Annotated in this window: 448 protein-coding genes, 10 tRNA genes, 1 other RNA gene, 6 pseudogenes, 1 riboswitch and 1 other annotated feature (2 of these 467 only partly in view); of the genes and pseudogenes, 108 read left to right on the top strand and 357 right to left on the bottom strand. The window is 43.1% G+C overall.

Translation table 11 applies throughout. From position 1 onward, the window contains the following. The 13 genes from FXV78_RS14755 to FXV78_RS14700 form a co-directional block, all read left to right on the top strand. Positions 1 to 428 carry the 3' portion of a hypothetical protein gene (locus tag FXV78_RS14755; RefSeq protein WP_105084778.1) on the top strand. 208 nt of this gene lie to the left of the window's left edge, so the window shows 428 of its 636 coding nt (coding positions 209-636); its start codon lies off the left edge, out of view; it ends in the stop codon at positions 426 to 428. A gap of 271 nt (positions 429 to 699) precedes the next feature. Beyond that, positions 700 to 1,734: a tyrosine-type recombinase/integrase gene (locus tag FXV78_RS14750; protein ID WP_004840085.1), complete on the top strand. Its 1,035-nt coding sequence runs from the start codon at positions 700 to 702 to the stop codon at positions 1,732 to 1,734. 91 nt (positions 1,735 to 1,825) lie between these two features. After that, positions 1,826 to 2,176, top strand: coding sequence for a hypothetical protein (locus tag FXV78_RS14745; protein ID WP_004840086.1), 351 nt, complete (start codon positions 1,826 to 1,828; stop codon positions 2,174 to 2,176). A 34-nt stretch (positions 2,177 to 2,210) separates the two neighbouring features. Beyond that, positions 2,211 to 2,282, top strand: a tRNA-Glu gene (locus tag FXV78_RS14740). A gap of 77 nt (positions 2,283 to 2,359) precedes the next feature. Continuing rightward, positions 2,360 to 3,277, top strand: a complete 918-nt coding sequence (locus FXV78_RS14735; RefSeq protein WP_039959085.1) for a hypothetical protein — start codon at positions 2,360 to 2,362, stop codon at positions 3,275 to 3,277. A gap of 40 nt (positions 3,278 to 3,317) precedes the next feature. Further along, positions 3,318 to 3,388 (top strand) — tRNA-Lys (locus tag FXV78_RS14730). Between the two features lie 36 nt (positions 3,389 to 3,424). Next, complete coding sequence (locus tag FXV78_RS14725) at positions 3,425 to 4,432, top strand: hypothetical protein (RefSeq protein WP_039959087.1); 1,008 nt, start codon at positions 3,425 to 3,427, stop codon at positions 4,430 to 4,432. Further along, positions 4,425 to 6,260, top strand: a complete 1,836-nt coding sequence (locus tag FXV78_RS14720; RefSeq protein ID WP_004840089.1) for a phage tail tape measure protein — start codon at positions 4,425 to 4,427, stop codon at positions 6,258 to 6,260. Before FXV78_RS14725 ends, FXV78_RS14720 begins: the two co-directional genes overlap by 8 nt. A gap of 945 nt (positions 6,261 to 7,205) precedes the next feature. Then, positions 7,206 to 7,367 (top strand): hypothetical protein, encoded by a 162-nt coding sequence (locus tag FXV78_RS14715; RefSeq protein WP_165480281.1) that lies wholly within the window; start codon positions 7,206 to 7,208, stop codon positions 7,365 to 7,367. Then, positions 7,360 to 7,917, top strand: a complete 558-nt coding sequence (locus FXV78_RS14710; RefSeq protein ID WP_004840091.1) for a GNAT family N-acetyltransferase — start codon at positions 7,360 to 7,362, stop codon at positions 7,915 to 7,917. Before FXV78_RS14715 ends, FXV78_RS14710 begins: the two co-directional genes overlap by 8 nt. A gap of 133 nt (positions 7,918 to 8,050) precedes the next feature. Further along, positions 8,051 to 8,515, top strand: coding sequence for a hypothetical protein (locus FXV78_RS14705; protein WP_004840092.1), 465 nt, complete (start codon positions 8,051 to 8,053; stop codon positions 8,513 to 8,515). After that, positions 8,506 to 8,661 carry a hypothetical protein gene (locus tag FXV78_RS17975; RefSeq protein WP_156792481.1) on the top strand — a complete coding sequence of 52 codons (156 nt, stop codon included), beginning with the start codon at positions 8,506 to 8,508 and terminating at the stop codon, positions 8,659 to 8,661. The genes FXV78_RS14705 and FXV78_RS17975 overlap by 10 nt, the downstream gene beginning before the upstream one ends. A 286-nt stretch (positions 8,662 to 8,947) precedes the next feature. Further along, positions 8,948 to 9,160 (top strand): hypothetical protein, encoded by a 213-nt coding sequence (locus tag FXV78_RS14700; protein WP_004840094.1) that lies wholly within the window; start codon positions 8,948 to 8,950, stop codon positions 9,158 to 9,160. Here the strand turns inward: FXV78_RS14700 and FXV78_RS14695 are convergent. The 3 genes from FXV78_RS14695 to FXV78_RS14680 form a co-directional block, all read right to left on the bottom strand. Further along, positions 9,157 to 9,816: a S1 family peptidase gene (locus FXV78_RS14695; protein WP_004840095.1), complete on the bottom strand. Its 660-nt coding sequence runs from the start codon at positions 9,814 to 9,816 to the stop codon at positions 9,157 to 9,159. The two genes, FXV78_RS14700 and FXV78_RS14695, sit on opposite strands and share 4 nt — an antisense overlap. A gap of 446 nt (positions 9,817 to 10,262) precedes the next feature. Next, positions 10,263 to 11,024 carry a hypothetical protein gene (locus FXV78_RS14690; RefSeq protein WP_004840096.1) on the bottom strand — a complete coding sequence of 254 codons (762 nt, stop codon included), beginning with the start codon at positions 11,022 to 11,024 and terminating at the stop codon, positions 10,263 to 10,265. A gap of 362 nt (positions 11,025 to 11,386) precedes the next feature. Continuing rightward, positions 11,387 to 11,836 (bottom strand): hypothetical protein, encoded by a 450-nt coding sequence (locus FXV78_RS14680; RefSeq protein ID WP_004840098.1) that lies wholly within the window; start codon positions 11,834 to 11,836, stop codon positions 11,387 to 11,389. 154 nt (positions 11,837 to 11,990) lie between these two features. Here FXV78_RS14680 and FXV78_RS18340 point away from each other — a divergent pair, with 154 nt between their 5' ends. The 13 genes from FXV78_RS18340 to FXV78_RS14615 all read left to right on the top strand — a co-directional run bounded on the left by FXV78_RS18340 (position 11,991) and on the right by FXV78_RS14615 (position 32,747). Beyond that, complete coding sequence (locus FXV78_RS18340) at positions 11,991 to 17,831, top strand: coiled-coil domain-containing protein (RefSeq protein ID WP_004840099.1); 5,841 nt, start codon at positions 11,991 to 11,993, stop codon at positions 17,829 to 17,831. Positions 17,832 to 17,893: 62 nt separating this feature from the next. Then, positions 17,894 to 20,254, top strand: a complete 2,361-nt coding sequence (locus FXV78_RS14670) for a hypothetical protein (RefSeq protein WP_004840100.1) — start codon at positions 17,894 to 17,896, stop codon at positions 20,252 to 20,254. A 21-nt stretch (positions 20,255 to 20,275) separates the two neighbouring features. Further along, positions 20,276 to 21,991, top strand: coding sequence for a hypothetical protein (locus FXV78_RS14665; RefSeq protein WP_039959092.1), 1,716 nt, complete (start codon positions 20,276 to 20,278; stop codon positions 21,989 to 21,991). A 64-nt stretch (positions 21,992 to 22,055) separates the two neighbouring features. Then, complete coding sequence (locus FXV78_RS14660) at positions 22,056 to 24,377, top strand: hypothetical protein (protein WP_004840102.1); 2,322 nt, start codon at positions 22,056 to 22,058, stop codon at positions 24,375 to 24,377. A 61-nt stretch (positions 24,378 to 24,438) separates the two neighbouring features. After that, complete coding sequence (locus FXV78_RS14655; protein WP_004840103.1) at positions 24,439 to 25,044, top strand: hypothetical protein; 606 nt, start codon at positions 24,439 to 24,441, stop codon at positions 25,042 to 25,044. 60 nt (positions 25,045 to 25,104) lie between these two features. After that, positions 25,105 to 26,094 (top strand): hypothetical protein, encoded by a 990-nt coding sequence (locus FXV78_RS14650; protein WP_004840104.1) that lies wholly within the window; start codon positions 25,105 to 25,107, stop codon positions 26,092 to 26,094. Between the two features lie 21 nt (positions 26,095 to 26,115). Continuing rightward, entirely contained in the window at positions 26,116 to 27,453 is a 1,338-nt protein-coding gene (locus tag FXV78_RS14645) for a hypothetical protein (RefSeq protein ID WP_004840105.1), read from the top strand. A gap of 34 nt (positions 27,454 to 27,487) precedes the next feature. After that, complete coding sequence (locus tag FXV78_RS14640) at positions 27,488 to 29,596, top strand: hypothetical protein (protein WP_004840106.1); 2,109 nt, start codon at positions 27,488 to 27,490, stop codon at positions 29,594 to 29,596. Then, a complete protein-coding gene (locus FXV78_RS14635; RefSeq protein WP_004840107.1) occupies positions 29,589 to 29,771 on the top strand; it encodes a hypothetical protein in 183 nt (60 codons plus the stop codon). Before FXV78_RS14640 ends, FXV78_RS14635 begins: the two co-directional genes overlap by 8 nt. An 83-nt stretch (positions 29,772 to 29,854) precedes the next feature. Further along, positions 29,855 to 30,136 carry a hypothetical protein gene (locus tag FXV78_RS14630; protein WP_039959095.1) on the top strand — a complete coding sequence of 94 codons (282 nt, stop codon included), beginning with the start codon at positions 29,855 to 29,857 and terminating at the stop codon, positions 30,134 to 30,136. 13 nt (positions 30,137 to 30,149) lie between these two features. Beyond that, the gene (locus FXV78_RS14625) at positions 30,150 to 30,398 is read left to right on the top strand and encodes a phage holin (protein ID WP_105084775.1); all 249 of its coding nucleotides are present in this window, start codon (positions 30,150 to 30,152) and stop codon (positions 30,396 to 30,398) included. A 152-nt stretch (positions 30,399 to 30,550) separates the two neighbouring features. Continuing rightward, positions 30,551 to 31,357 carry an N-acetylmuramoyl-L-alanine amidase gene (locus FXV78_RS14620; RefSeq protein WP_004843820.1) on the top strand — a complete coding sequence of 269 codons (807 nt, stop codon included), beginning with the start codon at positions 30,551 to 30,553 and terminating at the stop codon, positions 31,355 to 31,357. 172 nt (positions 31,358 to 31,529) lie between these two features. Further along, complete coding sequence (locus FXV78_RS14615; protein ID WP_004843821.1) at positions 31,530 to 32,747, top strand: tyrosine-type recombinase/integrase; 1,218 nt, start codon at positions 31,530 to 31,532, stop codon at positions 32,745 to 32,747. A 153-nt stretch (positions 32,748 to 32,900) separates the two neighbouring features. Here the strand turns inward: FXV78_RS14615 and FXV78_RS14610 are convergent, their stop codons facing one another. The 8 genes from FXV78_RS14610 to FXV78_RS14575 all read right to left on the bottom strand — a co-directional run bounded on the left by FXV78_RS14610 (position 32,901) and on the right by FXV78_RS14575 (position 39,016). Then, positions 32,901 to 33,911 carry a GGGtGRT protein gene (locus FXV78_RS14610; RefSeq protein WP_004843822.1) on the bottom strand — a complete coding sequence of 337 codons (1,011 nt, stop codon included), beginning with the start codon at positions 33,909 to 33,911 and terminating at the stop codon, positions 32,901 to 32,903. 18 nt (positions 33,912 to 33,929) lie between these two features. Continuing rightward, a complete protein-coding gene (locus tag FXV78_RS14605; protein WP_004843823.1) occupies positions 33,930 to 34,622 on the bottom strand; it encodes an iron-sulfur cluster assembly scaffold protein in 693 nt (230 codons plus the stop codon). 128 nt (positions 34,623 to 34,750) lie between these two features. Continuing rightward, entirely contained in the window at positions 34,751 to 35,275 is a 525-nt protein-coding gene (locus FXV78_RS14600) for a CinA family protein (protein WP_004843824.1), read from the bottom strand. A 1-nt stretch (position 35,276) separates the two neighbouring features. Further along, a complete protein-coding gene (pgsA, locus tag FXV78_RS14595; protein WP_004843825.1) occupies positions 35,277 to 35,819 on the bottom strand; it encodes a CDP-diacylglycerol--glycerol-3-phosphate 3-phosphatidyltransferase in 543 nt (180 codons plus the stop codon). Further along, entirely contained in the window at positions 35,819 to 37,141 is a 1,323-nt protein-coding gene (gene rimO / locus FXV78_RS14590; RefSeq protein ID WP_004843826.1) for a 30S ribosomal protein S12 methylthiotransferase RimO, read from the bottom strand. The genes pgsA and rimO overlap by 1 nt, the downstream gene beginning before the upstream one ends. A gap of 79 nt (positions 37,142 to 37,220) precedes the next feature. Continuing rightward, complete coding sequence (rpoZ, locus tag FXV78_RS14585; protein WP_022037846.1) at positions 37,221 to 37,466, bottom strand: DNA-directed RNA polymerase subunit omega; 246 nt, start codon at positions 37,464 to 37,466, stop codon at positions 37,221 to 37,223. A 3-nt stretch (positions 37,467 to 37,469) separates the two neighbouring features. Beyond that, positions 37,470 to 38,108: a guanylate kinase gene (gmk, locus tag FXV78_RS14580; RefSeq protein WP_004843828.1), complete on the bottom strand. Its 639-nt coding sequence runs from the start codon at positions 38,106 to 38,108 to the stop codon at positions 37,470 to 37,472. A gap of 29 nt (positions 38,109 to 38,137) precedes the next feature. Beyond that, complete coding sequence (locus FXV78_RS14575) at positions 38,138 to 39,016, bottom strand: YicC/YloC family endoribonuclease (protein WP_009244567.1); 879 nt, start codon at positions 39,014 to 39,016, stop codon at positions 38,138 to 38,140. Between the two features lie 168 nt (positions 39,017 to 39,184). On the opposite strand from FXV78_RS14575, the gene FXV78_RS14570 reads away from it, so the two are divergent. Then, positions 39,185 to 40,924: an Rqc2 family fibronectin-binding protein gene (locus tag FXV78_RS14570; protein ID WP_004843830.1), complete on the top strand. Its 1,740-nt coding sequence runs from the start codon at positions 39,185 to 39,187 to the stop codon at positions 40,922 to 40,924. Between the two features lie 77 nt (positions 40,925 to 41,001). On the opposite strand, the gene FXV78_RS14565 is transcribed toward FXV78_RS14570, so the two are convergent. The 3 genes from FXV78_RS14565 to pheA are packed head-to-tail and all read right to left on the bottom strand — an operon-like array spanning position 41,002 to position 44,319. Then, on the bottom strand, positions 41,002 to 41,838 hold the full coding sequence (locus FXV78_RS14565; protein ID WP_004843831.1) for a DUF6612 family protein: 837 nt from the start codon (positions 41,836 to 41,838) through the stop codon (positions 41,002 to 41,004). A 33-nt stretch (positions 41,839 to 41,871) separates the two neighbouring features. After that, the gene (locus FXV78_RS14560; RefSeq protein WP_004843832.1) at positions 41,872 to 43,164 is read right to left on the bottom strand and encodes an ATP-binding protein; all 1,293 of its coding nucleotides are present in this window, start codon (positions 43,162 to 43,164) and stop codon (positions 41,872 to 41,874) included. A gap of 24 nt (positions 43,165 to 43,188) precedes the next feature. Then, the gene (gene pheA / locus FXV78_RS14555; protein WP_004843833.1) at positions 43,189 to 44,319 is read right to left on the bottom strand and encodes a prephenate dehydratase; all 1,131 of its coding nucleotides are present in this window, start codon (positions 44,317 to 44,319) and stop codon (positions 43,189 to 43,191) included. Between the two features lie 117 nt (positions 44,320 to 44,436). Between pheA and FXV78_RS14550 the strand changes: the two genes are divergently transcribed. Continuing rightward, positions 44,437 to 44,820, top strand: coding sequence for a putative ABC transporter permease (locus FXV78_RS14550; RefSeq protein WP_039959938.1), 384 nt, complete (start codon positions 44,437 to 44,439; stop codon positions 44,818 to 44,820). Here the strand turns inward: FXV78_RS14550 and FXV78_RS14545 are convergent. After that, complete coding sequence (locus FXV78_RS14545) at positions 44,777 to 45,949, bottom strand: YibE/F family protein (RefSeq protein ID WP_004843834.1); 1,173 nt, start codon at positions 45,947 to 45,949, stop codon at positions 44,777 to 44,779. The two genes, FXV78_RS14550 and FXV78_RS14545, sit on opposite strands and share 44 nt — an antisense overlap. Continuing rightward, positions 45,936 to 47,957, bottom strand: coding sequence for a purple acid phosphatase family protein (locus FXV78_RS14540; RefSeq protein WP_004843835.1), 2,022 nt, complete (start codon positions 47,955 to 47,957; stop codon positions 45,936 to 45,938). Before FXV78_RS14540 ends, FXV78_RS14545 begins: the two co-directional genes overlap by 14 nt. A gap of 225 nt (positions 47,958 to 48,182) precedes the next feature. Between FXV78_RS14540 and FXV78_RS14535 the strand changes: the two genes are divergently transcribed. The 3 genes from FXV78_RS14535 to FXV78_RS14525 are packed head-to-tail and all read left to right on the top strand — an operon-like array spanning position 48,183 to position 50,162. Then, on the top strand, positions 48,183 to 48,719 hold the full coding sequence (locus tag FXV78_RS14535; RefSeq protein ID WP_004843837.1) for a nitroreductase family protein: 537 nt from the start codon (positions 48,183 to 48,185) through the stop codon (positions 48,717 to 48,719). 46 nt (positions 48,720 to 48,765) lie between these two features. After that, positions 48,766 to 49,686, top strand: coding sequence for an aspartate carbamoyltransferase (gene pyrB / locus FXV78_RS14530; protein WP_039959940.1), 921 nt, complete (start codon positions 48,766 to 48,768; stop codon positions 49,684 to 49,686). Positions 49,687 to 49,724: 38 nt separating this feature from the next. Continuing rightward, entirely contained in the window at positions 49,725 to 50,162 is a 438-nt protein-coding gene (locus FXV78_RS14525) for an aspartate carbamoyltransferase regulatory subunit (protein ID WP_004843839.1), read from the top strand. A gap of 62 nt (positions 50,163 to 50,224) precedes the next feature. Here the strand turns inward: FXV78_RS14525 and FXV78_RS14520 are convergent, their stop codons facing one another. The 10 genes from FXV78_RS14520 to FXV78_RS14475 all read right to left on the bottom strand — a co-directional run bounded on the left by FXV78_RS14520 (position 50,225) and on the right by FXV78_RS14475 (position 59,881). Continuing rightward, on the bottom strand, positions 50,225 to 51,145 hold the full coding sequence (locus tag FXV78_RS14520) for an aldo/keto reductase (protein WP_009244556.1): 921 nt from the start codon (positions 51,143 to 51,145) through the stop codon (positions 50,225 to 50,227). A gap of 14 nt (positions 51,146 to 51,159) precedes the next feature. Then, the gene (locus FXV78_RS14515) at positions 51,160 to 52,191 is read right to left on the bottom strand and encodes a 3-deoxy-7-phosphoheptulonate synthase (protein ID WP_004843841.1); all 1,032 of its coding nucleotides are present in this window, start codon (positions 52,189 to 52,191) and stop codon (positions 51,160 to 51,162) included. 66 nt (positions 52,192 to 52,257) lie between these two features. After that, an RNA gene (rnpB, locus tag FXV78_RS14510) (RNase P RNA component class A) lies at positions 52,258 to 52,609 on the bottom strand. Positions 52,610 to 52,627: 18 nt separating this feature from the next. Further along, positions 52,628 to 53,326, bottom strand: a complete 699-nt coding sequence (locus FXV78_RS14505; RefSeq protein WP_004843842.1) for an MBL fold metallo-hydrolase — start codon at positions 53,324 to 53,326, stop codon at positions 52,628 to 52,630. Beyond that, positions 53,323 to 53,787, bottom strand: coding sequence for a MogA/MoaB family molybdenum cofactor biosynthesis protein (locus FXV78_RS14500; protein ID WP_004843843.1), 465 nt, complete (start codon positions 53,785 to 53,787; stop codon positions 53,323 to 53,325). The genes FXV78_RS14505 and FXV78_RS14500 overlap by 4 nt, the downstream gene beginning before the upstream one ends. Before the next feature lie 126 nt (positions 53,788 to 53,913). Then, positions 53,914 to 55,386, bottom strand: a complete 1,473-nt coding sequence (spoIVA, locus tag FXV78_RS14495; RefSeq protein ID WP_004843844.1) for a stage IV sporulation protein A — start codon at positions 55,384 to 55,386, stop codon at positions 53,914 to 53,916. An 86-nt stretch (positions 55,387 to 55,472) separates the two neighbouring features. Continuing rightward, positions 55,473 to 56,495: an NAD(P)H-dependent glycerol-3-phosphate dehydrogenase gene (locus FXV78_RS14490; RefSeq protein WP_004843845.1), complete on the bottom strand. Its 1,023-nt coding sequence runs from the start codon at positions 56,493 to 56,495 to the stop codon at positions 55,473 to 55,475. A gap of 24 nt (positions 56,496 to 56,519) precedes the next feature. Continuing rightward, positions 56,520 to 57,152 (bottom strand): glycerol-3-phosphate 1-O-acyltransferase PlsY, encoded by a 633-nt coding sequence (gene plsY, locus FXV78_RS14485; RefSeq protein WP_004843846.1) that lies wholly within the window; start codon positions 57,150 to 57,152, stop codon positions 56,520 to 56,522. Positions 57,153 to 57,154: 2 nt separating this feature from the next. Next, positions 57,155 to 58,483, bottom strand: coding sequence for a ribosome biogenesis GTPase Der (der, locus tag FXV78_RS14480; protein WP_024852426.1), 1,329 nt, complete (start codon positions 58,481 to 58,483; stop codon positions 57,155 to 57,157). A gap of 30 nt (positions 58,484 to 58,513) precedes the next feature. Then, positions 58,514 to 59,881: a radical SAM protein gene (locus FXV78_RS14475; protein ID WP_039959943.1), complete on the bottom strand. Its 1,368-nt coding sequence runs from the start codon at positions 59,879 to 59,881 to the stop codon at positions 58,514 to 58,516. 227 nt (positions 59,882 to 60,108) lie between these two features. Here FXV78_RS14475 and FXV78_RS14470 point away from each other — a divergent pair, with 227 nt between their 5' ends. Continuing rightward, positions 60,109 to 61,281 (top strand): ribose-phosphate pyrophosphokinase, encoded by a 1,173-nt coding sequence (locus FXV78_RS14470; RefSeq protein ID WP_022037832.1) that lies wholly within the window; start codon positions 60,109 to 60,111, stop codon positions 61,279 to 61,281. A gap of 105 nt (positions 61,282 to 61,386) precedes the next feature. Here the strand turns inward: FXV78_RS14470 and FXV78_RS14465 are convergent, their stop codons facing one another. Continuing rightward, entirely contained in the window at positions 61,387 to 61,713 is a 327-nt protein-coding gene (locus FXV78_RS14465; RefSeq protein WP_004843851.1) for a MazG nucleotide pyrophosphohydrolase domain-containing protein, read from the bottom strand. Positions 61,714 to 61,951: 238 nt separating this feature from the next. Here FXV78_RS14465 and FXV78_RS14460 point away from each other — a divergent pair, with 238 nt between their 5' ends. Both FXV78_RS14460 and FXV78_RS14455 read left to right on the top strand, forming a co-directional pair. Beyond that, a complete protein-coding gene (locus tag FXV78_RS14460; protein WP_009244550.1) occupies positions 61,952 to 62,326 on the top strand; it encodes a BlaI/MecI/CopY family transcriptional regulator in 375 nt (124 codons plus the stop codon). 74 nt (positions 62,327 to 62,400) lie between these two features. Further along, positions 62,401 to 64,130 (top strand): annotated as a pseudogene (locus tag FXV78_RS14455) (BlaR1 family beta-lactam sensor/signal transducer). 67 nt (positions 64,131 to 64,197) lie between these two features. Here FXV78_RS14455 and FXV78_RS14450 read toward each other — a convergent pair. Further along, positions 64,198 to 66,450, bottom strand: a complete 2,253-nt coding sequence (locus FXV78_RS14450) for a DUF6070 family protein (protein ID WP_004843857.1) — start codon at positions 66,448 to 66,450, stop codon at positions 64,198 to 64,200. Positions 66,451 to 66,694: 244 nt separating this feature from the next. Here FXV78_RS14450 and FXV78_RS14445 point away from each other — a divergent pair, with 244 nt between their 5' ends. Next, positions 66,695 to 67,144 (top strand): GNAT family N-acetyltransferase, encoded by a 450-nt coding sequence (locus FXV78_RS14445; RefSeq protein WP_004843858.1) that lies wholly within the window; start codon positions 66,695 to 66,697, stop codon positions 67,142 to 67,144. A gap of 201 nt (positions 67,145 to 67,345) precedes the next feature. Here the strand turns inward: FXV78_RS14445 and FXV78_RS14440 are convergent, their stop codons facing one another. The 14 genes and pseudogenes from FXV78_RS14440 to mgtE form a co-directional block, all read right to left on the bottom strand. Continuing rightward, a complete protein-coding gene (locus FXV78_RS14440; RefSeq protein WP_004843860.1) occupies positions 67,346 to 67,666 on the bottom strand; it encodes a TfoX/Sxy family protein in 321 nt (106 codons plus the stop codon). Between the two features lie 102 nt (positions 67,667 to 67,768). Continuing rightward, positions 67,769 to 69,459 (bottom strand): annotated as a pseudogene (locus FXV78_RS18890) (AAA family ATPase). A 97-nt stretch (positions 69,460 to 69,556) separates the two neighbouring features. Next, positions 69,557 to 70,078 (bottom strand): 2'-5' RNA ligase family protein, encoded by a 522-nt coding sequence (locus tag FXV78_RS14430; protein WP_004843864.1) that lies wholly within the window; start codon positions 70,076 to 70,078, stop codon positions 69,557 to 69,559. Positions 70,079 to 70,176: 98 nt separating this feature from the next. Further along, positions 70,177 to 71,391 carry a threonine ammonia-lyase gene (ilvA, locus tag FXV78_RS14425; RefSeq protein WP_004843865.1) on the bottom strand — a complete coding sequence of 405 codons (1,215 nt, stop codon included), beginning with the start codon at positions 71,389 to 71,391 and terminating at the stop codon, positions 70,177 to 70,179. 34 nt (positions 71,392 to 71,425) lie between these two features. Beyond that, entirely contained in the window at positions 71,426 to 72,376 is a 951-nt protein-coding gene (gene ftsY / locus FXV78_RS14420; protein ID WP_004843866.1) for a signal recognition particle-docking protein FtsY, read from the bottom strand. A gap of 25 nt (positions 72,377 to 72,401) precedes the next feature. Further along, entirely contained in the window at positions 72,402 to 75,959 is a 3,558-nt protein-coding gene (smc, locus tag FXV78_RS14415) for a chromosome segregation protein SMC (RefSeq protein WP_004843867.1), read from the bottom strand. A 12-nt stretch (positions 75,960 to 75,971) separates the two neighbouring features. Then, complete coding sequence (gene rnc / locus FXV78_RS14410; RefSeq protein WP_009244543.1) at positions 75,972 to 76,661, bottom strand: ribonuclease III; 690 nt, start codon at positions 76,659 to 76,661, stop codon at positions 75,972 to 75,974. Between the two features lie 112 nt (positions 76,662 to 76,773). Next, positions 76,774 to 77,004 carry an acyl carrier protein gene (gene acpP / locus FXV78_RS14405; RefSeq protein ID WP_004843869.1) on the bottom strand — a complete coding sequence of 77 codons (231 nt, stop codon included), beginning with the start codon at positions 77,002 to 77,004 and terminating at the stop codon, positions 76,774 to 76,776. A gap of 25 nt (positions 77,005 to 77,029) precedes the next feature. Continuing rightward, the gene (gene plsX / locus FXV78_RS14400; RefSeq protein WP_022037820.1) at positions 77,030 to 78,058 is read right to left on the bottom strand and encodes a phosphate acyltransferase PlsX; all 1,029 of its coding nucleotides are present in this window, start codon (positions 78,056 to 78,058) and stop codon (positions 77,030 to 77,032) included. 132 nt (positions 78,059 to 78,190) lie between these two features. Continuing rightward, positions 78,191 to 78,370, bottom strand: a complete 180-nt coding sequence (rpmF, locus tag FXV78_RS14395; RefSeq protein WP_004843871.1) for a 50S ribosomal protein L32 — start codon at positions 78,368 to 78,370, stop codon at positions 78,191 to 78,193. A gap of 3 nt (positions 78,371 to 78,373) precedes the next feature. Next, positions 78,374 to 78,901, bottom strand: coding sequence for a YceD family protein (locus FXV78_RS14390; RefSeq protein ID WP_009244541.1), 528 nt, complete (start codon positions 78,899 to 78,901; stop codon positions 78,374 to 78,376). Between the two features lie 164 nt (positions 78,902 to 79,065). Next, entirely contained in the window at positions 79,066 to 80,265 is a 1,200-nt protein-coding gene (locus FXV78_RS14385; protein ID WP_004843873.1) for an acetate kinase, read from the bottom strand. A gap of 59 nt (positions 80,266 to 80,324) precedes the next feature. Continuing rightward, entirely contained in the window at positions 80,325 to 81,320 is a 996-nt protein-coding gene (pta, locus tag FXV78_RS14380) for a phosphate acetyltransferase (protein ID WP_004843874.1), read from the bottom strand. Positions 81,321 to 81,576: 256 nt separating this feature from the next. Continuing rightward, positions 81,577 to 82,929: a magnesium transporter gene (mgtE, locus tag FXV78_RS14375; protein ID WP_004843876.1), complete on the bottom strand. Its 1,353-nt coding sequence runs from the start codon at positions 82,927 to 82,929 to the stop codon at positions 81,577 to 81,579. 82 nt (positions 82,930 to 83,011) lie between these two features. On the opposite strand from mgtE, the gene FXV78_RS14370 reads away from it, so the two are divergent. From FXV78_RS14370 to bsh, 6 genes are all read left to right on the top strand, one after another. Beyond that, positions 83,012 to 84,301 carry a nucleotidyltransferase gene (locus tag FXV78_RS14370; RefSeq protein ID WP_009244539.1) on the top strand — a complete coding sequence of 430 codons (1,290 nt, stop codon included), beginning with the start codon at positions 83,012 to 83,014 and terminating at the stop codon, positions 84,299 to 84,301. A gap of 17 nt (positions 84,302 to 84,318) precedes the next feature. Then, complete coding sequence (locus tag FXV78_RS14365; RefSeq protein ID WP_004843878.1) at positions 84,319 to 85,323, top strand: CPBP family intramembrane glutamic endopeptidase; 1,005 nt, start codon at positions 84,319 to 84,321, stop codon at positions 85,321 to 85,323. Positions 85,324 to 85,756: 433 nt separating this feature from the next. Further along, complete coding sequence (locus FXV78_RS14355) at positions 85,757 to 86,266, top strand: helix-turn-helix domain-containing protein (RefSeq protein ID WP_004614566.1); 510 nt, start codon at positions 85,757 to 85,759, stop codon at positions 86,264 to 86,266. Then, the gene (locus FXV78_RS14350; protein WP_114149212.1) at positions 86,236 to 86,907 is read left to right on the top strand and encodes an IS630 family transposase; all 672 of its coding nucleotides are present in this window, start codon (positions 86,236 to 86,238) and stop codon (positions 86,905 to 86,907) included. Before FXV78_RS14355 ends, FXV78_RS14350 begins: the two co-directional genes overlap by 31 nt. A 306-nt stretch (positions 86,908 to 87,213) precedes the next feature. Then, on the top strand, positions 87,214 to 87,384 hold the full coding sequence (locus tag FXV78_RS14340; protein WP_004614569.1) for a hypothetical protein: 171 nt from the start codon (positions 87,214 to 87,216) through the stop codon (positions 87,382 to 87,384). A gap of 556 nt (positions 87,385 to 87,940) precedes the next feature. Beyond that, the gene (bsh, locus tag FXV78_RS14335; RefSeq protein ID WP_004614568.1) at positions 87,941 to 88,918 is read left to right on the top strand and encodes a choloylglycine hydrolase; all 978 of its coding nucleotides are present in this window, start codon (positions 87,941 to 87,943) and stop codon (positions 88,916 to 88,918) included. A 189-nt stretch (positions 88,919 to 89,107) separates the two neighbouring features. On the opposite strand, the gene FXV78_RS14330 is transcribed toward bsh, so the two are convergent. From FXV78_RS14330 to FXV78_RS14305, 6 genes are all read right to left on the bottom strand, one after another. After that, positions 89,108 to 89,779 (bottom strand): IS630 family transposase, encoded by a 672-nt coding sequence (locus tag FXV78_RS14330; protein WP_114149212.1) that lies wholly within the window; start codon positions 89,777 to 89,779, stop codon positions 89,108 to 89,110. Next, positions 89,749 to 90,258, bottom strand: coding sequence for a helix-turn-helix domain-containing protein (locus FXV78_RS14325; protein ID WP_004614566.1), 510 nt, complete (start codon positions 90,256 to 90,258; stop codon positions 89,749 to 89,751). The genes FXV78_RS14330 and FXV78_RS14325 overlap by 31 nt, the downstream gene beginning before the upstream one ends. 146 nt (positions 90,259 to 90,404) lie before the next feature. Continuing rightward, positions 90,405 to 90,953 carry a hypothetical protein gene (locus tag FXV78_RS14320; RefSeq protein ID WP_004614572.1) on the bottom strand — a complete coding sequence of 183 codons (549 nt, stop codon included), beginning with the start codon at positions 90,951 to 90,953 and terminating at the stop codon, positions 90,405 to 90,407. Positions 90,954 to 91,349: 396 nt separating this feature from the next. Then, positions 91,350 to 92,291: a TlpA disulfide reductase family protein gene (locus tag FXV78_RS14315; RefSeq protein ID WP_004840585.1), complete on the bottom strand. Its 942-nt coding sequence runs from the start codon at positions 92,289 to 92,291 to the stop codon at positions 91,350 to 91,352. A gap of 42 nt (positions 92,292 to 92,333) precedes the next feature. Further along, positions 92,334 to 93,221 (bottom strand): 4Fe-4S binding protein, encoded by an 888-nt coding sequence (locus FXV78_RS14310; RefSeq protein ID WP_004614574.1) that lies wholly within the window; start codon positions 93,219 to 93,221, stop codon positions 92,334 to 92,336. Next, a complete protein-coding gene (locus FXV78_RS14305) occupies positions 93,214 to 93,354 on the bottom strand; it encodes a CD1871A family CXXC motif-containing protein (RefSeq protein WP_004058840.1) in 141 nt (46 codons plus the stop codon). The genes FXV78_RS14310 and FXV78_RS14305 overlap by 8 nt, the downstream gene beginning before the upstream one ends. Positions 93,355 to 93,398: 44 nt before the next feature. On the opposite strand from FXV78_RS14305, the gene FXV78_RS14300 reads away from it, so the two are divergent. After that, positions 93,399 to 94,139, top strand: coding sequence for a response regulator transcription factor (locus FXV78_RS14300; protein WP_004840586.1), 741 nt, complete (start codon positions 93,399 to 93,401; stop codon positions 94,137 to 94,139). Beyond that, complete coding sequence (locus FXV78_RS14295; RefSeq protein ID WP_004614576.1) at positions 94,136 to 95,335, top strand: sensor histidine kinase; 1,200 nt, start codon at positions 94,136 to 94,138, stop codon at positions 95,333 to 95,335. Before FXV78_RS14300 ends, FXV78_RS14295 begins: the two co-directional genes overlap by 4 nt. Positions 95,336 to 95,455: 120 nt before the next feature. Here FXV78_RS14295 and FXV78_RS18885 read toward each other — a convergent pair. The 25 genes and pseudogenes from FXV78_RS18885 to FXV78_RS14160 all read right to left on the bottom strand — a co-directional run. Next, positions 95,456 to 96,267, bottom strand: a pseudogene (locus FXV78_RS18885) (transposase); the annotation flags it as partial. 440 nt (positions 96,268 to 96,707) lie between these two features. Further along, the gene (locus FXV78_RS14280) at positions 96,708 to 97,070 is read right to left on the bottom strand and encodes an MmcQ/YjbR family DNA-binding protein (RefSeq protein ID WP_172624248.1); all 363 of its coding nucleotides are present in this window, start codon (positions 97,068 to 97,070) and stop codon (positions 96,708 to 96,710) included. Positions 97,071 to 97,225: 155 nt separating this feature from the next. Further along, positions 97,226 to 98,935 carry a CHAP domain-containing protein gene (locus tag FXV78_RS14275; RefSeq protein ID WP_004840595.1) on the bottom strand — a complete coding sequence of 570 codons (1,710 nt, stop codon included), beginning with the start codon at positions 98,933 to 98,935 and terminating at the stop codon, positions 97,226 to 97,228. 27 nt (positions 98,936 to 98,962) lie between these two features. Then, positions 98,963 to 99,310, bottom strand: a complete 348-nt coding sequence (locus FXV78_RS14270) for a hypothetical protein (protein ID WP_004840596.1) — start codon at positions 99,308 to 99,310, stop codon at positions 98,963 to 98,965. Between the two features lie 99 nt (positions 99,311 to 99,409). Beyond that, positions 99,410 to 100,141, bottom strand: a complete 732-nt coding sequence (locus FXV78_RS14265; RefSeq protein WP_004840599.1) for a DUF6674 family protein — start codon at positions 100,139 to 100,141, stop codon at positions 99,410 to 99,412. A gap of 71 nt (positions 100,142 to 100,212) precedes the next feature. Beyond that, positions 100,213 to 102,543, bottom strand: a complete 2,331-nt coding sequence (locus FXV78_RS14260; RefSeq protein ID WP_004840600.1) for a VirB4-like conjugal transfer ATPase, CD1110 family — start codon at positions 102,541 to 102,543, stop codon at positions 100,213 to 100,215. After that, complete coding sequence (locus tag FXV78_RS14255; RefSeq protein ID WP_004840601.1) at positions 102,540 to 102,983, bottom strand: PrgI family protein; 444 nt, start codon at positions 102,981 to 102,983, stop codon at positions 102,540 to 102,542. The genes FXV78_RS14260 and FXV78_RS14255 overlap by 4 nt, the downstream gene beginning before the upstream one ends. A gap of 6 nt (positions 102,984 to 102,989) precedes the next feature. After that, positions 102,990 to 103,469, bottom strand: coding sequence for a DUF4313 domain-containing protein (locus tag FXV78_RS14250; protein ID WP_004614588.1), 480 nt, complete (start codon positions 103,467 to 103,469; stop codon positions 102,990 to 102,992). Positions 103,470 to 103,481: 12 nt separating this feature from the next. Beyond that, entirely contained in the window at positions 103,482 to 104,321 is an 840-nt protein-coding gene (locus tag FXV78_RS14245; protein WP_039959274.1) for a VirB6/TrbL-like conjugal transfer protein, CD1112 family, read from the bottom strand. 64 nt (positions 104,322 to 104,385) lie between these two features. Beyond that, positions 104,386 to 104,631, bottom strand: a complete 246-nt coding sequence (locus FXV78_RS14240) for a glutamyl-tRNA amidotransferase (protein ID WP_105084818.1) — start codon at positions 104,629 to 104,631, stop codon at positions 104,386 to 104,388. A 410-nt stretch (positions 104,632 to 105,041) separates the two neighbouring features. After that, positions 105,042 to 106,013 (bottom strand): DUF3991 and TOPRIM domain-containing protein, encoded by a 972-nt coding sequence (locus FXV78_RS14230; protein WP_004840607.1) that lies wholly within the window; start codon positions 106,011 to 106,013, stop codon positions 105,042 to 105,044. Continuing rightward, positions 106,013 to 107,173 (bottom strand): methionine adenosyltransferase, encoded by a 1,161-nt coding sequence (gene metK, locus FXV78_RS14225; protein ID WP_004840608.1) that lies wholly within the window; start codon positions 107,171 to 107,173, stop codon positions 106,013 to 106,015. Before metK ends, FXV78_RS14230 begins: the two co-directional genes overlap by 1 nt. A gap of 304 nt (positions 107,174 to 107,477) precedes the next feature. Continuing rightward, positions 107,478 to 107,999, bottom strand: coding sequence for a type II toxin-antitoxin system PemK/MazF family toxin (locus FXV78_RS14220; RefSeq protein WP_004840611.1), 522 nt, complete (start codon positions 107,997 to 107,999; stop codon positions 107,478 to 107,480). A 270-nt stretch (positions 108,000 to 108,269) separates the two neighbouring features. Further along, entirely contained in the window at positions 108,270 to 108,470 is a 201-nt protein-coding gene (locus FXV78_RS14215; protein ID WP_009245978.1) for a UPF0175 family protein, read from the bottom strand. Positions 108,471 to 108,507: 37 nt separating this feature from the next. Continuing rightward, a complete protein-coding gene (locus FXV78_RS14210; protein ID WP_023923658.1) occupies positions 108,508 to 108,687 on the bottom strand; it encodes a hypothetical protein in 180 nt (59 codons plus the stop codon). 564 nt (positions 108,688 to 109,251) lie between these two features. Then, entirely contained in the window at positions 109,252 to 110,046 is a 795-nt protein-coding gene (locus tag FXV78_RS14205; RefSeq protein WP_004840620.1) for a class B sortase, read from the bottom strand. Beyond that, positions 110,012 to 114,388, bottom strand: a complete 4,377-nt coding sequence (locus tag FXV78_RS14200; protein WP_004840622.1) for a SpaA isopeptide-forming pilin-related protein — start codon at positions 114,386 to 114,388, stop codon at positions 110,012 to 110,014. Before FXV78_RS14200 ends, FXV78_RS14205 begins: the two co-directional genes overlap by 35 nt. A gap of 54 nt (positions 114,389 to 114,442) precedes the next feature. Further along, the gene (locus FXV78_RS14195) at positions 114,443 to 114,940 is read right to left on the bottom strand and encodes a gamma-glutamylcyclotransferase family protein (protein ID WP_004840624.1); all 498 of its coding nucleotides are present in this window, start codon (positions 114,938 to 114,940) and stop codon (positions 114,443 to 114,445) included. Between the two features lie 9 nt (positions 114,941 to 114,949). After that, positions 114,950 to 115,909, bottom strand: a complete 960-nt coding sequence (locus tag FXV78_RS14190) for an amidoligase family protein (RefSeq protein WP_105084774.1) — start codon at positions 115,907 to 115,909, stop codon at positions 114,950 to 114,952. 6 nt (positions 115,910 to 115,915) lie between these two features. Next, positions 115,916 to 117,205 carry a DNA (cytosine-5-)-methyltransferase gene (dcm, locus tag FXV78_RS14185; RefSeq protein ID WP_029730592.1) on the bottom strand — a complete coding sequence of 430 codons (1,290 nt, stop codon included), beginning with the start codon at positions 117,203 to 117,205 and terminating at the stop codon, positions 115,916 to 115,918. 79 nt (positions 117,206 to 117,284) lie between these two features. Beyond that, positions 117,285 to 117,845: a hypothetical protein gene (locus FXV78_RS14180; protein ID WP_039959276.1), complete on the bottom strand. Its 561-nt coding sequence runs from the start codon at positions 117,843 to 117,845 to the stop codon at positions 117,285 to 117,287. Between the two features lie 155 nt (positions 117,846 to 118,000). Next, positions 118,001 to 118,276: a hypothetical protein gene (locus FXV78_RS14175; RefSeq protein ID WP_004840636.1), complete on the bottom strand. Its 276-nt coding sequence runs from the start codon at positions 118,274 to 118,276 to the stop codon at positions 118,001 to 118,003. Next, the gene (locus FXV78_RS14170) at positions 118,273 to 119,181 is read right to left on the bottom strand and encodes a ParM/StbA family protein (protein ID WP_004840637.1); all 909 of its coding nucleotides are present in this window, start codon (positions 119,179 to 119,181) and stop codon (positions 118,273 to 118,275) included. The genes FXV78_RS14175 and FXV78_RS14170 overlap by 4 nt, the downstream gene beginning before the upstream one ends. A 111-nt stretch (positions 119,182 to 119,292) precedes the next feature. Then, a complete protein-coding gene (locus FXV78_RS14165; RefSeq protein WP_009246021.1) occupies positions 119,293 to 119,610 on the bottom strand; it encodes a DUF5720 family protein in 318 nt (105 codons plus the stop codon). Between the two features lie 59 nt (positions 119,611 to 119,669). Then, positions 119,670 to 120,071 carry a hypothetical protein gene (locus tag FXV78_RS14160; RefSeq protein WP_009246020.1) on the bottom strand — a complete coding sequence of 134 codons (402 nt, stop codon included), beginning with the start codon at positions 120,069 to 120,071 and terminating at the stop codon, positions 119,670 to 119,672. 118 nt (positions 120,072 to 120,189) lie between these two features. On the opposite strand from FXV78_RS14160, the gene FXV78_RS14155 reads away from it, so the two are divergent. After that, positions 120,190 to 120,426 carry a helix-turn-helix domain-containing protein gene (locus FXV78_RS14155; protein WP_004840642.1) on the top strand — a complete coding sequence of 79 codons (237 nt, stop codon included), beginning with the start codon at positions 120,190 to 120,192 and terminating at the stop codon, positions 120,424 to 120,426. Positions 120,427 to 120,639: 213 nt separating this feature from the next. Further along, complete coding sequence (locus tag FXV78_RS14150) at positions 120,640 to 120,897, top strand: helix-turn-helix domain-containing protein (protein ID WP_004840644.1); 258 nt, start codon at positions 120,640 to 120,642, stop codon at positions 120,895 to 120,897. A 134-nt stretch (positions 120,898 to 121,031) separates the two neighbouring features. Here FXV78_RS14150 and FXV78_RS14145 read toward each other — a convergent pair whose 3' ends face one another. The 17 genes from FXV78_RS14145 to FXV78_RS14070 form a co-directional block, all read right to left on the bottom strand. Beyond that, positions 121,032 to 121,346 carry a hypothetical protein gene (locus FXV78_RS14145; RefSeq protein WP_004840645.1) on the bottom strand — a complete coding sequence of 105 codons (315 nt, stop codon included), beginning with the start codon at positions 121,344 to 121,346 and terminating at the stop codon, positions 121,032 to 121,034. A 263-nt stretch (positions 121,347 to 121,609) separates the two neighbouring features. Further along, the gene (locus FXV78_RS14140) at positions 121,610 to 122,077 is read right to left on the bottom strand and encodes an ATP-binding cassette domain-containing protein (RefSeq protein ID WP_004840647.1); all 468 of its coding nucleotides are present in this window, start codon (positions 122,075 to 122,077) and stop codon (positions 121,610 to 121,612) included. 13 nt (positions 122,078 to 122,090) lie between these two features. Then, positions 122,091 to 123,401, bottom strand: a complete 1,311-nt coding sequence (locus tag FXV78_RS14135; protein WP_004840649.1) for an ABC transporter permease — start codon at positions 123,399 to 123,401, stop codon at positions 122,091 to 122,093. A 12-nt stretch (positions 123,402 to 123,413) separates the two neighbouring features. Beyond that, positions 123,414 to 124,730, bottom strand: coding sequence for an ABC transporter permease (locus tag FXV78_RS14130; RefSeq protein WP_004840651.1), 1,317 nt, complete (start codon positions 124,728 to 124,730; stop codon positions 123,414 to 123,416). Between the two features lie 74 nt (positions 124,731 to 124,804). Continuing rightward, positions 124,805 to 126,178: a sensor histidine kinase gene (locus FXV78_RS14125; protein ID WP_004840652.1), complete on the bottom strand. Its 1,374-nt coding sequence runs from the start codon at positions 126,176 to 126,178 to the stop codon at positions 124,805 to 124,807. Next, positions 126,162 to 126,668, bottom strand: a complete 507-nt coding sequence (locus tag FXV78_RS14120) for a response regulator transcription factor (protein ID WP_322099831.1) — start codon at positions 126,666 to 126,668, stop codon at positions 126,162 to 126,164. The genes FXV78_RS14125 and FXV78_RS14120 overlap by 17 nt, the downstream gene beginning before the upstream one ends. After that, the gene (locus tag FXV78_RS18545) at positions 126,661 to 126,834 is read right to left on the bottom strand and encodes a hypothetical protein (protein ID WP_004840655.1); all 174 of its coding nucleotides are present in this window, start codon (positions 126,832 to 126,834) and stop codon (positions 126,661 to 126,663) included. Before FXV78_RS18545 ends, FXV78_RS14120 begins: the two co-directional genes overlap by 8 nt. A 129-nt stretch (positions 126,835 to 126,963) precedes the next feature. Then, a complete protein-coding gene (locus FXV78_RS14115; RefSeq protein WP_004840657.1) occupies positions 126,964 to 127,824 on the bottom strand; it encodes a DegV family protein in 861 nt (286 codons plus the stop codon). A 16-nt stretch (positions 127,825 to 127,840) separates the two neighbouring features. After that, positions 127,841 to 129,205, bottom strand: coding sequence for a PFL family protein (locus tag FXV78_RS14110; protein ID WP_004840658.1), 1,365 nt, complete (start codon positions 129,203 to 129,205; stop codon positions 127,841 to 127,843). Positions 129,206 to 129,232: 27 nt separating this feature from the next. After that, on the bottom strand, positions 129,233 to 129,505 hold the full coding sequence (locus tag FXV78_RS14105) for an ACT domain-containing protein (RefSeq protein WP_004840660.1): 273 nt from the start codon (positions 129,503 to 129,505) through the stop codon (positions 129,233 to 129,235). Positions 129,506 to 129,522: 17 nt separating this feature from the next. Next, complete coding sequence (locus FXV78_RS14100; RefSeq protein WP_004840661.1) at positions 129,523 to 130,320, bottom strand: MBL fold metallo-hydrolase; 798 nt, start codon at positions 130,318 to 130,320, stop codon at positions 129,523 to 129,525. Continuing rightward, positions 130,317 to 130,898 (bottom strand): dephospho-CoA kinase, encoded by a 582-nt coding sequence (gene coaE, locus FXV78_RS14095; RefSeq protein ID WP_004840663.1) that lies wholly within the window; start codon positions 130,896 to 130,898, stop codon positions 130,317 to 130,319. Before coaE ends, FXV78_RS14100 begins: the two co-directional genes overlap by 4 nt. Positions 130,899 to 130,900: 2 nt before the next feature. Continuing rightward, positions 130,901 to 133,516 (bottom strand): DNA polymerase I, encoded by a 2,616-nt coding sequence (gene polA, locus FXV78_RS14090; protein ID WP_004840664.1) that lies wholly within the window; start codon positions 133,514 to 133,516, stop codon positions 130,901 to 130,903. Between the two features lie 55 nt (positions 133,517 to 133,571). Beyond that, complete coding sequence (locus FXV78_RS14085; RefSeq protein ID WP_004840665.1) at positions 133,572 to 134,015, bottom strand: GNAT family N-acetyltransferase; 444 nt, start codon at positions 134,013 to 134,015, stop codon at positions 133,572 to 133,574. Between the two features lie 104 nt (positions 134,016 to 134,119). Continuing rightward, positions 134,120 to 134,860 (bottom strand): peptidyl-prolyl cis-trans isomerase, encoded by a 741-nt coding sequence (locus FXV78_RS14080; RefSeq protein ID WP_004840666.1) that lies wholly within the window; start codon positions 134,858 to 134,860, stop codon positions 134,120 to 134,122. A gap of 86 nt (positions 134,861 to 134,946) precedes the next feature. Then, on the bottom strand, positions 134,947 to 135,573 hold the full coding sequence (locus FXV78_RS14075; RefSeq protein ID WP_004840667.1) for an SdpI family protein: 627 nt from the start codon (positions 135,571 to 135,573) through the stop codon (positions 134,947 to 134,949). Further along, the gene (locus FXV78_RS14070) at positions 135,570 to 135,842 is read right to left on the bottom strand and encodes an autorepressor SdpR family transcription factor (protein WP_009243783.1); all 273 of its coding nucleotides are present in this window, start codon (positions 135,840 to 135,842) and stop codon (positions 135,570 to 135,572) included. Before FXV78_RS14070 ends, FXV78_RS14075 begins: the two co-directional genes overlap by 4 nt. 174 nt (positions 135,843 to 136,016) lie before the next feature. Further along, a riboswitch (purine riboswitch) is annotated at positions 136,017 to 136,112 on the top strand. Positions 136,113 to 136,234: 122 nt separating this feature from the next. Between FXV78_RS14070 and FXV78_RS18880 the strand changes: the two are divergent. Both FXV78_RS18880 and FXV78_RS14060 read left to right on the top strand, forming a co-directional pair. After that, positions 136,235 to 137,348: pseudogene (locus FXV78_RS18880) on the top strand (amidohydrolase family protein). Positions 137,349 to 137,429: 81 nt separating this feature from the next. Beyond that, a complete protein-coding gene (locus tag FXV78_RS14060) occupies positions 137,430 to 138,809 on the top strand; it encodes a uracil-xanthine permease family protein (RefSeq protein WP_004840677.1) in 1,380 nt (459 codons plus the stop codon). 129 nt (positions 138,810 to 138,938) lie between these two features. Here the strand turns inward: FXV78_RS14060 and baiCD are convergent, their stop codons facing one another. The 4 genes from baiCD to FXV78_RS14040 form a co-directional block, all read right to left on the bottom strand. Then, complete coding sequence (gene baiCD / locus FXV78_RS14055) at positions 138,939 to 140,858, bottom strand: bile acid Fe-S flavoenzyme BaiCD (protein WP_004840679.1); 1,920 nt, start codon at positions 140,856 to 140,858, stop codon at positions 138,939 to 138,941. Positions 140,859 to 140,943: 85 nt separating this feature from the next. Next, complete coding sequence (locus FXV78_RS14050; protein ID WP_004840680.1) at positions 140,944 to 142,137, bottom strand: helix-turn-helix domain-containing protein; 1,194 nt, start codon at positions 142,135 to 142,137, stop codon at positions 140,944 to 140,946. A 1-nt stretch (position 142,138) separates the two neighbouring features. Then, positions 142,139 to 142,645, bottom strand: coding sequence for a GNAT family N-acetyltransferase (locus FXV78_RS14045; protein WP_004840681.1), 507 nt, complete (start codon positions 142,643 to 142,645; stop codon positions 142,139 to 142,141). After that, on the bottom strand, positions 142,642 to 143,943 hold the full coding sequence (locus tag FXV78_RS14040; protein ID WP_004840683.1) for an MATE family efflux transporter: 1,302 nt from the start codon (positions 143,941 to 143,943) through the stop codon (positions 142,642 to 142,644). Before FXV78_RS14040 ends, FXV78_RS14045 begins: the two co-directional genes overlap by 4 nt. Positions 143,944 to 144,501: 558 nt before the next feature. Here FXV78_RS14040 and FXV78_RS18325 point away from each other — a divergent pair. Together FXV78_RS18325 and FXV78_RS18320 are read left to right on the top strand one after the other, a co-directional pair. Beyond that, on the top strand, positions 144,502 to 144,666 hold the full coding sequence (locus FXV78_RS18325; protein ID WP_004840687.1) for a hypothetical protein: 165 nt from the start codon (positions 144,502 to 144,504) through the stop codon (positions 144,664 to 144,666). Positions 144,667 to 144,674: 8 nt separating this feature from the next. Beyond that, the gene (locus FXV78_RS18320; protein WP_004840688.1) at positions 144,675 to 144,992 is read left to right on the top strand and encodes a GNAT family N-acetyltransferase; all 318 of its coding nucleotides are present in this window, start codon (positions 144,675 to 144,677) and stop codon (positions 144,990 to 144,992) included. Between the two features lie 102 nt (positions 144,993 to 145,094). Here the strand turns inward: FXV78_RS18320 and FXV78_RS14030 are convergent, their stop codons facing one another. From FXV78_RS14030 to FXV78_RS14020, 3 genes are all read right to left on the bottom strand, one after another. Further along, positions 145,095 to 146,825: an ABC transporter ATP-binding protein gene (locus FXV78_RS14030; RefSeq protein WP_004840690.1), complete on the bottom strand. Its 1,731-nt coding sequence runs from the start codon at positions 146,823 to 146,825 to the stop codon at positions 145,095 to 145,097. A gap of 4 nt (positions 146,826 to 146,829) precedes the next feature. Next, complete coding sequence (locus tag FXV78_RS14025; RefSeq protein ID WP_004840692.1) at positions 146,830 to 148,596, bottom strand: ABC transporter ATP-binding protein; 1,767 nt, start codon at positions 148,594 to 148,596, stop codon at positions 146,830 to 146,832. 216 nt (positions 148,597 to 148,812) lie between these two features. After that, the gene (locus FXV78_RS14020) at positions 148,813 to 149,430 is read right to left on the bottom strand and encodes a TetR/AcrR family transcriptional regulator (protein ID WP_004840694.1); all 618 of its coding nucleotides are present in this window, start codon (positions 149,428 to 149,430) and stop codon (positions 148,813 to 148,815) included. A gap of 209 nt (positions 149,431 to 149,639) precedes the next feature. On the opposite strand from FXV78_RS14020, the gene FXV78_RS14015 reads away from it, so the two are divergent. Beyond that, positions 149,640 to 149,834 carry a hypothetical protein gene (locus FXV78_RS14015; protein WP_004840696.1) on the top strand — a complete coding sequence of 65 codons (195 nt, stop codon included), beginning with the start codon at positions 149,640 to 149,642 and terminating at the stop codon, positions 149,832 to 149,834. Here the strand turns inward: FXV78_RS14015 and FXV78_RS14010 are convergent. From FXV78_RS14010 to FXV78_RS13990, 5 genes are all read right to left on the bottom strand, one after another. Further along, positions 149,826 to 149,908: transfer RNA gene (locus FXV78_RS14010), tRNA-Leu, on the bottom strand. The two genes, FXV78_RS14015 and FXV78_RS14010, sit on opposite strands and share 9 nt — an antisense overlap. Positions 149,909 to 149,982: 74 nt before the next feature. Next, on the bottom strand, positions 149,983 to 151,257 hold the full coding sequence (locus FXV78_RS14005) for a diaminopimelate decarboxylase (protein ID WP_004840698.1): 1,275 nt from the start codon (positions 151,255 to 151,257) through the stop codon (positions 149,983 to 149,985). Then, positions 151,254 to 151,967, bottom strand: coding sequence for a TrmB family transcriptional regulator (locus tag FXV78_RS14000; RefSeq protein ID WP_004840700.1), 714 nt, complete (start codon positions 151,965 to 151,967; stop codon positions 151,254 to 151,256). Before FXV78_RS14000 ends, FXV78_RS14005 begins: the two co-directional genes overlap by 4 nt. Before the next feature lie 125 nt (positions 151,968 to 152,092). Beyond that, complete coding sequence (gene pyk, locus FXV78_RS13995) at positions 152,093 to 153,529, bottom strand: pyruvate kinase (protein ID WP_004840701.1); 1,437 nt, start codon at positions 153,527 to 153,529, stop codon at positions 152,093 to 152,095. Between the two features lie 33 nt (positions 153,530 to 153,562). Further along, positions 153,563 to 154,393 carry a membrane protein gene (locus FXV78_RS13990; protein WP_004840703.1) on the bottom strand — a complete coding sequence of 277 codons (831 nt, stop codon included), beginning with the start codon at positions 154,391 to 154,393 and terminating at the stop codon, positions 153,563 to 153,565. Positions 154,394 to 154,662: 269 nt separating this feature from the next. On the opposite strand from FXV78_RS13990, the gene FXV78_RS13985 reads away from it, so the two are divergent. Together FXV78_RS13985 and FXV78_RS13980 are read left to right on the top strand one after the other, a co-directional pair. Further along, positions 154,663 to 158,910 carry a 2-hydroxyacyl-CoA dehydratase gene (locus FXV78_RS13985; RefSeq protein WP_004840707.1) on the top strand — a complete coding sequence of 1,416 codons (4,248 nt, stop codon included), beginning with the start codon at positions 154,663 to 154,665 and terminating at the stop codon, positions 158,908 to 158,910. Between the two features lie 358 nt (positions 158,911 to 159,268). After that, positions 159,269 to 159,838, top strand: coding sequence for a ferritin-like domain-containing protein (locus FXV78_RS13980; RefSeq protein WP_009243805.1), 570 nt, complete (start codon positions 159,269 to 159,271; stop codon positions 159,836 to 159,838). Between the two features lie 56 nt (positions 159,839 to 159,894). Here FXV78_RS13980 and FXV78_RS13975 read toward each other — a convergent pair whose 3' ends face one another. From FXV78_RS13975 to FXV78_RS13845, 28 genes are all read right to left on the bottom strand, one after another. Next, a complete protein-coding gene (locus tag FXV78_RS13975) occupies positions 159,895 to 160,749 on the bottom strand; it encodes an AAA family ATPase (protein WP_004840710.1) in 855 nt (284 codons plus the stop codon). Positions 160,750 to 160,763: 14 nt separating this feature from the next. Then, positions 160,764 to 161,264 (bottom strand): GNAT family N-acetyltransferase, encoded by a 501-nt coding sequence (locus FXV78_RS13970; RefSeq protein WP_004840711.1) that lies wholly within the window; start codon positions 161,262 to 161,264, stop codon positions 160,764 to 160,766. A 1-nt stretch (position 161,265) separates the two neighbouring features. Further along, positions 161,266 to 162,186: a DMT family transporter gene (locus FXV78_RS13965; RefSeq protein ID WP_004840713.1), complete on the bottom strand. Its 921-nt coding sequence runs from the start codon at positions 162,184 to 162,186 to the stop codon at positions 161,266 to 161,268. Continuing rightward, positions 162,179 to 164,053 carry an amidohydrolase family protein gene (locus tag FXV78_RS13960; RefSeq protein WP_004840714.1) on the bottom strand — a complete coding sequence of 625 codons (1,875 nt, stop codon included), beginning with the start codon at positions 164,051 to 164,053 and terminating at the stop codon, positions 162,179 to 162,181. Before FXV78_RS13960 ends, FXV78_RS13965 begins: the two co-directional genes overlap by 8 nt. Then, positions 164,050 to 164,424, bottom strand: coding sequence for a MerR family transcriptional regulator (locus FXV78_RS13955; protein ID WP_004840716.1), 375 nt, complete (start codon positions 164,422 to 164,424; stop codon positions 164,050 to 164,052). The genes FXV78_RS13960 and FXV78_RS13955 overlap by 4 nt, the downstream gene beginning before the upstream one ends. Positions 164,425 to 164,505: 81 nt before the next feature. Beyond that, entirely contained in the window at positions 164,506 to 165,078 is a 573-nt protein-coding gene (locus FXV78_RS13950; protein ID WP_004840717.1) for a class I SAM-dependent DNA methyltransferase, read from the bottom strand. Between the two features lie 5 nt (positions 165,079 to 165,083). After that, positions 165,084 to 165,620, bottom strand: a complete 537-nt coding sequence (locus FXV78_RS13945) for an ECF transporter S component (protein WP_022037487.1) — start codon at positions 165,618 to 165,620, stop codon at positions 165,084 to 165,086. Positions 165,621 to 165,649: 29 nt separating this feature from the next. After that, positions 165,650 to 166,129: a 23S rRNA (pseudouridine(1915)-N(3))-methyltransferase RlmH gene (rlmH, locus tag FXV78_RS13940; RefSeq protein WP_004840722.1), complete on the bottom strand. Its 480-nt coding sequence runs from the start codon at positions 166,127 to 166,129 to the stop codon at positions 165,650 to 165,652. After that, positions 166,126 to 166,629 carry a pyridoxamine 5'-phosphate oxidase family protein gene (locus FXV78_RS13935; protein ID WP_004840724.1) on the bottom strand — a complete coding sequence of 168 codons (504 nt, stop codon included), beginning with the start codon at positions 166,627 to 166,629 and terminating at the stop codon, positions 166,126 to 166,128. The genes rlmH and FXV78_RS13935 overlap by 4 nt, the downstream gene beginning before the upstream one ends. Positions 166,630 to 166,650: 21 nt before the next feature. Beyond that, the gene (locus FXV78_RS13930; protein WP_004840726.1) at positions 166,651 to 167,346 is read right to left on the bottom strand and encodes a DNA alkylation repair protein; all 696 of its coding nucleotides are present in this window, start codon (positions 167,344 to 167,346) and stop codon (positions 166,651 to 166,653) included. A gap of 251 nt (positions 167,347 to 167,597) precedes the next feature. After that, complete coding sequence (brnQ, locus tag FXV78_RS13925) at positions 167,598 to 168,923, bottom strand: branched-chain amino acid transport system II carrier protein (protein ID WP_004840728.1); 1,326 nt, start codon at positions 168,921 to 168,923, stop codon at positions 167,598 to 167,600. Position 168,924: 1 nt separating this feature from the next. Beyond that, a complete protein-coding gene (locus FXV78_RS13920; RefSeq protein ID WP_009243813.1) occupies positions 168,925 to 169,329 on the bottom strand; it encodes a C-GCAxxG-C-C family protein in 405 nt (134 codons plus the stop codon). Positions 169,330 to 169,447: 118 nt separating this feature from the next. Continuing rightward, positions 169,448 to 170,842: an NADPH-dependent glutamate synthase gene (gene gltA, locus FXV78_RS13915; RefSeq protein WP_004840733.1), complete on the bottom strand. Its 1,395-nt coding sequence runs from the start codon at positions 170,840 to 170,842 to the stop codon at positions 169,448 to 169,450. Next, positions 170,842 to 171,732: a sulfide/dihydroorotate dehydrogenase-like FAD/NAD-binding protein gene (locus FXV78_RS13910; protein WP_004840735.1), complete on the bottom strand. Its 891-nt coding sequence runs from the start codon at positions 171,730 to 171,732 to the stop codon at positions 170,842 to 170,844. The genes gltA and FXV78_RS13910 overlap by 1 nt, the downstream gene beginning before the upstream one ends. Before the next feature lie 164 nt (positions 171,733 to 171,896). Then, positions 171,897 to 173,078, bottom strand: a complete 1,182-nt coding sequence (locus FXV78_RS13905) for an iron-containing alcohol dehydrogenase (RefSeq protein ID WP_004840737.1) — start codon at positions 173,076 to 173,078, stop codon at positions 171,897 to 171,899. A gap of 186 nt (positions 173,079 to 173,264) precedes the next feature. Continuing rightward, entirely contained in the window at positions 173,265 to 174,506 is a 1,242-nt protein-coding gene (locus FXV78_RS13900; protein ID WP_009243815.1) for a chitobiase/beta-hexosaminidase C-terminal domain-containing protein, read from the bottom strand. Positions 174,507 to 174,517: 11 nt separating this feature from the next. After that, positions 174,518 to 175,357 (bottom strand): bifunctional methylenetetrahydrofolate dehydrogenase/methenyltetrahydrofolate cyclohydrolase FolD, encoded by an 840-nt coding sequence (gene folD / locus FXV78_RS13895; protein ID WP_004840739.1) that lies wholly within the window; start codon positions 175,355 to 175,357, stop codon positions 174,518 to 174,520. Between the two features lie 11 nt (positions 175,358 to 175,368). Further along, positions 175,369 to 177,039: a formate--tetrahydrofolate ligase gene (locus FXV78_RS13890; protein ID WP_039959302.1), complete on the bottom strand. Its 1,671-nt coding sequence runs from the start codon at positions 177,037 to 177,039 to the stop codon at positions 175,369 to 175,371. Positions 177,040 to 177,058: 19 nt separating this feature from the next. Further along, complete coding sequence (locus FXV78_RS13885) at positions 177,059 to 179,623, bottom strand: DNA translocase FtsK (protein ID WP_009243817.1); 2,565 nt, start codon at positions 179,621 to 179,623, stop codon at positions 177,059 to 177,061. A 64-nt stretch (positions 179,624 to 179,687) separates the two neighbouring features. Continuing rightward, positions 179,688 to 180,377 (bottom strand): ClpP family protease, encoded by a 690-nt coding sequence (locus FXV78_RS13880; protein WP_004840746.1) that lies wholly within the window; start codon positions 180,375 to 180,377, stop codon positions 179,688 to 179,690. A 153-nt stretch (positions 180,378 to 180,530) separates the two neighbouring features. Next, the gene (locus FXV78_RS13875; protein WP_004840748.1) at positions 180,531 to 181,805 is read right to left on the bottom strand and encodes an O-acetylhomoserine aminocarboxypropyltransferase/cysteine synthase family protein; all 1,275 of its coding nucleotides are present in this window, start codon (positions 181,803 to 181,805) and stop codon (positions 180,531 to 180,533) included. Next, on the bottom strand, positions 181,798 to 182,577 hold the full coding sequence (locus tag FXV78_RS13870; RefSeq protein WP_009243818.1) for a CFI-box-CTERM domain-containing protein: 780 nt from the start codon (positions 182,575 to 182,577) through the stop codon (positions 181,798 to 181,800). The genes FXV78_RS13875 and FXV78_RS13870 overlap by 8 nt, the downstream gene beginning before the upstream one ends. A gap of 135 nt (positions 182,578 to 182,712) precedes the next feature. Continuing rightward, on the bottom strand, positions 182,713 to 182,844 hold the full coding sequence (locus FXV78_RS18485; RefSeq protein ID WP_009243819.1) for a hypothetical protein: 132 nt from the start codon (positions 182,842 to 182,844) through the stop codon (positions 182,713 to 182,715). A gap of 100 nt (positions 182,845 to 182,944) precedes the next feature. Beyond that, positions 182,945 to 183,676, bottom strand: a complete 732-nt coding sequence (locus FXV78_RS13865; protein WP_004840755.1) for a YebC/PmpR family DNA-binding transcriptional regulator — start codon at positions 183,674 to 183,676, stop codon at positions 182,945 to 182,947. 99 nt (positions 183,677 to 183,775) lie between these two features. Then, positions 183,776 to 184,123: a type II toxin-antitoxin system PemK/MazF family toxin gene (locus FXV78_RS13860; protein WP_004840758.1), complete on the bottom strand. Its 348-nt coding sequence runs from the start codon at positions 184,121 to 184,123 to the stop codon at positions 183,776 to 183,778. A 97-nt stretch (positions 184,124 to 184,220) separates the two neighbouring features. Beyond that, a complete protein-coding gene (gene alr / locus FXV78_RS13855; RefSeq protein WP_023923676.1) occupies positions 184,221 to 185,369 on the bottom strand; it encodes an alanine racemase in 1,149 nt (382 codons plus the stop codon). Between the two features lie 2 nt (positions 185,370 to 185,371). After that, complete coding sequence (locus FXV78_RS13850; RefSeq protein WP_039959283.1) at positions 185,372 to 186,871, bottom strand: NAD(P)H-hydrate dehydratase; 1,500 nt, start codon at positions 186,869 to 186,871, stop codon at positions 185,372 to 185,374. 88 nt (positions 186,872 to 186,959) lie between these two features. Continuing rightward, positions 186,960 to 187,604 carry a redox-sensing transcriptional repressor Rex gene (locus FXV78_RS13845; RefSeq protein ID WP_009243822.1) on the bottom strand — a complete coding sequence of 215 codons (645 nt, stop codon included), beginning with the start codon at positions 187,602 to 187,604 and terminating at the stop codon, positions 186,960 to 186,962. Positions 187,605 to 187,755: 151 nt separating this feature from the next. Here FXV78_RS13845 and FXV78_RS13840 point away from each other — a divergent pair, with 151 nt between their 5' ends. Then, on the top strand, positions 187,756 to 189,681 hold the full coding sequence (locus FXV78_RS13840) for an ABC-F family ATP-binding cassette domain-containing protein (RefSeq protein WP_009243823.1): 1,926 nt from the start codon (positions 187,756 to 187,758) through the stop codon (positions 189,679 to 189,681). A 32-nt stretch (positions 189,682 to 189,713) separates the two neighbouring features. Here FXV78_RS13840 and FXV78_RS13835 read toward each other — a convergent pair whose 3' ends face one another. From FXV78_RS13835 to FXV78_RS13775, 13 genes are all read right to left on the bottom strand, one after another. Next, the gene (locus FXV78_RS13835; RefSeq protein WP_004840765.1) at positions 189,714 to 190,364 is read right to left on the bottom strand and encodes a zf-HC2 domain-containing protein; all 651 of its coding nucleotides are present in this window, start codon (positions 190,362 to 190,364) and stop codon (positions 189,714 to 189,716) included. Next, positions 190,357 to 190,848: an RNA polymerase sigma factor gene (locus FXV78_RS13830; protein ID WP_009243824.1), complete on the bottom strand. Its 492-nt coding sequence runs from the start codon at positions 190,846 to 190,848 to the stop codon at positions 190,357 to 190,359. Before FXV78_RS13830 ends, FXV78_RS13835 begins: the two co-directional genes overlap by 8 nt. A 201-nt stretch (positions 190,849 to 191,049) precedes the next feature. Further along, complete coding sequence (locus FXV78_RS13825) at positions 191,050 to 192,246, bottom strand: NADP-dependent isocitrate dehydrogenase (protein ID WP_004840770.1); 1,197 nt, start codon at positions 192,244 to 192,246, stop codon at positions 191,050 to 191,052. Between the two features lie 13 nt (positions 192,247 to 192,259). Then, positions 192,260 to 192,925 (bottom strand): GntR family transcriptional regulator, encoded by a 666-nt coding sequence (locus tag FXV78_RS13820; RefSeq protein ID WP_004840771.1) that lies wholly within the window; start codon positions 192,923 to 192,925, stop codon positions 192,260 to 192,262. 22 nt (positions 192,926 to 192,947) lie between these two features. Beyond that, positions 192,948 to 194,336, bottom strand: a complete 1,389-nt coding sequence (locus FXV78_RS13815; RefSeq protein WP_004840772.1) for a 2-isopropylmalate synthase — start codon at positions 194,334 to 194,336, stop codon at positions 192,948 to 192,950. A gap of 157 nt (positions 194,337 to 194,493) precedes the next feature. Further along, entirely contained in the window at positions 194,494 to 195,657 is a 1,164-nt protein-coding gene (locus tag FXV78_RS13810; protein ID WP_009243826.1) for a phosphoglycerate dehydrogenase, read from the bottom strand. A gap of 1 nt (position 195,658) precedes the next feature. Continuing rightward, positions 195,659 to 196,741, bottom strand: coding sequence for a 3-phosphoserine/phosphohydroxythreonine transaminase (gene serC / locus FXV78_RS13805; RefSeq protein WP_009243827.1), 1,083 nt, complete (start codon positions 196,739 to 196,741; stop codon positions 195,659 to 195,661). A 46-nt stretch (positions 196,742 to 196,787) separates the two neighbouring features. Next, positions 196,788 to 198,467 (bottom strand): biosynthetic-type acetolactate synthase large subunit, encoded by a 1,680-nt coding sequence (gene ilvB / locus FXV78_RS13800; protein ID WP_004840776.1) that lies wholly within the window; start codon positions 198,465 to 198,467, stop codon positions 196,788 to 196,790. 12 nt (positions 198,468 to 198,479) lie between these two features. Continuing rightward, positions 198,480 to 200,153, bottom strand: a complete 1,674-nt coding sequence (gene ilvD / locus FXV78_RS13795) for a dihydroxy-acid dehydratase (RefSeq protein ID WP_004840777.1) — start codon at positions 200,151 to 200,153, stop codon at positions 198,480 to 198,482. A gap of 41 nt (positions 200,154 to 200,194) precedes the next feature. Continuing rightward, complete coding sequence (leuB, locus tag FXV78_RS13790; protein WP_009243829.1) at positions 200,195 to 201,280, bottom strand: 3-isopropylmalate dehydrogenase; 1,086 nt, start codon at positions 201,278 to 201,280, stop codon at positions 200,195 to 200,197. Positions 201,281 to 201,460: 180 nt separating this feature from the next. Continuing rightward, complete coding sequence (gene yajC, locus FXV78_RS13785) at positions 201,461 to 201,730, bottom strand: preprotein translocase subunit YajC (RefSeq protein ID WP_004840779.1); 270 nt, start codon at positions 201,728 to 201,730, stop codon at positions 201,461 to 201,463. 138 nt (positions 201,731 to 201,868) lie between these two features. Beyond that, complete coding sequence (gene tgt / locus FXV78_RS13780; RefSeq protein ID WP_022036847.1) at positions 201,869 to 202,999, bottom strand: tRNA guanosine(34) transglycosylase Tgt; 1,131 nt, start codon at positions 202,997 to 202,999, stop codon at positions 201,869 to 201,871. Positions 203,000 to 203,084: 85 nt separating this feature from the next. After that, complete coding sequence (locus FXV78_RS13775) at positions 203,085 to 204,629, bottom strand: L,D-transpeptidase family protein (RefSeq protein ID WP_004840784.1); 1,545 nt, start codon at positions 204,627 to 204,629, stop codon at positions 203,085 to 203,087. Positions 204,630 to 204,856: 227 nt separating this feature from the next. Here FXV78_RS13775 and aroC point away from each other — a divergent pair, with 227 nt between their 5' ends. The 4 genes from aroC to FXV78_RS13755 are packed head-to-tail and all read left to right on the top strand — an operon-like array spanning position 204,857 to position 209,723. Then, positions 204,857 to 205,969 carry a chorismate synthase gene (gene aroC / locus FXV78_RS13770; RefSeq protein ID WP_004840786.1) on the top strand — a complete coding sequence of 371 codons (1,113 nt, stop codon included), beginning with the start codon at positions 204,857 to 204,859 and terminating at the stop codon, positions 205,967 to 205,969. Further along, positions 205,962 to 207,035 carry an ABC transporter ATP-binding protein gene (locus tag FXV78_RS13765; RefSeq protein ID WP_004840789.1) on the top strand — a complete coding sequence of 358 codons (1,074 nt, stop codon included), beginning with the start codon at positions 205,962 to 205,964 and terminating at the stop codon, positions 207,033 to 207,035. Before aroC ends, FXV78_RS13765 begins: the two co-directional genes overlap by 8 nt. Beyond that, entirely contained in the window at positions 207,025 to 207,840 is an 816-nt protein-coding gene (locus FXV78_RS13760) for an ABC transporter permease (RefSeq protein WP_009243833.1), read from the top strand. The genes FXV78_RS13765 and FXV78_RS13760 overlap by 11 nt, the downstream gene beginning before the upstream one ends. Then, positions 207,840 to 209,723 (top strand): extracellular solute-binding protein, encoded by a 1,884-nt coding sequence (locus tag FXV78_RS13755; RefSeq protein ID WP_004840792.1) that lies wholly within the window; start codon positions 207,840 to 207,842, stop codon positions 209,721 to 209,723. The genes FXV78_RS13760 and FXV78_RS13755 overlap by 1 nt, the downstream gene beginning before the upstream one ends. 115 nt (positions 209,724 to 209,838) lie before the next feature. On the opposite strand, the gene FXV78_RS13750 is transcribed toward FXV78_RS13755, so the two are convergent. From FXV78_RS13750 to FXV78_RS13710, 9 genes are all read right to left on the bottom strand, one after another. Then, on the bottom strand, positions 209,839 to 210,711 hold the full coding sequence (locus tag FXV78_RS13750; RefSeq protein WP_009243836.1) for a YitT family protein: 873 nt from the start codon (positions 210,709 to 210,711) through the stop codon (positions 209,839 to 209,841). A 20-nt stretch (positions 210,712 to 210,731) separates the two neighbouring features. Next, positions 210,732 to 212,402 (bottom strand): nucleoside kinase, encoded by a 1,671-nt coding sequence (locus FXV78_RS13745; RefSeq protein WP_004840795.1) that lies wholly within the window; start codon positions 212,400 to 212,402, stop codon positions 210,732 to 210,734. Positions 212,403 to 212,426: 24 nt separating this feature from the next. Next, on the bottom strand, positions 212,427 to 213,209 hold the full coding sequence (locus tag FXV78_RS13740; protein WP_004840796.1) for a Nif3-like dinuclear metal center hexameric protein: 783 nt from the start codon (positions 213,207 to 213,209) through the stop codon (positions 212,427 to 212,429). Next, positions 213,199 to 213,909: a tRNA (adenine(22)-N(1))-methyltransferase gene (locus FXV78_RS13735; RefSeq protein WP_004840798.1), complete on the bottom strand. Its 711-nt coding sequence runs from the start codon at positions 213,907 to 213,909 to the stop codon at positions 213,199 to 213,201. The genes FXV78_RS13740 and FXV78_RS13735 overlap by 11 nt, the downstream gene beginning before the upstream one ends. A gap of 3 nt (positions 213,910 to 213,912) precedes the next feature. Continuing rightward, the gene (gene rpoD, locus FXV78_RS13730) at positions 213,913 to 215,028 is read right to left on the bottom strand and encodes an RNA polymerase sigma factor RpoD (protein WP_004840799.1); all 1,116 of its coding nucleotides are present in this window, start codon (positions 215,026 to 215,028) and stop codon (positions 213,913 to 213,915) included. Positions 215,029 to 215,084: 56 nt separating this feature from the next. Next, the gene (dnaG, locus tag FXV78_RS13725) at positions 215,085 to 216,860 is read right to left on the bottom strand and encodes a DNA primase (protein WP_004840801.1); all 1,776 of its coding nucleotides are present in this window, start codon (positions 216,858 to 216,860) and stop codon (positions 215,085 to 215,087) included. Between the two features lie 82 nt (positions 216,861 to 216,942). Beyond that, entirely contained in the window at positions 216,943 to 218,478 is a 1,536-nt protein-coding gene (pap, locus tag FXV78_RS13720) for a polyphosphate:AMP phosphotransferase (RefSeq protein ID WP_039959288.1), read from the bottom strand. Positions 218,479 to 218,651: 173 nt separating this feature from the next. Next, positions 218,652 to 220,043: an MATE family efflux transporter gene (locus tag FXV78_RS13715; protein ID WP_004840806.1), complete on the bottom strand. Its 1,392-nt coding sequence runs from the start codon at positions 220,041 to 220,043 to the stop codon at positions 218,652 to 218,654. Further along, positions 220,040 to 220,501 (bottom strand): MarR family winged helix-turn-helix transcriptional regulator, encoded by a 462-nt coding sequence (locus FXV78_RS13710; protein ID WP_004840808.1) that lies wholly within the window; start codon positions 220,499 to 220,501, stop codon positions 220,040 to 220,042. The genes FXV78_RS13715 and FXV78_RS13710 overlap by 4 nt, the downstream gene beginning before the upstream one ends. Before the next feature lie 169 nt (positions 220,502 to 220,670). Between FXV78_RS13710 and FXV78_RS13705 the strand changes: the two genes are divergently transcribed. Then, positions 220,671 to 220,755, top strand: a tRNA-Leu gene (locus FXV78_RS13705). A gap of 151 nt (positions 220,756 to 220,906) precedes the next feature. Here FXV78_RS13705 and FXV78_RS13700 read toward each other — a convergent pair. From FXV78_RS13700 to infC, 5 genes and pseudogenes are all read right to left on the bottom strand, one after another. Next, positions 220,907 to 221,554: pseudogene (locus FXV78_RS13700) on the bottom strand (AAA family ATPase); the annotation flags it as partial. Positions 221,555 to 221,665: 111 nt separating this feature from the next. Beyond that, positions 221,666 to 221,750, bottom strand: a tRNA-Leu gene (locus FXV78_RS13695). Positions 221,751 to 222,003: 253 nt separating this feature from the next. Next, positions 222,004 to 222,360 (bottom strand): 50S ribosomal protein L20, encoded by a 357-nt coding sequence (rplT, locus tag FXV78_RS13690; protein ID WP_004840818.1) that lies wholly within the window; start codon positions 222,358 to 222,360, stop codon positions 222,004 to 222,006. Positions 222,361 to 222,393: 33 nt separating this feature from the next. Continuing rightward, on the bottom strand, positions 222,394 to 222,591 hold the full coding sequence (rpmI, locus tag FXV78_RS13685) for a 50S ribosomal protein L35 (RefSeq protein ID WP_004840820.1): 198 nt from the start codon (positions 222,589 to 222,591) through the stop codon (positions 222,394 to 222,396). Between the two features lie 57 nt (positions 222,592 to 222,648). Next, positions 222,649 to 223,143, bottom strand: coding sequence for a translation initiation factor IF-3 (gene infC / locus FXV78_RS13680; RefSeq protein WP_004840822.1), 495 nt, complete (start codon positions 223,141 to 223,143; stop codon positions 222,649 to 222,651). Positions 223,144 to 223,551: 408 nt separating this feature from the next. Here infC and FXV78_RS13675 point away from each other — a divergent pair, with 408 nt between their 5' ends. After that, positions 223,552 to 224,913 carry a sodium-dependent transporter gene (locus FXV78_RS13675; protein WP_004840823.1) on the top strand — a complete coding sequence of 454 codons (1,362 nt, stop codon included), beginning with the start codon at positions 223,552 to 223,554 and terminating at the stop codon, positions 224,911 to 224,913. A 90-nt stretch (positions 224,914 to 225,003) separates the two neighbouring features. On the opposite strand, the gene FXV78_RS13670 is transcribed toward FXV78_RS13675, so the two are convergent. The 17 genes from FXV78_RS13670 to FXV78_RS13595 all read right to left on the bottom strand — a co-directional run bounded on the left by FXV78_RS13670 (position 225,004) and on the right by FXV78_RS13595 (position 242,465). Beyond that, complete coding sequence (locus FXV78_RS13670) at positions 225,004 to 225,867, bottom strand: DegV family protein (RefSeq protein WP_009243844.1); 864 nt, start codon at positions 225,865 to 225,867, stop codon at positions 225,004 to 225,006. A gap of 142 nt (positions 225,868 to 226,009) precedes the next feature. Continuing rightward, on the bottom strand, positions 226,010 to 227,377 hold the full coding sequence (locus FXV78_RS13665) for a spore germination protein (RefSeq protein WP_004840826.1): 1,368 nt from the start codon (positions 227,375 to 227,377) through the stop codon (positions 226,010 to 226,012). Positions 227,378 to 227,468: 91 nt separating this feature from the next. Next, positions 227,469 to 228,134, bottom strand: a complete 666-nt coding sequence (locus tag FXV78_RS13660) for a biosynthetic peptidoglycan transglycosylase (protein ID WP_004840829.1) — start codon at positions 228,132 to 228,134, stop codon at positions 227,469 to 227,471. A 131-nt stretch (positions 228,135 to 228,265) separates the two neighbouring features. Next, entirely contained in the window at positions 228,266 to 228,778 is a 513-nt protein-coding gene (locus tag FXV78_RS13655) for a dCTP deaminase/dUTPase family protein (RefSeq protein ID WP_004840830.1), read from the bottom strand. A gap of 24 nt (positions 228,779 to 228,802) precedes the next feature. Further along, positions 228,803 to 229,294 carry an anaerobic ribonucleoside-triphosphate reductase activating protein gene (nrdG, locus tag FXV78_RS13650; protein ID WP_004840832.1) on the bottom strand — a complete coding sequence of 164 codons (492 nt, stop codon included), beginning with the start codon at positions 229,292 to 229,294 and terminating at the stop codon, positions 228,803 to 228,805. 1 nt (position 229,295) lies between these two features. Further along, a complete protein-coding gene (gene nrdD, locus FXV78_RS13645; RefSeq protein ID WP_004840833.1) occupies positions 229,296 to 231,416 on the bottom strand; it encodes an anaerobic ribonucleoside-triphosphate reductase in 2,121 nt (706 codons plus the stop codon). 145 nt (positions 231,417 to 231,561) lie between these two features. Continuing rightward, the gene (locus tag FXV78_RS13640) at positions 231,562 to 232,575 is read right to left on the bottom strand and encodes an alpha-hydroxy-acid oxidizing protein (protein ID WP_004840834.1); all 1,014 of its coding nucleotides are present in this window, start codon (positions 232,573 to 232,575) and stop codon (positions 231,562 to 231,564) included. A gap of 21 nt (positions 232,576 to 232,596) precedes the next feature. Beyond that, positions 232,597 to 233,766 (bottom strand): aminotransferase class I/II-fold pyridoxal phosphate-dependent enzyme, encoded by a 1,170-nt coding sequence (locus tag FXV78_RS13635; RefSeq protein ID WP_004840836.1) that lies wholly within the window; start codon positions 233,764 to 233,766, stop codon positions 232,597 to 232,599. 17 nt (positions 233,767 to 233,783) lie between these two features. Then, on the bottom strand, positions 233,784 to 234,275 hold the full coding sequence (locus tag FXV78_RS18315; RefSeq protein ID WP_233447382.1) for a DUF1958 domain-containing protein: 492 nt from the start codon (positions 234,273 to 234,275) through the stop codon (positions 233,784 to 233,786). Then, positions 234,250 to 235,137: a serine hydrolase gene (locus tag FXV78_RS13630; RefSeq protein ID WP_233447381.1), complete on the bottom strand. Its 888-nt coding sequence runs from the start codon at positions 235,135 to 235,137 to the stop codon at positions 234,250 to 234,252. Before FXV78_RS13630 ends, FXV78_RS18315 begins: the two co-directional genes overlap by 26 nt. Before the next feature lie 28 nt (positions 235,138 to 235,165). Further along, positions 235,166 to 236,086: a homoserine O-acetyltransferase MetA gene (gene metA, locus FXV78_RS13625; RefSeq protein ID WP_004840841.1), complete on the bottom strand. Its 921-nt coding sequence runs from the start codon at positions 236,084 to 236,086 to the stop codon at positions 235,166 to 235,168. A 3-nt stretch (positions 236,087 to 236,089) separates the two neighbouring features. Then, positions 236,090 to 237,442 (bottom strand): AI-2E family transporter, encoded by a 1,353-nt coding sequence (locus FXV78_RS13620; protein ID WP_004840843.1) that lies wholly within the window; start codon positions 237,440 to 237,442, stop codon positions 236,090 to 236,092. A gap of 127 nt (positions 237,443 to 237,569) precedes the next feature. Beyond that, complete coding sequence (locus FXV78_RS13615; protein WP_004840845.1) at positions 237,570 to 237,908, bottom strand: DUF1540 domain-containing protein; 339 nt, start codon at positions 237,906 to 237,908, stop codon at positions 237,570 to 237,572. A gap of 79 nt (positions 237,909 to 237,987) precedes the next feature. Then, a complete protein-coding gene (gene thrS / locus FXV78_RS13610) occupies positions 237,988 to 239,916 on the bottom strand; it encodes a threonine--tRNA ligase (RefSeq protein WP_004840847.1) in 1,929 nt (642 codons plus the stop codon). Between the two features lie 39 nt (positions 239,917 to 239,955). Further along, the gene (locus FXV78_RS13605; RefSeq protein ID WP_004840848.1) at positions 239,956 to 240,810 is read right to left on the bottom strand and encodes an aldo/keto reductase; all 855 of its coding nucleotides are present in this window, start codon (positions 240,808 to 240,810) and stop codon (positions 239,956 to 239,958) included. A 333-nt stretch (positions 240,811 to 241,143) separates the two neighbouring features. Next, the gene (locus FXV78_RS13600) at positions 241,144 to 241,878 is read right to left on the bottom strand and encodes a YdcF family protein (protein ID WP_009243848.1); all 735 of its coding nucleotides are present in this window, start codon (positions 241,876 to 241,878) and stop codon (positions 241,144 to 241,146) included. 71 nt (positions 241,879 to 241,949) lie between these two features. After that, the gene (locus FXV78_RS13595; protein WP_004840851.1) at positions 241,950 to 242,465 is read right to left on the bottom strand and encodes an SEC-C metal-binding domain-containing protein; all 516 of its coding nucleotides are present in this window, start codon (positions 242,463 to 242,465) and stop codon (positions 241,950 to 241,952) included. A 182-nt stretch (positions 242,466 to 242,647) separates the two neighbouring features. Between FXV78_RS13595 and FXV78_RS13590 the strand changes: the two genes are divergently transcribed. Beyond that, complete coding sequence (locus FXV78_RS13590; protein WP_004840852.1) at positions 242,648 to 242,863, top strand: hypothetical protein; 216 nt, start codon at positions 242,648 to 242,650, stop codon at positions 242,861 to 242,863. Positions 242,864 to 242,873: 10 nt separating this feature from the next. On the opposite strand, the gene FXV78_RS17970 is transcribed toward FXV78_RS13590, so the two are convergent. The 3 genes from FXV78_RS17970 to cls form a co-directional block, all read right to left on the bottom strand. After that, a complete protein-coding gene (locus tag FXV78_RS17970) occupies positions 242,874 to 243,038 on the bottom strand; it encodes a hypothetical protein (protein ID WP_004840856.1) in 165 nt (54 codons plus the stop codon). 248 nt (positions 243,039 to 243,286) lie between these two features. Continuing rightward, a complete protein-coding gene (locus FXV78_RS13585; protein WP_004840857.1) occupies positions 243,287 to 244,567 on the bottom strand; it encodes an adenylosuccinate synthase in 1,281 nt (426 codons plus the stop codon). Between the two features lie 115 nt (positions 244,568 to 244,682). Continuing rightward, the gene (gene cls, locus FXV78_RS13580) at positions 244,683 to 246,242 is read right to left on the bottom strand and encodes a cardiolipin synthase (RefSeq protein WP_004840859.1); all 1,560 of its coding nucleotides are present in this window, start codon (positions 246,240 to 246,242) and stop codon (positions 244,683 to 244,685) included. A gap of 179 nt (positions 246,243 to 246,421) precedes the next feature. Between cls and FXV78_RS13575 the strand changes: the two genes are divergently transcribed. Further along, positions 246,422 to 246,694 carry a hypothetical protein gene (locus FXV78_RS13575; RefSeq protein ID WP_004840861.1) on the top strand — a complete coding sequence of 91 codons (273 nt, stop codon included), beginning with the start codon at positions 246,422 to 246,424 and terminating at the stop codon, positions 246,692 to 246,694. A gap of 105 nt (positions 246,695 to 246,799) precedes the next feature. Here the strand turns inward: FXV78_RS13575 and pdxR are convergent, their stop codons facing one another. Both pdxR and FXV78_RS13565 read right to left on the bottom strand, forming a co-directional pair. Next, on the bottom strand, positions 246,800 to 248,197 hold the full coding sequence (gene pdxR, locus FXV78_RS13570; protein WP_004840862.1) for a MocR-like pyridoxine biosynthesis transcription factor PdxR: 1,398 nt from the start codon (positions 248,195 to 248,197) through the stop codon (positions 246,800 to 246,802). 13 nt (positions 248,198 to 248,210) lie between these two features. Next, positions 248,211 to 249,875: a glutamine--tRNA ligase/YqeY domain fusion protein gene (locus FXV78_RS13565; protein WP_009243851.1), complete on the bottom strand. Its 1,665-nt coding sequence runs from the start codon at positions 249,873 to 249,875 to the stop codon at positions 248,211 to 248,213. Between the two features lie 175 nt (positions 249,876 to 250,050). Here FXV78_RS13565 and FXV78_RS13560 point away from each other — a divergent pair, with 175 nt between their 5' ends. Further along, positions 250,051 to 251,520, top strand: a complete 1,470-nt coding sequence (locus FXV78_RS13560) for a sodium-dependent transporter (protein WP_009243852.1) — start codon at positions 250,051 to 250,053, stop codon at positions 251,518 to 251,520. A gap of 58 nt (positions 251,521 to 251,578) precedes the next feature. Here the strand turns inward: FXV78_RS13560 and FXV78_RS13555 are convergent, their stop codons facing one another. The 5 genes from FXV78_RS13555 to FXV78_RS13535 form a co-directional block, all read right to left on the bottom strand. After that, a complete protein-coding gene (locus tag FXV78_RS13555; protein ID WP_004840868.1) occupies positions 251,579 to 252,283 on the bottom strand; it encodes an NUDIX domain-containing protein in 705 nt (234 codons plus the stop codon). 81 nt (positions 252,284 to 252,364) lie between these two features. Then, a complete protein-coding gene (locus FXV78_RS13550; protein ID WP_039959291.1) occupies positions 252,365 to 253,849 on the bottom strand; it encodes a DUF4367 domain-containing protein in 1,485 nt (494 codons plus the stop codon). Positions 253,850 to 253,865: 16 nt separating this feature from the next. Beyond that, complete coding sequence (locus tag FXV78_RS13545; protein ID WP_004840871.1) at positions 253,866 to 254,363, bottom strand: RNA polymerase sigma factor; 498 nt, start codon at positions 254,361 to 254,363, stop codon at positions 253,866 to 253,868. A 134-nt stretch (positions 254,364 to 254,497) separates the two neighbouring features. Next, complete coding sequence (locus FXV78_RS13540) at positions 254,498 to 255,793, bottom strand: L-cysteine desulfidase family protein (protein WP_004840873.1); 1,296 nt, start codon at positions 255,791 to 255,793, stop codon at positions 254,498 to 254,500. Positions 255,794 to 255,907: 114 nt separating this feature from the next. Continuing rightward, the gene (locus tag FXV78_RS13535) at positions 255,908 to 256,255 is read right to left on the bottom strand and encodes a hypothetical protein (RefSeq protein WP_009243854.1); all 348 of its coding nucleotides are present in this window, start codon (positions 256,253 to 256,255) and stop codon (positions 255,908 to 255,910) included. Positions 256,256 to 256,487: 232 nt separating this feature from the next. On the opposite strand from FXV78_RS13535, the gene FXV78_RS13530 reads away from it, so the two are divergent. Continuing rightward, positions 256,488 to 257,006, top strand: coding sequence for a nitroreductase family protein (locus tag FXV78_RS13530; protein ID WP_004840877.1), 519 nt, complete (start codon positions 256,488 to 256,490; stop codon positions 257,004 to 257,006). Positions 257,007 to 257,027: 21 nt separating this feature from the next. Continuing rightward, positions 257,028 to 257,474: a D-aminoacyl-tRNA deacylase gene (dtd, locus tag FXV78_RS13525; RefSeq protein ID WP_004840878.1), complete on the top strand. Its 447-nt coding sequence runs from the start codon at positions 257,028 to 257,030 to the stop codon at positions 257,472 to 257,474. On the opposite strand, the gene FXV78_RS13520 is transcribed toward dtd, so the two are convergent. Then, positions 257,469 to 257,858 carry a hypothetical protein gene (locus tag FXV78_RS13520; RefSeq protein ID WP_004840881.1) on the bottom strand — a complete coding sequence of 130 codons (390 nt, stop codon included), beginning with the start codon at positions 257,856 to 257,858 and terminating at the stop codon, positions 257,469 to 257,471. The genes dtd and FXV78_RS13520 overlap by 6 nt on opposite strands. Before the next feature lie 106 nt (positions 257,859 to 257,964). Here FXV78_RS13520 and FXV78_RS13515 point away from each other — a divergent pair, with 106 nt between their 5' ends. Further along, positions 257,965 to 258,189, top strand: coding sequence for a helix-turn-helix domain-containing protein (locus FXV78_RS13515; RefSeq protein ID WP_004840882.1), 225 nt, complete (start codon positions 257,965 to 257,967; stop codon positions 258,187 to 258,189). 232 nt (positions 258,190 to 258,421) lie between these two features. Here FXV78_RS13515 and FXV78_RS13510 read toward each other — a convergent pair. From FXV78_RS13510 to FXV78_RS13425, 17 genes are all read right to left on the bottom strand, one after another. Then, positions 258,422 to 258,494: transfer RNA gene (locus tag FXV78_RS13510), tRNA-Thr, on the bottom strand. 157 nt (positions 258,495 to 258,651) lie between these two features. Continuing rightward, entirely contained in the window at positions 258,652 to 259,275 is a 624-nt protein-coding gene (gene sigH / locus FXV78_RS13505) for an RNA polymerase sporulation sigma factor SigH (RefSeq protein ID WP_009243856.1), read from the bottom strand. 19 nt (positions 259,276 to 259,294) lie between these two features. Next, on the bottom strand, positions 259,295 to 260,062 hold the full coding sequence (rlmB, locus tag FXV78_RS13500; protein ID WP_004840888.1) for a 23S rRNA (guanosine(2251)-2'-O)-methyltransferase RlmB: 768 nt from the start codon (positions 260,060 to 260,062) through the stop codon (positions 259,295 to 259,297). Then, on the bottom strand, positions 260,049 to 260,516 hold the full coding sequence (locus tag FXV78_RS13495; protein ID WP_004840891.1) for a Mini-ribonuclease 3: 468 nt from the start codon (positions 260,514 to 260,516) through the stop codon (positions 260,049 to 260,051). The genes rlmB and FXV78_RS13495 overlap by 14 nt, the downstream gene beginning before the upstream one ends. Further along, complete coding sequence (gene cysS, locus FXV78_RS13490) at positions 260,501 to 261,907, bottom strand: cysteine--tRNA ligase (protein ID WP_004840893.1); 1,407 nt, start codon at positions 261,905 to 261,907, stop codon at positions 260,501 to 260,503. The genes FXV78_RS13495 and cysS overlap by 16 nt, the downstream gene beginning before the upstream one ends. Beyond that, a complete protein-coding gene (gene epsC / locus FXV78_RS13485; RefSeq protein WP_009243857.1) occupies positions 261,894 to 262,601 on the bottom strand; it encodes a serine O-acetyltransferase EpsC in 708 nt (235 codons plus the stop codon). The genes cysS and epsC overlap by 14 nt, the downstream gene beginning before the upstream one ends. A 56-nt stretch (positions 262,602 to 262,657) precedes the next feature. Continuing rightward, positions 262,658 to 262,886 (bottom strand) — a binding site (T-box leader). A gap of 58 nt (positions 262,887 to 262,944) precedes the next feature. Further along, positions 262,945 to 264,072, bottom strand: a complete 1,128-nt coding sequence (locus tag FXV78_RS13480) for a GNAT family N-acetyltransferase (RefSeq protein WP_039959294.1) — start codon at positions 264,070 to 264,072, stop codon at positions 262,945 to 262,947. A 14-nt stretch (positions 264,073 to 264,086) separates the two neighbouring features. Then, entirely contained in the window at positions 264,087 to 264,632 is a 546-nt protein-coding gene (ispF, locus tag FXV78_RS13475) for a 2-C-methyl-D-erythritol 2,4-cyclodiphosphate synthase (RefSeq protein ID WP_004840898.1), read from the bottom strand. A gap of 39 nt (positions 264,633 to 264,671) precedes the next feature. Continuing rightward, the gene (locus FXV78_RS13470; RefSeq protein WP_009243859.1) at positions 264,672 to 265,055 is read right to left on the bottom strand and encodes a hypothetical protein; all 384 of its coding nucleotides are present in this window, start codon (positions 265,053 to 265,055) and stop codon (positions 264,672 to 264,674) included. A 94-nt stretch (positions 265,056 to 265,149) separates the two neighbouring features. After that, positions 265,150 to 265,223: transfer RNA gene (locus FXV78_RS13465), tRNA-Met, on the bottom strand. A gap of 13 nt (positions 265,224 to 265,236) precedes the next feature. Then, positions 265,237 to 265,309: transfer RNA gene (locus FXV78_RS13460), tRNA-Val, on the bottom strand. 119 nt (positions 265,310 to 265,428) lie between these two features. After that, entirely contained in the window at positions 265,429 to 266,661 is a 1,233-nt protein-coding gene (locus FXV78_RS13455; RefSeq protein WP_004840902.1) for an aminopeptidase, read from the bottom strand. A gap of 77 nt (positions 266,662 to 266,738) precedes the next feature. Then, complete coding sequence (locus FXV78_RS13450; RefSeq protein ID WP_004840903.1) at positions 266,739 to 267,914, bottom strand: cation:proton antiporter; 1,176 nt, start codon at positions 267,912 to 267,914, stop codon at positions 266,739 to 266,741. Positions 267,915 to 267,996: 82 nt separating this feature from the next. Further along, positions 267,997 to 268,070 (bottom strand) — tRNA-Met (locus FXV78_RS13445). A gap of 17 nt (positions 268,071 to 268,087) precedes the next feature. Beyond that, positions 268,088 to 268,160: transfer RNA gene (locus FXV78_RS13440), tRNA-Val, on the bottom strand. Between the two features lie 415 nt (positions 268,161 to 268,575). Beyond that, on the bottom strand, positions 268,576 to 272,331 hold the full coding sequence (locus tag FXV78_RS13430) for a phosphoribosylformylglycinamidine synthase (protein WP_004840381.1): 3,756 nt from the start codon (positions 272,329 to 272,331) through the stop codon (positions 268,576 to 268,578). Positions 272,332 to 272,428: 97 nt separating this feature from the next. Continuing rightward, positions 272,429 to 273,148: a TIGR01906 family membrane protein gene (locus FXV78_RS13425; RefSeq protein ID WP_004840382.1), complete on the bottom strand. Its 720-nt coding sequence runs from the start codon at positions 273,146 to 273,148 to the stop codon at positions 272,429 to 272,431. A gap of 139 nt (positions 273,149 to 273,287) precedes the next feature. Between FXV78_RS13425 and FXV78_RS13420 the strand changes: the two genes are divergently transcribed. Further along, positions 273,288 to 274,163: a LysR family transcriptional regulator gene (locus FXV78_RS13420; protein ID WP_004840383.1), complete on the top strand. Its 876-nt coding sequence runs from the start codon at positions 273,288 to 273,290 to the stop codon at positions 274,161 to 274,163. Between the two features lie 7 nt (positions 274,164 to 274,170). Here the strand turns inward: FXV78_RS13420 and FXV78_RS13415 are convergent, their stop codons facing one another. The 10 genes from FXV78_RS13415 to FXV78_RS13370 all read right to left on the bottom strand — a co-directional run bounded on the left by FXV78_RS13415 (position 274,171) and on the right by FXV78_RS13370 (position 284,289). Next, positions 274,171 to 276,522 carry a helicase C-terminal domain-containing protein gene (locus tag FXV78_RS13415; RefSeq protein ID WP_004840385.1) on the bottom strand — a complete coding sequence of 784 codons (2,352 nt, stop codon included), beginning with the start codon at positions 276,520 to 276,522 and terminating at the stop codon, positions 274,171 to 274,173. A 5-nt stretch (positions 276,523 to 276,527) separates the two neighbouring features. Further along, complete coding sequence (locus FXV78_RS13410; RefSeq protein WP_004840386.1) at positions 276,528 to 277,463, bottom strand: SPFH domain-containing protein; 936 nt, start codon at positions 277,461 to 277,463, stop codon at positions 276,528 to 276,530. A 3-nt stretch (positions 277,464 to 277,466) separates the two neighbouring features. Continuing rightward, entirely contained in the window at positions 277,467 to 277,907 is a 441-nt protein-coding gene (locus FXV78_RS13405) for an NfeD family protein (RefSeq protein ID WP_004840388.1), read from the bottom strand. A 79-nt stretch (positions 277,908 to 277,986) separates the two neighbouring features. After that, complete coding sequence (locus FXV78_RS13400; RefSeq protein ID WP_004840390.1) at positions 277,987 to 278,748, bottom strand: TIGR03915 family putative DNA repair protein; 762 nt, start codon at positions 278,746 to 278,748, stop codon at positions 277,987 to 277,989. Positions 278,749 to 278,760: 12 nt separating this feature from the next. Continuing rightward, a complete protein-coding gene (locus tag FXV78_RS13395) occupies positions 278,761 to 280,089 on the bottom strand; it encodes a putative DNA modification/repair radical SAM protein (protein ID WP_004840391.1) in 1,329 nt (442 codons plus the stop codon). Between the two features lie 136 nt (positions 280,090 to 280,225). Then, a complete protein-coding gene (ptsP, locus tag FXV78_RS13390) occupies positions 280,226 to 281,848 on the bottom strand; it encodes a phosphoenolpyruvate--protein phosphotransferase (protein ID WP_004840394.1) in 1,623 nt (540 codons plus the stop codon). Between the two features lie 26 nt (positions 281,849 to 281,874). Next, positions 281,875 to 282,132: an HPr family phosphocarrier protein gene (locus FXV78_RS13385; RefSeq protein WP_004840395.1), complete on the bottom strand. Its 258-nt coding sequence runs from the start codon at positions 282,130 to 282,132 to the stop codon at positions 281,875 to 281,877. A gap of 126 nt (positions 282,133 to 282,258) precedes the next feature. Beyond that, positions 282,259 to 283,188, bottom strand: a complete 930-nt coding sequence (gene cysK, locus FXV78_RS13380) for a cysteine synthase A (RefSeq protein ID WP_004840401.1) — start codon at positions 283,186 to 283,188, stop codon at positions 282,259 to 282,261. 32 nt (positions 283,189 to 283,220) lie between these two features. Beyond that, complete coding sequence (locus tag FXV78_RS13375; protein ID WP_004840402.1) at positions 283,221 to 283,661, bottom strand: RrF2 family transcriptional regulator; 441 nt, start codon at positions 283,659 to 283,661, stop codon at positions 283,221 to 283,223. Between the two features lie 199 nt (positions 283,662 to 283,860). After that, positions 283,861 to 284,289, bottom strand: coding sequence for an RrF2 family transcriptional regulator (locus FXV78_RS13370; protein ID WP_004840404.1), 429 nt, complete (start codon positions 284,287 to 284,289; stop codon positions 283,861 to 283,863). Positions 284,290 to 284,564: 275 nt separating this feature from the next. Between FXV78_RS13370 and FXV78_RS13365 the strand changes: the two genes are divergently transcribed. After that, complete coding sequence (locus FXV78_RS13365) at positions 284,565 to 284,762, top strand: cold-shock protein (protein ID WP_004840409.1); 198 nt, start codon at positions 284,565 to 284,567, stop codon at positions 284,760 to 284,762. Positions 284,763 to 284,887: 125 nt separating this feature from the next. Here FXV78_RS13365 and glyA read toward each other — a convergent pair whose 3' ends face one another. The 4 genes from glyA to FXV78_RS13345 form a co-directional block, all read right to left on the bottom strand. Continuing rightward, positions 284,888 to 286,123, bottom strand: a complete 1,236-nt coding sequence (gene glyA, locus FXV78_RS13360) for a serine hydroxymethyltransferase (protein ID WP_039959255.1) — start codon at positions 286,121 to 286,123, stop codon at positions 284,888 to 284,890. Between the two features lie 89 nt (positions 286,124 to 286,212). Further along, on the bottom strand, positions 286,213 to 290,724 hold the full coding sequence (locus tag FXV78_RS13355; protein WP_004840412.1) for a PolC-type DNA polymerase III: 4,512 nt from the start codon (positions 290,722 to 290,724) through the stop codon (positions 286,213 to 286,215). Then, entirely contained in the window at positions 290,712 to 291,767 is a 1,056-nt protein-coding gene (ispG, locus tag FXV78_RS13350; RefSeq protein WP_039959256.1) for a flavodoxin-dependent (E)-4-hydroxy-3-methylbut-2-enyl-diphosphate synthase, read from the bottom strand. The genes FXV78_RS13355 and ispG overlap by 13 nt, the downstream gene beginning before the upstream one ends. Positions 291,768 to 291,865: 98 nt before the next feature. After that, positions 291,866 to 292,318: a hypothetical protein gene (locus tag FXV78_RS13345; RefSeq protein WP_009243879.1), complete on the bottom strand. Its 453-nt coding sequence runs from the start codon at positions 292,316 to 292,318 to the stop codon at positions 291,866 to 291,868. Between the two features lie 186 nt (positions 292,319 to 292,504). Here FXV78_RS13345 and FXV78_RS13340 point away from each other — a divergent pair, with 186 nt between their 5' ends. Beyond that, positions 292,505 to 292,852, top strand: a complete 348-nt coding sequence (locus FXV78_RS13340; RefSeq protein WP_039959244.1) for a helix-turn-helix domain-containing protein — start codon at positions 292,505 to 292,507, stop codon at positions 292,850 to 292,852. A 31-nt stretch (positions 292,853 to 292,883) separates the two neighbouring features. On the opposite strand, the gene FXV78_RS13335 is transcribed toward FXV78_RS13340, so the two are convergent. From FXV78_RS13335 to FXV78_RS13310, 6 genes and pseudogenes are all read right to left on the bottom strand, one after another. Then, positions 292,884 to 293,732 carry a DUF368 domain-containing protein gene (locus FXV78_RS13335; protein ID WP_004840420.1) on the bottom strand — a complete coding sequence of 283 codons (849 nt, stop codon included), beginning with the start codon at positions 293,730 to 293,732 and terminating at the stop codon, positions 292,884 to 292,886. Beyond that, positions 293,726 to 294,808: a histidinol-phosphate transaminase gene (gene hisC, locus FXV78_RS13330; protein ID WP_004840423.1), complete on the bottom strand. Its 1,083-nt coding sequence runs from the start codon at positions 294,806 to 294,808 to the stop codon at positions 293,726 to 293,728. Before hisC ends, FXV78_RS13335 begins: the two co-directional genes overlap by 7 nt. Beyond that, entirely contained in the window at positions 294,786 to 296,003 is a 1,218-nt protein-coding gene (locus tag FXV78_RS13325; protein ID WP_004840424.1) for a pyridoxal phosphate-dependent aminotransferase, read from the bottom strand. Before FXV78_RS13325 ends, hisC begins: the two co-directional genes overlap by 23 nt. A 27-nt stretch (positions 296,004 to 296,030) precedes the next feature. Further along, entirely contained in the window at positions 296,031 to 296,933 is a 903-nt protein-coding gene (locus FXV78_RS13320) for a DUF2156 domain-containing protein (RefSeq protein WP_004840426.1), read from the bottom strand. A gap of 104 nt (positions 296,934 to 297,037) precedes the next feature. After that, positions 297,038 to 297,205, bottom strand: a pseudogene (locus FXV78_RS13315) (MerR family transcriptional regulator); the annotation flags it as partial. A 191-nt stretch (positions 297,206 to 297,396) separates the two neighbouring features. Beyond that, positions 297,397 to 298,059, bottom strand: a complete 663-nt coding sequence (locus tag FXV78_RS13310) for an LPXTG cell wall anchor domain-containing protein (protein WP_004840429.1) — start codon at positions 298,057 to 298,059, stop codon at positions 297,397 to 297,399. Positions 298,060 to 298,158: 99 nt separating this feature from the next. Between FXV78_RS13310 and FXV78_RS17965 the strand changes: the two genes are divergently transcribed. Both FXV78_RS17965 and FXV78_RS13305 read left to right on the top strand, forming a co-directional pair. Then, positions 298,159 to 298,326, top strand: coding sequence for a hypothetical protein (locus FXV78_RS17965; RefSeq protein WP_004840431.1), 168 nt, complete (start codon positions 298,159 to 298,161; stop codon positions 298,324 to 298,326). 202 nt (positions 298,327 to 298,528) lie between these two features. Next, positions 298,529 to 298,858 carry a helix-turn-helix domain-containing protein gene (locus tag FXV78_RS13305; protein ID WP_004840434.1) on the top strand — a complete coding sequence of 110 codons (330 nt, stop codon included), beginning with the start codon at positions 298,529 to 298,531 and terminating at the stop codon, positions 298,856 to 298,858. Positions 298,859 to 298,906: 48 nt separating this feature from the next. Here the strand turns inward: FXV78_RS13305 and FXV78_RS13300 are convergent, their stop codons facing one another. From FXV78_RS13300 to rho, 8 genes are all read right to left on the bottom strand, one after another. Then, positions 298,907 to 299,137 carry a hypothetical protein gene (locus tag FXV78_RS13300; RefSeq protein WP_039959246.1) on the bottom strand — a complete coding sequence of 77 codons (231 nt, stop codon included), beginning with the start codon at positions 299,135 to 299,137 and terminating at the stop codon, positions 298,907 to 298,909. A 74-nt stretch (positions 299,138 to 299,211) separates the two neighbouring features. After that, positions 299,212 to 299,607, bottom strand: a complete 396-nt coding sequence (locus tag FXV78_RS13295) for an RpnC/YadD family protein (RefSeq protein ID WP_050785321.1) — start codon at positions 299,605 to 299,607, stop codon at positions 299,212 to 299,214. A gap of 207 nt (positions 299,608 to 299,814) precedes the next feature. Then, positions 299,815 to 300,885 carry a peptide chain release factor 1 gene (gene prfA, locus FXV78_RS13290; protein ID WP_004840440.1) on the bottom strand — a complete coding sequence of 357 codons (1,071 nt, stop codon included), beginning with the start codon at positions 300,883 to 300,885 and terminating at the stop codon, positions 299,815 to 299,817. A gap of 29 nt (positions 300,886 to 300,914) precedes the next feature. Further along, positions 300,915 to 301,766, bottom strand: a complete 852-nt coding sequence (prmC, locus tag FXV78_RS13285; RefSeq protein WP_004840442.1) for a peptide chain release factor N(5)-glutamine methyltransferase — start codon at positions 301,764 to 301,766, stop codon at positions 300,915 to 300,917. Next, on the bottom strand, positions 301,763 to 302,734 hold the full coding sequence (locus FXV78_RS13280) for a DUF1385 domain-containing protein (RefSeq protein WP_004840443.1): 972 nt from the start codon (positions 302,732 to 302,734) through the stop codon (positions 301,763 to 301,765). The genes prmC and FXV78_RS13280 overlap by 4 nt, the downstream gene beginning before the upstream one ends. Before the next feature lie 72 nt (positions 302,735 to 302,806). Beyond that, on the bottom strand, positions 302,807 to 303,007 hold the full coding sequence (gene rpmE / locus FXV78_RS13275) for a 50S ribosomal protein L31 (protein WP_004840445.1): 201 nt from the start codon (positions 303,005 to 303,007) through the stop codon (positions 302,807 to 302,809). A gap of 119 nt (positions 303,008 to 303,126) precedes the next feature. Next, positions 303,127 to 303,906, bottom strand: coding sequence for a formate/nitrite transporter family protein (locus tag FXV78_RS13270; protein ID WP_004840448.1), 780 nt, complete (start codon positions 303,904 to 303,906; stop codon positions 303,127 to 303,129). 140 nt (positions 303,907 to 304,046) lie between these two features. Further along, positions 304,047 to 305,384 carry a transcription termination factor Rho gene (gene rho / locus FXV78_RS13265; RefSeq protein ID WP_004840450.1) on the bottom strand — a complete coding sequence of 446 codons (1,338 nt, stop codon included), beginning with the start codon at positions 305,382 to 305,384 and terminating at the stop codon, positions 304,047 to 304,049. 240 nt (positions 305,385 to 305,624) lie between these two features. On the opposite strand from rho, the gene FXV78_RS13260 reads away from it, so the two are divergent. Genes FXV78_RS13260 through FXV78_RS13250 form a run of 3 tightly spaced genes read left to right on the top strand, consistent with a single transcriptional unit; the run spans position 305,625 to position 308,204 of the window. Continuing rightward, a complete protein-coding gene (locus FXV78_RS13260) occupies positions 305,625 to 306,773 on the top strand; it encodes an NAD(P)-dependent malic enzyme (RefSeq protein ID WP_004840452.1) in 1,149 nt (382 codons plus the stop codon). A 2-nt stretch (positions 306,774 to 306,775) separates the two neighbouring features. After that, a complete protein-coding gene (gene mnmL, locus FXV78_RS13255; protein ID WP_004840455.1) occupies positions 306,776 to 307,699 on the top strand; it encodes a tRNA modification radical SAM protein MnmL/YtqA in 924 nt (307 codons plus the stop codon). After that, complete coding sequence (locus FXV78_RS13250; protein ID WP_004840456.1) at positions 307,692 to 308,204, top strand: DUF4364 family protein; 513 nt, start codon at positions 307,692 to 307,694, stop codon at positions 308,202 to 308,204. The genes mnmL and FXV78_RS13250 overlap by 8 nt, the downstream gene beginning before the upstream one ends. Here the strand turns inward: FXV78_RS13250 and FXV78_RS13245 are convergent. The 4 genes from FXV78_RS13245 to FXV78_RS13230 form a co-directional block, all read right to left on the bottom strand. Next, complete coding sequence (locus FXV78_RS13245; protein ID WP_004840458.1) at positions 308,181 to 309,497, bottom strand: replication-associated recombination protein A; 1,317 nt, start codon at positions 309,495 to 309,497, stop codon at positions 308,181 to 308,183. The two genes, FXV78_RS13250 and FXV78_RS13245, sit on opposite strands and share 24 nt — an antisense overlap. Before the next feature lie 29 nt (positions 309,498 to 309,526). Next, positions 309,527 to 310,240, bottom strand: coding sequence for a tRNA threonylcarbamoyladenosine dehydratase (locus FXV78_RS13240; RefSeq protein WP_004840460.1), 714 nt, complete (start codon positions 310,238 to 310,240; stop codon positions 309,527 to 309,529). A gap of 20 nt (positions 310,241 to 310,260) precedes the next feature. Continuing rightward, a complete protein-coding gene (locus FXV78_RS13235; RefSeq protein ID WP_004840461.1) occupies positions 310,261 to 310,944 on the bottom strand; it encodes a polysaccharide deacetylase family protein in 684 nt (227 codons plus the stop codon). A gap of 70 nt (positions 310,945 to 311,014) precedes the next feature. Then, entirely contained in the window at positions 311,015 to 311,872 is an 858-nt protein-coding gene (locus tag FXV78_RS13230) for an AraC family transcriptional regulator (protein WP_004840463.1), read from the bottom strand. Positions 311,873 to 312,006: 134 nt separating this feature from the next. Between FXV78_RS13230 and FXV78_RS13225 the strand changes: the two genes are divergently transcribed. Next, a complete protein-coding gene (locus FXV78_RS13225) occupies positions 312,007 to 313,182 on the top strand; it encodes a galactokinase (RefSeq protein WP_004840466.1) in 1,176 nt (391 codons plus the stop codon). An 18-nt stretch (positions 313,183 to 313,200) separates the two neighbouring features. After that, on the top strand, positions 313,201 to 314,691 hold the full coding sequence (gene galT, locus FXV78_RS13220) for a UDP-glucose--hexose-1-phosphate uridylyltransferase (RefSeq protein ID WP_004840468.1): 1,491 nt from the start codon (positions 313,201 to 313,203) through the stop codon (positions 314,689 to 314,691). An 89-nt stretch (positions 314,692 to 314,780) separates the two neighbouring features. Here galT and FXV78_RS13215 read toward each other — a convergent pair whose 3' ends face one another. Together FXV78_RS13215 and FXV78_RS13210 are read right to left on the bottom strand one after the other, a co-directional pair. Then, on the bottom strand, positions 314,781 to 315,374 hold the full coding sequence (locus FXV78_RS13215; protein ID WP_004840469.1) for a flavin reductase family protein: 594 nt from the start codon (positions 315,372 to 315,374) through the stop codon (positions 314,781 to 314,783). Between the two features lie 12 nt (positions 315,375 to 315,386). Then, positions 315,387 to 317,039, bottom strand: a complete 1,653-nt coding sequence (locus FXV78_RS13210; protein ID WP_004840471.1) for a putative manganese-dependent inorganic diphosphatase — start codon at positions 317,037 to 317,039, stop codon at positions 315,387 to 315,389. Positions 317,040 to 317,259: 220 nt separating this feature from the next. On the opposite strand from FXV78_RS13210, the gene FXV78_RS13205 reads away from it, so the two are divergent. Beyond that, a complete protein-coding gene (locus FXV78_RS13205; protein WP_004840472.1) occupies positions 317,260 to 317,955 on the top strand; it encodes a S1 RNA-binding domain-containing protein in 696 nt (231 codons plus the stop codon). Between the two features lie 102 nt (positions 317,956 to 318,057). Here the strand turns inward: FXV78_RS13205 and FXV78_RS13200 are convergent, their stop codons facing one another. The 7 genes from FXV78_RS13200 to FXV78_RS13170 form a co-directional block, all read right to left on the bottom strand. Then, positions 318,058 to 318,903 (bottom strand): Mrp/NBP35 family ATP-binding protein, encoded by an 846-nt coding sequence (locus tag FXV78_RS13200; protein WP_022038236.1) that lies wholly within the window; start codon positions 318,901 to 318,903, stop codon positions 318,058 to 318,060. A 110-nt stretch (positions 318,904 to 319,013) separates the two neighbouring features. Continuing rightward, a complete protein-coding gene (locus tag FXV78_RS13195) occupies positions 319,014 to 320,006 on the bottom strand; it encodes a siderophore ABC transporter substrate-binding protein (protein ID WP_039959258.1) in 993 nt (330 codons plus the stop codon). A 38-nt stretch (positions 320,007 to 320,044) separates the two neighbouring features. After that, positions 320,045 to 320,797 carry an iron ABC transporter ATP-binding protein gene (locus FXV78_RS13190; protein ID WP_004840476.1) on the bottom strand — a complete coding sequence of 251 codons (753 nt, stop codon included), beginning with the start codon at positions 320,795 to 320,797 and terminating at the stop codon, positions 320,045 to 320,047. A 4-nt stretch (positions 320,798 to 320,801) separates the two neighbouring features. Then, positions 320,802 to 321,779, bottom strand: a complete 978-nt coding sequence (locus tag FXV78_RS13185) for an iron chelate uptake ABC transporter family permease subunit (protein WP_004840478.1) — start codon at positions 321,777 to 321,779, stop codon at positions 320,802 to 320,804. Beyond that, complete coding sequence (locus tag FXV78_RS13180) at positions 321,760 to 322,740, bottom strand: ABC transporter permease (RefSeq protein WP_243647391.1); 981 nt, start codon at positions 322,738 to 322,740, stop codon at positions 321,760 to 321,762. Before FXV78_RS13180 ends, FXV78_RS13185 begins: the two co-directional genes overlap by 20 nt. Positions 322,741 to 322,896: 156 nt before the next feature. Next, the gene (locus FXV78_RS13175) at positions 322,897 to 323,241 is read right to left on the bottom strand and encodes a winged helix-turn-helix transcriptional regulator (RefSeq protein ID WP_004840482.1); all 345 of its coding nucleotides are present in this window, start codon (positions 323,239 to 323,241) and stop codon (positions 322,897 to 322,899) included. Between the two features lie 101 nt (positions 323,242 to 323,342). Beyond that, positions 323,343 to 324,725 carry an MATE family efflux transporter gene (locus tag FXV78_RS13170; RefSeq protein WP_009243900.1) on the bottom strand — a complete coding sequence of 461 codons (1,383 nt, stop codon included), beginning with the start codon at positions 324,723 to 324,725 and terminating at the stop codon, positions 323,343 to 323,345. Positions 324,726 to 324,861: 136 nt separating this feature from the next. On the opposite strand from FXV78_RS13170, the gene FXV78_RS13165 reads away from it, so the two are divergent. Together FXV78_RS13165 and FXV78_RS13160 are read left to right on the top strand one after the other, a co-directional pair. Further along, positions 324,862 to 325,701 (top strand): hypothetical protein, encoded by an 840-nt coding sequence (locus tag FXV78_RS13165; RefSeq protein ID WP_004840486.1) that lies wholly within the window; start codon positions 324,862 to 324,864, stop codon positions 325,699 to 325,701. Then, positions 325,652 to 326,833, top strand: a complete 1,182-nt coding sequence (locus FXV78_RS13160; RefSeq protein WP_330371410.1) for a hypothetical protein — start codon at positions 325,652 to 325,654, stop codon at positions 326,831 to 326,833. The genes FXV78_RS13165 and FXV78_RS13160 overlap by 50 nt, the downstream gene beginning before the upstream one ends. Positions 326,834 to 326,863: 30 nt before the next feature. Here the strand turns inward: FXV78_RS13160 and dnaJ are convergent, their stop codons facing one another. The 12 genes from dnaJ to FXV78_RS13100 form a co-directional block, all read right to left on the bottom strand. Continuing rightward, the gene (gene dnaJ / locus FXV78_RS13155; RefSeq protein ID WP_004840491.1) at positions 326,864 to 328,063 is read right to left on the bottom strand and encodes a molecular chaperone DnaJ; all 1,200 of its coding nucleotides are present in this window, start codon (positions 328,061 to 328,063) and stop codon (positions 326,864 to 326,866) included. 124 nt (positions 328,064 to 328,187) lie between these two features. Further along, positions 328,188 to 330,056 (bottom strand): molecular chaperone DnaK, encoded by a 1,869-nt coding sequence (gene dnaK / locus FXV78_RS13150; protein ID WP_004840493.1) that lies wholly within the window; start codon positions 330,054 to 330,056, stop codon positions 328,188 to 328,190. Between the two features lie 16 nt (positions 330,057 to 330,072). Beyond that, positions 330,073 to 330,702 (bottom strand): nucleotide exchange factor GrpE, encoded by a 630-nt coding sequence (gene grpE / locus FXV78_RS13145; RefSeq protein WP_044949149.1) that lies wholly within the window; start codon positions 330,700 to 330,702, stop codon positions 330,073 to 330,075. Positions 330,703 to 330,728: 26 nt separating this feature from the next. Then, positions 330,729 to 331,778 carry a heat-inducible transcriptional repressor HrcA gene (gene hrcA / locus FXV78_RS13140; protein ID WP_009243906.1) on the bottom strand — a complete coding sequence of 350 codons (1,050 nt, stop codon included), beginning with the start codon at positions 331,776 to 331,778 and terminating at the stop codon, positions 330,729 to 330,731. 180 nt (positions 331,779 to 331,958) lie between these two features. After that, positions 331,959 to 332,513 (bottom strand): hypothetical protein, encoded by a 555-nt coding sequence (locus tag FXV78_RS13135; protein ID WP_004840500.1) that lies wholly within the window; start codon positions 332,511 to 332,513, stop codon positions 331,959 to 331,961. Then, positions 332,510 to 333,595, bottom strand: coding sequence for a HAMP domain-containing sensor histidine kinase (locus tag FXV78_RS13130; RefSeq protein ID WP_004840502.1), 1,086 nt, complete (start codon positions 333,593 to 333,595; stop codon positions 332,510 to 332,512). The genes FXV78_RS13135 and FXV78_RS13130 overlap by 4 nt, the downstream gene beginning before the upstream one ends. Beyond that, entirely contained in the window at positions 333,592 to 334,263 is a 672-nt protein-coding gene (locus FXV78_RS13125; RefSeq protein ID WP_009243908.1) for a response regulator transcription factor, read from the bottom strand. The genes FXV78_RS13130 and FXV78_RS13125 overlap by 4 nt, the downstream gene beginning before the upstream one ends. Before the next feature lie 163 nt (positions 334,264 to 334,426). Further along, complete coding sequence (locus FXV78_RS13120; RefSeq protein ID WP_009243909.1) at positions 334,427 to 334,606, bottom strand: hypothetical protein; 180 nt, start codon at positions 334,604 to 334,606, stop codon at positions 334,427 to 334,429. A gap of 107 nt (positions 334,607 to 334,713) precedes the next feature. Then, positions 334,714 to 335,871 (bottom strand): radical SAM family heme chaperone HemW, encoded by a 1,158-nt coding sequence (gene hemW / locus FXV78_RS13115; RefSeq protein ID WP_004840507.1) that lies wholly within the window; start codon positions 335,869 to 335,871, stop codon positions 334,714 to 334,716. A gap of 59 nt (positions 335,872 to 335,930) precedes the next feature. Beyond that, positions 335,931 to 336,152 carry a hypothetical protein gene (locus FXV78_RS13110; RefSeq protein WP_101885184.1) on the bottom strand — a complete coding sequence of 74 codons (222 nt, stop codon included), beginning with the start codon at positions 336,150 to 336,152 and terminating at the stop codon, positions 335,931 to 335,933. Between the two features lie 231 nt (positions 336,153 to 336,383). Continuing rightward, the gene (locus FXV78_RS13105; protein ID WP_004840514.1) at positions 336,384 to 336,710 is read right to left on the bottom strand and encodes a glycosyl hydrolase family 28-related protein; all 327 of its coding nucleotides are present in this window, start codon (positions 336,708 to 336,710) and stop codon (positions 336,384 to 336,386) included. 3 nt (positions 336,711 to 336,713) lie between these two features. After that, positions 336,714 to 338,282: a glycoside hydrolase family 28 protein gene (locus FXV78_RS13100; RefSeq protein ID WP_039959250.1), complete on the bottom strand. Its 1,569-nt coding sequence runs from the start codon at positions 338,280 to 338,282 to the stop codon at positions 336,714 to 336,716. Between the two features lie 282 nt (positions 338,283 to 338,564). Here FXV78_RS13100 and FXV78_RS13095 point away from each other — a divergent pair, with 282 nt between their 5' ends. Continuing rightward, positions 338,565 to 339,563: a LacI family DNA-binding transcriptional regulator gene (locus tag FXV78_RS13095; RefSeq protein ID WP_004840518.1), complete on the top strand. Its 999-nt coding sequence runs from the start codon at positions 338,565 to 338,567 to the stop codon at positions 339,561 to 339,563. Between the two features lie 37 nt (positions 339,564 to 339,600). On the opposite strand, the gene FXV78_RS13090 is transcribed toward FXV78_RS13095, so the two are convergent. The 4 genes from FXV78_RS13090 to uxaC form a co-directional block, all read right to left on the bottom strand. Further along, entirely contained in the window at positions 339,601 to 339,846 is a 246-nt protein-coding gene (locus FXV78_RS13090; protein ID WP_004840519.1) for a hypothetical protein, read from the bottom strand. Between the two features lie 193 nt (positions 339,847 to 340,039). Beyond that, on the bottom strand, positions 340,040 to 340,402 hold the full coding sequence (locus tag FXV78_RS13085; RefSeq protein WP_004840521.1) for a VOC family protein: 363 nt from the start codon (positions 340,400 to 340,402) through the stop codon (positions 340,040 to 340,042). Between the two features lie 130 nt (positions 340,403 to 340,532). After that, positions 340,533 to 340,715, bottom strand: coding sequence for a hypothetical protein (locus tag FXV78_RS13080; RefSeq protein ID WP_004840524.1), 183 nt, complete (start codon positions 340,713 to 340,715; stop codon positions 340,533 to 340,535). Between the two features lie 54 nt (positions 340,716 to 340,769). Continuing rightward, complete coding sequence (gene uxaC / locus FXV78_RS13075) at positions 340,770 to 342,188, bottom strand: glucuronate isomerase (RefSeq protein ID WP_004840525.1); 1,419 nt, start codon at positions 342,186 to 342,188, stop codon at positions 340,770 to 340,772. Positions 342,189 to 342,420: 232 nt separating this feature from the next. Here uxaC and FXV78_RS13070 point away from each other — a divergent pair, with 232 nt between their 5' ends. Both FXV78_RS13070 and FXV78_RS13065 read left to right on the top strand, forming a co-directional pair. After that, positions 342,421 to 343,911, top strand: a complete 1,491-nt coding sequence (locus tag FXV78_RS13070) for a UxaA family hydrolase (RefSeq protein ID WP_009243913.1) — start codon at positions 342,421 to 342,423, stop codon at positions 343,909 to 343,911. 40 nt (positions 343,912 to 343,951) lie between these two features. After that, positions 343,952 to 345,463 carry a tagaturonate reductase gene (locus FXV78_RS13065; RefSeq protein WP_004840529.1) on the top strand — a complete coding sequence of 504 codons (1,512 nt, stop codon included), beginning with the start codon at positions 343,952 to 343,954 and terminating at the stop codon, positions 345,461 to 345,463. A gap of 59 nt (positions 345,464 to 345,522) precedes the next feature. On the opposite strand, the gene lepA is transcribed toward FXV78_RS13065, so the two are convergent. The 7 genes from lepA to FXV78_RS13030 all read right to left on the bottom strand — a co-directional run bounded on the left by lepA (position 345,523) and on the right by FXV78_RS13030 (position 353,165). Beyond that, entirely contained in the window at positions 345,523 to 347,337 is a 1,815-nt protein-coding gene (lepA, locus tag FXV78_RS13060; RefSeq protein ID WP_009243914.1) for a translation elongation factor 4, read from the bottom strand. Positions 347,338 to 347,452: 115 nt separating this feature from the next. Continuing rightward, on the bottom strand, positions 347,453 to 348,430 hold the full coding sequence (gene holA, locus FXV78_RS13055) for a DNA polymerase III subunit delta (RefSeq protein WP_009243915.1): 978 nt from the start codon (positions 348,428 to 348,430) through the stop codon (positions 347,453 to 347,455). 23 nt (positions 348,431 to 348,453) lie between these two features. After that, positions 348,454 to 350,043, bottom strand: coding sequence for a DNA internalization-related competence protein ComEC/Rec2 (locus tag FXV78_RS13050; protein WP_004840536.1), 1,590 nt, complete (start codon positions 350,041 to 350,043; stop codon positions 348,454 to 348,456). Between the two features lie 203 nt (positions 350,044 to 350,246). Further along, positions 350,247 to 351,227, bottom strand: a complete 981-nt coding sequence (locus tag FXV78_RS13045) for a hypothetical protein (RefSeq protein ID WP_004840537.1) — start codon at positions 351,225 to 351,227, stop codon at positions 350,247 to 350,249. Then, positions 351,224 to 352,366 (bottom strand): AlbA family DNA-binding domain-containing protein, encoded by a 1,143-nt coding sequence (locus FXV78_RS13040; RefSeq protein WP_105084773.1) that lies wholly within the window; start codon positions 352,364 to 352,366, stop codon positions 351,224 to 351,226. The genes FXV78_RS13045 and FXV78_RS13040 overlap by 4 nt, the downstream gene beginning before the upstream one ends. 80 nt (positions 352,367 to 352,446) lie before the next feature. Then, positions 352,447 to 352,758, bottom strand: coding sequence for a hypothetical protein (locus FXV78_RS13035; protein ID WP_004840541.1), 312 nt, complete (start codon positions 352,756 to 352,758; stop codon positions 352,447 to 352,449). Positions 352,759 to 352,844: 86 nt separating this feature from the next. Continuing rightward, entirely contained in the window at positions 352,845 to 353,165 is a 321-nt protein-coding gene (locus FXV78_RS13030; protein ID WP_004840543.1) for a helix-turn-helix domain-containing protein, read from the bottom strand. Positions 353,166 to 353,555: 390 nt separating this feature from the next. On the opposite strand from FXV78_RS13030, the gene FXV78_RS13025 reads away from it, so the two are divergent. The 6 genes from FXV78_RS13025 to FXV78_RS13000 all read left to right on the top strand — a co-directional run bounded on the left by FXV78_RS13025 (position 353,556) and on the right by FXV78_RS13000 (position 358,893). Continuing rightward, positions 353,556 to 353,933 carry a helix-turn-helix domain-containing protein gene (locus tag FXV78_RS13025; RefSeq protein ID WP_004840545.1) on the top strand — a complete coding sequence of 126 codons (378 nt, stop codon included), beginning with the start codon at positions 353,556 to 353,558 and terminating at the stop codon, positions 353,931 to 353,933. A gap of 137 nt (positions 353,934 to 354,070) precedes the next feature. Further along, entirely contained in the window at positions 354,071 to 355,936 is a 1,866-nt protein-coding gene (locus tag FXV78_RS13020) for a recombinase family protein (protein ID WP_004840547.1), read from the top strand. Further along, positions 355,929 to 356,648, top strand: coding sequence for a hypothetical protein (locus FXV78_RS13015; RefSeq protein ID WP_004840550.1), 720 nt, complete (start codon positions 355,929 to 355,931; stop codon positions 356,646 to 356,648). The genes FXV78_RS13020 and FXV78_RS13015 overlap by 8 nt, the downstream gene beginning before the upstream one ends. Beyond that, on the top strand, positions 356,608 to 357,000 hold the full coding sequence (locus tag FXV78_RS13010) for a hypothetical protein (RefSeq protein ID WP_039959252.1): 393 nt from the start codon (positions 356,608 to 356,610) through the stop codon (positions 356,998 to 357,000). The genes FXV78_RS13015 and FXV78_RS13010 overlap by 41 nt, the downstream gene beginning before the upstream one ends. Beyond that, a complete protein-coding gene (locus FXV78_RS13005) occupies positions 356,997 to 357,977 on the top strand; it encodes a ParB N-terminal domain-containing protein (protein ID WP_004840554.1) in 981 nt (326 codons plus the stop codon). Before FXV78_RS13010 ends, FXV78_RS13005 begins: the two co-directional genes overlap by 4 nt. Next, positions 357,967 to 358,893, top strand: a complete 927-nt coding sequence (locus FXV78_RS13000; protein WP_004840555.1) for a DUF6551 family protein — start codon at positions 357,967 to 357,969, stop codon at positions 358,891 to 358,893. Before FXV78_RS13005 ends, FXV78_RS13000 begins: the two co-directional genes overlap by 11 nt. Here FXV78_RS13000 and FXV78_RS12995 read toward each other — a convergent pair whose 3' ends face one another. From FXV78_RS12995 to FXV78_RS12980, 4 genes are all read right to left on the bottom strand, one after another. Beyond that, entirely contained in the window at positions 358,894 to 360,285 is a 1,392-nt protein-coding gene (locus FXV78_RS12995; RefSeq protein WP_004840557.1) for a recombinase family protein, read from the bottom strand. Next, positions 360,230 to 361,735 (bottom strand): recombinase family protein, encoded by a 1,506-nt coding sequence (locus FXV78_RS12990; RefSeq protein WP_039959253.1) that lies wholly within the window; start codon positions 361,733 to 361,735, stop codon positions 360,230 to 360,232. Before FXV78_RS12990 ends, FXV78_RS12995 begins: the two co-directional genes overlap by 56 nt. A gap of 150 nt (positions 361,736 to 361,885) precedes the next feature. Further along, on the bottom strand, positions 361,886 to 362,836 hold the full coding sequence (locus tag FXV78_RS18310; RefSeq protein ID WP_004840560.1) for a GH25 family lysozyme: 951 nt from the start codon (positions 362,834 to 362,836) through the stop codon (positions 361,886 to 361,888). 41 nt (positions 362,837 to 362,877) lie between these two features. Then, entirely contained in the window at positions 362,878 to 363,303 is a 426-nt protein-coding gene (locus tag FXV78_RS12980) for a phage holin family protein (protein WP_039959263.1), read from the bottom strand. A 142-nt stretch (positions 363,304 to 363,445) separates the two neighbouring features. On the opposite strand from FXV78_RS12980, the gene FXV78_RS12975 reads away from it, so the two are divergent. Further along, on the top strand, positions 363,446 to 363,730 hold the full coding sequence (locus FXV78_RS12975; RefSeq protein ID WP_105084772.1) for a SymE family type I addiction module toxin: 285 nt from the start codon (positions 363,446 to 363,448) through the stop codon (positions 363,728 to 363,730). A 4-nt stretch (positions 363,731 to 363,734) separates the two neighbouring features. On the opposite strand, the gene FXV78_RS12970 is transcribed toward FXV78_RS12975, so the two are convergent. From FXV78_RS12970 to FXV78_RS12960, 3 genes are read right to left on the bottom strand one after another with little or no spacing between them, the layout of a single operon-like run. Further along, positions 363,735 to 364,808 carry a hypothetical protein gene (locus tag FXV78_RS12970; protein WP_133160494.1) on the bottom strand — a complete coding sequence of 358 codons (1,074 nt, stop codon included), beginning with the start codon at positions 364,806 to 364,808 and terminating at the stop codon, positions 363,735 to 363,737. Next, positions 364,733 to 365,134 (bottom strand): hypothetical protein, encoded by a 402-nt coding sequence (locus tag FXV78_RS12965; RefSeq protein ID WP_004840567.1) that lies wholly within the window; start codon positions 365,132 to 365,134, stop codon positions 364,733 to 364,735. The genes FXV78_RS12970 and FXV78_RS12965 overlap by 76 nt, the downstream gene beginning before the upstream one ends. A 13-nt stretch (positions 365,135 to 365,147) precedes the next feature. Then, entirely contained in the window at positions 365,148 to 367,055 is a 1,908-nt protein-coding gene (locus FXV78_RS12960) for a hypothetical protein (RefSeq protein WP_050785322.1), read from the bottom strand. 156 nt (positions 367,056 to 367,211) lie between these two features. On the opposite strand from FXV78_RS12960, the gene FXV78_RS12955 reads away from it, so the two are divergent. The 15 genes from FXV78_RS12955 to FXV78_RS12880 all read left to right on the top strand — a co-directional run bounded on the left by FXV78_RS12955 (position 367,212) and on the right by FXV78_RS12880 (position 379,466). Further along, the gene (locus FXV78_RS12955) at positions 367,212 to 369,134 is read left to right on the top strand and encodes a recombinase family protein (protein WP_003023119.1); all 1,923 of its coding nucleotides are present in this window, start codon (positions 367,212 to 367,214) and stop codon (positions 369,132 to 369,134) included. Continuing rightward, the gene (locus tag FXV78_RS12950; protein ID WP_003023120.1) at positions 369,131 to 369,514 is read left to right on the top strand and encodes a TnpV protein; all 384 of its coding nucleotides are present in this window, start codon (positions 369,131 to 369,133) and stop codon (positions 369,512 to 369,514) included. Before FXV78_RS12955 ends, FXV78_RS12950 begins: the two co-directional genes overlap by 4 nt. A gap of 109 nt (positions 369,515 to 369,623) precedes the next feature. Next, entirely contained in the window at positions 369,624 to 369,872 is a 249-nt protein-coding gene (locus FXV78_RS12945) for a hypothetical protein (protein ID WP_003023122.1), read from the top strand. After that, positions 369,850 to 370,158, top strand: a complete 309-nt coding sequence (locus tag FXV78_RS12940) for a hypothetical protein (protein ID WP_003023123.1) — start codon at positions 369,850 to 369,852, stop codon at positions 370,156 to 370,158. Before FXV78_RS12945 ends, FXV78_RS12940 begins: the two co-directional genes overlap by 23 nt. 214 nt (positions 370,159 to 370,372) lie before the next feature. Beyond that, positions 370,373 to 370,849 carry a hypothetical protein gene (locus FXV78_RS12935; RefSeq protein ID WP_003023125.1) on the top strand — a complete coding sequence of 159 codons (477 nt, stop codon included), beginning with the start codon at positions 370,373 to 370,375 and terminating at the stop codon, positions 370,847 to 370,849. Positions 370,850 to 371,183: 334 nt separating this feature from the next. Then, positions 371,184 to 371,753, top strand: coding sequence for a DUF6560 family protein (locus tag FXV78_RS12930; protein ID WP_040351222.1), 570 nt, complete (start codon positions 371,184 to 371,186; stop codon positions 371,751 to 371,753). Positions 371,754 to 372,039: 286 nt separating this feature from the next. Beyond that, a complete protein-coding gene (locus FXV78_RS12925; RefSeq protein WP_003023129.1) occupies positions 372,040 to 372,789 on the top strand; it encodes a hypothetical protein in 750 nt (249 codons plus the stop codon). Positions 372,790 to 373,078: 289 nt separating this feature from the next. Continuing rightward, positions 373,079 to 373,459, top strand: a complete 381-nt coding sequence (locus tag FXV78_RS12920; protein ID WP_003023131.1) for a hypothetical protein — start codon at positions 373,079 to 373,081, stop codon at positions 373,457 to 373,459. Positions 373,460 to 373,487: 28 nt separating this feature from the next. Next, a complete protein-coding gene (locus tag FXV78_RS12915) occupies positions 373,488 to 373,934 on the top strand; it encodes a hypothetical protein (protein ID WP_003023134.1) in 447 nt (148 codons plus the stop codon). Positions 373,935 to 374,300: 366 nt separating this feature from the next. Continuing rightward, on the top strand, positions 374,301 to 374,870 hold the full coding sequence (locus FXV78_RS12910; RefSeq protein ID WP_039960226.1) for a DUF6560 family protein: 570 nt from the start codon (positions 374,301 to 374,303) through the stop codon (positions 374,868 to 374,870). A 61-nt stretch (positions 374,871 to 374,931) separates the two neighbouring features. Then, the gene (locus tag FXV78_RS12905; RefSeq protein ID WP_003021642.1) at positions 374,932 to 375,315 is read left to right on the top strand and encodes a hypothetical protein; all 384 of its coding nucleotides are present in this window, start codon (positions 374,932 to 374,934) and stop codon (positions 375,313 to 375,315) included. 181 nt (positions 375,316 to 375,496) lie between these two features. Then, positions 375,497 to 377,032, top strand: a complete 1,536-nt coding sequence (locus FXV78_RS12900) for a plasmid recombination protein (protein ID WP_003021645.1) — start codon at positions 375,497 to 375,499, stop codon at positions 377,030 to 377,032. 62 nt (positions 377,033 to 377,094) lie between these two features. Then, positions 377,095 to 377,733 (top strand): CHC2 zinc finger domain-containing protein, encoded by a 639-nt coding sequence (locus FXV78_RS12895; RefSeq protein ID WP_003021647.1) that lies wholly within the window; start codon positions 377,095 to 377,097, stop codon positions 377,731 to 377,733. Further along, positions 377,645 to 379,021: a virulence-associated E family protein gene (locus FXV78_RS12890; RefSeq protein ID WP_044930255.1), complete on the top strand. Its 1,377-nt coding sequence runs from the start codon at positions 377,645 to 377,647 to the stop codon at positions 379,019 to 379,021. Before FXV78_RS12895 ends, FXV78_RS12890 begins: the two co-directional genes overlap by 89 nt. Positions 379,022 to 379,268: 247 nt before the next feature. After that, positions 379,269 to 379,466: a hypothetical protein gene (locus FXV78_RS12880; RefSeq protein WP_005335835.1), complete on the top strand. Its 198-nt coding sequence runs from the start codon at positions 379,269 to 379,271 to the stop codon at positions 379,464 to 379,466. Here the strand turns inward: FXV78_RS12880 and FXV78_RS12875 are convergent. Both FXV78_RS12875 and FXV78_RS12870 read right to left on the bottom strand, forming a co-directional pair. Further along, positions 379,432 to 379,827 carry a hypothetical protein gene (locus FXV78_RS12875; RefSeq protein WP_004844828.1) on the bottom strand — a complete coding sequence of 132 codons (396 nt, stop codon included), beginning with the start codon at positions 379,825 to 379,827 and terminating at the stop codon, positions 379,432 to 379,434. The two genes, FXV78_RS12880 and FXV78_RS12875, sit on opposite strands and share 35 nt — an antisense overlap. Positions 379,828 to 379,829: 2 nt before the next feature. Beyond that, positions 379,830 to 382,757, bottom strand: a complete 2,928-nt coding sequence (locus FXV78_RS12870) for a phage tail tape measure protein (protein WP_004844827.1) — start codon at positions 382,755 to 382,757, stop codon at positions 379,830 to 379,832. A gap of 190 nt (positions 382,758 to 382,947) precedes the next feature. On the opposite strand from FXV78_RS12870, the gene FXV78_RS12865 reads away from it, so the two are divergent. Together FXV78_RS12865 and FXV78_RS12860 are read left to right on the top strand one after the other, a co-directional pair. After that, positions 382,948 to 383,232 (top strand): transposase, encoded by a 285-nt coding sequence (locus FXV78_RS12865; protein ID WP_004842221.1) that lies wholly within the window; start codon positions 382,948 to 382,950, stop codon positions 383,230 to 383,232. After that, positions 383,229 to 384,143 carry an IS3 family transposase gene (locus tag FXV78_RS12860; RefSeq protein ID WP_004842223.1) on the top strand — a complete coding sequence of 305 codons (915 nt, stop codon included), beginning with the start codon at positions 383,229 to 383,231 and terminating at the stop codon, positions 384,141 to 384,143. Before FXV78_RS12865 ends, FXV78_RS12860 begins: the two co-directional genes overlap by 4 nt. Positions 384,144 to 384,202: 59 nt before the next feature. Here FXV78_RS12860 and FXV78_RS12855 read toward each other — a convergent pair whose 3' ends face one another. The 46 genes from FXV78_RS12855 to FXV78_RS12635 form a co-directional block, all read right to left on the bottom strand. Further along, the gene (locus FXV78_RS12855) at positions 384,203 to 385,087 is read right to left on the bottom strand and encodes a hypothetical protein (RefSeq protein WP_004843250.1); all 885 of its coding nucleotides are present in this window, start codon (positions 385,085 to 385,087) and stop codon (positions 384,203 to 384,205) included. Positions 385,088 to 385,376: 289 nt separating this feature from the next. After that, complete coding sequence (locus FXV78_RS12850; protein WP_039959799.1) at positions 385,377 to 385,754, bottom strand: hypothetical protein; 378 nt, start codon at positions 385,752 to 385,754, stop codon at positions 385,377 to 385,379. Positions 385,755 to 385,757: 3 nt separating this feature from the next. Further along, entirely contained in the window at positions 385,758 to 386,378 is a 621-nt protein-coding gene (locus FXV78_RS12845) for a major tail protein (RefSeq protein ID WP_004843253.1), read from the bottom strand. Between the two features lie 3 nt (positions 386,379 to 386,381). Next, positions 386,382 to 386,699 (bottom strand): hypothetical protein, encoded by a 318-nt coding sequence (locus tag FXV78_RS12840; protein ID WP_004843254.1) that lies wholly within the window; start codon positions 386,697 to 386,699, stop codon positions 386,382 to 386,384. Further along, a complete protein-coding gene (locus FXV78_RS12835) occupies positions 386,699 to 387,079 on the bottom strand; it encodes an HK97 gp10 family phage protein (RefSeq protein ID WP_004843255.1) in 381 nt (126 codons plus the stop codon). Before FXV78_RS12835 ends, FXV78_RS12840 begins: the two co-directional genes overlap by 1 nt. A gap of 4 nt (positions 387,080 to 387,083) precedes the next feature. Further along, entirely contained in the window at positions 387,084 to 387,413 is a 330-nt protein-coding gene (locus FXV78_RS12830) for a phage head closure protein (RefSeq protein ID WP_004843256.1), read from the bottom strand. Then, positions 387,413 to 387,688, bottom strand: a complete 276-nt coding sequence (locus tag FXV78_RS12825) for a head-tail connector protein (RefSeq protein ID WP_004843257.1) — start codon at positions 387,686 to 387,688, stop codon at positions 387,413 to 387,415. Before FXV78_RS12825 ends, FXV78_RS12830 begins: the two co-directional genes overlap by 1 nt. Before the next feature lie 9 nt (positions 387,689 to 387,697). Further along, positions 387,698 to 388,903, bottom strand: a complete 1,206-nt coding sequence (locus tag FXV78_RS12820; RefSeq protein ID WP_004843258.1) for a phage major capsid protein — start codon at positions 388,901 to 388,903, stop codon at positions 387,698 to 387,700. 14 nt (positions 388,904 to 388,917) lie between these two features. After that, entirely contained in the window at positions 388,918 to 389,724 is an 807-nt protein-coding gene (locus FXV78_RS12815; protein ID WP_004843259.1) for a head maturation protease, ClpP-related, read from the bottom strand. After that, positions 389,721 to 391,019: a phage portal protein gene (locus tag FXV78_RS12810; protein WP_004843260.1), complete on the bottom strand. Its 1,299-nt coding sequence runs from the start codon at positions 391,017 to 391,019 to the stop codon at positions 389,721 to 389,723. The genes FXV78_RS12815 and FXV78_RS12810 overlap by 4 nt, the downstream gene beginning before the upstream one ends. 58 nt (positions 391,020 to 391,077) lie before the next feature. After that, positions 391,078 to 391,356 carry a hypothetical protein gene (locus tag FXV78_RS12805; RefSeq protein WP_004843261.1) on the bottom strand — a complete coding sequence of 93 codons (279 nt, stop codon included), beginning with the start codon at positions 391,354 to 391,356 and terminating at the stop codon, positions 391,078 to 391,080. Positions 391,357 to 391,442: 86 nt separating this feature from the next. Beyond that, complete coding sequence (locus FXV78_RS12800; protein ID WP_004843262.1) at positions 391,443 to 392,990, bottom strand: terminase large subunit; 1,548 nt, start codon at positions 392,988 to 392,990, stop codon at positions 391,443 to 391,445. Continuing rightward, positions 392,990 to 393,427 carry a phage terminase small subunit P27 family gene (locus FXV78_RS12795; RefSeq protein ID WP_004843263.1) on the bottom strand — a complete coding sequence of 146 codons (438 nt, stop codon included), beginning with the start codon at positions 393,425 to 393,427 and terminating at the stop codon, positions 392,990 to 392,992. Before FXV78_RS12795 ends, FXV78_RS12800 begins: the two co-directional genes overlap by 1 nt. Positions 393,428 to 393,747: 320 nt before the next feature. Further along, positions 393,748 to 393,945, bottom strand: a complete 198-nt coding sequence (locus tag FXV78_RS12790) for a hypothetical protein (RefSeq protein WP_004843265.1) — start codon at positions 393,943 to 393,945, stop codon at positions 393,748 to 393,750. Then, positions 393,935 to 394,408 carry a gamma-glutamylcyclotransferase family protein gene (locus tag FXV78_RS12785; RefSeq protein WP_039959824.1) on the bottom strand — a complete coding sequence of 158 codons (474 nt, stop codon included), beginning with the start codon at positions 394,406 to 394,408 and terminating at the stop codon, positions 393,935 to 393,937. Before FXV78_RS12785 ends, FXV78_RS12790 begins: the two co-directional genes overlap by 11 nt. Before the next feature lie 92 nt (positions 394,409 to 394,500). Beyond that, entirely contained in the window at positions 394,501 to 395,448 is a 948-nt protein-coding gene (locus tag FXV78_RS12780; RefSeq protein WP_004843267.1) for an amidoligase family protein, read from the bottom strand. Between the two features lie 123 nt (positions 395,449 to 395,571). Continuing rightward, positions 395,572 to 395,799, bottom strand: a complete 228-nt coding sequence (locus FXV78_RS12775) for a DUF4314 domain-containing protein (protein ID WP_004843268.1) — start codon at positions 395,797 to 395,799, stop codon at positions 395,572 to 395,574. Further along, complete coding sequence (locus FXV78_RS12770) at positions 395,787 to 396,581, bottom strand: hypothetical protein (RefSeq protein WP_233447380.1); 795 nt, start codon at positions 396,579 to 396,581, stop codon at positions 395,787 to 395,789. The genes FXV78_RS12775 and FXV78_RS12770 overlap by 13 nt, the downstream gene beginning before the upstream one ends. Positions 396,582 to 396,678: 97 nt before the next feature. Then, the gene (locus tag FXV78_RS12765; RefSeq protein WP_004843270.1) at positions 396,679 to 397,947 is read right to left on the bottom strand and encodes a DNA cytosine methyltransferase; all 1,269 of its coding nucleotides are present in this window, start codon (positions 397,945 to 397,947) and stop codon (positions 396,679 to 396,681) included. Next, positions 397,925 to 399,181, bottom strand: a complete 1,257-nt coding sequence (locus FXV78_RS12760) for a site-specific DNA-methyltransferase (protein WP_004843271.1) — start codon at positions 399,179 to 399,181, stop codon at positions 397,925 to 397,927. Before FXV78_RS12760 ends, FXV78_RS12765 begins: the two co-directional genes overlap by 23 nt. Beyond that, complete coding sequence (locus tag FXV78_RS12755) at positions 399,162 to 399,617, bottom strand: hypothetical protein (protein WP_004843272.1); 456 nt, start codon at positions 399,615 to 399,617, stop codon at positions 399,162 to 399,164. The genes FXV78_RS12760 and FXV78_RS12755 overlap by 20 nt, the downstream gene beginning before the upstream one ends. Before the next feature lie 262 nt (positions 399,618 to 399,879). Then, entirely contained in the window at positions 399,880 to 400,233 is a 354-nt protein-coding gene (locus FXV78_RS12750) for an HNH endonuclease (RefSeq protein WP_004843274.1), read from the bottom strand. A 169-nt stretch (positions 400,234 to 400,402) separates the two neighbouring features. Next, a complete protein-coding gene (locus tag FXV78_RS12745; protein WP_004843276.1) occupies positions 400,403 to 401,797 on the bottom strand; it encodes a hypothetical protein in 1,395 nt (464 codons plus the stop codon). A gap of 81 nt (positions 401,798 to 401,878) precedes the next feature. Beyond that, a complete protein-coding gene (locus tag FXV78_RS12740; protein ID WP_004843277.1) occupies positions 401,879 to 402,235 on the bottom strand; it encodes a type II toxin-antitoxin system PemK/MazF family toxin in 357 nt (118 codons plus the stop codon). A gap of 9 nt (positions 402,236 to 402,244) precedes the next feature. After that, positions 402,245 to 402,715, bottom strand: coding sequence for a hypothetical protein (locus FXV78_RS12735; protein WP_004843278.1), 471 nt, complete (start codon positions 402,713 to 402,715; stop codon positions 402,245 to 402,247). Then, positions 402,699 to 404,072, bottom strand: a complete 1,374-nt coding sequence (locus FXV78_RS12730) for an SNF2-related protein (protein WP_004843279.1) — start codon at positions 404,070 to 404,072, stop codon at positions 402,699 to 402,701. The genes FXV78_RS12735 and FXV78_RS12730 overlap by 17 nt, the downstream gene beginning before the upstream one ends. Further along, entirely contained in the window at positions 404,053 to 404,334 is a 282-nt protein-coding gene (locus tag FXV78_RS12725) for a VRR-NUC domain-containing protein (RefSeq protein WP_004843280.1), read from the bottom strand. Before FXV78_RS12725 ends, FXV78_RS12730 begins: the two co-directional genes overlap by 20 nt. Before the next feature lie 217 nt (positions 404,335 to 404,551). Beyond that, positions 404,552 to 406,909, bottom strand: coding sequence for a virulence-associated E family protein (locus tag FXV78_RS12720; RefSeq protein WP_004843281.1), 2,358 nt, complete (start codon positions 406,907 to 406,909; stop codon positions 404,552 to 404,554). Then, positions 406,893 to 407,039: a hypothetical protein gene (locus tag FXV78_RS17960; RefSeq protein WP_004843282.1), complete on the bottom strand. Its 147-nt coding sequence runs from the start codon at positions 407,037 to 407,039 to the stop codon at positions 406,893 to 406,895. Before FXV78_RS17960 ends, FXV78_RS12720 begins: the two co-directional genes overlap by 17 nt. Positions 407,040 to 407,048: 9 nt before the next feature. Next, complete coding sequence (locus FXV78_RS12715) at positions 407,049 to 408,983, bottom strand: DNA polymerase (RefSeq protein ID WP_004843283.1); 1,935 nt, start codon at positions 408,981 to 408,983, stop codon at positions 407,049 to 407,051. Further along, complete coding sequence (locus FXV78_RS17955; protein ID WP_004843284.1) at positions 408,964 to 409,134, bottom strand: hypothetical protein; 171 nt, start codon at positions 409,132 to 409,134, stop codon at positions 408,964 to 408,966. The genes FXV78_RS12715 and FXV78_RS17955 overlap by 20 nt, the downstream gene beginning before the upstream one ends. A 70-nt stretch (positions 409,135 to 409,204) precedes the next feature. Then, a complete protein-coding gene (locus tag FXV78_RS12710; RefSeq protein WP_004843285.1) occupies positions 409,205 to 409,747 on the bottom strand; it encodes a DUF2815 family protein in 543 nt (180 codons plus the stop codon). Positions 409,748 to 409,750: 3 nt separating this feature from the next. Further along, positions 409,751 to 410,878, bottom strand: coding sequence for a DUF2800 domain-containing protein (locus tag FXV78_RS12705; RefSeq protein WP_004843286.1), 1,128 nt, complete (start codon positions 410,876 to 410,878; stop codon positions 409,751 to 409,753). Next, positions 410,878 to 411,219: a hypothetical protein gene (locus tag FXV78_RS12700; RefSeq protein WP_233447378.1), complete on the bottom strand. Its 342-nt coding sequence runs from the start codon at positions 411,217 to 411,219 to the stop codon at positions 410,878 to 410,880. Before FXV78_RS12700 ends, FXV78_RS12705 begins: the two co-directional genes overlap by 1 nt. 14 nt (positions 411,220 to 411,233) lie before the next feature. Then, positions 411,234 to 411,425: a hypothetical protein gene (locus FXV78_RS12695; RefSeq protein WP_004843288.1), complete on the bottom strand. Its 192-nt coding sequence runs from the start codon at positions 411,423 to 411,425 to the stop codon at positions 411,234 to 411,236. A gap of 10 nt (positions 411,426 to 411,435) precedes the next feature. Then, on the bottom strand, positions 411,436 to 411,837 hold the full coding sequence (locus tag FXV78_RS12690) for a DUF7768 domain-containing protein (protein WP_004843289.1): 402 nt from the start codon (positions 411,835 to 411,837) through the stop codon (positions 411,436 to 411,438). An 87-nt stretch (positions 411,838 to 411,924) separates the two neighbouring features. After that, positions 411,925 to 412,260 (bottom strand): HTH domain-containing protein, encoded by a 336-nt coding sequence (locus FXV78_RS12685; protein ID WP_004843290.1) that lies wholly within the window; start codon positions 412,258 to 412,260, stop codon positions 411,925 to 411,927. Between the two features lie 447 nt (positions 412,261 to 412,707). Then, positions 412,708 to 412,887, bottom strand: coding sequence for a hypothetical protein (locus FXV78_RS12675; RefSeq protein ID WP_004843292.1), 180 nt, complete (start codon positions 412,885 to 412,887; stop codon positions 412,708 to 412,710). A 12-nt stretch (positions 412,888 to 412,899) separates the two neighbouring features. Next, positions 412,900 to 414,057 carry a helix-turn-helix transcriptional regulator gene (locus FXV78_RS12670; protein WP_039959803.1) on the bottom strand — a complete coding sequence of 386 codons (1,158 nt, stop codon included), beginning with the start codon at positions 414,055 to 414,057 and terminating at the stop codon, positions 412,900 to 412,902. A 363-nt stretch (positions 414,058 to 414,420) separates the two neighbouring features. Further along, positions 414,421 to 414,666: a hypothetical protein gene (locus FXV78_RS12665; RefSeq protein ID WP_233447377.1), complete on the bottom strand. Its 246-nt coding sequence runs from the start codon at positions 414,664 to 414,666 to the stop codon at positions 414,421 to 414,423. Positions 414,667 to 414,836: 170 nt separating this feature from the next. Then, a complete protein-coding gene (locus tag FXV78_RS12660; RefSeq protein WP_004843296.1) occupies positions 414,837 to 415,415 on the bottom strand; it encodes a hypothetical protein in 579 nt (192 codons plus the stop codon). Between the two features lie 18 nt (positions 415,416 to 415,433). After that, entirely contained in the window at positions 415,434 to 416,915 is a 1,482-nt protein-coding gene (locus FXV78_RS12655; RefSeq protein WP_004843297.1) for an LlaJI family restriction endonuclease, read from the bottom strand. Next, positions 416,915 to 418,858, bottom strand: a complete 1,944-nt coding sequence (locus tag FXV78_RS12650) for an AAA family ATPase (protein ID WP_004843298.1) — start codon at positions 418,856 to 418,858, stop codon at positions 416,915 to 416,917. Before FXV78_RS12650 ends, FXV78_RS12655 begins: the two co-directional genes overlap by 1 nt. Further along, complete coding sequence (locus FXV78_RS12645) at positions 418,859 to 419,641, bottom strand: hypothetical protein (RefSeq protein ID WP_004843299.1); 783 nt, start codon at positions 419,639 to 419,641, stop codon at positions 418,859 to 418,861. It lies immediately after the preceding gene. After that, positions 419,638 to 420,747 (bottom strand): DNA cytosine methyltransferase, encoded by a 1,110-nt coding sequence (locus FXV78_RS12640; RefSeq protein WP_004843300.1) that lies wholly within the window; start codon positions 420,745 to 420,747, stop codon positions 419,638 to 419,640. The genes FXV78_RS12645 and FXV78_RS12640 overlap by 4 nt, the downstream gene beginning before the upstream one ends. Beyond that, positions 420,731 to 420,940 (bottom strand): helix-turn-helix domain-containing protein, encoded by a 210-nt coding sequence (locus FXV78_RS12635; RefSeq protein WP_039959805.1) that lies wholly within the window; start codon positions 420,938 to 420,940, stop codon positions 420,731 to 420,733. The genes FXV78_RS12640 and FXV78_RS12635 overlap by 17 nt, the downstream gene beginning before the upstream one ends. 172 nt (positions 420,941 to 421,112) lie before the next feature. Here FXV78_RS12635 and FXV78_RS12630 point away from each other — a divergent pair, with 172 nt between their 5' ends. Further along, the gene (locus FXV78_RS12630) at positions 421,113 to 422,201 is read left to right on the top strand and encodes a Cfr10I/Bse634I family restriction endonuclease (RefSeq protein WP_004843302.1); all 1,089 of its coding nucleotides are present in this window, start codon (positions 421,113 to 421,115) and stop codon (positions 422,199 to 422,201) included. Between the two features lie 44 nt (positions 422,202 to 422,245). Here the strand turns inward: FXV78_RS12630 and FXV78_RS12625 are convergent, their stop codons facing one another. From FXV78_RS12625 to FXV78_RS12550, 16 genes are all read right to left on the bottom strand, one after another. After that, positions 422,246 to 423,172, bottom strand: coding sequence for a GIY-YIG nuclease family protein (locus FXV78_RS12625; protein ID WP_004843303.1), 927 nt, complete (start codon positions 423,170 to 423,172; stop codon positions 422,246 to 422,248). Between the two features lie 71 nt (positions 423,173 to 423,243). Continuing rightward, positions 423,244 to 423,441: a SymE family type I addiction module toxin gene (locus FXV78_RS12620; RefSeq protein WP_039959807.1), complete on the bottom strand. Its 198-nt coding sequence runs from the start codon at positions 423,439 to 423,441 to the stop codon at positions 423,244 to 423,246. 60 nt (positions 423,442 to 423,501) lie between these two features. Continuing rightward, entirely contained in the window at positions 423,502 to 424,374 is an 873-nt protein-coding gene (locus tag FXV78_RS12615; protein ID WP_081448186.1) for a ComEC/Rec2 family competence protein, read from the bottom strand. Between the two features lie 2 nt (positions 424,375 to 424,376). Next, entirely contained in the window at positions 424,377 to 425,306 is a 930-nt protein-coding gene (locus FXV78_RS12610) for a GerMN domain-containing protein (protein WP_009243918.1), read from the bottom strand. A gap of 10 nt (positions 425,307 to 425,316) precedes the next feature. After that, positions 425,317 to 426,708 (bottom strand): sensor histidine kinase, encoded by a 1,392-nt coding sequence (locus tag FXV78_RS12605; RefSeq protein WP_004843307.1) that lies wholly within the window; start codon positions 426,706 to 426,708, stop codon positions 425,317 to 425,319. Positions 426,709 to 426,745: 37 nt separating this feature from the next. Then, on the bottom strand, positions 426,746 to 427,438 hold the full coding sequence (locus tag FXV78_RS12600) for a response regulator transcription factor (RefSeq protein ID WP_009243920.1): 693 nt from the start codon (positions 427,436 to 427,438) through the stop codon (positions 426,746 to 426,748). 22 nt (positions 427,439 to 427,460) lie between these two features. Continuing rightward, positions 427,461 to 428,096, bottom strand: coding sequence for a helix-hairpin-helix domain-containing protein (locus FXV78_RS12595; protein WP_004843309.1), 636 nt, complete (start codon positions 428,094 to 428,096; stop codon positions 427,461 to 427,463). Between the two features lie 127 nt (positions 428,097 to 428,223). Then, complete coding sequence (locus tag FXV78_RS12590) at positions 428,224 to 428,655, bottom strand: DMT family transporter (protein WP_004843310.1); 432 nt, start codon at positions 428,653 to 428,655, stop codon at positions 428,224 to 428,226. Positions 428,656 to 428,722: 67 nt separating this feature from the next. Continuing rightward, positions 428,723 to 429,907 carry an aspartate aminotransferase family protein gene (locus tag FXV78_RS12585; protein WP_039959809.1) on the bottom strand — a complete coding sequence of 395 codons (1,185 nt, stop codon included), beginning with the start codon at positions 429,905 to 429,907 and terminating at the stop codon, positions 428,723 to 428,725. Further along, on the bottom strand, positions 429,897 to 430,796 hold the full coding sequence (argB, locus tag FXV78_RS12580; protein WP_004843312.1) for an acetylglutamate kinase: 900 nt from the start codon (positions 430,794 to 430,796) through the stop codon (positions 429,897 to 429,899). Before argB ends, FXV78_RS12585 begins: the two co-directional genes overlap by 11 nt. 45 nt (positions 430,797 to 430,841) lie before the next feature. After that, the gene (gene argJ, locus FXV78_RS12575) at positions 430,842 to 432,065 is read right to left on the bottom strand and encodes a bifunctional glutamate N-acetyltransferase/amino-acid acetyltransferase ArgJ (RefSeq protein ID WP_024852608.1); all 1,224 of its coding nucleotides are present in this window, start codon (positions 432,063 to 432,065) and stop codon (positions 430,842 to 430,844) included. A gap of 17 nt (positions 432,066 to 432,082) precedes the next feature. Continuing rightward, positions 432,083 to 432,529 (bottom strand): GNAT family N-acetyltransferase, encoded by a 447-nt coding sequence (locus FXV78_RS12570; protein ID WP_004843315.1) that lies wholly within the window; start codon positions 432,527 to 432,529, stop codon positions 432,083 to 432,085. Positions 432,530 to 432,554: 25 nt separating this feature from the next. Beyond that, positions 432,555 to 433,595 (bottom strand): N-acetyl-gamma-glutamyl-phosphate reductase, encoded by a 1,041-nt coding sequence (argC, locus tag FXV78_RS12565; RefSeq protein ID WP_004843316.1) that lies wholly within the window; start codon positions 433,593 to 433,595, stop codon positions 432,555 to 432,557. 149 nt (positions 433,596 to 433,744) lie between these two features. Continuing rightward, complete coding sequence (locus FXV78_RS12560) at positions 433,745 to 434,995, bottom strand: glutamate-5-semialdehyde dehydrogenase (protein ID WP_004843317.1); 1,251 nt, start codon at positions 434,993 to 434,995, stop codon at positions 433,745 to 433,747. Positions 434,996 to 435,018: 23 nt separating this feature from the next. Further along, positions 435,019 to 435,906: a glutamate 5-kinase gene (gene proB / locus FXV78_RS12555; protein WP_004843318.1), complete on the bottom strand. Its 888-nt coding sequence runs from the start codon at positions 435,904 to 435,906 to the stop codon at positions 435,019 to 435,021. A gap of 34 nt (positions 435,907 to 435,940) precedes the next feature. Continuing rightward, a complete protein-coding gene (locus tag FXV78_RS12550; RefSeq protein WP_004843319.1) occupies positions 435,941 to 436,456 on the bottom strand; it encodes a cysteine hydrolase family protein in 516 nt (171 codons plus the stop codon). 278 nt (positions 436,457 to 436,734) lie between these two features. On the opposite strand from FXV78_RS12550, the gene FXV78_RS12545 reads away from it, so the two are divergent. Further along, positions 436,735 to 437,955 (top strand): argininosuccinate synthase, encoded by a 1,221-nt coding sequence (locus FXV78_RS12545; RefSeq protein WP_055168329.1) that lies wholly within the window; start codon positions 436,735 to 436,737, stop codon positions 437,953 to 437,955. A 67-nt stretch (positions 437,956 to 438,022) separates the two neighbouring features. Here FXV78_RS12545 and uraA read toward each other — a convergent pair whose 3' ends face one another. Both uraA and FXV78_RS12535 read right to left on the bottom strand, forming a co-directional pair. Next, positions 438,023 to 439,285, bottom strand: a complete 1,263-nt coding sequence (gene uraA / locus FXV78_RS12540) for a uracil permease (RefSeq protein WP_004843323.1) — start codon at positions 439,283 to 439,285, stop codon at positions 438,023 to 438,025. A gap of 95 nt (positions 439,286 to 439,380) precedes the next feature. Next, positions 439,381 to 440,322, bottom strand: a complete 942-nt coding sequence (locus FXV78_RS12535; RefSeq protein WP_009243929.1) for a dipeptidase — start codon at positions 440,320 to 440,322, stop codon at positions 439,381 to 439,383. A gap of 93 nt (positions 440,323 to 440,415) precedes the next feature. Between FXV78_RS12535 and FXV78_RS12530 the strand changes: the two genes are divergently transcribed. Continuing rightward, positions 440,416 to 441,132, top strand: a complete 717-nt coding sequence (locus tag FXV78_RS12530; RefSeq protein WP_004843325.1) for a gamma-glutamyl-gamma-aminobutyrate hydrolase family protein — start codon at positions 440,416 to 440,418, stop codon at positions 441,130 to 441,132. Between the two features lie 34 nt (positions 441,133 to 441,166). On the opposite strand, the gene FXV78_RS12525 is transcribed toward FXV78_RS12530, so the two are convergent. The 18 genes in view from FXV78_RS12525 to FXV78_RS12440 are tightly spaced (at most 40 nt apart) and all read right to left on the bottom strand, a layout consistent with a single transcriptional unit that may run on beyond the window. Continuing rightward, complete coding sequence (locus FXV78_RS12525; protein ID WP_004843326.1) at positions 441,167 to 442,270, bottom strand: DUF3048 domain-containing protein; 1,104 nt, start codon at positions 442,268 to 442,270, stop codon at positions 441,167 to 441,169. Between the two features lie 21 nt (positions 442,271 to 442,291). Continuing rightward, the gene (locus tag FXV78_RS12520) at positions 442,292 to 443,245 is read right to left on the bottom strand and encodes a glycosyltransferase (protein WP_004843327.1); all 954 of its coding nucleotides are present in this window, start codon (positions 443,243 to 443,245) and stop codon (positions 442,292 to 442,294) included. Next, positions 443,242 to 444,027, bottom strand: coding sequence for a glycosyltransferase family 32 protein (locus FXV78_RS12515; RefSeq protein ID WP_233447376.1), 786 nt, complete (start codon positions 444,025 to 444,027; stop codon positions 443,242 to 443,244). Before FXV78_RS12515 ends, FXV78_RS12520 begins: the two co-directional genes overlap by 4 nt. A 12-nt stretch (positions 444,028 to 444,039) precedes the next feature. Further along, positions 444,040 to 445,257 carry a protoporphyrinogen/coproporphyrinogen oxidase gene (locus tag FXV78_RS12510; protein ID WP_004843329.1) on the bottom strand — a complete coding sequence of 406 codons (1,218 nt, stop codon included), beginning with the start codon at positions 445,255 to 445,257 and terminating at the stop codon, positions 444,040 to 444,042. Then, positions 445,257 to 446,354, bottom strand: coding sequence for a glycosyltransferase family 1 protein (locus FXV78_RS12505; protein WP_004843330.1), 1,098 nt, complete (start codon positions 446,352 to 446,354; stop codon positions 445,257 to 445,259). The genes FXV78_RS12510 and FXV78_RS12505 overlap by 1 nt, the downstream gene beginning before the upstream one ends. 32 nt (positions 446,355 to 446,386) lie before the next feature. Beyond that, complete coding sequence (locus tag FXV78_RS12500) at positions 446,387 to 447,157, bottom strand: WecB/TagA/CpsF family glycosyltransferase (RefSeq protein WP_004843331.1); 771 nt, start codon at positions 447,155 to 447,157, stop codon at positions 446,387 to 446,389. Positions 447,158 to 447,175: 18 nt separating this feature from the next. Then, positions 447,176 to 448,438, bottom strand: a complete 1,263-nt coding sequence (locus FXV78_RS12495; RefSeq protein ID WP_004843332.1) for a hypothetical protein — start codon at positions 448,436 to 448,438, stop codon at positions 447,176 to 447,178. Further along, positions 448,435 to 449,637 carry a hypothetical protein gene (locus FXV78_RS12490; RefSeq protein WP_004843333.1) on the bottom strand — a complete coding sequence of 401 codons (1,203 nt, stop codon included), beginning with the start codon at positions 449,635 to 449,637 and terminating at the stop codon, positions 448,435 to 448,437. Before FXV78_RS12490 ends, FXV78_RS12495 begins: the two co-directional genes overlap by 4 nt. Positions 449,638 to 449,677: 40 nt before the next feature. Continuing rightward, positions 449,678 to 451,132: a flippase gene (locus FXV78_RS12485; RefSeq protein WP_004843334.1), complete on the bottom strand. Its 1,455-nt coding sequence runs from the start codon at positions 451,130 to 451,132 to the stop codon at positions 449,678 to 449,680. After that, positions 451,133 to 452,140: a glycosyltransferase family 2 protein gene (locus tag FXV78_RS12480; RefSeq protein ID WP_004843335.1), complete on the bottom strand. Its 1,008-nt coding sequence runs from the start codon at positions 452,138 to 452,140 to the stop codon at positions 451,133 to 451,135. Between the two features lie 12 nt (positions 452,141 to 452,152). Continuing rightward, on the bottom strand, positions 452,153 to 453,157 hold the full coding sequence (locus FXV78_RS12475; RefSeq protein ID WP_009243937.1) for a glycosyltransferase family 2 protein: 1,005 nt from the start codon (positions 453,155 to 453,157) through the stop codon (positions 452,153 to 452,155). Beyond that, positions 453,145 to 454,263, bottom strand: a complete 1,119-nt coding sequence (locus tag FXV78_RS12470; RefSeq protein ID WP_004843337.1) for a glycosyltransferase — start codon at positions 454,261 to 454,263, stop codon at positions 453,145 to 453,147. Before FXV78_RS12470 ends, FXV78_RS12475 begins: the two co-directional genes overlap by 13 nt. A 12-nt stretch (positions 454,264 to 454,275) precedes the next feature. After that, positions 454,276 to 455,661 (bottom strand): O-antigen ligase family protein, encoded by a 1,386-nt coding sequence (locus tag FXV78_RS12465; protein ID WP_004843338.1) that lies wholly within the window; start codon positions 455,659 to 455,661, stop codon positions 454,276 to 454,278. 3 nt (positions 455,662 to 455,664) lie between these two features. After that, positions 455,665 to 456,732, bottom strand: a complete 1,068-nt coding sequence (locus FXV78_RS12460; protein ID WP_004843339.1) for a glycosyltransferase family 2 protein — start codon at positions 456,730 to 456,732, stop codon at positions 455,665 to 455,667. 13 nt (positions 456,733 to 456,745) lie between these two features. After that, the gene (locus FXV78_RS12455) at positions 456,746 to 457,972 is read right to left on the bottom strand and encodes a glycosyltransferase family 4 protein (protein WP_009243939.1); all 1,227 of its coding nucleotides are present in this window, start codon (positions 457,970 to 457,972) and stop codon (positions 456,746 to 456,748) included. A gap of 21 nt (positions 457,973 to 457,993) precedes the next feature. Next, the gene (locus tag FXV78_RS12450) at positions 457,994 to 458,689 is read right to left on the bottom strand and encodes a sugar transferase (RefSeq protein ID WP_004843341.1); all 696 of its coding nucleotides are present in this window, start codon (positions 458,687 to 458,689) and stop codon (positions 457,994 to 457,996) included. Further along, complete coding sequence (locus FXV78_RS12445; RefSeq protein ID WP_004843342.1) at positions 458,689 to 459,918, bottom strand: DegT/DnrJ/EryC1/StrS family aminotransferase; 1,230 nt, start codon at positions 459,916 to 459,918, stop codon at positions 458,689 to 458,691. The genes FXV78_RS12450 and FXV78_RS12445 overlap by 1 nt, the downstream gene beginning before the upstream one ends. Positions 459,919 to 459,946: 28 nt before the next feature. Then, positions 459,947 to 461,373, bottom strand: the 3' portion of a protein-coding gene (locus FXV78_RS12440; RefSeq protein ID WP_004843343.1) for an LCP family glycopolymer transferase. Its footprint extends 37 nt past the window's final position; the window shows 1,427 of its 1,464 coding nt (coding positions 38-1,464); the start codon falls outside the window, past its right edge; it ends in the stop codon at positions 459,947 to 459,949.

Genomic DNA, 461,373 nt, shown 5'->3' with positions numbered 1-461,373 from the left:
CTGGATATACTGATGAGTATATAATTGATATTATTGAAGATAAAATCTTTTGTGTGCCGGCAAAACGAAACGGTGAATATATTTGTTCTGATAGTTCCATTGTGTATGTATTAGATGATTGTAATTCGAAAGTCATCTCTAAATTTGAAGCAGACTATGCATATGAAGTACATTTGTATGATGAGAATGATGAAGATGATATGGAATATGATTGTGATGGATGTATCTTCTGTGATGAGTGCGACGAGTATGATGACCATGATGAGTATGGTTTTTTGTTGGATGATGATTATGTGGATAACAAAGACCTGCATGGCTTTTCTGCTAGTAAGACTGATGATTATGGTTGTCACTCCGTATCATTTTATTCAACAGAGCAAGTTAATCATGATGATATGATGGATTTACTTCGTATTTTTGGATTATAAATTTTCTGTTATATATGTACATTTCAAAGATCTGTAGGTGTCAAAGCTTACGGATCTATTTATGTGTTCTCAGTTAGGAGAATAAGAATTAGAAACATCAGCGAAAGGAATGTGTCGGGTAAGCTCCGACCGCGCTGCATGTTCCAATGCAACATTGGATTTTCAGGAGAGATACGGTGGATTAGCTACCTACCGGATAAGTGTAACCTCATTCGCACTTCTCTCCTATTTCTATGGAGTGAGGAGAAATAAAATATTTGAATAAAAGGAAGTGAGATTATTGAGTGAAGAAATTGCAAAGCGTTCAGAGGACATAACTGATGAGATTTGGAATCAGGTTAATGAATTCAATAGAGAAATGGTTCAGGATTATCTTGATAATCAAACTGACCTTTCACTAAAGACTCGTCCGGCGTATCGCTCTGGATTAAGAGTCTTTTTTGTATATGTAAAAGATCACTTGAACAATAAAGATTTTACACAAATAAAGAAAAAAGAATTTCAAAAATATCTTAATTGGTTGACTAATAGAGGTTTATCTGATTCAGCAATTAAATTTAAAAAATCATGTGTAAGTGCATTTTGTAATTATATAATGTTAATGTATGAAGAAGAATATCCTACATTCAGAAATTTTACTGTTGGATTAAAAGTAGTACAAACAGGATATGTTCATGAGAAAAACCCGCTGACACCGGAAGAATATTTAATGCTATGTAAAGAATTAGAAAAACGTGAAGAATGGCAAAAATTAGCATATTTAGTTTTTTCTTATAGCACAGGATGTAGACGAGCTGAGGCACGTCAACTTTTGAAAGAAGTTGTTGAGTATAAACCAAAAGAGAAAGAAACAAAAATTAAAGGTGAAGATGGTGTAGAGCATGTTGCAATTTCTCGCCAATACTTAACACATACAATTAGATGTAAAGGCGCATCGTTGGTTGGAAAACAACGTAAACTAAAATTCGGAGAAGATGCTATGTATTGGTTAAAAAAATGGATTGAAGCGCGAGGAGAAGATGAATGTCCTTATATGTTTGTTGTAAAACAAAGAAATGGAGAAACTCGTCAAGTTGGCGAGAATACGTTTAATGATTGGTGTAGTGGACTATTTACAGAAATAGTAGGTAGACGCGTACATCCGCACCTGTTTCGAGAAAGTCGCGCAACTAATCTAGTAGTTTACGAAAATAAATCTCCAGAAGTTGTTCAAAAACTTTTAGGACATAACGATGTTAGTACAACTACAAATCATTACATAATCAGAAATGATGATTTTGACGAGTCTGATGAAGCATTCATCTAACCATCTTTAATTTCCCATAATTTACCAGATCAATACTCTTCTATTCTGTGTTATACTGTTTCCGAGAATCATAGCACCGGAGGTTTATAGAATGGAAAGACTGGTAAAAACAGGATACGTCAAAATGATTGCAATTGATGTTCATGATTTGGAGTCAAAAATCTTAGATGAACGGAATACAAATTTTCTGTGTGATATAGAAAATTTTCAGAATAAGTATTCTAATATATCTACAGTAAAATGTGTGTACATACATATGGACGATAATTATGATATCACTTTCTTAGATTATAAGAAAGTCCATCCACATATACATCCATTTGATTATATGAGAGACATCGTCAAAAAGCATGATGGAAAGTTAATCAAGGGAAGTGATTATTTGCGGATCACACACGAAGATGATTATGTAGAATTAATCGAAATAGATTTGAGAGATTAATGGAGAGCTGTGCTGCTCTCCTATTTTTGTATTTGGTTCCATGGTCAAGAGGCTAAGACATCGCCCCTTCACGGAGGTAACACTGGTTCAATTCCAGTTGGAGTCATTATTATATTCCGGCTTTCAAAAGAAATGCCGGTTTCATATCGGCAGAAAATAGAAAAAAGAAAGCGAGGGAAAATAATGGTAACATTACAGAAAATTGGTGGTGACATGAATCGTAATGTATTAGAGATTACTGGATTATCTACAGACGAAAAACCTGTTGAATTTATCGAAACAACATACATTACCAATGGAAGCACATATGAAGAAATTGATACTGGTACAGTGTATAAATATAACGAATCTGGCAAGAAATGGATAGAGCAACCTGCAATTGGTGGTTCAGGCGGAAATATTTCTCTTGATTATACTGCATTAACAAATAAGCCACAGATTTCCGGAATTGAATTAACTGGAAATAAAACCTTGGATGATCTTGGTATTCAGAAAAAAGGTACTTATATTACAAAAGAAACTGATCCAACTGTACCGGCATGGGCAAAAGCAGAAACAAAACCTACTTATACCGCAGACGAAGTTGGAGCCTTACCAAAAACTACGACTACACTTCCAAATCCTAAAAAGATTAAATTTACAGGTGCAGTAACAGATGAGTATGACGGTTCTGTCGAAAAAACAATTAACATTCCGACAGGAAGTTCTTATACTCTTCCACAGGCAACTGATCAGGTTCTTGGTGGTGTGAAAGCAAAAGCAAAGACAAACGAAACCGTAGAAGTTGCAATTGATACTACAACAGGCAAATTATTCGTCCCGGCTTATCCAACTGGTGCAGGAGCTGAACTTGACAAAACACTTGCTGTGGAAGGAAAAGCTGCGGATGCAAAAGCTGTTGGAGATGCATTGAAAACTAAGATTGGATCCGATGCTCTTGCACCATATATGAAGACAGTTGATGCAGATAAAAAGTATGCATTAAAAACTGAATTACCACAAAAGGGAGTTGCTGTCGCAGACGCTGGAGATGCAGATGTCAAAGATAAATTAAATGCTTTGTTGGCAAGTCTCAGAACTGCTGGGATTATTGCTCAGTAAATATGTATAAAACAGGACGGTGCTACTGCCCTATTATTATGCTTAGATAGTTCAATGGTAAAACGACTGACTTTTAATCAGTTGCTCCCAGTTCGAATCTGGGTCTGAGCATTGAATACGAAATAGTTGAGAAAGGATGTGAGATATTTGACTCAAAAATTAAAACGATCAAGAGATGAAAGAATTGAAGAATCAATGAAATCTCCACAGAAAATAGATATCTCTGTTGATATGCGATTTCCACTATCTAATTCGACAAATACAAAAAAGTATAAATGTTATATGTGTGGAGAATCTTGGGATTCTCAGAAAAGTCATTTTTCAAAATCTGCACATCCCAAATATCAAGCAAATAACGGATATATTGAAATATGCAATGATTGTCGTGATAAATATTATAAAAAACTTATAGATTTTTACTCTGGAAACGAAGAACATGCAATTAGACATATGTGTATGGAATTTGGATGGGTATATCATATTGATGCTTTAACTGCTTCAAGACAAATATCTGCGGATAGGAGCCGTATCAGTCACTATTTGGCAAAGAAAAATTTAGGGCAAACTGCAAGAATTGGAACTACATATTTTGACAGTATGAAGTTTGAGTTTAATGAAAAACAAGGTGAGATTGTAAAATCCCGTGAACAGGCGAAATCTGAAGAGTCTACTATTACTGCAACAGCCGTTGATCGGTGGGGGGTTGGTTTCACAGAGTCTGATTATAAGATAATGGATGAACATTATAAAATGTTAAAACGGCAAAATCCAAATTGTGACGCCAATCAAGAAATTTTTATTAAAAGTTTGTGTTCGTTATTCATGCTTCAGACAAATGCATTAAAAAGAGGCGATTCAGATAAGTATATTAAACTAACTGATCAGTATAGTAAGACATTTACAAAAGCCGGACTATCTACAATTCAAGAAACAGATAATAGTGCAAATGAATGTCTCGGAGTAACTCTTGCTACTATATCTCAGTATACTCCAGAAGAATATTATAAAGATAAGGAACTATATAAAGACTACGATAAAATTGGGGAATATTTTGATCGATTTGTAAAAAGACCTCTTAGAAATCTTATGACAGGAACAACAGATAGGGACACGGAATATTTTGTAAAGGACAACGCAGATGATGTCGATGAATAATAAATATGCTGATGAACGTCAACAAAATCTTTACAAGAAATTTCCTTCAACTCATTTTTTAAGCAATCCTACAAACGTTCATAATACATTTCTATGGTCTACATTTTTCTCAAGAAATCTACATAGGCTCGCTATGGATTATTTGGGAATTAGGCTACATTTATACCAACAGCTTATTCTATATCTTATGGGCATCTCACAGCTTGTTTGTATCGTTGCGTGTCGTGCTGCAGCAAAATCTTTTATAATTGCTCTATACGCTTGTTGTAAAGCAATTATAAAACCTGGTTCAAAAATCGTACTTGGTTCTGCAACACGCGGACAGAGCAAACTTATCATATCGGAAAAGATAAAGAATGAATTGATGAACATGTCTCCTGCTTTAAGAAAAGAGATAAAGGATATAAAGGATAGTGCAAACGAATCCATAGTGTATTTTAACAATGGATCAACTATTAAAGTATTTACAGCAAATGAATTTGCCCGTGGTCTTCGTAGTACGGATGCTGTACGAGAAGAGTTCCGTCAGATTGACAAAAATATTGATGATAGTGTCATTTCTCCTTTCCAGACAATTAGACAGGCTCCTTTTATGATTGACCCATTTTATGAAGGAATTGAATGTCTAAAAGAAGATCCAAAAGATATATACATTTCAAGTTCATGGTTAGATGATGGACATTGGATGTGGAATTTAGTTGATCAAGCTTATACTGATATGTTGAATAATAGGACTTCTGTAATGCTTGCTTTTGATGAAAGTATTACTCTGAAACATAATATTCGTACTCAAAGGCAGATGCAGCAGGAAAAGAAAAAGCAAGATCCTATTACATGGCAAATTGAATTTTTAAATCTTAGAGTTAGAAACAACTCTTCTGCTTACCTACTTGGTATCCAAGAAATGAGTAGATCTGGCTATTATGGCAAACAGGCTGAACAAATGGCTGAAACAAGTATTCTTGCTCAGGCAGCCGGTGATTTAAATTCAGATGTTGCAAATAGTTATCTTTTGGCATCGAATGCCGCATATCAATATTCTGGAAATGTTCAAAAACTTAATGCGTTACTTGATGGACAAAATATGATCACAAACCGCAACAGTGTATCCATGCAGGATATGGCAGAAGCCACAACTCAAGCAGCTTCAATGGCATCAGAATTGGGGGTTCAAGAAAATCAACTTTCTGCGATGATTGGAACAATTGAGTCCAGAACAAAAGCAGGTGGCAATGAGGTTGGTAATGCGATCAAATCATTGTTGATAAACGTTCAGAATGTAAATAACTCAAAAATTGCAGAAACGTTTAAAAAAGCTGGCGTTGCTCAGACAGAGTTTGTAAACGGTGTAGAAAAAATGCGTAATCCAATTGAAGTATTGGAGGATCTTGCGAAAGTATTTAATCAATTAGAAGAGTCAGATCCACTGCGTACAGAAATTCTTACAAATATTGGACAGAAATACCAAGCGAACAAACTAAGTGCTTTATTATCTGGATGGTCTGACTATGAAAAAATGCTTGTAGATTATTCTGAGGGTACAGGAAGTGCTGCAAAAGAAGCAGAAAAATCTGCAAATAACTGGGAAGGATCTCTAAATAAATTATCAAATACTTGGACTGGATTTATTCAGAATTTCGCTAATTCCAACATGATTACTTCTGGATTACAAGGACTTACTGGAATAATTAAAATAATCGACACAGTTGTTTCAAAAGCAGGAACACTCGAAACTGTTATGGGAGTTTTAGGTGGAGGATTAGCGAGTAAAACAGGATGGGGTAAAACTATCGTAGTTTATAATGCCCCTTTCTATAAGGTTGCATAATAACGCCATGCAATTAACGTAGAGAGTGTTCATATTATATATCGTAGTGTAATATGACCATCCTTGAAAATATAGATTTTCTAAATTGTCGAATATCGGGGGAAGCCGTAAGCCTATTTATATAGGTGCCGGATCGATGCAATAAAAGCGTATTTATTATAGAAGAAATACGTTCGTGAAGGAATAAGCATTTAATGCGAAAATGGTAGTCCCGACGCACTATAACTAAAACATGGAAGTGTAGTTCCATATATGGGGCGCGAGAGACTGACAAGACATGACGTGATACAGGCGTAATTGTATCATATGGTACACAACATACAGTCCGCACCCGGGGAAAGCCTGGGGATGTCAATATGAGGTACGACAGTATCCACTACTGCTCTATTGATACAAACTACACAACCTGTTGCTGACTTGCAAAAACAGGACAGGATAATTATAGTGGTATTCCACTCGGCGTATCTCTCGTCGTTTTCTAATAGAGATAAAAAAATAGACACAAATTGTTTACATTCTACTTGACTTAATACAAAAAGAGTGTATAATAATACATGAGTTAAAAATAATATGCTCGAAACACCACGATGTAAGGACAGGGGATTATCTCCTGTCCTTTTGTTATGTTGTGGAAATAAATAAATAGAATAATTTTTTCTTTCCAAAAACACAAGAGATATTTTAAATATAGAGAAAACAACTATATATAGGAAAAATTTATATAATTAGTGTGTTTTTTATTTTTCCGCACTATATCTAGCGGTTGAACAAATTTAATAAAAAATGTATAATAAGATACACAAAAAATAGTCTAATTTATTTCTCACGTTATATTTCGACATTTTGTTTAATTTTTTTGATGTATAATTGCTTCAAATACCAAGGGGTGATTATATGAAGTTAGGTAAAAAAGGATCCATACATACAAAAGAGGAGGTAAGACATATGGCAGTCTCAATGGCAGTTGTACCGTTATTAAAAGGGGAAGCGGCTACTAAAATCGTAGATGATTTTAAAAGCAGCAAATTAAAACCATTTACAGACGATCAACGTAAGAAGACTAATGCTAAAGTAGCTGAGATACTCAAAGGTAAACGTAATGGATAACACAGAAAACTTTCAATATAAAGAAGAGTTACTAAGCAAAGAGTCATTAAGACATTTTATGTTAGTAGGTGATTTTTGCTGTGGTGCAGACAATCCATTAAATACTTTCTTATCAGATGATGCATTTGATTATGCAGAAGAAAAGCAAGGACACACATACATTTTAATGGACAACGAATACACTTGTATACTAGCATTTTACACAATTAAGGCTAATGCAATTCATACATTTAATATAGATACAAACGAATATATGGCGTTGCCTGTTGTGGAAATAGCAAGAATTGCTGTAGATTTTGACTTCCAAGGGAATGGTTTAGGGAAAATATTATTTTATGATTATATAATACCTAAAATAAAAAAAGTAAGTAAGATTATTGCCATATATGGTATCATTGTATTTGTAGAATCGGAAAATGGTCAAGGAATACAATTTTATAATTCACTAGGATTTAAAAGAGCCAATAATGAAATACAAAAAGCAGTTGGCGATTCTTATAACGAAAAATGTGAATTGTATGTGCTGAAATTAGATGATATAAAAGAGTAGGGAGTAATCCTACTCTTTTATTATATTGGCGGATGTTTTGATTTTATAGAAACATATGTTCAGACTACTCTTCTATTCATTCTTAGTATATAATGAAAATGATACTAATGATGAATAATAGGAGAAAAATAATATGGGAGTAAGAAATGTTGTTCCAATACACGATATTGTAAAACCAGATATATTTGAAGACAAAATAGAATTAATATCAACTTGTGAAATGTCAATAGATGAATTGAAAGCTTTTGCACTTGTGTTAAAATACGCAGCAGTTGTCATGAAAAAAGATGGAATAACCAAAGAAAGTATCAAAAAGGCAAGTGTTGTTTTTTTAGGCGGTGACGAATTAATAATTGACGAAGAAGATGAAAAATGTTGTGCATCTACATTTTCATTAATCATTTATCATATGAATAGATTAAGGAAGGCAAATAATTTTTTAATTATAACTTATGCATATATAGAAGAAATTGTACATCATTTTTGGAACATTCATGACGAAACAGAAGTAAAATATAAAGGGTTAGAAATTATGAAATATCTAAATCCGAATGTAACAATTGATACTTTAAAAAGGTGGAATATAAATTGGAAATGATTTTAATTGAAAAAAACGAGATGAAAAATGATAATATTGAAAATAATTTAATTCTTGATGAATTGATATGTAATTGTGAAATTGCTAGAGATAAAACAACATTTGACTGTGTTTTATTAAATAAAAACGGGAAAACAACAGTGTAACAAATGATATTATTTTACCTGCCTTATATGATGTGTATTTGTTCGTGGGTTTATGACTGTTTAAAATTGGGATGGCATAATCCCACATTATGAGTTTTATATTTTTTTTAATAAAAATAGTAATATTTACTGCTCTGATTCGTCATCAATCGATAGAGAGATAAGATTTATTCTTATCAGAGAGATGAGGCATTATGCCCTCATAAGTGAAATAATTTTTAGTCAAGAGACATCGATTGAGATGTCTCTTCTTCGTATGTAAAATTTTATAAAAGAAGGTGAAGAAATGGAAACATGTGAAAGCCCTAATCAAAATGATTTTAATTCCATTGAACTACGTGCATCGAGCATTTCATTTAAAATTGATAATTGCTCTTACTTAAATCTACAAAATAAAATCGTTTCGATATTAAATGAAAGTAACGTAACTGTAGAAGATCTTGACAATTTAATTCAATTCTTAACAGATTCCAAGAAAACAGCAACGCTTAAATTTTAGATTCCTTTTATCCAATTATATAATATGGAATCTTTAATGCAAAACCCTAATCCTATATGTGATCCATCGTCTATTGTTGTTGCAGAAGCATAATGAATTCCTACGAGAATATAGGAATCATTATATTTTATAAATATAGGTGACCCACTGGAACCGGGAAATGACAGAATGTCTGTCAAGAATATCTCCTGATCATTATACTTTTTGGATATAGGGGTTGCTGTTATGCCACTTTTAATAATAGGACAACCAAGGGGATCTCCTTTCATCCCCTGTGGATAACCAAGCATAATAATATTCTCAATATTTGAACATTTAAAAAGCTGATCATTGTAGAAATCAGATATTTCGATAAATTTTATATTGTACTTGTAGTTTGATGACATAACAGCGTTTATGCCTATTACACCTATATCATACAGAGAATGACTTGATGGATCAATTTTTATTTTTGTTGTTACTATTTTATCGTCTCCATACATAGGAACTTTGAATTCGAATTCAGTACATCCGTCTACAATATGTTTATTACTTATAAGATAATAATTTTCTTTATCTTTACAGAAGAATCCAGTTCCTGTATTACAGATGTTCTTTTCATAATTATATGCTTTTATAAGAGTAGTTGTATAAATTATATTTTCTTCAGTGATCATTATTTATCCTCCAAAGGTGGTGAATCTAAAATTGAAAAATTTACACTTACTGCATTATAAAATATATGCATTTTTACATTTTACAAAATGTAGAATGATTATATTCTTATATTCATTAAACAAAAACAATCGTAAGGTATTGAACCAAATGCATAAAGATTTTTATTGGAAAATCGAAAATAATTTTGGTCTTCAAAAAAATGATTATCCATGTGAATGCCGGTTAGAAAAACAGCACAAATCATGTGACGACTTAAAACGAAGAATACGTGAGTTAGAAACAGAAATGTTATAGAAACATCTCTATCTCTAACTCTTCTCTCACGGTTTCCATGTATGACCACAGTTAGAACATCTATTGACTGTTTTATTACTTCCTAAGAATCCAGTCAGGATTGAGTAACCTTTTTGCCAGGCGGTTATGTTGGTTGATCCGCATTTAACAATTATTCCTTATTTATGAATAATTTTAATAATGCATTTTGATTTATTGCATCTTCGTCAAAAATTGATTGCAGTTTCTCAAAATTTTGGCTGTCTTTATGACGTTTTGACTTTTGAATGATTTTATCAAAATGTTCTTGTAAATCATACACTTCATTAGAATAATCATTTATAATGTTGTATATCTCTTCGGAATATGGTGATACAATTTCAAATTCAGGTATATCGTAATTATCTTTCAGATATTTATAATGTCCAACAAAATAACATAGCCATTTTATTTTATCTGTGATGGTTTCTGGATTATACTCAATATAATTTGACCATTCTTTTTTAATATTTAAATATTTTTGCTGTATGTGCATATCCATTGGTATTGCGATCTTTTCATCCTGTACATATATAGAATTCGATATTTCTTTTATCCTACTTTTCATTTCGATGTACGATGAATGTATTTCCGAATAGTATGACATAATGTTCTTATATTCTTCTATCTGTTTATTTTTAAACATAAGAGAATCGTATATGTGTGTAAATTCATGATACAATATGCTCTTCAAATATGTATCATTCAATGTAAATGCTTCCATATTTACATGTAGTTCATATTGATTTTCATATAATTTAGACGAATCAAATTGAAAGAAAAAATCAACGTCATGAACATATATAAGATTATCTACCGATAATTTAGGATAATCACTTCTTGAGTATTCTTTTTGATACTCTAAATATAATGAAAAAATATCTAATACCTTCATAAAATTTTCTCCAAAGGTGGTGAGTTAAAATTATTAAATTAACAGATGACGAAAAACAATTAGTTATAGATTTATATAAAATCAAATTAAAAATTGATGACATAAAAATGCAACAAAAATTAGACGAGTCGATGACTATTCTGTCGTATCCAAAATGCTCCGTTGAATCTGATTGGCTGTACATTTCTGAAAATCAGTTTATCTGGAACGGTGATGTATACCAAGTTAATTCTGACAAAACAGTAGGAAAACTTCCAGATGATGTTTCGCCAGAATTTGATCTTGATACTATTTGTAGAGAACACGAAAAATTATTGAAGAGAGTAATCGACAAATAAACTTCTGCTCTCCCAGCCACCTTCTTATATCTTCCACTTATGTCCACAGCTCTGACATACATTCATAGGCTTGCCGGAACCAAGGAATCCAGTGAGAAGTGAATACCCCTTATTGACAGTTGCGATTGAAGTTGATCCACATTTCGGACAACGTGGTTTAGATTCCTCTGCTTTCTTACGTTCTTCCTCTGCTTCTTTGGCTTGAACTTGTGACCGGAATTGCGACATTTTTAATTCATATTCTATGATATCGTCATCGTGCAGTTTTATCATTGCATCATAGAAATCTGTGGAATCTGAGATTTTTGACAGAATAATAAAATCATCATCCGGCATTGATGTCATGATTATTGGATGACCATATGGGCATTCTGTAGCAGTGTCTTCATAGAAATACACATAACCATTTCTATAAATTCCATCTTGTATTTTTTCTTTTTTGCATGTTGGACATATTTTTAAATGATTAACCATATTTATCCCCCTATATATTTTTAATTGCAAGTTATTTATATATAGTTTATCAGAACAATAGACGATTGTAAACTACGACTCTGATGCGGATAAATTCACATCTATTTTTGACAATTTTAAAAAGAAAACAAAACCTAAATTTAATCAAGATACATTGGATTTTGCAAAAGAATTCAATAAGCTGGGTAAGAATTCAAATATTGATAATATAGTTTCTCAATTTAAAGAGGTGGATTCTAGTGTTGTTGATATGGCAAAGTCTGTAAAAGATGGTTCTATGTCAATGGATGAGTTCATTGAAAAATCTACAAAAGCTACAACTACTTCTTCTAAATTCAGTAGAATGGCAAAAACTGCTGGTACCGCACTGAAGTCAATTGGTGCTACTGCTCTGAATATGTTTGGTGGTTTTCTTATTGCTGAGGGGCTTAGTCTTGCAATAAAAGGAATTTATAATCTTATAAACGCAGATAAGATTGCAATTGAAAATGGGGAAAAGGCTCAACAGGAAATTAAGGAAGTATTTGATACTTACAACGGAAAAGTCGATACGATTAAAACGCTAGGAAAGAAATTTGCCCAAGATGCAGATTCAATCAAGACCACAGGTGATGCTGTAGAATCACTAACTAAAAAATATGCAGAACTTAGAAAAGGTGTCAGTTCAGATAATACAAATCTTACTCTTTCTGAAAAGGAATACCAGGACTATCTTGACATAAGCAATCAATTAGCTGAATCATTCCCATCACTTGTATCTGGTAGTGATGCAGCCGGAAATTCTATTTTAAATTTAGGTGACAATGCGTCTGTTGCCGCTGACAAAATGGAAAAACTGCAAAAAACACAGATGACGTTGGCTCATAATGATATTGTTGATAAATCAAGAGATACATTTAGAGGTGCTTTTGAAGAAGCAGACAATATTGAAGATGAAATTAAGTCTTTAAAAGGTCAAGAAAAACAATTAAAAGAATCTTCTTCTCAAATTTCTTTAAGTCGAAAAGAAATAAAAGAACAGCTTAAAAATGGACATCTTATCTTCAAGGATATGTCTAAAACCGACGCAGACAAGATGGAAAAGGCACTTGGAGCATATGTCGGGAAAGAATTGGGTCGTGTCAGACGGTCTGACGTATCTTTGGATGGTCACACTATTGACAGAATCGAATTTACAATTGATCCTGTAGTAGATGAGAACAAACTTAATGAAGCAACTGATATGATTGAGGCTAGAGTTTTAGCTGGAGAAGATGAGATTGCAGCAAAAAAAGGTGAAATACAATCCAATATTAAAGCACAAGAACAAAAGCAAAAAGAAGTCTGGAATAGTTTTGCTGAAAGCACAGTAAAACCTTATCTTGAAACATCTGCTGCTATTTCTGATATGCCTGTTGAATTACTTAATGCAGTAGAAAGTAATTTACAGAATTTAGATTGGAAAAAACTTTATAAAGAATACGGCGGAGATGCCGATCAGATGCTTTTGGATGAATTAGTTTCACCATTAAATAGTCTTGAAAAGCCAGCGCAAGAAGCTTTGACGAAAGCACTTAGTTTAGACTCATCAAAAATGTCTATTGCAGAATATAACAAAGCTATTGATTCTGCTTTAAAAGATGTTTCTGACAGCAAGACAACTAGAGACGAATGGAAAAATAGATTCTTTAAATCTGCGATTGATTCTGCAACTGAAGATGCCAATGCATTAAAAGAGCAGTTTAAGGATGTAGAAAAAGAAATTGATAATTTAAGTGGAGAAGACCGAGAATTAGCATACCAAATTGCTATCGAAGATGAGGATTTCGACGGAACATGGCAAGATGTAATGGATAAGATCGAAGTCATGAAAGAAGAATCTGAGAATCCGATGACATTCAATCTTGGTACATTTACATCAGAAGTTGGAGATGCGATTGCTTTAATTGATACATTAAATGCTGCTCTTGCAAATAGTTATTCTGGAAAAGGACTAAGCGTATCTTATGAAGTAGACGAAGAAACTGGTGTTGTACAGTTAACTGGAGACATCGCAAATCTTCAAGCAGCTTATTCAGATTTAGAAGGATATGATCCATCTACTCTATTCGAAAGAACAGCAAATGGTGTACATATTAACAGAGAAGCTCTTAGACAATTACAGGCTCAAGAAGAAGCTTTGAACAAGTCTAAATGGCTCGAAGACGAAAAGAATCTTACAGATCAATTAGCAGTGGCTACCAACAAATTAGCAAATGCAAAGAATTCTGGAAGTGAATCTGAGGTTGCGTCCGCACAAGCAACCGTGGATTCATTACAACAACAGTTGGAGCAAGTTCAATTGTTGTCAGCTGCATATGACGGAGTCACTTCTGCATATCAGCAATGGATAAATGTACAATCATCTGGTGAAGATGGAGATATGTATAGAAACGTCTCTGAAACTATGAAAACAAGGGGCGATGCGTTATACAAAGAAGGTAGATATAATACAGAAGAATTTCGTGCAATTGCCGACTACTTCTCCAATGAAGATTTGTCTACTGCACCAATGGGAAAACTTGTTGCTGCTTATGAAAATGCTGCTAATGCAAGAGAAAGATACTTTACCGGGAATAAACAGGGTATTGATAATTTCATGGCTGATATGCAAAATGATGCAGAATTAATGTCAAAAGGGATTGTCAAAACACTTGAAGACGGAACTATGGAATTCCAAACCGGTTCAGATAAAATTTTAGCTGATAAATTCCATCTTAGTGAAGAAGCAATTCAATCTATTTTAAGAGCTGCATCAGAATATGATGATAGCATAAAAATAGGTAAAATTGACGGTTCAGAAGATTTTAACGCTTCTATTGATGAAATGAAATCAAAAGCTGACGAAGCTAAAGGTAAACTTGAAGAATTAAAGAATGCTGGAAATCAGAGTTTGGATTTGAATTTTAATTTTGACAGCACTGATTTGGCAGATTTAGATTCTCAGATTGAAAGAGCAAAAACAAATCTTGATCAGTTTAAAAATGCAGATGGACAAATCGACCTAAATATTGAAGGTGCTCAGGAAGCCGTTACAATTTTACAAACCCTTATTCAGCAAAAGATTATGGTGAGTCAGCCGGCAATTATGACAATTGACACGACTGGACTTGATGAAGCTACTGCTGATACGGTTTCTAAGTTGCAAGAATTCCAAGAACAATTAAACATCGTTAATTCATTAGAGATGCAACAAGATTTTGGAATTCAAGTAGATACTAACCAACTTGATGCTGCAAAGGCTAAGGCTCAAGAATTATTCTCAGAATTGCAAGGAAAATCAGAAGATGGTTCACTTGAAATTACACCAGATGTAAAAGTTGATACAGGATCAATGGAGTCATTGGAGCAAAGTTTGTCTTCTATGACGCCTGAAATAAAAGCAAAAATTGTTCCTGATGGAAATGTATCTGATACTCTGGTTACTGGTGATATTAAGGTTGAAGACCAGACTGCAAAGGTAGATTATGTAAGAGGAGACCAAGAAGCCCCTGCAGACAGAACTGCTTCTGTTGATTATATTAAAAAGGGTACAGATGTTGGTCGAATTAGCTTGTATATCACAAGTAGCTTACCACAGACTGTCATCGAAAATCCGAATGAAGCTACGACTGTATATACTCCAGATTGGAGTAAAACAAATTTGGTTCTTACACCAATTATGTATTTTAATGATCAACAGCTTACACTGCCAAAAACAGGTCTTACTGTAACATGGAAAAGACAAGAGGGATCATCTGCTCCAACGGATTTAAAAACAGGAGAAACTGTAAAAGATGGAGTTCTTACAGTTTCACAGAATTTTCTTGGGACAATTCAAAGCGGAATCCTTACATATATTGCAAATGTACAGTATACAGACCCAAGCACCAATGTAACATTAGAGACACAGGCTCAGATGACTTTTTCACTGTCTAAGCAAGCAACTGAGGCAAAATATTGTTCAGTTTCTGGAGAGTCTGTATTTTTATATAATTCAAATCAGACTTTAGTAGGTGTTGATACTATTGTGTTAACTGCTACTTGTACAAACGTAAATATTTCACAGTGGCAATATAAAAATGCAAATGGTTCATTTGTTGCAATGCCAACGACAAACAATCCATCCATTAACGGAGCTACTATCAATATTAAAGCATCGGAAAATATTTTATTTAATAATGATGTGGCAGTAATTAAGTTGGTAACAAATGATTCATCTGTATATGACTTACATACAATCACAAAAATCAGAGATGGTGCTGCCGGAAACAGTACCGTAGCAGTTGTATTAAGTAACGAAAGTCATACCCTTCCTTGTAATTCAAGTGGTGCTGTTAATCCAGACACTGGTTATAAAGGAGCAGAAACAACTGTAGGCGTATTTGAAGGTGGTGTTGATGTAACATCTAAATGGACTATCAGTGCAGTTCCAAGTGAAGGAATTACAGGTACGTTTGTAGGCAATAAATACACGGTAACAAAAATGGATAATAATATTGATGTTGGTCATGTTGAATTTTCATGTGTGTCAAAAGCAACAACTTTGAAAAAGAGATTTTCATTAATTAAACAGCGTGCCGGTGTTGATGGGTCTGATGCGGTTATTTATTCTGTTGAAGCATCTACACTTTCTATGAATCTTGGAAAGAATAATGTATTTGCACCAGCTAATGTAACATTTTCAGGAATGAAGCAAGTTGGAGCAGCAACAACACAAACCGTATATAATGGTAGATTTGTTATTTTAGAATCAACGGATGGTTTAAATTTCGGAACAGCTAAATATACATCCTCAACAGATGAGCCTAGTAAAGTATACACACCGTCCAACACAACTGTAAGAGCAATTAAATGTGAGTTGTATGCGTCAGGTGGAACTACAACAAAATTGGACTCACAGACTGTAATGGTTACAAGAGACGGTACTGATGGTGGAAATGGTAAACCGGGTGAAGATTCTATTTCTGTAATTATGGGTAATGAAGCAGAGGTCATCCCATGTAATGCAAATGGTACTGTTAAGATTTCAAGAGATATCAATATCCCATTTTATGCATATAAGGGATTAAGCAGAGCTGCAGTAACATGCACTCCTGGAACTTTACCATCTGGAGTTACTGTAAAAACAAACACAGCCGGTACAACATCTAATGATGGATTGCTGATTATAAATGTTCCTGCAGGAAATAACCTCGGTTCTGCTTCTGATTTATCAGGAACATTCTCTCTTACTTTCACTGTAGGTGGTGTTTCTGTTGTTAAAAAATTTGGTTGGACAAAGAGTATTCAAGCAACGAATGCGGTACTGTTACAGATTTATGCTCCGCAAGGTGATGTAATCGTAAATGGTGGTAATAATGTCGTATTAGAAACTCAACTTTCTGACGGAAGTACAATTATCGCTTCAGGCATTACATATAAGTGGGCAAAATTCAAAAGTGGAAATTACGAAATTATTGAGGGGCAGACAACAAGTAAATTAACAGTTACTCCAGTGATGGTAGATTCTCTCGCTTCATTTAAATGTACAGCGACATATGGCGGGAAAGAATATATTGCATATTGGACTGTGACCGATAAAAATGATCCGCTTGATTTGCAAGTGTTGTGTTCTGTAGGTACACAACTTACAAATGAAACAACTTTTGGAGCGGTGTATACTTTAGCATATTTAAATGGAGAAGAAATTGATCCAATTAAATCAACTACATTCTCTACAGAAGCTCCAAAGTCTCCTCATACAGGAGACTTCTATTATCATATTGATAAGGTAAAAAAAGAAGTTGTTCTCAAGAAATATAATGGATCCGCATGGGCTGATGCTGCAGAAAGTGATTTACCAACTGGAGTTTATAAGTATTACAGACGGCAAAATGGAGTCGAGCTTGACACAGACAAAGAATGGAAAACAGGAAAAGTTATTTTTGTCGATAGAGAACTTGTAAATAAGAATCTGGTGATTAATTGCGAGGCAGAAATTTCTTTAACAACATAAAATTGTCATTCACGGAGAGTAGGAAGCACTACTCTCCTATTTTAATATAAGGATGGTGAAATATGAAAGCATATGGACAAATTACACTAACTGTTGTGAATGATGGCGAACAAGGAAAGCCCGGAGCACCCGCATTAAATGTAGTAGTTGCGAATGAATCACAGTCGATCCCATGTACGAATGCAGGACTTGTAAGCAAACAAATGCTGCTTGAAATACCTTTCACTGGATATGAAGGCTTTACAAAAATTGCGTGTGAGGTTACAGTTGGTGAATTGCCATCCGGAATATCTCATACCGTTGAAAATGCAACCCCTGAGAAGGACGGAAAAGTTATTTTAAATGTTGCTAAAAATGCAACTCTTGGTGGAGCCGATATTTTGAACGGTGTTATTAATCTAACATTTACGCTAAAAGGACAGTCTGTTGTAAAACAATTCTCTTGGACAAAAACGAAAGATGGGGCTAATGGTTCTGCGCGAGTATATATGTTACAACCATCTACTTTAATTGTTAAGAAGCTTTCTGGTGATAAGTTTTCACCAGAAGCTGTTACATTTTCTGGTTTTTATAAAGATGGAAATGCGGCGGCTACAAATGAATATTCGGGTCGTTTTATCATAGAAAGAAGCATAAATGGAACAACGTTTGAAACAGTATATACCTCTTCAAAAGATGAAGCAATCTCCATATATAAAGTACAAAAAGACGATGCTGCAATTAAATGTACTTTATGTGCAAGTGGAAGTATTACTAATAAATTGGATTATCAGACTGTTACTGTCTTGAATGACGGAAGCAATACAAATTCTGGAGGAGTAAATCTTGTAGAAGAAACAAACAGGGGAGATAAAAATTGGCGATGGAATATGGAAGTTGGCGATTATACTACTTCTGCCGAATCTTCAAATAAAATAAATTGTGCAAAACTAACGCGAGGGTCTTTAGCTCAAAGCGGATGGTCTTATATTTTATATAGCAAGATTATGCCTGAAAAATACAAACCTGATGAAGATTATATGATTTCTTTTGATGTAAAATCTAACGTTACTACTTCTATTAATGCATATCTATGCGACGAAAATAGCGTAAAGAATACCAATGATATTGGAGAAACATATACTGCAATCAAAAATGAGATTGTGAAAGACGAATGGAAACAATGTATTTTTCAGGTAAGAACGAAGAAAACTCTTCTTAGTACTCGACAACAAGTATTGTATCTCACTGATATGGATTCCAAACCGAATACATATTATATGTTCAAAAATCTTCAAATTGAGCGTGGAACAATTGTTACGGATTGGAAACCTGCTCCAGAAGATGTAAAAAACGATGTCTCTTCATTGGAAGAAACAATTATTACAAAGATTGGATTAGAGGTCGATAATTTAAATAAAAAGATTAGTGCGAAGGTTGACCAGACAAAATTCAATCAATATATTGGCGAAAATGGAGAAATAATAACAGGAATAACCGATAAGGTAAATAATGTACAAATTGATTTGGAAGGTATAAATACAGAAGTAAGTAAAGTACAATCTACGCTTGACAAAAAAGCAGATGGAAGTACAGTACAGACATTAAGTCAAGAATTTTCTGCGTTTAAACAATCAACAGAAGGATTTCAACAGACAGTAGAAAAGAACTACATCACCAAAAAAGGACTTAGCGAAGAATTAAAAAAAAATGCTTCCTTTACTATTTCACTTACAAACGATAATCATATTATACCAACAGATTCAACCGGAGAAAATGGAAATTATAGTGGATGCGAAACAACTGTTTCTGCTGTTTTTGGTTCAGAACTTGTAACTGAAAATTGTACGTTTACACAGTTGCCGTCACAAGGCGTAACCGGAAATTGGAACCCAAAGACATTTACATACACTGTAACAAATATGACAACTGATACTGGATATGTTGATATTACAGCTAAATATTCTGTCACAATTAGTGATAAACAAGAGATTAGATCTGACACAAAACGTTTTGTTTTGTCAAAAAGAAAAGACGTAGAAAATACAGTCGTATACACACTTCAATCGTCAGATACAATTATAAAAAAATTAACTGATAATACTTTTGACCCTAAAACAATTAAATTTTCTTCGTTTTACAGAGAAGGAAATTTATCTCAGAAAAAATATAACGGGGCTTTTCAAATTCTGGAATCAGATGGTGGAGTTTTTACAGAAAAATACTTCTCATCCGTAAAACAGTCAGAGATTGTATATACCCCAAAATCAGATAACGTAACAAAAATTCAATGTGTTTTATATAAAGAACTCGACAAGACAGATGAGTTAGACAGATATACAATCAACGTTATTTCTGATCAGACAGTTGATATAGGATGTCGAAATTTAATTCGAAATTCTAAAGATTTAATTTTTAATTCATATGGTCTTGTTAAGATATAAAAATTATTAGGAGGTGAGTGATTGGCTAATTTTGAATCTGTTAAAATGACTAATCCATATGGAATTGAAGACACGGTATTAAAATTATCTATAGACAGTGAACAGAATAGTTATAGATTATCAAATTTAATTACTGAGCCTGATAGCTATGTTTTTGTGATTTGGCACAAGACGAATACACCATGTACAATTTCTATCAACGTATTTGGAGAAATAATCACGTCAGAGTCAAATTCCCAGTGGACAAAAGTTGTAAAAGTTAAAAAGGTATCAGATGTATCAAATAAGAATATAGATATCACACCTCCGATAAACAGCACGACATTTTTTTACGAAGCATACTTATCAAGAGGTACGATTGATACTTCTTGGACTCCTGCACCAGAGGATGATGCGGAAGAAATTATCGGTTTAAAATCTGAAATAAAACAAACAGCAGAGCGTATCGATCTGACAGTTGGAAATATGGAAAAAGAAATATCGCAACTGTCAATACGTGCAGGAGAAATAGAACAAACTGTAAAAGATACAGAGAAAAATTTAACAAGTAAAATTGAAAGTACAGCCGGAGAAATAAATCAAAAAGTTGAAGACACAAAAAATGATTTAAAAGCGGAAATAAGTTTGTCTGCAGACAATATCATACATACAGTTGGGAAAAATCATGTTACTGCTATACGCTACATTAGAGATTGGTTAAATGGCAGTAATTTGGATAACCAAAATAGATGGACTGAAATAAATGTATTTTCTAAAAATGTAAACATTGCAAATGGAATTATCCCAATTTGCAAAGATGAAGATGGCTCTGCAATTACTATCCAATATCCAGAAAGATATACAGATGGTGATACATCGAAATATATTGAAGCAGAAACTGGATGGAAATGTTTAGAATTAGATTTAGGACAGGTTAAAAATGACATTGATTATATAACAATTTGGCATGAATATCCTCTTACAAGTGCAGAATTAGATGCGGTAAAGATATTCAATCATCGATTACAGGTTTCCACGGATGGCAAGACTTGGTTCACTTTATATGATTCAAGATATCAGCAAAGTGGAGGATACAAAGAGGATCCTAGCGGGAAAACTTATTATATAAATGATACTATAATAAATGATAACTTCTCTTCTGTTCAACAGAATATAGCAGGGATAAATACTACAATTCAAAACGTAGAGGAGAATTTAAGAACTGAAATTAAGGAAAGTGCAAATGGATTCAACGTAAATATTCAAAAAATATCGCAAGACTTGGAAAATGCAAAATCTGCACTGAACAATGCAATAGACTCCTTGAATACTTCGTTCAATGTTGAGTTAGGAAAAATTACAGGTATCATCGAAGGAATTGACGAGACGACTGATCAGAAGATATCATCTGCTATTCAGCAATCTGCTTCTGGTTGGCAAGGTGTTTTTAAGAAATATGGAATGTATAACGATGGTGTGTCTTCCGAACAAATAAATGTAACGATTGACGGAAAAGGCGTGCAAGTATTAAACCCATCTACTTCAAGAAGCACACAAATGACAACAAATGGATTTGAAGGATGGTATAACGGTAATAAAGTTTTCTGGATGCAAGAAGATGCCACAAAAACATCCCGTGTATATGCAGACAGAGGGGTAGAGTTGCCAACATTAAAAATGATTCCTTTGACAGTACAAGATAATAATAGTATTACACGAAATGGAATTGCATTTGTAAAAACAGGTGGTTCAAGTTAATAAAAGTTTTAAGATGTCGTGTACAGCATGACATCTTTTTATATAGATTGGAGAGTGATAAAGTTTGGCAGGAAGATACGAAAAAAGAATTGACGTTATTAACGAGACTGTAAATGCGGCTCAAAACACGTCCAACATAACAATTGCTCTGTATTTTAGGAGAACTGATTATTCTTATTGGGGATATAACCGTGAAGGAAGCGCATGGTATAGAATTGCGATAGAGGGAACTGGATATAATACAGGAAATGTTACTTGGACTTTTGATCTCAATGTTGGTCAGAATGTATGGGTTGAAATTGGACGAAAAACATTCACAGATATTCCTCATGATGCAAATGGTGATCTTAGTTTTACAATGTTTGGTGATATGTACTTTGGAACATCAGTGTCCCCAACGGCTGCGGAATTAGGTGGAACTGGACAGATTCGTAATGCATATTTTGGAAAACATATTGATAGAAATGTAAAGATTACTCAATTTGAAAAAAACAATTCTACTTCAGGAACGACTGTTGGGTTTAATTGGGCTACATCTGATAATATTAACGCATTACACTTATATGACGGCGACACAAAGCTTAAAGAATTCTCTGTTTCTGGCAAAACCGGATCAATTACATATGTAGTTACACCAAACAGAAATTATAGGTTTCAAATTCGTGTCAAAAAAACTGGAACAAGCTTATGGACAAATAGTGGATATATTGAACATTCTATTGGATATCCGTCAATCACGGGTGACTTCAATTTAAATATAAACTCTCCTATAAATCTATATTTTACCGGAACTACCCCAACATCGTCAGTATACTTATATGTTGGTTCAAAAGATGATAACAATTACTTTGCGGAAAAGAAAAATATACAGTCAAGTTATGTATCTATAACTCTCACATCTGATCAAAAAAATAAAATTTACAAACTTGCTGGTCTTAAAGAGTGGATTACTGTTGTTATTGTGCAGAACTTACATATCAACGGAGTAGAAACACCATATCAACAATATTCTGCGACAATGCAATTGAATATTTCTTCTACAGCACCTGTATTTACAAATTACTCGTATAGTAATATTAACTATTCTGTGTCAAATATTATTGGCTCTAGCAAAGCTCTTGCGAATATACCATGTATGCAAGTTCAAATTAGCACATCAAACAAAGCTCACTCTTCTGTTTCTACAATTAGTAAATATGTATGCACCATTTCCGGTGGCAACAACAATAGTTTTAGCAGAACATATGAAGCACAGGAATCACAATCAGATGTATTGATCGATCTTGGAGCGATTACTGAATATGGAAGATACTCTATATCTGTTTATGCTGTAGATGCGCGTGGAATATCTTCTTCGCCAGTAGTAAAGCAAAACGCTTTTGAAGTAATTGATTATCATGTTCCACTTGCTGCTACATTTGAGCTGAAAAGACTAGGAAATTTTGAAAAGGAAGTAAGTTTAAATGTTGTTTGTAATATCTCTAGGGTAAGCGGATATAACACATCTTTTACTTCTTATTATAGATATTGTAGGACTGGAACAAGTATGCCTTTATCATGGACTACCATAACTAATATTCAAGATGGCGGAATTGATGGAAGTGATTATAAGAAAATAATAATAAATTCTAATTTTTTAACACTAGAAAAGGGAGAATCTTATGATTTCCAATTTAAGTTTAAAGATAGGTTTTCTGAAGTAGTAATCAATCCATCTTTGTCTCAAGGTGTTGCGCCACTGTCTGTTTATGAAGATGGTACTGTTGCCATAAATCGAGTTCCTGATTTCAATCAGACAGATAGGGCAAAATTGCAGATTGACGGCGATATCATGATAAACAGAAACAGTGATAGTGAAGAGGTATTTGTTGCAGAATTCTTAGAGTCTATGAATACAAAGCTTAATACGATTGAAGAAAATAATTCACAAGTGTTGTCAAAACTTGAGGGGAAAATAGACAGGTCTGATATTGTTGATAATTTAACTTCCAGCTCGGCAACTGCTCCTTTAAGTGCAAATCAAGGACGAGTTTTAAAAGAACAAATTAATGGTGTTCTTACAGTTGAAACAAGAGACTTATATGGACAACCTTGGGGAAATTCCATGAATGTAAGATTAGTAAAACTCGGATCGATTTGTGTATGTAATATTTTTTGGACTGGAGCTACTGGCACAAGCAAAAGTGCAACTATATCCGAAATAACTATTCCTGATGGATTTAGACCTTATGGAACGGTTTTTGCTACTGCACAAAATGTTACATCTAACTCTACATATGGTGCCTCAACACGAATTCAAATATCAAACAATGGTAGGATTAGCTTTGTTACAGATAATACCGGGATGTTGGAACGACATGTTACATTCGCATACAGTATAGCTTAATGACAGTCAATATAGACTGTTTTTTATTTGAAACGAGGTGATCACAATTTACACAATAATTATGAATGACGACAAATCCCTCACTGCTACTGTCGTCACAACACTATATCAAAGAGAAAAATTAGCAGATAAAATTCAAATTTTAATCCCTCCGAATTATGGAGAATTGGACTTGAATGAGTTTACTGCCACATTAAAATACGTGGATCAAGCAAATGTTCCACACGCAGAAATTTTAAAAAAAGATGCTGAATTGTATAAAGAACACATTCGATATGTTCTGCCAGTAGATACAGAATTAACGCAATATGCTGGGGACATTACAATTCGGTTGACATTCACAAAAACAGATATGGAAGTAAAAAAAGTGTTCGTAGTACATACTGGAGAACTTGTAATTAAAATTTCTCCTCTAAAAGACTACTACTCTTTCGTCCCAGATGAATCTCTTGAATTTGTTGATCAGATTGTTTCTGATTTACAGAATAAGATTTCAGCTCTGGATAAAATTGCCGATATATACGATAAAACAAAGGCAGATAATATTCAAATTAAAAATGGGAAAACACTGCAGCTGTTGTCAAACCATATTCCAATTGGAGACGAAGTTACTGTTATAGGAGAAGACCAAGATGACGGAGGCTCTTTTGACATGGTTGAATTTTAGTTTAGGCGATAGAACATTCTATCGTCTTTTTATATACGAAAAATTAAGGAGGTACAACTCATGGCAGATTTAAAAGTAAAATTTGCAACAGGTGAAAAGGGGAAAATTGAGGAAGCAAAAACATCCGGAAAACTGGATGCAAATGATTTCATTGTCACAAGCGACACTGATGAACTTGCATTTATTAACAAAAATGGAGAAACAAAGTTTCTGAAATCCAAATCATCTAAAGAGTACACGTTGAAAGGAACAGATCTCGGCGCTCTTAAGGCAGGACAGACGATTCCAAAAGAAATTGATATGGATGGTCTGCTTAATCTGATTACCCAGAAATCAATTCCGGCTACTTATACAAAACCTAGTGTTACTTTAGTTAACAACGCAGGAACTGCTGCCGATACTGTTGAAGCCGGAACATCTGTTACACCAAAAATTAGAGCTACATTTAATAAAAATGATGCCGGTGAATTAACTGCTATTTCCATTAAAAAAGGAGCCGAAAGTGTCAAAGACGGAACGACATCTCCTCTTGATTATGTAGGTGAAGCAATCGTTATCGGTGATGAAACAGTGACTTTTACTGCTTCTGCTACTTATAAAGATGGAGCAATTAAGAATGATAACCTTGGTAATCCATCTCCAGATGGTCAAATCAAAGCGGGAACTGTTTCATCAGGAGGATATGTATTCACTGGACGACGTAATTCATTCTGGGGAAGCGGAGTCGGGAAAGTTGAGTCTCCTACTTCTGATACAGTTCGTAAATTATCAAACAAGAGACTTAATATTGGATCTGGGGCTAAAATTTCTATGAAAGTAGAAACTGGTCAACAGAATATCGTATTCGCATTACCAGAACCAAGAACACTTACACAGGTTATTTACGATGATCTTGGAGATAAAGGAATGCTGTCTTCTTTCACAAAATCTACGATTCAAGTTGCTGATGCTAGAGGCGGACAGAATGGATTAAAGGATTATAACTGCTATGTCTATAATTTAAGCGTTCCCGCAGCGGCACCTATGAACTTCACTTTTGCAATCGGATAAACTGAAAGGAGAAATTAAATTATGGCAAATTATAAAGAACAAGAATTATTGACTGTGGTTAAAGCCTATTCCAGAGCGAACCCACTGGCTTTAGACTCTTCTTCCGTTCATGATACCCAAGAAGCAGCATCTACATATGCAAAACAACCAAATGCTTATGCAGGTCAGATTATTACTGCAAAAGTGAATGGAAAATATAAAGCCTATGTTTTACAGGGAACAAATGGTAATTGTACTCTTGAAGCAGTAGGAGCTGATCCGTCCGCAATGAAACAATACGTAGTTGTTGGTACAAGACCTGAATCTGGTCAGCAACAGGGAATTATCTACATTGATACAAATGTAGGTTATATCTGGGATGGAGCAAAATGGGTAAAAGTATTCGAGGATGTATCTACTTCTATTACAGACTTCCAGAAACGCATCACAAAACTTGAGGGTGACATTAACCTAAAAGCAAATATTGCAAATGCAAACTTTACAGGAACACTGAAATTAGAAGGAAAAGATATTGCAACAAAGGAATATGCAGAATCGATTGTAAATGCTGCAAAATCTGAGGTTCCGATTGTAATTGATGAAGACCATCCATTCCCTGATGAAGCATATAAAGCTGGACAGAAATATGTTGTTGCTCTCGCCGGAACATATCTTGGACAGAAGTGTGAAATCGGTGATTTAATTCTTATCGTAAAAGATTACAATGTTGAATCTGTATCTAATGCTGATGGAATCGTGTTGCAGTCTAACATTGACGGTGCTGTTACGAGTGCCGATCCTTCTGCTATTGAAGGCGAGATCGTTGTAATGAGCGGTGCTACCGGAAAGGTTATCAAATCTTCCAAAGTAAATATCTCTGCTCTGAATGAAGCAATCGCAAAAGCACATGAACATGCAAATAAGGATAAACTTGATACATACACTAAGACTCAAACTGAATTACTGAATGAGGCATCTACAGATGCACAAAGTAAAGTAGATGCTCTTAAAAATACTGTTGATGGTAAAGCAGACAAAGCCACAACATTAGCTGGATATGGTATTGAGGATGCATACACAAAGACTGACATTGACGGAAAACTGAAAGTTATCAAAGATAATGTCAATACAAAAGTAGATGCTGCAACTGTTGATTCTAAGATTTCTGCTGCAAAACCTGGAATTCTGTCTGAAGCTGCGCAGGCTGCCAATGAAGCCTTGAATACAAAAGTTGGCGATTTAGGTGAGTCTGGAACAGTTGTTGATTATGTAAAACGTGCGGTAGGATCAGGAGGAGTAGATATAACCGACCAAATCAACGACGCTATTAAGCAAAGCAAAGCCTATACAGATGATAAATTGTCTATTACAGAATTTTAACTATAAAAATATATAAGAATCGGAGGTGCTAATTATGGCAAAAGCTGAAACAAAAACTATATTAAAGGCATACTCCACAGTTGAATCTAAGTTGTCTACTCTCCCACCTGAGGATGGGCAACTTATTTTCGTTTACGATAAAAAGAAGATTATATTAGATAATCATGGAGTTCGTACGGTTTATGAGCAAATACAAACCATAGAAACAGAAGAACAACGTAATGATTTACTTGCACCTATTGATTCTTTTTATTTCGTAATTGAAACATCTATATTGTGGAGATATACAAATGGACATTGGAATCAAATAACAACCTCCCCTCAAGAACAAATTGATAGAATTGTCGCAGAGGGAGCGAAGCAGATCAAGGAAGTACAGGATAAAGGCGCAGAGGTATTGCAGTCTATTCCGGAAGACTTTACAACGCAGATGGAGACTAAGCTGGACAAACAGCAGGGGATCGAGAACAAGGGTAAAGCTCTTGTGATCGGAGAAGATGGTAATGTAGTGCCTGGAGAAGTCGCTAGTGGTGGCGGAGATGGTATTGCAATTATAAACACCATGAGTGGAGAAAGCCCACTTGTGATACCGGATAGTGCTGAGAGAGTAAATAAGAGGTTGGAGCTTGGTGGGAAGACGGAGCAGGTGCAGACTACTGGGAAGAATTTGCTTCCGGACAAATTTTCGATCTATGCAGAGGGAAAAAGCAAGACAAATCTCAAATTGCAGATTGGAAACTATGTATATAGCTCAAAAACGTCAAAGAACTTGTATATATTACACGAAGACAAAAGCAACATTACGAATGGATGGACTGCTACTAACAAGTTTAATTTTAAAATTGATAAAGAAGAAACTATTGAGGTCAGAATAGAAACAGAAAACCCGCTAGAAATTCTACCGATGATTAGGGAGGAGACTGAGTTGGATTCCTACGAACCCTATACAGGCGGTAAACCATCCCCAAGCCCAGAATATCCGCAGGAAATCAAGAGTGTCGGAAAGTGGAATGATGAGAAGCAGAAGTATGAAGTGGATGTGAAGGTAAGTAACTGTGGCTATTTGCAAAAAGGTTCATATGCCGACAAAATAAGACCTCTTCCATTAGAAAAAGGTAAAACGTATAGAATTTATGTTGATGTAAAATCTGCTGTTGTGAATGTATGTATATTGAATGAAGAAAGAACATTTGCTAATTCTGGACAACTTTATGCTTATTATAATTCCAGAGGATATCCGATTAGCAGCACTGGCGTTGTAAGCGGTATCTGTAGATTGCCGAACTCATTATATAGAGGTTATACATTCACTGTGACCGTAGATGGATTATTTTTGTACCAAGGAGTTAATGCTAACATTCTTAATACCGATAATGCTTATGTTGCATATGACTTTATTAAAAAAGTTGATATAAGTTCTCCGTATACTGAGAAAGAGTCGGTTGTTTTAACTTCCGACCGTCCTATTACAAAATGGGATAAACTGGTTGAGCAGGACGGACAGATTGGGTGGTTGTATCAGTCGGCAATCGATACAGACATACGACCATCCCGGACAGATTTGTTCCCGTATGGTTTTAAACTTTATAAAAACCACAGTAATGGTGTGTATACGTATACTGTAACCAACATAAAAAAGATAAAAGGTTATCAAACATCTTATTGTAAGCAATTTAAAAATGTGGATGGATCGTATAATACCGGAGAATTATACCGCTACTCTGATCAACCAAGTATGCAATCACAGTATTTTAATACGGATATTGCGACAAAAGAAGAGTTTATTAAGTGGATGGAAAATAACCCATTAACAATGGTTTACAAAACTGAGGAAACCGAATTCGTCCCCCTACCACAATCCGAACAAAACGCTATCCGAGCATTAAAAACCTACTGCCCTACCACAGTCATCACAGCGGACGGAGGGGAGCTTGACCCCGATATTAAAGTAACATATACGGCGGATACAAAGAACTACATTGATGGAAAAGTGTCTGCAAAAGTGGCAAGTATATTAAGACAATACCAGGCTGACACAGCAAATCTGCTATCTTTAATGCCTATGGAAACACAGGCAACAATGATAGAAAATGACATGAATAACATTTTAAACAACTTAGAAAGTGAGGAAGCACATGAATAACACAGTAATCGTAAAATTAATGACAAATTTGATTGAAAAGAAGTTTTACAACACAAAGGATGAAGCGGTTGCAAAACTGGATGTCTATTTCGCTATGAACCGAATCAGCGAAGAGGAATACGCAACTCTGACACTTCTGGCGGAGACAACTTACGCAGAAGTACAGACTGTTTAGACATTTTTATAGGTGGCGAATATGGAGATCAGAGCAAGACCGTGATGGTCTTATTTTTATACTTTAAAAACCGGAGGGAAAACATGACAGAAAATGAAGTAGAAGTGAAACTTGCAGAGCACGGAAAAGAAATCGGCTCATTAAAGCATCGAATGAAAGAAGCAGAGGACGTTGTGAGCGTGGTACATCAACTGGCACAAGAAATGGTAGGGCTAACCAAAGAGGTCGGCTTCATGAACCAGACGTTGGTACAACTCACCGCAAAGGTGACGCATCTTGAGCAGACACCAGCTAAGAGATGGGATGGGGTTGTTACCGCTCTCATTGGAGCTATTATCGGTGCAGTAGCAGCAATGCTTTTTTAAAGGAGGTAGAACCATGAAAAAAATCAATTGGATTGTAAGAATCAAAAACAAGGCATTCTGGGTGGCGCTGATCCCGGCAATCTTACTGTTGATACAGGCAATTGCGGCAGTGTTTGGTCTTACCATCGACCTTGGAGACCTTGGAGATAAGTTATTGACTGTAATCAATGCACTCTTTGCAGTGCTGGCAATCCTTGGTGTAGTGGTAGACCCAACGACACCGGGCACAGGAGATTCAGAGAGGGCGCTTACATATAAGTAGATAATTTCAGAGGGCTTGGAAACAGGCTCTCTTTTATTGTGCGACATCGCACAAGGAGGTGAGAACATGAGCGAACAGAACGAATTTGGTAGAGTATCCGCAGAGGAACTGGAAAAGGCATTTGAAACGGAAAATCAGGAGGAAGAAAAAGAATGAAAATTGGCTTAAGGGGAGGGCATTCCCCAAATTGTAAAGGAGCAATCGGTCTGATCGATGAGCAGGTAGAAGTGCGGAAGATCTACAATGAGCTCGCACCAATGTTACAGGCTGTCGGTCATACTGTGGTTGATTGTAATTCCAACGCATCCAATGTGTCTGGTGAGCTGTCTGACGGCACAAATAAGGCGAATAGTGCGGGGTGCGATATCTATGTCACCTTGCACATGAATGCGGCAGGAGCGGAATCAGCTGGCGGTACAGAGGTGTGGTTATACGATGCATCTAACCAGACAATGAACACGATCGCAAGCAATATCTGCCAGAATTTCGCAAATAAAGGATTTGCTAACCGTGGTGTAAAGTACAGTTCGGGATACCATGATCTGAATGCATCTAATATGCCTGGCATGATCGTGGAGACATTATTCTGCACTGGCACAGGTGATGTAGCACGGTATCGAAATTTAGGTACAAAAGGAATTGCGGAGCTGATTGCAAAGGCGATTGACAGTAGAGCGTCTGCATGCAGCGAACAAAAAAATAACCAGAATACAGGAATCGAACAGGAAGGAGAAGAAGAGATGAAATGTTTATTTACAGTAGAGGGAAAAGGTGCAGTGTATTATTTTGACGGTCAAAAAGTAATCACATTGGCGCATCCGGACGAGCTGAAAATCGTTCAGCAGATTTACAAGGACAACAACGGAAAAGATATGCCGTGCTACAAATGGAGTCCAAGCGCTCCGTGGTACGCGAGACTGATGGCGGTTCTAAACAGGAAAGATACTACATCTATCTAAGAAAGCGTTGATATCTTTATACATAACGGTTAGTTAATTATAACTATTATTTTATGGGTAGTTGAGGTTAATTCCTCTTCTACCCATTTTTTTACCTTTTTGTATCCTTCATTTTACAAATGGTACTAATTCGTGTATAATGTGTATACGAATATATGTTTGGAGGTGCAAAATGGCTGAAGTACGAGCAATTAAACGTGGCAAAAAGTGGCAGTATATATTTGAAATTGCAAAAGTAGGAGGCAAAAGGCAACGAATATCTAAAAGTGGTTTTGACACAAAGGGTGCTGCATTGGAAGCGGGCACAAAGGCGAAAGCGGATTACGATAACGCAGGAATTGTCGTAAAAGAAAATGATATATCTCTTCATGATTATCTTGAGATATGGTTGGAGCAATATTGTGATGTGAATTTGAATCCACAGACAGTACATGGATACCGTAAAAAAATTAGACTTTATATTGATCCGGTACTAGGGAAATATCGAATAACTTCGTTGACACCAATTATTCTTCAAGATTTTATAAACGATAAATTTAATGAGGGATTTTCGAGAAATACTTTGAGCAGTATAAAAGGAATTTTAAATAAAAGTCTTAAACATGCGGTATCAAAATATCAATTTCTAAAATCAAACCCTATGAAAGAAGTTGAGCTACCCATGGCAACAGCAAAAGCAAAAGTTCCAACTAGGAAAAAAGTCCGTGTTCCTGTAACAAAGGAGCAATTTGAGAAAATTATAGATCGATTCCCGGAGGGAACTTCACAGCACATTCCTCTTATTTTAGGATATAAGTGTGGATTAAGACTAGGAGAAGTTTTCGCTCTTGATATTATGAAAGACTTTGACGAAGAAAGTAAAGTAATTTTTATCAATCATCAAGTACAACATAATGATACTAAAAATTTTTGGTATTTGTCTAATCCTAAATATGATTCTAAACGTACAATAGATTTGGACGATGAAACATTTAATTTACTATTACGAAAGAAAAAGCAGATGTTAAAAGATATGGATTACTATGGAGATATGTATACAAGATTGTATTTAACAAAAGATTTAGAAATTACTGACGAATATGATGAATTGAATCCAGATAATTATATTGAGTTCAACCCATTAAACAGATACCAGGATGGTAGATATATACAGCCTAGAATTATGCAACATTGCGGAAGAATTGTTCATTATCAATTAGATCTTCCTGATTGGGACTTTCATTCTTTAAGACATACACACGCTTCTATTTTGTTAGCCGCAGGTGCAGATATTAAATATGTCCAAGATAGATTGGGACACAAAAATATCGAAACGACTTTGAATGTTTATAGTCATGTAATGGAAGAAATGAGAAAAAATAATGTAGAAATTTTAAATGGATGCTTCTAATTTATTAAATACCAGCTGTGTACTTGTGTACCACTTATATCTTAGGTACACAAAATGTACACAACTGGTATTATTTTTTGTTTTTTAGAATGTATTGTGTAATCTAAACAAACTTATACAAATTGAACAGTCCCTTATTCTAAGCCAATTTTCTTAGAATTTTCCTTCTTTTGCTGATTCCTCGATCGCTACTGCAACAGCAACAGTCATTCCAACCATCGGATTGTTACCAGCGCCGATCAGTCCCATCATCTCTACGTGAGCCGGTACAGAAGAAGATCCTGCAAACTGAGCATCAGAGTGCATACGTCCTAATGTATCTGTCATACCGTAAGAAGCCGGTCCTGCTGCCATGTTGTCTGGGTGAAGTGTACGTCCTGTACCACCACCTGAAGCAACTGAGAAGTATTTCTTTCCTGCTTCGATGCATTCTTTTTTGTATGTTCCTGCAACTGGATGCTGGAAACGTGTCGGGTTTGTAGAGTTACCTGTGATAGATACGTCTACTCCCTCTTTCCACATGATTGCAACACCTTCACGAACATCATTTGCTCCGTAGCAGTTTACTTTAGAACGAAGTCCGTCAGAATATGCTGTACGGGAAACCTCTTTTAATTCTCCTGTGTAGTAGTCATACTCTGTCTGAACATATGTAAATCCGTTGATTCTGGAAATGATCTTTGCTGCATCTTTTCCAAGACCATTTAAGATAACACGAAGTGGTTTTTTACGAACCTTGTTCGCTTTTTCAGCAATACCGATTGCACCTTCTGCGGCTGCGAAAGACTCATGTCCTGCGAGGAATGCGAAACAGTCTGTCTCTTCTTCCAGAAGCATTTTTCCTAAGTTACCATGTCCAAGACCTACTTTTCTCTGGTCTGCAACAGATCCAGGGATACAGAATGCCTGAAGACCTTCTCCGATTGCAGCAGCAGCGTCAGCAGCTCTTCTGCAGTCTTTTTTGATTGCGATAGCAGCACCTACAATGTAAGCCCAGCATGCATTTTCAAAACAGATCGGCTGGATTCCTTTTACCTGATTGTAAACATCCAGTCCAGCATCTTTTGTGATTTTTTCAGCTTCTTCGATAGAAGCAATTCCGTAGCTGTTTAATACAGCATTGATTTTATCAATTCGTCTTTCATATGATTCAAATAAAGCCATTTTAAGTCCTCCTATCGCCTATTCCTGTCTTGGGTCGATGATCTTAACTGCATCATCCACGCGTCCATACTGTCCCTGTGCTTTTTCCCATGCTTCGTTTGGTGTATCACCTTTTTTAATGAAGTCTGTGAATTTACCAAGGCTTACGAATTTGTATCCGATAATTTCATTATTCTCATCCAGAGCGATACCTGTTACATAACCTTCAGCCATTTCCAGGTAACGAGGTCCTTTTGCAAGAGTTCCGTACATTGTACCAACCTGAGAACGAAGTCCTTTTCCGAGATCCTCCAGTCCTGCACCAATCGGAAGTCCATCTTCAGAGAATGCACTCTGTGTACGTCCGTATACGATCTGCAGGAATAATTCTCTCATAGCTGTGTTGATTGCATCACAGACAAGGTCTGTGTTCAGAGCTTCGAGAATTGTTTTTCCCGGAAGAATTTCAGATGCCATAGCTGCAGAATGAGTCATTCCTGAACATCCGATTGTCTCAACCAGTGCTTCCTGGATGATACCTTCTTTTACGTTCAGTGTCAGCTTACATGTTCCCTGCTGTGGAGCACACCAGCCTACACCGTGTGTCAGTCCTGAGATATCTTTAACTTCTTTTGCCTGCACCCATTTTGCTTCTTCTGGGATTGGAGCTGGTCCGTGATTTGCTCCCTGAGCTACCGGACACATCATTTCTACTTCGTGTGAATAAATCATGTTAAAACTCCTTTCAACATATGTAATTGTGTATTATTTGAGGTTTCCCTCTGCGGCTTTGATAAATTCTTAACGCCGTATTCGTTTACATTCTCTCACAAATTCCGACATTCGTCAATTATCACTTTCTATTTTTCCAGATTTTCCAGTGCTTCCACAAGCATTTCCAATGCAGTTTCCACTGTATGCTGCCTGTTTTCCATACGGTTTCCATCAAAAACACATCTTTTCGCAGTTGTCTTTCCGTTCACAGAACAGCCGATATAAACCAGACCTACCGGCTTTTCCTCTGTTCCTCCTCCCGGTCCCGCAATTCCCGTAGCGCTTAGAGCAGCCTCTGCTTTTGCCGCCTTTGCTGCTCCATTCGCCATTTCTTTTGCTGTCTGGGAACTGACTGCTCCATAACGCTCTAATGTCTCCGGGGAAACGTTTACAAGACGTATCTTTGCTTCATTGGAATATGTGATATACCCTTCATTCAATACGTCAGATGCCCCTGGAACATTCACCAGCGTTGCTGCGATCAGGCCGCCTGTGCAGGATTCCGCTGTAGTGACTGTCATTTTGTGTTCAGCAAGCAATTCCACCACACGCTCTTCCAATGTCGTCTGCGCTTCATTTTCCTTCATTTTTAAAAGCCAGTCTGTATACATCTTACATGCCTCCGTTGGTCAGTACCTGAATATTTTTTGCCACATAATCAATCAGTGAAATGATCGTAAGTGCCAGTGAAATCCAGATCAGTGCCTGCCCGATCACATCAAAAGCACCACCCAGATCCATGATCAGTACAATGACCATCGCCATCTGAAAGACTGTCTTGAATTTACCCCAGTAGCTTGCCGCGATCACAATTCCATTGTCAGACGCCACCAGACGGAATCCACTGATAATAAACTCTCTGGCAATGATCACGATCACGATCCATGCCGCCAGACTTCCTTTTTCGATCAGACAGATCATTGCTGAACATACCAGCAGTTTATCCGCAAGCGGATCCATAAACTTTCCAAAATTTGTGACCAGATTATATTTTCTGGCAATTTTTCCATCCAGCAGATCGGTCAGACTGGCCACCACAAAAATCGCCAGTGCGATCCATTTGTTCGCCACTCCACCAAGATCTGTCAGCATAAACAGCACAAAAAACGGTACCATCAGCACTCGCAGAACCGTCAGTTTATTCGGTAAATTCATCAGATAAGACCTCCTATCAAATCATAATCCACTGCTCCCGATACTTTTACCTTTGCAAAATCACCGGACATCAGTTCTTCCTCTGTGTTAACAAAAATCAAACCGTCCACATTCGGCGCATCTCTGTATGTTCTTCCCACATATGCATTTTCATCTGCTACTTTTCCTTCGATCATCACAAGCACTTCTTTTCCGACCATATTTTCCGCAGTATCAAACGCAATTTCCTGCTGCAGTTCCATCAGTTCAGCCTGGCGTTCTTCCTTGACTTCTTCCTCGATCTGCCCTTCCATCCTCGCAGCTGCAGTATCCTCCTCCGGAGAATAAGTAAACACACCGAGTCTGTCAAATTCCATCTCATCCACAAACTCCATCAGTTCCTCATGCTGCTCTTTCGTTTCTCCCGGGAATCCCGTGATCAATGTGGTGCGAAGCGCGATATCCGGAATTTCTCTCCTGAGCTTACTGATGATATCTATCAGTTCCTGTTTTGTCGTTCTTCTTCCCATACGTTTGAGAATCTCATCATTGGCATGCTGGATTGGAAGATCCAGATAATGACAGATTTTTGGTTCTTCCTTAATCGTCTGAATCAGTTCATCATAAATTTCTTCCGGATAACAATATAAAATTCGAATCCAGCGGATTCCTGAAATTTTACACAGCTCTCTCAAGAGTTTGTGCAAAGATTTTTCACCATAAAGATCTTTTCCGTACAAGGTTGTCTCCTGTGCAACCAGAATCAGTTCCTTTACCCCTTGTTCTGCCAGATATTCTGCTTCTGACAGGAGCTGCTCCATCGGCACACTCCGGAAATTTCCACGGATCTTTGGAATAATACAATACGTACAATGCTTGTCGCACCCTTCTGCGATTTTCAGATACGCAAAATGACCGCCCGTAGTCACCAGACGTTTTGTCTCCACTTCCGGAAGGAGATCTGTATCGGCCAATGTCAGTGTATGGTGCCCCTTTAGTGCCTCGTCAATCGCATCTAAAATCTTGTCGTATGCAGTCGTTCCAAGCACTGCATCCACTTCCGGGATCTCATCTAAAATCTCCTGACGATAGCGCTGTGCCAGACATCCTGTAACAATCAGGGCTTTTAATCTGCCCTCTTTTTTATATTCTGCCATCTCCAGAATGTTCTGAATACTCTCCTCTTTGGCATCGTGGACAAAACAGCAGGTATTGATCACGATCACATCTGCCTGTGTCTCTTCCTCTACCATCTGATATCCTCTGGATGCCAGCATCCCCAGCATCACTTCTGTGTCCACCAGATTTTTATCACACCCGAGGGAAATAAAAAGTATATTCATATTTCATTTTTCTCCTTTTTTCAACAGTCAGAAAGGCAGATACCATATGGCATCTGCCCCTTATCTTCTCTTTCTATGCCTATTCCTCTTCTGCGTTTTCTGCCAGAATCTTGAGTTCGCCTGCATTCATCTCTTCAATTGCAATTGACAGAGGTTTCTCTCCTGCCTTTGCATGTACCATCGGAAGATCTCCGTCAATCAACTGTCTCGCTCTTTTGGACGTTGCCATAACAATGGAATACCGGCTGTTTACAACCTTTGATTCCCCTTCCTCAACGTCCTGATTTACGACCTTCATCAAATCTGTATAAGATGGATGTAACATATTCTATCTGTCTCCTTTCACATTCCCTTTTAAATCCTGTTTCATACTCTGAATAAAGCTCTCATTACGGAAACTTCTTTGATGCTCTCCCTGGATGATCTTATGCATCTCGGATACACAGACATCCAGATCATCATTAATCACCAGATAATCATACTGATCCATGTACTCTGACTCCTCCACTGCCCTTGCCAGTCTGGACTCGATCACCTCCATGGTCTCTGTCCCTCTTCCGACCAGACGTCTGCGCAGCTCTTTGGCAGACGGCGGCGTCACAAACAAAAGCAATGTGTCCGGAAAGCGTTCCTTTACCTTGAGCGCTCCCTGAATCTCAATCTCCAGAATCACATCTTTTCCCGCTTCCAGCTGCTGTTCTACATAGGTACGCGGTGTTCCATAATAATTTTCCACGTATCTAGCATACTCTATCAGCTCTTCTTTCGCAATCATTTTTTCAAATTCTTCGGTTGTTTTGAAAAAATATTCCCTTCCATCCACTTCTCCTTCTCTTGGATTTCGTGTGGTGGCAGAAACAGAAAGTGCATAAGTTTCCTCATAACGCTTCATCAATTCTTTCATCAGTGTTCCTTTTCCTGCCCCTGAAAATCCGGATACAACGATCAAAATCCCTCTCTGATTCATCTCTTTAAAATTTCTCCTTTATCTCCTGGTTATTCAATATTTTGTATCTGTTCTCTGATTTTTTCAATCTCTGTCTTTAGTCCGATGGCATAATTCGAAACTTCCAGATCATTCGCCTTGGATAAAATCGTATTCGCCTCCCGGTTCATCTCCTGTGCGATGAAATCCAGCTTACGCCCGATTCCCTCCGACTCTTCCAGTGTATTTCTCATATGTGCGATATGACTTTTCAAACGAACAACTTCTTCATCCGTACAGATCTTGTCCGCAAACAGAATCACTTCCGCTGCAATCCGGCTCTCTTCAACCTGCGCGTCCGCAAGTAATTCTTTTACTTTTTCTTCCAGCTTTGCACGATACTCTGCCACAATCTGAGGAGAACGTGCTTCCACCTGTTCCACAAGTGATTCCATACCGGAGAGCTTCTGAAGGATATCTTCTTTTAAGTGAGAACCTTCCAAAACTCTGGTTTCCACAAACTGTCCAAACGCTCCCTCCAGCGCCTCTTTGAGCCCGCTCCAGAGAATCTCTTCATCCTCTGTCTGCTCTTCCATTGTAAGTACCTCCGGATAGTGGGACAATGCAGATACTTTCACATCATTTGCAATGTGAAACTCCTCGCTCATCTGACGGAAATAACGCATATATTCCGCTGCCAGTGCAGCATTATACTTCAGCATCATCTGCTGCTGTGACAAATCCTCACAGGAAATAAAAATGTCTACCTTCCCACGGTTGGCATACTGCTTTAAAAGCGTACGGATCGCCGTCTCAAAAAAATTCAGCTTTTTCGGCATCCGGATATTTACATCCAGATATCTGTGGTTCACACTTTTTAACTCTACCGTAAATTTTCTGGACTCTTTTTGAATTTCACATCGTCCAAAACCTGTCATACTTTTTATCATGTCTTTGTCCTCTGTCATTTTCTTGAAATTCTGTTACCAGTATACTCTTATTTATGCTGTTTGGTCAAGCTTTCACTCCAGAAATTCCCGATTTCAGGTACCACTTGTCCGAATTCTGTGATACAATAATCAAGTTAAACGAAACCAACCAAAAGAAAGGATTTTTTTATGGCTTTTGACGGAATTGTCGTGGCCAATCTGGTCCACGAATTAAAAGAACAGCTTTTAAACGGAAGAATTGCAAAGATCGCACAGCCGGAGGCAGACGAGCTTCTGCTGACGATCAAATCCCCTAAGGGACAGAGACGGCTTTCCATTTCTGCAAGTGCATCTCTTCCGCTCATATATCTCACTGACGCGAATAAACCAAGTCCCATGACTGCTCCCAATTTCTGTATGCTTTTGAGAAAGCACATTGCAAACGGCAGGATCGTGGATATCTGGCAGCCCAAACTAGAACGGATCATTCATTTTACAATCGAGCATCTGGATGAGCTTGGCGATCTTTGCCGCAAGGATCTGATCGTGGAGATCATGGGCAAACACAGCAATATTATTTTCTGTACTTCAGACGGAACGATCATTGACAGCATCAAACATGTCTCCGCCCAGATGAGTTCTGTCCGGGAAGTGCTGCCCGGACGGGACTATTTCATCCCGGACACCATGGAAAAAGCAGATCCGCTCACAATTTCAGAAGCCGAGTTCCATACCCTGCTTCGTGCAAAGCCAATGCCGGTATCCAAGGCAATCTACACCAGCTTTACCGGGATCAGTCCCGTCACTGCTGAGGAGATCTGTTTTCTTTCCAGTATAGATTCAAGGCTTCCGGCCTCAGAGCTTTCCGCAGATGTCTGTGTACACTTTTACAATCAGTTTTGTATTTATCTCTCCGCAGTCAGGGAAGGTCAATTCTCCCCGTCTGTATACTATGACGGAAAAGAGCCAAAGGAATTTGCATCCCTTGGGCTGGAGCATTTGCATGCATACCACAGAGAAACTTTTTCTTCCATCTCACACGTGTTGGAGACTTATTATGCAACCAAAAACCAGATTACCCGTATCCGCCAGAAATCTGCTGATCTGCGCCATATCGTACAGACCGCTCTGGAACGCGCCAGAAAAAAATATGCTCTGCAGATGCGGCAGTTATCCGATACCGAGGATCGGGACAAATACAAAGTATACGGCGAACTGATCCATACTTACGGCTATAATCTGGAACCAGGTGCAAAAGTACTGGAGGCTTTGAATTACTACAACAATGAAATGGTAAAAATCCCATTGGATACCACAAAAACTCCGTTGGAAAATGCACAGCGCTATTTCGAAAAATATAACAAACAAAAACGTACCTTTGAAGCATTATCCGCGCTGACCGAAGAAACAAAAGAAGACATCACATACCTGGAATCCGTCAGCACTGCTCTGGATATCGCACTCAGTGAGGAGGATCTTGCAGAGATCAAGGAAGAGCTGATTCATTCCGGTTATATGCGCCGCAAATTCACCAAGAAAAAAGTAAAGATCAAAAACAAACCACTGCACTATCTTTCCAGTGACGGATATCATATTTATGTCGGAAAGAATAACCTGCAGAACGACTGGCTGACCTTCGAATTTGCAGTCGGCAATGACTGGTGGTTCCATGCAAAAAATACTCCCGGATCTCATGTTGTTGTCCGCACCAACGGAGATGAGCTTCCGGACCGTACATTTGAAGAGGCCGGACGGCTTGCCGCTTACTATTCCAAGGCCCGGGGCGGAGAAAAAGTAGAGATTGACTATATTGAGAAAAAACATGTCAAAAAACCAAAGGGTGCAAAACCCGGCTTTGTCGTATATTATACCAATTATTCGCTGATCATCGACAGTGATATCGGCGACTTAAAAGAAATTTCTGATTAAAATGCATTCAAAATGCCCCTGGTACAGATTTCGTTACCAGGGGCATCCATCTATTTTTCTATAATAAAAGAGTATTCTTATCCATTGACTGCTTGCTTCACATCTTCAGGAACCTGAATCTGTCCCACATTATCATATCCGTTATACACCAGTTCAATATTATAAAAATTCACATTAGTTGTTTTCCCGAAGCTTTGGTATAATTCATCCATCACATCTGTCATATCCACGATGATCCTTGCCGGCAGCTTTTCTTTTTTGTAAATATCCACCGTAACCGGAATCTCCAGTGTATCCAGCGCATCCTGATCCAGCAGATCCACAAGACCGTAGGCCTGAATCATCTCCTCCCCAAGAAAATCCATCAGCTTCTTTCCCTGCATATCCCCGTAGATTTCATAGCACGTCTTTTCCCGGACCTTTACCGGCTGCTTTGCAAGCGTAAAATCTTCGATTTCCGCTCTTGCACTCTGGAAAAAATCTGTTTCTGTACCACTGGAAGAGGAGCTGTTTTCACTCTCTGTCCTCGACCACTGCTCGTAAAGACTACTGTACGTCACATACTTATCGCCTTCTTCCACCTGGTAGATTTCCATATTACTAGAGACCAGATTATCATTTAGCTTCACTTCCGCCCTCCCCTTTGCGTGTCCTGCTCTGGGGCTTACCGTGTTCTCCATGTCCATATCCATTCGGATTCTGGTATGATCCAGCACATCCTCCAACTCCACCTCGATTTCCAGTGAACTGGATGCCGAATTGACTTCTTTCATATTTTTGTCTACCGCATCCATCAATACTTCTGGTGTTACTTCCTGCTTTTCCTGCTGTCTGCATCCTGCCGCCGTATTTGTGCACAGCATCAGCAGTGCGCCTGTCAATGCAAGACGGCGCATCCGTTTCTTTCCTGTCATACCAAATTCCTTTTCTTTTTCCGCCTGATGCGGTTATTCCTTCCCAAGAAGGTAATCAATAAACTGCTGTGCAGTTCTTCCCGACATTCCCCCGTGACTCAGTTCCCATTTATTGACTTCCAATAAAAGTTCTTCTTCCGGCATGGAAATATGGTTCCGCTTTGCCAGTTCTGTCACGATCTTCTGGAATGCCTTTTTAGCCGGAGAGGCAAAATAAATCTTGACACCGAATCTTGCCACAAGAGACAGTTTTTCCTGCACCGTATCGTTTGTATGCAGTTCTTCATCCCGATCCTGTTTGTCACGGAAAGTCTCCCTCACCAGATGCCTTCTGTTGGAAGTTGCATAGATCAGAATATTGTCCGGTTTTTTCTCCAGACCTCCTTCGATCACGGCTTTCAGATACTTATATTCGATTTCAAATTCTTCAAAAGAGAGATCATCCATGTAAATAATAAATTTATAGTTTCTATTTTTAATCTGGGCAATCACCTCGTTCAGATCCTGAAACTGATGCTTATATACTTCGATCATGCGAAGCCCCTGATCATAATACTGATTTAAAATTGCTTTGATGGAAGATGATTTTCCTGTCCCTGCATCTCCGTAGAGCAGACAGTTATTGGCTCTTTTTCCCTCTACAAACGCTTTGGTATTATCAATCAGCTTTTGCTTTTCTGCCTCATATCCTACGAGATCATTCAGATGCACATGAGCAATGTTCGTGATTGGAACGATTTCCGCTGCTCCGTCTTTGGTATGTTCCACGCGAAACGCTTTGTGCAGTCCCAGCTTTCCGACTCCAAACTCCCGATAAAACTCCGTCACGCACTGCTTAAACGACTGTACGTCCTCTGCCTGCTCCAGCTCCCTGCTCAGATTACAGATTCTGTCACGGATTCGTTTATTAAAAACAATCCTGTCATCCTGTGTATTTTCATAGTCCAGAAGAAGGGAAAAACAGCCTGCATCCAATACCCGCATCAATGCAGTGAAATCATAATCGAATAATTCTTTAAAAATCCAAAAATCATGCTCTGCCGCCAGATTCAGGCTTCCTTTTGTCTCTCCCGTGATCTCGCAGGAGGTACTGTAAGCATTTTCATCATTTGCCAGCAGGAAAGTCAGGAAGGTATGCCAGAGATTTCCGAAAAACCCGTGACACTCTGAGAGTTCCAGCAATTCATTCATACAGGAAAAAAGCAGTCCTTTTAAATCCTCCTGATTATAGTATTCATTATCATAATGTTCCATCAGAAATGTCATATCCAAAAGTAACTCTTCGTATTCCATATTTTTATATAAGATCAGTTCATTGGTACGCATCTTCCTGTTCCTCCCTCATACTCATCAATAATTTCCTAAAATCTTCAAGTTCCGCGCTTCTTCTCTGAGCCCCCGGATCGCATTTTTCACACCCGGCTGTTCGAGATTTCCTTCGAAATCCACAAAGAAACGATACTCCCAGCTTTTCCCTTCCACCGGACGGGATTCAATCTTTGTCATGTTCAGGTCATTGTAAATAAAATGCGACAAAATCTGATACAGTGATCCACTCTGGTGCGGAAGTTCAAAACAAATACTGATTTTCGATGCATCCGGCGTAAAAATCTTCTGATTCGTAACAATGATAAACCGTGTCACATTATTAGTCTCATCATTAATATCCTCTGCCAGAACAGAAAGTCCGTATACCTGTGCTGCATATGCACTGCACACTGCCGCCTGCGAGTGATCCTGCTCTTTTAGGACTTTTTTTGCCGCTGCCGCTGTATTGGACACACTGATCTGCTGCCAGTCTCCATGCTTTTCCAGGAAACGGCTTGTCTGCATCAGAGCTTCTGCCTTAGAGTACACACGCTCAATCTGAGAGAGTGTGGTTCCAGGAAGGCCTGCCAGCGTATTTTCGATTGGAAGAAACGTCTCTCCCACAATATAATTTTCAAACTCTACCAACAGATCATATACTTCATTGACTGCTCCAGCAGAAGAATTTTCAATCGGAAGAACTGCAAAATCTGCCGCCCCCTCCTCGATTGCCTCCATGGCTTCCCGGAAAGTCGTCACATGAAAATTGTTCTCATTGTCCGGAAAATATTTCTTCATGGCAGCCTGACTATAAGCTCCTTCCACACCCTGAAATACGACACGGACATTCTGCTTATCAAGCAACTCCATCTCAATAAACGGAAGTCTTCCCAGTGCACCCGCCTCCACAAGCTGCTGATACTGCAATTTCCGGCTCATACTCATCAGCTGTGCGTACAGCTCCTGAATCCCCTTCTTGTTAAACTCACCGTTCACCTTGGATGCCACATCCAGAAGTTTTTCATGTTCTCTTTGACGGTCAAACACTTTTCGCCCTGCGCCGACTTTAAATCTTCCAACATCCTCGCAGACTTTCATTCTTTCTTCATACAGCTTTGCGATCTGATCATCGATCCCATCCAGCTTCTCCCTGAGTTCTTCCAATGTCGCCATTTTTCTTCTCTCCTTGTCCTTTCAAACTTAAGCTGTATTATAATACATTTTTTTCCGATTGTACAATACCTGATTTCTAACTGCATAAATCCGCTCTAAAATGGGCAGTCTGTTGTTATGAAGAAAAAATTTATTTTATGCGGCACCCTCGGCTGGTGCATGGAAATTTTGTTTACAGGACTTCACTCCTTTTTCTCCAAAGATTATACACTTGCAGGAAGAACCTCCATCTGGATGTTTCCAATCTATGGAATGGCATGTATTTTCTCCCCGCTCTCCCAGAAATTAAAGACAAAAAATACCCTTCTGCGCGGCAGTATCTACACTGCTTTTATTTTTGCCGGGGAATTTTTATCCGGTCTGTTTTTAAAGAAACACCGGATCTGTCCCTGGGATTACAGTCGTGCAAAATTCAATATCAAAGGGGTCATCCGTCTTGATTATGCGCCGCTTTGGTTTACCGCCGGCCTGTTCTTTGAAAAATTTTTGAAAAAATTTTAATTTCTTTCCGTTTTAAATGCCATGCACTAAGTAATGAAACCAATGGAATCGTCAATATCACTCCCATTGTGGAAGCAATTCCCTGAATTAACTCGATTCCTATGGAATACATATTGATGATCTGCGTTGTGGAATAGTTATACACATACAAAAATACTAACGTATTAATCGACGTACCTGTAAAAGCTAAAATCAGTGTATTTGACATTGTCCCCATCATATCTTTTCCAACCCGTATCCCCGAAAAAAATAATTCCCTTGCAGAAAGCAGTGGATTGCGAAAGTGGATTTCATTAATAGTAGACGCTATTGACATCGCAACATCCATAACAGCCCCCAGTGCCGAAATCAAAATGCCCGCATACAACAATTCTCCAATTTTAATATTCGTTGTCTGACCTACATACGTCAACTGCTCAATATCTGCAACATTATATCCGGAAATATGTGTCCATTTTCCAAACAGAATTGCCAGTATCCCTGAAATTCCAACCCCCAGTACTGTGCCGACCACAGCAGTCACACTTTTACTTGAAATCCCTCCCAGTAAATACATAGTCACAACCGTCGTCAGAATTGCAACCAGCACTGCTGCCCAAACAGGAGATACCCCTCTGTAGATAAGTGGCAAAAATAGAAATACAATACATACAAATGTAAAAATCAAAGCGACAACGGAATAGACTCCTTTTCTCCCTCCGATCAGACTTAAGGTCAGCAAAAACAGCAAAACAATCATACACAAAATTGCCGTACGGTCATAACTGTAGACGGTAACATACAACGAATCTTCCCCTTCATTCACTTCCGCGATCACCTTCATGCCCTTTTCACAATGTGTTCCGTAAAGATAACCTGAAGAACTGACAGCCTCCACAACTGTTCCACGAAACTTGCCACTTAATAATCGAAGGGAAACCAGTTGATTTCCAATCTGATTTCCCGACTCTGTTGTATTATCTTTTTTTATCTCCACTACTTTTGCTTTTTCAAAGGTTTTTCCTTCTGTTTCATACAGCCCTTCCCGTTCCACTTGATTTAACTGTATCAAAAATGCAGCAAACAGAATCGTAATTCCGAAAATGATAAACTGCCTTCTCCCTTTTTCAGCCAATTCATTTTTGGTCACGCTTTCTCCGAGCCACGAGCACTCCGCCTCCGCAAAGTAACGCTGTTAACATCACGATCACTACCCCTGCAATCGGTACAGCGTCTCCTGTTTTTACCGTTGTTTGTGAAGTCACTGGTTTTTTATTGATACCTTCTGTATGCGTAGTCTGGTCGCTCATAGAACCACTTGTACCTCCGTTTTGTGACTGTCCATTGTCCGGTGAATCACTGGATGACGGTGGGTTTAAATTTTCCTGATGTTTCATCTCCAACTGATCCAATGCTGTTTTCAATGCAGTATATGCATTTGTCAGTGTTGCCGTATCTGCTGCCGGATCTGCATTTACAGTTCTGGCGCCTTCCAGAGCCTGCTGCATTGTTTGATAACTCTCGGTTGTATATTCTTCTGGATTTTTACTCCCAGCTTCTTCAATTAACGCGGAAAGCTGTCCATGATCAACTGATTTCACAAGCATAAACTGTGTATCGATCGGTTCCTGTGTATCTGTGCGATATGTATTCACTGTCAATGTTGTTTCCGTAATGTCTACTACCGAATAAGTCGGAACATCCTGCTGCCATCTGTTGGCAATATAAGTCTGTTGGCGAGGTACCAGATCATAATATTTACTTCCTGATGAAGATCCTGCTGTCAGATACATGATTCCATCAGAATTTACCGCCGTTTCCTGATTCTCTGTCAATTCCATTACTGCTTCCTCATCCATCACCGCATGCAGATATTTCAGATATTTTTGTTCGCCCTCATCCTGTGTATCTTCTGAAATATTTCCCGGTGCCTCATAAAGTGTATCAGGATTTTCTCCCGCATCCATATCTTTTTCCAACTGTTCTTCAAATTCATCATCCGAATATTCCATTTTGAACTGACCGCCTTCTAACATTTTTGTTCTGGAATATGCGTGATCATGTCCTGCCAACACCAGATCAATATCATTTTGTTCAAACACAGGCACCAGACTATAACGCAAATTGGTGATTTCTGGTTCATTGGAATGTTCTGCAGATCCATAAATATCCTGATGAAGTGTTACTATTTTCCATTTGCAATCTGTATTTGCCGCTACTGTGGATTCAATAAACTGACGATGTTCCTCCACATTTGTATCCTGCGTATTTAAAATCATAAACAGGGCGTCCCCATATGTGTAGTAATAATCTCCGCCTACTGTTCCATTGTCGCCAAGAGAACTGCTGTTTGCCGGATTAAAATGATACGTATAATTGGCATTGTCTGCATCATGATTTCCTACCGTTGTTGCGACGGGTACACTTTTCATAAGATCCGGACTCAAATATCCTGCATATTCTACCTCACTGATTGTTGTATCCTGCACTTTTTTGGCATTTGTCTGAATCTGATCCCCAGAAGAAAGAACAAAGGATGCCAATCTGTTTGTTTTTTCATATGCTTTTGTCAATGTATCATTCCAGTTAAAGGTATCATTTCTAACTGCTTCTGACTGTGCTGCCGCAAAGGATGGTTTTAAAATATCCTCCGGAGTCTTTGCTTTTTCCGGATTGGAAGAACCAATCTGCGGATCTCCTACGAAAATAAAGGAAAAGGAACTTGTATCTGCATCCGTAGTAAAGGAGCAAATCTCTTTTCCGCTCACCTGATAATAGTACGTAGTTCCGGGCTTCAAATCCTTTATCACCACTTTGCTGCTCTTATAACCTGTCTGCGCCGGACTTTCTGATACTGCTGCACTTTGCCCATCGCTTAGATCCGGAGTCTGTCCATATACAAAGGATGCCTCTTCCCCTTCTTTCGTATACCATGCAAAATTCATTTCTGTTTCATCGGATCCAGGTGACATGGCGACCTGTGTCCAGTCTGTTTTTATTGTTTCCCATTCCTCACACCATGCATCCCATGCCCCGTTTTGTGCCGCTGGTGTTTTGCTTGCGTCTGTCATTCCATCTGGAGCTGCTGCTGCAGATACTGATAATGGCTGGTAAAGCAGTATGGCGGAAATCAACACCGCAATGACTCTCTTCTTCATTTTACATTTCTCCTTCTTTTTTCACTTTTGCATTGGTATTATAACACCTGATTTTTTTGTTTTAAGCTTCTTTACAAACCATTAACAAATTTTAAATTACAATTTACGCTTTCTGTCCAGATTTTTTCTGCTTCTTTCTTAATTTTCATATGAATTCTCTGTTGAAAAAACTCACAGTTTAGTATATGATGATTGAAGAGATTTTGCATAGGGAGGTACATCGAAATGAATACAGTTGATTGTATCAAAAGCCGCAGAAGCATCCGCAGATTCAAACCGGATTCTGTTAAGCATTCATTGATTGAAGAGATCGTTTCCGCAGCTTCTTTTTCCCCATCCTGGAAAAATACTCAGATTACCCGTTATATCGCAATTGAGGATCCTTCCCTTCTGGGAAAAATTGCTGATGACTTTACCCCATCTTACAATTCAGATATCATCCGCCAGACACCGGTTTTGATTGCTGTCACTTATATCAAGGGACGGTGCGGTTTTGAGCGCGACGGCTCTTATACCACTGGAAAAAAAGACCGCTGGCAGATGTTTGATGCCGGTGTGGCCTGTCAGACGTTCTGTCTGGCTGCGCACGAATACGGACTGGGTACTGTCATTATGGGCGTATTTGATGAGAGTGGAATTTCCAGTCTTCTGGACATTCCAAAGGAACGGGAACTGGCTGCATTGATTGCACTTGGATATCCTGATATCGAGCCATCTGCACCAAAACGCAAAACTGTTGAAGATTTATTACAATATCGATAATCAGATTCTGCTCTCAAACAAGATCTGATTTACAAGGAGGTTACATATGAGACATTTGATGAGTCCTCTGGATTTTTCTGTAGAGGAACTGGAAACACTGTTAAATCTGGCGGGAGACATTGAAAAACACCCGGAAAAATATGCACATGCATGTGAAGGGAAGAAGCTGGCTACTTTATTTTATGAACCAAGTACGCGTACACGTTTAAGCCATGAGGCTGCGATGCTCAATCTGGGCGGAAGCATCATGGGATTTTCTTCCGCAGATTCCAGCTCTGCCTCAAAAGGAGAGAGTGTTTCAGATACGATCCGCACCGTTTCTTGTTATGCAGATATCGTTGCTATGCGCCATCCAAAGGAAGGAGCGCCGATGGTTGCCTGTAAGCACGCTTCCATTCCTGTCATCAACGCAGGAGACGGAGGACATCAGCATCCAACCCAGACACTGACTGACCTTTTGACTATCCGTTCCGTAAAAGGACGCCTTGATCATATGACGATCGGACTTTGCGGAGACTTAAAATTCGGACGTACCGTACATTCTCTGATCCACGCTCTGGTGCGCTATGAGGGAATCAAATTTGTTTTGATCTCACCGGAAGAATTACGTCTTCCAAGCTATATCCGTCAGGATGTTCTGGATAAAAACCATATCGAATACAAGGAAGTTGTCCGTCTGGAAGACGCCATGCCGGAACTTGATATCCTATACATGACACGTGTACAAAAAGAACGTTTCTTCAACGAAGAAGATTATGTCCGCATGAAAGATTTCTATATCCTGGACAAAAAGAAAATGCAGCTGGCTCCTTCCGATATGTTTGTACTGCATCCACTGCCACGTGTCAACGAGATTTCTGTGGAAGTAGACGATGATCCGCGAGCAGCTTATTTCAGACAGGTACAGTATGGTGTTTATGTACGTATGGCACTGATTCTGACACTGCTTGATATTCATGTAGAGTAACAAAAATTTGTTTCGCATAAAGAAAGAAGGTATCTAATTTGAAAAATACATTGAACGTAGGACGTATTTCTGAAGGTTTTGTTCTGGATCACATCGAAGCAGGAAAAAGTATGGATATTTACAAATATCTTCACCTCGATAAACTGGACTGCTGTGTTGCGATCATCAAAAATGCCCGCAGCAGTAAAATGGGAAAAAAAGACATCATGAAGATCGAGTGTCCGATCGATTTTATGGACCTTGATATTCTCGGATTTATCGACCACAATATCACAGTCAATATTATCTCCAATGAACAGGTCGTCGACAAAAAAATCCTAAGACTTCCAAAAGAGATCACCAATGTGATCCGCTGCAAAAATCCAAGATGTATCACATCCATCGAACAGGAACTGGATCACATCTTTGTCCTGACAGATGAAGAAAACCAGGTATATCGTTGTAAATACTGTGAGGAAAAGTATTCCGGAAGATAAACAAAAAAACAAACGGGAACGTGGTTTTTACAGATCACGTTCCCGTTATTTATCTCAAAATTCTATGGCAGTATATGTCCCGCACTTAAATATAACTGATACCATTCTTCTCTGGTCAGCCGGATATCTGCCGCCAGCGCGATCTCCCGCAATCGCTTCAGATTGGTCGTACCTGCTACCATCTGAATCTTTGCCGGATGTCTGAATATCCATGCAGATGCGATACCAGTCTTTGTTGTCCCATATTTTTCCGCAAGATCCGCCAGCACCTGATTTAATTCCGGATATTTCTCACTGTCAACAAATACCCCTTCGAAAAATCCATACTGGAACGGAGACCATGCCTGAATCGTCATATCATGCAGTCTGCAAAAATCCAGCACGCTGTTGTCTCGGTTGACGGCACCATCTGTCAGCATATTTGCCTCAAGTCCTGATGCAACCATGTTAGAAAACGGAATACTGAACTGAAGCTGATTGACAAGAAGATCCTGTCTCACACATTTTTTCAAAAGCTGGATCTGCATCGGCGTATGATTGGAAACACCGAAATGTCTCACCTTTCCGGATCCCTCCAACAGATCAAATGCTTCTGCCACTTCTTCCGGCTCCATCAGTGCATCCGGTCTGTGAAGAAGCAGGATATCCAGATAATCAGTACGCAGCCTGCGGAGAGATTCCTCTACCGACTGCAAAATATGTTCTTTGGAAAAGTCATACATCACACCCGGTACAATCCCGCATTTAGACTGCAGGATGATATCTTCTCTGCGAAATTCTGTCTGCTCGAATACACGTCCGAACAGAGATTCGCATGCCCCTTTTCCATAAATATCCGCATGATCAAAAAACTGAATTCCCAGTTCCAGACAGGTATGGATATACTCATCCACCTCTGTCTCATCCATTCCCTGAATACGCATACATCCAGCTGCAACTACCGGAACTTCCAGCATACTTTTTCCAAGCATCTGCCTTCTCATCATGTGCCTCCCTTCTAGCACTCTTCTGCTATTTTATAAATCAATCGCTCTGTATCTTCCCATCCAAGACACGGGTCTGTAATGGACTTTCCGTAAATCTGGTCTGCCCCGATACTCTGACATCCTTCTTCCAGATAACTTTCAATCATCACACCTTTGATCAGCTCTTTTAATTTTGTATTGTAATTCCGGCTGTGAAGCACCTCACTGACAATGCGGATCTGCTCTTTGAACTGCTTGTTGGAATTTGAATGATTGGCATCGACGATCGCTGCCGGATTGGCCAGATGTTTCTCTCCATACATCGCCTGAAGACGGATCAGATCCTCATAGTGATAATTTGGATTACAAGTACCATACTTGTCCACTCCGCCGCGCAGAATCACATGTGCCAGATCGTTTCCATCTGTCGTTACATCCATGCCTCTGTAAATAAAAGTATGGGAACTCTGTGCCGCGATCACAGAGTTGAGCATCACAGAAAAATCACCACTGGTCGGATTTTTCATCCCCACCGGAATATCCATACCGCTGGCCGTCAGTCTGTGTTGCTGGTTTTCAACAGAACGCGCCCCGATTGCCTCATAAGATAAGATATCATCCAGATAGCTTCTGTTCTCCGGATACAGCATCTCATCCGCGCTTGTCAGTCCGCTTTCTTCTATGGCACGGATATGCATCTTACGGATCGCAATAATTCCAGCCAGCAGATCCGGCGCCTGATCCGGTTTTGGCTGATGAAGCATTCCTTTATATCCCTCACCTGTTGTCCTTGGTTTGTTCGTGTAGATCCGCGGAATAATCATCAGGCGGTCTGATACTTTTTCATTCACTTTTGCCAGCCTGCTTATATATTCACACACGGAATCTTCATTGTCTGCGGAACATGGCCCTACGATCACGACAAACTTGTCTGACTTTCCTGTAAAAATGTCCCGGATTTCAGCATCCCTTTTTTTCTTGATTTCTGTAAGTTCCTTTGAAAGCGGATACTCTGCTTTCAATTCTGCCGGAAGCGGCAGCGTTGTATTGATTCTCATTCCCATACTCTTTTCCTGCCTTGTATAAAATCTCTGTTCATATGCAAAATGCTGCCGCAAAGCGACAGCATCAAATTAAGCAAAACGATAAGCCGGGTTATGTCATTGGACAATCATCTATCTAGACCTGACGTTGCCGTCAGGTTCAAGCAACCTACCTAAAGCGCGACGGGCAGCCGCATAGCTTTTATTCGGTCTTGCTTCGGATGGGGTTTACATGTGCCCCTTCTGTTACCAGAAGGGCGGTAGTCTCTTACACTGCCTTTCCACCCTTACCTGCACAAAATACAGGCGGTTTATTTCTGTTGCACTGGCCTTGGAGTCACCTCCACCGGACGTTATCCGGCATCCTGCCCTGCGAAGCCCGGACTTTCCTCGTCTGCGGCCTTTCGGCGCATGCAGCCGCGATTGTCTGTCTTACTTAACACTGTTCTTCATTATACTATGTCTGACTCTGAATGTCAAACACCTGTCCTTCTGTCTGAATCTCTCGGATTCTGCTTCTATATTCTGTTGTACACGGTTCGTGAAAAAGCCTGTCAAACACTTCATAGGATCCCCAGAAATGCATCGGGAACACATTTTTCGTGTCTGTATGACGCATAAAATAGTCCAGTCCCCAGACATACTGCTCACCCAGACGGAGATCCGCCGGCACAAATGCAACATCGATCGGCTGATCCGGAAGCTCTCCAATCGCCTTCTGATAATCCGCTCTCATCTGCTCGTTATACGACTTTGGTTCTCCTTCCCAGTGCCACCAGTTCAAATCTCCTGCGTGATAAATCACGATTCCCTGATATTCTATCCAGAATGCGACTCCTTCATCTGTAGATGGCAGTGTACGCACCCGGATGCCATTCACACGCCTCTCTTCTTCGGGCGACAGCCGGATTACCTGTTTCTGTTCATCCGGCATCGGCACATCATCAGAAAAAAGATACCAGATGTTCTGTCTCTGACGGCGCAATTTCAAAATGTCCGGATTATAATGATCATAATGTACATGACTCACAAATACAAACAATGTTTTTTCCGGATCCATTTCGGGGAGACTGCCCTGATAATAATCAAACAAAAGCAGGGCATCCTCCATCTCCAGAAGAAATCCACTGTGTCCGAGATATGTCACCCGCATCATACGTTCAACATCTCAATCGCACGTTTTAATTCCGGAAGAATAAATTCCAGTGCTTCCTTTGCCTCTTTGGCATCTCCCGGAAGATTTACCATCAGCGTCTTTTTGCACACACCTGCCGCACTGCAGTCCAGAACCGCCTGCAGAGAATCCCGGTTGCGGAATGCACGCAGTGTCTCCGGGATCCCCGGAAGAAGGCGTTCTGCCACATCCATCAGTGCATATGGAGCACAGTCGCTCTCGAGATGTCCTGCTGCTCCTGTTGTCAGAACCAACTCTGCGGTCTGCTCCTCTGCCACTCTTTTTAATACCGATGCCGCCACTTTCCGGTCTTTCGGGATCACACGCACGGCAGCAGTCTCAAACCCGGACTGTTCCAGCAGTTTCTTTAAAACCATCCCTGCCGCACTTGCCTTTCTTGCTTTATAACTTTCTGTATCCAACGTAAAAATAGCCGCTTTCATAGATTCGTACCCCTTTCTTGTACTCCGGTCTCAACTAAATTCTGTAATGCAGAGAACACTCCGCCGCTTTATTGTACCACATCTGAGAATAAGAGTCCAAGCATCCGGCAGAAAAAAACAAAAAAATCAGATAATAATGCAGACCAGCCCTCCATTACTGTCATTGACGATCTTCTGCATCGTATCCTGGAGCTTCACCTGACTCTCCTCGTTGATCATATTGATCTTATTGCGCATCCCATCCAGCACCAGCTCTTCTACAGATTTTCCAAATATGTTGGTTCCCCATACTCCCTCCGGAGTCTCACTCTCTGCTTTGATATATTCCACCAGATCCTGTGCCTGCTTTTCACTTCCCACGATCGGTGCGATCTCAGTCTCAATATTGGCACGGATCATATGAACAGACGGAGCCTCTGATCTGATCTTCACACCATATTTACTGCCCTGTTTGATGATCGCAGGCTCATCTAACAGAATTTCCTCTTTCTTCGGGCTAACTACACCGTATCCTTTCATTTTCACATCGGCAAACGCATCTTTGATCTGTGTATATTCCTCTTTCATTGCGGCAAGTTCTTTCATCGCTGCGATCAGTTCATATTCTCCCTGAATCTTCGTCCCTGTCAGTTCACTGAGCACCTCATAATAATACTTCTCCTTCAAGTCCATCTGGATCTTTACGATTCCCGTATCCATTTCAATCTGAGAGATCCTGATCTTCTCTATGTACTCGCTGTCACTTACCGGTACCGCCTCTGCCACACTTCGAATGTCATCCATTCCATCCAGCAGATTTCTTACACTGGAGAGCACCTCGCTTTTTACCGGGTGATCCTTTGGCAGCATTTCCACCCACTTCGGAATATAAAATTCTGCTTCTGAAATTGGAAACTCATACAACACCTGCCGCATGATCTGATTAATATCTTCTGTCCGAAGCTGCGCACAGTTGACCGCAAGAACAGATACTCCGTACTTTTCCTCCATTTTCCCCTGAAGACTTTTTGTTTCTTCGCTGTATGGCTTCTGTGTGTTCAAAAGGATCAGAAACGGCTTTCCGATGGATTTCAATTCCTGAATGGTCTTTTCTTCTGCCAAAATATAATTTTCTCTCGGAAGCTCTCCGATACTTCCATCTGTTGTGATAACCAGCCCAATTGTCGCATGGTCATGAATCACCTTCTGTGTCCCGATCGCTGCCGCTTTTGTAAAGGGGATCTCATGTTCAAACCATGGCGTTTTCACCTGACGTTCCACATCGTTTTCTATATGACCGCTCGCCCCGTCTACCATATATCCGACACAGTCGATCAGTCGGATCTTAACTTCCACGTCTTCGGACAGTCTGACAGATGCCGCATCTTTCGGAACAAATTTCGGCTCTGTTGTCATGATCGTTGTTCCGGAAGCTGACTGCGGAAGTTCGTCTTTTGTCCGCTCTTTTGCATGTTCATCCGTCATATTCGGCAGCACGAGAAGATCCATGAACCGCTTGATAAATGTTGACTTGCCTGTCCGAACCGGACCTACAACTCCAATATAGATTTCCCCGTTGGTTCTTGCTTTCATATCCTTGTATACCTGAAATGCATCCATAAAAAATACCCCCTTGTTCTGCTGATACCAATCTATGCAGAAACAAAGGGGATTATTCCGGCTCTGTTCTCTTGAATTAAAAAAAACTATACTGTCTCATCCGGCCACGGCAGCACGGAATGCTCACTTTTTGATTCTCGAAGCATCAGTTCATCCACTGCCTGTGCAGCACTCTTGTTTTCAAACAGTACTTCATTGATCTGCTCCACAATCGGCATGGACACCTCATATTTCTCTGCCAGCTTTCTGGCTGCCTTTGCAGAATACACACCTTCGACTACCATCTGTACTTCATCCATGGCCTCCTGCATAGTCTTCCCCTGTCCCATAAGATATCCGGCTCTGCGGTTTCGGCTGTGTACACTTGCGCAGGTCACGATCAGATCTCCGATTCCGGTCAGCCCGGTAAATGTCTCGAGCTTTCCGCCCATTTTTACGCCCAAACGCGCAATTTCCGCAATTCCTCGAGTGATCAGCGCAGCTTTTGTGTTATCTCCATAACCAAGTCCGTCTGCAATTCCCGCTGCCAGAGCGATCACGTTTTTCAATGATCCTCCCAGCTCAATCCCCAGAATATCCGGACTTGTATAGACACGGAACACCTTACTCATAAATGCAGACTGCAGGTACTCAGCCGTCTTTCTTGTCGTCGCACCGATCACACAGGTTGTCGGCAGCTTTCTTCCGACCTCTTCCGCGTGGCTCGGTCCGGAAAGAACTGCTACATCCGCCTGCGGAATCTCTTCTTTGATCTGCCCGGAAAGTGTCATCAATGTGGTCTCTTCGATCCCTTTTGCCACATCCACGATTATTTGCCCTTCTGCCACATATGGACTCATCTTTTTCGCAGTCGCTCTTGTAAACGGAGACGGAACTGCCAAGACAAGAAAGTCTTTTCCCAGGATTGCCTCTTGTATCTCTCCGGTAATCTGAATTTCCTCGGAGATGTGCACCCCCGGCAGCTTTGTCTTATGCTCTCTTTCTTTTGACAGCATCTCTATCTCGGCGGGATCGATCGACCAGATCGTTGCCTGATTTCCGTTATCATGCAGCAGGACGGAGAGTGCCGTTCCCCAGCTTCCCGCTCCCAACACACCTATATTTGCCATATTCTGCCTCCTTTTTAATCGTCTCTATTTTTTAGAAAACCCGATTTTGTTCTCTGTTCCATTCAACAGTCTCTTTATATTTGCACGATGCCTCCACCATGCCAGTGCCATCAGTAAAAACGTCACCAGATATAATTCGTACACATAAGGCTGCGCCATCGCAAATCCCCCCATCTGCCCGAAACATATCACCTCTGCAAGAAAAATAATTGTTACCAGAAGTGACCCTGCGGAAACATAGCGGGTGACTGCCACCACAAAAATAAATGCAGCAAGTGGGATCGGGACCATCCAGAGCTTGGTGGAAAGCACAAGCCCGGCCAGAACCGCAATCCCTTTTCCGCCTTTAAATTTCAGATAAAACGGATAATTATGTCCAAGTGTGGCACCTGCTCCTGTATACATCGCAAGCAGCGGCAGACAATCGCTGCCACTGAAGATCTGGCGCACCAGAAGAATTGGCAGGACACATTTTAAAACATCTCCCGCAAACGTCATCAGTCCGGCTTTTACTCCAAGCACACGCAGTGCATTCGTAGAACCCGAGTTTCCGCTTCCTGTTTTTCTGATGTCCACATGATTGAGTTTCCCCACAAAATATCCGGTCTGAAACAGACCGAACGCATATCCTATGATAAGACAGATAATTCGTTCCATATCTACTGATCCTTTTCCTTTCTCTCCCGGATAAAGAATTTCAGAGACGTTCCCCTGAACCCGAACGCTTCCCGGATCTTGTTTTCCAGATAACGGGTATAAGAAAAATGCATCAGTTCTTTGTCATTTACAAAGATTACAAAGGTCGGTGGTTTTACCGATACCTGGGTGATATAGTAAAGCTTCAGACGTTTTCCCTTGTCTGACGGCGGCTGCTGCATGGCAACGGCCTCCATCATAATCTCATTGAGCACACCGGTCTGAATCCGAAGTGTCTGGCTGTCAATGACCATATCGATCATATCATACAGTTTATTCAGACGCTGTCCTGTTTTTGCAGAAACATACATGATCTCTGCGTATGGCATATACGCAAGTGTCGTCCGGATATCATTTTCATATTGTTTCATGGTCTTGTCATTCTTCTCAATGGCATCCCATTTGTTTACAACGATGATCACACCCTTTCCGCGCTCATGTGCGATCCCGGCAATCTTGGCATCCTGCTCTGTAACCCCTTCTGTGGCATCGATCACCATCAGCACCACATCCGCTCTCTCTACTGCCGTTACAGTACGAATGATACTGAATCTCTCCAGCTCTTCCTTGATCTTATTTTTTCTTCGCAGTCCCGCGGTATCGATAAAAATATATTCTCTGTCCTCGTGTTTGATTGCCGTATCAATGGCATCTCTTGTGGTGCCCGCGATATCTGATACGATCACACGATTTTCTCCGAGAAGCTTATTGACGATCGAAGATTTTCCCACATTCGGCTTTCCGACAATGGCGATCTTCGGACGCTCGTCCTCTTCGGTCTCTCCTGCTCCTTCCGGAAAATGCGAAACCACTTCATCCAGCATATCACCGATTCCCAGTCTGGACGCCGCAGAGATCGGAACCGGATCCCCGATCCCAAGATTATAGAACTCATACACGTCCGGCATAAATTTATCAAAATTATCCACCTTGTTGACAACAAGCACAACTGGTTTTTTAGAACGTCTGAGCATATCTGCCACTTTGGAATCTGCATCCACAAGCCCCTGACGCACATCGGTAATAAACACAATGACATCTGCCGTATCAATGGCAATCTGCGCCTGCTCTCTCATCTGCGAAAGAATGATATCGCTGCTGTCCGGCTCAATTCCGCCGGTATCGATCATCGTAAATTCTTTGTCCAACCATGATACATCCGCATAAATACGGTCTCTTGTTACACCCGGAGTGTCTTTTACGATCGAAATCCGCTCCCCGGCTAATGTATTAAACAGTGTAGACTTTCCCACATTCGGTCTTCCTACAATCGCTACTACTGGTTTACTCATATTTTCAACTACCTTTCTCTCCATTCAATCTTACATTTCCTGAAATCTGCCTCTTCTTCTGTCCGTGCTGAAATCATCATTCTCATAAACACCGATCACTGCATCCAGCAGATCCTGCCCGCTTGATTTTACAATATCTGTCTTCACTTGTAAAGAATTCTCCACTTCCTCCAGCGTAAAATCATCCAGAAAGACCGGTTCTCCGATCTTCAGCATATTACACGGAAGCAGAAGTCTCTCCCCGAGAGGCTGTCCTTTCAGCTGTCCCGTCAGATCCTGCCCTGTGATCAGACCTGATACTGTGATCCGCTCTCCAAAAAAGTCATTGCGGATCGCATATAAATGTGTGGTGATATTCGGGAATTTCTTTCTGATCTCCTCCAGAATTTTTCCGATATAAGGATACATCAGACGTCCCGTAGCCAGAGAAATCTCCCGCTGCCTTCCATCGCCTGTCACGGCAGAGAGCGCCTCCTGTACTTCGTTGAACAACAGACGCATCATTCCCACACCGTTCTCCAGCTGCAGGTAGCCGTCATATCGCGCTTCCTCCGGCACTTCCTCCTCTGCCAGCACATACCACTCGTCTCCCGCATGGATCATGTGGATCCCATGCTCCTGATAGATCTTCTCCTGCCAGCGGTGGATGACAGAAAGCACCTCCCTGGCATCTTCTTTTGTAAACGGCTCCAGAGGATACAGTCCGTCCCGATATTTTGTCAGTCCTACCGGAACGATCGAAACACTCTTTAAATACGGCAGATATCCTGTCAGATCCCGGATCGTCCGCTCCAGCTCTTCTCCGTCATTTACTCCCTTGCAGAGAACGATCTGCCCATTCATCTCAATCTGTCCCCGGTAGAGAATATCTACTTTTTTCAGCGCCTCTCCCGCAAACCGGTTGTGCAGCATCTTGCAGCGAAGTTCGGGATTTGTCGTCTGGAACGAAATATTGATTGGCTCCAGACGGTACTTTACAATACGCTCCACATCATGATCACTCATATTGGTCAACGTAATATAATTGCCCTGCAAAAATGACAAACGGGAATCATCGTCTTTAAAATATAGTGTCTCCCGCATTCCCTTTGGCATCTGGTCAATGAAACAGAACATACATTTATTTCTGCAGGAACGGTACTCATCCATCAGACTCTGGTCAAACTCGATTCCCAGACTTTCATCCTCATCCTTCTCAATCTCCAGCTCCCATTCTTCCCCGTCCGGCTTCTCGATCAGAAGCAGAAGCTGTTCACTCTCTTCATAGTAATAATAGTCAAATACATCCTGTATCTCATTTCCGTTGATGGCAAGCAGCTTATCTCCCGGCTCGATCCCCAGTTCTTCTCCAATCCCGCCGGGCATCAGAGACTTCACAATATGCTCGTGCTTTTTCATTTTCAAACTCCTTGTACTTCTTCTATTTTTAGACTTTGTCTCCTGCTTTTTACCGAAACAAAGTTCCTGTCTGCTCATACTTCTGGCATATTAACAGTACCAGTATAGCATAATTTTCTTCTATAGCAAAGCCATGCTTGAATTTCCCTGCAAAAAATGATATAACGATATATGAAATCGCATATCCGGAGGTCGGATATGGAAAAACGAAAACACAGGAGAAAATCATGGCAAATATTGAATTATTGGAAAAAACCCTTCCAGTTGCTCCATTGAAACTTGCAGCATTGGAAAGCTGTAAAGAACTGGCACAGAAAGTCAACGACTATATCGTATCTTTCCGTGAAAACACCATCAATGAGGTGACAGAGTCCCCATTGTATGTGAATTACCGCACAAATAACTATCTGGTAGAATGTAACTGCCCGCGTTTCGGAAGCGGAGAAGCAAAAGGTGTGATCAAAGAGACCATCCGGGGAACTGATCTCTTCATTATGTCAGATGTATGCAACTACAGTCTGACTTACTCTGTCAACGGACACCTCAACCACATGTCTCCGGACGATCATTTTCAGGATATCAAGCGTGTCATTGCAGCGTCTACCGGAAAAGCACACCGCGTCAATGTCATCATGCCATTCCTTTACGAGAGCCGTCAGCATAAGAGAACCAAAAGAGAATCTCTGGACTGTGCTCTGGCATTGGAAGAATTAAAAGATATGGGCGTTGCAAACATTCTGACATTTGATGCACATGACCCGCGTGTACAGAATGCGATTCCTCTGAGCGGATTCGACAACTTTACTCCTCAGTATCAGTTTATGAAAGCACTCTTCCGTGCAGTTCCGGATCTGAAAGTCAGCAAAGACCATCTGATGATCGTCAGCCCTGACGAAGGAGCAATGCACCGTGCTGTATACTTCTCCAACGTGCTTGGAGTGGATATGGGTATGTTTTATAAGAGAAGAGACTACTCTACTATCGTAAATGGAAAGAATCCGATCGTAGCACATGAATTCCTCGGAGATGATGTGGCAGGCAAAGATGTGATCATCGTGGATGATATGATCTCCTCCGGTGAAAGTATGCTGGATGTTGCAAAGAAATTAAAAGACCGCAACGCAGCCCGCGTATTCGTATGCACCACATTCGGACTGTTCACAGACGGATTTGAAAAATTCGATGAATACTACAAAAAGGGATATCTTGATAAAGTCGTAACAACCAACCTGACATATCTGCCGCCTGCTGTAGACGAAAGAGAATACTTTGTCAAGGCAGACATGAGTAAATTCCTGGCTCTAATCATTGATTCCCTGAATCACGATCTGACAATCGGTGCTGTTATGAATCCAACAGATAAGATCCATAAACTGCTCCAGAAATATCATCAGGTATAGATAAAACAGAACGCATAAACTCCGGAGAGAATTTTTGACTTCTTTCCGGAGTTTATATTTTCTATCAACTTTTTCGTTCAAATCCCTTCACAGCACCCCTGGAATTTACCAGCGTTTCATGTTTTTTTGAAACTTTTCGATATAAGCTTGTTTGAGTTCGTCTTCGGTGATCCCATAGCATAACATCACATCATTATAATACATCAGGACATCCGCCATTTCTTCTATAAGATGTTCTCTGACAGAACTGTCCGCAACTGCGCTTTTATCCCCATTTTTCTTTATAATATCAATGACTTCTCCTATTTCACCTATCATCCATAAAAACTTATTTTTGCCGGTCTCCGGACAGATTCTTTCCCACTTCTCTTTATATTTATCTTGTAATTCCTTCTGCATTGACTGCATTTCATTTATTGAAAAATTACTCATAGCGACCTCCTGAATTTCTTATTTCGCGCTTTGTGTCCCTGTTTGTAAGATGGGCTTACACATCATAAAGCTGGATATGAAGCTGCAGACACCGCCCTGCAAAATCGGGAAATGACATTCATAACATTTATATTATTACAGACGTAAGATTTTCTGTCAATATTTTTCATTGTTTGACTTTCTTATAAAATCCCCTTATAATATTTTTATTACATATGTAAGACTTGGAGGAATGAATATGAGTAAACTGCCACAAATTTCTGAAGCTGAATTTGAAGTGATGAAGGTCATTTGGAAGTATGCTCCCATCAGTACAAATGAAGTGACTGAAAAACTGACTCAGACAACCGACTGGAGTCCAAAGACAATACAAACAATGTTGAAGCGGCTTGTAACAAAAAAAGCGCTTACTTATGAAAAACAAAGCAGAGTCTTTGTATATACCCCTTTAGTTCCGGAAACTGAATATATCCGTCAGGAAAGCAATTCTTTTTTAAACAAATATTACAATGGAAACATCGTTTCTATGCTTACCTCTTACTTAGAAGATGATAAATTATCCAAAACAGAACTTGATACCTTGCGTCATCTTCTCTCTGATACTCACGAATAGGAGGAATTTATTTGTTTGATTTTGGAATCCATTTTTTAATATGCAATATTTTTATTTCCATTTTCATTGGAATCATGACAGGCATAAAACACTTATTGCGGAAATGTTTATCTGCCCGCATGCAGTATCGCCTTTGGTTTCTTCTGCTCAGTTTCATGGCTGTCCCTTTTTTACCTGCAAACATTTTCTCTATCTTGCAGAAATTTCCAGCCTTGCACCTTTCAGATTTTCCGAAAAGACTTTTTCTCTCTGTCCCTGATGGACAGGTTTTCATAGGAGAAAATTCTACCATTGGAATAGTAAATGATTTTGCAGTCTCAATCAGCAGTAAAACATCATCTCCTGTTCACTTACTCCTTTTTAGTTTATGGGCTGTCGGTGCTGTCACAATGTCCGTTTTAGCTGCACGTTCTTTTTTAAGGCTCCGCACTTTGGAACAATCTGCACTGCCATTACAAAATCAACAAGTAAAACGGCTCTATGAAAACTGTTGTAAAGAGATGCATTGCAAAAAGAAAATCCCGATATACAGTACCGCATTTTTGAAATCACCTGTTACTGTGGGGCTCATACACCCTCGCATTTACCTTCCGATTCATTTGATTTCAGATTTTAATGCAAAGGATATGCGCTTCATGCTTTTGCATGAATTACAGCATTGCCGTCAAAAAGATACGCGCATTGTTTTCCTTATGAATTTGGCTGGTATTCTATATTGGTTTAATCCTTTTGTCTGGTATGCCTTAAAGGAAATGCGATGTGATCGTGAACTTTCCTGTGATTCGGCTGTGCTGCATCTTCTTGACGAAACAGATTATCAGGCCTATGGAAACACACTGATCAATTTTGCCGAAAAAATTTCTCACATTCCTTTTCCTTATGCAACCGGGATGAGTGGAAGTATGAAGCAGATTACACGGAGGATTCTCAATATCGCTGCCTTTCAAAAAGAAACAAAACGGGGAAAAGCGCGGGGATTTCTCATTTATATCCTCATTGCATTTCTATCATTGAGCTATGCACCTGTACTGGCTGCCGCAGGTTCTCCGCAAAATGAATACCGATTGCCAAACGATATGAAAAATATTTCCACCATTGATCTTTCCAATCATTTCAATGGCTATCAAGGCAGTTTCGTTTTATATGATACAAATCAAAACGCCTGGAATATTTTTAACATCGAAAATGCCAAAGAACGAATCGCCCCAAACTCTACTTACAAGATATACGATGCCTTACTCGGTTTAGAATCCGGTATCATCACTCCTGAAGATTCAGATATGACCTGGAATGGCGAAGATTATCCATTCGATGCATGGGAAGCCAATCAGACCTTATCTTCTGCCATGAAAAACTCTGTGAACTGGTACTTTCAATCCATTGATTCACAATTAGGATTTCACTCTGTAAAATCATTTTACAGAAGATTCAATACGGAAATCAACAGACCGGTTCAGACATCGACTTATACTGGACAGATTTATCTTTAAAAATCTCTCCGATTGAGCAGGTCAACCTGTTAAAAAAATTCCATGACAACGAGTTTCAATTTGCTCCACAAAATATAGACGCTGTCAAAAATTCCATCCTTCTCTCTTCCGGTTCCAAAAGTTCTCTTTATGGAAAAACCGGAACTGGGCGGATTGAGGGAAAAGATGTAAATGGCTGGTTTATCGGTTTTTTGGAAACCGCAGACAATGTATATTATTTTGCAACAAATATTCAGGGAGAAACCGAAACTACCGGAAGTAAAGCAACCGAAATCACAACTTCTGTGCTCTCGGAATTAAATATTGGGAAATAAAAAGCGAAAGAACCGACAGATTTCAAAAATAACTCCTGTTCGGTTCTTTTTGTTGTTCAATCGGATGTCACCTCGCAATTCGATACTGATATTGTGGAATCTGATGGATTCCATCTTCTAAAACCTTATTTCCCAAATATTGAAAACTTCCATCCTCTCGAAATTTCACAGTAAGTTCATGTGTAATCACTGCGTCATTGGAAATGACCATATCACAAACCGCCTCCACTGTCAAAGTAAGCGCCCCATCTTGATGTTCCTCTACTTTTATTACTTCTGGTAAAGAAGTTCCAAAATGAGTCGGTGCGTAATTGCCACATCCAAGCTTTGCCCATACATACTCTTGTTTTTCTGCATCAAATGTAGCTATATTCCGCAACTGTTCTGCAGTAACAGGAAGATATTCTGACATCAGTTGTTCAAATTCCTCTGCGGGGATTCCATTTTTTCCTTCTTCCATAACAAATCTTTTTTGATATTTCATCTGGTAGAGGTATTCATATAGCCCATTGTAATCCAGCCCCTCTAAATGTTCACGATCCCAATTAGAACATAGTAAATTATTTCCTTGATATCCCAATGGCAACACACATTTTTTTGACAATTCAATACATTCTGCATCTAACGGTTTTACCCTGATCATACAACTTCCATCCACAATTTCTGATACTTCCGGCGGTTCCGGTACACACAATTCATAAGCAAACCATCCCTTTTCTGTGTATCTCCATTCTTTCATTCTTGTGTAAGAGCGATATGCAATCACCGGATCTCCTTCCTCATTCCAAACTGCTCTGACTGCTAACAGATACATCTCTTTCCCGTCATAAAGATATTTTCTTCTCTCAATACTTCCGTCTTGTAAAATATCATATAAAATTACATTTCCTTCAACTCCCTGCTCCGAACTGTGTAAGAAGTTTTCCATCACCTGATAATTTTCCATAACAGAGTATTCCTCAGAACTAATTACCGGAACTCCCCCTCTGCCGAGTATCTTTTTCATCTGCTCCATAACAGAATCTGTAAGAACTACATTCGATGCATCTCCCTTATCCGCTTCAGCGTAAATATCTTGAACCAACTTCAAGGCAGCAATACTGTCTTTTTCTGCCTTCTCACGCTCTTCCTTTTTAATCGGAAGATGATATCCCTTTTCATAAGCCTCTCTCCACTGTTCATCTGTCAATCTTGGTACATACCACCTCGGCTCATCTTCTTCTGGTGACAAAATTGTATTTGACACATAATGAATTTTTCCACCTTCAAGTGGTTCCACAACTAATTCGCTTCGAAATGCCTGATCCAGCATTTCAATTTTCCAAACAGCTTCTACCACAAGTTTTAATTTTCCATCACCCAGTTCTTCATAAGAAATCACTTCCGAATACGGTTCATAAGGAAACTCACAATCATGGAGTCCCCTCGGACGATAACGATATCTCTGCGTATCGGGATTATAAACTGCATTTTTCTGAATCTGCTCACTCGTGATTGGAAAAAGTGTTTGTAATACACTTTCAAACTCTTCTTTCGGTATCTGATATTCCACCCCCTCTTTCATCGCATACGGAATCTCTTTTCCATAGATACTCGGATACTTTAATTCATATAGATCATAAAAATTCAGGTTTGAATAATCCTCTTCCTTCCAGTTTGTGATCAGCATATTATTCAACCTATATCCAATTGGAAGTACATATTTTTGATTTAATTCTCTAAGTTTCTGATCCAACGGTTTTACACGAAATCCTTTCTCTCCCGGCGGTCCGTCAAATCCCGGAAGATGATATTCTTCGATGAAAAAATATCCTTTTTCTGTATATTTCCAGGAATGTACCTTAAATTTGTGATAATAAATCATACAGGGTTTGTTATCCGTCCAGCGAACTGTGCTGACAATGGCATCCATATCATCACCATCTGTATGCAGTTCATAACGAACTACACCACCCTGTTCTATGACAGAATATATCACCACATCTGCCGATTCTCCCCTTTTTGCCTTCTCACAATATGTTTCCACCTGCTCTGAATGAACCATATCAACTTGATCTTTCATATCTACTGCGGCATATCCCTTTTGTCCCAGATAATCAATTACTTGCTTTTGAAACTCCAGACTGTCCAGCAGCTTGTTTTCTGCTGCCTTTTCATATAATTCTCTCGTTCCTTCCATCAACTCTTCAAAATCATCAGCAATCTCCTTCTGCTGAATATCTTGAACAGTTTCCTCGCTCTTTTCTTCCGGAGTTGTCTTACCACACCCAGATAGAACCATCACACATATAACCAGTAGTGCAATCACTTTTCGCTTCATACACATATCCTCTCAAATATTACAATTGTAAGTTTCTATTAAATCTTACAACTGTAATAGATAAAAGTCAAGAAAACTTTATTTGATACCAAGCGAACAATTTGAAATCTAAAAAGAGATAGACGCATTCCTGTAATTCATAAATAGCGTCAATAGACAAAAAAAGAATCTCACAGTATAATTAAGGCATCTTTCCGTATAAAAAATATCTTGGATTAATGGAAGTTAAGGGAGTAATATAGACATGAAAAAATTAATCGTTGACGATAAAATTGTATTAATACCTATGACGTCTCAGTTGTATCATATAGAAAGAAAAAATTATATAGCAGATCCTATGATGTGCGAAACACCTTACATTTATACGCCAGAGATCGCTCAAAAAGATTTTGAAAGAAAAGCAAATAATTGCAACAGAGTATGGTTTGCTATATTATTAGATGATATTGTAATTGGTGATGTATACCTTAAAAACATAGACTTACAAAAAGGTAGTGGCACCCTTTCCATTGTGCTTATTCAAGATTGCTATAAAGAAAAAGGCTATGACACAGCGGTGGAAAGAACTGTCTTAGAGTACGGATTTAAAGAATTAGGATTATCGGCCATTTATGCTGATGTGGTTTTAAGAAATACTCGTAGCCAACATGTTCTTGAAAAAATAGGATTCGAATATTTACATGAAGATAGTTAGCTGAAATACTATAAATATACCCCAAAAGATACCAGCAATGCATTTTCTGTCAGGCCAAAGTATCCAAAGGAGTGATCCCTCTTTTGCAGCAGCGTTCCATAAATTGGTGCATTTAAGGTCTCGTCTTTTTCCAGCAAAGCAGAAAGTGGGAAACCATCTGTTCATAAAACGTCATCCAACTACCTCCATCGATTTCAATTTTTATTTCCTCTTTCTCGGCTTTGGCGCAGGCAATTCCTCATACATGGCCTTAAATAGACCTGTCAAAAATTGTTTACTATCAACCTCATCTACTAACAGCATTTCTTTTGCTCCTTCATAAGGCAATTCATAAGAAATTGTCGGCATATAGGAAATCGCTGAGCTTACAGGTTTGATCAGCAGTCTGTCGTCGTAGATACCACCAACGATCTTCCCTCTATAATAGAGAATAAACTCTCCCATCATTGCCCTGTAATTGATTTCTTCCAACTCAGACAACTGCCCTAAAATAAATTGCAAATATTCTTTACTTGATGCCATAATCCACCTCTCCGTTTCTTTTTACCAACCTTCACAAAAAAACTTCATTTTAATCCATTCTGTGAAGTTCCCATTTTATATTTCACCAATGTTTCAAGCCTGTTATCTCTCCGAACACATGACTTTACAATGTTTCATATAACAAGCAATCCCATATTTTAATATTTTCTCCACTCCGTTTTCTAAAAGCGTCTCCTCATACTTCGTTTCCTCTACTTGTTTCAGGGCTTTTTCGCAGGCATTCAGAAGATTCCCGTCTCCGGCATACTTGATTTCAATGATGATCCCCATTTCACTGTCCTCTGTTTCTATCATAATATCACTGTACCCGTCCCCGGTTTCCCTGTTTGAGAATACTCCCCAGTCTTCTTTGACACCTAAAATGCCGAGCAAAATTCCATGGTAGAAATTCTCTTTTAATGATTTCTCCACAAATGTATCTCGAATACTGATTGTCTTTTTCAAGTACCCTTCAAAAAGACGTTCTACTTTTTCTGCATCTCCGCCTTTCAGTGCATCACAGAGCTGTTTTAACGTATCTCCGTCTTTTGCAACACCTTCCTTAAAATATTCCATGATCTGCGTTTTAAAAATATCCCGTACTTCCAGATTCGGAATTGCAAGTTTGTAATGACTGGCATCCAGTCGCTGCCTTTGTGTTAGATATCCGGTCATAAATAAAAGACTCCAGATATTTTCCACAGACTGATACATTTCCTGATAAGTAAGTTCCTGCCGAATCTCTTTGACAATTTCTTCTCCCGCCAGCAAACGTTCAATCTCGCGCTTTGTTGTAATATTTCCTGACATTTGAATGATTTTCTTGACTGCCTCATTACTACTGGTATGAACCCAATAATTTTCAGGAAAAGCCGCAGCATTCTCTTTTATTTTATCACAATGATTCAATACATCTCATGGACAATAGACATCTGTACTACCAAACCGATATCCATCATACCAGTTTCTCATTTCTTCATAATGATCTTCCCGATCATAATACCGCAGCATTTCTTTGACATCCTCATCCGTAAATCCAAAATACTCATCAAAACGCTCATCTGTAATCGACAACACTTTCAGGTTGTTCAATCCCGTAAAGATACTTTCCTTCGATATTCGCATACACCCGGTCATTACTGCAAATTTCAGGCTGTTATTGGTCTTCAACGTCTGTTCCAGTAAATTACGGATAAGAAAAACCATCTTGTCATAATATCCGTTTTCAAACGCTTTCGCCAATGGAACATCATATTCATCGATCAAAAGGATTACTTTTGTTTCATAGTGTTTCTCCAAAAGTTCTGACAAATTTTTTAAGCTCCAAAAAAGCGTAGCCTCACTCATATTTTCATCAAGAATCGCTCGATATTCTTTCTTCTCGTCCTCGCCCAGTTTATCACTCATTTTAAGGAATCCTGCCTTTTGCACTGCTCCCTTTATGGTCTTGACAGTTAACTCAAATGCAGCCTCATAAGAAGCAGCATTGATGCCTTTTAGTGAGATGGAAATAACTGGATGCTTTCCCATATATTCTTCACATAACTTTTTATCTTTCGAAATCTTCAATCCATCAAAAATGCTCTTGTCGCCCTCTACAGAAAAAAGTGTTCCAGCATACTCATATTCAGAGATTTACCAAAACGTCTTGGTCTGGTAAATAAATTTACCATTCCCCAGTTGCGGAGCAGTTCAGAGATCAATCCTGTCTTGTCTACATAATAAAAATCATCTTTGATGATCTGTTCAAAATTTTCTATTCCTATCGGGAGTTTTCTTTTCTCTCTGCACATTCTCTTCCTACCTCCTGACAACTATATTATAACAAATGTTTGCCGAAAATCCTATACTTCAGTCTGTACAATTCGGGTAAATTGTTTCTTGCTATTTTCATAATTCAAAATTCCACAACTCTTCATATGGATTTGTTTTTGCAAAACCGATCCGCACGACCCGGCTGCTGAACACTCCAAACTGCTCCTGCAATACCTGAAACGCTGCAAGCATCTCTTCTTTAGAAAGTTTCTTTCCAATCGTTGCGTGGGGAACCCATTGCATCGGACGATAACATTTGTGTACCTTGACATCCGCTGTTTTCAATAACTCCTTATAAACCTTCTCTGACAGTTCTTGCAGGTAAGTATTTAAAACCGGTGAAAGATACAGCACATTCGGGAAAAACGCTCCCACTGAACACCAGATAATCTCCCCGCTTTGAAACATATCTCTCGTTTCTTCAAACAGTGAGATTACCTGATCTTCGCTTCGCGTTTCAAATGCAGAAATCGTCAAATGCGGAGGTACATTTTTCTCGATCATAAATGGATTTCCGCTTCTTTTTGCAACCTGAGTGATGTATCCCTGCATTCGACTGGTCGTTTTTTCATCAAAATAAATCGATACTAAATACATTTACACTGCCTCTCTTCTGATTTTCCATCCTTTTCATATAAAAAGTGTCCGCTCCCACACAGGTCATTCGGACACTTTAATTTTTTCTTCTATATTGTTTAGTACAGCTTCGCTCCGACTTTCTTCGGCTCATACCCCGCTTCTTTTAACGCATTCAAGATCTTCTGCTTATGCTCGGTTCCGAATGCCTCCATCGTGATACGCAGCTCCACAGCCGCATTCCGGTTGGTGCTGACAAACTGATTATGTTCCAGTTTGATGACATTTCCTTTTTCGTTTGCAATGATCGATGCCACTCTTACCAGTTCGCCCGGCTTGTCCGGAAGAAGCACTGCAACCGAGAAAATACGGTCTCTCTGGATCAATCCATGCTGTACGATAGAAGACATGGTGATCACATCCATATTTCCGCCGCTTAACACGCAGACCGCTTTTTTGCCTTTCAAATCCAGCTGTTTTAATGCTGCCACAGAAAGGAGTCCTGAATTTTCTACGATCATCTTATGGTTCTCCACCATATCCAGAAATGCTCCGACTAATTCATCATCATCCACCAGAAGAATCTGATCTACATATTTCTGCACATATGGCAGATTCTGTTTTCCGACCGCTTTTACCGCAGTACCGTCCGCAATCGTGTTGGCACTTGGAAGTTCCACCACTTCTCCGGCCTTTAACGCCGCAGTCATGCTCGCCGCTTCTCTCGGCTCCACACCGATCACCTGAATCTTTGGATTGAGCATCTTGGCAAGTGTCGCCACTCCTGTGATCAGTCCGCCACCGCCGATCGGAACCAGAATATAGTCCACCGTCGGGAGCTCCTGAATGATCTCCATTGCAATCGATCCCTGCCCGGTCGCCACATCCAGATCATCAAAAGGATGGACAAACGTATAACCATGTTCTTCCGCAAGCTTGTATGCATACGCACAGGCATCATCGTAGACGTCTCCATAGAGGATCACTTCCGCGCCATAGCTTTTGGTACGGTTTACCTTAATCAGAGGAGTTCCGATCGGCATTACGATCGTTGCCCTGCAGCCATAACGTTTTGCCGCATACGCAACGCCCTGCGCATGATTTCCCGCAGATGCCGTGATCAGTCCTTTACTTCTGTCTTCTTCTGACAATGTGCTGATCTTGTAGTAGGCTCCGCGCAGCTTATACGCTCCTGTATGCTGCATATTTTCCGGTTTCAGATAAATCCTGGCACCTGTTTGGGCGCTCAGATATTCGCTGTACACCAGCTTTGTCGGAGTCGTCACCTGTTTTACTACTTCACTTGCTTCTTCAAATTTCTCCAAAGTCAACATCTTCCATCCCTCTTTCTGTCATTTTGACATATTTTTATTCTTCTGTTTCTTCCGTCTTGGAATCACTGTAAAACAACGCATTGACAAATTCATCTGCATCAAACTTCTGCAGATCATCAATAGATTCTCCAACCCCGATATATTTGACCGGAATTCCAAGTTCTGACTGGATTGCCACTGCGATTCCGCCTTTGGCTGTTCCATCCATCTTCGTCAGGATCACCCCTGTGATATCTGCAACCTCATTGAACTCTCTTGCCTGAGCCAGTGCATTCTGTCCGGTGGTCGCATCCAAAACAACCAGCGTCTCTCTGTACGCTTCCTGATATTCCCGGTCAATCACGCGGTTGATCTTTTTCAGTTCTTCCATCAAGTTCTTTTTATTGTGAAGGCGTCCTGCTGTATCGCACAATAAAATATCCGCTTTTCTTGCGCGCGCCGCTGCCACTGCATCAAATACAACAGAAGCCGGATCTGCACCTTCCTGGCCGCCGATCATCTCTACTTCTGCACGGTTGGCCCATTCTTTTAACTGCTCTCCAGCAGCTGCACGAAATGTATCTGCAGCTGCCAGAATGACTCTTTTATGCTGCTCTCTGAATTTCCCTGCCAGTTTTCCAATGGTGGTCGTCTTTCCCACTCCGTTGACTCCGATCACAAATACAACGGACTGTCTCTCCTCAAATTCGTAAGCAGTCTCTCCCACATCCAACTGCTCTTTGATGCTGTCAATCAGAAGCTGTCTGCAGGCAGCAGGTTCTTTGATATGCTGCTCTTTCACTTTCCGGCGCAGATCCTCTATAATCTCCGTCGTAGTATGTACTCCAAGATCTCCCATGATCAGAGTCTCTTCCAGCTCCTCATAAAAGTCCTCATCAATTTTGGAAAATCCGTGAAAAATACTGTCCATTCCGGATACGATATTATCTCTTGTCTTTGTCAGACCTGAGACAAGTCTTCTAAAAAACCCTTTCTTCTCTTCCATATGCTCTCCTTCCTTTTTTCTGACATCAGGTCAGATCTTCCTCCAGCAGATCTACAGATACCAGTGTGGAAATTCCTTTTTCCTGCATGGTGATTCCATAGAGCCTGTCTGCTGCCGTCATCGTTCCTCTTCTGTGAGTGATGACGATAAATTGAGTATGTTTTGTCAGCTTGTGCAGATACTGCGCAAACCGGTCTACATTACTGTCATCCAGTGCCGCCTCGATCTCATCCAGAAGACAGAACGGAGACGGTTTCAGATTCTGGATCGCAAATAACAGCGAAATGGCTGTCAATGCTTTTTCTCCACCGGAAAGCTGCATCATATTCTGCAGTTTTTTTCCAGGCGGCTGCGCAATGATCCGAATTCCTGCCTCCAGGATATCCTCGTCCTCCATCAGTTCCAGCGTTCCCTTTCCGCCGCCGAACAGTTGCTTGAAGACCGCATCAAACTCTTTTGATATTCTTGCAAACTGTTCCTCAAACTGAGCACGCATTGCCGCGTCCAGCTCTGCAACAATCTGAATCAGCGTTTCTTTTGCCTCGACCAGATCCTCATGCTGTTCTTTTAAAAATTCATAACGCTCGGCAACCTGCTTATAATCCTCAATCGCATTGACATTGACGTTTCCAAGCTTACGGATCTCTCCTTTTAAAAACAGAATCTGTTTTTTCATAAATGCACGGTCTGTCAGTGTCTCATCCCGCAGCTTCAAAGCGCCATTGTAGGTAATCTCATACTCTTCCCACATATAGTTCATTTGTTTTTCGGATGCTTCCTCGCAATCCTCTTTCTGGCTTTCAAGTCTGAATAACTCTTTGTCCAGCTCTGCCATATGACCGGACAGCGCTTCTCTTTGTTCCAGAAACGCCTTATGCTTCTGATTCAGCGCTTCTCTGTTTTCGGTCTGTCCCGTGATTTCTGTCTCAATTTCAGAAAATATCTCTGTGGATTCTTCGATTGTTTTTTTCAGATCCTGAATCTTCTCTTCTCTCTGACTGATTTCTTCCGCTGTATTTCCTTTATTCTGATCCAGCTCTCCGGCTTCTTTCTTTAAACGAAGCATCTCCTGATCGATACGTGCAATATTCTCCTTGATAAAAAGATCCTGTTGCTGCAAACCTGCCAGCGATAAATGTACCTCTTCAGACTGTTTCAGCTGTGCAGCTTCTGCCTCGCGGTGAATTTCCAACTGCTTCTGCAATTCTTCGATTTTCTGATTCAGTGCAGCTTCCAGTTCTTTTGACGCTTCCAATTCAACCTGAATCGACTCCCCGTTTTCACGGATCTCCCGCAGCGTTATTTCCAGTTCTTCCTGTTCTTTTGCATAGCTTTCACAACGTTGTCTGGATTCCGTCTGCTGCCTTTGCACCTGTTCCACATTCATCCGTGCCGTATTCTGACGGACAGATGCTTCTGTGATCTTCTGCTGGATCTCATCAATCCCGGCATAACATTCTGCTCTCTGTGCCTTAATCGCACTGATCGAGTGCTCCATCTCTTCCATGTCACGCTTTAACAGCTTTACTGTTTTTTCAAACTCCTCGATCTCGCGGCGTCTGCTTAACAGATTACTGGAGTTCTTAAACGCACCTCCGGTCATGGAACCTCCCGGATTGATCAGCTCTCCTTCCAGAGTAACCAGTCGGAGGGATTGCTTATATTTTCTTGCGATCCGGATTCCACAGTCAATATTCTCCACCACAATAGTCCGGCCGAGAAGCTGTTTCGCCAGTCCGAGAAAACGCTCTTCCACATGCACCAGCGTATGGGCAAGTCCGATCACGCCTGTTTCTTTTAGTGCATCCATCTGCCACAGCTCTGCGCCGCCCTGCATACTTGTCAGAGGCAGAAATGTCGCGCGTCCGTACTTATTCTGCTTCAAATATGCGATCATCCGCTTTGCAGTCTCTTCATCGTCCGTCACAATATTCTGGATACTGCCTCCAAGCGCTGTCTCTACTGCAATTTCATATTCTTTTTCTACCTTGATGATGTCCGCCACAACACCGATCAGACCTTTTTCCCGGTTCTTGCAGCTCATAACACGACGGATGCTGTTTCCGTATCCGTCATATCGTTCTGTAATATTTTTCAGCGACTCCAGTCTGGAGGATTCTCTGTGATATGCAGTCTGACCGATCCGCAATTTTTCCTGCTTCTCATCCAATTGGCGCTGAAACTCTGCGATGTTCTGTTCATTGACAGAGATCAGATCCTGAAACGCCTGAATCTCCGCTGTGATCTCTTCGAATCCCCGTCTTTGCTGCTCTAATTCCCGTCCATACTGCTCTGCCTCACTGGACACTTCCAGAATCTCTCTGTGGATCTGAGCCCTTCTGGTCGTGATCTGCTGCTGTGTGGTATCAAAATGCTGGATCTTCGCCTGCGTCGATGCCCGGTTATTCAAAAGCCGCATAATCTCTTCTTTACTCTGCTCGATCTCCATCGTCTCTTCTGCAATCTGTGACTGCACCTGGATCAGCTGCTCTTTTGCATCCGTATCCTGATTGGATATCCGCTCCAGCTGTCCGTGGATCGCTTCGCTGTCCTTTACAAATCCGGCTTTCTGCTCCTTCTTGGCATCCCACTCCTGCTGGATCGTACGGCGGCGATTCGCATAATGTTCTTCATTGATCCTGGCTGTATTGATCTGCTCTTTTAAAACATTGATCTGTCCTTCCAGCTGCTGCTTCAAAAGCGTTGTCTCATTCAGCTGGTTCTTCGATTTTTCGATCGCTGCATCAATCTCTTCCACCTGTATCTCCACAGCCTGATATTGTTCTTTTGTTTCTTCATAGCGACTCTTTGCCGCTTCCATCTCATCAGAAGTAATCCGGACTTTTTCTTCCAGACCCTGAAGCTGATCCTTTAAACGCTCTGTCTCCAAAAGAAACATATGAATATCATAAACCTTCAGCTCTTCCTTCTTCTTCAGGTATTCTTTTGCCACTGCAGACTGCTTTTCCAACGGTCCGATCTGTTTCTCAAGCTCTGAGAGAATATCACTGACCCGGGTCAGATTGTTCTGTTCTTCTTCCAGCTTTTTCAGGGAAAGCGTTTTGCGGCGCTTGAATTTTACAATTCCGGCTGCCTCATCAAACAATTCTCTTCTCTCTTCCGGTTTTCCGCTCAGAATCTTATCGATCTGTCCCTGCCCGATGATCGAATATCCTTCTTTTCCGATTCCGGTATCATAAAACATCTCATTGATATCTTTGAGTCTGCATCCGGTTCCGTTGATCAGATACTCACTCTCACCAGAGCGGTATAGCTTTCTTGTCACTGTCACTTCCGAATAATCCACAGGGAGCTGATGATCCGAGTTGTCCAGTGTGATGGCTACCGAAGCATAACTCAACGGCTTTCTGTTTTCCGTTCCGGAAAAAATGACATCCTGCATGGAACCGCCTCGAAGCTGCTTTGCTCTCTGCTCTCCCAGCACCCAGCGGACTGCATCTGCCACATTGCTCTTTCCACTTCCGTTTGGGCCCACGATTCCCGTAATTCCATTGTGAAACTCAAATTTAATCCGATTGGCGAAAGATTTAAATCCCTGTACCTCAATACATTTTAAATACATAAAACACCCGCTTTAGTTTTGTTTTTTCAGCTTCAGAATTGCCTTGTAAGCGGCTTCCTGTTCCGCTGCTTTTTTCGTCCGTCCGCTTCCTGTCCCATAGACAGTCTCCCCGATCTTCACTTCCACAGTGAAAGATTTGTTGTGGTCCGGACCTTCTTCTTTAATCAGGTGATAAGAGATTCCCTCTTCCATATCAGCCTGTACGATCTCCTGCAAAATAGTCTTGCTATCATAAAAGAGTTTTTTGTTCTCCAGATCTGTCAGGATAAACCGATGAATAAACTCTTTTGCATTAGTAAAACCACCGTCCAGATAAATCGCGCCGATCAGAGCCTCCATCGCATCCGATGTCACAGACGGCCTCTGACGTCCTCCTGTCGCTTCTTCTCCCTTTCCGAGAAGCAGATAACTGCCCAGTTCGATCTCCCGTGCACAAAATGCCAGAGAAGGCTCACACACCATACTCGCTCTTGTTTTTGTCAGCTTTCCTTCCGATACTTTCGGTGATTCAAGAAATAAAAATTCACTGGACACCAGCTCTAAAACTGCATCCCCTAAAAATTCCAGTCTCTCATTGCAATGATATTTTTCCAGATGCTTTTCATTTGTATAAGAACTGTGCATCATCGCCTGCTCCAGCAATGAAAAATCCTGAAACTCATATCCTATCTTTTTTTCCAGCTCTTTTAAATTTTTCTTCATATTTTTCCCTTTATCTAAAACTTTTTGTTCCGGCCTGAATAATACAGTTTGGGTGCGCGACAGAATCACGCACCCAAACCGATCGCCAGAGACAAAAATCTCTTCTTGCCTTTTATTCTACTACTTTTTTAATCTGGTCTACTGCATCCTGCACTGTTGAAATCTTTTCAGCCTCATCGTTGTCGATCTCAATGTCGAATTCTTCTTCAATTCCCATGATAATCTGGAAAATATCCAGTGAGTCAGCTCCTAAATCATCCACAAATGTAGTCTCCGGATGAATGTCATCCTTAGAAACGTTCAGCACGTCTGCGATAATATCCTGTAATTTTTCAAATTCCATAGTTTTCTTTCCTTTCTTTGTCCCATTAATCTTCTTTTTTTTCTTCCTGTGCGGACTGGATCGATTCGCGGATCTTCTCGTTGATCTGCTGATTTTTAAATGTCACACACTGGATGATTGAATTACATACTTCTTTTGAAGTAGAACTTCCGTGAGTCTTGACGACCAGCCCATTCAACCCCAGAAGAGGAGCTCCTCCATACTCGCTGGCATCAAAATCCTTTAATGTAGCTTTCAGTGCCGGCTTCACAAGAAGCGCACCGATCTTACTACGCAGAGACGTCATCATGCCGGCTTTGATCTTCTTCGTCAGAGCTCCGCCGACACCTTCATACAGCTTCAGGATCACATTCCCTACAAACGCTTCCGAAACGATCACATCCGCAGCTCCGTACGGAATATCTCTCGCTTCTACGCTGCCGATAAAGTTAATATCCCTGCAGTTTTTTAAAAGCGGAAATGTCTCTTTTACAAGCGCGTTTCCCTTTTCCTCTTCCGCACCGATATTCACGATTCCAACTGTGGGATTCTTCTTTCCTACCACATGTTCCATGTAAATCGATCCCATCTTCGCAAACTGCACCAGATGAGACGGTCTTGCATCTACATTCGCTCCGCAGTCAATCAGGAGAGATACTCCCTTCATCGTTGGGATCAGCGGTGCAAGCGGAGGTCTCTCCACGCCCTTAATCCTTCCTACGATCACCTGTCCGCCGACAAGAATCGCCCCGGAACTTCCTGCAGATACAAATGCATCTGCTTCGCCCTTTTTCACCAGATTCATCGCTACTACGATAGAAGAATCTTTTTTTCTCCGAATCGCCATGACCGGCGGCTCTGCCGTTTCGATCACTTCCGATGCCGGAATGATCTCAATCCGGTCTTTGGGATAAGTATATTCTGATAACGCCTTTTTCAGCAGTGCTTCCTGCCCTGTAAGCAGAATCTTAATATCATCTCTTTTATTAACAGCTTCTATCGCACCTTTTACCATCTCTGCGGGAGCATGATCGCCTCCCATGGCATCCAGTGCAACTCTTGTAATATCAGACATTTCTCTTCCTCCTAACGCTACTGCATACATTCTACTAAACATCATCCCAAAAATCAATATAAAAGGCTGATTTTAAGATACGAAAAATGGGGACTTTTTTGCAAAGTCCCCATTCCTTAATATCATTTTCAATTAGTCAACTGAAACGATTTCACGTTTGTTGTATGCTCCGCATGCTTTACATACTCTGTGAGGCATCATAAGCTCGCCACATTTGCTGCATTTTACCAGGTTTGGAGCACTCATCTTCCAGTTTGCTCTTCTCTTATCTCTTCTTGCTTTAGAAGATTTGTTCTTTGGACAGATAGACATAGGTTACACCTCCTTAAAATTCTTAAACAAATCACGGACAACTGACATTCTTGGGTCAAGAGCTGTATCTTCACAGTTACAGGTACCCATATTTAGGTTCTGACCACAAACGTTGCAAATGCCCTTACAGTCTTCACTGCATAGAACTTTCGTCGGCCATCCTATCAATATCTCATTATAGAGCATTTTGTCCACGTCAAGATGATATCCGCTTATGAAGTTTGATTCATCTAATCCTTCTCCCAGATCAGCATCCGAAACATTCAAATCAACATGCTTCGTAAAGTTCAGGTCAAACTCCTGCTTCACATCTTCAAGACATCTGTCACATGGAATCAGAATACATAACTCTGTATCCACATGAATAAGAAGCTCTCTGCCTTTCACATGCTCTGCAACAACATGAACCGGTTCTTTACTCACAATCGGAAATGTACCTGTTCTGGACTGAAACGTATCCATCTCCAACTGCACCGTCTCATCAACTGTCTTATGCTGTTCTGACAAAACGTCTGATAGGTTAATTAACATAATCATTACTCCTATTCATACCTAAACTATTATATCATGTTAATCCTATTTGTCAACAAGATTTTTATATTTTATTCACCGGCTGCTGTAAACAGTATCCTCCGCTGAAAAGGGCTGTCCGCTTTTGCGGGCAACCCTACTGACTTTTTAAAATTTTCAGAAGCTTATTTGCGCACCAGTTCCAGTGTCTCGCGTGCAATCGCAAGCTCTTCATTTGTAGGAATTACAAACACTTTTACTTTGGATCCCGGCATTGAGAGCTCTGTTTCTTTTCCTCTGAGTCCTTTGTTTAATTCTGTATTGAATTCGATTCCAAGGTAACCCAGGTAGCTGCATACCTGTTCTCTTACGATATCATCATTTTCACCGATTCCTGCTGTAAATACAATGTCATCTACACCATTCATAACAGCTACGTATGCACCGATATATTTTGCAACTCTGTATGAGAATACTTCCATTGCGATCTGTGCTTTCTTATCGCCTGCCAGAGAGGCATCTGTCAGATCACGGAAATCGCTGGAAAGTCCGCCGGAAAGTCCGTATACTCCAGAATCCTTATTCAAGATCTTCATAACGCCGTCAACATCCAGATCCAGCTTGTGTGCCAAAAATTCCATAATTGCAGGATCGATATCTCCGCAGCGTGTTCCCATTACAAGTCCTTCCAATGGAGTCAGTCCCATGGATGTATCTACGGATTTACCGTTTAAAACAGCTGTTACGCTAGATCCGTTTCCAAGGTGGCATACGATCGTTTTTGTCTCATCATATGCTTTTCCTAACAACTCAGCTGCTCTCTTAGAAACAAAGCTGTGGCTTGTTCCGTGGAAACCGTAACGTCTTACTTTGTATTTCTCATAGTATTCATATGGAAGTCCGTACATGTATGCTTTTGGAGGCATTGTCTGATGGAATGCGGTATCAAACACTGCTACCATCGGTGTGTTCGGCATCAGATTTTCACATGCTGCAACTCCGATCAGGTTTGCAGGATTGTGAAGTGGTGCAAGATCATTGCACTCTTCTACCGCTTTTTTCACTTCATCTGTGATCACTACAGAAGAAGCAAATTTTTCTCCACCGTGTACCATACGATGTCCCACTGCTCCGATCTCATCCAGGCTGTTTACAACACCTGTCTCAGGATTTGTCAGAGCCTCGATCACAAACTGGATCGCCTCTGTGTGAGTCGGCATTGCTTTTTCTGATTTTTCTTTTTCTCCACCTTCCGGCTGATAAGTCAGACGTCCGTCAATTCCGATTCTTTCACAAATTCCTTTTGCCAGAACCTCCTCAGATTTTGCATTGATCAGCTGGAATTTCAAAGAAGAACTTCCACAGTTGATTACTAATACGTTCATTTTTTTCCTCCTGAAAATTTTGTCATTTTATTCATTCTGATTTTAAGTTTTCTAAACAATTACTGTGCCTGAGCCTGTACTGCTGTAATCGCTACTACACCTTCGATATCCTCTGCGCTGCATCCACGGGACAGATCGTTGACTGGTGCTGCAATTCCCTGTGTCAGAGGACCATATGCTTCTGCTTTTGCAAGTCTCTGTACAAGCTTGTATCCGATATTTCCTGCATCCAGATCAGGGAAGATCAGAACATTTGCATGTCCTGCAACCGGGCTTCCAGGTGCTTTGGACTCTCCTACTGCCGGAACGATCGCTGCGTCAAGCTGCAGTTCTCCGTCCAGTTTCAGTTCCGGTGCCATCTCTTTTGCAAGTCTTGTAGCCTCTACAACTTTATCAACATCGGCATGTTTTGCACTTCCTTTTGTAGAATGTGAAAGCATTGCCACAACCGGCTCTTTTCCTGTCAGAGTTCTGAAAGATTCTGCGGAAGAAAGTGCGATATTTGCAAGCTTTTCAGGATCCGGATTCTGCTCCAGTCCGGAATCTCCAAAAATAAATGTACCGTCTGCACCCATATCGCAATCCGGCACTACCATTACAAAGAATGCGGATACTAATTTTGTTCCCGGTTTTGTCTTCAGGATCTGCAGACACGGACGAAGTGTATCTGCTGTAGAATGACATGCTCCGGATACCATACCGTCAGCATCTCCCATCTTCACCATCATAACACCGTAGTACAGATAGTTTGTCAGAAGAATCTCTCTTGCCTGCTCTTCTGTCATTCCTTTTTTCTGTCTGAGTTCTACCAGTTTTGCAATATAGCCCTCTGTCTTGTCGCTTGTAGCAGGATCTACGATCACAGCTCCTGTGAGATCAAATCCGGCTCCGTTCTTTTCGATCTCTTCCTTGCTTCCTACAAGGATCAGGTCGGCAGTCCCCTCTCTTAAAACTGCCTCTGCAGCCTGGTAAGTTCTTACGTCTTCTGTCTCAGGAAGAACGATTGTCTTTTTGTCAGCTTTTGCTCTTGCTTTAATTTCATCAATAAACGCCATTGTTTAAAGCCCCTTTCATTTGTTTCACTTGCTTTATTATAACGCAAATAAATTTTGTATACAAGTAGCTCTTATGTGCATTTTTAAGTACAATTTTCTCTATTTCTCTATGCTTTTCAGTAATATCGTCAAACATTTAACGAGTATTTTACTTATTTTTTTCAGGACTTTTCCGTTTTTTCAAGAAAAAACGGAGCTTTTTAGAGTCCACTCCAAAAAGCTCCGTTATACATCGTCTTTTTTCTGTCAATATATCTCAGATATGGAAAAACGCAGTTACGATCCGGAAATATACCAGAATCGTACAGGTATCCAGAATTGTAGTGATCAAAGGTGCCGCCATGATCGCCGGATCCAGACCGATCTTCTTTGCAGCCAGAGGCAAAACGCAACCGATCGTCTTTGCCATAACAACAACAGCAATCATCGTAATTCCGATCGCCACTGCCAGCATCACATCCTGATCGTACATAATATAGATGCGAAGCCCATTGACCATCGCCAGAATCAAACTGACTACAAGTGCAATCCGCACCTCTTTGAAGATCACCCGAAAAATGTCCTTGAACTCAATTTCACCTACTGCAATTCCCCGAATTACCAGTGTAGAACTCTGGGATCCGCAGTTTCCTCCTGTTCCCATCAGCATCGGGATAAATGTGATCAGAACCGGCATTACTGCCATCGCACTCTCATATCGCCCCAATATCTCTCCTGTCACAGTCGCTGATAACATCAGAAGCATTAACCAGAGACTTCTGTTCTTGGCATGTCGAAATACCGAGGTTCCGAAATAAGAGCCTTCACTCGGACTGACACCGGCCATGATACTGATATCTTCTGTCGCCTCATCCTGCAAAACGAACATAGCGTCGTCTACTGTTACAATCCCGACCATACACATCTCATGGTCAATGATCGGAATCGCGATCAGTCCGTACTTCCGGATTGTCTCTGCCACTTCCTCCTGATCATCCAGCGTCTTTGCGTAAATGACATTCTCATCCATGATCTCTTCAATCTTTCTGGATTCACCGGATGTTAAAATGTCCTTCACATCCACAACACCGATCAGCTTTTTCTTTTCTGTCACATAACAGGTATAGATTGTCTCTTTATTAATACCAACCTGACGGATCTTCAAAATGGCATCTGCCACAGTCATCTCTTTGTTCAGACTGATATAATCGATATTCATAATACTTCCGGCACTGTCTTCCGGATAATTCAAAAGCGCATTGATCTTCTGCCGCGTCTCTTCATCTGTCGCCATCAACAGTCTGTCCACCACATTAGCAGGCATCTCTTCCAGAACATCTACTGTATCATCCACATACATCTCTTCCATGACTTCTTCCAGCTCGGAATCCGTCAGCGCATTGATCAGTACCTCTCGAGTATCACTGGTCATGTCTGTAAACACTTCTGCCGCCTCTTCTTTTGCAAGCAGTCTAAAGAGCAGGATCATCTGGCGTTTATCGATCTTTCCATATTCCAGTCCATCCTCCAGCATTTCCACAATATCTACAGGGTGCATGTTTTCCAGTTCATCTTTTAATTCTTTAAACTCCCGCTTTTCCAGCATTGATAACAATACATCGTATTCCATAATCACATCCACCTTTTTTGATTTGTTCTTGCCGTCCTTTTATAGTATAATAGGTAATAAAATGATATACAAGGAGATTTTTATGAAAATTGTCGGTTTAATCACAGAATACAATCCTTTTCACAACGGACACCAGTATCATATCCAAAAATCACTGGAAGTCACAGGCGCCGATGCAGCCATTGTCGTGATGAGCGGAGACTACGTGCAGAGAGGGACTCCCGCCATTATGCCAAAGCATCTTCGTGCGGAAATGGCATTAAAATGCGGTGCCTGTGCAGTCTTTGAGCTGCCTGTCTGCTATGCGACCGCCACTGCAGAATTATTTGCGTTGGGAGCTGTCTCCTTTCTGGATCAGCTTGGCGTTGTAGATTACCTCTGCTTTGGCAGTGAATGCAATGATCTTGACGGACTGACAAAAATTGCTGATATCCTCTGTGATGAGCCTGACGAATATACGAAGTTTCTCAAAGAAAATTTAAGAGCAGGTATGTCGTTTCCTGCTGCCCGCCAGGATGCGTTGTCTTCCTACATGGGCATTTCAGACTGTTCTTTTTTATTAAGTGATCCGAACAACATTCTGGGTATCGAATATTTAAAAGCATTGCGACGTGTGAAAAGCAGGATACAGCCGTTTACTATCAAGCGCATGGAATCCGACTACCACGATCAGACGCTGCGCTCTACTTACAGTTCGGCTTCTGCTATCCGTTCTCTCCTTGCATACTCGAGTTCTGTACTCCAGACACAGCAGGTTACCGGAGAGACTTTCGAAAATACACCATTTTCCAGTATTTTAAATGAACTGGAAGATCAGGTGCCCAAAAGCTGCCTGGCACTTTTAAAAGATTATCACAAAGTGTTATATCCGGTTTATCAGAACGATTTTTCGCTTCTGATGAAATATAAGCTTTTGAACAAAACACCTCAGAGTCTCATTCGCTATATGGATGTTTCCGAAACACTTGCCAACCGGATCCAGAACAATCTGAATGATTTCTTTAACTATAAGCAGTTCTGTGAATTATTAAAGACCAGGGAGCTGACACAGACAAGAATCAATCGCGCACTTTTGCATATTATGCTTGGTCTGAAAAAAAACAACGTGAGAGAATATATGGAAAACGGCGGACATTTCTATGCCAAACTTTTAGGTTTTCGAAAAGACAGACAAGATCTGCTTTCTATCATTGCCAAAAAAAGTGCTCTGCCGCTGCTCACCCGCCTTTCCGATACTGACAGTATCTCCGAAATCGGTCAGAAAATGCTCCGACATGATATTTTGGCATCCAATCTGTATCAGTCTGTGATCACGGATAAATATAAGACCGCTTTTCGAAATGAATATAAACAGCCAATGCTGAAGATATAGAAAAAGGAGATTACATTATGAAACGTCCATTTACCAGACTGGAGAAAAAACAGTTACTAATCTTTGCTTTGATCGCCTTTGGCATTCCTTATCTGATGGGAATCCCGATGGCGTTCGGATATCAACGGGGAACTTCTCTGGATTTTTTTGCAAATGCCCAGATGTATTATCCGGCTGCCGGAGCCATTGTCGTCTTTCTTCTGACAAAAACAGAGTTTCCGATGCCCCGGCGGTTTTTCTATGGGTACCTTGTACTAACTGTACTGTTTGCCATCAGCTCTGTACTCAGTGTACTTATACCGGATGCCAACCTGTGGGTTATGGTCATCAATATGCTCACAATTGCCGGCAATCTGGCTCTCTGGGTTTTGTTTCTTCTTGACAAACGTGAAGTCCGCTTTATCTGGGGACTGACCTGGTCCGGGCCTGACAGCAGAAGACACTTTCTGTATGTAGTTCTGTTTTTCATGCTGTTTACAGGAAATCTTCTGATTTCCAGCTTCACAGACAATACTGCAGATTCCTTCCTCGCTCTTTTTGCTTCTCCGATGTTCTGGCTGTCACTGCTTTCTTTGTTTGTCAGCTTTTTCCTCGTCTTTTCCGCCTTTTTCGGAGAAGAATATGGATGGCGTTACTTTTTGCAACCGATCCTGCAGGAGCATTTTGGAATGCGAAAAGGAGTTCTCATCCTTGGTGTATTCTGGGGATTGTGGCATCTCCCGCTGAACCTGTTTTACTATGCACCTGATACAAGGCTTCAGAGTATTGCCGCACAGCTTATCACCTGTATTGCACTGAGCGTATTCTTTGCTTTTGCTTATATGAAAACAGACAACATCTGGATCCCTGTCATCCTGCATTTTATGAACAACAATATTGCAGGACTGATCAGTGGAGGCACTGTTTCCGGAGCTGTCATAGAATGGAAAGCGGTTTTGATACATCTTATTTTCTATAGTATCTTCTTCCTTCCATTTCTGGCATCCAAAGTGTTTCGGGAGTCAGAGACAGAAAAGAAATGATTGCATAAAATGAACATGGGAGATTGCACAAAATAGTTGCGTATCTCCCATGTTTCCATTTATACCTTTTCATTATTTTTTACTATGTGCAGCGTACCCCTTTTTAATTGAAAAACAACATCTGCCTTTTTCGCAATTTCATTTGAATGAGTAACAATGACTGCACATTTGTTCATCTGGTGTACACTGTCTTCCAGTATTTGCATAATGGACATTGCAGTTTCTTCATCGAGGTTTCCTGTCGGTTCATCTGTAAACTGTACCCCTATCCCCTTATGCCTTGAAAATAGAGGCTTTAACTGTATGCACACTTGTGTACTGTGTGTTATTTTCCATAAGAAGAGCTAGTATACTGTATTGTTGATATTTAACTAAATATTTATAGCTATTATAGCGCTTCATGTTAAAATAAAAGAAAACGGCGGTGATTTATATGGCAAGACCAAGAAAATATGTCATTAAACTTACAGATGATGAATTGAAGACATTAAAATCTATAATTCGCAAAAGTAATACATCTAAAACTATTCGAAGCAGATGCCAGATTATTATTGATTTGGATGAGGCTCATGGGAAAGTATTAACCCATGAGCAATCCGCAAGATCAAATGGTGTTTGCCTGACAACTGTAACGAATACAGTGACCAAATATTTTTCCGGTGGCATTGAAGCGGTTACCGAGTTCAAAAGAAATATCAATTCCGACAATGCAAGGCGTATCCTTGATGGACGTGCAGAAGCACGTATTATTGAACTTGCCTGCGGTCCTGTTCCAGAAGGTCATTCCAGATGGACTTTGCGTCTGCTGGAAAAAGAAGCCAAAGTAGTGCTTGATACACCGGTTAGCAAAGATGCTATCCGTAGAGCCTTAAAAAAAACAAACTTCGACCTCACAAAAATGAATACTGGTGCATTCCCTCAAGAGAGGACGCAGAATTTATAGCTTGTATGGAGGATGTTCTCGATGTATACGAACTTCCATATAACCCACAACGCCCCGTTGTTTGTATGGACGAAAAACCATATCAGTTACTTGGCGAGGCAAGATCCCCACTTCCTATGCGCCCCGGCAATGACCAGAAAGTAGATTCTGAGTATGTCAGAAATGGTACATGCAGCATTTTTGCATTCGTAGAACCGCTTGGTGGAGCTCATCATGTAAGTGTTCGGGAACATCGGACTGCAATTGACTGGGCAGAAGAAATCAAATATCTTGCCGATGTCATGTATCCAGATGTAGAAAAAATAATTCTTGTAATGGATAATCTTAATACACATAAACCAGCATCATTGTACAAACGTTACCCTGCTGATGAAGCCAGAAGAATCATGAAACGGTTGGAGATTCACTACACACCAAAACATGGCAGCTGGCTTGATATTGCAGAAATCGAACTTAACGTCATGACCAGACAATGTTTGAACAGAAGGATTGATAATATTTCAAATCTTCGTAAGGAATTATCAGCATGGGAAGTTGAACGAAATACCGTAGCCGCAAAGGTAAACTGGCAATTTCGAACGGAGGATGCAAGAATTAAATTGAATTCCTTGTATCCGACATTTACTACTGCATCTGAATAAGATGCAGTAGTAATGTTAAATATCAACGATACATCACACTAGAGCGGACATCGGACGCTATGTCCACACTTACAACTTTGAACGATGTCATTCTGCCCTTGATTATAAAACACTGGCTGAATGCTACTATCCGGCAATGATTCTGCCTTATGTAGCTTAATGCATATATGGGTCAGGCAAATGTGATACCATTCTCCCTGGTTCCTTAGTAACTATAAACCATATCAGTTCATTATAAGAATCTTAGATTTTTGTCTTGACAACTAAACCACTATAGAGTATATTTGTGTGTTAAAGGAATTAAATATGAACATCACTGAAATAGAAACATATCGAAAAGCTCCATCACCTGCAAGTTTTTTAGCAATCGATGATGCCAAAGAAAAAGAAATTGATCGGCAAATTCAAAAGTTAAAAAATATTAAAACCGTAATGCAAGAAAAGAAAGAGAAAATTGTTCTTTGTGAAACTTTATAAGATCAGGAAATCAGGGTTGAAGTATGCAAAGCAGAAAAACTATTACTTTATCCATATAATTTTTCAGAAGATGATATATCAAAAGCCATTTATCACTTAAAAGATACATGGGGAATTGAACAGATCCGGATGGGAATGGGAAGTTTTATTTCTCTTGATAATGTGTATAAGACGAATTTCTACAGATACGAAGGACTCTATACAACTACTCTGAACGCAAAAATGTCTTCAGATTGTTTTACAAAGTCTGGAAGAAAATATCTCTGCAGATACCAGAAAGGTACTTGGGATAGATTGCCGGTTCTATATCAAAAAATGCTGGATTATGCCAGAAAAATAATTTACAGCTTAATGGTTATGCTTATGAAGCAGGATTAAATGATTTTGTAATCTCTGACGAAGAGGATTATATAACTAAGATCATGATTAAGATTGATGAAATTTCATGATGGATGATTATGTGTGAATTTGAAACAAAACAAAAGAAGTGTGCTATACTATTGTTCAGCAAAAATCTTATTGACATATTTCGAATTATTTAGGAGGATAAACGTTTATGTGTACAGCAGCAACTTATAAAACAAAAGATTTTTATTTTGGAAGAACACTCGATTATGAATTCTCTTATGGTGATCAGATAGTAATTACACCACGTAATTATTCGTTTCACTTTCGTCATGTTGGTGATATGGAACATCATTATGCAATTATTGGAATGGCCCATGTAGCAGAGGATTATCCTTTGTACTATGATGCGATGAATGAAAAAGGAGTAGCAATGGCAGGATTGAATTTTGTCGGAAATGCTGCTTATTCTGAGGTTCAGTCTAATGTGGAAAATATTGCACAGTTTGAATTTATTTCGTGGATTTTAAGTCAGTGTGCTTCTTTAGTAGAAGTTCGTGAGCTTCTTGATCGAATTAATATTGTTAATACTCCTTTCAGTGAACAACTGCCATTAGCACAATTGCATTGGATTATCTCTGATGAAAATGAATCAATTACTGTAGAATCTATGTCAGATGGTCTGCATATTTATGATAATCCGGTAGGAGTGCTTACGAATAATCCGCCATTTCCACAACAGATGTTTCAATTAAACAATTATATGTATTTATCCCCAAAGCAACCAGAAAACACTTTTTGCGAAAATTTGGCTCTTGATGCATATAGTAGAGGTATGGGTGGATTAGGTCTTCCGGGAGATCTTTCATCTTCCTCTCGTTTTGTGCGTGTAGCTTTTACAAAAGTAAATGCAATTTCAGGTGAATCAGAGGCAGAAAGTGTTAGTCAGTTCTTCCATATTCTTGGATCTGTGGATCAGCAACGTGGATGTTGTGAGGTGGCTGATGGAAAATGTGAAATCACTTTGTATACGTCTTGTTGTAATGTGGCAAAAGGTATCTATTATTATAATACTTATGAAAATCATCAGATCAGTGCAGTAGATATGCATGTGGAAAATCTGGATAATAACAAATTGATTTGTTATCCGGTAATTCAAGGAGAACGAATCAATTATCAAAATAAATAGTATTATAATGGTCTCATAAATTAAGACACTTTTTCGGAAATTTTTTAATGAATCTGATATACTAAAATCAGTATGAAAGAGAGGATTCATAATTATGTCCAGACAAAGAAGAAACTTTAGTGCCAAATTTAAATCTGACCTAGTAATCCAGTGTGCTGTATCGTTGATATTTAACATTACTACTGCATCTTATTCAGATGCAGTAGTAAATGTCGGATACAAGGAATTCAATTTAATTCTTGCATCCTCCGTTCGAAATTGCCAGTTTACCTTTGCGGCTACGGTATTTCGTTCAACTTCCCATGCTGATAATTCCTTACGAAGATTTGAAATATTATCAATCCTTCTGTTCAAACATTGTCTGGTCATGACGTTAAGTTCGATTTCTGCAATATCAAGCCAGCTGCCATGTTTTGGTGTGTAGTGAATCTCCAACCGTTTCATGATTCTTCTGGCTTCATCAGCAGGGTAACGTTTGTACAATGATGCTGGTTTATGTGTATTAAGATTATCCATTACAAGAATTATTTTTTCTACATCTGGATACATGACATCGGCAAGATATTTGATTTCTTCTGCCCAGTCAATTGCAGTCCGATGTTCCCGAACACTTACATGATGAGCTCCACCAAGCGGTTCTACGAATGCAAAAATGCTGCATGTACCATTTCTGACATACTCAGAATCTACTTTCTGGTCATTGCCGGGGCGCATAGGAAGTGGGGATCTTGCCTCGCCAAGTAACTGATATGGTTTTTCGTCCATACAAACAACGGGGCGTTGTGGGTTATATGGAAGTTCGTATACATCGAGAACATCCTCCATACAAGCTATAAATTCTGCGTCCTCTCTTGAGGGAATGCACCAGTATTCATTTTTGTGAGGTCGAAGTTTGTTTTTTTTAAGGCTCTACGGATAGCATCTTTGCTAACCGGTGTATCAAGCACTACTTTGGCTTCTTTTTCCAGCAGACGCAAAGTCCATCTGGAATGACCTTCTGGAACAGGACCGCAGGCAAGTTCAATAATACGTGCTTCTGCACGTCCATCAAGGATACGCCTTGCATTGTCGGAATTGATATTTCTTTTGAACTCGGTAACCGCTTCAATGCCACCGGAAAAATATTTGGTCACTGTATTCGTTACAGTTGTCAGGCAAACACCATTTGATCTTGCGGATTGCTCATGGGTTAATACTTTCCCATGAGCCTCATCCAAATCAATAATAATCTGGCATCTGCTTCGAATAGTTTTAGATGTATTACTTTTGCGAATTATAGATTTTAATGTCTTCAATTCATCATCTGTAAGTTTAATGACATATTTTCTTGGTCTTGCCATATAAATCACCGCCGTTTTCTTTTATTTTAACATGAAGCGGCTATAATAGCTATAAATATTTAGTTAAATGTCAACAATACAGTACACTAGCTATACTCGAACTGCTTCCTTTATTTTCAGAATTTTCGAACCGTTAAACAAAGACTTTATACCCTCTTATAGATAATCGGAACGTCATATCCAAATGTTCTTTTTCCATTCACTTCCATACTTTCGAACACTTCCAAACACGTATCCGAAAACTTTTCCCATAGTTTAAATATCATAACGGGTGAGAACTGACTAGTACTGCCTCCCTCCCAGACACCGTTTCTCTCATAATATAGTGCAGGAGTAAATTTTTTGGATTTTTTTAATTCAATATATTCCACCTCTTTCATAAATTCATATGAAAACGTGTTCTTATCTTCCCCATTTGGAATTTCATAGGATGAAAGTAAAATTCTATCTTCTTTCTCTGTAATCAAGAAAAGATGCGGTGACGCATGACGCTTTCCTTCATTTTCATAATAACTTTCTTCTACAATAAACATGCCCTTAAAATCAGCAGGAAGATTTTTAATTTTATCATTGCAAACCGTATTTACGTGCTGTGCATAAGGGTATGTCTTTCCTGCCTTTTTCATTGCATCAAATTGCTCCTTATTATCAAATCGTCCTGTTATCAGTTTTACAAATTCTTCTATTTTCGTCATAGCTTACCTCCAAAATATATCACAATCTCTTGGAATCTTCGGCCCAGCAAAATCGAGGCCTGCTAATTCAATTTCTAGTTACACCCACAATTCAATGGTGGTTTATTATCAGCTCTCCTAAGGTTACTGTTACTGCTCGTCCTAAAAGACGGATATCACAAGCACATAGGATCCTTTTTTTATTGCCCCCACACACCTCTGCTTATTCCATTCTCCCCAACATAGCTAGGGGATTAGGCTTTTCATTAACGAAAGACTATCGATATTATATCCTGCAAAAATAACAATATTTTGATAATCTAATCCATTTTTCTTAAAACTGGGGGATACATCCCTACCCACAGATTTCTCCAAAATTTATACGTAAAAATTGACAATCCTTAATTATAAGATAAATTATTTCTGGTCGATTACGGACTGAATCTGTTTCATCAGCTGATCGTAGTTTGCTTGATCGTCAATTCCGCCCATCAAAGGCTCGCCAACGATATTTCCGTCTTTATCAACAAGAACTGTTGTAGGGAATGCCATAATGTTGCCGGCGTATTTTCCAACTGTTGAATCAGAATCGAAAGTCAGATTCTTGTAGGAAGCACCTTGAGCTTTTAAGATTTCTTTCGCTTCTTTGATTCCATCCTGATTGTCATCTAAAGTGTCTGTATTGATACCAACAACTTCGCCACCCATTTTCTTGAGTGTTTCGTTTAATTCATTCAGTTTAGAAAGCTCTCCAACGCATGGCTTGCACCCACTGAACCAGAAGTTTACAACTGTAACTTTGTTATTAGTGAAAAGGCTGTCATCTACATCATTTCCATCCAAATCTTTTCCTTTGAAAGCTTTGAATACAGCTGTGGATTCGTCTGATTTGGAGGAAGAACTGTCAGAGGAATCGGATGCAGCAATCTCTTTCTCAAGCTTGGCAATTTCTTCTTCAATTCCGCGGATTGTCTCGATGTCTTTGCACAGAGTTTCATATTCTTCTTCAGAGAAAGAGTCTTTGTTAGATTCCACTGTGCTTGCGAGGGAATCAGCATAGTTTTCGCTCATGGCATCACCGGCAGCGTTCTTGTTCATAAGACCAAAGGCTTTGTCCCATGCATCTTTGTGATCAGCAAAAAGCTGGTTTTCCTGCTGGTAAAGGTCGTTCAGTTTTTCGTTCAGCTCGTCTGCGCTGCCAGTTTCTGTTGTGGAAGAAGATTCCTGTTTTGTGTTTGTATTGTTTGTTGAGGAAGAGCTTCCGCAGCCTGTAAACGCAAAAAGTACAGAAATGGCAAGGGATGCAGCAATTACCTTTTTTAATTTCATTGAGTTTGTTCTAAGTGTTTTGTTTTTCATGAGTTTAAATCTCCTTTTCAATTTTATTTTGTTCGTTTTAGTTTATTTATTGTCAGCCTTTTTTTTGTTTGAAAATCCGTAATGATAGCAGATTGCATCAGTCGGACAGGCTTTCATACATTCTCCGCATCGGATACACTCCGGATGGTTTGGTGTGTCTACTACATTGACATCCATCTTACAGACACGACTACATTTCTGGCAGCCAACACATTTCTCATGATCAACCTGAATCTTAAGAAAAGATACCTTGTTAAACAGTGAATAAATAGCACCCAGCGGGCAGATCCATTTACAAAATGGACGGTAAAACAAGATGCTCAGGATGATGAAAAGCGCAAGGATTGTGAACTTAAATGTAAATAAATGTCCGAGTGCGGCACGGATTCCTGAGTTGGCAAGTGCCAGCGGAATTGCGCCTTCAAGTACGCCCTGTGGGCAAATGTATTTGCAGAAGAAAGGATCTCCCATACCAAGTGAATTGGTTACAAATGCCGGAAGTAGTATAACAAAGACGACCAGAATCACATATTTCAGATACCGCAGAGGCTTCAGTTTTGCGGTGGAAAATTTCTTGCCCGGAATCTTATGCAGCAGATCCTGGAACCATCCAAACGGACAGAGGAATCCACAGATAAACCGTCCTAACAGAACACCTAACAGGATGAAAAATCCGGTGATGTAGTAGGTAAATTTGAATTTTGAAGAACCGACCACGGCTTGAAAAGCTCCAATCGGACAGGCACCTGTGGCGGCAGGACAAGAGTAACAGTTTAGTCCCGGGACGCACATCGTTTTTACATTTCCCTGATAAATTTTCCCTTTAAACAGATTCGGGATGTGAATGTTGGTCAGTAGTGTAGCAGCTGCCTGAATCCATCCGCGGAAGCGGACCAGAGGGTTTTTGTTTGATTTCATTTTCTTATCCAATTCCGACACACTCCATACATAATTTTATTGCTTTGCTGAGTACTACAGCGGCTTCGCCGCGGAAAATTCCGCCAAAGAAAAGAACCAGACCGGCTGTAAGTAAAAGAATCTGTGATGCTTTTTCAGATTTCATAAAATACTCCTTTCAATGTTCAAAGTCAGTTTATTGACTTTTCGATGTTGGCATTATACAATAGGAGGTGTAAAATTTCTGTTAAGAAGATGGAGAAAAATAAAGTGAGATTATTAGTCGTTGAAGATGAGAAGAAATTATGTGACATGATCGCGAAAAGTCTGCACCAGAGCGGCTATGAGGTGGATGTATGCAATGACGGAGAAGAAGCATTGGATATGATTTATGCTGAAATGTATGATCTGATCGTGCTTGATCTTAATCTTCCTGGGGTGGATGGGATGGAGATTCTTCGGGAACTTCGTAAAGAAGATGAAGAGACAAAGGTATTGATCTTGTCTGCGAGAAGTCAGATTGCAGATAAAATTGAAGGGTTGGATGCAGGTGCGAATGATTATATGGAAAAACCATTTCATTTGCAGGAACTCGAGGCACGCGTGAGAAGTCTGACGAGACGAAAATTCATACAGAAAAATGTCTGCCTGGAATGCAACGGCATTCGGTTTGATATAAGAGAACGAGTGGCGTATGCAGAAGAGAATCCGGTTGCGTTGACGAGAAAAGAAAATGGGATTCTAGAGTATCTTCTTCTGAATCAGGGCCGGCCGGTCAGCCAGGAAGAGTTGATTGAGCATGTTTGGGATTCTTCTGTGGATAGTTTTAGCGGCTCTATTCGTGTGCATATGTCTTCTCTGAGGAGAAAACTCAAGGCGGGACTTGGCTATGATCCGATTGTAAATAGGATTGGCGAGGGTTATAAGATAGGAGGAGATAGCAAAGCATGAGAAAATTATCACTCCAGTGGAGACTGACAATCCTTACTACAGTGTTGATCACAGTATTGTGCGGATGCCTTACATTTTTCTTATATAAGAATGGAGTCTATTATATCGATACACTTCAGGAAACAGTTACAGATCAGGGAAAAACACCGGAAGCACTATACATTGAGATTCCGGATAATGAGTGGGACAATTTTGCATCACAATTTGCTACGGAGGTATATAATTCGAAATCCGATTATAGAAACAGAAGTCTACTGATCACAGGTGTTGTAGCGTTACTTGGTGGAGCGGTGACATATTTTATTAGTGGCCGTGCATTAAAACCGCTCAGAGAGTTTTCTGAGACAGTTGAAAAAGTACAGGCACAGAACCTGACGGATTATACGATCGAAGAGAATAAGATTGCAGAGCTGGACATACTTCGTACGTCTTATAATAAGATGCTTTTGCGACTGTCGGAATCGTTCGAGACACAGCGCCAGTTTACCGGGAATGCAGCACATGAGCTGCGGACTCCTTTGGCATTAATTCAAGCACAACTGGACCTCTATCATGCGTCAGAAAATCCGGAGAATGGGGAAGCGGCGCAAGAGACGATCCAGATGGTGACAGAGCAGAACGAGCGTCTCAGCAAGTTGGTCAGAACACTTCTGGATATGAGTGAGTTACAGACAGTAGCGCGCAATGACAAGATCGAACTTTGTGGACTAATCGAGGAAGTGCTGGCAGATCTGGAACCGTTGGCACAGGAAAAAGGTGTTACACTGATACAGAAATCGCAGAGTACAGTAGATGAAAAAGAAGAGAATGCAGGCGAGGGTCTGATGCTGACAGGAAGTGATATACTGATCTATCGGATGCTTTATAACCTTGTTGAAAATGCGATTAAATACAACCATACAGATGGAAAAGTTACGGTATCGGCAGAACGAAAGAGGAAAGAAGTTGTTCTGACGATTGCAGATACAGGAAATGGAATCGATGAGACATTCCGAGAGCGGATCTTTGAACCATTCTTCCGGGTGGATAAGTCAAGAAGCCGAAAAATTGGCGGTGTAGGTCTTGGACTTGCAATGGTACGCGAGATCGTGCAGGTGCATGACGGGGAGATTGAGGTTCATGGAAATGAGCAGGGCGGAACGACATTTGAAGTGAAAATGAGTATAGAAAGACTAACTATTAAAAGTCAAGTCTAAAATGAAAGTTTTTTGAATGAATTGCAGAAATGCATTTCAGATATATTTGAACCTTGAAAACTGTATGACAACAAGAGCATCTTTATAGGTGCTCTAAAAGGAGATATTTACAGAAAAAAATTAAGCAGTTGGCAGATATGCTTTTCCTGATTTCTCCATTGCAAAAATCAATCGCACAAGCTTCTTAGCGGCATGGGATATGGCAACATTATAATGCTTGCCTTCCGAGCGTTTCTTTTCAAGATATGCACCAAAAGATTTATCCCAGTGACAGACATATTTTGTGGCATTGTAAAGGGCATACCGGAAGTATCTGGAACCTCGTTTCTCCATATGGGAATAACAGTTGTCTAACTGTCCGGATTGATAAGTGGAGGGAGACATTCCTGCATATGCGAATATCTTATCTGCGGAATAAAACGAGAGAAATCCCCAATCTCAGCGATGATCATTGCGCCCATCCGGTAACTGATACCGGGAATGGTAAAGATTGGCGATTGGATTTCTTCATCCATGATTCGTTTGATGGCTGCTTCAATCTCGTCAATCTCAATCGCTAATTCCCGAATAAGTTTTATGGTGTGCTTTAGTTTCAAAGACTTGGCAGGCATATGAGAACCGATAGAACTTCTTGCAGCGTCACGAAACATGACAGCAGTATCTTTTCCATATCTGCCTTTCGAACTATCAAAGAGTAGGTTGGAAAGCCTTGTGAGATGTGCATTTGCAACAGCATCTGCACTTGGAAATTCACAAAGCAAAGCATAGACGGATGCCATATGAAGCGTAGGAACAAGTCTTTCCAGCTCCGGGAAAAGAATACAGACAAGTCTTGAAACAGAACTTTTCAATTTTGCCCGTTCTTTGACCTTATCAAAACGATAACGGGTTAGTGACTTTAATTCCTCATTGTGGTAAGATGTATCTGAGTAGAGCCGATTATCCCATAAGTATTCAATCAAATCTGCCCTTGTACAGATGACTCCGTCATGCTCAAAAAGATAATACATGATCCGCAATTCATTTTTTGTAAGTTCTGCCTGTTTTCCACCTGCCTCTATAGTTCCTGTCTCCAACCACAGAGATATTCCCTCATGAGTAAGGTATCTACTCTGTTTCTTTTCCAATCTGTTCTATCGTAAAGGAAGCAAAAATATTCTCAAAATGCTTTATTTCTATATTTATATCCAGCAACAAGTCAACAAGAGTTTTTATCGCAAGAAACTCCTATACTTTTACATTTAACTTTTTTGATCTTTGTGAGAAAATATTTTCAAATTCAGTGGCCATATTCTCTTGTACTCTTGAATATATATATTTATTGCTTTCATATTTTCTCATCCCCTGCACACCATTCAAATTTATTTACAAATCAATCTTTCTTCTGATCTATCAAATCATAACTCAGATCCCAAAAATCCAATATCTTTGCTTCGCTCACCCTTCCATCCAACAACATTGTAATCCAGTACTTTTTATTCATATGATATCCCGAAAGAAAACCATAAGTCTGTGTCAGAAGTCCAACCATATCCGGTTCGCACTTCACATTGATGACATCTACCATGCTCTCTTCTTCTAATCCCAACCTAGATTTTTCAACCTGCATCAGCACTGCATACCACTTTCCATTTTTATGCCGAAGCACTGCACTTTTCGGTGATGTTTCCCAGAGATACTCTGGAACTGTTCCATATTGGTTTTTTACATATTCAAAAATCTCTTCTCGTTTCAAATATTCCACTCCCTGATTACTCTATTTTATCAATCTCATGATTGTACTTTTTGTATTTATCAACAGGCAGGACATTAGCCCTGCCCACCTTTTCTATTATAGCATTGTTCCTCTGCTCCTACAATGCAATCCATTCTTTGATTTTTTCTCATTTTTTAATAAGTAACCAGTCCATATCCCAAAATGGACTGGGAATTCACTGTATAACTATTCTGCTTTACTGCATCTCCACTATTTCCTTCAATCGTATGTACCGTAGTTCCATCACAGCTTTCCACGATTCCTACATGGTCACTGGCTCCATCCTGATTCCAGTCAAAAAAGATGAGGCTTCCTGGCGTCGGAACACTTCCTCCACCTTGCCATTTTCTCTTTGCCTGAAACAAAGCCACACCGTCCGTACAAACAGAAAACTTTGGCACTACTTCCTTTTGAATAAGTCCTGCCTGATCCGCACACCAGCTGACAAAACAGGCACACCATTCTTCCCGACTGTCAAATCCATACCATGACCAGAACTTCTGGCCGCCTTCGTTCCCCAACTGGCTTTTCGCAATGGTCACAAGCTGCCCCTTTCCAAAAAGTCCGGCAAACACTCCCCCGCCGGAATAATATCGAAGCACATGGGGTACATACTCCGGATCGCCATACCTTGGCCATCCATGGGCGGCTGCCTGTTCCTGGGAAACCTGCAGTGCATTGGCTTCACTATAGCCCCCATGTTTTCGGATTGCCCATGTGATGTACCCATTCCCGTAATTATAGCCTTGTAAACTAAGTTTTAACTTGTCCATATCCTGTGGGCTTTTACATCCGGCTTCCCGGACACAATCTGCATAATACTGTACGCCTACCTTGATGGAATAGTCTGCATCCTGAATTGCACCAGGCGTATTAGGATACTGGGTATTATACGGACACTCGCTGGCCTGCATGGGATCGGTTCCTCTCCCGCCGCTTTCCTGCATCATGATTGCCTGGATGACCGATACATATTCCGGGATTCCAAATTCACTGGCATACCGCTGGATCACTTGGGTATGGGCCAGGACTTCCGCACTCAGCGGCTCGCTGCTCTGGGAACTCCCGATAAACGAAGCGCCGCCAATGATTCCTACAATAAGGATCAAGATCACAAATACCATACCACCGCCTGCCATCAATGCTGCAAAAGCTGCCTTTACCGCATGGGCGGCAGCTTCCGCCATAGCTTTCAGCCCCCTGGCAGTTGTTTTTGCCGCCTCGGCGCTTTGTCTTGCTGCCTGGGCAGAACGCATGGCAGCCCGTTTTGCTTCCCTTGCCGCCCTCATAGATGTTAGAGCCTGTTTTTTTTGTAAGATTGCCTGGGTTTTCACCTTCTTGTAAGAAACCGGGGACGCTTTCACCATGCGGGGCGCTGTTTTTACTGCCCGGTTTCCGGCTTCCTTGATCGTTTTCTCCGCTTCCGGTTTGACCTTGATGCTCCGTCCGGCTCCTGTGCGCCCTTTCTTTGCTCTTGCCTGTCCTGTCTGGGCAGATGTTCCGCCGTTTCCTGTTTCCCCGTCCAAAGGGGCGGTAACAGCTTCTCTCTGCTTTTGTCTTTGTTCTTTTAACTTTTCATAGGTTTTCACTGCCAGCTTCTTTCCGCCACGATAGGCTGCAAAAGCGCTTTCTTTCCCAGCCCGCTGTTCCACTCGTTCTATCCGGTTTCCAGCATATTCTACCGGGGATTCCTCTCCCGTTTCTCTTCCGATCTTATCTGCCATGATGCTGGTCTTTTCTTTTGTCTCCAGCATCGCAGAACGCACCAGTTCTTTCGGAAGCCGGGAGGCAGGATTGCGGATCTTTGGACTTTGATCCCGCACTTTTTCTTTGATATCTTTCAATCACACACCTCCCATCTTCTGTACTTTCTAACGTTCCCTTCCCCGCTTTTTTAATTTCTTCTGCTGACTCTCCAGCTGTTCCAATTCCCTTACCGCTTCCTGCACCAGCGGATGATTGGCATAGTAGGGAACATAGGATAGTAACTCTTTTCCCTTCTCCCCGGTAGCCAATGGATATTCTCCCTCGTTATACAGAGGATCCTCTGCATGGTGCAGGGAAAATTCCAAAGACGGAAGCATCTGAGGGGAACGTTTGCAAAATCTCTGGTAATGCCGGAAGGCTTCTTTTAAAGACGTACATTCGATACACTCCCCCATCCCATGAAACTCCCCGCACTCCGCTGCAAGAAAGGTAATGGTTGTTTCTTCTTTCATGGATTTCACCTCCCTTTGAAAAACTTCTCTTTATCGAACCGCCGACTTCTGTTTTTCTTCTTTACCAAGCTTCAGATGGTGTTGTTCTTGTCGAAGTTCCTACAAGGTATTCCTCACAGACAATTGTTTTCCTTCTCTTGCTTCCAGTTTCTCAGCCTGCTGTTTCAATCGCTCTGTTTTCTGCTCCAACTGATGGATACTCCGCATAGACTGGAATAGCACTTTCTGCGTTTGAAAGATGATTCCCTGTTCGGAATTGCGTTCTGTGAGCTTTCGCACCTCTTTTCCACCCGCTTCCAGAAATGCCTTCCGCAGATGCTCTTTGGCAACATGCAGTTCTTCCGCCATGCTCCCCAGACGGTCAATCTTCTGATCCATCGACAGCATCACCGTATGCAGAGACGATTGGATTTTTTGCAAGCCTTGAGTAAGGTGCATTCCCTTTACCGCACAGGCAAGGGCATCTTTCCCCTTTTCTTTAAAGTCCATAACTGCCTGTTCTGCTCGTCCCACAAACTTTCTTTTCCATTCTCCCACCTGAAAACGAAGTGTTTGCACCTGATGTTCCGCCTTCTGGATTGTGTTCACCGCAAAGAGTTTGACCTTGCTTTCCTGCATCACACCCAATTGCTTCTTCACCTCTCCCAATTCCTTTAGGACAGTTCCCAGCTGCATTTCCATAGAATCAATATAGTCTGCCATACGGAGCACATCCCCTTTTTCCTGCTCCATGCCCTGTTGTTCCAAAAGTTCCAGCAATGCCCGGATACTGCCCTGCTCCCGAAGCGGTTCTCTCGTTTCCTGGATTTCCACTGTTTCTCCTTCTTCCATTTACATTTCCTCCTTCCCAAAAGGATGCTGCCGAAGAACGTTCAGCAGCACCCTCAAAAATATCTTTTTCACTAGCATTCACCTGGTTTCGTTGTCATCAAACGGTACAGCTTCGTATTCTTTGGGAAGCTGTTCTCAAATGGCACAAGATTTCCGGAACACCGGATCAAACCCTTACCTGCGCCTACATTGGTGATATAGGATAACTGGTTCTCGGAAATGTTCAAAAGAGATGCCAGTTCGTCCCGGTCTGTGGCAGCCTGGTTCAAAAGGATCAAAAACTCACTGTTTGCCAGCATCAGCCTTGCCGTATCCGATTTCAAAAGTTCCTCTACGTTCTGCGTTAAACTTGTGACAAACCCATGGTATTTACGGATTCTCTTATAGAGCCGGTAGAAAAAGTCCGCACTGTACTGATACCGGAACAACAGGTAAAACTCATCGGCAAAAACCCAGGTAGTCTTTCCTTTCTTCCAGTTTTGGATCACCCGGTTGAAGATGCTGTCCAAGGTGACCAGCATTCCCAGGGGCATGAGCTGCTCTCCCAGTTCCCGGATATCATAGGCAATGATACGGTTCTTCGTATCCACATTGGTTTTCTGGGCGAAGGTGTTCAGGCTTCCATTGATGAACAACTCTGAAGACAAGGCAAGCCCCCTGGCTTCCTCTTCCGGCTGGAGCATGAGCTGTCGGTACAGATCTTTCAAGGTCGGCACTTCGCTTTTATAACCGCTTCGGATATATTCCCGGTACACATCTGCGGTACAGCGGTCCAGGATGGACTTTTCCTTGGCAGACAAGTTGCCAGCCCCCACCAACTGTTCAAACAAGGACAGGATAAACTCCGACTTCTCGATCAGCGGATTCTTGTCATTTCCATAGGCGGAGTCCATATCCAGCGCGTTCAGATGGGTATGGGACGTTGCAGAAATGGAGATTACTTCCCCATTCAGCGCTTCCACCAAAGAACCGAATTCCGACTCCGGATCTAAAATCAAGATGTCATCTTCCGTAGACAGGGCAAGGTCCACGATCTCTTCTTTTGCCGAGAAACTCTTTCCCGAACCGCTGACACCCAATCGGAAGGAGTTTCCATTCAATAACTTCCTCCGGTCTGCCACCAGCATATTTTTGCTCACCGCATTCTGTCCATAATAGATGCCACCCGGCTGCATGATCTCCTGGGTATGGAAAGGGATCAGCACAGCAGTGGATTCTGTGGTCAGGGTACGAAGGGCATTGATCTTACGGATGCCATAAGGAAGTACCGTATTGAGTCCATCCACTTGCTGCCATTTCAAGGTTGCCATCTGACATAAATGCTTTCTTACTACCGACAAGATGCTCTCCGTATCCGAATCCAACTGTTTCTTGCTGTCTGCCATATGTACCATGGTGAGGATGCCGAACATCATCCGCTGATCCCTGGTGGTCAGGTCATCCAGCATCTCTTTGGTTTCCTTCCGCTGTAATTCCATATCATAAGGCACAATGGCAGAAAAGTTATTGTTGGCATTCTGGCGTCTCTGCCAGTTGGTCACATTGGTCTCCACGCCAAGCAGACGGTTCTGGATCTCACGCACCGCTTCGTCTGTGGGTACCGGGAGGATATCGATGGACAGCATCAAGTCCCGGCTTAGATCGCACAGCTCCGAGATCATGTCATCCTTGACATAACTGGCATAATCCTGCATATACAGCACCCGCCCAAACCGTTCATTAATCTTGAAGAAGTCTTTGGAAAACTCCATGGACTGGGGACAGATCCAATCCTTGAAGCTGCTCCCCTTTTTGGCAAATGCCTTCATATCGAAAGGAAAGCACTGGGGTTCATCTGCCCGAAAGAAATCCCGGAAGATCTGTAACCTCTGTTCCGCATCCAGTTCTTCCCCAATGGAGGACAGCTTGCTCAGATGGGTGATGATATCCGTTCCCACACGTGCAAAATAAGTCCTTGCCTCATCGATGTTCTTTTTATGGACACTGACCGTCAGATACCGTTCCTGATAGATGCTGTTGTTGGTGCCGCTGACCTTGGATAGCAGCATTTCGTTGTATTCCTTTCGGTATTCATCCAGCCCGTCCTCTTTCATTGGCAAAAGAAGGGATGCTTCAAATTCTTCTTTATTGATCTGCCTATTATTTAAAGTGATCTTTGCCGCCGCACCGGAATCTAAGGCATTTAACAGTTCACTGTAATCCAAGAACATTTCCGTCTTATCCTCTTTGCTTGCGATGGCATAGTTGATATCGGAAAACCGGAAGGTCTTGGAAAACTTTGTCCCGGACTGGAATACTCCATCCGGCCAGATCCGCTGGATCGGGATCGCCTGCTGGACAGACCTTGGGACTTTAAATTTCTCCCGGTCCATTTTCAATGCCTGTTGTAAGGTTTTAATCAAACGCACCACTCCTTCCCGTTCTCTTTTTCTGTTTCATCCGTTTCTTTTTTGCCCGCTGTTCCCTTTTTTTTCAAAAGGGCTGCACCATCTCCCCTGGTCTTTTCTCCCAGGGCCAGTGTTTCTTCCATACAGGCATGGTACAAGTCCTCACTTTGAAACAGCAGGCGCTTGGGGTATAAAAATTCAGACTTGATATACGCCCAGGCAAACTGCTCCGCATTCATGCCATGGTACTGGAAAAAACCACAGGCTGCGAAAGGGGCAGCCCCTAAGATGCACAGCCACCCGGTCATTTCCTGTCCCACATACTTTCCCAAGCCAAAATAAATCCCTACCGCCACAGCGATGGCAAGCAGGGAGAAAATACACTGGCGCAAGTTCAGTCCCATAAACATGGACTCCTGATAGTTGCGGATCTCTTTATTCATTTTTACTTCCATATACTTCTATCTCTCTCTTTCTCTTTTCTTTTTTCCTGTCGATTTCCCTTGGACTTTTTCCTGTTCTTTTGGAATATCCAATCCCCATTGTCTGCAAAATTCTTCCACCCCTTCCCGGTCATACTGGGCAAGCCTTGAAAAGTCGAATGCCACCGGGGTGTAGGTGGCAAATCCTGAACGGGCTTGTCCCGGCAGCACCTTTCCCAGCCTGTTCTTTTTGATGAATGCCAGCTTGTCCTTCGTAAAATCACCGCTTACAAATGCTTCTTGGGGTTCCAGCCCATACCCGCCTGGGAGATTCACCGTCAAATCACCAAATAGTTCCAACTCCCCTTCACTTTGGCTGTACATCAAAACCGCAAGCCCGTTTCCATAGGCATAGCTGGACACTTTCAAGGTGATTTCTTCCTTGCCAAATTCCCAATGAAAAGGCAGTGTATCACTGCTTTCCTGATTTCCATTTTTCTCATATATTTCTTTACGCATGGTTCTTTCCTCCTATAATCCCATCATTTCTTTTACGATCCGGTCAGATGCTTTCACCGCACCCACCAGCACCAGCAGATTGAACACCAATTCCCCTACATAGTTCCACACAATGGTCACTGCACTTAAGAACGTATCCCCAATGGCCGGCGGACTGGCAGAATAGACGGAAAAAATGATGCAGGCCAGTGCAATGATCGCCCCTTCCAGACACACCCCTGCATAGGACTTGATAAAGTTCTTTCCCACCGACTGGGAAGGCTCTCCCGCAAAGGTGGAAATGGGGATGGGTGCAATGGCGGTATACATATACAGCTTGAACATCCTTCCATATACTGTAAGGATCATGATAAAAGACAGCACTGTGATCAGAAGGCTTCCAAGCAGTGTCACGATCCACAAGGGAATGGATTCCAGCATCCCTACTGATTCGATCTTTTCCACGATCTCTGCCGGGAGCTCTGTCACACCCCCGTTTGTCATCCCCGACTGTGCCATGATAGTAGACACGATCCCCTGTACAATGGAAAACAGGGCTGTCATCAATTCCATGCCATACATGATGGCGCCTTGTGCCAGTGCAAACCGGATAAAGGCTTTGAGGGCATGTTCCGGCTTTTTCATGTCTGTAAAGCTGCCACAGGTCTTTACGATCCCGGCTGAAAAAAACAGTACCAAAAGTCCATACCCAATGGCAGTCAGAGCCCCGTTGATCCCGGTGATGACACTCCAGATCGTCCCGCCCTTAAAGGATTCCGGGCTTTGGGTAAGGAGCGTCCAGATTTCTGCCAGTTTCTCATTCCATGTTGATAATGCGGAGTTTAGGTTCTGCACGATCCAGTTATCACTCAAACAGTCTCACCTCCTTTACCGGGGGCAGGAAGATGTCCTCCCTGCCCGCTTCTGTCTCTTCCTGCTACCCAACGATCAAGTCCAGGATCTCTTTTGCAAAGGTGATGATGACACCGCCTGCCAGCGTCAGAAACCCGTTGGCTCTCTGGCTGGGATCATGGCTCTTTAAGCTCAAACCCACCTGCACCACACCAAATCCCAATAAGATCAAGCCGATGGCCCGGATCAGGGAGAAGATAAAGGTGGACAGGTTATTGATGACTGACAGGGGATCTCCGGCTGCAAGCACCGGGATACCTCCTACCGTCATAGTAAGCCATCCATCACTATATTGTCCGGTAAGATATTCACACAGTTCCGATAATTCTTCCGTTTCCAGATATTCCTTTAGTTCTAAGATTGTACAGCCATATAGCACTCCATCGGCTTCTTTCACGGATGGAACTGCGGATAATACTTTTTCTTTGATTGCAGCACTTCCATCAAAGTAATCCATCAGATTATCTGTCTTATCATCCTCATGTCCGACACGGCTGTATTCCGCAATCTTCTCTTGAATTTCAGAAACATACGGTATCAAATCTGCTCCATCAAAGAGTACCTGTTCTTCTTCTAATTCATGATATTCCTCTCCTTCCCAATCTTGTTCCATCTCATTTGGAAGAAATGTTCCTGTCAGTGGTGTCAACAATTCTATTTTGATCGTATCTTCCATTCGCTTCACCTCCCACGTTCCCTTCGCTGTTTCTGCTGTTTTTCCCATGCCTGTTTTGCCAGGTCTCCATAATCAGCTCCCTCTATTGGGGGCAGATTACAGAAAACAGCATATTCTTTTTCATAATGCTCTTTTAACTGTTCACATGCCCACCGTCCTGCAAAATCATTATCGGTGCAGATTTCAATCTCTGTCACCTCTGGATGCTTCTTTAGGAAATGCTCCAATGCATCCGGGCGTTTCATCTTCTTCGGTGATTGTTCCATCCCTTCTTTTGGTGCTGCTATCCCACCCAGAGACAGGCGGTACTTATTGGTCCTTCCATCTTCCAGTGTCATATGGGCAAGGGCGTCAATGCAGGCTTCATACACCGCTACCCGATGACTTTTCCCCAAAGGCGGAACACAAAAGCTATACTGTTTGTTGCTTCCTTCCTGTTCCATTTTAAAACTCTTTCCCCGGGTGTCATAAATCCCACGCAGAAACGCATACTTTGCTTGCTCCTGCTCATCCAATCCAACAAAAACAGCGTTATGGTATGGAACGCTCTCATACAAGATTCCAAGCTGCACACAGTAATCCAATACCTCATCCCGGATTCCCCTTTGGTTCAAATATCTCCGCACCCGGTAAAAACTGTCATTGGGCAGGGGCAGGGAAAAGGGCTTCTTCCTAGGCGCTGGTTCTGCTCTGGGAACATACACAGGAGTCTGCTCACACAGGATTTTTACGGCTTCCGTATATCCCATGCCATCTACCTGCATCAAAAACCGAAGGGCAGACATTCCACCGATATTCCTGGATTTCCAATGCCATTTACTGGTGATCTCATTAATCTTAAAACTATCATGGTCCTGAAGCTGCCATTCATTTCTTGTCCTTGTTTTCTTCAATCTCCCCGGTTGGTATGTCTGCAGATACTCATAGGCTCTCACCTGCTTGGCTGCCTGATACTCTTCTTCAGTAATCCAGGCCATCAGATCACCGCATTGCGAAGAGCCTCCACCTTATCGGTACGCTCCCACGGAAACTCTTTTCTCCCGAAATGTCCGAAAGCTGCTGTCTGTCGGAAAATCGGACGGGTAAGGCGCAGGCTATCCACAATCTGCTTCGGAGTCAGCCCAAACACCAGCGGGATTGCCAGCTCCAGACAGTCATCGGCACACACCTTCCCCGTACCAAACGTATCCACCTGCACCATGACCGGCTGGGCAACCCCAATGGCATAGGCCAAAGACACCTGACATCTGCTGGCAAGTCTCGCAGCGACAATGTTCTTGGCAATGTATCTGGCCATATACGCTACCGAACGGTCTACTTTTGAACAGTCTTTCCCAGAAAATGCTCCGCCGCCATGGGGAACCATGCTGCCATAACTGTCTACCATCAACTTCCTTCCGGTCAGTCCCGTATCTGCATCCATGCCTCCGCAGACAAAACGACCTGATGGATTGATAAAAATTTTTGTATCTTCATCTGGCGGAAGGAGACGAAGTGCCGGAAGAAGCACCTTTTTTCGGATCTCTGCTTCCAGTTTCTTCAGATTCTTGTCCTCCGTATGCTGACAGGACACTACCACACTGTCCAGTCGAACAGGCTTTCCGTTTTCATATTCTACGGTCACTTGGGCTTTTCCATCGGGTAGAATTCCCTGAATATAAGAGCTTTGTCTGCAAGCAGATAATTCTCGGACAATTCGATTTGCCAACACTACGGGTATGGGCATGAGCTGCTTCGTCTCATCACAGGCATATCCGATCATCACTCCCTGATCCCCTGCCCCTTGGAACCAGTCCATCTGATTGTCAGACACTCCTTCCCTTCGTTCTTTTGAAGTATCGACTGCCCCTGCGATATCGGGACTCTGCTGATGGACAAAGGTATCCATTGCAATCCCCTCACTGGAATACCCAATATCAGACAGTACCTTTCGCACGACTGCAAACACATCCGGTTCATAGGCACTGGTAATCTCTCCCGCCACAATAATATTTCCTTTTGTAGCAAGCACTTCGCAGGCTACTCTGGAATTTTCATCATTCTTCAGACACACATCCAAGATTGCATCTGCGATCTGGTCGCACAATTTGTCCGGATGTCCTTCTGTTACTGCTTCTGCTGTATAAAATTTTCTCATATGAATTTCCTCTCTTTCATGCAAAAAAGGCAGGATACCTTCCTTTTTACGGGAACATATCCTGCCAGCTTTCTTATTACTTTCATTTTTTTATTATCATAAATCTTTCCAAAGAAAAACTCCCCAGATAAACTGGGGAGCCTCCAGAAGCTATACCTTACGGTCCTACGGCTTCGTTTAAACATTTATAAAGTACCCACTGTATCTTGATTGCTCAAGCGTGGGACTTAATCATAGTATCTCTGTTCTTCTTTATTATATGCAACTACCTTCTCTTTGTCAACAAATTTTTAGCAGTCACATTTTACAGGTTGTATGCTCTTTTGAATTTTCCTTTTACAAGATTAAAATCTTCCGGTGTTAAAGTACCAATACATCCTCGATTTGCATCCAGCCTTGCCTTACTAACTGCACGTATCTCCTCACACTGGATCATACTGTCTTTATCCAAAAATTCATAAGTATGCATAGACGCTGGTATCGTTCTTCCCGGAATCACTTGCTTTTCTTCATCTTCTGTATCAGAATATAACAAAAACCATGAATCCTGAATCGGCAAACATCTTGCGTTTACTTTTCCTTTTGCATCGGTAATACAAACAACTACCACTTTTTCAGAATTATTGATTTTATTATTGGACATCACCAGTACCGGACGCATTTTATTTTTCTCCGTTCCTATGTTATATCCCAAATCACAAAACCATATTTGCCCATGTAAAACCTGTCTATGTTTATTCGTATTAAATTTTGATACCCGATTGTAATTTACTTTATCTTTTGTCCAACTGGCAATATTATAATATTCCTGTGCTTCCTGATTCATTCGCATCACCTACTCATATATGATAAAATTCATTATAATTCACCCAATGTGTATCTTCAACTACTTTTTAGGCTTTTCAATAAGTCTTACACCACCCAAAACCATTTCTTATCTGTCCTATAATAACGAAAAGACCCCCGTAGGAGTCTCTCCGGACTACAGGCTTCACAAGTTTCTGTAGTGCGATCACTAGGCATAGTGTAACCGCTTCTGACACACTTGTCAAGAACAAAAGACCTTGTATTTCACATTCTACGCATCTGGTTTTTGCTATCCTATAAAACTACGTTTTACTTCTGATAAAAATTCTTTCTCTGTTATGCCAGCAACCTGGGAACACAATTCCACAGATACCCCATATTGCTTATAAAATCCTAATGCAGTTACACTTTTTGCAAAGTCTGTTGCTTGTTCTATCGTTTGCTTTGTATCGTACAATACTTCTTTGGGTATCTCAATAACAACCTGCATCTTCTTCCCCCTTTCACATTTATTTTGTTTCATGCTGCTATCGAAATTCTGCAAAGACTTCCGATGCCTCCCGTACTCTTCCGTTTTCCATATCCTTGTATCCTGCGTCCAGCTTCTGATGAATCTCTTCCACAGTCATGAGATCGGCATTGATAACACCGTTCATTTTCTGCATTCCGTCCGAACCCATGCACTTTGTTTGTTCTTTCTGCTCCATGGAACACCTCCCTGTCTTTATGGAATGATTGTAACGCTTTTTCAGGCAGTTGAACAGAGTTTTTCTATTTTTAAATACTTCTTGAAAACACTCTTCCGATAGATAGAAGATACATCCAGATAGCTGCGAAAGTCTCAGTCTTCGAACACTTTCTGACACTACATCACGCCACATTTCGTTGTGCATCCTACATCCTCGAACACCTTTTTTTTATGATGGTACTGTCTTTTTCATGCAGTTGTGTCTCACATTCTGCACTTTTTGGGTACTTTCAAACACTTCCCGGCAACTTCAGTTCCAAAAAGTCACCAAAGGGCTGGAAAAGCACCCACTTTTGAACACTCCTCCAACACTACAAGACTACACAAGCCGCCACAACTTGTTGCACGTTCCTTAACTTCGAACACTTTTTGTTCCGTAGCATCACTTTCCGACTTCCATCCCGTCTCACATTCTGCACTTTTGGAGTGGTTTTGAACACTTCCCGCAGGAAATTGCCCCAGATCACCGCAGGATATATCCAGAGAGCAGAAGAAAGTACCTATCTTTGAACACTTTCCCCGTTTAAGTCCCTACTTTTACTGCCACAAGGATGTTCCGGGCTTCTTTCCACTCATAAGAACAAGTCACCAGTGTCAGAGTTTTCTCACAACCTATGCCATCTACCCCTGTTTCAAACAGCGACAGCGCTTTTGCCTGCTGTACATAAGCCTCCGCACCCTGTGGACTGTGAAAAGATGCCTGCTGAAAGTCAAACATGGACACATCGGCTTTCAAAACTGCCGCTATCTGGTATTCTTCCATGCCTTCCTGTGTCTGAAAAAACACCTTGGGATGTGCTTTCCAGTAATCATAGGAGACGTACTGATCCAGATTCCCGAACATTGCACCGCTGTTCATGTTGTGACCGTAGATGGTCAGATTCCCGGATTCTCCCAGAATACAGTCTGCCTGGAAGAACAAACTTCCATTGATGTCGTAGTTTCCCCGGTAATCTCTCCGCAGATAATACTCTGGATCTTCCACATTGCTCTGCAGTACCGGATAATCGATGCCACTCTCCGGGATCGTAAGCCAGCCCCGAACATTCAGATACTTACTCTGGAGGGATCGAAGGTCAATGGCAGACACTTCCGGTTCTCTTCCAGCCTGTTCTGGTTTCTGTCCCGGAGAGCCCCCGCCCGGAGGAATATCCTCCGGGAAGCAGGTTTTTAACTCCTCCACCAGTTCCCTGTTCTGCCGGGGAACGGCCACATAATCATAATAAAGCAGCGCTGCACTGAACATACAGACAGCACACAATACTGACTGCAGAATCCACAGCTTATTCTTCTTTTTTCGCTTTTTCCGTTTTTCCATGTTTCTTCTTATAAATTATGGTTACCATGAGTCCGGCTACTGATACTCCCAGAAGAACAAACAGCAGGACTGGTTTCCAGTGATTATCCCCTGTCTGCGGTACACCCGGTGTTTCCGGTGTTCTTGCATCCTTCATCTCCACTTTCTGAATCTCCATAGTATCTTCCAGTGTAAATTTCACATCCTCTGCAATCTCATAACCTTCCGGTGCGGTGATCTCACGCAGAGTCAGCTCCTCCCCTACTGGAAGTTTCTCTACCAGATGAGGTTTCCCGTCCGTTACCCACTCTTCCAGAATCTCACCCTCTTTATTTAAGATCTGCAGCTTGGCTCCTTTCAGTTCTTTGCCTGTGGTAATATCCGTCTTGGAGATTTCCACTTTGGAATAGGCATCCTTCATCTCCACCTTGGTCACACTGCCATCTTCCTTTACTTCAAACTCGATATCTTCCGCAGATACATAGCCCTCTGCATAAGGCGGCAATTCTTCATGGAGCGTATAAGTTCCCTCTGGCAGTCCATATACCACGTGCGGTTCTTTCGTACTGATCCACTCTTCCACAATGTTGCCCTCTTTATCGATGATCTGCAGCTTGGCTCCTTCCAGTTCTTCCCCGGTTGTAGCATCGGTTTTCGTAAACTGGCTCTCAGTCGGCTGGTTTTCCACCTCTTTGGTCAGCTGGATTTCTGCAAGGTTCTGGTCTGTATAAGAGGCATCGATTTCCCAGATTTCCTCATTTGAAAGATACCCCGGTTTTCTCACTTCCTCTTTCACATAATATTTCCCATGGTAGAGGTCGCTGTCAAAAGTAAGCTGTCCGTTCTCATCCGTTGCTTTCTTTTCCAACAGCGTATCCTTTTCTACAAGAACCTCACCCTGCTGGGACAGGATATCTTCTCTTGCATACAATCCAAAGATAACGCCTTCCAGCTTCTCTTCTGTGACTGCATCCTTCTTTTCTATAGAAATGGAAATCTTCTGTCTTTCATTTTTATAGGCAACCCCTTCGTAAACCACTGCCTGGGTATCATCCTTTGCGGTCAGGGTAAATTCCTTCTGTTCCGGATTCAGTACGAAATGGTCGCCTGCCACCGTTTCTTTCAGATAATAAGAACCCAGTGGAAGATTGTTCACTACTGCTTTTCCTTCTTTATCTGTGACCAGGGTTGCTACCAGATCATCTTTTTCATAGCGGATAACCGGATTGCCCTGCTCATCTTTTGTTCCATCTGGAGAATAAATGGTGTCCTTAGCATACAGCTCAAAGGTTGCCCCTTCCACGCCGGATTCTTCATATACAAAGTCATGGAACACCCCGGTATCGGTATCTTCTCCGGTCACTGCATCTTTGATCTTTCCTGCCAGTCTCTTGGCTTTTGCAAGCAGGGAATCTCCCTTCACCTCTACTGGCTGTTCCCCGGTTTTCGTTAATGTCAGGCTTCCCACCTGTTCATCGTTTGGCTGCTCGACTTCCACGATAACTGCTCCGGTATCCGGATCGATCTGATGGGCAGTATCAGAAGAAACGGTAATCACGATTCCCTCTTTGGCATTTTCTTTGTAACTGCCTTTTTCGCTCACTTCTAATGGAGAAATCACAGTTTGCCCTTCATACAAGGACATTTCATACCCCTGTCTTACAAATCCTTCCGGCGCTTTCACTTCTTCAATCCGATAGGTAGAACATTTCAGCTCTTCCGGTGTGACCAGATAACCTTCCTCATTCGTCTTGAAAACACTGATGGTCTCTTTCTTCGGATAGAATACCGTCTGCTCTACATATTCCTCTTTTTCCATATCAAAGATTTTATAGGAAGCGCCTGCCTTCAAAACCGGATTGCCTGTCTGTGCATCCTTTTTCACAATCTTTAATAAAAATTCAAACGGACGGTCATCGAACACACGCCACACCATCGGCTCTCTGCTGTCCTCATCTACCTTTACTAAAAACGGATCGATGGCTTTCAAATTCTCCGGCACCGTACTTTCTTCTACCACATAAAGACCATACGGAAGTTCCGGGCTAAGGGCATATCCCTTTTTATCCGTAATGAGTTCCGGCACCGGCACAGCCTTGCCATCCACATAGGTCACTGCCACCTCTTCTTTACTGAAATCATACCCACGGAAATCTTCCGCTGTAAACTGATCCCCATTGGACGGCTGTAATTCCCCACTCTTTACTTTGGAAAGGCTGCTAACCAGGTACACTTTAAAACCAGCCCCTTCCACAAGGTCTGTTTCTGTCTGATTCCCATCTTCACTGATCTTGATGAGCTGGAACGCCTGTTTCTTCACCTGTTCCTGTACGGTCAGGTCCCTGGTTACCTCTGCCACTTCCTGTCCTTCGTAGGTAAGGGTCACCTCATATTCTGTTGGATCCACCGTATAGCCTTCCGGCGGAGTGATCTCTTTCACATACATTTTTCCCAGATACAGTTCAGAAAAATCTAAGGTGCCATCTTCCTTGATCACCCCCTGCGCGATGAGGCTGTCTTTTTTGAACAAAACGCCCGTCTTTCCATCTGGGTGGACAATATCCTCTCTGGCATACAGACCATACACGGCTCCTGCAAGGGAACTGTCTCCCTGTGGAAGAAAGTCCTGTGTCTCCTTATCAATCTTTTTGATATGGACAGCGCCTTTTACCCTCTCATCGGTTGCAGTGATCGTAACCGTCTTTCCGGCTTCCACATCCACCTTATGAATCACATCACTCTGCGCATAGCTGTCTGGAGCCTTAATTTCCTTCACATATACGGTTTTGATGGTTGCCTCAAAGTAATCACTGACTGCCTTTCCATCTTCCCCGGTAGCTGGCATTTCCATTAACAGATGCTCACACTTGCTGTCTGTATAAATGCCATAGACTGCGCCATCCAATGGGTTCTTGGTATCTGCATCTTTTTTGAGAAGTTCAATCCTTGTCATCTCCAGCCAGTTGACTGTAAAGCTGACCGGATTCGCCTTTTCTGATTCAAACACTCCGATATCCTGATTATTGTTTCCAGTAGATAACACCAAAGTTCTCCAAGTCTCTCCCACAGAACCGTGCAGTTCTCCGGAGGAATAGGTTCCGGTATGGAGCATGGATGCAGTCAGATAAAACGTATCACCGCCATAAATCTTCAACGTACCATTCTCTGCAGAAGTTCCCTTTGTCTTGTTATAAATGGCGATGTCTTTTGGCACATTGACAGAAATATAGTTTCGATGATCCCCGGACAATGTGATATCCGGTGTTTTCTGCACATTTCCATCACGGACTGCTTTTACGGATGTTTTAGAAAGGGAAATCTCCCCTTTCGGCGGTTCTTCCATAGCAAACAGATGGTCAATATAGGCAATCACCCCTGCTTTTACCAGATCCTCATACTTGCATCCCGTAAATCCTGCCTCACCTGCGTAAGCATAGCTGGCTGCGATATGCGTATATACATACTTCTCTTCTTTTGTCTTACCAGACAGATAACTTCCGGTAATATCCCCCGCACCGCCATAGCCATAATACAACACTTTCTGCAGGTTTTTATTGCTGTCCAATACCTGTGCCACATAATCTCCACTTGGCGGTGAAGAACGATGGGATTCCAGACAATAGGCAATCTTTCCATTTACGGTAAACCAACAGGTCAGATAATTTCCAATATAACTTGGATAGTAGATGGTTTCTCCTTTTTCCAGATGTACCGTTTCTCTTGCAGTAAAGGTATTCTCTGCACCGGAAAACATCATCACTTCCCCATCCTCAATCTTTTCTTCCAGTTCCCTTGCTGCCTGTGCATCTGCATCTTCCCCGGATATCGTTACTTCCACATCCGGGATCTCCTGCACAGGCGTCTCCGAATCTTCTTCGGATTTCGTATCCTCCTTCTGTTTCTGCCCACCGTTTTCTTCTGCATGGGCCTGCCCTTCCGTATCGGTCAGAATAATCTTACGGGTAATAGAGTAGCTGTCACGCTCATCTTTTGGCACAACCCAGTACGTTGCGACATAAGTCCCTGCCTGGTCTGGATGATACGCACTGCCATCCTCTGCTTCGATACGTTCCAAAGTCACATCCTCTTTTTCTGGATCATACTGAATCCCTTCCATGCAGGTCTCTGCCATAAATTCCTTGTCGGAAACATCTTTGGTGATATCCTCTGCAGTCACTGTCTGCTCAGAAATTTCCGACACCGGATGATCCGATTCTGTCTTACTTTCTTTTTCTGTCACAGCATTCTGTGAAATTTCACTTTCTGCCGCATGGACATCCGCCAAATTTCCAAGCGGACTAAGGCCCATGAGCAATGCGAGCCCGAAGGCTGCAAGTCTTGTTTTGATATTTCTGCTCTTCATTGCATTCTCCTTTTTTCGTTAAAAATACCGCAGAGGCTTTCCCCTGCGGATTTGTTATCTGCTTACTTCTGTTTTCTTTTGACTGGGTTTCTGTCTGCCCACTTCCTCCCGGACACGCTTTAACGCATCGGTCACCGAGCGGCTGGAAATCCCATTTTGATGACAGCCTTCCACGATCCCCATAAAATAAAGATCAGAAGGAATCGCTGGTTGATCCTTATACGGAGCATTCATGGTATATGCCATGACTTCCCTTTTCATGCCATCCTTGCCCTGAACAAGAACAGGCTCCTTCCCATAAAGATGGGGATAACCTTCATAAAAGTCCAGGCTCTTTTCACACTCCGGTGTAATCTTCCAAAGTACACCTTCCACCCGGCTTCCCTCTTCCGGCAGAATAGTGGCAACACCGCTTCCCTTCCCCCTGCCACAAAAGGTCAGGCGATACCCTTCCAAATGGACAGGCTCTACTACAGAAGCTGCCGGACAGCGGTATGCCATCTGATCTAAGTTCATGTTACTGCCATAGGCAAAATAATACGTTTCTTTCATCTCTACCTCCTATCGGACATCCTCTGCCCGATGATTTCTATTCAAACATTCATACTGACTGCGGTCATATCTCCACGCCCGATCCCCTTCCAGGTTGGCAAGCAGATGTTCTCGGACATTTTTATATTCCGGTCCGATAAGCCCCAACCGCAGTAAAAAGGTACGGAATGTAAACGCAGGATTCTCGGTAATCTCTGTTTTCCGCATCTGGGTACATTTCTGATTGATGGCCTGAGCGGAAATGGCAAGAGCCAGCGTGATATTTGCCCGTACTTTTCCTGCATGGAGAGTGCTTTCAAAACACCGCCATTCCAGCGTTCCCTTCAAAAACACTGCATGCAGGTTTAAGGCATAATACCGGGTACTGTCATAATGATCATGACTTCCATCCCTGCCTCCGTACCATATCTGTTTCAGCTTTTCCATGGAAATGGTGCTGTTTGGCATCCTGCGGATTTTTTCCAGCACAATGGGGCGTACTTTCTGACAATAGTTGCTTTCTCTGGAAGTCTGCACTTTCAATGCCTTAAACAGAATATCCTCTTTCGAATACATAATCGTCATGGCATTTTTCAGGCTCCTTGCCGTATGATTTGAGGCATCCACGTGAACGTGCTGCCCACAGGATTCATTCACTCTTGCCCGGTGATGTCTGAGACACCTGACTACTTCCTGTAGTTTTCCCATCTCAGAATACTCAAGTTTCGGGCTTACCATCTCCGTACTATATTCACTTCCGGCATGAACCATCTGGCCACGCTCCCTGCGTTGTGTATAGATACTGCCATCATACATAAACTTCCATTTTTTCCCTTCTCGGTCCATCACAGACCATGTTTGATAATATCCGCAATCATAAACTGCGCGTGTTCCAAACAATTCTGCCACTGCTTCTGCAGCCCTCTGTCTGGTAATACCTGTCATCTCAATCTCTGTACCAAAGTATTGGTTCTGAATTCCAATTGCCATACTGCCTTACCTCTTTGTCTTTTCATCCTCTGCCCGGATTTCTGCATCTGCCTGCCGAAGAAGCGTTCCGATGGCTTCGATCACGTTGACAGTCACTCCATTTCCAGCCTGTTTATAAAGCTGGCTGTCCGAAGTATCCTGTTCGATGCGGTCAATCTGCCAGTCATAAAACCCCTGCAGTCTCAGACATTCCCTTGGCACCAGTTTCCGGATTCTGCCCCGATAGGCAACTCCATGCCTGTCTGTGGCAGTAATGGTGAACATCGGCTCTTCCGGCTCCTTCATCCTCCGACCATTCTGCCGGGTTTCTTCTCTTCCCGGAGTCAGCACTGCTCTGGCACCTTCCTCTTTTAATACACCGGAGCATTCTCCTTTGTGATTATGGATGCCGGACTGTCTGGTATTCAGACATCTGCAATGCTCTGTCACCAGAGGTGGCGGAGACAAATCCACAAAATGAAGTGTCCCCTGCTGGATTCCTGTGGTCAGGGTATGGGCAATCTGATGCCCCACACGCCCTCTCCGGGTGTTCATTCCTGCATATCCCAGGTCAATGCTGTCTCCCGGATACGCCATCTTATATCCCTGCTTGGTATTCTCTTTGATAGGAACACCAACCTCATATAATCCGGTTTTTCCACCAACGCCTCCCGCTCCGGAAGTCAGGGTACAACTTAACCCTTCGGCTTTGTAGATTCGTTCCCCCTGTCTGCCTGTCTGGACTTGAACAAGAGGCGTTCCATTTGCTGTTGGGAAAGGTAATATTTTTCCGGCACATCTTCGATCAAGATATCCGACAAGATACACCCGCTTTCTGGATTGGGGGACTCCAAAATCCTTGCTGTTAAGCACTTTCCATTCCACACCATACCCCAGCTCAGATAGCGTACTGAGGATGGTGTGAAACGTCCTGCCTTTGTCATGCGAAAGCAGTCCGGGAACATTTTCAAGGATGAAATACGCAGGTCGCTTGTCTGCAACCAGTCTGGCAATCTCGAAGAACAGAGTTCCTCTGGCATCTGCAAATCCTCCTCGCTTTCCGGCGATAGAGAATGCCTGGCAAGGAAATCCTGCACACAAAAGATCAAAGTCTGGCATTCGCTCTGTTTCGATTGTTCTTGCGTCATTACAAAACCACTCCCCTTCTGTGTCGAACAGCAATCGGTAGTTCTTATCCGCATAAGCATCCACCTCACAGTGCCCTACGCATGTAAAACCGCCTGCGCGTCTTAACCCTTCCCGGAATCCCCCAATTCCACTGAATAAATCAAAAAATCGAATGGTTGCGGCTATCAACCTCCTTTGCTGACAAAGACAGGCGGAATGGTTTCTTTCCCACACCGCCTGTCGGTTTTTAAGTTCTATGTATTTGGCATTATGCAATCTCTTCGGTTTCTTCCTCGGATTCTGACAGTTCATCTTCCTCATCTGCATCTTCGGGAAGTTCTGAATCTGGTTCTTCCTCTTCCAGTTCTGCGAATTCTTCGAAGCTCTCATCGTCTGGTTCTTCCTCCGCAGCTTCCATCCCTTCGATTCCCTCTTCGGCAATCTCTTCTTCACTGGTCTCTTCTGCAGGTCCTTCTGCTTCTTCCAGTCTGTCTGCTTCTGGGGTTTCTTCCGGCTGTTCCAGTTCTTTCCATTTGGCTTCTACCTCTTCCACCGCTTTTTCGATGATGCGGATGAGAAAATCTTTCTGTTTGATGCCTTCTTTTGCGACTGCCCATTTGACTCTCTGGAATAAATCCTCTGTGACCTGTACTGCTAATGTTCTTTTTTCCATGCTCTCTTCTCCTTTGCCTTCCAGTCTGTTAAAATGTTCTTCAATCACCTGCTGGATGAATATCTGTGTACTCGTGTCCTTCTCTTCGATCTCGGCTCGTACTTTCTCATGTAATTCCACCGGGATCTTTCCGCATATGTTCTTCATTTCTGCCATCTGCGTTTCTCCTTTCGTTTTGTTATACACAACATACTCCAAAATTTGAAAGAAAGCTATTCACAATACCCACTAAAGAATCCATGTCAAATGCATGCAAAACCCAAGCAGATCCAACAATGCCATATTTTCTTTGTCCATAGGCCTCACCCCCTTTACTCCTGCTCCATCTGAAATAAAAAATCCAGCATCTGACCGGGAATTTCTTCCTTTTCACATGCTGGCATTCGTTCCATACCGCCACTTTTTAGTTCTTCCCGAACAGTCTCCTGAATCAGTTTCCGTAAGGTTTCCCGCTCTTCTTTTTCTAAAATCACATCCACCAGATACTGGTTCCTCTGTCCTGCCGGAACTTCCATCAGAAGCCGCCACGCTTTTTCATGCTCCGGGTTCTTAAGGTTGGGACGAAAGGAAAAGACCGGGCGGCTCACAGCGTTCTCATCTGCCCCACAATCCGTTCATATCCGGCAGCGTTGGCATGGACGTCGGTGAGGTAAATCGGGCGACACAGGCGGTCCTGGGTACTTACACGGTGCTGAAAAATAGCAGCCCCGCCTCCCATGAAAATGGAAGGAACTGCCCGCAGATCAAAGCCTGCCTCGGTGATCGCAGACAATATCTTTTCAATGTAAAGCCTGCCCTGTTTCTCGATCAAAGACACCACTTCCGCAGGCATGCTGCAGGACTTCCCCTGTAAGATGCGCTCAACCTGTGTCTCTGTTATGGACAGCCCGGTGTTTCTGCGCACTTGTTCCAGAATCTCATCCATGCAGCGAATGACCCCCAGTTCCAGACTCCTGCAGGTAGCTGCATTGGGAACAGCGTTATCAAGGCGCATCAAATCCACCGTCCAGCCTCCGATATCCACAAGAAGAACAGAGGGTTCATCCTTTAAATATTCCGGGTAAAGAGCCAGAGCCGAGTATCCCTGGGGGAACAGTTTCACATCCTCAATCTGGATTTCATAGCGTTCCCCTTCGTAGAAAAATCGGACAGGCTGTTCCTTCCGAAACAGATATTCCTTAAATCTCTGTTTTTCCCTTCCAAATCCGGTAAGGGGAAGTCCGGCTGCAAGAACAACCTTGGCTGTTCTCCCTCCTTTTCGTTTTCGGATCTCCTGTGCCAGTGCAGCCAGCGTCAAAAGATAATAATTGTCATTGGCAGTCTTATCCTTTACTAAAGTCTGCCGCCCCGTTCCACACACATAATAAGCACCTCCGTATTGAAGAACATTCTGCATGGTATAAGGTTCATAGGTGTACCGCATCAGCCCTGTTGGGAAACACACCTGTTTTGTTTTAATAGCATAATATCCGTGGTCGATTCCAATAATCATCGCCTACCACTCCCTTCTTTGTCATTCTGTAAAACACTTCCGGAGAAAGAGTCCTTGCGTCCGGCGGAGCGCTCCGGCAGCTGTTCTTTTCTTTCCAGCCTGTTAAACTTCCTACTCCCGGTCCCGGAAAAATGCCTGGGCTGGAAGATAATGCAGTGTTCCCTCTAAAACAAGCGCCTGCCTTTGAAAGCGCAGGACTCCCTGGTTCTGCAGGTTAATCAGTTCTTGGTATGCTTCCTTGGTCAAAAAATAACGATGATACTCTCCCTTTTCTCCAAACTGCTCCTTTTGCTCCAGCAGCAAAAACTCCACCATATACCGGGTGTCTGGTGCAAACCGTTTCTCACACAGCATATCATCACCCTGAACTGCCTTCACACCCTCCGATTCCCTTGCTACTGCCAGTAATTCATGAATACTGATGCTCACGTTTCCTATCACCTCCCTTTGAAGCCTTTCCTGATTTTCTGCGAAAAAAAGACAGGCACCTACACGATGTCTGTCTCCGTGGGATCTACCATCCCTTTTTCCTGATACTGTTGTTTGATGATCTGTTCCAGCTGTTTCCGCATTTCCTGATCCGCTACCTGAGTACAAAACTCCTGAAGCCATTTATCATGTAAATGCTCATCTGCTTCTGTCGGATCCCAGGACACAATGCTGCAGGTTTCATCATACAGCAATTCCAACTGCCGAAACTGTTCACTGAACTGTCCTGCATATTCATTCCAGATTTCTAAGTTATACAGCTTGAATCCTAGAAAATCAGAAACATACGTCAGCCTGTCCAAATCTGAAAACGTCATTTTTTCCTTTCCCAGCAAGATTGCCCTGTCACGCTTTCCGCATAAAAACAGGAAAGCAAACCGCTCCATATCTCTTTGGTGCATACCAATCACCCTTCTTGTAAATAATTCCTTATTACGAAACATTGTAAAAAGTGAAACCAGTAAAATCAATATAAAGTTTCTTTATTGCGAAATATTCAAGAAATGAAAGGACCTTATCATGCAGAAAATCAGACCAGATATGGATATCGGTAAAAATATCCAGACAATTCGTTATGCGAATAAACTTACCCAGGATCAGGTCATTGCAAAATTAAACCTGATGGGGATTTCTATGTCCAAAAGCACTTATGCCAAGCTGGAAACCAACCGTATGAACATCAAGGTATCGGAACTTGTTGCCCTTGCTAAAATCTTCCACACCGATATCAACGCATTCTTTTCCGGGCTTCTCTAAACCGGAAAAGCAACCACTTCTTAAATTTCTCTTGTTATATCGCTCTTTCTTATTCTCTCCGTTTTTCTCCAACCAATCCAATCGTTCTATTTTGGTATATTTTTTGTCTCACTTTTACAACCGATTGTATTCCTAATCCCGTGTAAAATCAATAGAAAAAGTGCAAAAAGTGAGACAAACCTGTCAACACTATTTGCAGGAGGGATTAGAGATATGCCAAAACCGAAAACATCCACCGGGGAGAAAAATCTGATCAGCCAAAGGCTCATTGAACTCCGCCGCCAGCATAATATGTCACAGCGCCTCTTAGCCTACCAGCTTCAGCTGAATGGGTATGATATGGATAAAAATGTGATTACTAGAATTGAGACCAATAAGCGTTATGTCACAGATGTAGAATTAAAAGCGCTTACTGAGATCTTTCATGTTTCCTATGAGTATCTCATCGAGGGAAAAGAAGAAAAGTCATAGCTTCCATTGTATGAGGCTGTGGCTTTTCTTTAATTTGCTTTTTAACTTTTGAAATTATTCCATGATTCTTTCACTTTCTTAACGTTCTAAAGTAATCCTTGAGGTTTCTCCCTTCCTGTCTAATTCGGTTGCCCTTATTCAGACCAATGCTTCTTCATCTCATACACCAAATCCAATACTTCTTTGATTCGTTCCCGCTCTGTTTCTCCATGCGTATATTGCATTTCGCTAGCATATCTGCAAAGCCCCTGGAGTGTAATTTCCTCAAAAAGTTCCGGATAACCTGCTACAGGTTCTTCCAGTCCCCAATACTCTCCTATTTCGTTTGCAATCTTTTCCAACTTTAATCGTTCATCCTCATCATAGATTTTCCGTTGTCCTGCATAAATCAATAGTCCATACTGTGTTGCCTGCATAATCTTCTGTTCTGTTGTAAGTTCTTTACTCATTTTACATTTCTCCTTTCCTTTTCGACTACAACACTACCCTATCCTCCAACAGAAAGCTATTCACACATACCAACAAAATATTACTTGTAAACCTGTCTATTATTGACAATAAAAAACCTGCTACAAGGATGTCTTTCCTCATACCAGATATTAATACTTTTTTCCTACTGCATACACATTTTTTCTCATTACTTGTGTATCATGTACCTATATTGTCATATAATCCTACTGTGTACACGCTATGTACAGTAAGCACATGGGGTTCAGTTTACATCAGCCAAAATAACGGGTGCTTCTGAAGCCAATGCCCTTGCAATCGCTACACGTTGTTGTTGACCGCCGGAAAGTTGTAACACATTCCGTTTCATTTCCTCTTTCGTCAATCCCATTTTTTCTAAAACCGGTTCCGGTGGTAATTTACTTGTCAATTTTACGTTTTCTAATGGTGTCATATAATCAATGAGATTATATGCTTGAAAAATAAAGGAAACATGGTTCCGGCGATGATTTGCGAATCCTTTTTCAGTAATATCTTCTCCATTAAATAATATCTTGCCTTTGGTAGGACTATCTAATCCACCCAACAAAGAAAGTAATGTTGTTTTGCCACAACCAGACGGTCCTAAAATCGCATATATTTTTCCCAGTTCCATTTCTGCGCTGATATTACTAAATATGTTCTTTTTCTTGTCATAGCTATAACTTAAATTTGAAAACGATAATATACTCATAATCACATTTCTCCTATTCCATTTTAGTTAAAATATCTTTCGGTTGTAAACGAATGACCGTATAGGAAGCAACAATAACCGCAAGACAAATCAAAATAACACCAATGCCAAATACTTTAAGCATATCTGATGTGGCAATCTGAACGGTCAATTTGGATATATTTTCTCCCGATCTGCTGATAATGAATGAATCGATTTGATTTGCAAGCTCAAAAGATAATGCCGTTGACGCAAACATGGATAGTATTGCAATCAATATATTTTCTGTCAGGAACTGTCCGACAATTTCTGCCTTGCCTCGACCAACTGCAAGTAAAACAGCAATTTCTTTCTTACGGTTTCTCGTCCATAAAACAAGGAACAATACAATAACAAGCATGCCAATTGCAGTAATTGTTAATACAGCCGTATCAACCATACTTCCAAAAGAAGACAATGGGGTGGATACTAAGTCAAAATCTTCTGTGTTGACATCGAAAGTAAATGTTTTGCCTTTTACTTCTGGAAGGTTTTTGATGGTTTCCATAAGCTCTTTGGATTCCTCTGGAGAGTGCGTATAAATATCAAGATTGTCATATCCCTCCAATTTTTCATTTACTCCGTCATAAAACTTTTTCAGACCATCCATATCAATATAACTACTGTTTGCAGGAATCCCATCCGGTGTGATCGCTTGTTTTGTCGTACCCTCTGTACCACTATAAATTCCTACAATGGTAAAGGTACTTTCCGTTTTTCCTGTTTCAAACTCTTGAAAAGTAATTTTATCTCCTACAGAAAGATTGTTTTTGTCTGCCAATTCTTTTGAAATCAAAACTGTGCAAGAGTCATCAGGATTAATATGTCGTCCTTCTTCCAGTTTATATGTTCCATTTAAAAATTTTATATCTAAAGAAGAATCCAATACTGCAGTATAAGGGATTGACAAACCTGGTGCATTCACCATGCCCGGAATCGGCTCGAAATTTTCCGGAATCCCCCAATAGCCACCATCTATTTTAGCGTTATGGCTCACAACATTGGGAAGTTTTGAAATTGCACTTATTATTTTTTCTGTAATACGGTCGCCATTATAGGTATATCCAGAAGCCCCATTTCCGAAATCCTCAGCCGGGCCAAAATTATTCTGATTGTTCATGTCAATTTCCATACGAACGGAAGCACCTACAGTTTCCTTTATCTGCTTTGTTCCTTGCAAAACAGCTTCCTCGCTGGAAACTGCAATCAAAACGGTTGTAGACAGCAGAGTAAATGTCAAAAACAGCAACAGCGTACGTAATCTCTGTCTGACACAGTATTTTATAGCGCGTTTCAAAAAATTCATTGTAATACCCTCCTAACTCATTTTGGTTAAAATCTCTTTCGGTTTTAATGACAGGATCGCTCCACTGCACACAAGAACTGTCAGAAGAACACCCAGATTTTCTAAAATGAACAATATGACAAAATGCAGGAAATCTGGCTGTAAGTAATTCTTATGAATCGTTGATTGTGTTATGGAATCAAACAGGAATGAATTTAATGTATCTGCAAGCGGAAGAAAGATAATGATTGCCACTAGAAAGCCGATCCACAGCAGAATCATTGCCTCTATCAGAAATTGCCCGATAATCCGCTGTTTCGGTTTTCCTACGGCAAGTAAAATGCCGGCTTCCTGCATTCTTCCACGAATCCTGAATGTCAGTATCAGCATAAATACCAGAAATCCCAATACTGCAGCAACCGCAATCAGTGCGACAACGATCTTTTGCATACTTTGAAGCTGTTCTGCAATCTTAGAATACTTGAAGTCATTCGTATTGATGACATGGTTGTTCCAGGCAATCGAATCAATCCCTTTTATTTCTGATACCATCTTGTCAAGATGCAGTGGGTCGGCAATGAAAAAAGAAATCTCGCCCTCATAAACACCTTGCTCCTGCAAGTTGATTAACAGTTGACTATCTGAAAAAATAAGATTTTCGGCTTTTTTCGCTGTCGGATTTAACGCATTATCGGAAGCATTTTTTATATCGTAGATTCCTTTGATTTCCACTGTTTCATATGCACTTTTTTCTTTCATCAGGTCTGTATATACACCATCGTCTGAACCCAGTTTTGCATGGGTAAGGGTTATCTTATCTCCAACAGCAAGATTGTTTTGTTCGGCAAGGGCTTTACTGATAAGAATTTTACCGTTGTCCTCTGATCTGATATGTTCCCCCTCTGCCAGTTCGTATTCCTCATCCAAAAAGGCTTGGCACAAGCTGGAATCACGCACTGCTTTTACAGTTCCCATATTGCTTTCTTCACTGTGTCCTGTCCCTGCGAGAAATGACAGGTTTTCTCCCTTTACATAGCCGGAGTGTTCTGTATTGTAGCATTTCAGATCTTTTCCAACGATGGAAATAACCCGCCGAATGGACTGCTCATCAATGACAGGTGTCCCCTTACTGGAAACCTGTCCGTTATTCATATCAAACTGTTCATAAGGTCTGATATTGAAAGAAGCACCAATATTGGAACGCAAATCCTCAGAAACCTGCCGGATCCCCAAATAGACCACACTTCCTGTCAGCAAGGAGAATGAAATCAATAGAAATACTATTCCAAGCAATAAATTTTTTCCTTTTTTGCGGGTCAGATAGAGAAATGCCCGCTTTCCTACATTCATAAAAACACCGTCCTTTCTTTATATCTGCAGTATAAGAAAGGACGGTTTAACTTCGATTTAGATTCCATTTAATTTTAATTTAGATTATGTGAATTTAATGTGATTTTGAAGCAGACACTGTCTTGCCGGTTCTCAATCGTATATGACAGACCATGCTGTTCCAAGATAATTTTTACAAGATATAGTCCCAACCCGCTTCCGCCGGTCAGTTTATTATGTGATTTTTCCACACAATAGAATGGAGTAAACAGTTTATCCAAATCTTCATCCGGAATATTTACACCACTGTTTCTGACAAGAAGAGAATCAAAAGACAGTTCTAACCCCAGTTCGGCACCAACAGGGGAGTGCCGTATTGCGTTGCTGATGATATTATGGACTGCTTTTTCCAAAAGCAGCTCATTTCCCATCATCATAACATCTTCTGAAATATTCTTCTGAATACGGATATGTTTTTCATTGGCCAGTGGGATAAGATGTTTATATACACGTTTCAGAATATTGGAAAGAGAAAGAAGCTCCGTATGACTCATTGTATTCATTTCCAGCTTTGATATCGACAGGATTTCCTTTACAAGCTGTTCCATATTTTCAATTTCTTTTAATGTTTCCGGAAGTATCGTTCTCGTGTCCTTATATCTTCCAATTTCCATAATCATACTTTCCACCTGCCCTTTGATTATGGTGATCGGGGTTTTCAATTCATGGGAAGCTGTCGCAAAAAAATACTGACGCTGTTTATTCAGTTCGTCAATATGCTCCATATCCTGCTTTAACTGTCTGTTTGCTGTTTCCAGTTTCAGCATGGTATCTGACAGATTTTGGGACATGGAATTCAGACTATTTGCAAGAATACCAATTTCATCTGTACGGTTTATCTTACATTGCCAGGTCATATCAAGCTTTTCCATTCGTTTTGAAACTTCACTGATTTCTATCACTGGTTTTACGATCAAACGGCTGCAAATCCATGCCCCTGAAAATGAAACCAGGAAAATAATTATCAAAAGAAACGGCAATAATTTTAATAACGCACTTATTAACTCATGACTGGAGGAAATCGGGGCAATGATATTGAGCATATATGTCTCTGCTCTGTCAGAGAATTGAATCTCCTGAGCAAAGGATAACATTTCTTCTTTCTCTGAAGAAACTTCGTCAGGCGTTCCATACTGCTGTTCTTCTCCACCACATTGAACGATGATAGTTGCCTGATGATCTGAACAAAATTTTTCCAATACATCTTTTGAATTTTCAAATTTTGTTTTAGAAAGTGTTTCTGTCAGTTCTTTTATTTCCGTGTTGATATGTTCTGATGATACAGCCACATAACTTTTCGGCAGGAAAAACAGAATACTTCCATAAATAAGAAAACTACATAAAATTAAAGAACCTGCGATCCATAAGAAAACTTTTGCACTCAGGCTGTCATTAATTTTTGCTCTCAAATTTATATCTCACCCCTCGTATTGTATGAATACATCCTGTATCTAATTTTCGTCGCAAATTCATAATATGTATATTTACTGTTTTTTCGTCGCCGGCAAAATCATAGCCCCATACTTGTTGGATCAGATTATCCCTCGTGAGGACTTGATTTTTATGGTTCAAAAAGGTCAGTAAAAGTTCAAATTCGAGTTGTGTTAAATTGACAGGAGCACCGTTTTTATATACCTCATGACTGTCTTTATTGAGTTCAATTCCTTGCGCAGAGAGTATTTTTTGTTTTTCTGATTTTTCCTTGATCCGTCTAAGTACAGCTTCAATTCTCATTAAAACAAGTTTTAACGAAAAGGGCTTTGTGATATAATCATCAACCTGCAATTCAAAAGCTCTTATTTGTGCTTCTTCTTCGTCCATAGCCGTAAGCATGATAATCAGAATCCGGGACTTTTTACGAATAAATTCACATACCGCATAACCGTCTATTTTAGGCATCATAATATCTAACAAAATGAGCGAAAAGGATTGTGACTGAAAAAAGCGAAATTCCTTCCAATCCATCACTTGCTAATGAAACTTCATATCCCGCGTCAGTCAACAACTCATATAAAACAGACTGTATTGCTGTTTCATCTTCCATAATCAATATACGTTCTTTCATGTAAGCACCACCTGAGAATTTATAGATTAAAGCAATTCTAACACAAAATGATTTAGATTTGATTTAAAAAATGTCCGAATAACCTATAAAATGAGGTTATTCGGACATTTTTCATAATACCAGCGGCAATCACCGGACTTTTTTCATACAGGTCACTGCCATAGCCCCTGGTCCGATGTGACAGGCAACGCTCAGAGAAAGCGGACCTTCTACAATTTCGTATTCCGGAAACTTCTCCGCGATCTCCTGTTTCCATTCCTGTGCCTCTTCTTTGCTGCAAGTATAAGCCATTCCCAGCACCATATCTTCCCGGACGTCTGCAAAGCGGTCATTCAGATCTTTTTCTATCGCCTTGAGCATAGTACGCTTTGCGGCTTTCCATCCTCTTACTTTTGAAAATGCATCCAGTTTTTCTCCCTGAATCTGAAGCACCGGTTTCAGGTTCAATACCGTTCCGAGCGCCGCGGCAGCCGGTGTAACACGTCCGCCCTTTTTCAGATATTTTAACGTATCCACGGTAATATAGATACTTGCCTGCAGCTTTTCAGCCTCCAGTATCTCCTTGATCTCAGATGCAGATTTTCCTGCATCCCGGAGCACGATCGCATCTTCCACCGATTGCTTCTGTGTCACAGAAATTCTCTGGTTATCCACTACACAAACCTTTCCCTCGTATTCCTGAGACAGAGACTGTGCCGCATGACAAGTGCTGCTCAGTCCGCTGGACATTGGAATGTGCACGATCTCATCGTACTCTTTCAGCAGCTCGTCCCAGCATTCCATGACTTCACCCGGAGATGGCTGAGACGTGGAAATATCAGAATCTTCTCCCAGACGCTTATAAAATTCCTCCTGCGTCAGCGTAATATCTTCCAGAAACAACTCCCCGTCAATAAAGAACGGCATGGGAATCACATGAATTCCCATCGTTTTTCCCATTTCCTGCGTAATACCACTGTTGCTGTCCGTTACGATTGCAATTTTTTTCATCTTTTCTCCCCTGTTTCTAGTTTTTAAAACTATGAATCGGTGCCGGAATTCTTCCTGCCCGATTTACAAATGCCTCACAGCCGAACTCATTCACCGGCATGATCGGCGCATAACCCAGAAGTCCGCCGAATTCGACAATCTCTCCCACATCTTTTCCGATCACCGGAATGAGACGGACTGCTGTCGTCTTCTGGTTGACCATACCGATCGCCATCTCATCTGCAATGATTCCGGAAATTGTCGCTGCAGATGTCTTTCCCGGAACCGCGATCATATCAAGACCAACTGAGCAGACACAAGTCATGGCTTCTAATTTTTCCAGTGTCAGTGAACCTGCATTCACTGCATCGATCATTCCCTGATCTTCACTGACCGGAATAAACGCACCACTGAGTCCTCCTACATAAGAGGATGCCATCACACCGCCTTTTTTCACCTGATCGTTGAGAAGTGCCAGTGCCGCCGTCGTTCCCGGCGCACCTACCCGCTCCAGACCAATCTCTTCTAAGATCTCTGCCACGCTGTCTCCGATTGCCGGAGTCGGTGCCAGTGACAAGTCAATGATTCCAAACGGAATTCCCAGACGTCTGGATGCCTCTCCGGCTACCAGCTGTCCTACTCGTGTCACCTTAAATGCCGTCTTTTTGATTGTCTCGCAAAGCTCTTCAAATCCTTTGCCGCGCACCTTTTCCAATGCTTTTTTCACAACTCCGGGACCGCTGACGCCGACATTGATCACCGCATCCGCTTCTGTCACTCCAAGGAATGCACCCGCCATAAACGGATTGTCATCCGGCGCATTACAAAAGATAACAAGTTTTGCACATCCGAAAGAATCACGCTCTTTTGTCGCTTCTGCTGTTTCTTTTACCATTTCTCCACAAAGACGTACTGCATCCATGTTGATTCCGGTTCTGGTGGAACCTACATTGACAGAACTGCACACTCTCTCCGTTCTTGCCAGTGCCTGCGGGATCGAACGGATCAGATTCTCATCACTTTTTGTCATTCCCTTGGAAACCAGCGCAGAGTATCCTCCGATAAAATTAACTCCAACTTCCTTAGCCGCTTTATCCAGTGTTTCTGCGATGGTCACAAAATCTTCCGGACACTTACATGCAGCACCGCCGATCAGAGCGATCGGTGTAATAGAAATTCGTTTGTTTACGATCGGAATTCCAAATTCTCTTTCAATATGTTTTCCTGTTGACACAAGGTCTTTTGCAGTTACTGTGATTTTTTCATAAATCTTTCTGTTCAATTCATTCAAATCCGAATCAATACAGTCCATCAGGCTGATTCCCAGTGTGATGGTACGAACATCCAGATTTTCCTGCTCGATCATCTTATTGGTTTCGGAAACTTCATACATATTAATCATGGTCTTTATCCTCGTCTCTGCTTATTCTTATAATCTGTGCATCTTTTCAAAAATCTCTTCTTTCTGGCACTGGATCTTTACCCCGATCTCTTCGCCCATCTGCTCCATCTCATCACAGATCACTTTAAAATCTTTTTCGATTTCTGAAATATCTACAACCATCATCATATTGAAATATCCCTGTACGATCGTCTGGGAAATATCTAAAATATTGATCTTACTTTCTGCAAGGTATGTACACACTTTCGCGATAATTCCCACAGTGTCTTTTCCTACTACGGTTACGATACATTTTTTCATGGTTTTTCCTCCTCAAGTTAAACGGTGATAATCTCTGAAATACTGTCCCTTTTTGCCACTGCCATATTCAAGTCTTCCCCTTTATATGCATTATCCCCTAATGTCACTTCCAGTTTGACAGTCTCATATGCCAGACTTTCATAATTATTTTCTTTGCTCAAATGCCCCAGAACAATATGTTTCAAATTATCATGTAGTATATCACAAAGGAGACGTCCTGACAATTCATTCGACAAATGTCCTTTGTCTCCCATTACTCTTCGCTTCAGCGGATATGGATATGGTCCCACTTCCAACATATGCAGATCATGGTTTGCCTCCAGAAGAACTGCATCCAGATTCTGGAGATGGGACACCGTATATGCATCATAGATTCCCAGATCTGTCGCCACTGCCACAGATTTGTCTCTGCACTCCAGACGGTATCCGGTCGGTTCGTTGGCATCATGGGAAATTGCAAACGGATTTACCCTGATATCCCCCAGCATAAAGGATTCATCACTGTGTATCACATGATACAATCCTTCCGGCATGGCTCCCAGTCTGGAATACGCCTGAATCCCCGCAATCGTTCCCGGAGTTGCATAGATCGGGATCTCATATTTTCTGCTGAACACTCCAAGTCCCTGAATGTGATCTGAGTGCTCATGGGTGATCAGAATCCCGTCCAGCTCCTCCCCTTTAATCTCCAGCTCCTTTAAACCGGCATCAATTCTTTTTTTACTGATTCCGGTATCGATCAGTAAATGTGTATTGTCACTGCCTACATAGATGCAGTTTCCACTGCTGCCACTGGCAATGCTGCATAATCTCATAGTATCTCTCCTATTTGTCGTCTTGTTTCTTCGATCTCTCTGCTGTTGTCGATCACCCGGGTACAGTTTTTCCGAAAATACGCTTCCGGACTCTGGCTGCGTATCATATCTGTAATTCTTTCATCACTATATCCCCGGGATGCTTTCAGCCGCTCTCTTCTTACCGATTCCTCTGTATAGATAAACCATGTTTCTTCGCAGATTTTGGCATATCCTGCTTCCAGAAGAAGAGCAGCCTCCAGTACGTACAGCTCTGTCTTCTCTTTTCTTTTTTCTTCGATATCCAGAAGCACCTGCTGTTTTACCGCAGGATGGACGATCCCATTGAGCTGTTCCAGCTTTTCACTGCTCTGAAACACAATTTGGGCCAGTTTTTTTCGGTCTAGCTCTTCGTTTTCATCTAAAATCTCTCTTCCAAATGCTTCTACGATCGCTTTCCAGCAGGGAGTGCCCTTTCTCTGCAGCGCTTTTGCAACTTCATCAAGCTGTACTACAACTGCATGATATTCTTCCTCCAGCAGCTTTAAAACTGCACTTTTCCCGGAACCCACTCCACCTGTAATTCCAATTACCTTCATCACTATTTTGCCTCGTACCAGTTTTTTCCGACCTGCATATCCGCGATCAACGGCACATCTAAGGAAGCCGCTGTTTCCATCTGCCGTTTGAGGATCTCTTTCACTGTCTCGATCTCATCCGGATGTGTCTCGATCAGAAGTTCATCATGAACCTGCAGGATCATACGGGATTTCATCCGTTTTTCTTTCAGTTCCCGGTTGACTCCGATCATGGCAATCTTCATAATATCTGCCGCAGTTCCCTGGATCGGCGCATTCATTGCCACACGTTCTCCGAAATTCCTCTGCATAAAATTGCTGGATTTTAACTCCGGTATCGGACGTCTTCTTCCAAACAATGTAACGGCATATCCTTCTTCTTTTGCATGCGTCACGGAATCGTCAAGAAACTTTTTGATTCCCGGATACGTCTCAAAATAACTTTCAATATACTGAGACGCTTCTTTTCTCGTGATACTCAAGTCCTGACTCAATCCAAACGAACTGATCCCGTAAACAATTCCAAAGTTGACTGCCTTGGCATTTCGTCTCTGCAGATCTGTCACCTCGTCAAACGGAGTCTTAAACACCTGAGACGCTGTCATTCGGTGAATATCCTGTGCCTCCCGGTATGCCTGGATCAGATGTGCATCTCCGGAACAATGCGCCAGTATACGCAGCTCAATCTGCGAATAATCCGCATCAATAAATACATAGCCTTCCTGAGGCACAAATACTTTCCGGATCAGCCTTCCCAGTTCCATTCTTACCGGAATATTCTGCAGATTCGGTTCTGTACTGCTGATCCGCCCGGTCGCGGTAATCGTCTGGTTAAACGTTCCGTGAATCCGTCCATCTGGTCCGATATAATTTGCCAGTCCGTCTGCATACGTAGATTTTAACTTTGTAAGCTGACGGTATTCCAGAATCTTATCCACGATTGGAAATTCCGGAGCCAGCTTTTCCAGTACATCCGCCGCAGTCGAATATCCTGTTTTTGTTTTCTTGGCATGAGGCATCTGCAGCTTCTCAAACAAGATCACACCCAGCTGTTTCGGAGAATTGATGTTAAAATTCTCCCCTGCCATCTCGTAAATCTCGGATTCCAGCTGTACGATCTGTTCGCCCAATTGTTCTCCATATTTTTTCAGCTCCTCAGCCTCAATGCGCACCCCAGCCTGTTCCATATCAAATAAGGTAAAAACAAGCGGCATCTCAATTTCCAGAAACAGCCTGTCCATCTGCTCCTCTTTGAGTTTTTCCATCAATTTTTCAGATGCCGCATAGGCAGTATATGCTTCATAACAGCTCTTTGTCCACTCATCTGCCTTGTCATCCATCATCAGTCCCAGCTGTTCTCTTGCCACATCTTCATAGGTATAATCATTTTTCAGCGGATTCAGAAGATAGGCTGCCACTGTTGCGTCAAAGCAGTTTTTCTGACAAACCGCGCCCAATACCGGAAGATATTTTTTCAGATCAAACATGACAAAACGACCGGCAGAACGTGCCACATCCGAAAGCTGTGCAAACAGTGCATCCATATCTGTATCCATACTGCATGCAATGGAATACACCTGATCTTTCCCGTATGCCAGAGCAATCCTGCCGTATCCTGACGGATGTGCAAATAACGGCAGCACATTCCCGTCACATTTGATCAGTGCAGCTCCCACACACTCTGCCTTTTTTGCCTCTGAGAAAATTCGCTCGATTTCTTCCTGCTCTGTTACTTCCCGGAATGCTTTTTCAACTTCATTTTCAGCTGCTTCCACATCAAACTTTCCGAGCAGATTTTTAAACTGCAGTTTCTGGAACCACGTATATGCCTCTTTGGTGAACATATTTCCATGCTTTGCATCTTCCAGAGAGAACTCCAGTTCTGCATGCGTATCAATGGTCGCCAGAACTTTACTCAGTTTTGCCTGTTCCCAGAATTCTTTTAAATTCTTGCTTGCTCTCGGCGGCTTTAACTCCTCCACATGTGCATAGGCATTCTCCAGTGATCCGTATTCCACAATAATCTTGGTGGCAGTTTTCTCACCAACTCCCGGCACTCCCGGAATATTATCCGCTGTATCCCCCATCAGCGCTTTTACATCGATAAACTCTGTCGGTGTCACTTCATAACGCTCTTTGACATCTGCTGCATAATAATCTTCGATTTCCGTGCGTCCGCCCTTTGTCTTCGGAATCCGGATCTTTACATGCTCCGTAGCAAGCTGCAGAGTATCTCTGTCTCCTGAAATAACAGCAACCTCCATCCCCTTTTCCTCACAGGTTCTGGAAATCGTACCGAGCAGATCGTCCGCCTCCAGTCCGGCTTTCTCGATGATCGCAATGTCCATCGCCTTCAGCACCTCTTTGATGACCGGAACCTGCTGACGGAGTTCTTCTGCCATCGGCTTTCTTGTTCCTTTATAATCAGCAAACATCTCATGACGAAATGTCGGTGCATGAACATCAAATGTGACCGTCAGATACTCCGGTTTTTCTTCTTCCAGAATTTTAAACAGGATATTCAAAAATCCGTACACCGCATTCGTATGAAGGCCTTCCGCATTGGTCAGATCCGGCACTCCATAGAAGGCCCGGTTTAAAATGCTGTGTCCATCTATCAAAACAATTTTTTCACTCATGTCGATTCTCCTAATTTTACTTACAGAGATTACTATACACCAAATATCCTCTTTTTTAAAGGCTGTTTTTCTCTTCTTCTCTTGTCCAGCGCATCAAAACACCCTCACGTCCCGTCGTTTCTTCCTTTTCAAATGCTGCCGTTTGAAACCCTTCTCGTTCATAAAACCGGACTGCTCCTGTGTTCTCTGCATAAGCGTGAAGTGTCAGTTCCTGCCGTCCCGATTTAGCAGCTTCCAGAAGCAAGCGGCCAATCCCCCTGGACCGAGATGCTTTTTCCACAAAAAGTCCCGCGATATAACTGTCCTGTAATCCCAGAAATCCAAGAACTGTCCCCTCTTCTTCATAAATCAGAATATCGGCCTGCGGCAGAGCCTCTTTTACAGCTTCATACTGCTCGTTCCAATACTCTGCCGGGATAAAGCCATGAGCAGCAAGATTTGTCTCCAGCCAGATTTTCATTATGTGCTCTAAATCCTGTGGTTGATATTTACGTATCACGTGTTTCTCCCTTCATTACTAATTGTAAAGAAGGCTGCAACTGTTTTAAGTCACAACCTTCTTTATTTCAGGACTGCTCGTTTCCTGATCGTCCTGTTTTCTTTTTATTCCTGAACGTATTTCTCCCGCAGTTCTTTTACTTTATCACTGTAGACTTTATTCTGTCTCTGCTGCAAGAGCTGGTTCCTGATTGAATTCTTTACTTCCTCGAAATCTGCAACTGCCGCATCCTTTTTCTCTTCCACTTTGATCAGATGATATCCGAACTGTGTCTGAACCGGTCCCACAATCGCACCGATCTCTGCTGTAAACGCAGCATCTTCAAACTCTTTTACCATCTGTCCTTTCCCAAACTCTCCAAGATCTCCGCCTTTTGCTCCGGACGGACATGTAGATTTTTCTTTTGCAGCATCTTCAAAGGATGTCTCTCCGCTCTGGATCGCCGCTAAAATCGCATCACATTTTTCTTTGGAATCTGTCAGAATATGTTTTGCGCGAACAGTCTCTCCTTTTGTAAACTGCTGCTTGTGCTCCTCATAATAATTTTTGACATCCTCTTCTGTCACAACTGCATCTTTCATCACTTCTCGCATTGTCATCTGTGCAAGGATATCTCTCTTGGCATTTTCTACCATCTCCTGATATTCTTCTGTCTCTTCCAGCTTCATCTCCCCGCCGAGCTCCGCAAACATATGAAGTGCTACAAACTGATCCAGACACTGCTGTCTGAACTGTGGATTGGAAAGATACGCCTGCTGCTCTCTCGGTACATTCTGCAGGAATTTTTCAAAATCAGATTCTTTGATTTCTCTTCCTGCCACAACTGCTATTATTTTCTGTTCCATAATTCTCTTTCTCCTTTATCTCGTATCGTTTTATTATAAACGGTATCGTGATAAATAGCAAAACAAAATTTCTGTCTGATTCTTTTTCAGATTCCCTTTTTATAAAGTACAAACGAATAGATCATCGGGATCGTCACAACAACGACTATGATCACAATTGGTACCATGTTGTTTTCAAAAAATACACTTCCCCAAAATACCAGTCCTGCCAGAATCCATAATTTTCCTGCCATTCTATGCGTACGATTCCAATTCTCCTCACTGTTCAAGGTCCATGGAAGTTTGATCCCCACCGTATAATTCTGATGATTCTTCGACATATAATTTCCCAACAGGATAAATATGCCACCCATCAAAATACTGACGATCACCTCCATATTCACATCCATGCCAAGTGCATATCCATAAATAGACAGATTAGACACGACAGACAGAACCGGAACGATCCAGAAGATCAGCGTCATCATCGCTCTTCCGATATTTTTCTTCTTGGGATCATTTAAGGTCACACCCAGGCAGAACAAATGGATGACTAATAATATGAGCGGGAAAATCACCACTGCAAACAGCTTTGTACTCCATCCATCTGCCCCTTCACTCCCGAAATGTGTTGCAATCTTTTCCGGCAGTCGATTCCAGAGCAGAAAACCGATCACCATTGGAAAAACAGTAACAATGCTGGTAATGATAACTTTTGATTTATTTTCTTTCATAATGTTGAATCCCCTTTCAAGTCTGACAGCCAGAGCATCAGCTCTTCCACCACAGAAATATTCAGCTCGTAATAAATAAAATTCTTGTATTTCGTTTCCCGTATCAGATCTGCCTTCTTCAGGATTTTCAGATGATAGGAGATCGTTGCTCCTGTCATTTCAAAATGTTTCCCGATTTCTCCTGCTGAAAGTTTTTCTTTCTTCAGAAGAACAAGAATCTCCCTGCGTACCGGATCCGAAAGCGCTTTGAAAGTCTCCGCAAATGCCATCGGCACCATCCTTTCCCGGAATCTATTTAGAATATTTTCTAAATTCCTTACAAACACTATAATCCATTTTTCTATCGTTTGCAACAGGTATTTTGAAATTTTTCTAAATACTTTCCAACTCTATTATTTTAACACTTTTCACATATCATATTGACAAACCAGATAAAAAATGTATATTTATACCAGAAATTGACTTGTATAAGTTCGTGATCGGATGAACGTTTCTACCAACTGCCGTAACAGTTGACTACAGGTTTTTGGGATTCCAAAAATTTGTGGTTATCTGTTACGGCAGTTTTTCTCTGTTTTTGCCGGCGCCAGAGGAAACCATGATTCTGATATCTGTTCTTATACCCGTTCAAACAACAAAGCCCAATCGGAGGAAACAATCTATGAACAGCTTATTAATCAAAAATACTTCTGCTGTCATCACCTGTGACAGTAAAGACACCGTTATGGAACACGCCAACATCCTGATAAACAACGGTGTTATTTCTTACATCGGTCCCGAAGCACAGACCGCAGACGAAACGCTGGATGCATCCGGATATCTCGTTTATCCGGGACTTATCAACACGCATCATCATCTTTATCAGACATTCAGCCGGAATCTCCCTCAAGTACAGAATATGGAACTTTTCGACTGGCTCACCACCTTATATGAAATCTGGAAAAATCTGGATCAGGATGTTATTTACCACAGCTCTATAACCGGCATGGGAGAACTCTTAAAAACCGGATGTACTACTTGTTTTGATCATCATTATGTATTCCCGGACGGAAATTCCGATGCACTTCTGGATGCACAGTTTTCCGCCGCAAAAGACCTTGGGATTCGTATGTACGCTTCACGGGGCAGTATGGATCTAAGCAAAAAGGATGGAGGACTTCCCCCAGACAGCGTCGTACAGAATGTGGAGGAAATTCTGAGAAAATGACGTCTGGTATGCTCATGGAATTCATTTTCAGGATGAGGAATTACGTCTTCTGGCAGAAACCGGCACCGGTGTGACACATTGTCCAATCTCTAACATGAAACTCTCTTCCGGAATCTGCAGAATTCCTGATATGTTGAAGCTCGATGTACCGGTTGGTCTTGCCGTAGACGGAAGTGCAAGCAATGACGGATCAAACCTTTTGGAAGAATTGCGTGTCGCTTTTCTGCTACATCGCCTGAATTCTAGTAGCCACGCACTAAGTGGATATGATATACTAAAGATTGCTACGAATGGAAGCGCTAAAATACTCGGACGAAACGATATCGGTTCTCTTGCTGTGGGAAAAGCCGGAGATATGTTCCTCATTCGTCGGGACCGCCTCGACCTTATCGGGGCAGATCTGGATGTAAAATCTATGCTTGGTACCGTTGGACTAAAAAGTTCTGTTGACTACACGATCGTCAACGGAAAAATTGTTGTCGAGAACGGGCATCTTGTAAACATTGACGAGGAAAAATTTATATCTGAAGCTCGGAAATCCGTCACAAACTATTTAAGCCGCTCCTAAGTACAGTGAAAAACAAGTTACTGATACACTGTACGAACTTCTGTATAAACATTTATAACCAATCACAGGAGGAGACACTCTATGAATCATTCTCAGAATTCAAAAACAAAAAGACAAAAGGACCGCGAAATGGTCTATCAATTAGAAGGACGTCCGGGGTTATCCACAGCTGTACCTCTGGGTCTTCAACACGTACTTGCAATGTTTACTTCCAACCTTGCTCCCATACTTATCATTGCCAGCGTCTGTGGACTGTCCGGAGCTGATACCGTAATCATGGTACAATGTGCAATGTTTGTTTCTGGACTGACAACTTTTGTTCAGCTGTATCCCATTAAGCTTGGAAAAAACCGTCAGATTGGAGCCAATCTTCCTATTGTAATGGGTACTTCCTTTGCATTCGTACCTACAGCCTCGGCCATTGGAGCTGCCAGCGGAATCGGCGCTGTTCTCGGAGGATGTCTTGCAGGAAGTATGATCGAAGTTTTGATGGGATTTTTCTACAAATACATCCGTCGCTTTTTCCCGCCACTTGTTGTGGGTTGTACGCTCGTGACGATCGGTGTTAATCTTCTGGACGTCGGAGTGGACTATTTTGCCGGTGGTTCAGGAGCCGAGGATTATGGTTCCATTCAAAACCTCAGCGTTGCATTCTTTGTTCTGCTGATCGTTGTACTGCTTCAGCGTTTCGGAAAAGGATTATTAAAAAATTCTGCCATTCTTGTCGGTCTGGTCGCAGGATATGTCCTCGCTTACTTTCTCGGAATGGTAGACACTTCTGTAATCGCAGATGCCGCATGGTTTGGAATCCCGCTTCCTATGCAGTTTAAACTGGAATTCCACCTTTCCGCTATTTTAAGCTTTGCCGCACTGTTCGTAACTTCCGGTCTGGAGACGATCGGCAATACTTCCGGTATCACCATCGCCGGTTTCGACAGAGAAGCTACCGAAAAAGAAACTTCCGGTGCAATCCTGGCAGATGCACTTGGTTCCACAACTGCTGCTGTATTTAACGCACTTCCAAATACAGCATTCGGACAGAACGCCGGAATTGTCGCCATGACAAAAGTAGTAAACAAATGGTGTATTGCTACCGGAGCATTTATTTTAATGATCTCCGGGTTTTTCCCAAAGCTTGGCGCTATTTTTTCAGCAATTCCAAATGCAGTCCTCGGCGGTGCAATCATTACCGTATTCGGTATGATTTTGATCAACGGTATCAAGATGATCGCCAAAGCAGGATTCAGTGAGCGCAACATTCTTGTCATGGGCCTTACCTTTGCATTCGGTCTTGGTATGACAAGCCATCCGGACGCAGTTGCACAGCTGCCATCCGCATTAAGATTTATCTTCAGTGATTCTGTAACAGGAACCTGTATTGTGGCAATCGTTGCAAACTTTTTATTTCCTATGAAAGACGAAGAAGATATTAAAAAAGCAAAAGAGGCTATGTTAGATTAAGGAATTCTTTCCGTTACATAACACTAAAAAACGCAGCAGATCTCATTAAAATGTCTGCTGCGTTTTATTTTAAATAAAACTATGTAACTGTTGTAATCGATATTCCAGCTCATATACTGCCCGGACAGCCTACAGTGTTCTCGCTACCTCAAATCCTTCTGCAATCGCATCCAGAGCTCTTCTTGCCGATTTTGCGTCTCCGATCACATAATATGGAAGCTTTCTCTTTTCACACACTTCTGCAAGCGGATGAGAATCGTTTGCCAAAAATCCAACCGCAAATACTGCACATTCACATGGAATCTGCGTTCCGTCTTCCAGCACAATCCCCTCTTCTGTAAATTTACATACTTTGCTGTTTGGCAAAAGTTTTACCTGTAACTGCTGCATTTTCATCATAACAGCTATCTTACGCAGGCTTCCCAGATCACTTCCGATACTGTCTTTCATCTCCAGAACAGTGACTTCACATCCGTCTGTCGCAAGCGTGTCTGCTGTTTCCAGACCAACCAGACCGCCTCCGATCACCGCTACCTTTCCTTTCGGACAGACTTCATGCCGAAGCACCTCCGGTGCAGATACATGCCAAAGCTTATCCATTCCCTCCAGATTGATGGTAATCGGAGAAGATCCGATTGCCAGGATCACTGCATCGACATCTGCCTGTTCCAGCATCTGCGCATCAACTTTTGTATTTTTATGAACCGTCACCAGTTTTTCTACCTGCGCTGCCATCTCCATCGCTGCAGATTTCATCTCAGCTTTTCCAGGCGCCTCTCCTGCAAGAAGGAATTCTCCTCCCAACTGATTTGTCGCTTCAAACAGTGTTACTTCATGTCCTCTTTCATGGAGAATCTTTGCAGCTTCCATTCCGGCCACTCCGCCTCCGATCACCCATACTTTTTTCGATGCTTCTGCTTTATTCAGATCATACTCTGCCTCGTGACCGATCATCGGATTTCTCATGCAGGTAATATGCGGACGGTTGGCCACATCACAGAATCCGTCATAGCAGCCCTGATTACAGCCCACACAGTGTACGATCTCATCCACTTTTCCCGCTCTGGCTTTGTTTGCAAATTCCGGATCCGCAAGCTGGGCTCTTCCCAGTACTACCATATCCACTTTATCCTGAGACAAAATCTCTTCTGCCAGTTCTGCTGTGTTGATCCTTCCAACACCAACTGTCAGCATGCCTGTCTCTTTGCGGATTCTGGCCGCATTTTCAATGTTAAATCCATTTGGCACATCGATTGGCGGCACCTCATACATGGATGCTGCCGTAATGATATTTCCTCTGGATACATCCAGCACATCGACTCCATGCTCCTTTGCACTCTTACAGAATCGGATCACTTCCTCGATCGTCAGTCCGTTCTCCAACATATCATCCTGCGCATCGATCCGGATGAACAAAGGCATTCCTTCCGGCATATTTCTGCGCAGTTCATCGATCACTTCCAACGGAAATCTGCAGCGGTTCTCAAAGCTGCCGCCATATTCGTCCTCTCTGTGATTGAATCCTGCACTTAAGAAAGAATGCGGCAGATAATTATGCGCCAGATGAAATTCCAGACAGTCATATCCGGCCTCCACAGCTCTGGCTGCCGCCTTTCCATAACATGCAATGACTTCCTGGATCTGTTCCTTTGTAATCGCTTTGATCGTATATGGTCCAAAATTCATATCTGAAACAACCAAAACCTGTGCTTTTGGATCCATGGAAACCGCGATAGATCCCTGCCAGAGCTGAATTCCCGCTTTTCCTCCATTCTCATGGATCGCATCTGTCAGTTTCTTATGTCCCTCAATCAGATGATCCTCACTGATGGATACAAAATGTGCCGGTGCACTCGGCGTATGTACGGCTGCCACCTCCACGATATTCAATGCGCATCCGCCCTTTGCTCTGGCTGCGTGATACGCAATCAGCTTATCTGTCACAGCTCCGTTTTCCTCCGCCATTCTGGTCCCCATTGCCGGCAGGATAATCCTGTTTTTCAGCTCCATATCCCGAATCCGGATCGGAGCAAATACATGTTCAAACATTGCATGCTACCTCCCTGTTATTTTATTTTTATTATAGGGCAGTCCAGCAAAAATAGATATGCAGATTTCTAAATATGATTATCAATTATTTACATTGATGAAACCTGCGGTATTCACTTGGTGTCTGATTCATGTACTTAGAAAAGCTTCGCTGAAAAGAGGAAATACTTCCAAAACCAACATCACTGCTGATCTGTGTAACTGTTCGGTCTGTAGCACTCAAGTAACTGCAGGCAATCCGGATCCTGATTTCTTCCAGAAGTTCTTGTATGCTTCGCCCAAACGTCTCTCTCGCTCTTCTTTCAATCAGAGATTCCTTCTTTTTCATCTCTGTCTCCATTTCTTTCATTTGAAATGGTTTTTGAAAATGCAGGAAAAGATATTCTAAAATCTGCAGTGATTCCTCCCCGGACTGCATTTGTGCTCCACATCCGATATTTTTCGTCTGATATTCTCTCACACTGACTTTCCTGTATCGTTTAAACACTCTGTAAAAATCTTCCACATTCGTAAATCCCAGATAATCACTGATATACTGAATGTTCAGCTCCGGAAAATGCAGCAGAGCGCAGGCATTCAATACCTTTCCCATTTTCTGGAGCTGAAAAACTGTATATCCGCACCGGTTTACGATTTTCCGGTTCAGCGTCACTGCAGTCATACCCACGGTTTCTGCGTACTCTTCCAAAGAGACGGTCTTACTCGTATCCAGAAGTACTCTCTGGATGATATTCCACACCTCATCCTTTTGTATCCCCTCTTTTTTCTTCCGTTCCATCGCATACCGACAGTATAATACATAGAGCTGCATCGCAAGATAAATACTCATATTCTGCACCGAAAATCGCTGTTCTTTTTCTTCCGCCAACAGATCTTCCAAAACACGTTCTACTCTCTTTTGCTCCTCTTTATCCAGAAAAAGAAGAGACTGCACTCCGTATACCAGCATCTCATTTTCTCTTGCCTTGCGCTGTTCAAAACACAAAGACATAAACAGGCCAATATGAAAAGAAACCTTTACACAATGCAAAGGTTTTCTGATATTTTCAATCCGATAAAAAAGATGCATATACAGGCAGAAAAAACTACCTTCCTGAATCTGAAATTTCTCTCCGTTGATCCAGAGTTCTGCATCTCCACTGATTACATAATAAATTTCGGTCTGCTCATGAAACCGCTGCTCGACCGGCTTTTTAATCTCCATCTCTGTAATATGGACCTGTTTTTCTTTTAAATTATAGTAATCAATTCCGGTAAACCAGTCTTTCTGATACCACATCCTACTTCTCCTTCTGCAGCGGCTGCTTTTCCATCCTGTAGTTTTTCAGGAGTACACCTTTTCTGACAACCCCTTGTTCCTGAATGACCATATATCCTCTGGATTCAAAAAACGGTCTTGCCGTGATTGAAGCATGCGTTTCAACCACATTCTGATCTGCATAATGCTCCAGCTCGTCACAGATTGCAGAAGCGATTCCCTGATGCTGATACGCTTTGTGAACATACAGCCGGTCCAGATAGCCGGTGTCACTGATATCCCCAAATCCTATGATTCCATTTTCCTCTTCTGCGATCACCGTGTAATGCTCTAAAAAGGACTGATTCCATTTTTCCAGATCCACATTGCCATCTGCCCATGCATCCACCTGCTCTTTTGTATAATCCTTTGTATTGACCGAATGAACAGTCTCATAAAACAACTCTGTAAGCGCCTTGCAATCTGCCGGTTTATAAACTCTTAAGATCAATTTAGTTTCCTCTTTTCTTTTTTCATTTTCAATTCTCATACTTTTTTACTCTGCCAGCGATAAATGCCTCCCAGAAGTCCATATTCCAAAATTATCATCAGATAAATTCCGGAAAGCTGCAGCAGCTCTGCCGCTGCAAACGCACCAACACCAAAGATCACAGATGCCGCAGCCGTAATCCAAAAGACCTGCCCTTCTTTTCCGATTCCCTGAAGATACAGCAGCCTGATCCGATATGGAATTTTGACCAGCACCAAAAGCACGATCATCCAAAGATAATCTCCCGCCCTGGCAATGATCATCTCGTCTGATAAAATCCAGTGAAACACTTCTTTTTGAAAGATTCCGCACAGCATCCCCACTGACAGAACAATCATGCCTGATAATTGTATCCCCGCTTTTTCATAACTTCTGACTGCCGCTTTCTTTCCTGCCGCATGATTTTGCAAGGCATATGTCTGCGTTGCTGCCGCATACGCATACACAGGAAGCTCCAGCATCCCACAGACGAGATCCAGCAGCTTATAAACAGCCACATCTTCTGCTCCTAATCTTGCCACCGCTGCCAGAACCATAAATACAAAGATTGTACTTTCCAGCAATTCCTGTCCCAGTAAAGACGGATAGATTTTCCATATCCTGTATATCAATCCCCGGATCTCTTCTGCCCTGATCGTTTTTCTCCTTTGCCGTTCTTTCCAGTAAGTAATCTGATAAACCAATAGTCCGCAACCAAGACCAAGAATACTTCCCCAGGCGGCTCCTGCTGTTCCAAGACGAGGAAAGCCAGCTGCTCCGTATACAAGCACAAAATCGAAAAACAGATTTACTGTTGTAGAAACAACAGTCACCCAAAGGGTAATCTTTGTATTCTGCCTGTTTTTAAAGTATACACTATATTGAAAAATCAACATATTCTGCAGTACGGTAAATGATGCCGGATAAAAGTACCCAAGAAGCTCCTGTAATTCTTTTCCCTGTTGTCTATATACCGCATAAAAAAATGGCTTTCCAAACAGGATACTTACAAGTACAACTGTCAGACCGATCAAAATAACAAGAATTTTACTTCCTGCAAATGCATTCTCAAATCCTCGCTCATCCTGCTTTCCTATCTTCTCTGCCGCAATAATGTGAAACGCCGAAGAAAGCATCCCCAGGGCTCCTGTCACTCCATACACAACAGAAGCTGCAATTCCAACTACTGCAAACCCCCGCACAGAATAATGTCCTACAATCGCCTGATCCAGAATCTCAAACAGACTGGTCAATAAATAATGCAGCAAAATCGGATATGCCATCCGATTGAGTTCCTGAAATTCTTTTCTATTTTTCATTTTCCTTCTCCTTTTGCTAAATCTACAATTTTAAAAGGAGAATATGTCTGTATCGCCTATTCTCCCAATAGGCCGATCACATGCGCATATGCCATAAAAACCCTCTTTTCTATATTAAATTCTTGTATTCCTTTTGATTTATGTTTCCACAGAGCTGGTTTCCCGCATTCTTTTTTCAGACGGTAAACCGTGCTGGTATTAACCGAAAAGCGTTCTGCGATTTTCTTTGCATTGTGTGTCTTGTTCCAAGCTTCGACAAGTAATTTACGTACTTCATTGTTATAATAATCTTAACTTTGTCACAATCCCTTTGTCAAGTATGTGCCGTATTATTGGGGCTTGCTGATTTCAGCACAGAATTACAAAATATCCTTGATGAACCGTTTAATCCTGATCTCCCGAATGCTGTTTGATGTTCAGATATCTGAAGCAGGAAAAAGAGCCTGAACGAAAAAAGTACAACGTGGAGAACACTATCGTTTTTTGAAACAACGGATGTTATAATAATTTCAGTTGTACCGTTTTATACTTTCGAAAATATTATGGAGGACTAAGAATATGATAAGAATGATGAAAGAAACTGATATAGATAATGTTTGCGAAATTATTAATGAGAACTGGAAAAAAGTATATAAAGGATATGTAAATTCAGAATTATTAAGTCCTGCTGGCTGTGCGGATAGAATATGTGAATTGAAAAACGATTTTTTTCGGGACGATTAAAAGAATACGTGTGGGAAGAAAACGGAAACGTAGTAGCTATGCTATCGTTTGGAAATACCGCAGATCATGATAAAGCTGGAGCTTTTGAAATATGGAGAATTTATATTACATCAGATTTTCAAGGGAAAGGAATTGGACACAACTTAATTGCGTTTGCAGAACAAGCAGCGAAAGAAGAAGGATATACAGAAGTTGTAATATGGGCATTTAAGAATAATCTTAATGCTATCTCTTTTTACCGAAAGCATGGTTATATTTTGGAAAAAGAGGAATATTTAGGGAAACCGTATTTAACTATGGGTGTTCGTTTAAATAAAAAAATTTGAGTATGAATTTTCCATATAGAAACTGGAGCGCAGACAGCATTACTAACTATTCGCGCCCCAGTTTCTGTGGGTACGGGGCATATAATCCATTCGCTATTTATGCTAAATGCCCCAATCCTGACTAATCATTTGCAGCTTCACCATATGAGGATAAATTCTGCCTGTATTCATCAGATCCTCCGGCTTCCCCTGTTCTGCAACCGTACCGTCTGAAAGTACAATCACTTTATCCGCACCACTTACGGTACGCATACGGTGAGCGATAACAAGTACCGTCTTATCCTTTATCAGCCTTGACAAAGCAGCCTGTATCAACGTTTCATTCTCCACATCAAGGCTTGCCGTTGCCTCATCCAGTAAAATGATTGGGGAATTTTTGAGGAAAGCGCGGGCGATTGAAATACGCTGACGTTCACCGCCGGACAGTTCGCAACCATTTTCTCCAATCATACTGTTATAACCGTCCGGGAGCTTTGCCGCAAATTCCTCACAATTTGCCAGTCTTGCTGCCGCAATGACTTCTTCATCAGTTGCATCTTTTCTTCCTATCCTGATATTCTCCATGATTGTATTGTTAAACAGCGTCACATCCTGAAATACGATAGAGTACAACGACAGTAATGTTTCCGGCTCTATTTTTGATATGTCCATACCTCCGACAGTAATTTTGCCTTTGTTAATATCCCAAAACCGCGCAGCAAGGCGTGACACCGTAGTTTTGCCTCCGCCGGACGGTCCGACTAAGGCAGTAACTTCTCCCTGTTTTGCTGTAAAGAACACGTCTTCCAATACGTTTTCCCCTGCGTTGTAGGCAAATTCTACATGGTCGAACACAATATCATAGCCTTTGTTTGTTACCCTGTCTGTGCCCGTCTGGACAGGCTGGTCAAGTATTTCATTCATGCGGTTTATGTTCGTTCTGGTAGAGATTACCGCTGCAAGATTTTGTAATGCACCCTCAAGCGGAGCATACAACCTGGAAGCCACAAGTAAAAACAGAAAGAACAGCGGAACATCAATTTCCCCTCGAATGAGCAGCACAGAACCCACAAGCGCAACCGTAGCAATCCCAAACTTTAATATCAGTGTTGAGGAAACAACAAACAGGGCAGTCCCAAGCTCAGTGATAATGTGCCGTTTTTCCACATCGTCAATTTTTTTGCCAAGCTCGCTCAGATAGCTTTCTTCTGCATTATTTGCCTTTAAGTCCTGCAAACTTTCGATACACTCCTGCACACCGCTTTCAAGAGCAACATTTGCTGCTACGGATTTGCGGTTGAAATATTCCTGTATTCGGGCTGAAAAAAATGTAATTATAAATGCAATCGGCAAAACCCAAACAGCCGCAAAAGCCATGCGCCAATCATAAACAAAAAGACTGATTGAAATCAGTGTTGTTGAAATCAGAGACCCTGCCAAAGCGGAGACATAATGAGAGAACGCTGTTTCTAGCGTGGCACAATCTCCCATAATGGAATTTGTTAAATCAGCAAGGTCTTTTTTACCAAAAAAGGATAACGGAATTTTGCGGATCTGTTCTGCTAAAGATATACGCCTTACCCCACTTTCCACATAAGTAGCTAAATAAGTGGCATTATATTGAAACCAGGTCGCGATAAATATAAGGCATAAGCAAACCAACGCACCAACGGCATAGAAAGCGACATGTTTTTTGCTTACTCCTCCGTTCATCATATCAATAACCAGAAAATACAGAAGCCCGACAGGAATCATAAAAGATATATCCTGTGCAACGCAAGCAATACAGCCTTTTATCAAATCGACAGCCCCTTGCTCTGATAACGCAAACCGTCTTTGCAATATCTTAATCATGTTCTTACCTCCTAGCAATTTTCCATTCTGCTGCTTCGGAATAATTTTTCCACATACGCGCAAATATTCCGTTTTTCTCGATTAGTCTGCTGTGTGTACCACTTTCAACAATCTCACCGTTTTGCAGCACATAAATACAATCTGCATCTTTGATTGACGACAGCCTGTGTGCAATCATAATAACCGTTTTTCCCTTTGACAGAGCAGATAAAGCCTGTTGTACACGCACTTCATTGTCGGGGTCGGCAAATGCTGTCGCTTCATCAAGAATCAGTATCGGCGCATTTTTCAAAATCGCACGGGCTATGGCTATTCTCTGCTGTTCGCCGCCGGACAGGTACACGCCTTTTGTGCCTATCATCGTATCCATTCCATTTGGTAATTTTTCGATAATATCCAGGCACTGTGCAGTTTCCAGAGCATGGGCGATTTCTTCGCGTGTGGCGCTCGGCTTTGCCATACGCACATTCTCCAATACAGACGCTTTGATAAGCCGGTTATTTTGAAATACAAAAGATACCTTATTCATCAATGTTTCTTTTGGAATGTCGCGTATATCGATATTCCCGATCAATATACGCCCTTTCTGTGGATCAAAAAATCTTGTAACAATATTTGCAAGGGTCGTCTTGCCGCCTCCGGACGAGCCTACTAATGCGATTGTCCGTCCCGGTTTGATTGACATAGAAACATCATTGAGTGCGTTTTTCTCACCGTCATAGCTATAGATAACGTGTTCTAATGTAATTGAATGATCAGATGGTACGTTATTTACTTTACTTTCAGACAACGGCTTTTCATTCAGCACTTCCTCAATCCTGTTCATTGCGTCTCCTACAATCATTGCGTCCTCACTCATAAACATAATTTTTGTGAGTGTTGTACCGATAACAGGCGTAATCACAATATAAAAGATAAGATTTAGCAGCAATTCATTTGTTACGCCGTCCCTTGTAAAGAGAATACCTCCCGCAATCAGAAACGCGAATACACCGTTGATTGCTGTTGTATAAAACATCATCGGTAACCTTAATGCTTTCGTGTATGCAATTACCCATGTTTCGTAATTGTCAATCGCTGCTTTGAATCGTTTGAAAGAAAAGATTGTCTGTCCGAAAGTCTTTACTACGGGTACGCCCCTTACATACTCAACCGCTTCATTTGACATATCGGAAAGCGCATTTTGATATTGCTCCATTCTCTCTTCCATGTCTTTCCCTGTCATTTTCATCATAATCAAAAAACCAAGAACAACAGGAACAAGGCTTAAAATCCCTAACCGCCAATCAAACGCAAGTAATAAAAAGAGCAGTCCTACGGGCGTGGCAATTGCTCCCGCTTTGTCAGGCAGCCTGTGTGCAAGATAGTTTTCTGTAGCGGCACTGGAACTGTTTACAATTCGCCTGAGCTTTCCGCTTCCATATTTTTCCGTTACTCCAATCGGCAATGCTGTAATATGTCGCATAAGCTCTTTTCGGATATTGGCGGCAACCCGAAACGCGCTTATATGCGAACACATCAAAGCGGCTATATAAACAACAATAGAAATAACCGCAAATAATACGGCAGACCAGCCGTAACTTGTGACCTTTTCAGCCCGTGAGAAGTCTGGAGAAACTTCCAGTATGTCGTGAATGATACGCCATATATACCAAAAAGGTACAAGAGCCAACAATGCACTCATTACAGACAGTATCCAGGAAAGATAGGTCAATATCCTATATCCTCCGGCATATCCCATCAGGCTTGACAGATTTGACTGTTTTTTCATTGAAAAACCTCCTTAAAAATTTTTTAACTTATTGAACCTGCTCAATAAGGTTATGATAATGAAGACAAAATAGCTGCCCTCAAATATCCTTGTTTGATTATCTACTTTCTTATTTTCGTTAGTTAAAACTAACCTGTGTATCAAATATAATGGAAAGTTCACACTTTCCATTATCAAGAATGATAGGGCAGATTGTCCTAATAAATATGTCTGCTTTCACTGCCCCATAATTTTCATCCACCCGGCGGTATAAAAAGCTCTCATTTCTCTCAGATAATGTTTCGCTTCTTCAAGTGGCATTTCATGTATAATCAATTCAAAAAAGGTGTTAAACATTCCTGTGATCAAAATATGCTCTAATCGTTCATCTATAGGTGGCGCAGGTCTGCCTAACTTTTCAAGAACTGCTAAATAATCATGCGTACCTTTTGTCTCTATTTCTACCATTTCATCAATCAATTTTGAAAAACGTGTTCCTTCCGAGCAGCAAAGTATGAGTTTAAATTCATTCAAATGATCATAGGCGTACATGAGCATTTCATACATACATTCGCCGGAAGTAGAGGTAAGGTTATCAGGCTGTTCCTCTGGCGGGATTTCTGCAAATTCTTTCTGTGCCTTGCAAAAGCAGTTCAATAAAAAGTTGTAATGTTCGCTTACCAGTGATTCAAATAAATCTTCCTTGCTGTCATAGTAGCCATAGAATGCACCTGTTGTCACACCGGCTATTTTGACAATGTTCCTCAAGGACGCAGACTTGAATCCTTTTTTTAGAAATTCCTGCATCGCAGCTGAACGAATTAGGTGCAATGTTGTTTGTTCTTCTTCACTCATTATTTCACCTCCTTCATCGTTATAACATTGTTATATATCACTGTTATATAATATACCAGCTCAGGAAATTTGTCAATATTTCTTGTCCTTTTATCTGCTGTTTGTTATAATGAAAGACCGCCTGAAACTGGAAGGTGCCGTTGTGGGATGGAAACAGGTGCCTGATTCAGATTTTACAGTGAAAAATTTGAGAAAAGCGAGGAAAAAACATGAACAACCATCAGAAAGAACAACAGCTGGAAGAGCAGCATCTGGCACAATGTCTGAAAATCATTCAACAGAACATCCATTTATATGAGGACAAGGAAAGCCAGTACAAAAAGAGCCCTTCTGTACTTCCAGAAGGACTTCTTTTTGCACTAAAAAAAACCTTGAAACTCAAGGCTTTTTCAAACTGCGGATGATGGGACTTGAACCCATACGTAGTCACCTACGCAAGATTTTGAGTCTTGTGCGTCTGCCATTCCGCCACATCCGCTTATACTCGGGAACTTTTTCAGCTCCCGAACAAAAAATATATTACCATAGATTTCTTGACTTGGCAAGTCTTTTTTAATTTTTTATCAATTTTTTTCCAATGTCAAAACAATCAAATGTTGCAAAGTAATCTGCTGGTCGTTCCGCACGACGAATCATCTGTACACTTCCATCTTCTTTCAGCAATAATTCTGCATGTTTTAGCTTTCCGTTATAGCTGTATCCCATAGCAAACCCATGTGCACCGGTATCATGGATGACAAGATAATCTCCTTTTTCAATTTCCGGAAGCATTCTGTCGATTGCAAATTTATCATTGTTTTCACAAAGGGATCCTGTAACATCATATTTGTGGTCATGTGGTGCATCTTCTTTTCCCATAACTGTGATGTGGTGGTATGCCCCGTACATTGCCGGACGCATCAGATCTACCGCACATGCATCCACACCGATATATTCTTTGTGTGTATGCTTTTCATGGATTGCTGTTGTAACCAGACATCCGTATGGTCCCATCATAAAACGTCCAAGCTCGGTATAGATTGCCACATCTCCCATTCCTGCCGGAACAAGAACCTCTTCATAGACACGGCGAACCCCTTCTCCGATGACACGGATATCGTTTGGCTCCTGATCCGGTGTATACGGAATTCCGATTCCTCCAGAGAGATTGATAAATTTAATGTGAACTCCCGTCTCCTTCTGAAGCTTTACAGCCTGCTCAAACAATACTTTTGCCAGCATTGGGTAATAATCATTTGTCACCGTATTACTTGCCAGAAATGCATGGATTCCAAATTCTTTTGCTCCTTTGCTTTTGAGGATTTTAAACGCCTCAAACAACTGCTCTGTTGTCATTCCGTACTTGGCATCTCCCGGATTGTCCATAATATCATTGCTGATCTTAAATAATCCGCCCGGATTGTAGCGGCAGCTGATCGTCTCCGGAATATATCCGATCGTTTTCTCCAGAAAATCAATGTGTGTGAAATCATCCAGATTGATGATCGCCCCTAATTTTTCCGCCAGAACATAATCCTCGGCAGGAGTATCATTCGAAGAAAACATAATATCCTGTCCCTTTACTCCGATGGCATCTGACAACATCAGCTCCGTGTAGGAAGAACAATCACATCCACAGTCATACTCTCTTAAAATGTCGATCAGAAATGGATTCGGACACGCTTTTACCGCAAAGTATTCCTTATATCCTTCGTTCCAGGAAAACGCCTCCCGAAGAGCCTTTACATTCTCGCGAATTCCCTTTTCATCATAAAGATGAAACGGTGTCGGATAGGTTTTCATAATTTCATCCAGCTGTTCTTTTGTTACAAATGGTGTTTTATTCATAATACAGTTCCTCCTTTTTGTAATTGAATCAATTTTATCTCATTTGCCATTGCATTTTTAAATACAGTTACAAAATTCTTCTGTCCGGAATACAGACAGGTATTCAGGCTCCCCTTTCCATACTCCCCTGAAAGCACGCTCTTAGAATCCACGATCAACCCGATCTGCTGTCCTTTTTCCTCTGTCTGATAGAAAATTGCGTCTTTCAATTCATACGGGGCATCTGTCAGGATCACAACTTTCCGCTTCTTTTTCACAAGCTCTTCCAACGCCTGACGGAATGCGTCAAGATATCCTGCTGTACAGGAAAGATACACTCTTTCCCCCGCCTGTGCGATCAGATTCTTCGCCTTATCCAGAATATTCTGTTCTCCTTCAATGGTGATATATCCTTCTGTCTCCGCTTTCTTCTGTGGAAGGTTTCTCTCCATCCACTCCTGCTCCTCCTGCATCCTGCGGATACAGTTCCCGCAAAACTCCTCTACTTTTACCGGAATATAGCGCTTTGCAGACTCTTCGATCACATAGGCCGCTCCTTTTTCTGCCAGCGCTGCCAGAACAGAATACACATTGGACCGGGAAATCCCTGTCTCCTTTGCAATCTCATATCCTGTCTGCTTTCCTTTTACAAGTAATTCCACATAAATCAGAGCCTCCTGCCTTGTCAGTCCGAAATGAAGCAGGTATTCCACATACTGATTCTGTTCCATAGTTTTCTCCCGATCATGTTAGTAGTTCTTTCAAGAAACACTATATAAGAATCGAGAATGCTTGTCAATACAAAAATGCCGTTCACAGAAAAATTCTATGAACGGCATGTGTTATCCTGCCAATTTTATTCAATTGTCGCGATTCTCATCATATTACTGATTCCCTCACGGGCAGCATTTACATCCAGCGCAGGGATTCCGGCTGTCAATACAACAACATCTCCTGTCTCTACACATCGTTTTACTTTTGAAATCTCAATTGCCTCACTGCAGATATCATCTGTTGTATGGCATTCCATTGATTTAAGAGCCTGTACGCCCCAGTAAATGGACATTCTTCTCAGTGCTCTTTCACTCGGAGTCACTCCGATGATCGGCTGGATTGGTTTTAAGTTTGACATCACTCTTGCTGTCGCTCCGGAAACTGTCGGTGTAATGATTGCTTTTGCTTTCAGATTCGCAGCTGCCAAAACAGAAGAATATCCGATTGCACTGGAGATTCCTCTCTTTAAGTGATCTCCTGCCTTATCCAGGATCATATCATAATCCAGGTGCTGCTCTGTATTTTCGATAATGTGTACCATCATCTGCAATGCTTCTACCGGGTATTTTCCCTGTGCAGTCTCTCCGGACAGCATCACTGCATCTGTTCCGTCATAAACAGCATTTGCAACGTCTGTCACTTCCGCTCTTGTCGGACGTGGATTACGGATCATGGAATCCAGCATCTGAGTTGCTGTAATAACAGTCTTGAAGTTATTATTACACTTCTGAATCAGCATCTTCTGCAGGTATGGCACTTCCTCTGCCGGAATCTCAACACCCATATCTCCTCTTGCTACCATGATACCATCTGCAGCACGGATAATCTCATCAATATTGCGAATTCCTTCTGCATTCTCAATCTTCGCAATGATCGGAATATAAGGTGCATCCAGTTCTTTCAAAAATGCGCGGATCTCAAGGACGCACTCTGCATTGCGCACAAAGGATGCAGCGATAAAATCAATATCCTGTTCTACACCAAATTTGATGTCTTCTTTATCTTTTTCTGTGATTGCAGGAAGTCTTACCGGAACGTTCGGTACATTGACCCCTTTTCTCTCACCAAGCTCACCGCCGTTTACGATCTCACAAACAATATCCTGATCTACGATTTCTTTTACTTTCAGTCCGATCAGACCGTCATCGATCAAAATTACTGTTCCCTGCTGTACATCTTCTGCAAGACCTTTATAAGAAAGAGACACTTTTGTATCATCTCCTACGATATCTTCCATTGTAAGTACAAATGTATTCCCTTCCTGGAGGGTTACTTTCTTTCCGTCTTTCAAAAGACCTGTACGGATTTCCGGTCCCTTTGTGTCCAGAAGAATCGCTGTGTGCGCATGTTCTTCCTCGCGAAGCTCTTTCAGAAGATCCATACGGAATTTCTGCTCTTCGTGATCACCGTGTGAAAAGTTGAAACGCGCAACATCCATTCCGTTTTGAATCAACTTTCTCATAACTTCTTTGTCATTTGTATTAGGACCCATTGTGCAGACTACTTTTGTTTTTTTCATGTCATAACTCTCCTTCTAACTTATCCTTAATTCTTATTTCACATGCTGGTGTGTAAATAAATGATCCTGACAATACTCGTAATTTCCATTACACTTGGAACAGAATCGAAATTCCAGACTTGAATCATCCAACTCTGTTCTCCCACAGACAGCACAACGGTGTTTTGCACCATTTGCATAAGTCATATGCGGTCTTGTCTGTTGTCTGAATTTTGCTTTGCGCACCTGTTCTTTTGGTGTATACGGTTTTAAATTCCTGCTGGATAAAAAGAACACGACAAAATTTAAAAGTGATGAAATGATCACTATGCGCGATGCGGGATTGCCGGTTGCCAACTGGTACAGGATGTATACTCCATACACCAGTCCCATCCACTTGATCTTGATCGGAAGGATGAAATACAACAAAAGTTCCATATCCGGATAGCTTGCAGCAAATGCAAGAAAAATTGAGAGGTTGATATAATACGTACTGAAATATCCACCCAGGAAATCTGCCCCCGAGCCATACAGGATGTACAGCACAAACGCTCCCAGTACCGTAAATAAAATACCCGAAAAGATATATACATTATAGCGGAATGCTCCCCAGGTCCTCTCCAGCGTAGTACCGAGAGAATAGTAAAGCATCAGCATAATGACGATTTCCAGAAGACTGCCCTGCGGCGGTACCAGAATCCAGGATACGATCCTCCAGATCTGTCCGTGCAGAATCGCTCCCGGCTGCAGATACAGCCAAATCATCATATCGGGTATAAACAGACGGATTGCATATCCGATAATGTATGTCCCGATCAGGTACGTCGTCAGATTGTGAACGGCGTATCGTCCAAATTTTCTTTCCAGCTTGTTTAACCAGTTCAATGACAATCTCTCCTTATATATTTATTCCCTTACAGAGAGTAATTGTACAGTGAGCATTACTGTTTGTCAAATAATTGTTTTATTTTTTGCGTTAGGATTGTGTTAAATTTTATGAGATTTTCTATTTTTTCCTTAAAATCTTTTGTATATTTATGGTGAACACTCATAATTGTGTTTTTAGACTACTTGTCGTATAATATAAAATGTTGTAAAATAACGACTGCATTTAAATAAGTAATAACTACTATAGCAAAAGATGAGGAATTACTATGAAAAAGAACGAATTATATACTTTAGGGATCGATATTGGTTCCACCACGGTAAAAATCGCAGTCCTGGGAGCAGATAATGAAGTTCTGTTCTCCGATTACGAACGCCATTTTGCAAATATACAGGAAACACTGTCTGATCTTCTCGGACGTGCCATCTATAAACTGGGACCGATCCATGTTTCTCCTGTTATCACCGGATCCGGAGGGCTGACTCTTGCCACCCACCTGCATGTTCCGTTTGTACAGGAAGTGATTGCGGTTTCCACCGCTTTGCAGGATTATGCACCTCAGACTGATGTGGCAATTGAACTCGGCGGTGAGGATGCAAAGATCATTTATTTTGAAGATGGAAATGTAGAACAGCGTATGAACGGTGTCTGCGCAGGAGGTACCGGTTCCTTCATCGATCAGATGGCTTCCCTTCTTCAGACAGACGCCAGTGGGCTGAATGAATATGCAAAAAATTATACTTCTTTATATTCCATCGCAGCACGCTGCGGTGTTTTTGCGAAATCTGATATTCAGCCTCTGATCAATGAAGGAGCTTCCAAAGAGAATTTAGCTGCTTCTATTTTTCAGGCAGTAGTCAATCAGACGATCAGCGGACTGGCCTGCGGAAAGCCAATCCGCGGACATGTATCCTTCTTAGGCGGACCACTTCACTTTTTATCGGAATTAAAAGAGGCCTTTATCCGTACTTTAAAACTGGACGATGAGCATATTATCGCTCCTAATCATTCTCATTTGTTTGCAGCAATCGGTTCCGCGCTGAATTCCAAACGGAATGTGGATATTCCTCTGCAGACACTTCAGAGCCGTCTGGCAAATAAAATCGAACTGGAATTTGAAGTGGAGCGTCTGGAACCCCTGTTTGCATCTTCTGCAGATTACGAGGAATTCACTTTCCGCCATGCAAAACATCAGGTTCCGGTCAAAGACCTTGCTTCTTACCAGGGAAAGGCTTTTCTTGGAATCGATGCAGGTTCCACTACAACAAAGGCAGCATTGGTAGGTGAAGATGGAACGCTGTTGTATTCCTTCTATCATAACAATGACGGAGATCCTCTGGGAACAACGATCCGGGCAATCAAGGAGATCTACAGTCAGCTTCCGGAAGGTGTCGAGATCGTTCACTCCTGCTCCACCGGATACGGCGAAGCACTGATCAAGGCTGCACTGCTTCTGGATGAAGGAGAAGTAGAGACGGTTTCCCATTATTATGCGGCCGCATTTTTCGAACCGGATGTAGACTGTATTCTCGACATCGGCGGACAGGATATGAAATGTATCAAAATCAAGAATCAGACGGTAGACAGTGTTCAGTTAAACGAAGCATGCTCTTCCGGATGTGGTTCTTTTATTGAGACCTTTGCAAAATCACTGAATTATACAGTCGAAGATTTTGCACAGGAAGCCCTCTATGCCAAAAATCCGATCGATCTGGGAACACGCTGTACTGTATTTATGAACTCCAAAGTAAAACAGGCACAGAAAGAAGGCGCTTCTGTTGCAGATATCTCCGCAGGACTTGCCTATTCCGTGATCAAAAACGCACTGTTTAAGGTCATCAAGGTGTCCGACGCCTCTGAACTTGGAAAACATATCGTCGTACAGGGAGGAACCTTCTATAATAATGCCGTTCTGCGCAGTTTTGAAAAAATCGCAGACTGTGAGGCAATCCGTCCTGATATCGCCGGTATCATGGGGGCTTTTGGAGCTGCCCTGATTGCAAGGGAACGTTATCAGGATTGTGAAGGCACTACCATGCTCCCAATTGAAGAGATTGAAGCACTGGAATACAAGACTACCATGACAAAATGCCGCGGTTGTACGAACAACTGCCGTCTGACAATCAATCATTTCAGCGGCGGAAGAAAGTTTATCACCGGAAACCGCTGTGAACGAGGACTTGGCAAGGAAAAATCAAAAAATCACCTGCCAAACCTGTTTGAATATAAGATGCAGCGGTATTTCGGATACACCTCGCTTTCAGAAGAAGAGGCTTCCAGAGGAACGATCGGCCTTCCAAGAGTTTTGAACATGTATGAGAATTATCCGTTCTGGCATACATTCTTTACAACGCTTGGATTCCGTGTCGTACTCTCTCCGTCTTCTACCCGAAAGATTTACGAGCTGGGAATCGAATCCATTCCGAGTGAATCCGAATGTTATCCGGCAAAGCTGGCACACGGACATGTACAGTGGCTTATCAACGAAGGGATCAAACATATTTTTTATCCTTGTATCCCTTACGAACGAAATGAATTTGAAAAAGCCAACAACCACTACAACTGTCCGATCGTAACTTCCTATCCGGAAAATATCAAAAATAACATGGATCCGATCGTAACCGGAGAAATTGATTTTATGCATCCGTTTATGTCTTTCCAGAGTGAAGAGACGCTTTCTTCCAGACTGATTGAAGAGCTTGGTGAAAAATTTTCTGTTTCCGCAGATGAGATCCGCACTGCTGTTCACAAAGCATGGCTGGAACTTGCTGCATGCAGAGAAGATATGCGTCGTAAAGGTGAAGAGACGATCAAGTTTCTGGATGAAACCGGCAATCGCGGAATTGTTCTTGCCGGACGTCCTTATCACACGGACCCTGAGGTCAATCACGGACTGCCGGAGCTGATCAACTCCTATAATATTGCCGTCCTGACAGAAGATTCTATCTCTCATCTGCACGAAGTAGAACGACCTCTCAATGTCATGGATCAGTGGATGTATCACTCCAGACTGTATGCCGCTGCAAACTATGTCAAGACAAAAGAAAACCTGGATCTGATCCAGCTGAATTCTTTCGGATGCGGACTGGATGCCGTCACAACGGATCAGGTGGCAGATATCCTGACCCGTTCCGGTAAGATCTATACCTCGCTGAAAATCGATGAGGTCAACAATCTGGGAGCTGCCCGTATCCGTGTCCGCTCCCTGCTTGCTGCCATCCGGGTGAGAGAACAGCAAAAGACCGAGCGCATCATCCAGCCATCTTCTATTGAGAAGATTCCATTTACAAAAGAGATGCGCAAGGAATACACGATCCTCTGCCCACAGATGTCACCGATGCATTTTGAGATTCTGGAACCGGCATTTCGTGCATCCGGATATAAGGTTGAAATTCTGCCAAATGACAACAAACAGGCTGTCAACATGGGATTAAAATATGTAAACAATGATGCCTGCTATCCTTCCCTGATCGTAGTCGGTCAGATTATGGATGCGATTTTATCCGGAAAATATGACACCGATCATCTGGCTGTCATTATCACACAGACCGGAGGAGGATGCCGTGCTTCCAACTATATCGGGTTTATCCGGCGTGCACTGAAAAAAGCAGGATATTCTCATATCCCTGTGATTTCACTGAATCTAAGCGGACTGGAAAGCAATCCTGGATTTAAGATCACGCCGCTCCTGGCGCTGCGTGGTTTGTATGGCGTCGTATTTGGCGATATCTTTATGAAATGTGTTTACCGGATGCGCCCATATGAAAAAGTGCCGGGAACAACCGATGCACTTCATGAAAAATGGAAAAAGAGATGTAAAGATTTTGTATCCAACGGATATCCTCATCGCCATACATTTAAAAAACTGTGCCGTCAGATGATTCAGGAATTCGACCAGATTGAAACACTGGATGTGAAAAAACCAAGAGTCGGAATCGTTGGAGAAATCCTTGTAAAGTTCCTGCCGGCAGCCAACAACCACCTGGTCGAGCTTTTAGAAAAAGAAGGCGCCGAAGCAGTCGTTCCGGATCTTCTGGACTTTTTACTCTACTGCTTCTACAACCAGAATTTCAAGGTATCCCACCTTGGCATGAAAAAATCCAAGGCTGTACTCGGAAATCTTGGTATTCGTGCTCTTGAATGGTTCCGTGCACCTGCAAGCAAAGCATTTGAAGAAAGCACGCATTTTGAAGGACCTGCCAAGATCGAAAAACTGGCAGAAATGGCATCTGAGATTGTTTCCATCGGAAACCAGACCGGTGAAGGATGGTTTTTAACCGGAGAGATGCTGGAGCTGATCCACGGAGGCGCTGCAAATATTGTCTGCACACAGCCATTTGCCTGCCTGCCGAACCACGTGGTAGGAAAAGGTGTCATCAAAGAGCTCAGAAGAAGATATCCGACTTCCAATGTCGTAGCAATCGACTTTGATCCGGGAGCCAGCGAAGTCAACCAGCTCAATCGGATCAAGCTGATGCTTTCTACTGCAAATAAAAATCTGGAACATCAGCGCTGATAAAAAATACCACATACGCTTCCGGCTTTCAATCTTCAGGCAATTTCTGGACATATTTTCTATCTCTGCGTATAATAATAACAGGGATAGAGAAATCTATCATCGAAAATATTGTTCGCTTACCGGAAGCGTCTAATAAATGTCCGGCTCGAAAATCCAGCCCTATCGCAAGGTAGGGCTATTTTTATCTAAATGGTGGTGAAATTATGATTTATCAAGAAAGCTATGTTTATCATATCAAAGACGAATATTTAAAAAAGTACAATCTGAACCATTGAAATTCCCCTAAAAAACAATCACATATTTTACTCTATGTTTTCATATGATAACACTGTAAACTTATCACAAGGAGTTCTCTATGAATAACGATTTAACCTGCAGCTGTAGCTGCACCCCCGATTCCACACCCACAGACACTTCTCCCGATTTTTTATATGCCCATCAATCTCCCTATCCACCCGTCTGCATCAAAGAACAAAATCCTTTATATGGAAGAATGATGCTGGATAACATGGGTGGACAGGAGTCCGAAATGTCCACGATTGGTCTTTATATTTACAACAGTATTTTTCTGACTTCCGATACTGCCCGCATAGCAGAAATCTTTAAGAACATCAGTATTGTAGAAATGCACCATCTCAAAATATTCGGTCAACTTGCCGATCAGCTGGGTGAATCCCCACGCCTGTGGACACATCGGCAAAATCGCATGTTCTACTGGACAGCCGGATATATCAATTATTTTACGGATCTTCCAAAAATTCTGCTCAGTGCGTTAAATGGTGAAAAGCAGGCAGTCCGCAAATATCGGGAACAATGTCAGCGAATTCAGGATGAAGACATCCAAAAATGCCTGAAACGCATTATTCTGGATGAAGAACTTCATATTGAAATTCTGGAATCCCTCTGCAAGAAATACCCTATTTAAAAAACAGCAGGTGCATCTTCTGGTTTTCTGATCAGAAGTACACTTGCTGCCCTTTTCTAAAATTCTGATGCATGCTTTTTAAAAAAATCATAATATGCCCGTACATTTTCCAGTTCTGTCCATCGTTTCACATCCACAGGCTCCTCATCCAGATCATAAATCTTTGCTCCTCTGATTGCCAGCACGAAAGGAGAATGTGTTGCGATCACAAACTGGCATCCAAAAAACCTTGCGGAATCTTCGATAAATTTTACCAGCTCTTGCTGTTTTGCCGGAGAAAGACTGTTTTCCGGCTCGTCCAATAAAAACAATGCATTTTCTGTCACCTTTTCTGTGAAATATAGAAATGCACTTTCTCCATTGGAATACTCTCGTACATTATCCATGAGTTCCGAACGGATAAACTGTGACTGTGTTTTTCTTCTCGCGTTATTCACTCGTTTCAACTGCTCATAATCATCCAGACTTTTCATCCGGAACTTTGCAAACTTCGTATCCAGATACTCTTCAAACAACATCTCCCTCTTCCGGTCAATCCCTTCATTCAGATTCCGGATATTTAACATGTAATCAAATACATCATCACTTGTAATAATCCTGCTGTCTTTCGGCAAATGCGCTGCACTCTCAAAAGAGCAAAGTTCCAGATAGTCTTCATAAAAGCTGGACTGGTTAAATGGTGCTTCCCTCAACAAATGCAGTTTTTGCGCGATAATATTTAACACGGTGGACTTTCCCGTTCCATTTCCGCCATATAAAATCGTAACAGGCTCAAAATCAATCTGCTCAAAACGATGCTTTGACAGAATTTGAAATGGATAATACGTATCATAACAGGTACGTTTCTGCCTGAGAAAAAAATCAAATTCCACTTCCGCGTCAGGAAATCTAAATTGCTCTAAATATACCATCGTAAGTCTCCATTCTACAGTTCCCGCTTCATACAGACTGCAATATACCCGTCATTTTGCACTTCTTTCCCTGTTCTCACAAATCCATTCTTCTGCCAGAATGCCTCACTCTGGAGATTTCCTTTGGCAAATGCCAGTTGGATCGTTTTCTTTCCCAGCGTACGTATATACTCTGCATATTCTTCTATGATAATAGAACCAATCCCATATCCTTGTACATCATGATCTACCATAAACAATCCAATATAAACTGTTTCATCATCTGGAAATGCAAACACCATATCCATAATCGCAATCAACTTCTGCCCTTCAAAAAAACCAATATAATATTTTTCTGCGTCTGTCTTTCCCTGTGGTAAAGCTTTCATATCATTTAAAATACTCTCTCGTGTTACAAACGGAGGACAATATTCATAAAACATCGGATTACTTTCACTTAATCGTAAAATATCATCCATGTCCGTTTCCTGAAGGAGTCTGATTCTGTATCTGCGTGATACTTTCTGTAGTTCCATTTTATTTCACCCTCCCATAATCTTTTTCAACTCTTTTCGGCTGATAAATCTCCGATCCGATGGCTCCCACAACAATGATCACTGCACCTAAAATCTGAAGCATAGTCATATGCTCATGAAATACCACAAACCCGACCAGAGTTCCTACAACAACTTCCAGTGCAGAAAGGATACTGGTTGTAGTTGCTTCCACATATTGTGTAGATTTGACGCAGGATACATTCGCCACCATGGTACACAGAATTCCGATTCCAAATAAATTCCAGAGCAACACTCCTGTTGGTGTACTGCTCATATGGGAAGATACTGCACCAAAATCCATACCAAACATCAATACAACAGCTGCCCCGAGAAATCCATACACCAACAGTGTATCCCTCTCATAGTCTTTTGCAAAATATTTCGGGAGCAGAATCTGAAGTGCTACTCCGACACCATTGATCACTCCAGCTAAAATTCCGATTCCATCCAGCTTGATATCTCCACCTCCGATGAGATTTGCTACAAATACTGCGCCGATCAGACAAATCAAAATCGTCACCATCTTGCTTTTTGGCAGTTTTTCTCCAAACATAAACCGTCCCAGGATTGCCACCCAGATCGGACTCATAAACATCAGCACAGTTGCCACACCCACCGGAATTCTGGAAACTGCCACACTATAGCTCACAAAGCTGATACTGTATGCCACCGCTCCGTAAAGAAGACAAATCACCAGCCCCTTCAAATTAATCTTTAGAGCCGAGGGTTTTGTAAACAGCAAAAACAGGAAATAGGCGCCACCTGCCAGTGCGCAGAGGAAAAATGAGATTTCAAAAGTTGTAAACGCATACCCGGTCAGTCCTCTTACAAACATCCCCATGATTCCCCACATTACTGCAGTGATGATTGCCAAACTGATTCCTTTGGTACGATTATTCATGATTCGCTTCTCCACTTCTGTAAATTACTTCATTTTCTTTGATTGTCATCCAGACTTTGATCTCTGCCAATTCTTCCTTTGGAGTTTTCAGAGGATTTTTCTCCAACACTACAAAATCCGCATATTTTCCACATTCAATGCTTCCTTTTTCATGTTCTTCAAAGTACTGATACGCCGCATAAATCGTAACTGCCTTCAATGCATCCAATACTGAAATCTTCTGATTTTCACCGATGACCCTTCCACCTCTTGAAATACGATTGACTGCGCTGCTTATCGTACGCATCATGTCCGGCGGGATCACAGGTGTATCCTGATGGAACGTATATTTCATTCCGTAATCTATGGCATCTTTCACCGGTGAAATCTGGCTGCCTCTTTTTTCTCCGAAATTTTGAAGATGGATATCTCCCCAGTAATACGTATGAGCCACAAAAAAGCTTGGGATCATCCCGATTGCCGCCATTCTCTGCAGCTGGTCTTTTCTCACAAGCTGTGCATGTACCATGACTGCCCGATGCAGATCTTTATCCGTTCTCTTTGACAGTGCTTTTTCAAACTGTCCGATATACTGCTCTGCTGCCGCATCTCCATTACAGTGTGCCAAAAGCTGCTGTTTTTTCTCTAAGGCAAGCTCAATATAGTGATTCAATTCCTCATCTGTATGGATCGGATAGCCGCAATAATTCTCTTCCCCTTCATAGGGCTTTGTCATCCACGCAGTCCTTCCCTGCGGTGAGCCATCCAGAAAAATTTTATATCCTCCCATTTTTAAATGACCGGTATACCGGTTTGCGTATGCCCTTTCTTCCTCAAAAAGATCTGCCGCCGTCATAATATCCGCATACCCTACTACATCCAGCTTCAACAGTCCATTGGCAGAGGCATATTTTAACAGCTCAAACAACGGTTTTCCTACCATTCCATCCTGAACCGTAGTCACGCCATAACTCGCATACATTTTCTGCGCTTCCCCGATAAGCTGCATCAGCTCCTCCATAGATGTCATCGGCAGTTTTGACTGAAACGCAAGAAACGCTTTTTCTTCCATATACCCGTCCGGGATTCTTGTCCCTGCGATTCTCCCATATTTTCCTCCCGGACAATCTTCTGTCTTTTCATCAATCTGCTGAATTTCTAATCCTTTGCTGTTTACCACTCCCATATGAGAGGAAGCATGGATCAGCAATACCGGATTTGTATGGCTGATCTCATCCAATACATATCTGTCCGGATGTCGTTTTTCCTCCAGAAAATTCTGGTCATAATTACAGCCTACGATCCATGCATCTTTGGATAAATTTCTTTTTTCGGCAAACATTTTCATGGCATCTACAATCTCCGAAAAATTTCCACACTCTGACAAGTCGCATTGTGTCATTGCATTGGCAGCTCCTACAAAATGAGAATGTGCATCCAAAAATCCCGGAAGCATCGTTTTTCCCTGCAAATCCACCATCTCGTCTCCATCTGTTTTATACTGCATCACATCATCCAGAGTACCTACTGCCTGAATACGTCCATTTTCCACGCAGACTGCTTCCGCATACAAGTTTTCTTTTGCAACTGCCAGCATCTGCCTGGATTGATCAATTCCAATGATATGATATTTATTTTGTAAAAATTTACCCGCCAAGTTTCCTGTTCCGACACCAATTTCAAGTATCTTTCCATCTTTTCTCTGAAAATTTTCCACTTCCTCAAAAACCATTTGTAATACTGTCTCATAATTCTCATAGATTTTTAATGCACCTGTGTCCCTTTTCACATCCTCATCATATGCCCTTGCCCAGCCATCAAAATCCCACTGGTCTTTCCACTCATTTTTCACCTGGCAAAGCAGATTACTCTGTTCAATAATCTTCAAAAATCTTTTTCTAAATCCTGTCCTTCTGTTTCTTCATATACTTTGTCCAAAACCATTTCCAGCGATTTTCTAATTTCACTCAATCTGTGGATCTCATTATTGACTGCCATCCATTGGTTTTGCATATGTGTCAGATAATTTTCTTTCTTATTGCATTGTAATATATTCTGAATGGCTTCAATACTCAATCCCAACGAGCGATAAAGCAGAATCGTCTCCAAACGGAAAATATCCTCTTCGCCAAATTTCCGATACCTATTCTGCGACTCTCCCATCGGAGTCAGAAGTCCTTTCTTTTCATAAAATCTGATCTTGTTTGTTGTAATATGCAGTTTTTCTGCAATTTGACTGATTGTATATTCTGTTTTCATACTGTGATCTCTCCTTTTTTATACTACACTCATTCTAAGTCTTCACCTTGGGCAAAGGTCAAGAGATCTTTCAGACAAATTCTATTTCACTCCTGAAAACATATAAAACTGCTCTGTATCGATCAAAATATCGATGCTAAAACAAGTCTCCCATAGACGGCTCTCTTCTTTTGCAGACAACAGACCGGACGTAATCTCTTTTGGCACATTCGTGTGACAACCATTTATTTTCTCCCTGCATGCTCCATGTGCCACGATAAATCTCCCGCCTGGATTTAACAGCTCTGCCACCTTCTGTACTACCTTGTCTTTCTCCATAAAATGAGGGTATGCATTATAGATGATAATCCTGTCAAATGTCTCCTGCGTCATCTCGAACAGATCCCGGCACTGCAATTCAAACAAGGAGTCCCCCTCTACTTTGCGGGCAGCGATCTCGATCATCTTTTCTGACAGATCGACTGCTGTGATATGAGAAGGTTTTCGTTCCCGCAGCGCCTCAAACATCGCCCCTGTACCACAGGCAACATCCAAAACACTCATTCCCTCCTGAATATCACTTAAAAATGCGATCATACGTCTGATCTGATCGACCGATTGCTCCCCGTCATCCCAATGTGCGGCTCTTTGATTAAAATATGTTCTGATATCCATGGTAACTATCTCCTTTTCGGCTCTGCAATCCCTGCTTTCTGTAATGCCAGCACAATGACCGGAATAAAAATCAACTGAATCAGAATTCCTGGTATTCCTGTCAGAAAACTGGATGTAATAAAGATCTTGAAGCTATATTCTCCCACATTGAAAATAAGTGCTTTTAAAATACCGCTGACAATTCTCCCTGCCAGCATCGCTGTGATCAGCGAACCATATATTTTTACAATTTGCTTTTCTGTATGAATGCCGTACACACAGATCCCCGTAATCAATCCATAGACTGCCAGTTCACAAAGCATTGCCGGAAGGATTGCAGCCGGAGGCATTCCTGTAAACAGACTGGATAATACAGGCGCTAAAATCCCACATATCAGCCCATACTGCCATCCACAGAGCAGACCGCAGATCAATACCGGAATGTGCATAGGCAAAAAAATACTTCCCGCATTCTGAATCGTATGGAATGCCATCGGAAGAACGATCCCCAAGGCCACACACATTGCCGCCATCACTAATTTCTTCACTTGATTTTCTTTCATCTTGTTTCCCTCTCTTTTCATATCTCCTCTTATTTATGATATGGCTCACCATTCATAATCCGATAACTTCGATACACCTGCTCCAACAGTATCACTCGCATCAGCTGATGCGGAAATGTCATCTTTGAAAAACTAAGTGCGTAATCTGAGCGTTTCAACACCTCTTTCCCGAGGCCAATGGAGCCACCGATCACAAATGCAATGCTGCTCTTTCCCTGAATTCCCAGTTTTTCTATTCTTTCTGCCAGTTCTTCTGATGTCAGCATCTTCCCTGCGATTTCCAGTGTGATCACATACATATCATCCTTGATATACCTTAAGATTTTTTCTCCCTCTTTGCTGCGAATTCCCTCTTCCACAGTCTCACTTGCCTGATCCGGGGTCTTCTCATCCGATACTTCAATTATATCCAGCTTACAATATTTGCTCAGACGCTTGGAATATTCTGCGATGGCATCCTTTAAATATTTCTCTTTGATTTTTCCTACTGTAATCAATGTAATTTTCATGCTGTCTGTCCTTTTTTCTCTCTGTGTTTTCCTGTAAATTCCGAAACCTCAATGCAATACACTGCAACCCGCTGCAGCATATGCGGAAGAAATTCAATTTCGGCGCCCGCTTCTACGTGCTGCATTAAAAGCGTAAGTCCGTGTCTCTTTTCCTCCTCGTTCTCCACCATACGAATTCGTCCGTTTCCCATGATACTGGAAAGTGCAAAAGAATAACTGCATGTATAATCTCCACGGATCACCTCATGGCCACAGTCCATTTCAATTGCTACGTTCGGGTTTTCTGCAAATGCTTCCGCTTTCCGTCCTTCCTTTGCACTGTGGATATACAATTTTAAGCTGCGCTCTTTCTGACAAAATTCATATCCGAAATTTACAGGAACAATAAACATCCCCTCCGCATCCATTGTTCCTATACGCACCACTTTACATGCATCCAACACTTTTTCCAGCTCTGCCGGATCCTTAATCTCTCTTTTTTCTAAACGCATCTGACGCATCACACATTCCTCCTGTCGCTTCTATCGTTTTAACCGATTCAATTCCACTTTTTCTTCTCTGCTCACTCGATAGGATTCCCGGATTTTCTGGATCGCTTTATTATGTGTAAAATCATCCATCTCATTTGCCAGCAGCAGTCTCTTTGTCTGAATCGGAAATTTGACATAACAGACTGATACAGCCCATGCCACTGCCATTTTCACATAATACCCCTCATGACTGGTATGATTCAGAATCTCAAGCACCTGCTCAATATAGGCTTCGTTAATGTAATGCGCCAGCAGGGATACGATAAAAAAACGGACTTCAAACTCCCTGCTGCTGTTCTGATACTTCCGGAGATAAGAAAACCACACTTCCTGCTCTTTTTCCATGAACTTATATCCCATACAACAGCTGTCGCAGACTGCCCAGTTATGAATCTTCGGAACAAACATATCAAGCGCCTGCATTCTCTGTTCGGTACTCATCTTTGCATACCCCAGAACAAGTCCGTATAACATAATTTCTTCATGCGCAGACCGTTCATCTATTTCTGTCTGTGCTTCTTCCAGATACTGTTTCGAATCTGTTTTTGCAATTCCTTTTGCCAGCTTTCGAAGAGCCGGCATACGAACACCGATCACATGATCGGTCCCTGGGATCAGCTTCTGATTAAACTGCTTATAGCTCTCTTCCCCAAGTTGATCTAACTCTTCTCTGATTTCTTTTATCATGTTGTACTCCTGTCATTTTTTGTCCCTTTTACTATACCATGCCACCCTAGAAACCTCCACATGAAAATAAGGAGCCCCTTCGGATTACTTTTTTGTCTTCTATTGAGTTTTTATCAAGCATTTTTACACCCGCTCTCCTTTCAGATTCTCAGTTTGTAAAACGTTCTATATAAATATAACGCAGTTTCTTTCAAACAGGTTTCAAATTTAAAAAAACTGCCCTATATACTTTGTATATAAGACAGTTTCTTCTATTTCCTGTTATATTTCCATACCGGCAGCAGCCCCAAAAGGGCTCCAACTGCTGCCGGTATGATCCATCCCAGCCGCAAATCATAAAATGGAAGCTTGTTACATATTTCTGTCACAACTCCAAGAGAGATTCCTGCACTCTGCATTCCATCTACAAATGCCACACAGAATGCAAACAACATCCCCAGTACATATGCCATCCGTTTTGAACCAATCCATTTTTTAAAGAAAGACAAAATTACAAGTACTACCGTTACAGGATAGAACATCATCAAAACTGGAAGAGAAACCTTTACAAGCATATCCAATCCGATGTTGCTGATCACAAAACTGAACACACAAACAATTGCTGTAATCTTTTTATAAGACACATTCGGAAACAGTTCATGGAAATAATCTGCAAAGGAGGTTGTAAGACCGATGGAGGTCGTCATACATGCAAACAGTACTGCAACTCCCAGTATGATTCCTCCTGCAGGTCCTAACAGGTCACTTGTCACTGCATGAAGCAGACTTCCTCCGTTGGAGAACGGAGTACGCGTCACTGCTCCGACATAAGTGAGCATATAATACACAACCGAAAGGATCAGCGCTGCACCAGCCCCGCAGATCAGTGTGTATTTAATGATGTTTCTCTTTGTTTTTACCTGATGTCCCCGCACTGCATTGATGATAATAATCGCAAATACCAGACCTGCCGGACCATCCAGTGCATAATACCCTTCTATCATTCCCTGGAAGAACGGAATCTCTTTGTATACTCCCTGCGGAACTCCGACGCTTCCATACTGAACTGAACTGTTCGGCGATTTTTCCATAAAAACGCAGGCCAGAAAGATCAATACGATACAAATCAAAAGTATCGGTGTCAGATATTTTCCGATCACATTGACTACCTTCTTCGGATTACCGCTCAGATAATATGTGAGCCAGAAGAAAACAGCCGTCACGAGCAAAGATACCCACCATACATTTGATTCTGATAAATACGGACGAACCGCCAACTCAAATGAAACACTTCCTGTTCGTGGAAGTGCAAACAAAGGACCTATCAACAGATAAATACAAACAGACAAAAAGACTGCAAATCTTCTGCTGACCAGTTCTCCCAGATCACTGACCTCCGTTCCTACTAAAACAACTGCAATCATACCCAGAAGTGCGATTCCTGCATCTGTCAGAATAAATCCGGCCAGCGCCTGTATATAGTTTTCACCTGCCTGTTGTCCCATGGCCGGCGGGAAGATCATATTTCCTGCACCAAAAAATACTGCAAATAAGGTTAATGTGATTGACAGAAGCTGTCTTGCTTTTATCTTTTCCATCTTAGTTCTCTTTCAGGAACTGCTCTGCGAGCTCCACAGCATCCAGGATACATTTATCACATGGTGCAAGGATTTTTCCTGTTTCTACTCCTTTTAATTCTTTACAATAAACAGATCCGTTGATCTCCTTAAATTTCGCAGCATACTCTCTTGTCTTCTTATAGGTGTCTGCTTTTGTTTTTCCGGCCTGCTCAACTCCGCCGCTGTTTTTCATCCCAATCAGCATAAACAGACCTGTCAGGGCTCCGCAGGTATCCATCATACCCATGCCAAGACCAAAGCCTTCTGCAATTTTATACATCTCTTCTTCACTTACGCCAAATTCCCCGCAAAACGCACACGCTACAGCCTGTGTGCAGTTATACCCTTTTTTATGGTATTCCAGGGCAAGTTCTTTTTTTGTCATTCTTTTTCTCTCCTTATACATACAAAACACTCCGCATATCATCAGGTCCCGAATATTCGGAAGAAGAATCCATGCGGAGTTCTCTTTTACAGGTCTTGCCTGCTAGTTTGCTCTGTTTCTATTTTTCTTTGTTTTTCAGATACTCGTCAATTCCTTTTGCTCCTGCTTTTCCTGCACCCATTGCGAGAATAACTGTTGCAGCGCCAGTTACAGCATCTCCGCCGGCATATACGCCTTCTTTGGAGGTCTGTCCACTTTCTTCCTCTGCAACGATACATTTTCTGCGATTTACTTCCAGGCCTTTTGTGGTAGAAGAAATCAATGGGTTTGGAGAAGTTCCAAGGGACATGATCACAGTATCTACATCAATGTCATACTCAGATCCAGGAATCTCAACCGGACGTCTTCTTCCGGATGCATCCGGTTCTCCAAGTTCCATTTTGATGACTGTCATGCTCTTGACATTTCCATTCTCATCTACATTGATCTGCTTTGGATTTGTCAGAAGGTCAAAGATCACACCTTCTTCTTTCGCATGATGTACTTCTTCTACTCGTGCAGGGAGCTCTGCTTCGCTTCTTCTGTATACAACATGTACTTCTGCTCCCAGTCTGAGTGCAGTTCTTGCAGCATCCATCGCAACGTTTCCACCGCCGACAACTGCAACTTTTTTACCTGCAGCAATCGGTGTATCATAAGAAGAATCAAACGCTTTCATCAGGTTGCTTCTTGTCAGATATTCATTTGCAGAGAATACTTCGTTTGCGTTTTCTCCCGGGATTCCCATAAACATCGGAAGTCCAGCTCCGGAACCAATGAATACTGCTTCAAATCCTTCTTCTTCAATCAACTGATCGATCGTTGTTGACTTTCCGATCACAACGTTTGTCTCAAATTTAACGCCTAATTCTTTTACTTTTTCAATCTCTTTTGCAACGACTTTCTGTTTTGGAAGACGGAATTCCGGAATACCATAAACAAGTACTCCTCCCAGTTCATGAAGTGCTTCAAATACCGTCACATCATATCCCATCTTTGCCAGATCGCCTGCGCAGGTGAGTCCGGACGGTCCGGAACCGATCACAGCTACCTTATGACCGTTCTGTTCTTTTGCACCTTCTGGTTTGATGTCATGCTCCAGTGCATAATCTGCCACAAAACGCTCCAGTTTTCCGATGGATACCGGATCTCCTTTGATACCACGGATACACTTTCCTTCACACTGAGACTCCTGCGGGCAGACACGTCCACAGATTGCCGGAAGTGCGGAAGACTGTCCGATGATCTTGTATGCTTCCTCGATATTTCCTTCCTTTACTTCCTGAACAAATGCCGGAATATTGATCGATACCGGACATCCTTCGATACATTTTGCATTTTTACAATTCAGGCATCTTGTTGCCTCTTCCATTGCCTCTTCCTGATTATATCCAAGACAAACTTCTTCAAAATTTGTTGCACGTACTTTTGGATCCTGTTCTCTGACAGGTACTCTCACCATTCCTTTTGCCATTACTCGTCACCTCCACAATGTCCGCATCCGCCGTGATGAGTATCGCCTTCCTGTAATTTCAGCATTGCTCTTCCCTCTACTGATCTGTACATCTGGCTTCTCTTCATCGCCTGATCAAAATCTACAAGATGGCCATCAAATTCCGGCCCGTCTACACATGCAAACTTAATCTCATCTCCAACCTGAAGACGGCATGCTCCGCACATTCCGGTACCATCTACCATAACCGGGTTCATGCTGACGATCGTTGGAAGATTCAGTTCCTTTGTCAGCAGACAGACAAATTTCATCATAATCATCGGTCCGATCGCAACACACTTGTCATAATGTTTTCCTTCTTTTTCTACCAGATCTTTGATCACCTGCGTCACCATACCGGAGCGTCCATAAGAGCCGTCATCCGTTGTCACATAGAGATTTCCGGCAACTTCTTCCATCTCTTTCTCCATGATCACAAGATCCTTCGTTTTTGCTCCGATGATCACATCGGCGTCTATTCCTCTCTCATGAAGCCATTTCACCTGAGGATATACAGGAGCTGTACCAAGTCCTCCCGCAACAAATAAAATCTTCTGTTTTTTCAATTCTTCGATATCTTCCTCAACAAACTCAGAGGCACATCCAAGCGGACCTACAAAGTCACGGAAAGAATCTCCGGCTTTGAGTTCAGACATCTTCACAGTAGAAGCTCCGACTTCCTGAACCACGATCGTGATCGTTCCGGCTTCTCTGTCATAATCACAAATAGTAAGCGGGATACGCTCCCCCTTCTCGTCCATCTTTACGATAACAAACTGCCCCGGCTCACAATGACTCGCAACCCTTGGTGCATGCACATCCATCAGAAAAATATTCTCAGACAATTTTTCTGCTTTTAAAATCTTATACATGTTCTTCCTCCTTGTAATAAATCACCTTTTTTAATAATACGCCAAAAATGGCATAATGGCAATAGTTCTTTCCGTGATTTTTCTCTTCTGTCTGCAAAAAGGACAGGCACCGCTTTTGTACTGTGCCTGTCCCTTTCCCGTTCATCCACAAGCGGACAGCCTGATTAGAAATCAACTTCTGTTCCGTAATATGTACATGTGAATAATTTTTCCATTGTTGCAGGATCGATTGCACGAGGATTAGATCCTGTACATGCATCACCTACTGCCAGTTCTGCAATCTTGGCAACTTTTTCTTTGAATTCATTTTCCTCGATTCCGAAGTCTTTGAGAGTCTTTGGAATGTTCAGTTTGACATTAAAGTCATCGATCTTTTCAACCAGACTGTTGATGAGTGCTTTCTCAGATGCTCCCGGAAGTCCCATTCTGCGTGCGATCTCAGCATAACGTTTTGCTGCAACCGGATCTTTTGCGTTGTATTTGATAACATATGGAAGATAGATCGCATTCGCACATCCGTGAGGAATGTGTCCTGTTGAGAATGCTGCACCTGTCTTATGTGCCATAGAGTGTACGATTCCAAGCAATGCATTGGAGAATGCCATACCTGCCAGACACTGTGCATAATGCATCTGCTCTCTTGCATCCATATCGCAGTTGTAAGATGCCGGAAGATTATCCAGTACCATCTCAATTGCCTGCAGTGCAAGTGGATCTGTAAATGGTCCGTTGAGTGTAGAAACATATGCTTCGATCGCATGTGTCAGTGCATCCATACCTGTGTATGCAACCTGTTTTACAGGAAGACCTGCCACAAGATCCGGATCAACGATCGCAACATCCGGTGTGATATTAAAGTCAGCCAGCGGATATTTTACACCTGTCTGATAGTTTGTGATAACAGAGAATGCTGTTACTTCTGTAGCTGTTCCTGATGTAGATGGAATCGCTGCGAATTTTGCTTTCTGTCTCAGTTCCGGGAAATTAAACGGAATGCACAGATCCTCGAATGTTACATCCGGATACTCATAAAATGCCCACATTGCTTTTGCAGCATCAATCGGAGAACCGCCGCCCATTGCCACGATCCAGTCCGGCTCAAATGCACGCATTGCCTCGGCACCTTTCATAACTGTCTCTACAGACGGATCCGGCTCAACGCCTTCAAATAACTGGACTTCCATTCCTGCTTCTTTCAAATATGTTACAGCTCTGTCAAGAAATCCCTGACGTTTCATGGAACCGCCGCCCACTACAAGAATTGCTTTTTTTCCTTTCAGGTTCTTTAATTCTTCCAAACATCCTTTTCCGTGATAAATGTCTCTTGGTAAACAAAATCTGCTCATTATCCTGCATCTCCTTTGATTAAAGTCTGTTGATTTCAACTAAAACCATTATACCACTGTGAAACTTTTCACACAACAAAACTGCCGTTTTTTTTCGTTAAATAATGCACAAAAAACCAGGCTCATTTTTGTTAGAAAATCCCCTTGCATTTTTACAAAGTGTTTATCTAAAAAAATCAGCCGCTTTTACTGCGGCTGATAAATATAATTTCGTTTTGTTATCTGTGTCATTTTTCCGGTCTTACCCACCAGAACTGTACTGAACAGCGTCTGCCCTTCTGGCATCTCGATCGGTCCGGTATACAAGGAAGATTCAGTTGTCGGCGTGGAACCATCTGTCGTGTAATAAGCTGTGTAGCCTTCCGGCACGGTAATACTGATCTGCGTCGCTGTACTGTACTGCCCCGTGGACGGTGTTACAACCGGTGCATCCGCTACCGGAAATTCAATCTCATAAGTTTTTGAGACCACCAGACTTGGGATTTTCTTTTTGTTATAGGCAATCGCCTTAATCTGCGTCTTTCCTTCCTCATTTAAAAGAATCGGCTCGGTATACTTTGTGCTGGACGAAGTCGGATTCGTTCCATCTGTCGTGTAGTAAATGGTCTCCCCTGATGCGGACAGTGTCACTTCCTGTACTTCACTATATTTTCCATCATCCAGACTGAAGACCGGCTCTGTAGAAACATATGCTTTCAGACTGGAAAGCACGGATTCGTCATCGCAGTCCTCGAGAATCTCGGAAATCTTATCAAGCTGCTTTGTCTCCTCATAAAAGCTGATTGCTGCCCGATACAGTTCTTCGTTGGATGGATAAGAAGCAATAGCAGAAAGAAATACGGATTCTGCCTCATCCCCTTCATCCTGTTCCATATAAGTCTCTGCCAGACCGGAATATGCCTCTGCCCTCTGGGCATTCTTTCCAATCGCATGTTTGAAGTATTTTTCTGCTGTCTGATATTCTTTCATCTGCAGTGCATCGTACCCTTTTGCCACTTTTCCCACATAAGAATTCTGATACAGAAAATAGCCGAACGCCGCTCCAAAAATCAACAGGACCAGAAACAGGATCAAAAGCACTTTCCGTCTTCTGCGAACCAGCTGCTTTTTTCGTTCCTGCTGTTTTCGTTTCGCCTCTGCACGGGATCTGTTTCTCGCCGCACGCTCTCGCCCGGCCTGTATTTCATCCAGCTCTTCCTGACTGAGCACCCGCGTTGCTTTTGACTGGTACACTTCCTGTCTTCTGCCAAAATCACGGACATCCTTTGTCTGAAGCTGCCTGGTAACATCTTCGACCGAGCCTTTTACTTCCTGTGTAAGAACATCATCCAGAGGATTGTAATCAGGGACGATCTGAACTTCTTTTCCACATCTGGGACAACGCATCCAGCCTTCCGGAATAATCGCATTACAATGCGTACATCTCATATTAGTTCCTCCTAATCGCGTGCGGCCTGCACGCAATTGTTCATCAGCATGGCGATTGTCATCGGACCTACCCCGCCAGGTACCGGCGTAATGGCAGATGCTCTGGAATACACATCCTCAAAATCCACATCTCCACAGAGATGGTTTTGGGCATCTCTGTGCATTCCCACATCGATCACAACCGCGCCTTCTTTTATGTACTCTGCTGTGATCATCTTCGTCTGTCCGACTGCTGCGATCAGAATATCTGCTCTGCGTGTCACTTCTTTTAGATCTGCTGTCCTGGAATGTGCAACCGTCACGGTCCCATTCTCACGCAGAAGCAGTGCTGCCATCGGCTTTCCTACAATGTTGCTTCGCCCGATCACCACGCACTCTTTTCCTGCAATCTCAATTCCGGAATACTTCAAAAGCTGAATGATCCCCGCCGGTGTGCAGGATACAAATCCGGTCTCTCCGAGCCAGAGCCGTCCCACGTTCACCGGATGAAATCCGTCTACATCCTTGTCCGGTGAAATCGTACGTATGATCCGGTCTTCATCAATGTGTGCCGGAAGCGGAAGCTGTACCAGGATTCCATGTACCTTCTCTGTATGATTCAGTTTCTCGATCAATTCTACCAGTTCCGCTTCTGTTGTAGCCTCTTTTAACTCATACGAAACGGAGTCGATCCCGATATAGGCGCACGCCTTTTTCTTGTTGTTTACATATACCGAAGAAGCCGCATCCTGCCCTACCTGAATCACTGCCAGACAGATCTTGGTGCCTCTTTCTTTCAGCACGGATACTTCTTCTTTCAATTTATCTTTGATTTCTTTTGCAATTCGTTTTCCGTCAATTATCTGTGCCATTCAATACTCCTTTAAAACAGTCCTGTAATTTTACCGTCATCTGTTACATCGATGTTATTTGCAGCAGGGACTTTCGGAAGTCCAGGCATTGTCATCACCGCACCTGTCAGAGCAACGACAAATCCGGCACCTGCGCTGACATAAACTTCACGGATATGGATGTCAAAGTTTTCCGGACGTCCCAGTTTTTTCGCATCATCTGACAGAGAATACTGATTCTTTGCCATACAGATAGGGAAATGTCCAAATCCCATCTCTTCGATCTTCGCAAGCTGTTTCTTTGCAGCCGGCTCATAGACAACACCGTTTGCCCCGTAAATCTCTTTTGAAATCTTCTCGATCTTTTCTGTCAGAGAAAGTTCATCCTCATACAGTACATGGAAATTGCTTTCCTTATTCTCCAGTGTATCCAACACTTTTTCTGCCAGTTCGATTCCGCCTTCTCCGCCTTTTTCCCATACCTTTGCAAGGGCGAATTCACAGTCTCTTTCTTCACAGAAGCTGCGGATAAATTCATTTTCCGCTTCCGTATCTGTAACAAAGGAATTCAGTGTTACTACAACAGGAACGCCGTATTTCTGAATATTCTCAATGTGTTTTTCCAGATTCACGATTCCTTTTTTCAGTGCTTCCAGATTTTCTTCGCCCAGATCCTGTTTTGCAACTCCGCCATTGTATTTCAGTGCCCGCACTGTCGCTACAAGTACCACTGCGTCCGGTTTTAATCCCGCTTTACGGCATTTGATATCCATAAATTTCTCAGCTCCAAGATCCGCTCCGAATCCGGCTTCTGTAATTGTAATATCGCTGATTTTTAAAGCCAGCTTTGTCGCGCGGACACTGTTGCAGCCGTGTGCGATATTGGCAAACGGTCCGCCGTGTACCAGTGCCGGTGTGTGCTCCAGTGTCTGGATCATATTCGGTTTGATCGCATCCTTTAACAGTGCAGTCATGGCGCCTGTTGCCTGAAGATCGTCTGCTGTTACCGGATTGCCTTCAAATGTATATGCCACGATGATTCGTCCCAGGCGGCGTTTCAGATCTGCAAGATCATCTGCAAGACAAAGGATTGCCATGATCTCAGATGCGACTGTGATCACAAAATGGTCTTCTCTCACCATTCCATCCATCTTGTTTCCAAGTCCTACTACGATGTTGCGAAGAACTCTGTCGTTCATGTCCACGCAGCGTTTCCAGACAATATTTCTCGGATCAATTCCCAATGCATTGCCCTGCTGAATGTGATTATCCAACATGGCAGCCAGCAGATTATTCGCAGAAGTGATCGCGTGGAAATCTCCGGTGAAATGCAGATTCAGATCTTCCATTGGGAGAACCTGTGCATACCCGCCTCCTGCTGCTCCGCCTTTGATTCCAAAACATGGTCCAAGAGATGGTTCACGCAGTGCGATGATTGCCTTTTTATTCATTTTTGCAAATGCCTCACCCAGACCTACTGTGATCGTGGTCTTTCCTTCTCCTGCCGGGGTCGGATTGATGGCTGTCACAAGAACCAGTTTTCCATCCTTGCGGTCTTTTACGTTCTCCCAGAGTTCATCGGAGAGCTTCGCTTTGTACTTTCCATAAAACTCCAGTTCCTCTTCTGAAATTCCGATAGACGCTGCCACGTCTTTGATGTGCATTAATTCTGCTTCCTGTGCGATCTGAATATCTGTTTTCATCATTTCTTCCTCCACTGCATTATAAATTTTCCTGAATGTACTGTTCAAATTCTTCTTTTGTCATCAGTACTTTTCTTGGTTTTGTTCCGACTTCTTCTCCGACCACTCCTGCACTGGCAAGCTGATCCATAATCCGGGCTGCCCGGTTGAAGCCGATTTTAAACATCCTCTGGAGCATTCCAATGGATGCTTTTTCTTTTTCAATGATCAGCCGTCCTGCATCTGCAAAATATGCATCCTGCTCATTTGCATTATCCTGCACCCCGGCTCCCTGTATCCCAGGAACCGGTGACGGCAGATCGGAATTTACGTGCTCCTCCACTTCTTCACTGTAGGAGGCATTTCCGTTGTGTTCGATGAGATAGTCCACAACCTTCTGCACTTCTTTATCTGAAACAAAGGATCCCTGCACACGGACCGGTTTTGGATATCCTGTCGGATAAAACAGCATATCTCCCTTTCCAAGCAGTTTCTCCGCTCCATTCATATCAATGATCGTCCTGGAATCTACTCCTGATGAGACAGAAAATGCGATTCTGGACGGCATATTGGCCTTGATCAGACCTGTGATGACATTCACCGAAGGCCGCTGTGTTGCAATGATCAGATGCAGTCCCGCCGCTCTGGCAAGCTGCGCCAGACGGCAGATCGCGCCTTCTACTTCCCCCGGCGCCACCATCATCAGATCCGCCAGCTCATCTACAATGATCACAATCTTCGGCAGTTTTTTCGGAGCTCCTTCTTCTGTCATTTGCGCAATCTTTTCATTGTATCCTTTCAGATCCCGGACATTCTGCTGGGCAAACAGCTGATACCGCTTCATCATCTCAGCGACTGCCCAGTTCAGAGCGCCTGCTGCTTTTTTCGGGTCCGTCACGACCGGGATCAGCAAGTGCGGAATTCCATTATAGACACTTAGTTCCACTACTTTGGGATCCACCATGATCAGTTTTACTTCTTCCGGATCTGCATGGTATAAAATACTCATGATCAGCGTATTGATACATACCGACTTTCCGGATCCTGTCGCTCCTGCCACAAGTAAATGCGGCATCTTTGCGATATCTGCGATCACCGTCTTTCCTGAAATATCTTTTCCCACGGCAAACGGAATATTCGCTGTGGAATTTTTAAATTCCCCGGATTCTAACAGGTCCCTAAGCATCACTGCCGTATTCTCCTGGTTCGGGACCTCAATCCCAACGGCTGCTTTTCCCGGAATCGGCGCCTCGATCCGGATATCTGCCGCTGCCAGATTTAATTTGATGTCATCTGCCAGACCTACAATCTTACTTACCTTCACACCTTGTTCCGGCTGCAGCTCATACCGCGTCACAGACGGTCCGCAGCTTGCATTTGTTACATGAACGCGAACCCCGAAATTCTGCAGGGTCTGCTCCAGTTTCTGGGCCGTGGCGCGCAACTGGGCATCCGAGTCTCCGCCGCCCTTTTTCCCTTTTGTCAGAAGATTCATTGGCGGAATCTTGTACACTTTCTTCGGCTGCTGCTCCTGCTCTTTGATACTCTGTTCTACCTGAACAGTCTCTGCTTCCACAGCTGCCGCACTCGCCTTGGTCTTCTTCCTTGTACGGACTGACTCTTCCGGAACATCCTCCTGCGTCATGTTGCCCTCTTCTGCCGGTTCCGGTTCATTCTCCCATAATGGAGTATCCACTGCGCTCGCATCCGACGCCGTGCTTTCCGGACGATTGATCACAAAATCTTCAAATGGAGACGGCAGTGACTCTGAAAAATCCGATTCCTGTGAAACAGTCAGTTCCCGCATATCCGGATCTTTTCCTGAAGAATTCTTTTTACGCTTTTTCGCTGTTGTCTCCTTTGGCACTTCACTTTCCTGGGCCTGCAGCGTTGTTGCAAAAGAAACACCCGATACTTTATGATCACTTCTTCTGGAAGAATCATTCGGTTCTGTCTTTGCTTCTTCTGCCTGTCTTCGTTTTTCTTCTCTGTTCTTCGCACGCCGGGCAGATGCTTCTCCCTGCCGGCGCTTCATATCTGCATACGCCTTTTTGCTTCCTTTTCCAAGAGGTGCAAGCAGAGAACGTTCTGTGATCAGAATCACACAGATTACCATAAGTACAACGAGTACCACATAAGCGCCTACCACACCAATAAACGGACACAGAATCTTCACCAGACAGCCCCCTGTAAGACCGCCCGCTTTTCTGTAATCACTGGCATACTGATAATAGCTCCACAGACTTTCTTTGGCATCAAAAGGATGCATCACCAGCTGGAAAAATGCACAGATTGCAAACAATAAGGCCACACATGCTGCAATTTTTATGTAGGCGTGTGTATTGCCTTTATTCGAAATTCCAAAAGCAACCACGCCAAATAAGAGAAACGGCAGAATATATGCCATCACTCCGAAAAAACCAAAGAGTACAGAAGAGATCGCACTGCCTGCAATCCCTATGACTCCAAAATTGCTTAAAAGCATCAGCACACAGACCGCAAACATGACCAGAATCAAAATTTCACTGTTCAGGGATGTACTTGCCTGATTTTTGGATGACTTTTTTCTTGTAGTTTTCTTTTTCCTTGTTGACTTTGCAGCCATAATACTTCCCCCTTGATAATTACACATACTACATCTAGTATAACATCAATTGAAAAGTGTGTCATTAACATTTTTTCTGCCGGATCATTTCCCGCAGCTTTTTCAATGCCATGCTGATTCCTCCAACCTCATCGATCATGCCTTCTCTGACTGCATCTTCCCCTTCTAACATAGTCCCGACATCTTTTACCAACTGTGTGGAATCCAACATCAATTCTTCCAGACGTTCTTTGGTAATCTGCGAATGAGCTGCGATAAACCGGGTAATCCGATCCTGCGTCTTTTCCATATTACGATAACTCTGAATCACTCCAATAAACATCCCGGAGGATCTCACCGGATGCACGATCATTGTTCCACTCGGCACAATAAAAGAATAATCTGCGGAAACTGCAAGCGGTCCGCCGATGGAGTGGCTTCCTCCCAGAACCAGAGAGACCGTTGGTTTGCTTAAGGATGCGATCATTTCCGCGATCGCCAGCCCTGCCTCCACATCACCGCCCAGTGTATTGAGTAAAATCAAAACTCCATCCACTTCATCGTCATCCTCCACCTCTGCCAGTCTTGGAATCAAATGCTCATATTTGGTGGCTTTTGTGTTTCCGGAAACAGCCTCATGCCCTTCAATCTCTCCAATGATCGTCAGAAGCTGTATGTTCGCTTTGTGCCCGTTTCCATTCAGATTTAAGGTGCCGGTCTCTTTAATCTCTTCGTTTTTATCCAGACGTTGTCTTTGCTTCTCCTCATTTTCCATGATCTTCTACCTTCTTTTCTCTATTTTCAGGTCTGTACTTGGACAGCCGGATACTTTAGTATTCGATCAACCGCCCTTGTTTATACGGAAAATGATGATTTTTCACGCAAAAATGGTATGGATGCCTCTTGTATACATCCATACCATCTTGAATTAACGAAGTGCCTGCTCGACATCCGCAATAATATCTTCTATATTTTCAATTCCCACACTGAAACGGATCAGATCCGGCTGAACGCCTGCTTCTACCAGCTCTTTGTCATTCATCTGACGATGCGTGTGGCTGGCAGGATGAAGAACACAGCTTCTGGCATCCGCTACATGTGTCACGATCGCTACCATTTTTAATCGATCCATCATCTCAACTGCAGCGTCTCTGCCGCCTTTGAGACCGAATGTGATGACACCGCAGGTTCCGTTTGGCATATATTTCTGCGCAAGATCATAATATTTGTCTCCCGGAAGTGATGGACAGCGCACCCATGCCACCTTCTCATGATTTTTCAGATACTCTGCCACCTTAACTGCATTTTCACAGTGGCGCGGCACTCTTAAATGCAGTGTCTCCAGTCCGATGTTTAACAGAAATGCATTCTGCGGTGACTGGATAGAGCCGAGATCTCTCATCAGCTGTGCAGTTGCCTTTGTAATATACGCACCTTTGCCAAATTTTTCTGTATATACAATTCCATGATATGTCTCATCCGGAGTTGTCAGTCCCGGGAATTTTTCTTTGTGTGTCTCCCAGTCAAAATTTCCGCTGTCCACGATCGCACCGCCCACGCAAGCGGCATGTCCGTCCATATATTTTGTAGTAGAATGTGTCACAATATCCGCGCCCCATTCAAACGGACGGCAGTTGATCGGTGTTGCAAATGTATTATCCACAATAAACGGCACACCATGTGCATGTGCGGCATTTGCAAATTTTTCCAGATCCAGAACAACGAGGGCAGGATTGGCGATTGTCTCTCCAAATACTGCTTTTGTATTTTCCTGAAATGCTGCATCCAGCTCTTCCTGCGTACACTCAGGATCTACAAACGTAGCTTCTACACCCATTTTTTTGATCGTATGGGCATACAGATTGTAGGTACCTCCGTAAAGAGCAGATGCACAGACAATATGATCTCCCGCTTCCACGATATTCATAATCGCATAGAAATTAGCTGCCTGTCCGGATGATGTCAGCATTGCTGCCACTCCGCCTTCCAGATCACAGATTTTTGCAGCAACCGCATCATTGGTCGGATTCTGAAGTCTGGTATAAAAATAACCGGACTCCTCTAAGTCAAACAGACGCCCCATCTGTTCACTGCTTGTATATCGAAATGTTGTACTCTGATAAATAGGAAGAACTCTCGCCTCTCCATTACCCGGTTCATATCCGGATTGTATACATTTTGTCTCTGTCTTGTAATTACTCATTTTTCTCTCCTCCTACTGAATACAAATATTTCTTCTCCAGAGAACGAACCATCTTTGTGTACAATTCTCTGCATTCTTCTTGTTCGCCCGCTTCAATCAGGCGTACACACGGCTTTAAATACTTTTCCCAGATATCCGCATAAATTTCTGATGCGTCCGGACTGCGGTCAATCCGCTTTACGATTGTCGGAGCAATATTATAATACTCTTTTACAAGAATCTCTCCATCCTTTGTCCCCATCAGATACTGATCTCTGTATTCCCTCAAAAGATTCAGTTCATAGCAATCATCTGGCTTGTTCAGACTCTTACAGACAGCTGTTGTAATATAACAGAAAACTCCTTTTTTAAACCCATTCTCAATACTTGCAGCATCCGAGTGTCCGATTTTGCTGCCAGGTACCTTCTGATTCCATAACTCCACGATTTTCTCCGTAAATATCTTCGTCTGCGTACTCTGAATTTCCCCCATCAGCGGAACAAAAAAAGCTACCATAGCCATGTTGTGATCAATAACTGCCGCTTCTCTTTTTCGCTTGGAATCAATCTGAGAGAGCATCTCCGATGCATATTCCGGAACATACCCCGCAACTTCCTGCATACATTTTTCAGATTTTTCAATTGTTTCTTTCACACATTCCAGCAGTGTCTGATTTTCTTCTTTTAAAATTCCCATGTCTGACTGATATGTTTTCTTCTGAAATCCCCGTACTTTTTCTCTGGTTTTTTCATACAAAACAATCAAATCATTCTGTAAGCTATTCTGACTCATTGGCATTCCTCTTTTTGTTGTATTTCCTTTTATACCATTGTTCAGTATAGCATATCTGATACTGCATTTCAATTTTTTTGCATAAAGAAACAGGTCTGCCGGATTTCCAGATACCGACAGACCTGTTCTTTATTCTTATTTTGCGAGAGCATAAGGCTTTCTTTTGAAAACACTTTTTGCTTTCCCATCTACATGAGTCTCCATTTTGGAGTAAACACGAACCATATCATATTTAATCCGTTTTGCACTTCTTCTTTCTTTTACCATAGTGATACCTCCAAACCATTGATAAACAACTTCTGATACCATTCTAATGTATGTTTATTATAGTTTCATTATCACTATTTAAAATCTATGTAAGGTGTGCTTACTCATCCCAGTTGTGGTACACGTCCTGAACATCATCATCCTCATCGAGAAGATCCAGTGTTTTCTGGATATTTTTGATATCCTCTTCACTTGTCAGCTCCACATAAGTCTGCGGGATCATCGTCACTTCCGCATCTGCCATGACGATTCCTGCTTCCTCTAATTTCAGGCGCACTTCACTGAAATCTTCCGGAGCAGTCAGAATCTCAAAACTCTCCTCTTCTTCTGAAAAATCTTCCGCCCCAAAGTCCAGAGCCATCATCATCAGTTCATCTGCATCCATATCGCAGTCTTCTTTTGCAACGATGATCTGTCCCTTTTCATCAAACATAAAAGAGACGCATCCCGGTGTTCCTACATTTCCGCTTCCTTTTGTGAATGCATTTCTTACGTTGGATGCAGTACGGTTCTTGTTGTCTGTCAGTGTCTTTACAATGATCGCTGTTCCGTTTGGCCCGTATCCCTCGTATGTGATGTGTTCGTAGTTGTCTCCAGAACCTTCTCCTGCCGCTTTCTTGATGTTTCTGTCGATCGTATCATTCGGCATGTTGTTTGCTTTCGCCTTTGCGATCACATCACGCAGACGGCTGTTGTTTGCCGGATCCGGACCGCCGCCTTCTTTTACTGCAACCGCAAGCTCTCTACCAAGCTTCGTAAAAATCTTTCCCTTTGCTGCATCATTTTTCTCTTTTTTGTGCTTAATATTTGCAAATTTTGAATGTCCTGACATTGCTCAATTCTCCTTTTATCTCATAAACTCGTTGTTCCATTTTATCACTCTTTTTTCGTTCTGTAAAGTTGTAACGCTGACATTTCCCGCCCATTTCCGTTATGTAGGAAGTTCCAGGCTGATGCGGATCGCTTCATTGACTTCTTCCATAAATGTTCCGTCCACATGGCAGATATACTCCTTCAGCCGCTTTTTGTCCAATGTTCTGATCTGCTCCAGAAGTACCACTGAATTTTTCACAAGCCGGTATTTTTTTGCACTGATTTCAATGTGTGTAGGCAGCTTTGCTTTGTTCATTCTGGATGTGATCGCTGCACAGATCACTGTAGGACTGTGCTTATTTCCCACATCATTCTGGATAACCAGCACCGGCCGCACACCGCCCTGTTCTGAACCGATCACCGGACTTAAATCCGCATAATAAATATCCCCTCGTCTGACTGTCACGTTCTATTCACACTCCGATTCTTATACTTCAATTTTCTCCCCCTCAGGGAAGTATACTTGAGTATTCCCGCTTTTATCGGATGTATTCAACTGACATTTATTTTTCCAAAAGATTGCTCCCCTTATAAACCCGGGGAATTCTTTTTCCAAGACAGCAGACAAATTCATAATTGAAACGACCGCAGATCTCGCTAAGTTCCTCCACCGTGATCTCATCGTCTCCGTCTCTTCCGATCAGAACGACTTCATCCATAAATACAGTATCCGGAATATCAGTCACATCTACCATAAACTGATCCATACAGACACGTCCCAGTATCCGTGCTCTTTTCCCACGGATCAGGACTTCTCCGCGATTAGATAAGCCTCTCGCATAACCGTCCCCGTATCCTACCGGAATGGTAGCCACTTTCATTTTCTTATCTGCCGTAAAAGTCCCTCCGTAACTGATGGAAGCTCCCGGCTCTACTTCTTTCACAAAGCTGACGTGGCTGACCAGGCGAAGTGCCGGCTTTAAGTCCACAGTCTCTTTTTTTACTTCCTCTGACGGATACAGTCCGTACAACGCAATTCCCGCACGGACCAGATTTTGTTTCCACTGTGGAAAATCAATGATTCCCGCGCTGTTATCGCAATGGTATTGCGAAATCGAAATCCCCCGCTTTTCAACCTCATTTCTCATCCATACAAATTTTCTGTACTGCTCTTCTGAAAATGTTTTATCCAGCTCATCTGCTTTTGCAAAATGCGTAAACATTCCTTCCAGGCATACATTCGGAAGTTTTTCAATCTGCCCGATGAGATCTGCGCTCTCCTCTGTTGCCGGAAATCCGAGCCGTTCCATCCCTGTATCGATCTTGATATGAAAATACGCTGTTTTTCCCAACTTTCGGGCAAGATTCGAAATCTCATGTGCCATATCCAGTGTGTATACTGTGGCGCGCACCTCTTCTTTTATCATTTCTTCATACTGGTCCGGGAACACACATCCCAGCACCATCGTCGGTTTTTGAATTCCCGCTCTGTGAAGCTCCACTGCTTCTTCCAGAGTCGCAGTCGCATAGCCCCATACATCCGGATCGTCATCCAGCATACAGGCAATCGGAACCGCACCATGTCCATATCCGTCTGTTTTCACTACGGCAATAAATTTTGCGCCTTCTCCAACCCTCTTTTTCATCTGTTCCATGTTATATGAAATTGCATCCAGATCAATCTCTGCATACACTCTGCTGTGTTTTTCCATCATTATCTCCCCTTTTCTGTCTTTTTGATACAAGCTGCGATCCCCTCTGTCAGATCTTCTGCCAGAACGCTGTAAGCGCCTCTCCTCTCTCTGGCTGCATCTCCTCCACAGGCATGAAGATACACTCCCAGCACAGTCCCTTCATACACTTTCATATGCTGCGCCAGAAGCCCTGTGATCACTCCGGCAAGCACATCGCCGGAACCGGCCTTTGCCATCGCACTGTTTCCAGCAGTATTCAGAAACATCTGCCGGTCTTTTCCTGCCACAAGCGTACGTGCATCCTTCAGTGCACAAACAACACCATAGCTGTCTGTAAATTCTTTTAACGCAGCAAATCTGTTTTTCCCAAGTTCCGGGATGGTACACCCCAAAAGTCCTGCCATTTCTTTCATATGTGGTGTCAGTACAAATGGCTTTTTTTCTTTTGGAAGAAGTTCCATATGATCCGCCAAAAGATTCAAACCGTCTGCATCGATCACACATGGGACCTCTGCATATTTCATCAAATAAGAAAGTATCTGCCCGGCGGTCCTGCTTTTTCCAAGTCCGCATCCGATACAGATTACATCTGCCCACTTCAAAAGACTTTGCAGTTTTTCTTCCTCATATTCTGTATAGGTGGATACGATCGCTTCCGGTAAGAGCTGCTGCAAAATCGTCCGGTTCGATTCTTCTGTATAGATCTGTACCAGACCGCCACCACTTATATAAGCTGCACGTGCACTTAAGTATGCCGCACCAGACATCCCCTTACTGCCCGTGATCATCAGAATCTTTCCATAACTTCCCTTGTGGGAATTCTTTTTCCGATCCGGAAGAAATTTGGAAAGATCCGATTTTTCCAATGTGTAACAGACTTCCGGATTTTCTTCAAAAAGTTTTGTCCCGATCCCGATTTCCACAGGGATTACCTCGCCCGCATAATCGGATCCCGGAAACAAAACAGTTCCCAGTTTCTCACATGCAAAAGAAACTGTCAAGTCCGCATGAAATGCCGTTCCCAGCACCTGTCCGTCAAAAGAGCTGATTCCTGACGGAATATCGATTGCCACTTTCTCTGCATGTATCTGGTTCATTTCTTCGATCACATCTTTATAATGCCCCTCGATCGTCCTGCTTAAACCTACACCAAACACAGCATCTATGACAACAGTATATTCTTTTGGGGGAATGTTTGTGACAACGGAAACACCCAGATTGGATGCGATCTGCCTCTGCTGTCTGCATTCTTCACTCATGGATGTTTCTTTCCCTGCAAAAACCGCACACACATCTTTTCCCTCCAGATAAAGAAGTCTTGCAACGGCGAATCCATCTCCACCATTATTTCCACTTCCGCACACAACAAGACAGTGATCCAGACTGATTCCTTTCTCTTTCATCACTTCCACTGTTTTCAGAGCTGCCCGCTCCATCAATACCAGAGAAGGAATCCCGATCTTTTGAATCGTATATTCATCCGCTCTCTGCATCCACGCTCCGTCTGGTAAATATCTCATACCCGATCTCCCTTCTGCTCCTGAAAAGAAAGGACGTGCAGCCAGATATTTTCCGACCACACGCCTTTGCACATGAACTGAGTTATTCTTACTTGTTTTGTTCTTCCCGGTGACGACTGACATTATATGACAGCTTCATCAGACTGTCTGAAAGATGTACGCTTTCTACGATCACATCTTTTGGCAGATTCAGATCTGTATGTGCAAAATTCCAGATAGCCTGGATTCCATTGTCCACTAATAACTCTGCAACTTCTTTTGCTTTCGATTTTGGAATCGTCAGTGCTGCAATCTCAATCTCATTGTTCTGAAGAAATTCCTGCAGCTCATCCATCATCCGTACCGGAATTCCGCGGATGGCAACTCCTTCAAGCCGGGGATTCACATCAAAAAGTCCTTTTAAAATAAATCCGCCTTTTTCAAAAGAGGCATAATTAGCAAGAGCCTGTCCCAGATTACCTGCACCTATGATAATGAAATTGTGGCTTCTGTCCAGTCCGAGAATCTTGCCGATCTCCGTATATAAATATTTTACATTATACCCGTATCCCTGTTGCCCGAATCCCCCGAAATTATTGAGATCCTGTCGAATCTGGGATGCCGTGACATGCATCTTCTTACTTAGATCGTTGGATGAGATCCTCTCCACCTGATCTTCCATCAAATCTCCAAGGTATCTATAATATCTGGGGAGCCTGCTGATAACTGCACGGGATATTTTTCTTTCTTCCACTGATTGTACCCTCCAATTTTAATCTTTTCTTATTATATAGAATTGTGAAAGATAAGTCAAACTTTTATATTGTATTTTGCCGTGTTTTCGTTATAATGAAATGGTGATGATTCGAAATAATCAGTTATTGTCAAAATACAGGAGGAATTTCATGATACTCGCATGTCATAATTTAAATAAATCATTCGGCGACCATCTCATTGTCCGGGATGGCTCTTTTCATGTAGAAGACCGTGAAAAAGCTGCACTTGTCGGCGTCAACGGTGCAGGAAAATCAACAATCTTCAAAATGATCGTAGGAGAACTGCCTCTGGATGAAGGAGACGTTATTCTGACAAAAGGAAAGACGCTTGGCTATCTTGCCCAGCATCAGAATCTGGATACTACAAACACGATCTATGAAGAACTAAAAACTGCAAAATCTGATATTATCGCTCTGGAGGCCCAGATCCGCGCCATCGAACTGGAGTTAAAATCTCTTTCCGGAGAGGAACTGACAAACCGTTTAAACACTTACAACCGGCTGATGTCAGAATTTGAATCGAAAAACGGTTACGCCTACGAAAGTGAGATCACCGGTGTTTTAAAAGGTCTTGGCTTTACAGAAGAAGAATTCTCAAAACCCACAGACACCCTTTCCGGCGGTCAGAAAACCAGGGTATCTCTCGGAAAACTTTTGCTCACAAAACCAGATATCCTGTTGTTGGACGAACCGACCAACCACCTGGATCTGAACTCCATCAGCTGGCTGGAGACGTATCTTCTGAACTATCCGGGTGCAGTTCTGATTGTTTCCCATGACCGGTTTTTCTTAAACCGCGTTGTGACAAAGGTCATCGAGATTGAAAACGGCTCTGTACGCATGTATACCGGCAATTACAAAGACTATGCACAGAAAAAACAGATGATCCGGGATGCGCAGCTCAAAGAATATTTAAACCAGCAGCGTGAAATCAAGCATCAGGAAGCAGTCATTGAAAAACTGCGCTCTTTCAACCGTGAAAAATCAATCAAACGCGCGGAAAGCAGGGAAAAAATGCTCTCCAAAATCACACCTGTCGAAAGACCCGCAGAAGCGGCAAGAGAGATGCACTTTACACTGGAACCTTCCGAAGTCAGTGGAAATGACGTTTTAAGTATCGAATCCCTCGGGAAACGTTTTGACAGTCAGGTGTTATTCCATGATATCAGCTTTGAAATCAAGCGCGGAGAGCACGTAGCGATCATCGGAGACAATGGAACCGGAAAAACAACACTCTTGAAAATACTCAATCAGGTCGTAGAACCGGATTCCGGAAGTTTTACACTGGGTTCTAAAGTTCAGATCGGATACTACGATCAGGAACATCATGTGCTGCACAATGAAAAAACTATTTTCGACGAGATTTCCGACGATTATCCGACACTCACCAATACGCAGATCCGAAACACTCTTGCAGCATTTCAGTTTACCGGAGACGATGTCTACAAGCTGATCCGGGATTTAAGCGGTGGAGAAAAAGGACGTGTCTCTCTTGCAAAACTGATGCTTTCAGAAGCCAATTTTCTGATTCTTGACGAGCCGACCAACCACCTGGATATTACTTCCAAAGAAATTCTGGAGCAGGCACTCAACGAATATACCGGCACGGTTCTGTACGTATCCCATGACCGGTACTTTATCAACCAGACTGCCACCCGGATTCTGGAACTGGTCAACCAGACTTTTGTCAATTATATCGGAAACTATGATTACTATCTGGAGAAAAAAGAAGAACTGACCGCCGCATACGCCACCCCGGCTGCTGATCAGACAGTTCCTCAAAATACCACCGAATCGACACCTTCAGACTCCAAACTAAGCTGGCAGGAACAAAAGGAACTGCAGGCAAAAGAACGAAAACGAAAAAATGAACTGAAAAAGACGGAAGACCGAATTGCTGTTCTGGAAGAACGAAATGTGGAAATCGACGAGCTGATGACGCAGGAAGAAGTCTATTCCAATTCTGTCAAATGTCAGGAACTTGCATTGGAAAAAGATGCAAACAATACCGAACTGGAAGAACTGTACGAAAAATGGGAAGAACTCGCAGAATAATCTGCGAGTCCTTTCCATTTCATTTTCTAATATCACTTCTTCCAGATAGGAGTCATTTCTTTTAATATCTCCGGTATTTTTTCATAAAAATTTTCCACATCAAACTTTCCATAGTATATGATATCCATATCCGCAGCTTTTCCGAGATAGATCATCTCATCTTCGTTCTGCTCTTGCAAATGAGGTTGTATATATGTGGACCACAGGTTTCGATTTAAATAAACCATTGCAATTTCCCTTTTTTCTGCTCCCTCTCCCACTGTTACAGGGTTACAAAAAACAGAGCCTGCCGAATCACTTCCTGCATAGGATAAATAGGCATCCTCTCCGACTATTTCCACTTCCATTTTCTGTGGATCAAACGGGATCGGCTCTTTCGGAAGCACCAGAATTGTATAAACTCCTGCCAGAAGGGCGCACACAAGAATCGCCCCAAGTATTGCTGCTGCGATCCTACGGTTGATCAATCTGTGTTTTAATTTCTGAAACAGTTCTTTTTCTGCCTGATTGATTTTTTTCTTATTCGGCAATATTATTTTTGCCCGCATTTTTTCCATTTCTTTTCTGCAGTCTTCACATTCCTTCAAATGTTCTTCTACCAGCTTCTTTGTATCCTCACTCACAATTTCATCTACATACAGCGGCATGATATCCTGTATTACATTACAACTGATTTTACTCATATCCCTGCTCCTCCATATACTCTTCAATTTTCTTTTTCGCTCTATAAAAAGTAACTCTCACCCAGCCGGAACTTTTTTGAAATAATGTTCCGATTTTTTCATAAGAAAGTTCTCCAAACACCCGCAAATTAAACACTTCTTTATATGGTTCTTCCATATTGTGAAGGAACTTGTGAATCAAAAATGCCTTTTCTTCATTCACCAGATTTTCTGCAAAATGAACTCCTACATCTACTATGTTTTCATACTCTGTCCAATCTGCATCATGCTTTTTTCGTCTGCAGTAGCTAAAATATGTATTCTTCGCAATTGTAAAAAGCCAGGCTCTGATATCCTTTCTCCCGTCAAATTGATTCAGAGATTTTAATGCTTTTACAAACGTCTCCTGCGCAATTTCTTCTGCTGTCACTTCATCCGGCGTCAGGCTGCGAACATATAGAAAAACTTCCCGAAAATACAGCTGATATATTTTTTCGAACTCCACATCTCCCCCTCCTTTCACCTTAATAACTGCTCACATTCTAAAACGTTACAAATCTTTTCATTTTATTATATAAAAAAATACATACTTTACAAAATTGTTTTTTTGCCCTGTTTTATCTCGTGATCATTCTCTCACCCGGGGTATAAAAAACGGGGTGAAAAATCCGATGTAAGATTTTTCACCCCACTTTTCTATTTTCTTTTACAATCTCTTCGCGATTGCTTTGATAAATCCTTCACTGTTTAAGACTGTCGGATTCTCAATTGTTGTGATCAGTGCCAGATCTTTTGTCATCTCTCCTGCCTCAATCGTATCGATCGTAGCTTTTTCCAGTCTGTCAGCAAACTCCATCAATTCTTTGTTTCCATCCAGCTCTCCGCGTTTTCTCAGCGCTCCGGACCATGCAAAGATCGTTGCCACAGAGTTTGTAGAAGTCTCTTCCCCTTTTAAGTGCTTGTAATAATGACGCTGTACCGTACCATGTGCCGCTTCATACTCATAATACCCTTCCGGAGAAACCAATACCGATGTCATCATTGCAAGAGAACCAAATGCTGAAGACACCATGTCGCTCATCACATCACCGTCATAGTTCTTACATGCCCAGATAAATCCGCCCTCTGATTTCATCACACGCGCTACGGCATCATCAATCAATGTATAGAAATATTCGATTCCCGCTGCTTTAAACTTCTCATCATATTCTGCATCGTAGATTTCCTGGAAAATATCTTTAAATGTATGGTCATATTTCTTGGAAATTGTATCCTTTGTTGCAAACCAGAGATCCTGTTTTGTGTCCAGTGCATAATTGAAACAGCTTCTTGCAAAACTTTCAATCGACTCATTGACATTATGCATTCCCTGTACGATTCCTGCGCCTGTAAACTCATGAACCAGCTCTCTTGTCTGCGTTCCGTCTTCTGCTGTGTAGACCAGCTCCACTTTTCCAACACCCGGAATCTTCATCTCGGATCCTTTATACACATCCCCATATGCATGTCTTGCGATCGTAATTGGCTTCTTCCAGCTTTTTACACAAGGCTCAATTCCTTTTACAACAATCGGAGCACGGAAAACTGTTCCGTCTAAAATAGCGCGGATCGTACCATTTGGACTCTTCCACATCTCTTTGAGATCATACTCTTCCATACGCGCCGCATTTGGAGTGATCGTCGCACATTTGACTGCCACTTTATATTTTTTCGTCGCATTTGCAGAATCTACTGTCACCTGATCGTTCGTCTCATTGCGGTGCTCCAGCCCCAGATCATAATATTCTGTATTCAGGTCAATGTATGGCTCCAGAAGATCTTCTTTGATCATCTTCCAGAGAATTCTTGTCATCTCGTCCCCGTCCATTTCCACGATTGGTGTGGTCATCTTAATTTTTTCCATGTTCCGTATCCTCCTAAATTTCTTCGTATCCCTGTTTTTTCAAATTCTGCATCACATGCAGGATGTGTTCGTTTGCAAGCTGCTCTGCCAGATCTGCATCGTTGTCTCGAATCGCACGAAGGATCTGCTTGTGCTCTCTGATCGACTTTCTGGCTCTCTCCTCTGAAACGACAGAGTTTCTTCTTGCCTGCTGCACATATTTATGAAAATCCATCAGGACATGGCTTAAAATCCGGCTGTCCGATGCTTCATACAAAATCTTATGGAATTTGCCATCCAGATCTGTCACCTGGTCTGCATTATTTCCACTTACTTTTTTCATATGGAATTCTGATAGAAGAATCACTTCTTCCAGCTCATCCAGCTGTTCCTCCGTAATATGCTCTGTTGCCCATCTGGCACACAACCCTTCCAGCATAGAACGCAGGATATAGATATCTCTGATATCCTTGGATGAAATTCCGGTCACATACGCTCCTTTGTTCGGTATGATCGTGACCAGTCCTTCCAGCTCCAGCTGCCTGAGTGCCTCTCTGACCGGTGTCCGGCTTACCCCCAGCTCTTTTCCGAGTGTATTCTCCCGCAGTTCATCATGCTCTTTATATTTTCCGCTCAGTATGTCTTCGCGGAGTCTCTGGAACACACGGCTTCCCAGAGAATTATCCTGATATTCGCCCATTTTCTATCTGTCAGCCTCCCAGCTACAATTTTATATGCAGTTCCTTACATATACTATCTATTTTGGCAATTAATTCGTCATCTGTCAAGACTGTAACGCGACCTTCTTCATACTCCTTATCTACCCACTCTTTCAATCGGCTGACCAGTTCTGAATTTTTATCCACCTGACTGCCCTGCGGAAGTTTATAGTAGGCATTGATCCAGTAGGCGATTCCCGCCGCTCCGGATGTATTGGAAACAGAAACCAGCGCTGGGCGGTTCAGGAATTTGTCTGTATCAAATATATTATAGATCTCTTCATTTTTGAGCATTCCATCCGCATGGATTCCAGCTCTTGTGACATTAAAATTCTTTCCGACAAACGGTGTCCTCGATGGCACTCTGTATCCGATTTCCTTCTCATAATATTCAGCCAGCTCTGTAATAACCGTTGTATCCATTCCATCCAGTGTTCCTCGAAGCTGTGCATACTCAAATACCATTGCCTCTAAAGGTGTATTACCCGTACGCTCTCCGATACCAAACAAGGAACAGTTCACTCCGCAGGCTCCGTAAAGCCACGCTGTCGTCGAATTATTGACTGCTTTATAGAAATCGTTGTGTCCGTGGAATTCGATCAGTTCACTTGGCACGCCCGCATGTGTCATCAGACCATAGATGATTCCCGGAATAGAACGCGGAATCACTGCACCCGGGAAATTCACCCCATATCCCATCGTATCACAGACACGGATCTTGACCGGGATCTGATACTCTTCCATCAGCTTCATCAGTTCCAGACAAAACGGAATCACAAAACCGTAAATATCAGAACGTGTGATATCTTCCAGATGACATCTCGGCCGAACTCCGGTTTCCATGCACTCACGCACAACAGATAAATAATGTTCCATCGCTTCCCGCCTCGTCATCTTCAGCTTGTAAAAAATATGATAATCGGAACAGCTGACCAAAATCCCTGTCTCCTTGAGACCGATATCTTTTACCAGCTGAAAATCCTTTTTACTGGCACGGATCCAGCTTGTCACTTCCGGAAACTGATATCCTCTCTCCAGACATTTGTAGACCGCATCCCGATCTTTCTTGCTGTACAGGAAAAACTCACTCTGACGAATCTTTCCGTTAGGACCTCCCAGACGATGGAAATAATCATAAATCGTCACAATCTGCTCTGTTGTATAAGGAGCTCTGGACTGCTGTCCGTCTCTAAATGTCGTATCTGTGATCCAGATTTCATCCGGCATATTATGCGGCACAATACGGTCATTGAATGCAATCTTTGGGATTTCATCATAATGGAACAGATTCCGGAACACATTCGGCGTATCTACATCCACCAGTGGATACATGTGTTCTTCCAGTTCCAGAAGATTTGTGTGCTGATTCAAACGTACTTTTCTATTTTCCATGATTTTCTCCTCCGTCCACTCTTTAGCACTCTACTTAGTAAAAGTTCTTGTATAATTGTATACACTCATACATGTATTGTCAATAGTAATTTTTCTTACTATAACTGCAAAAGGCAGATGCCCTGATCCTTTCAATCAGATAACATCTGCCTTTTTCTCACACGATCACTCTTACTTTCAGAACACCTTCTACTGCTTCCAGTGCTTTCGCAATCTGTCCGGAAACCTCGGATTCTACGTCGATCATCGTATAAGCATATTCCTTCTTACTCTTATTTGCCATCAGGGAAATATTCATTCCCTCGCCTGCCAGAAGTGCTGTAAACTGTCCCAGCATATTCGGGATGTTGCGGTGCAGGATTGTAATTCTTGCTCCGCTTCCTTTCACTCCCATATCGCAGTCCGGATAATTTACAGAATGTGTAATATTTCCGTTCTGCAGATAATCCATCACTTCTGCAACTGCCATTTTGGCGCAATTATCCTCAGACTCTTCTGTGGAAGCTCCCAAATGCGGAATCACGATTGCGCCTCTGACACCTACGATCTCTTTTGTCGGGAAGTCCGTCACATAACTGCGCACTTTCTCAGATACTAAAGCATCCACGATATCTTCCTGATTGACCAGTACATCTCTCGCAAAATTCAGGATCACTACCCCGTCTTTCATCAGACTGATGGCGTCTTTGTTGATCATTCCTTTTGTATCGTCCAGTGCCGGAACATGAACGGTCAGATAATCGCACTCTTTGTACAATTCATCCACGGATTTTGCATGATGAATATTTCTGGAAAGCTTCCATGCCGCATCTACGGATACATACGGGTCATATCCATATACTTCCATTCCCAGATGTGTCGCTGCATTCGCCACCAGAACTCCGATCGCTCCCAGACCGATCACTCCTATTTTTTTTCCTTCCAGCTCCGTTCCTGCAAAAGCTTTCTTCTTCTTTTCTGTGATTTTTGCGATATCTCCGTCTTCTTCGTACTCCTGCACCCAGTTGATACCTCCGATAATGTCACGGGCTGCCAGAAGCATTCCTGCAATTACGAGTTCTTTCACACCATTTGCATTGGCTCCGGGTGTATTGAATACTACGATCCCTTTCTCCGCACAACGATCCAGAGGAATATTGTTCACACCTGCACCTGCTCTTGCCACAACTTTCAGGTTCTCCGGCAGTTCCATCTCATGCATAGATGCACTTCTGACCAAAATTGCGTCTGCCGCCTCTGCAGCCTCTGTTTTTTGATAGTTCTCTGTAAATTTATCGAGTCCAATCTGAGAGATTGGATTCAGGCAATGATACTGATACATACTACGCATTTTCCTCCTCAAACTTCTTCATAAACGCAACGAGAGCTTCTACTCCTTCATACGGCATTGCGTTGTAAATACTTGCACGCATTCCGCCTACAGTACGGTGTCCCTTCAGATTTTCCAGTCCGGCTTCTTTTGCTTCTTTCACAAATTTGGCATCCAGATCTTTGTCTCCTGTCACAAATGGAACATTCATCAGAGAACGGTCTTTTTTCTCCACGGTTCCTTTGAACAACTTACTTTCGTCCAGAAAATCGTACAACAGTTTAGCTTTCTTTTCATTTTTCTCTTTCATCGCAGAAAGGCCGCCCATCTTCTTCAGCCACTTAAACACTTTTCCGCAAATATAGATTCCGTATGCAGGCGGAGTGTTGTAGAGAGAATCCGCATCTGCATGCGTTTTGTATTTCAGCATCGTCGGTGTGCCTGGAAGCACATCTTCTGTGATCAGGTCTTCCCGGATAATCACGATCACAACACCTGCCGGTCCGATATTTTTCTGTACGCCTCCATAGATCACTCCATATTTTGTGACATCTACAGGCTCAGAGAGGAAACAGGAAGAAACGTCTGCAACCAGCGTCTTTCCTTTTGTATTCGGCAGTTCTTTAAATTTTGTTCCGTAAATCGTATTATTCTCACAGATGTATACATAATCTGCATCTTCTGAAACCGGAAGATCCGAACAGTCCGGAATATAAGAAAAAGTCTTGTCTGCAGAAGATGCGATCCGGTTTACGGTTCCATACTTTTCTGCCTCATCCGCTGCTTTTTTTGCCCACTGACCGGTCACAATGTAATCTGCCACCCGGTTCTTCATCAGATTCATCGGAATCATCGCAAACTGCTGAGATGCTCCGCCCTGCAAAAATAAAACCTTGTAATTGTCCGGAATATCCATCAGCTCTCTGAGATCTGCCTCTGCTTCCTGAATAATCGTCTCGAAGGCTTTCGAGCGATGACTCATTTCCATAACCGACATTCCGGTTCCTCTGTAATCTAACATTTCATCTGCTGCTTCTTTTAGCACTTCTTCCGGCAGCACTGCCGGTCCGGCTGAAAAATTGTACACTCTACTCATCTTCTTTTCCTCCTGAATTTCATTTTTATATTGAAACAAAGAAAATTTATTCTTCGTTCAAATCCATCTCATCAAACACTTCGCTGATCGCAGCTCCCGGCGCAACCATCGGCCACACCTTGTCATCCTGGTCGATCTGGCAGTCCAGCACAACAGGACGCTGCATCTTTACTGCTTTTGCAAAAGCGTCTGCAAACTCTTCTTTTGTTGTCACACGGATTCCTTCTGCTCCAAGCGCCTGTGCCAGCTTTACAAAATCCACCGCATCATCCAGGATTGTCTGGGAATAATGCTGATTGTAAAAGAGATTCTGCCACTGGCGTACCATACCAAGCACATGATTGTTCACCACGACCTGTACGATCGGAATCTGATATCTCGCAGCTGTTGCGATCTCATTCATGTTCATACGGAAACATCCGTCTCCGGCGATATTGACTACGGTCTTTTCCGGACAGCCCATTTTGGCTCCGATGGATGCGCCAAGTCCATATCCCATTGTTCCAAGTCCTCCGGATGACAAGAGCGTCCTTGGCTCTTTATATTTATAATACTGTGCAGCCCACATCTGATGCTGTCCTACTTCTGTCGTAATGATTGCATCTCCTTTTGTCTGCCTGTAAATCTCTTCTACGATATACGGACCGGTCAGCTTTCCATCCTCATACTGAAGCGGATATTCTTTCTGATACGCTGCAATCTGTTCCATCCACTCCGGATGTGACTGTTCCTCAAGTCTTGCATTCAACCGCATTAAAACTTCTTTCAAATCTCCGACGATTCCATGATCGATCAACACGTTTTTGTTCATCTCTGCCGGATCGATATCAATCTGCAAAATCTGTGCATTCTTCGCAAACTTTTCTGTATCGCTCGTTACACGGTCATCAAATCTGGCTCCTACCGCGATCAACAGATCGCACTCACTGACTCCATAGTTGGATGTCTTGGTTCCATGCATTCCGACCATCCCTGTGTAACGCGGATCTGTTCCCGGAAATGCTCCCTTTCCCATCAGAGTATCTGTCACCGGAGCATCCACCTTTTCTGCGAATTCACGCAATTCTCTGCTCGCCCCCGAAAGGACAACGCCGCCCCCTGCATAAATAAACGGCTTTTGGGATGCTTCGATCATCTCCACAGCACGTGAAAGTGCCTCCTCTGTGATGGTTTCCGTCTTTCTCGGCGGGAACTCTGCTTCCCGGGGAAGATATTCTGTCACGTTTGCTGTAATATCTTTCGGGATATCGATCAGAACCGGCCCGGGTCTGCCGCTGCGCGCGATCCGGAATGCCTTGCGGATTGTCTCTGCCAGTTTTTCCACATCCTTGACAATAAAGTTATGTTTGGTGATCGGCATGGTGATCCCTGCAATATCGATTTCCTGAAAGCTGTCTTTTCCAAGCAGGGAAACCCCTACATTACAGGTAATCGCTACGACCGGAATGGAATCCATATAGGCCGTTGCGATTCCTGTCACCAGATTCGTTGCCCCCGGGCCGCTGGTAGCCAGACACACTCCCACTCTGCCGGTTGCTCTTGCATACCCGTCTGCCGCATGCGCCGCACCCTGTTCATGGGAAGTCAGGATATGCCTGATTTCATTACTATGCTCATAGAGAGCGTCGTATACATTTAAAATTGCTCCCCCCGGATATCCGAATACAGTATCTACACCCTGTTCTTTCAGACATTCGATCACAATCTCTGCTCCATTTAACTGCATGATGCTCTCCTCCTAATTATTTTTCGGGATCTCCAGAATTGCGCCTCTGTTTCCGGAGGTAACCATAGACGCATACCTTGCCAGATATCCTGTCTTGACCTTTGGCTCCCTTGGCTGCCATGCAGCACGACGTCTTTCCAGTTCTTCCTCTGATACATCCAGCTCCAGTTTTAATTCCGGAATATTGATCTTGATGATATCCCCTTCTTCGACAAGCGCGATCGGTCCTCCAACTGCCGCTTCCGGTGACACATGTCCGATAGATGCACCTCTGGATGCTCCGCTGAAGCGACCGTCCGTGATCAGCGCAACCGAAGATCCAAGCCCATATCCTGCGATCGCAGAAGTCGGATTCAGCATCTCACGCATTCCCGGACCTCCTTTTGGTCCCTCGTACCGGATCACGATCACATCTCCCGGGTTGATCTTTCCGGATTTGATTGCTTCTGTAGCTTCTTCGTCACTCTCAAAAATCCTTGCAGGTCCTTCATGCACCAGCATCTCTGCACAGACTGCAGAACGTTTTACCACACTTCCGTCCGGCGCCAGATTTCCTTTGAGTACTGCCAGACCGCCTGTCTCACTGTACGGATTGTCAATCGGGCGGATTACCTCCGGATTTTTATTGACACATCCTTCGATGTTCTCTCCCAGTGTCTTTCCGGTCACAGTCATACATTCTGTATGAAGAAGTCCTTTTTTGTTCAGCTCATTCATCACCGCATAAACTCCGCCGGCCTCGTTGAGATCTTCCATGTATGTATGTCCTGCCGGAGCAAGATGGCACAGATTCGGAGTTTTCTCGCTGATCGGATTGGCAAAATCAATCTCAAAATCCATTCCGATCTCATGTGCAATCGCAGGAATGTGCAGCATACTGTTTGTGGAACATCCCAGTGCCATGTCCACTGTCAATGCATTTAAAATCGCTTCTTTTGTCATAATGTCTCTTGGGCGGATATTCTTTCTTACCAGCTCCATCACCTGCATTCCCGCATGTTTTGCAAGCTGCAGTCTTGCAGAATACACTGCCGGAATGGTTCCGTTTCCTTTCAGTCCCATACCAAGAGCCTCTGTCAGGCAGTTCATACTGTTTGCCGTATACATACCGGAACAGGAACCACAGGTCGGACATGCCTTTTCTTCAAACTCGCACACATCTTCTTCTGAAAATTTTCCTGCCGCATAAGAACCGACTGCCTCAAACATGCTGGAAAGACTGGTCTTGCTTCCCTTCACATGACCCGCCAGCATCGGTCCCCCGCTGACAAAAATCGTCGGAATATTCACACGGGCTGCTGCCATCAGAAGTCCCGGAACGTTCTTATCACAGTTCGGTATCATAACAAGTCCGTCAAACTGATGTGCCATAGCCAGTGCTTCTGTAGAATCCGCGATCAGATCTCTTGTCACAAGCGAATATTTCATCCCAATATGTCCCATGGCAATTCCGTCACAGACTGCAATCGCAGGAACCATGATCGGTGTTCCTCCTGCCATAGCAACTCCCATTTTAACAGCCTGTGTAATCTTATCCAGGTTCATATGCCCCGGCACGATCTCATTATAAGAACTCACAATTCCGATCAACGGCCGGTCCAGTTCTTCTTGTGTCATTCCCAGCGCATTGAACAGGGAACGGTGCGGCGCCTGCTGCATCCCCTTTGTTACAGTATCACTTCTCATCTTCTATCATCCTCTTTCCTTTTTTTGAATTTCTGTTTTTTCTATTGGATATATGCACAGATCCTGTCACCCATCTCGCGGGTATTGATCTGTATGCTTCCCTCTGACATAATATCGATCGTGCGGTAACCGTCTCTTAATACACGCTGTACCGCTTCCTCAATGGCATCTGCTTCCCTGTCAAGATCAAATGTAAACCGAAGCATCATAGCTGCTGACAGAATCGTCGCGATCGGATTGGCAATGCCTTTTCCCGCAATATCCGGAGCAGAGCCGCCGCTTGGCTCGTAAAGTCCGAATTTTGTCTCATTGAGACTTGCAGAAGAAAGCATTCCAATCGATCCAGTCACCATACTCGCCTCATCTGAAAGGATATCCCCAAACATATTCTCAGTCAGGATCACATCAAACTGTGCCGGATCCTTCACGAGCTGCATGGCACAATTATCCACCAGCATATGCTCCAGAGTCACTTCCGGATATTCCTTAGCCACCTCTTCCACAACGCTTCTCCAAAGTCTGGAGGAATCCAGCACATTTGCCTTATCCACACTGATCACTTTTTTTCTACGCTTCGCAGCGATGTCAAATCCCCGCTTCGCAATTCTTCGAATTTCTTCTTCATTATATGTAAGTGTATCGCAGGCAGTCATCACCCCGTCTATTTCTCTGGTGCTGCGCTCCCCAAAATACAGGCCGCCCGTGAGCTCCCGCATGATCATCAGATCAAATCCGTCTTTGATGATCTCCTCTTTCAGCGGACACGCTTCTTTAAGTTCTTCATACAATACTGCCGGTCTTAAATTTGCAAATAAATTCAGTTCTTTTCTGATTTTTAACAGTCCGGCTTCGGGACGTTTTGAAGGCTCCAGTTGATACCATGGAGAAGTCCTCGTATCTCCGCCGATCGAGCCCATCAAAACTGCATCACACAGCTTCGCTTTGCTGATCGTCTCATCTGTCAGTGGAACACCATGTACGTCAATGGATGCTCCGCCCATCAAAAGCTGTGTATACACACATTCATGTCCATAAACTTCTGCGATTCGATCCAGTACTTTCATCGCTTCTGTCACAATTTCCGGTCCGATTCCGTCTCCTTTGATCACTCCGATATTCAACTTCATAATACTCATCCTTCCAATTTTCAAAGTGTTATTCTAAATAATACCTCATTTCTTTTCTCATTTCAACCCTTTACCACACAAAAGTGCCAAAAAACAGAGCGAACTCTGTGAATTCCATAAACTTCTGTTTAAAAAAAGCTGTTCTACAGCCTCCGGCCATAAAACAGCTTCTCTTTTTTCTTATTCTGCGTTTGGTTTTTCAATCTGCGCGATTGCAGCTTTCTGCATCGGAATACGGCAGTTCTTATTGTTTCCAAACTCTACGATCACATCGTCATCTGTGATATCAATGATCACACCGTAAAATCCGCTTGTTGTCAATGCAGTATCTCCAACTTCCATAGAAGCCAGCATCGCCTGGATTCTCTTCTGCTCCTTTTTCTGAGGACGCATCATGAACCACCAGAGACCTCCGAATAATACTACATAAATTACAATAACACCTAACATCTTACCAGCACACCTCCACTTACCGTGATATACTCTTCATTTTGTCTCACACGCTTTCCTGCGTCCGACAATATTACCATTGTACACAAAAAATCATGATACTTCAAGTAAATTTTCTATAAACATTTGGAAAAGTGTCTATTTTCCGGACGTCATTCCTTCGATTTTTTTCTTTTTGTATACCTGATACTCTCCCGCTTCGATTGCTGCACGGATTTCTTCCATCATCGTGTTGTAGAAATACAGGTTGTGCAGTACACATAAGCGCATCCCCAGCATCTCTTTTGCTTTCAGAAGATGACGGATGTATCCCCTGCTGTAGCTTCTGCATGCCGGACACTGACATCCTTCCTCAATCGGTCTGTCATCCAGTTCATATTTTGCATTGAACAGGTTCAGCTTTCCATGGTTGGTATATACATGTCCATGGCGTCCGTTTCTGCTCGGGTAAACACAGTCAAAGAAATCGACTCCCCTGTCTACTGCCTCTAAAATATTGATCGGTGTTCCAACTCCCATCAGATAGGTCGGTTTCTGCTCCGGCAGATATGGAACAACCGCGTCCAGGATCCGGTACATCTCCTCATGACTCTCTCCGACTGCAAGCCCTCCGACTGCATAACCGTCCAGATCCAGATCCACGATCTGTTTTGCATGTTCGATCCGGATGTCTTCGTAAATTCCGCCCTGATTGATTCCAAACAGCATCTGGTGTGGGTTGATCGTATCCTGCAGAGTATTGAGCCGGTCCATTTCTGCTTTACACCGTTTCAGCCAGCGTGTCGTTCTTGCCACAGAATCCCGCATATACACTCTGTCTGCCACACTGGATGGACATTCATCAAATGCCATGGCAATGGTGGATGCCAGATTGGACTGGATCTGCATACTCTCTTCCGGTCCCATAAAAATCTTTCGCCCGTCAATATGTGAATTAAAATGCACACCTTCTTCTTTGATCTTGCGAAGGCCTGCCAGAGAAAACACCTGAAATCCGCCCGAATCTGTCAGAATCGGCTTGTCCCAGTTCATAAATTTGTGAAGTCCTCCCATTTTTTTCACCACTTCATCTCCCGGACGGACATGCAGGTGATACGTGTTTGAAAGCTCCACCTGGGTCTTGATTCCCCGGAGATCATCTGTCGATACCGCTCCTTTGATTGCTGCAGCAGTACCTACATTCATAAATACCGGCGTTTCAATCGTTCCGTGAACGGTATGAAAACGCCCCCGTTTTGCCCGTCCGTCTTTTTTGATCAACTCATACATAATTTCTTCTCCTTTATCTTCGTGAAAAAGGGGACCGCGCTCTCTCACGCTGCCCCTTTTTGTCTTTTTTCTATATCTGTTATGATTAGTAATGAATCACAACCGGTGTTCCCACACTGATCATTCCAAACAGAGCTGCTGCCTGATCCAGCGGCATATTGATACAGCCGTGAGACCCTGCTCCGTCCTTATAGCGCGTTCCGCCAAATGCAGCCTGCCAGGTTGCATCATGAAAACCAATTCCTGTCCAGGTCACGCGCATCCAATAGTTGACCGGTGTCTCATAAATCGGCTTTCCTGTGCTTGGATCGGTCTCTCCGATCAGCACCTCATCTCTGGTCATCTCCAGAATGTCATACACCCCTTCCGGTGTGATCCTCTCCGGAACCGGAACACCTGTCACCACATCTGTTTCCATTGCCACGCTTCCGTCTTTGATATACCACATGTGCTGGGTACTTAGATCAACCTCGATAAATGTAGTGCCCCAGTCCTGTTCTCCATGAGATTTTGCTGCACCTCCGGTATAGTATGCCGGCTCTCTTGTGACTACTTCACCGTTTTTGATGCTGTTCTGCAGATTGACAAGCTCTGTATCTTCATCAATCGACCATCCATATGTACCGCCTGTTACAGTCGTTGCCTTGCCGGTCGGTGTTGTCAGATTTCTCGTAGTCCCTACCGTATCGTATTTGTCACCAAACTCTGTAAACCATGCTTTCATGGCATCATTATCAAAAACCACATTCATATTGTCATCTACGCCGATCCATGTGGAAATCAGAGTCTTATCCACAACAACAGATTCTGACATGGTATAGGTAATGCTTGCCTTCAGATATTTGTTCATCGTATCACAGGCAGCCTGCACTTCCTTGGAATCTTTTGTGTATTTCGGACGTGCATAGCATCCTTCCTTCTCCATATCCAGTTCTGATCGAAATTCGGAAATATACTGGTTCACTTTTTCCTTCAGTACATCCATATCTACTGCCGTTCCATATACTTCCTCTTTGATCACATAAGTATCGCCCTGAAGCTCCGGTTTTGCGTTTTCTGCCGGAATCTGCTCTGCTGTCACTGCCTGCAGGTTCTGAATCTTTTCATTTAAAGCAGTTTCATCGAATGAAACAGCAATGGAAATCTTTTCTGATTTCTTTGAAAACAGCGCCAGCGGCCATGCAAAACCATTCTGCTTTTTCAACGCTTTCTCAATCTCATCGCTCTCTTTATATTGAAGAGAAATATCACTTCCTTTGATCACATCTGACTTACTGTCCTGCTCCTTAATGGTCAGTTTGTAGTCTTTTACCTGCTCTTTGATATATGCCTCCACAGATGATGCCGATCTTCCCGAAAAATCTTTTCCGTTGATCGTTGTATTTATATAGAAATGACTCATAAAAAATACAGAAATTCCAAGATATAAAAGCACCAGCACTCCGATGACTCCGCCTGCGATGATCCCCGCTTTTCTGGCCGGAAATCCACCTGAAGTCCTGCGAGACCTTTTCCTGTGTTTTGGGGAATTTGCTTTCGTCTCTTCAGAAACATCTTCAAAGTCTTCTTCTGTAAAAATCATGTCTTCTGTCTGCGGTCTTTTCGTTTTTTTTCTGATTTTTTCTTTCATCTGCTATTGCCGTTCTCCTTTCAGCCAGTATCTAGTCCTCATTATATTACGCTTTTCCTGAATTGTACAGAAAAAACATAGGAATTTCAAATAAATTTATTACGCTTCTATCTGATCGGTTCTGCCATTCATAATCTGACCGGGCAGTTGCATAAAATTAAGGATTGCACGATAATATGTCTTCTTATATAATAGTTTTATATGCAAAAGAAAGGAGATTTTGACATATGAGTGGTTCATCATTTGGAACTTTATTTCGCATTACTACATGGGGAGAGTCTCACGGCGCAGCAATCGGTGTTGTGATCGACGGCTGTCCCGCAGGACTTTCCCTAAGCGAATCTGATATACAGGCTTTTCTGGACCGCAGACGTCCGGGACAGAGCCGCTATACGACCAAGCGCAGTGAGACCGATCAGGTAGAGATTCTCTCCGGTATCTTTGAAGGAAAGACAACCGGAACCCCAATTTCTCTTTTGGTGCGCAATCAGGATCAGCGCTCCCGGGATTATGGGGAGATTGCTTCCTGTTACAGACCGGGACATGCTGACTATACATTCCAGAACAAATACGGTTTTCGGGATTACCGCGGCGGTGGCCGCACCTCCGGCCGGGAGACGATCGGCAGAGTAGCTGCCGGAGCAGTCGCTTCTGCCCTCTTAAAGACACTGGGGATTGAACTGACTGCATTTTCAAAATCCATAGGTCCCGTAACTGTACCGGAATCCGAATATCGTTTGGATGAGGTCACAGAAAATCCGCTTTACATGCCGAACAATGCGTTGGCCAAAAAAGCAGCCGACTATCTCAATGAGATGATGGAACAGAAAGATTCCTGCGGCGGAATCATTGAATGTCGTGTAACGGGACTTCCCGTCGGGCTTGGCGAACCGGTATTTGATAAACTGGATGCTCAGCTTTCGAAGGGAATCATGTCCATTGGTGCGGTAAAAGCAGTGGAGATTGGAGATGGATTTCTTGCTGCTGCCTCAAACGGGAGCACGAACAATGATGCATTTGCCGTTCAGGACGGACAGATGATAAAAAGAACCAACCATTCCGGCGGGGTTCTGGGCGGTATCAGCGACGGCTCCGAGCTGATCGTACGCGCTGCCATCAAGCCGACGCCTTCCATTGCCCGCCCTCAGTCCACGGTAAATATAGATAAGGAAGAGATTGAGATTTCTATCAAGGGAAGACATGATCCGATCATCGTTCCCCGCGCCGTGGTGGTAGTTGAATCCATGACTGCACTTACACTCGCAGATCTTCTTCTGTGCAATATGTGCAGCCGTCTGGATTCCATCAAAAACTTTTACCAGGAGGAGAAAGATGTCTAATAAGCTGATCGATATTGTGAATGTCACAAAATCTTTTGATGAGAGCGTCATTTTGGATCACTTAAATCTTTATATCCGTGAAAATGAATTTCTGACACTGCTCGGTCCAAGCGGCTGCGGCAAGACCACACTGCTTCGGATTCTGGGTGGTTTCGAGACTCCGGATTCCGGAGATATCATTTTTGACGGGAAGAACATCAACAAGCTGCCGCCCAACAGACGGCAGCTCAATACTGTGTTCCAGAAATATGCGCTCTTTACCCATATGACCATTGCAGAAAATATTGCATTTGGTCTTAAGATCAAGAAAAAGTCCAAACATTATATTGATGACAAGATCAAATATGCACTGAAACTTGTGAATCTGGAGGATTTTAAAGACCGGTATCCGGATTCTTTAAGCGGCGGTCAGCAGCAGAGGATCGCAATTGCCCGCGCAATTGTAAACGAACCGAAAGTGCTGCTTCTCGACGAACCGCTTGGAGCACTGGACTTAAAACTCAGACAGGACATGCAGTATGAGCTGATCCGTCTGAAAAACGAACTGGGTATTACTTTTGTCTACGTTACCCATGATCAGGAGGAAGCTCTGACCATGTCCGATACGATCGTTGTCATGAATCAGGGATATATCCAGCAGATCGGAACACCGGAGGATATTTATAACGAACCACAGAACGCCTTTGTAGCAGACTTTATCGGAGACAGCAACATTCTTCCTGCCACCATGGTGGAAGATAAGGTTGTCAAAATGCTGGGAGCCACCTGGCAGTGTGTGGACGTTGGATTCGGACGCAACAAACCGGTAGATGCGGTGATCCGCCCGGAAGACATCGATCTGGTCAAGCCTGAAGAAGGAATTATCGAAGGTGTGGTCACCCATCTGATCTTCAAAGGTGTTCATTATGAAATGGAGGTACTTGCCAACAATTACGAGCTTCTCGTACACAGTACCGATATGTTCCCGGTTGGCACAGAGGTCGGTATCCGTGTGGATCCATTTGATATCCAGATTATGAAAAAACCAGAATCTGAAGATGCGGAGGCGGCAGGAATTGAAGAGTAGAAAATTATTGAGCGGTCCATACCTGTTCTGGGCAGCCTCCTTTATCATCATTCCGCTTTTGATGATTCTGTATTACGGACTGACTGACAAAAACGGAAATTTCACACTGATGAATCTGGCACAGATCACCACCCAGGAAAATTTAAAAGCACTGGGACTGGCACTGCTGCTCTCTTTCGTGAGTACGCTCATCTGCCTGATCCTTGCTTACCCGCTTGCCATGATCCTGTCCGAAAAAAATGTCAATCAGACCAGTTTCATTGTACTGATCTTCATTCTTCCCATGTGGATGAATTTTCTGCTGCGGACACTCGCATGGCAGAATCTGCTGGAAAAAAACGGTGTCATCAATATGGTTCTGCGCTTTTTCCATCTTCCGGAGCTTGCGCTGATCAACACACCGTTTGCGATCATTCTCGGCATGGTATACAATTTCCTGCCGTTTATGGTGCTGCCGATCTACAATGTACTTTCCAAGATCGACCGGGACGTCATATCTGCAGCCCGGGATCTGGGAGCAAACAACCTGCAGACCTTTTTAAGGATCATCCTGCCTTTGAGCGTACCGGGCATTATCAGCGGAATCACCATGGTCTTTGTACCATCACTGACCACATTTGTCATTTCCGACCTGCTTGGCGGCAGTAAAATCCTGCTTATCGGAAATGTGATCGAGCAGGAATTTAAACAGGGCAGCAACTGGAATACCGGCTCCGGTCTTTCTCTTGTGCTGATGATCTTTATTATTGCCAGCATGGCAATGATTGCAAAATACGATAAAGAAGGGGAGGGAACCGCATTTTGATGAAGAATACAGCCAAACGGATTTACTTGATCCTGATCCTCATTTTATTATATGCACCGATCATAACACTGGTCGTTCTGTCCTTCAATAATTCCAAAACCCGGGCAAAATGGGGTGGGTTTACCGGAAAATGGTACATTTCACTGTTCCAGAATCCGGATATTATGAATGCACTTTACACGACTCTGATCATCGCATTGCTTTCTGCACTGATTGCAACCTTGATCGGAACCGCAGCCTCTCTCGGGATCCAGGCAATGAAACCGAAGATGCGCACCTTTATGATGGGCGTAACTAACATCCCGATGCTCAACGCAGATATCGTAACCGGAATTTCCCTGATGCTGCTCTTTGTTGCATTTCGTTTTACCCTTGGATTTTCCACGGTACTGCTGGCACACATCACATTCAATATTCCTTATGTAATATTGAGTGTCATGCCAAAATTAAAGCAGACAAAAAAAAGTACTTATGAAGCCGCACTGGATCTGGGAGCTTCTCCGATCTACGCATTTTTCAAAGTCGTACTGCCGGATATCATGCCGGGGATCATTTCCGGTTTTCTTCTGGCATTTACAATGTCACTGGATGATTTTGTAATCACACATTTTACGAAAGGACCGGGGGTGGATACCCTTTCCACCAAGATCTACAGTGAAGTGCGTAAAGGAATCAAACCGGAAATGTATGCACTTTCCACAATCATGTTTATGACAGTACTTGTTCTGCTGTTTTTGATCAACTTTACACCGGAGCAGAAGAAGTCTTCCCCATCAGCCGCTTCTAAGCGCAGAAGGCATCAGAGCATCAGCCATATCATCTTCAAGCGCGTAGTACCGGCTGCCATGATCCTTGTCATTGCCGCCGGCGGATTTTATTACGGATCCAAAAACGGAGTGACCGGCGGAGACAATCAGCTGATCGTATACAACTGGGGCGAATATTTAGATCCGAACGTGATCCCGATGTTTGAAAAGGAAACCGGTATCCAGGTCGTTTATGAAGAATACGAGACAAATGAAATCATGTATCCCAAAGTGCAGTCCGGCGCCATCGCTTATGACGTGGTCTGTCCTTCCGACTATATGATCCAGCGTATGATTGAAAATGATCTGCTTGCCAAGATCAATTTTGACCATATTCCGAATATCAAATACATCGGCGACACTTATCTGGAACAGTCCCGCCAGTTTGACCCGGACAACCTTTACTCTGTCCCTTACTGCTGGGGAACTGTCGGTATCTTATACAACAAGACAATGGTAGATGAACCGATCGACAGCTGGTCCGTACTCTGGGATGAAAAATATAAAGACAACATTCTGATGCAGGACAGTGTTCGTGATGCATTTGCAGTGGCATTAAAATACATCGGCGCCTCACTCAACTCCACGGATTTAAATGAACTGGAGGAAGCAAAGCAGCTTCTCATTGATCAGAAACCTCTTGTGCAGGCATATGTTATTGATCAGGTGCGTGACAAAATGATCGGAAACGAAGCCGCCATCGGTGTCATTTATTCGGGAGAAGCCATCTATACACAGGCAGAGAATCCAAATCTGGAGTACGTAATTCCAAAAGAAGGATCGAATCTCTGGATTGATTCCTGGGTAATTCCGAAAAATGCACAGCACAAAGAAAATGCAGAAAAATTTATCAACTTCCTCTGCCGGCCTGATATTGCCAAAATGAACTTCGACTACATTACCTACTCCACTCCGAATACCGGAGCACGAGAACTCATCGAAGATCCGGCCATCCGCAACAGCAAGATTGCGTTTCCGGAACCGGAAGATCTTGTCAACTGCGAAACATTCCGTTTCCTCGGGGACAAATACGATGCAATCTACAACCAATTGTGGCGGGAAGTAAAATCCAAATAGTATCCCCCTCCGGGCATCCCGTAATGCATGCCTGCGGCGGGCGGACTTACGTCCGATAAATAAAAATGAGCGTGTTCCAAACCATGTGGCAAACACGCTCATTTTGTCTTATCTTTTATTTTCTTGTATCCATAAATCCTTCACCGAACACCTCGCTCGTCTCTGTCAGCATCACAAATGCATCCGGATCCACCTCATGCGCCGCACTTCTGACGGAGTACGCCTGAGAGCTGGAGCAGGCACAGAGCAGCACATCCTTTTCCTCTTTTGTATAGGTTCCGATCGCCCGGATTGCTGTGGAACCTCTTCCGCTGATCTGATCAATCTTTTTGGAAACCTCATCCGCCTTTGTCGTAATAATCAGGATCAGTTTACCGGCTCCCATGCCATACATGATCTTATCGATCACGACAGATGTCACAAATGCCGAGATCAGACCATAGAGAACTGCGTCCACATTTCCGAATACCGGCCATCCAAGCAGAATAATCAAAAGATCGATCGCCATGGTTACAAATCCGATTGACAAATGCGGCTTGATCGCTTTGATCGACATAGTCAGAAAATCGGTACCGCCGGAGGAGGATCCCCGCATATAGAACAACGCAAGCGCTGCTCCCAGGCAGACACCGGAAAACAGTGCCGCCATAAACGGCTCCCCTGTATAAGGCTTTGTATACGGAAAAATAAGATCCAGAAATATCGTACAAACAATCATGGTTCTTGCTGATTTGAACATAAACCTCCGCCCTACCAGCTTAAAGCTCAAAATGATAAGCGGAATATTTAGGGCAAGGGTTGTAATACCAATCGGAAATCTCCATAAATGATTCATGATCAGCGCCAGACCGGATAATCCGCCCGGTGCAAAATCTGCCGTTTTTGCAAACGTATAAATCCCAAGGGCATATAATACACTTCCCACAATATCATAAGAAATATCCAGTACAAGCTCTTTTCCATTGATCTTTTTACGATTCTGTCCCATGTCTCTTCCCTTCTTTTCTCTTATACCGGGAAGCACCCGCCTCCGATAAATTCTCTGAGCAGCGAATTTGCCGGAACATAGTCACTTCCGATTCCGATAAAATAGTCAAAAAATTTCAAAAGTCTTTTCGCCTCAAGATATTCCGGTGAATCTTTTTCCACTCCGAACAAAAGAGGCTCCACATACTGTTTTAAAACAGCCAGTTCATACAACAGGGAAGAATTAAACATCACATCCGCTTCTTCCTGATACGGAAAAATATTCTCTTCCTCACCTCTTCTGACTGACGACCACATTGCGAGCGTTTTCTGTGCTGAAGTTCCTCTTGTTCTGGCATCCCGCACCAGCCGCCGGATCAGTCTTCCGTCTGTAGAAGGGATCCGGTTATGCTCATCAATATTCAACTGTGTCAGAGCACTGATGTAAATCTTAAACTTCCGGTCTGATGAAAGCTGACGGGAAAGCTCCGGATTCAAACAGTGAATTCCTTCGATCACAAGAATATCCTGTTCCTTCAGCTGTGTCGGAGTCGTGTCATAGCTCCTGCTTCCTTTCTTAAAATCAAAGATTGGAAGATGCACCGCCTCTCCGGCTAAAAGTGCCTGCATATCCTTATTGAACTGCTCGATGTCAATGGCCTCCAGACATTCAAAATTGTAATTGTCATCCTCATCCCGGGGTGTTTTTTCCCGATCCACAAAATAATTGTCCACTGCAATCGGATGCGGTCTCATTCCCTGCGTCCGAAGCTGAATGGAGAGCCTGTGCGAAAACGTTGTTTTTCCGGATGAAGACGGTCCTGCGATCATCACCAGCTTTGTTTCCGGCTTCGCGGCAATCTGCGCGGCGATCTGTGCGATCTGCCGTTCCTGATAAGCCTCCTGCACAAGTACGATCTCACGCATATCATATTTTGTGACCATGTCATTGAGTGCTCCGACTGTCTCAATATTCTGAAGGTCGCCCCACTGCACACTGCTCTTTAATACCTGAAACAGCTTTTCACGCGGTTCAAAGGCCGGGACTACATCCGGTTCCTTTCGGAACGGCATCTGGAGTACAAATCCTTCATCATACAGATGCAGCGCAAAATTCTTTAAATACCCGGAATCCGGCACCATATATCCATAGTAATAATCCTCAAACTCATTCATCCGGTAGATATTTACCTTGGAAACCCTCCGGTATCCAAACAGCCTTTCCTTGTCATACATCCCGTGTCTGCCAAAAAGCTCTACTGCATCCGATGTATGCACAGAACGCTTCTCGATCGGAATTTGGGCTTCTGCAAGTTCATGCATCCTTGCATCAATCTGATCCAGAAACTTCTGATCCAGAACGACATCTCCGTCAATTGTACAGTAATACCCATTGCTGACGGAAAAATGGATCTTCACATTGCGGATCTTGTCATGTCCTCCGACATCATGAACTGCTTTGACAAGCATAAAACAGAGACTTCGACGATAAGTCTCATAACCGATCGGGTCTTTCACTGTCACAAATTCGATTTTACAATCCTGCTTTAATCGTTTGTTCAATTCCTGAAGACGTGTCCCGTCCACCAATGCCAGTACGATTTTGGCCGGGTATTCTTCCTGAAATTCTTCTGCGATCTTCTTGTAGGCAATTCCTCTCTCGTAACACTTTACCTTGTCCCCTGTCTGAACGGTACAAAATTCTTTCTCCATAAGCCTGCCCTCCCGTCTGGAATCTTACAATACCTGAAACGGATGCACGACCGGTGCGGTGATGATTTTAGCTGCAGGAAGTCTCTCTTCCAGAAACCGTTTCATATCTTCCATAAAAATATACTCTGTCCCATAATGTCCCGCATCAATCACCGAAACGCCCTGTGCCGCCGCATCCAGACCTTCATGGTGTCCGATATCTCCGGTTACAAGAACATCCGCTCCTTTTGAGACAGCCGGAGCAATGGCACTTTTCCCGGATCCCGGAGAAACCGCAAGTCTTTTTACCGGCTGCTTCATATCTCCAAACACCTTGACCGATCCCAGTTTTAATTTATGCTTCACATAAACACAGCATTCTTCCAGTGTCATCTCTTTTGGAAGGGATCCCACTCTTCCGATCCCCTCTTCTTTTGTCTGTGTATTCATGGTCACATCCAGCACTTCGGTATCTGTCAGTCCCAGAATCTGTCCGGAAAGCTCTGCCATGCCAAGCACATCATAATTGGTATGCATTGCATAATAGGAAATATCACTGCGGATCAGCTTTAACAGCCTGCGGCCGATAAAATCTTCATCCGTAATATGCTTAAGCGGCGAAAAAATCAGCGGGTGATGGGTAATGAGCATGTCCGCTTCCTGCGCAATCGCCTCCTCAATGACCGCATCTGTTGTATCCAGCGCCAGATAAATCCGACGGACTTCTTTTTCACTTCTTCCCGCCTGCAGCCCTACATTGTCAAATCCCAGAGCAGCACTCTTGGGATATGTACCCTCAATCATTGCCATAATGTCTTTACACTGCATAATACTTCAGTCCTTTCCTGATGCAGACAAGCTCCTCTTTGAGTTCTGCCTGTCTCTTTGTGATATGTTCCCCTCTCTGATGATCCAGTTTTTCCAGAATCTCTGCTTTTAACTGTTCTTCTCTCTTTAAATACTGCTCCAGTATGGGGTGGCGCATCTCCAAAAGTAATTTTCCGTATCGAAGCTGGGTTTCATCCCACTTCTCTCTTTCGCTTTCCTTTGAAGGAACCACACGCATCATCGGATAGTACTTTCCTTCATCCAGTACCATCTCTTCCTGCACGATCTGATAGCCGTTCTGCAGAAGAAATTCCCGCACCTTTGCGATTTCCGACTGGGGCTGCAAAATGCACTCTTGTAATGTCTCTGCCACAGCCTGTCCCTCTGTCAGAATCCTCATCACAAGTCCGCCGCCCATACCTGCGATAATGACGGCTTCCACTTCTCCCGGAGACAGTTTTTCCAGGCCATTGGATCTGCGCATCTTGATCTGCTCTTTTAATCCGGCTTCTCTTACATGCTCTTCTGCCCGGATCAGCGGACCTTCGTTCACATCCATTGCAAACGCTTTTTTTACTTTTTTATGCTCTGTCAGATAAATCGGAATATAGGCGTGATCCGTTCCGATATCTGCCACACACTCCCTGACTGTCACAAGGTCAGCCACTGCCTGCAGTCTTTTTGATAATTCATTCCTCATATCTTAGTCCAGATAGTCTCTCAGTTTGCGGCTGCGGCTTGGATGACGCAGCTTCCGGAGTGCTTTTGCCTCAATCTGGCGGATACGTTCACGGGTAACATCAAATTCTTTTCCAACTTCCTCCAGCGTTCTGGCACGTCCGTCATTCATTCCGAAACGAAGGCGAAGCACTTTCTGTTCTCTTTCTGTGAGTGTATCCAGCACTTCATCAAGCTGCTCTTTGAGCAGTGTCTGCGCTGCTGCCTCTGCCGGTACCGGTACGTTATCGTCCTGGATAAAATCTCCCAGATGACTGTCTTCTTCCTCACCAATTGGTGTCTCCAAAGATACCGGCTCCTGGGAAATCTTCAAAATCTCACGCACACGTTCTACCGGCATATCCAGTTCTTTTGCGATCTCTTCCGGCAGCGGCTCTCTTCCGAGCTCCTGCAGAAGTTGTCTGGACACACGGATCAGTTTGTTGATCGTCTCCACCATATGCACCGGAATACGAATCGTTCTTGCCTGATCTGCGATTGCTCTTGTGATCGCCTGACGGATCCACCAGGTAGCATACGTACTGAATTTGTATCCTTTGTGATAATCAAATTTTTCCACTGCTTTGATCAGTCCTAAATTTCCCTCCTGGATCAGATCCAGAAACAGCATTCCGCGTCCTACATAACGTTTTGCAATGCTGACTACAAGACGAAGGTTCGCTTCTGCAAGCTCTTTCTTTGCATCTTCATCTCCTTCTTCCATTCTCTGCGCCAGCTCAATCTCTCTGTCTGCACTTAAGAGCGGAACTTTTCCGATCTCTTTTAAATACATTCTGACCGGATCTTCAATGCTGACACCGTCCGGAACTGACAGGTCAATATTCTCCATATCTACATCATCCGCTTCTTCTGCCATGATCACGTCCATGTCTACGTCCAGATCATCGTCACTGCTGATACGCAATACATCAATATTGTTGGCTTCCAGATACTCAAATACCTTTTCCATCTGTTCTGCTTCCAGTTCCATATCCGCAAAAAAGTCATTGATCTCCTGGATCTCCAGTATACTTTTCTTTTTCTTTCCCTGTGCTACCAGTTCTCTGAGTCTCTCCGTAAACTTCTGAATGTTTTCTTCCATGTGTCCATCCTTCCTCTGTCTGCAGCAAACGCAGACTGTCTTGTTTTATTTTATCCTTATTCAATAGAAATATGCAGTTTCTTCAAGTCATCCAGTTTTCGCTTTTCCTCCATCAGCTTCTGAAGTCCGATGATATCTGTCGGTTCCAGATGCATGGTCCTGTAATCGATACTGTGTGTCTTGACTTTTACGATTGTCTCCTGCAGTGCTTTTTCCCGTTCCTCTTTGGTCGTCAGCTTCTGGATCTTCGTATGAAACAACGAAGCTGCTTCCCGGTGTTCTTCTTCCTTTGTAAAATGATTCAGGATCTTGGCGGGATTTAATTCTCCTTCCTCATACTGGTGATATAAAAATTCTGCCACTGTATGGTACAGAGGTTCCGGAAAATCTTCCGGACTGATATACTTCTGAATGATTCCAAACAGTCTTCTGTCCTCGATCATCCAGGTAAGCAGAATTTTCTGGGAAATCTTCGCCCCGTCTTCTTTCGGCTTCTCGCTGCCTGTGGCCTGCTTCGGACGCTCCACCGGCTTTGCCATTCCTTCTCTCACCGCCATCTTTGCCACCAGTTTTTGCAGGCTCTCAACTGTGGCCCGATATGTACCCGCAACCGCTTCAATATAGTTGTTCCGCTCCAGTTCATCCTCAAAGCCGATCAGACGCCTTGCAGCCTCCTGGAAAAATGCAGTCTTTCCTTCCGGAGAATTCATATCATACTCTTTCTCCAGCATCTCCAGTCCGAACATAAATCCGTTTCTCGCATTTCCGATCCTGCGTTCAAATTCCTCAGCGCCCAGATTCTTGATAAATTCATCCGGATCCTTATATGGATCCATCCGGATCACCTTTGCAGTGATCCCGGCTTCCTTCAAGATCGGAACTGCCCGAAGCGCCGCTCTCGTCCCTGCCTCATCGCTGTCATAGGTCAGATATACTTCCTGAACATACCGCTTGATCAATGCCGCATGCCCGGTCGTCAATGCAGTTCCCAGTGACGCCACTGCATTGGTAAATCCCGCCTGATGCAGCGCGATCACATCCATATAGCCCTCACACACCAGAAAATATGGCTTTCTTGATGTGCGCGCCCGGTTCAGTCCGTACAGATTACGGCTCTTGTCAAAGATCTCTGTCTCCGGTGAATTCAGATACTTTGGCTTTGCGTCTCCCATCACACGCCCGCCAAATCCGATGACCCGGTTGTTCACATCCATGATCGGAAACATCACCCGATTCCAGAATTTGTCATAAACACCATTTTTCTCATCGGTATTGATCAGCCCCGCCTGACGGATCAGATCTTCCGTATACCCCCTTTTTCTGAGGTAACGAAAGAGATCATCGCTGTACTTGCTGGAATATCCGAGACCAAATGCCTTGATCGTCTCCTCTGACAACTGCCTGCCGGTCAGATATGCGTGCGCCGTCTTTCCCTGTTCAGACTTCAGCTGCACATAAAAATACTGCGCTGCCAGCTTGTTGATCTCAAGAAGCTGTGTCTTTCTGTCTGCCCTGGCTTTTGCTTCTTTTGAATACTCCATCTCAGGGAGTACGACACCTGCCCTGTCCGCCAGAAACTTCAGTGCTTCCACAAATGAAAAATTCTCATAATCCATCAGAAATGTAAATACATTTCCTCCCGCTCCACAGCCAAAGCAGTAATACATCTGCTTTTCTCTGCTTACGGAAAAAGAGGGGGACTTTTCATTGTGAAACGGACAGAGTCCGAAATAGGAACTACCTTTTTTCTGCAGTCTCACATATCCTGAGATCACATCCACAATATCATTTTTTGTTCTTACTTCTTCGATTACTTCTTCCGAATAATACATGTCTGCCTCTTACTTCTCTTTCATTTTTGAGCATTTAAAATCCCCTACACTTATTATATTCTGCGGTCACATCTCTTTTCCTTTATTTTTTTGAAATTCTTTTTTCCAGTGCATCGATCACCGTCTCAAGCACTTTTAATCTGGCGTAATATTTATCATTTCCCTCTACCACGATCCATGGAGCATATTCTGTGGAAGTCCGGATCAGCATCTCATTGACCGCCTCCTCATACTGCTCCCATTTTTCACGGTTTCTCCAGTCTTCTTCTGTGATCTTCCACTGCTTTTCCGGATTTTCCTGCCGCTGTCTGAATCGCTTTTCCTGCTCTTTTTTGTCAATCTGCATCCAGAATTTCAAAACTACAGCCCCTGCGTCCGCGAGATCCTTTTCCATATCATTGATCTCCTTATACGCCCGTTTCCACTCTTCCTGCGTACAAAACCCTTCTATCCGCTCTACCATCACCCTGCCGTACCAGGTTCTGTCAAAAATTGCGATATGCCCGTCCTTTGGCATGTTTTTCCAGAATCTCCAGAGATAATGATGTGCTTTCTCCAGATCATTCGGCGCCGCTGTAGGATTCACCACATATCCCCTGGCATCCATCTTTTCTGTCAGCCGCTTGATCGCTCCTCCTTTTCCGGCAGCATCCCAGCCTTCAAACCCGATTACCACCGGAATGCGCTTCTGATACAGCTCTCCATGCAGCTTCTCGATCTTTTTCTGATATTCTTTGAGCTTTTTCCGATACGTTTTCCTGTCACAACACAAACTTAAGTCCACTTTTGCCAGCACAGATTCCTGAAACCCTTTTGTTGCTCCATCTATCAGACTTCTATTCTCAGACGCCTCTTTTTCCACTTCCCGGATCACCTCTGCCGCCGTCTCCCTTGCAATCTCCCTGCGCCTGTTGTCAATCCCTGCTGTCAGCATCTGCGTGATCACGGTGTAGATTTTGACTGTTGCATAGCGTCTGTCTGTAGCCTCCACAATCGTCCAGGGGGCATATTCCGTATCTGTCCTCTGCAGCATTTCTTCTATCATTTCCTGATACTGATCATACTTTTCATTTTTCTTCAGATCTGCCTTTGTCACACGCCACGCCGTATCTTTAGACTCCATGAGTTTATCAAACCGTTTTTTCTGTTCCTTTTGATCGATATCCAAAAACAATTTAATCAGAAGTGTCCCGTCCTCCGTGATCTGTTTTTCAAAGGAACAGATCGAGCGATAGCAGTTTTCTATTTCCGATTCTCGCATTTTCTTTTCAAACCGGTCACTGAGCACCTTAATATACCAGCTTCCATCATATACTGCCATCCGGCCTCTTTGCGGTGTCTTCGTCCAAAACCGCCACAAAAAAGGGTGCATCGCTTCCTCTTTTGTCTCCTCTTTCACCGTAAATACTTCAAATCCCCTCGGATCCAGACTCTGAATCAGTTTTCCGATCTGCATTCCTTTTCCTGCGGCATCAAATCCTTCAAATACAATCATGATCGGAAGCCCCATTTCCTTACACTGTCTCTGAAGTTTTCCCATCTGCAGCTTCAAAGCAGTCATTTTTGCCTTGTATTCACTTTTTTCCATCTTCATTGTCAAATCTACTTTTTCTAACATGATTTGCCCTCCCGATCCTTTCTGTCTTAGTTTTCCCATCTGTTTCTTTTTTATCCTGAAACCAGAAAAAACCGCACGGACTTCTGTGAAATACACTGTATTTCATAAAATCCATGTGGTTTTTCTTTTCGTAACGGCTGACGATCACCCTCCATGCTGATTTTGCTCAAAAATCAGACATCTTGCGTTTCTGATTTCTGTTTCATCTCTGAAAGTACTTTTTTAAAATTCTTTCTGAACAAGAGCAGCGTTGTCACCACTGCGATCACATCCGCGATCGGCTCTGCCAGAAATACTGCCTGTACATGATCCTCCAGAAATACCGGAAGAATATAGATCAGCGGGATCAGAACAATAATCTTTCTGAACATTGCCAGAAATGCAGAAATTTTAGAATTTCCAAATGCAATAAATGTCTGCTGGCAGGCGATCTGCGCTCCCATCAGTACCACTGCCGCCATGTAGATACGCATCGCCCATTTTGCAAACTCTGCCAGCTGCGGGTCATTTGTAAAAATTGTCACAAACACGCCAGGAGCAAACTCCGAAACTGCCCAGATACCTGCCGCATAAACTACCGCAGAAATCAGCAGAAAGCGGAAGCCTTTTCTCACACGTTCTGCATTATTCGCTCCGAAGTTATAACTGATGATCGGCTGTCCTCCCTGCGTCAGTCCCTGCAGCGGCAGCATCGCAAACTGCATCACACTGGACAGGATCGTCATCGCACCTACCGCCAGGTCCCCGCCGTATTTTAATAACGAAGAATTAAAACACAATACCAGGATACTCTCTGTAGACTGCATGATAAACGGCGCTGCTCCCAGGCCGATACAAGGCAGCATGATCTCTTTTTTGATCTTAAAATTCTCTTTTTTCAGTCTCAGGACCGTATCTTTTCCAGACAGGAAACGGATCGCCCAGACTGCGCTGATCGCCTGTGAGAGAACTGTTGCCAGCGCGGCTCCCTGTACTCCCATATCAAATCCAAAAATAAAGATCGGATCCAGAACAATATTCGTCACCGCTCCGATCACCACAGTCATCATGCTGATCTTGGAAAATCCCTGTGCTGCGATAAAAGCATTCAGTCCCAGCGTGAGCTGTACAAAGATTGTTCCTACCGCATAGATATTCAGATAGCTTTCTGCATATCCGATGGTATTCTCACTGGCGCCAAACATCATCAGTAAAGGACGCTTAAATACAAGCACCAGAGCTGTCAAAACAACAGCGGTAATCACCAGTGCAGAAAAACAGTTTCCCAGTATCTTCTCTGCACCCTCATTATCCTTTTTTCCCATCAGAATACTGGCTCTTGGTGCGCCTCCCATTCCCATCAGTGCCGCAAATGCAGAGACGATCATAATAACCGGAAAACATACACCAAGTCCGGTAAGTGCTGCCGCACCCTCTCCCGGAATATGTCCGATATACATCCTGTCCACCATATTATAAAGTGCATTGACCACCTGTGAGATAATAGAAGGCACTGCCAGTACGAATAACAAGTGTCCGATCGGCTCCTTCCCCAGATCCACCTCTTTTGACATTTTCAGTTTCATAATGATGACTCCTTCCCTTTTGCCCGTTCTTCAAATCGCGCAAAAATCTTCTCCATTGTATTGGCCATATTTGCAATATCCTCTTCGGGAATCCCCTCAAGGATCTCCTGATCGATCTTCCGCTTGATTCCTCCAAGCTGTTCGATCACAGGAAGTGCATGTTCTGTCAGCTTTAGATGCTGCACTCTCTTATCATGGTCATCTGCCACACTGATGATCATCTCCTTCCCCAGCAGCGCATCTACACTTCTGCATACAAGCGCCTTGGAAACGCCGAGACATGTACATAACTGACTGTTCGTATCGATTGAAGGATTATTTGCCAAAAACAGCAAAATTGATATTTCATTCGGAGAATATGTCTCATTTCCCAACATTCTCCCAAACTCATCTGCATACACTTTCCTGATCTTCATAAACACAGAAATCATACCTTCCACTGTCATCTCTGCGCTCATTTTTCCACCTCCATTTGTTTACTTGTAAACTTTCTATTAGTATATCACGTTTCACAGAATTGTCAATTTTATATCACACACTTTTTTCAAATTTATAGTTGACATTTTAAAAACTCTATAGTATTATACTAAAAGTGATGTGCTTCACGTAAGTTTTTCATCGCAATGAGCGGAAGTGTCGGAACTGGCAGACGAGCAAGACTAAGGATCTTGTAAGCATTGCGCTTGTGTGGGTTCAAGTCCCATCTTCCGCATATTATAAAAAGGTATGATTCCATGTTCGGAATCATACCTTTTTTGTTTATAATTTTCATGTTCTTTGTTTTTAATAGTTTCAACAAATTATAACATAGGAGTTTTTCTATACTCCAGGTAACGCTACGGCTTTGCATCAACCCTTCCACTTCCACGCTGCGTTAAATATCCCGTCATAAATAAAAGACTCCAGACGTTCTCTAAAGACTGATACATTTCCGGATAGATCAGCTCCTGATGAATCTCTTTTATGATTTCCCCGCCGGCAAGCAGAGTTTCAATCTCACGCTTGGTTTTAAGATTGTCGGACATTTGAATAAATTTCTTGACGGCATCATTACTGCTGGTGTTGATCCAATAGTTTTCCGGAAACACATTTACATAGTCTTGAAATATCATTTGCTCATAATACCCATTTTCAAATGCCTTTGCTAATGGAACATCATATTCATCAATTAAAAGAATTACTTTTAATCTATAATGCTTCTCTAATAATTTTGACAATATTTTCAGTCCACCGCAAAATACAGTTTCGCTCATATTACTGTCCAAAAGTTCTCTATATACAGATTTATCATGTTCGCTCAGGTATTCACTATCTGATAGAAACTGGAATTCTTCCGCTGTTCTTTGCATAATCTGAACTGCAAAATCAAATGCATCCTCATAAGCAGCAGCATTGATTCCTTTAAGGGAAATTGAAATAACCGGATATTTCCCCATATACGCTTCACAAAGCTTTGTATCTTTTGAAATTTCCAACCCATCAAAGATACTCTTCTCTCCTTCTATGGCAAAAGGTAGTTTCCAGCCGTCAATACCTTTGTAATTCTCCTACCAGTAACCTTAGATATCCTAATCCCATAAAACAAAAGCACTTACAGTTTCCTGTAAATGCTTCTCTCATTATGCGGAAGATGGGACTTGAACCCACACGATCGCATTGATCACAAGATCCTTAGTCTTGCTCGTCTGCCAGTTCCGACACTTCCGCTTACCATAGCCTGTTTTGTTCACCACACGCTACATTTAGTATAATACTACTGATACGCAAAAATGTCAACTGATTTTTTAAATTTTTCTAATTTTTTGAATAATTTATATTATTTCTCTTTTTCATTATAATCAGACTTTTAGAAACTGCGCAATTCCTCTTTGCAATTTCTCATCTGACAGTGTCACTTTCTTCTTCGAACAAAAAAGAGATCGACTTTTTCCATCGATCTCTCATCTTTTTTGTCTTTCTATTAAGCAAGTTTAGATTTTGCAAGCTCTGCTAATGTTGCAAATCCTTCTTTATCACTTACTGCAAGCTCAGCAAGCATTTTTCTGTTCATATCTACGCCTGCAACTTTCAGTCCGTGCATAAATTTGCTGTAAGATAATCCATTCATTCTTGCAGCTGCATTGATACGTGCAATCCAAAGCTGTCTCATCTGACGTTTGCGCTCTTTTCTTCCTGCGTAAGCAGATGTGAGAGCTCTCATTACAGACTGTTTTGCAACTCTGTACTGTTTAGAACGTGCTCCTCTGTATCCTTTTGCTAACTTCAATGTTCTATTATGTTTCTTCTTAGCGTTCATTCCGCCTTTAATTCTTGCCATTTCTTAATCCTCCTCTTATTACTTTTACAAATCTTACAGATATGGTAAAACTTTCTTCATGTTCTTTACATTTGTAGCATCAGTAATTGTAGCCTGTCTGAGATTTCTCTTTCTCTTTGTAGACTTCTTTGTTAAGATATGGCTCTTGTAAGCTTTATTTCTTTTCAGTTTTCCTGTACCTGTTTTTTTGAAGCGTTTTGCTGCCGCTCTATTTGTTTTAATTTTTGGCATGATAAATTCCTCCTTTAATGTACTGCCCTGCTGGACATATGTCCGTATTTTTTTATTTTAACGTTTTTCAGTTAAAACCATGCTCATGCTGCGTCCTTCCATTTTTGCCGGTTTTTCAACAACTGCCACATCTTCAAGCAATGCCGCAAAATCATCCAGAATGTGCTTGCTTGACTGTACGTGTGCCATTTCTCTTCCGCGGAAACGCAAGGTAACCTTTACTTTATTTCCTTTTCCGATGAACTTCTTCGCATTGTTCACCTTTGTATTCAGGTCGTTTGTATCAATATTCGGTGATAAACGCACTTCTTTTACTTCTACAGTTTTCTGCTTTTTCTTAGCTTCTTTTTCTTTTCTTGTCTGTTCGTACTTGTATTTACCGTAATCGATAATCTTGCATACCGGCGGCTTCGCAGTCGGCGCAATCTTTACAAGATCCAGATTTGCTTCAGCGGCAAGTTTCATTGCCTCTCTGGATGACATAATTCCTAACTGTTCCCCATCCTCGCCAATCAGACGGACTTCTCTGTCTCTGATCTGCTCGTTAATCATTAAATCGCTAATGGTCGTATACCTCCGTCAAATGAATTTCCCTTAGGTTTCCCTTCGCACAAGCATAAAAAAAGAGTGAATCTCATATCCACCCAATCTCACTACATAACAGAGCCTATACAGGAAACTTTCTGCATGTAACAATATCAGACCAATAGTCACTCACTTGTGCTATGGTGAGAGTGGATACTCTACTTTGTTTTTCGCTTTGCGCAAAATATAATTTACCATACTTTCCTGCTTCTGTCAACATCTTTTCTCTATTTTAAAAACTTTACTGCTTTTTCACTTTAATTCACTAATTTAACTTGTTTTTTTTCACTATCCATGGCATAATACCACTTAATAACAGAGCGCAATCTATTTTTAGTGTTCTGGCTAAAGTGAAAGAGTTGAGGAGGTTTCTATATGAAAACAAACAGAAGTAATTTTTCCGGCAAGATCGGTTTTATTCTTGCCGCTGCCGGATCAGCCGTAGGGCTTGGGAATATCTGGCGATTCCCGTATCTGGCAGCAAAATATGGCGGAGGTTCTTTTTTGATCTGCTACATCATATTAGCGGTCACATTCGGATTTACACTAATGGTAGCAGAGATCGCCATCGGACGCAAGACCGGTTTGAGTGCCATCGGCGCTTTCCAAAAACTGGATAAACGATTTGGCTTTTTAGGCATCCTTGCCGCAATCGTTCCAATCATCATCCTTCCTTATTATTCAGTAATCGGAGGATGGGTTTTAAAATACTTTTATGCTTTTATCACAGAAGGTGCTGCCACTGTATCCGGTGATTCTTATTTTTCCGAATTCACTGCAAGCACAGCATCCCCGATTCTCTGGTTCTCACTGTTCATTGCTCTGACAGCACTTGTCGTGCTCTTCGGTGTGGAAAAGGGAATTGAGAAAGTCAGCAAAGTGATGATGCCCATTCTTGCTGTTCTGACTGTTGGGATTGCAATTTATGTCCTGACCATGGACGGTGCCATGGACGGATTAAAATACTATCTGCTTCCGAATATGTCAAACTTCTCAGTCATGACCGTTCTGGCAGCAATGGGACAGCTTTTTTATTCCATGTCACTTGCTATGGGAATCATGATTACTTATGGATCCTATATGCCGAAATCTACAAATCTGGAAAGCTCTGTACGACAGATTGAGATTTTCGATACCGGATTTGCCTTTTTTGCAGGATTGATGATCGTTCCATCTGTATTTATCTTCTCAGGCGGAGATGAATCTGCCTTGAATGCAGGCGCCGGACTGATGTTCATCACTCTCCCGAAGGTATTTGCAAGCATGCCTCTTGGAACCGTACTTGGAACCGTGTTCTTTATCCTTGTATTTTTTGCCGCAGTGACCTCTTCCATCTCTTTGATGGAGACTATCGTTTCCATTTTTATGGATAAATTCAAATGGTCAAGAAGGTTTACCTGCATCCTGGTCGCTGTTTATTCACTGCTGATTGGAATTCCGACTTCCCTCGGATTTGGAGCACTTGACTTTATCAAGCCTCTGGGAATGTCCATTCTGGATGCTATGGACTTCATCAGTAACAGTGTGCTGATGCCGATCGTTGCCGTACTGACTTGCGTCTTCGTAGGATTCGTGATCAAGCCGCAGGCCATCATTGATGAAGTAGAAGCTTCTGATAACGGCGCATTCAAAAGCAAAAAAATGTTCACAGTCATGATCAAATGGATTGCTCCAATCTTCCTGATCGCGATTTTGATCAGTTCTATTCTGAATGCGTTTGGTATTATCACCATGTAATAAAAATCCCGCGGATTATTGCATCCGCGGGATTTTCGCTGTTTCTTGACAACTCTTTTTTACCGTTTCTCTATTTACTTTCTTTTTGTTCTATCTTTTCTCACCCATACAGAATACAGCCACAACTCCCGGTCCGGTATGGCTTCCGATCACAGTTCCGATATTATTGATCAGAATATGATCTACACCCAGTTTTTCACGAACTCGTCCTGCCACATATTCTGCCTCTTCGATACAATCACCGTGGGTAATCAATACCAGATCATTTTCCCAGCCTTTTGCCTGTTCTGCTGCCATATCGACAATCTTATTCAGAGACTTCTTACGTCCTCGTTCTTTCCCGATCACCTGAAGCCTGCCTTCGTTATCTACATGAATGATCGGCTTGATCTGCACCATGCTGCCAAGCACTGCCGTTGCTTTGGAGATCCTTCCTCCACGGTGCAGATGATGGAGATCATCCACCGTTACATTATGACAGATATGAAGTTTATTTTCTTCCACCCACTGTGCAACCTCTTCCATTGTCTTCCCGGCTGCTTTTAACTGCAGCGCTTTATGTAAAAGAAGTCCTTCTCCCATGCAGGCGCAAAGCGTATCCACTGCAAGGATCTTTCTTTCCGGGTATTCTTCTGAGAGTTCTTCTGCCGCCATCCTCATACTATTGGCAGTTCCGCTCAGCCCCGAAGAAAAACTCAGATGCAGTACATCCTTTCCTTCTTTCACAAACGGCTCTAACATCTCTTTCGCCTCTTCCGGATTCACCTGGGACGTCACAGACATCTTTCCTTCTCTGAGTTTGCCAAAGAACTCTTTTGGTGTCAGGCCTTCCATATCTGTATAGGTTTTTCCTTCCATTGTATACTTCAGAGGAATCACCGGAACGCCCCGTTCCGCCAGCCATTCCTTCGGCATATCCACTGTACTGTTCACTGTAATAATATAGTCCCGCATTTCCTTCATCCCTCCTGTTGTCTGATTTTCTTAATCATATCATTTTTTTTTGCATTTCGCAAAATTTTTTTCATTCCTTTTCTGCTTTTTAACAGAACAGACCGGACAATGCAGCATTTTGCCGCAATCCCCGGCCTGTTTTCTAATTCAACTTAATATTCAAATAATTTCTTCCAGACAGAGTCTTGTTAAATATCAAAAAGCACAGGATGAATAAACATCCAAGTAAAAATCCGATCCAATCCAGAACTGCAGTCAGAACCAGGAGGATCAGACGCATAAATTTCAATGCATATCCCATCTCAAAGTTCGGCTGCGTATAGTTTGCCACCGCTACAAATGCCATATACAGCATCACTTCCGAGTTGAACCATCCGGACTGCACCGCAAACTCTCCGAGCACCAGACCTGCGATCACACTGAGTGGTGTACTGAGCATACTCGGTGTGTTCAGCGCAGCAAGACGCAATCCGTCAATACAAAGCTCCAGAATCAAAAACTGCAGCACAAGCGGGACGTTGATCACATCACGGACGGCAGTAAATTCAAACATGCTCGGGATCCAGGACGGGTTCATCATGAATAACAGATATACCGGTGTCATAAACACCGTCAGAATCGTGATGATTGCTCTGGAAACCTTCAAATACATCCCTGTCACTGTTGGAAAATAATAATCATTTGCTTCCTCAATCATATCCAGAATCGAAGTCGGAAGAATCATAGCAGAAGGGGAATTATCTACTAAAATGATTACTTTGCCTTCCAGAAGACACGCCACCGCGGTATCCGGTCTCTCTGTAAACTTAAATTTCGGAAACGGATTGAACCATTTTCTCTTGAACATTGCCTCCGCAAGCGTCTGCTGGTTCATCTTCAGATCGTCGATATGCAGGCTTTCGATCCTTGATTTTACATTGGCAAGAAGTTCCTTGTCAACTCGGTCTGACATATAACAGATCACGATATCCGTGCGGGAAGTCTGCCCGGCTTCCGTCATCTCCATAATCAGATGTTCATCCCGGATACGCCGCCGCATCAGCGCTGTATTAAATACGATTGTCTCCACAAATCCATCTCTGGAGCCTCGAAGCGATTTATCTTTGTCCGGTTCTTCCACACTTCTGGCCGGATATGTCCTTGTGTCAATCGCAATACAGGCGGCATATCCTTCTATAAACAGACAGGTCACTCCGGATAACACGTTCCGCAGCACCTGATCAAAATCTTTCAGCACATCAACCTCAATATATGGTACATGCCTCTGAGAAAACATTTCTGCCTCTTTTGGCATTGCCTCCTTTGTCACGCCCATAAAAGAATCCATCAGCTTGAGCATGGCTTCATCTTTTACAAAACCGTCAATAAAATAAAGAACTGCTTTTCTTTCACCAATCTCGATTGTCCGTTTTATCAGATCAAAACTTTTTCCCACAGGCAATGTCCGATCCATATAGGAAATATTTTCCATAAATGAGTCACTGATCTTTTTTGTATTCTTAATTACCATAGAATGTCTGTCCTTCCCTTCCCGGACTGCCACAAAACACAGTCTCGTGCAATTCCGGTTTGCTTCTATGGTTAGATTTCCCGATTCTTTTCTATTTATTCAAAAACCCTGCTTTTTCCATCTTTCGGATCACCTGCTGCTGCCTTTGATACGCCAGATCCGGATTTACCAGCGGATTGTATGCACTCGGTGCATTCGGAATCCCGGCCAGCATTGTACATTCATCAAAATTCATTTCCATTGGTTCCTTCCCGAAATATCCACGGCAGGCTTCCGCCACAGAGTTATAACCGTTTCCGAAATAAATGGAATTTAAATACAGCTCCAATATCGTATCCTTATCATAGACTTTTTCAATCTCAAATGCCATAAACATCTCTGCCACTTTCCGACTGATCTTTTTATCCTGTGTAAAAAACTGATTTTTCGCAAGCTGCTGCGTGATCGTACTTCCGCCTTCTACATATGATCCTGCACGGATATCATTGTACAATGCCCTGCATATCGCAAGCGGATCGATCCCCGGATGCTTATAAAACCGCTTATCCTCTACCGCCAGTACTGCATCGATATAATCCTTTGGCAGCTGATCCAGTGTCGTGTAATCCTCTTTTGCCTGTATCTGTGCACCCATTTGTTGTACACTCATTTTCTTTAATGCATCCTGACAGTCTCCATACCCTCGCCAGAGCATAAATGCAACAACCAAAAACAAACATAAAAAAATGAAAGAACACAGTCTCTTGATCCATTTCATACTGTACCATCCTTTTTCTGAAGTAACTCTTAGTTTCTACGTCCAGTATATAGAATTCAACTGTATTCTTCCATAATATTTTCTTACATTTTTCTTAAATTTACTTACAATCCTGTAAGGTTTTGTTCTTTCTATTTTGTGGTGCTTCCAAAACCACCATTTCTTACATCTGTCACATCATCGTCCACCGTGATTCCATATTCCACAAAAATCCCCTGCATAAAACCTTCTCCCTGCGCGATATCAATGGTTTTCTCTTCATTGGTATCATTTGTAATCTTGGAGAACATATGCCCTTCATTATCTGAATAAAAATAATCACTGTCAATGATGCCTACTGTATTATTCAGCTGCAGACGGTATTTGAATCCCAGTCCGCTTCTCGGATAACACTTCAGCACCCACTCCGGATCCATCTCCACGCGAATTCCGGTGGGAATCTTCAAAGTCTCTCCCGGCTCCAGGATCAAACGTACCGGAGCAAAGAAATCATACCCTGCAGAACCTGCAGTCGCTCTTCTTGGCAGTTTGATATTTTCATAAATCTCTTCGATATTTGCTTCTTCATCCAGTCCGAACGTATCAATCCAGTCTTTTTTAAACTGCTCCAGACTTACCTTGTGAAATTTTGCAATTCTTTTCATTGTCTCTTCCTTTTCTGTTCGGTTTTATGCATCATGCAGCACAATTTTTCCTGTTTTCAGACTGTCCTGCACATCGATCACTTTCTGATTCGCGCTGCCCTTCCAGTGCAGCTTCGTATCCTTTTGTTCCACTTCAAATCTGCCGTCCACAACTACATCCAGATACGGTATGATCGCCTCATTTTGAATCTGATTCCACTCATACCCGGTGTACAGCCACTGTGTCTTTTCCGGGAACTTTTCACGGATCTCTTTTGCAAGTGCGGTAATCGCCTCTCTGTTCCCCACATACAACGGATCTCCTCCGCTGTATGTGATTCCGCTGATATAACTTTTTTCCAACTGCTCAAACAGCTCTTCTTTTGCGCGTTCATCAAACAAAAGTCCGCCGTTTGGATCCCAGGTCACAGGATTCTGACACTCCTTGCATCCGTGAGTGCATCCCGCCACCCACAATACTACCCGAAGTCCGTCTCCGTTCAGCATATCATCTTTTGTAATATTGTGATACTGCATGTTACATACTCTTCCTTTCTGCAATCTCCGCCATCTTTGCGTCATTGAGCCGAGTGTCGCCTTTGACTCTGGAATAAGAGAGATAACCGTTCATTCTTTCTATTTTTGTAAGATTGGTACTTCCGCACTCCGGACATACATCCATATCCAGCTCTTCGTGACCGCAGTCATCACAATAAGACAACGACAGATTGACGCCCTCATAGTACCCTTTTGCCATAGCACGTCTCACAAGAGATTTGATCGCATCCACATTGTAACTGATCGGATATTTTACATACTGGATTTTTCCGCCGTTGCTCAGGTTCCAGAAACGTCCTTCCAGGTCCTGTTTTTCAATCGGTGTGATCTCTTCTGTTACATGACAGTGAAAACTGTTGCTGACATATTCTCTGTCCGATACATTTTCAATGATTCCATACTTTTTGCGGAACTGCTGCACCTGAACTCCGCAGAGATTCTCTGCCGGTGTTCCGTAAATCGCATACAGATGTCCGTCTTCATTCTTAAATTCTTCCACACGTTTGTTGATGTATTCCAGTGTCTCCACCGCAAATGCCCCATCCTCTGCAAGGGACTTTTTGTTGTGAAGCTGCTGCAGTTCGTTAAGTGCTGTAATTCCAAAGGAAGCTGTCGCTGATTTTAACAGCGGCTTGATCTTGTCATATAATCCTAAGTTTCCGCCGTAGAATCCTCCTTCACAATATGCCAGCGGGTTCGTAGAGGCTTTCATCTCACCCAGATAATCATACGTTCTCTGATGCAGCTTGCGGATCAGATTCAGATAATAATCCAGCACTTCAAAGAACGGCTTTCCTTCCTGCTGTGCCTTTGCATAGATCATCGGAAGATGTAAGCTGATCGCACCGATATTAAATCTTCCCACAAATACCGGTGTATCATTTTCATCTGCCGGCTTCATGCCGCCCCTCTCATACCATGGAGAAAGAAATGCACGACATCCCATCGGGCTGATGATCTTGCCGTATTTTTTGTAAATGCTCGGAACATAACCATCTCCTGTCAGGCTTAACCAATCCGGATACATGGTCTTTCTGGAGCATTCAATCCCTGCTTCAAACACATCTTCCAGCGGTTTTCCCGGTCCATGCAGATTCTCATCGTACAAAAATACGATCTTCGGAAAGAGTACCGGCTTTTTGTGACCTTCTTTTCCCTGTCCGTTCTTTCTCACTTCCAGCATCTTGATCGTTGCCAGTTTTCCATAAATACTTGTCCGTGTTCCGGCTGTCACAGTAATAAACGGATAGTCTCCGCGGCTGGAAGATACCGAATTAAACTTGTATTCCCATCCCTGGAATCCCTGTTCCATTTCTTTTTCCAGATCTGACCATGCGATCTTTTGTACAGCTTCTTCATCCAGACCCAACGCTCTGTATTTTTCAATCAGTTTTTTGTGAGATTTTTCTGCATATGGTTCCAGGATCTCATCCACACTTGGCACTGTAAATCCACCATACTGCTGGCTGGCCGCACTTAATACGATATCCCCGATCACATCAAATGCTGTATCCAGTGTCTTCGGCTCATTATACCAGAGATTCCCCATCTCAAATCCGCCGCTTAATACATTTTTCACATCAAAAAGGCAGCAGTTCATCGTATCTCTTCTCGCAGACATATCGTGAATGTAAATATACCCTTCACGGATCGCCTGGATTTCTTCTACTGTCAGGAAGAATTTCTTATAAAGCTCTTTGTTCAGCTCATTAAAGATCAGACTTCTCTTTGTTGATACCAGCGCACTGTCCGTGTTGCTGTTTTCTTTATCCCCGATATACATGATGGACTGGCTCTTTTTATATACTTCATCCAGCATCTGTACAAAGTCCTGTTTGTAATTACGATAATCACGATAACTTTTTGCCACCACCGGATTTACCTTTTCCAGGGCTCCCTCTACCACATTATGCATCTCTGCAATCGGGACGTCCTGAATTCCCAATGTCTGTACCTTTTCTTCTACGAAACGACAGATATAGTCCAACTCCTCATCTGTGAATTTAATGAGTGCACGGTACGCAGATTTATTAACAGCCACAACTACTTTCTGCACGTTAAAATCTTCCTTTGTCCCGTCTTTCTTGATGACTCTGATCATACAACTTCTGCTCCCTTCGCTTTTGTTTTATCTATATTTAGTGTTTTTATCACACAGGATAAACTATATCATGTGTCAGCAACGAATATGTTATCACTTTGAGCAGTCAGAGTCAATACGGAAACTTTCACAAAAAGTCTCTCATTTACCAGAGCATTTCCTCTGTAATTTCCTTGACAGCAAATGCACCGCACATTGCCATGGTATCTCTTAATTCACCACCTGTTTTTGCAGTATATGCACTCACACCCTGCACTCCCGCACCATATGCCGCGGTCACGAACGGACGGGCAATCAGTGCCGCATCCGCGCCCATTGCCAGTGCTTTAAAGACATCCGTTCCTGTCCGGATCCCGCCGTCCACAAAAATCTTCATCCGGCCATCCACTGCCTTCACAATATCCGGAAGAACTTCGGCTGTAGACGGACATTGATCCAGTACTCTTCCTCCGTGGTTAGACACCACAATCGCCTGTGCACCGGCCTCGAGAGCCTTTTTCGCCCCTCTGACCGTCATGATTCCTTTTAGAATAAATGGAATTTCAGCAATTTTCACAATTTCTTTTAACTCTTCCACAGATTTGCTTCCCGCCGGCGGATTCAGATTCTGAAGAAACGGAAGCCCGGCCGCATCAATATCCATTGCAACAGCAAAAGCCCCTGACCGTTTGACCAGTTCCATTTTGTCACGAATCGTATCCATATCCCACGGTTTTACAGTCGGGATTCCCAGACCTCCCAGTTTTTGGACTGCCGCTGTGGCTTCCTGCATTACCCGTGCATCTGACCCGTCACCTGTAAATGCCGCAATTCCTCCTTCCATACATCCTGCCAGTAAAATTTCATTATATTCCTGATCCGTATATTTCTCCCCGTAATGCAGCTTCACAGCACCTACCGGTCCTGCAAAAAACGGGTAGGAAAACTCCTTTCCAAACAGAGTCACTGTCGTATCAGCCGGTTTCTTTTCACAGATCGTATCCATATTGATACGGATCTCCTGCCATTTCTGAAAATTTCGGATCGCCACATCTCCGATTCCTTTCGCTCCAGGTCCCGGCATTGTATTTTTGCACGCTCTGCCGTTACAGACTGCACACGCTTTACAGTACGGTCCGATACATGTCCTTGCCTGTTCGATCACTTTCTGATAGTCCATACTCGTCTCCTCCTCTTTTTTCTAAAACATCCCCGATTTCTCAAGCACTTCAAGAATTTCCCCGATCACGGGCAGATCAACTACCAGCGCCATTCTGATATACCCTTCTCCCGCGCTTCCAAACGCACTTCCAGGCGTTACCAGAAGTCCGGTCTTCTCCACAAGCTGCATACAGAAATCAAAGGACGACGCATAGCCTTTCGGAATCTTTGCCCACACAAACATTGTCCCCTGACTGTCCGGTACATTCCACCCGATCCTTCGCAGACCGCCGCACAGCGCACAGTTTCTTTTTGCATACTCCTGCCTCTGCTTTTCGATGAAATCGTCCGGCCCCGTAAGCGCCGCGATCGCAGCCTTCTGAATCGGCAGAAAGATGCCGTAATCGATCTGAGAACGCAGCGTTTTAAACTTCTCTACAATCGCTTTATTTCCCACCACAAATGAGATTCTGGCACCCGTAAGATTATAGGACTTGGACAACGAATAAAACTCTACCCCTACCTCTTTTGCACCGTCAAAAGATAAAAATGACCGCCCCTGTTCTCTTGTAAAAATAATATCCGAATATGCATTGTCATGGATGATCACAATATGATGCTCCTTTGCAAATGCGATCAGTTCTTCATAAAAATGATCCGGAGCACAGACACAGACCGGATTCAACGGATAAGAGACTACCATATATTTGGTTCTCTCCAAAACCTCTCCCGGGATATTTTTCAGATCCGGCAGATATCCGTTCTCCTCGCGGATTTCATAATATTCCACATTCGCACCTGCCATGATTCCGCTCATTTCAAACAGCGGATATCCCGGATTCGGAACCAGAATGGTATCCCCGGGATCACACAATGCCATTCCGATATGCGCCATTCCCTCCTGAGATCCATAAACTGACATAATCTCATCTGTCTGAATCTCCACTCCAAACCGATGCGCATACCGGTATTGGACTGCCTCTAAAAGCTCCGGCAGATCTGCCAGTGCATATTTATAGTTCTCCGGATCTTTGCACGCTTCTGTAAGTGCCTCCATCACATGCGGTGCCGGTGCAAAATCCGGTGTTCCCACTGACAGATTGAACACCCGTTTTCCTGCCTGAATCATCTCTTCCTTCTTGTCATTCAGCGCGGTAAAAATTCCCGGCTGAAACTGATTTACCATCGCTGAAAACTGCAGCTCTCTCATCCTGTTTCCTCCCTGTCTTACTTCTCCTCTAATTCTCTGATTCTTCTTGCACGTCTTCTTCTCTGTGCTTCCCGGCGCTTCCTTCTCTGCTTTTTCCGATATGCCACATAAGAGATTCTTGCTCCCACAAGAATCACAAACACTGCAGCGAGTACAAGCAGCACCTTCAAGAACAGCGGCAGTCCCTTCTGTTCGTTCTTCTCCACTGCCGCCACCTGTTTGCACGAAACTGCCGGTGCCTGAAATCCCGGCAGATATTCTCTTTCCAAGTCTACCAGCACTTTACCGTCCTTGATCGTAAGCGGAGCTTCTTTCCCTTTTGGAACACAGTCCCATAAATCTTTTGAAATCTCTACTTTCTTTCCATCAATAGTATGCACCCCTTTGGAAAGTACTTTTTTATATTCAAACCGTTCAAATGCCTGCTCCATAATCGCGTTTCCGACCAGATGACGGAGCTCTTCCCCAGTCTGATCTGACCAGTCAGACACACCCATCACAATCTCCACCAGACGCGTGTCCCCCCGTTTTGCAGTGGACGAATAGTTTAAACCCTGCTGTATCGCTGGAACCTGTCTTCAAGCCGTCTGTGCCCTCTAGACCATACTTTGCCCCTTCCAGTGAAATCTGATATGATGTAAAATGCTCCTCATACGGTGTCCCCTCTTTTACGGTGATCTGGGGATACTTTGTGTGATTTAAAATATCCGGATAGGTCTTTATCAGATAAGTACACAGCATCGCATAATCTTCCGGTGTTGTAATGTTATCTCCATCAAGCGGCTGGCTCACCGGATGATACGGCTGCAGCAGATTGTTAGTAACCCCCACACAGTTGAAGTACTTCGTATTGACCATTCCAAGCTCCTGTGCCTTTTGATTCATACGCTCCACAAACCTGTCCGGATCCGACTCCACCATATCCGCAAGCATATACGTTGCCGCCGCAGAAGACGGCACAATGATCAGATCCATCAACTCTGCAACCGTATAACTGGCTCCCGGCTGCATTTTATTGTTGCTGAGCGCATACCTGCCTGCAATATCTGTATATCTTTCATTTACCTCTGCCGTACTCTCAAGTTCCAGATTCCCGGCTTTTATCTCCTCATATGCCAGAAGAATGGTCATCAATTTTGTCATACTTGCCGGCGGCCACTGTTTCTGTGCATTTTCCTGCCATAAAATTTGTCCGGTATTGATCTCCGTAATGATCGAACCTGCAGGCTGATACCGTTCCTCAAGCTGATAGCCCCTCTCTCTTGCCACATCCAGCGCACGCTGAGCCTGTACCTCCCCGGCCGGAATCAGACATCCCAAAAGGATGGTGCATAAAAAAGCACAAATCCCCCTCACATTTCTTTTTCTCATTCTCTTCGTTCCTCTCTCTGATTCCTCCTTAAAACGGTGTCCCCTCCAGATCATACGGCGTTGTCTGATATACATAATAATTCAGCCAGTTCGTATAAATGTTATTTGCATGAGATCTCCAGATCAGTTCCGGTTTCTGATCCGGATCGTTGTCCGGATAATAATTCACCGGCATCTGAATATCCAGACCTTTGCTCAAATCCCTCTTATATTCCGCATCCAATGTCATTCTGTCATATTCCGGATGTCCCATCACAAAAATCTGACGACCTTCCTCTGCCATACAGAGGAAAAGCCCCGCCTCTTTGGAATCTGCCAGTATCGTCAGTCTCTCATCTGCCTCCACCTGTTCCAACGGAATCTCCGTATGCCGGGAATGAGGCGCATAAAACGCATCATCAAATCCACGCACAAGCGGGATTCTTCTGTTTCTCACATGATGCTTAAATACACCGAACATTTTCTCTGGAAGCTGTGTCTTATCAATCCCATAGTGATAATAAATCCCCGCCTGTGCACCCCAGCACAAATGCAGCGTGGAAGTCACATGCGTCTTCGTCCACTCCATGATCTCTTTCAACTCATCCCAGTAATCCACATCTTCAAACGGAATCTGTTCCACCGGAGCTCCTGTAATGATAAATCCATCAAACTTCTGCTCCTTGATCTCTTCAAAAGACTGATAAAACTTATGCAGATGACTGGTGGATGTATTTTTCGATACATGTCCTGATACACGGACAAATACAACATCCACCTGAAGCGGTGTGTTCGAGAGAGACCGCAGTATCTGCAGCTCTGTATCCTCCTTTAACGGCATCAGATTTAAAAGCCCGATCTTGATCGGACGGATATCCTGATGTGCTGCCCGGTATTCGTCCATTACAAATATATTTTCATGCTCCAGTATCTCTTTTACCGGAAGGTCGTTCTGTACACGTATTGGCATAATTTATTCCCCTTTTTCTTCTTTCTTTTCTGTCGCCTCATCAACTCTTGCATACTCGCCTTCATTATTTACATAACCGAACTGGTCGTACGCACCGGTATCTGTAGGCAGCGTATGATTTTCCAGCTGATGGTTCACCAGCATTTTTACAATATAATAGATGACTGCAAATGTAGGAACTCCCAAAATCATTCCCACAAATCCAAACATTCCTCCGCCAAACAAAATCGAAAATACCACCCAGAATGCAGACAATCCCGTAGAATCCCCCAAAATCTTTGGTCCGATGATATTCCCATCCAGCTGCTGCAGAAGAAATACAAAAATAATAAAATAGATTCCCATCTTCGGATCTGACAACAAAATCAGGACGGCGCTTGGAATTGCTCCGATATATGGTCCGAAAAACGGAATCACATTGGTTACTCCTACGATCACGCTCACAAGCATCGTATACGGCATATCCAAAATGGAAAGTCCGACAAAACACAATACTCCGATGATCGCAGAATCAATGATCTTTCCGATAATAAAACCGCCGAAGATCTCGTTGCTCTTGATCGTCAGATGAAGCACCATATTCGCTCTTGACGGACGCATGATGGCATATACAAGCTTCTTGCACTGGCTTGCAAACTTCTCCTTACTGAACAGCACATAAACAGATACGATCACTCCGATCAGTACATAGCACAATTCCTTGACAACGTTGATCACTCCCACTGTCAGATTCGACATCAGTACATTGACCTGATTGAGAAGGTCTGTACGCATCCATGTCTGCAGTGCATCACTTGCTTCTTTGAGGACTGCCTCTGCCATCTGTCCAATAGTCGATTGATCTGTACTCATCACCTCTGTCATCTTCCCGATAAAACGATTCAGCTGGCTCGGCACAGTAAGGATCATATCTCTTATACTGCGGTAGAGTTCCGGTATCATCATATTGCACAACGCCACGATTAACGCAAACATTACAACGATTGCAAGCAAAATTCCTGCCCCTCTGGAAATGCCGCCCGCATTCTTAATGCGTGGAAATTTTCTCTTGATCCAGGGTTCAAAATGCGTATCCACCAGCTTTACAATCGGGTTGAGCAAATACGCAATGACAAGACCATAAATAATCGGCTTTAACACCTGGTATATTTTCCCAAAAACTTCCGAAATATTTGTCATGCGCAATAATGCAAAATAAAACACGATGCAGGCTGCGATCACCACAAATATCCGTACGTCCCTGCTGATCTGATGCCAGAATCTGGATGTCTTTTTGCTTCCAAATGAAGGCTGCGACGTATAATAGTCATTCTCCTTTTTCCCCTCTTTTTCAGGTTTTTCTCCCTCTCTGTTCATATATGTATCTCATTCCTTTCTGGTTTTGCAAGTATTTCCATTATACCCCTGTAACAGGAAGACCGTCAACCTTCAAAAAAGCGATGCCCGGCCATAAAGCCAAGCACCGCTTCTTCTCTTTCACTTCTTATCTGCACTGAAATGTGGCGCACTCTGTGCCGTCCTTATGACACGCACAGGAACCTTCCACGCTGACCTTTCCCGCTTCACATTTACACTGTTCATTGTACATGCAGTCAGTTGCTTTACAATCGATTCCGCAACGATCCGAAGGCGCTGTCGCATGGTTTCCATATGCGTTCGTATAGGAATTTTCCATCCCCTGTGTTTTTCGCTCCTCAAAGCTGTCACAGCAGGTCTCCTTTGAAGCCTTTGCCTGAGAACCACCTACCTGGATGGAATCCAGACGGCAGAGGAAATCCTGATTGTGCATACATGTCTGTACTGTACATTTTAATTCTGGCATGATAATACCTCCTTTTTATTTACAAAATCAGTATCATCATGCCCATTTCCAATTCTTTTATCCGGATTTTCAAAAAAATTTATTTTTCTTCTTTTGTCACTTCACGGATTTCTTTTTTTGCAGTCTCTTCCATGATTGCAGCAATAAATTCTTCCAGACCTTTCTGTCCTTCATCTCCTGCAAATCGACTTCTTACAGAAACCTTTTTCTCTTCCTCTTCTTTTGCTCCCACAACCAGCATGTACGGGATCTTCTTCATCTGTGCTTCGCGGATCTTATATCCGATCTTCTCGGCACGTGTGTCGATCTCGGCACGGATTCCGGCTGCATTCAACTGATCCAGAACACTCTGTCCATATTCCAGATATTTATCAGAGATCGGCAGTACTTTTACCTGAACCGGTGCAAGCCATGTCGGGAATGCTCCGGCAAAGTGCTCGATCAGGATTCCGATAAACCGCTCGATGGAACCAAATACAACGCGATGGATCATGATTGGTCTGTGTTTTTCTCCGTCTGCTCCTGTGTATTCCAGTTCAAAACGAAGTGGAAGCTGGAAGTCAAGCTGGATTGTTCCACACTGCCATGTTCTTCCGATGGAATCTTCCAGATGGAAGTCAATCTTCGGTCCGTAGAATGCTCCGTCTCCTTCATTGACTACATACGGAAGTCCCAGATCATCCAGCGCACCGCGAAGTGCGTCTGTTGCCATTTCCCAATCTTCGTCACTTCCCATACTGTCTTCCGGACGTGTGGACAATTCTACATGATATTTAAATCCAAACAGACTGTAAACTTCATTGATCAGTCCTGCAACGCCTTTGATCTCGTCCTTGATCTGATCCGGTGTCATAAAGATATGCGCATCATCCTGTGTGAAGCAGCGCACTCTCATCAGACCATGAAGCTGTCCTGATTTTTCATGACGGTGAACCAGTCCCAGCTCTCCCATACGGATCGGAAGATCTCTGTAGGAACGCGGCTCCGCCTGATATGCCAGGATTCCTCCCGGACAGTTCATCGGTTTGATTGCAAAGTCTTCCTCATCGATCACAGTTGTATACATATTCTCTTTGTAATGATCCCAGTGTCCCGATGTCTCCCAGAGATGACGGCTTAACATAACCGGAGTTGAAATCTCCACATATCCGGCTTTTCTGTGAATCTCTCTCCAGTAATCCAAAAGAACGTTTTTGAGTACCATTCCGTTTGGAAGGAAGAACGGGAATCCCGGTCCTTCGTCTCTCATCATAAAGAGTCCCAGTTCTTTTCCGAGTTTTCTGTGATCACGTTTTTTCGCTTCTTCCAACATGTTCAGATATTCTTCCAGCTCTGCTTTTTTCGGGAATGCAGTTCCGTAGATTCTCTGCAGCATTTTATTTTTCTCGCTTCCTCTCCAGTATGCACCTGCAAGGCTTGTGAGCTTAAATGCTTTGACATATTTTGTACTCATCAGGTGAGGACCTGCACACAAATCTGTAAACTCTCCCTGAGAATAGAAGCTGATTGTCTCATCTTCCGGAAGGTCTTCGATCAGTTCTACTTTATATGGTTCTTCTTTTTCTTTGAAATATTCGATTGCTTCATTTCTAGGCTTTGTAAACTGCTCGATCGGGAGATTCTCTTTTACGATCTTTTTCATCTCTTTCTCAATCTTTTCCAGATCATCTGCTGTAAACGGTGTCTCTCTGTCTACATCATAGTAAAATCCGTCTGCAACAGATGGTCCGATCGCCAGTTTTGTCTCCGGATATAATCTCTTCACAGCCTGTGCCATGATATGAGAGGCTGTGTGACGGAACGCACCTTTTCCTTTTTCATCATTGAATGTCAGGATATTGAGTTCACAGTCTTTGTCTACCACCGTTCTCAAATCTACCACTTCTCCGTCGATTTCTCCTGCTGTCGCCACTCTTGCAAGTCCTTCGCTGATGTCTGCTGCGATTTCAATCACTGATTTGCTGTTTTCATATTCCTTAAAGGAACCGTCTTTTAATATAATCTTCATAATCTCTCTCCTTTTCTCTTCTTTTTGCCTCGCCGGATTTTAAAAATAAACCCGTTCTCTGTCCGGATGCTCTCCGGACCATCCAATCTGAGGCATTGTCTCCAGACGATACATATCTTCTGTGGATATCTCAAATGAGAAGATATCCTGATTTTCTTTCATCCGCTCCATGGATGAGGATTTCGGCATTGGTATCACGCCATTCTGCAGTGCAAACCGCAAACAGATCTGTGCCGGTGATACATGATACTTCTCAGACAACTCAAGAATCAGCGGCTCTTCGAACACTCGTCTTCGTCCGATCGGACTCCATGCCTCCACAAGAATCTGGTTCTTTCTGCAATAGTCTACTGCTGCCTGTTGTGTATATCCAGGATGATATTCCAACTGATCGACCGCCGGAGTCACCTTGGCATTCTGCATCAGGTTCTCAATGTGGTGCGGCAGAAAATTGCTCACCCCAATGGCGCGGATCTTTCCTGCATGATACAATTCTTCCATTGCTCTCCAGCTCTCTAAATCCAGTTCCTTCCAGTTTTTGCAGTCCAACGTGGGCCGTGGCCAGTGGATCAGATACAAATCCAGATAATCTGTGTTAAGCTGCTCTAAGGTTTTCGCAAATGCAGCCTTTGTCTGTTCATATCCCATATCCTCTTTCCAGACCTTGGATGTCAAAAAAAATTCCTGCCTTGGAATCCTGCTCTTTTCAATAGCCTCTGCCACATATTTCTCCGTGCCGTAAACAGAAGCCATATCAAAATGCCTGTATCCGGCACGAATTGCAGTACCGATGATATCCGCGCTGTTTCCTTCTGCGGCTTTATAAGTTCCAAATGCAGCACACGGAATCTTGACCTGGTTATTCAAAATACGATAATTCGAATTACACTCCATCTTTCTGGCTCCTTTCTCTTACTGCACAACCACGAGACCTCAGAATTAAAAAACGCCCCTTTTTGCATATCCTGCAAAAAGGGGCGAGATCATACTCGCGGTTCCACCCTGTTTGAACCGGTATTAAATACCGGAACCACTCATTTGTGATGATAACGGGATCACCGGGCTGTTTTCAGCCACTCAGAGGTAGTTTTCAAATGCTTCCGTAAGCGGGAGCTTCCAGCCTGCGACTCCCTTCTCTGTCTTCTTCCACATCCTACTCGTCTCGTCATTGTATTGAAATATTATATTCTCAACCTAATCCTCATTATAACATCACTTTTTGTTTTGTCAACCAGATTTCTTTTTTCCTCTCTGAATCCACAGCCACACAACCGCAAAAAACTCCCGTACCATATAGTTCAAAAACAAAATCCGGTTACATCCTGCCGCAATTCCCGTCAGGTTCTCATACCCTTCACTTCGTCCGATCAAAAGTGCCCGAAACAAGTGAAAATTATTTGTCACAATTCCAACCGGTGTTTTCAACTCCTCCAGATAAGCTTTGCTAAACCGCAGGTTTTCCCTCGTCGTCCGCGACTGATCCTCCAACATGATCTGCTCGTCTTTTACCTCATGTTCCCGCAAATATTGTGCCATCGCATAAGCCTCTGAAACATCCTCACCTTTTCCCTGACCGCCGGATACGATGATCTTCACCGAAGGACAGACCTGATGATACAATAAAGCAGCATCCAGTCTTCTCTTTAATGAATCTGTGATCCGCTCTCCCCGGACCTGCGCACCAAGCACGATCAGATACCGGCAGTTCTTCTTTCTTCCAGGCCTCATGGCACGTACAATAAAAAACTCCACCGCAAGAAAAAGGATCCATATTCCCGCCACACAGAAGAACAAAAGCTTTCGCGTCACTTCTTCTTTTGTCGCAGGAATCATCAAAAAGTGCCCGATCCCCGCCACCATCCAGAATCTGGCAAACGTAGAGTCCCATTTTCCGGTATAGAAACAGAGGATTCCATAATAAAAGAGAAACAGCGCCCCTGCCGTGATCAAATAAATTTCCATGCTCATCTCCTGTTCTTTTTTCGAAACATAAAAGGGAGACTCATCCGAGCTCCCTCTCATACGATATACTGCTATGCATTTCTTCCACAGCACATTTTATATTTTTTACCACTTCCGCATGGACATGGATCATTTCTTCCGATTTTCTTTCCTTTGCGGATCGTACCGGACTGTTTCTGCTCACGGTATAACTGTTTTTTCTTTTCTTCGTCAAAAATAGCATTCCACTGTGGCAGTTCATATAACCAGTCTGCTTTTGCATCGATCATATTTTTGTATAACAGCTCTTTGTCAAAGATCAGATTCACTTCCGTATCCTCTGTCATCGTCTCAATCGGATTCGGCACTTTCAGACTGTCGTTGATTCCATCCAGAAATCCTACCATTGTCAGAACTTCCTGTCCATATTTTTCAGCCAGCTCTTTGACCGTACCTTTCACTTCTACATCAGGCTCTGTCAAAAGCTGCTCATAAATTCCTCTTTCAATGCTGAAATAACGACCCCAGAACTTCTCTAACTGCTCTTTGGACAGTTCTCTGTCGTATGCCATATCTCTCCATTGATCTAATAAACATTTTTCACTCATTGTAAAAACTCCTTTTTCTTAGAAATTCAATCGTGGTTCTATTATATAACACTTTTCTCTGTCAGTAAACTACTAATTTTACCGCTATATTGCAATCTTTCTATCTTTTGTATATAATAAATCTGCCGGAGCAAAAAGATGCTCCGGCAGATTTATAAAAAGATAAAAGAAAGGAATCTAATATGAAGAAATCAAAACGTATCATGGCACTGATCGGAGCAATCCTGCTGGTTCTTCTTTACGTCAGCACACTCATCTTTGCTTTTATAGACAGCGTTGTCTCTCAGAAGCTTCTGATGGCTGCCATTGCCGCCACGATCCTACTGCCTGTACTGTTATATATCTATACACTCTTTTCCCGTACATCTCATACGGATGACTCCGACTCGAACGAGTAATGTTCTTCTGTTAAACATACAGCTCTGCCATCGCAACGGCAGCATCCAGTTCCTGCTGCCTGCAGACTGTTTTTTTGTCTCTTTTTCTTTCGGTCTCTCGAATTTTCTGTCTTTTCTCCAGGTATTCTTCCATCGATATCATCTGTAATCTGTTCTGTATACTATTCTGACGCATAAAATACCTCCTTTTTCCGGCCTCAGCCTTATTATTTTATGATACTGCCCTCTGAAATATGTCATTTTTCCGCCTGCTTGACAGAACTTTTTTTGTCCCCTGACACTCTTTTATCCTACTGTCAAATTGTGACGCCGATGTGGCTGATTTCTAAAGTTTTTCATAAAAATCTCTTAACATTTTTTCACAAAAAAAGATGCTCCGCTGCCAGCTTTTGCTGGCAGATACGGAACACCTTCGTTCACCTTTTATCTTTTGCGATAAATGATATCGTCTCTTCCCGGTCCGTTGCTGACCATTGTGATCGGATATCCAATCTGTTCTTCAATAAATTCAATATACTTTCTGCAGTTCTCCGGCAGTTCTTCGTATGTCTTGATTCCGCGGATATCACATTTCCATCCCGGAAGTGTCTTCAATACCGGTTTTGCTTTTTCCAGGAGATGTGTTACAGGGAACTCTGTTGTCACTTCTCCATTGATCTCATAGCCTACACATACCGGAATCTCATCCAGATATCCAAGTACATCCAGAACTGTAAACGCTACATCTGTCGTCCCCTGCATCCTGCATCCGTATTTGGAAGCAACACAGTCAAACCATCCCATACGTCTCGGACGTCCTGTTGTCGCTCCGAATTCACCGCCGTCTCCTCCGCGGCGTCTCAGCTCATCAGCTTCCTCGCCGAAAATCTCGCTGACAAATGCACCTGCTCCTACTGCACTGGAGTATGCCTTGCATACTGTGATGATCTGTTTGATCTCATACGGAGGGATTCCCGCTCCGATCGCACCGTATGCCGCCAGTGTGGAAGAAGATGTTACCATCGGATAAATTCCGTGATCCGGATCTTTCAGAGAACCGAGCTGTCCTTCCAGAAGAATCTCTTTGCCTTCTTTGATTGCATTGTGCAGATACAGAGAAACATCACATACAAATGGTGCTACCATGTCTCTGTACTCTGTCAGTTCTTTATATAAGTCGTCAGGATTGATCAACGGTTTATGGTATAAGTGCTCCAGAATCACATTCTTCTGCTCTGCAACGCGAACCACTTTTTCTTTCAGAAGCTCGTCATCAAATAATTCGCTCACCTGGAATCCGATCTTTGCATATTTATCGGAATAAAACGGCGCAATTCCTGATTTTGTAGAACCAAAAGACTTGCCTCCAAGACGCTCTTCCTCGTAAGCATCAAAATTCTTGTGATAAGACATCACGATCTGTGCTCTGTCAGAAACAAGAAGTTTTGGCTGCGGTACGCCCTGTTTTACAATCTGCTGCACCTCTCCGAACAATCTCGGAATATCCAGCGCCACACCGTTTCCGATAATGCTGGTCGTATGGTCATAGAATACTCCTGACGGCAAAGTGTGCAGCGCAAATTTTCCATAATCATTTACAATGGTATGTCCTGCATTCGCTCCACCCTGAAAACGGACAATGATATCGGCTTCTTTTCCGAGCATATCTGTAATCTTGCCCTTTCCTTCATCGCCCCAGTTAGCTCCTACTACTGCTTTTACCATCTCAAATCCTCCTGCGTATTCATCGCTTTTAACTCTTAATTAGCAGTTCTTATGAATCACTGCCCTATGAATTATACTATACTTTTCTCATTCTGTAAAACACTTTTTCTTTTTTCTACATCAGAGGTGCGATCAGACGCAGCACTCTTCCGCAGATCCGCATAAAAATACCGGTATTTCCGATATCTGACGCTGTAACTTTACAGCTCTTTTTCAGTGTTTCCTGAAAATCTTTTTCAATTTTATGTACCACCGGATTGTCATACACAAAGATCCCACATTCAAAATGCAGATACAGACTCCGGTAATCCAGGTTCACAGTTCCTACTGTTGCCGTATCATCATCTGAGACAAATACCTTTGCATGCACAAATCCCGGTGTAAATTCATAAATATTAACTCCTGCTTCGATCAATTCCCGATAGTATGTCTTCGCCACCGCAAACGCATACCATTTATCCGGAATATGCGGCATGATGATGCAGACTTCAATTCCGCTCTTTGCTGCTCTTGTCAGTGTATCCAGCATGCCGTTGTCCAAAATCAGATACGGCGTCATAATATGCACATATTTTTTCGCATGATTCAAAATATGCACATACACTTCCTCCCCTACGTTTTCATGATCGTACGGACTGTCCCCGTAGGGGAGCACAAATCCGGTCTCCGGTTTTAATTCCTTTGCCATCGTCGTCAGATAGGGCTCAAATTTCTCTTTTTTTAATTCTGAAACATTCCACATCTGCAAAAACAGCATCGTCAGACTCTGCACCGCATCCCCCTTGATCATGACGGCAGTATCTTTCCAGTACCCGAACCGTTCTTTCCGGTTGATATATTCATCTCCCAGATTGATACCTCCTGTAAATCCTGTTTTTCCGTCGATCACACAGATTTTTCTGTGATCCCGGTTATTTTGTGTCGTCGAAAGTACCGGCCGGATCGGACTGAACATCTTACACTGAATCCCGAACCGACGGATTTTTTTCGGATAATCGGGCGGAAGCAGCGAAATGCTGCACATTCCGTCATACATAAACCGTACCTCTACGCCCGCGGCTGCTTTTTCTTTTAATATTTCCAGCACAGACCCCCACATATATCCTTCTTCTACAATAAAATACTCCAGAAAGATAAATTTTTCCGCCTTCTTCAATTCTTCCAGAAGCACCGGAAATTTTTCTTCTCCACATGCAAAATATTGCACTTGTGTATTCCGATAAGTAGGAAAATTCAGCTGATACTGCATATAATGCGCAAGGTTTGCATTGGCCGGCTTGCTCTCACGCAAGGCTTCAATCACCTGAGGCTCCTGCTGCATATATTTTGCTGTATCAAGCCGGAGCATACACAATCGCTTTCCGATATATCTTGTTCCAAGCTGAGACTTTACCCAAATATAGAAAAGGCATCCAAATGCCGGAAAAATCAGGATCAAAAGTACCCAGGTCATATTAAATGCCGGATTTCCTCTTTCATTGATAATATAAATTACGATCACTGCTGCCAGAACTGTAAATCCGCCGTACACATAGACGGCATAGTCATTCAGTATCGTTGCCACTCCAACCAGAACGATCAGCTGGATCAGAACAAGCATAAGGATCAGTGCTGTACGGCCAAAAACAATGCTGAACAACCCTTTCTTCGCTTTTTTCACTGCTTTATGTTCCATCTTTTTGTTTCACCCCTGCTTTTTTCAATGTCCCCAGTGTAGCACACTTTGTATTTCTCCACAATACAGCTTCTCAAAAGTTACTGTGAACAGTAACTCTCAAAGGTCTTGTAATTAACGGCGAAAAGTATTACAATGGATATCGATTCATAACATCTGCTGGAAAGGAGATTTTTACGATGAAAAAGTTTTTGAAATGGTTTCTTGGTCTTGCGGCTGTCGGTACTGCGATCGGTCTGATCATTGCTTATTTCTGCAAAGACAGTGACGCAGTTTCCGAGTATGATTGTACAGAAGATATGGAAGAAGAGGATTTTGATCTGGACAATGATTTAAAACCGGTATCGGAACGCGGATATGTGCATCTGAACAAAGCAGCATCCGATACTGCTGATACAGAAGAAGAACCTTCCCAAGAAACACAAGCAACTGATACTGAATCGGAAGAATAATGCAAAACAGGAACTGGCCACTTTTGAACAGTTCCTGTTTTTTACTTTATCGAACAAAGTCCGTCCGCCGCAGACATGTGCTGCTGGTTACCCGGATGAATATTCTCACTTCCACGCTTCTTCCAGCAATTTTACTGCTTCTTTCATCTTATCTTCACTGATATTGGCATATCCCAGCATGATCGTCGGTTTTAGCCCGTCAGGAGGATCGATATAATATTGCGAAAGTCCATATACTCGAACGCCTTTTTCCGCAGCTTTTCGAATCAATTCTTCTTCTGTCATATCACCGGCAAAATGCAGCAGCATATGTACTCCGGCATTCTCCCCCGATATCGTACAGATTTTCTGAAATGTTTTCAAACAGCCCATCAGCGTATCATGACGGCTCTTGTACAATGTCCGGATCCGGTTCAGATGCCTTTCATAATGTCCGTCCTCGATAAACTTCTGTAAAATCAGCTGATCTACCCTGGAAACCGTAGAACTTAAAAAACTGCTTTTTTTCTGAAACTCCTTTAAAAGCGGCGCAGGAAGCACCATATAGCTGACACGGATCGAAGGCGCGATGGACTTTGAAAACGTTCCGATATAGATCACCTTTTCCCATCGGTCATACCCCTGCAGCGCGGGAATAGGCTTCCCTTTGTATCGAAACTCACTGTCATAGTCATCCTCGATAATATAGCGTGCAGGGTCTTTGGCTGCCCACTTAAGCAGTTCCATCCTGCGTTTCATGGGCATTACGATTCCCAGCGGATACTGATGGGAAGGCATCACGAACGCAATATCTGCTCCGGAACTTTTCAGATCGGCCACTTTCATTCCTTTCTCATCCATATCCACTGTACATACATCATAAGACAGACTTTTAAAAAGCCGGTATGCCTGCTTGTAGGTCGGGTTTTCCAGAGCTACTTTATGATTCTGGCCGATCACTGTGGAAAGCAGCATCAGAAGATAGTCATTTCCTGCTCCGATAATGATCTGATCCGGATGTGCATTCACTCCCCGTGCCTGATACAAATATCTGCTGATCGCACTTCGCAGTCCGTACTCCCCCTGAGAATCTCCCAGACGGAACATCTCTGCCCGGTCATCTAACAGACTGTCCTTCGCAAGTCTTCGCCAGACATTATACGGGAAACTGTTCAGATCGACTCCGTTCGGTGTAAAATTATATTTCCACTCTTTTTTCTCTGTCTTTTCTTCTGCTCCCACCAAAGCAGGAACGACATCCAGACGATACATCCCTTCCAGTTCTGCCGCGAAATACCCTTTACACGGTACTGCTTCCACATACCCTTCCGAGATCAGCTGTTCATAGGCAAGCTCCACTGTGCTTCTGCTGACTTCCAGATATTTGCACAGAGAACGACTGGAGGGAAGTTTTTCCCCGCTGGTAATCCTTCCCTCCTGAATCTCTCTTTTAATATGCTGATAAATCTGCTCATACAGCGGTGTCTCAGATGCTGTGTGAAGATTTATAGTCAATTCATTCATAATTTCACGCTGCTTATTTCGGCAGTTTAAACGAACTCTTCAGTGACACGATCCGGTTAAATACCAGTGCATCCTCTCTGGAATCTTTTGCATCGATACAGAAATATCCCTGTCTTACAAACTGGAAGCTGTCATATGCTTTTGCATCCTCAAAATTCGGTTCTACATAGCAGTCTTTTAAGACTGTCAGGGAGTTCGGGTTCAAGTTCATGGAACCATCCTCATTATAAACGCCTTTTTCTTCATCGATCAGATTCTCGTACAGGCGCACTTCCGCTTTTACTGCATACGGTGCCGGTACCCAGTGGATCGTTCCTTTGACTTTTCTTCCGGTAAATCCGCTTCCGCTCTTCGTCTGTGGATCATACGTACAGTGTACCACTGTGATGTTGCCGTCTTCATCCTTTTCAAATCCGGTACAGGTTACAAAATATGCCTGCATCAGACGTACCTCATTGCCCGGGAAGAGACGGAAATATTTCTTCGGCGGTTCTTCCATAAAATCATCTCTGTTGATATACAGCTCTCTGCAGAACGGAATCTTTCTCATACCAAGCTCCTCATTCTCCAGATTGTTGATCACATCCAGATATTCCACCTGATCTTCCGGATAATTGTCAATGACCAGCTTGATCGGATCCAGTACTGCCATCATACGCGGTTTTTTCAGCTTTAAGTCCTCACGGATACAGTACTCCAGCATCGCATAGTCTACAGAGCTCTGGCTTTTTGATACTCCGCACATATCGATAAACATCTTGATGGACTCCGGTGTAAATCCTCTGCGGCGAAGTGCTGCGATGGAAACCAGGCGCGGATCATCCCATCCGTCTACCACACCGTCTTCTACCAGTTTTTTGATGTAACGCTTTCCGGTCACAACATTGGTCAGGTATAATTTAGAAAACTCAATCTGTCTTGGCGGCATCTCAAACTCACACTCTCTGACTACCCAGTCATACAGCGGACGGTGATCTTCAAACTCCAGTGTACAGATTGAATGTGTGATATGCTCAATTGCATCCTCGATCGGATGTGCAAAATCGTACATCGGATAAATACACCACTTGTCTCCTGTATTGTGATGCGTCATATGTGCCACACGGTAAATGATCGGGTCTCTCATATTGATATTCGGAGATGCCATATCAATCTTTGCGCGCAGCACCTTCTCTCCATCCTTGAATTTTCCGTCTTTCATTGCCTCGAACAACTCCAGGTTTTCCTCAACGGAGCGTTCTCTGTACGGACTGTTCTTTCCAGGCTCTGTCAGTGTCCCTCTGTACTCTCTGATCTCTTCCGGAGTCAGGTCACACACATATGCCTTTCCTTTTTTGATCAGTTTTACTGCGCATTCGTACATCTGCTCAAAATAATCGGATGCAAAGTAAAGATGATCCTCCCAGTCAGCCCCCAGCCACTGGATATCTTCTTTGATCGAATCCACAAACTCCACTTTTTCTTTGGTCGGGTTGGTATCGTCAAAACGCATATGGAAAGTTCCATTGTATTTTTTTGCCAGTCCGTAATTCAAAAGAATGGACTTGGCATGTCCGATGTGCAGATATCCGTTCGGCTCTGGCGGGAAACGGGTGCACACATGATCGTAAACGCCTTCTGCAAGGTCTTTGTCTATTTCCTGTTCAATGAAATTTTTTGAAACTGCTTCGTTTTCCATAAATTCCTCCTCGTGTACAAACATTCTTCCGATTATCTTATCATAAATCCGCATTTCCGACAAGGTACATACCCAACATTTTCTTTACTTTGCCGCGCCAACGTGGTATACTAACAAAGTTTCCAAAGAAAACTCCCGCGGGGAGAAATAATATTATATGTTTATGGAGGTTTTTATGAAACGAGAACAGTTTGGTTCCCGCCTCGGTTTTATCCTGGTATCTGCAGGATGTGCGATCGGGCTCGGGAACGTCTGGAAGTTTCCCTACATGGCTGGAAAATACGGCGGAGCGGCCTTTATCCTGGTATACCTGCTCTTTCTTGTCATCCTGGGACTTCCCATCATTGTATGTGAATTCAGTGTAGGAAGGGCAAGTCAGAAAAGTATTGCCACATCCTACAATGCACTGGAACCGCCGCACACCAGGTGGCATTACGCCAGATGGGCAGCCATTGCCGGAAATTATCTTCTGGTCATGTTTTATTCTATGGTAGGCGGCTGGATGCTCTACTACTGCTTTCGCATGGCAAAAGGAGAATTTGCCTCAGTGACAGCTTCTGAAGTCTCTGAAAAATACACCGGAATGCTTTCTTCCGTTCCGACGCTGATGTTCTGGACGGTACTGGTGATCGTACTTTCCTTTGGAATCTGCAGCATTGGTCTGCAAAAAGGTGTGGAAAAGATCATGAAAATCACCATGCTCTGTCTGTTGGGAATTATGGTTATCCTGACGATCCGTTCCGTGACACTGACCGGCTCTTCCGAAGGGCTGCGCTTTTTCCTGGTGCCGGACTTTGAGCGTATGGCCAAAAACGGTATCGGAAATGTGATCTTTGGAGCTATGAGTCAGGCCTTCTTTACGTTGAGTATCGGAATGGGCGGTATGGCCATCTTCGGCAGCTACTTGGATAAGAAACGTTCTCTCGCCGGAGAATCTCTGAGCATTGTGCTTCTGGATACCTGCGTTGCACTGATGGCCGGGCTGATCGTGATTCCTTCCTGCTTCGCTTTTGGCGTAGAACCAGATGCCGGACCGGGACTTGTATTCATCACGCTGCCGAACATTTTCACACAGATGGCCGGAGGACGGATCTGGGGCTCTTTATTCTTCCTGTTTTTATTCTGTGCGGCACTGTCCACCATTGTCGGAGTCTTCGAGAACATTGTCTCTTTCTGGATGGATCTGTTTGGATGGAAGAGAACCAAAGCCGTGGGGATCAATATTCTCCTGATCACAGTTTTAAGTATTCCATGTATCCTCGGATTCAGCGTATGGTCCGGTTTCCAGCCGCTTGGCGCAGGCACAAACATTATGGATCTGGAAGACTTTATTGTATCCAACAATATCCTTCCGCTCGGCTCAGTTGTATATCTTTTGTTCTGTACGCACAAAAACGGATGGGGCTGGAAAAATTTCATTCAGGAAGCAAACAGCGGAGACGGCTTAAAGTTTCCGGCAAAAGCTCGCTTCTATATGACACATATCCTGCCGTGGGTCGTAGTCGTGATCTATCTGAAAGGCTATTACGACATGTTCCGCCCGCAGGGAACGACTATTTTTGTGATCTGGATGCTGATCGCACTGGGTTGTCTTGGATTTATCGCATATATTTCCAGCAGCCGGAAAAAACAGAAAAAATCATAAAAAACTGGTATCGGCAGGTACTTTTTCACACTGCCGATACCAGTACTTTTTTGTCTTTTTATCTCTTTTCTAAAAGGCGGTCTGCCAGAATACACATTGCCTGTACAATGATCGCCGCGTGATCTACTGCAATCTCTCCGCCTGTGAGCACCTGAAACTTTCGCTCCCGAATCAGCCCTTCCCTGCATGTCTCTTCAACTTCCGCCCGGGTATCCAGCCCCTTCTCTTCATTTGACACATGAAGCTGCCAGACTTTTCTGCTGACTTCTCCTGTGTGGACTTCCTTTTCTTTCAGGCAGAGGCTGCACCATGCCGCGTCCGCCGCATCATCCCCTGCCCGTACCGTGATGTCCTGCTCGTTCACAAGCGACAGATATGCCGTTGTGATCACACGGGTCCTCGGATCTCTGTCATAATCTCCATATACTGCAAACTGTTCCAATGGAAGATCTTTTACTCCGGTCTCTTCTTCCAGTTCCCGTCTTGCTGTATCCTCCAGATTTTCCCTCATTTCGGCAAACCCGCCGGGCAGCGCCCAGAACCCGATGCTTGGATGATTGCTCCTTCGCACCAGAAGCACTTTCAGCTGATTCACCTCCAGAAGCTCTCCTGTTATAGAAAAGATTACCGCATCTGTGGTACAGCTCGGTGTCTCATATTTGCGGGGATCATAATGCTCCAGAAACGTCTCCAGATCCTCACCCTGCCGGTTTTTCTCTTTTGTCCCGTAAAATTTTTCAATTTCTTTTAAAAACGCCGCCATCTGTTTTTGCCTCCTGTCCGAATCCTTCTTTTCCTAACAGTATAGGCGTTTTTCCATTTTCTGTAAAGAAATCTAAACCACTTATTTTACTTTTACATATGGAGCGGCTACACCTTCCTCTGTGTTTCCATATCCCGGATATATATCCAGATATAAGGAATCCAGCTGATCCTCATCCGCCACATAAACCAGTGTATATTCCAGTGTTTCTCCTGCTGCCAGCGGCCGGAAGAATGCATCTTTCATTCTCTGCACGCCTTCTGTATAGTAGATCTTGTCAAAATAAATCGGGAAAGATGCCCCGTTTCCGGCTGTCCACTGCAGGTTATAATTTTCATTCGCTCCCACCAGCTGATAATCTGCCCTTGACAGGCTTCCGTCCTCATTGGTCTTCATGTATGCCAGATCCGGAGCGATGCTGATTCCCCCGCTTGCATTCCACTCTGTCTGGAAATCAGAACAATTCTCTGCCTGCATCTTTACAACTACATACTTGGAATTGACCGTTTCTGCCTCTTTGTTTGCCATTGCATCCGTTGTACCCCATTCTCCTGCATCGAGCACATATCTCTCATGCGGTTTCAGAGAGGTGTCTTCATTCACCCACAGAGCAACCTCATCTTCATACTGGGCATAGTTTTCTCTTGGAAACTGATCGACCGGCAGCGTATCCTGAATTTTGATATCCTTGACCGTAAACCGGATATCTTCAAACTCTGTTGAATTCTCATCTCTGAACGGATTTTTGATCTCCTCACCGATTGAACGCACGCCTTCTGCCGGAATCGTATTTCCCGCCTGCGCTTCCATTTCTTCCAGCCATTTCTTTTCTTCGATTTCCGTCTGGATCTCTTCCTCCGAAGGATATGGTACAGTCTCATCCAGAACGGTAACCTTCAACCCTTCTGCCACTTTTTCAATCTCTTCCTGTGGAAGATCGCTCGTATTGTGGATATAAATTCCATATCCCTCTTCTTCATTGAAAAGATATAACATTTTCTCTGTCTTCTCACTGTCCACATATTCCGAGTCCATCAAAAACAGATCCAGTTTGGTATTCTCTGTATCTGATGTCTTTACCCGGCTTTCCTTACGGAATTTCCGAAAAGAATCTTCATCCACTCTGGACATCTTGTAAAGCTCTGCCGCATTATACGGTATGATGGAAATCCCACTGTTGGTCTCTTTATTATGCCACTTTCCGCCATATGGACCTTCTTCCTGATATTCATACCCATCCGGCATATAGGTCGGCTCCACCTTGATCTGATGCGCCTCTTTCTGCTTTGTATCCACTTCAATCTGATACTGGAGTGTGTCCCCCTCCTCACTTCGCGTTACATTGAGATATTTTGTCACCGCAAACGCCGTGATGGAAAGCCCTGCCGGCAGTACTGCTGCCGCTGCCAGACCTGTCCAAAGTTTATATTTTCTGTTGTGTCTTCTCGTGGTCTGAATTCCAAGCTGTTCATACGCTTTTTTCATTCCCTCATCCACAGATTTCGGAACCTCCATATCCTTTCCCATAATTTTTTTCATCTCATCTACAGAATAGTCTTTCTTCATTTCACTGCCTCCTTCTTTAACACATGGAATACGCATGCTCAAATTTCTTTCGTCCTCTGGACAGCCTTGTTTTCACCGTATTCTCATCCATCTCCAGTATTTGTGCGATCTCTTTGATCTTAAATCCCTCTCCGTAATACAAAAGAAGCACGATCCGGTATTTTTCATCCAGAGAGTTCATCAATTCCTGAAATTCATAATTCTGCATCTCCATACACGTATTCTCCTGTTCTTCAATCTGCTCCAGAGGATACACCCGCTTTCCTGCTGCCAGTATATCCTTGCAGTTATTAATCAAGATCCTGGTCAGCCATGTCTTAAAATAATCTGCATTTTTCAGGCGCCCGATGTGTTCATAGCAATTGATCACCGTCTCCTGGATCGCATCCGCAATATCTGCATCATCCTTTAAATAACTTCTTGCCACTTTATACATCCCGCTCTTACAGCGCTCCATCAGCTCCACAAATGCCTGATCGTCTTTCTTCTGTGCCTTTTTTACCAGATATTTCATCACCTCTCACCCCGCTTTCCTGCTGTTTTGAACCGCTTTACACTCATTAGACCGGATTTTCTTCTGAAAAGTTTCATCTGCTTTTCTTTTACTTACAAAAATCAGCCCCTTTTTACATGAGGCTGATCTTTCTCTTATTTTTCGATATCTTCTATTTTTGTCTTTCCGATCATAAGATTCAGGATTTCTACATCTGTCTGCTTCATTCCCGCTCTTCCAACATATCCGACTGCCTTGATCGTATCTTCCGGACAGTCCATGACAAGTCCCTCTCCACTGCCAAACACCAGCCCGCGCATTGCCATCTTATGACTTAAGATCGCAGCCTGCAGAGATGTTGCAATTTTTGCAGCACAGCTTGGCTTCGCACCGTCACATACGATCCCGCCTGCATCCGCGATCGTATTGACTACCGTATTCTGGATTTGTTCCAGATTTCCGCCGCACAGATACGTAATCCCTGCTCCTGCGCCTGCTGCCGCACAAACTGCGCCGCAATAGGCCGAAAGGGAGCCGATATAACGCTTCTGATTCAGTGCTACCAGATTCGATACACACAGTGCACGATAAATCTCTTCTTCACTCTTTTTCAGCTCTTTTCCGTATTCGATCACCGGCAGAGAACAGGTCATCCCCTGATTACCGGAACCAGAATTAATAATGACCGGCAGGGAGCATCCGCTCATTCTGGCATCTGATCCTGCCGCTGCCGAAGCCACGGCCTTCCACTGTACAGTCGTCCCGAATTCCTCTGCGATCACCCGCCCAACCTGGGCACCCCATTCATGCTCCAGACCTTCCTTTGCAATTCTGGAATTGTACCTGATCTGCCGGGCAAGCACATCTCGTACCTCATTTAAATCCACTTCCTGCGCAAACACAAGGATATCTGCCAGATTCAACAGACTTTTATCCACCTCAATTTCTTCCCCTGACACTTCTTTCTTGTGCGCATACACAATTTTTCCGTTTTTCTCGATCCTTGTAATATTGGTATGCTCCTGCTCAATGATGACTGTCGCTTCATTTTCTCCGTTTACAACCTGAACTTCGATATACAGATTTGCCACACCTTCTTTTAAACAGCAGTCGCAAAATGATTCCCGAAGCAATTCCTTCGTTCTTTTGATGTCTGTCTGGGTCACGGCTTCTAACACTTCCAGCGCCTGAGAAGGATCACCGCCTGCAAGCCCCAGTACTGCTGCAGCTTCCACACCCTTCATCCCACCGGAATTAGGAACCTTCACACCTTTTACATTCTTGATGATATTCCCGCTGCACCAGACTGTCATATGCTCCGGAAACTCTCCCAGCACTTCCCTTGCTTTTGCCGATGCATAGGCCAAAGCGATCGGCTCTGTGCACCCCAGTGCCGGAACCAGTTCTTTTCTTAAGATTTTTACATAATTATCATAAATCGTTCTGTCCATAATATCTCCTTTGCTCCCGTATTCCTGCTATTTATCATACCAAATTCGTTTTTAAGACGCAACACGCAGAAAGTGCGGCAGATCACCACCCTTTCGGTCGCATCTGCCGCTCTCTCAATTCGCATAACCATACCTTTTTTCTTCCATACGCATCAGGCCTTTTCCCTCCAGATACCATTCAATCTCTGTCAGCAGCTGTAAAAATCGATACCTCTCTTTCTCATTCTGTAAATCCATTTTCCACATATCACCATACATCCGCTTCACCAGATTCCAGTCCCGTCTAAGAATTGCTTCCAGTTTTTCCAATCTGTCATCTCTCACTAAAATACAGATTTCCACATTGTTCTCCATGCGCTCCATCAGCCTGTAGAAGTAGGCATATTCTGTTGGTTCCATTTTGCGTGCAAAATCTGCCAACTCTTCCAGTGCATCTTTCAGTGGCTCCAGATTTTTCTTCATCCTTCGTCCCCTCCTGGTCTGTATGAAAACGCCACTTTCACTATCATTAAGTATACCATACTTCCGTATGGAATCTTTTCTGCGTTTTCCATTTTCCCGATCTTTTTCGACACGTTTTGTTACTATCAGTTTCCGATCAAAAGATTCCTTTCTGCAACCTGTTTCTCTGGACTTTCCCGGAACACAAGTATACAATAGAAATCAAAGTATTTTATTTCAGGAGGTGTTGAATATGAATGCAATCATAGAAAATCTGCTTACCCGCAGAAGTACCCGCGCATTTTTACAAAAAGAAATTCCGGATAACGAATTAAACGAGATCCTGCAGGCTGCCATCTATGCCCCAAGCGGTATGGGCAAGCAGACCTGGAAGTTTACGGTTCTCTGCAATCAGGAAAAAATCCAGCAGCTGGCAGAACTCATCGGACGAAAACTTGGACGAAAGGGCTATGATATGTACCGTCCGCAGGTTCTTATCATCCCTTCCAACCAAAAAGAAAATCCACACGGTATGGAAGACAATGCATGTGCCCTGGAAAACATCTTTCTGGCTGCACATTCCTTCGGAATCGGTTCTGTCTGGATCAATCAGCTCCGCACACTCTGTGATGATCCTGAAGTCCGTGCTCTGCTTGATGAGTTTGAAATTCCTTCCGATCATGTCGTATACGGAATGGCTGCTCTGGGATATCCGGCAGACGCGCCCAAAAAGGAAATCCACAAAATCGGAGAGATCCGGATTATCAAATAAAACAGACAGGAGATTCTACAGATGAGATTTATTATCCAGAGAGTATCAGAAGCTTCCGTAACTGTCGAAGATCAGACCATCGGAAAAATCCAGAAAGGATTTCTGGTATTGATCGGAGTTTCTGATTCAGACACACAGGAAACTGCTGACAAACTGATCAAAAAAATGATCGGACTGCGCATTTTCGAAGATGAAAACGGAAAGACCAACCTTTCTCTTGCAGATGTAAACGGGAGCCTTCTTCTGGTTTCTCAGTTCACACTGTATGCCAATTGCAAAAAGGGCAACCGTCCAAGCTTTATCGAAGCAGGTGCTCCTGATAAAGCCAATGCCCTCTATGAATATATCATCACAAAATGCCGCCAGTCTGTTTCCTGCGTGAAAACCGGCGAATTTGGTGCAGATATGAAGGTTGCACTTGTTAATGACGGACCATTTACGATCATTTTAGATTCTGAAACATTATAAATGATTCTCGCGGACACGTATCTCCCAACGATGCGTGTCCTTTTTCTGCTTGCGGCAGTACACCTCAAATGCCCAGTTCGAATGATACGGCATGAGATATACCCGGAAAATAATACAGTGCGGCTCTTCCAGATCTTCACTGAAATGCACCTTTTGAAATGTATTTTCATCCACCATTTTCAACAACTTTTCTGCAAACTGCTCTCTGTTTTCTATCGTCCATCTGTTCGCATTCACCTCTACCCAAAGCCTGTACTCTCCATCTGTATGAGTGACTGTAGTAGACCGCACGTCCGGTTTCTGCTGGAAAAGGAACCACCCCGTCGCTGCCAGAACTCCTATGATTATGATATACTTGAAATCTCTTTTCTTTTTCACGTTCATTCTCCATTATAATTTTTATACAGGTGTATATTTCTACATCTATATTATATTGCATCTTATATTTTTATACAACTGCACATATACTTTAGGAAAGGCAGGTGTAGATATGAATAAGATAATCATTGATTTGGACGTAGTAATGAAAGAAAAAGGAATCAGCAAAAATTCCGTCTGCAAAAACTGCAATTTACAACGAACCCAATTAAACAACTACTGTAAGAATAAGATATCCAGAATTGATCTGAAAATTCTCGCCAGACTGTGCGAATATTTGAAATGCGATTTAACTGATATTTTAAAGCTGGTAGAAGAAGAGGAAGAAAATTCATAAAAATTGCGGCAGTATCTGTCTGATCAGAGATATTGCCGCAGTTTTTATTTTCTTTTTAATTTTTCATTTCTTTTTTATAGAACCATCACAGTTTACTCACACTTTTCGCCTATATTATATGCATACAAAGCAAAAAGCTTTTTCATATATACTTTTCCCCCTTTTTTCAGCCGGCGATGATATCCCGGCTTTTTCTTTTTGTATAAACAGGCAAAAATTTCTATTTTCATCAAGCTGCCAAGGGGACTTGAACCCCCGACCTCCGCCTTACCAAGGCGACGCGCTACCGACTGCGCCATAGCAGCTTATGTGATAAACACAACACTAATATTATACATCAATTAGGTAAGCTCTGTCAATATTTTTTATATAATTTTGATAAACTTTCACCTTTTATTCCATCTTCATGAATCCACCATGCCTAATAGAATCAAGCATTGCTTCATAAAATTCATCTTCTTTTTATCTCAATTCATTTTTCAGCAATTTCTGTGCCTTGCTCTTAATCCTCTGCAGAGCATTATCCACCGCCTTAGGGCTTTTTCCGAGAAGCTCTGCGATTTTCCTGTAATCCGTTCCCATCAGGTGCAATTCCAGCACATGATTCTCCAGCGTACTTAAATTCTCCTTCAGCCGTTCTGAAAAAATCTCGGTAAACTCTTTTCCAAAATACAATGCTTCCGGATTATTTTCCTCCTGTGGTTCAATGGTATCGATCAGAGGAACCTTCTTTCCTTCCTCCACGGATTCTTCGTACAATGAAACATACGAATTCAGCGGAAGGTGCTTCTTTCTCTGAGATGCCTCGATCGCACTGTACATCTGCCTTGAGACACACAGTTCGGCAAAGCTTGCAAAGGATGTTCCCTGCCTGGTCTCATAATCACGGATTGCTTTAAAAAGCCCGATCATCCCTTCCTGGATGAGATCTTCATTCTCTCCGCCGAGAAGAAACATGGCTCTTGCTTTCTTTCGAACCATGGGCTTGTATTTATTCATGATAAAATCTGTGATCGCAGAGTCCCCGCCGCGCAGCTCTTCGATCAAATTTTCATCTGTCAGCATTTCATACCGGTTTCTCTGCATCATTTCCTCCATTTTATCCTTACATCGTTCTCTGACGTACAATCTCGTAAGCAAGTACTCCTGCCGCAACCGATGCATTCAGAGAATCAATCTCACCTTTCATCGGAATGCTGGCAACAAAGTCACATTTTTCTTTCACCAGACGTCCCACGCCTTCCCCTTCATTTCCGATCACCAGACCAATCGGTCCTTTCAGGTTCAAACGATACATGGATTCTCCGCCCATATCCGCACACACGAACCAGAGCCCTTTTTCTTTCAATTCTTCCATTGTCTTTGCCAGGTTTGTGACTTTTGCGACCGGAGTATAGTTTAAGGCTCCTGCAGAAGTTTTTGCCACGGTCGCAGTCAGTCCCACTGCTCTTCTCTTCGGAATGATCACGCCGTGTGCCCCTGCCAGATTTGCAGTTCGAATGATCGCACCCAGATTGTGAGGATCTTCGATATTATCAAGCAGAATCAAAAACGGATCTTCCCCTCGTTCTTCTGCCAGTTTTAACATATCCTCCACTTCCGAATATTCATAGGCAGCCGCATATGCGATTACACCCTGATGCTTTCCGGTCACGGAAATCTGTGAAAGTCGCTCTTTTCCCACAAAATTGATGATCGTATCATGCTTTTTCGCTTCTCTTACAATGGTGCGCACCGGTCCGTCCTGACATCCGTCCAGCACAAATACTTTATCGATCGGCTTTCCCGAACGAAACGCTTCGAGCACTGCATTTCTCCCCTCAATCACAAGGGTATGCTCTGTATTATCAAATTCTTTCCTATTTTCCTGCATCTTCTTCTCCCTGATTTTCTTTCAGACTTTCCAGTCCGATTTTTATAAGCGTCAGTAACCTCTCATATTGCTTTTTCAAATACAAATATCCGACCAGTGCCTCAAATCCCGTTGCTCTTCGATAATCTGTAATAGACTGGTTTTTAGCAGGGGATATGGATTTTGCATTCCGCCCTCTTTTATAGACAGCATGTTCTTCTTCTGTCAGATGTTCCTGCATGGCACGCATCATAAATGACTGCGCAGATGCCTGCACATACCCGCTGGTCTCTCTGTGAAGCTTCTGAACCTGACGGTTTCCCTGATTAATCACCATGCTCTTGATGATCAGATCATATACACAATCTCCAATATAAGCCAGCACAAGCGGAGAATATGCGGATACATCCACCGGATCAAACTGCAGCATCTCTTCCATCAGATCTCTGAATTCAAAATTTACGCTCTTTTCCATTTTACCCCTTCTCTTGTATCTTCCAGAATGATTCCTTTTGCAAGCAGCTCGTCACGGATTTCATCTGCCCTGGCAAAATTTCTCTCTTTTCTTGCAGCCTGACGCTCTGCAATCAGCGCCTCGATATCGTCTGCCAGCATCTCCTGCTCTTTTTCTACGATAATTCCAAGTACATCTGTCAATGCGACAAGCTGGCTCAACAGGTTTTGCAGATATTCTTTAGAGCTTTCCCCGTCTGTATTTGTGTTGATAAATTTCACCAAGTCAAACACTGCCGCGATTGCATCTGCTGTATTGAAATCATCATCCATGGCTTTTTCGAATTTCCGGGTAAATTCCTGACTTTTTACAATCTTTGCCTGCTCTTTTTCTGTCATATTCTCTGTTTTTGCGCCTTCGAGCAGGAATTTCAAATGTTCTGCTGCTGTCACGATACGCTCCAGACCGTTCTTTGCTGCCTCCATCAATTCTGCACTGAAGTTCAGCGGACTTCTGTAGTGCGCACTCAGCATAAAGAAACGCAGTACCTGAAGATCATATTTTTCTCCGATCTCACGTACAGTAAAGAAGTTCCCAAGAGATTTGGACATTTTGCGGTTATCAATATTCAAAAAGCCGTTGTGCAGCCAGTATTTGGAAAAATCTTTTCCGTTGGCAGCCTCACTCTGTGCAATCTCATTTTCGTGATGCGGGAAGATCAAATCCTCTCCACCGGCATGAATGTCAATCTGCTCTCCCAAATACTTTTTGGACATTTCCGAGCACTCGATGTGCCATCCAGGACGCCCTTCACTCCATGGTGACTCCCATGCAGGTTCTCCCTCTTTTTTCGGTTTCCAGAGTACAAAGTCCAGAGAATCCTCTTTTTCATCTTCTCCCGTCACGAGAAGGGAACGTCCGCCGGACTGCAGATCGTCCAGATTTTTATGTGACAGCTTTCCATACCCTTCAAATTTTCTGGTACGGTAATAAACTGTTCCATTCTTTTCATAAGCATAGCCCTTGTCGATCAGCGTCTGGATCATATCGATCATGCCGCCGATTTCTTCTGTTGCCAGAGGATTTTTGGTGGCAGGCTTGACATTCATCCCTTCCATATCTTTTTTGCACTCTTCAATATAGCGTTTGGAAATCTCTTCTGCTGTCACACCTTCCTCGTTGGCTTTTTTGATGATCTTATCATCTACGTCTGTAAAGTTGGATACAAAATTCACATCGTATCCTTTATATTCAAAATATCTTCTGACCGTATCAAACACGATCATCGGTCTTGCATTTCCGATATGGATGAAGTTGTAAACAGTAGGTCCGCAGACATACATCTTTACTTTTCCTTCTTCCAATGGAACGAACTCTTCCTTTGTTTTTGACATTGTATTATACAGTTTCATCTTTTTTCTCCTCTCCCGTCTGTTCTGTTTTACATTGTTTCATACATCTCATTTTCTGTACCATCTCCGTCAGCTGATCGTGAAGCTCTCTGCTCTCTTTCTGAAGTTCTCTGATATCACTGAGCACCGGATCCGGAAGGTTGATTTGATCCATTTCACTTCGAAGCACCTTTTTGTCATCTCTCTTTACGATTCTTCCCGGAACTCCCACTACGGTACAATTCGGTGGCACCTCTTCCAGCACAACCGAACCGGCTCCGATTTTTGAATTCTCTCCGATTGTAAAAGAACCCAATATCTTTGCGCCTGCACTGACCATGACATTATCCTCCAATGTAGGATGCCGCTTTCCCTGCTCTTTCCCGGTACCGCCAAGAGTCACCCCCTGATACAAAGTCACGTTATCTCCGATCACTGTGGTCTCACCGATAATCACTCCGCTTCCGTGATCAATAAACAGCCCTTTCCCGATCTGTGCGCCCGGATGGATCTCGATTCCCGTTTTTCTGGCTGCACGCTGGGAAATCCATCTGGCCAGAAAATAATGCTTTTTCAGATATAATTTATGCGCTACCCGATATCGCAAGATCACCTTAAAACTGGGATATAACAGCACTTCCATACTCGATTTGATCGCCGGGTCACGTTCTTTCACCACCCGGATTTCTTCCCGGATATAAGACAGCATTCCCATATGACATCCTCCTGACTTTTCTGCCATTTTAAAACAAAAAAACTTCATCTCTACAACTTAGAGACGAAGTTCTTCCGCGGTTCCACTCTATTAAAAGAATCTGGTTCTTTCACTCATTGCACGTAACGTATGCGACACGTACCCTGCTACTGACACTCTTTGTGTGTTCGCAGAATCAGCTCCCGAATGCACTTCTTTGGCCGCTTTCCCGGAATTGCTTTCAGCCGGTGACAATTCCTCTCTGTGAGCGTATGACCAGATACTCTTTTCGTTCTAAGCCTTTGCTTTTATTTCTTAGTCCAGATTATATCTTATGCAAAATTTTCTGTTTTGTCAACTTCTTTCACACAATCTCATTCAAGAATACCGGAGAGAGCGGTGAAATTTTCTCCAGCTCACACTCCAGCTCTCTGCCAAGACATACGTCCGGATCCTTTCTTAGGTCCGCCGCACTTCGATAGCCAAATACAAGTTCCGTAAGCGCACCGATTGTCAGCACTCCCTGAGAATCCTCCGTCTCTGTGACCTGTATCCTGCCATCTTCCTGACTGCACAGCTTCCAGATCCTGCTGTTTCCAGTCAAGATCGGATCAATGACCGCAAAGGAACAAGAAAGACTTTCTCCCTCTTTGACCGTAAACACTGATAACAAGGTCTCAAGATGCAGAATCCGTACCATGATCATCGGTTTCCTCTCCACAGACCTTGCACAAGGCTCCAACACTTCCGGACACGCCAGTACTTTGACCGGCTTCTCACTCAAACCGGATATGGAATCCCAAAATACAGTCTCATATCCCGGAAGGATCAGCGGTTCTAAAACTTCGCAGGTTTCCTCTTTTGCATAGCAGTAGATCCCCACCAGCTTTCCGTCTTTTTTCAGCATTCGGATTCCGCCGTTTTCACTCTGCTGCTCCAATACGCGTGTCTGATAGTAATGCGCGTCTCTCACTGCATATACCCGAGCCGTTCCAAAGAGCCGCTCCTTTGCAAACGCAGCCAGTTCTTCTGCCTGAAACATTGTTGCATCTTCCTCTTCGATCAATTCTGTCTCTGCCTTTTTTTCAAACACCGCCTGCCTCTGGCTGTATACAAACCTAAAATCATATGGAGTATAGATTGCCTCTGCTGCCGGCATCAAAAATGTAAACGGCTCTTTTTTCCCATACATCTCCTGCATCGCTTTTCGCAGAAGACTGCTCATATAACCCCGGCTTCTGTATTGTGCTCTTGTGGCCACTGCAATAATATAACGGCATAAAAACGGATGCTCTGCCACCTGAAGCTGATAAGGATTCAGCTGGAGCATGGACTGGATCTCTCCGTCTTCTTCAATCACCCAGATTTCATTCTCTTTTGTCTTGATAAAATAGTAATAATCCAGAAATGCCCTGGTATCGTCTGAAAACACTTCCTCCCACAGCTTCCGGGTCTTTTGGTGCTCCTGTTCTTCCAGTCTTCGAAGTTCCATCCTCGTTCTCCCATCTATGCTTTTTTGCACCCCTGACAGCCGGCACATCCACCTGTCTGCGCTGTCACATCCACACTGCTGTAATTCATCACTTTTTCCAGCATACAGATTGCCTGAGAGGAAATCCCCTCTCCGCTTCCGGTAAATCCAAGTCCCTCTTCTGTCGTTGCCTTGACATTAATCTGATCCGACTCAATTTTTAATGCTTTTGCAATATTTTCGCGCATTGTATCAATATAAGGACGCATCTTTGGTCTCTGTGCAATGATCGTTGCATCAATATTTTCAATCAGAAACTGATGTTCTTCTAAGAGATCGGCAACATGCTCCAACAGTCTGATGCTGGAAATCCCTTTATACGCAGGATCTGTATCCGGAAAATGCTTCCCGATATCCCCCAGTGCAGCCGCCCCCAGAAGCGCATCCATGATCGCATGGAGCAGCACATCCGCATCCGAATGTCCGAGCAGTCCTTTTTCATAAGGAATCTCTACACCGCCAAGGATCAGTTTTCTTCCTTCTACTAATTTATGCACATCATATCCCATTCCAATTCTCATATTTATCTGCTCCTTTCTATTTCTGACTGCTTTTCTTTTCTATTCGCTGTCCGATTGTTCTTCTGTATCAATCGGAGCTTCTTTTTCTTCTTTTGCTTCTTCCTTTTCCGGCATTTCCTGCTTGAACTGAATATCCGGAATCTCTCTTCGTGTTTCCTGTGAAGTTTCCATCGAATCCTCTTTCTCCACAATCTGAAGATCATCCTCCTGAGATTTTTCTCCTCCCCTGCTCATCTTCCATACGCTGCTGATCGCAGCACCTGCATATACAACCCCCACTCCAATAAACAAAACTGCGGCACATATCATCAGCGCCAGATTGTTCGGCTGCTCCTTGGTCACCTGAGAAATAATCTGAACCCCAAGAAATACCAGATACAATCCCGCCACGATCCGCAATACCATCCATGACTTTTTATTCATCTTCTGCCTCCTTGTAAGCCGGATATTCCGGCTTTCTTTTTCATTCTCTGATTGTAACAAAAAAGAAGCCCTCATTCAAGGACTTCTTTTTCAGTAGCGGAAACTGGATTTGAACCAGCGACACCACGGGTATGAACCGTGTGCTCTAGCCAACTGAGCTATTCCGCCATCTTTTATGGTATGGGGCCTACAGGGCTCGAACCTGTGACCCTCTGCTTGTAAGGCAGATGCTCTCCCAGCTGAGCTAAGACCCCATATCCGTCGGATGCGTTTCCCGCAACCGACTTTGTTAGTATACTACCTGTACCAGGGAATGTCAACCCTTTTTTCACATTTTTTGCAATTTTTCAAATTATTGCAACAAATTCTGCATTTATAGTGCCCAGCTGCCGTCTATAAAGACTGGAATTTCTTTTCCATCCTCTGTAATTCCTGTAATCTTCATGTCTTTTGTACCAATCATAAAGTCCACATGATTGATGGAATGATTCCCGCCGATCTGATGCAATTCTTCTTCATTCATCTTCTCTCCATCCTGAACGGTTGTCGGATAACACTCTCCCAATGCAAGATGGCAGGATGCATTCTCATCAAACAAGGTATTATAGAACAGGATTCCCATCTCAGAAATCGGAGAAGCGTACGGCACCAGCGCTACTTCTCCAAGACTTTTGGAACCTTCATCTGTATCCAGCAACTGTTTTAATGCATCGTATCCTTCTCCGGCATCAAAATCCACAACTTTTCCTTCATGGAACGTCAGACTGAAGTCTTTGATCAGATTCCCCCGATAACTCAGCGGCCGGGAGCTTACGACCTTTCCTTCTGCTTTTCTGCAATCCGGCATTGTAAATACTTCTTCTGTCGGCATATTTGCAATAAAACGCACTCCCGATCCGGATTCCTCGGAACCGCCTTCCCAGATATGGTTTTTCACAAGTCCTACTCTGAAATCCGTTCCGGCCTCATTCTCATAATGCAGCTCTGTAAACTGATACTTGTTCAAAATCTCACATTTTTCGGAAAGCAGCGCATCATGCTCTCTCCATGCCTGAACTGCATCTCCATCCTGAATCCTTACTGCGCAGAAGATCGCTTCCCACAGACTTTCCATGGCTTGTGCTTCGCTTTTTTCCGGAAACACTTGCTTTGCCCATTCTTTTCCCGGAACAGCTGCCACTACCCACTGCACCTGGCTTGACACCATCCGTTTGTAATACGGCTCCATCGCCTTGTCATTCGCTTTTGCAGCTGCCATCTGTTTTTCCCTGTCCACGCCTTTAAAAGCATTTGGATTCTCTGCTGTGATCGCAATAAATGCCGCTCCATTTTCTGCATAGCTGTTCATGGAATCTGCGCGCCACTTCGGAACATTTTCAAACACCTCCATCGGTGCATACTCGTATCTTAAGCGTGCAACTTCATCATCGCCCCAGTGTACGATCACTTCTTTTGCTCCTGCCTCATATCCGGCCTTTACGATCATCCGGCCAAACTCCCAGCATTCTGCGGGGCAGCGCAGGACCAGTTCCTGTCCTTTCTGGATGGCCGCGCCATTTTCTACGATCAATCTTGCATATTCCTGCTGTTTTTCCTGAAAATTCATCTCTATCTCACACTCTCCTTATTTCTGACATTCAATTTACTTCACTAGTATATCAGCTTTTCTGCCAAAAATACACCCTACCGGCTCAACAATTTTTGATAAGTAAAATCAATCAGAAACGCGCCCAGAGGAGCTGTAATAAGAATCGACACAACTGCCACTGTCAGAACGATATTCCCACAGGAAAGCCCCATGGCAAGCGGAATCCCTCCAATGGCCGCCTGAACAGTTGCTTTCGGCATATATGCGATCATGCAGAATGTCCGCTCCTTCCTGTTTAAACCGGTTTTTAAAAGACAGAAAAATACTCCCACCATCCGGAATACAAGCACGCCAAAAATCAAAATAACAGCTGCAAATCCTGCCGACAGCGCATATTTAATATTCACTGTGGCTCCCACAAGAACAAACAGCATAATTTCTGAAACAACCCACAGTTTGTTGAATTTAAAAGACAAACGTTCTGCAACTCTTTTCCGCTTTTTCTGAAGCGTGATTCCGACTGCCATCACAGCGATCAATGAAGCAAACGGGATCACATCCGCAAGCTGATCCTCCAATGTGACCAGAATAAACGAAACACACAGAAAGATCATCACCTTGGACGTATCCCGGATATGTATCTTTTCAAAAAACTTTGCCATCAGATATCCGACAGTCATTCCGACAACAATCCCCAACGCAATGGAAACCGGAATGTTCACAAAGTTTTTTACAGATACCGCATCCCCCTGTGCAAGACCAGTGAACGCTGTAAATAAGACAATTACAAAAACATCATCCACAGAAGCTCCCGCAAGGATCAGTTGAGGAATACCTTTTCCCGTCCCGTAATTTTCTTCCATAAGCTTCAGCATTTTCGGAACGATCACGGCAGGTGAGACTGCTCCTACAACAGTCCCCATAATGGCTGCATCCAAAATTGAAACCCCAAGCAGCCTCGGTGCCAGCAGAATCATCCCCAGAATTTCAAAACAAGCCGGAACAAAACACATCAGAATTGCCGGTCTCCCTACTTTTTTCAAGTCTTCCAGATTCAGTGAAAGCCCTGCTCTTGCCAGAATAATGATCAATGCAATCTTTCGAAGCTCAGACGAAATATTCAAAATGGAAGCATCGATCAGATTCAAAGCATATGGCCCCAATACGATCCCTGTCACCAACATTCCTAAGAGCCCCGGAAGATGCACTTTTTTACAAAGCCATCCCATCATCATGCCAAGCAACAGTATACACGCAATACTCATCAACATTTTTCTTTCTCCCTTATTCTTTTTATCCAAAACTCTTGGAGCAAAAAACAAAAGAGATCTGAAATTCAGACCTCTCTCTTCGTAGCGGAAACTGGATTTGAACCAGCGACACCACGGGTATGAACCGTGTGCTCTAGCCAACTGAGCTATTCCGCCATATTCACTTAAATCTATGGGGCCTACAGGGCTCGAACCTGTGACCCTCTGCTTGTAAGGCAGATGCTCTCCCAGCTGAGCTAAGACCCCATAATTTGAAGCTGCTATTTTCTCAATCGCAACTTGCTTGATTATTATACTATTGACTTTTTAGATTGTCAATACTATTTTTCTACTTTTTTCCACATTTTTTTATTTTTATTGCTTTTGTGTAGTTCTGGAAATATGTACAATCAAATAAACCCTTTCCTCTTCTGTAATTTCTTTCTGGAGCAAATCTTCCAAAAGCCGTTGCAAAAAAAATTGCATATGGATTACGAACCTGGAATAATTGATACTTTCTTCATAAAAAAAGACCAAGACAAGAGGTGCAATAATCTCATGCTCCTCATTGTTCTCGGTCTTGCCTGCATTACCAGTAACAGCCTTTGCTATTAATTACAAATTAGATTGTATCAGACTGTTACAAAAAATACAAGTCTGTTTTTCAAATCAAACCATTCTTTTATTTAAAATATTTCACACCGGATTCAAAGATCTTCAGATCCTGCTCTCCGTAGATATTGATTGCTACAGAATCACCGCGGCGTTCGGAATGTGCCATCTTTCCAAGTACTCTTCCATCCGGACTTGTGATACCTTCGATCGCACGGTAGGAGCCATTGACATTCCACTCTTCGTTCATACTGATATTTCCTGACGGATCGCAGTACTGTGTTGCTACCTGACCGTTCGCGAATAACTGATCCAGCCACTCTTCACTCGCTACAAAACGACCTTCTCCGTGGGAAGCCGGATTTGTGTAAACCCCTCCGAGCTCTGCACCTGCAAGCCAAGGTGATTTGTTTGTCACAACTTTTGTGTAGACCATCTTTGAAATATGACGTCCAATCGTGTTATATGTCAATGTTGGAGAATCCGCTGTCTGTCCTACAATCTTACCATAAGGAACCAGTCCCAGTTTGATCAGTGCCTGGAATCCGTTGCAGATACCGAGCGCCAGTCCATCTCTTTCATTCAACAGTTTTTCTACTGCTTCTTTGATCTTTGCATTCTGGAATGCAGTTGCAAAGAATTTTGCAGAACCATCCGGTTCATCTCCTGCACTGAATCCACCCGGGAACATGATCATCTGTGCCTGTCCGATTGCCTTTTCAAACTCGGCAACAGAATCACGGATATCCTCTGCATTCATATTACGGAATACCTTTGTGATCACATTTGCGCCTGCTCTCTCAAACGCCTTACGGCTGTCATACTCACAGTTTGTTCCAGGAAATACCGGAATAAATACGGTCGGCTGTCCGATCTTATGACTGCAGATATGAATATCAGATGTATGATAGAGCTTTTCTTCCACCACTTCATCATTATCTGCGGAAGATTTTGTCGCAAATACACTTTCCAGAGTGCCTGTCCATGCTTCTTCCGCTTCTGTCAGAGCAATTTCGGTATCCGCATAAACAAATTTCTGCTCTTCGAGAACCTCACCGATCACCGTGTATGCAATGCTCAATTCTCCCACTTTGTCTGCCGGAACTTCTGCAATAATATCTCCAAATGCCGGCGCAAACAATTCTCCCGCATCCAGATTATGCTCGATCTTCACACCCAGTTTATTTCCAAATGCCATCTTACTTGCCGCAGCGATTACACCATGACGATCCAGCGCATATGCGGAAACAATCTTTCCACTGTGGATATCTGCTGCAAATTTGCCATACTGATCCATCAGCTGTGTATAAACCGGGAGATCATACTGATCTTTTTCAATCTTCATCCAAACCAGTTTATTTCCTGACTTTTTCAGTTCCGGAGTAATAATCTCATCCTCTGTTGCCATGTCTACGGCAAACGATACAAGAGTCGGTGGAACATCAATATCCTGGAATGTTCCAGACATACTGTCTTTCCCCCCGATAGACGGAAGCCCGAATCCAAGCTGTGCTTCATATGCACCCAAGAGTGCTGCAAACGGCTGACTCCATCTCTTCGGATCTTCTGTCATACGACGGAAATATTCCTGGAATGTAAAACGAATCTTGCTATAATCTCCACCTGCGGCTACGATCTTCGCAACTGACTCTACCACTGCATAAATCGCTCCATGATACGGACTCCAGCTTGACAGATATGGATCAAATCCGTAGCTCATCATAGAAACCGCATCTGTTGTTCCATTCATAACCGGAACTTTTGCAACCATAGCCTGTGTCTCTGTCATCTGATACTGACCACCGTACGGCATAAACACGGAACCTGCTCCGATGGAGCCATCGAACATCTCTACCAGACCTTTCTGAGAGCATACATTTAAATCCTTTAAGGTCTCCAGCCATTTTTCTTTTACATCCGTCACTTCTTCTTTTACGAACAGACTGTCTTTCTTTGCAGGAATCTCAACTTCTACTGTTGTCTCCTGATGTGCTCCATTGGTGTCAAGGAACGCTCGGGAAATATTGACAATTTCATTTCCTCTCCACACCAAAACCAGTCTCGGAGATTCTGTCACTACTGCAACTTCGACTGCTTCTAAGTTTTCTTCCTTTGCATAAGACATGAATTCTGCCACATCTTTCGGATCTACGACTACCGCCATTCGCTCCTGAGATTCTGAAATAGCAATCTCTGTTCCATCCAGACCTGCATATTTTTTCGGTACTTTATCCAGATCCACACGAAGTCCGTCTGCAAGCTCTCCAATCGCAACAGAAACACCGCCCGCACCAAAGTCGTTACACTTTTTAATCAGCTTACTTACTTCTTCTCTGCGGAATAAGCGCTGAATCTTGCGCTCTGTCGGAGGATTTCCTTTCTGAACCTCTGCGCCACAAGTCTCAATAGATTCTTCTGTATGTACTTTGGAAGAACCTGTTGCTCCACCGCATCCGTCACGTCCGGTACGTCCGCCGAGCAGTACGATAATATCTCCCGGATCTGAATTCTCACGGATCACCGCACGTCTTGGAGCAGCCCCAAGCACTGCACCGATCTCCATACGTTTTGCCACATAATCCGGATGATAGATTTCTTTTACCAGTCCTGTCGCCAGACCGATCTGGTTTCCGTAAGAACTGTATCCGTGAGCAGCTCCTCTCACCAGTTTTTTCTGAGGAAGTTTTCCTTTTAAAGTCTCTTTTACAGATACCGTCGGATCTGCAGCTCCTGTCACACGCATTGCCTGATATACATAAGTACGTCCTGACAACGGATCACGGATTGCACCGCCAAGGCAGGTTGCCGCTCCACCAAACGGTTCAATCTCTGTCGGGTGATTGTGTGTCTCATTTTTAAAATTGATCAGCCACTCTTCTTCCACTCCATCTACTTTGATCGGAACAACAATACTGCATGCATTGATTTCATCTGATTCTTCCTGATCTGCAAGCTTTCCTTCTTTTTTCAGCTTACGCATCGCCATCAGCGCAAGATCCATCAGGCAGACAAACTTATCTTCTCTTCCTTTGAAGATCTCACTGTGGTCACTTAAATACTGTTTGTATGTATTGACGATCGGCTCTTTATAGTCTCCTTCACCGAATGTCACATCCTTTAACTCTGTAGAGAATGTCGTGTGACGGCAGTGATCAGACCAGTATGTATCCAGAACACGAATCTCTGTCATAGTCGGATTTCTATGCTCTTCTCCGTGATAATAATTCTGGATATGCTGGAAATCTTTAAATGTCATTGCCAGCCCAAGGGAATCATAAAGCGCTTTTAATTCTGCTTCCGGCATTGTCTCAAAACCATCAAATACTTTCACATCTTCCGGTTCCTCAAACACAGTCACTAACGTTTCCGGTTTTTCCATTCCTGTCTCTCTTGAGTCCACAGGGTTGATACAGTGATTCTTGATCGCTGCAAATTCATCCTCTGTTACGTTTCCTTCGATGACATATGTTGTCGCCGTTTTGATCACAGGAGACTCGTCCTCTTTGATAAACTGCACACACTGTTCAGCAGAATCTGCTCTCTGATCAAACTGTCCCGGCAGATATTCTACCGAAAATACATGATCTTTGTCAAATACCGGAAAGCTCTCAAGATAAAGTACATCTACCGGCGGTTCCGCAAAAATCCCATTACATGCTTTCTCAAACGTATCTTCTGAAAGATTCTCCACATCATAACGAATCAGAACTCTGACACCTGTCACAGTTTCAATTCCAAGATAACTTCTGATCTCATGTCTCAATTCTTTTGCCTGTACGGCAAATTCTGCCTTTTTTTCTACATATACGCGCTTCACGTTGCTCATATACAATCTCCTTTGCACTTCTTTCAAACATTAAGTAACTCTTTTTACCGTAATCTTACCACATTTTTTCTCATAAGTATAATTAATATAATTAAACTCACTCATAAGTACTTTTAATTTTTCTTTCATTTTCATCTTTCTTGGCCTGTCTGGCGAGAAACACACTGACTGCCAGAAAGATCAGCATACTGATAATGAAGATTCCCCCAATGCGCAATGCCATATCATAGAAAAAACCTTCCGGCAGCATCCGGATCATATAATCCTCAGCGGGATCAAACAACCACAGATCATTGGTAAAAAATATCTCATGGAATACCGTAAATGCTGTATTAAAATCTACAATCAGCGCTCCTGCCAGAAACACGACTCCGGCTGTGGCGATCCCAAGACCGATCTGATATCCTCTTGCCAGAATCTTTTTCCAATTCGCCTTTGTCACCCAAAGTACAAAAAGACAGAGCAGCATCACCGCCGCTGATACTCTTCTTACCATAAGACCACCAAGAAACAAATTTTTCACATCAGCCATATGCAATTTGTCCTGCTCATTAAAAAAGTCCTGCTCTTTTCCTTCTACCACTATGTACACATCCAGATTTTCTCTGTCACCGATCAGATAATCCATCATCTCATAGGTCACATACATCACATCTTTCAGCTCCATATCAAGATCCGAGACCACATCATATTTCTTATATTCTTTTTCGTAAAATCCAAAATCTCCATACGCCGCAAATTGAAAGCTGCTGATCAACAGCACCAGAATCAGCGCCAGAGAAAACACGATTCCCAAAAACCATTGTACTTTTTTCACGCATTTTACCTCCCAGTCTTTTCTGCTTTCGTCATTTTTTCCATTCTTCTGCGATTCCTGTATATTTTACCACAATATAGATTGTAATTCATTCATTTTTGCCCTATAATACAGGGAGCACTTATTAGGAGGTCTAATAATGGATATTAACTATGAACTATATAAGGTATTCTATCATGTGGCATCTACTTTGAGTTTTTCCGAAGCTTCCAAACAGCTTTTCATCTCACAATCTGCTGTCAGTCAGTCTATCAAAACACTGGAACGCAAGCTGGATCAGGTGCTTTTTATCCGCAGTACAAAAAAAGTCCAGCTCACACCGGAAGGAGAAATCCTCCTTCGCCATATCGAACCTGCCATGCACCTGATCCAGCGCGGGGAATCCCAGCTTCTGGATGCAGCTTCTACCGGTGGACAGATTCGGATTGGAGCCAGTGATACGATCTGCCGATATTTTCTGGTTCCCTATTTAAAGAAATTTCACGAAGCATTTCCAAATGCCCACATCAAAGTTGTCAACCAGACATCCATCAAATGTGTAGAATTACTGGAATCCGGACAGGTCGATCTCATTGTGGTCAACTACCCAAACAGCTACTTAAGCAATGTCTCTTCGATCAAAAAGATCAAAAAATTTCATGATGTTTTTATTGCCAACCAGGATTTTGCAGAGTTGAAAGGAAAGAAGCTTTCCTATCAGGAACTGTCAAAATATCCAATTCTGATGTTGGACAAGCACAGTACCACCAGTGAATATCTGCACCGCCTCTTCCAGCAGCATCAACTGGATCTGGTTCCTGAAATCGAGCTGACCAGCAATGATCTTCTGATCGATCTTGCACGAATCGGACTCGGAATCGCATTTATTCCGAATTTCTGTCTTTCTGAGCAGACTTGCGATCTCTTTGCCGTCCAGACAGAAGAAGAACTGCCAGAGCGTGAGCTTGTCATCGCTTATAATGAACAGGTACTGACCTCAAAGGCAGCAAAAGAATTCTTAAGTTTTTTTGACTGATGTACAATTACGGACTTTCCCAGAAAGTCCGTATTTCTTGTTCCAGATTTTTCACACTTCCCAGTTGATACTGCTGCCACTCTCTCGGAAACACTTCCCGGTATCGCATTTCCCGAAACCTGTCATCCAACAACAGGATCACACCTCTGTCACTTTCCGTTCGGATCACCCTCCCGGCAGACTGCAGAACTTTGTTCATTCCCGGATACAGATACGCATAGTCAAACCCATCCATATCGGCAGCATTAAAATACTGCTTTAAAATTTCCCGTTCTGTACACACCTGAGGAAGCCCTGTCCCGGCGATTACTGCTCCGATCAACTTGTCCTCTGTCAGATCAATCCCCTCTGAAAAAATTCCGCCCATCACGCAAAATGCAACCAGACTTTTCTCTCTTTCCCGTTCAAATTCCTCCAAAAACTCTTCCCTCTGTTCTTCATCCATATACGAAACCTGACAGATACTGTCGACTTCGTGATCAACACACTCCAAAAAGCACGTATGTACCTCTTCCAAAAAACGGTACGATGGAAAAAACGCCATATAATTTCCTTTTTTCTGTTCTGCCATCACTGCAATATATCTGGCAAATCTCTGATATGTACTCTCTCCCCTTCTTGTATAACGGGTACTTACATCCGTTCCAATAAAAAGAAATTTATTTTCCTGCGGAAAAGAACTATGTGCATACACTGCATAATCATCTTTCTCAACACTAAGCAGCTTTTTATAGTAATGAACCGGAAGCAGTGTTGCAGAAAAGAAAATCGTACTGCTTCCCTGTTCCAGATAATTTTGAAGATTCACCGCCGGATTGACGCAAAAAAGCTTGATTTGAAACCTTCCGTCTTCCATCATTTCCGAAAAGATCACATAATTTTCATCCATGATATCATGGATATTTAAAAAACTGCGCACTGCAAAATAAAAATCCAGCACCCGCTTTTTCTTTTCTGCATCCTTGCACTCTTCCAGATAATCTTCCAGTTTCGAAAGCACATTCATCAGCTTTAACGCAATATGCGATACACTTTTTAAAATCTGATAATGTTCACACTCTCTCTTTAATTCCAAAAACTGCTGATTACATTCTGACAAACGCTTTGCCAGTTTCGGATCCTCTGCCTTTACCAGTTTTCTTACTTCCAGTAAATCTTCTTTGTATAGAGATGCACTATACATCTCCCTTCCCCGCTCCACCAGATTATGCGCCTCATCGATCAGAAACAGGTATTCCTCTTTTCCACTTTCTGAGAAAAAGCGCTTTATATGAGCCTGCGGATCAAACACATAATTGTAATCACAGATCACTGCATCTGCCCAGTTGGACACATCCAGAGACATCTCAAACGGACAGACCATGTACTTTTTCGCCTGTTCTTCCAGAACCTCTCTGCTCCAGTCGCCGGAATGTGTGATCAGATCAAAAACTGCATCATTCACTCTGTCAAAATGTCCTTTTGCATAAGGACAGGCATCCGGATTGCACTCTGCCTCCTCACAAAAACAGATTTTTTCTTTTGCTGTCAGCGTAATGGTCTTATACAACAGCCCCTTTTCTTTCAACAGGGAAAATGCCTGCTCTGCAACTGTCCTCATAATCGTCTTCGCTGTCAGATAAAAAATCTTTTCTCCCAGCCCTTCCCCCATTGCCCTCACTGCCGGAAATACAGTTGCCATTGTTTTTCCCACTCCGGTAGGCGCCTGGATAAACAGCTTTTTCTTTCGCAAGATCGTGCGGTATACCGAGGCCACCAGGTCGCGCTGTCCTTCTCGATAGGGAAAAGGAAACTCAATCTGCCGGATCGAATCATTGCGTACATTCCGCCATTCAATTTCAAATTTTGCCCATTTTTCATATTGTGTCACCAGATCCTGAAACCACGTCTGAAGCTCTTGAAATTCAAATTCCTGGCAAAACCTGCGGATTTCCTCTGTTTCCATCTGACAATACGTCATCTGAACGTCAATGCACTTCAAAGAATTCTGAACTGCATAAATATAAGCATAACATTTTGCCTGAGCCAAATGAACGGGAACGGGCGCTTCCAGATGTTCCAGACTTCGCAAAATCCCCTTGATCTCATCGATCAGGACTTTTCCGTCATCTTTCAAAACTCCATCGGCGCGCCCTTCTATCTGCAAAACAAACCCATCGCACGGCATCTGTATTTTAAGCGGAACCTCCGCTGTGTAATTCGTTCCCATACGGCTTTGTATTTTGCGGTGTATTTTACCGCCCAGCAGCATGGCATCTTTTTCCATACTGCCGGACACTCTGTTGTCAATGTCCCCTTCCCGCAGAATAAATTCTACAAGGCTGCGGACAGATATCCTTATGATTGTTTCCTCTTTCATGTTCTCTACTCTGCTGCTTTATCCGGTCTTGCAACCTCTGCGATCGTCTTGGTCAGACCAGCGATTCCCTGTAATTCGGACGGAATGATAATCTTGGTTGCTCTTCCGTCTGCTGCTTTGGCAAACGCTTCAAGACTCTTTAAAGTCAGTACTGCATCATCCGCACCTGCCTGTTTAATAAATTCAATTCCTTCTGCTGTTGCTTTCTGAACGGTACGGATTGCTTCCGCCTGTCCTTCCGCCTCTTTGATTCTCTTCTGCTTTTCTGCTTCCGCATTCAGGATTGCCGCCTGTTTTTCCGCCTCCGCTTCCAGGATCAAAGATTCTTTCTTACCTTCTGCCACCAGAATTGTAGATTTCTTTTCTCCTTCCGCTTTCAGAATCGCTTCCCTTCTTTCACGTTCTGCCTTCATCTGTTTCTCCATCGCATCCTGGATTGCAGTCGGAGGCATGATATTTTTCAGTTCCACACGATTCACCTTGATTCCCCACGGGTCTGTAGCGATATCCAGCGATGTGCGCATCTCCGAATTGATCGTCTCTCTGGATGTCAGAGTCTCATCCAGTTCCAGATCTCCGATGATATTACGCAGTGTAGTCGCTGTCAGATTTTCAATCGCTGCAATCGGGTTCTCCACTCCATACGCATACTGCTTCGGATCTGTAATCTGAAAAAAGATCACCGTATCAATCTGCATCGTAACATTATCTTTTGTGATCACGGCCTGCGGTTCAAAATCTACAACCTGCTCTTTGAGTGATACTCTCTTTGCCACACGATCCAGAATCGGGATCTTAAAATGAATTCCAACACCCCACGTCTCTTTATATCCACCCAGACGTTCCAGAATATACGCATGTGCCTGTGGTACGATTCGGATATTTGCTGCCAGAATCAATATCACCAATACCAATAAAACTCCTAATACCATCAATCCCATCCTCTAGTCCTCCTTATACGGTTCTACAATCAATTTTACGCCGGAAATCCGGATTACTCTTGCCAGAGTGTCCTTTTCCAGCACTTCTTTACCATCTGTCCTCACGGTCCATTCCATTCCGTCCAGAATTCCTTTTCCGGTCTGTGCAAGATCATCTACTCTTTGTGTAATTCTGACAATTTTTCCCACTGCCTGTTCATAGTTGGTCTTTTCATGATGTGCATTGACATATCTTACTGCAAACGGCCTCGTAAAATACACAAGCACGAATGAAACCAGGATAAACGCCCCGATCTGCCAGATGAAATCAACTCCCAGCAGCTCTAAAATCAGCGCTGCCAGTGCACCTCCTGCAAACCAGATGGAGGTCAGACCCACAGTCAACAGTTCTACAATCAGAAGAATAACAAAAAGCGCCAGCCAGACGATTGCCTCTCTCTCCATATCTCTCCTTCCTTTCTCTTATCAACGCCACTTTGTTATCCTTATGTTAAACTAAGTCCTCCTATTATACAATAGTTTTTTACTGGAATTCTGTCACATTTTTACGATATTTGACCGGTATATGTGTTCGCTGGCATTTTAAATTTTCCCGTTCCTTGATCGAGATGGTTTTAAAAAATCCTTTCCACAATTTTTCATACTCCTTCTCGGCTTCCGTGATCTGCTCTGTCACATTCCGCTCTGGCACTTCTCCTTGTACCAGCACCCAATGCTTTCCGGCCGGATGCACCAGAAATTCCTGATGCGTATTGTCATAGATCACCCAGTTTTCCATCGGAAAACGATCTGCAAAATGCTCTGCGATACATGTCAGCACCCTGTTCTTCGGCTCTATCTCGGAAAACAAAACTCCGTTTTCCAGTTCCCGAAATCTTACAAACTCAATAAAATAATGGGCTTCATTCGAAACTCTGCGTTTCATTTCAAACACTTTTGCCACAGAGGGATTGCCCAGAAAATCCATAATCCTTTTACTTGGCTTTACCTGTCTCGCTGCCTGCATGACATGTAGTATCGCCTCTGCTTTCATCGCATCTTCACACAACAGGGCATAAGAAATATCCTCATAAGTCTGCTCTCCCATATGATCCCGTATCAGGCGTTCCACCGCCTGCGCTTTCTTTTCGGATGATACAACTTCTGCATATTCGCAGAACAGCTGCTGCTGTGTCTTTCCCAAAAGCCCGATTCCTACCTCTTTATTGCGGTTTTCTTTCCATGCGTCATAAATTGCCGAAAGCATCTCGGTTCTGTCATCTCTGCAAATATAAATCTTTTTCATATCCCTCTCCTGTCATACCATAGTCACGATCTGGTTCCCGGTAAAATTTACATCATCAAATAAGGATAACTGCTGATAATTCATCCCTGCAACACTGTCCGGCAAACGTTCTTTCGTATTCAAAAGATTCCTTGTAATATAATCTTCTTCTATTTTCGTTTTATACATCATTTTTCCACTGCACGTAATAAAATAGAGCGCCCGTTTTAATACCACTCCCATTTTCCTGAGGTCTTCAAATCCAAGAGATCCGAACCGCCTTGCTTTTACGATCCTGCCCGCTGATTTGTAACCGATCCCGGGAACACGCAGCAAAACATCATATGACGCCCGATTCACTTCGACAGGAAAATATTCCAGATGATTCAGCGCCCAGTTACACTTCGGATCCAGGAATATATTAAAATTCGGATTTTTCTCATTCAGCAGCTCATTTGCTTCAAACTTGTAATACCGCAGCAGCCAGTCTGCCTGATATAGTCTGTGTTCCCGAAGAAGCGGCGGTCCATCTGATGTTCTTGCCGGAAGTGCCTTGTCTTCATTGACCGCCACAAAAGCAGAATAAAACACACGCTTTAATCCAAATTTCTGGTAGAGTGACTCTGCCACACGCAGGATCTGATAATCTGTCTCCGGAGAGGCGCCGATGATCATCTGCGTACTCTGGCCGGCAGGCACAAAACGCGGCGCACTTTTATACAGCGTCAGCTCCTGTCTGTTCTCTTTGGACTTCTCCTGGACCAGCCGCATGGGTGCCAGAATATTTTTTCTTGACTTGTGTGGTGCCAGAAGTCTCAAACTCTCGGCTGTCGGCAATTCCAGATTCACACTCATCCTGTCTGCCAGAAATCCCACTTTCTGAATCAGAATCGGATCTGCTCCCGGAATTGCCTTTACATGAATGTATCCCTGAAAATTGCAGACATGACGCAGCTTATACAAGGCTGCATAGATCAGCTCCATCGTATAGTTCGGATTTTTTAAAATTCCAGAACTTAAGAACAATCCTTCGATATAATTTCTTCTGTAAAATTCCATCGTCAATGTGCAGATCTCATCCGGCGTAAAAGATGTACGGATCACGTCATTGGAAGATCGATTCACACAATATTTGCAGTCATAAATACACTCATTCGTAAATAAAATCTTCAGAAGTGAAATACACCTTCCATCCGTAGAAAAGCTGTGACAGATTCCCGCCTTGCTGCAATTGCCTATACCTGTGCCATCACCTTTCCTTTCTACGCCGCTGGAGGTGCACGCCACATCATACTTTGCCGCATCAATCAGAATCTGAAGTTTTTCATAGATTGACATTTTTTCCTGAATAATCTCCGCCATATTTCCGCTCCTTTCAGAACATATGTTCTTTTTGTATTATAGCATTCAGAACATATGTTTGCAAGTTCTTTTTTAAGAAATTACCAACACAAAAAAGAACACTGTCTTTTCAGACAATGTCCTTTTTTGTATCTGATTATTCACAATCGCGGATTTTCTTTCTCAGCGGAAGAACCATCGATGGAGAAACAGAAAGTTCATCCAGTCCCATCTTCAGGAATTCTTCTGTCAATTCCAGATCTGCGCCAAGTTCTCCGCAAATGCCGATCCATTTTCCTTCTGCATGTGCATTCTCTGCAGCCATGCGGATCATCGCCAGCACTGCCGGATGATGCGGATCATAGAACTCGTCCAGTTTTGAATTCTGACGGTCGATCGCCAGAGTGTACTGTGTCAGGTCATTCGTTCCCACACTGAAGAAGTCAACTTCCTTTGCCAGTTCACGGCTGATCATAACAGAGGCCGGAGTCTCGATCATCACACCAAGCTCCACATCTTCTTTATATGGGATTCCCTGTTCTTTCAACTCTGCTTTCACTTCTTTGATCATCTCTTTGATCTTATGAATCTCTGAAACAGAAATGATCATTGGGAACATGATCGAAATATTTCCGTAAAATGCAGCTCTGTAAAGTGCACGAAGCTGTGTCTTAAAGATTTCCGGTCTTGTCAGACAAATACGGATCGCACGATATCCAAGTGCCGGATTCTCTTCTTTGTCCAGTTCGAAATAATCCACCTGTTTATCAGCTCCGATATCCAGTGTACGGATGATCACTTTTTTCCCTGCCATGTTTTCTGCAACCTGCTTGTATACTGCAAACTGCTGCTCTTCTGTCGGGAATGTCTCATTCTCCAGATATAAGAACTCACTGCGGAACAAACCGATTCCGCCTGCATCATTTTTCAGGACTGCACCAACATCAGATGCATTTCCGATATTTGCATATACATTGATCTTCTGACCACTCTTTGTGATGTTCTCTTTTCCTTTGAGCTGTTCCAAGAGTGCCTTTTTCTCAAGATCTTCTTCCCGCTTTTTCTGCATTCTGGAAAGTGTCTCTTCATCCGGATCAATATACAATGTTCCTGTAAATCCGTCGATCACAGCCATCTTTCCGTCATACTGAGGACTCAGACTTTCACCCAGACCGATAACAGCCGGGATATTCATGGTACGCGCCAGAATCGCAGTATGAGAATTGGAAGAACCGTACATCGTTGCAAATGCAAGTACTTTGCTCTTATCCAGCTGTACCGTCTCACTCGGTGCCAGATCATCTGCTGCAATGATCGAAGGCTCGTCTGTCTGCTTGATTCCCTCGCTGACTCCGCAGAGGATATCCAGCACACGCTCAGAAACATCCTTTACGTCCGCTGCACGTCCCTGCATATATGCATCATCCATTGCCGCAAACATCTGCGCAAAATTGTCAGCTGTCGTTGCTACTGCAAACTCTGCATTGACTTTCTGAGAACGGATGATATTTTCGATAGACTCAATATAATCCAGGTCTTCCAGCATCATCTGATGAATCTCAAAAATCATAGCGTTGGCTTCTCCGACATCGGCAATCGATTTTTCGTACAATTCTTTTAACTGACGGATTCCCTCAGCTTTTGCTTCCTGAAATCTTACACACTCTGATTCTACATTTTCTACGTGTTCTCTTTTGATCACTTTCTGATTTCTTTTATAAAAAGAAAGTTTTCCGATGGACACTCCACCAAATACACTTTTTCCTGTTATTGTAATCATAATATTTTCCTCAGACTTTATGGGAATTATAAGTTTTCTTTAAAGAATGCTTCCAGTTCTGCGATTGCTGCATCTTCATCTGCACCATCAGCAGTAATTGTCACTTCTTCTCCTGTCTTTACTCCAAGTCCCATCACACCGAAGATTCTTTTTGCATCTGCAGATTTGTCACCTTTTGCAATTGTTACGGAAGATGTAAATTCTCCTGCTTTTTTCACAAGCAGTCCTGCTGGTCTTGCGTGGATTCCTTCTGCGTCTGTCACTACATATTTAAATTCTTTCATAGCACTAAAACTCCTTTTGCCTTTTTTCTTTGTAGTATATACTATCTTTCGCTTTTTTTCAACCTGTGTTCTGCAATAAATATGCTTTGTCTGACCAACGTTTTTTTAACATTTTGATCTAATTTTTCAGTCAAAAAGCGGTGTGGAAAGATATCGTTCTCCTGTATCCGGAAGCAATGCTACAATTGTCTTTCCACGGTTTTCCTCTTTTCCGGCCTCCAAAAGTGCAACTGACAGTGCTGCTCCGGAAGAAATACCAACCAGAACTCCTTCCTTTTCTGCCAGAAGACGGGAAGCTTTGTACGCCTCCTGCTCTTTCACTTTACTGATGCGATCATAAACAGAAGTATTGAGTACATCCGGCACAAATCCTGCACCAATTCCCTGCAGTCCGTGCGGTCCCGGATTTTCTCCCGACAGCACTGCGGAAGACGCCGGCTCCACTGCCACAATCTCAATGGACGGATTGACTGATTTCAAATAAGCACCGGTTCCTGTGATCGTTCCGCCGGTACCGACACCTGCTACAAACAGATCCACCTGTCCTTGTGTATCTTCCCAGATCTCCGGCCCTGTTGTTTTTTCGTGTGCTCTTGGATTCGCGGTATTTACGAACTGCCCCAGGATCACTGCATTTTCAATCTCCTGCTCCAGCTCTTTTGCTTTTGCAATGGCTCCTTTCATCCCCTTTGCTCCTTCTGTGAGCACAATTTCTGCGCCATATCCCTTCAGAAGTTTTCTTCGCTCGATACTCATCGTTTCCGGCATTACAAAGATTGCTCTGTATCCTCTTGACGCTGCAATCGATGCAAGCCCGATTCCGGTATTTCCACTTGTAGGCTCAATGATAGCAGATCCCTGTTTTAATGTACCGTTTTCCTCTGCCTCTGTGATCATCTGAAGCGCTGCCCGATCCTTTACGCTGCCTGCCGGATTAAAGTATTCCAGCTTCACCAGCACTCTTGCCTGGAGATTCAGTTCTTTCTCCAGATTCTTTACTTCCAGAAGTGGAGTTCTTCCGATTAATTCTGTTACACTCTGATAAATTCCTGCCATATGTCTGTCCTCCTATATTCATTGCATCGTTTTTAAATGTAGTACATGCCCGCGTTCTGTTCCAGTTTTTCCCGGTATTCATCCGCCAGCATCTTTAACGTTTTCTGTTCCAGAAATGTATTGACTGTTTCATCAATCCTGCTCCATACAAGCTTCTCGATCGCCTCCTGAACTGCATCCTGCTCTTCTCCCGGAATCCGGTCTATGATCGAAAAGGTTCCTTCCAGTGCCTCCAGCACTTCTTTGACCGTAATGGACTCTGCATCTCTCGCCAGTTTATATCCGCCTCCGGCTCCTTTTACACTGACCACAATGCCTGCTTTTCTCAATGTTCCGAAAACCTGTTCCAGATAATTCAGAGAAATCTTCTGTCTGTTTGCGACCTGAACAAGCGAAACCGGAGCATTATTCGAATGAATGGTCATATCAACCAGGGCGCGCAGTCCATATCTTCCTCTTGTCGATACTTTCATGGCACTCCTCCTTTAATTCCTATCGATTTAGTAATGTTTTTATTGTTATACCTCTTTTTCCCTACCATGTCAATATGTTTAATATATTTTCTTGAAATTATTTTATCCAAAAGATGAACACAGCAACTCCAAAAACAGCTTTAAACCATAAAACAAAAAGAGTACCGTCAGGCAGTAAAACCGCCCTCCGGCACTCTTTCTAACAGGTCTCTTTTTTCTTTACGATCTCTGCAATATCTGCAACTGTAACCTCTGCAGCCGTATCCAGTATCTGCTCCCACATCTCACCCCAGGTACTTTTCGTAGAGCAGATTTCGCATTCCATTCCACACTCGGTATTTTCAACAAGACAGGATACCGGTGCCAGCTGACCTTCCGCAGCACGAAGCACTTCCAATACAGAAATTTCTCCCGGCTCCTTCGTCAGGCAATATCCTCCATATGCACCGCGCACACTTTTTACAAGACCCGCCTCTTTTAAAAGCTTCATAATCCTCTCCAGATATTTTTCTGAAAGATTTCGCCTCTTTGCGATATCATTCAGACTTTCCAGACGATCCGGCATCAGATGCAGCGCAAGATCCACTGCAATTTCCAGTGCATACTGCCCTCTTGTAGACATTTTCATATTCCGGCTTCTCCTTTATCACTTTTTGCTTCCTCTATTTTAATAGAAATCCTGTGTAAATACAATCTCTCATTTTCAGTTTCTTTTGCACAAGATTTATAGAAAATGCTTTTATTTCTACACATTTCGACATTTTTTGTATACTTTTACAAATACCAAAAGAAATCATTTGACACTCATTGTTAAATATGCTAAAATGACGAAGTATTGTTTTTGATTGGATAAGCAATACGATATACTTTATTATTTATTTTCAAATTTATGGAGGTAACACAATGACAGGTACAGTAAAATGGTTTAACAACCAAAAAGGTTATGGATTCATCTCTGATTCCGAAGGAAATGATGTATTTGTACACTACTCAGGACTCGTAATGGATGGATTCAAATCCTTAGAAGAAGGCCAGGCTGTTGAATTCGAAGTAACAGAAGGCGCTAAAGGACCTCAGGCAACAAACGTAGTAAAGCTTTAATCAGATTTTAGATGTACCTTTTAATTATATAATTCCAATTTAATATTTAAAAGTTATACAACAAAACGAGATTATAAAAAGAATCTGCTTCCCGATACGGAGGCAGATTCTTTTTATCGTCTTCTTTAGCACAGAGGATATTTTTCTGTCAGCTTCTGCACCATTTCTTTTACCTGTTCTACATTTTTCTCATCCCGGATCACCATTGCAATCATCTCCGCAATCTGGTCCATCTCCTGCTCTTTCATTCCTCTGCTTGTAACTGCCGGAGTCCCCAGACGCACACCACTTGTCACAAACGGAGAGCGCGGATCATTCGGGATTGTATTTTTATTGCAGGTGATATGAGCCTGATCCAGACGCTTTTCCAGTTCTTTTCCGCTGACATTGGTTCCAGTCAGATCCACCAGCATCAAATGGTTGTCCGTTCCACCGGATACAATCTTCACACCTCGCTCTAATAATCCATTGCACAATGCTTTCGCATTTTTCAGGATCTGCTCTTGATATGCAACGAAATCCGGACTTAGGGCTTCTTTGAAGCACACTGCTTTTGCTGCAATCACATGCATCAGCGGACCTCCCTGAATTCCAGGAAAGATTGCTTTGTTAAAATTGAACTTTTCATTCATCTCATTGCTGCTTAAGATCATGCCGCCTCGTGGTCCGCGCAGTGTCTTATGCGTGGTGGTTGTCGTCACATGTGCATACGGGATCGGGCTCGGATGAAGTCCTGCTGCGACCAGACCTGCAATATGAGCCATATCTACCATCAGATAAGCTCCCACCTCATCTGCAATCTCACGGAATTTCTTAAAATCTATGATTCTGGCATAGGCACTTGCTCCCGCAATGATCAGCTTCGGCCGGCACTCTTTCGCAATCCTTCGAACTTCCTCATAATCGATCACGCCTTCTTCATTGACACCATACGGTGTGATCTCAAAATATTTTCCGGACATATTGACCGGAGATCCATGCGTCAGGTGACCACCATGATCCAGGTTCATTCCCATCACTTTATCTCCCGGAGTGAGCATCGCAAACTGCACTGCCATATTCGCCTGTGCCCCGGAGTGCGGCTGTACATTGACATATTCACAGCCAAACAGCTTTTTCGCACGCTCAATCGCCAGATTCTCTGCCACATCTACACACTGGCATCCGCCATAATAACGTTTTCCCGGATACCCTTCCGCATATTTGTTCGTGAGCGGACTTCCCATCGCTGCCATCACTGCTTTGCTCACCCAGTTTTCTGAGGCGATCAGCTCAATATGGGAATTCTGTCTTGCCATCTCTGCCTGAATCGCTTCTGCAATTTCCGGATCTTCTTTTCTTATTTCTTCAAAATCATACATCGCATCTTCCTCCATTCTCTCCCTTTGCTACGCCACTTTATTCATGTGACGCAGCAAAGTAACAGTTGCCCTATTATACCATATCCTGCCTAAAAGTCAAACAAGGAAAGCTGATTGCTCTGCGGAAGATTTCCAAACAACCCCAGGTCTGACATAAATTCGATCACGGTCTTGCTCACCTTTGTTCGCTGTCTGAAATCATCCAAAGACAGATACGGTCCGTCTTTTGCAGCCTCCTCCACAGCCTCTGCCGCCTTTTCTCCCATCCCTTCGATACTGGAGAGGGGAGGCATCAGTTTTCCGTCAATGATCTGGAATTTTGTTGCCTTCGCCTTGTAAATATCCAAAGGCAGGAACTCATAACCTCTTGCGTACATTTCCTGTACAATCTTCATATCCTTCAGTACATCCTGTTCCTTGTTGCTCAGAGAATCTGACCGGCGCTTATAATCTTTCATGTAGTAATTCAGTTTATCCTTTCCCTGACACATCAGTTCATACGAAAATGCATTGGCACGAATCCCAAAATACGCACCGTAATAAGCCAGCGGATAATTGATCTTACAATAAGCGATTCGATATGCCATCATAACATATGCCGCCGCATGTGCCTTCGGGAACATATAGCTGATCTGCTTACAGGACCAGATATACCAGTCCGGCACGTCCTTTTCCTTCATGGTTTCTTCCCATTCCGGCTTTAGTCCTTTTCCTTTTCGCACACTCTCCATGATCGTAAATGACAGCGCGCTGTCCACACCCTGATTGATCAGATAGATCATGATATCGTCTCGGGTACAGATTGCAGTGGAAATCGTTGCCTTTCCCGATTCGATCAGAACCTGTGCATTTCCAAGCCACACATTCGTTCCGTGGGACAGACCGGAAATACGGATCAGATCAGAAAGAGACTGCGGATTGGCATCCTGTACCATCTGGATTACGAAATCCGTACCGAATTCCGGGATTCCAAGACATCCCAGATTACAGCCGTCAATATCCTCAGGTTTGATTCCCAATGCACTGGTATCGTGAAACAGAGAAAGTACTTTTTTATCATCCAGCGGAATCTTTGTCGCATCAAACGGATTCTCGTCATTGTACTCATTCTCCAGCGCATCAGATGTAATATACTCCTCCAGAGTACGGATCATGGTCGGATCATCATGCCCCAGAATGTCAAGTTTCAAAAGGTTGTGGTCAATGGAATGGTAATCAAAATGAGTCGTAATAATATCCGTAGTCATATCATTTGCCGGGTGCTGTACCGGTGTAAACTCATTGATGTCATGCCCGTGAGGCAATACCACGATTCCTCCCGGATGCTGTCCCGTACTCCTTCTGATCCCCGTACATCCCTGTAAAATCCGGTCAATCTCACATTTCCGCTTCCGATGTCCGCGCTCCTCATAATAATTCTTCACATATCCAAATGCCGTCTTATCTGCCAGTGTACCAATGGTTCCGGCTTTGAACGTATGCCCTTCTCCGAAGATGACCTCTGTATACCGGTGCGCTTTTGCCTGGTAGTCTCCGGAAAAGTTCAGGTCGATATCCGGCTCCTTGTCTCCTTTAAATCCAAGGAAGGTCTCAAATGGAATGTCAAATCCGGCTTTTACCAGTTTGGCCCCACAGTTCGGACAGTTTTTATCCGGCATGTCAAACCCGCATCCACCCGCAAATGCGCGGACTTCTTCGGAATCAAAGTCACTGTAATGACACTCACTGCAATAATAGTGCGGACTCAAAGGATTTACCTCTGTGATTCCCGCCATAGTCGCAACAAAGGAGGATCCTACAGAACCTCGGGAACCTACCAGATAACCGTCATCATTGGATTTCCACACCAGCTTCTGCGCAATGATATACATCACCGAATATCCATTGGAAATGATGGATGTCAGTTCTCTCTCCAGCCTGGTCTGCACCGGTTCGGGCAGATTTTCTCCATAAATCTCATGCGCTTTGTTGTAACAGATATCTCTTAGATTCTGCTCAGAATTTTCAATGACCGGAGGGCATTTGTTCGGATTGACCGGAGAGATCTTTTCCACCATATCGCAGATCCTGTTCGGATTGTCGATGACGATCTCCCTGGCTTTCGCGGAACCAAGATAAGAGAACTCTTCCAGCATCTCATCCGTTGTCCGAAGATATAAAGGAGGCTGGGTGTCCGCATCTCCGAATCCTTTTCCTGCCATGATGATCCTCCGGTACACTTCGTCCTCCGGATCCAGAAAATGTACATCACAGGTCGCCACGACAGGCTTTTTGAATTTTTCCCCAAGACTGACGATCTCCCGGTTGATATTTTGCAAATCCTCTTTGGAATTGATATCTCCATACCGGTCACTGTCGATCATAAACTGGTTGTTTCCAAGAGGTTGGATTTCATAATAATCATAAAATTCTGCCAGCCTTGCAACAGCCTGCGGAGATTTCTGGTTCAGGATCGCCTGATACAACTCACCGGCCTCACAGGCACTTCCTATGATCAGACCCTCTCTGTGCTGATTCAAAAGACTTTTCGGAATCCTCGGTCTTCTCGCAAAATATGTCAGATGCGAAGCTGAGATCAGCTGGTACAGATTGAATCTTCCGATATCGTTTTTTACCAGAATGATGATATGGTGTGTTGGCAGCTTCCGGATGGCATTCACATTCATATCCCCAAACCGGTTCATCTCTTTGAGCGTTGTGATATTCCTGTCTTTGAGCATCTCTACAAACTTCACGAAAATTTCCGCCGTTGCTCCTGCATCATCCACCGCACGGTGATGATTTTCCAGAGAGATTCCCAGTGCCTTTGCCACGATATTCAGCTTGTATTTTGATAAGGTCGGCAGCAGCACTCTCGCAAGCGCCACCGTATCTACTGAGACAAAATCCGGTTCGATCTCCTGATATCTGCAATTCTGCTCGATAAAGCCCACATCAAACCCGGCATTGTGCGCCACAAGAACACCATCTCCCACAAATTCCAGAAACTCAGGCAGTACGCTCTCAATATCCGGTGCATCTAAGACCATCTCATCCGTGATACTGGTCAGCTGTGTAATTTCAAACGGAATCGGACGTTTTGGATTGACAAATGTACTGAATTTTTCTACGATAGCACCATCTTTTACCTTCACTGCCCCGATCTCTATAATCTTATCCTTGATTGCAGAAAAACCTGTCGTCTCGATATCGAACACAATATATGTGTCATCCAGTGTCTGCTCCCCGGCATTGACCGCAATCTCTGTCAGATCATCAACCACATATCCTTCCACTCCGTAGATTACTTTAAACGGATCATCCTTATCAAGCGTCTCGATATAATGATTGGCATCCGGGAACGACTGGGCAACTCCGTGATCGGTAATCGCGATTGCCGGATGCCCCCAGTCATGAGCTCTTTTTACGATGCTCTTCACCTCGGACACACCGTCCATATCACTCATTTTTGTATGACAATGAAGCTCCACCCGTTTGACCGGGCTTAAATCTTCTCTCGAAACAGTAAAGTCTCCAATCTTCTTAATTCCGGTAACAGAACCTATGGTCAGCTCCCCATCGAATTTGTCAATGGTCGTCACCCCTTTGATCTTCACAAAGGCCCCTTTTTTAATATCTCCCAAAAGCTCCGCCAGCTGATCGTTCCTTACAAACATCTTAACTGTAATCGTGTCTGTAAAATCTGTCACAGAAAACATCAGAATCGTTTTCTCGTTGCGGATCTCCCTTGTATCAAAGCTGATGATCTTACCATGAATAGTGATCTCACCCATCTCTGTGACAACCTGATCCAGAGTCAGAGGTTCATCTTCAAAATTCTTACCATAAACAAGAGACGGATCATCCCCCTGCTTAAGCGGACGCTGGAACTCTTTCTTTCTGAATTCTCCTTTTTTGAATCCGGATTTTGCACTCTCCTTCTTGCCGGAATCTGCTGTTTTCTTCTCTTTTGCAGAGTCCGTCTGCCTCTCTGAAATCGGCTTCTGCAAAATCTCTCCCTTTTGTCTTGCTCTTCTCTCAAAGATCGCATTGATTTCCTGCTGGATGCGCTGCTCATCATATTCCCGGCTCTGATTTTCCTCCTGCTCCCGGTAAAGTACACGGATTTCCGCCTGCATCCCAAATCTGCGGCTCAGTACCTCTTCCAGAAGCGTCACGATATATTCTTTCTTTCCTTCCGAAACAATGCTGTCTAAAAGCTCTACACATACGATTTTTTCCCCTTCGAAATGCAGCTCTGCCTGTTCAAACATACTGGCTGCCAGTACACTTTTCTTTTCCAGTTCCAGAACAAGACTCTCCTTGTATTCTGCAAGCAGCGTCTCCAGTGTATACAGCTCCGATAACACATAAAACTCTTCGATCTGGATTGCCACCGATGCCGTTCCAAACAGCTGCTCCTTGATACTCTGCTCCATTTTCCAGATCACCTTTTTCGGGATCAGATGATGACTGACCATATGAATATGCAAAAATTCTCGTGTAGAATTGGTCGTGATCTTTTTCACTTCCACATCCTGAAACAACATTTTCAATTCTCCATCTGCCCGCAAGGTCGGGAAAACCTCAAAAAATGTCTTTTCGTTCTTTACCTGTTCCAATTTAATAACTCCTGACGCAGTGTTTCTAACAATTCCTCTTCTTTTACTTTTCTTACGATCTCACCTTTTTTGATGAGAAGCCCTTCTCCGATACCGCCTGCGATTCCGATATCCGCTTCTTTTGCTTCTCCGGGGCCATTGACCACACATCCCATCACTGCCACTTTGATATCCAGATCAATGTCCTGCACCATCTTTTCTACCTGATTTGCAAGAGCGATCAGATCGATCCTGGTACGTCCGCAGGTCGGGCAGGAAACTACTTCGATCCCGCCTTTTCGCATTCCCAGTGTTTTTAAGATCAGCTTTGCGGTACGGATTTCTTCTGTCGGATCTCCGGTCAGAGAGACCCGGATGGTATTTCCGATCCCCTCATGCAGAATGATCCCAAGTCCTACGGAAGACTTGATATTTCCAGAGTAAACCGTTCCGGACTCTGTAATTCCAACATGCAAAGGATACTGGCATTTTTCTGCAATCAGTTCATGAGCTCTGACGCACATCAGAACATCTGAAGATTTGATGCTCACCACCAGATTGTCATACCCCATTTCCTCGATCATGCGTACTTTATCCAACGCACTCTCCACGATTCCCTCAGCCGTCACACCACCGTATTTTTCCAGCAGATTTTTCTCCAGAGAACCACTGTTGACGCCCACTCGGATCGGCACATTGTACTCTTTCGCCTTCTCGACTACTGCCTGCACACGCTCTTTGGAACCGATGTTGCCCGGATTGATACGGATCTTATCCGCCCCGTTTTCAATAGCAGCAATGGCAAGCCGGTAATCAAAATGAATATCTGCAACGAGTGGAATATGAATCTGCTTTTTGATCTCTTTCAACGCAAGCGCAGCTTCCATCGTAGGCACTGCGCAGCGGATAATCTCACATCCCGCTTCCTCCAGAGCGAGAATCTGCTCCACTGTCGCCGCCACATCCTCTGTCTTTGTATTTGTCATAGACTGGATCGCTACCGGATGACTTCCTCCGATCCATACATTTCCAATCCGTATTTCTTTTGTTCGATTTCTCAACATCTCCATTTTTTCCTCCTGTTCTCCCAAAAATAATGTTAAATTTACGGCGGATGAGAAATTTTTTTAAAATCCCCGCATCCACCGTCTTTGTCTGTTCCTTATTTTTTTGTAAATGTCATCTGGCTGCCATATTCCCGTTCAGTCAATGTCAGTTCTTTCTGCTCCAGATTATATTCATACGTACCGTCCAGCTTCTGCAGTGCAGTATCCAGTTTGGCTGTATCTACACCGGACTCCTCTGCTGCTTTCTGCAATTCGGCAGCATCTGTATGCAGAGTGATCACTTTCATATCTGTATCTACGCTGCACTCTACCGAAACTTTTACATCTGCTGATTCAAACTCCTCCGGCCACTGCACAACCGCCTGATCCTCTCCCGAGATCGTCAGCATCAGATCACTGTCCTCCCGTACCCACGTTCCTTCCAGAGGATTCGATGTAAATAATTTTATCACAAAGAATACTGCGATCAGAATAATAACCAGTGTGGATACTGATATCGCAGTCTTCCAAAGACGATTTCTTTTTTCTTCATCATTTTTTGCAAACATACTTTCTGTCATCCTTTCTTTTCTTCAATTTCATTATACGGATTTTCCATGGAGGTGTCAATGTGTTTCCCCGTTCTGTCAAGTAGTGTCTTTTCGTCACTTTTTTATTCATTTTGTTGATATTTGTCACTTTTTGTCAATAAATGGAAGCAAACTGTTAAAATACACATTATTCAGGAGGTACATATGAAGTTTTCATCTACATTAAAAGAATTAAGAGAACAAAATCATGTCACCCAGAACCAGCTGGCTTCTCACTTAAAACTTACCCGCTCCACAATCGCGGGATATGAGACAAAAGGAACGCAGCCGGACTACGAACGTTTGCTTCAGATTGCAGACTATTTTCACGTATCGGTTGATTATCTGCTCACAGGCTCTGAAACCAACGGTATTTCTGTTCCGCCGGATTCTTCCGAATACCGTCTGCTCTGTGCGTATCTGAATCTGTCTTCGGATTCCAGACAACAGCTTTTCGAATACACCGAATTTCTACAAGATCAGGATACAAAAAAGGGAAGGATGCCAAAATAAATTGCGCATTCTTCCCTTTCTTTTTTAATTTTTATTCTCCGCCAAGCTTACTTGCTGTAAACCATCCGAGACAAAATGTCACGATTCCGACTACTATCGTCAATACAGAGAGTCCGCTCCAGTCTGCTTTTAACAAAATTGCGATCGGAGATGCCAGAATCAGACCGATGATCGCATAATATGCATGGATTTCCGCTTTCATAAAGATAAACTCGATCAGCTTTGCAATCAGAAAGATTCCGATCACAACGCCGATTCCAAACGGAATCAGAATTCCACACTGCACCAGGATCTTCTGGACATCAAATGCGATCAGTGCATCGATAAACTGATTGATCGTTTTCAAAATCGTATCATAATATCCGAGCAGCATCAGCATCATCGATCCGCTCACCCCCGGCACTACCATTGTCGCAGCCGCAACAACACCTACCAGGAATAATTTGATCACATTGACAACCCCAAAGCTCACATCCGCGGCAGCACCATTTGTCTCTCCTAAAAGTGCCATTGTGATCACGATTCCAAAGAAGATCAAAAACGGAATGATCTTTCCGACTGTCACAGAATGTCCTTTGACTTTCTTAAAAATAAACGGAAGGCTTCCGGCGATCAAACCGCAAAACGCAAAATTGGTCGGAATCGGATACACCTCCAGTAAATATTCAAAAAGACGGGACAACACAACAATGGCGATTCCGGCTCCTAAAAAGATCGGAATCAGAAGTTTCATACTTTTTTTGAATTCACTTTTTAAATGTGTGATTGCATGGATCAGATGATCATATAATCCCATTGCCACCATCATTGTTCCACCACTGACACCCGGAATGATATTTGCAATTCCAACTACCATTCCCTGTAAAATCTGTTTTAACATTCTTTTTTACCTTTTCCTCTTTCCCTACTATATTTTTTCAAAAATTCCAGCAGACTCTCCATTTCTTGTCTGGTGCCTACTGTAATTCTCAAATACTGACGGATTCTCTCGCTGTTCCAGTATCTCACATAGATTTTCTCCCGTTTTAGGGCCTCAAACAGTTCAGATGCCTCAAATTCCGGATGTGTGACAAACAGAAAGTTCGCTCTGGAATCTGTATATGTAAATCCAAGCTCTGCAAGCTCTTGTTTTGCCCATTCTCTTGTCTCTACGATCCGGTCTACACATTCGTAAAAATACGTTTCCTCCTTCACACTCTGCGCTCCGCAGAGCAGAGCCGCCTGATTCATTGTGTAGGAGTTGAATGAATATTTGGCATCGTTTAGATATCCGATCAGCTCCGGATTTCCGATTGCAAATCCGATCCGCATCCCTGCCATGGATCTGGACTTTGAAAACGTCTGCACAACCAAAAGATTCTCATAGCGGTCAATCAGCTCCAGCGCAGATTTTCCTGCAAAATCAATGTAAGCCTCGTCCACGATCACTACAGAGTCCGGATTGTGACGCAAAATATCCTCGATGAAATCCAGATCCTCATAAATCGCTGTCGGTGCATTCGGATTCGGGAAAATAATCCCTCCGTTCTCTGCATAGTAATCTTCTTTTACCAGACAAAACTGCTCATCCAGCTTCGGGCAGCGATACGGGATTCTGTATAACTGCGCCCATACTTTATAAAAAGAATAAGTAATATCCGGAAACAGAATCGGTTTGTCCGAGTTAAAAAAGGTCAGAAAGCACATCGAAAGCACATCATCTGAGCCAACGCCTACAAAAATCTGCTCCTTCCCGACACGATAAAACCTGGACAGTTCTTCCACCAGGATATCTGCTGCCGGATCCGGATACAGGCGAAGACTGTCCGCATCCATCTCTTTTAATACCTTCGCAACTCCCGGCGCCGGCGGATACGGATTCTCATTGGTATTGAGCTTGATCACACGCTCTTTCGGCTGTTCTCCGGGCACATACGGCTCTACTTTTCGAATCTTATCTAAAATTGCCTGATTCATCCTTACCCTCCTTGTACTCTGCTGCCAGCTTTGCAAATTCCGGCAGAGAATTTATGATCGTCTCATAAGATACACAATATGCCAGTCTGACATATCCCGGGCAGGCAAATGAGCTTCCCGGAACAATCAGAATATGATACTTCTTCGCTGCTTCACAGAACTGCTTTTCATCTGCAACCGGAGACTTCATGAACAGATAAAACGCTCCTTCCGGCTTGATACACGAAAATCCCAGATTGCGAAGCCCCTGATACAATACCTCTCGATTCCTGTCATAATACGAAATGTCCGTTTTTTCTTCCAGGCAGTATTTTACAAGCTTCTGCTGCAGTGTCGGTGCATTTACGAATCCGAGGATCCGGGTCGCCACGTTCGCTGCCCGTATCAGCATTTCACTGTCCGCCGCCTCATCCGGAATTACCAGATATCCGATCCGCTCTCCCGGAAGAGACAATGATTTACTGAATGAATAACCGACCACCGTATTGTCGTAATATTTTGTCAGATACGGTACTTCTGTTTTGTCATAGGCAAGTTCACGATACGGCTCATCTGAGATCAGATAGATATCCGTTCCAAATTCCTGCTGTTTTGCATTCAGAATCGCTGCCATCCTTTGTATGGTCTCTTCAGAATAGATCACTCCGGTCGGATTGTTCGGTGTATTCACAATCACAGCTTTTGTCTTTTCCGTGATTTTTTCCTCAAATTCTTTCAGTCTTGGCTGAAATGTCTCTGTATCCGGGGAAATCTCTACCAGTACTCCGTCAAAATTGCTGACGTAGCTTCTGTACTCTCCGAAATACGGAGCAAATGTAATCACCTCATCTCCCGGATTCAACAGCGCTTTTAAAATGACATTCAATCCACCTGCAGCTCCCACAGTCATCGTAATATTGTGTTCTGAAAATCCCGTGCCAAAACGCGCGTTAAGCGAATCCGCAACTGCCTGTCTTACATCCGCATACCCGGCATTGCTGTTTGTGTAGCCGTGCAGACGTACAGGATCCTCTGACTCCAGAATGGAAACGATTGCTTCTTTCACTGCCTTCGGCGCCGGCACATTAGGATTTCCGAGGCTGAAATCATAGACATTCTCCGCCCCGTATTTTTCTGCCATTTTGTTTCCTTCTTCGAACATTGCCCGGATTGCTGAACTGTTCGCCACCATTTGCTCCATTTTCTTTGAAATCATGATACCACCCCGTTTTCTTTTACTGACCTACGCATTCTTTCTCGTCAGGATTCCTTTTTCTACCAGAAATGCCGGACGATATGATAATTTTGCTTTTCTCAAGCCTTCTGAACCGGCATCATCCTCCCGGTTCACATACTGATACCCGGTACATTCATGCTGTACGAACTGCTGATTGATCATCGGATATGCTCCGTCAATATCAGCAAACGCCTTTTCAATATGCACGACAAATGTATCTTCGCAGAGCTCTTCTCCAATCGTAAATGCAACAACCTGTCCATCCACACGAAGCACTCCGCCTCGCTGATCCAGTTCTTTATAAAGTCTCAGTGCATTTAATGCAACACACATCTCCGCATTTTTGCCCGGATCTTCCTCACATCCGTTCTGGTTTCTCCACTTCAACGCCATCTGAAAGCACTCTTCCATATTTTCATCATTCAATGGTTCATAGCTCCAGTTTGGATAAAGCTTCTGAAATTTGTTAATATGATTTCGCTTTCCGTGCAGCTTCTTTCCTGCCAGAGTCGCCAGTTTTTCAGACTCATACACATAATCTGCCTGATCTCTGTCATATTCTAATTCAAACTCACCCGGAAACCACGCTTCTATCTGTGCAAAATTCTCCGCTGTCACGTTGTACAGTTTAAACGGATACCCCTGTTCTTCACTATACTTCATCAAAAATTCCAGCGCTCTTTTCACACAAACCTCTTCCCCTGCGGGATAAGCAAAGCCCGGATCTGCCCCTCCGTCACGGAACACCAGTGTATCCTCTATGACCGCAAATGTCACATCATAGTGGCGAGCCCACAAAAACACATCTACAAATGTCCTCTCACAGCTTCTACTTGGTGCCTTGTCAAAATAAGAACGGATCAGCTCCTGATCTTCCAGTGCCGGTCTTCTAAAAATAATTTCTTCCATAATATCCTCTTTCTAAATTTGTTTATTCCATAGTATGTCGCTGATATCTTGTTAGTATAGCATATTCTTTTGGGAAACGCAAAAAAGGATGACTCTTTTATATCTCATTGCTCATTTTCTCCTGTCTTCTTTCTGTAATAGTTCTTCTTGAATACTTCAATGTCCTCTTCATCGAAAAGACGTCTGCCTGTAGGAGTAATCGTGCAGGCGAGCCAGCCTCGATCGACATAGTCTCTCACTGTATTCTCTGATATTCTCAACTGCTTGGCTACGTCTCCTGTCTTTCACATCATGTAACACCTTCTTTCCACTTTTTATTTATAATAGTTTAAAATCATATCAATAAAACGAAATTGAATCTGAAGGAAATTTCTAATCTTGAGGAATTACAGAATCTGAAGAAAATGAAGAAAACCTTCACCACATGTTTGTAGTAAAGGTCTTCGTTAAGATTTTATTGAAATTATTTACGCTTTCTCAATACAGTAGCCAGAGCAACTCCAAGTGAAGCAAGACCTGTTCCTGCTACTGGAAGTGTAGCTGTTGCATCTCCTGTCTTTGGAGAAGTTGTTTTTGGTTTTGCTGTTGTCTGGTTGTTTGTGTTGCTATTTCCGTTGTCTCCGCCGTTATCTCCTATTGTGTATGTCAGTGTGACTGTTGGGAAATCTACTGAACCTGTAGAATACTTAGAATCGAATACAAATATCTGTCCATCAGTTGCATTATTTCTCTCTATACAAGCCTGCTGTGCAGCCTTTGTAATTGTAAATTTGTATACCGTATCTGAAACATTCTCCTCGATAACATCCTGTGGATGCCCATCAAACCACGGAATATCCTGATATGGTTCAAAACCATCCTGCACACCATTTACTGTGTATGTGATTACGATATCCTGAGTACCATCGAATGTCGTAGAACTTGTTGTTACGTCTACCGTAATAGCCTTTACTTCTGGTTCAGCAACTTCTTCCTTGACAGTTGTGTCTGCCTGCGGTGTTGTCTGCTCTGCCTCTGTCACTGTTGAATCTACATCTGCTGCAAACGCCGTCACTGGTGCAGTCCCCAATACAACTGTCAGTGCTGTTGCAAGCATCAGGTTTTTCCATAAACTTTTCCTTCTCATGTTTTTTCTTATTTTTTATAATATAAAATATATTATATCTTAAATATATTAACACATTGACTTCTAAAATACAATAGATACTATGAAAGGTGGTATTGTATGTTTAAATTAAAAAAAGAAGCTACTGAGTACGAAAACAAGTCACTTCGATTACCAAAGGATCTCATAGACAAAGTTCAAGCACTCGCTAATAAAAACAATCTTTCTTTTAACAAAGTAGTTATTCAATGCATCGAATGCGCATTGGACAACATGGAACCAGAATAAAACCAATAATCAAACTTCTTGTTAAAAAGGCATTGCTGATAATACGCTATGTCTTTTTCTTTTTTTCAGCATCTGGTCATGTTTCTCTAAAGAGTATAGCTCACTTCTGATATATTAGTCAATATATAACTCATTTTAATATCTGATTTTTATTACTCTTTTTTATTATACTGATAATATCCTAACGAAAGTGAGTAATAACATGATTGAAGATAAAGTATTTGAGCGTATTGGCTATATCCGTAAAACAAAGCATTTTTCTATGTACCGTCTGGCGAAAGAAGCGGATATCCCCTACTCCAGTTTGAACAACATCATTCACAGACGTACCTGCCCTACAATCGCAACTCTTGAAAAACTTTGCAAAGGATTAAATATCACATTATCAGATTTTTTTGACTTTGAATTATATCCACTGCAAAATGAAAATCTGACACCAGAAGAGGATGAACTGATTAACAAATACAGGGCTTTAACCAAGAATAAGCAGGAACGCCTTCAAGCATATCTTGACGGTCTGAGCGAATCATAAAAATATCGGCAGGAACAAGTCCTGCCTCGGATATCCCCTATCAAAGTATTAGTTTTCATACAAGTCTCGTAGCCAACGTTCAACTTCTTCCATGTCATACGGATACTTTTCGTGATACTCTTTGTACAGCTTCTCAGCTTCAGAAGCACCTACCACTTTAACTGCACCATTCTTCACATGAAAAGCTGTTTGATATAATAACTTTTCATTCTTACTTGGATACCAATCATACACCACGAATACAATATCAAGGTCTGGACAAACACAGAGCCACCCCAATACACCTTCCAAAAGCTAAGTATACAAAAAGACTGCCAGATACCTCTCGGTAAATGACAGCCTGTTCTGATACCCTATTTTGTTGTCAACATATTGTTACGGATTTCTTCAATCTGTTCTTTTGAAAAGCCTGTTGCTCTCATAATGACTACTGTATCTATTCCGTCACGAAGCAGGCTCTTAGCAATCTCTACATTAGTATCATGCCGTTCATTTCGTTTGGCAATATTTACAGCCTCTAATTTCTCTTCTTCTAAACTCTGGAATACTTTCGTCATGCTCAAATACCTCCTTACTGACTTCGCATAGTCTCTGTCTATAAATTTATCACTGCTCACCAAAATACCAGTGATAACAAATACCTGTGTGTTTTCATCTTCAATCTGTTTCGCCAAATCTACTACTTGCTCAATCACTTTCTGCTTCACTTCTTTGCCTTTCTTTGCAAGTGGAAGAATGATAAGCAGCATAAGTTCCTTCTCTGACAAAGTTTCATTGTTCTCCAGTTTCTTTTTAACAGATTGGTTTTTGATGATGTAGTGGAAACTGTTATTGAAAAAAATTACAGTTGACACAATGGACGATAAGTCCGCCAAAAATAGTATTACCGTAGAGAAAAAAACAGAAATCGGCTACATTTTCATTCTGTATACCGATTTCTATTTCTTTTTTATATTCTATTCATTCATATTGGCCAATTTTGCGCTTTGATCCGCTGCGATCAGACTGTCAATTACTTCATCCAGGTCTCCATTCAAAATCGTATCCAGTTTATGAAGTGTCAGCTTGATCCTGTGATCTGTCACACGTCCCTGCGGGAAGTTGTAAGTTCTGATCTTCTCAGAACGATCTCCTGTTCCAATCTGGCTTCTTCTCGCCTCAGCTTCTGCGGACTGCTGTTTTTCCAGTTCCAGTTCATACAGTTTGGAACGGAGCAGACGGAATGCTTTTTCTTTATTCTGCAACTGTGATTTTTCTGTCTGACTGTAGATCACAATTCCTGTCGGATAGTGGGTCAGACGCACTGCAGAGTCTGTTGTGTTTACACATTGTCCTCCGTTTCCGGATGCCCTCATGACGTCTATACGGATATCTTTTTCATCGATCACAACGTCCACATCCTCTGCCTCCGGCATCACTGCCACTGTGATCGTAGAGGTATGGATCCGTCCGCCGCTCTCTGTTTCCGGCACACGCTGTACACGGTGTACACCACTCTCGTATTTCATACGGGAGTATGCTCCCTGCCCTGTGATCATAAATACACACTCTTTGAATCCGCCGATTCCATTTTCATTGAGGGAGATCATCTCTGTTCTCCATCTGCGGCTCTCTGCATAATGTAGATACATCCTGTATACTTCCGCAGCAAAAAGTGCAGCCTCGTCACCACCGGCACCGGCACGGATCTCCACGATTACGTTTTTATCATCATTCGGGTCCTTTGGAAGCAACAGGATCTTTAATTCCTGCTCCAGCTCTTCCACTCTGGCTTTGGACTCATTCAGCTCTTCCTTTGCCAGCTCGCGCATCTCTTCATCAGATTCTTCTTCCAGCATCATCAGGCTGTCTTCTATATTCTGCTTACACTGTTTATACTCATTATATGCCTCTACGATCGGAGCAAGATCACTTTGTTCTTTCATCAGCTTGCGGAAACGCTCCGGATCATTTGCAACACCGGGCTCCTGAAGCTCGCCCATGACTTCCTCATAGCGGATCAATAAATCCTCCAATTTATCAAACATCTTTTTCCTCGTCCTTTCTATTACTCATCCTACCTATCATACACGCCAAAGACCACCCGGTCAAGACCTGCCAAATCCTTTTTCACGCTTACGCCAGTATATCCTGCCTGTTCCATCAGATTTTTGACATCCTCACCCTGATCAGAACCGATTTCAAACAAAAGCCATCCCTTCTTTTTCAGGTATGCAGGTGCCTGTTCAATGATCCTCCGGTAAAAATACAGTCCATCTTCTTTTCCGTCCAGCGCAAGATACGGATCATGGTCTTTTACTTCCTCCTGCAGTGTTTCTATCACAGAAGTTCTGATATACGGCGGATTGGATACAACCACATCATAAGTTCCCTTTACATTTTCAAACAGGTCACTCTCCAGAAACTCTGCATCGATCTTCAGCTTCTCAGCATTTTTCTCTGCCACACACAGCGCTTCTTTTGAAAGATCCACGCCAACACCTGTCACTGTTCGGGGCTTTAATTCATGCAGGAGACTCAGAAGGATACATCCGGAACCGGTGCACATATCCAGGAGTCGGATTTCTCCCATCTGTTCCTGTTTGCACACATCCAACGCTGTTTCCACCAGTACTTCTGTATCCTGTCTCGGGATCAGCACGTGTTCGTTGACCAGAAATTCCAGTCCCATAAACTCCTGAACACCTGTCAGATGCTGAAGCGGAATCCGTGTACTTCTCTTTCTGATCAGCTCCAGATATTCTCGCTCCTCCTGATCGTGCATCGGGTGCTCCGGCTCCATATAATAAGAAGCCTTTGTAATTCCGGTCACATGTTCCAATAAATACCAGGCGTCCAGATCATACTCTTCCACGCCGGCTTTTTGTAAGCTCTGCGCTCCTCTTTTCCAGGCTTCCTTCCAGGTCATAAGGCACATTCCTCCTGTGTACACTTGTTTTCCCCAAAAGATTCCTCTGTCTTAGAAAAATTTTCTTCCAGATACGCCTTCCAGTCGAATACCTCTTCCACTGCCCGGATTGCCACTTCGATCATACTGTCATCCGGTTCTTTTGTCGTCATCATCTGCACCCACATTCCCGGTTTGCTCAAAACATTGACCACAGGATTTTCACTGCTTCCCGCCAGACGGATGATCTCATAAGAAACTCCCGCGATCACCGGCATCAGCGCAATCCGGATTCCTACTTTTAAGACCTGCGATTCTGCTGTGATAAAAAAACAGAAAATAATACTGACGATCATAACAAAAAAGAGAAAACTTGTCCCGCAGCGCTTGTGCTGTCTGGAGCTTTTTCTTACATTTTCAACCGTAAGCGGCATTCCGTGTTCAATACAGTTGATACACTTGTGCTCTGCCCCATGATACATAAATGTCCTCTGAATATCCTTCATTCTGGAGATCAAACCAATATACAAAAGAAAGACTACCATTCGGATCACACCTTCCAGCGCAGTAAGTACCCCTCTGGACGAAATATAATTCTTCAAAAGATCACTCAGGAAATACGGGAGGACCATAAAAATCCCGACCGCTGCCACGATAGAAAATGCCACCGTAAAGCCCATCATGATCTTTTCTTGTTTTTCCTGCTTTTGCGCCTCTTGTTCAGTAAGAACTTCCCCCTCTTCTTCCTCGAAAAAGCTGGCCGAATAGGTCAGAGTTTTCATTCCCAGCACGAGCGAATCGATAAAATTAAAAATTCCCCGGATAAACGGCACTTTATATACACCCTGCCAGGGGATGATGCCTTTGTATTCTTTGACGCAAACCTCGATCTGCTGATCCGGTTTTCTGACAGCCACTGCATACCGTGTCTTATTTTTCATCATAATGCCTTCCAGCACTGCCTGCCCGCCTATATTTGATGACTTCATACTGCCCTCCTGTTTTTCTGTATACGAAAAACAGGCTGAGATACATTCACCTCAGCCTGCCATAGTCTTTTCCTATTTAATACCATATTTCTTGTTGAACTTGTCAACACGTCCGCGAGCCTGAGCAGCTTTCTGCTGACCTGTATAGAATGGATGGCATTTGGAGCAGATTTCTACGTGGATGCTCTCGTTTGTAGATCCTGTTACAAATGTGTTTCCACAGTTACAAGTTACTGTTGCCTGATGGTACTCTGGATGGATTCCTTCTCTCATGATTTTCACCTCTCTATTTTAAAATATTATTCTAATCTCTAAACAGCTACACCATAATAGCATAGTTTTTTCTGTTTTGCAAGTTTTTTCAATAAGAAAACTTTATCTTTTTTCAATTTTTAATTTTTTGCTGCTTTTTCTTTTCCAATCAGGAAATACGGAACTGCCAGGAACAAAATACCGCCCACCATATTTCCAATGGTTACAACAGCCAGATTATAGGCATATCCGCCGATGCTGATATCGTACTGTGCCGGATTCAAAAGACCGATCATCATCAGAGACATATTTGCCACACTATGTTCAAATCCTGCTGTAAAAAATGTGATCAGACACCAGAACGTCATAATCAGCTTTCCTGTTTCTGTTTTCATTTTAATTCCGCACCATACTGCCAGACATACTAAGATATTACAGAGTATTGCCCGCATAAACAGCGGCAGCGGTTCTACAGACATCTTCATCGCTGTAGTATCTGCCATGATCGCCTGTACGCTTCCTGTACAGAGTCCTGTCAGAGAGTACATTCCTGCTACCAGAACAGAGCCTGCCAGATTCCCGAGCCAGCAGGTCACCCACACTGTCACAGAATCCTGAAATGTCACTTTCTTCTGAAACATCCCAACAGCCATCACAAAATTACTTCCTGTAAAGAGCTCTGCTCCTGCCATCAAAACCAGACTGAGGGCAACGCCAAAGCAGCCTCCCATAATAAACTTCACACCCGGCACGCCGCCTTCTTTTAACATTCCACCTGCTGTAAATGCCAGAAGAACGCCAAATCCAACAAACATTCCCGCCAGCATCGCTGAGATGAAGTATGCCCCTGTCTGCTGCCGCAGGAACTGGATTTTCTTTTTGGCTGCATTTCCTGCCATGTCAATTTCTTCACGAAACATCTTGATTTCCTCCTCAGTTTCTCATCATTCAAGTATTCTTGAACATCCCGCATTTTGTCACATTTTGCAGGACACCAACCAGAATATAATATCTGTTTTGTGAGTCAGAATCAAGTATTTTCTTTCGTACAAGAGTGATTTTAGATAAATTTTTGACGAATTACTGTCTGCACCAGCTCGGCATTCGTTCTTGTCCGCGAGAACATATTCAGCAGATTGTCCACTGCTTCATCTGCTTTCATGCCATTCATTGCCTTTCGGATGATATAAACTGCATCCTGCTCTTCTTTATTAAGCAGCAGATCTTCTCTTCTGGTTCCGGATTTCGGAATATCGATCGCCGGGAACACTCTCTTCTCCTGAAGTTTTCGATCCAGCACCAGCTCCATGTTACCGGTTCCCTTAAATTCTTCATAAACAACATCGTCCATCTTGCTTCCCGTTTCCACAAGTGCTGTTGCCAGGATCGTAAGGCTTCCGCCCTCACGCATATTTCTTGCCGCACCGAAAAACCGCTTCGGCATATGCAGTGCAGCCGGATCAAGACCGCCGGACAAGGTTCTTCCTGACGGCGGCACAGTCAGGTTGTACGCTCTTGCCAGACGGGTGATACTGTCTAACAGGATCATAACATCTTTTCCATGCTCTACCAGACGCTTCGCACGCTCGATCACCATCTCGGATACTCTCTTATGATGTTCCGGCAGCTCGTCAAATGTAGAGTAGATTACTTCCACATTTGGTCCCGCGATTGCTTCCCTGATATCGGTTACCTCCTCCGGACGTTCATCGATCAGAAGGATCAGAAGATGCATGTCCGGCTCTCTTTTCTGAACAGAGAGTGCCACTTCTTTGAGAAGGGTTGTCTTACCGGCTTTCGGAGGTGATACGATCATTCCTCTCTGTCCTTTTCCAATCGGAGAGAGCAGATCTACGATCCGCATTGCAGTCGTTGCTCCCGGTGTTTCCAGCGAAATCCTCTGATTCGGGAAGATCGGAGTCAGATCCTCAAAATTATGGCGCTTTACTGCTTCTGCCGGACGCAGCCCATTGATGGTCGACACGTACAAAAGTGCACTGAATTTTTCAGACTGTGTTTTAATCCTCGTATTTCCTGTGATGATATCTCCCGTCTTCAGATTGAAGCGCCGGATCTGGGATGGTGACACATATACATCATTTTCACCCGGAAGATAGTTTTCACACCGGATAAATCCATACCCGTCCGGAAGCACCTCTAAAATTCCGTTTGCAGTACGCCCGCTGTCAAGCTGTTCGATATCCGTTCCCTCTTTTTTCTCTTTCACTTCTTCTTTTGCCTGTGCGTTGGCCTCTTCCTGTTTCTCTTTGTCATCCTGCGCCAGCATTGCTTCGATCAGATCTCCTTTTTTTAAAGTGGAAATTCCTTTCATCTTTCTTGCCTTTGCCAATTCCCGCAATGTAGCGAGCGGTAACGATTCATATTTTTCTCTTGTCATAATTACCTGCCTTTCTCAAAATTCACTTTTCATTTATTCATTTTACTTTCAATCTCTTGGGGATCTTTGTCTGAACTGACTTAACTTGAACAATTTTGTAAAGTTTGTTTTTTTATTATAGCGCATCTTTTCCAAAAAAGAAAGTTTTTTTTGAAATCTTGCACCGTTTCCTTAACAGTGTTATGATTATGGAAGAATGTGTTCTGCACAGGAAATCTAAGAATCAGCGAGGTAAAAACTATGACAAACAGCGAAAAAGCATTACAGATGCACGAACAGTGGAACGGAAAACTGGAAACTGCAGCCAAAGCACATGTCAATTCCAGAGAAGATCTGGCAATTGCTTACACACCGGGTGTAGCCGAGCCTTGTAAGGTGATCGCAAAAGATCCGGAAGCTGCTTACAAATATACAATCAAATCCAACACCGTAGCCGTAGTTTCTGACGGAAGTGCGGTTCTGGGACTTGGCAATATCGGAGCCCTGGCAGCCATGCCTGTTATGGAAGGAAAAGCAGTTCTTTTCAAAGAATTCGGCGGTGTCAATGCCGTTCCGATCTGCCTTGACACGCAGGATACAGAAGAGATTATCAAAACCGTTGTCAACATTGCACCTGCATTTGGCGGAATCAATCTGGAAGATATTTCTGCACCGCGTTGTTTTGAGATCGAAGAGCGCTTAAAAGAGCTTCTGGACATCCCTGTCTTTCATGATGACCAGCACGGAACTGCCATTGTTGTCCTTGCCGGTATCATCAATGCTCTCAAAGTTACCGGAAAGAAGAAAGAAGACTGCCGCGTTGTCGTAAACGGTGCAGGTTCTGCCGGAGTTGCCATCACAAAACTGCTTCTGACCTACGGATTTGAACATATTACAATGTGTGATATCAACGGAATCATCAGCAGCGCATCACCGAACCTGAACTGGATGCAGAAAAAGATGACAGAAGTGACAAACCTGGAAAACAAAACCGGTTCTCTGGCAGATGCCATGTGTGGAGCTGACATTTTCGTCGGTGTCTCTGCTCCTGGTATCGTCACAAAAGAGATGGTCGCATCCATGAATTCCGACGCCATACTCTTTGCCATGGCAAATCCGGTGCCGGAGATCATGCCGGATCTTGCAAAAGAAGCGGGTGCACGCGTTGTTGGAACCGGACGCTCTGATTTTCCAAATCAGGTCAATAACGTTGTCGCTTTCCCGGGAATTTTCAAAGGAGCGCTGGAAGGGCGCGCCACACAGATCACGGAAGAGATGAAACTTGCTACAGCCAATGCCATTGCAAGTCTTGTTTCTGATGAAGAACTCAATGAAAACAATATTCTTCCGGAAGCATTTGATTCCCGTGTTGCCGACGTAGTCAGCAAAGCGGTAAAGGAACTGATCTGATCATGCGCTGGGGTGAAAAAAGATACCACTCTCTGGATTATGAATTAAAACAGATGTTCAAAGAAAAAGTTTACAAAATCGCCTTAAACGGCGGCATGACCTGTCCAAACCGTGACGGTCATGTCGGAACAGGGGGCTGCATCTTCTGCAGTTCCCAGGGTTCCGGCGATTTTGCCGGCTCTGCCAGACTTTCCATCGCCGAACAGATAAGACAGGGAAAAGCAGATATTTCTTCCAAACGTCCGGTGCACTCTTATATTGCCTATTTTCAGGCATTTACGAACACTTATGCGCCGGTGGAAACTCTTCGTGCCCTTTATATGGAAGCCATTGCTGATCCGGAGGTGAAGATTCTCTCCATTGCCACCAGACCGGATTGTCTGGGAGCAGATGTCCTCGCACTGCTCGATGAGATCAACCAGATCAAACCTGTCTGGGTGGAGCTGGGATTGCAGACCATCCATCCCGAAACCAGCGCCTACATCCGGCGCGGATATGAGCTTTCAGTATTTGAACAGGCAGTAAAAGAACTTCGCGCCATCGGCATCACGGTAATTGTTCATACGATTCTGTATCTGCCGGGTGAGACGAAAGACGATATGCTGGATACGATCCACTATCTCAATCATATGGATATTCAGGGGATCAAACTGCAGCTGCTCCATGTCTTAACCCACACAGACCTTGCAGCCGACTATGAAAAACACCCCTTTTATATTCCCGATATGCAGGATTATATTCAGTTTCTCGGCACCTGTATCGCACATTTGAATCCAGAGATCGTGATTCATCGCCTGACCGGAGACGGACCGAAAGACCTTTTGATCGCCCCTCTTTGGACAAGCAATAAAAGAACCGTATTAAATCAGCTTCACAGCCACCTGAAAGAACAGGATATCTGGCAGGGAAAGGAGTACTATGTCTGAAACTTATACACTGTATAAACTGATCGTATTGTACATGCTGGATAAAGTGGATTTTCCATTGACAACTTCACAGATTTCCGAATTTATTCTGGAAAAAGAATACACAACTTATTTTAAGCTTCAGGAAACACTCGCTGAAATGGAACATTCCGGACTGCTCCGCGTGGAAACGACCCACAACCGTACTCTGTATCATCTGACAGACAACGGTCTGGACACCATCCAATACTTTAAAAACAAGATTTCCCCTGCCATTCAGCGGGATATTGATGAATTTCTCAAAGAAAAGAAGTATGATCTGAAAGAAGAGGTTTCTGTCAAGTCCGACTACTATCTGAACACCAACCATGAATATGAGGTCTGCTGTCAGATTGTAGAAAACGGCTTCAGCCTGATCGATCTGAAACTCACGGTTCCTACCGAATCAGAAGCTGAAGCCATTGCCGGAAACTGGGCTTCCCAGAGCCAGGATATCTATACCCTACTGCTCACGAAGCTTTTGTAAATGCTCTTTGATCTGTTTTTCATAGCCAAGATCGCCGGGTTCGTAGAACCTGGCGTTTTTGATTTCATCCGGAAGATACTGCTGTTCTACATAATGATTCGGATAGTCATGTGCATATTTATATCCGATCCCATGTCCCAGATTTTTAGAACCCTTGTAATGTGCATCCTGCAGATGTGACGGAACCGTGGTCTTATATTGCCGTACATTTTCATTTGCCGCAAAAATCGCATTGACCGCCGAATTACTTTTTGGCGCAGTCGCCACATACAGTACTGCCTGCGATAAAATAATCTGTGCCTCCGGCATCCCGATCCGCTCCACTGCCTGTGCTGCGGAGACAGCCACCGTGAGTGCCACAGGATCTGCATTTCCCACATCCTCTGCTGCACAGATCATGATCCTGCGGGCAATAAATTTGATATCTTCTCCTGCATACAGCATTTTTGCCAGATAATACACTGCAGCATCGGGATCAGATCCCCGCATACTTTTGATAAATGCGGAAATCGTATCATAATGATTGTCTCCGCCCTTATCATAGCGCACAACCCGCTTTTGAATACATTCTGACGCCACATCCAGCGTAATATGAATCTTGCCGTCCTCACTGCGCTCTGTCGTCAAAACACCAAGCTCAATGGCATTGAGCGCACTTCTTGCATCTCCGCCGGATACATCTGCCAGAAACTCCAGCGCATCCTCGTCGATTTCTGCATGAAAACTTCCCATTCCCTTATTCTCATCATAAACCGCACGTTTCAACAGAGTGCGAATATCTTCTTTCTCCAGAGATTTTAATTCAAATACACTGGATCGGGAAATCAACGCACCATTGACTTCAAAATACGGATTTTCCGTTGTTGCTCCGATCAAGGTAATGGTACCGTCCTCCACGAATGGAAGCAGATAGTCCTGCTGTCCCTTGTTAAATCTGTGGATCTCGTCAATAAACAGGATCGTTTTTTTGCGATACATTCCGAGCAGTTCTTTCGCTTCATTTACCACCTGCTCCATATCTTTTTTTCCCGCTACTGTGGCATTGATCTGCTTGAACTCCGCACTGGTCGTATGTGCAATCACCTTTGCAAGAGTCGTCTTTCCTGTTCCCGGAGGTCCGTAAAAAATGATCGATCCCAGCTTATCCGCCTTGATCGCACGATACAAAAGCTTGTCTTTCCCTATGATATGCTGCTGTCCTACCACTTCTTCCAGCGTCTGCGGACGCATTCTGGATGCCAGGGGAGATTCCTGCTCCTGTGTTTTTTCTCTCATATAATCAAATAAATCCATACTCTTCCTCCTGCCGGCTTCTGTATATTTCAGACACCGCTGATCTCGCGGATGACCTCTCCTGCGATCAAAAGCCCTGCCACCGGCGGTACAAAGGAAATGCTGCCCGGAAGTACACGGCGCGCTCCTTTGTCCTCTCCGGTCTCACGTCCGGACGTATCGACTGGTTTTTCCGGTGAATACAATACTTTCAGATGTCGAATCCCTCTTGTTTTCAGTTCCCGCCGCATCACTTTACAGAGCGGACACATACTGGTCTTTGACAGGTCTGTGATTTCAAACAGTTCCGGATGCAGCTTGTTGCCGGTTCCCATACTGCTGATCAGTGGGATCTCCCTTCTCTGCGCCAGTTCCGCGATCGCCAGCTTTGCCGTTACCGTATCGATGGCATCAATGATATAATCCGGAGTTTCTTCAAACAATTCCTCCACATTATCCGGCAGTACAAAGGTCTCATAAGTCTTTACAACAATCTCCGGATTGATATCCCGGATCCGCTCCCGCATCACTTCCGTCTTCATCCGTCCGATGGTACTGTGATATGCGATCGACTGCCGGTTGATGTTCGTCAGAGAAACCTTGTCATTATCGATCAGGATCAGCCTGCCCACACCGCTTCTTGCAAGTGCCTCAATACAGTGAGAGCCTACGCCGCCGACACCAAATACCATGACAGTCGCCTGCTTAAGTCTCCCCATCCCCTCTTCTCCGATCAAAAGTTCTGTTCTGGAATATTCATTCATCTAATATATCTCCTCTATTTCTAAGGCAGAAGCAATCTGTCTGCCGTCACAAATTCAAATCCTTTTTCTTTCAGTCTGTCTATGATCTGCAAGGCCGCCTCCACAGAGGTTCCGTAACAGTCATGTAACAGAATCATATCATTTTCTTTTGCCTGCGTCACTACTTTGCTGACAATTTTCTCTGTATCTTTTACAGACCAGTCCAGCGGATCCACTGTCCACATAACCGGGATCATGGAAATTTTTGCGGAAAGTCCCTTTGGAAATTCTCCAAAAGGAGGTCTTACATATTCTACCGGATTTCCCGTGATCTTCTCGATCAGACGGTTCGTCTCCTCCAGCTCTTTGAGCGCTTCCTCTTCTTTGATCTTCGTCAGCTGAACATGATGATACGTGTGATTTCCAATCAGATGTCCGTCTCTTGCCATCTGCCTCACCAGCAGAGCATTGTCGCCTTTTTCAATATTCTCTCCGATCAGGAAAAACGTAGCATGCACATCCCGCTCTCTCAGCCCGTCCAGAAGTTTCTCTGTATACGCTGCACTCGGTCCGTCATCAAAAGTCAGTGCGATCTTTGGTCTGATTTCTTCTGTCTGCTCCACATCCGCACTCACAGACTGTACTTCCCTCTCTGCCGGAATATCCACAAACGGCTGAATCCCCAGCAACAAAAAAACATAGGTAACTGTCAGCACTCTCCCCATCCATTTCCAACGCAATTGACTCACAATCCTTTTTTCTCGTTATTGCCAGTATATGCGGCTTTTCCTGAATTTATGGCATGTGATTCTTCCGGTACTGGGACGGACTCATCTGCATCTTCTTTTTGAATGCCTTGGAAAAATACAGATTATCTTCAAATCCTACCGAATACGCAATGGATGCAACGGAAAGCCCGGTCTCCCTGAGAAGATGGCATGCCTGACGGATTCGATATTCCGTCAGATATTCTTTTGGGGACTGCTTCTGATATGCTTGAAATGCACGAAAGAGATAACTTCTGCTGATCCCCGTATAATCCGCTACATCCTCCACCGTGATCGGATAGGAGTAACTGGATGCAATATAATCCTTTGCCCGCTCCACATAAACCTGCCGGAGGTCGTCTTTTTTCTCTTCTTTTTCCGCATAGTGAATAAACACGGACAGCATGGTATAAAGAGCTCCTGTCATAGCTGCTGCCGCTTCATATGTCGTTCCTCTCACCTGATAGATCTGCTCCAGCTGCCGCCAGATCAAATCTCCCGGAATCTTATCCCTTCCGATCACCGGCCGTTTTCTCGCAAAATCAGTTGCCCGTACCATCACAGCCGCATCGGTTCCCATAAATCCTGCCCATGCGTACTCCCACGGATCATCCGGATCTGCATAATACTTGACCTCTGTATCCGGATACAGAATAAAACTGTCTCCCTCTCCCAGATGATATACTTTTTTATCTGCCACATAGGTCCCCTTTCCCGAAATAATATGGTGGATACAATAATGATCCCGGATTCCCGGTCCCCACTGCTGCTCCGGTCCGCACTGCTGATATCCCACATTATAAACGGAAAGAGAACTCAGAAGATTATCTCCTACTTTATAGGAGTATTTGTATGTCTGTTCCACGCTCTTCTTTCCTTTCCCCAAATCTGTTCTTCGCCTCTATTATACAACATAATTCCATATATATGCACGTATTTTTTATAGACTTTTTTCAGTCTGATTTTTATAATAAACTTGTAAAAATACTCAGTCTCTATGGAAAGTGAGGAATCAACATCATGAAAGAACGTTTGATGAAAAAATTTGAAGAACTTTTCGGCAGCACAGAAGATGCCGGTTTTTATTTCTCTCCGGGACGCGTGAATCTGATCGGAGAACACACAGATTACAATGGAGGACACGTATTTCCATGTGCGCTGACACTTGGTACATACGGAATCGCCAAAAAGCGCAGTGACCGTATCTTGCGTCTCTATTCTATGAATCTGGATCATCTCGGTGTGATCACTGCCACTCTTGACGATCTGACCAACAAGCCGGAATACAACTGGGCAAACTATCCGCTTGGAGTTCTCTGGGCATTAAAAGAAAAAGGATACTCTGTAGACTGTGGAATGGATCTTGTGATCTACGGAAATATTCCGAACGGTTCCGGTTTGTCCTCTTCCGCATCCCTGGAAGTTCTGACCGGAGTAATCGCAAAAGATCTCTGCGGATTTGATGCCTTAAGCATGACCGACATCGCACTGATCGGACAGTACTCTGAGAACAACTTCAACGGATGCAACTGCGGAATCATGGATCAGTTTGCAGTTGCCATGGGCAAAAAAGACTGCGCGATCTTTTTGGATACCGGCACACTCTCCTATGAGTATGCACCGGTAGAACTGGAAGACGCCAAGATCATCATCACAAACAGTAAAGTAAAACACAGTCTTGTTGACTCTCAGTACAACCAGAGACGTCAGGAATGCAGCCATGCGCTCTCTCTTCTTCAGGAAGAACTGGATATCAACGCTCTTGGTGATCTGGACATCGATACCTTTGAAAAATTCAAAGAAGTGATCACAGATCCTGTAGAGCAGAAACGTGCGAAACACGCAGTTTATGAAAACCAGCGTACCATCGAAGCGGTATCTGCATTAAAAGCAGGCAACATCGAGCGTTTCGGCGAACTGATGAATCAGTCCCACATCTCTTTAAGAGATGATTACGCAGTATCCTGTGAAGAGATCGATATCCTGGTCGATCTTGCATGGCAGATTCCGGGTGTTGTAGGTTCCCGTATCACAGGCGGCGGATTCGGGGGATGTACCGTAAGTATCGTAAAAAATGACGCTGTCGATACTTTCATCAATACTATCGGACCTGCATATAAAGAAAAGGTCGGACACGAAGCCGAATTCTACACCGTTGATATCGGAAGCGGTGCACAGAAACTGGAGACTCTCTAAGAAAGAAGGAATTTATCCATGTTATATGAATCTATCAAAAAACTGGTACAGTACGGCATTGATACCGGACTGACTCCGGAATGTGAACGTATTTACACTACAAACTTACTTTTGGATGTATTCCATGAAGACAACTGGGAAGATGTCTCCTGTGATCTGACAGATCTTGTGCTGAAAGACATCCTTGCCGATCTCCTTAAGGAGGCTGTTACACGCGGCATCATTGAAGACAGCATCGGCTATCGTGATCTGTTCGACACCAGACTGATGAACTGCCTGCTGCCGCGTCCGGCTCAGGTTCAGAACGACTTCTGGAGACATTATCAGGAATCTCCGGAATCCGCCACTCAGTTTTATTACAAGTTCAGTCAGGACAGCGATTACATCCGCCGGTACCGGATCAAAAAGGACCGCAGATGGAATGTAGACACAGACTACGGAACACTGGATATTACCATCAATCTGTCCAAACCGGAAAAAGATCCGAAAGCCATTGCCGCTGCGCGCAATGCTTCTGTTTCGGCTTACCCGAAATGTCAGCTCTGTATGGAGAACGAGGGGTATGCAGGGCGCCTCGATCACCCGGCCAGAGAGAATCACCGCATCATTCCGATCACGGTCAATGACAGCAAGTGGGGATTCCAGTATTCTCCTTATGTCTACTACAATGAGCACTGTATCGTGTTCAACGGAGAACATACTCCGATGAAGATCGAGCGCCAGACCTTTGTCAAGCTGTTTGATTTTATCAAACAGTTCCCGCACTATTTCCTCGGATCCAATGCAGATCTTCCGATCGTAGGCGGTTCTATTTTAAGCCATGACCACTTCCAGGGCGGACATTATACCTTTGCCATGGAAAAAGCGCCTGTCATCCAGGAGTTTACTGTCAAGGGCTTTGAAGATGTCACAGCAGGCATCGTAAAATGGCCGCTCTCTGTGATCCGTCTGCAGTCTGAGGATGTGACCAGAGTGATCGACCTTGCAGACCACATTCTGCAGGCATGGCGAGGATATACAGATGAAGCTGCTTTCATTTTTGCTGAAACAGACGGACAGCCTCACAATACGATCACGCCGATCGCCAGAATGCGGGATGGAAAATATGAGCTGGATCTGACTTTGAGAAACAACATTACCACAGAGGAACATCCGCTCGGAGTATACCATCCTCACAAAGAACTGCATCATATCAAAAAAGAAAATATCGGTCTGATCGAAGTCATGGGGCTTGCTGTACTCCCTGCACGTCTCAAAGATGAGCTGGAGCTGTTAAAGACTTATATTCTTGAGAAAAAAGACATCAGAAGCAATGAGACCATTGCAAAGCACGCGGACTGGACCGAAAGTTTCCTACCGTCCTATCCGGAGATCAACGCAGAAAATGTCACGCATATTCTGGAACAGGAAGTCGGAAAGGTCTTCTGTCAGGTCCTGGAAGATGCCGGTGTTTACAAATGCACAGACGAAGGACTCGCTGCATTTGACAGATTTGTTGAGACTTTATAAAATAGATTTCGGGAAACAGTGACTAAAAAGAACATCTCCGCAGAACTCAAAAGTTTTCATACTTTGCTTCCACGGGGATGTTCTTTTTCTTATTTTTTCTTTTTCTTATGTTTCGTCTTTTTCTTTTTCACACTGTACCCAAATGTCCCGATCTTCTTCCCGAGAGACAGATACTCTCCATGCGAATATGCCATCAGTCCTGTCTTATTCAGCTCAAACTTATTCTTTTCATTCAAATACTGCTCATCAATCTGTACTGCCAGAACTTCCGCCAGAAACATATGGTGGCTTCCCAGTTTTTTCACTTCTGTAACTTTACATTCGATATTGACCGGACACTCTTCGATCACCGGTGCATACTGAAGCTTTTCTGCTTTTGCCGGTGTCAGATGTGCCTCTTTCCATTTGTCCACATCCTTTCCGGAACGTACTCCGCAATAATCGGTTGCTTTTGCAAGCTGCTCCGTTGTCAGATTGATAACAAATTCTCCACTCTCTTTTAACATATGATACGAATATCGCTCCGGACGGACAGAAATATAAACCATCGCCGGATTAGTGCAAATCGTGCCCGTCCATGCGATCGTCAGAATATTGCTCTTTCCGGACTTGTCCGCCGTACTCACCATCACTGCCGGGAGTGGATATACCATATTCCCGGCTTTCCATACTTGTTTTCCCATTTTTTGCTCCTTCTACTGCTGCAGTGCCGAAACCAGTGTCGGTACAAGCTGTTTCTTTCTGGACACCACACCCTTTAGCTCGATCATCTCCGGATTTCCTTTCAGATCAAACGCAGAGATCATCTTTTCTCTTGCTCCGTTTCCGGCGCATAAAAGTTCTGAAGATTCTGCGACAATATTGGTCAGCATAAAGAAGATCATATCCAGCCCCTGTGTCTTTCTTGCCTGTTCCAGATAAGCGGATACTTCTGTTTTGATCTCACGCAGCTCTTCTGCGCTCATAGAGCTGATCTGACCAACTCCAAAGTTGATATCGTTGACTGTAAACTGTTTGAAATCCAGGAAACAGATTTCTTCAGCTGTTTTTCCTTTCAGATTACTTCCTGCATTAAACATCTCCAGTGCCAGCTTCTCAATATCAATCCCTGCGATCTCTGCCAGTTTCCTCGCAGATCTTTCATCCAACGGTGTACAAGTCGGAGACCGAAACATCAGGGTATCGGAAATGATCGCCGAGCAAAGGAGTGATGCGATCACCGGCTCTACTTCTACTCCCTCTTCCTGATACATCTGATAAACGATCGTAGCGGTACATCCAACCGGCTGATTTCGGAAAAATACCGGACCCATCGTTTCAATACTGCTCAGACGGTGGTGATCGATGATTTCCAGAACCTCTGCTTCTTCCACACCGTCCACTGCCTGATTTTTTTCATTGTGATCCACCAGGATCACCTGTTTTCTGCGGCTGTTGAGCAATCTTCTTCTGGAAATAAATCCCAGGAAATTGCCTGCCTCATCCAGGATTGGGAAGTCACGGAATCTCCTGCGTGCCATCACATCTTTGACATCATCCACATAGTCATCCATCTGGAAAGACACGATCCCCTCTCTTGTCATAAACTGCTTCACCGGAATACTCTGGTTGATCAAACGTGCGACCGTGAATGCATCATGCGGAGAAGAAATGATCACGATTTCTTTTTCTTCTGCCTGTTTTAAAATCTCTTCTCCTACACGTGCTCCGTTACACACCACCATACAGCTCACATTCAAATCGACGGCATGCTGCTGTGCCTCCTGGCGGTCTCCTAAGATCACCAGATCATTTTCTTCCACAAATTCCGACATCAGCTTTCGGCTTGATGCAAGAATCCCGACTTTTCCGTTCAACACATAGCTGTGTGGATTTCCTGCAATGATGGTTCCATCAATGGTCGATGCAATATTCCGGTACTGCGTCCTTGCCTTGGAGAGAATCCCGCTGTCATACACATCCATGTAAGAAGTCGCGATATCTCCAATGGTAATCAGACCTTCCAGTTTGCTGTCCCTTGTCACAGGAAGCGTCTTGATATTCAGCTCTTTCATAGATTTCCACGCACTCTTGATGGAAACACTTCCCTTGATTCCTTCAATGTTACGCAGTTCTACATCTTTGACCTGCACTCTTAAGTCCGACAACAGCTTCGGTGCCTCAACCTGAAAATGATCCAGCACATACTGCGTCTCTTCATTGAGCTGTCCCGCTCGCCTTGGACTATAATCTTCTCCCGTGATCTTAGATTTCAAATCAGCATAGGCGATCGCAGAACAAATCGAATCTGTATCTGGATTTTTATGCCCTACTACATACACTTTATTATTACTCACTCCGTTATTCATATCAATCCAAACTTCCTTTGCTTATTTTCTTCTATAGTGGTTATTGGTGTGAACAGTAACCTATATGTAGCTTGCCATTTTTTCCAGATTTCGTCAACCCAAATTTCAAGATTCCGTGTCTTTTTGATAAAACATATGCTATACTGTCTTTAATGCAAAGCAAAAATCTTCTGTTTTAAGAGATTTTTGTTTTAAAGTTTTAGAAAGTCGAGGTGCAGCGATGAGCGAAGAATTAAGAACAGAAGAATTACTGACAAACGAAGGACACACAGAGACAATGGCTGATTACGAAGATCATTTTGACGATGCCAATCCATGGAACAGGGTTTTGGAATATATGGAAAAGAAAACGATCCTCCCTGTTAAGATCGAAGGAATCGTAAATGGCGGTGCCATTGCCATGGTAGAAGGACTGCGCGGATTTATTCCGGCATCCAAACTCTCCCTTTCTTACATTGAAGATCTGGAGACTTACCTGCTCAAAGATGTGGAAGTTCAAGTGATCGATGTAGATCAGGCAGGCAACCGGCTTGTACTGTCCGCCCGTGAGCTTCTCAAAGAAAAAGAAAGAAAAGAAAAAGAAGCACAGATCGCAAGTATCCCAATCGGTACGGTTATGTCCGGTACTGTAGAGACATTACAGAACTACGGTGCATTTGTCAAACTGGAAAACGGTCTTTCCGGACTGGTACATGTTTCTCAGATTTCTCAAAAACGCGTCAAGAATCCTGCAGCTGTTTTGAATGTAGGAGATGAAGTTCAGGTCAAAGTCATCGGTATTAAAGACGGCAAGATCAGCCTGAGCATGAAAGCTTTGGAAGAACCGGAAGAAGAAGTTGTAGAAAAAGTTGAGATTCCAAAAGCCGAAGAGATCGGTACAAGCCTTGGAGATCTGTTCAAAAATATTCAGTTATAAAAATCTGTGATAAAAAGCCGCCGCCTCAAAGATTCAGCACTTTGAGACGACGGCATATTTCCGCACATTTCCAGCACAAGCCTTCTTTTCTTTCCCAGCCCGCTACAAATCGATTTCTTTCAAATACGGGTTCGTCACTTCATAAAATTTTTCTGCTTCTACTGCTTCTGCAATCGCAGTGTCGATCGGCATCTTGCCAAGTACCGGTACTCCCAGTTCTTTTGCAATCTCGTCAATATGACTCTCACCGAACACTTTGATCTCTTTTCCGCAGTCCGGACATTTGATGTAACTGTAGTTTTCCACGATTCCAAGAACCGGAATGTTCATCTGTTTTGCCATGTTGTACGCCTTCTTTACGATCAGCTGTACCAGATCCTGCGGAGAGGTGACGATCACAACTCCATCCACAGGCAGGGACTGAAATACAGTCAACGGAACATCTCCCGTTCCGGGAGGCATGTCAACGAACAGATAATCCAAATCTCCCCACATCACATCTGACCAGAACTGTGTCACAACGCCTGCGATCACAGGACCTCTCCAGATGACCGGTGTGTCCTCCTCTTCCAAAAGCAGGTTGACGGACATGATCCTTGTTCCATCCGGTGCGCTGCACGGAAGCATTCCCATCTCGTTTCCGATTGCCATCTCGTGCACTCCGTACATCTTCGGAATGGATGGACCTGTAATATCTGCATCCAAAATTCCTGCCGTATATCCTTTTTCGATCATCATACGTGCCAGGGAAGCTGTTACCAGCGATTTTCCAACGCCACCCTTTCCGCTGATGACTCCAATCACTTTTTTCACCTGGGAACCTACATTTGCCGGTGCTTTGGATGGCGCCGTATTGCCTGCATTCTGCTTCTGGCTTTCACAGGAACCGGAATGAGAACATCCTGCACAGGACTCTTCGGAACATCCTTCTGTATATTGTTCTTCCATTTTCATTACCTCTCTTTGTTCTATAAATTCATCTGTCTCCATCTTTGAAAACAGGATTTCAGACTGATTCTATTGTACCACAATTTGAGGATAATGCACACAACAACTTTTTACAGGGACTCCTCCAGATCAGAAAGCATCACATCCAGTGCAGTGATTCCGCCTTCCGCAGTGTACCATACTGCCGGATGTTCCAGATAGATGATTTTTCCATTTTTGTAAGCATCTGTCTGCATAACAAGTTCATTTTCCATAATTTCTTTTGCCGTCTGTGCCCCGTCTGCCCCGATTGCCTGATCACGATCCATCACGAAAATATACTCTGGGTTTTTCTCGACAACTGTTTCAAATGAAGCTTCATTTCCATGTGTTGAGGTACTTTCAGCAGCTGTCAGATTGTCAAATCCGATCTCCACTCCGATAATGGAGCATCTTCCGTCATTTCCCATTAAGTTAAAGCTTCCGCTTGTAGTCATTCCTACCAGTGCTGTATGCCCTTTTGCTTTTTCTGCCAATGCTTCAATTCTTTCATCAAAACCGGCTGTCTTTTCTTTTACTTCATCTTCCAGCCCAAACATAGAAGCAATCGTCTCTGCATTTTTTGTCACGCTTTTTACGACACCTGTCTCCACATCTGCCGAAAGGTATACAACCGGTGCAATTTCACTGAGCGCGTCATAGGAAGAAGCCAGACGTCCGCCGATGAAAATCACTTCCGGCTCACACTCCATCACAGCCTCCAGATCTGCCTCTTTGATCGTTCCCAGATTTGCAACCTTTTCATTATCCACATAATCAGAAAGGTACTCCAGAGAAGTAGATGCAGAACCTACTATTTTGTCTCCAACACCAAGATTATCCAGGATATCCAGTGCTGCCATATCCAAAACAGCGATACGTTCCGGATCATATGGTACTTCCAGAGAAATTTCTTCTCCGTTTGCATTCAGAGACTGGATCTTGATCTTCTCAGGTGTTTCCTGTTGTTTCTGCTCCTTTGCCGTTGTATCCGCAGAACTTCCTGTTGTTCCTTCTGCCTGCCCGCATGCTGTCAGACTGAGTGCTGCCACTCCTGCCAATAATACTTTTGCTAATTTTCTCATCTTCTTCCTCCATCTTTGTTTTCTTCCATTTTCTGTCATCAATAATATACCGATAATGGTTTTCCTTTGATATTTAAAATTTCAAAATCCACCTGGTAAATCTCAGAAAGGACTTCTTTTTGAATGACTTCTTCAACGGTTCCATATTTCGCGATTTTTCCGTTTTTAAATGCACAGATATAATCTGAATAAAAGGCTGCATAATTAATCTCATGAAGCACAAGGATCACTGTTTTTCCCAGCTCGTCACTTAACTTCCGCACCATCTTCATCATATTCGAAGCATGATAAATATCCAGATTATTCGTCGGTTCATCCAAAAAGACATACTCCGTATCCTGCGCAATGACCATGGCGATATATGCTCTCTGCCGCTGTCCTCCGGACAATTCATCCAGAAACCGGTCTTCAAACTCTTTTAGTTCCATATAATCGATCGCCTGTGCAACGATTTCTTTATCCTGCTTGGTCATCCGCCCTCCCGAATGCGGGAACCGTCCGAATGCAACCAGCTCTCTGACTGTCAGCTTCATCTCAATATGATTACTCTGTGTCAGAATCGCCAGATGCTTTGACAATTCTTTACTCTTCCAGTGCTCCAGCTTCTTTCCTTCAAACTCTACCACTCCTTCATCCTTTGCGATCAGTCTGGAAAGAATGCTCATCACAGTAGATTTTCCCGCTCCATTGGGACCGATCAGAGCAGTTACTTTTCCTTTTTGAATTTCAAAAGAAACGGAATCCACCACGGTTTTTCCGTGATACTGTTTTTTTACTCCACGTATCTTCACTCTTCTAACTCCTCCTTTTCCTCAACAGAAGATACAAAAAGTATCCTCCTCCGCCTACTGTAATAAATACACTGACCGGAATCGCATATACAAAGATCTGTTCCGAAATCATCTGCCCTGCCGCCAGAACAAACATCCCGAAGAAGACAGATCCCATGATCAGCTGCGAATGCCGGTATGTTTTCAAAAACTGTCTGGACAGATTTGCGATGATCAGTCCGAGGAATGAAATCGGTCCTACCATCGCTGTGGCGGTCGCGATACAGAGTGTCACTCCAAGCAGAAGTTTCCGGATGGCCCGGTCATAATCCACACCCAGATTGATTGCCTGATGTCTTCCAAGAGACAACACGTCCAAAAGCGCAAGTTCTTTTCGCAACACAAACACGATACCTGCCAGAACCAGGACTGCTGCCAGAATAATTTCCGAGTTGACGTTGTTAAAGCTTGCTACCAGCGTTGCCAGAAGGCTGTCATATTCATTGGGATCCATGATTCTTGTAAGCGTACTCTGAATGCTTCCGAAAAACGAAGTCAAAACCGTTCCGATCAACAATACATACAACACATTATAGTTTGTTTTTTTGAACAGATAGCTGTAGACCAAAACAGCTGTTGTACTCATTAAAAACAGATCGACCACAAAAGACACGTTCGCATTGACAGCGAGAAAACTTCCGGAACCTGCAAAGAATACCACTGCTGTGTGAATCAGCGTATACAACGAATTCATTCCCAACAGACATGGTGTCACAATCGTATTGTGAATAATAGTCTGAAATACGATCGTTGCCCCTCCGATGGCAGCAGATGCCACCAGCATGACCATCAGCTTTGGAATCCGGATTTTCATAGCATACCGAAACAGACGCTCATTTGAAAAAGAAACATCCACAAACAGATAGGCGATTGCTGCTGCCGCCACCAGTATCCCTAAAACAAGAAGCTTTCTGCTGTTTGTCTTATGAACTGCACTGTGCATCCTGTCTGCCTCCTTTCCCCAGAAGTATTCTTCTTCCTCCGTTTTTCAGTCGATACAGCAACAGTCCTACAAACAGGATGCTGCCGAGAATTCCTACGATCAGTTCGATAGGCAGCTCGTAAGGGGCAATCACCACTCTCGAGATCATGTCGCATACGATAACGAACAAAGCGCCAAACAGCGCCGTATCTGCCAGCGTTCCGCGGATCTTATCACCCTTGAACATGGTGACAATATTCGGAACGATCAGACCGATATAAGAAATCGAACCAACCACTACCACCACCGACGCCGTAATCATTGCCGCAATCGTAAGGCCCATAAAAAGCACCAGATTATAAGGCACTCCCAGATTCTGAGAGAATTCTTTTCCGATCCCCACAATATTGAAATGGTTTGCAAATACAAATGCCAGCACAACCAGCGGTACTGTCAGATACACAATCTCATATCTCCCGCGCAGTACCATAGAAAAATGCCCTACCAGCCAGGTGGACAGCGCCTGATTCATCTCGTATTGATAGGCAATGAAGCTGGTGATCCCTCCGATCACATTTCCAAACATGATTCCGACCAACGGTACCAGCACCACATCTTTAAAACGGATTTTCTGAACAAACCACACAAAAATCCAGGTTCCCAGAATCGCCGCCACAAACGCAAACACTGCTCTTCCAAGAAGTGTAGACTCCGGGAGAAATACCAGAGCCAGCAAAATTCCAAGCTGGGCCGAAGAAATCGTTGCTCCCGTAGTCGGAGACACAAACTTATTCATACAAAGCTGCTGCATGATCAGCCCTGCTGTACTCATTCCGATTCCTGTACACAGAATTGCCAGAAGCCGCGGAATCCTTGAAATCAGAAACAACCGGATCACTTCCGGATCTCCCTGCATCAGCGACGCCAGATCCGCATCCATCACCCCGATAAACAGAGAGCAGACAGAAACTACGAACAACACCGCCGCCAATATGATTGTCGATACATATTTTTTGATACCACCACCTCCATTAGTTTTTATTTACTCTTATTAGTTTTAACTAACATATGTATAAAAAAATATGTCTTCTCTACTGACAAAAAGACTATACACAATTCACTCACATTTCGCAATACCTTACTTTTTAGTATGTATATGCTTTTTTGCATACCGATTGGCAAACCGGTGTGCCGCATCGATCAGTGCCCTGACCTCCACGCCTTCTTCTGAAAGACGGTAACGAATCACGGACGGCTTCTTTTCCTTGATCACTTCCCTGTATAAAAGCCTTGCATCCTCCAGTTCTTTCAAATTCGAATATAACACTTTTTCCGAAATACCCGGGATTTCCTTTTTTAACTCCGAAAATCGATTATCGCCCTGCAGAATATGCCACAAGATCTTCAGCTTCCATTTCCCTCCGATCAGACTGTGTGTCAGGATCAGCGGACAGTGATCTTTCTTTATTTTGATGTCTGCCATGCAGAAAACTCCTTCCTAAAAATAATTCTTTACAAAAGTCACTTCTGCATTTTATAAGATTGCAGATAATTTTGCAAGATTTTTTTAGAAAGGAGCTTCCCCTACAATTCTTCTCTTGTTACATCCTTCAGCCATTTATAGCTCTTGTACCGGCGCCAGGTGATCGGAATCTTAATGATCTCATCACTCATCAGGATCATATACACCACCGGAACACTGCAGTGGAACACAAACGCTGCGAGCGCACCAAATAAAATGGAACATCCCCACATGGTAGACATATCCAGCAGCAGGCCAAACCGGGTATCTCCGCCGGAACGGAAGGTTCCCACGACCATCGTTGTGTTGAACGCCTGCCCTACCACAAAATAGGACATTACAAAGAACATGAACCGCATATACCCCTTTGCTGTTTCAGACAGAGTCATCGTCTCTGCCATAACCGGTGAGATCAGAAGGATCAGCACACCTCCCACAACTCCCATAATCACACTGAGCCATACGAACCTCTTTGCATATGCTTTTGCATGCTCATACTTTTTCTCTCCAATGGTTTTGCCCAGATAGATCGCTGTCGCACTGGAAAGTCCGAATGCTACCACCGTTGCGAGCTGTCTGGCCACCTGTGCGACCGAATTCGCCGCAACTGCAGCACTTCCCATATGACCAAGCACTGCCGTATTTGTCGCAGTTCCAAGTCCCCAGAGCACCTCGTTTAAGATCACCGGGAATGCGTATTTCAGAAAATCCATATTTAAAACGTGCTCTGTTTTAAAAAAGTAGGCGATCCTGAACTTGATATCTTTGTTCCACACTTTCGAGTACACACATACCAGTACCATCTCCAGGAGCCTGGAAACCAGCGTTCCAATTGCCGCACCCTGCACACCCATGGCGGGCATTCCGAGAAGCCCGAAGATCAAAATGGCATTGATCGTAATGTTGCAGAGCAGGGAACACAAATATACCACCGTTGCCACAACGACCCGTTCCACACTTCGCATAATATAAAGATAAGTCTGTGTGATCCCCATAAAAATGTAAGAAAAACTAACAATCCGCAAATACTTCACGCCCTCTTTGATCACCTCTGGTTCACTTGTAAATATCCGCAAAAGCTGCTCTGGCATGATCTGCGCTGCCAGAAAGAATAATGCAGTCACAAAAACCGCAGCCCGCATTCCAAGACCCAAAATCTTCTCGATTGTCCGCAGGTCCTTTTTCCCCCAATACTGTGCGGTCAGAACCGTTGCTCCGGATGTCAGCCCGAACAAAAACAACGTCATAATATACTGCACCTGCCCTGCAAGAGAAGATCCGGACAGCGCTGTCTCTCCTACGCGCCCCAGCATCACCACATCCGCAGCCGTTACACCCACATTGATCAGATTCTGAAGTGCCATCGGAATGACCAGTGCCAGTACACCCAAATAAAAATGCTTCCAGTCAATCTGCAGCTCATTTTCCTTTTTTCTCATAAACATCTTTTCTCTCCCATAAATTCCTATTTCTTGTTTTTCCATCCCCTTTTCCCAAATTTGAAAAACACATGGCAATTATAACATGTTTTGAGATTTATCATATACTATACAGAATAAAATTTTTCAAAAGGTATTTCTTATGACATCATGTAATTATGAAACAGACTATTCTACTGTTATCGGCGAGCGGATTTTGCCGTTCGTTTTTTCACTCAATACGGAGACTTCCGTTTTAACCCCAAAACCGGGAGAATACCAGCGATTTTGCTATGATATTGCGGGTGTTGGAACAGACACACCTCTCTATGCAGACTTAAGCCATTTCCTGCTTGGTATCTGCAGCGCGATCACGCAGGAGGATATCCTGGATGTTACGGTCGTAATCGACGGAAAATCGCAGAACGTAATCTGGGGTGAAAATGTAGAACTCAAAACAATCCAGCATCCGGATCCGCCAACCGGATGTACGGGACTGAAATTCGATTTCCCACTGGATAAAGTGGATGGTGAGATGCAGGTCTGCTTTTCTCTTGTCAGACCTTATGCGGTCGGCCCAGTCAATCTCTGTCTTTTCGGCGGCGGCCAGACCGCTTCCGGCCTGACCATATGCGGGCCTTCCTGCGGTTCCACAGAATCCTGTGAATCTACGTTTTACCAGAAAGAAACCGTTTGCGTTCCTGTAACGGTCTCCCCGTTTGCACATCCCGGAACCGCCAGAACAATCTGCTGCGGCGATCCTGTCATCCACACTGATCCACAGTGTCCGGGCAGCAAAACCTCCTGCACGTTTACTGTAACCCAGAGTCTCTGCATCCAGATCCCGATTGCTTTTGGTGCCGTTATTGAAACCGGAGAGGCTTCCGTTCAGTGCGGCGAGGCTTCCGAAACACCTTGCGACTGCTCTGATGAACCTTCTGTGGAAACTCCAGTTGAGAGAACCCAGCCGGAAACCAGAGAACACAAATTTTTCACCCGTTAAATTATTTTTAGACTGTCTGCGCTATTGGGTCACTGACTACCGGGTAGACGGTTTCCGTTTTGACCTGGCTTCCATTCTCGGAAGAAATGAAGACGGCTCTCCAATGAGTCAGCCGCCCCTTCTGCAGAGCCTTGCCTTTGATCCGATCCTTGGGAATGTAAAACTCATTGCCGAAGCATGGAATGCGGGCGGACTCTATCAGGTTGGCTCCTTTCCGTCCCGGAGACGCTGGGCCGAATGGAACGGACGCTACCGGGATGACATGTGGCGTTTTCTAAAAGGGGATGACGGACTTCATGAGACTGCTCTGAAACGGATCTTTGGCTCCCCGGATTTATACAATCCGCAGTACCGCGGGGGGGAAAATGCTTCCGTCAATTTTCTGACCTGTCATGACGGATTTACACTGTGCGATCTATACAGCTATAACCAGAAGCATAACGAGGCAAACGGCTGGAACAATACCGACGGCTGTGATGACAACCACAGTTGGAACTGCGGAGAAGAAGGAGAAACTTCCAATCCCGAAATCCTCCGCCTGCGGCTGAAAATGATGCAAAATGCCTGTGCACTGCTGATGTGCAGCCGTGGTACACCAATGTTTTTATCCGGAGATGAATTTGCAGATACACGATTTGGCAACAACAATCCATACTGTCAGGATAACGAAATCTCCTGGCTGGACTGGAGTCTGCTGTCCAAAAATCAGGCCCTGTTTGCGTTCTTTCAATATATGATCGCATTTCGTAAACAGCACCCATCCATCCGCAGAGATCTGGAGCCGAGCTACACCTCATACCCTTCCATGAGCAGCCACAGACTTACCCCAGAGCCGCCTGTTCCTTCCTCAGATTCTCACACTGCCTGCGTGATGTTCTCAGGATTTGATGAAAAGACCGGACAGGAAGATCTTGTATTTCTTGCGGTCAACGCACACTGGATTGCAAAACAACTTGTGCTCCCATCCCTTCCAAACGGTTATGTCTGGAAGATTGCAGTCAATACCGGGGACTTGCTGCATCAGACATTTTCCGGGAACGATATGCCGACTGCAGGACAGACTGTTTTGCTGGGAGAGCGATCTGTTATCGTATTTGCAGGCATGAAACAAGCAGAGACAGCCTCTCTATGAGACTGTCTCTGCCTGGCTTCATTCTGAATTTTAATCTTCCCCTTCAAAGGCTTCTTTTACTTTATCCATGAAACCTTTTCTTTTGGTTTTTTTCTCGCTTTTTTCCGGATTACTGTCATTTTGATGCAGTGAGTTTCCACTCAGTTCATCAAATCTGCGCAGTGCCTCTTTTGCCTCTGCACTGAGTTTTTCCGGCGTCTGGATCACCAGTGTCACATAGTGATCTCCACGCACTGCGGAATTTCTCAGGGACGGGACTCCCTTGCCTTTTAATCGTACCTTTGTATCGGTCTTTGTACCTGGCTTAACATTGTAGATCACCGCTCCGTCCACAGTCTGAATCTTCACATCTCCACCGAGTGCTGCCTGTGCAAATGAAATCGGCACTGTTGAGAAAATGTGCATATCCTGACGCTGGAAGATCGGATGTCTGGATACGTTCACCTCGACCAGAAGATCTCCTCTCGGACCTCCGTTTGTACCCGGCTCTCCTTTTTCGCGGATGCGTACACTCTGTCCGTTGTCAATTCCTGCAGGAATGGTCACTTCAATCTTCTTCTTACTTGAAGTGTATCCTGTTCCGGAGCAGGATGTACATTTTTCCTTGATCACCTTACCGGAACCACCACAGTTCGGACAGGTCTGGACGTTCTGTACCGTTCCGAAGAAAGACTGACTCGTATAGACAACCTGACCTTTTCCTCCACACTTCGGACACGTCTCCGGAGAAGTCCCCGGTTTTGCACCTGTTCCTCCACATGTCGTACATGGATCTTTTAAAATCACTTCCAGTTCTTTCTTGCAGCCAAACACAGCTTCCTCAAATGTAATACGGATGCTCTTTCGAATATTCGCGCCTTTCATCGGGCCATTGTTCGCACGACCGCCTCTTCTTCCGCCGCCGCCAAACAAATCGCCGAAAATGTCTCCGAAAATATCTCCAAAATCTGCGCCGTTGAAGTCAAAGCCTCCAAATCCGCCAGCACCGCCTGCGCCGCCTTCAAACGCAGCATGACCGAACTGGTCGTACTGACGACGTTTTTCAGCATCACTCAGTACCGCATAGGCTTCGGATGCTTCTTTGAATTTCTTTTCTGCTTCGGCATCGCCCGGATTCATATCCGGATGGTACTTCTTCGCCAGTGCACGATACGCCTTTTTGATCGCAGCATCGTCAGCATCCTTGCTTACACCAAGCACCTCGTAATAATCTCTTTTTGACTCCGCCATAATAATCTACCTTTCATCCTTGATCCAACTCATAACCAAACAGGCGAGGGCACACCGCCGGAGCCTGAAAGACATGCCTTCCAGACTCCGGAAAAAGAGTGCTCTCTCCCGTCAGATTGATCTCTTAAACTTCTTTGTAATCTCCGTCTACTACGTCATCTCCCTGGAATCCTTCCGGTGCAGGACCAGCCTCCGGTGTCGGTCCGCCTGCAGCCCCTGCTCCTGCTGCACCTGCCTGCTCATACATCTTTGTGAACAGTTTCTGTGCACTTTCCATCAGTTTGTCTTTTGCTGCTTTGATCTCAGCAACCTGTGCATCGGATGTATCTTCCGGTGTAGATTTTGCAAGGATATCCTTGAGCGCCTGTACATCAGCTTCTACAGAAGATTTATCTGCTGCATCCAGTTTGTCTCCCACTTCTTTGAGTGCTTTTTCTGTCTGGAATACCATCGCATCAGCTTCGTTTCTTGTATCGATCGCTTCTTTTCTCTTCTTATCCTGTGCTTCGAATTCAGCAGCTTCTTTGACTGCTTTGTCGATATCTGCATCGGACATATTAGATCCTGCTGTAATTGTAATATGCTGTTCTTTTCCTGTTCCCAGATCTTTTGCAGATACATTTACGATACCATTTGCGTCGATATCGAATGTAACCTCGATCTGCGGGATTCCACGTGGAGCCGGAGGAATTCCATCCAGTCTGAACTGTCCGAGGGACTTGTTGTCTCTTGCGAATTGTCTTTCTCCCTGTACAACGTTGATATCAACTGCTGTCTGATTATCTGCTGCTGTAGAGAAGATCTGGCTCTTCTTTGTAGGAATTGTTGTATTTCTCTCGATCAGTCTTGTAGCAACTCCTCCCATTGTCTCGATAGACAGTGACAGTGGAGTTACGTCCAGAAGAAGGATATCTCCTGCACCTGCATCTCCTGCAAGTTTACCACCCTGAACAGATGCTCCTAAAGCAACACATTCATCCGGGTTCAAGGATTTGCTAGGCTCTTTTCCTGTGAGGCGTTTTACTTCTTCCTGTACTGCCGGAATACGTGTAGAACCACCTACAAGAAGTACCTGACCTAATTCTGCTGCTGTGATTCCTGCATCAGAAAGCGCACGTGTTACTGGCTCTGCTGTTTTTTCAACAAGATCATGTGTCAGCTCGTCAAATTTTGCTCTTGTCAGGTTCATATCAAAATGCTTCGGTCCTTCAGCTGTTGCTGTGATGAACGGAAGGTTGATGTTTGTTGTTGTTGCAGAAGAAAGTTCTTTTTTCGCTTTCTCTGCTGCTTCTTTCAGTCTCTGAAGAGCCATCTTGTCTGTTGACAAGTCTACTCCTTCTTTTGCCTTGAAATCAGCCAGCATATAGTCTGTGATCTTCTGGTCAAAGTCATCTCCACCAAGTCTGTTGTTACCTGCTGTAGATAATACTTCAATAACTCCGTCTCCGATCTCAATGATGGAAACGTCGAATGTACCACCACCAAGGTCATATACCATGATCTTCTGCTCTTTTTCGTTGTCAAGTCCATAAGCAAGTGCTGCTGCTGTTGGCTCGTTGATGATACGTTTTACATCCAGACCTGCGATCTTACCTGCATCCTTTGTTGCCTGACGCTGTGCATCGTTGAAATAAGCCGGCACTGTAATAACTGCTTCTGTTACTTTCTCTCCAAGATATCCTTCTGCGTCTGCTTTCAGTTTCTGAAGGATCATTGCAGAAATCTCCTGTGGAGAATATTTTTTATCATCGATCGCTACTTTATAATCTGTACCCATCTCTCTTTTGATAGAAGAGATTGTCTTGTCTGCATTGGTAACTGCCTGACGTTTTGCAGGCTCTCCTACCAGACGTTCTCCTGTTTTTGTAAATGCAACTACAGATGGTGTTGTTCTTGCTCCTTCTGTGTTGGCGATAACTGTTGGCTGTCCACCTTCCATAACAGCTACACAGCTGTTTGTTGTTCCTAAATCAATACCAATGATTTTTCCCATGATTATTTCCTCCTTATTAGTTTGCCACTTTTACCATACTATGTCTTACTACACTGTCTCTGTACAGATAACCCTTCTGGAATTCTTCTGTAATGATATTCTCTCCAACTTCTTCATCTTCTACATGCATCACTGCATTGTGAAAATCCGGATCAAATTCCTGGCCAACCGCTTCAATCGGTTTTACGCCAATCTCTTCGAGTGTAGTCATCAGCTGTTTGTAAATCTTCTCCATTCCTTCTGCAAACGGGTTGGACTTTTCTTCCTCCGGTACAGCTGCGATTCCTCTTTCGAAGTTATCCACAACCGGAAGAATCTTTTCTATGATATCTTTCGCACCGATTTCGTACATCTGAGATTTTTCTTTTTCTGTACGCTTGCGGAAGTTATCAAACTCTGCCATCTGACGAGTGAGTCTGTCAGTCAGTTCCTCAATTTTCTCGTCTTTTTTATCTTTTTTATTCTTTCTGCCAAACTTCTTCATGAAACCGGATCCCTCTTCAGAACCCTCCGTTTCTTCTGTTGGCTCTGCAGCCTCTTCAGCTGCTTCTTCCACAGTCTCTTCTGTGTCCTGTTCTTCGGCCTCTTTGTAAGCTTTGGCTTTTGCTTCTTCCACCGCTTCTTTGACCATCTCTTCTTTACTCATATTCTCTGCCACCAGCAATCACCTTCCTATTCTTCCGGGTCTTTATAATAAATTGCATCCAACTCGCTCTGCAGAGTTTTCAGCGTCTTCATGACATGTTCGTAATCCATACGCTTGGGACCGATGATACCGATCGTACCTTTCATGCCTTCTCCCAATTCGTAGGTTGCTGTTACGACGCTGCAGTCTTTCATTGTCTTGACCGGAGTCTCATCCCCAATGTAGACCTGAATCCCGTGATTTTCTTCACTTGCCAGTGTCTCTGTCACCAGATCCGCCAGCTGCTGCTTCTCTTCAAATGCACTGATAATCTCCTGAGCACTCTGCTTATCGCTCAGCTCCGGATATTTGAAAATGTTCGTCGCACCACTCGTGTAGATCTCCATATCATCATCTACATGAATAATCTCCGCCACGGCATCCAGCACATCACTGATCACCCGGCTGTGGATTCCTGCCTGCTCCTTCAATCGTGCGATCAGACCAAGATTGATCTGTTCGATCGACATGCCGTTGAGTGTTGTATTCAAAAGCATATTCAGCTTCAGAAGCGTCTCACTGGCAAGCACCTCACCAACCTGTATGATCTTGTTCTTGATCACGTTTCCATTCATCACGATCACTGCCACAATCTGTTCCTGATCCACCTGTGAAAGCTGAATGAACTTCAATGTGTTCCGGCTGTTCACAGGAGCGGAAACCATCGTTGCATAATTGGTATTCACAGCAAGCACTTTCGCAGCCTGCTTCAGCACCTGATCCACTTTATCGGATTTTTCAAGCATCGTGTTACGCAACTCTGTAATCTCGTGCTCCTTCTCCTCCATCAGCATATCCACATATAAGCGGTAGCCTTTGTCGGAAGGAATCCTTCCTGCCGAAGTGTGCGGCTGGAAAATGTATCCCAGATCCTCCAGATCAGCCATCTCGTTGCGTATCGTCGCAGAACTCAAATTCAAATCCGTGTATTTGGAAAGTGTTCGGGAACCAACAGGCTCTCCGGTCTCCAGATAGTTTTGGATAATCGCTTTTAAAATCGTGAGCTTACGCTCGCCAAGTTCTGTATTCAATCCCATCAGACCTTCCTTTCTCTCACCTGAGGTTTTTCTTATTAGCACTCCTTTGTTTTGAGTGCTAACACCTTCCGTATATTAAGATAGCACCATGGTCTGTATTTGTCAACCATGTTTATATATTCTTTATACTTTTTATATTTCCCCTTGTTTCCAATTTATAACCCTGTACTTTTTTCACTTCTAATACAACAGCTTATTTCCTTTTTCGCAAATCTCATAAATCTCATCATACTTCGCTTCGATCATCGGCGTCAGTTTTTCCGTCTGGTTTCTCACAATTTTCTTATAAAGGAAATACGGCAGGATCCATCCCAGAAATCCGGGAATCGCAAAAATAATACACAAAAGGATTTTCGGCGGAACTGCTGTCACCGCAAACGTAGAACATGCAATAAAAGCAGTTCCGATCACTCCTGCTGCCAGCGCCCATATTGTCGCTTTCGATGTCTTACTGTTTTCCAGCGACTGAATTTCCCGGACACAGGCTTCAAAGTTTCGCTGCAGCCTTGTAAGCTCCGTTTTATTTACAATTTTCCGATCACGTTTCAATCGCAGAGTCATCATCTTCTCCGCCCCCGGATGACGACTCTGGCTGCTCTGCGGCAGATTGTCATTCGGTTCCCACCCAAAATTCTCATATCCATCTAACAAAAAGGAGGCCTGACTGCTGTTTGCACTCACTTCTTTATATTCATATGCCACAAAATTTCTCTGTGGCTTTTCTGTCTTTTTCATAACTGACCAAACTCCTTTCCCGCCATGGGCAGTGTCACAATAAACGTACTGCCCTGTTTTTCTTCGCTTAAGACCTGAATCTCCCCATCCATAAGCTCCAGCACCCGTTTTACCATTGCCATCCCCAGTCCGTTTCCCTCTTTGGAATGAGATGTGTCTCCCTGATAAAATTTATCAAATATATGTTTCATGGTATTTTTGCTCATACCACAGCCGGTATCCGATACAGAAATTGTCACCCCCTGCTCATCCGACAGCTGACGAACCGTGATCACACCACCCAGCTCGGTAAACTTGACCGCATTAGACAACAGATTATTCCACACCAGTTCCATCAGATCCTGATCCGCATAAATTTCTGCCCGATCCTCCATTTCTACTTCCATCTCGATCTCTTTTTTCTCCCAGGCAGATTCATATTGCAGAATGCAGTCACATAACTGTCTGCACACATCATACACTTCTGCCTCCGGCTGTATTTTCTGGTTTTCCAGCTTATTCAGCTTTAAAATATTGCTGATCAGATCAGACAGGCGCGTTGCTGTATTTTCAATGGCTTCCCCATATTCTCTGCGCTGTTCCTCCGACAACGCATCCCTCTGCAAAAGTTCCGCATAATTTTTAATAATAGAAAGCGGTGTTTTCATCTCATGAGAAACATTTGACACAAAATCTGTTTTCAGCGTTTCAATGCTCCCTAGTTCTTCCACCATCTTATTAAAATCCAGAATCATGACATCCAGATAATCCCGTTTCTCCATTGTATGAAATGTAGGTACATAGACGGAAAAATCTCCGTTCGCCACTTTTCTGGTAGCCTCTGCCATTTTATACAGTGGTTCTTCGTAGGTTCTTTTTACCTTCCATCTGGTAAACAGCGTCAGTCCCATGGCAACCATTCCCCAGTAACACATCGGCACCACGGTCATCACCGCTTTATTCCAGCCTGCCGAATTCATAAACACGATCAGTCCGGTATGTATCCCCGACATCAGAAACAGAACCCCAATATAGATTCCAAATAAAGAAACCGGAAATAAACTTTGCTTTACTTTTCCCCTTTGTTCCTCTCGTTCTTTCATTGCAGCACCACCTTGTATCCAAGCCCGCGGACTGTCACAATCTTAAATCCGTCACAGGCTGACAGTTTATCTCTGAGTTTTGTAACATAAACATCCACAGCCCTCAGACTGGTATCTGTCTCCACACCCCAGAACTCGTCCATGAGCTGCGCTCTGGAAAACGTTTTTTTCGGATAAGACAAAAGCTTGTAAATAATATTAAATTCTCTTGTAGTAAGACTGATCTCTTCTCCGTCAATTTCTGCACTCATAGCATCCGCATCCAGTATCAGATTTCCCACCGTAATTTTTCTTTCCATCTCTATATTTGCCCTGCGAAGCAATGCCCTTACACGAAGAAGCAGTTCATCCAGTTCTATCGGCTTTACCATATAGTCGTCGATCCCGAGCTGAAACCCTTTCCGCTTGGAAGGCAGATCATCTTTTGCCGACATAAACAGGATCGGAATCGTCTCATTTATCCGGCGAACTGTCCCGGCAAACTCAAACCCGTCAATCTCCGGCATCATAATATCAGAAATAATCAGCTGGTACACCGTATGATACATTTCCTCATATGCCGCAGCTGCCGACAGACACCCCTTCGCCTGAAAACCACTGTCATTCAGATAGGTACATACAATCTGATTTAATTTTTCATCATCTTCCACTACAAGTATACGAATCATTTTTATCTTCTCCTTTTGTATCTCTTCCCATTTTCCTAAAATACAGGACGATCCTAACACATTTTTGTTTTCGTTTTGTTTGTGAATTATGTACAAATTGTAAACAAAAAACAAGGTGCGGTCAATTTTTTCTTCTGACGCACCTGTTTCTGACTCTTTTATTTTAAAGATTTGATAAATTAAATGAGACAAAGTAAATCCACAACTCCTTTGCAATCTCTGGTGCTGCATAACTCCATGCAATACTCATGCACATCCCGATTCCAACTGTACCAATCATTGCAATCAATACTGTAGCTATCGTCTTTTTGGACACTCTGCCTGCCTTGTTCTTTTCTTTCATATTCTCATACCAGCCTTTCTTTGTTTGATGGTATGAGAATAGCACTCTTTTGTTTATCCAATGTTTGATATTTGTTTCTGAATTATTAAAAGCTTCAAAATCTTTTCCTACAGCAGAAATTCGCAGAACACATAATTGCTGACATCAATCCCTCTTTTTGTCAGCCGGATTTTATCCTCTTTCACTTCTAACATTTTTTCCTGCTCCAGTTTTTCAATCACGTCTCCGTAGATTTCTTCTATCGTATTTCCAAAACAGTTCTCAAACTGGGTTCCGGAGATTCCCTGCATTCTTCGAAGTCCCAGAAACATAAATTCTTCCATGGCATCTTCCTTTGTCAGCACTTCGATTTCTTCCCGCAGATCTTCTCCTGATCCTATTCTTTCTATATAAGAGATCATATCTGTACAAAGATGGTACCTGGTATTGGAAATAAAAGACGAGGCTCCCAGACCGATCCCTAAATACTCTACTCTGCTCCAATACCCCAGATTGTGTCTGCACTCTTTTCCTTCCCGTGCATAATTGGAAATCTCATAGCGATGAAATCCATATTCTTCCAGAATTCCCTCTGTCCGCTCATACATCTGCCGCTCTGCATCTTCATCCGGAAGAGGCGGATATTTCTCCTGATCTGTCTGTCCTTTTCCATACCACTGATAAAATCGGGTTCCTTCCTCAATGATCAGACTGTACGCAGAAATATGCTCCGGATGTAATTCTGCCACCGTACGAAGGGTGTGCTCCCAGCTTTTTACGGTCTGTCCGGGAATGGCTGAGATGAGATCAATGTTGATATTATCAAATCCTGCCTGCCGTGCCATGTCATAGGATTCCCGAAATTCTTCATACGTATGGATTCGTCCCAGCATTTTCAGTTCCTCATTGTTGACAGACTGTAATCCGAAACTGATCCTGTTGATTCCCGCCTGTTTCCATCCTTCTAGTTTTTCTTCCGTCACAGTTCCCGGATTTGCTTCGATTGTAATCTCCGCATCCCTGTCGATGGTAAATACCTGTCTCAGCATTTTAAAAATCTCACCCATCTGTTCACACGACAAAATGGACGGAGTTCCTCCGCCCACAAAAACAGAAGATACCTGGTAAGATGAAGCAACCTCGCGGTATCTTTGTATTTCTTTTTTTAATGCATCCACATACTCCGCTTTGGCTGCATCATTTGCCGGTGCAGACAAAAAGTCGCAATAGGCACATTTCTGTACGCAAAACGGAATGTGGATATATAATTCTAATTTCTGCATCATACGATCCTCTCTCTTATTGATAGGTACAGTATAATACAATCTGTTTTTGCTGTATACCTTTATCCCACAGAAAAAACAGTCAAAATGATCAGAAAATTTTCTCCATTTGCCTCCGGGAAATGGTAAAAATGACTTTCCGGAACAACTGCCTCCCACTCTTTGGTTGCTTCTGAAGGCTCTGGTCTTCTGCTGATATTCACCTGCTCCCGATCCCTCGGTGTCTCAAAATATGAGAACAGCAGATTTTCATGCAGAGAAATCATCTGATAACGATCCCCCACGAGAAGACCTTCCCGCACAATCGACTGGTGATGACCAACATAGGAGCTTACCTTCTACGGATATAAAACTGCAATTCGTCCGCACCGTGCTTCCGGCGTTTTTTTTCCGCTTCCACACCTCCACGGATTTCGGCTCATCGAACCAGAAGACCGGATACATATACAGCCAGCGGCGTTTTGTATTTCCCCCGCCTTTTACGGATGGCCACACCTCCAAAAACTCCTGCAGATCTAAAAACCACCCTTCTGCAATCTGCTCCATATTCTTTTCCCAGAGATGCTCTGACAGCTCCGGAATTTTTTTCCAATATATTCCACATAGAAAAGTAACATATTTTGACAACATTGCGCAGACTGCTGATCAGCTCTGCCCCCCCTTTCAAGATACAGTGTCACATTACTTTTCAATACGATCGTTCCACTTAAAAACTGACCAATCGGGACAATGACACGTCCGCCTCCTGCCACTGTACAGGCATCCACTGCCGCCTGAATCGCTGCTCTGTTGTTTGTTGTGCCGTCTGCGACTGCACCATAGTCTGTTATTCTATAATCCATCGTTTATTTCCTCCATTCCAGAGAATCAATCCCATCCATAGAAATTACCTCTCCCTCTTGTCCTACCACCTGAATATCCTCCAGTACCAGAGTTTTGATATTTCTCGCAAAAATTCCCATTTTACAGATATTCTGATCAATTCCATCCATCATCGCCGGCTGTCCACTGGCTGCATCTTCTGCATAGCTGACCTGAATGTGCTTCATTTCCACACGCTCAATTTTCTGCTCCGGGAGACCGTAGAAAAACGCAGCTGCCACATGACAGTTTTTAGCCTGAATATTACGAAAACACAGTTCTTTGATCTGTGGAGTTCTCTCATCCACCGCAAGCGGCTCCTTGCACTGTACATACTCGCTGTGTCCGTCCGGATCGCAGAAATAGAAACTGTTGATCACAAACGGAGTCAGCAGAGTCAGCACAGAATCCATCCTGATATCTTCAAACAAAATACCGTCGATCACAGCATCCTTACCGCGTCCTCTTCTTGTCTTGATCCGAAGCCCCCGGTCTGTATTGAGAAACACACACTGTCTTGCCTGCAAATTTTTGATTCCTGCCGCCATCTCACTCCCCAACGTAATTGAACCATGCCCATCCCGCATACAGCACTGGCGGATTCTGATATTGGAAGAAGGAACTTTGTATTTTGCTCCCACGGAAATTTTACCTGCCTTCACGGCAATGCAGTCATCGCCCACAGAGAACAAACATCCTGTGATTTCTACATCGTCGCAGGATTCCGGATTCAATCCATCTGTGTTCGGGGAAACCTTTGGTCCAAGCACCGTCACTCCAATAAATTTCAGATGACTGCAAAAATACGGATGAATATTCCAACTCGGACTATTCTGTACTGTGATTCCGGTAATTGTCACATCCTCACATCGATTCAAAAAGATCATACGCGGTCTTGCCGCACCACGAACCTCTTTTGCATCCAGCCACCAGTTTTCCCAGGAAGCATTTCCATCAATTGTACCTTCTCCGCAAATCGTCACATCCTTTATGCCGATTCCATTCATGATTCCGGCAAACATATTCTGGGCTTCTCCTTCCCAGGTTCCGAGAATATATTCGTTTTCCTGATCCTCACTCTGGTAAGTTCCCCTTAGAATTGAAAACCTCTCACGCTCTGTATATGCCGAAAGCACTGCACCTTTTGCCAGCTCCATTGTGAGATGATCTTTCAGAAACAGACTGGTCACTCGATACGTTCCTTCCGGAATCAGCACACGACTGTTTCTCGGGCATGACATGATCGCTGCCTGAATATATGTCGTATCGTCCTGTACGCCATCTCCCTTTGCACCAAAATCACGCACATTCAATGTATAATCCTGTGTATCTGTGCAGAACATAATCTCAGCTGCTTCTTCCCCTCTTTCTACAGAAACATGATACTCTTTGCCAGGCTCCAGACCCTGCAGGAGATTCACAACCTGCCTGCTCTCTTTGTAAAACACTCCATTTAAAGATATCCGACAGGGTTCTTCCATCTCGTAAACACTTCCTTCACAACATTCCAGAGCCGCTGTACGTGCATGTTTCCAAATTACGTTTAACTCCATTTTGATCTCCTTTATGTATTTTCCACACATTGTAACAGCTTACATTATTTATTTCCACCTATTCACATTTCTATTTCCTTATCAATCGTATGTTATCATTGTGTTTTTTAATTGTCAATTATGTATTTTATATAATAATCACCTGCAGATTTATATAAAATATACAATACCATTTTCGAAAATCATATGCTATTATAGTAGAAAACCACTCTCCTTCTTTGCAATTAGTGTTAGTACTTACATTTTGGATTGGTTTCTGAAATTTTTAAGGAGCATTCAGTTATGAATATATATGATATTTCTCAAAAGGCAGGGGTATCCATTGCCACTGTTTCGCGGGTTTTAAACGGCAGTGAAAAAGTCAGCGAAAAAACCCGAAAAAAAGTGCTTGCTGTCATGGAAGAAAACAGCTACACACCAAATGCCTTTGCCAGAAGTCTCGGACTGAATTCCATGCACACTGTTGGGATTCTCTGTTCCGACTCCTCGGACGTTTACCAGGCACAGGCAATTTATTATCTGGAGCGGGAGCTTCGCAAGAATTCCTATGCATCCATGCTCTGCTGCACAGGGTATGAGCTTTTGGAGAAACAGAGCTATTTGAACCTGCTTTTGTCCCGCAATGTAGACGCTGTCCTTCTGATCGGTTCTCACTTTATCGAGAACTCTCCGGAGGAAAACCGCTATATTCTGGAGGCCGCTTCCAAAATCCCTGTTTTTATCTTAAACGGAGAATTAAAAGGAGACAATATATACTCCATTCTCTGCGATGACTATATGGCATTGAAAGATATGACAGACCTGGTCTTCGCCAGAGGATCTGAATCCCCGATTTATTTATACCGAACGCTCAATTACAGCGGACAGAAAAAAATCCAGGGATTTCTGGATTCGTGTGCGGAACATGGACTGGACATATCTCAGAAAAATGCGTTTTCCGCACCGGGAGACTTGCACAAAGCATGTTCTATCTTAGAACAACTCGATGCAGACGGCATTTCTTTTGACTGTGTCCTTGCTGCAGATGACGAACTCGCCACAGGCGCTGTAAAATACGCACTGAAAAAGCACCTTCGAGTTCCCGAGGATTTTCAGGTGACCGGATACAACAATTCCGTACTCGCCGCTTGCAGTACACCAGAGATCACAACCATCGACAACCGGGTAGAATATATGTGCGTCACTGCCGTGTCACAGATGATGCAGGTATTTCAGAAAGAAATTCCGCCTTCCAGAACAATGTTTTCCGGAAATATTGTAAAAAAGCAGACAACAAAATGATGGCAGGAGCGTAAGGCTTCTGCCATCATTTTAAAAGCTATTTTATTTTTGCACCTTCTACAACCAATTCTTCTTTGTACTCTTCTCCATAAGTAGCTACCAGTGTCTCATCATAATCTTTATGGAAGAACTGCTCTTCTTTCAGAGATTGAATTTCCTCATTGATCCAGTTTAACAACGTTTCATTTCCTTTCGCACCATCAATATCAGACTTGTCGTCTTGATCATTAATAAAAAATAATTGCACAAGAAGTGGTGTATTTCTGCTGAGTTCTATGTACATCACTGCTATTTGCCTAAAAAAAGAATTCGCTCATTTTGTAGGATAAAAGAAATGCCGACTCATAACCCGATTAACCCCCGTTATAAATCGACACCCCAATCATAATTTACCTATCCAGTTCTCTTTGATTCTTTCGCAATGTTTTTTTGCGACTTGTCACCATACACTGCCTACTCTTTTTCACAAACAAGACTTACATCGGCGTTCCCACCTCGATCAGATTACCGTCCAAATCATAAAACCGAACCACCTTCTGCCCCCAGCTATGTGTCGTAAGACGATTGACATACTGGATAGAAGGATACAAATTTTCTAATTTTTGAACAAATTTTTCTATCTCACGTTCTTCAAAATACAGTTCGCAGGAATTGCTCTCTGGAATAATTTCTTTTTCAAGGAACTTCTTCCAGATTTTTTCTTCCTGCAGTACCAGACCTTCTGTTAAAATCATATTCCCATCATTATCAAGCACCACATTAAGGCCAAACAAGTCATGATAAAACTGCTTTGATTTTTCAATATCTTTCACAACGATCAATATATTTTTTAATTTCATTCTGTTTTTTCTCCTTCCATATCCGTTCCTATTGTATTTATAATTGGATTATACATAACTCTATATTTTTTGTATATCTTTATTTTCAAAACAAAAAAGACGCCTCCACCGGGAAACGCCTTTTTGTTCTTTATTCTGCCACTGCTTTGTGATGTTTATCTTTATAAATGACCAGATACATCCCAAGATGGTCACGGAATGTAAGGATGCGAAGCATAGAAAGGATGTCAATGCACAACTTTTTGAATCCTTCAAATACGTTTGCTACACTCTCATCTTCCACTTCCCAGAAGATTACCTGTTCCGTATGCAAAACGGGTAATTGGTGCAATTTTACAATTCGGTTTCATAGTTTAACTTTTCTCCTTTAATATACTTCTTCTAAGTCAAACTCAAAATAACGTACCGCATTATTATATGAAATATCTTTTATAATTATCCCCAACATTCGCTCATCATCCGGGTATTCTCCATTCTCTACCCAGTCCCCAATTAATTCACAAAGAATTCTTCTAAAATACTCATGTCTGGAATAAGACAAAAAACTTCTGGAATCTGTCAGCATTCCAAGGAAATTTCCAAGAAGTCCCAGGTTTGCCAGAGATGTCATCTGTTTGATCATTCCAGTCTTGTGGTCGTTGAACCACCATGCAGATCCCTGCTGAATCTTTCCTGCCACACCCGCATCCTGAAAACATCCAAGAATCGTTCCGATGGCTTCATCGTCATTTGGATTCAGACTGTAGATAATCGTCTTTGGAAGGCTGTTTTTCTCGTTCAATGCATTGAGAAAATCTGCCATCTGTGCGGACGGCGCATAGTTATTGATACAGTCATATCCGGTATCCGGTCCAAGCTGCGCATAACGGGCTGCATTGTTGTCTCTCTTACATCCATAATGAAGCTGCATTGCCCAGTTTCTCTTTGTATACTCCTCTGCTGCAAATGCCATAAATGCTGTTTTAAATTTCAGTTCTTCTTCTTTTGTCAGCATTTCACCCTGTTTGCGTTTTGCAAAGATCTTTTCCAGATTTTCTTCTGTTTCCGGCACATACATCACATATTCCAACGCATGATCGCTGGCACGACATCCCATTTCTTCAAATGCATCCATTCTCTTCTTTAATGCCATTTTTAGATCTGCAAACATTTCGATCTGACATCTTGCAGCCTGTCCCAGTTTTTTCAGATATTCTGCATAATCCGGCTTTTCGATATTCATTGCTTTGTCCGGTCTCCATGCAGGAAGTACCTGTACCTCAAAGCTATCGTCTGCCGCCAGTTCTTTATGCCAGTAGAGGCTGTCTGCAGGATCGTCTGTTGTACAGATTAAAGTAACACCAGAACGGCGGATCAGATTCCGTACGCTCATGGATGGCTCCTGTAATTTCTGATTGCAGAGATTCCACACCTCTTCTGCAGTTTCTCCATTTAATACGCCATGATAACCAAAATATCGCTTTAATTCCAAATGACTCCAGTGGAACAACGGGTTTCCCACAGCTTTTTCCAGCGTTTCCGCCCATTTTTGAAATTTTTCCCGTGCAGGCGCATCACCTGTGATATAGTACTCATCCACACCGTTTGAACGCATCTGTCTCCATTTGTAATGATCTCCGCCCAGCCATACCTGGGTAATATTTTCAAAACAGACATCTTTTGCAATCTCTTCCGGATTGATATGGCAATGGTAATCCAGAATCGGCATTGTTTCTGCAAAATCATGATACAACTTCTGTGCTGTAGGAGTGCTCAGCAGAAATTCTTCATCCATAAATGGTTTCATCTCTTATTCCTCCTGTTGATTTGTTATTTTCCTCGTTTTTTGTAAGCCCTTACATTTGTAAATTATATTTCTTCGTTAATAAAAAGTCAATTACTCTTTTATTAGCGTTTTGCATAATATTTTTCTTGATTTTTTGTACATTTTTCCGTTGACTTATAATCAAAAAGGTTGTATTTTAATTGTAAATACTTACATTTTGTTTTCTTTCTATATTTTCATTATGGAGGTTTTTATGGATTCAACACACACTTTTATTCAGATTCATCCAAAAGACAATACAGCAGTTGCACTCACTTCTTTAAAGAAGGACAGCGTATTAAATCTGGATGGACGCATGTATACTTTATTAGAAGACATTCCCCAGGGACACAAATTTGCACTGGAAAAAATCAGCGCCGGAAGTGCCGTGATCAAATACGGCTCCCCGATTGGTTATGCAACAGAAGATATTCCGGCCGGTTCCTGGATCCACACTCATAATATGAAAACAGGACTGGGAGATCTTCTGGAGTATTCTTATCAGAAAGAATTCACTTCTTTAGAACCACAGGAAGAACGGTTCTTTGAAGGATACAGAAGGACGGACGGAAAAGCCGGTGTCCGCAATGAAATCTGGATCATCCCGACGGTCGGCTGTGTCAACAGCATCGCAACCTCTGTTGCTGCCAGAGCAAAAGAATTTCAGCCGGACAGTGTAGATGCGATCGTCGCATTCCCGCATCCTTACGGATGTTCTCAAATGGGAGATGACCAGGAGCACACCCGCCAGATCCTTGCAGATCTGATCCGCCATCCAAATGCAGCAGGCGTTCTAGTCCTCGGCCTCGGATGCGAAAACAGCAATATTGAGGAATTAAAAAAATATATCGGAACCGTAGATGAAGATCGTGTCAAATTCCTGGTTGCTCAGGAAGTGGAGGATGAAATAGAGGCATCTCTTGCCTGCATCAGACAGCTCTGTGATTATGCCTCTACCTTCCAGAGAGAAAAAATTTCCTGCAAAGAGCTTGTCATCGGAATGAAATGCGGAGGTTCTGATGGATTATCCGGAATCACTGCAAATCCGACAGTTGGTGCTTTTTCCGATCTGCTCATCGCCCGCGGCGGTACTACGATTCTCACAGAAGTGCCGGAAATGTTCGGGGCAGAGACTCTGCTGATGAACCGCTGCAGGGATGAAGCTATTTTTGATAAAACGGTAGACCTGATCAATTCTTTTAAAAACTACTTTAAAAGCCACAATCAGACCATCTACGAGAACCCTTCTCCGGGAAATAAAAAGGGAGGTATCTCCACACTGGAAGATAAGTCTCTTGGATGTACCCAGAAATCCGGTTCTGCCCCGGTCGCTGATGTGCTCTCCTATGGACAGCCTGTGCAGACAAAAGGACTCAATCTTTTGAGCGCTCCCGGAAATGACCTGGTAGCCTCTACTGCACTTGCAGCTTCCGGTGCACAAATTGTACTGTTTACAACGGGACGCGGAACTCCTTTTGCCTCTCCGGTTCCGACTGTAAAAATATCCAGTAATACAAAACTCTATGAGAATAAGAAAAACTGGATCGACTTCAATTGCGGTGCGCTGGTAGACGGCGGCTCTATCCCGGAGATGGGAGAATCTCTTTTTGACTATGTTCTGGAGGTTGCTTCCGGATGTCCGGTCAAAGCCGAGGAAGCAGGATTCCACGATATGGCGATTTTCAAACAGGGTGTGACTCTGTAACAATAGATGAATATGATTTTCAGAAAGGATAATTTTTGCTATGAAACATTTAAATTACCAGACCTTACAGGATTTAAATTATGATGGATATTTATTAAACGAAGCTCCGGAACGCGTTTTACAGTTCGGAGAAGGAAACTTTATGCGCGCATTTGTCGATTTCTTTATCGATAAAATGAATGAAACTGCAAATTTTAATTCCAAGGTTGTACTGGTACAGCCAATTCCAAAATTCACAACTCCGGATGTGGGAGATTTTATCAATGAACAGGAAGGTCTCTACACACTGTATTTACGTGGTTCCGAAAACGGACAGGAAGTCTCTTCCAAACGGGTAATCTCCTGTATCAGCCGCTGCTTAAATGCATACAGCGACTATGAGGCAGTTATGGAATGTGCAAAAAATCCCGAACTGCGTTTCATCACCTGCAATACAACAGAAGCCGGAATCGTATATGATCCGTCCTGTCAGTTCACTGATACTCCGGCAAACAGTTTTCCGGCAAAGCTGACACAGTTTCTGCATAAACGTTTTGAAGCATTTCAGGGAGATGTCAAAAAAGGATTTATCATCCTCTCCTGCGAACTGATCGACAACAACGGAAAAGAACTGGAAAAATGCGTCTTAAAACACGCTGCCGACTGGAATCTGGGCGAAACTTTCACTAAATGGATCAAAAAGGCAAACCTCTTCTGCTCTACTTTGGTAGACCGGATTGTAACCGGTTATCCACGCTCTGATGCGGACAATTTAAATCAGGAAAACGGCTATATTGACAAGGTGTTAAACACCGGTGAAATCTTCGGATTCTGGGTAATCGAAGGACCGCAGTCCATCAAAGAGGAATTTCCTTGTGATGCGGCAAATCTTCCGATTCTGATCACGGATGACCACAAACCATACAAACAGCGGAAAGTCCGCATCTTAAACGGCGCTCATACTTCCATGGTACTCGGTGCTTACCTTGCCGGACAGGACATTGTAAGAGACTGTATGAAGGATGATGTCATCCGTGGTTACATGAATCAGGCAATCTATAAAGAGATCATTCCGACACTGACTCTGCCGGAAGAAGAACTGATGAGCTTTGCTGCGTCCGTGACGGATCGCTTCCAAAATCCGTTTATCGATCATGCACTGCTCTCCATTTCTCTAAATTCGACTGCAAAATGGAAAGCCCGTGTGCTTCCTTCTCTGGAAGGATACCTGGAAAAAACAGGGCAGGTTCCTCCTTGCCTGAGTGCCTCCCTCGCTTTTTACCTGGCATTTTATAAAGGCATTGGATTTGTGGACGCAACTTTTACCGGGGATCGAAATGGCAAAAACCAGTATCCGATTTCTGACGATCCGAAAGTTCTGGAATTCTATGACGCACACAAAGACGATTCTGCCGCTGACTATGTTCACGCCATCTTAAGCGAAACGTCCTTCTGGGGAAAAGATCTGACAACACTTGCCGGACTCGAAGAAACTGTTGTAAAGGACTTTACTTTTATTCAGGAAAAAGGATGTTATGAATTGATGAAACAGATTGTGAATGCTGCAGAATAATCAAATGTATGGGAAAACAAAAACCTCACCATTTCTTTGGCGAGGTTTTTTGTATTTCTCTAATTTTCATCCAGCTTCAATACGCTCATAAAGGCTTTCTGTGGAATCTCTACGTTTCCGACCTGGCGCATCCTCTTCTTTCCTTCTTTCTGTTTTTCCAACAGCTTTTTCTTACGGGAAATATCACCGCCATAGCACTTGGCAAGCACGTCTTTTCGCATTGCTCTGACGGTCTCTCTTGCGATGATCTTGCTTCCCACTGCTGCCTGGATCGGGATCTCAAAAAGCTGTCTTGGAATCTCTTCTTTGAGCTTCTCGCACATCTTTCTTCCACGCTCATATGCTGTTGCACTGTGTACAATAAAGGAAAGTGCATCCACTTCTTCTTTATTGATCAGAATATCCAGTTTTACCAGCTCTGACTGCTCGTATCCCAGCATTTCATAATCGAAAGATGCATATCCTCTGGAACGGGATTTCAACGCATCAAAGAAATCGTAAATAATCTCATTCAATGGCAGATGATAATGAATCACTGCACGCTTTTCTTCGATATACTCCATTCCCTGATATCCCCCCCTGCGCTCCTGACACAGATCCATGATCGCACCGATAAACTCGGAAGTCACCATAATCTCTGCTTTCACCATCGGCTCTTCCATATATTCGATCTCTGCAGGATCCGGCATATTGGTTGGATTGGTCAGGTCGATCACTTCTCCGTTTGTCTTATGGATTTTATAGATAACACTTGGCGCAGTTGTCACAAGATCCAGATTATACTCTCTCTCCAGACGCTCCTGCACGATCTCCAGATGCAAAAGCCCAAGGAATCCACAGCGGAATCCAAACCCAAGAGCCACCGATGTCTCCGCTTCAAACTGCAGCGCCGCATCATTGAGCTGCAATTTTTCCAACGCATCTCTCAAATCCGGATATTTTGCTCCATCTGCCGGATACAATCCACAATACACCATTGGATTTACCTTTTTATACCCCGGAAGAGGTTCTGCACACGGCCGCGCCGCATCTGTGATCGTATCACCGACACGGGTGTCCTTTACATTTTTCAGACTGGCTGTGATATATCCAACCATTCCCGCGCTCAGCTCATCACACGGAATAAACTGTCCGGCTCCAAAATATCCAACCTCGACAACATCCGCCTGTGCTCCTGTTGCCATCATCCGGATCGTTGTTCCTTTTTTCACACTTCCCTCTTTGATCCGGCAGAATACGATGACACCTTTGTAAGCATCATAAACCGAATCGAAGATCAATGCTTTTAACGGCTCTTTCGGATCTCCTTCCGGTGCCGGAATCTTCTTCACGATCTGCTCCAGCACTTCTTCAATGTTGAGTCCGGTCTTTGCCGAGATCAACGGAGCATCATCCGCCTCGATTCCAATCACATCTTCAATCTCTTCTTTTACGCGATCCGGCTCTGCACTTGGCAGATCGATCTTGTTGATAACCGGAAACACATCCAGATCGTGATCCAGCGCAAGATACACATTCGCCAATGTCTGCGCTTCTACTCCCTGTGCTGCATCTACAACCAGGATTGCTCCGTCACAGGCTGCAAGACTTCTGGACACTTCATAGTTAAAATCCACATGTCCCGGTGTATCGATCAGGTTGAAGATATACTCTTCCCCGTCGTTTGCTTTGTATACGGTACGCACAGTCTGGGCTTTGATTGTGATTCCGCGCTCCCTCTCCAGTTCCATATTGTCCAGCACCTGCGACTGCATCTCACGACTTGTCAAAAGTCCGGTCTTTTCGATGATCCGGTCTGCAAGCGTAGATTTTCCATGGTCGATATGTGCAATGATGCAAAAATTTCGTATTTTATTCTGATCAATTGATGACACGTTCATTCCTCCAGTAACTCTGTCTTTTTCTATTTTCTTCTATGCTGAATGTTCTTCTGTTTTATGCAAAAATATACTATCATGCCTTTCCTGTTTTGACAAGAACATCTGTCATTTACGATGAGTATTTTACCAAAAACAACTCCACTGCCAGTGTATCTGTCAGCCTTCCTGTCTTCACACGCTCCTCCAGATCCGCACTCTCTTCCAACACGGCACGCAATTCTTCGCTCTTAAAATACCGGGTCTGCTCCATATATTTTCCCGCAGCAAACGGATGCAGCCCTGCTTTTGCTGCAATTTCTTTTTTCCCGTATCCTTTTTTCTGCAGTGACTGTACATGGAATAAAATCCGGTACTGCCTGACCAGCAAAAATAAAATTCTCATAGGAGGCTCTTTTAATGCCAGCAGTTCGTAATACAGATCCAGCGCTTTTCTCTGCTTTTTCTCTGCCACTGCATTGACCATCTCAAAAATATGATTTCCGATCTGGTTGATACAGACTGCATCGATGTCCTCCGGTGTGATCACGTCCCGATGCAGTGTATAGCAGAACAGTTTTTCCAGTTCGCCCTGGATATTCTGCATATCGGTTCCGACTTTTCCCAGAAAATATCCGACCGAAGCATCCGATATCTGTTTTCCCTCCCGCCTGACATTGCCAAGGATCCAACGCTTCAATGTAGATTCATCCTGAAACGGAAGTTCCACAATATGACCTTTTGCTTTCACCGCCTTATACAACTTGCTGCGCTTGTCCACTTCTTCTTCCACAAAAATAAAATAAGTAGTCTCCGGCATGGTCTTGATATACTCTGCCAGATCTGCACCCGAACTTTTAAACAGTCCGGTATTTTCAAATACGATCAACCTGCGTTCTGCAAAAAAAGGTAGCGTCTCTGCCAGATCAATGACTTCCCGGATCTCCACGCCTTTCCCTTCATAATAGGCGTAATTCATAGTATCTCCTTGCGGAAGCATGGCCTTGACAAAACGTTCCTTATATTGTTTCTTCAGATAGTTTTCCTCTCCATAAAGGAGATAAATCTGACTAAATTGTCCTGTTTTTAAATCTTCATTCAAACTTTTCATAATTTCTATTATATCGGAAACTTTTACTTTTTGCAAAATGTTTCTATCACAGCTTTTTCCCCTTTTATCTTTAAGGTGACTGCCCCGTACTCCTGCGTCCCATACAATTCGCATCCTTTTTCACTGAGTCTCTCTACAGTCTCCTTTGCCGGATGTCCGTACCGGTTGCCGATTCCCGATGAAATCCATGCATATTTCGGTGTCAGCTGCTGTAAAAATTCCGGCAGTGTCGAATTCTTAGAGCCGTGATGCGCGGCTTTCAGAATATCACACTTTGTTTTTCCATGTGCTCTCATCCACTCTGTGAGCTGCACTTCTCCCTCTCCTTCCACATCTCCGGTTAACAGCATCTCCAGATTTTTCCATTCCATCCACAACACCATAGACGCTGCATTTCCAGTCTCACCCTGATATTCCTGTGAAGGCGCCATACAAGTCAGACTCATCTCTCCCAGGCTCATCTGCTGACCTGCCTCCATTCCAAATACTTTCGTGCCATTTTCCTTTGCCGTTTTTCCCAGCTTTTTCAACGCATCATCATGAAGCCTTACCGGCGGCAGCACCAGATTTTTGATTCGTACTCCAAGGGTCTGATTCTGAAGGATTTCCTCGATTCCACTCATATGATCTGCATCGCCATGAGAAACAAAAACATAATCCAGCTCTTTTACTCCCTGAGATTCCAGAAACGGAACAATTCGATACTCCCCGACTTTAGAGATATCGCTGCTGCCTCCATCTACAAAACAGGTTCTCCCATTGGGTGTTCTCAGAAAAATTCCATCGCCCTGTCCCACATCCAGCATCGTCGCCTGAAACACCCCGTGGTGTTTCATCTGACCGCTTGCTGCCAGACAGATTCCGGCCGCTGCCAGCATTCCCCACGCAAAACAGGTTTTTCCTGTTTTCTCTTTTCGAAGCATCCAGTACAGACAGACCAGAAGCAATACTGCATAATACAGCACGATCCAGCTAACTTCCGGCTTTCCGGTAACAATTCTGGAAAACGGCAGTTTCATACTCAAATTGCAGCTCCATTCATACAGATTGAGAATTCCCCTGCATAAAAGAAATACAACACCTCCTGCCGGTTTGAAAAAAAGACACAGAAAAGAGCCCAGAAGTCCTGCGCCCAGAACGACAGACATCAGAGGAATGATCACGAGATTTAAAAGAAGAGAATACGGGGGAAATTCATAATAAAAAGAAAGCATGACCGGAAAAAGAACCAGATTGACCGCAAGACTCGCCTGAAAGCTTTGCAGGATCTTTGACTTTGTTTTTCCCTGTCTCATCATTAACGGATACACTGCCGCCATTCCAAGCACCGCTCCAAAAGAGAGCAGATATCCGGCATCCCGAAGGTACATCGGACTCTCCAGCGCAATCAGCGCCGCTGCCACAGCCAGACTGGTAGCCATGTCATACGCTCTGCCGCACAGATCTGCTCCTACCCGGATGCCAAACATAACAAATGCCCGGATTGCAGATACCCCGCCTCCGATCATAACCGTGTAGCCAAGCAAAAACAAAATTCCCAGCACTCCCGCCGGTTTCACAGGACATCCCACTCTGCGTAAAAGCCCGTAAAATCCCATTCCGATAAATGACATATGAAGTCCCGTCTGGGGTTTTCCCCTGTCATTTATAGATGGTGTAACTACTTATTAAAAGGGGATACCTATCCCTTACGGCTTAGGGGGACTATCCCCTGTGGGATATGCTCCCCGGGATAGCTTGAAAATCACATAGTTTTCAGATTTGTATAATTTCGCAGAATTGTTTTTATACACATTGTTATACTTCAAATATAACGCTACTTAGACAGAGCGAGCTCTACCAAATCATTTTCTCTAACTTCAAACACTTTTAGTGCTTCAGGTGGCACTGAATTTCCAGCAAGCAATGACCCATATTCCTCTTCATTATAAAAATAGATGGATACAAATCTTCTCAAAAAAGTAATATTATCATATACCTTTTTCGGTATAATCTCGTCCATATAGTCTGTGAAATCAAAGCCGCAAGAACATAAAAGACTTTCATAGTCTCGATAAGCATCTCTATAATTTATCGGAGCAAAAGTTTCCATGTCCGACCAACGACTAGTATACTCTAGCACATAACAATTTCGCTTTTTTGCCATCCAATCATAGCATAAATTGTATGTAGTAGAAAACTGTCCATTTACTGCCGAACAAACATCATCCAATGTATTCAATATTTCTGGACACCTAACAATGGTCGAATAACTTTTCATCTCGTCTAGTGTTACATGAATGAAACACTCCACAGTTGCATCGTAATAATATAATTTTGTCGCAAGATAAGTGAGTTTTTCAAAGCTTTCACATCTTGAATATCCTGTGCAAATACGTTCTCTGCCATTATAACATTCTGGACAGACTTCTTTGTTACTCAATATCGGATAATTTTTCCCTTTAATTTCTATTTTATGTCCATCAACATCCACTTTAATTTTGTGTTCCAATAAAAATTTAGATAAGGGAGTGTTCTCTTGAAGCATGGTTCTTAAATCAAGAATACCTTTATCCACAAAGGAATAGATTTCATCTTCTGTAGATGTTGTCATATGACGGCACACTATTTGCAATTGACTGCTATCGTATTCATTTAATTTTAAGTCGAACTTTCTCACCAATGTTTCTGGTGTTAATGTATCAGGATTGACCCTACTAAAATAATCCTCGACCGTTTCCTTGTCTAACTTAAAGTACTCACAGAATTTTTCTACAAGTTCTGTCGAACTATCGTTAAAAAAATCAAAAGTTATCATAATGTTCTCCTATTTCTCCATTTATAAAGTTCTTCATTCAAAGCCAATCCTGTATTTAACCTTTTTTTACATTCTTTTGTATCCAATTCATTAGTTGCCTGAATATATGAATATTTGTCCTTACCGGCAATGCATTCAACTATCTTATCTTGATTATCCTCAATGTACGCTTCAAACGCAGTTTTCTCATCTTCTGTTTCATAAAGTAAAACCACATCCATCAATTCCCTATTTGCATATATTGCTTCTTCACTATCATTATCTAAAAAGAATTGATGTAATTTGTATCTTGTGCTTCCCTTTATGAAATATTTGTATGTAAATTTATGATCAACTCCGTATTTATCATATCCAGCAAATCCCCATTCAGGTGTTGGAGTACGCAATCTTCCACTATCTAATATTACAAGCTGATATTCTTCCAAAACCGTATGTCCTGCTAAAATCTGTACCATTTCATACAATGTACTTTCATTAGTCATCGCATAGGCATAATATTCAGGAATCGCACGATCATCGTCATCCTCCAATATTTTCAACTGATATTCAGGCCTATACATATTATAATAAGTACGATTCTGTTGCTTCCACTCTGTCTGATATTGCAGTCTTCCAACAATATAATCTAATGGCGTTTGTAACAATCCAAATCGCTTCTTCCAAAGTTTCTCTACATCATCAATACTTGCCATTCCTTTATTGGGAGTATTTTTATCCCCATTTCTCATGTAAATACATCCTGCAAGCATTTCTCCATAATTTCTTTTTAAATATATAGGTGTCTTCTGCGTGTTATATATGGTGATAACATCTACCTCTATCTCATTTATTACAACGGTCTCTACGGAAATTTCAGGTTTAACGTCCCCAATGAACCAAAGATTATCCATTGCTTCCAAAATATCAGCCTGTTTACGTCTATTCTTTTGCATCCCTACAATACGACCATCATCATCAATTCCAAATAAAAGATAACAGTTTGCATCATGAGGAGTATTGGCAAAACAAATAATGTCCTTTAATAAATCCGTCATATTATCATGCCACTCCTGTTTATAATCCCAATATTCGCCTTCATGTCCTTTTGAAGCCAAAATTTCAACTATTCTATTAAGTGACAAATCATTAAGTCCGCTCATCCTTTCTTCTCCTTCCGTCCTCATTATATCAAAAAAAAGGGCAGCCATCCAATCGCAGCCACACCTTTTTTGATATCAACTTACTGTTCATTTTCTCTTTCTGTAAAAAGCACCCCGTAATCGAACATTTTTATGCTCTGATATCTGCCTATACTCATGAGATTTGATATGATGATCTCCACATCCTTGTCTTCCGAGTCCGGCAATCCAAGTCTTCTGCATACTCGCTCATACGCTTCCAACATCTGTGAATATAACTTTTCGCAGTATTCCCCTTCTGCAAACTCATCTTTTACCACACTGCTTTCCGCAATCGGGTACTCCTCAAGATTGTAGCTTCCGTTCATCAGATCATAGATTTTTGTTTTGAACTCCTCATCTTTTACACTCATTATGTATCCTCACTGCTTTCTTCTGCCGTGGAAAGTGCATAGAAAAAGGGGAAACAATCAATCAGATACAATTGAACTGCTTCCCCTTATTTCTTCAATGATCTCACGAAGTTCATTAAAATTCTCCGCTCATCAGCATTTAGGTTATCCCATGTTTCCAATATCTCTTCCTGCTCATCTGTCAGATCCGGTCTCATGCCGTCCCCAGCAAAAAACTGTGCTAGTGAAATTCCGAATGCATCACAGATTCTTTCCAAAGTCGGTATCGTTGGAATGCTCTCTTTCTTGATTATATTCCCTAAAGCTGTCTGTGACATATCAGTGAGCTGTGCGAGTCGGTACTTGGAAACCTTATGCTTGCTGCATAATTCTTTTACCCTTTTCGGGATATAGTCCTCTGTACGCAAGTAAATTACACCTCTCTTCTGCTCTGCGATACATTTATTTTAACCGCAAACTAGAATAAATATTAGAACCATATCTCTTTAGTAATTTACTCCACTGTACTTTACTATAATGGGTAAAAAAATATGAACAGCAGCACACCGCAGTTCAATATGTTTTTCTTATAATTCCTTGTTTTTCCTTGATTTCTTCACTTCCATGTTGTCCAGTTCCACCATCAGCATAGCATCTTTTATACTGCCCATCAATAAATATCGTTCGACAAATGTCTACATATATTTACATTCCGTTATCCGGCAATACTCCACTCTGCTTGATTAAATTACATAACTTTTTACCACTCACTGATAGATAATCTATTTGCGTAAGAAAAAGAAACAGGAGGTAACATTATGAATGAATCACTTTCGTCTGTAAATCATAAGCAGATCGGATACCGCATTAAGGAAGTCAGGGAACAGAACAATTTTTCACAGGCACAGCTTGCAGAGGAAACGGAACTCTCCATCTCCTACATAAGCCATATTGAGAATGCCAAACGCAAAGCAAGCCTTGAATCCATTATCAGAATTGTAAATGCCCTTGGAATAACTGTCGATGAACTGCTTGCCGGAGTCCAGCTTCACAACCCGACCGCTTATCAGACCGACCTTGATCTGCTGATGGCAGAATGTACGGAAAATGAGAAACGCTTCATTTACGAAATGGTGAAAGCAAGCATCGACAGCATGCATAAAAACGGATGGCATATCTCGGCTGACGAAGCCTAGATGCTGCGGCACACTATTTTCACATATAAAATTTTTCTTTGGAATAGACTATGCGGATATGCGTGTCCGTATGGTCTATTTTATTTTCGTATGAAAATTTTATAATAAACCACATCATAAGAAAAAGGTGGTAAGACATGAAAGATAACGAACAGAAGGCCGGCTCCGTTGCTGACCAGAAAAATAAGATCAGGGAGCGGTATAAAGGTGTCAGCATTGATGAACTTGATGTGATTCCGGCGCTTCCGCAGGAAGATATATTTGCAGTTGAAAATGAACAGAGGGTAGCCGTTTATGCACGGGTATCCACGGATGATCCAAGACAGACATCTTCTTATGAGTTGCAGAAAAACCATTACCACGATGTCATCAGCAAAAGTCCGAACTGGAAGCTCGTACAGATCTATGCGGACGAAGGCATCTCCGGCACTTCCCTGCAGCACCGGGACCAGTTTAAATTGATGATCGAGGACTGCAAGAAAGGGGAAATCGATCTCATCGTTACCAAAAGCGTATCCCGTTTTGCCAGAAATGTCGTGGACTGCATTGGATATGTTCGTGAACTCCTCGCCCTTCCGCATCCTGTCGGTGTCTTTTTTGAGACGGAAAGGCTGAATACCTTTGACCCGAAAAGCGAAATGGTGCTCTCTTTCATGGCTACCCTTGCACAGGAAGAAAGCCATACCAAAAGTGAGATCATGAATGCTTCCATTGAGATGCGTTTCCGAAGGGGAATATTCCTCACTCCTACGCTTCTCGGCTATGACCATGACGAGGACGGGAATCTGGTGGTCAATGAAGGGGAAGCAAAAATCGTGCGTCTGATATTCATGATGTACTTAAACGGCTGCACCTGTCAGGAGATTGCCGATACCATGACGGAACTGGGCTGTGAAACAAAGAAAGGGAATACCGTCTGGTCTCCCGGTTCGATCCTTCAGATACTGCAGAATGAAAGGCACTGCGGTGATGTACTTGCACGAAAGACCTATACACCGAATTACCTGAACCACAAATCAAAAAAGAACATGCAGAACCGTCCGCAGTACAGGAAGCGCAACCACCATGAAGCCATCATCTCACGTGATGATTTCATTGCCGTCCAACGTCTCATCAGCAACGCCAAGTATGGAAATAAAGGGATACTGCCGGAACTTAAGGTTATATCTAACGGGGTACTGAAAGGATTTGTATCCATCAATCCACGGTGGGCCGGCTTTAAGGAAAATGATTATATCAGTGCTTCCTTAAGTGTGTATGACCAGATGGAACAGCTTTCTCCGTCCGCCTCGTCCGTTGAGGTGCAGTCCGGGGATTTTGACCTGCGCGGATATGAAATTGCACGTTCACAGTTCTTTGACGGCACTGACCGTATTACCGTGACATTCAGTCTGAATGATATCAAATTCTCAACCGCAGCAGTAAGAAAATTAAACAGTACACTGGTAGAACTTCTGCTCCACCCAAATAAACATCTTTTTGCCGTAAGGACTGCCTCTCAGGCTCACAGGAATGCCATGCAGTGGGCAAAGAAGCGTGGAGAGCTTTCTGTCCCAAGGGCAGTCAGCGGTACTGCCTTTATGCCGACCGTCTATGCACTTCTCGGCTGGAACACGGACTGCCGCTACCGCATAACGGGAATCAGACGTGGAAACGGGAATGATGCTGTCCTTCTTTTCAATCTGGAAGAGACAGAGATCTTTATTCCGAGTGATGTGATCGATGAGCAGCAGACATCCGATGCCCGGACGGATGTAAAACCGTTCACTGACAACCAGAAAAAGAACGTCCGTGCTTACCCGCCTGACTGGGCGGATACTTTCGGCAGCAACTACTACTGCCACGCACAGGCACATGAGCTTGCCGGATTCAACAGCCGGGATGTGATTTCCAACGAAGCCGTTGCATACAAAGATTCAGACATACAGGTAACCAGTCCTGATGAAGTAGAGAAAAACATAGAACAGCTTATGTCTGACATGAAGGAGAACAGTAATGAATGAACAGCCAAACAATGAGAACATAACCCAGTCCGCTTCAAGGGACTTACAGATCATTGAGGACGATGCCTTCAGTTATGAGGGGTATCAGGTGGTGCGTGGTGAATTTTTCGCCCACACCTACGAACCGTCCTTTACATTTAATGCGAACAAGGTATCCGTGAATACCGCATGTATCAAAAAACTGCCACAGACTGATTTCGTGCAGATCCTTGTGAACCCGGATGAAAAGAAACTTGCCGTCCGCCCCTGTCAGGAAGATGAGAAGGATTCTTTCCGCTGGTGCTCCGCAACCAAGAAGCGTTCCCCAAGGCAGATCACATGCCGTATCTTCTTTGCCAAGGTAATAAGCCTGATGGAATGGAATCCAAGCTACCGTTATAAACTGCTCGGCAAGCTGATACGGTCAGATAATGAACTCTTATTCGTCTTCGACCTGACCACTCCTGAAATATATGTCCGGGCAGAAAAAGAAGACGGGAAAATAAAGACATCCCGCACCCCTACATATCCTGCGGAATGGCAGAACCAGTTCGGTGTCCCGGTTGAGGAACACCAGAGCAATTTACAGATTAATATGTTTGACGGTTATGCAGTATTTGGAATTTCCGAGAATACGCAGCCGTCTGAAGAAGCCCAAAACACATCAGTACCACCAAAGGAGGAAACACACTATGAGCAATCAACCCTCTTCCCAGCCGATCCTATGCATTGACTTAAAGAAAAACCGTATCCGAATACATAAACATACCCTTCATATGCTCGGTGATCCGGAATACATCCAGCTTCTGGTAAATCCATGCACCCATATGATTGCCGTAAGAAAAAGTGTCCGTCAGGATTATCTTGCACATCATGTCAGGGCATGTTACTCCGGCATCAGAAACAGCTATGAATTATACAGCCGTGAACTGCTCCAGACATTAAGGCAGACCAACTCGGAACTTTCCAACAACAGGTCATACCGCATCTATGGCGCAATAAATCAGAAAGAAGGACTGGCAAGTTTCTCCATGCAGGAATGCGTCCTCGTGGATGACTCTGCCAGAACGGAGGAAACAGTATGAGTGACAGCCAGACACCAGAATTTGAAACCGACAATGGATTTTTAGAACTCATCCAGCCGAGGGACGAAAAATACATAGAAGAACTTGAAGAAGATATCTTTGACCACGGCTGCCATGATGCCGTATGCGTCTGGGGAAACATCCTCATAGACGGGCATCTCCGCTATTCCATCTGTAAGAAATGGGATATCCGCTTCAACATACGGAGACTCATCTTTCAGAGCCGTGACGAGGCAGAATCCTACCTGTGTGCAGAGCAGCTCAAACGCACCGACCTTACAAGTGAATATAAAAAGTACCTTATCGGCAGACTCTTCCGTGCGGATATGAATGCTGCCAGTGCTGCTTTTTTAAGGGAGCATCCTGAAAAACAGCCCAACGCAGACGGACAGCTATCACAGAAATATGTACAGAAAACCGAGATTGCCACCATTATCGGAAAGGAATACAACTTCGGTTTTTCCACCGTTACAAAATATGATGTGTATGCAAGGGCACTTGATGAGATCCGCATCAAAGGTCCTGAAATAACCAACAGGATATTAAACGGTAGCCTCCGTGTGTCCCATGAAAATGTCATCGAACTGTCACGGCTTCCCATCGAGGATATCAACGGACTCAAAAGACTGCTCGAAAGCGGTTCTATCGACCGCATCGGCTACTCCCAGTTACGGCATGAACTTAGATGGCAGAGACTTCCGACAGGGAAGCCGGATTACCGCAGACGCAGACGGGAAAAGGAAAATGCCGAAGCCGGAATCAAACAGATGCCCGTTTCCGACCCGGATGCCGAGCTTTCAAGCCTTAAATTTACCATTCCTTCATGGTCCAAGACCATATCAAGGACGATGGAACTTACTGATTTTCCTTCCACATCCGCTTCTGCACGGCAGGAAGTAAAAACGCAGCTCGTAAACCTTACACGAAAAATAAACAGACTGCTGAAGCAGTTGGAGGAGGATTCAAATGACAGATGAACAGCAGACAGCAGAACAGACTGACCTCATGCAGTATGTTCCAAAAGTACACTTTGAGCAGATTCCCATAAAAAACCTTGTATCCAATCAGGAATATCAGCGCAACCTCTCACAGCACCATGTCCAGCGTGCTGCTGCGAACTTTGACCTGTACCAGATAAATCCCGTAAAGGTCAGCCGCCGGAACGGCATCAACTATGTATTCAATGGACAGCATACCATTGAGATCGTGGCACTGGTCTCCGGCTCAAGGGAGACTCCCGTATGGTGCATGGTCTATGATGACCTCGTATATGAACACGAAGCAGATATTTTTGCAAACCAGATGAAATATGTAAAGCCCCTGCTGCCCTATGAAATATTCATGGCAAACATCGAGGCCGGCAACGATAAGCAGCTTATCATCCGTGATCTGGTGGAATCCTATGACCTCTCCATCACTTCTTCATCCGTTCCGGGCGGTATCTGTGCCGTTGCCACGCTTGAGAACATCCACGACAAATACGGCTACCACATGCTTGACCATGTGATCCGTCTGATTGTCGCAACATGGGAAGGTGCATCCCAGTCCTTCAGTGCAAATATGATGAACGGACTGGCACGCTTCCTAAATGCCTATGGGGATGCCGTCAAGGATGATGTATTTAAGGAAAAACTTGGAAGGATCTCCATTAAGGAACTGTCCCGTACCGCCAAGGACAGGCGTTCCGGCTCCCTTGGATTTGCAGAAGCACTCCTTATCGGCTATAACAAGAAATGCCGTAATCCGCTTCCGTGGGATAAGCTCTACACACATAAGCTGCCCCAGAAGAAAACGGATGAGCCGGAGCCGGAAGAAGAAAATAATGATGATATGCCTCAGAGCAGCCAGCTTGACTTATTCGGTCTGAATGATGATGGGGAGGTTTCCGAATGATCATACGGGAACCTTTACCCTGCTGCCTTCCAAGAATACAAACTCATATTTCTTTGCCCCGGATATTGTTATTTCTTCCAAGACAAGCTGTGCGGCTTCAGGAACATACTTCTGGAGCTGTCCGTTTTCGGTTGCTTCCATCATCTGCACCGCCCTTATCTTCTCAAGCGCAGTCCCGTCTGCTTTCATGGCATTCCATCTTTCCATATGCTTTTCCCGTTCACTGACCAGTCGGTTGAATGCCTTTAAAAATCCCTTTTCCAGATCGGCATTATCTACATAAGCGTTGGTGCATACCACCTTTCCATCCTTACGGTGGTTCTTACACTGCCACTGTATGATTCCCCTTGATTTCCAAGAATGTCTTGTAAAGAGACTTCCGCATTCCCCGCAGAAGATCTTCTCACAGAATGGATAGCATTCCGAACCGTAACTGTAGCGGTCTGTCCCATGCTTCTGCATGAATTTCTCCCTGCGGTCAAATTCTTCCTGAACCGCATTCCATGTTTCCTTATCAATGATTCCCTTATGACTGTCCTTTACATAGACCTGTGCCACTTCCCCGTTATTCTTTACCTGTCGCTTGGTAAGGAAGTCAGCCGTATAGGTTTTCTGCAGTAACGCATCGCCCATGTGCTTTTCCTGTTTCAGTATTCCGACCACAGTGCTTGCGTACCATTTGGTCTGTCCGAGGCATCCCGGCACCTGTTCCTCTTCCAGTTCTTTCGCAATCTGTGCAGGATTCAGCCCCCAGAGGAAATCCCTGTAAATGCGTCTCACCGTCTTTGCCTGTTCCCTGTTGATGATGAGCTTTCCATTCTCATCCTTGTCGTACCCCAAGAATTTAAATGTGTTGAGGTGCATCTCACCGTTCTTGAATTTCGTGCGGATGCCCCATTTGCAGTTCTCTGAAATGTTTCTGGATTCATCCTGTGCAAGGGAGCTTAAGATGGTAAACAAAAGCTCGCCCGTGGAATCCAGTGTGTTGATGTTTTCCTTCTCGAAAATAATGCCGATTCCGAGGTTCTTCAGCTTTCTGGAATACATCAGGCAGTCCTGCGTGTTTCTGGCAAAACGGCTGATGGATTTTGTTATGACAAGGTCGATCTTTCCCTTCTCGCAGTCCGCAATCATGCGTTTGAACTGCTCCCTCTTCTTCGTATTGGTTCCCGAAATACCCTCATCCGCATAGATGCCGGCCATTTCATAATTTTCATGGTCATTGATGTATTTCGTATAATAATCGACCTGAGCCTCAAAGCTGTGGAGCTGGTCTTCCTGATCCGTTGATACACGGCAGTAAGCTGCAACCCTTATCTTCTTCTGCGGTGCTGCCCTATGCCCCGATGCCTGACGGTTTCTTGCTGGTATAACTGTAACGCTTCTTGCCATTCTTATCATCCTTTCTCTGAATATAAATATCTTTTTTGATTTCTCCCCACCCCTTCAGGATGGTGTCAGGAACCCTTGTCCCATCGCAGAAGTCTTTCCCTTTACGCTTTCTGCCGTTGCATACCCATGTGACCTTATGGCTTTTGGTATCCACATGCCTTACGAGTCTGCTTCCGCACAATGCACAGTAGATTTTCTCCCTGTACGGATACTCTGCTTCGGTATTTTCCGGGATGGTCGGCGGCTGCTTCTTTTTGTGTCTTCTTTTCCATGAACGTTCTTTTAAGTAGGAAAATTCCTTCACACCTTTATCCGATGCCTTCTCGTCAATGTAGGTGTTTTCTTCAAAATGCCATGCACTCCGAAGCACACCGTCCGGGATATTGATCCCGTCACAGAAGGACTTCCCATACCGTTTCATCCCGCTGCATCCCCAGTTGAGCCTGTTGCCTTTACTGTAGATCCGCTTATAAAGGGGATGTCCGCATTTGGCACAGTAGATCTTGTTCATGTAAGGATAATTTTCTTCCGTGAATTCTTCGATTACCGAACCTTCCGCAAGATAATCCCTTTTTGCTTCCAGTGCGTCCTGTGCCCTCTGCCAGAGTTCAGGGGACACAATGGCTTCATGATCATCCTCGATGTACCACGCATCCACCTCTCCCCTGTTCCTGACCAGTTTTCTTTCTTCATTCACAAAATGCTTATGCATGATGTAATCACCTTTGTAGATTTCATTTTCAATGAGACGGAACACCGTGCTGTCAATCCATTCTGCACCGCCCACGGTCTTTACCCCGTTTTCATTCAGATACCGTTTAATTGCTGCGGGAGTATATCCGTCTGCTGCCATCTCATAGATTTTCCTTACCCATACGGCTTCCTCTTCGTCAGCAACAAATATTCCCCTCTCATCTTTCGTATAGCCGAAAGACCGCTCAAGGTACTGTACGGGAATCCCCGCCTCATACTTTCTCTGGTACACCATCTTTGCACCAGTGCTTCCGCTCTCGCTTTCTGCCTGTGCGAATGCTGCAAGGATCGTAAGCATAAGCTCGCCTTCCCCTGACAGCGTATTGATATTCTGAAGTTCAAAAAAAACACCTACATTCAGTTCTTTCAGCTTTCGTGTAGCTTCCAGAACGATTGAGGTGTTTCTTGCAAAACGTGATACTGATTTTGTTAGTATAAGGTCTATCTTACCTTTTTCTGCATCGGCAAGCATCTTCTGCAGACCGGGTCTCTTTTCTTTAAATCCTGATATCGCAAAGTCACTGTAAACTCCGGCATATTCATAATTAGGATTTGCTTTTATGACCGTCTCATAATACCTGACCTGATTTTCCAATGAATTTTCCTGTTCATCCGCATCTGTCGATACACGGCAGTATGCACAGACTTTCAATTTTCTTTTCTGTTCCCTGCCGCCTTCCCTGATCTGAATTTCCACAAGCCTTACCTCCTTCCGTTTTGGTAGTCTATATATCACTCTGAAAGCCAATAATAGCAAGTGTTTTCTCGGATACCTTTCACCTTTCTTTCCTTGGCATAAACTGAAAAAAATACGGCTGACAGCCATTACAGACCATCAGCCTTATCCTTATTTCAGGAGTTCATTTACCCTTTTCTGTACTGCGGAATAATCATATCCGGCAGCACTGATCCTGTTCTTACGCTCTGTTCCGTTGCCCCAGTCACCATGAATGACCTCCCTTGCAATCTCATCCACGGATTTCTTGGATGGGGAGAGTTTCTTATTCACGATGCTCTGAATTGCGGAATAATCGTATCCGGCCTGAGAGAGCAGTTTCTGTCTTTCAGCACCATTGCCCCACTTTCCGGCAATCACCTCGGATGCGATCTCCTCATTGGATTTCTTCGCCGGAGCGGGTGTGCTGCTGCCCTTGGCATAACCGTTCAGTCCGGCTGCCTTGATCTTCGCAGGAAAATCCACATAGCAGTAATCCTGATCACAGGACTGACCGTTGATCTTGTTGCTTCGGATAAGGTTTGTCTCCCCTCCGAACTGCCAGATCTGTGTCTCTGCACCGCTTGCCGGGGCCGGCTTGCTTTTACCCCATCTTGCAACCCAGTGGCTGTAACGGGTAAGCTCCCCGTCATTCATCTCGCTGTTGAAGAATGACTCGGACGAATAGATACCGGCCCAGTATCCGGCAGCTTCCACTGCGGAACAGAATGCCTTTACAATCTGTGTCAGTGTGTTCCTATCATTCTTTGTGATCATGCTTCCTTCCACGTCATAAAAGACCGGGTACTCGTATCTCTTTCCCTTAAGCAGTGAAAGGAAGTATTCTGCCTCTTTCTTTGCATCTGCCACGCTTCCGGCATTCCCATAGAAATATGTGCCCTTCGGAAGCCCGCATTCCTCACATTTCTTATAGTTTGCTTCAAACTGACTGTCCTTATAAAGTCCGGCATCAGCACCTCCGGCTTTGATAATTGCGAACTCCACGCCTTCCTTACTCTTAGCCCTTGCAAAGTCAAAACTGCCCTGCCAATGGCTTACATCGATTCCAAATTTCTGACCCATAATATGATCCTCCAATTCTTTGTAATAAAAGAGGGAAGGTGCTACCCTTCCCCGTTGTCTTTGTCTTCTTCCGACCTGTCATGAAGCTGTTCCAGCACGGCTTTGATCTTTGCCGGAACAGGCAGTCCCAGATGGGACGCATTCTCCAGAAGGGAGATTCCTTCATTTGAGATGTAGAAGAAAATGGCTGCCGTCCTTAAAACGCTCCCCGTCCCGATGACATATACATCAAGAATGTTTGCGATGCCGACCATAAGAAAAATCAGCACCTTACGGCAGATTCCCTTAAAACCGACTGCACTGGACAGCTTCTGATCGCTGATTGCACACATAACTCCCGTGATGTAGTCAATGACCACGAATACAATCAGTGCATAAAGCAGACTGTCACAACCTCCCAGAAAGTACCCTAGCCATCCTCCGATTGCTGCGAATACAAACTGAATTGCATTCCAAAACTCTTTCATTTCCATTACCTCTCTTTCCATAAAAAAAGTGGTCTCCTTTTCAGAAACCACTAATCAAAAAAATTATTAAATTAAGTTGCTATTTTGGCATTTATGAGTGATTAATAGACTACAACAAAATAACCAAAAGGAGATTAAAAATATGAAGAAAAATACCAAAATCCAATATGCCAGCCGCTATTCCGGAAATCACTACAGTTACGTCCCAAAAATTCAACTGCAAGGAAAATGGCTTGAAAAAATAGGTTTTTCCATAGGCGATACCGTTGCAGTAGAATATAGTGATAATGCAATTATCATTCGCCCATTAACATCTGAAGAAAAACATGAGCTCACATATACACAACTTGAAAAAAATATAAAAAAGCAAACTGCAATTTTAGAAACTTTAAAAGTTGCTGAAAACTCAGATTGTTATAATCAATAGAAATCTATTCTTCCTCTGACAATGTATACGTTACTTTCATAGTTTTGTCTGCCGTCTTGACAACAGGCGAATCCAGATTATTAATGGTTGCCAGATAGTCTGTTCTCATAGCAAATGTCCCGTTTCCAGATCCACCTGTCAGGTAATATGTCATCGGAACTCCCCTCACTGGAACATACTGTCTGTAACTAGAATCATACAATCCATAGGATTCTGGGTACTTCATCGTAAAAGAATCTGTGTCCACAACATAAAGGGCATATGTTCCTGAATACCCTGATGGATTTTCCAGATAAAGCTTTCCATCCCTTGCCAGCATTGGATATACCGCTCTCAGAGCTGCCGATTCTGGAAGCTGTTTTACATTAGCGGAATTTCCTATCTGCTGCCTATAATAGTGATGATCACTCAGACTGCTGTTTTTAAAGTAAATATATCCTTCATAACAGTAAGTGTCATACCGATTGTACCCGATTCTTGCCGATACTCCAGTCTTGTTCGTCATCACATACTGCTTTACCGCATTTTCGTTTGCCAGATCTACTTCCGTAATAATGTAACTTCCGTTGTTGGAAACATAATTTGAGGATGCTGTCACAATATAGAGCCTATCCGTCTCTTCCTCATAATTGTAAGAAAAATACTGTACATTGATAGCAGTACTTAAAGAAACGGTCTGCTCATCAAGCAAGGTCCTTGATGCCCCTGGGTTTTCAAACATTGAAATTGTATTGATGTTTGCCCTGTACCGACTTATCTTAACTGAGTTTGTATTCATAATTGTAAAATAATACACACTGTCGTTTTCCGCGTCTATCTTAATAATCCATCGATATCCATTTCCATATGTTGTATAGGCAGTTGTTCTGTCATAGGCATTAATACCACTGCTGCCTCCAGTATATTTCAAAAGTCCGCTTCCAATATTTGTAAAAAACGGATACAGTCCCTTCACCGGATCTGTATCCGTTCCCCGATTCCCGTATCCACCATAAGCATGTGTCAGCGCAACAGCAGCAATCGTGCCATTGGCTTCTGCTGTATCAAAATCATACACATACTTAATTTTTCGGTCCACAACATCAATTTCTGTCTCTGTTGCATTATAACTGCCACGAATCGTCTGATTCGAACTGTTCTGTTTATCAAACACTGCACATCCCTTGGCAGATACAGATTATCTACATTTGCGGTTAAAGGTTTATTTAAAAGTAGCAGACCACCAGTTAATGTTTTATAAAAATTCACATACTTTTCCGTCAGCATCGGATCTGCTGATTTAATATATCCAAGCGGATTAAAAATATACTGGAGTGCATTCGTCACCATGTTATCTTTTTCAACAACATCCACATTACCTGTACGCACATCCTTCAGTTCAATTTTTGTTTTGCCTTTTAACATTCCTCTTCTCCCTTCATTCTTTCAAAAGCTCTATATCTCCAGTTACTCCTTGCATTGACATAGCTGAATTTTTCATAATAAATACTGCCACCCGATCAGAATAATCCTTTACGTTTTCTTTCTGCATGGAAATTGCCACAGAATCACTCAACAGTTTCATATTCATAACAGATTCCGCCATTGTAAATGCATTAATACGCTCTTCCATCACAATCTTTCCATCCCATTCGGTATATCCACTTGCAATGCCTGATCCGCATACTGCTGCTTTACAGTTTGCTGGAGCCACCGTAGCCGTACCCCCAGAAACAGACATATACACTTCTAACTGTTTTGCGCTGTTTGCTCCTAAATTTCCAAGTGGATATAGCATAGAAAAAATATTTTCTCCATCCACAGCTTTCTGCAATGGGGTGTAATCCTCCAGCCAGATATCATCCAGCTTATACTTGAATCGGACAACTGGATACTTTTTCCTAATTACCGGAACTTCCACTGATTCCTCAATCATTTCATAGGAAATCTCTGGAATAGATATTTCTGCATCTCCTGATATCCCATTCGCAGTCTGTTTTGCGATTGCTGCTGCACGTTCAACAATGCTGTCTATTATCGGCACCTGATGGCTCACCGTGTAGCTTTCCATCGCTGTTTCATCCTCTGCCTTTATCACGCAGTTTACATTTCCTAAAAACACTGCACTGGTAGACTCAATCGAAGCGAAGGTTACATTCACAATTCGAATTTCTTCTTCTCCAATAACAAACTCCGATGCATTCTCGTAAGCACAAATCACGAACTTACTTACCTCTACTTGGTTTAAAAGTCCAATTATATTCTTGTCAGCCTTACTCTTTGATGATGCAAGAAGTGGATTTTTTCCTACCCCTTTTAATGTCTGTTTTCCATTAATCCGGCAAGTAATTCCTGTAATACAACTAATTTTCTTATCATCCGCATGTGCTTCTGAAAATCGTACCACATCCATCGGATCTAATGCTGGGTTACCGATTGTCTCCGAATCAAAAGGAACATAATTTACCACAGAAATGGCATTCAAAATATTTGTTATGATTTCCTCTCTCGTTTTCTGCATACCGTACTGCAGAAGTGGATTTATTCCCAAATTCATTGTCAGTCCATCATCCGGATCCAGACAGTAATATTCAGACTTTGCATTTACCTCATCTGTTGAATACACTGCCGTATACTTTGTCACAAAATCTGAATAGGAACTGGAAAACCTGTGTCTTGCTGTAAACTCCGCCACAGGCTGATTACCATAAGCTATTAGCTCCAGCTTGCCAGATCTGTTAATCTGGCAGACACAGCCAAGCACTTGTGCCACATAATAAATCAAATCCCTATAACTCTCCACATTTCCATCTGGATATATTCCAAGCAGTTCTGTTCCGTTCGGTAATTCAGCAATCTCTGCTTCCGACTGAGCCATTTCCACGCCGCATTTTTCACAAGCAAAATGTAGGAATTCATACGGTGTTCCACTGGATGAATCCATAGCTACTGATTTTTCAAACCTGAGCATATAGTCATATCCCGCCAGTTCAATCATCTTAATTTTGCGATTTGCCTCACTAATTTCAAAAATTCCCATCGGAATCTTCTCCCAGCTTCTGTCTGGCAACTTTATAGAATAAAAAAGTTCCATACAAGCATTTTCCATCGAATATCGATCAACATCCAAAAATAATGTCACTTTCATCTCTGATGCATACACTGATCCAAGTTCTATCTCATTATTTCCACAACATGACCTTGTGATATAACCGCTGCCTTTTACAATCTGTTCAGGACCAAACTCATATGTTACCCCCTTTGCTGTCGTAATTTTTCCGGTCCATCGGTACTCCCTTGTGTTCTCCTGCACAGCTTGCAGGAATGCTTCACTCACAGGATACAATGTAACACCTCCCATCAAAAGAAATAAAATCATTTACCATAAAGTAAACATCCATTAGAACTCTTTCACGGTAAAATCCACTCTCCACAATCCTTTATAAGATGTGATATTTTGTGAGCGTAAGGAGTGGATAGGAATTGAAGAAAGGAGTTCAGCATGAGAAGAAAAAAAGATAAAAGCAATGGCATTACTGCTTTGTATGAAAGACTGTCTCGTGATGATGATAATGCTGGAGAGAGTAACAGTATCGTTCATCAAAAGCAAATGCTTGAAGATTATGCTATAAAACATGGCTTTACGAATCTTGTTCATTTTACCGATGATGGTTGGAGTGGAGCGACCTTTGACAGACCTTCATGGAACAGACTTGTTGAAGGTGTTAAAAACGGAGAAATCACTGCCTGTATCTGCAAGGATATGTCCAGAATCGGCAGAGATCATCTGCAAGTAGGTTTTTTCACTGACATTCTGTTTAGAGAAAAGGAAGTTCGATTTATAGCAATCAATAATGGTATTGACAGTGACCGTCAAGAAACCAGTGAGTTTGCCCCTTTTCTGAATATCATGAATGAGTGGTTTGTCAGGGACACAAGTAAGAAAATTAAAGCTGTACTGAAATCCAGAGGTTCTTCCGGCAACGCTCATACAAGTAATATCCCACCATACGGCTATTTGAAAGACCCCGAAAACCCCGACCATTGGATTATTGATGAAGAAGCTGCTGAAGTAGTCCGCAGAATTTATCGCATGACTATTGAGGGAAAAGGACCTTATCAGATAGCAAGAGAACTTTCAGAAGAAAAAATAGAAAGACCGTCTTATTATCTTGGAAAAAAGGGACTTGGAAATCATGCAAGCAACTATGACAAAGAAAATCCGTATATGTGGCGAGGAAATCAGGTTACTACTCTGATTGCCCGACCAGAGTATATCGGAAAGACTGTCAACTTCAGGACATTCAAAAATTCCTATAAGGACAAAAAGACGAAAAGGGCAGACAAGGAAGATTGGGTGGTTTTTGATGATACACAAGAGCCTATTGTCGATGAAGAAACATGGCTGCTTGCTCAAAAGTTAAGACAGAATGTAAGAAAAGCAGATCCTATGGGCGAGCCTAATGTTCTGACTGGAAAGATTTACTGTGCTGATTGTGGTGCGCCGATGTATAATCACAGGCAGCGGAAAGGGCGAGAAAGAATATACTATACTGCCAAAGGCGAAAAAAGGACAAGTTATTCCAATCCGGCAGATTGTTATGAATGTTCCACTTATAATCTTGCTTATCAGAAGTATGATCGTCACTGTACTTGCCACCATATTTCAACAAAAGCACTTAAAAGCATCATTCTGAAAACCATACAGGAGACTTGCCATTATGTTTCTTTGAATGAGCAGGAGTTTGTCTATTCTCTGCAAGAAGAATCGGCGATGAAAGATATTGCTGTTTCTGAAACTGTAAAAAACCGCATTGAAAGAAATCAGAAGCGAGTTCACGAACTGGATATGCTTATCAGGAAAATCTATGAAGATAATGTGATTGGAAGATTGCCGGACAGACTTTTTCAGAGTATGCTTACTGATTATGAAAATGAGCAGAACGAGCTGAACAAGATTATTGAGACTGACACCGCTGATATGCAACGGATTATAGGCGGTCAAAATAATGTGGAGCGTTTTCTAAAGCTGGTCAAAAAGTATGAGAACATTACAGAACTTACTCCTGCCATGATAAATGAATTTATCGACAAAATTCTGGTTCACGAGCCACAAGGAAAAGGTGCAGACCGCACCACAGAGGTGGAGATATATCTTAACTATGTCGGGCAATTTCAAGTACCTGTGGAGCAGCATGAACCAACCGAGGAAGAAAGGATTGCTGCTGAAAAAGAGGCGGAACGACTTCGCAGAAAACGAGAATCCAATCGTAAGTATATGAAAAAGATTCGTGAGAAATCAAAAGAATTTGCGGAGCATGAGCGTATAGCAGAAGAAAAAAGCTCTGATAGCAATGTGTGTGTTGAACAGAACGCCACAAGCAAATCAAATCGGCAAAAAGTGAAAGGAGAAAAAATAGCATGACAGAATTGAAACCACGAATCCATGATGAAAGCAATGGTCTGGACTATGTTCTTGTGGGCGATTACTATGTGCCGGACTTGAAGCTGCCGGAGGAACACCGCCCTATCGGTATGTGGGGCAGACTGCACAGGACATATTTGGAGCAGTACCGCCCTGCAAGGTTATCTGCCCTCTGTTTATCCGGCGAACTGCATACTTACCTTGCTGACCTGAACAAACAGGCAGCGGAAAGGTGCAGCCTTATCATTGAGCAGATGAAACAAGCCGAGGGTGTGACCGAAACCATGAAAGCAGACAATCAGATGTTGTGGGTACAGTCCATGAACTCTATCCGTAACCGAGCCGAAGAAATCATCAGACAGGAAATGATTTACTGCTGATTTTATCAAGTCCAAAACCAACAATTTTATATCGTCAACGAAGCGACAGGTATTTCCTTATGAAGTGTCTGTCGCTTTTCATTTATCAAACTTTAAGGAGGAAAACACAATGAAGATGAACCGGAATGAAATGGAAGCCCTTTATGCCTTTGGCTGTCCGAACCTGAAAGCAACTGTCGAGCGTTTGCGTATGGTGGCTGCCCTTGCACCCGATCCGGTGGCGAAGAAGCTGTTTTATATGCTTTCCGTCAAGCTGAGTGCTGAGGGTGTTGAAAGGTGGTATCGTTGCTTTTACCGCAGGCTGAGGGTGTTGAAAAACCGTAGGGAGGGCTGCTATGACGAGACTGACGAAGATTGAGAAAGAAACAATCGTTCTCTTTAATGAGGGCGAGGACAAGGCAAATATCTACACCCACAACGCCGGATTGAAAAAGAGGTTGGCTGCTTTTGCTAAGAAGTACCCTGACCTTTGCCGACTGGAAAAATCCAATGTTCAAGGCGGTGTTTCTTATGTGCTGGCAAAGTTCCGTCTGTCTATCCGCTTCCTGCCGCCTTACAGCGAGGAACGCAGACAGAAAGCCAGTGAATATGCGAAAAAGCATGGGCTGAACAGCCAGCAGGGATACTGTGATAATCAGGGCTGATATGCGGTTAAAATGTCAGGTGCAAACCTGATGTTTTGACCGTTGCCTATCGCCTGTGAGGAAAGTATCGGAGACTATAAATTTTACGGAAATGTGCGTTACAAGGTTTGAACAGGAACTCTGTACACAAAATTTTTTCTTCCATTCTTTAGGCTGATGAAGTATAATAGACAAAAGATAATTTTAGAAGTGAGCTTTTCGGGAGGCAGTATATATGGAAAAAAGTAAGGTAGAATTTGTATATAAAAATATTTCTTCATTAAACAAGATAAGTATAGTGAATAAAAAAATATTTCGTATTTTGCCATATATTTGTGTGCCATCACTTGCTATAGGGGGGATTGCGGTTTTCCTAAAAGAAATGTTGCCTATAAAAGGAGTGTTGCCTAATTATATTAGACTTGTTTGCTTAGTCATATTTTTCTTAACCTTTTTGATGTGGTTGGTGTCTTTCTTTTTTGAATACATTTTCCTGTTTTTATGGAAATGCCCTGTATGTAAAGGAAAATTTCCATGGTATAAGACTACTTTGGGATATTTAGGAGAAGAAGGAGGTAGTCTTGTAAATAAAGAAGTTAAAGATATTTGTGACCGCAAGAATAAGAAAATATCTTTAATTCAATATGAAAATAGCAATTTAATCATTCCCAAAAAGTGTCCGCATTGTGGTGAAGTTATATGGAAAAAATAATTTTTGTAGATTACCTGTAATCTGCCACAACTGAATATGACCGTTAAGGTCAGATGAAGAAACTGATGTATTGAGCGTAAAGCGATCATGCGTCGGTTTTTCTTATTTCATGAGCTGACAGAATTCCGACTGTATATCACCCGTGAGGAAAGTATCGGGGACTATGGGTTTTGCGGAAATGTGCGTTACAAGGCTTGAACAGGAACTCTGTACACAAATTTTTTTCTTCCATTCTTTAAGTTGATGAAGTATAATGAGATATGAAAAATTGAGGTTTTTAATACTCGATTTCAAACAATCATTTTTATATAGCTGGAACTATGGAGGGCAAAAAATGAATGATTTTTTACGAATGTGTTTGAATATAATTACACAAATAGGCCCCTATTTAGTTGTACTTCTTCTTTTGAAATATCTTGTAAATCTTCAACAAAAGAGAGCTAAAGAACGAGAGGAAGAACAGAAAAAGGGAATAATAAGGACGCATTATATAATAAAAACAGAGAAATTCCTTGTCGTGGCATTTATCGTAGGTACAATATTTTTTGCTTGTTGTACGGCTATGAGTCTTAGGGAAAAAGAAGATATGTTTGTCATTTGTATATTTGGAATATTTTTTTTAGTAGGCATAAGCGGAATAGTCAATATGGTAATGTGGAAACTGGAAGTGAACGGAGATGAAATCACATGGCGGTCAACTTTTGGAAAAAAGAGAACTTTTCGTTTTGGGGATATTACCTACTGCGAGAGAAAAAAAGGTTCTGTGCGTGTATATGTAAATGGGGAAAAGCTATTTACCATTGATAGTAATATCGATAAAGAAGAATTTATGGAAGATATAGAGAGAAGAAGAATCCCTGTAAAACCTTACTGGACAAATCAGCATAAGAAGAATCGTAAATGACATAGATTTTATAACAGTACGATGTTAGACAACTGAATATGACCGTCAAAGTCGGATGAAGAAACCGATGTATTGAGCGTAAAGCGATCATGCGTCGGTTTTTCTTATTTCATGAGCTGACAGAATTCCGACTGTATATCGCCTGTGAGGAAAGTATCGGAGACTATGGATTTTGCGGAAATGTGCGTTATAGGTAAGTAAAAAACTACTTGATAGAGCGTGAATTGAATTGTTCATATCGGTATGATATAATTTACTGAAATGAAGCAAGAAGGTGGACTTTTGTATGAAAAAATTTTTGAAAATATTGCTAATCATTGTAGGAATAGTTTTTTTGATTTTTGCAGCGCTGATATGTATTGGACTGTTTGTTGATTATGATGACCATATTGAAAATGGTCGTTATACTTATGTTCCGGAAGATGACAATAAAGACAATGCATATGTCGAATTCAATTTGAGTGATTACGATAAAAAGGATTCTGAACTCATATATTATAGTTCTGTCGAAGAAGCTATTTTGAATTCTCCTTTGAATGCTGAAAATGAAGAATTTTCTGTTCCAGAAGATTTTCTTAATCATGTTGATGAAATATTGCATATATGGAATGGCAAACAGTATGATACTATTTTCTATCGGGCAGGAAGCGATAACGATCCCGTTCAAGGTTTTGTGATGGCACGCTGCAAAAAACAGGTGGAGGAAGCAAGTGTACAATATGCATTTATGAATGCTACACCGGTTACAACTAAAGCGGATAGCATTCTTATATCTGATATTACAGAACTAATTCGTTCATCTTTAAAATTAAGTGATTTTCAACAGGACTTGAATCCAAATTATCCAGATACCAGATTTGTTTTTGGCTATGCACATGATAAGGAAATTTACTCATTAGAAGTAGAAGGTCAAAAGCCAGATGGTGTTATTGAAATCAATGTATATGACAGAACGATGTATCTATGGTATTATGATGATTTAAAGAGCGACAAGAGAGGAAACAATCTAAGTTATTCAGTAGATGTGCCAGAGTAATTTTTCAAATTGGCTAATCTGCCACAACTGAATATGACCGTCAAGGTCAGATGAAGAAACCGATGTATTGAGCGTAAAGCGATCATGCGTCGGTTTTTCTTATTTCATGAGCTGACAGAATTCCGACTGTATATCACCCGTGAGGAAAGTATCGGGGACTATGGATTTTGCATAAATGCGCGTTACAAGGCTTGAACAGGAACTCTGCACACAAATTTTTTCTTCCATTCGTTAAGTTGATGAAGTATAATGAAAAATAAGATAAAGTTAATTCTTGGAGGTGTTATTCATGTTTGGTTTTAAGAAAAATGAAAAGCCAACGCTCATTATTGAAGCAAAAGATCTAATGGAAATTATCAAGTCTGATTATGATAATGATATGGCTTTTACTCTTATTGAGTTTTCCTATAATGAGAAAAAATATGTGATGGGTTCCTGTGTTTTACCTGCTAACGCAGAGGAATGTAAAGAAAATATATCTTTTATATTTCAAGACAGAGTTTTTGAAAGTTTTGAGGAATTTCAAACTGCTATTATTATAGATAATAAAAACATCTTACAATTAGAAAAACCCCTTGAAATTTTAAGAGCAGGAATTATTGATAATGAGCCTATGCTGAAAACGCCATGGGGAGATAAAAGATTAGCTGATAAAGCTGTTAATAAATAGCGTGTCGCTTTGAAAGGAGTACAAATTTATGGCATTATTGATGTTTAGAACTTTTGGAGTGATTATAGTATCATTTATAGTCTTAATTATGTATGTTTTGCATAGAAAGAAAAATGGGAAGTTTATAAAACGAAAGGCTGTCAATGAAGAAGAAAAAATAAAATATCAAAAATGGGAAAAAATAATCAATGTGATGGCAGTTGTTGGGTTATTGATTCTCGGTATATTTATAACTGTTCCTTGTTGCTTGGATATACCTTATTTACTATCTAACAATTTAGTTGAAGTTACCGGAGAAGTTACACAAGGTGCAATGTCAGGAGAAAACTCTAATAGTGAAAGAAGAATACATATTAGAGATGAGAAAACTGGAGAAGAACATTCATTAAAATATTGGGGAACAGGTAGCGATTTAGGAGATAAGATAACTGTAAGGTATTTACCACACACAGAATATGGGTATGTAGTTGAATAGAATAAAAATAAATATCCTATTTTGTTTTGGGAAATTTGTAGATTACCTGTAATCTGCCACAACTGAATATGACCGTCAAGGTCAGATAAAGAAACCGATGTATTGAGCGTAAAGCGATCATGCGTCGGTTTTTCTTATTTCATGAGCTGACAGAATTCCGACTGTATATCACCCGTGAGGAAAGTATCGGGGACTATGGATTTTGCAGAAATGTGCGTTACAAGGCTTGAACAGGAACTCTGTACACAAAATTTTTTCTTCCATTCTTTAAGTTGATGAAGTATAATGAGATATGAAAAATTGAGGTTTTTAATACTCGATTTCAAACAATCATTTTTATATAGCTGGAACTATGGAGGGCAAAAAATGAATGATTTTTTACGAATGTGTTTGAATATAATTACACAAATAGGCCCCTATTTAGTTGTACTTCTTCTTTTGAAATATCTTGTAAATCTTCAACAAAAGAGAGCTAAAGAACGAGAGGAAGAACAGAAAAAGGGAATAATTAGAACGCATTATACAATAAAAACAGAGAAAACATTGACTATTATATTTGTTTTTGGAATTTTATTTACAGGAGGTTGTACTGTAGCAAGTGCTATCCAACAGGATGATATATTTCCTCCCTTGGTATTTGGCATTGCATTTGTTGTGTTTTTTATAGGCTCATTGAATATGATTATGTGGAAACTGGAAGTGGATGAAGATGAAATCACATGGCGTTCAACTTTTGGCAGAAAGAGAACTTTTCACTTTGAAGATATTACCTATTGCGAGAGAAGGAAAGGTTCTATGCGTGTATATGTAAATGGAGAAAAATTATTTACCATTGATAGTAATATTGACAAAGAAGAATTTATGGAGGACATAAAAAGAAGAAGAATCCCTGTAAAATCTTACTGGGCAAATCAGCATAAGAAAAATCGTAAATGACATAGATTTTATAACAGTACGATGTTAGACAACTGAATATGACCGTAAAGGAAGATGAAATATGAAAAAAGAGTTGAAACAAATATTGCTTATATGTTTATTTTTAATTATTGGTTGTGTACTTGGTTATTTTGTAGCACTTAATCAAATGAATCAACTTAGTGACCCTGAGTACATTGCGTTTTGGACAAGTCAAAATATGTCTGTTCCTGAACCATTAGGATTTACAAGAAGTATTCTTTCTTTTGGATTGCTTTTTGCTGGAATACCAACAGGTTTGATTTTTTATAGTGGTTTAGTTAAGAAATGGCTAACTCCTATCGCACCTAAAATTATAATTGGATTTGTTACTTTCCCGATTTATACACTTGCTGGAGTAATCGGTTCAATTCCTTTTATCATTTATAAAGGAATTTTTCTATTCAAAAATAATAGATGTAAATGACAACGAGCTTTTCAAGAGTAGGGTGTTTATCAACTACTTTTTAAGGCAACCACGCAAGGACGATCAGCTACATAGTTGGTCGTTTTTGTTTATCCATTTGCAGATTATCCGTAATCTGCCACAACTGAATATGAACGTTAAGGTCAGATGAAGAAACCGATGTATTGAGCGTAAAGCGATCATGCGTCGGTTTTTCTTTTTGCAAAATAGTCCGGTGGACTGTTTTGTAAAACCGAAGGAACTGACGGAGCTTGGGACGGGGCGAAGTCAGTTTGTTCGGGCGGGAGTACAGAGGGTGCAACCCTTTGTGCATGGGTACAGGGAATGCAATACCCCTGTGCAGGTCAAGGGCGGCAGCCTTGCCCAGTTAAGTGGCGTCTCGCCACTTAATACTGGGTATTACTTGACGCAGAAAGCCGCAAGGAATCAGCTTCGCTGCCCTTCTCCCCTGTCGGGGAAATCAAAAAGAAAAGGAGGAATTCATGTGAAATTAACAAGGCACAATGGACGAGCCGGAAAGAATGGCGTTTATAATCCGAAGCACAATGACCGCAGTTTTGACATTGCCAACAGCGAACACATTGACGAAGAGCGAGCCAAACAAAATCTCTATTGGGACTGTTACAATGGCTTCCGCAATTTCAAAAATTCCGAAAAGGAAAATGAGCTGTCTGCCACTTTTGAAGATGTGGAACAGCTTTTTTATCGTCAGCGGTATCGTGATTTTGTAACCGGACAGAACGAAAGAAATGTGAAGAACCGACACCCTGAAAGAAATAAGGAAACCGGAGATTTACTCAAAAGCAAAAAGACCTGTCCAGAGGAAACGGTCTATCAGATTGGAACACTTGACAATCATGTTCCGCCGGAACTGCTCATTGAGATCGTCACAGAATTTATGGAAATCGTAAATGAGCGTTTCGGTTCTCATGTCCATATCTTGAATTGGGCGCTGCACTTGGATGAAAGCACCCCTCATATTCACGAGCGTCATGTGTTCGACTGTGAAAATCAATATGGGGAGATTGCCCCACAACAGGAAAAGGCTTTGGAAGCACTGGGGTTTGAACTGCCGGAACCGGAGAAGCCGGTCGGAAGAAAAAACAACCGCAAGATGACTTTCGATTCAGCTTGCCGAGTGCTGCTGTTTGATGTGGCGAAAAAGCACGGCTTACAACTGGAAGAAGAACCGGAATATGGTGGTCGTGCTTATCTGGAAAAACAGGACTACATTATTTTCAAGCAAAAGGAGCAACTGGCAGCACAGGAGCAAAAATTGGAAGAACTCACGATGAAGATTGAGGATGTGGAAGCTCTGGTGGATGAGGTTGCCGATATTGCCTATGACAAGGCGGTTGAGGTCGTTGCTGATACTGTGAAACTGGAAACGCACAAGGAGGATATTAAGCTGGTGGAGCAGTCTAAGGCATGGGTTCTCTCCCCTGAGCGTAAGGCTTCAAAGAAAGAAGTTGAGTATGCAGTGAAACGATTGGATGGAGTGATTGCCAGAATCACAAATGCTATGAAATCAACCATTCAGAAAATCCAAACCACGCTGATGAAACCGGAGGTCAAAAAAGCCGGAACGGAGCAAATCAAGAAGAAAGCCAAAAGTTCCATTATAGAGCAGTTGAGCCACAAGAAGAAAGAAATGGCAGAGCGTGAAGTGAGCCGAACAATTCCGGAGAAAAGCAAAAAACAGGATATGGAACTCTAAGGTACTTGCTGTTTTCACTTTGAAAATGACAGGTGCTTTTTTCGTTTCAGGAAAGGAGTCACATGAATGTATTTGAAATTGTAAAAGAAAATGTTACTGCCCGACAAGCCGCAGAAGCCTATGGCTTGAAAGTGGGTCGCACAGGTATGGCGTGCTGTCCGTTTCACTCGGATATGTCCCCCAGTATGAAGCTGGATGAACGCTATTACTGTTTTGGCTGCGGAGCAACCGGAGACGCTGTTGATCTGACAGCGAAGCTATTCGGTATCGGGCTGAGGGAAGCTGCTGTCAAACTTGCTGAAGATTTTGGTCTTAACTATGACAGCCGACAAAAGCCCAGTGTCCGCCCTCGTATTCGTGAGCCGACACCGGAACAGAAGTATCAAAAAGGAGAAAATCATTGCTACAAGGTGCTGACGGATTATTTTCATCTTCTTAGAGAATGGGAAAAGAAATACGCTCCTAAACAGCCGGATGAGGAATGGAATCCTATGTTTGCAGAAGCACTGTATAAGAAGAACTATATCGAATATCTACTTGATATTCTTCTGTATGGTTCATTGGAGGAACGAAAAGCACTTGTGGCAGAACAGAGAAAGGAGGTGTTAAAACTTGAACAGCGAATTGCAGAACTGTCAGCAGACAGAACCATGCACAGTAGAAGAAATCCGAAACAGCTTAGAGCAGAGCGAGAAAGGTAAGGTTTATAATACTGCCGCAAATTATAAGCGTGTTCTGCAATATGACCCACTTTTGAAAGGGGCTATCCGAAAAAATCTTCTGACCGAAAGAATCGACATTGTGAAGCCCCTCGGTTGGTATCGTGACAGCCCGACATTGACGGATGTGGATGTGAAATATCTGCTCCTATATTTTGAAGAAAACTATGGATTGACCGTAGAGAAGAAAATCATAGACGCAGTTGCGGTTATTGCCAATGAAAATCGTTACCACCCTGTCTGTGATTTTCTCAATGCCTTGCAATGGGACGGAACAGAACGCATACGCTTCTGTCTGCACCGCTTTCTCGGTTCTGATACAGATGATTACACCTATGAAGCATTGAAGTTGTTTCTGCTGGGTGCTATCTCACGAGCTTTTAAGCCGGGGTGCAAATTTGAGGTTATGCTCTGTCTTGTGGGCGGTCAGGGAGCCGGAAAGTCCTCTTTCTTCCGTTTGCTTGCGGTCAATGATGACTGGTTCTCTGATGACTTGAAAAAGCTGGATGATGAAAATGTGTACCGCAAAATGCAGGGGCATTGGATTATTGAAATGTCGGAAATGATTGCAACCGCCAACGCTAAGAGCATTGAAGAAATCAAGTCCTTTCTGAGCCGCCAAAAGGAAACCTATAAGATACCCTATGAAACACATCCGGCAGACAGAAAAAGACAATGTGTGTTTGGAGGTTCTTCTAATACCCTTGACTTTCTTCCCCTTGACCGAACAGGCAACCGCCGCTTCGTTCCGGTTATGGTCTATCCTGAAAGGGCTGAGGTTCATATTTTGGCAGATGAACAGGCTTCCAGAGAGTATATCAATCAGATGTGGGCAGAAGCTATGGAGATTTACAGAAGTGGCAATTTCCGTCTGAGATTCAGTCCGGCTATGAACGCTTATCTGAAAGCCCACCAAAAGGACTTTATGCCGGAGGACACAAAGGCAGGACAGATTTTAGACTATTTGGAACGCTATTCCGGCAGCATAGTCTGCTCTAAGCAGCTTTACAAGGAAGCACTGGGGCATGATTATGACGAACCGAAACAATGGGAGCTGCGAGAGATCAACGACATTATGAATAACGCTGTCACAGGCTGGAGGGCGTTCAGCAATCCGAGGTATTTTCCAGAGCCTTACCGCCGACAAAAGGGCTGGGAGCGTATCAGGAATGACAACGAGCCTGACAACAGCATGGATGGTTTTCAAGAAATCCCGACAGAGGAAATGGAACAGTTAGGACTTCCGGAAGAATGGTTGAAGCAAAAATAAAAGCCCGTTGTCGCTTCGGTTGTCGAGCCGGTTGTCGGTCTGGTTGTCGGGCAAAAATCCCGAAAGCCTTGATATTGCGGCACTTTTCCCTCTCTGACAACCATGACAACCAATATTATAAAGAAAAAGGAAATAGTAAAAAGATAGTATCGCCCGATAAAGAAAAAAGGTTTTCTGATGTCCGTTGTCGGAACTTCGTTGTCAGACCTTTCCTTGTCGGGCTTTTTCATTCAAGGAGGAATATCGTATGACAAATATTGTGAACAGTACACTACCCACCCCAAATAACCATTCGGAGAAAAACAAACCGGATGGAGTTTTTGTGATTAAGCAAGGCAAAACAAATTATAAAGTCAAAGTGTTTTTTGACCATAGTAGCGGTTTGACTGCGGAGGACAGGTTGAAACGCATTATTCAGGCAGAAGCAGAGAGAGAATCTGCGTAAGTAATATGAAAAATATCCACGCACCCCCTTGACAAAAGCTTTCAGATGTATCCTTTTCTAATTTTGCTTTAAATCCTGTAATATACATTTCTGCATCTTTCAGTTCCAGTGTTTCCGTGTCAAAATATTTCACTGCGATCTTCGGCATCTTGGAATATGCCGTCAGCAGTCTGAGCCACTTCGGGGACACGGAAAAAGAGACGGAAATGTCAGCCACTCCCGTCCTTACTACATCCCTCTGTGTGGTTCCCGCCTCTGTTTCACCGCCGGAGTCCGCTTCGACATCTGACAATCCGATATCGTAGGAATCCGGCATCGGCAGAGGCTTTTCATTGAAAACAAGATATTGTATATATGCCATTTTTATCTGCCCCCGCTTCTTAAGTTTGCCCTCTGCTGTGCCGAAACAATGACCTCATCAAGCATCGTACCGCCAACGTACACAGGAATGACAATGTCACCGCTGTCCGTCCTGATATTCTCAACCGCAGAAGTAATTGCAGAAAGCATCCCAGAAATGCCCTCCGGCTGTGCTGCCGTCCCTGTTCCCGTCATGCTTTCCATGCTGCTGACCTTCGGGCTGACCACCATATCGGAAGATACACCGCTTACCGCCTTCTGGATCATGCCTCGGCTCTTTTCGATACCCTTGGCAAGACCTCCCATAAAGTCAGGCATCCATGATTCATAATCCGTCAGCGGACCTTCATCCGGCACGGAAAAGTGAAGGAATGACTTGATCTTGTCTGCCACACTCTTTACTGCATCCCCGACTGCACCGATGCAGCTCTTGATTCCGTTTACGATTCCCATGACCAGATCCTTGCCCCATGTAAATGCCTGTGATGCAAGCCCCGTGATATGGTTTTTCACATTGGCAAATCCGCTCTTTACTGCATTCAGCACATTTCCCATTGCACTCTTCACTGCATTTACGATGCCGGAGAATACGGATGTAACTGCACCCTTGATTGCACCAAGCACTGTTGAAATTGTCGACTTGATGGTATTCCATATGGTGGAGATCGTGCTCTTGATCGTATTCATTATGGTAGTAATGGAATTTTTGACCGCAGTAAAATCTCCCGTGATCAGTCCCTTGATTGCCCCCACCACGGCACTAATAATGGTTTTGATTGCATTCCATACCGTGGAAAAGATTGTCTTTATTGCATTCAGTACAGTGGTAATGACTGTTTTTATCGTATTCCATACCGTTGTAATGACTGTCTGGATAATGGTCAGGACTGTCTGTATGATCGTTTTGTAGATATTGAAATACGTTGTCACCAGTGTTTTTATTACATTGAAAACTGTAGTAAATACACCCTTGATTGCTTCCCAGATAGTTGTGATGACTGTCTTTACTGTATTGAAAACCGTCTGGATAATGGTTTTATACAGATTAAAGTAAGTAGTCACCAGTGTCTTGATCACTTCAAATACGGTCGAGAAGATGGTCTTGATTGCTTCCCACACCTGTGCGAAAAATTCCTTGATGGCATTCCATACCGTAACGGCTGTCTGCTTCACATTCTCCCACAGGTCGATCCAGAACTGGCGGAATCCGTCACAGTTATTCCAGAGGTAAATAAAAGCAGCCACAAGAGCTGCGATGGCTGCAATGATAAGAGTGATCGGGTTTGCAAGCATCGTGGTATTCAGTGCTGCAAATGCTCCCTTTACCGTATTGATGACTCCGGCAATCTTCGGTACAACCGTCATGATCGTGCCGACTGCAGATATTACTTTTCCAATCACGATAAGCACCGGTCCTAATGCTGCTGCCAGAAGTGCCACCGTCATGATGACCTTCTTTGTACCGTCATTCATTCCATTCAGCCAATCAACAAACTTCTGCACCCATCCGACAATCTGCTTGATGGCCGGCATCAGAAGCTCACCGAAAGATATCGCCAGGCCTTCCAGTGCAGATTTCAAGATGGTGATCTGTCCCTGTAAGTTATCAAGCTGTGTATCTGCCATCTGCTGTGCAGCACCACCGCTGTCCGTGATTGACTTCTGTAAGCTGTCCCATGTTTCTCCTGTATTTGCAAGCAAGGCATTTACGGAAGAAAGGTCCGTCTTATTGAAAATGGTGCTGATGATGTTGGACTTCTCAGCGGATGTCATTCCGTCCATGCTCTTATTGAGGTCACCAAGGATGTCATTCATTGACCGCATGTTTCCTTCGGAATCATATACGGAAAGACCAAGTGCTTCCATCTGGGCGGCTGCCTTATCCGTAGGATTCTGTAAGGACAGGATAATATTACGGAGATGTGTACCTCCTTCTGCTCCCTTGATACCATTATTTGCAAGGATACCAAGTGCGGTATTCAGCTCTGCCGTACCGCCCTTGATGGATTTGGCTGTCGCACCAATGGTAAGGATTCCCTCGCCAAGCTGTGCAACCGATGTATTCGTGGTAGATGCCGTCTTAGCCATCTGGTCTACCATCGTTTCCGCTTCGTCCACTCCCATTCCAAGGGCGGACATCGCATCCGTTACCATGTCCGAAGCATCAGCAAGGGCAATATCCCCGGCTGCTGCCAAGTTCAGGACGGTCGGCAGTGTATCACACATCTGCTGTGTATCGTATCCGGCAAGTGCGAGGTAATTCAATGCTTCTGCACACTCGGATGCGGAAAAAGCCGTCTCTGCACCCATCTTCTTTGCCAGCTTGGAAAGGGTATCCATTGTATTTACAGACTGACCATTTACCGTTGACATGGCATCCTTGGTGATTCCCATTGTTGCCTGTACCTGTGACATGGAAGATTCAAAGTTGGCTGCAGTCGTTACGGATGCCGTACCCAGTGCCGTCACTCCGGCTGTTACCGGGAGGAGCTTCTGTCCGGCAGAAGAAATGTTATCCCCGACCGTCTTTAACTTCTCACCTGTTGTTGCAATTTTCTGCACTGCCGTTGCGGACTGGTTCGCCTGTGTTTCCAGATTCTTTAAGTCCTGCTCCGTTTCCACGATCTCCCTCTGAAGGGCATCGTACTGTTCCTGTGAGATCTCGCCATTGGCAAGTGCCGTATTCGCCTGTTCTGCTGCGGTCTTTAAGGTAGCCAGTTTCTCTTTCGTTTCACTGACCGCTTCCGCAAGCAGTTTATGCTTCTGTGCCAGAAGCTCCGTGTTGCCCGGATCAAGTTTCAGCAGCTTGTTCACATCCTTAAGCTGTGACTGGGTGAACTTGATCTGTCCGTTCACGCCTTTCAGGGCGTTCTGCAGTTTAGTTGTATCACCACCGATTTCAACGGTAATACCCTGAATACGGCTTGCCATGCCTCTCACCTCCTAAAAATGGATACAAAAAAAGGAGCATTTCTGCTCCGTAACAAAAGAAAAACACCTACCATTCCTGACAGATGTTCTATGTAATTGATGCTAGAATATAAATAGTACAAGCCAAAATGAGAAATTCCAAATACATATTAACATGGTACAATAGAGACATGCTGAAGGAGGATCTCATATGGCAATGCAACATGACAAACAATTTAAACTTGATGCAATCCGGTATTATCAAGATCATAAAGATCTCGGTGTACGTGGATGTGCAGAAAATCTTGGCATCGGATACAGCACACTAACAAAGTGGCTGAAAGACTTCCGTGAATCCGGTGATATTCCTGTTCGGGGTTCTGGTAATTACGCATCCGATGAACAGAAGGAAATCGCCCGTCTCAGACGTGAATTACGTGATGCCCAAGATGCACTTGATGTGTTAAAAAAAGCAATCAACATTCTGGGAAAATGACGGAAGCCATTTATCTCGAAGTGTCTGAGAAGACGGAAGCTGCCCAAAAGGCTGGACGCCGGTTTTCCGTCTCCGGAATGTTGAAATTTTTAGGTGTCTCACGTTCAGGATATCGTGCATGGCTCCACCGCGTGCCTTCTGATACAGAAAAACGCCGTGAATCTGTAAAAGCAAAAATACAGGATATATATGATGATTCCAAGCAGAACTACGGTGCTCCGAAAATCACTGTAGAATTGCGGAAAACCGGTGAAGTCATTTCGGAAAGAACTGTTGGTACATACATGCGTCAAATGGGAATCCGTGCCCAGTGGAGCAAGCCATGGACAATTACCACAAAAGATTCTGATTTCAGCACTGAATTACAAAATATCCTCGCTGAGCAGTTTAATCCTGACCGCCCGAATGCCGTCTGGTGTTCGGATATCACCTACATCTGGACAATAGACGGATTTGTCTATCTGACCAGTATTATGGATTTATTTTCCAGAAAAATCATAGCATGGACACTTTCAAAAACACTGGAAGTATCCTGCGTGATTGATACGATAAACAAAGCCAAAGCTCGCCGAAATATCGACCAGCCATTGATCATTCACTCTGATCGTGGCAGTCAGTACGTTGCGACGGAATATAAAAAAGTAACAGAAAATATGCAGCGTAGTTACTCAAAGAAAGCATTTCCGTGGGATAATGCCTGCATTGAATCCTTCCATTCGATTATCAAACGTGAATGGCTCAACCGCTTTAAAATTCACGATTACAAGCAGGCATACCGCTTGATTTTCGAATATCTGGAAGCTTTCTACAATACGAAACGAATTCATAGCCATTGTAACTATATGTCACCAAATGAATTCGAACGATTGTATGAAAGAACACACACTGAGGCTGAGCTTCTGGCGGGTTAAAATGGGAAAAGTTTCTCATTTTAACTTGTACTAAATCTTGACATAGGACCAAATATTATTTATATTATTATTCGATTTGTTTTATTTATATTTGATAACGTAGTAGACATTAATGCATTTTTCATTAATTCATCATCATTTTTTCCTGCCCCTGCCACCAACTCTTCCGGTGACAATCTACCATCAATCATGGCATATACCAAATCCACATAGTGTAAAAATTCATCGTATCCAACCGGATCAACTTCGCTCGGATGAATTATGTCATATTCTATATCTATATGTGTGTCCTTATATATTTTATTTAAAATTTTATGATAATCATTTTCTATATCAAAATATATAATTGGAACATCATATCTATCCGCAAGTATAGCTGGCAAGACATATTTAATACCATCTTTTGATGCTTTGACTTGCAGACCAGCAATTCTTGCGGAAGTTGCAGAATAATTATCCCCGTCTTTCATAACAGCCAATTCATTATAATCATTAACCCACACTATGTCGCGCTGGGTATCTGATGGATTATAGATTTTAGGATAATTTATTTTTGTATAATTTAATCCTGTACCAAGCGCCCAAAATTTATCTGCGGTTTTCATTTTTGCCTGCTTTTTACGTGCTATAGAAAAATATTTCCTGTTTACGCCAGCATCATGATTACAATTCCTAACAATAATTGCTTCTGCTATTCTCCCCAACAACTGCATTGCTGTTCTATTAATATCACTTTGTAGAATAACTCCAAGAATTAGTTTCCCATTTTCATTGTATCGTATCACATTTAAGCTATCTACCAATAAATCATATAATTCCCTGCCATACAAAACTTTTTGTATTTCAATATTTTTTGTTCCATACATAAATTCATTATATGGTTGTGAACAAATTATTTTCCCGTCTCCGTCCTTGACTTCGATGTTTACACTATATTCATTCATCAGCAATTCCTCTTTAAATCAAATGCCTTGTTATATGTTACCTAGCCAATATTTAATTTAAATTACGTTATCAAATATGGTCCTTTTCTCCAAATAAGTATAGCAGAAAAGGACCATACTCTCAATCATCAGAAACGGTCGAAGTCTTCCTGTGTCGCAAGCTCGGCATACTTATAATCATCGTTCCGGCTCTCACTGTACATATCATTGATAAGCCCTATCGACAGCAGTTCAAGGTCTGCCATCGACAGTCCTAATTGTACGCATCGGAGCAGAAACAGGGGTGTTGTCATTTCACGCTCTGTTGGGCGAAGTTTTTTTTAGCTTCCACATCTGTTTTTACATTCAGCCCCCAAAGCTCGATAAGTTGTGGAAGAACCTGATAAATCGAAAATGTATTGAAGTTATCAAGCCACTCTTCCGGCGTATCAGGAATGCTTGGATCAGCATGCTTGGCCATGATGAATGCTATATTCTCGAACATCTCAAGGGAAAACATATCAAGGTTAGAGGACTCCTCTTTTCCATCCCCGATGCTTTTTTCCAATACTGCCAGATCCTTATAAATATCCCTCTGGAACTTTAACCTGTAGATTCTCGGAATGGCTGCACTCGCCTTGAATGCAACCATCTGTCCGTCAATTTCTATATCCTTTCTGATACCCATCACTTAGTCCTCCTTCGAAATATTCTTTACTGCTTTTGCAGACTGCGGTTCGGCAGCCGTGCTGTTCGGAAGATACACACTCTTATACCAGTTGTTATAAACGGTATCGGTGGTGGAATCGCCTGTCTTTGCCTTTACATATCCGTCCGCCATAGGTCTTGCCTTGATGGTCAGTGTTTCCGTCTGCACTTCCTTATCTTCCTCATTGGTCTTGGACTCAATGGTCGGACGGGATGCAGAACAGTTATAAAGCACATGGCGGATCTTGCGGATATCCCCGTCAAACTCAAAAAGCAGTGCAAAACTGCCTGTTTCGGAATTCGCATTCTCCACGAGTACATTGTTGCTGTCTGCTTCCTCTTTCAGGATATCTGTACGGAAAGTTTCCGGGATCATGGCAAGCTCCAGATCCCCGTCATATCCCTGATTGTTGTTGATTACATAGTATTCAATACCGTCTGCATAAAAGGACTCCGGCTCTCCTGTCGGGTCCATGCTGATGGAAACGGCACCGGGCATTGCAACGGGTGTCCCGAAGCTCACCTTTCCTTCATCTGCAACCGTAATCGGTGCATAATGCACATTGCAGATATTAAATTTGACTTTATTCTTTTTATTAGCCATCTTCTATACCTCCATCTGATAAAGCACCTCATACAGATTTTCAGATTCGATCCATACTTCGCTTTTTTCATAAAAAATACCATGCCCATCGAGCACGGTTTCTGTCTGCTGTTCCAGTTCTATATTTTTTAAATCGGTGTAAATTTCTATATTCAGACGGTTTGCCTTAAAATACACTTTCCCGTCTGCAGAGAAATTACTGCTGCCCGGATACAGAAATACTGCAAAGGGCGATTCCGGGGATTCGCCTTCCGCAAAATGATGATAGGCATACGGAAGACCGATTTCTTCCATCACTGCCATCACTTCTTCATGTGTCATCACCGTAACCCCCTCTCGATCTTCTGCAGAAGTTCCTTATTGCCTTTCTCTTCTGCCGGAGCGATATGCTCCCTTCCGGCTACCCTGCCGCCTCCACGTTTTGCATGGCCGTGTTCCAGAAGGTGTGCAATCTGGTATCTATCCTTGGAATGGACCGTCATGGTAAGGGAATTGCTACTTTCCGCAGTCTTTTTGACCGTCCAGCTTTTTTTATACCTTCCTGTCCGCTTCGGGGCATTTGCCTGTATCTCTTTCTTTACGGTTTTGGATGCATCTTTTACCGCATCCTTAACGGTATCCGTTGCAAGATCGGCATACTCTTTCAAACCATCCATGATTGTATCTGCCAGTCCGTCAACCGTTGTCCTTCTCTCTGGCATCCGCTCACCTCTTTGTCAGGGCAGCCCTTATTTTGACTGTCTTATTCTTATACTGCACGTTATCGACAAAGGAAATATTGTAAAGATTCCCACGGAAAACAATACGGTAATGCTCCGTATCAAGACCTGACACCTCACTGCAGTAGCGGATGACAAAATCAAGTTCCGTTTCCGCATTTACCTGTTTTGCTTCCCAGTATTCTTTTCCCGACAGGCTGTTCACATAGGAAAAACATTGATAATGATCCTCCCACACAGCCGTATGGTTTCCGGCTTTGTCCGTCTTCGTGCTGCTTTTCTGTATCGTGATCCGTTCACGCATGAGTTCTATCATCAGAATATCTCCTTTCTGATACCAAAGAGCAGATACTTCAGTGTTTCCGTCATGGCCTTATGGTCCGCTTCTTCCCTGTGCTCATACAGGTAAGCAATGGCATACAGTTCTGCAGTGCGGACAACCACCTCATGTCTTTTAAGTCCTGCCGGAGTCCGTCTTGTCACACCCTTTATCAGGCTGTCGGATGTCTCCATCAGACGGAGGATGAGATCATCCTCGTCTGACGAATCAACCCTCAGATACCCTTTGGCTTCCTCAAGCGTTACGAACATTCAGCCCACCTACTTTCCGGCAGCCTTGACATCGAGGGTCTTTACTGCCTCGGAAAGGATCAGCTTGCCATCGACACGCTCGGAAGCAAGGAATCCGACCTGTCCCGTTGTAGCATAAAGCTCATTCAGTCTCTTGAAACTTCTGCCCTGACGGTCTGCGATCCAGTAGTAACTGTAATCACCGAATGCCATGACACGGTTTCCGGCTGCAAGCTCCGGCACATAAATGGATGTGCGGTAAGGACGGTTCAGGATTCTGTCCGGCTCTCCTTCCCTTACGGACGGCTGCCAGATGTAATTTCCGTTTCCATCCTTCAGCTTTCTGATTGCCTTTACGGTCGAATCATTCAGAAGCCATACTGCCTTGTTACGGTATGGGGCACGGAGGGAATAATACAGATCCATGACATCATCAAAAGTGATGGATGTATTTGCGGATGTCACCCCTGTCTCAGCACCGCCCGTGGCATTGAAGATACCTGTCGGTTTTCCTTTGCCGTCACCGACAAAGAATGCTTCCTCTTCCTTTGTACCAATTCTTCTTCCGAACTCCCTTGAAATGTACTGTTCGATATTGAACACGCTGTCATTTAAGAGTTCGTCAGACACCTTGATCATGGTTGCCAGCTTATAAGCACTGATGGATGTCTGTCCGAAGCTGTCATCAGATTCAGGGAACTGTCCGCCCTCATCGATCCATGCTGCCTCGCCCTTTGAAGTAACGATAGGGATCTTGCGGTCACCGCTTGAAGTCTTGATAACCGTGGCAAGGTTACGGAAGAACACTTCCTCTTCCAGTGCTTCCACGAGTTTCTTCTCATACTCATCCGGCACAAGATATCCGCCCTCGGAATCCGTACCAATGGAAAGAGCGTTCTGTACTTCGTATGACATCTTGTTTCTCATACCGTTCCAGAACGCTCTCTTATATTCATCGGTTGCCCTTCCTGTTTTTGTCTCCCCTCCAATCCCGGCATCCGGCTTATTTGTGATCGGGGTGCTTGTTGCTTTTGCAAGCTCTGCATCAATGGCAGCCTGTCTTTCCAGTCTCTCGATCTCCTTGCCGAGATTTACGACATCAGCTTCCATCTTGTCATAGGTAGCTGCATCCTCTGCAGATACAAAACCTTCCTGTGTTCTCTTGGCATCGAGGAATGCTTTTGCTGCTTCCCATGCCTTCGCTCTCTTTTCTCTTAATTCCAAAATCTTACTCATAGTTCATATCCTCCTTAATGTGCTAAGAGACTCAGTCTCTTCTCCAACTGGTTGACTGGTATCATGGCATCCCTGTCTGACACCTTGGAAAGGAACGATTCATTCATCGCCTTGGTGGAAAACATCATGGAATCCTGTTGGAACGGGAGCTTCTTTTTTCCATTCTTATCCTTGTCATCCTCTTTTTCCCTTTCCTCTCCATCACTGCCTTCCTCCGGCTTTTCTTCTGGCTCATCCGGCTTTTTCTTTTTCTCATCCTCATCAGAATCGAAAAGGATCTTATCCGCAAAGCCAAGCTCCACCGCCTTCTTGGCATTGAACCAAGTCTCGTCATCCATCATGTGCGAGAGCCTTGCACGGGTCAGCCCCGTCTTGAATTCATAGGCATTCAGGATGGACTCCTTGACTTCATTCAGCATGGCGATTGCCTTCTGCATGTCCTTCGCCTCGCCCATTGCCATCGTTGCTGGATTATGGATCATCATCATTGCCACTGGGGATACACAGACCGTATCTCCTGCCATAGCGATCACGGATGCCGCCGAGGCTGCAATGCCGTCAATCTTGACCGTCACGCTTCCCTTATAATCACGGAGCATGTTGTAGATCTGGGCTGCTGCAAACACATCACCGCCCGGTGAATTGATCCACACCGTGATATTTCCATTTCCGGCATTCAGTTCATCCTTGAAAAGCTGAGGGGTGACTTCATCCCCGTACCACGTTTCATCCGAAATCATGCCATTTAAAAAGAGCGTCCTTTCCATGTCAGGCACGCTCTCATCTTCATTCCTTATCCAGTTCCAAAACTTCCGCTTCATCGTTTACCTCTCTTTCCGCTGTTTTCCTGTTCCGCAGCGTTCTGCTGTCCTGTATCCGTCTTGGCAAAAGCTCCCGCATCCGCAAGTTTGGTCATTGCACCGTTTATCAGGTACAGGTTGCCCCCTTCCTCATCAGGGATCGGGTTCATGTTCTCCATCTCACGGATATCATTGGCAGAAAACCATCCGTTCTGCCTTCCGACCGCATAGCCGTTCATTCTTGACTGATAATCCCCTCTCAGCAGACCGTCCACGTTCAGCTTGATAAAATACTTTCCTTTTTCTCCCGGCAGAAGGAGCGATCTCTGTAAGGACTGCTCCCATCGGATCACCCACGGGTCAAGTGTGTATTTTACGAACTCCAAGGACTGCTGCTCTATATTGGAAAAGCTCGACTTATCAAGGTCACCGACCATGTGGGGCGGTATCCTGTAAAGCCTTGCGATCTCATTGATCTGGAATTTTCTTGTCTCAAGGAACTGTGCCTCTTCCGGCGGGATGCCTATCTGCTGATACTTCATGCCTTCTTCAAGCACTGCGATCTTGTGTGCGTTGTTCACGCCGCGGTACACGGAGTTCCAAGACTCACGCACTTTTGACGGGTCTTTCAGTACTCCCGGATGCTCCAGAACCCCGCCCGGATTTGCCCCGTTTGCAAAGAAACTCGCCCCGTATTCCTCACAGGCAAGCGTCATGCCGACAGCATTCTTTGCCATCGCAATCGGGGAATATCCGATCAGCCCGTCAAATCCCAGTCCGGGGATATGAAGCACATCTTCGGCTTTCAGTTTGATATTGCCGTATTCCTTGAACATTGGGTTCTCATCACTGTTTCTGGAATACACATAATAGATGTTTCCTTTGTCATCCCTCTGCACGTCCATCTTATCTGGGAGAAGCGGATACAATCCGAGCACCCTTCCTGCCCCGTCCCTTATGATCTGGGCATAAGCATTTCCCCATATTAAAAGATGGCTCATCAGTGTTTCCCTGAACACAAATGAAGTCATCTCCGGGTTCGGCTCATCATGGAGCAGATAATATAACGGATGGTCATGCACCAGCTTCTTTCCTCCGTCATCCTGATACTCATATACATGAAGCGGTAAGGATGCGACTGCCTCCGCAAGGATTCTGACACAGGCATATACTGCCGTGGTCTGCATTGCTGTTCTTTCATTGACAGGCTTTCCGCTCGTTGTCCTTCCAAACAAAAACGAATATCCTGCATCTGCTGCTTTGTCCACAGGCTTATCCCTTGCCTGTCCGAATCCGAATAAACTCTTAATTCCCATGTGACACCTCCTAAAAATGGGTACAAAAAAAGCACCTCCGAAGAAGTGCCGTTCCTGATCATCTCTTATAATTGTTCAGTCTTGGGAACTCTTTCCCATTCCTGTAGTAATAATATTTCCTCAGTGCATTCTGCATTGGATTTTTCTTTGGGTTCTCAAGCGGTTTCAGTTTCATCAGCGAATCATACATGAGATCATCATCCGCTACCACAGTTTCCAGATCCAGTCCGAGGATCTCTTCTGCTTTCAGTGCAAGAGATTTCCTTGTCTGTGCCCCGTGCTCACCGCTCAGTTTCGGGTCTTTTTCCATACTGTTCATAAAAAATTCTTCCTGCATTCGAAATGCCTCCCTGTGCTTTTCCTATATCTTAGCACAGAAACATGCAGCCGGATTATGATTTTACAGAATCATACACGGCTGCATCAGAATACCAGAATGCCCCTGTCATCATACACGCTTCCATCACTGCCTTCATTTCTGATTGCACGGTCAAGTGCCATAACGGTTGCAACGGCCCCGTCAATCTTCTCCGTGGATTTTTCCTTATCCATTTTGATGTTCCCTGCCGGGTCCTGACGGACAAACACATTATCCATCATCCACCGCAGCACCTTATGTCCGCCATGAGCGATCCGCTCCTCCAATATCAGTTTCATCAATTCCTTGGTGGGTGGACTCATATCCTTATAACCCTGTCCGAACGGGACAACGGTAAATCCCATGCCCTCAAGGTTCTGCACCATCTGCACAGCTCCCCATCGGTCAAATGCGATTTCCTTAATATGAAATTTCGTGCCAAGCTCATCAATGAACTGCTCAATAAATCCATAATGGATGACATTCCCCTCCGTGGTCTTTAAGCACCCTTCGGCAGCCCAGACATCATATGGGACATGGTCCCTTCGGACACGCAGCCTCATGTTATCCTCTGGTATCCAGAAATACGGAAGGATCACATATTTCTCCGTATCATTTCTTGGAGGGAACACAAGCACGAATGCCGTGATATCCGTGGAACTTGAAAGGTCGAGTCCGCCATAGCATTCCCTTCCGAGAAGTTCCTCTTCATTCACAGAAAAGGAACAGGCATCCCATTTATCCATCTGCATCCATCGTGTGCTCTGTTTCACCCACTGGTTCAGACGGAGCTGCCGGAACACATTCTCCTCTGCTGCATTTTCTTTTGCACTGACATATGCATTCTGCACTTTCTCAATATCGATCGTATATCCAAGGGAAGGATTGGCTTTGTACCATACTTCCTCGCTCGACCAGTCATCCTCATCGGATGCCCCGTAAATAACCGGGTAAAAAGTCGGGTCGATTTTTCTTCCCTCAATGATATCCAGTGCCTTCTGGTGCTGTTCAAAACACACGGAATTCCTGTCCGTCCCTGCTGTTGTGATCAGGAAGAACAGGGGCTGTGTTCTGGCATCGCCGGAACCTTTGGTCATGACATCGAACAGTTCCCTGTTCGGCTGTGCATGCAGCTCATCAAAAATAACCGCATGGACATTCAGGCCATGCTTGGTGTATGCCTCTGCCGACAGCACCTGATAAAAGCTGTTGGTCGGTTTATATACAAGCCTTTTCACGGACATGACAGGCTTGATCCTTTTCTTCAGTGCCGGACACTGATCTACCATATCCACCGCAACATCGAATACGATGGAAGCCTGCTGTCTGTCGGAAGCACAGCCGTAAACCTCTGCTCCCCACTCACCGTCACCGCATGTCATATAAAGTGCGATGGCTGCTGCCAGTTCTGACTTCCCGTTCTTCTTCGGTATCTCGCAGTAACAGGTGTTGTACTGCCTGTACCCGTTTTCCTTTACCGTCCCGTAAAGAGTGCGGATGATCTCATCCTGCCAAGGGAGAAGCTCAAATGGAACTCCCCTCCACCTTCCTTTGGTGTGTTTCAGGCAGTTTATAAAATTGACCGCATGGTCTGCTTTTGCTTCATCAAACATTATCCTGCACCGCCTTTCACAAGCAGAAGCTCCATTTCATCGTTCTGTTTATCTTCCCCGCTGTCCGTAACGATACGGCTTCTCGCAGAAGGTGTGAGTCCGAACTGTTCACAGAACTTATTCATGATCTTTAGATAGGTCTGTGCAATGGATACCTGTGGTACCTGCTGCCAGTATCCGCTCGGAGTCTTTACGATAGTTCCATGCTGTGTAATGAACTCCTCTGCTTCTTTCCATCTCGCATAAGCCTGACAGTATCCTGCGAATGCTGCCATATCTATTTCAGTCAGGATACCGAGATGCTCTAGCTGCTTCGCCATCCTCTTCCATTCCTTTTTTGCCTCATCCTCAAGCCATGCCGGACAGCGCGGGGCCTTTTTCTCAGGCTTCGGTTCGCCCGTGTTAAGGCTTCTCTTGCCCGGATTGCCCTCAAGCACCTTTACTGCCGTAGGCTGTTACAACGCATTTTATTTGATGCCATAATTTGCAGAATTCGGAAAATTAAAACATCCCATTTTTAGCCTTGTTATAACGGTAATAATTTTTTCTATTACTGTTATAACAAGGATTCCAGGGGTTCGGGGATGGAAGATCCCCGTATTATTTCTGCACTATTTATTTTTCTGAAAATGGCATATTATAATGTGCTGATCAACACCGTAGGCTTTGGTTTTCTTCCTCTCTGTGCCACTGTCCTCACCTCCTCGTAAAAATGGCAACAAAAAAAGACCTCCGAAGAAGCCTTTTTATATAACTGCTATCTGATTGACCTGTGTATGGTTTCGATAATTTCTTCCTGTTCTTCTCTGCTCACGCCCATGCTTGCAAGTGCCTCACGGGTTCCACAGTCTGGGCAGATAAGCGTCTGGTTGTCTTCCCTTGAAAGGGCGGGTGTCCTTGCGTATCTTGCCCCGCATTTCGGACATATTCTTATTCTTAATGTTTCAGTCTTCATATCCAGCCTCCTTCACTGCCCTGATCTGTGCCTCGGAAAGATAATGCTCATCAAATCCGAAACTGATATAACCTTCAAGGCATGTTCTTACATAGGAAAGGGAAGGAATCCTGATTTTCCGTTCTTCGTGCATGATGTACACAAAGCATTTTCTTTTCCTTATTTTCCCCGTCCGTATTCCCTTGATATCCAGTTCCATATCCTTTTTGTAATAAAAAACCGGGCATCCTTCATAGCGGTCAAGTGCCGCTTCATCTGCTTCGGTAACGTTCCAGACTGCAACGGGAACCTCACCGCCTTCCTTTGGTTCAATCGTAAGGTATGCACCTGTAAGGCTTCCCTTGAAAAGCAGTTCATAATCCTTGATGACTGCCGTTCCCATGACCTTTGCGGTCGGACACCTCATTTTCATCTGCCGTAAATTCAGGTTGCTGCCATAAGCAATGTAATATCTTTTCTCCATAATGCTCCATCCTTTCTGAAGGGAACACCCTTCTACCACCTTAAGACCGCACATGGCGGTCAATGCTCCAAGGTGGCAGGAGGCTGTTCTCTTCAAGCAGCCCTTCCGCTTCTGAAAGCGGTGTCTCCTGCAAGTCTCTTTGTAAGGATGTCCCTTGCGGTCTTGAATTCATCCCCGATGAATCCAAGGCGTAAAAGCCATGTCCTCATTGCGTATTTCGGATTTTCTGTCTGCTGCGGCTTCGGGCTTGCCGACCTTACTTCCTTCGCCATCTGGCTGAGTGCAAGGCATAGCTGGATGTAGCTCTTAAGCTGTCCCGCATGCAGTCCATTCAGCTTGCCGTCAGCGGGTGCATCAAATTGGAAAAGTCTGAACTCGACCGTTCCCTTTGTGAATGTTGCATGGTAGTTGAGCATATGGTACCGGCTGTCATTGTAATGCTGATCTCTTCCGTAGCTTGCCCCGTTTGCCGTGTACCAGATGTCTGCCAAGGCTGCCATCGTCTTTGGCTTCTTCTTGTTGAGTTCCTTAAGGAATCTTGGGTCTACCGTTTTGCAGTATCGGTTCATTCTCCAACTGTTGAGGTTTAAGGCATTCGCCAGAAGGTTTTCATGCCCCGCCATGATATTTGCAAGATTTCTCAAGGTCTGCGGTGTATGTCCGTTTGCCCCGATGTGGATGTGGACTCCGCATCCCCTTGTGGCATCGCTCTTGGCTCCTGCATGTCTGAGTTTTCTTACCAGCGCCTGAAGTGTCTCAATGTCGCTGTAGTGAAGTATCGGGGTGACCATCTCACATTTTTCTTCATCAGGTCCCGCAATGCTTACGTCCCTCTGGAATTTCCATTCCCTTCCGTCCGCATCCCATGCTGACCAAGTGTAGTAGCCGTTTCTTGATGCCGTATATTCAAATCTTCCTGTTCCGAAGAAGTCTGCCGCAATCCTTGCTGCCTTCTCCCTTTTTATGTGGTTCATCTCAACCTCGACCCCGATGGTCTGCTTCTTCATTTCCTCAATCTGTCTTGCTGTTTTTTCGTTCATGGTATGTACCTCCGTTTATTTTCTTTCCCTTTCGGTAGGTACATATTCGCTCTAAAACACACATATATCCAGTTATATCACACCCATAAACTGCACAAAGATCTCAAGGGAAAACTGTACATATTATGACTGTATTTTTCTCCATTCATCAACACCATATATCAGTGCAAGTGATCCGTTGCCTTCCCAAGATGTATGAAGCTGTCCTGCATCGTCCACAAATTCCACTGTCCCAATGGTTCCTGACGGAATCTTTCGATATGGGTCATCAAGGCGGATAAGCTCCACCTTGGTTCCCGAAGGATATTCTTTTCTCAGTCTTTCCAGCGTCTGTCTGTTTACTCCGAACATACCGTTGTCCCCCTTTCTGCCCTGCGGTTTGCTTTCCATTTTTCCGCATCTTCCGGGGTTCTGAATGCCGTGTGTCCTTTCAGCCCCTTAAGGAAAAATGCCCTTGTTTCTTTTCCTTCGCTTCCGCTGAATCCAAGGGATACAAGCCATGCCCTCATGTAATATTTTTCATTTTCTTCAATAGTCTGCTTCGGATTCACACGCTTCTGTTCGGAAGCTCTCTTTACCATTGCCGATGCAAGTCGGCAATATTCCATCATGTTCTCTGTCTGCGGAAATCCCGTGAAGATGATGTTCCCGTCTTTAAATGTGACTCCCGTGCATCCGCCCTGTTCCATAATAAAATCTGCTGCTGATACGGCATCCTCAAATGTTTTTTCAGCAAGTGTATCCGTCAGGGTGTCCGTAATCAGAATGCACTCCCTTCCGACTGCCCTGTTGATAAGGTACTGTTTGGAATGCATCATGTTTATCAGGTTGATGATGCCCTGCGGTGTCATTTCCCCGATTGGAATTTTGATTTCAGCTTCGCTTCCGCTTTCTTCCTGCGGTGTTTCCTGTGTTTCTTCCGTTACTGCTACATCGTTCTGGAAAAGCACCCTTCTCACCTCATCTTCCATGCTGTCATCTTCAAAAATGACCTTTGATTCCCTGTCCACCGTAATGTTTCCAATCTGGTATGCAAAACTCGGTGGTCCAAGGTAAACCGCCCTTTCCCCGAAATGTTCGGATAAGGTTTTTACCAATGATTTTCTGTTCTCAGCGTTTGTAATAATTTCCATTCTGCTGTGCTCCTTTCCTTTTGGTAGTACCATATATCACTCTGAATGCCCGTATAGTCAAGCTAATAATGGTACTATCCAAAAAGAAAATGGATCATCAGTTTCTGGACTCCGGAAGTGACATCGCAACCGCATAAGCAACCGTTGCGGTGACTGCATTTCCGGCCTGTTTATAAAGCTGTGCATCGGAGTTGACGGCAGAGGCACGGTCAAAAAGCTCATCAGAAAATCCCTGTAAGCGGAAGCACTCCCTCGGAGTCAGCCGTCTGATGCGGCCGCCCCTCATGAGCGTTCCCATCTGCCCGGAACAGTCCAGTGTCTGGGAGCATCCTTTTCCAACCCTTCCCCTTCTTGTCTCACTGTCTGGGTAGGCAAGGTTGATGCCGTCCCCTTCCCGTGCCACTTCATATCCTGCCTTCGTGGCATTTTTCACTTTGACGGAATCCACCTTTTCACAGACATACACACCGTGCCTGTCCTGTGAGGTCAGGGTGAACATCGGCTCTCCATCCTCTTTCATCCTTCTTCCGTTCTGCCGTTTCTCCATCCGCTCCGGTGTAAGCACCGGGTGGACTTCCAGCACGGCTGAGTTCATGGCGGTATGGTTGGTCATCCCGGCTGTGTACCTCGCTGTCAGGCATCTTGCCGTATCCGTGATCTTCGGATCATGGTTGCTCTGGTCGATGAAGTAAAGCCCTGTCTTGGCCCCGACACCGCCCGCATTCCCCACAAGGGTTGCGGAAATGCCGTCCGTCCCATAAACACGGTAGCCCTGCATGCCTCCTATAAGCTGGTTAAGAGCTGCTGCGTTTTCTCCGGTGAGAGGTAATATTTCTCGTCTACCTCTGCTTCTAAGATTTGCGATAATGAACACACGCTCACGGTTCTGCGGGACTCCGAAGTTTTTGGAGTTAAGCACCTGCCACCGACAGTCATACCCTGCTTCGTCCATTTCAGACAGAACTGAGGCAAAATCGAATCCTGCATTGATCGATAACAGGTTCTTAACGTTCTCAACAAGTAGGTATGAGGGTTTAGCACTTTCCTCTTTGCCTTTGAGGAGGTCAATAATGTTGTAATATATTCCACTTCTTTTTCCGACCAGTCCCCGCTGTTTTCCGGCAACGGAGATATCCTGGCATGGGAATCCGAAGCACCAGATGTCTGCATAGGGGACATCTTCGGGTTTAAGTTTTGTGACATCATGAGCTTTCCACTCTCCTTCCGTATCATACATTGCCTCATATGAGGCTCTTGCAAATTTATCATATTCACAGTACCCGATGCATTTATGGCCGGCAGTTTCAAGACCGAGCCTGAAGCCACCGATGCCGGAACATAAATCAAGGAAGGTCATCTGTTTCATTATACTGCCCTCCCTTGCATAATTGCTGATATGAAATTTTCATATCGTCACGGATGACAAATACATCCGCATCCGAACCGCACTGTTCAATGTAGCGGTTTACGATCACATCCACAAACTTCTCATCCAGTTCGATGCCGTAGCAGATACGGTGTGTCTGTTCACAGGCGATCAGCGTAGAACCGGAACCAAGGAACGGATCAAGCACGATGCAGTTGCTCATGCAGGAGTTCTGGATCGGGTATGCCATAAGCGCCACAGGCTTCATGGTCGGATGGTCCTTGCTTGCCTTCGGACGGTCATATTCCCAGATGGTGGTCTGCTTCCTGTCGGAATACCACTGGTGCTTCCCGCCCTTCTTCCATCCGAACAGACACGGTTCATGCTGCCACTGATACGGGCTTCTTCCAAGAACCAGTGCATTCTTCTTCCAGATGCAGCACCCGGAAAGATAAAATCCGGCATCCTTGAATGCCTTTCTGAAATTCAGCCCCTCCGTATCCGCATGGAATACATAAATGGAAGCATCCTGTTCCATTGACTGTTCCATATTTACAAATGCAGCAAACAGGAACTTATAGAAATCCTCATCCGGCATGTTGTCATTTTTGATCTTGCCGGCCGTTTCCTCAACATTTACATTGTATGGCGGATCAGTCAGGACAAGATTTGCTTTCCGTCCATCCATCAGCCTTTCATATGTTTCCGGCAGAATGGAATCACCGCAGATGACACGGTGCTTTCCAAGTAGCCATACATCCCCTGTCTTTGCCACGGTCGGCTTTGCAAGCTCCGCTTCCACATCGAAGTCATCTTCCGTGATCTTCTTATCATGCACGGAATTAAAAAGCTGTTCGATCTCTGGCGGTTCAAAGCCCGTGATGCCGACATCAAACGCTGAATCCTCAAGGTCTTTGATGAGATCTGCCAGAAGTTCCTTATTCCACTCACCCGTAATTTTATTAAGGGCAACATTGAGTGCCTTTTCCTTGGTCTTGTCAATATCGACCACGATACACTCCACTTCCGTGTACCCGAGGTCTGCAAGGACCGTGGCTCTCTGGTGTCCTCCGATAATGGTCATGTCTGAGTTGATAATGATCGGCTCGACATAACCAAACTCTTTAATGGAGTTCTTGATTTTTTCATATTCCTTATCACCCGGTTTTAACTTCTTCCTCGGATTATAGGAAGCCGGGATAAGGTCTGCTATTTTATAACTCTGAAACTGCATCTTCCATATCCTCCTCTGCTAAAAATCTGTGCCGGAAATAACATTCACGGCCGCAGTATTTTCTGTTCTTGTTTCCATAGGAAATGAAAGGCTTCCCGCACTGCTCACATACAAGCGTGTAGGAAGCCTTCTCGCTTTTCTTCACTGCTTCCGGGTGTGCCTTCCACCATTCCCTTCTGCATTTTTCACAGCAGAACCTTCTCGGTCTGCCAGTCTTCGGCTGCGTGATCGGATTACCGCAGAAGTGGCACACCTCTTTACCGTCCACCATGAGTTTCATATTTTTTGAAACCACCGTGGCGTATCCGGCAAGGTTATGTCTCTTGCAGTAATTCCTTACGATGTCACGGGACAGTCCGATTGCCATTCCGATGGCTTTATATCCCATCCCCTTCATCCGCATCTCATTGATCTGCTTTGCCTGTGCGTCCGTCATCCTTTCCACTCTCCTTCCGGCACACAAAAAAAGACCGGAAAAACAATGTTTTTACACTGTTTTCCAGCCTTAAATAATGCTTTTTCCTGATTTTCCGGCAAAAAGAAATACCCCTTTTTGCCGTGTTTTAAGTACATTCTGCGAAAATTACCATACCCTTTTTATATCCCCCCTGTTTAATTCTGCGAAAATTCACGCAAAGGGGGCCATCGGTCTTCAGCGGTTCAGACTGTAGAGATTCAGATACCCCCACGGTCTGCCGTCAGAACCGATACTCAGGATTGTTATCTTCGTTCCATGTCTTTTTATCATGACAGGGCTTGCACAGGCTCTGCCAGTTCTTCTCGTCCCAGAACAGGACGGGATCACCACGGTGCGGTCTGATATGATCGACCACGGTTGCTGTCACTGCATGACCTTCCTTTAAGCACTGAACACACAAAGGATGTGCCTTCAGGTATCTTGCCCTTGCCTTCTGCCACTGCCTGTTGTAACCACGCTTGCTGCTGCTCGCCCTGTCACCACGGTGCAGTGCTTCATGCTCCTCGCAGTACAGTCCGTCTGTCAGCTTCGGACATCCGGGGTGTCTGCACGGCTTCTTTGGTTTCATCGGCATCCGCCATTCCTCCCTTCTATGTACACGGGCGGTGTGAAAGGATTGGAAAGACACCGCCTTGCGGCAACATAAAAAGGAGCGTTTCCGCTCCCTTTCTTTTTTGCCATCTTAATCATAGCAGATGTAAATTAAAAAGTCAGTACACCCTTAGTACACCTTTGGTGCACCTCTAGTACACCATCCAATCATCATGTTTCTCGCTTTCCACAAAGTATTTATAACCATGATCCTTAAGAATTTTTTTAATTGCTTTTTCTAAACGTTCCTGATCATTTGATGTTGTATATTTGATACACTCTAAACTGATACCGTTCTGCTCACAATATTGTCTTTTTCTATCATCATACTTTATCTGCCGATCAAATCTATCCGATGCATAGCTGTTATCTTCTGCCACATAAGTTCCAAATTCATCATAATAACCTTTTTTATAGTGATGCGGTCCCTGTAATTCTATAGCCAGGTCAAAGATTGGTTTTCCATCTTTATCAGAAGATTTAGACAACACAAAATCAAAACGAAGCCCTCTGCCCGAATCACCTACTAAGCCGTCAAAAGATTTCTCCCTGATATAGGTAATTCCTAACTGATCCAACAGATCCATTGTTTTTGCTTCAAAAGATGATATCTCATGACAACTGCAGCATTTAGCCAAATAATAGCCTCTGTCCTCATCATAAAGGACTTTCATATTAGATGAAAGTATGTCCTCTTCTTTTCCACAGATTTGACAGACACATGCATATTTTTTTGCAATTGTTATTATAGGTTTTCCATACCCCGATTTGTCCAACGATAAATGCTGTGGATCTATACACTCTTTTATAAAATAGCTGTCCCAATACTGATTTGAAAAATCTCTTTTATACGAAGAATCATAATGAACTACAGCCTCAAAATCATCATATCTGTGCTTTTCTTCGTATTGTTCCTGCTCTTTTCTCCTTTGCTCTCGTTCAGCTTCGTCTCGCTCCTTATCATATCGGAATGATAGCTGACAACTCTTTTCTACTGTTTCCATTATCTGTTTTGAAAAGATATTGCATTCCTGTTCATATTTTTTATTATATGGTTGTTTAGCTGCAATACTCTTTTCTATATCATCATATTCATCTAGTATTTTTTGTAGATATGACACCATCGGTGCCAGTGACTTCTTTCTGTACCACTGTGCCCACGAATTTGCAAAACTAATGGCATCTTCGTTTTCCAGATTCTTTATAAATCTATGTTTTGGTTCAGTCATATCCGCCACCATAGCAGCTATTTTTTCTCTGCCATATTTTTTTACAAGTTTTTCTTTATCATCATACGAATATTTTCTATCCAATTCGGGTCTTTGCTTTGGGAACGCTAACCCATTCGGAACTAGATAATCATTGCCATAATTTCTTTCGTAATGATATTTCTCCTTACAACTGTCACAGAAAATCTCAACTGCCGTATCATTCTCTTTTTCCTGTCCCCAGTCATTTGACAAATATATTCTGTAAAATTGCAAATAGCCTTTTCCACAAGCACATTTTGCACTATATGGTTTTCTGTAATCTTCTTCATATGACATAGAACATCACTTCCTTCCCAAGTCCCAAACATATTAAGATTTTACCATAACCCAAACAAAAAAGACAGCCGTCTGACTGCCTTAATTGTACTCTGCATATGCACCTATCTGTATCTGGAGTGCCACCGTGATCTGTTCCATGACCATGTCATCCAGCACTTTCCCGATTCTTTCTCCAAGTCTTGTTTTATCAAGGGTCTCCACCTGTTCTGCCAGTGCCATGCTCGGCTTGTTCAGACCGCTGCCTTTGGGAATCTGCACATGGGTCGGAAGATACTTCTTTTTCCACACCCTGGCAGACAACGGAACGACCGTGACCACTGGGGAATGCTTATTCGCCTTATTGTTGCTTACCACCAGTGCCGGACGGACACCGCCCTGCTTGCTTCCATCTTTTTCTCCAAAATCCACATAATAAATATCTCCACGCTTACACATAAAAACCTCCTATCCGAGGACAAAGGCTTCCACCTGTCTGTCCCTCAGTTCATACTGTTTATCAAGTTCCTTCAATGCTGCTTTTCTGTACTTTGCTATCATCGTATGGCTCACATGGTATCTTTCCATCATGATGTCCCATGTCATGTCCTCATCCAGAAGATCCGTGATAATGCTTCTATGTCTTTCATCCAGTCCGTTCACTGCATGCTCGAAAAAATCCAGTTCTTCCTTCAGGAACATATATCTGTGGAAAAGGAAACTGTACCACTCGTCATTCTCCCTTTCCATTGCAGTCTTATACTTGACTGCTATGTTTGCCGTTTTATCGGAAAGAGTGCTCGTCTGCACCCTTTCCCCTTCCTGGTGGGAGTAAAGCATGGAATCGATCATGTCCTGTTCGCTCACTCCCTGAAACTGACGGAGCTGGAACTCAGTCACGGTCAGTTCCTTTTTCATATTCTTATATTCCTTCATCATTACTTCTGCCGTCATCCGTCATACCTCCAATCCTTGCCTTTACTGCTTCTATCATCGCATTCTGTGTATTATCCTTTTTTTCGATTGCCCGGAGGATATCTTCATCGACCGTGCCTTCTGTCACCAGATGCTCTATGATGACCGTGTGTTTCTGCCCCTGTCTGTAAAGTCTGGCATTTAACTGCTGATACAGTTCAAGGGACCATGTAAGTGAAAACCATACGATGGTCGAGCCGCCTTCCTGAAGATTCAGTCCGTGTCCTGCCGATGCCGGATGGATCAGCGCCACCGGGATTTTCCCTTCATTCCAGTCCTCGATATCCTTCTTTGTATTGATATCCCTTGCCGGAAACCGTTTCAATATCCGCTCCCTGTCATGCTTGAACCAGTATGCAACCAGAAGCGGTTTCCCATTTGCCGATTCGATCAGGTCTTCCAGTGCATCCAGTTTTCTGTCATGGATATTACGGACATTGCCGGATTCATCATAGACCGCACCGTTTGCCATCTGCTGGAGTTTGTTGCTTAAGGCTGCTGCATTTACCGCATCGATGTCCTGTCCTTCCCCGTATTCTAGGATCATTTCATCTGCCATCCTGTCATAAAGTGCCTGTTCGGATTCCGACATGGATACGGTCACACGGTTGCTTATGCATTCCGGCATATCAAGATAATCCACGGCTTTCATGGAAATGCTGATATCGGAGATCAGTTCATATATTTTTTCTTCTGCTCCTTCCCTTGGCTTATACGAAAAAATGATCTCACGATTCCGCTTATCCGGAAGGAAGAACCTGTCACGGTATCCTCCGATGTATCTTCCAAGTCTCTGCCCCATATCAAGGATCCCTATCTCTGCCCATAAGTCCATGAGGTTTCCCGGTGTTCCCGTAAGCCCGACCACACGTTTTGCCATCGGTCTTACTTTTTTCAGGTCTTTGAACCTCTGTGTCTTCGGGGACTTGAAGCTCGACAGCTCATCGATCACGACCATGTCAAAATCAAAAAATATGTTTTTTGTCATCCAGGAAACATTGTCCCTTCCGATGATCGTCACATCGGCTCCTGACAGAAGTGCTTCCTTTCTCTGCCCTGCAGTCCCCATTGCCACGGCAAATGTCATGCCGTAAAGATGCTCCCACTTTTTTATCTCAGCCGGCCATGTGGTCTCTGCCACACGTTTCGGTGCGATCACCAGGATCCGTCTTACTTCAAAATAGTCAAACAGCAGAAGCCACAGTGCTGTAAGCGTAATGACCGTTTTGCCAAGTCCCATGTCAAGGATCAAGCAGCTCACGGGATGTCCGATTATAAAATCTGTTGCAAACTGCTGATAATCATGTGCTTTGTATTTCATCAAGGATACCTCCAATCTGTTCGATATTATCAACTACATAAACGGGAAAGCCCAATCTCTCAAGCATCCTCTTTCTCTTCAGCTGAAGCGGTCTCGGCTTCTTCCCCGGTGCTTTCAGTTCCACAAATGCCATTTTCCCGTCCGGCATCAGGACGATGCGGTCAGGCACTCCATTCATACCGGGTGATACGAACTTCAGCGCCATGCCTTTCCGCTTTCTAGCTTCTTCCCTCAAATGTCTCTCTACTGTACTTTCTAGCAAAACCAGATACCTCCTTTGCCGATTGCGGTTGCCATATGCCTTTAACTCCTATACGCGCATATATACATGAATTGCTCTTTTTATCTTTATTTTTAATTCTCAACTGGATTTAATGGGAAACTGGGAAACTAAGAACCGCAACCCCTTATTTTCCAAGGTGTCAGCACGGTTTCCGACTACCGTTGCCCATCTGCATCTGGGAAACCTCGGAAACCGCCTAACGGGTTTCCTCTGGTTTCTCATCCATCCTCACAAAAGTCTTCTGCACTCCGTAAAGGGGGACTTTGGTCTTGCCCGTGGTATTGGGATCATACTTCTTCCATCCCCCGATCTTGTTTAAGATGCCTTCGATCTCATAGGAATCTGCCTTCTTTAAGTTCTGGCGCTCCTTGCCGAAGCACTCCACCCAGATCTCCATGATGCAAACACGCTCACGCATGACCGTTCCTTTGACACCGACCGTCTCGAACTCTCCTCCGCCAAGGAATGCCCTTCTCTGGTAAATATCCATTGATGCCCAGTTGTCCGGCAGCAGTCTGTCAAGATAGTCCTGCACGATGCCCTCACGGTCATCCGACTCCATTGCCTCCTGCTGCATCTTGTATGCTTCCTCTGCCTCCGCTCCTTTTAAGAACAGCTCCTCGCCTTCGTTATACAGATGGATTGCCTCTGCCCAGATCTGGTCGACACAGTCAAGCTCCCACGGATGGTGTTTTCCTGTTCCCGGCACATGCACCGGCCAGAACCTTCTGTTTCCTGTTACGTCACGTAAAAATCCGCCCTCGGAGTTGGTGCTTCCCACGATGATGCATTTTCTTGGATGTGACTCTACATTGACTCCGTATGCCTGACGGAACTTATCATCCTGACGGGTGACAAAGGACTTTACTACCTCGACTTCCGTCTTGCGGATACCGTTCATCTCACTGATCTCAAGTATCCAGTTTCCGAGCAGCTTCTCGGCAGCAGTCTTGTCCCTCATATCCGAAATGGATAAAGAATCTGAGAACCACTGCTTTCCAAGGATGGCAAAGAAGGTGGATTTTCCCATCCCCTGAGGACCGTTCAGCACAAGGATGGAGTCGAACTTCACTCCAGGCTTATAGATACGTGCTACCGCAGCCACCAGTGTCTTGCGGATGACTGCCCTTGTATATGGTGAGTCTTTCGCACCGAAGTAGTTGATGAGCAGTGTATCGATACGCTCCTGTCCGTCCCAGTGAAGCGTTGCAAAATAATCTTTGATTGGATGATAGAGCCTGTCGGATGACACTACGGCAAGCAGTGCATCCTTAAACTTGGTCGGTGACCAGATCCCGTACACCCTCTCGAAATACACCTTTGCATTCGCAAGGTCGGAGTCATTCCATCCGGGCTTTACCTGTTTCCACGGAAGCGGACCGATGACATCAATGGTATCCTTGAACTCGTTGTACACGATGTGCTTGAAGTTCTCATCGTTGCGGATGATCAGTGCGATGTTCTGCAGTGTATCCTTGATATTTCCCCTGCGGTCAAGTGCCAGCTTGTTCTGCCAGTCCTCATCCGTCTCTGCGGAAAATTCCTGTACCGCCAGCTCCTGTCTTTCCCTGGCAAGCGTGTTCTTCACTTCTTCATCTGCAGAAGCAAAATCCTGCATGGCTTTGAAAGAAGGGAGTTTTCCCGGCTCTGTCCCTTCGGCTGCCCTTGCATCCTTGTCCCCAAATTTATGAAGCCTTATCACATCAAACGCATTCATCAGCTTTCCGCAGCATGGGTCTGTGGCATGGTGGCTGTATACGAACAGATCATCATAGACCACGACTCCGGCAGCCGAGTCCGCCGGAATATAATCGTATCTTCCGGGGATTGCCCTTGAATGCCTGTATACATCCGGGATGAATTTGTCGATTGCCTGCGTCACCGTGTATGTGCGGTTGAAAGCTCCGATCAGTCCGTCCTTGGAAAGCGGATCTGCCTGTTTCTTTATATCCCTCTGTACCACGAATGCCTGACGGTTGCTTACCGGCCATGCGGATACATCATGCCAGTCCTTATAGCGTGCCAGCACTTCATCCGGATCTACCTCTGCCCCATCGATCTCCTGAAACACATACTCCCCGTCACTTGAAGTGCTAGGCCAGTACATGAGTCTGGAAGGCTCATAGGTGGAATCATCAAAAAGCTCGATGCCGATATCCGATGCAAGCATACGGCTGACCGCACCATATTCATCAGGAGTCACATCCCTTGTCAGGAATATGATGATACGCAGTCTCGGTTTCTCCGGCGTATGCTTATGTGTGGAATACACCACCATCTTCATGTCAAAGAACATTTCCAGTTCATCAATGATGCCCTGTGTCCCGTAATCCATGTCAAGCGTGATGGCCGATCTGGATATCACGCAGTCCTTCTTTCTCCGCCCGCCCTTCAGTTTTCCAAGGACAAAGCCGCCGACATCCTTGATATTATCCTGCTGTCCCTTCGGCATCTTCCTGTACTGCTCCATTGTTTCTGCTGTATGCTTTGTCTTGGACAGACGGCTGACAAAATCCTCATATGTCATATCCGTGCAGTTAAATTTTTTGTCCATTCTTGAGTTTCCGATCGATACGAACATCCTTCTTTACCTCCTTCTTTTTACGCTTTTCCTGTTTCATGACCCGTCCGATTGCAATACCTGCGGTCGGATCCGGATACCCTTCCCTGTTGCATCCTCCCATAAGTTTCTCCTAATCTTTCTTGTAAAACGGACTTTCAAATCCGGCAGCCTTAAGCGGAAGCCCCTCACACCAGTCGGGGCATACCGCCATGATTCCATTGACTTCTTCCACCGAGGATGTTCCCTCCGGCACTTCAAGCACCACTTCATCATGGATATGGCACACGATATCAAATCCCTTCTTCTCCAGACGGAGCATTGCCTCTGCCAGTACATCCCTGGCGGTTGCCTGGACGATGTTCTCACAGAATTTTGCACCATAAGATTCGATCCTTGTCCACTTGCGGTTCGTGCCGATTCCTTCATAGCTGACACTTTCCGAGCCAAAGCGGTTCACGGTCATCCTTGGTCTTACATAGGACAGCACCCTTCCGGACGGCAGTGTGATCTTTAACATCCCGGACTGGTAATATACCGTAACCATTCCGACCTTTGTCATCTTCCGCTCCTTCACGGCTGCTTTTACCGCACCGTCGATCTCATACCAGTAATTCACGATGTGCGGATTGGCAGTCCGCCATGACTGCACCAGCCCTTTCAGTTCCTCTTCTTCCACAAAATTTAATGCTCCCATGCTGATGAGCGCACCTTCCGCACCGCCATACTGACAGGCAAGTGATGCCACCTTTCCCCTTGCACGGTACGGACTTCCCTTTGTGATCTCTCCGATTGGGATATGGAACATCTTGGATGCCGTCTGCTCATAGATCTTTCCGGCACCACGGAACTCCTCCATGACCCATCCCTCTCCGGCAAGGTAGCCCATGACCCTCGCCTCGATTGCTGAAAAATCGCTGACGATGAATCTGCATCCGGGTCTTGCCACGAATGCGGTACGGATCAGCTCCGAAAGCACATCCGGTGTGGAATCATACAAAAGCTCCACCAGGTCATATCTGCCTTCCTTTACAAGGGAGCGTGCCAGTTCCAGGTCTTCCATATGGTTCTGCGGAAGGTTATGGATCTGCACGAGTCTGCCAGCCCATCTGCCCGTGCGGTTAGCCCCGTAAAACTGTAATAATCCATGCACCCTGCCGTCAGGACATACCGAACGCTCCATTGCTTCGTACTTCTTTACGGATGTCTTTGACATGGCAAGTCTCAGCTTCATCATTTCTGCCACATCACCCTGTGTGTTCTCCACAAGTTCTTCCACGGCAGCCTTGGCAAGGGAATCCACCTCGATGCCCTTTTCATTCAGCCAGTCCTTGAGCTGCGATACGCTGTTCGGATTTTCCAGTCCTGATATCTCATATGCCTTCTTCGTTACCGTCTCCTTATACAGAAGGTCGCATGCCACAGCGTGTCCGATCAGCTCCTGATCCACCATGATGCCCCTGTCATTGATCCTCTGGTCCATGCAGTAGAGTTTCTGCTCCCTGTCCGGTATCGGGAACTTCGCAAGTTTATTCCTGATCTGTTTTTCCACATCCACGTCACGGGTGCAATATGTCTTGAACAGTTCCCACTTCTCCGGTGCATCAGACGGAAGATTCCTTGTCCTGCCCCCGTTTGCTTTGGTAGGCTTGCACGGCATACAGAAATAGCGGATGAGGTCTTTTCCCTCGGACATCTTTTTCTTATCAAGATTCAGCGCTTCCCCCACGCCTTCCAGTGACAGTGGAAGTGACAGCATGGATGCCTGTACAAGTGTGCATCTCCAACCTTCCGGTTTTAAGGAAAGACCGAAAAACCGGTTGATACAGTTCCGCTCGAATGCTGCATTATAAGCGGTCTTTATTACGGAATCATCCGTAAGGTATTCCATGATCTCATCCGGTATCTTCTCCCCGGATGCCAGGTCAATGATCTGTGTCGGTTCGTCATTCAGACTGTATGCAAACAAAAGGATCTCGAACTGCTCCGATGCTGCATACCTGTGTACCCCGCAGTCCGGCAGTGACACATCTGAATATGTTTCAATATCAATTGCAAGTGTGTCCATGCTTCTGTCCCTCCGCTCTTTTCTTTATTCTGCTGATCCCCGTTCTTGCTGCTTCCACATTGCCGGACTTCATCTGCCCTTTGATGGTGCGGTATGTGTTATACGGAATATATTTTTTTATGCTGTTAAGCTCCTTCATCAGTTCTTCCATGAAAGTACATCTCCTTTATGTATCCGGGCGGTGTATACCACCGCCCTTCCTATGATCTGCTGCTTTGTTTCTATGCGAGGAAATCGTCCTCCGCATCCACTGCCTCAAATTCATCCTTCGCATTGGCTCTGGAACCGAGAGGCTCTCCGTCCCTTAACTTCTGTACATTTCCAAGTCCGGCAGCAATGCCCTTGTTGCCGTTGCTGTTGTAAGCATAAAATGTAATGGATACCCTTCCGTAGCAGCCGGAATATACCTCGCTCTGGTCAAGGATCGGCTGTACCTGTCTGTCCACGATCTGAGGAGCCTGTTTGCTGTTGGCATTTAAGAACATACTGTCTGCATATGCCTCATCCTCCGGTCTATCGATGTCTCCGTCTCTGAGCGGTGTCTTCAGATTTGCCGGGATCTTACCGCCCCACTTGCCTTTTCCTTCATCCTTTGCTACCTCGATTGCCTTCTTGATCTTGGCGATGGTCTCCTTATCATTCTTGTCGATGATGCAGGAGACAGAGTATTTCGGTTCGCTTCCATTGATGGAATCCGGCTCCCACAGGTGTGCATAGCTGAGTCTGCAAGGTACGATTACTTTGGTTAAGTTTGCTGTTGTCATAATTTAGTCCTCCTTAAAATCCGCTTCTGCGGTTGCTGTTTTAACTGCTTCTCTTTTATCTGAATCCGGCACCAGTGTGACCTTGCCGTCAGGCTTGTACACCAGTGAACCAAGGATCTCATTAAATTTCTTTTTGCCCATCAGCCTTTCCATCTCGGTAATGCCGATCAGGCTCTTTTTGAAGATATCCGTGTATCCGGCTTTTTGTGCTGCCTCTGCCACATCCTCTTCATCCGTATATTTACGGTTGCTTCTTCCCAGGACCAGCTTATAGCCCGGCCATTCTTTATGGTTAACTACTGCTTCATTCTGAGCATAGGTGTAAACCTCCTCTGCCCATTTCTTCAGCGCATCTGCCTTGGAAAGGACTTCTGCAATTTCCGCATCCGACATAAGGGCCGGCTCGGCAAATTCCATCTGGGCAAGTTTTAAATATTCCTCTGCCCTTGCACGGCATGTAAATCTTGCCTTGCAGAATCGGCAGTGATCTCCGGCTTTAAACTCTCCTTCACCTGAAAGAGCCTTTGCTACTCCCGGTTCAAGAACGTCCTTTCCCCATGCAAGCAGTTCCCCGGCTGATATCTCCCAGGTGGAGAAATGCTCGATCCTCGGCTGGACGATGGTAAGTTCCACCGTGTCAATCTCATATAAGAAACCGAGCATGTCCAGGACTCCCAGTCCGTAGATCATAAGCTGGACATTCTGTTCTGCATCGACCACCACACCCTTGCCGAGTTTCAGATCGATAATATGAATCTTATGGGAATCGACCACCACCATATCTGCAGTACCAAAACATCCTTCGATCCTGTGTGCAAGGCTGACCTTCAGTTCCACTCCGATGAATGGTTCATCACAGTCTTTCCTTGCCTGTTCGATCTGGGTGATGTTATATTCCACATAATCATCCACGGCTTCGAGCAGTTCATCCGAATAATAATCAGATACAGGTCTTTTGGTCCTTTTCTTCAGATACTTATTGATGAGGTACTCTGCCATCGCATGTCCGGCACTCCCTTCTGCTGCGAAGGGAGATTCTTCATCCGGGAACTGCTCCTCCAACAGTAATGATGGAGGGCATTCCAGACGTCTTTTACCGGACGATGGGGAGAACCTTGCGTGTCCGCCCATTAGAGCACCTGCGCTTTCTCATACAGTTCCGGCAGTTTCTCATCAGGAACGTCTGACAGCTTCTGGAATCCGAACTGCTCGATCAGGTTCTTGACTTCCGATGTCTTTCCTGCTCTGGACTTTTCCGCAAGGAATGCACGAACCGTCTTTCTGTCCACTGTTTTCTCCTTCGGGGCAGCTTCATCCTTCGATGTATCTGCCACAGGAGTTTCCTTCTTTTCTGCCTTCTTCACAGGCTTCTCCTCTTTCTTTGGTGTATCTTTCTGTGCTGCAACCATCTTTCTGATTCCGGCAGCAATCTGCTCGTAGCCCTCGGCCACTAATAACAATGCCTCACTCATGGCGTTCTCTCCTTTCAAATGCGTGCCAGCTTCACATCACCTGTATACACATCAACTTTGTTTACGCTGGACTTATACTTTCCCCAATCCAGCAGAATATGGAACGGGTACTCCTTTACTACGGTTGCTCTCTTCTTTTTCTTTCCGGCAGTGATCATAAGACGGTCACCCGGATACAGTCCGTAACGGACATTGACTGCTGACATGGCGGACCTCCTACTTCAACACCTTCAGATTTCTGATGATGCCCTTATATCTGGCATCCGCACGTTCATCCACAGGAATGGTTCTGACATTCACGGGATTGAAATCTGTATCATAAAGCCTTACAGGCTTCCTTGTTTCCTTTGCATGGTCGAGTTCAAACTTCATGCCTTCCGTGATGTCGAAACCGAACACATACACCTCATCGCATATATCCATGAGTTCAAGACCCATTGCGATGCCTGTCATTCTCTCGTTTGGAATATTGTCATCGAGGAATGATGGGAAATAGAGATGTGGTACGATTGGAACGTCACCTGACATGGCAGTGATCCTTGCGTAGCTCACTGCATTCTTTTTGTTTTCCTCGACTCTGCCCCGATAAGGGCTGCAGATAAAGATCTTCTTTTTCATAATAAAATCATCCTTTCACATTCGGCTCTCATGGCCGTGGGTACTCGTCAATAATGTACTTGGATGGCAGATCGTCATCCGCCTGTCCTAGACTGCAGGACTATACTTGTTAGAGCCGTATTCACGGAGCATCTGGTCAAGCACTTTTTTCTGTTCATCATCAGCCTTGTCCATCAACTGTTCCAAAACCGAAATCTGATCCTGTGAAAAAATATTTTTATGTGGATGATACCAGTCAGCGATACGGACACCGCCTCCGTTACCTCTAGTAGTTTCAAGAGGATACTCAGCCGTAAGCACAAGAATGTCATTTCGGATAGTTCTATCCGTAACACCAAGCTCAGCAGCTAAAACCTGCATATTTTCTTGTCTTCGTGCGACCATGATTCGCATGATCTCAGCTCTTCGCTCATTTGCACTCACAGCTTTTCACCTCCCTTCGTCCTTGTCTGATAGAAATATAAAATCCAAATAGGAAGACTAATTTCCTATTCGATTTTTTTCTTGAAAATTTTTTCCTATTACCTTCTTCTCTTTATTCGCTTTTTTATTTTGAAAAAAAACGTGTTTTGAATTTTTCAAACGGAAAATATATAAGGTTAGGTATTTTTTATCTCCAATCCTGACCTGAATCTCATCGGTCAGAAGAACATCCATACTGCCCAAATGCGTATCGTAATCTGGTATCTATATACTTGTTCTCCCTTTTGTTCCTAAAAATCTTTAATTCTTTGTTCACTGCAATGTATAAGAGCAAGTAAACTTTTCTGGACCAACCTAAAAAAGGACAAAAAAATAGAGTTGCTACGCAATCTTTCGATTGCAGTAACAACTCTGGCATATAGTATCTCATAAATTATGGATCAGGGCTCAGTAGCTTGTCTGTGCTTCTTCAATTTGTTTCATAACATCCGTCAGTGCTATCCTTTCCGGATTTTTATGTACTTTTGATTCAAAATATATCTTTCCTTCATCGTCAATCAATGCATCAAACATTCTTGGCTTTGTGGGTTTGTTGCTGTTAAGATTTCTGATTTCAATTCTCTGCATCAGCACCACCTCCTATTTAAACGGCAGATCTATATCAGTCATAAAATCATCACTTGAAGGTTCTGGTACTTTAAAAGTCTTTGAGAGAACCTTTTTGTCCTTATTTAAATATGCATCAATAACACTCCTTGCCTTGTTATCAATATTTACGTGAGATGCCAATACCTCTATCTGCATGTATAAATCTATCACAGCAGATTTAATCAGATCACACGCCATAATCGTATTGCATAACGGAACTACGGATTTATCAGGAGCTACAAGATAAATTTCATAACATGCCTGTCCTTCTACGCAATTATCATCCATATTAATTGTACACGGAAGGATGTACATATCACTTTCTGCATCTTCCAATCGTGACCAATATACATTTCCAGTTACCTGTATTGCTTTTTCAGGATAGAATCTTGAAAAGAAACTGGCTACTCTATAATTTCCGTTACAATCCATGCTGTCATCATCAGGACTCTGCAATGGATGTGGTGCTGGACCAAATTCAGAGTATAAATCAGTCGGATTATTCAGCTTCTGATTTGGTTCTCTATGCCAGTACAAATTCCCACATTTGGAATCATCAGCTATTTTCTTTATAAATTCCAGGACATATTTTTCTGTCGGTGTTACCTCATCTATATTAGCTGATATCAAAAAGTCAATGCTGACTCCAAGCATCTTAGCTGCCGTTGCCACAAATTCCAATGTTGGTTCGGATGAATTATCCGGTTTTTCCAGTCTTGACATATATCCCAAGCGGACACCTGCTTCCTTTTCTATCATTCCGATTTTTACATCTGGATTTACTTTTAATAAAGCACGGATATTGTTAAAGCATGTATACTTGTTAAAATTTTTAAAGTCATCTAATGCATCTGTTATATTTGTAAGATAATGCGCTAAACGGTTTCTCTGTTCCTGCAATACTTTTATTTCATCCCTTGATATAGCAGCAACTCCATGTGACTCCATTGCCTTTTTTACTTCGTCAGGATTAGTATTATCTTTTCCCTCAAAACTCATCATCTGTAAAACCTGTTCAAAATCGGCACATTCCGCATTCTTATCCTCAACTGCAGATTCAAGTCTCTCCTTGGCATCCAACAAATCTTCTTTTGGGCAGCATCCCAGAGATGCTTTTTGTAATAAAAGTTCAAATTCTTCATTATTCATGATAATCATCTCCTTTTTCACATCTATGAGCAAATTATAGTACTTTTTGTATCTATTGTCAATATATGCAAATTATTTTTTTCTTTGCATTTGTATGTGAATAAAATGCAAAATGCCTGACAAAAGCAAAAGTAAATAACTCATTGCTTCGTCAGGCATTGGTTGCTATGATTTTCATGCACCTATTCGCTCAGTACGAATCTTTTTATTATGTAATGATATCTGTATTATTTTTCTGCAGCACGGGCACTTGATTTGTATAGTGCCTTCTGTATCAGGCAGCACATCAAACAATCTACCGTTTTTGCAGCATGGACATGATACTTTCAGAATCTGCTCTCCCATATGCTATCCCCCATTTCTCTATAGATAATCATACGGAGAACGAAATCCTGTTCTCTTCTGTACTTGTTTCTTAGGTAAGCAACTTTGTGCTTCTTCCTTCGAAGAAAAAAGCCTGCTTGCCCTAAGTTGTATACCGCCTGATGTATTTTCTACAAAACGGACAGTAAAAAAATCTCTGCTCCTTTTCAGAACAATCACTTCTCTGACAATGCGATTGCTTTCTATAATAAAAGCTTTATCGCCCACTTCCAGTTTGGTAACCACGTTATCGCCTCCATATAATAATTGAAGGCCAGCTAAGGGAAAGTCAGGCTGACCTAACCTTGGTGTCAAATTTGTCTCTGTTTAACATTAATAACCTCAGGTAGCGAACCTGAGGTTATTATATCGAACATCTGTTCTGTTGTCAATAGTTCATTTACGTGCCCATTGGATTATTCCGGAAATACGCTGCGGACGAATTTCTCCAGTATAGAATCAAACGTTCCTCCGGCAACATCACCATTTATTATTTCTTTCCGCTTATCAGCATAAGTTATCTGAAGGTAATAACTACAACCGTCACACACATGTCCTTCAATAACATTCTTCTCCCATAAGGGAGCTCCTATGATTTTCTGCAGACTGCATGCAAGTCTGTATACCTTCTTTTCAGATACCTTCTCTTCCGTCTTAAACTGATATTTACGATTCTGCCCTTGATATGTATATTCTTTACACCTTCCATCAGGATATATTTCATATACCCATGACTGTTGGGAATCTATCGTACACGGACCATTCTCCACAACCTTATATCGTATTTTTGTAATCTGAGTAGCTGGAAGAAGTTCCTTTGACCATCGGTATCCGCAGTCAAGGCAGCCATAATCCTCGTGTGGCATTCCGTCTATCATCTCACATCCGCCCAGGATAAGTTCTCCCCGCTCTTCTGCTTCAAACGCTTCATGGGACGGATAACCATATAATATTGGTAAAGTCCTGTCTGATCTGCATTTTGGACAAACGACCATAATTCCGTCCCTCCTTTATTACAACTCCAATCGTGTAATATCCATATGATTTCCGGTCAGATAATTATCATATAACTCTGCTGCCGGAATCAGACGAATTTGTATGTTTTTCAGATTGAGTGCTTCAAGCATAGCCATTCTGGCACAGCCTTTTTTTACAATATCTTTTTTCTCCGTTGGCATCAGAAAACAGTTCCTGACTTCTGCAATGCCATGTGCATTAATAAAATCCTTATAGGCAAGCTGATACAGATATTGTTTTGTTACATCTCCGACTCCCGGATTTCCCCTGAGGGACTTTCCTTTTTCCAGTTGAAGATTATAATATTTGGCATCAAATATTATGAACCAGTCCTTTCCGTCTATGCACGGAATACTGATCAAATCGGGAATAAGGGTATCTGCTGCCTTTGCTTCCGTATCTTCTCCTTGCCATATAGGCTTTTCTATAATATCTATCAGCTTCTGTCTCTTTGCCGTTTTGCTGTTATACTTATCTGCAAGCGGAACAGTCATCTTAAGCTGTGCAAGGGTAGTATTCAGCTTATTGTCAAACACTTCCGCACAGGCTTTCTCCCAGACCGCATGGTACGCTGTTGTTCCAAACATACTGATACCATCATTCTCATCAAGCATTCTTCTGTCCTGGGACACATAAGCATATAGTGTTTTGAGCAGAATCTGCCTGTGCGTATTAAACTGAAGATTCAGTTCCTTTATAATCCGTTCTAACACATATTCCTTGTCACCAAAATCGGCCAGTGTTTCCTCGGAAAGCTCTATGACATCCATATCAAAAAGAGCATCTAATTGTGCATCACGAAGCTGTCTGGAACATTCCGTAAGCACACATTCATGCAGACGTTTGAAATAATCCATGTCATCTTCTACAGATTTCTCCGTATAGAGTTCCATATAATACGGACGGTTATCCTCGATCATGGCAAAGCTCTCATCAATGGTTTTTCCCCAGAGGATTTCGCCCTCTCCATTTACTTCTATTATATCCTCACTGTTCGTATAGATGCCATATTCGTAATAATCATTAATCAGGAACAGGATAACCGCAAGTATATTAAAACTTCTGTTCTCTCCATCACCATTGAAAACATTGATAATCTGCTCTTCGGAACGGCTGTAACGCTCAAGTACTTTAACAACCTGTTTCATCTCATCCAGAACATTATCGTCTTTCTTTGACAGCAGATACTTTGGATAAACCTTTATGACACGGCTTCCACAGGTGATGACTCCGACATATGTAAATACATACAGACAGTCACCACTCTCTGCCGTTTCATCCGTAATTTCCACATCGTCATCTACAAGGTCTGACATTTCGAGCTGGTCATCGGTATTTTTTACACTCTTCAAGACACCATAGGCTTTGAGATTTTTAATAAATTTTTCTACTCCGTCTTCGTCAAAGGAAAACTTGCTTTTAAGGTCATTTTTCGTATAACGCTTCTGTTCCCTGACATACCGTGAAACAACTCTCATTATGCCTCATCCTTTTGTTTATCATAAAAGTTTTCCTTGAAATTTGGTCCGAAGATTCCCATTCCTATTTCATTAAAAGCATCACACACAGATGAATATTTGCTGTTATCACATCCATCAAAGAATCTGTGCTTGCCCTGTTTAACTGCATCTTCATACAGATACATAATTACCTTACTCTTAAATGCATCTACAAATTTTTTTGTATCAATAATCATGCCATTCTCATCAGAAGCAAGTACCTTCTTTGAAAGGAAGAATGGCCCCATCAGCTTGTCTTCATTAATTTTAAACTGATCTGATGACATTTTTGCATTGATAGCTCTGCGGAGAATATTCCACTCAACAGGTTCATCACTTCCGGCAAGTTCTATTTTTCCAATGCCAGAAATCTTTTCCTCGTTTTTATTAATACCAAGATATTCAAAGTTCCATCTTCTCTTAAATGCAGTATCCATTGGAAATACACCCTGATCGGCACTGTTCATTGTAGCCCAGATAAACATATTATCTGGTATTTTGATTTTTTGATAATCCTCTGGTCTTCCATCTAATGCTCCGGCTAAATAATTTTTTACGTCCTCAGATGCATGTATATCATATTCACTAACGCCATCATCATCCCTATCCAATAATTGGAATATATCTCCAAACACTGCTGCTACCTTTGCCCTATTTATTTCCTCAATAATAAGAAGAAAAGGTTGTGGTGTTTCAGTCCAACCACTTTTAATAGCCTGTACATACAGGCGCATAAAAGGTCCCGGAACAAAAGTATATTTGATTGTCCCATTTGAGTCAGTAACAGGTTTATATGTTCCTACAAATTTTGAATAGGAATAATCCGGGTGAAATGTTACACGCTCGTAATCACCAACTGTCCCATTTAGTTCTTTTTCGCAATCTATTTTTAGCTGATAGCTTTTTCCAGTTCCCGGCGCACCAAAAACAATACGGTTTCTTTCATGCATTGAATATAACCCCGTATGATAATTCGGTTTTCTTCCTCGTACCTTTTTTTCTGATTCACTTACTATATTTTCTGTAAGATGATTACCCAGATCATCACTATAATAATATTTATCATATAAATACAAAATATTATCTTCTTTTGTTAACGGATAACAAGAGGTCATTTTTCCCTCTGATTTCTCCGGCATTTTCTCATTTTCTTCAAAAGGAAATCTCCATTTTGCCGTTTTTAAGTGAGCCATCGGAGATGTTTCATCGTAGAAATAAGAACCAACATCATCCGCTAACGCAATCAATTGTTCTCCATCCATCAAAACAAATACTGTATTTATATCAGATTTATAGAAATTAGATACCTCACCTGCTTTTCTGGAAGCCGTTCTTTCATCATTTGGATAATAAATCTCGCTTAATTTTTCTTGAATTTCTTTCCTGTCAATACTTTCCCCTTTAATATATTCCGATAACTTTCCAAGCTCTCTCCAGCCAATTCCTACAACTCCACGTTTTGCCCATTCTGCAGCATAATTCTTGCTTGAATCAGATGTCCCTAACCTAACAAATTGACGTGGATTACCAAATTTCGCATATGTAACATCAAAAAATTCTCTATAAAGCCACTTTGCATGATTCTGAACCATTGCAATTTGGCCACTTCTACCATAATATTTTTCACTCGGTACTATTCGCATTGCTCTTAAAATATGCATCTGCCAATCAGTAGAATGAAATCCAGACAATTTCTCAGGACAAATCATAGAAAAATATTTGTGAAACCACGACCAATTATAATATTGTATTCCTATGGCAGCCTGAAGATCAGCATCCATTTTTTCACAATCCTCTAATGTATTAATAGATGCATTTCTTATTATTGTTGCCCCTCTGACGAGAGCATCTCGCATATCTATACCAATTTTTCTGGCCTCTTCCTCCGATAATTCCTGTGGTTTTTGAGGACTTCCTGTCATCTATATTCCTGTTTCTTTTTTTTGAAAAAGTCCAAATTTATATGCTGATCCACCTGAAATGCTTCCAAAATAATTACGGCAATCTTTATTCATTTCGAGCCAACAACATAATGAATTAGTATTATCTCCAGTAGTATAAAAAATATACTGCAATATGTCATCTTCTGAAAGCTCTTGTAATTTTTCTGGAGAAAAGTGATTCTGAAATTCCTGCAATGCTTTGTAAATTTCGTCCTTTGTTACAGTTAAAGCAACGCCATTTTCATCCGCATACTCGCAGAGTTCTCCTGCTGCACGTACATATTCATTATCTGAATCATCTTTAAAATTTTCATCCGTAGATAAAATTGGATTGCGTGGATTAGTTGACATCATTAATCCTTGGTACTCTACTTCTTTATCTTCATCCATATGTTTTAATTCACCGTATGGATGCGTATCATCTCCTACATATGCTATACATTTTTTACTCTTTACATAAAGCCATTCCACATACCCTAAATTTGCATATATGGTTTCCACTTGATTTCTGCTAGAACCCGATCCACCGAATACTACCTCAACATTTGCCGCTGGTCGATAATACATTTCCTTCCAGACCTTTTCCAGCCTTTCAAATGTCCAAGTTTTTCTTTTTCCTTGCACATCAAGTACTACATTATTATTCTGATAGTCCACTTCTACAATAGTAAATGCAGAAGCAGTTCCAGATATCCCATGTAAAGTTTTTCCTATCAGATTTTTCTCGATGTCGGCAAGTACATCATTAAATGTTTTTTTCATTCAACAAGTCCCTCCAAAAAATCATAGACAGTTTTTGCTATACCGCTTGAAAGAAGATAAGGAACACCATTTCCTATCGTTTTAAATTTATCTGTAAGAGTCATGTCTGACGGTAATTCAAATGCTTCTGGCAAAGTCTGCAAAGACATCGCTTCTGCTGCTGATAATCGTCTAGCTTTATATGGATGCAAATGAACTTCATTATTACCATAAGCCACTGTCGGAGAATACCTCCACCGATGTAAACGCTTATATGATTTTTTACTAACGTCTCCTTCTTCTATCGTCTGCATTCTAGCCAATCCCCCTCGTGGTGTAAAATAATCCTTTCCATTTGGATGCTTAATTACATGATTTTTTTCAAACCAATATTCCACTGTAAGTTCTTTTGGAATTCCACTTGGGCACTCAGTATTACTATTTTCCTTAAATATATCAGTACTTGGCCACGGCATTGTTTTAATTTCTTCCAATGAATACTTTTGATATTTTTCCCACGAAAATTTTGATATTTGATTATCTGCCAATATTTGCTTTTGAATACCAAAAAGTAATATTCTATCTCTGTCCTGTGGTGCTCCATATTCTAATGCATTCGTAAGTCTATCCGTTAACACATAACCTGCGTGTTGCATTTTTTCCTTTAATTCCTCATAAAAGGCTCTATGACGAGCAGTTCTCCAAAGTCCCTTTACATTCTCAAAAAGGAAAAAATCTGGTTTCATTTCTATAATCAAATTTGTATATGACAGTGATAATTTTCCGTTATCTCCATCTTTACCTTTATTTTTTCCTGCAATAGAAAAATCTGGACAAGGTGGCCCTCCTATGAAGCCAATTAAACTTCCATCTTTTTGTGCATCTCTCATCCACGAATGCATATCATCTTTTTTATTTTCCAAAAACTCGTTTACATCTCCATTAAAATATCCATACGTCGGACTCTTTAAGCCCATTTTTTCCCTCGAATATTTATATGCCTTCATAAAGGCTGGATGAAATTCATTAACAAATTCTATATCAAAACCATTAGTTTCAAACCCTAAATCAAGGAATCCACTTCCTGAAAAAAAAGAAAAGATTTTCAATTTACGCTTCTGTGCCATTTTTATTGTCTCCCTTGATATATTTTCCTGTTTTTATTCTAGCATCCAATGGTTTTTCCGTTTCCACTGGAATTGCCCACTGCCGTCCAAACTTAACAGCACCGTTTATCCTATTCTCTGAGCATAATACTTGAATTCGTCTGCTTGAAATTCTCCATTTCCTTGCAGCTTCTTGAATAGTCATATATTCCATATGCATACCTCTCACTTATAATTTCATCTTATTTTATACTTTTAAGCGAATAAAATCAAGTTCTTTATTTCAATCATGACCATTTTATTCGTCTAAAAGAATATCCAATATACTTTTTCATTCTTTCGTGATAAAATATTATTATTCATCTTCACACAGGGAGGAAAACATTATGGCACATATTCCTAAAATAAATTTTACTGGATCAGCTCTGTCAACGACAATTCAAACTATAATCAATACTAGAGATCAAAAAAATAATAATGTCACGTCTGGCATTCCAACAACAGAGACTTTAGCTGATGTATATGGAACAGGACTCCCATCTTCTACGATGGAAATAAGTGACTTTGTACATTCATTGCATCAACAGGCTCTGCAAAATTTTAACGATGCCAATGTTTACTTAGCATCCATCGGTTCCAGCGATATCTCATTGCCTTCAGGATCGGCGTTTAATAACTGTAATGGTAAATGGACTGAATATGCCTATGCTGCATTCGCATGGAACAGTTTAGCCAAAATAAATACGACCAATAAAACAACCGCTCAAAATGGTACTCATAGTGTTTATGTTTATATAAAATTACCAAACCGTAATTCTGAAAATAATGACTGGACTCAGCTTCTTCTTCCAAACATAACACAAGCACTTTCAAATTACCCCCAAACACAAAGTGCTAAAATTGTATCGCCAGCCAATTCAAATTATGGTAGACGTTTTGAGCTTATCTCTAGCAATCCAGATGCTGTAATCTTAAAATATGATAGTTCAACTATCCGAACACTATGGCAAAACACTGGCATTACAAACTTTGATCCATACTCCGACATTCCTAATTTGAGTACAGATATAACTTGCCATCTGGATTCATTATTTAATTATTTTAGAAACACGGTCCTTCCATCCAGCAACCTTCAGTGTTTTTTATCTATAAAAAATTCAATTCGTCCTGACCGAAGGTATCAATGGGTACATGAAGGAGATCACGTTAAAACTATTTTGCAGTGGATTCAAGTTTATTCAGCTATGGGAATGGCCCCTCTTGATACCGCATTGACTTACAATGATCTCAATGGAAAGTTTTTTGCAATATCATTATCCAATGTTTCAAATGCTGATACAGAAGCGTTAAACACTGGTTTAGTAGGTTCTATTGTATCACCAATGCTCGGACCTGTATGGGCTGTTGATAAATTAATTTCTTGTACAAATTTCTCTCAAATCGACTCTCAAATGCAGTTAATGCTTAATTTTTAATATGAAAACGGACAGTGCTTTTTGCATTGCCCGTTCTTTGCATTCTATTGATTTTTTAAAGACATATACCATTTTTTAAATAACTCACGGTGATTATATTTATCATACCATTCTTTTGTCAACAAAACCTTATATTTTCCGAATGTAAGTACAACTTTTTTTGGGGTGTAATATCTCTGCATACCGCTAAGATAATGTGGCTTTTCTTCATCTGGATCATATAATTTGAAGAAAGCCACATTCGAATTCTGTAAATTAAAAAGTTCTTTTTTATTACATTCTGTCGGATTCAATAAAATCTGCATTTGCTCATCAGAAAAAACATATCCTGAGGCTTCCAAATTTCTCATCGATTGCAATATAAAATCACCTACCCCAATAACACCTTCTGGCAAATCTGGAACTGACCTATCGGAAACCAAATGCTCCTGTTCAACTTCCGGCTCAGATACAGATGCCACCACGGGTTCAAAAACCTTATACCCCAATGCTCCTAAAACCAGTTCAGCCTGATCTATGTACTCTTCTAATTCACTTTCTTTTTCTTCCGTTACTGTTCCTATGGTTGGTTCATTTCCGTTTTGTACATGGAATCGTCCTGCATCCAATGCCTTATTATAAAAGCGGTTTTCCAAATAAGAAATGTCTGTACGACCGAGTGAGTTATCTTTTCTTGTAAAAATTACAACTTCATCCCAGCAATCTTTATATTTATCATTTTCGTGATCAAGTATTCTCTGGTGTATCCCTTTCCCATTTTTTCTAACTTCTGCCTGACCTACATATACCATATTATTACCAAAAAGGAAGTAAACTCCGCTCTGTTTAAATGCCTCCAACTCCTTGCATTCATCCAAGAGCCTTCTTGGAATTTTGTAAGCAATGCCATTCCAATTGGATATTGTTGCTTTAATTTTTCCATTAGCCACACCATCTATAAGATAAACGCTAATCACTTTTCCTCTTGCCACTTCATCACTTCCTTAGTATACATAATAATGTTAATTTTAGCAGCTTTAACTAAGTCGGTCAAGACACTACATCAGGCTTCAGCACTCCATATTTCATTTGCTTTTGTTATAATCAATCGACCGTCTTCGCACTTCACCTCAATTTGCTCTCCGATGTCAAATCCCAACTCTGAGAGCCATTTTCCTTTCAGGATAATACTTGGTGTTCGCTTGTACTGGTATCCGCTCGCTTCATAAACCTTCATTTCCCTATATTTTTTATATGCCATATTCATCTTCTCCTTTTGCTATTTTTTAGACTTCTGCCATAAGATTAAACTTACGCTGAATTATTGCTTCTTTTGCCAATTTATATAATTTGTGAGATACCCCCTTGAACAAGGGAAACGACAACGGGGAATAATTTCCTCGTCTAAGCACAGTTTTAGAATGTAAATTATAGCGATATGTAGTGGCACAAATGCCCAGTTTATGCGGGTTTCAGGCACTAGGGGGATACCCAACTTTAGAGTCTTAACACCTGATATCGCCAGAATATGGCCGATCCCACTTTTCTGATACAATGCTTTCATCTGGGCATCCAGTTCACTTTTCTCTCCCAGTAAGATCGCGCTCATGCTGTTTCCGTGACGTGCTCCCATCTGACTGACTAAAAGTCTCTTCCAGTTTCTTCTTAATTTTGCCAGCCATTCCCGGAATTTCCACGTTTCCTGATCTGTGATCCGGCAGTTTTTCACCCATATACTTGCGTGAAGTCCCTGTTTTTCATAATAAAATTTCTGATCAAAATTCCCGGGATTTCTCGCCTCTTTAAAATACGAAAGTTCCCCCTGAATCTGTATTTGATTTCCAAGTTTGATTGTTTGAGTTTCTTTTTGATCCTGTTCGATATAAATTAGAAGCTCCGGCTCTTGCAGCACCTTTGCTTTGACTTGTTCTTTGAATTGCTTGTTGACAGATTGCCTGTCAGAATTGGTATTATTCTCTTTTTGCAGCACCTGGCAGTCTCTCAGATAAAATATCCTGTAATCAGGCTTTTCCTCCCACCGCTTCACCTGCCCTGTCACAGTCACCTGTGAAGCATCCGGGATGATCCGGCGCAGTGTACACGGATTTGAAATCGCGGATTCAAACCAGATGTTCACTGCTGCCAGCAGAATCAGAACTGCCACTGCCGCCGTACAAAGCGGTCGTTTTCTCAAAACTACTTCTTCTCCTCATTCCATCCCAGGTCAGCCTCCAATGGCTGACTCAAATCTACAGTCTGCATATATTTGACATCGTTTTCGCCGTTAATGGATATCTGCACTTTCCTGACTCCGGTTCCCTGTGTCAGTGAATTGACCAAAGAATAAATCGTCACCTGCGGTTTGACATCATAGGCACCTTTTAAAAAGGTCTTATCAAAATTCACATAACAGATTCCATCCTTTGTTGTCACACTCAGCAGGTTGGTATCCGGATTGATCGTTGCTTTTGCGGCCGACGTCTCCGGGCCTTTCATCAGCTTTTCCACGATCAGCTTCTCCCTGGAAATATTGCTGTTATAGCGGACTTCCATTGTCTGCTCCACCAAAGCATCTCCTGCTTCATTGGAAAAATATAAAGTGAGCGTCCCTGTCTGATACGAACTCGGCGAAGCGCCCTCGCTTTGCACAAAATCATCTTCATTGAGATATCCGAGTACCTGTCCCGAGCTGTCAGTCAGATCCGCGCCTTCCACTTTGATCCAGACACTGTTGATTCCCTCGATCCTGACTAAAGATTTTACCAGAGCCGCTCTCACCAGAGTCTCTTCCACGGTATCCATTTGTTTATATTTTGCATTAAAATCCAGATACAGGATTCCTCCCTCCAGTTCATAACGCTTCACTTTCACATCCTTCGGAATCGGCGGCGTATACTCAATCTCCTCAGACGGCTTTTTCAACTCTTTTATCATTGCTTTTGCCGCCTTGAGCGGATCCTTTTCTTTGCTCTCATAGGACACTTTCTGAAGCCCGGTCCTGTCACTGTTTAAACAATAAATATAAGAATCTCCTTTTTTTACCTTCGTACGTTTGGCACAGGAAACTGTCGTGCACGCAAGACAGATTCCCAGAAAAATGAGGAGAATTTTTCTGACTTTTTTCATCTGCTCCCCCTTATGCTGCATAGGTCAGAGGAATCCGGACGGTAAACGTGGTTCCCTCTCCCTTACTGCTGTAAACTTTGATCGATCCTCTGTGCATGATCACTGCATTACGGGCAATGGCAAGTCCCAGACCTGTTCCTCCGATTTCTCTCGAATGAGACTTGTCCACCCGGTAAAACCGCTCAAAAATATGTGCCTGATCCTCTTCCGGAATTCCAATGCCGGAGTCCATCACCTTCACATAAAAGTACTTGTGATCCGCATTCAGGGAAACTCTTACCCATCCTTCGTCCCGGTTATATTTGATCGCATTCTCTACCAGATTGGAAATGGCGAGTGTCAGCTTCATCTCATCGATCTCCGCAGAAACGGGTCGGAAGCTTTCCAGTACCACCTCGATTTTTTTCTTATCGGCAATCGGCTTCAATCGTTTTAAGATTGCCTCCAGAAGCTCATTGATATTGATCTGTCTGATATTCAGTCCCTGTACTGTCTTGTCCATCTTGACCAGCGTCAGAAGATCACTGATAATGTCATTTTCCCGATCAATCTCCTTTGCGATATCTCCCATAAATTCCTGATACAGCTCAATCGGCACATTTTCCTGGGCAAGCAGGGAATCTGCCAGCACTTTCATGGATGTCAGCGGTGTCTTTAACTCATGAGAGACATTGGATACAAACTCCTCTCTGGAATCATTGAGCTGTTTTAATCTTCCCAGCATCTTGTTAAACGCATCAGACAGCTGCCCTGTCTCCGAAAATGTCCCTACATGCAGCCATTCACTTTCATACCCTTCTGTCACATTCTCAATAGACGCAGTGATCCTTCCAAGCGGACGTACAAACCATCCTGCCACAAGTATCCCAAGGGACAATACGACCAGAAAGACTACGATCAGAACTGCGCCGCCCTGTGCGCGCAGCATACGGATCCCATCCAGGACCGTATCCATAGAAACACTGGCCAGCATCACTCCTGTCACTGCCTTTTCTTCCGAAATGACCGGTGCGGTTACCTCGACGTACCGGTTCTTTTTGTCATAGTAGCTCGTGCTCTTGCCCTGCCTGAGACAACGGATCACATTTTCAGATACCATCGTCTTTCCTTCATCCAGACCATACGTATCCTTGATCACATCCAGGTTCTGGTTGATGATCATCACGCGTCCGTTATAAATATTGGTCAGTTGGGTTAAATTTGCATCGATCACTTCTGAAGACGGGTTGGTCAGATACTGATAACTGTTCAGCTGATTGCTTAGAATAGTACATTGATTCTGAATTTCTGCTGTTCTGACCGAAATGGCACGCTGCTCAGATGTTTTCACTGTCCAGACATAAGAAGCCAGACATGGGATCAGCCCAAACACCACAAACAGCACGATCAGCCAGAACCGCATGCTTTTAAATATATGATTCTTTACTCTGATATGTAATTTATCCCTGGAAATAATAACCTACCCCCCATTTTGTGTGTACATACTTCGGCTCGCTCGGATTCAGCTCGATCTTCTCCCGAAGCCTTCTGATATGTACATCCACTGTTCTGGCATCCCCCGGATAATCCACACCCCATACAAGATCCAGCAGATTCTCACGGCTGTAGACTTTGTTCGGATTCATGGCAAGAAGCTCCAGCACATCATATTCTTTTGCTGTCAGATTGATCTCACGCTCTCCGATAAACACTCTTCTGCTCTCACAGTCGATCCGCATATTGCCTTTGACCAGAATCTTGGCAGTCTGCGCACTCTCCTCTTTTCTCGCAGTCCTTCTCATGATCGCTTTGATCCGGGCCTTGACTTCCAGAATATTGAACGGCTTCGTAATATAATCATCCGCTCCGTACTCCAGCCCGAGTATCTTGTCCATATCCTCACTTTTGGCAGTCAGCATGACGATCGGCATGTCGGAAAACTCACGGATGGCCTGACAAACCTGAAACCCATCCATCTTCGGGAGCATCACATCCAGCAGCACGAGGTCATACTCGCAGTTCTTTGCATACTGCAGTGCTTCCTCACCGTCATAGGCACAGTCCACCTCCATGTCGTCCTGTTCCAGACTGAACCGTATCCCTTTCACGATCAACTTTTCATCGTCAACTACTAAGATCTTCTTCTTGCTCATACTTTCTTCCTTCAACTTCCTGCTATACTGTAATATTATCTTTAATCTTATTATACAGACCTTCTTTGATTCCTCTGATCTGCATCAGCTCTTCTGTATTCTGGAACCTGCCGTTTTCTTCCCGATAGGCAATAATACTGTCCGCCCGGGACTCGCCTACACCGGACAACGTCATCAATTCTTCTTTTGTCGCCGTATTAAGATTGACTTTTCCGTCCTGCGGCTTTGTTCCTTCTGCCGGACTTGCCCCCGGCTGTGCTGCTGCCTGTGTCTGCATCTCCTCTTTGGTGGGAATGTAGATCTGCTCTCCGTCCACAACAACCCTTGCCTGATTCACTGCATCCTGTGCAGCCTCGGCTGTCAGTCCGCCCGCCATGGCAATGACTTCATAAAGCCTGTCGTCACTGCCCACTTCATACACGCCGGGCTTTCCGACTGCTCCGCACAGATAGACAAAAATCTTTGTCTCTTTCTTCGGTTCTTTGTCTTCAACCTTCTTTTCTTCTGCAGAGGACTCTTCTTTTTCTTTCTGTGTCTCCTCCAGAGAAATCTCCTTAAGTTCTTCCCCCGACTCTTGCCCGCACCCGCTGATCAGGCACAACGCAGTCAAGATCATAACAACTGTATAATAAGCTTTCTTTTTCCATCTGTCCCTCATATTTCCTCACAATCTCAGACGCAAGGAATCCCCTTTTATATTGGACAGTAATATTGTAACGAAAAACGCTCAAAATTACAATAACATTTTTACAATCCTGTTACGCATTTATTACAATTCTGACGCTCTATTCCCACTGGAAGATTGCAATCCCGATCAGTGCCACAACAAGCCCTGCCAGCTTCCGGAATGCAAACGGCGATTTTTCCACACCAAACATCCCCAGAAGCTCGATCACATACGCCACGATCAGCTGGGAAATTACGATCAGAAGTGCTGCTTTTGCCGGTCCTAAGGATGCCATGCTCTTAACTACGGTCCAGGTAATCCCTGCTCCGATCACGCCTCCTAAGAGCATATATTTCGGTTCCACCTTCGCAAGTGCCGTCACATCCGCTCTTCCTGCCAGAAACCATACCGCCAGACATGCCAGAAAAGCACTTAACTGCACCCAGATATTGCTGACCCACAATCCGGTTGTCTTTGTTACCTGTGTATTAAATACACCCTGAACACTCATCAGCGCCCCGGAAAGAAGGGCAATTAAAAAACCAGTCATCGTTTTCTACCTCCTGAAATTTTTCTCAATTTCTTTTAGTATTTCCCGAATCCTGGTTTTTCATTTATCACTCTGTCAATGCTTTTGTCAATTTTGGGATCATTTCATCCACATGCTCTTTTTCAATGATAAGCGGAGGTACCAGACGCAGTACATTGCCCTGTGCCTGGATCACAAGAAGTCCTTCCTCAATGGCACGGTTATTTACCTGCGCGACCGGTTGCTTTAACACAATACCCTGCATCAGTCCGGTTCCTTTTCGTTCCAGCACGCCATCCACATGTTGTACCAGTTCTTCCAGACGTTCTGTCAGATATTCTGACACTTCATTGACATGCTCCACGATCTTTTCTTCCTCAAAAATGTCGATCACCGTCTTGACTGCCATACATGCCAGTGGGTTACCGCCATAAGTTGCCCCGTGATCTCCCGGCTTTAACGATGCCTGTGCCACTTTTTCTGTCATGGCAAAGGCTCCCACCGGAATACCGTTTCCAATTCCCTTTGCCATAGTCAGAATATCTGGTTTTACCCCGAATTTCTGCCATGCAAACATCGCGCCGGTTCTTCCCATTCCGCACTGCACTTCGTCACAGATCATCAGAATATCGTTCTCATCACAGATCTTACGGATTCCTTCCATGAATTCCTGTGTAGCAAGATTGATCCCGCCTTCCCCCTGTAATGGTTCTAAAATAATTGCGCAGGTCTGATCCGTCACCAGCGCTTTCACACTGTCCAGATTATTGAATTCTGCAAAAGAAACTCCCGGGAGCATCGGTTCAAAAGGTTCTCTATACGCAGTATGTCCAGTCACGGAAACGGCGCCGAAGCTGCGCCCGTGGAACGAATTTTCCATGGCGATAAACTGATATCTGCCCGATTTTTTATTATACGCATATCGTCTTGCCGCTTTTAAAGCCCCCTCATTTGCCTCAGACCCGCTGTTCGTAAAAAATACCCGGTCCATCCCCGAAATCCGGTTCAGTTTTTGTGCTGCCTCTCCACAATTGGTATGATAATACAGGTTGGACGTATGATACAGCTGATCGATCTGGAATTTTAGTGCCGCATTCAGCTTCTGATTTCCGTATCCCAGTCCCGACACTGCAAATCCGGCTGCAAAATCCAGATATTTTTTCCCGTTCGTGTCATACAGATAAACACCTTCTCCCCTCTCCAGCGCAATTGGAAACCGATTGTATACGTGTATTAGATTTTCTTCTGCTGCTTTGATCTTCTCATTCACCATCATAATACCTGCTTTCTTCTTCATGTAAAATTGCCGTACCGATTCCTTTGTTTGTAAAGAATTCCAGAAGCAGACAGTGCGGGATCCGCCCATCTAAAATATGCACTCTGGAAACGCCGTTTTCAATGGCATCAATACAATTATTCAGCTTAGGAAGCATTCCTCCTCCGATATAGCCCTCTTCGATCAGCTGTTTTGCTTCTTTTACCAGAAGCTCGGAGATGAGAGTAGCAGGATCCTTCGGATCTTTATATACTCCCTCAATATCTGTCAGAAATGCCAGTTTTTCTGCCTTCATGGCTCTTGCAATGGCACAGGCTGCATCATCTGCGTTGATATTATATGTATGGAATTCATCATCCATTCCTACCGGACACACGACCGGAAGAAAATCCTTCTCCAGAAGATCATGCAAAATCTGTGCATCTACTTTTTTGATCTCCCCGACAAATCCGATATCTTCTCCGTTGGAATATTTCTTTTCCACATTCAGAAGTCCACCGTCCTTCCCGCTGATTCCGATGGCGCGTACTCCCTGTCCTTCCAGAAGCTGTACCAGGCTTTTGTTCACTTTTCCAAGTACCATTTCCGCTACTTCCATGGTCTCTTCATCAGTCACCCGAAGTCCGTTGATAAACTGCGGTTCTTTGCCGATCTTTCCGACCCATTTACTGATTTCTTTTCCGCCTCCGTGCACAATGATCGGTTTGAAGCCGACCAGCTTTAATAAGGTAACGTCCTCGATTACTTTCTGCTTTAACGCCTCGTCTGTCATGGCGCTGCCGCCGTATTTTACAACGACGATCTTCCGGTTAAACCGTTGGATATACGGCAGTGCCTCGATCAGTACTTTCGCCTTCTCCAGATATTGATTCATATTTTCATTCATATTCTCACTCCTCCTGCCTGTCTTTTTTACTGAATATACATTGTACTAGCTGCGGTAATCCGCATTGATATCGATATATCCGTGGGTAAGATCACATCCCCATGCGGTTGCTGTTTCCTCTCCCTGTCCGAGATCTGCAATAGCAGTCACCTCCGGCATGGATAAAATCTCTGTGGCCTTTTCTTCACTGTAATCCAGCGCGACTCCGTTTTCGATGATCTTTAACTCTCCGGCGCTGCTTTTGAAATACAGATCTACTTTCTCCGGATCAAATTCGGCACCGGAATAGCCCATAGCACACAAGATCCGTCCCCAGTTTGCATCATGACCGGCAATCGCCGCTTTGGTCAGATTGGAGCAGACCACGGATTTTGCCAGTGTTTTCGCCTGTTCTTTCGTATCTGCACCTCTTACCGTCACTTCGAACAATGCTGTGGCGCCTTCTCCGTCTCCTGCCATTTTTTTTGCTAGTGTCTCATTGACCTCATGCAGAGCTTCTGCAAATATTTCAAATTCTTTTGTCCCTTCTTTGATTTTTGGATTTTCTGCCATTCCGTTCGCCAGAAGAAGTACTGTGTCATTCGTTGACGTATCTCCGTCTACAGAGATCATATTATACGTTTCTTCCACATCTGCGCAAAGTGCTGCTTTGAGCGCTTTTCTGGAGATTACCGCATCTGTTGTAAGAAAAGCCAGCATGGTGCACATATTCGGATGAATCATACCTGATCCTTTGGCCATCCCTCCAATGGTAACGGTCTTCCCTCCAATCTCCACGGTCACTGCCACTTCTTTTTCCATAGTATCTGTGGTCATGATTGCTTTTGCCGCCGCATTTGCTGCCACTGCCCCCGACTGTTTTTCTTTTGCCAGAATCTGAATACCCTTTTTTAATTTTTCAATCGGCATCTGCATCCCAATCACCCCTGTCGAGCCAACCAGAACACCGTCTGCCGGAATTTCAAGAGCCTCTGCTGCAGCTTTCGCAGTCTCCAGACAACAGTGCATCCCCTCTTCTCCTGTACAGGCATTTGCGATTCCGGAGTTGATGATCACTGCCTGAGACTTGATCTTAGATTCCACAATCCGGCGGTCCCACTTCACCGGAGCCGCCTTTACTACATTGGTCGTAAAAGTTCCTGCCACTTTGCACGGTTTTACGCTGTATACAAGTGCCATATCTGTTCTGTTTTCATATTTGATCCCTGCGGCCGCTGCCGCTGCTTCAAATCCTTTTGCTGCTGTGACTCCGCCTGTTATTTTTTTCATCGTGCATGCCTCCTCATTTACTGCGCATTAAATGCTGTAATATTTTCTGTATTCAACACAAAATCATAATAGTTCAAATCCTGCCGCTCATTCCATCCGATGGTATTCCAGAATGCATTTCCGATATCGTTCTGCGTAAATGCGATCAGAGATACATTGCTGATTCCTTCTTCTTTTAAAGCCTCCATGGACTGTACGACCATTGCTTTCCCGATTCCACGTCTGCGGTACGCTTCATCCACACAGACGTGATACAGACAGCCTCGTCTTCCGTCATGCCCGCACAAGATCGCACCTACGATTTTTCCGTCTTCTGTCGCCACGACACTGGTTGTCGGATTTCGTTTTAAAAATTTTTCCACACCGTCCCTGGAATCATCGATACTTCGCAATCCAAAACCATGTATCTTCTTCCAGAGCGCATATACCTGTTCATAATCTTCAATTGTCATTGTCCGAATCATCTTCTCACCTCTGCCTATGGAATCTTTACGGAAACATCGGAATCAGTTCCAGACCTTCCTGTTCCTTGTATCCAAACAGAAGGTTCATATTCTGTACCGCCTGCCCTGCTGCTCCTTTTACCAGGTTGTCGATGGCTCCCATCAGAATTATGCGGTTGGTACGCGGATCGATCTGAAAGCCAATGTCTGCATAGTTACTTCCTTCCACCCATTTTGTCTCCGGGCAGACTCCGTCATCCAGAATCCGGATAAACGGCTCTTTTCCATAATAAGTTTCATAAATCTCCCGGATTTCCGCCTTGGTGACTTCCTTTTTCAACGATGCATATTCCGTCACCAGAATTCCCCGGTTCATCGGAACCAGATGCGGTGTGAAGCTCAATTTCACGGTCTCATTCGCCGCATACCCGAGCTGTTCTTCAATCTCCGGGGTATGTCTGTGACTTCCAACTGCATATGCTTTGATATTTTCATTCACTTCGCAGTACAGATTTGCCACTTTTGCACCCCGCCCGGCTCCTGACGTTCCGGATTTTGCATCAATAATCAGTGTGTTCATATCGATCAGACCTTCTTTTGCCAGGGGGTAGGCTGTGAGAATGGAGCAGGTTGTGTAACATCCCGGATTGGCTACCAATCTTGCATTTTTGATCTTTTCCCGGTTGATCTCACAAAGTCCGTACACCGCCTCTTCGATAAACTGAGGACTTTTATGCTCTATTTTGTACCACTCTTCATAGACAGACACGTCTTTGATCCGAAAATCTGCACTCAGATCGATCACTTTTGTCTTTGACAGAATCTCTTCATTGATCAGAGATGCACACAGCCCCTGCGGGGTTGCCGTAAAAATCACATCCACCTGATCTGCCAGCGCGTCCATGTTATCATCCATACACTTCGCATCCACGATTTGAAAAAGATTGCGGTATACATCTGCATAATTTTGATCGATATAGCTTCTGGAACCGTACCATTTGATCTCTGCCTCTTTATGTCCTGTCAGAATACGGACCAGTTCTCCTCCTGCATATCCTGTCGAACCAATAATTCCTGCTTTTATCATTCTGAAAGCTCCTTTCTCACTTTATTCATATTTTTTTCATTTAGTATGCATTTTTTTGTATTTTATTCATATTTCTGTATAAATAAAAACCACGTTTGCATAAGTATACATCCTTTTTGTATATTATGCAAGCATGGTTTTTTATTTTTTTATTTTCGGATCTGTCCGTTTCCGAAAATAATATATTTTGTTGTCGTCAGCGCTTCCAGTCCCATCGGTCCTCTTGCATGCAACTTCTGCGTACTGATCCCGATTTCCGCGCCAAACCCAAATTCAAATCCATCTGTAAATCTGGTGGACGCATTGACATACACTGCTGCTGCATCGATCTCATCCTGAAAACGCAGCGCACTGTCATAATCTTTTGTAATGATCGCCTCGGAATGTCCGGTATTATACCGGTTGATATGGCGGATTGCCTCATCCAGAGAGGCCACTGTCTTCACGGAAATAATGGCATCCAGATATTCCATTCCCCAATCTTCTTCTGATGCAGGCAGAATTTCTGTGCAGACTGCTCTCGCCTTCTCATCTCCGCGAATCTCCACCTGATGATTGTTCAGGCGCTTTACAATACCCGGCAATGCCTGCTCTAAAACATTTTCGTGGATCACAAGAGATTCGCATGCATTACACACACCAAGACGCTGTGTCTTCGCATTTTCAATGATTTCCGCAGCCATCGTTACATCCACACTCTCATCCACATAAATATGACAGTTTCCGGTTCCTGTCTCAATTACCGGCACTGTACTGTTCTGCACCACAGTAGAGATCAACCCGGCACCGCCTCTTGGAATCAGAACATCAATATACTCATGCAGGCGCATCATCTCCGTGGCAACTGCTCTGCTCGTATCCTCTACAAGTAGGATCAGATCCTGGGATAATCTGGCTTTGCGAAGTCCGGCCTTGATCACCTGTACGATTGCTTTGTTGGAATTGATCGCATCACTGCCTCCCCGCAGGATCACTGCGTTTCCGGTCTTAAAACACAGCCCGAACGCATCTGCTGTGACATTTGGTCTGGATTCGTAAATAATACCAACAACACCGAGCGGCACTCTCTTTTTCCCGATACGCAGTCCATTCGGCCGGTTTTTCATGGAAAGGACTTCCCCGATCGGATCTGAAAGCCCTGCAATCTGTCTCAAACCTTCCGCCATTGCCTCAATCCGTGCTTGGGTCAGTCTCAATCTGTCCTGAAGTGCTTCGGACATCCCCTGTTCTCTTGCAGCCTCCATGTCCTTCTCGTTTTCTGACAGCAACTCTTCTTTTCGCAGACATAATTCTTCTGCCACAAATTCAAGCCCTCTGTTCTTTTCAACGGTCGTCAGCTTTGCCGCTGCCCTTGATGCTTCTTTTGCTCTGCATCCCAATGTCTCCATATACGTTTCCATACAGTCTCCTTTCCTGATACCATCTAAACCTTCTTTTCCCGTTTTGCCTGTCTGCGGAACTCTGCCCGTTCAGGCGCCACCTCTTCTGCCATCTCTTTCTGATGCTGCTCTGACAAAAACAACGTTCCTACTTTTTTACCATTCATCACATCATTGATCGAATAAATATTATCCCCGTTTGCAATGATCATATCTGCCCCTGCTGCAGTGGCAATTTTTGCAGCCTTGATCTTAGTTGCCATACCCCCTGTCCCGCAATCACTGGATGCTCCTTTTGCCATGTTTTCCAGACCCCGCCCGATCTTGCCGACCGTATGGATAAATCTTGCATTCGGATTTTTTCGCGGGTCATCTGTGTACAGCCCATCGATATCTGACATCAGGATCAGAAGATCCGCATCCACAAGCCGGGACACATATGCCGCCAGTGTATCGTTGTCTCCGAAGTTCCCATAAGAAAGCTCGTCCACCGAAATGGCGTCATTCTCATTGACGATCGGGACAACCTGCATCTTAAACAACTCATCAAATGTCTGTTTTGCATTTTTGCGGCATTTGGCATTTGTCACAGATTCTTTTGTGAGCAGAACCTGTGCCGTGAGCTGTCCGTATTCGTTAAACAGCTTTTCATAGATCATCATCAGCTTCCCCTGACCGACTGCCGCACATGCCTGTTTTTCAGACTCCGTCTGAGGACGCCTGTCCATTCCCAGGGCATTTTTCCCAACTCCGACTGCACCGGATGAGACAACGATCACTTCTTTTCCTTTATTCCTGAGATTGATCAAAATACGAACAAACTTCTCCAGCTTCTCCAGATTGATATTTCCTGTTTCTTCATAAGTGATCGTGGAAGTTCCCACTTTGATCACAATCCTCTGCTTATTCAGCAGTATGTCTTTTCTGTCCATCTTTTTGTACCCTCTTTTTTCATTCCTGTATCTTCTATAAAATGTCGATCTGACACATCTTCATTGCCTCCAGCGCCTGCATGTGACTCTCCACCGTCACTCCTGCACAGCAGGACGCATCCACCTGTACGGGAACCTCTGGCAGAAACGCCTTACAGAGCATGGCATTGGAGATCACGCAGATATCTGTACAAAGCCCGATCAGCGTAATGCTCTCGATCGAAGTCTCTTCCTGGATCTGCTCCAGCTTTTTCACAAGCTCCCTGCTTCCGAACGTCACTTTATCAACAGGCGCCTCTGTCAGAAGATCTGAGATCTCCTGTCTGATCTGCCAGCCTTCTGTTCCACGGATACAATGTCTGACCGGAAGTTTTTTTCCTTCTGCCGTCTCCAGATAGTTCTCTTCGTGGGTATCTCTTGTCGCAAACACAGTTCCATCAAATGTCTGTATCTTTTTCACTACTTCAGGAACAATCCTTTGCGCCTCTTCTGTGCCCAGAGAACCATCAATAAAATCATTCTGCATATCTACTACAACTAATATATTCATACACATTCTCTCCTAATCCACAGTTTACAATACCCTTATTATAACTGATATTGGATCGCTTTCCAACAACATATTTGCATCCGCTCTGTATTCCCCTTTTTATTTTATGCATACTTTTTGAATTTTATTGTATATTTTTCACTTTTTTCCATTTTTCTATTGCATATTTATGAATTTAGGTGTATATTACTGATTAGCTTCTAAAGCGTAACGGTTTTGTCATACACGATTGGCAACAACATATCAGACAATAGAGATTTTTTAAGGAGGATATCATTATGAGTAAAGAAAAAGTTGTATTGGCGTATTCCGGAGGACTTGACACGACTGCCATCATACCATGGCTGAAAGATAATTTTGATTACGAAGTCATCTGCTGCTGTATCGACTGTGGTCAGGGCGAAGAACTGGACGGATTAGAGGAACGCGCAAAATTATCCGGCGCTTCCAAACTCTACATTGAAAACATCATCGACGAATTCTGCGACGACTACATTGTTCCATGTGTGAAGGCAGGAGCAGTCTATGAGAACAAATATCTGCTTGGAACTTCCATGGCTCGTCCGCCGATCGCGAAAAAACTGGTAGAGATTGCCCGCAAAGAAGGCGCTACTGCAATCTGCCACGGTGCAACAGGAAAAGGAAATGACCAGATCCGTTTTGAACTCGGAATCAAAGCGCTTGCACCGGACTTAAAGATCATTGCTCCATGGCGTATGACAGATGTATGGACCATGCAGTCCCGTGAAGATGAGATCGAATACTGCAAAGCTCACGGTATTGATCTTCCATTTGATGCAAAACACAGCTACAGCCGTGACCGTAATCTGTGGCATATCAGCCATGAAGGGCTGGAGCTGGAAGATCCTGCATGTGAGCCAAACTACGATGACCTTCTTGTCCTTGGTGTTTCTCCTGAAAAAGCACCAGACGAAGGAGAATATGTCACCATGACATTTGAAGCAGGTGTTCCGAAAAGCTTGAACGGAAAAGAAATGAAAGTATCTGAGATCATCACAGAACTCAACAAACTTGGCGGAAAACACGGAATCGGAATCGTTGACATTGTAGAAAACCGTGTTGTTGGAATGAAATCCCGCGGTGTTTATGAAACTCCTGGCGGAACGATCCTGATGGAAGCACATGACCAGCTGGAAGAACTTGTACTCGACCGTGCAACCTATGAAGTAAAAAAAGACATGGGAAATAAAATGGCACAGATCGTATACGAAGGAAAATGGTTTACACCGCTTCGCGAAGCAGTCCAGGCATTTGTGGATGTCACACAGCAGTATGTGACCGGAGAAGTAAAATTCAAGCTTTACAAAGGAAACATCATCAAAGCGGGAACAACTTCCCCATACTCATTATACAGTGAATCCCTTGCAAGTTTCACAACCGGAGAGCTCTATGATCACCACGATGCAGAAGGATTTATCAACCTGTTCGGACTTCCTCTGAAAGTGCGTGCAATGAAAATGCAGGAATTAGAAAAATAGGATAAAATAAAAAGATGGCGAAAGCTCATACACGAACTTTCGCCATCTTTTATTTGAAAACAGCTGTTTATTCTGTCTCTCTGTCATTTGTCAGTTTTAATTGATCCAGTACAAAGAACAGAAGTCCCATCAGCATTCCTGTCACACAGGCAAGTACCATTCCGGAAAGCTGAATCCCGCCAAATTCTACGGAAATTCCGGACAATCCTGTCACAAAGATCACGGATGTCATTGCCATATTTCTGGAACGGCCGTAATCCACCTGCTCTTCTACCAGAATACGGATACCGGAAGTTCCGATCATTCCGTAAAGCAGGAACGAAATTCCACCGATAACCGGTCCAGGAATGGAATTAATCAGCATTGTCAGTTTTCCAATAAAGGAACAAATAATAGAAAGAACAGCTGCTCCTCCGATCACATATACACTGTATACCTTTGTCATTGCCATCACTCCGATATTTTCCCCGTAAGTCGTTGTCGGTACAGAACCGATAAATCCGGAGATCATAGTGGAAAAGTTATCTGCAAAAAGAGAACGGTGAAGTCCAGGTTCCTTCAGCAAGTCTCTGCCGATGATCTTACTCGTCACGATCTGATGTCCGATATGCTCGGAAGCGATCACAAGAAGAACCGGCAGCACAATGACGATTGCCTCCCACTTGAATTTCGGTGCAGAAAAATTCGGAATTGCCAGCCAGGACGCCGTACTCACACTTGAGAAATCGACAATTCCACAGATAACAGCGGCCACATATCCGGCAATGATCGCGATCAGAATCGGAATTACCGCAAAAAACTTACGGAATACCACTGATCCAAGCACTGCAACTCCTAAAGTCACAAGAAATACGATCACATTCTTCGGATCGATCACCTCGTCTTTTAATCCTGCATTGGATGCCGCAGTTCCTGCCAGTTCCAGACCGATCAGTGCAACAACCGGTCCCATGGCTGCCGGCGGCAGTACTACATGGATCCAGTCAGACCCGAACTTATAGATGATCAGCGCCAGAATGCAGCCCAGAAATCCGACTGCAACGAATCCACCCAGCGCATACTCGTATCCCCATTTGCTGATCACAACTCCTGCCGGAGCAAGAAATGCAAAACTGGAACCTAAATATGCCGGAGCTTTTCCCTTTGTGATCAAGATAAATAGCAGTGTTCCGATTCCGTTCATAAACAGTACAACTGCCGGGTTGATCCCGAACACAAACGGAACAAGCACGGATGCCCCGAACATGGCAAACATGTGCTGAATACTCAGTGGAAGCAGCATCTTAAAGGGCACTTTTTCTTCCACCTGAATGATTTTCTGATTTTCCATTGAAAAATCCTCCCTATCCTTTTCCTTTGTAGTTTCAATCTTTCCTATTGTACCAGATTCTCCTGCCGATAACCAGACTTTGTTTTGAGAAATATTTAAAGCACTTCCTCAAGCACTCTTTTGACATTCTGATACGAAAGCTTATCCAGCTGACGTTCCGTCATTCCTGCCTTTTTCAAAGCATCCCATACACACTCGATCTCTTCAATCCCGCGAAGCCAGTTCTGCCCTGCCTCAAATCCATCGAAATCTGTTCCCAGTGCCACAGAATCCTCTCCGGCTTTTTGCAGGATATGCATCCCATGCTTTGCAATATCCAAAACCTCCGCTGACCGATCGCTTTGTAAAAACTGCGGATAAAAATTAAGTCCCACAACACCTCCGCATTCCCCGAGTGCACAAAGCATCTCATCCGAAAGATTTCGCGGGTGCGCACAAAGTGCGCGGGCATTAGAATGAGACGCTATAATCGGTTTTTTGCTCAGCCGGATACAATCCCAAAAGCCACCGTCTGACAAGTGAGAAACATCCACCAGCATTCCTCTTTCGTTCATTTCTTCTACCATCTGTTTTCCAAAAGATTTCAATCCCTTTTGCATCTCCTGTGCATTTCTGCTGTTCGGATATCCGATGCAATTTTCATAATTCCATGTCAGTGTGATTAGGCGGACACCTCTCTGATACAGTTCTTCAAGGCGGTTTCTGTTTCCATTTAAAACGCCGCCTTCTTCCACGGTCAGCAGTGCCAGATTGAGTTCCTCCCGTTCTGCATATTCTAACTCTTTTGCTGTTTTTATAAGCTTTAATTTCTTATTTTCTTTTGTCTCACGCTCCATACGGGCAATCATCTCGATCACCTTCTGGTATGCTTCTTCCCACTTTCCATCTGGTACACATACAAAACATGCAAAAAATTCCGCCAGCATTTTGGTCTGTTCCATTCTCTTTCGATCCACACAAAGACTGTTCTCCTCCAGCGTTTCTGCCGACAGCAGCTCACTCAATGTATCACAGTGCATATCGATCCATTTTCTCATTTTCTTCTCCTTTTTTGTTTCGGATTTACGTATAAGCGCTTCTTTTTTTACATATGCTAAAACCATCACTATTATATGACAGGAGACGCAAAAATGAAATCTGAATCTGCAAAACCTTTGATCGGCATTGTTGTCTGCGGATTGTCGGACAACCGCCAGTTTGTATCCAATCCTTATATTCAGTCTGTCCGGTATTCCGGCGGTATCCCCATCCTGCTTCCGCTGATCCGCTCAGATACCATGCTTGAACAATATCTACGGCTGTGCGATGGTTTTCTCTTCTGCGGCGGAAATGACATCACGCCTTTGTTATTTGGTCAGGAACCCAGAGAAGGCATCGGAAACACCAATATCACACTGGATCTGTTTCAGATCCGCCTGATGAAGCTGATTCTGTCTTCTGCAAAACCTGTATTTTCCATCTGTCGCGGAATGCAGATTTTCAATACTGCCTGTCAGGGAACCATGTTTCAGGATATCCGCTACCAGCCTGGAGAATCTCTTGATCATATGCAGCGATCTGACTCCCGCAGTGATGTCAGCCATCCTGTCCGGATTGAAAGGTCTTCCAGACTCTTTTCCTGTCTTGGCCGATCTGTTTACGTCAACAGCTTCCACCATCAGGCGATCGACAGGCCGGGAGTTGATCTGAAAGTCAGCGCTCTTGCCCCGGATCAGACGATAGAAGCCATCGAGCATTCTTCTCATCCTTTTGCCATTGGAGTTCAGTGGCATCCGGAATGTATGTTTCGAAGCAGCGAAAAGATGCGGCGACTTTTCCGTGGCTTTATTACAGCCGCCCAAAACTAAAAACGGAACCCACATCGGTTCCGTTTTTATACTTTTATTGAAATGTTGCCTGATTTGCATAATTGAGTGCAATATAACTTTTTCCGCGGTTCACTTTGATTTCATTTCCTGTTTCATCGTAAAAGGCAAGTTTTGATCTCTCATTGTTCGGTTCTTTTGCCCACTGTACCTTTTGTATCATCCCATTTGAAATGTAATATCCTACACTGTCAGAACCGCCATCCCAATCCAGATTTTTATGTCCTACTTCATCACGCACAGAAATTTCCGTTTCCAGAACAAACAGATTGATAAATGTAAGCGGCTGATTTGTATTTCCATCTATGTGCGGTGTTCCGTTCATGCTTTTTTGATATGTTCCTGTTGCTTCATCATACTCAAATGATGAGACACAAGCTCCAAAATTGATTTCCACTTTTTTACAGCTTTCCCCTTTTGGACTTACCGGCTCCTTGAAGCTGCCGAACTGAAATGCCGTGCGTCTCATATCCTCCGCAAGATCCATCCTGCGCCCTTCAGCCTGCGCCACCTCACCAAATCTTGTTCCGTCAAAGTATCCTGTATGTTCCAGAGAATAGCCGGCTGCCAGTCTGTTTTCATCGCGGCCAAAAAGACCTCCTGCATTATAAATCCCATCATACTGGTCCAGCTGAAGCGCCTCCAGATAATCCGCGATACCATCATCAATGCCCCAGTTTACATAAAAAGCATCATACCCCTGAGACAATGCCGGAAAATAATAGCGGCAGCTTCGAATCGGACAGATTTGTGGAACTTTCGTATAGTCTGCATAGAGAGCCATCAATCTTGTAATATCGCCTTCCACCGGAATCTCATATAGAATGTCCGCCTGTGCAATTCCATATTGCGGACGTGCCGCTTCATGATTGTTCACCATAACTGCAACCGGACGTTTTCCAATTGCTGTCTCGGACAGGTCTGCAAGACCGGTCAGCAGATTTTGATTCGCCGGAATCGTTTCCTCTTTGCTCTCTGCCTCTTTTTCATCCTTTTGCCTGGTTTTCTGTTCCGTTTGAGGCTCTTTTAGTTTCTCTTCCTGCTTTTTACAGCCAGTCATATTCAAAAGCATCGTGCATGCCATCAAAACCACAGCCGCTTTTTTCCACTGTTTCCACATTTTATCCCTTCTTTCTTCCTGTTAAAAAGCTCCCGGTTCCACTGTTTTTCCCATATTCTCATGTACCCCGTCACGGTATGCCCGCAAGATTACTTTGATATTGGAATACTTTCTGCGGACCAGCGCCCGTAGGATCAGTTCTGCTGCCATGTAAATCGGACACAGGTGTTTTGCTCTCCAGCTTTCTCCGTATAAATGAATAAAATGAATGGAATTTCTGTAGCTGTAGTAATCTTTCCAGGTCATGCACTGCTTCTTATCCCTCACCGGGATGATTGCTTTGTGAAGCATTGCAGACGGGATATAGCGTATTTTGGTATAGTTCAAAGCTCTTCTTGCATAATCGGAATCATCATATAAAATGATATAATTTTTGTCTGGAACTCCTGTTTTTTCCACAATCTCCCTTGTAAACAAAGGTCCTTCAAATGGCATATCTACCACTTCTACATAGTCCTGTGTCAAATTTCCGCCCCGGATCACATTTTTTCTCTTTTCTGCATATCGGAATGCACTTTTTAAATTGATTCCAACTACCACTTCATCCTCATATCGGCCGTCACTTCTTGATGGGATACAGACCCCTGCATCTTTTCCAATGTATTTCAGCAAATTGGTCAGACAGTCCGGTTCCGGATATACATCGTCGTCCATCACCCACAGATAATCCCAGGAAAGCGACATCGAAAGTTCAAACAATTTTGCAAATCCACCTGCCCCTCCTGCATTTTCCGTATTTCGGAAATAATATGTTTTCATGGATTTCCATGTGTTTTCATGAAGAACTCCTATGTCATCTTTTTCTGTAAATCCAATTTCCATCAATGTCTGATTGGTTCCATCTGTACTTTTATTATCCAGCAACAGAATTCCTGATATCTTTTTCTCTGACTGCTGCAATGCTTCCAGCAAATTCAAAAGATATTCTTTTCTGTTATATGTAACAATTGCAACATAAACTTTCTGTTCTTTCATTTTGATTCTCCATCTGCCTTTTTTACGATCTTTCGTTTCAAATGCAACAACTTCCGGTAATTTTCTACCCCGATTGTCTTTTTCAATACATTCTGTACTTTTCTTTTCAGGGATGGCTGCAGCCAGGATCCTGCATAATGATGTACTGCTATTGTCTTATCTGTAATTACCTTTTCATGCACATCCAGATCCACAGCGCAAAAATATTCGGTAGGATAAACGGCAATGCCGTCAATTTCCTGGTATTCACCATTTGTCAGAAATCCTCGTCTGCCCATCACTTCGCTTGTATATGCATTGACAGTCTTATAACACGGTCTGCCGTCTACAAGAAACGAGGATTTCTGATATTCTTCCAAAATCTCCGAAATCAGATTCAGTCCTTTGATCGATCCCATCACCAGACCCGGACTGATCAATTTTGTACTTTCAAATCCGGTAAACGCACGTTTCGCCAAGATTTCTTCCGGAATTGGCTTGAGCAATTCCACATCGGTATCAAAATAAATTCCACCAAACTGATACAATACATCAAATCTCACATAATCTGATACAAATGCCCACTTTTGATTTTCATAGGCTTCCTTTACAAAGTTTACTTGTGTCACATCATAATTGTCTTCGTTCCATTCCCGTATTTCATAGCCTGGAAGATATTTCTTCCAGGATTCTATACAGTTTAATACCAATTCTGATTTGGGATTTCTCCCAAACCAGCAATAATGAATAATATGCGGTATTTTTTCCATGTTTTGATGGTATAACGCTGTTTCGTTATACACTCCTCCCGTGTTTTATTGTGCACTGTTTAATTCTTCTGCCATCTTCAGGGCAAGTTCTACGACCAGATCGGAATTGTAATGCTGATGTTCTCCCCATCTTCCAAGACCATACACGCGGCGTGTTTTTGCCCACTCCAGCAACTCCTTCATGATCTCTGGCTTCCCGATGGTATTGAGCGGATACGCGTACTGGTTCATATATTGAAAGGTACTTTCTGTTGTTTCGTCCACTCTTGTACTGTTACATTCCGTCCAATATCCTTTGCTTCCATTACAGAAATTATGACGCACCAGAATTCTATGATAAGACAGTTCCGGATCCGGATAGTAGACCCACTGTGCTTCTGTGTCCAGATTGTCCGGGAAATACGCCGTCTGAACAGAGCTGTATTTCAGATGTCCGATTTTTTCCTTCAACTCCTGCGGCATTCCTGTGATCTTTGCAAATTCCATCCAGGGAATCGTAGAAATGATCACATCTGCAGAATACGTTTCCCCCTCTTTTGTTGTCACTGTATTGGTATCAAAATCAATCGCGTGAACCGATGCATCGTACTTAATCTGTCCTTTGATTTCTTCTGCCATTCTCAGCCATAATTCCCCATATCCATATTTTTTTGGATAAAAGAACTGAGCATGTCCCGGCTGCTCTCCATATGCTTTTTTCGTCAGACAACTCAAAAGAGTCTCTTCAAAGCTGACATTTGGCAATTTTTCCAGCCAGTATGTCCCCAGCTGGTTCAGATCCTCTCCGAACATTTTCTGGTTATACGGAATCATATAGTTCTCTGCGATCTTATCTCCCAGTTTCCAGTAGATCCAGGACACAAACTCCTGTGGCATTTCCTCTTTCAGGTTACAACCTGCCACTGCAATGGATTTTAAATACTCTACTTGATTTTCCAGTTTCATCTGCCAGATATTTGCTTCGATCGGATGGCTGATCACATCTCCGTTGACTGCAATCCTGCTGTCTCTGTCAAATTTTTCCCACTCCTCCTCCGGCATAAATTGAAACAGGAATTCGTTCACTTTTGGACGTCTCACATCCAGAAAATGTCCGCCTCCAATATCAAACGGAGAACCATCTACCTGGGTGGAACGACAAAGTCCTCCGGCCTCTTTTTCTTTTTCCAATACGAAAAATGAAGTTTCTCCCATCTGTTTCAGTCTGTTTGCGAGCGTCAAACCGGAAGGTCCTGCTCCAAGAATCAAATATTTCATCTTCATTAGTTCACACCTCTCCATAATTCCTGATATCGCTTTGCAAGTTGTTTACAATTCAGCCTTATATCAAAATTCCTGTCTCTCAACTGCTGCTTAATCTTCTCCTGATTTTTTATTCTGTCATTTTCCGCGGCTTCTTTCAAAACCGCATCTGCCCAGACTTGATCCGATGCTTCCAGTTTTAAAAATTGAACTTCATCAATAATCTTTGTCATGGAAGCGATTCTGTCGCTCAAAATACACGGAAGTCCGGCTGCCTGTGCCTCAACCAGGCCCAAAGGCAATCCTTCAAACAAAGACGGAAAGACAAACACATCCATTGCCTGAAGCCATTGTTCTACCACATCACTTAATCCCACAAATAATACATCCAGCTTGTCCTCTCGGGCCTTCTCCTCGGTTTCCTGCTTCAGCGGTCCGTCCCCTACAAACACCAGTTTTATCTTCTGATGCCTTTTTTGAAGCTCTTTTGCAATTTCCAGAATCTTTTTATGATTCTTTTCCTCACAAAACCTTCCAACATGACCAATAACCAGTTTGTCCTCTAAGTCATATTCGTTTCTTAGCCTTTCTCTGACAACCGGATCATACTGAAATTTTTCCAGATCGATCCCATTTGAAATCAGAGAAAACGGCATCCCTTTGTACAGCCATTTTCCTGCCGCATCACTGCACGCATATCTGCAATTACACCACTTCAAAAAGAAGGGGCGCAGTATTTTGTCACTTGTTGTATGTGTACATGCTGTACTATGTGCATGTGCAGCTCTTACTTTGATCCCTGCTAATTTTGCCGCCAGCATTTCTACTGCCATCGTTCCACTGCATCCATGTACATGGATAATCTGATACCCTCCTTCTTTCAGGATTTTTCGCAGCTTCATCACATATTTCAGCGGATTTCGATTCCGGTAGGGCAATTGATAGTTTCTCCGGCCTTTTTGTTCCAAAAATGTTTTCAATTCCGGAACAGCTTCATTGATCGTCACCAGGTCCATCTGGATTTCGGGATCTTCCTGATATAAAAAATAATTTTTGATCACATTTGTGATTCCATCATATCCACACTTTGTCGTTTCGACCACCAGTACTTTTATCATATCTGCCAAATTCCTTTCCCAGGCACGACTTTTTAAAGACGACCTGCTTTTTTCTCCTGTCTGCGGAACTTTCTGTAATAAGAGAAAATCCGCAGATCTTCCACATATCGTTTTACAAGACGCTTTGGATTTGTCATACAGCGATGCAGCCATTCCAACCCATAATCACACATCCATTTCGGCGCACGTTTTACACTTCCTCCGATAAAATCCAATGCCGCTCCCATAGAATAGGACACAGGAATCTGATATTTTTGCATATTTTCATAAATGAAAATATCCTGCTTCGGGGAACCCATTCCCACAAAAAGCTGATCTGCCTGAGATTCTTTTAACATTGAGATGATTTTTTCCATCTCCTTTGGATCTTTTTCAAACCCCATCGGTGGGGAATAGGTACCTGCACACTGAAATCCCGGATATCTTTGTTCCAGATTTTTGGCTGCATTTGCGGCTACTCCCGGACCTGCTCCCAGCAAAAATATCCGGTATCCTTTTTTCGCAGCCCGTTCACACAATAATTCCATTAAATCCGGACCTGAAATTTTTTCAACGATTGGACGTTTTAACCATTTTGCCATCCAAATGATCGGTTTTCCATCTGTAAATACGATTTCCGCATCCTCAAATATTTTTTTAGAAACGGGATTTTCGATCACCCGCAGCGCCTGATCCACATTCACTCCGACGATCTGGCAGATTTTTCTCTGTGCAATACACTGATCTACATGATCCAAAATCTCCTCCGCCGTCAGGTTGTTCAGCTGTATTCCTAAAAAATCAACTACTTTTTTCTGATCCATGTTTTCTCCTTTGATTGTCTATCTTTCATTTTTTTCTGCCTTTAACACACTTTGCTCGGATGTTTTTCGGCTTTCTTCTTTTGACAGCCGCATCACTTCTCCGGATTCAAGAGACAGTGCCGGTGCACTCAATGACTGAATCTGCCATCCATCCTCCTGTCTGCAAAGGGTATAGCCTGTCAGATAATTTTTCCCGTTGTATGAATATAATCCGGCATATTGTTTGACTGTCTCTGTATTTTCCTCAGTTTCTATTGGAATCACTTTGATCAAATCCAGATATACCATATATTCCGGGTTCAACTTTCCGCGCAGCTTATTCAGCTGTTCTTCGCTTTTCCCGTACAATCTTGCATCTTCCGTACCTAAAAATCCATACAGCATTGTTTTTAACTCTTTTGCATATTCTCCCTGTTTTTTCAACAGTTCCGGGGATGTATCCTGACTGGATTCTGTTGTTGCAAACGCCAGCGCTCTTGTCAGATCCCCCTTTTCAATTGCATAAATAAACTGCTCCACTGCCCGCTGCGGTGTTTTTTCTGAAATTGGCATCGCCTGAAAATAATTGGCACCTGTCAGCTGATTTGGAAGCACATACGTTTTTTTTGCCTCGCGCATCTCTTCCATCTGCACACAGGCAGGTATATCCGTTTCATAGAGAAGCCCTTCTTTTAGTGAATGGATTTTCCAGTTTTTCTCATATTGTACTGCCGTAAACCCCAGTCTGTAACTCTGTTCCCCACATTTCACATAAATTTCCAGTTCACTGACTTCCTGAGCCGCCAGACACTCTGCCAGCTGTTCTTCTCGTTCTTTCTCCTTTTTCTCTGCAATCTCCAGCACTTCCAACGTCTCTATCTCCGGAATTTCTGTCGACAATTCTTCAAACTGCTCAATATATGCTTTGGTCATTTCTGCCGATGTAAGCGGAAAATAATACGAATAATCTGATGTTGGAGCCGGCAGATCTATAAGCTGCATCCCCGGGAGTTCCTCTGCTGTCTTTACAAAATTGATCTGCAGAGCTGTCTCATCAATTGCACATCCTCTAAGTGCCATATCAAGGTCGTTCTTTTTCAAGGCACTCAACATATATAACACTGCCTCTTCTTCCTCTGAAAAAGAAGTGATCTCACTTTCTTTCTGAAGACTTTCTGTAACATTTAATACTTCTGACTCTTCCTTTTTCGCCTGCCAGCGCATTCCCAGAATCAGCAGGATCAAACAGAATATGACGATGCCATTGAAAACAAAAGGCCATTTTTTTTCCATTTTTTTCATATATTCTTCTCTGCTCCACTTATTTTTTTCTGTTTTCTTTTCTTTCCTGTTTCTGCAAACAAAATCCAAAGAAATGGATTATATGAAATATCCAGCAAATGCTGTTCCATAATACTCTGAAATGCAATGATCGCAAGAATCCACAAAAGCACCCAGTCTTTTTCTTTTCTTGCTCTCAATCCGATGATCCCCCACAAAATGAGAATCATCACGAACATGATCAGACCATACTGCAGCAAAATGGAAATATAGGAACTGTCCAGGAAAAAGTAATTCAATGGTGTCTCTGTACTTCCTCCATTGCCCTGCATGGGAATATACTGTCCGAATATGGAAAATCCATAGACCTCCATCCCTTTTTTGGAAAAAGAAAGCCGCTGACTCAAGATTGAGTCCAGTTTCAAAAATATACTGCTTCCTTTTGTATAAAGCATCGATAAAATCAGGATTCCCGCAGCACAGATGGTTCCTGCCGATGCAAGCAGACCAGAAAACCATGATGCCATCTCATACTCTTTTTTCCTTTTTTTTGCATCGTCTCTTCTGATTTTGGTATAGAAAAGGACACCTGCCAACAGCCAGATACACAACGCATTTGTTCTTGCTCCGCAAAAAATGTAGATCAGTCCGCCGATCAGAACCGTAATTGCCAATTCCACATATTGTATTTTTTTTCTTCTCAAATAAAAATAGCAGAGTAATAAAAAGAGTACGTGTGCCCCGAAATCTGTCGGATAACCGATTCCAAATGCCATTCTGGTCATTCTTCCCGGCTGTGCATAGGACAGATTTTCAATGATTCCCAGCAAAGAGGCTCCGATGGTTACAAACAATGCGGTTGCGATCGTCACGGTATACACACGAATCAACTTTTCTGACGCGATTTCTTTGGCTCCCAAAATCAAAAGCAATGTATCCAGCAGAATTTCTTGTCCATTTCTGTTTTTTACTGCCAAAAATACTGCGATCAAACCAATTTCAAAGACAAGCTCTTTCCAATTGGATTTTTTTTCGCTCACACTTGCCTTTACTACGATCAAGGCAATCATGACCGTTCGAAGATCACTGACAAAAAAATCTGGCCATGACACCCAAAAAGTTGTTGTCCACATAAAGAAATACAGGCAAAACACCGCAAACACTGTCAGATATAAATTTTCCAGTACTTTCTTTTTATTTTCCAGTAACTTCTCTTTCATATTTTCCCTCACTCTATCTGTATCTCTCTCTTTTCATCGTCTATTTTTTTCGGACAATCGCATGAATCCCCGAGTTTAGAATTTCAGATACAAAAGGTTCTTTCAGGAGCAGAAGAACCACTGCATATCCTCCGAAAAATACGATTGCCGATACAAGAAGTGTTACAAACACTCCGGAATCGATCCATATCTTAACAGGAATCGTCATTACGGATGCCACTGCCAGTGCAATTACGATTTTCCAGCATTGTACTTGCCGGATATAACTCCACAACACATCTCTCAAGAACCAACATTGAAGCAGAAGAACCATCCCTTCTGCCAAAAGTGTTGACAAAGCGGCTCCATTTGCTGAAAATTTAGGAATCACGATCAGATTCAGCACAAAATCCAGAATCGCACCACCCCAGATGGAATACATGACTTCCCGTTCTCGTCCATTTGGAGTCAGAATCTGAATTCCAGTGACGTTGGAAAGTCCGATCAAAAGCACCGTGGGCATTAAAATCATCATCGGACCGACTGCAGGCAGAAACGCCTCACCTGAGAGCAGCAAAATGGATTCTCTGGCAAAAATACTAAAATATACGGTCACTGCACTTGCAGCAACAAATACAAACCGAAATGCCTTTCCCACCATCAGCTGAAACGCTTTTTTGTCCGCTGTCTCAATATAATAGGATAATCTTGGCAGCAGCACGGTTCCAAGCGATGTCACACATGTCACCAGGACTGTCTTTACCTTAATTCCTGCATTATAATATCCTACCGCTTCATTGCTCTGCAAAAAACGCAACATCACAACATCCAGATTCAGGTAAATACTTGCACCGGCTGACATGGCAAAAAATACCATGATGTGCTTCAAATGTTGTTTGAACTGATAGGTACCAGTCTTCTGAAATGTCACAAACTTTCTAAGACAGATAAAGTTCAGCACATAAGATCCAAAGGATGCGATGACATATACGCCTCCGTAAATCTGATAGTCTGAGCTCTCTTTCACCAGTAAAAACATCAGGATCATCCCGATCACTTTAAATAAGATTGAACAGGTTGTAATGTAAGAATACTGTTCCAGTGCATTATACAGCCACTGCACTCCTATGGTGTTCAGTCCGATCCCAAGTCCAACGATCAGAAGCAGTGTTCGCTCCTGTGCAAACTCCGGTATAACAAACAGGGAAATTCCAAACACAATGTACGTCAGAAGTGTTGTTCCTCCACTGATGATCAACAGTTCCTGAACGGTCTTGGAGAGTTTTTCTTTGTTGTCTCTTACAATCGCACATGCCCGAACCCCATATGTCGGGATTCCCAAGGAGGCAAACATTGTAAAATATGTGACCACAGATGTCGCAAATGCTACTTTTCCACTTCCTTCTACCAGAAGCACTCTGGAAATATAAGGAAATGTGATCAGCGGAAAGATGATTCCCGCCACTGTCAGAATCGCATTCATGATAAAATTGTATTTGACAGAATGTATCTTCATTTATTCCTCCATATTGTTTCTCTTTCTTGCCAGTTTCCGGATGAGCCGATACCCCCTGAATCCGGTTCTTCTCAAAAGGCGAAGTGTCCCACTTTCTCTTCCGGACAGCTCATAGATCGTTTTGCTCGTTTTCCTCAATTGTCTGTCAAACTCCAGAAACTGTTTCTGTGTCTCCGTATTTTCCTCCGGAAAGCTCAAAAAAATGGTAACCTGATCTCCGATCATCTGTGCGATCCGTCTGGCAATATACGCCGTTTTTTCTGAATTTCCTGCATTTTCCCGGTATTCCTCAAAAAATTGGCTCAGATGAAAAATCACACGGATATGATCTTGTATATGTCTTTGATATCCCCGGATGCTCACGCTTTGTGTTTCCTGTGCCAGACGATACATATAAACAGGCTCCGGATAATATACAACGGTTTCCACATATGGTACCGGAAACAGCACATACTCCACATCCACATAAAAACAATGTTCATCCAAACGGATCTGATGTGTTTTTAAAAGATCCGTTCTGATGATCAGCGCATGCATAGGTATCTGCACCTTCTCTGCCGCATTTTCAAATCGGATTTCTCTGCAGACATCCAATGCAGGAAACTGTTTTCTCACCTGCTCTTTTGTCTTATCATTCACTTCACAATAATCTGTCACCACATAGTCGGCCCCGCATGTTTTCAGTCTGCGCACCACTTCGATCAATGCCTCTGTATTGACCCAGTCATCTCCATCCACGACTTTGAAAAATGTTCCTCTGCTCTGTTCGATCCCGCAATTGATTGTTGAACCGTGTCCTCCGTTTGTTTTGGAAATCACCCGATAGGTCTGCGGATAACGTTTCTCATATTCTTTTCCAATCTTTGCTGTGCCGTCTGTTGAACCATCATCTACGATCAACACTTCCACATCTTCCAGAATCTCTTCATTTCTCAAGGATTCCAACGTCTGACGCAAATACTTTTCCACATTGAACGATGGAATCACAACTGTTAACACTTTTTCCATTCTTATCTCCTGTTACTTGTTTTTCAGCCTGTCCATCCCTTTTCGCAGTACAGACAACATGCACATTCCTGCATAGCATCTGTGCCTGAGCAGCAATAAAAGGATTTTGTCTTTTCCTGATAACTGTCGGATATAGGGATTCTCTTTCCAATCCGGATACTGAAGATCCAAATACGATCTCCACTCTTTCAGGCACGGATTGTTTCTGTCTTTTAACACCACTTCTTTGGATGGTACAAAATATAAATGCTCAAATGCCAGATATTCCAGCTCTTTTTTGTACTGTTGTTCCATCCCTTTTTCTTCCAGCAGATTGCTTACATCCGAAATTGCTTTTCTTCGCTCTTCCCAGCCCTTTTCAAAAGCTCCGCTCCGCATAATCGATCCTACTCTGAGCACGTAAAAATACAAAGGATCTCCTTCCAAATATACGACCCGTCCCGCCTGCAGCAAAATCCGCGGAATGACTGACAGATCTTCAAAGTTTCTTCCCTCCGGATAGACAATCTGTGTCATTTCCCAAAAACTGCGTTTATACAGCTTGTTACATGCAGATGGAGTGATCAGCAGAAGCTGTGGAACACTCTCTGCATGGATGACCTGCCCGGCAGGCAATGCAGATGTTCTTGTTTGTTTTCCTCCGCTGCACAATTCGATTTCCTGATAGTCAAAGACAACCACATCTGCCTGATTCTGTTCTGCACATGACACCGTCTTTTCCACCAGGCTTGCAGACACATAATCATCACTGTCCACAAACAGCAGATACTCCCCCTTCGCTGCCGAAATTCCGGCATTTCTTGCGGAACTCAGCCCACCGTTCTGTTTATGTATGACCCGGATTCTTTCATCTGCTTCGGCGTATTGATCACAAAGCTCACCGCTTCGGTCTGTCGAACCATCGTCCACAAGAATCACTTCTATGTTCCCCATGGTCTGCCGAATCAGACTTTGTATGCACGTTTCAATGTATGGTTCCACATTATATACCGGAACGATAATACTTACCAAAGACATATCCATCTCCTCATCTGTTTTCTCTGCTCTTCCAATGTATAGCACTTCATCTGTTCTGTCATCTGCACCTGCGTTCTGTCATACCTGGATATTTTTAAAATCTCTTCTGCCCAGATTTCCGGTGATTTATGCAGGCTTAAAAACACACAGTGATCCTGTATCTGAACTTCTTTTGTAATCGCATCACTAAATACACACGGTAGCTGCATACACTGTGCCTCTATCCCTACAAGAGGAAGTCCTTCAAATCTGGAGGGCAGTACAAAAACATCCATTCCCTGATAATAAGATCCGATGTCTTCTTTTTGTCCCGGAAACCGTATCTGTTCCTCTATATGAAACTTTTGTGCTAATTTTCGGATTTTTTGCTCATTTTCCCCTTTTCCAAGGCACCATAACCGGGCATTGGGACATCTTTTTAAAACCTCAGCCATCACCCGAACCAGAAACTCCTGGTTTTTCTGATAACAGAAATTTCCAACATGTCCGAGAACCAACGTATCTGTCCGGGGAACCTGCATTTCCATGCGCACTTGTTTTCTCATCTCTTCATCATACCGGTAATACTCCATATCAACTGCATTATACAATATTTGGAATGCTTCGGATTCTACGATTCGTTTGGGATACATCCAGTATCCCGCTGATTTCGAACAGGCATAATGCCGTGTTCCGAGACGGAATAAAAAGGTTCTGCAGATTTTGTGCAGTACGTCATACAACAGTCTTTTACAGACATTCCCACAGTCATTTCCACCCGAATGGCTGTGAAGGATCACTTCCTTCACACCGGCATCTTTTGCAGCTTTTGCGCCAATAAAATCCATTGCTGTTGAAATATTCAAATATACAACATCATACCCGTTCTCTTGGATAATCTTTTGCATCTGCCGATACTGTGTCACAGGATGCCATAAACTGGATACCTGAAACACTCTGCTTTTATATTTTTCTAATCTTTTCTTCAGCTCGTATGCACTGCGGTCACTCAAAAAATCAATCTGAATGTCTTCTTCCCATACCTGCTCTATAAATCGAAGCAGGTAGCGATCAATGCCTCCGGATGTTCCATCCATAATATATCCGACCAGTATTTTCTTCTTCATAAACTACATCCTTTATTTCACTGTCTGCTCTTGATCCTGATAAATTCCATGGATCAGATATCCGCCAAATACCCAGAATATACATGCTCCCGGCGAATTGGTATAAAACCCTTCCAGTAAAAACATCATTGCGATCAATATCATCAAAATGGAACATAACAGCATCCCGTCGTAATTTCTTATCCCGGATTTTTGAAATGCTTTCCAAATATACCGGCAAAAATAGAGAAACATCCCTACAAGCAAAATTGCCCCGATACTTCCCTGATACACCAGCACATTGATCAGCTGATTATGGAGATTGTGGTAATCTCCCTGCGAATTTTCTATAATGTATGTTCCTTTTACGTTCTCCTTTGCATAATCCACCACCGTGGAATACCCTGTTCCATATACCGGAGATGTCTTCCAGATCTCAATACCGCTTTTCCAGAGCTGAATCCGGCCATTGCTGACGTCCTTCTGCAGATCCTGTTCTCTCCCGGTTTGTATCTCCTGTGGTTTCTGCACCGGATCCACCGCCTGCGTATTTTCTGCCACAGGTACCTGCTGCTGATTGTATGCTTTTTTCATGAGATGCATTCCGGAAAATACCAGGATCACTGCCGCTGCGATCATCAGCCCTCCTGCAATCCCCCGCTTTGTTCTGTCCTTCTTATCTGCTGACTGTATCTGAGTGAACAGAAAATACGCACCACATCCTGCGCACAACATCAATGCACTGGTTCTGGAATCTGAAAATCCGATGTACAGCACAGAAAGCAGCATTGGAAACAGATAGATGTATCTCCACCATTTTTTTACATTCCAAAAAAAGTACAACGCCATCAATGTACAAAGGGCATGAAATCCTGCACCGTAATTTGGATCGGTATAAATGCCCCACAGCCTTCCCCAGTGGTATCCTGACAGCATGACTTCACCACTTTGTGTGATCCACTTCAGTGCGGTTCCCTGAAGCAGCTGCCAGAAAGAACATATTGCTGCGATCATACTGTACCCCAGCATCACATGGGATAAAATCCGAAATTCCTTCTCATAAGATTCCCTGCTCCGATCCAGCTTACAAGTATACAAACATCCCATCTGCAAGATCATCCAGATCATCCATTTGAAATTTTCAGACATTCCATATCTTCTGTTCATAAAGGAGGACAATAGAAAACTCAGAACGAACAACGCCATCCACGACAGTCCCGGCATACGAATGTAATGCTTCCAATCCGCTGCCCGGAGAAATAGAAGAATCCCTCCAACTCCCAGCACCATTTTCACCAGAATTGGCTGCAGCGATGAATCGTAAATGAACGGGCAAAATGTTCCTGCTGCGAGCAGGAAATATAAAATTTTAAAGATCAATTCTACGTTCTCTTCGTATCGCCTTAATCGTGTCATCATTTTTTACCTTTCTGCCTTGACTTTGGAGTAAAGTACCGGCATCTTTTCTCTGACCAGATAGATTCCTCTTCCTAAAACCAGACAGAGCCCAACCTGTTTCCATTTCAGACATCTCAATGCAATTTTTAAACTGAAGCTGTCCTTCGCTTTCGCTCCCGGTATCAATTCCCGGAACAAAGGTCTTTCAAACAAATTCCTGCACCATTTTTTTCGCATCCTATATGACATGTTTGCTTCTTTGCTGCAGTTTCTCTGCAGTGCGGAAAGAATATATCTTCCATACAATCCGCCCAGTATTGCCCGTACATTCTCATTATCAAGCTTCCAGCTGCGATACTGATTGAGTATCATCGCAATTCTCCATTCGTGAAGTTCATAATAATTTTCCACAAATTTGTTTGTCAGGTTCATTTCCACTCGTTTTGCATAATGGTACGGTGTGATTGCCAATAGATTCATTCTTTGAATATTCATACAATATTCGACATTAAATTTGATATCTTCGATCAATTTCACATCGGTATACCACAGATTCTGTGATCTCAGATAATCCAGGTTATAAAATTTGTTCCAGGCATATCCATACAGCGTCTGCTGCTCCAGCCGGATGAACTCTTTCCGCAGTGTTTCCTGAGTGGTAAAATACTGTTCTGTCGGAGAGATCGGATGGGAATACTGCAGGTGTCCGTCCGGAGCATAATACTCTTCCTGCAGTCCAAACAGAACCATTTCTGCACGGTTTTTCTCCAACGATGCCGCTACAGCCTGCATCAATTCCGGTTCCACCCAATCATCCGGATCCATAAACCAGATATATTCTCCGACTGCCTCTTGGATCCCTGTGTTTCTTGCAGCACTAAGCCCCTGGTTTATTTCGTGATGTACGATGCGGATACGAGAATCTGTTTTTGCAATTTCGCAGGCAATCTCTGCACTTTGATCACAAGTACAATCATCAATCACAAGCAGCTCCCAGTTTTCAAATGTTTGTGCCTGAACACTTCGGATTGCTTTCTCAATATACTTTTCTACACCATATGTTGGCATCACCACACTAAATACCGGTCTCATTTTTATCCTGCCTTTACTTTCTCTTTGTGATCAGACTGCTGATCATTGCTTCTATTTTCCCATAGGATACCGGTCGGTCGAACTGTTCTTCTGCAATCTTCCTTGCCCGGTTTCCCATGTCGTTTCTTTCTGCCTCATTTTCGTACATCCACTCCACGGCATTTACCAGCTCCCTGACGTCTTCTGGCTCAATATTGATCCCAAATCCGTCCTGCTCCACTTTCTTTCGAAATTCCGGACTCATACACGTATTGATCATCGGTTTTCCCGCCGCCAGATAATCTCCGATTTTCGTGACAATACTTTGCGGTGCCTTTCGCACAAACGAATTGATCAAAACATCTGATTTCACCAGATATGCCGCCATCTGTTCATACGGCACATATCCTGTAAATTTTACATTTTGGATCTTGCGCTCTTTTGCCAGATTTTCCAGCATCTCTCTCGTCGGACCGTCTCCCAGTATCTGAAACCGGATCTTCGTTTTTCCCTGCTTCATCAACTCCTCTGCAGCCAGTACCATGGTACGAATGTCATAGCTCGTTCCAATTGTCCCTGCATATGTCACCCAAAATGTGCCTTCCTCTTTTTGTACTTCATCCGCATGCTGTTCTGCTTCTCTGTCAAATACGGAAATTTCATTTCCAACATATACCGTTTCCTTTAACACATCCCGCTTTTGATTTAAAAACGGTCTGTCACGATATTCGTCCGATGTTCCAATGACACCGGATGTCAGCGAATACACCTTTTCTGCATCCCTTTTGAGCGGATAAAATAAAAGATCGCTGACGATCGGAATATCAAAAACCATACGCATTGCTTCCGGCCAGAGATCGTTTACATCTGCCACAAACGGGATCTTGTTTCGATGCGCATACTCTGCCGCTGCAAGTGCCACGTCATTTGGAGGGATTTCTGCATAGATCAGATCATAGTCCCCTTCTTTTTCCAGTAACTTTCTTAAATTTTCTGCTGCAATTTTATGACTTCTTACTCTTCTCAAATCGATATTTTTCCGATATCCCGGCTCATATATAAATTTGATCCCAAATGGGTAGCTTTTCTGGTCAACAGATTCCAGATCCCTTTGCTTTTTTTCCCAATGTTGAAAGGTAGTCGTGATCAGATCTACTTCGTATCCTTTTTTCACGAGAAATTCACACAAATACCGAAATCTTGTGTATCCTTTTTCGCCGTCCAATTTTACTCCCATGGTAATCACTGCTACTTTGCTCATTCTCATTCCTCTTCCAAACTGCTATTTTAAAACCGCTGCTACTGTCATCAGCATCAGCTTCATATCTCTCCAGATACTAAATTCCTTCAGATATTTCAGATTGTACTTCATCTTTTCCGGAAGAATATATTCTCTGTAAATTTCATCCACACTCTTTCCGGTTTGTTTCTGATATGCGCCAATCCGTTCATCTTCATCTTTATACATAATACTTGCATAGGATGTAATACCTGCCGGGAGAAACAGCGTCGCCATCATCTCCTCCGAATACTGATCGACATATTTCTCAACTTCCGGCCGTGTTCCCACAAAGCTCATCTCACCTTTTAACACATTCAACAGCTGCGGCAGTTCATCCAGACGAATTTTTCGTAACAGTTTTCCAACTTTTGTCACACGATCGTCCTGACTGCTGGTGACAAGCGGCCCCTTTTTATCTGCACCTGTAATCATGGTTCGAAATTTAAAAATTCGATAGGTCATCCCATATCTGGTGACACGTGTCTGCCTGTAAAAGATCGGTCCTTTCGTATCCAGTTTAATGGCCGCTGCAATCAGCAGCATCACCGGAGATAGGAGTACAGTCAAAACAACCGCACAAAAAAAATCAAGAACCCTTTTCCATAAAATTTGTATTTTCTTTTGCTGCAGCAGTTCATAATATGGATAAGTTTTTTCATTTTTGATTCGCTCCGGTAAGTTTTCCCATTTTATCATTACTGATTTTTCCTCAATATTTCTGTAAATTTTTCAGTCACATACGAAACCTGTTCATCACTTAAACACGTATGCAGCGGAAGTGTGATCTCGTTCTCAAACATCCGATAAGAATTGGGATAATCTTCCATCTGAAATCCCATATTCTTGTAAGCCGTCAATAGCGGAAGCGGCTTATAATGCACGTTGCTGGCAATTCCCTGCTCTGCAAGCTGCAAAATGATCTGATTGCACGCTTCTCTTGTCTTTCCCGGCAATCTTGTCAAATACAGATGTCCATTGGAAATATGGTCCGTATCGTAATGATTCAAAACCTGAATCGGGTACTGCTTAAATGCTTCATCATATCTTTCTATGATACTTCTTCTTCGATGCAAAATTTCCGGATAACGTTTCAATTGTGACAGGCCGATGGCCGCTGTAATATCTGTCATATTGCATTTGAAGTAAGGTGCGATCACATCATATTCCCAGGCTCCGGCTCTTGTTTTTTCCAATGCATCTTTAGACTGTCCATGGAGGGAGAGCAGCATAAATTCTTTATAGAGTTCCTCTCCGTCTATCCCCGCCTGTTCGATCTGCTCTGACCATACAAGGGCACCGCCCTCCGCTGTCGTCAGATTTTTCACGGCATGAAAAGAATAACAGGTAAAGTCTGCGATCTGGCCGCACATCTTATGTTCGTGTGATGCTCCAAATGCATGTGCCGCATCCGCCATAACCAGTATCCTGCCCAGTTTTTTCTGCCGTTCGCAGCCTGCATGAAAAAGTGCTCTTTTCTCTTCTGCTATTTTAAAAATCTCATCGTACTTGCTGTACACAATTCCTGCAAGATCTACACAAATAACCGCTTTTGTTCGCTCCGTAACAGCTTCTCTCACCTTCTGCGGATCCATTTCATAGGAATCTGGCAAAGTATCCACAAGGATCGGCACAGCCCCTGTATGGCAAATTGCACTACAGGTTGCTGTGTAAGTATATGCAGTTGTGATCACTTCATCTCCCGCACCGATTCCCATTGCACGAAGTACCATTTCCATACATGCTGTTGCAGAGTTCAGACAGACTGCCCGTTTTGTTCCAACAGATTCTGCAATTTGTTTTTCAAATTCCTTGGTCCTTGGTCCGGTTGTGATCCATCCGCTTCGCAAAGCTCTGGCGACTTCCTGTATTTCTTCCTCTTTAATGTCCGGCGGCGAAAACGGTACATTTATCTTGTTGCTCATCATTTACCGCGCTGTCCTTTCTCACAATTCTTTATTGTGCGATTTCTGAATCCGAAAATGTTTCTCCGGCTTTTACTGCAGCAATTGCTGTCTGAATCGCTGCCACTGAATTCTGATCCGGCTGTGTGACATACAGTGGTGTTCCCACCATGGAAAAGCACTCTTGTGTATCTCCCATTCCTTCTGCAGACATCGATTTGATATTCCATGCTCCGCCTTCTGAAAGCTGATTTTTAACCAATGTCTGAATCTGCTCTGTTGACATATTTGTATCTACATTTCCACTGACACTGTTAAGCAGACCATTCGCTCCGGTCAAAATTGCCGGTGAAATTGCTTTCTTGATCATCGCTGTGATCACAGCCTGCTGATTTCTTCCACGCTGGAAATCACCGCCATCCACATTTTGCCGTTCTCTTGCAAATGCCAGTGCCTGTTCTCCATTGAAATGATTTTCTCCCTGGATTACATCCATAACCAGTCCACTGTCATCACTTGTTGTAAATGCCTGTTCTGAGATCACATCGATTCCACCAAGTGCATCCACCATTTCTACCAGAGACGTAAAGTTCACTCTTGCATAGAACTCAATGCTTGTATTATACAACTGCCCCAACGTAGACATGGACGCATCCACTCCATAAATTCCGGCATGTGTCAGTTTATCCCGCATATCTCCGGAAATTCCCGGAATCTGCACATAGTAATCTCTCGGAGTTGTCACCAGAAGTACCTGATGTGTATTTGGATTGACGACTGCCAGAATATTCACATCACTTCTGCTGTTCGTTTCAATCGCACCGTACACGTCAATTCCACTGATGTACACGGTAAATGTCTCATCTTTTACCTCTACCTGTGCTGCTTTATTTTCTACCTTCGATTTCACTTCATATGTATAGATGACTTTAAAGTTTTCCTGTTCCTCGCCAAGCCCTTCTTCCAACATCTGGCTGTATGCATCATTGTAGATAATTGCCTGAACTTCGCCGCTGTGAAGTGCTGCTGCCTGTTCTGCAACGGATCCATACTCCACGGCCGCAATCTGGCTTCCCAGTTTCTCATTGATATTTGCAACTGCTGCCTCCACATCCGAACGCTGCAATGCGTACTGCACACCAAACTGATACGATGCTGCATCTTCCAGTTTTTCAGCCGGATCCGATTCCTTGACCGCTACCACCATTTTCGTGACTTTCGTATCTCCGCCACTGATATTTTCAATTACATTTGTTGTCTTAAAAATATAATAGGATCCGAAAATCAGCCCAATGCTTAATAAAATACTGATTACTTTTCCCGCAATTCCCTTCTTTTTAGAAAGAAGCTGCGTGGATACCACGCATACAAAGAAAAGCAGAAGTACCAGTCCGATTATTGTGACATATTTTGCCGGCAATAAATTCATAAGCCACAGCGCTACAAAAAACACTGCCGATGCGATCAGTTGTACTGCAC

The sequence above is a fragment of the Mediterraneibacter gnavus ATCC 29149 genome (genome assembly GCF_008121495.1).
GTDB lineage: Bacteria > Bacillota > Clostridia > Lachnospirales > Lachnospiraceae > Mediterraneibacter > Mediterraneibacter gnavus.
Note: the sequence above shows the minus strand (reverse complement) of the source record. Positions and strands in the feature narration are given on the sequence as shown.

What these genes read in the sequence shown, in the direction of transcription:
- rplT (WP_004840818.1), bottom strand. Translation starts at nt 222,360, where the DNA reads ATGGCAAGAATTAAAGGCGGAATGAACGCTAAGAAGAAACATAATAGA.
- FXV78_RS12860 (WP_004842223.1), top strand. Translation starts at nt 383,229, where the DNA reads ATGACGGAAGCCATTTATCTCGAAGTGTCTGAGAAGACGGAAGCTGCC.
- FXV78_RS14695 (WP_004840095.1), bottom strand. Translation starts at nt 9,816, where the DNA reads ATGATCACTGAAGAAAATATAATTTATACAACTACTCTTATAAAAGCA.
- FXV78_RS13240 (WP_004840460.1), bottom strand. Translation starts at nt 310,240, where the DNA reads ATGAATGAATATTCCAGAACAGAACTTTTGATCGGAGAAGAGGGGATG.
- FXV78_RS12830 (WP_004843256.1), bottom strand. Translation starts at nt 387,413, where the DNA reads ATGATAGAACTCATGCGTGAACGGATCACGATACAGAAAAGCAGCACG.
- FXV78_RS13745 (WP_004840795.1), bottom strand. Translation starts at nt 212,402, where the DNA reads ATGGAGAAAGAATTTTGTACCGTTCAGACAGGGGACAAGGTAAAGTGT.
- FXV78_RS12670 (WP_039959803.1), bottom strand. Translation starts at nt 414,057, where the DNA reads ATGAATAATGAAGAATTTGAACTTTTATTACAAAAAGCATCTCTGGGA.
- FXV78_RS14050 (WP_004840680.1), bottom strand. Translation starts at nt 142,137, where the DNA reads ATGTGGTATCAGAAAGACTGGTTTACCGGAATTGATTACTATAATTTA.
- FXV78_RS13470 (WP_009243859.1), bottom strand. Translation starts at nt 265,055, where the DNA reads ATGAATAAAAAGTCATGGATGGTATTGCGGATCGTGGCGGGATTGTAT.
- FXV78_RS13455 (WP_004840902.1), bottom strand. Translation starts at nt 266,661, where the DNA reads ATGAATTTTCAGGAAAAACAGCAGGAATATGCAAGATTGATCGTAGAA.
- FXV78_RS12935 (WP_003023125.1), top strand. Translation starts at nt 370,373, where the DNA reads ATGGAAAAAAGTAAGGTAGAATTTGTATATAAAAATATTTCTTCATTA.
- FXV78_RS14030 (WP_004840690.1), bottom strand. Translation starts at nt 146,825, where the DNA reads ATGATTAAGATATTGCAAAGACGGTTTGCGTTATCAGAGCAAGGGGCT.
- FXV78_RS12620 (WP_039959807.1), bottom strand. Translation starts at nt 423,441, where the DNA reads ATGGCATATAAAAAATATAGGGAAATGAAGGTTTATGAAGCGAGCGGA.
- FXV78_RS13040 (WP_105084773.1), bottom strand. Translation starts at nt 352,366, where the DNA reads ATGAGCGGACTTAATGATTTGTCACTTAATAGAATAGTTGAAATTTTG.
- glyA (WP_039959255.1), bottom strand. Translation starts at nt 286,123, where the DNA reads ATGTATGATTTTGAAGAAATAAGAAAAGAAGATCCGGAAATTGCAGAA.
- plsX (WP_022037820.1), bottom strand. Translation starts at nt 78,058, where the DNA reads ATGTCTGATATTACAAGAGTTGCACTGGATGCCATGGGAGGCGATCAT.
- FXV78_RS17960 (WP_004843282.1), bottom strand. Translation starts at nt 407,039, where the DNA reads ATGGGAGGATGCAACAGGGAAGGGTATCCGGATCCGACCGCAGGTATT.
- plsY (WP_004843846.1), bottom strand. Translation starts at nt 57,152, where the DNA reads ATGGAACGAATTATCTGTCTTATCATAGGATATGCGTTCGGTCTGTTT.
- FXV78_RS13480 (WP_039959294.1), bottom strand. Translation starts at nt 264,072, where the DNA reads ATGGAACTTCGAAGACTGGAAGAACAGGAGCACCAAAAGACCCGGAAG.
- FXV78_RS14670 (WP_004840100.1), top strand. Translation starts at nt 17,894, where the DNA reads ATGAAAGCATATGGACAAATTACACTAACTGTTGTGAATGATGGCGAA.
- FXV78_RS14365 (WP_004843878.1), top strand. Translation starts at nt 84,319, where the DNA reads ATGAAACGTCCATTTACCAGACTGGAGAAAAAACAGTTACTAATCTTT.
- FXV78_RS14210 (WP_023923658.1), bottom strand. Translation starts at nt 108,687, where the DNA reads ATGGAGCAGAAAGAACAAACAAAGTGCATGGGTTCGGACGGAATGCAG.
- FXV78_RS14500 (WP_004843843.1), bottom strand. Translation starts at nt 53,787, where the DNA reads ATGAAAGCGGCTATTTTTACGTTGGATACAGAAAGTTATAAAGCAAGA.
- FXV78_RS12715 (WP_004843283.1), bottom strand. Translation starts at nt 408,983, where the DNA reads ATGGACACACTTGCAATTGATATTGAAACATATTCAGATGTGTCACTG.
- rpmE (WP_004840445.1), bottom strand. Translation starts at nt 303,007, where the DNA reads ATGAGAGAAGGAATCCATCCAGAGTACCATCAGGCAACAGTAACTTGT.
- baiCD (WP_004840679.1), bottom strand. Translation starts at nt 140,858, where the DNA reads ATGTTTGAACATGTATTTGCTCCGATCCGGATTCGGGATATGGAGCTG.
- pyrB (WP_039959940.1), top strand. Translation starts at nt 48,766, where the DNA reads ATGAGACATTTGATGAGTCCTCTGGATTTTTCTGTAGAGGAACTGGAA.
- uraA (WP_004843323.1), bottom strand. Translation starts at nt 439,285, where the DNA reads ATGGAAAATCAGAAAATCATTCAGGTGGAAGAAAAAGTGCCCTTTAAG.
- grpE (WP_044949149.1), bottom strand. Translation starts at nt 330,702, where the DNA reads ATGAGTAAAGAAGAGATGGTCAAAGAAGCGGTGGAAGAAGCAAAAGCC.
- FXV78_RS14700 (WP_004840094.1), top strand. Translation starts at nt 8,948, where the DNA reads ATGGAAACATGTGAAAGCCCTAATCAAAATGATTTTAATTCCATTGAA.
- metA (WP_004840841.1), bottom strand. Translation starts at nt 236,086, where the DNA reads ATGCCAATACGTGTACAGAACGACCTTCCGGTAAAAGAGATACTGGAG.
- FXV78_RS14535 (WP_004843837.1), top strand. Translation starts at nt 48,183, where the DNA reads ATGAATACAGTTGATTGTATCAAAAGCCGCAGAAGCATCCGCAGATTC.
- FXV78_RS13635 (WP_004840836.1), bottom strand. Translation starts at nt 233,766, where the DNA reads ATGAGAGAGCTGCAGTTTTCAGCGATGGTAAATCAGTTTCAGCCGGGA.
- FXV78_RS14490 (WP_004843845.1), bottom strand. Translation starts at nt 56,495, where the DNA reads ATGGCAAATATAGGTGTGTTGGGAGCGGGAAGCTGGGGAACGGCACTC.
- FXV78_RS12760 (WP_004843271.1), bottom strand. Translation starts at nt 399,181, where the DNA reads ATGCAGTTTCAGAGTTATAAAATAGCAGACCTTATCCCGGCTTCCTAT.
- FXV78_RS13210 (WP_004840471.1), bottom strand. Translation starts at nt 317,039, where the DNA reads ATGAATAACGGAGTGAGTAATAATAAAGTGTATGTAGTAGGGCATAAA.
- FXV78_RS12855 (WP_004843250.1), bottom strand. Translation starts at nt 385,087, where the DNA reads ATGAATGAATATAGTGTAAACATCGAAGTCAAGGACGGAGACGGGAAA.
- FXV78_RS12675 (WP_004843292.1), bottom strand. Translation starts at nt 412,887, where the DNA reads ATGCAGAGAATTGAAATCAGAAATCTTAACAGCAACAAACCCACAAAG.
- FXV78_RS13310 (WP_004840429.1), bottom strand. Translation starts at nt 298,059, where the DNA reads ATGAGAAGGAAAAGTTTATGGAAAAACCTGATGCTTGCAACAGCACTG.
- FXV78_RS12730 (WP_004843279.1), bottom strand. Translation starts at nt 404,072, where the DNA reads ATGAAATACAAAGCACATGATTATCAGCAGTTTGCAACAGATTTTATA.
- smc (WP_004843867.1), bottom strand. Translation starts at nt 75,959, where the DNA reads ATGTATTTAAAATGTATTGAGGTACAGGGATTTAAATCTTTCGCCAAT.
- FXV78_RS14045 (WP_004840681.1), bottom strand. Translation starts at nt 142,645, where the DNA reads ATGAGAATTGAAAATGAAAAAAGAAAAGAGGAAACTAAATTGATCTTA.
- FXV78_RS12505 (WP_004843330.1), bottom strand. Translation starts at nt 446,354, where the DNA reads ATGATAAAAGTACTGGTGGTCGAAACGACAAAGTGTGGATATGATGGA.
- coaE (WP_004840663.1), bottom strand. Translation starts at nt 130,898, where the DNA reads ATGAAGGTAATTGGAATTACAGGTGGAGTGGGTTCCGGGAAAAGTGCA.
- rnc (WP_009244543.1), bottom strand. Translation starts at nt 76,661, where the DNA reads ATGAAGAAAAATTTAAAAGAGCTGGAAAAAAAGATAGGATATGAGTTT.
- FXV78_RS12815 (WP_004843259.1), bottom strand. Translation starts at nt 389,724, where the DNA reads ATGAAGCGGAAGTTTTGGAACTGGATAAGGAATGAAGATGAGAGCGTG.
- FXV78_RS12520 (WP_004843327.1), bottom strand. Translation starts at nt 443,245, where the DNA reads ATGAAAGAACAGAAAGTTTATGTTGCAATTGTTACATATAACAGAAAA.
- FXV78_RS14620 (WP_004843820.1), top strand. Translation starts at nt 30,551, where the DNA reads ATGAAAATTGGCTTAAGGGGAGGGCATTCCCCAAATTGTAAAGGAGCA.
- FXV78_RS14650 (WP_004840104.1), top strand. Translation starts at nt 25,105, where the DNA reads ATGGCAGATTTAAAAGTAAAATTTGCAACAGGTGAAAAGGGGAAAATT.
- FXV78_RS14355 (WP_004614566.1), top strand. Translation starts at nt 85,757, where the DNA reads ATGGCAAGACCAAGAAAATATGTCATTAAACTTACAGATGATGAATTG.
- FXV78_RS13295 (WP_050785321.1), bottom strand. Translation starts at nt 299,607, where the DNA reads ATGCTGCTTATCATTCTTCCACTTGCAAAGAAAGGCAAAGAAGTGAAG.
- rpoZ (WP_022037846.1), bottom strand. Translation starts at nt 37,466, where the DNA reads ATGTTACATCCATCTTATACAGATTTGATGAAGGTCGTAAATCAGGAC.
- brnQ (WP_004840728.1), bottom strand. Translation starts at nt 168,923, where the DNA reads ATGGAAAAGATAAAAGCAAGACAGCTTCTGTCAATCACATTAACCTTA.
- FXV78_RS13885 (WP_009243817.1), bottom strand. Translation starts at nt 179,623, where the DNA reads ATGGCTGCAAAGTCAACAAGGAAAAAGAAAACTACAAGAAAAAAGTCA.
- FXV78_RS18325 (WP_004840687.1), top strand. Translation starts at nt 144,502, where the DNA reads ATGATAAGAATGATGAAAGAAACTGATATAGATAATGTTTGCGAAATT.
- FXV78_RS13905 (WP_004840737.1), bottom strand. Translation starts at nt 173,078, where the DNA reads ATGAGCAGATTTTGTTTACCAAGAGACATTTATCACGGAAAAGGATGT.
- FXV78_RS12570 (WP_004843315.1), bottom strand. Translation starts at nt 432,529, where the DNA reads ATGATTCGGACAATGACAATTGAAGATTATGAACAGGTATATGCGCTC.
- FXV78_RS13840 (WP_009243823.1), top strand. Translation starts at nt 187,756, where the DNA reads ATGATACTCGCATGTCATAATTTAAATAAATCATTCGGCGACCATCTC.
- FXV78_RS14190 (WP_105084774.1), bottom strand. Translation starts at nt 115,909, where the DNA reads ATGGCAATTGGAATTCAGAACCAATACTTTGGTACAGAGATTGAGATG.
- FXV78_RS14470 (WP_022037832.1), top strand. Translation starts at nt 60,109, where the DNA reads ATGGCAAATATTGAATTATTGGAAAAAACCCTTCCAGTTGCTCCATTG.
- FXV78_RS13540 (WP_004840873.1), bottom strand. Translation starts at nt 255,793, where the DNA reads ATGGACAGAACGATTTATGATAATTATGTAAAAATCTTAAGAAAAGAA.
- FXV78_RS14605 (WP_004843823.1), bottom strand. Translation starts at nt 34,622, where the DNA reads ATGATTTATTCACACGAAGTAGAAATGATGTGTCCGGTAGCTCAGGGA.
- FXV78_RS14610 (WP_004843822.1), bottom strand. Translation starts at nt 33,911, where the DNA reads ATGGCTTTATTTGAATCATATGAAAGACGAATTGATAAAATCAATGCT.
- FXV78_RS13950 (WP_004840717.1), bottom strand. Translation starts at nt 165,078, where the DNA reads ATGGATATCAGAACATATTTTAATCAAAGAGCCGCACATTGGGATGAC.
- ftsY (WP_004843866.1), bottom strand. Translation starts at nt 72,376, where the DNA reads ATGGAAGAGAAGAAAGGGTTTTTTAGAAGACTTGTCTCAGGTCTGACA.
- FXV78_RS12480 (WP_004843335.1), bottom strand. Translation starts at nt 452,140, where the DNA reads ATGGAAAAAGTGTTAACAGTTGTGATTCCATCGTTCAATGTGGAAAAG.
- FXV78_RS13070 (WP_009243913.1), top strand. Translation starts at nt 342,421, where the DNA reads ATGGATTCAACACACACTTTTATTCAGATTCATCCAAAAGACAATACA.
- FXV78_RS14070 (WP_009243783.1), bottom strand. Translation starts at nt 135,842, where the DNA reads ATGGCATTTGCGGAGACTTTCAAAGCGCTTTCGGATCCGGTACGCAGG.
- FXV78_RS12805 (WP_004843261.1), bottom strand. Translation starts at nt 391,356, where the DNA reads ATGCAGGAAGAATTTTTTATGAACAGTATGGAAAAAGACCCGAAACTG.
- argB (WP_004843312.1), bottom strand. Translation starts at nt 430,796, where the DNA reads ATGAATGAAAATATGAATCAATATCTGGAGAAGGCGAAAGTACTGATC.
- metK (WP_004840608.1), bottom strand. Translation starts at nt 107,173, where the DNA reads ATGAGAAAATTTTATACAGCAGAAGCAGTAACAGAAGGACATCCGGAC.
- FXV78_RS14060 (WP_004840677.1), top strand. Translation starts at nt 137,430, where the DNA reads ATGAATCATTCTCAGAATTCAAAAACAAAAAGACAAAAGGACCGCGAA.
- FXV78_RS13135 (WP_004840500.1), bottom strand. Translation starts at nt 332,513, where the DNA reads ATGAAAAAGACAGAAAAGCCACAGAGAAATTTTGTGGCATATGAATAT.
- FXV78_RS13405 (WP_004840388.1), bottom strand. Translation starts at nt 277,907, where the DNA reads ATGGAGAGAGAGGCAATCGTCTGGCTGGCGCTTTTTGTTATTCTTCTG.
- FXV78_RS13585 (WP_004840857.1), bottom strand. Translation starts at nt 244,567, where the DNA reads ATGGTAAAAGCAGTAGTAGGAGCTAACTGGGGCGATGAAGGAAAGGGC.
- der (WP_024852426.1), bottom strand. Translation starts at nt 58,483, where the DNA reads ATGAGTAAACCAGTAGTAGCGATTGTAGGAAGACCGAATGTGGGAAAG.
- FXV78_RS13975 (WP_004840710.1), bottom strand. Translation starts at nt 160,749, where the DNA reads ATGGTATATTTAGAGCAATTTAGATTTCCTGACGCGGAAGTGGAATTT.
- FXV78_RS12895 (WP_003021647.1), top strand. Translation starts at nt 377,095, where the DNA reads ATGAATGTATTTGAAATTGTAAAAGAAAATGTTACTGCCCGACAAGCC.
- FXV78_RS13280 (WP_004840443.1), bottom strand. Translation starts at nt 302,734, where the DNA reads ATGAAGTCATCAAATATAGGCGGGCAGGCAGTGCTGGAAGGCATTATG.
- FXV78_RS13345 (WP_009243879.1), bottom strand. Translation starts at nt 292,318, where the DNA reads ATGTTTGCAAAAAATGATGAAGAAAAAAGAAATCGTCTTTGGAAGACT.
- rpmF (WP_004843871.1), bottom strand. Translation starts at nt 78,370, where the DNA reads ATGTCTATCTGTCCAAAGAACAAATCTTCTAAAGCAAGAAGAGATAAG.
- FXV78_RS14600 (WP_004843824.1), bottom strand. Translation starts at nt 35,275, where the DNA reads ATGTATACAGACTGGCTTTTAAAAATGAAGGAAAATGAAGCGCAGACG.
- FXV78_RS12975 (WP_105084772.1), top strand. Translation starts at nt 363,446, where the DNA reads ATGAAGAAAAATACCAAAATCCAATATGCCAGCCGCTATTCCGGAAAT.
- FXV78_RS13045 (WP_004840537.1), bottom strand. Translation starts at nt 351,227, where the DNA reads ATGATAACTTTTGATTTTTTTAACGATAGTTCGACAGAACTTGTAGAA.
- FXV78_RS12475 (WP_009243937.1), bottom strand. Translation starts at nt 453,157, where the DNA reads ATGTCTTTGGTAAGTATTATCGTTCCGGTATATAATGTGGAACCATAC.
- FXV78_RS12455 (WP_009243939.1), bottom strand. Translation starts at nt 457,972, where the DNA reads ATGAGCAAAGTAGCAGTGATTACCATGGGAGTAAAATTGGACGGCGAA.
- FXV78_RS13170 (WP_009243900.1), bottom strand. Translation starts at nt 324,725, where the DNA reads ATGTTTATGAGAAAAAAGGAAAATGAGCTGCAGATTGACTGGAAGCAT.
- FXV78_RS13740 (WP_004840796.1), bottom strand. Translation starts at nt 213,209, where the DNA reads ATGCAGTGTAAAGACATTATGGCAATGATTGAGGGTACATATCCCAAG.
- FXV78_RS14385 (WP_004843873.1), bottom strand. Translation starts at nt 80,265, where the DNA reads ATGAACGTATTAGTAATCAACTGTGGAAGTTCTTCTTTGAAATTCCAG.
- FXV78_RS12610 (WP_009243918.1), bottom strand. Translation starts at nt 425,306, where the DNA reads ATGAAAAAAGTCAGAAAAATTCTCCTCATTTTTCTGGGAATCTGTCTT.
- FXV78_RS13965 (WP_004840713.1), bottom strand. Translation starts at nt 162,186, where the DNA reads ATGAATAATCGTACCAAAGGAATCAGTTTGGCAATCATCACTGCAGTA.
- aroC (WP_004840786.1), top strand. Translation starts at nt 204,857, where the DNA reads ATGAGTGGTTCATCATTTGGAACTTTATTTCGCATTACTACATGGGGA.
- FXV78_RS12630 (WP_004843302.1), top strand. Translation starts at nt 421,113, where the DNA reads ATGGCACATATTCCTAAAATAAATTTTACTGGATCAGCTCTGTCAACG.
- FXV78_RS12905 (WP_003021642.1), top strand. Translation starts at nt 374,932, where the DNA reads ATGAAAAAAGAGTTGAAACAAATATTGCTTATATGTTTATTTTTAATT.
- FXV78_RS14715 (WP_165480281.1), top strand. Translation starts at nt 7,206, where the DNA reads ATGGCAGTCTCAATGGCAGTTGTACCGTTATTAAAAGGGGAAGCGGCT.
- cls (WP_004840859.1), bottom strand. Translation starts at nt 246,242, where the DNA reads ATGGAACATAAAGCAGTGAAAAAAGCGAAGAAAGGGTTGTTCAGCATT.
- nrdD (WP_004840833.1), bottom strand. Translation starts at nt 231,416, where the DNA reads ATGATCAGAGTCATCAAGAAAGACGGGACAAAGGAAGATTTTAACGTG.
- FXV78_RS12900 (WP_003021645.1), top strand. Translation starts at nt 375,497, where the DNA reads ATGCGTCGGTTTTTCTTTTTGCAAAATAGTCCGGTGGACTGTTTTGTA.
- FXV78_RS13675 (WP_004840823.1), top strand. Translation starts at nt 223,552, where the DNA reads ATGAAAACAAACAGAAGTAATTTTTCCGGCAAGATCGGTTTTATTCTT.
- cysK (WP_004840401.1), bottom strand. Translation starts at nt 283,188, where the DNA reads ATGGCAGGAATTTATCAGAGTGTAACAGAATTAATCGGAAGAACTCCA.
- FXV78_RS14680 (WP_004840098.1), bottom strand. Translation starts at nt 11,836, where the DNA reads ATGGTTAATCATTTAAAAATATGTCCAACATGCAAAAAAGAAAAAATA.
- rimO (WP_004843826.1), bottom strand. Translation starts at nt 37,141, where the DNA reads ATGAATATACTTTTTATTTCCCTCGGGTGTGATAAAAATCTGGTGGAC.
- hrcA (WP_009243906.1), bottom strand. Translation starts at nt 331,778, where the DNA reads ATGGGATTGAATACAGAACTTGGCGAGCGTAAGCTCACGATTTTAAAA.
- FXV78_RS12510 (WP_004843329.1), bottom strand. Translation starts at nt 445,257, where the DNA reads ATGAAGATGAAATATTTGATTCTTGGAGCAGGACCTTCCGGTTTGACG.
- FXV78_RS12595 (WP_004843309.1), bottom strand. Translation starts at nt 428,096, where the DNA reads ATGAGGGACAGATGGAAAAAGAAAGCTTATTATACAGTTGTTATGATC.
- FXV78_RS14315 (WP_004840585.1), bottom strand. Translation starts at nt 92,291, where the DNA reads ATGAAAAACAAAACACTTAGAACAAACTCAATGAAATTAAAAAAGGTA.
- FXV78_RS12765 (WP_004843270.1), bottom strand. Translation starts at nt 397,947, where the DNA reads ATGAAACAGATGACCTTCCTTGATTTATGTTCCGGCATCGGTGGCTTC.
- FXV78_RS14150 (WP_004840644.1), top strand. Translation starts at nt 120,640, where the DNA reads ATGCCAAAACCGAAAACATCCACCGGGGAGAAAAATCTGATCAGCCAA.
- FXV78_RS12785 (WP_039959824.1), bottom strand. Translation starts at nt 394,408, where the DNA reads ATGGAGAAAAGATATTACATTGCTTATGGCAGCAACCTGAATTTACGG.
- FXV78_RS13215 (WP_004840469.1), bottom strand. Translation starts at nt 315,374, where the DNA reads ATGGGAAAACAAGTATGGAAAGCCGGGAATATGGTATATCCACTCCCG.
- FXV78_RS14105 (WP_004840660.1), bottom strand. Translation starts at nt 129,505, where the DNA reads ATGAAAAAATGTATCGTAACCGTAGTAGGAAAAGACACTGTGGGAATT.
- FXV78_RS13515 (WP_004840882.1), top strand. Translation starts at nt 257,965, where the DNA reads ATGAATAAGATAATCATTGATTTGGACGTAGTAATGAAAGAAAAAGGA.
- gltA (WP_004840733.1), bottom strand. Translation starts at nt 170,842, where the DNA reads ATGGCAAAAGGAATGGTGAGAGTACCTGTCAGAGAACAGGATCCAAAA.
- FXV78_RS14250 (WP_004614588.1), bottom strand. Translation starts at nt 103,469, where the DNA reads ATGCGTAAAGAAATATATGAGAAAAATGGAAATCAGGAAAGCAGTGAT.
- FXV78_RS14430 (WP_004843864.1), bottom strand. Translation starts at nt 70,078, where the DNA reads ATGTATTTAGTATCGATTTATTTTGATGAAAAAACGACCAGTCGAATG.
- nrdG (WP_004840832.1), bottom strand. Translation starts at nt 229,294, where the DNA reads ATGCAGTATCACAATATTACAAAAGATGATATGCTGAACGGAGACGGA.
- FXV78_RS13035 (WP_004840541.1), bottom strand. Translation starts at nt 352,758, where the DNA reads ATGAGTGTAAAAGATGAGGAGTTCAAAACAAAAATCTATGATCTGATG.
- FXV78_RS13050 (WP_004840536.1), bottom strand. Translation starts at nt 350,043, where the DNA reads ATGTCATTTATCGGAATGGGATTTTACGGGCTTTTACGCAGAGTGGGA.
- FXV78_RS14115 (WP_004840657.1), bottom strand. Translation starts at nt 127,824, where the DNA reads ATGAAAAAAATTGCAATCGTAACGGACAGCAACAGTGGTATTACGCAG.
- dtd (WP_004840878.1), top strand. Translation starts at nt 257,028, where the DNA reads ATGAGATTTATTATCCAGAGAGTATCAGAAGCTTCCGTAACTGTCGAA.
- FXV78_RS13125 (WP_009243908.1), bottom strand. Translation starts at nt 334,263, where the DNA reads ATGATTCGTATACTTGTAGTGGAAGATGATGAAAAATTAAATCAGATT.
- FXV78_RS12980 (WP_039959263.1), bottom strand. Translation starts at nt 363,303, where the DNA reads ATGAAAGAGTTTTGGAATGCAATTCAGTTTGTATTCGCAGCAATCGGA.
- FXV78_RS13985 (WP_004840707.1), top strand. Translation starts at nt 154,663, where the DNA reads ATGAAAAAGAACGAATTATATACTTTAGGGATCGATATTGGTTCCACC.
- FXV78_RS14720 (WP_004840089.1), top strand. Translation starts at nt 4,425, where the DNA reads ATGAATAATAAATATGCTGATGAACGTCAACAAAATCTTTACAAGAAA.
- FXV78_RS14155 (WP_004840642.1), top strand. Translation starts at nt 120,190, where the DNA reads ATGCAGAAAATCAGACCAGATATGGATATCGGTAAAAATATCCAGACA.
- FXV78_RS12445 (WP_004843342.1), bottom strand. Translation starts at nt 459,918, where the DNA reads ATGATGAGCAACAAGATAAATGTACCGTTTTCGCCGCCGGACATTAAA.
- FXV78_RS14575 (WP_009244567.1), bottom strand. Translation starts at nt 39,016, where the DNA reads ATGATAAAAAGTATGACAGGTTTTGGACGATGTGAAATTCAAAAAGAG.
- FXV78_RS13005 (WP_004840554.1), top strand. Translation starts at nt 356,997, where the DNA reads ATGAGTGACAGCCAGACACCAGAATTTGAAACCGACAATGGATTTTTA.
- FXV78_RS14205 (WP_004840620.1), bottom strand. Translation starts at nt 110,046, where the DNA reads ATGGAAAAACGGAAAAAGCGAAAAAAGAAGAATAAGCTGTGGATTCTG.
- FXV78_RS14120 (WP_322099831.1), bottom strand. Translation starts at nt 126,668, where the DNA reads ATGCCTAAAATAGACGGTTATGCGGTATGTGAATTTATTCGTAAAAAG.
- dnaJ (WP_004840491.1), bottom strand. Translation starts at nt 328,063, where the DNA reads ATGGCGGAGTCAAAAAGAGATTATTACGAGGTGCTTGGTGTAAGCAAG.
- FXV78_RS12695 (WP_004843288.1), bottom strand. Translation starts at nt 411,425, where the DNA reads ATGTCAGCAGTCAATGTCCGTTACGGACTGTATCCGGGTGACCGTCTT.
- FXV78_RS12495 (WP_004843332.1), bottom strand. Translation starts at nt 448,438, where the DNA reads ATGAAAAAAATGGAAAAAAAATGGCCTTTTGTTTTCAATGGCATCGTC.
- FXV78_RS14625 (WP_105084775.1), top strand. Translation starts at nt 30,150, where the DNA reads ATGAAAAAAATCAATTGGATTGTAAGAATCAAAAACAAGGCATTCTGG.
- FXV78_RS12825 (WP_004843257.1), bottom strand. Translation starts at nt 387,688, where the DNA reads ATGTTCGTAACGCTTGAGGAAGCCAAAGGGTATCTGAGGGTTGATTCG.
- pheA (WP_004843833.1), bottom strand. Translation starts at nt 44,319, where the DNA reads ATGGCGACATTGGAAGAACTCAGGGAGAAGCTGGATGGGATCGATGAT.
- FXV78_RS13820 (WP_004840771.1), bottom strand. Translation starts at nt 192,925, where the DNA reads ATGGGCGAATATCAGGATAATTCTCTGGGAAGCCGTGTGTTCCAGAGA.
- ptsP (WP_004840394.1), bottom strand. Translation starts at nt 281,848, where the DNA reads ATGATTACAATAACAGGAAAAAGTGTATTTGGTGGAGTGTCCATCGGA.
- FXV78_RS12525 (WP_004843326.1), bottom strand. Translation starts at nt 442,270, where the DNA reads ATGTGGAAACAGTGGAAAAAAGCGGCTGTGGTTTTGATGGCATGCACG.
- FXV78_RS13020 (WP_004840547.1), top strand. Translation starts at nt 354,071, where the DNA reads ATGAAAGATAACGAACAGAAGGCCGGCTCCGTTGCTGACCAGAAAAAT.
- FXV78_RS14445 (WP_004843858.1), top strand. Translation starts at nt 66,695, where the DNA reads ATGAAAAAATTAATCGTTGACGATAAAATTGTATTAATACCTATGACG.
- FXV78_RS14370 (WP_009244539.1), top strand. Translation starts at nt 83,012, where the DNA reads ATGAAAATTGTCGGTTTAATCACAGAATACAATCCTTTTCACAACGGA.
- FXV78_RS14550 (WP_039959938.1), top strand. Translation starts at nt 44,437, where the DNA reads ATGAAGAAAAAATTTATTTTATGCGGCACCCTCGGCTGGTGCATGGAA.
- FXV78_RS14540 (WP_004843835.1), bottom strand. Translation starts at nt 47,957, where the DNA reads ATGAAGAAGAGAGTCATTGCGGTGTTGATTTCCGCCATACTGCTTTAC.
- FXV78_RS18310 (WP_004840560.1), bottom strand. Translation starts at nt 362,836, where the DNA reads ATGGGTCAGAAATTTGGAATCGATGTAAGCCATTGGCAGGGCAGTTTT.
- FXV78_RS12920 (WP_003023131.1), top strand. Translation starts at nt 373,079, where the DNA reads ATGTTTGGTTTTAAGAAAAATGAAAAGCCAACGCTCATTATTGAAGCA.
- FXV78_RS14220 (WP_004840611.1), bottom strand. Translation starts at nt 107,999, where the DNA reads ATGAATCAGGAAGCACAGGAATATTATAATATTGCCAGTTGGACAAAA.
- FXV78_RS12720 (WP_004843281.1), bottom strand. Translation starts at nt 406,909, where the DNA reads ATGGACAAAAAATTTAACTGCACGGATATGACATATGAGGATTTTGTC.
- ispF (WP_004840898.1), bottom strand. Translation starts at nt 264,632, where the DNA reads ATGAGAATTGGAATGGGATATGATGTGCATAAATTAGTAGAAGGAAGA.
- FXV78_RS13655 (WP_004840830.1), bottom strand. Translation starts at nt 228,778, where the DNA reads ATGAAAAGAATTGCAAAATTTCACAAGGTAAGTCTGGAGCAGTTTAAA.
- FXV78_RS14265 (WP_004840599.1), bottom strand. Translation starts at nt 100,141, where the DNA reads ATGGAAGAAGGAGAAACAGTGGAAATCCAGGAAACGAGAGAACCGCTT.
- FXV78_RS12535 (WP_009243929.1), bottom strand. Translation starts at nt 440,322, where the DNA reads ATGAGAAAATGGATCGATATGCACTGTGATACATTGAGTGAGCTGCTG.
- FXV78_RS13400 (WP_004840390.1), bottom strand. Translation starts at nt 278,748, where the DNA reads ATGAAAAAGATTTATATTTGCAGAGATGACAGAACCGAGATGCTTTCG.
- FXV78_RS14320 (WP_004614572.1), bottom strand. Translation starts at nt 90,953, where the DNA reads ATGACGAAAATAGAAGAATTTGTAAAACTGATAACAGGACGATTTGAT.
- FXV78_RS13560 (WP_009243852.1), top strand. Translation starts at nt 250,051, where the DNA reads ATGAAACGAGAACAGTTTGGTTCCCGCCTCGGTTTTATCCTGGTATCT.
- FXV78_RS12845 (WP_004843253.1), bottom strand. Translation starts at nt 386,378, where the DNA reads ATGGCTAATAAAAAGAATAAAGTCAAATTTAATATCTGCAATGTGCAT.
- FXV78_RS14160 (WP_009246020.1), bottom strand. Translation starts at nt 120,071, where the DNA reads ATGCACCAAAGAGATATGGAGCGGTTTGCTTTCCTGTTTTTATGCGGA.
- pgsA (WP_004843825.1), bottom strand. Translation starts at nt 35,819, where the DNA reads ATGAATTTACCGAATAAACTGACGGTTCTGCGAGTGCTGATGGTACCG.
- FXV78_RS13340 (WP_039959244.1), top strand. Translation starts at nt 292,505, where the DNA reads ATGAAGTTTTCATCTACATTAAAAGAATTAAGAGAACAAAATCATGTC.
- FXV78_RS13555 (WP_004840868.1), bottom strand. Translation starts at nt 252,283, where the DNA reads ATGGCGGCGTTTTTAAAAGAAATTGAAAAATTTTACGGGACAAAAGAG.
- FXV78_RS14570 (WP_004843830.1), top strand. Translation starts at nt 39,185, where the DNA reads ATGGCTTTTGACGGAATTGTCGTGGCCAATCTGGTCCACGAATTAAAA.
- FXV78_RS14145 (WP_004840645.1), bottom strand. Translation starts at nt 121,346, where the DNA reads ATGAGTAAAGAACTTACAACAGAACAGAAGATTATGCAGGCAACACAG.
- FXV78_RS12955 (WP_003023119.1), top strand. Translation starts at nt 367,212, where the DNA reads ATGAGAAGAAAAAAAGATAAAAGCAATGGCATTACTGCTTTGTATGAA.
- FXV78_RS14520 (WP_009244556.1), bottom strand. Translation starts at nt 51,145, where the DNA reads ATGAGAAGGCAGATGCTTGGAAAAAGTATGCTGGAAGTTCCGGTAGTT.
- FXV78_RS14020 (WP_004840694.1), bottom strand. Translation starts at nt 149,430, where the DNA reads ATGAGTGAAGAAGAACAAACAACATTGCACCTAATTCGTTCAGCTGCG.
- FXV78_RS13530 (WP_004840877.1), top strand. Translation starts at nt 256,488, where the DNA reads ATGAATGCAATCATAGAAAATCTGCTTACCCGCAGAAGTACCCGCGCA.
- FXV78_RS18485 (WP_009243819.1), bottom strand. Translation starts at nt 182,844, where the DNA reads ATGGTAAAAGAAAGAAGAAGTGCAAAACGGATTAAATATGATATGGTT.
- FXV78_RS13495 (WP_004840891.1), bottom strand. Translation starts at nt 260,516, where the DNA reads ATGGAAAAGAGCGTAAATTTTGAATTCAGAGATCTGATGGAAGAGATG.
- FXV78_RS14305 (WP_004058840.1), bottom strand. Translation starts at nt 93,354, where the DNA reads ATGAAATCTGAAAAAGCATCACAGATTCTTTTACTTACAGCCGGTCTG.
- FXV78_RS14080 (WP_004840666.1), bottom strand. Translation starts at nt 134,860, where the DNA reads ATGGAACAGAAAATAATAGCAGTTGTGGCAGGAAGAGAAATCAAAGAA.
- FXV78_RS14655 (WP_004840103.1), top strand. Translation starts at nt 24,439, where the DNA reads ATGAATGACGACAAATCCCTCACTGCTACTGTCGTCACAACACTATAT.
- infC (WP_004840822.1), bottom strand. Translation starts at nt 223,143, where the DNA reads ATGATTAACGAGCAGATCAGAGACAGAGAAGTCCGTCTGATTGGCGAG.
- FXV78_RS12965 (WP_004840567.1), bottom strand. Translation starts at nt 365,134, where the DNA reads ATGTTAAAAGGCAAAACAAAAATTGAACTGAAGGATGTGCGTACAGGT.
- FXV78_RS12870 (WP_004844827.1), bottom strand. Translation starts at nt 382,757, where the DNA reads ATGGCAAGCCGTATTCAGGGTATTACCGTTGAAATCGGTGGTGATACA.
- FXV78_RS14110 (WP_004840658.1), bottom strand. Translation starts at nt 129,205, where the DNA reads ATGATTAATATGTATGAAGTTTCCGAAACCAATAAGATGATCGAGCAG.
- FXV78_RS14300 (WP_004840586.1), top strand. Translation starts at nt 93,399, where the DNA reads ATGTTGGCATTATACAATAGGAGGTGTAAAATTTCTGTTAAGAAGATG.
- FXV78_RS12750 (WP_004843274.1), bottom strand. Translation starts at nt 400,233, where the DNA reads ATGCCGATGAAACCAAAGAAGCCGTGCAGACACCCCGGATGTCCGAAG.
- FXV78_RS13870 (WP_009243818.1), bottom strand. Translation starts at nt 182,577, where the DNA reads ATGAGTCAGAATAGCTTACAGAATGATTTGATTGTTTTGTATGAAAAA.
- FXV78_RS13385 (WP_004840395.1), bottom strand. Translation starts at nt 282,132, where the DNA reads ATGAAAGAATTTAAATATGTAGTGACAGACGCAGAAGGAATCCACGCA.
- FXV78_RS13065 (WP_004840529.1), top strand. Translation starts at nt 343,952, where the DNA reads ATGAAACATTTAAATTACCAGACCTTACAGGATTTAAATTATGATGGA.
- FXV78_RS13395 (WP_004840391.1), bottom strand. Translation starts at nt 280,089, where the DNA reads ATGGCGGAGATTATTCAGGAAAAAATGTCAATCTATGAAAAACTTCAG.
- FXV78_RS13930 (WP_004840726.1), bottom strand. Translation starts at nt 167,346, where the DNA reads ATGATAAAAGAAATCAGAGAAGAGTTAGATCAACTTGGGGAAGAGAGC.
- FXV78_RS13565 (WP_009243851.1), bottom strand. Translation starts at nt 249,875, where the DNA reads ATGGAAAACGAAGCAGTTTCAAAAAATTTCATTGAACAGGAAATAGAC.
- cysS (WP_004840893.1), bottom strand. Translation starts at nt 261,907, where the DNA reads ATGAAACTGTATAATACAATGTCAAAAACAAAGGAAGAGTTCGTTCCA.
- FXV78_RS12660 (WP_004843296.1), bottom strand. Translation starts at nt 415,415, where the DNA reads ATGGTCGTTTGTCCAAAATGCAGATCAGACAGGACTTTACCAATATTA.
- FXV78_RS12465 (WP_004843338.1), bottom strand. Translation starts at nt 455,661, where the DNA reads ATGATGACACGATTAAGGCGATACGAAGAGAACGTAGAATTGATCTTT.
- FXV78_RS12800 (WP_004843262.1), bottom strand. Translation starts at nt 392,990, where the DNA reads ATGTTTGATGAAGCAAAAGCAGACCATGCGGTCAATTTTATAAACTGC.
- hisC (WP_004840423.1), bottom strand. Translation starts at nt 294,808, where the DNA reads ATGAATCAGGCAATTTTAGATAAGATTCGAAAAGTAGAGCCGTATGTG.
- prmC (WP_004840442.1), bottom strand. Translation starts at nt 301,766, where the DNA reads ATGACCTGGAAGGAAGCCTGGAAAAGAGGAGCGCAGAGCTTACAAAAA.
- FXV78_RS12485 (WP_004843334.1), bottom strand. Translation starts at nt 451,132, where the DNA reads ATGAAGATACATTCTGTCAAATACAATTTTATCATGAATGCGATTCTG.
- FXV78_RS14075 (WP_004840667.1), bottom strand. Translation starts at nt 135,573, where the DNA reads ATGAAAGAAAATAAATCAAAAGTTATCATTACCAGCATTGTTACTGTT.
- FXV78_RS14640 (WP_004840106.1), top strand. Translation starts at nt 27,488, where the DNA reads ATGGCAAAAGCTGAAACAAAAACTATATTAAAGGCATACTCCACAGTT.
- FXV78_RS14215 (WP_009245978.1), bottom strand. Translation starts at nt 108,470, where the DNA reads ATGCAGGTTGTTATTGAGATACCCAAAGAAGTATTGTACGATACAAAG.
- FXV78_RS13120 (WP_009243909.1), bottom strand. Translation starts at nt 334,606, where the DNA reads ATGAAAGAAAAGAACAAGGCAGGCAGAGTGTCCAAAAAGACGATAGCT.
- FXV78_RS14325 (WP_004614566.1), bottom strand. Translation starts at nt 90,258, where the DNA reads ATGGCAAGACCAAGAAAATATGTCATTAAACTTACAGATGATGAATTG.
- FXV78_RS17970 (WP_004840856.1), bottom strand. Translation starts at nt 243,038, where the DNA reads ATGCGTCAGAATAGTATACAGAACAGATTACAGATGATATCGATGGAA.
- FXV78_RS13000 (WP_004840555.1), top strand. Translation starts at nt 357,967, where the DNA reads ATGACAGATGAACAGCAGACAGCAGAACAGACTGACCTCATGCAGTAT.
- FXV78_RS13085 (WP_004840521.1), bottom strand. Translation starts at nt 340,402, where the DNA reads ATGAAATTAAAAAATATATTGATCGTTGTGAAAGATATTGAAAAATCA.
- FXV78_RS14515 (WP_004843841.1), bottom strand. Translation starts at nt 52,191, where the DNA reads ATGGGAATGAGAATCAATACAACGCTGCCGCTTCCGGCAGAATTGAAA.
- serC (WP_009243827.1), bottom strand. Translation starts at nt 196,741, where the DNA reads ATGAGTAGAGTGTACAATTTTTCAGCCGGACCGGCAGTGCTGCCGGAA.
- pyk (WP_004840701.1), bottom strand. Translation starts at nt 153,529, where the DNA reads ATGAAAAAAACAAAAGTAGTCTGCACAATGGGTCCTAATACAAATGAC.
- FXV78_RS12810 (WP_004843260.1), bottom strand. Translation starts at nt 391,019, where the DNA reads ATGGGAATTAAGAGTTTATTCGGATTCGGACAGGCAAGGGATAAGCCT.
- FXV78_RS14140 (WP_004840647.1), bottom strand. Translation starts at nt 122,077, where the DNA reads ATGAGTATATTATCGTTTTCAAATTTAAGTTATAGCTATGACAAGAAA.
- FXV78_RS12820 (WP_004843258.1), bottom strand. Translation starts at nt 388,903, where the DNA reads ATGAGTAAGATTTTGGAATTAAGAGAAAAGAGAGCGAAGGCATGGGAA.
- FXV78_RS12915 (WP_003023134.1), top strand. Translation starts at nt 373,488, where the DNA reads ATGGCATTATTGATGTTTAGAACTTTTGGAGTGATTATAGTATCATTT.
- FXV78_RS13375 (WP_004840402.1), bottom strand. Translation starts at nt 283,661, where the DNA reads ATGAAAGTATCGACAAGAGGAAGATATGGACTGCGCGCCCTGGTTGAT.
- FXV78_RS14560 (WP_004843832.1), bottom strand. Translation starts at nt 43,164, where the DNA reads ATGCGTACCAATGAACTGATCTTATATAAAAATATGGAATACGAAGAG.
- FXV78_RS12550 (WP_004843319.1), bottom strand. Translation starts at nt 436,456, where the DNA reads ATGAATATATTAGTTGTAGTAGATATGCAGAATGATTTTATTGATGGT.
- rpoD (WP_004840799.1), bottom strand. Translation starts at nt 215,028, where the DNA reads ATGGAAGAAAACATTCAGAAGTTTACGGAGAGACTCAGAGAACTGGTA.
- FXV78_RS13750 (WP_009243836.1), bottom strand. Translation starts at nt 210,711, where the DNA reads ATGGGACAGAATCGTAAAAAGATCAATGGAAAAGAGCTTGTACTGGAT.
- FXV78_RS12640 (WP_004843300.1), bottom strand. Translation starts at nt 420,747, where the DNA reads ATGGCACAGAAGCGTAAATTGAAAATCTTTTCTTTTTTTTCAGGAAGT.
- FXV78_RS14170 (WP_004840637.1), bottom strand. Translation starts at nt 119,181, where the DNA reads ATGATTATTGGAATCGACCACGGATATTATGCTATTAAAACAAAACAG.
- FXV78_RS12635 (WP_039959805.1), bottom strand. Translation starts at nt 420,940, where the DNA reads ATGGAATATATGACTATTCAAGAAGCTGCAAGGAAATGGAGAATTTCA.
- FXV78_RS12650 (WP_004843298.1), bottom strand. Translation starts at nt 418,858, where the DNA reads ATGACAGGAAGTCCTCAAAAACCACAGGAATTATCGGAGGAAGAGGCC.
- FXV78_RS12930 (WP_040351222.1), top strand. Translation starts at nt 371,184, where the DNA reads ATGAATGATTTTTTACGAATGTGTTTGAATATAATTACACAAATAGGC.
- FXV78_RS13865 (WP_004840755.1), bottom strand. Translation starts at nt 183,676, where the DNA reads ATGTCAGGACATTCAAAATTTGCAAATATTAAGCACAAAAAAGAGAAA.
- FXV78_RS13200 (WP_022038236.1), bottom strand. Translation starts at nt 318,903, where the DNA reads ATGGAAGAACAATATACAGAAGGATGTTCCGAAGAGTCCTGTGCAGGA.
- FXV78_RS12530 (WP_004843325.1), top strand. Translation starts at nt 440,416, where the DNA reads ATGAAATCTGAATCTGCAAAACCTTTGATCGGCATTGTTGTCTGCGGA.
- proB (WP_004843318.1), bottom strand. Translation starts at nt 435,906, where the DNA reads ATGGACAGAAAAGACATACTGCTGAATAAGCAGAGGATTGTGATCAAA.
- FXV78_RS13815 (WP_004840772.1), bottom strand. Translation starts at nt 194,336, where the DNA reads ATGGAAAATAGAAAAGTACGTTTGAATCAGCACACAAATCTTCTGGAA.
- FXV78_RS13235 (WP_004840461.1), bottom strand. Translation starts at nt 310,944, where the DNA reads ATGGGGAGAGTGCTGACAGTTACCTATGTTTTTTTGTTGCTGGGGATT.
- FXV78_RS12880 (WP_005335835.1), top strand. Translation starts at nt 379,269, where the DNA reads ATGACAAATATTGTGAACAGTACACTACCCACCCCAAATAACCATTCG.
- FXV78_RS14240 (WP_105084818.1), bottom strand. Translation starts at nt 104,631, where the DNA reads ATGACGGTAGGAGGTATCCCGGTGCTTGCAGCCGGAGATCCCCTGTCA.
- rlmB (WP_004840888.1), bottom strand. Translation starts at nt 260,062, where the DNA reads ATGCAGGAAAATAGGAAAGAATTTGATAATACAGAGCATACCCTTGTG.
- FXV78_RS12605 (WP_004843307.1), bottom strand. Translation starts at nt 426,708, where the DNA reads ATGCGGTTCTGGCTGATCGTGCTGTTTGTGGTGTTTGGGCTGATCCCA.
- prfA (WP_004840440.1), bottom strand. Translation starts at nt 300,885, where the DNA reads ATGTTTGATAAATTGGAGGATTTATTGATCCGCTATGAGGAAGTCATG.
- FXV78_RS14475 (WP_039959943.1), bottom strand. Translation starts at nt 59,881, where the DNA reads ATGAAAAAGCACGAGCATATTGTGAAGTCTCTGATGCCCGGCGGGATT.
- FXV78_RS12560 (WP_004843317.1), bottom strand. Translation starts at nt 434,995, where the DNA reads ATGGAAACGTATATGGAGACATTGGGATGCAGAGCAAAAGAAGCATCA.
- FXV78_RS13755 (WP_004840792.1), top strand. Translation starts at nt 207,840, where the DNA reads ATGAAGAATACAGCCAAACGGATTTACTTGATCCTGATCCTCATTTTA.
- FXV78_RS14390 (WP_009244541.1), bottom strand. Translation starts at nt 78,901, where the DNA reads ATGTTAATTAACCTATCAGACGTTTTGTCAGAACAGCATAAGACAGTT.
- FXV78_RS14440 (WP_004843860.1), bottom strand. Translation starts at nt 67,666, where the DNA reads ATGGCATCAAGTAAAGAATATTTGCAATTTATTTTAGGGCAGTTGTCT.
- FXV78_RS18545 (WP_004840655.1), bottom strand. Translation starts at nt 126,834, where the DNA reads ATGAAAGAACGTATATTGATTATGGAAGATGAAACAGCAATACAGTCT.
- FXV78_RS13670 (WP_009243844.1), bottom strand. Translation starts at nt 225,867, where the DNA reads ATGCGGGACTATATTATTACAGTGAACAGTACAGTGGATATGCCGAAG.
- FXV78_RS13225 (WP_004840466.1), top strand. Translation starts at nt 312,007, where the DNA reads ATGAAAGAACGTTTGATGAAAAAATTTGAAGAACTTTTCGGCAGCACA.
- FXV78_RS12790 (WP_004843265.1), bottom strand. Translation starts at nt 393,945, where the DNA reads ATGAAGACTGAAACATTAAGAATAAGAATATGTCCGAAATGCGGGGCA.
- FXV78_RS13615 (WP_004840845.1), bottom strand. Translation starts at nt 237,908, where the DNA reads ATGCCAGAATTAAAATGTACAGTACAGACATGTATGCACAATCAGGAT.
- tgt (WP_022036847.1), bottom strand. Translation starts at nt 202,999, where the DNA reads ATGTATGAGTTGATCAAAAAAGACGGACGGGCAAAACGGGGGCGTTTT.
- FXV78_RS13245 (WP_004840458.1), bottom strand. Translation starts at nt 309,497, where the DNA reads ATGGATTTATTTGATTATATGAGAGAAAAAACACAGGAGCAGGAATCT.
- FXV78_RS12710 (WP_004843285.1), bottom strand. Translation starts at nt 409,747, where the DNA reads ATGACAACAGCAAACTTAACCAAAGTAATCGTACCTTGCAGACTCAGC.
- FXV78_RS12460 (WP_004843339.1), bottom strand. Translation starts at nt 456,732, where the DNA reads ATGAGACCGGTATTTAGTGTGGTGATGCCAACATATGGTGTAGAAAAG.
- FXV78_RS13600 (WP_009243848.1), bottom strand. Translation starts at nt 241,878, where the DNA reads ATGGAAATTTATTTGATCACGGCAGGGGCGCTGTTTCTCTTTTATTAT.
- FXV78_RS14615 (WP_004843821.1), top strand. Translation starts at nt 31,530, where the DNA reads ATGGCTGAAGTACGAGCAATTAAACGTGGCAAAAAGTGGCAGTATATA.
- FXV78_RS14735 (WP_039959085.1), top strand. Translation starts at nt 2,360, where the DNA reads ATGGTAACATTACAGAAAATTGGTGGTGACATGAATCGTAATGTATTA.
- FXV78_RS14000 (WP_004840700.1), bottom strand. Translation starts at nt 151,967, where the DNA reads ATGGAACAGAATCAGTATGTGGAATACCTGCTTCATTTCGGACTGACA.
- ilvB (WP_004840776.1), bottom strand. Translation starts at nt 198,467, where the DNA reads ATGCAGTTAAATGGAGCAGAGATTGTGATCGAATGTCTGAAAGAACAG.
- folD (WP_004840739.1), bottom strand. Translation starts at nt 175,357, where the DNA reads ATGGCACAGATAATTGACGGAAAACGAATTGCAAAAGAAATCAAAGAT.
- pap (WP_039959288.1), bottom strand. Translation starts at nt 218,478, where the DNA reads ATGTTAGAAAAAGTAGATTTGACAATGAAGATGGAAAAAAGTGAATAC.
- FXV78_RS13575 (WP_004840861.1), top strand. Translation starts at nt 246,422, where the DNA reads ATGAAAAAGTTTTTGAAATGGTTTCTTGGTCTTGCGGCTGTCGGTACT.
- FXV78_RS13850 (WP_039959283.1), bottom strand. Translation starts at nt 186,871, where the DNA reads ATGAGATATTTACCAGACGGAGCGTGGATGCAGAGAGCGGATGAATAT.
- FXV78_RS14460 (WP_009244550.1), top strand. Translation starts at nt 61,952, where the DNA reads ATGAGTAAACTGCCACAAATTTCTGAAGCTGAATTTGAAGTGATGAAG.
- FXV78_RS13205 (WP_004840472.1), top strand. Translation starts at nt 317,260, where the DNA reads ATGAGCGAAGAATTAAGAACAGAAGAATTACTGACAAACGAAGGACAC.
- FXV78_RS14200 (WP_004840622.1), bottom strand. Translation starts at nt 114,388, where the DNA reads ATGAAGAGCAGAAATATCAAAACAAGACTTGCAGCCTTCGGGCTCGCA.
- FXV78_RS12940 (WP_003023123.1), top strand. Translation starts at nt 369,850, where the DNA reads ATGACGAGACTGACGAAGATTGAGAAAGAAACAATCGTTCTCTTTAAT.
- FXV78_RS13450 (WP_004840903.1), bottom strand. Translation starts at nt 267,914, where the DNA reads ATGTTGATGAGTATTGCGTGTATACTGTTGCTTGGCATGATGATGGGA.
- FXV78_RS12690 (WP_004843289.1), bottom strand. Translation starts at nt 411,837, where the DNA reads ATGAAAAAGAAGATCTTTATCTGCAGCCCTTATCGGGGCAGAGTCGAG.
- FXV78_RS13545 (WP_004840871.1), bottom strand. Translation starts at nt 254,363, where the DNA reads ATGAAATATCTGGTAAAAAAGGCACAGAAGAAAGACGATCAGGCATTT.
- ispG (WP_039959256.1), bottom strand. Translation starts at nt 291,767, where the DNA reads ATGTTGAGAAATCGAACAAAAGAAATACGGATTGGAAATGTATGGATC.
- FXV78_RS17955 (WP_004843284.1), bottom strand. Translation starts at nt 409,134, where the DNA reads ATGGAAGAACTGATGAAGGAGCTTAACAGCATAAAAAAATATATTCCG.
- FXV78_RS13980 (WP_009243805.1), top strand. Translation starts at nt 159,269, where the DNA reads ATGAATAACGATTTAACCTGCAGCTGTAGCTGCACCCCCGATTCCACA.
- FXV78_RS12840 (WP_004843254.1), bottom strand. Translation starts at nt 386,699, where the DNA reads ATGACACATGAAGAAGTGATGGCAGTGATGGAAGAAATCGGTCTTCCG.
- FXV78_RS13325 (WP_004840424.1), bottom strand. Translation starts at nt 296,003, where the DNA reads ATGATTTCAAAGAAAATGGAGCAAATGGTGGCGAACAGTTCAGCAATC.
- FXV78_RS12770 (WP_233447380.1), bottom strand. Translation starts at nt 396,581, where the DNA reads ATGGAAATTATTACAAACGCTGAGAACAGAAAATCATTGGTAAAAACC.
- FXV78_RS14100 (WP_004840661.1), bottom strand. Translation starts at nt 130,320, where the DNA reads ATGAGATTATGCAGCATTGCCAGTGGCAGCAGTGGAAACTGCATCTAT.
- dnaG (WP_004840801.1), bottom strand. Translation starts at nt 216,860, where the DNA reads ATGTATTATTCGGAAGAAGTAATCGAAGAAGTAAGAACAAAAAATGAT.
- FXV78_RS13415 (WP_004840385.1), bottom strand. Translation starts at nt 276,522, where the DNA reads ATGAAAGAGGAAACAATCATAAGGATATCTGTCCGCAGCCTTGTAGAA.
- FXV78_RS12705 (WP_004843286.1), bottom strand. Translation starts at nt 410,878, where the DNA reads ATGGGCGGACACGCAAGGTTCTCCCCATCGTCCGGTAAAAGACGTCTG.
- FXV78_RS12745 (WP_004843276.1), bottom strand. Translation starts at nt 401,797, where the DNA reads ATGTCATATGAAGAAGATTACAGAAAACCATATAGTGCAAAATGTGCT.
- FXV78_RS13735 (WP_004840798.1), bottom strand. Translation starts at nt 213,909, where the DNA reads ATGAGGAATGAATTATCAAAAAGACTGCAGGCAGTGGCTGACCTTGTG.
- FXV78_RS13520 (WP_004840881.1), bottom strand. Translation starts at nt 257,858, where the DNA reads ATGAACGTGAAAAAGAAAAGAGATTTCAAGTATATCATAATCATAGGA.
- argJ (WP_024852608.1), bottom strand. Translation starts at nt 432,065, where the DNA reads ATGAAAAAAATAACAGGCGGAGTCACAGCAGCAAAAGGATTTGAAGCA.
- uxaC (WP_004840525.1), bottom strand. Translation starts at nt 342,188, where the DNA reads ATGAAACCATTTATGGATGAAGAATTTCTGCTGAGCACTCCTACAGCA.
- FXV78_RS12585 (WP_039959809.1), bottom strand. Translation starts at nt 429,907, where the DNA reads ATGGTGAATGAGAAGATCAAAGCAGCAGAAGAAAATCTAATACACGTA.
- FXV78_RS13810 (WP_009243826.1), bottom strand. Translation starts at nt 195,657, where the DNA reads ATGTATCAGTATCATTGCCTGAATCCAATCTCTCAGATTGGACTCGAT.
- FXV78_RS14135 (WP_004840649.1), bottom strand. Translation starts at nt 123,401, where the DNA reads ATGAATTTTTTGAAACGCGCTATAAAATACTGTGTCAGACAGAGATTA.
- FXV78_RS12780 (WP_004843267.1), bottom strand. Translation starts at nt 395,448, where the DNA reads ATGAACGAAAAAACAGCAAGACAGATTGAGGAAATGAAGAAGCAGACC.
- bsh (WP_004614568.1), top strand. Translation starts at nt 87,941, where the DNA reads ATGTGTACAGCAGCAACTTATAAAACAAAAGATTTTTATTTTGGAAGA.
- FXV78_RS12470 (WP_004843337.1), bottom strand. Translation starts at nt 454,263, where the DNA reads ATGAAGAAGAAAATACTGGTCGGATATATTATGGATGGAACATCCGGA.
- FXV78_RS14130 (WP_004840651.1), bottom strand. Translation starts at nt 124,730, where the DNA reads ATGAATGTAGGAAAGCGGGCATTTCTCTATCTGACCCGCAAAAAAGGA.
- holA (WP_009243915.1), bottom strand. Translation starts at nt 348,430, where the DNA reads ATGAAAAGTTTGAATGAAGATTTAAAAACAGGACAATTTAGTCAGATT.
- FXV78_RS13250 (WP_004840456.1), top strand. Translation starts at nt 307,692, where the DNA reads ATGTCTGAAACTTATACACTGTATAAACTGATCGTATTGTACATGCTG.
- FXV78_RS14630 (WP_039959095.1), top strand. Translation starts at nt 29,855, where the DNA reads ATGACAGAAAATGAAGTAGAAGTGAAACTTGCAGAGCACGGAAAAGAA.
- FXV78_RS13095 (WP_004840518.1), top strand. Translation starts at nt 338,565, where the DNA reads ATGAATATATATGATATTTCTCAAAAGGCAGGGGTATCCATTGCCACT.
- FXV78_RS13640 (WP_004840834.1), bottom strand. Translation starts at nt 232,575, where the DNA reads ATGGACTATCAGAAAGTGATCGAACAGGCAAGGACATGTATCGGACCG.
- mgtE (WP_004843876.1), bottom strand. Translation starts at nt 82,929, where the DNA reads ATGGAATACGATGTATTGTTATCAATGCTGGAAAAGCGGGAGTTTAAA.
- FXV78_RS13430 (WP_004840381.1), bottom strand. Translation starts at nt 272,331, where the DNA reads ATGAGCAACGTGAAGCGCGTATATGTAGAAAAAAAGGCAGAATTTGCC.
- sigH (WP_009243856.1), bottom strand. Translation starts at nt 259,275, where the DNA reads ATGCAGAGAAACCGGTATGAAATGCTGACAGATGAAAATTTGATCGAA.
- FXV78_RS13130 (WP_004840502.1), bottom strand. Translation starts at nt 333,595, where the DNA reads ATGAAAGAACGAGAGGAACAAAGGGGAAAAGTAAAGCAAAGTTTATTT.
- ilvA (WP_004843865.1), bottom strand. Translation starts at nt 71,391, where the DNA reads ATGTTGACTTTGGAGAAATTTGAAGAAGCAAGTGAAGTAGTAAAACAG.
- FXV78_RS13420 (WP_004840383.1), top strand. Translation starts at nt 273,288, where the DNA reads ATGGATATTAACTATGAACTATATAAGGTATTCTATCATGTGGCATCT.
- FXV78_RS14040 (WP_004840683.1), bottom strand. Translation starts at nt 143,943, where the DNA reads ATGAAAAATAGAAAAGAATTTCAGGAACTCAATCGGATGGCATATCCG.
- FXV78_RS13890 (WP_039959302.1), bottom strand. Translation starts at nt 177,039, where the DNA reads ATGAAAACAGATATTCAGATCGCACAGGAAGCAGAATTAATGCACATC.
- FXV78_RS13715 (WP_004840806.1), bottom strand. Translation starts at nt 220,043, where the DNA reads ATGAAACTGAAAATGTCAAAAGAGGTGGATCTGGGGAAGGAGCCGATC.
- FXV78_RS13260 (WP_004840452.1), top strand. Translation starts at nt 305,625, where the DNA reads ATGACAAACAGCGAAAAAGCATTACAGATGCACGAACAGTGGAACGGA.
- FXV78_RS14450 (WP_004843857.1), bottom strand. Translation starts at nt 66,450, where the DNA reads ATGAAGCGAAAAGTGATTGCACTACTGGTTATATGTGTGATGGTTCTA.
- FXV78_RS14690 (WP_004840096.1), bottom strand. Translation starts at nt 11,024, where the DNA reads ATGAAGGTATTAGATATTTTTTCATTATATTTAGAGTATCAAAAAGAA.
- FXV78_RS14295 (WP_004614576.1), top strand. Translation starts at nt 94,136, where the DNA reads ATGAGAAAATTATCACTCCAGTGGAGACTGACAATCCTTACTACAGTG.
- FXV78_RS13010 (WP_039959252.1), top strand. Translation starts at nt 356,608, where the DNA reads ATGAGCAATCAACCCTCTTCCCAGCCGATCCTATGCATTGACTTAAAG.
- FXV78_RS13620 (WP_004840843.1), bottom strand. Translation starts at nt 237,442, where the DNA reads ATGAACAGAGAGGGAGAAAAACCTGAAAAAGAGGGGAAAAAGGAGAAT.
- FXV78_RS13875 (WP_004840748.1), bottom strand. Translation starts at nt 181,805, where the DNA reads ATGAGTAATTACAAGACAGAGACAAAATGTATACAATCCGGATATGAA.
- FXV78_RS13410 (WP_004840386.1), bottom strand. Translation starts at nt 277,463, where the DNA reads ATGGGATTGATGGTATTAGGAGTTTTATTGGTATTGGTGATATTGATT.
- gmk (WP_004843828.1), bottom strand. Translation starts at nt 38,108, where the DNA reads ATGAATCAGAGAGGGATTTTGATCGTTGTATCCGGATTTTCAGGGGCA.
- FXV78_RS12995 (WP_004840557.1), bottom strand. Translation starts at nt 360,285, where the DNA reads ATGGCAAGAAGCGTTACAGTTATACCAGCAAGAAACCGTCAGGCATCG.
- FXV78_RS13365 (WP_004840409.1), top strand. Translation starts at nt 284,565, where the DNA reads ATGACAGGTACAGTAAAATGGTTTAACAACCAAAAAGGTTATGGATTC.
- rho (WP_004840450.1), bottom strand. Translation starts at nt 305,384, where the DNA reads ATGACAAGAGAAAAATATGAATCGTTACCGCTCGCTACATTGCGGGAA.
- rpmI (WP_004840820.1), bottom strand. Translation starts at nt 222,591, where the DNA reads ATGCCAAAAATTAAAACAAATAGAGCGGCAGCAAAACGCTTCAAAAAA.
- FXV78_RS14015 (WP_004840696.1), top strand. Translation starts at nt 149,640, where the DNA reads ATGAACAACCATCAGAAAGAACAACAGCTGGAAGAGCAGCATCTGGCA.
- galT (WP_004840468.1), top strand. Translation starts at nt 313,201, where the DNA reads ATGTTATATGAATCTATCAAAAAACTGGTACAGTACGGCATTGATACC.
- FXV78_RS13935 (WP_004840724.1), bottom strand. Translation starts at nt 166,629, where the DNA reads ATGCGTCAGATGCGTTTAGAAAAAAGAGAGATTAAGGATCCGGCAGAG.
- FXV78_RS17965 (WP_004840431.1), top strand. Translation starts at nt 298,159, where the DNA reads ATGTTTAAATTAAAAAAAGAAGCTACTGAGTACGAAAACAAGTCACTT.
- FXV78_RS13825 (WP_004840770.1), bottom strand. Translation starts at nt 192,246, where the DNA reads ATGGAAAAAATTAAGATGACCACACCAATCGTGGAAATGGACGGGGAC.
- FXV78_RS13320 (WP_004840426.1), bottom strand. Translation starts at nt 296,933, where the DNA reads ATGGAAGAAATTATTTTTAGAAGACCGGCACTGGAAGATCAGGAGCTG.
- ilvD (WP_004840777.1), bottom strand. Translation starts at nt 200,153, where the DNA reads ATGAGAAGTGATACTGTAACAAAGGGGATGCAGCAGGCGCCGCACCGT.
- FXV78_RS14705 (WP_004840092.1), top strand. Translation starts at nt 8,051, where the DNA reads ATGGGAGTAAGAAATGTTGTTCCAATACACGATATTGTAAAACCAGAT.
- pta (WP_004843874.1), bottom strand. Translation starts at nt 81,320, where the DNA reads ATGGCGTTTATTGATGAAATTAAAGCAAGAGCAAAAGCTGACAAAAAG.
- FXV78_RS14005 (WP_004840698.1), bottom strand. Translation starts at nt 151,257, where the DNA reads ATGAATAAAACACCATTTGTAACAAAAGAACAGCTGGATGAAATTATG.
- FXV78_RS12645 (WP_004843299.1), bottom strand. Translation starts at nt 419,641, where the DNA reads ATGAAAAAAACATTTAATGATGTACTTGCCGACATCGAGAAAAATCTG.
- FXV78_RS13920 (WP_009243813.1), bottom strand. Translation starts at nt 169,329, where the DNA reads ATGACAAAAAAAGAACTTGCCCTGGAATACCATAAAAAAGGGTATAAC.
- FXV78_RS13710 (WP_004840808.1), bottom strand. Translation starts at nt 220,501, where the DNA reads ATGAGCGCAGAGATGACAGTGGAAGGTATGATTTCTGTGTTTATGAAG.
- acpP (WP_004843869.1), bottom strand. Translation starts at nt 77,004, where the DNA reads ATGGAATTTGAAAAATTACAGGATATTATCGCAGACGTGCTGAACGTT.
- argC (WP_004843316.1), bottom strand. Translation starts at nt 433,595, where the DNA reads ATGATAAAAGCAGGAATTATTGGTTCGACAGGATATGCAGGAGGAGAA.
- FXV78_RS12450 (WP_004843341.1), bottom strand. Translation starts at nt 458,689, where the DNA reads ATGATAAAATGGGAAAACTTACCGGAGCGAATCAAAAATGAAAAAACT.
- FXV78_RS13270 (WP_004840448.1), bottom strand. Translation starts at nt 303,906, where the DNA reads ATGTTTCGTGAAGAAATTGACATGGCAGGAAATGCAGCCAAAAAGAAA.
- FXV78_RS13775 (WP_004840784.1), bottom strand. Translation starts at nt 204,629, where the DNA reads ATGAAAGAAAAAATCAGAAAAAAAACGAAAAGACCGCAGACAGAAGAC.
- epsC (WP_009243857.1), bottom strand. Translation starts at nt 262,601, where the DNA reads ATGGGAATGCTGTCTTATATCCGGGAAGAAATCCGGGTGGTGAAAGAA.
- FXV78_RS12655 (WP_004843297.1), bottom strand. Translation starts at nt 416,915, where the DNA reads ATGAGAGTTGTTTCACGGTATGTCAGGGAACAGAAGCGTTATACGAAA.
- FXV78_RS13665 (WP_004840826.1), bottom strand. Translation starts at nt 227,377, where the DNA reads ATGGTAATTAAGAATACAAAAAAGATCAGTGACTCATTTATGGAAAAT.
- FXV78_RS12875 (WP_004844828.1), bottom strand. Translation starts at nt 379,827, where the DNA reads ATGGCATATATACAATATCTTGTTTTCAATGAAAAGCCTCTGCCGATG.
- FXV78_RS14710 (WP_004840091.1), top strand. Translation starts at nt 7,360, where the DNA reads ATGGATAACACAGAAAACTTTCAATATAAAGAAGAGTTACTAAGCAAA.
- mnmL (WP_004840455.1), top strand. Translation starts at nt 306,776, where the DNA reads ATGCGCTGGGGTGAAAAAAGATACCACTCTCTGGATTATGAATTAAAA.
- yajC (WP_004840779.1), bottom strand. Translation starts at nt 201,730, where the DNA reads ATGTTAGGTGTTATTGTAATTTATGTAGTATTATTCGGAGGTCTCTGG.
- spoIVA (WP_004843844.1), bottom strand. Translation starts at nt 55,386, where the DNA reads ATGGATGCATTTCAGGTATACAAGGATATGAAAGCAAGAACCAACGGG.
- FXV78_RS14340 (WP_004614569.1), top strand. Translation starts at nt 87,214, where the DNA reads ATGAACATCACTGAAATAGAAACATATCGAAAAGCTCCATCACCTGCA.
- alr (WP_023923676.1), bottom strand. Translation starts at nt 185,369, where the DNA reads ATGGAAAAACACAGCAGAGTGTATGCAGAGATTGATCTGGATGCAATT.
- FXV78_RS14565 (WP_004843831.1), bottom strand. Translation starts at nt 41,838, where the DNA reads ATGACAGGAAAGAAACGGATGCGCCGTCTTGCATTGACAGGCGCACTG.
- FXV78_RS12740 (WP_004843277.1), bottom strand. Translation starts at nt 402,235, where the DNA reads ATGTGTAAGCGTGGAGATATTTATTATGTGGATTTTGGAGAAAAAGAT.
- FXV78_RS14195 (WP_004840624.1), bottom strand. Translation starts at nt 114,940, where the DNA reads ATGAAAGAAACGTATTATTTTGCCTATGGCAGTAACATGAACTTAGAT.
- FXV78_RS13765 (WP_004840789.1), top strand. Translation starts at nt 205,962, where the DNA reads ATGTCTAATAAGCTGATCGATATTGTGAATGTCACAAAATCTTTTGAT.
- FXV78_RS14180 (WP_039959276.1), bottom strand. Translation starts at nt 117,845, where the DNA reads ATGGCAGAAATGAAGAACATATGCGGAAAGATCCCGGTGGAATTACAT.
- FXV78_RS12925 (WP_003023129.1), top strand. Translation starts at nt 372,040, where the DNA reads ATGAAAAAATTTTTGAAAATATTGCTAATCATTGTAGGAATAGTTTTT.
- FXV78_RS13660 (WP_004840829.1), bottom strand. Translation starts at nt 228,134, where the DNA reads ATGAAATGGATCAAGAGACTGTGTTCTTTCATTTTTTTATGTTTGTTT.
- FXV78_RS12865 (WP_004842221.1), top strand. Translation starts at nt 382,948, where the DNA reads ATGGCAATGCAACATGACAAACAATTTAAACTTGATGCAATCCGGTAT.
- FXV78_RS13015 (WP_004840550.1), top strand. Translation starts at nt 355,929, where the DNA reads ATGAATGAACAGCCAAACAATGAGAACATAACCCAGTCCGCTTCAAGG.
- FXV78_RS12755 (WP_004843272.1), bottom strand. Translation starts at nt 399,617, where the DNA reads ATGACGGACGCACAGGCAAAGCAGATCAATGAGATGCGGATGAAGGGG.
- FXV78_RS12850 (WP_039959799.1), bottom strand. Translation starts at nt 385,754, where the DNA reads ATGGGTATCAGAAAGGATATAGAAATTGACGGACAGATGGTTGCATTC.
- FXV78_RS13175 (WP_004840482.1), bottom strand. Translation starts at nt 323,241, where the DNA reads ATGGCAGACATCAAAATAAAGAAAGATCACTGTCCGCTGATCCTGACA.
- FXV78_RS13370 (WP_004840404.1), bottom strand. Translation starts at nt 284,289, where the DNA reads ATGAAAATGTCTACAAGAGGGCAGTATGCACTGGAAATTGCAGTGGAT.
- polA (WP_004840664.1), bottom strand. Translation starts at nt 133,516, where the DNA reads ATGAGTGAAAAAATTGTTTTGATAGATGGACACAGCATTTTAAACCGG.
- FXV78_RS13605 (WP_004840848.1), bottom strand. Translation starts at nt 240,810, where the DNA reads ATGGAGTGTAATTCGAATTATCGTATTTTGAATAACCAGGTCAAGATT.
- FXV78_RS13945 (WP_022037487.1), bottom strand. Translation starts at nt 165,620, where the DNA reads ATGAAAGAAAATCAAGTGAAGAAATTAGTGATGGCGGCAATGTGTGTG.
- FXV78_RS14635 (WP_004840107.1), top strand. Translation starts at nt 29,589, where the DNA reads ATGAATAACACAGTAATCGTAAAATTAATGACAAATTTGATTGAAAAG.
- FXV78_RS12600 (WP_009243920.1), bottom strand. Translation starts at nt 427,438, where the DNA reads ATGAGCAAGAAGAAGATCTTAGTAGTTGACGATGAAAAGTTGATCGTG.
- FXV78_RS14505 (WP_004843842.1), bottom strand. Translation starts at nt 53,326, where the DNA reads ATGATGCGGGTGACATATCTCGGACACAGTGGATTTCTTCTGGAGATG.
- rlmH (WP_004840722.1), bottom strand. Translation starts at nt 166,129, where the DNA reads ATGAAAATTACATTGATTACAGTAGGAAAAATCAAAGAGAAATATTTA.
- FXV78_RS13910 (WP_004840735.1), bottom strand. Translation starts at nt 171,732, where the DNA reads ATGTATAAGATTTTAAAAGCAGAAAAATTGTCTGAGAATATTTTTCTG.
- FXV78_RS12950 (WP_003023120.1), top strand. Translation starts at nt 369,131, where the DNA reads ATGACAGAATTGAAACCACGAATCCATGATGAAAGCAATGGTCTGGAC.
- FXV78_RS14025 (WP_004840692.1), bottom strand. Translation starts at nt 148,596, where the DNA reads ATGAAAAAACAGTCAAATCTGTCAAGCCTGATGGGATATGCCGGAGGA.
- FXV78_RS13100 (WP_039959250.1), bottom strand. Translation starts at nt 338,282, where the DNA reads ATGGAGTTAAACGTAATTTGGAAACATGCACGTACAGCGGCTCTGGAA.
- FXV78_RS14745 (WP_004840086.1), top strand. Translation starts at nt 1,826, where the DNA reads ATGGAAAGACTGGTAAAAACAGGATACGTCAAAATGATTGCAATTGAT.
- FXV78_RS12835 (WP_004843255.1), bottom strand. Translation starts at nt 387,079, where the DNA reads ATGCCAGAGAGAAGGACAACGGTTGACGGACTGGCAGATACAATCATG.
- FXV78_RS13195 (WP_039959258.1), bottom strand. Translation starts at nt 320,006, where the DNA reads ATGAGAAAATTAGCAAAAGTATTATTGGCAGGAGTGGCAGCACTCAGT.
- FXV78_RS13835 (WP_004840765.1), bottom strand. Translation starts at nt 190,364, where the DNA reads ATGAGTAAAATCAGTTGTAATGTAATACAGGATATCATGCCGCTGTAT.
- FXV78_RS12490 (WP_004843333.1), bottom strand. Translation starts at nt 449,637, where the DNA reads ATGAAAGAGAAGTTACTGGAAAATAAAAAGAAAGTACTGGAAAATTTA.
- FXV78_RS13165 (WP_004840486.1), top strand. Translation starts at nt 324,862, where the DNA reads ATGACATCATGTAATTATGAAACAGACTATTCTACTGTTATCGGCGAG.
- FXV78_RS13335 (WP_004840420.1), bottom strand. Translation starts at nt 293,732, where the DNA reads ATGTTAAAACAGATTTTACAGGGAATGGTAGTTGGAATTGCAAATATC.
- thrS (WP_004840847.1), bottom strand. Translation starts at nt 239,916, where the DNA reads ATGAAGATTATATTAAAAGACGGTTCCTTTAAGGAATATGAAAACAGC.
- dnaK (WP_004840493.1), bottom strand. Translation starts at nt 330,056, where the DNA reads ATGGGAAAAATCATTGGTATTGATTTAGGAACAACAAACAGCTGTGTA.
- FXV78_RS13535 (WP_009243854.1), bottom strand. Translation starts at nt 256,255, where the DNA reads ATGAAGAAAAATCTGGAGCCACTGAAAGATGCACTGGAAGAGTTGGCA.
- FXV78_RS14270 (WP_004840596.1), bottom strand. Translation starts at nt 99,310, where the DNA reads ATGAAAGAAGAAACAACCATTACCTTTCTTGCAGCGGAGTGCGGGGAG.
- FXV78_RS13595 (WP_004840851.1), bottom strand. Translation starts at nt 242,465, where the DNA reads ATGAGTGAAAAATGTTTATTAGATCAATGGAGAGATATGGCATACGAC.
- FXV78_RS12735 (WP_004843278.1), bottom strand. Translation starts at nt 402,715, where the DNA reads ATGATGAAGGAATATAAGAATATGAAAAAGGAACTGACCGTGACTGAG.
- pdxR (WP_004840862.1), bottom strand. Translation starts at nt 248,197, where the DNA reads ATGAATGAATTGACTATAAATCTTCACACAGCATCTGAGACACCGCTG.
- FXV78_RS13185 (WP_004840478.1), bottom strand. Translation starts at nt 321,779, where the DNA reads ATGCACAGTGCAGTTCATAAGACAAACAGCAGAAAGCTTCTTGTTTTA.
- FXV78_RS12910 (WP_039960226.1), top strand. Translation starts at nt 374,301, where the DNA reads ATGAATGATTTTTTACGAATGTGTTTGAATATAATTACACAAATAGGC.
- FXV78_RS13880 (WP_004840746.1), bottom strand. Translation starts at nt 180,377, where the DNA reads ATGGAAAATGAGGAGAAGCAAAGACAACGTCTGGATAAAAACGAAGAG.
- leuB (WP_009243829.1), bottom strand. Translation starts at nt 201,280, where the DNA reads ATGAAGTTGAATATCGGAGTGATCAAAGGAGACGGAATCGGACCGGAA.
- FXV78_RS13630 (WP_233447381.1), bottom strand. Translation starts at nt 235,137, where the DNA reads ATGAGAAAAAGAAATGTGAGGGGGATTTGTGCTTTTTTATGCACCATC.
- FXV78_RS13550 (WP_039959291.1), bottom strand. Translation starts at nt 253,849, where the DNA reads ATGAAGAAAGACTATTCTGTAGATGAGATGAAAAAAATTATGGGAAAG.
- FXV78_RS13970 (WP_004840711.1), bottom strand. Translation starts at nt 161,264, where the DNA reads ATGGAACTACAGAAAGTATCACGCAGATACAGAATCAGACTCCTTCAG.
- FXV78_RS12500 (WP_004843331.1), bottom strand. Translation starts at nt 447,157, where the DNA reads ATGGATCAGAAAAAAGTAGTTGATTTTTTAGGAATACAGCTGAACAAC.
- FXV78_RS12945 (WP_003023122.1), top strand. Translation starts at nt 369,624, where the DNA reads ATGAAGATGAACCGGAATGAAATGGAAGCCCTTTATGCCTTTGGCTGT.
- FXV78_RS13305 (WP_004840434.1), top strand. Translation starts at nt 298,529, where the DNA reads ATGATTGAAGATAAAGTATTTGAGCGTATTGGCTATATCCGTAAAACA.
- FXV78_RS13025 (WP_004840545.1), top strand. Translation starts at nt 353,556, where the DNA reads ATGAATGAATCACTTTCGTCTGTAAATCATAAGCAGATCGGATACCGC.
- FXV78_RS12775 (WP_004843268.1), bottom strand. Translation starts at nt 395,799, where the DNA reads ATGTTCGGAGTAAACAGACAGACGCTGGAAAGACTGAGAAAAGAATAT.
- FXV78_RS13090 (WP_004840519.1), bottom strand. Translation starts at nt 339,846, where the DNA reads ATGTACATAGAACTCAGCAGAAATACACCACTTCTTGTGCAATTATTT.
- hemW (WP_004840507.1), bottom strand. Translation starts at nt 335,871, where the DNA reads ATGATGCAGAAATTAGAATTATATATCCACATTCCGTTTTGCGTACAG.
- FXV78_RS13590 (WP_004840852.1), top strand. Translation starts at nt 242,648, where the DNA reads ATGAAGAAATCAAAACGTATCATGGCACTGATCGGAGCAATCCTGCTG.
- FXV78_RS13955 (WP_004840716.1), bottom strand. Translation starts at nt 164,424, where the DNA reads ATGAAAACAGAATATACAATCAGTCAAATTGCAGAAAAACTGCATATT.
- FXV78_RS14645 (WP_004840105.1), top strand. Translation starts at nt 26,116, where the DNA reads ATGGCAAATTATAAAGAACAAGAATTATTGACTGTGGTTAAAGCCTAT.
- FXV78_RS14255 (WP_004840601.1), bottom strand. Translation starts at nt 102,983, where the DNA reads ATGGAAGTAAAAATGAATAAAGAGATCCGCAACTATCAGGAGTCCATG.
- FXV78_RS12700 (WP_233447378.1), bottom strand. Translation starts at nt 411,219, where the DNA reads ATGAGTGAGGCATTGTTATTAGTGGCCGAGGGCTACGAGCAGATTGCT.
- FXV78_RS14230 (WP_004840607.1), bottom strand. Translation starts at nt 106,013, where the DNA reads ATGGCCTGGATTACTGAAGAAGAGTATCAGGCAGCCAAGCAGGTGAGA.
- FXV78_RS14465 (WP_004843851.1), bottom strand. Translation starts at nt 61,713, where the DNA reads ATGAGTAATTTTTCAATAAATGAAATGCAGTCAATGCAGAAGGAATTA.
- FXV78_RS12590 (WP_004843310.1), bottom strand. Translation starts at nt 428,655, where the DNA reads ATGACTGGTTTTTTAATTGCCCTTCTTTCCGGGGCGCTGATGAGTGTT.
- FXV78_RS12545 (WP_055168329.1), top strand. Translation starts at nt 436,735, where the DNA reads ATGAGTAAAGAAAAAGTTGTATTGGCGTATTCCGGAGGACTTGACACG.
- FXV78_RS13105 (WP_004840514.1), bottom strand. Translation starts at nt 336,710, where the DNA reads ATGGATTATAGAATAACAGACTATGGTGCAGTCGCAGACGGCACAACA.
- FXV78_RS13900 (WP_009243815.1), bottom strand. Translation starts at nt 174,506, where the DNA reads ATGAGATGTACGCATTGTAATGCGATTATTCCGGAAGGCTGGATGCGT.